The 461,373-nt window shown below is 58.8% G+C and carries 368 protein-coding genes, 1 tRNA gene, 48 pseudogenes and 1 riboswitch (2 of these 418 running past the window's edge); of the genes and pseudogenes, 261 read left to right on the forward strand and 156 right to left on the reverse strand.

All coding sequences use genetic code 11. From position 1 onward, the window contains the following. The 3 genes from WDX12_RS14440 to WDX12_RS14450 form a co-directional block, all read right to left on the reverse strand. Positions 1-618, reverse strand: partial view of an L-aspartate oxidase gene (locus WDX12_RS14440; RefSeq protein WP_434725307.1) — the 5' portion only. It extends 924 nt beyond the left edge of the window; 618 of the gene's 1,542 nt are visible here — the first part of the coding sequence; its start codon is at positions 616-618; its stop codon lies beyond the left edge, outside the window. Next, the gene (gene nadA, locus WDX12_RS14445; RefSeq protein ID WP_027056576.1) at positions 615-1,589 is read right to left on the reverse strand and encodes a quinolinate synthase NadA; all 975 of its coding nucleotides are present in this window, start codon (positions 1,587-1,589) and stop codon (positions 615-617) included. Before nadA ends, WDX12_RS14440 begins: the two co-directional genes overlap by 4 nt. Positions 1,590-1,653: 64 nt before the next feature. Then, a complete protein-coding gene (locus tag WDX12_RS14450) occupies positions 1,654-2,613 on the reverse strand; it encodes an NUDIX hydrolase (protein ID WP_027056575.1) in 960 nt (319 codons plus the stop codon). Between the two features lie 178 nt (positions 2,614-2,791). Between WDX12_RS14450 and panB the strand changes: the two genes are divergently transcribed. Together panB and WDX12_RS14460 are read left to right on the forward strand one after the other, a co-directional pair. Then, positions 2,792-3,637 (forward strand): 3-methyl-2-oxobutanoate hydroxymethyltransferase, encoded by an 846-nt coding sequence (gene panB / locus WDX12_RS14455; protein WP_172234418.1) that lies wholly within the window; start codon positions 2,792-2,794, stop codon positions 3,635-3,637. 446 nt (positions 3,638-4,083) lie between these two features. Then, the gene (locus WDX12_RS14460) at positions 4,084-4,443 is read left to right on the forward strand and encodes a pantoate--beta-alanine ligase (protein WP_246707496.1); all 360 of its coding nucleotides are present in this window, start codon (positions 4,084-4,086) and stop codon (positions 4,441-4,443) included. 15 nt (positions 4,444-4,458) lie between these two features. On the opposite strand, the gene nifA (WDX12_RS14465) is transcribed toward WDX12_RS14460, so the two are convergent. From nifA (WDX12_RS14465) to WDX12_RS14475, 3 genes are all read right to left on the reverse strand, one after another. Beyond that, positions 4,459-6,201, reverse strand: coding sequence for a nif-specific transcriptional activator NifA (gene nifA, locus WDX12_RS14465; RefSeq protein WP_434725308.1), 1,743 nt, complete (start codon positions 6,199-6,201; stop codon positions 4,459-4,461). A 631-nt stretch (positions 6,202-6,832) separates the two neighbouring features. After that, complete coding sequence (locus tag WDX12_RS14470; RefSeq protein WP_027056572.1) at positions 6,833-7,864, reverse strand: LacI family DNA-binding transcriptional regulator; 1,032 nt, start codon at positions 7,862-7,864, stop codon at positions 6,833-6,835. A gap of 318 nt (positions 7,865-8,182) precedes the next feature. Continuing rightward, complete coding sequence (locus WDX12_RS14475) at positions 8,183-9,616, reverse strand: dicarboxylate/amino acid:cation symporter (protein ID WP_434725633.1); 1,434 nt, start codon at positions 9,614-9,616, stop codon at positions 8,183-8,185. A gap of 274 nt (positions 9,617-9,890) precedes the next feature. On the opposite strand from WDX12_RS14475, the gene WDX12_RS14480 reads away from it, so the two are divergent. The 3 genes and pseudogenes from WDX12_RS14480 (at position 9,891) to WDX12_RS14490 (ending at position 13,765) form a co-directional block, all read left to right on the forward strand. After that, positions 9,891-11,744 carry a sensor histidine kinase gene (locus WDX12_RS14480; protein ID WP_434725634.1) on the forward strand — a complete coding sequence of 618 codons (1,854 nt, stop codon included), beginning with the start codon at positions 9,891-9,893 and terminating at the stop codon, positions 11,742-11,744. After that, on the forward strand, positions 11,741-13,108 hold the full coding sequence (locus WDX12_RS14485; protein ID WP_109671348.1) for a sigma-54-dependent transcriptional regulator: 1,368 nt from the start codon (positions 11,741-11,743) through the stop codon (positions 13,106-13,108). The genes WDX12_RS14480 and WDX12_RS14485 overlap by 4 nt, the downstream gene beginning before the upstream one ends. 66 nt (positions 13,109-13,174) lie before the next feature. Next, a pseudogene (locus WDX12_RS14490) lies at positions 13,175-13,765 on the forward strand (IS3 family transposase). Between the two features lie 223 nt (positions 13,766-13,988). Here the strand turns inward: WDX12_RS14490 and WDX12_RS14495 are convergent. Then, positions 13,989-14,258, reverse strand: a complete 270-nt coding sequence (locus WDX12_RS14495; protein WP_434725309.1) for a hypothetical protein — start codon at positions 14,256-14,258, stop codon at positions 13,989-13,991. A gap of 67 nt (positions 14,259-14,325) precedes the next feature. On the opposite strand from WDX12_RS14495, the gene WDX12_RS14500 reads away from it, so the two are divergent. Together WDX12_RS14500 and WDX12_RS14505 are read left to right on the forward strand one after the other, a co-directional pair. Next, a complete protein-coding gene (locus WDX12_RS14500) occupies positions 14,326-14,463 on the forward strand; it encodes a hypothetical protein (protein ID WP_434725635.1) in 138 nt (45 codons plus the stop codon). A 132-nt stretch (positions 14,464-14,595) separates the two neighbouring features. Continuing rightward, positions 14,596-15,762: an NAD(P)/FAD-dependent oxidoreductase gene (locus WDX12_RS14505; protein ID WP_434725310.1), complete on the forward strand. Its 1,167-nt coding sequence runs from the start codon at positions 14,596-14,598 to the stop codon at positions 15,760-15,762. A 147-nt stretch (positions 15,763-15,909) separates the two neighbouring features. On the opposite strand, the pseudogene WDX12_RS14510 reads toward WDX12_RS14505, so the two are convergent. Next, positions 15,910-16,202 (reverse strand): annotated as a pseudogene (locus tag WDX12_RS14510) (IS481 family transposase); the annotation flags it as partial. 499 nt (positions 16,203-16,701) lie between these two features. On the opposite strand from WDX12_RS14510, the gene WDX12_RS14515 reads away from it, so the two are divergent. The 3 genes from WDX12_RS14515 (at position 16,702) to WDX12_RS14525 (ending at position 19,975) form a co-directional block, all read left to right on the forward strand. Continuing rightward, positions 16,702-17,691: a nodulation protein NodZ gene (locus WDX12_RS14515; protein ID WP_434725311.1), complete on the forward strand. Its 990-nt coding sequence runs from the start codon at positions 16,702-16,704 to the stop codon at positions 17,689-17,691. Positions 17,692-17,833: 142 nt separating this feature from the next. After that, complete coding sequence (gene gmd / locus WDX12_RS14520; protein ID WP_172374839.1) at positions 17,834-18,934, forward strand: GDP-mannose 4,6-dehydratase; 1,101 nt, start codon at positions 17,834-17,836, stop codon at positions 18,932-18,934. 87 nt (positions 18,935-19,021) lie between these two features. Beyond that, positions 19,022-19,975 carry a GDP-L-fucose synthase family protein gene (locus WDX12_RS14525; RefSeq protein WP_434725312.1) on the forward strand — a complete coding sequence of 318 codons (954 nt, stop codon included), beginning with the start codon at positions 19,022-19,024 and terminating at the stop codon, positions 19,973-19,975. A 1,040-nt stretch (positions 19,976-21,015) separates the two neighbouring features. Here the strand turns inward: WDX12_RS14525 and WDX12_RS14530 are convergent. The 13 genes from WDX12_RS14530 to WDX12_RS14590 all read right to left on the reverse strand — a co-directional run bounded on the left by WDX12_RS14530 (position 21,016) and on the right by WDX12_RS14590 (position 32,559). Then, positions 21,016-21,924, reverse strand: coding sequence for an SIR2 family NAD-dependent protein deacylase (locus WDX12_RS14530; RefSeq protein WP_109671353.1), 909 nt, complete (start codon positions 21,922-21,924; stop codon positions 21,016-21,018). A 41-nt stretch (positions 21,925-21,965) separates the two neighbouring features. Continuing rightward, complete coding sequence (gene nifT, locus WDX12_RS14535) at positions 21,966-22,178, reverse strand: putative nitrogen fixation protein NifT (protein WP_097574884.1); 213 nt, start codon at positions 22,176-22,178, stop codon at positions 21,966-21,968. After that, positions 22,175-22,501, reverse strand: coding sequence for a nitrogen fixation protein NifZ (locus WDX12_RS14540; RefSeq protein WP_143976583.1), 327 nt, complete (start codon positions 22,499-22,501; stop codon positions 22,175-22,177). The genes nifT and WDX12_RS14540 overlap by 4 nt, the downstream gene beginning before the upstream one ends. 90 nt (positions 22,502-22,591) lie before the next feature. Next, a complete protein-coding gene (locus WDX12_RS14545; protein WP_027056561.1) occupies positions 22,592-22,786 on the reverse strand; it encodes a 4Fe-4S dicluster domain-containing protein in 195 nt (64 codons plus the stop codon). 32 nt (positions 22,787-22,818) lie between these two features. Next, positions 22,819-24,300, reverse strand: a complete 1,482-nt coding sequence (nifB, locus tag WDX12_RS14550) for a nitrogenase cofactor biosynthesis protein NifB (RefSeq protein ID WP_434725313.1) — start codon at positions 24,298-24,300, stop codon at positions 22,819-22,821. Between the two features lie 249 nt (positions 24,301-24,549). Beyond that, positions 24,550-26,310 (reverse strand): nif-specific transcriptional activator NifA, encoded by a 1,761-nt coding sequence (gene nifA / locus WDX12_RS14555; protein WP_434725314.1) that lies wholly within the window; start codon positions 26,308-26,310, stop codon positions 24,550-24,552. A gap of 158 nt (positions 26,311-26,468) precedes the next feature. Beyond that, on the reverse strand, positions 26,469-26,768 hold the full coding sequence (locus WDX12_RS14560) for a ferredoxin family protein (protein ID WP_109671357.1): 300 nt from the start codon (positions 26,766-26,768) through the stop codon (positions 26,469-26,471). A gap of 12 nt (positions 26,769-26,780) precedes the next feature. Further along, complete coding sequence (locus tag WDX12_RS14565) at positions 26,781-28,088, reverse strand: FAD-dependent oxidoreductase (protein ID WP_172234396.1); 1,308 nt, start codon at positions 28,086-28,088, stop codon at positions 26,781-26,783. 11 nt (positions 28,089-28,099) lie between these two features. Continuing rightward, positions 28,100-29,203, reverse strand: coding sequence for an electron transfer flavoprotein subunit alpha/FixB family protein (locus tag WDX12_RS14570; RefSeq protein ID WP_143976578.1), 1,104 nt, complete (start codon positions 29,201-29,203; stop codon positions 28,100-28,102). A 20-nt stretch (positions 29,204-29,223) separates the two neighbouring features. Continuing rightward, positions 29,224-30,075, reverse strand: coding sequence for an electron transfer flavoprotein subunit beta/FixA family protein (locus WDX12_RS14575; protein WP_434725315.1), 852 nt, complete (start codon positions 30,073-30,075; stop codon positions 29,224-29,226). Between the two features lie 183 nt (positions 30,076-30,258). Beyond that, a complete protein-coding gene (nifW, locus tag WDX12_RS14580; RefSeq protein WP_434725316.1) occupies positions 30,259-30,642 on the reverse strand; it encodes a nitrogenase stabilizing/protective protein NifW in 384 nt (127 codons plus the stop codon). After that, positions 30,623-31,879: a cysteine desulfurase NifS gene (nifS, locus tag WDX12_RS14585; RefSeq protein ID WP_434725317.1), complete on the reverse strand. Its 1,257-nt coding sequence runs from the start codon at positions 31,877-31,879 to the stop codon at positions 30,623-30,625. The genes nifW and nifS overlap by 20 nt, the downstream gene beginning before the upstream one ends. Before the next feature lie 524 nt (positions 31,880-32,403). Continuing rightward, on the reverse strand, positions 32,404-32,559 hold the full coding sequence (locus tag WDX12_RS14590) for a hypothetical protein (protein ID WP_154674715.1): 156 nt from the start codon (positions 32,557-32,559) through the stop codon (positions 32,404-32,406). A 34-nt stretch (positions 32,560-32,593) separates the two neighbouring features. Between WDX12_RS14590 and WDX12_RS14595 the strand changes: the two genes are divergently transcribed. The 4 genes from WDX12_RS14595 (at position 32,594) to WDX12_RS14610 (ending at position 36,109) form a co-directional block, all read left to right on the forward strand. Then, the gene (locus WDX12_RS14595) at positions 32,594-34,489 is read left to right on the forward strand and encodes an ABC transporter ATP-binding protein (RefSeq protein ID WP_434725636.1); all 1,896 of its coding nucleotides are present in this window, start codon (positions 32,594-32,596) and stop codon (positions 34,487-34,489) included. A gap of 452 nt (positions 34,490-34,941) precedes the next feature. Further along, positions 34,942-35,145 carry a CCE_0567 family metalloprotein gene (locus WDX12_RS14600; protein ID WP_434725318.1) on the forward strand — a complete coding sequence of 68 codons (204 nt, stop codon included), beginning with the start codon at positions 34,942-34,944 and terminating at the stop codon, positions 35,143-35,145. Beyond that, positions 35,142-35,459, forward strand: coding sequence for a ferredoxin III, nif-specific (gene fdxB / locus WDX12_RS14605; RefSeq protein ID WP_434725319.1), 318 nt, complete (start codon positions 35,142-35,144; stop codon positions 35,457-35,459). The genes WDX12_RS14600 and fdxB (WDX12_RS14605) overlap by 4 nt, the downstream gene beginning before the upstream one ends. Continuing rightward, positions 35,456-36,109, forward strand: a complete 654-nt coding sequence (locus WDX12_RS14610; RefSeq protein ID WP_434725320.1) for a nitrogen fixation protein NifQ — start codon at positions 35,456-35,458, stop codon at positions 36,107-36,109. Before fdxB (WDX12_RS14605) ends, WDX12_RS14610 begins: the two co-directional genes overlap by 4 nt. On the opposite strand, the gene rpoN is transcribed toward WDX12_RS14610, so the two are convergent. Together rpoN and WDX12_RS14620 are read right to left on the reverse strand one after the other, a co-directional pair. Beyond that, positions 36,106-37,557 carry an RNA polymerase factor sigma-54 gene (gene rpoN, locus WDX12_RS14615; protein WP_434725321.1) on the reverse strand — a complete coding sequence of 484 codons (1,452 nt, stop codon included), beginning with the start codon at positions 37,555-37,557 and terminating at the stop codon, positions 36,106-36,108. The genes WDX12_RS14610 and rpoN overlap by 4 nt on opposite strands. A 74-nt stretch (positions 37,558-37,631) precedes the next feature. Further along, positions 37,632-38,177, reverse strand: coding sequence for a peroxiredoxin (locus WDX12_RS14620; protein WP_434725322.1), 546 nt, complete (start codon positions 38,175-38,177; stop codon positions 37,632-37,634). A 1,293-nt stretch (positions 38,178-39,470) separates the two neighbouring features. On the opposite strand from WDX12_RS14620, the gene WDX12_RS14625 reads away from it, so the two are divergent. The 12 genes from WDX12_RS14625 to asnB all read left to right on the forward strand — a co-directional run bounded on the left by WDX12_RS14625 (position 39,471) and on the right by asnB (position 51,994). Next, positions 39,471-39,614, forward strand: a complete 144-nt coding sequence (locus WDX12_RS14625; RefSeq protein WP_434725323.1) for a hypothetical protein — start codon at positions 39,471-39,473, stop codon at positions 39,612-39,614. A 17-nt stretch (positions 39,615-39,631) separates the two neighbouring features. Further along, positions 39,632-40,849, forward strand: a complete 1,218-nt coding sequence (locus WDX12_RS14630; RefSeq protein ID WP_434725324.1) for a cytochrome P450 — start codon at positions 39,632-39,634, stop codon at positions 40,847-40,849. Positions 40,850-40,887: 38 nt separating this feature from the next. Next, positions 40,888-41,133 (forward strand): ferredoxin, encoded by a 246-nt coding sequence (locus WDX12_RS14635; RefSeq protein ID WP_027056547.1) that lies wholly within the window; start codon positions 40,888-40,890, stop codon positions 41,131-41,133. Positions 41,134-41,344: 211 nt separating this feature from the next. Then, positions 41,345-41,884 (forward strand): nuclear transport factor 2 family protein, encoded by a 540-nt coding sequence (locus tag WDX12_RS14640; protein ID WP_006333835.1) that lies wholly within the window; start codon positions 41,345-41,347, stop codon positions 41,882-41,884. 183 nt (positions 41,885-42,067) lie between these two features. Beyond that, positions 42,068-43,729 carry an SDR family oxidoreductase gene (locus WDX12_RS14645; protein WP_434725325.1) on the forward strand — a complete coding sequence of 554 codons (1,662 nt, stop codon included), beginning with the start codon at positions 42,068-42,070 and terminating at the stop codon, positions 43,727-43,729. Positions 43,730-43,979: 250 nt separating this feature from the next. Next, positions 43,980-45,035: an LLM class flavin-dependent oxidoreductase gene (locus WDX12_RS14650; protein ID WP_434725326.1), complete on the forward strand. Its 1,056-nt coding sequence runs from the start codon at positions 43,980-43,982 to the stop codon at positions 45,033-45,035. Positions 45,036-45,534: 499 nt separating this feature from the next. Further along, positions 45,535-46,443: a phosphoenolpyruvate mutase gene (gene aepX / locus WDX12_RS14655; RefSeq protein ID WP_434725327.1), complete on the forward strand. Its 909-nt coding sequence runs from the start codon at positions 45,535-45,537 to the stop codon at positions 46,441-46,443. Positions 46,444-46,488: 45 nt separating this feature from the next. Continuing rightward, positions 46,489-47,679, forward strand: coding sequence for an aminotransferase class I/II-fold pyridoxal phosphate-dependent enzyme (locus WDX12_RS14660; protein ID WP_434725328.1), 1,191 nt, complete (start codon positions 46,489-46,491; stop codon positions 47,677-47,679). Positions 47,680-47,709: 30 nt separating this feature from the next. Continuing rightward, positions 47,710-48,528 carry a phosphocholine cytidylyltransferase family protein gene (locus WDX12_RS14665; RefSeq protein ID WP_434725329.1) on the forward strand — a complete coding sequence of 273 codons (819 nt, stop codon included), beginning with the start codon at positions 47,710-47,712 and terminating at the stop codon, positions 48,526-48,528. Then, on the forward strand, positions 48,525-49,124 hold the full coding sequence (locus WDX12_RS14670) for a phosphatidylcholine/phosphatidylserine synthase (protein WP_136617683.1): 600 nt from the start codon (positions 48,525-48,527) through the stop codon (positions 49,122-49,124). Before WDX12_RS14665 ends, WDX12_RS14670 begins: the two co-directional genes overlap by 4 nt. Before the next feature lie 30 nt (positions 49,125-49,154). After that, positions 49,155-50,069 carry a class I SAM-dependent methyltransferase gene (locus tag WDX12_RS14675; RefSeq protein WP_434725330.1) on the forward strand — a complete coding sequence of 305 codons (915 nt, stop codon included), beginning with the start codon at positions 49,155-49,157 and terminating at the stop codon, positions 50,067-50,069. Positions 50,070-50,101: 32 nt separating this feature from the next. Then, on the forward strand, positions 50,102-51,994 hold the full coding sequence (asnB, locus tag WDX12_RS14680) for an asparagine synthase (glutamine-hydrolyzing) (protein ID WP_434725331.1): 1,893 nt from the start codon (positions 50,102-50,104) through the stop codon (positions 51,992-51,994). Between the two features lie 38 nt (positions 51,995-52,032). Here asnB and WDX12_RS14685 read toward each other — a convergent pair whose 3' ends face one another. After that, on the reverse strand, positions 52,033-53,340 hold the full coding sequence (locus WDX12_RS14685) for an alkaline phosphatase family protein (RefSeq protein WP_434725332.1): 1,308 nt from the start codon (positions 53,338-53,340) through the stop codon (positions 52,033-52,035). A 166-nt stretch (positions 53,341-53,506) separates the two neighbouring features. On the opposite strand from WDX12_RS14685, the gene WDX12_RS14690 reads away from it, so the two are divergent. The 7 genes from WDX12_RS14690 (at position 53,507) to WDX12_RS14720 (ending at position 61,603) form a co-directional block, all read left to right on the forward strand. Further along, positions 53,507-55,213, forward strand: a complete 1,707-nt coding sequence (locus tag WDX12_RS14690; protein ID WP_434725333.1) for an aminotransferase class I/II-fold pyridoxal phosphate-dependent enzyme — start codon at positions 53,507-53,509, stop codon at positions 55,211-55,213. 54 nt (positions 55,214-55,267) lie between these two features. Beyond that, positions 55,268-56,059: a DeoR/GlpR family DNA-binding transcription regulator gene (locus tag WDX12_RS14695; protein WP_434725334.1), complete on the forward strand. Its 792-nt coding sequence runs from the start codon at positions 55,268-55,270 to the stop codon at positions 56,057-56,059. Positions 56,060-56,249: 190 nt separating this feature from the next. Next, positions 56,250-57,812, forward strand: coding sequence for an ABC transporter substrate-binding protein (locus WDX12_RS14700; RefSeq protein ID WP_434725335.1), 1,563 nt, complete (start codon positions 56,250-56,252; stop codon positions 57,810-57,812). A 5-nt stretch (positions 57,813-57,817) separates the two neighbouring features. After that, positions 57,818-58,849 carry an ABC transporter ATP-binding protein gene (locus tag WDX12_RS14705; protein ID WP_434725336.1) on the forward strand — a complete coding sequence of 344 codons (1,032 nt, stop codon included), beginning with the start codon at positions 57,818-57,820 and terminating at the stop codon, positions 58,847-58,849. After that, entirely contained in the window at positions 58,846-59,805 is a 960-nt protein-coding gene (locus WDX12_RS14710; RefSeq protein ID WP_434725337.1) for an ABC transporter ATP-binding protein, read from the forward strand. The genes WDX12_RS14705 and WDX12_RS14710 overlap by 4 nt, the downstream gene beginning before the upstream one ends. Beyond that, entirely contained in the window at positions 59,805-60,746 is a 942-nt protein-coding gene (locus WDX12_RS14715; RefSeq protein ID WP_109671382.1) for an ABC transporter permease, read from the forward strand. Before WDX12_RS14710 ends, WDX12_RS14715 begins: the two co-directional genes overlap by 1 nt. Further along, entirely contained in the window at positions 60,743-61,603 is an 861-nt protein-coding gene (locus WDX12_RS14720; protein ID WP_434725338.1) for an ABC transporter permease, read from the forward strand. The genes WDX12_RS14715 and WDX12_RS14720 overlap by 4 nt, the downstream gene beginning before the upstream one ends. Positions 61,604-61,647: 44 nt before the next feature. Here the strand turns inward: WDX12_RS14720 and WDX12_RS14725 are convergent, their stop codons facing one another. The 3 genes and pseudogenes from WDX12_RS14725 to WDX12_RS14735 all read right to left on the reverse strand — a co-directional run bounded on the left by WDX12_RS14725 (position 61,648) and on the right by WDX12_RS14735 (position 63,716). Next, positions 61,648-62,034 (reverse strand): 3'-5' exonuclease, encoded by a 387-nt coding sequence (locus WDX12_RS14725; protein WP_172234340.1) that lies wholly within the window; start codon positions 62,032-62,034, stop codon positions 61,648-61,650. A gap of 80 nt (positions 62,035-62,114) precedes the next feature. Then, positions 62,115-63,130, reverse strand: a pseudogene (locus WDX12_RS14730) (nucleotidyl transferase AbiEii/AbiGii toxin family protein). Beyond that, positions 63,123-63,716: a DUF6088 family protein gene (locus tag WDX12_RS14735; RefSeq protein WP_434725637.1), complete on the reverse strand. Its 594-nt coding sequence runs from the start codon at positions 63,714-63,716 to the stop codon at positions 63,123-63,125. Before WDX12_RS14735 ends, WDX12_RS14730 begins: the two are co-directional and overlap by 8 nt. Before the next feature lie 506 nt (positions 63,717-64,222). Between WDX12_RS14735 and WDX12_RS14740 the strand changes: the two genes are divergently transcribed. The 17 genes and pseudogenes from WDX12_RS14740 to WDX12_RS14820 all read left to right on the forward strand — a co-directional run. Then, a complete protein-coding gene (locus WDX12_RS14740) occupies positions 64,223-64,522 on the forward strand; it encodes a hypothetical protein (RefSeq protein WP_434725339.1) in 300 nt (99 codons plus the stop codon). Continuing rightward, positions 64,519-64,950 (forward strand): PIN domain-containing protein, encoded by a 432-nt coding sequence (locus WDX12_RS14745; RefSeq protein ID WP_434725340.1) that lies wholly within the window; start codon positions 64,519-64,521, stop codon positions 64,948-64,950. Before WDX12_RS14740 ends, WDX12_RS14745 begins: the two co-directional genes overlap by 4 nt. 36 nt (positions 64,951-64,986) lie before the next feature. After that, a complete protein-coding gene (locus WDX12_RS14750; protein WP_027047779.1) occupies positions 64,987-65,775 on the forward strand; it encodes a DUF5131 family protein in 789 nt (262 codons plus the stop codon). Between the two features lie 25 nt (positions 65,776-65,800). Next, entirely contained in the window at positions 65,801-67,066 is a 1,266-nt protein-coding gene (locus WDX12_RS14755) for a three-Cys-motif partner protein TcmP (RefSeq protein WP_202308775.1), read from the forward strand. Continuing rightward, complete coding sequence (locus tag WDX12_RS14760; RefSeq protein WP_434725341.1) at positions 67,063-68,019, forward strand: restriction endonuclease; 957 nt, start codon at positions 67,063-67,065, stop codon at positions 68,017-68,019. Before WDX12_RS14755 ends, WDX12_RS14760 begins: the two co-directional genes overlap by 4 nt. Before the next feature lie 654 nt (positions 68,020-68,673). Continuing rightward, positions 68,674-69,081 carry a hypothetical protein gene (locus tag WDX12_RS14765; RefSeq protein WP_434725342.1) on the forward strand — a complete coding sequence of 136 codons (408 nt, stop codon included), beginning with the start codon at positions 68,674-68,676 and terminating at the stop codon, positions 69,079-69,081. Positions 69,082-69,090: 9 nt separating this feature from the next. After that, the gene (locus WDX12_RS14770) at positions 69,091-69,987 is read left to right on the forward strand and encodes a bacteriophage abortive infection AbiH family protein (protein WP_434725343.1); all 897 of its coding nucleotides are present in this window, start codon (positions 69,091-69,093) and stop codon (positions 69,985-69,987) included. A gap of 474 nt (positions 69,988-70,461) precedes the next feature. Then, complete coding sequence (gene nifH / locus WDX12_RS14775; RefSeq protein WP_010913608.1) at positions 70,462-71,355, forward strand: nitrogenase iron protein; 894 nt, start codon at positions 70,462-70,464, stop codon at positions 71,353-71,355. 105 nt (positions 71,356-71,460) lie between these two features. Then, positions 71,461-72,966, forward strand: coding sequence for a nitrogenase molybdenum-iron protein alpha chain (nifD, locus tag WDX12_RS14780; RefSeq protein ID WP_434725344.1), 1,506 nt, complete (start codon positions 71,461-71,463; stop codon positions 72,964-72,966). 127 nt (positions 72,967-73,093) lie between these two features. Continuing rightward, positions 73,094-74,635, forward strand: coding sequence for a nitrogenase molybdenum-iron protein subunit beta (nifK, locus tag WDX12_RS14785; RefSeq protein ID WP_434725345.1), 1,542 nt, complete (start codon positions 73,094-73,096; stop codon positions 74,633-74,635). A 60-nt stretch (positions 74,636-74,695) separates the two neighbouring features. Further along, positions 74,696-76,186 (forward strand): nitrogenase iron-molybdenum cofactor biosynthesis protein NifE, encoded by a 1,491-nt coding sequence (nifE, locus tag WDX12_RS14790; RefSeq protein WP_434725346.1) that lies wholly within the window; start codon positions 74,696-74,698, stop codon positions 76,184-76,186. A gap of 9 nt (positions 76,187-76,195) precedes the next feature. Next, positions 76,196-77,578, forward strand: coding sequence for a nitrogenase iron-molybdenum cofactor biosynthesis protein NifN (gene nifN, locus WDX12_RS14795; RefSeq protein ID WP_434725347.1), 1,383 nt, complete (start codon positions 76,196-76,198; stop codon positions 77,576-77,578). Next, positions 77,544-78,041, forward strand: a complete 498-nt coding sequence (gene nifX / locus WDX12_RS14800) for a nitrogen fixation protein NifX (protein WP_434725348.1) — start codon at positions 77,544-77,546, stop codon at positions 78,039-78,041. The genes nifN and nifX overlap by 35 nt, the downstream gene beginning before the upstream one ends. A gap of 17 nt (positions 78,042-78,058) precedes the next feature. Continuing rightward, a complete protein-coding gene (locus WDX12_RS14805) occupies positions 78,059-78,538 on the forward strand; it encodes a NifX-associated nitrogen fixation protein (RefSeq protein WP_006331754.1) in 480 nt (159 codons plus the stop codon). Between the two features lie 24 nt (positions 78,539-78,562). Then, positions 78,563-79,348 carry a response regulator transcription factor gene (locus WDX12_RS14810; RefSeq protein ID WP_434725349.1) on the forward strand — a complete coding sequence of 262 codons (786 nt, stop codon included), beginning with the start codon at positions 78,563-78,565 and terminating at the stop codon, positions 79,346-79,348. A 99-nt stretch (positions 79,349-79,447) separates the two neighbouring features. Continuing rightward, entirely contained in the window at positions 79,448-80,335 is an 888-nt protein-coding gene (locus WDX12_RS14815) for a universal stress protein (protein WP_434725350.1), read from the forward strand. Between the two features lie 176 nt (positions 80,336-80,511). Next, positions 80,512-81,119, forward strand: a pseudogene (locus WDX12_RS14820) (NAD(P)/FAD-dependent oxidoreductase); the annotation flags it as partial. Between the two features lie 721 nt (positions 81,120-81,840). Here WDX12_RS14820 and WDX12_RS14825 read toward each other — a convergent pair. Both WDX12_RS14825 and WDX12_RS14830 read right to left on the reverse strand, forming a co-directional pair. After that, positions 81,841-82,242 (reverse strand): hypothetical protein, encoded by a 402-nt coding sequence (locus tag WDX12_RS14825; RefSeq protein ID WP_069091081.1) that lies wholly within the window; start codon positions 82,240-82,242, stop codon positions 81,841-81,843. A gap of 24 nt (positions 82,243-82,266) precedes the next feature. Beyond that, positions 82,267-83,010, reverse strand: a complete 744-nt coding sequence (locus WDX12_RS14830; protein WP_434725638.1) for an acetoacetate decarboxylase — start codon at positions 83,008-83,010, stop codon at positions 82,267-82,269. A gap of 1,213 nt (positions 83,011-84,223) precedes the next feature. On the opposite strand from WDX12_RS14830, the gene WDX12_RS14835 reads away from it, so the two are divergent. After that, entirely contained in the window at positions 84,224-85,069 is an 846-nt protein-coding gene (locus WDX12_RS14835) for an SPASM domain-containing protein (RefSeq protein WP_434725351.1), read from the forward strand. Positions 85,070-85,353: 284 nt separating this feature from the next. Here WDX12_RS14835 and WDX12_RS14840 read toward each other — a convergent pair whose 3' ends face one another. Then, on the reverse strand, positions 85,354-85,653 hold the full coding sequence (locus WDX12_RS14840) for a GDP-mannose 4,6-dehydratase (protein WP_434725352.1): 300 nt from the start codon (positions 85,651-85,653) through the stop codon (positions 85,354-85,356). Continuing rightward, positions 85,592-86,011, reverse strand: coding sequence for a GDP-mannose 4,6-dehydratase (locus tag WDX12_RS14845; protein WP_434725353.1), 420 nt, complete (start codon positions 86,009-86,011; stop codon positions 85,592-85,594). Before WDX12_RS14845 ends, WDX12_RS14840 begins: the two co-directional genes overlap by 62 nt. Positions 86,012-86,697: 686 nt before the next feature. Between WDX12_RS14845 and WDX12_RS14850 the strand changes: the two genes are divergently transcribed. The 9 genes and pseudogenes from WDX12_RS14850 to WDX12_RS14890 all read left to right on the forward strand — a co-directional run bounded on the left by WDX12_RS14850 (position 86,698) and on the right by WDX12_RS14890 (position 97,078). Then, on the forward strand, positions 86,698-88,002 hold the full coding sequence (locus WDX12_RS14850; RefSeq protein WP_434725639.1) for a lysine N(6)-hydroxylase/L-ornithine N(5)-oxygenase family protein: 1,305 nt from the start codon (positions 86,698-86,700) through the stop codon (positions 88,000-88,002). A gap of 704 nt (positions 88,003-88,706) precedes the next feature. Then, complete coding sequence (locus WDX12_RS14855) at positions 88,707-89,486, forward strand: phytanoyl-CoA dioxygenase family protein (RefSeq protein ID WP_434725354.1); 780 nt, start codon at positions 88,707-88,709, stop codon at positions 89,484-89,486. A 316-nt stretch (positions 89,487-89,802) separates the two neighbouring features. Further along, positions 89,803-91,815: a class I tRNA ligase family protein gene (locus WDX12_RS14860; protein WP_434725355.1), complete on the forward strand. Its 2,013-nt coding sequence runs from the start codon at positions 89,803-89,805 to the stop codon at positions 91,813-91,815. Positions 91,816-92,935: 1,120 nt separating this feature from the next. After that, positions 92,936-93,342, forward strand: a pseudogene (locus WDX12_RS14865) (NifX-associated nitrogen fixation protein). A gap of 25 nt (positions 93,343-93,367) precedes the next feature. Next, positions 93,368-93,571 carry a CCE_0567 family metalloprotein gene (locus WDX12_RS14870; protein ID WP_027033222.1) on the forward strand — a complete coding sequence of 68 codons (204 nt, stop codon included), beginning with the start codon at positions 93,368-93,370 and terminating at the stop codon, positions 93,569-93,571. Continuing rightward, complete coding sequence (gene fdxB, locus WDX12_RS14875) at positions 93,568-93,885, forward strand: ferredoxin III, nif-specific (RefSeq protein ID WP_202296272.1); 318 nt, start codon at positions 93,568-93,570, stop codon at positions 93,883-93,885. Before WDX12_RS14870 ends, fdxB (WDX12_RS14875) begins: the two co-directional genes overlap by 4 nt. Positions 93,886-93,922: 37 nt before the next feature. Next, on the forward strand, positions 93,923-94,243 hold the full coding sequence (locus WDX12_RS14880) for an exopolysaccharide production repressor protein (RefSeq protein ID WP_172374730.1): 321 nt from the start codon (positions 93,923-93,925) through the stop codon (positions 94,241-94,243). 1,282 nt (positions 94,244-95,525) lie between these two features. Further along, on the forward strand, positions 95,526-96,539 hold the full coding sequence (locus WDX12_RS14885; RefSeq protein WP_434725356.1) for a 1-aminocyclopropane-1-carboxylate deaminase: 1,014 nt from the start codon (positions 95,526-95,528) through the stop codon (positions 96,537-96,539). A 167-nt stretch (positions 96,540-96,706) separates the two neighbouring features. Next, positions 96,707-97,078 (forward strand): hypothetical protein, encoded by a 372-nt coding sequence (locus tag WDX12_RS14890; RefSeq protein ID WP_434725357.1) that lies wholly within the window; start codon positions 96,707-96,709, stop codon positions 97,076-97,078. Between the two features lie 103 nt (positions 97,079-97,181). Here WDX12_RS14890 and WDX12_RS14895 read toward each other — a convergent pair whose 3' ends face one another. The 5 genes from WDX12_RS14895 to WDX12_RS14915 form a co-directional block, all read right to left on the reverse strand. Beyond that, positions 97,182-99,719 carry a DEAD/DEAH box helicase family protein gene (locus WDX12_RS14895; RefSeq protein ID WP_434725358.1) on the reverse strand — a complete coding sequence of 846 codons (2,538 nt, stop codon included), beginning with the start codon at positions 99,717-99,719 and terminating at the stop codon, positions 97,182-97,184. Positions 99,720-99,944: 225 nt separating this feature from the next. After that, positions 99,945-100,976, reverse strand: coding sequence for a hypothetical protein (locus WDX12_RS14900; protein WP_434725359.1), 1,032 nt, complete (start codon positions 100,974-100,976; stop codon positions 99,945-99,947). 4 nt (positions 100,977-100,980) lie between these two features. Next, complete coding sequence (locus tag WDX12_RS14905; protein ID WP_434725360.1) at positions 100,981-101,970, reverse strand: pentapeptide repeat-containing protein; 990 nt, start codon at positions 101,968-101,970, stop codon at positions 100,981-100,983. Positions 101,971-102,098: 128 nt separating this feature from the next. Then, positions 102,099-102,482, reverse strand: a complete 384-nt coding sequence (locus tag WDX12_RS14910) for a hypothetical protein (RefSeq protein WP_434725361.1) — start codon at positions 102,480-102,482, stop codon at positions 102,099-102,101. Then, a complete protein-coding gene (locus tag WDX12_RS14915) occupies positions 102,448-102,855 on the reverse strand; it encodes a hypothetical protein (RefSeq protein WP_434725362.1) in 408 nt (135 codons plus the stop codon). The genes WDX12_RS14910 and WDX12_RS14915 overlap by 35 nt, the downstream gene beginning before the upstream one ends. A 1,759-nt stretch (positions 102,856-104,614) precedes the next feature. On the opposite strand from WDX12_RS14915, the gene WDX12_RS14920 reads away from it, so the two are divergent. Together WDX12_RS14920 and WDX12_RS14925 are read left to right on the forward strand one after the other, a co-directional pair. Continuing rightward, entirely contained in the window at positions 104,615-104,785 is a 171-nt protein-coding gene (locus WDX12_RS14920) for a hypothetical protein (protein ID WP_434725363.1), read from the forward strand. A 143-nt stretch (positions 104,786-104,928) separates the two neighbouring features. Beyond that, positions 104,929-105,126: an XRE family transcriptional regulator gene (locus WDX12_RS14925; RefSeq protein ID WP_434725364.1), complete on the forward strand. Its 198-nt coding sequence runs from the start codon at positions 104,929-104,931 to the stop codon at positions 105,124-105,126. Positions 105,127-105,426: 300 nt separating this feature from the next. On the opposite strand, the gene WDX12_RS14930 is transcribed toward WDX12_RS14925, so the two are convergent. The 7 genes from WDX12_RS14930 to WDX12_RS14960 all read right to left on the reverse strand — a co-directional run bounded on the left by WDX12_RS14930 (position 105,427) and on the right by WDX12_RS14960 (position 110,256). Next, positions 105,427-106,467 carry a LacI family DNA-binding transcriptional regulator gene (locus tag WDX12_RS14930; RefSeq protein WP_434725365.1) on the reverse strand — a complete coding sequence of 347 codons (1,041 nt, stop codon included), beginning with the start codon at positions 106,465-106,467 and terminating at the stop codon, positions 105,427-105,429. A gap of 364 nt (positions 106,468-106,831) precedes the next feature. Further along, on the reverse strand, positions 106,832-107,128 hold the full coding sequence (locus WDX12_RS14935) for a hypothetical protein (RefSeq protein ID WP_434725366.1): 297 nt from the start codon (positions 107,126-107,128) through the stop codon (positions 106,832-106,834). 358 nt (positions 107,129-107,486) lie between these two features. Then, the gene (gene queC / locus WDX12_RS14940) at positions 107,487-108,224 is read right to left on the reverse strand and encodes a 7-cyano-7-deazaguanine synthase QueC (RefSeq protein ID WP_434725367.1); all 738 of its coding nucleotides are present in this window, start codon (positions 108,222-108,224) and stop codon (positions 107,487-107,489) included. Positions 108,225-108,228: 4 nt separating this feature from the next. Then, positions 108,229-108,582, reverse strand: coding sequence for a 6-carboxytetrahydropterin synthase QueD (gene queD, locus WDX12_RS14945; RefSeq protein WP_214392471.1), 354 nt, complete (start codon positions 108,580-108,582; stop codon positions 108,229-108,231). Then, positions 108,579-109,214 (reverse strand): 7-carboxy-7-deazaguanine synthase, encoded by a 636-nt coding sequence (gene queE / locus WDX12_RS14950; protein ID WP_434725368.1) that lies wholly within the window; start codon positions 109,212-109,214, stop codon positions 108,579-108,581. The genes queD and queE overlap by 4 nt, the downstream gene beginning before the upstream one ends. A gap of 233 nt (positions 109,215-109,447) precedes the next feature. Then, positions 109,448-109,909: an iron-sulfur cluster assembly scaffold protein gene (locus tag WDX12_RS14955; RefSeq protein WP_434725369.1), complete on the reverse strand. Its 462-nt coding sequence runs from the start codon at positions 109,907-109,909 to the stop codon at positions 109,448-109,450. A 26-nt stretch (positions 109,910-109,935) separates the two neighbouring features. Further along, positions 109,936-110,256: a HesB/IscA family protein gene (locus tag WDX12_RS14960; protein WP_019863364.1), complete on the reverse strand. Its 321-nt coding sequence runs from the start codon at positions 110,254-110,256 to the stop codon at positions 109,936-109,938. Between the two features lie 986 nt (positions 110,257-111,242). Here WDX12_RS14960 and ectB (WDX12_RS14965) point away from each other — a divergent pair. From ectB (WDX12_RS14965) to WDX12_RS15015, 11 genes and pseudogenes are all read left to right on the forward strand, one after another. Next, positions 111,243-112,502, forward strand: a complete 1,260-nt coding sequence (ectB, locus tag WDX12_RS14965; protein ID WP_434725370.1) for a diaminobutyrate--2-oxoglutarate transaminase — start codon at positions 111,243-111,245, stop codon at positions 112,500-112,502. Then, positions 112,492-113,334, forward strand: a complete 843-nt coding sequence (locus WDX12_RS14970) for a 2OG-Fe(II)-dependent halogenase WelO5 family protein (RefSeq protein WP_434725371.1) — start codon at positions 112,492-112,494, stop codon at positions 113,332-113,334. The genes ectB (WDX12_RS14965) and WDX12_RS14970 overlap by 11 nt, the downstream gene beginning before the upstream one ends. Before the next feature lie 537 nt (positions 113,335-113,871). Next, positions 113,872-114,543 carry an autoinducer binding domain-containing protein gene (locus tag WDX12_RS14975; RefSeq protein ID WP_434725640.1) on the forward strand — a complete coding sequence of 224 codons (672 nt, stop codon included), beginning with the start codon at positions 113,872-113,874 and terminating at the stop codon, positions 114,541-114,543. A gap of 774 nt (positions 114,544-115,317) precedes the next feature. After that, on the forward strand, positions 115,318-116,253 hold the full coding sequence (locus WDX12_RS14980; RefSeq protein WP_434725372.1) for an isopenicillin N synthase family dioxygenase: 936 nt from the start codon (positions 115,318-115,320) through the stop codon (positions 116,251-116,253). A 97-nt stretch (positions 116,254-116,350) separates the two neighbouring features. Beyond that, complete coding sequence (locus WDX12_RS14985; RefSeq protein ID WP_434725373.1) at positions 116,351-116,806, forward strand: DUF2267 domain-containing protein; 456 nt, start codon at positions 116,351-116,353, stop codon at positions 116,804-116,806. Positions 116,807-117,039: 233 nt separating this feature from the next. Then, positions 117,040-118,515 carry an aldehyde dehydrogenase family protein gene (locus tag WDX12_RS14990; protein ID WP_434725374.1) on the forward strand — a complete coding sequence of 492 codons (1,476 nt, stop codon included), beginning with the start codon at positions 117,040-117,042 and terminating at the stop codon, positions 118,513-118,515. Between the two features lie 825 nt (positions 118,516-119,340). Further along, positions 119,341-120,597, forward strand: coding sequence for an ATP-grasp domain-containing protein (locus WDX12_RS14995; protein WP_434725375.1), 1,257 nt, complete (start codon positions 119,341-119,343; stop codon positions 120,595-120,597). A gap of 427 nt (positions 120,598-121,024) precedes the next feature. Further along, a pseudogene (locus WDX12_RS15000) lies at positions 121,025-121,603 on the forward strand (NAD(P)/FAD-dependent oxidoreductase); the annotation flags it as partial. 423 nt (positions 121,604-122,026) lie between these two features. Beyond that, positions 122,027-123,307 (forward strand): NAD(P)/FAD-dependent oxidoreductase, encoded by a 1,281-nt coding sequence (locus tag WDX12_RS15005; protein WP_434725376.1) that lies wholly within the window; start codon positions 122,027-122,029, stop codon positions 123,305-123,307. Between the two features lie 491 nt (positions 123,308-123,798). After that, positions 123,799-125,484, forward strand: a complete 1,686-nt coding sequence (locus WDX12_RS15010) for a GMC family oxidoreductase (protein WP_434725377.1) — start codon at positions 123,799-123,801, stop codon at positions 125,482-125,484. A gap of 294 nt (positions 125,485-125,778) precedes the next feature. Next, complete coding sequence (locus WDX12_RS15015) at positions 125,779-126,942, forward strand: M20 aminoacylase family protein (RefSeq protein ID WP_434725378.1); 1,164 nt, start codon at positions 125,779-125,781, stop codon at positions 126,940-126,942. 465 nt (positions 126,943-127,407) lie between these two features. Here the strand turns inward: WDX12_RS15015 and WDX12_RS15020 are convergent, their stop codons facing one another. Next, positions 127,408-129,903, reverse strand: a complete 2,496-nt coding sequence (locus WDX12_RS15020) for a GcvT family protein (protein ID WP_434725379.1) — start codon at positions 129,901-129,903, stop codon at positions 127,408-127,410. A 793-nt stretch (positions 129,904-130,696) separates the two neighbouring features. Between WDX12_RS15020 and WDX12_RS15025 the strand changes: the two genes are divergently transcribed. The 11 genes and pseudogenes from WDX12_RS15025 to WDX12_RS15075 all read left to right on the forward strand — a co-directional run. Further along, on the forward strand, positions 130,697-131,875 hold the full coding sequence (locus tag WDX12_RS15025; protein WP_434725380.1) for a M24 family metallopeptidase: 1,179 nt from the start codon (positions 130,697-130,699) through the stop codon (positions 131,873-131,875). A gap of 179 nt (positions 131,876-132,054) precedes the next feature. Further along, positions 132,055-132,900, forward strand: a complete 846-nt coding sequence (gene ehuB / locus WDX12_RS15030) for an ectoine/hydroxyectoine ABC transporter substrate-binding protein EhuB (protein WP_434725381.1) — start codon at positions 132,055-132,057, stop codon at positions 132,898-132,900. A 58-nt stretch (positions 132,901-132,958) separates the two neighbouring features. Beyond that, a complete protein-coding gene (gene ehuC, locus WDX12_RS15035) occupies positions 132,959-133,624 on the forward strand; it encodes an ectoine/hydroxyectoine ABC transporter permease subunit EhuC (RefSeq protein WP_434725382.1) in 666 nt (221 codons plus the stop codon). Then, a complete protein-coding gene (locus tag WDX12_RS15040; protein ID WP_434725383.1) occupies positions 133,621-133,812 on the forward strand; it encodes a hypothetical protein in 192 nt (63 codons plus the stop codon). The genes ehuC (WDX12_RS15035) and WDX12_RS15040 overlap by 4 nt, the downstream gene beginning before the upstream one ends. Positions 133,813-134,129: 317 nt before the next feature. Beyond that, positions 134,130-134,972: a transporter substrate-binding domain-containing protein gene (locus WDX12_RS15045; RefSeq protein WP_434725384.1), complete on the forward strand. Its 843-nt coding sequence runs from the start codon at positions 134,130-134,132 to the stop codon at positions 134,970-134,972. A gap of 139 nt (positions 134,973-135,111) precedes the next feature. Beyond that, positions 135,112-135,876, forward strand: coding sequence for a maleate cis-trans isomerase family protein (locus WDX12_RS15050; RefSeq protein WP_434725385.1), 765 nt, complete (start codon positions 135,112-135,114; stop codon positions 135,874-135,876). A gap of 286 nt (positions 135,877-136,162) precedes the next feature. Then, positions 136,163-137,650 carry an aldehyde dehydrogenase family protein gene (locus WDX12_RS15055; protein WP_434725386.1) on the forward strand — a complete coding sequence of 496 codons (1,488 nt, stop codon included), beginning with the start codon at positions 136,163-136,165 and terminating at the stop codon, positions 137,648-137,650. A gap of 850 nt (positions 137,651-138,500) precedes the next feature. Next, complete coding sequence (gene ehuC / locus WDX12_RS15060) at positions 138,501-139,166, forward strand: ectoine/hydroxyectoine ABC transporter permease subunit EhuC (protein WP_224689872.1); 666 nt, start codon at positions 138,501-138,503, stop codon at positions 139,164-139,166. Then, on the forward strand, positions 139,163-139,831 hold the full coding sequence (gene ehuD, locus WDX12_RS15065) for an ectoine/hydroxyectoine ABC transporter permease subunit EhuD (RefSeq protein ID WP_126057679.1): 669 nt from the start codon (positions 139,163-139,165) through the stop codon (positions 139,829-139,831). The genes ehuC (WDX12_RS15060) and ehuD (WDX12_RS15065) overlap by 4 nt, the downstream gene beginning before the upstream one ends. 1 nt (position 139,832) lies before the next feature. Continuing rightward, positions 139,833-140,645, forward strand: a complete 813-nt coding sequence (gene ehuA / locus WDX12_RS15070; RefSeq protein WP_143974811.1) for an ectoine/hydroxyectoine ABC transporter ATP-binding protein EhuA — start codon at positions 139,833-139,835, stop codon at positions 140,643-140,645. 475 nt (positions 140,646-141,120) lie between these two features. Continuing rightward, positions 141,121-141,462 (forward strand): annotated as a pseudogene (locus tag WDX12_RS15075) (helix-turn-helix domain-containing protein); the annotation flags it as partial. Positions 141,463-142,028: 566 nt separating this feature from the next. On the opposite strand, the gene WDX12_RS15080 reads toward WDX12_RS15075, so the two are convergent. The 4 genes from WDX12_RS15080 to WDX12_RS15095 all read right to left on the reverse strand — a co-directional run bounded on the left by WDX12_RS15080 (position 142,029) and on the right by WDX12_RS15095 (position 147,538). Then, the gene (locus tag WDX12_RS15080) at positions 142,029-143,207 is read right to left on the reverse strand and encodes a M24 family metallopeptidase (RefSeq protein WP_434725387.1); all 1,179 of its coding nucleotides are present in this window, start codon (positions 143,205-143,207) and stop codon (positions 142,029-142,031) included. A gap of 140 nt (positions 143,208-143,347) precedes the next feature. After that, positions 143,348-144,421, reverse strand: coding sequence for a GlxA family transcriptional regulator (locus WDX12_RS15085; protein WP_434725388.1), 1,074 nt, complete (start codon positions 144,419-144,421; stop codon positions 143,348-143,350). Between the two features lie 222 nt (positions 144,422-144,643). Then, a complete protein-coding gene (locus tag WDX12_RS15090) occupies positions 144,644-146,047 on the reverse strand; it encodes an aspartate aminotransferase family protein (RefSeq protein ID WP_434725389.1) in 1,404 nt (467 codons plus the stop codon). 12 nt (positions 146,048-146,059) lie between these two features. Further along, complete coding sequence (locus WDX12_RS15095) at positions 146,060-147,538, reverse strand: NAD-dependent succinate-semialdehyde dehydrogenase (protein ID WP_434725390.1); 1,479 nt, start codon at positions 147,536-147,538, stop codon at positions 146,060-146,062. A gap of 661 nt (positions 147,539-148,199) precedes the next feature. Here WDX12_RS15095 and WDX12_RS15100 point away from each other — a divergent pair. From WDX12_RS15100 to WDX12_RS15115, 4 genes and pseudogenes are all read left to right on the forward strand, one after another. Beyond that, positions 148,200-149,147: an HpcH/HpaI aldolase/citrate lyase family protein gene (locus WDX12_RS15100; RefSeq protein ID WP_434725391.1), complete on the forward strand. Its 948-nt coding sequence runs from the start codon at positions 148,200-148,202 to the stop codon at positions 149,145-149,147. 34 nt (positions 149,148-149,181) lie between these two features. After that, a complete protein-coding gene (locus WDX12_RS15105; protein WP_434725392.1) occupies positions 149,182-150,366 on the forward strand; it encodes a malate--CoA ligase subunit beta in 1,185 nt (394 codons plus the stop codon). A 12-nt stretch (positions 150,367-150,378) separates the two neighbouring features. Further along, a pseudogene (sucD, locus tag WDX12_RS15110) lies at positions 150,379-151,226 on the forward strand (succinate--CoA ligase subunit alpha). Between the two features lie 687 nt (positions 151,227-151,913). Then, complete coding sequence (locus WDX12_RS15115; RefSeq protein ID WP_434725393.1) at positions 151,914-153,095, forward strand: M24 family metallopeptidase; 1,182 nt, start codon at positions 151,914-151,916, stop codon at positions 153,093-153,095. A gap of 505 nt (positions 153,096-153,600) precedes the next feature. Here WDX12_RS15115 and WDX12_RS15120 read toward each other — a convergent pair. Beyond that, positions 153,601-153,759, reverse strand: a pseudogene (locus tag WDX12_RS15120) (transposase); the annotation flags it as partial. 826 nt (positions 153,760-154,585) lie between these two features. Here WDX12_RS15120 and WDX12_RS15125 point away from each other — a divergent pair. Beyond that, positions 154,586-157,060: a GcvT family protein gene (locus WDX12_RS15125; protein WP_434725394.1), complete on the forward strand. Its 2,475-nt coding sequence runs from the start codon at positions 154,586-154,588 to the stop codon at positions 157,058-157,060. 211 nt (positions 157,061-157,271) lie between these two features. Continuing rightward, positions 157,272-158,726: an aspartate ammonia-lyase gene (locus WDX12_RS15130; RefSeq protein WP_434725395.1), complete on the forward strand. Its 1,455-nt coding sequence runs from the start codon at positions 157,272-157,274 to the stop codon at positions 158,724-158,726. Positions 158,727-159,010: 284 nt separating this feature from the next. On the opposite strand, the pseudogene purF reads toward WDX12_RS15130, so the two are convergent. From purF to WDX12_RS15145, 3 genes and pseudogenes are all read right to left on the reverse strand, one after another. Continuing rightward, positions 159,011-160,479: pseudogene (gene purF, locus WDX12_RS15135) on the reverse strand (amidophosphoribosyltransferase). A 275-nt stretch (positions 160,480-160,754) separates the two neighbouring features. Beyond that, entirely contained in the window at positions 160,755-161,900 is a 1,146-nt protein-coding gene (locus tag WDX12_RS15140) for a M20 family metallopeptidase (RefSeq protein ID WP_434725396.1), read from the reverse strand. Positions 161,901-161,937: 37 nt separating this feature from the next. After that, positions 161,938-163,131: an aminotransferase class V-fold PLP-dependent enzyme gene (locus tag WDX12_RS15145; RefSeq protein WP_434725397.1), complete on the reverse strand. Its 1,194-nt coding sequence runs from the start codon at positions 163,129-163,131 to the stop codon at positions 161,938-161,940. 280 nt (positions 163,132-163,411) lie between these two features. Between WDX12_RS15145 and WDX12_RS15150 the strand changes: the two genes are divergently transcribed. The 15 genes from WDX12_RS15150 to WDX12_RS15220 all read left to right on the forward strand — a co-directional run bounded on the left by WDX12_RS15150 (position 163,412) and on the right by WDX12_RS15220 (position 182,042). After that, on the forward strand, positions 163,412-163,873 hold the full coding sequence (locus WDX12_RS15150) for an Lrp/AsnC family transcriptional regulator (RefSeq protein ID WP_434725398.1): 462 nt from the start codon (positions 163,412-163,414) through the stop codon (positions 163,871-163,873). 804 nt (positions 163,874-164,677) lie between these two features. Beyond that, a complete protein-coding gene (locus WDX12_RS15155) occupies positions 164,678-166,072 on the forward strand; it encodes an MmgE/PrpD family protein (protein ID WP_434725399.1) in 1,395 nt (464 codons plus the stop codon). Positions 166,073-166,125: 53 nt separating this feature from the next. Beyond that, a complete protein-coding gene (locus WDX12_RS15160) occupies positions 166,126-167,520 on the forward strand; it encodes an MmgE/PrpD family protein (protein WP_434725400.1) in 1,395 nt (464 codons plus the stop codon). Positions 167,521-167,833: 313 nt separating this feature from the next. Then, positions 167,834-169,417 carry an ABC transporter substrate-binding protein gene (locus tag WDX12_RS15165; RefSeq protein WP_434725401.1) on the forward strand — a complete coding sequence of 528 codons (1,584 nt, stop codon included), beginning with the start codon at positions 167,834-167,836 and terminating at the stop codon, positions 169,415-169,417. A 662-nt stretch (positions 169,418-170,079) separates the two neighbouring features. Continuing rightward, positions 170,080-171,225: a M14 family zinc carboxypeptidase gene (locus tag WDX12_RS15170; RefSeq protein ID WP_434725402.1), complete on the forward strand. Its 1,146-nt coding sequence runs from the start codon at positions 170,080-170,082 to the stop codon at positions 171,223-171,225. Positions 171,226-171,771: 546 nt separating this feature from the next. Beyond that, positions 171,772-173,355 carry an ABC transporter substrate-binding protein gene (locus tag WDX12_RS15175; RefSeq protein WP_434725403.1) on the forward strand — a complete coding sequence of 528 codons (1,584 nt, stop codon included), beginning with the start codon at positions 171,772-171,774 and terminating at the stop codon, positions 173,353-173,355. 25 nt (positions 173,356-173,380) lie between these two features. Continuing rightward, entirely contained in the window at positions 173,381-174,325 is a 945-nt protein-coding gene (locus WDX12_RS15180; RefSeq protein ID WP_434725641.1) for an ABC transporter permease, read from the forward strand. A 9-nt stretch (positions 174,326-174,334) separates the two neighbouring features. Further along, complete coding sequence (locus tag WDX12_RS15185; protein ID WP_434725404.1) at positions 174,335-175,159, forward strand: ABC transporter permease; 825 nt, start codon at positions 174,335-174,337, stop codon at positions 175,157-175,159. Continuing rightward, complete coding sequence (locus WDX12_RS15190; RefSeq protein WP_434725405.1) at positions 175,156-176,826, forward strand: ABC transporter ATP-binding protein; 1,671 nt, start codon at positions 175,156-175,158, stop codon at positions 176,824-176,826. Before WDX12_RS15185 ends, WDX12_RS15190 begins: the two co-directional genes overlap by 4 nt. Positions 176,827-177,193: 367 nt before the next feature. Further along, positions 177,194-177,598 carry a CocE/NonD family hydrolase gene (locus tag WDX12_RS15195; protein ID WP_434725406.1) on the forward strand — a complete coding sequence of 135 codons (405 nt, stop codon included), beginning with the start codon at positions 177,194-177,196 and terminating at the stop codon, positions 177,596-177,598. 408 nt (positions 177,599-178,006) lie between these two features. Beyond that, a complete protein-coding gene (locus WDX12_RS15200) occupies positions 178,007-178,381 on the forward strand; it encodes a hypothetical protein (RefSeq protein ID WP_434725407.1) in 375 nt (124 codons plus the stop codon). Positions 178,382-178,747: 366 nt separating this feature from the next. Then, entirely contained in the window at positions 178,748-179,251 is a 504-nt protein-coding gene (locus tag WDX12_RS15205) for an ABC transporter substrate-binding protein (protein ID WP_434725408.1), read from the forward strand. A 62-nt stretch (positions 179,252-179,313) separates the two neighbouring features. Beyond that, entirely contained in the window at positions 179,314-179,442 is a 129-nt protein-coding gene (locus WDX12_RS15210) for a hypothetical protein (RefSeq protein WP_434725409.1), read from the forward strand. A 154-nt stretch (positions 179,443-179,596) separates the two neighbouring features. After that, positions 179,597-180,322, forward strand: coding sequence for a hypothetical protein (locus WDX12_RS15215; protein WP_434725410.1), 726 nt, complete (start codon positions 179,597-179,599; stop codon positions 180,320-180,322). A 727-nt stretch (positions 180,323-181,049) separates the two neighbouring features. Beyond that, complete coding sequence (locus WDX12_RS15220; RefSeq protein WP_434725411.1) at positions 181,050-182,042, forward strand: alpha/beta fold hydrolase; 993 nt, start codon at positions 181,050-181,052, stop codon at positions 182,040-182,042. A gap of 284 nt (positions 182,043-182,326) precedes the next feature. Here the strand turns inward: WDX12_RS15220 and WDX12_RS15225 are convergent, their stop codons facing one another. From WDX12_RS15225 to WDX12_RS15255, 7 genes are all read right to left on the reverse strand, one after another. Beyond that, a complete protein-coding gene (locus WDX12_RS15225) occupies positions 182,327-182,500 on the reverse strand; it encodes a hypothetical protein (RefSeq protein ID WP_434725412.1) in 174 nt (57 codons plus the stop codon). A 638-nt stretch (positions 182,501-183,138) separates the two neighbouring features. After that, positions 183,139-184,383 carry a Zn-dependent hydrolase gene (locus WDX12_RS15230; protein ID WP_434725413.1) on the reverse strand — a complete coding sequence of 415 codons (1,245 nt, stop codon included), beginning with the start codon at positions 184,381-184,383 and terminating at the stop codon, positions 183,139-183,141. Positions 184,384-184,520: 137 nt separating this feature from the next. Continuing rightward, positions 184,521-184,772, reverse strand: a complete 252-nt coding sequence (locus WDX12_RS15235) for a hypothetical protein (RefSeq protein WP_434725414.1) — start codon at positions 184,770-184,772, stop codon at positions 184,521-184,523. Positions 184,773-185,689: 917 nt separating this feature from the next. Next, positions 185,690-185,896 (reverse strand): hypothetical protein, encoded by a 207-nt coding sequence (locus tag WDX12_RS15240; RefSeq protein ID WP_434725415.1) that lies wholly within the window; start codon positions 185,894-185,896, stop codon positions 185,690-185,692. A gap of 484 nt (positions 185,897-186,380) precedes the next feature. Then, complete coding sequence (locus WDX12_RS15245; RefSeq protein ID WP_434725416.1) at positions 186,381-187,478, reverse strand: porin; 1,098 nt, start codon at positions 187,476-187,478, stop codon at positions 186,381-186,383. 384 nt (positions 187,479-187,862) lie between these two features. Continuing rightward, positions 187,863-188,552 carry an antitoxin Xre/MbcA/ParS-like domain-containing protein gene (locus tag WDX12_RS15250; RefSeq protein WP_434725417.1) on the reverse strand — a complete coding sequence of 230 codons (690 nt, stop codon included), beginning with the start codon at positions 188,550-188,552 and terminating at the stop codon, positions 187,863-187,865. 138 nt (positions 188,553-188,690) lie between these two features. Beyond that, positions 188,691-189,680, reverse strand: a complete 990-nt coding sequence (locus WDX12_RS15255) for a serine hydrolase domain-containing protein (RefSeq protein ID WP_434725418.1) — start codon at positions 189,678-189,680, stop codon at positions 188,691-188,693. 1,184 nt (positions 189,681-190,864) lie between these two features. Between WDX12_RS15255 and WDX12_RS15260 the strand changes: the two genes are divergently transcribed. From WDX12_RS15260 to WDX12_RS15290, 7 genes are all read left to right on the forward strand, one after another. Continuing rightward, positions 190,865-192,469 carry an ABC transporter substrate-binding protein gene (locus tag WDX12_RS15260; protein WP_434725419.1) on the forward strand — a complete coding sequence of 535 codons (1,605 nt, stop codon included), beginning with the start codon at positions 190,865-190,867 and terminating at the stop codon, positions 192,467-192,469. After that, a complete protein-coding gene (locus WDX12_RS15265) occupies positions 192,469-193,410 on the forward strand; it encodes an ABC transporter permease (protein ID WP_434725420.1) in 942 nt (313 codons plus the stop codon). Before WDX12_RS15260 ends, WDX12_RS15265 begins: the two co-directional genes overlap by 1 nt. A 1-nt stretch (position 193,411) precedes the next feature. Continuing rightward, complete coding sequence (locus WDX12_RS15270) at positions 193,412-194,278, forward strand: ABC transporter permease (RefSeq protein WP_434725421.1); 867 nt, start codon at positions 193,412-193,414, stop codon at positions 194,276-194,278. A gap of 1 nt (position 194,279) precedes the next feature. Then, positions 194,280-195,302 carry an ABC transporter ATP-binding protein gene (locus tag WDX12_RS15275; protein ID WP_434725422.1) on the forward strand — a complete coding sequence of 341 codons (1,023 nt, stop codon included), beginning with the start codon at positions 194,280-194,282 and terminating at the stop codon, positions 195,300-195,302. Continuing rightward, on the forward strand, positions 195,299-196,327 hold the full coding sequence (locus WDX12_RS15280) for an ABC transporter ATP-binding protein (RefSeq protein ID WP_434725423.1): 1,029 nt from the start codon (positions 195,299-195,301) through the stop codon (positions 196,325-196,327). The genes WDX12_RS15275 and WDX12_RS15280 overlap by 4 nt, the downstream gene beginning before the upstream one ends. 94 nt (positions 196,328-196,421) lie before the next feature. Beyond that, entirely contained in the window at positions 196,422-197,651 is a 1,230-nt protein-coding gene (locus tag WDX12_RS15285) for a serine hydrolase domain-containing protein (RefSeq protein WP_434725424.1), read from the forward strand. 338 nt (positions 197,652-197,989) lie between these two features. Then, entirely contained in the window at positions 197,990-199,348 is a 1,359-nt protein-coding gene (locus WDX12_RS15290; protein ID WP_434725425.1) for a CapA family protein, read from the forward strand. Positions 199,349-200,008: 660 nt separating this feature from the next. On the opposite strand, the gene alr is transcribed toward WDX12_RS15290, so the two are convergent. The 7 genes and pseudogenes from alr to WDX12_RS15325 form a co-directional block, all read right to left on the reverse strand. Further along, positions 200,009-201,127 (reverse strand): alanine racemase, encoded by a 1,119-nt coding sequence (alr, locus tag WDX12_RS15295; protein WP_434725426.1) that lies wholly within the window; start codon positions 201,125-201,127, stop codon positions 200,009-200,011. Between the two features lie 168 nt (positions 201,128-201,295). Continuing rightward, a complete protein-coding gene (locus WDX12_RS15300) occupies positions 201,296-202,513 on the reverse strand; it encodes an arginine deiminase (RefSeq protein ID WP_434725427.1) in 1,218 nt (405 codons plus the stop codon). Positions 202,514-202,883: 370 nt separating this feature from the next. After that, positions 202,884-203,116, reverse strand: a pseudogene (locus tag WDX12_RS15305) (transposase domain-containing protein); the annotation flags it as partial. 268 nt (positions 203,117-203,384) lie between these two features. Continuing rightward, complete coding sequence (locus WDX12_RS15310) at positions 203,385-203,588, reverse strand: hypothetical protein (RefSeq protein ID WP_434725428.1); 204 nt, start codon at positions 203,586-203,588, stop codon at positions 203,385-203,387. A 259-nt stretch (positions 203,589-203,847) separates the two neighbouring features. Beyond that, complete coding sequence (locus WDX12_RS15315; RefSeq protein WP_434725429.1) at positions 203,848-204,498, reverse strand: hypothetical protein; 651 nt, start codon at positions 204,496-204,498, stop codon at positions 203,848-203,850. Between the two features lie 1,356 nt (positions 204,499-205,854). Further along, positions 205,855-206,253 (reverse strand): annotated as a pseudogene (locus WDX12_RS15320) (transposase); the annotation flags it as partial. Positions 206,254-206,308: 55 nt separating this feature from the next. Continuing rightward, a pseudogene (locus WDX12_RS15325) lies at positions 206,309-206,575 on the reverse strand (integrase core domain-containing protein); the annotation flags it as partial. 341 nt (positions 206,576-206,916) lie between these two features. Here WDX12_RS15325 and WDX12_RS15330 point away from each other — a divergent pair. Both WDX12_RS15330 and WDX12_RS15335 read left to right on the forward strand, forming a co-directional pair. Then, a complete protein-coding gene (locus WDX12_RS15330) occupies positions 206,917-208,146 on the forward strand; it encodes an ATP-grasp domain-containing protein (RefSeq protein WP_434725430.1) in 1,230 nt (409 codons plus the stop codon). Positions 208,147-208,302: 156 nt separating this feature from the next. Then, a pseudogene (locus tag WDX12_RS15335) lies at positions 208,303-208,613 on the forward strand (transposase domain-containing protein); the annotation flags it as partial. Between the two features lie 77 nt (positions 208,614-208,690). On the opposite strand, the pseudogene WDX12_RS15340 reads toward WDX12_RS15335, so the two are convergent. From WDX12_RS15340 to WDX12_RS15350, 3 genes and pseudogenes are all read right to left on the reverse strand, one after another. Continuing rightward, positions 208,691-209,210, reverse strand: a pseudogene (locus tag WDX12_RS15340) (integrase core domain-containing protein); the annotation flags it as partial. 489 nt (positions 209,211-209,699) lie between these two features. Next, positions 209,700-210,911: pseudogene (locus WDX12_RS15345) on the reverse strand (IS110 family transposase). A gap of 226 nt (positions 210,912-211,137) precedes the next feature. After that, positions 211,138-211,911 carry a class I SAM-dependent DNA methyltransferase gene (locus tag WDX12_RS15350; protein WP_434725431.1) on the reverse strand — a complete coding sequence of 258 codons (774 nt, stop codon included), beginning with the start codon at positions 211,909-211,911 and terminating at the stop codon, positions 211,138-211,140. 773 nt (positions 211,912-212,684) lie between these two features. Between WDX12_RS15350 and WDX12_RS15355 the strand changes: the two are divergent. From WDX12_RS15355 to WDX12_RS15420, 14 genes and pseudogenes are all read left to right on the forward strand, one after another. After that, a pseudogene (locus WDX12_RS15355) lies at positions 212,685-213,917 on the forward strand (IS1380 family transposase); the annotation flags it as partial. A gap of 487 nt (positions 213,918-214,404) precedes the next feature. Beyond that, positions 214,405-215,688, forward strand: coding sequence for a methylaspartate ammonia-lyase (locus WDX12_RS15360; protein ID WP_434725432.1), 1,284 nt, complete (start codon positions 214,405-214,407; stop codon positions 215,686-215,688). Further along, positions 215,672-216,823 (forward strand): CaiB/BaiF CoA transferase family protein, encoded by a 1,152-nt coding sequence (locus tag WDX12_RS15365; protein WP_434725433.1) that lies wholly within the window; start codon positions 215,672-215,674, stop codon positions 216,821-216,823. The genes WDX12_RS15360 and WDX12_RS15365 overlap by 17 nt, the downstream gene beginning before the upstream one ends. Positions 216,824-216,953: 130 nt before the next feature. Continuing rightward, a complete protein-coding gene (locus WDX12_RS15370; protein ID WP_434725434.1) occupies positions 216,954-217,856 on the forward strand; it encodes an HpcH/HpaI aldolase/citrate lyase family protein in 903 nt (300 codons plus the stop codon). A 104-nt stretch (positions 217,857-217,960) separates the two neighbouring features. After that, positions 217,961-218,887, forward strand: coding sequence for a LysR family transcriptional regulator (locus WDX12_RS15375; RefSeq protein ID WP_224687269.1), 927 nt, complete (start codon positions 217,961-217,963; stop codon positions 218,885-218,887). Positions 218,888-219,089: 202 nt separating this feature from the next. Next, complete coding sequence (locus WDX12_RS15380; protein ID WP_434725435.1) at positions 219,090-220,523, forward strand: NAD-dependent succinate-semialdehyde dehydrogenase; 1,434 nt, start codon at positions 219,090-219,092, stop codon at positions 220,521-220,523. A gap of 6 nt (positions 220,524-220,529) precedes the next feature. Next, positions 220,530-222,074 carry a fumarate hydratase gene (locus WDX12_RS15385; RefSeq protein ID WP_434725436.1) on the forward strand — a complete coding sequence of 515 codons (1,545 nt, stop codon included), beginning with the start codon at positions 220,530-220,532 and terminating at the stop codon, positions 222,072-222,074. A 223-nt stretch (positions 222,075-222,297) separates the two neighbouring features. Beyond that, entirely contained in the window at positions 222,298-222,795 is a 498-nt protein-coding gene (locus WDX12_RS15390; protein ID WP_434725437.1) for an Lrp/AsnC family transcriptional regulator, read from the forward strand. A 160-nt stretch (positions 222,796-222,955) separates the two neighbouring features. Beyond that, the gene (locus WDX12_RS15395; protein WP_434725438.1) at positions 222,956-224,362 is read left to right on the forward strand and encodes an aminotransferase; all 1,407 of its coding nucleotides are present in this window, start codon (positions 222,956-222,958) and stop codon (positions 224,360-224,362) included. A 267-nt stretch (positions 224,363-224,629) separates the two neighbouring features. After that, positions 224,630-225,355, forward strand: a complete 726-nt coding sequence (locus WDX12_RS15400; protein ID WP_434725439.1) for a LuxR family transcriptional regulator — start codon at positions 224,630-224,632, stop codon at positions 225,353-225,355. A 90-nt stretch (positions 225,356-225,445) separates the two neighbouring features. Continuing rightward, positions 225,446-226,075 carry an acyl-homoserine-lactone synthase gene (locus WDX12_RS15405; protein WP_434725440.1) on the forward strand — a complete coding sequence of 210 codons (630 nt, stop codon included), beginning with the start codon at positions 225,446-225,448 and terminating at the stop codon, positions 226,073-226,075. 576 nt (positions 226,076-226,651) lie between these two features. Beyond that, a complete protein-coding gene (locus WDX12_RS15410) occupies positions 226,652-226,834 on the forward strand; it encodes a DNA -binding domain-containing protein (protein WP_434725642.1) in 183 nt (60 codons plus the stop codon). A 79-nt stretch (positions 226,835-226,913) separates the two neighbouring features. Further along, the gene (locus tag WDX12_RS15415) at positions 226,914-227,075 is read left to right on the forward strand and encodes a hypothetical protein (protein WP_434725441.1); all 162 of its coding nucleotides are present in this window, start codon (positions 226,914-226,916) and stop codon (positions 227,073-227,075) included. A gap of 169 nt (positions 227,076-227,244) precedes the next feature. After that, positions 227,245-227,478 carry a helix-turn-helix domain-containing protein gene (locus WDX12_RS15420; protein WP_434725442.1) on the forward strand — a complete coding sequence of 78 codons (234 nt, stop codon included), beginning with the start codon at positions 227,245-227,247 and terminating at the stop codon, positions 227,476-227,478. 633 nt (positions 227,479-228,111) lie between these two features. On the opposite strand, the pseudogene WDX12_RS15425 reads toward WDX12_RS15420, so the two are convergent. After that, positions 228,112-228,300: pseudogene (locus WDX12_RS15425) on the reverse strand (transposase); the annotation flags it as partial. A 466-nt stretch (positions 228,301-228,766) separates the two neighbouring features. Between WDX12_RS15425 and WDX12_RS15430 the strand changes: the two are divergent. Both WDX12_RS15430 and WDX12_RS15435 read left to right on the forward strand, forming a co-directional pair. Beyond that, positions 228,767-229,186 (forward strand): SET domain-containing protein-lysine N-methyltransferase, encoded by a 420-nt coding sequence (locus WDX12_RS15430; protein WP_434725443.1) that lies wholly within the window; start codon positions 228,767-228,769, stop codon positions 229,184-229,186. A gap of 143 nt (positions 229,187-229,329) precedes the next feature. Further along, positions 229,330-230,085, forward strand: coding sequence for a class I SAM-dependent DNA methyltransferase (locus WDX12_RS15435; protein ID WP_434725444.1), 756 nt, complete (start codon positions 229,330-229,332; stop codon positions 230,083-230,085). Between the two features lie 313 nt (positions 230,086-230,398). Here WDX12_RS15435 and WDX12_RS15440 read toward each other — a convergent pair whose 3' ends face one another. Next, positions 230,399-232,843, reverse strand: a complete 2,445-nt coding sequence (locus WDX12_RS15440; RefSeq protein WP_434725445.1) for a GcvT family protein — start codon at positions 232,841-232,843, stop codon at positions 230,399-230,401. A 2,688-nt stretch (positions 232,844-235,531) separates the two neighbouring features. Here WDX12_RS15440 and WDX12_RS15445 point away from each other — a divergent pair. Further along, positions 235,532-236,260, forward strand: a complete 729-nt coding sequence (locus WDX12_RS15445) for a LuxR family transcriptional regulator (protein ID WP_434725643.1) — start codon at positions 235,532-235,534, stop codon at positions 236,258-236,260. Between the two features lie 233 nt (positions 236,261-236,493). On the opposite strand, the gene WDX12_RS15450 is transcribed toward WDX12_RS15445, so the two are convergent. Beyond that, positions 236,494-236,775, reverse strand: coding sequence for a DNA -binding domain-containing protein (locus WDX12_RS15450; protein WP_434725446.1), 282 nt, complete (start codon positions 236,773-236,775; stop codon positions 236,494-236,496). Between the two features lie 116 nt (positions 236,776-236,891). Here WDX12_RS15450 and WDX12_RS15455 point away from each other — a divergent pair, with 116 nt between their 5' ends. From WDX12_RS15455 to WDX12_RS15470, 4 genes are all read left to right on the forward strand, one after another. Further along, the gene (locus tag WDX12_RS15455; RefSeq protein WP_434725447.1) at positions 236,892-237,122 is read left to right on the forward strand and encodes a helix-turn-helix domain-containing protein; all 231 of its coding nucleotides are present in this window, start codon (positions 236,892-236,894) and stop codon (positions 237,120-237,122) included. A 1,113-nt stretch (positions 237,123-238,235) separates the two neighbouring features. Next, a complete protein-coding gene (locus WDX12_RS15460) occupies positions 238,236-238,628 on the forward strand; it encodes a transcriptional regulator domain-containing protein (RefSeq protein ID WP_434725448.1) in 393 nt (130 codons plus the stop codon). Positions 238,629-238,758: 130 nt separating this feature from the next. After that, on the forward strand, positions 238,759-239,043 hold the full coding sequence (locus WDX12_RS15465) for a DUF2285 domain-containing protein (protein ID WP_434725449.1): 285 nt from the start codon (positions 238,759-238,761) through the stop codon (positions 239,041-239,043). Positions 239,044-240,104: 1,061 nt separating this feature from the next. Next, positions 240,105-244,013, forward strand: coding sequence for an ATP-binding protein (locus WDX12_RS15470; RefSeq protein WP_434725450.1), 3,909 nt, complete (start codon positions 240,105-240,107; stop codon positions 244,011-244,013). Positions 244,014-244,413: 400 nt separating this feature from the next. Here the strand turns inward: WDX12_RS15470 and WDX12_RS15475 are convergent. After that, positions 244,414-244,892 (reverse strand): annotated as a pseudogene (locus WDX12_RS15475) (aldehyde dehydrogenase family protein). A gap of 190 nt (positions 244,893-245,082) precedes the next feature. Further along, positions 245,083-245,343: a hypothetical protein gene (locus WDX12_RS15480; protein ID WP_434725451.1), complete on the reverse strand. Its 261-nt coding sequence runs from the start codon at positions 245,341-245,343 to the stop codon at positions 245,083-245,085. A gap of 344 nt (positions 245,344-245,687) precedes the next feature. Between WDX12_RS15480 and WDX12_RS15485 the strand changes: the two genes are divergently transcribed. The 5 genes from WDX12_RS15485 to WDX12_RS15505 all read left to right on the forward strand — a co-directional run bounded on the left by WDX12_RS15485 (position 245,688) and on the right by WDX12_RS15505 (position 250,691). Then, positions 245,688-246,050, forward strand: coding sequence for an ArsR/SmtB family transcription factor (locus tag WDX12_RS15485; RefSeq protein ID WP_434725452.1), 363 nt, complete (start codon positions 245,688-245,690; stop codon positions 246,048-246,050). Then, positions 246,047-247,384: a serine hydroxymethyltransferase gene (gene glyA, locus WDX12_RS15490; RefSeq protein ID WP_434725453.1), complete on the forward strand. Its 1,338-nt coding sequence runs from the start codon at positions 246,047-246,049 to the stop codon at positions 247,382-247,384. The genes WDX12_RS15485 and glyA overlap by 4 nt, the downstream gene beginning before the upstream one ends. Before the next feature lie 58 nt (positions 247,385-247,442). Next, entirely contained in the window at positions 247,443-248,618 is a 1,176-nt protein-coding gene (gene metK / locus WDX12_RS15495; RefSeq protein ID WP_434725454.1) for a methionine adenosyltransferase, read from the forward strand. A 100-nt stretch (positions 248,619-248,718) separates the two neighbouring features. Continuing rightward, positions 248,719-249,711 carry an adenosine kinase gene (locus tag WDX12_RS15500; protein ID WP_434725455.1) on the forward strand — a complete coding sequence of 331 codons (993 nt, stop codon included), beginning with the start codon at positions 248,719-248,721 and terminating at the stop codon, positions 249,709-249,711. 380 nt (positions 249,712-250,091) lie between these two features. Continuing rightward, a complete protein-coding gene (locus WDX12_RS15505) occupies positions 250,092-250,691 on the forward strand; it encodes a cold-shock protein (protein ID WP_434725456.1) in 600 nt (199 codons plus the stop codon). Positions 250,692-250,948: 257 nt separating this feature from the next. Here the strand turns inward: WDX12_RS15505 and WDX12_RS15510 are convergent, their stop codons facing one another. After that, positions 250,949-251,413 carry a MucR family transcriptional regulator gene (locus WDX12_RS15510; protein ID WP_172352369.1) on the reverse strand — a complete coding sequence of 155 codons (465 nt, stop codon included), beginning with the start codon at positions 251,411-251,413 and terminating at the stop codon, positions 250,949-250,951. 245 nt (positions 251,414-251,658) lie between these two features. On the opposite strand from WDX12_RS15510, the gene WDX12_RS15515 reads away from it, so the two are divergent. Then, a complete protein-coding gene (locus tag WDX12_RS15515; protein WP_044549105.1) occupies positions 251,659-251,961 on the forward strand; it encodes a DUF982 domain-containing protein in 303 nt (100 codons plus the stop codon). A gap of 272 nt (positions 251,962-252,233) precedes the next feature. Further along, positions 252,234-252,482, forward strand: a complete 249-nt coding sequence (locus WDX12_RS15520; RefSeq protein WP_020629161.1) for a DUF982 domain-containing protein — start codon at positions 252,234-252,236, stop codon at positions 252,480-252,482. A gap of 704 nt (positions 252,483-253,186) precedes the next feature. Here WDX12_RS15520 and metE read toward each other — a convergent pair. From metE to WDX12_RS15545, 5 genes and pseudogenes are all read right to left on the reverse strand, one after another. Further along, positions 253,187-255,517, reverse strand: a complete 2,331-nt coding sequence (metE, locus tag WDX12_RS15525; protein ID WP_434725644.1) for a 5-methyltetrahydropteroyltriglutamate--homocysteine S-methyltransferase — start codon at positions 255,515-255,517, stop codon at positions 253,187-253,189. A gap of 116 nt (positions 255,518-255,633) precedes the next feature. Further along, a riboswitch (cobalamin riboswitch) is annotated at positions 255,634-255,833 on the reverse strand. Between the two features lie 274 nt (positions 255,834-256,107). After that, positions 256,108-256,400: pseudogene (locus WDX12_RS15530) on the reverse strand (cytochrome P450); the annotation flags it as partial. Continuing rightward, positions 256,367-257,599: a cytochrome P450 family protein gene (locus tag WDX12_RS15535; protein WP_434725457.1), complete on the reverse strand. Its 1,233-nt coding sequence runs from the start codon at positions 257,597-257,599 to the stop codon at positions 256,367-256,369. The pseudogene WDX12_RS15530 and the gene WDX12_RS15535, both read right to left, overlap by 34 nt. 90 nt (positions 257,600-257,689) lie before the next feature. Further along, entirely contained in the window at positions 257,690-258,382 is a 693-nt protein-coding gene (locus WDX12_RS15540; protein WP_434725458.1) for an OmpW/AlkL family protein, read from the reverse strand. 230 nt (positions 258,383-258,612) lie between these two features. Beyond that, entirely contained in the window at positions 258,613-258,930 is a 318-nt protein-coding gene (locus WDX12_RS15545) for a transposase (RefSeq protein WP_069091149.1), read from the reverse strand. Positions 258,931-259,161: 231 nt separating this feature from the next. Between WDX12_RS15545 and WDX12_RS15550 the strand changes: the two genes are divergently transcribed. The 4 genes from WDX12_RS15550 to WDX12_RS15565 all read left to right on the forward strand — a co-directional run bounded on the left by WDX12_RS15550 (position 259,162) and on the right by WDX12_RS15565 (position 262,085). Beyond that, positions 259,162-260,037: an AraC family ligand binding domain-containing protein gene (locus WDX12_RS15550; RefSeq protein WP_434725459.1), complete on the forward strand. Its 876-nt coding sequence runs from the start codon at positions 259,162-259,164 to the stop codon at positions 260,035-260,037. A gap of 70 nt (positions 260,038-260,107) precedes the next feature. Beyond that, entirely contained in the window at positions 260,108-261,199 is a 1,092-nt protein-coding gene (locus WDX12_RS15555; RefSeq protein ID WP_434725460.1) for a threonine aldolase family protein, read from the forward strand. After that, positions 261,196-261,618, forward strand: a complete 423-nt coding sequence (locus WDX12_RS15560; RefSeq protein ID WP_434725461.1) for a hypothetical protein — start codon at positions 261,196-261,198, stop codon at positions 261,616-261,618. Before WDX12_RS15555 ends, WDX12_RS15560 begins: the two co-directional genes overlap by 4 nt. An 11-nt stretch (positions 261,619-261,629) precedes the next feature. Then, positions 261,630-262,085 carry a GNAT family N-acetyltransferase gene (locus WDX12_RS15565; protein ID WP_434725462.1) on the forward strand — a complete coding sequence of 152 codons (456 nt, stop codon included), beginning with the start codon at positions 261,630-261,632 and terminating at the stop codon, positions 262,083-262,085. 281 nt (positions 262,086-262,366) lie between these two features. On the opposite strand, the gene WDX12_RS15570 is transcribed toward WDX12_RS15565, so the two are convergent. From WDX12_RS15570 to WDX12_RS15590, 5 genes are all read right to left on the reverse strand, one after another. Next, on the reverse strand, positions 262,367-262,663 hold the full coding sequence (locus WDX12_RS15570) for a hypothetical protein (protein ID WP_434725463.1): 297 nt from the start codon (positions 262,661-262,663) through the stop codon (positions 262,367-262,369). A gap of 258 nt (positions 262,664-262,921) precedes the next feature. Beyond that, positions 262,922-263,878 carry an ImmA/IrrE family metallo-endopeptidase gene (locus tag WDX12_RS15575; protein WP_434725464.1) on the reverse strand — a complete coding sequence of 319 codons (957 nt, stop codon included), beginning with the start codon at positions 263,876-263,878 and terminating at the stop codon, positions 262,922-262,924. Further along, on the reverse strand, positions 263,875-264,402 hold the full coding sequence (locus WDX12_RS15580; RefSeq protein ID WP_434725465.1) for a helix-turn-helix domain-containing protein: 528 nt from the start codon (positions 264,400-264,402) through the stop codon (positions 263,875-263,877). Before WDX12_RS15580 ends, WDX12_RS15575 begins: the two co-directional genes overlap by 4 nt. Before the next feature lie 15 nt (positions 264,403-264,417). Beyond that, positions 264,418-265,065, reverse strand: coding sequence for a hypothetical protein (locus WDX12_RS15585; RefSeq protein WP_434725466.1), 648 nt, complete (start codon positions 265,063-265,065; stop codon positions 264,418-264,420). Then, positions 265,062-265,268 carry a ribbon-helix-helix protein, CopG family gene (locus WDX12_RS15590; protein ID WP_010913797.1) on the reverse strand — a complete coding sequence of 69 codons (207 nt, stop codon included), beginning with the start codon at positions 265,266-265,268 and terminating at the stop codon, positions 265,062-265,064. Before WDX12_RS15590 ends, WDX12_RS15585 begins: the two co-directional genes overlap by 4 nt. 148 nt (positions 265,269-265,416) lie before the next feature. On the opposite strand from WDX12_RS15590, the gene WDX12_RS15595 reads away from it, so the two are divergent. The 3 genes from WDX12_RS15595 to WDX12_RS15605 are packed head-to-tail and all read left to right on the forward strand — an operon-like array spanning position 265,417 to position 267,639. Next, entirely contained in the window at positions 265,417-266,073 is a 657-nt protein-coding gene (locus tag WDX12_RS15595; protein WP_434725467.1) for a multiubiquitin domain-containing protein, read from the forward strand. Next, on the forward strand, positions 266,048-267,238 hold the full coding sequence (locus WDX12_RS15600) for a ThiF family adenylyltransferase (RefSeq protein WP_434725468.1): 1,191 nt from the start codon (positions 266,048-266,050) through the stop codon (positions 267,236-267,238). The genes WDX12_RS15595 and WDX12_RS15600 overlap by 26 nt, the downstream gene beginning before the upstream one ends. Further along, positions 267,238-267,639, forward strand: coding sequence for a DUF6527 family protein (locus WDX12_RS15605; protein WP_434725469.1), 402 nt, complete (start codon positions 267,238-267,240; stop codon positions 267,637-267,639). The genes WDX12_RS15600 and WDX12_RS15605 overlap by 1 nt, the downstream gene beginning before the upstream one ends. Here the strand turns inward: WDX12_RS15605 and WDX12_RS15610 are convergent, their stop codons facing one another. Next, complete coding sequence (locus WDX12_RS15610; protein ID WP_434725470.1) at positions 267,640-267,855, reverse strand: aldehyde dehydrogenase family protein; 216 nt, start codon at positions 267,853-267,855, stop codon at positions 267,640-267,642. It abuts the gene before it with no gap. 640 nt (positions 267,856-268,495) lie between these two features. On the opposite strand from WDX12_RS15610, the pseudogene WDX12_RS15615 reads away from it, so the two are divergent. The 3 genes and pseudogenes from WDX12_RS15615 to WDX12_RS15625 all read left to right on the forward strand — a co-directional run. Beyond that, positions 268,496-268,594: pseudogene (locus tag WDX12_RS15615) on the forward strand (transposase); the annotation flags it as partial. A gap of 203 nt (positions 268,595-268,797) precedes the next feature. Next, entirely contained in the window at positions 268,798-270,018 is a 1,221-nt protein-coding gene (locus WDX12_RS15620; RefSeq protein WP_434725471.1) for an acyltransferase family protein, read from the forward strand. 55 nt (positions 270,019-270,073) lie between these two features. Next, on the forward strand, positions 270,074-270,445 hold the full coding sequence (locus WDX12_RS15625; RefSeq protein WP_044549118.1) for a hypothetical protein: 372 nt from the start codon (positions 270,074-270,076) through the stop codon (positions 270,443-270,445). A 65-nt stretch (positions 270,446-270,510) separates the two neighbouring features. On the opposite strand, the pseudogene WDX12_RS15630 reads toward WDX12_RS15625, so the two are convergent. The 4 genes and pseudogenes from WDX12_RS15630 to WDX12_RS15645 all read right to left on the reverse strand — a co-directional run. After that, positions 270,511-270,772: pseudogene (locus WDX12_RS15630) on the reverse strand (transposase); the annotation flags it as partial. Positions 270,773-270,924: 152 nt separating this feature from the next. Then, positions 270,925-271,896, reverse strand: coding sequence for a glycosyltransferase family 10 domain-containing protein (locus WDX12_RS15635; protein WP_434725472.1), 972 nt, complete (start codon positions 271,894-271,896; stop codon positions 270,925-270,927). A gap of 308 nt (positions 271,897-272,204) precedes the next feature. Next, positions 272,205-272,641 (reverse strand): annotated as a pseudogene (locus tag WDX12_RS15640) (transposase); the annotation flags it as partial. 148 nt (positions 272,642-272,789) lie between these two features. Then, positions 272,790-273,417: pseudogene (locus WDX12_RS15645) on the reverse strand (aldehyde dehydrogenase family protein); the annotation flags it as partial. 511 nt (positions 273,418-273,928) lie between these two features. Here WDX12_RS15645 and WDX12_RS15650 point away from each other — a divergent pair. The 6 genes from WDX12_RS15650 (at position 273,929) to nodS (ending at position 281,092) form a co-directional block, all read left to right on the forward strand. Further along, complete coding sequence (locus WDX12_RS15650; protein WP_434725473.1) at positions 273,929-274,891, forward strand: ArdC family protein; 963 nt, start codon at positions 273,929-273,931, stop codon at positions 274,889-274,891. A 206-nt stretch (positions 274,892-275,097) separates the two neighbouring features. Continuing rightward, positions 275,098-275,517 (forward strand): DUF2958 domain-containing protein, encoded by a 420-nt coding sequence (locus WDX12_RS15655; RefSeq protein ID WP_097574703.1) that lies wholly within the window; start codon positions 275,098-275,100, stop codon positions 275,515-275,517. Positions 275,518-275,596: 79 nt separating this feature from the next. Next, entirely contained in the window at positions 275,597-277,327 is a 1,731-nt protein-coding gene (locus WDX12_RS15660; RefSeq protein WP_434725474.1) for a ParB/RepB/Spo0J family partition protein, read from the forward strand. Positions 277,328-277,562: 235 nt separating this feature from the next. Beyond that, positions 277,563-278,537: a hypothetical protein gene (locus WDX12_RS15665; protein WP_172352358.1), complete on the forward strand. Its 975-nt coding sequence runs from the start codon at positions 277,563-277,565 to the stop codon at positions 278,535-278,537. Positions 278,538-278,954: 417 nt separating this feature from the next. Then, positions 278,955-280,136: a 5-demethoxyubiquinol-8 5-hydroxylase UbiM gene (gene ubiM / locus WDX12_RS15670; RefSeq protein WP_434725475.1), complete on the forward strand. Its 1,182-nt coding sequence runs from the start codon at positions 278,955-278,957 to the stop codon at positions 280,134-280,136. A 386-nt stretch (positions 280,137-280,522) separates the two neighbouring features. Then, entirely contained in the window at positions 280,523-281,092 is a 570-nt protein-coding gene (gene nodS / locus WDX12_RS15675; protein ID WP_081709737.1) for a nodulation methyltransferase NodS, read from the forward strand. Here nodS and WDX12_RS15680 read toward each other — a convergent pair. Beyond that, entirely contained in the window at positions 281,040-281,621 is a 582-nt protein-coding gene (locus tag WDX12_RS15680; RefSeq protein ID WP_434725476.1) for a Fic family protein, read from the reverse strand. The two genes, nodS and WDX12_RS15680, sit on opposite strands and share 53 nt — an antisense overlap. 988 nt (positions 281,622-282,609) lie before the next feature. Here WDX12_RS15680 and WDX12_RS15685 point away from each other — a divergent pair. The 6 genes from WDX12_RS15685 to WDX12_RS15710 all read left to right on the forward strand — a co-directional run bounded on the left by WDX12_RS15685 (position 282,610) and on the right by WDX12_RS15710 (position 288,955). Continuing rightward, positions 282,610-283,206, forward strand: a complete 597-nt coding sequence (locus tag WDX12_RS15685) for a NodA family N-acyltransferase (protein ID WP_097574712.1) — start codon at positions 282,610-282,612, stop codon at positions 283,204-283,206. 56 nt (positions 283,207-283,262) lie between these two features. Continuing rightward, positions 283,263-284,537: a chitooligosaccharide synthase NodC gene (nodC, locus tag WDX12_RS15690; protein WP_109672015.1), complete on the forward strand. Its 1,275-nt coding sequence runs from the start codon at positions 283,263-283,265 to the stop codon at positions 284,535-284,537. A 103-nt stretch (positions 284,538-284,640) separates the two neighbouring features. Beyond that, entirely contained in the window at positions 284,641-285,609 is a 969-nt protein-coding gene (gene nodI, locus WDX12_RS15695) for a nodulation factor ABC transporter ATP-binding protein NodI (RefSeq protein WP_434725645.1), read from the forward strand. A gap of 3 nt (positions 285,610-285,612) precedes the next feature. Then, positions 285,613-286,401, forward strand: coding sequence for an ABC transporter permease (locus WDX12_RS15700; protein ID WP_097574715.1), 789 nt, complete (start codon positions 285,613-285,615; stop codon positions 286,399-286,401). A gap of 304 nt (positions 286,402-286,705) precedes the next feature. Beyond that, on the forward strand, positions 286,706-288,727 hold the full coding sequence (locus WDX12_RS15705; RefSeq protein ID WP_434725477.1) for a carbamoyltransferase family protein: 2,022 nt from the start codon (positions 286,706-286,708) through the stop codon (positions 288,725-288,727). Positions 288,728-288,844: 117 nt separating this feature from the next. After that, positions 288,845-288,955, forward strand: coding sequence for a nodulation protein NodZ (locus tag WDX12_RS15710; protein WP_083246576.1), 111 nt, complete (start codon positions 288,845-288,847; stop codon positions 288,953-288,955). A 227-nt stretch (positions 288,956-289,182) separates the two neighbouring features. Here WDX12_RS15710 and WDX12_RS15715 read toward each other — a convergent pair whose 3' ends face one another. Continuing rightward, complete coding sequence (locus WDX12_RS15715) at positions 289,183-289,335, reverse strand: PLP-dependent transferase (protein WP_244846079.1); 153 nt, start codon at positions 289,333-289,335, stop codon at positions 289,183-289,185. Positions 289,336-289,655: 320 nt separating this feature from the next. Here WDX12_RS15715 and WDX12_RS15720 point away from each other — a divergent pair, with 320 nt between their 5' ends. Then, the gene (locus tag WDX12_RS15720) at positions 289,656-291,125 is read left to right on the forward strand and encodes a PLP-dependent aminotransferase family protein (RefSeq protein ID WP_010913827.1); all 1,470 of its coding nucleotides are present in this window, start codon (positions 289,656-289,658) and stop codon (positions 291,123-291,125) included. A gap of 22 nt (positions 291,126-291,147) precedes the next feature. Here the strand turns inward: WDX12_RS15720 and WDX12_RS15725 are convergent. Beyond that, positions 291,148-291,282, reverse strand: a pseudogene (locus WDX12_RS15725) (LysR family transcriptional regulator); the annotation flags it as partial. A gap of 339 nt (positions 291,283-291,621) precedes the next feature. Between WDX12_RS15725 and nodB the strand changes: the two are divergent. From nodB to WDX12_RS15745, 4 genes are all read left to right on the forward strand, one after another. Beyond that, entirely contained in the window at positions 291,622-292,281 is a 660-nt protein-coding gene (gene nodB / locus WDX12_RS15730; protein ID WP_143974535.1) for a chitooligosaccharide deacetylase NodB, read from the forward strand. Positions 292,282-292,774: 493 nt separating this feature from the next. Then, a complete protein-coding gene (locus tag WDX12_RS15735) occupies positions 292,775-293,398 on the forward strand; it encodes an FMN-binding negative transcriptional regulator (RefSeq protein ID WP_434725478.1) in 624 nt (207 codons plus the stop codon). Positions 293,399-293,425: 27 nt separating this feature from the next. Beyond that, on the forward strand, positions 293,426-294,076 hold the full coding sequence (locus WDX12_RS15740; RefSeq protein WP_434725479.1) for a LysE family translocator: 651 nt from the start codon (positions 293,426-293,428) through the stop codon (positions 294,074-294,076). A 295-nt stretch (positions 294,077-294,371) separates the two neighbouring features. Beyond that, positions 294,372-295,184: a TIM barrel protein gene (locus tag WDX12_RS15745; RefSeq protein ID WP_161633554.1), complete on the forward strand. Its 813-nt coding sequence runs from the start codon at positions 294,372-294,374 to the stop codon at positions 295,182-295,184. A 14-nt stretch (positions 295,185-295,198) separates the two neighbouring features. On the opposite strand, the gene WDX12_RS15750 is transcribed toward WDX12_RS15745, so the two are convergent. After that, complete coding sequence (locus WDX12_RS15750) at positions 295,199-296,143, reverse strand: LysR family transcriptional regulator (RefSeq protein WP_097574720.1); 945 nt, start codon at positions 296,141-296,143, stop codon at positions 295,199-295,201. Between the two features lie 206 nt (positions 296,144-296,349). On the opposite strand from WDX12_RS15750, the pseudogene WDX12_RS15755 reads away from it, so the two are divergent. Both WDX12_RS15755 and nolL read left to right on the forward strand, forming a co-directional pair. Beyond that, a pseudogene (locus WDX12_RS15755) lies at positions 296,350-296,778 on the forward strand (acyltransferase); the annotation flags it as partial. Positions 296,779-296,853: 75 nt separating this feature from the next. After that, complete coding sequence (gene nolL / locus WDX12_RS15760; RefSeq protein ID WP_109671997.1) at positions 296,854-297,975, forward strand: nodulation factor fucose acetyltransferase NolL; 1,122 nt, start codon at positions 296,854-296,856, stop codon at positions 297,973-297,975. Between the two features lie 35 nt (positions 297,976-298,010). Here the strand turns inward: nolL and WDX12_RS15765 are convergent, their stop codons facing one another. Continuing rightward, positions 298,011-298,298, reverse strand: a complete 288-nt coding sequence (locus tag WDX12_RS15765) for a hypothetical protein (protein WP_085987813.1) — start codon at positions 298,296-298,298, stop codon at positions 298,011-298,013. Here WDX12_RS15765 and WDX12_RS15770 point away from each other — a divergent pair. Together WDX12_RS15770 and WDX12_RS15775 are read left to right on the forward strand one after the other, a co-directional pair. Beyond that, on the forward strand, positions 298,210-299,115 hold the full coding sequence (locus tag WDX12_RS15770) for a LysR family transcriptional regulator (RefSeq protein WP_027056367.1): 906 nt from the start codon (positions 298,210-298,212) through the stop codon (positions 299,113-299,115). The two genes, WDX12_RS15765 and WDX12_RS15770, sit on opposite strands and share 89 nt — an antisense overlap. Positions 299,116-299,225: 110 nt before the next feature. Beyond that, positions 299,226-299,341: pseudogene (locus tag WDX12_RS15775) on the forward strand (nitrogen fixation protein NifQ); the annotation flags it as partial. Between the two features lie 621 nt (positions 299,342-299,962). Here WDX12_RS15775 and WDX12_RS15780 read toward each other — a convergent pair. From WDX12_RS15780 to WDX12_RS15790, 3 genes and pseudogenes are all read right to left on the reverse strand, one after another. Next, positions 299,963-301,189 (reverse strand): MFS transporter, encoded by a 1,227-nt coding sequence (locus tag WDX12_RS15780; RefSeq protein ID WP_027056366.1) that lies wholly within the window; start codon positions 301,187-301,189, stop codon positions 299,963-299,965. A 56-nt stretch (positions 301,190-301,245) separates the two neighbouring features. Beyond that, positions 301,246-301,821 (reverse strand): annotated as a pseudogene (locus WDX12_RS15785) (hypothetical protein). 644 nt (positions 301,822-302,465) lie between these two features. Next, a complete protein-coding gene (locus WDX12_RS15790; protein ID WP_109671994.1) occupies positions 302,466-302,699 on the reverse strand; it encodes a hypothetical protein in 234 nt (77 codons plus the stop codon). A gap of 560 nt (positions 302,700-303,259) precedes the next feature. On the opposite strand from WDX12_RS15790, the gene WDX12_RS15795 reads away from it, so the two are divergent. From WDX12_RS15795 to rlxS, 5 genes are all read left to right on the forward strand, one after another. Next, on the forward strand, positions 303,260-303,583 hold the full coding sequence (locus WDX12_RS15795; RefSeq protein WP_006328923.1) for a DUF736 domain-containing protein: 324 nt from the start codon (positions 303,260-303,262) through the stop codon (positions 303,581-303,583). Positions 303,584-303,745: 162 nt separating this feature from the next. Beyond that, the gene (locus WDX12_RS15800) at positions 303,746-304,015 is read left to right on the forward strand and encodes a helix-turn-helix transcriptional regulator (RefSeq protein WP_006328932.1); all 270 of its coding nucleotides are present in this window, start codon (positions 303,746-303,748) and stop codon (positions 304,013-304,015) included. After that, on the forward strand, positions 304,012-304,560 hold the full coding sequence (locus WDX12_RS15805; protein ID WP_006328934.1) for a S26 family signal peptidase: 549 nt from the start codon (positions 304,012-304,014) through the stop codon (positions 304,558-304,560). Before WDX12_RS15800 ends, WDX12_RS15805 begins: the two co-directional genes overlap by 4 nt. Next, positions 304,548-305,231: a lytic transglycosylase domain-containing protein gene (locus WDX12_RS15810; protein WP_027033383.1), complete on the forward strand. Its 684-nt coding sequence runs from the start codon at positions 304,548-304,550 to the stop codon at positions 305,229-305,231. Before WDX12_RS15805 ends, WDX12_RS15810 begins: the two co-directional genes overlap by 13 nt. A 190-nt stretch (positions 305,232-305,421) precedes the next feature. After that, positions 305,422-307,392, forward strand: coding sequence for a relaxase/mobilization nuclease RlxS (gene rlxS, locus WDX12_RS15815; RefSeq protein ID WP_434725480.1), 1,971 nt, complete (start codon positions 305,422-305,424; stop codon positions 307,390-307,392). A gap of 49 nt (positions 307,393-307,441) precedes the next feature. Here rlxS and WDX12_RS15820 read toward each other — a convergent pair whose 3' ends face one another. From WDX12_RS15820 to WDX12_RS15835, 4 genes are read right to left on the reverse strand one after another with little or no spacing between them, the layout of a single operon-like run. Next, positions 307,442-309,001, reverse strand: coding sequence for an E2 ligase fold family C protein (locus WDX12_RS15820; protein WP_434725481.1), 1,560 nt, complete (start codon positions 308,999-309,001; stop codon positions 307,442-307,444). Positions 309,002-309,004: 3 nt separating this feature from the next. Further along, the gene (locus tag WDX12_RS15825; protein WP_434725482.1) at positions 309,005-309,481 is read right to left on the reverse strand and encodes a Mov34/MPN/PAD-1 family protein; all 477 of its coding nucleotides are present in this window, start codon (positions 309,479-309,481) and stop codon (positions 309,005-309,007) included. Between the two features lie 8 nt (positions 309,482-309,489). Further along, positions 309,490-310,107, reverse strand: coding sequence for a putative metal-binding protein (locus WDX12_RS15830; protein WP_434725483.1), 618 nt, complete (start codon positions 310,105-310,107; stop codon positions 309,490-309,492). Continuing rightward, positions 310,100-310,393, reverse strand: a complete 294-nt coding sequence (locus tag WDX12_RS15835; RefSeq protein WP_027033387.1) for a DUF2604 domain-containing protein — start codon at positions 310,391-310,393, stop codon at positions 310,100-310,102. Before WDX12_RS15835 ends, WDX12_RS15830 begins: the two co-directional genes overlap by 8 nt. A 682-nt stretch (positions 310,394-311,075) precedes the next feature. On the opposite strand from WDX12_RS15835, the gene WDX12_RS15840 reads away from it, so the two are divergent. Continuing rightward, entirely contained in the window at positions 311,076-311,510 is a 435-nt protein-coding gene (locus WDX12_RS15840) for a DUF1403 family protein (protein WP_434725484.1), read from the forward strand. A gap of 291 nt (positions 311,511-311,801) precedes the next feature. Here the strand turns inward: WDX12_RS15840 and WDX12_RS15845 are convergent, their stop codons facing one another. From WDX12_RS15845 to WDX12_RS15885, 9 genes are all read right to left on the reverse strand, one after another. After that, a complete protein-coding gene (locus WDX12_RS15845) occupies positions 311,802-312,782 on the reverse strand; it encodes a GlxA family transcriptional regulator (protein WP_434725485.1) in 981 nt (326 codons plus the stop codon). Positions 312,783-312,853: 71 nt separating this feature from the next. Further along, complete coding sequence (locus WDX12_RS15850) at positions 312,854-314,059, reverse strand: M20 family metallopeptidase (RefSeq protein ID WP_434725486.1); 1,206 nt, start codon at positions 314,057-314,059, stop codon at positions 312,854-312,856. Between the two features lie 220 nt (positions 314,060-314,279). Beyond that, positions 314,280-314,771, reverse strand: a complete 492-nt coding sequence (locus tag WDX12_RS15855) for an Lrp/AsnC family transcriptional regulator (protein ID WP_434725487.1) — start codon at positions 314,769-314,771, stop codon at positions 314,280-314,282. 225 nt (positions 314,772-314,996) lie between these two features. Then, complete coding sequence (locus WDX12_RS15860) at positions 314,997-316,163, reverse strand: M24 family metallopeptidase (protein WP_434725488.1); 1,167 nt, start codon at positions 316,161-316,163, stop codon at positions 314,997-314,999. Between the two features lie 26 nt (positions 316,164-316,189). Beyond that, the gene (ehuA, locus tag WDX12_RS15865; RefSeq protein WP_434725489.1) at positions 316,190-317,014 is read right to left on the reverse strand and encodes an ectoine/hydroxyectoine ABC transporter ATP-binding protein EhuA; all 825 of its coding nucleotides are present in this window, start codon (positions 317,012-317,014) and stop codon (positions 316,190-316,192) included. Beyond that, positions 317,011-317,670, reverse strand: a complete 660-nt coding sequence (ehuD, locus tag WDX12_RS15870) for an ectoine/hydroxyectoine ABC transporter permease subunit EhuD (protein WP_434725490.1) — start codon at positions 317,668-317,670, stop codon at positions 317,011-317,013. The genes ehuA (WDX12_RS15865) and ehuD (WDX12_RS15870) overlap by 4 nt, the downstream gene beginning before the upstream one ends. Beyond that, the gene (locus WDX12_RS15875) at positions 317,667-318,311 is read right to left on the reverse strand and encodes an amino acid ABC transporter permease (protein ID WP_434725491.1); all 645 of its coding nucleotides are present in this window, start codon (positions 318,309-318,311) and stop codon (positions 317,667-317,669) included. The genes ehuD (WDX12_RS15870) and WDX12_RS15875 overlap by 4 nt, the downstream gene beginning before the upstream one ends. 37 nt (positions 318,312-318,348) lie before the next feature. Further along, entirely contained in the window at positions 318,349-319,200 is an 852-nt protein-coding gene (locus WDX12_RS15880; RefSeq protein ID WP_434725492.1) for a transporter substrate-binding domain-containing protein, read from the reverse strand. A 948-nt stretch (positions 319,201-320,148) separates the two neighbouring features. Continuing rightward, positions 320,149-321,342 carry a threonine aldolase family protein gene (locus WDX12_RS15885; protein ID WP_434725493.1) on the reverse strand — a complete coding sequence of 398 codons (1,194 nt, stop codon included), beginning with the start codon at positions 321,340-321,342 and terminating at the stop codon, positions 320,149-320,151. A 242-nt stretch (positions 321,343-321,584) separates the two neighbouring features. On the opposite strand from WDX12_RS15885, the gene WDX12_RS15890 reads away from it, so the two are divergent. The 6 genes and pseudogenes from WDX12_RS15890 to WDX12_RS15915 form a co-directional block, all read left to right on the forward strand. Continuing rightward, a complete protein-coding gene (locus tag WDX12_RS15890; RefSeq protein WP_434725494.1) occupies positions 321,585-322,877 on the forward strand; it encodes an amidohydrolase family protein in 1,293 nt (430 codons plus the stop codon). An 88-nt stretch (positions 322,878-322,965) separates the two neighbouring features. Then, complete coding sequence (locus WDX12_RS15895; protein WP_434725495.1) at positions 322,966-324,087, forward strand: M24 family metallopeptidase; 1,122 nt, start codon at positions 322,966-322,968, stop codon at positions 324,085-324,087. A 5-nt stretch (positions 324,088-324,092) separates the two neighbouring features. After that, on the forward strand, positions 324,093-324,791 hold the full coding sequence (locus tag WDX12_RS15900) for an SDR family NAD(P)-dependent oxidoreductase (protein WP_434725496.1): 699 nt from the start codon (positions 324,093-324,095) through the stop codon (positions 324,789-324,791). A 326-nt stretch (positions 324,792-325,117) separates the two neighbouring features. Beyond that, positions 325,118-326,629 (forward strand): aldehyde dehydrogenase, encoded by a 1,512-nt coding sequence (locus WDX12_RS15905; protein ID WP_434725497.1) that lies wholly within the window; start codon positions 325,118-325,120, stop codon positions 326,627-326,629. Positions 326,630-326,663: 34 nt separating this feature from the next. Further along, positions 326,664-327,849, forward strand: a pseudogene (locus WDX12_RS15910) (IS3 family transposase); the annotation flags it as partial. Beyond that, positions 327,824-328,381 (forward strand): annotated as a pseudogene (locus WDX12_RS15915) (ATP-binding protein); the annotation flags it as partial. The pseudogenes WDX12_RS15910 and WDX12_RS15915, both read left to right, overlap by 26 nt. A gap of 150 nt (positions 328,382-328,531) precedes the next feature. On the opposite strand, the gene WDX12_RS15920 reads toward WDX12_RS15915, so the two are convergent. The 3 genes from WDX12_RS15920 to WDX12_RS15930 form a co-directional block, all read right to left on the reverse strand. Then, the gene (locus WDX12_RS15920; protein WP_434725498.1) at positions 328,532-329,398 is read right to left on the reverse strand and encodes an IS3 family transposase; all 867 of its coding nucleotides are present in this window, start codon (positions 329,396-329,398) and stop codon (positions 328,532-328,534) included. Further along, positions 329,398-329,991, reverse strand: coding sequence for a transposase (locus tag WDX12_RS15925; RefSeq protein WP_434725499.1), 594 nt, complete (start codon positions 329,989-329,991; stop codon positions 329,398-329,400). The genes WDX12_RS15920 and WDX12_RS15925 overlap by 1 nt, the downstream gene beginning before the upstream one ends. A gap of 402 nt (positions 329,992-330,393) precedes the next feature. Beyond that, on the reverse strand, positions 330,394-331,995 hold the full coding sequence (locus WDX12_RS15930; protein WP_434725500.1) for a carbamoyltransferase C-terminal domain-containing protein: 1,602 nt from the start codon (positions 331,993-331,995) through the stop codon (positions 330,394-330,396). Positions 331,996-332,885: 890 nt separating this feature from the next. Between WDX12_RS15930 and WDX12_RS15935 the strand changes: the two are divergent. Next, positions 332,886-333,818, forward strand: a pseudogene (locus WDX12_RS15935) (ISNCY family transposase); the annotation flags it as partial. 278 nt (positions 333,819-334,096) lie between these two features. On the opposite strand, the pseudogene WDX12_RS15940 reads toward WDX12_RS15935, so the two are convergent. The 3 genes and pseudogenes from WDX12_RS15940 to WDX12_RS15950 all read right to left on the reverse strand — a co-directional run. Next, positions 334,097-334,564: pseudogene (locus WDX12_RS15940) on the reverse strand (IS110 family transposase); the annotation flags it as partial. Between the two features lie 299 nt (positions 334,565-334,863). After that, positions 334,864-336,585 (reverse strand): acetolactate synthase catalytic subunit, encoded by a 1,722-nt coding sequence (locus WDX12_RS15945; RefSeq protein WP_434725501.1) that lies wholly within the window; start codon positions 336,583-336,585, stop codon positions 334,864-334,866. Beyond that, positions 336,573-337,037: a hypothetical protein gene (locus tag WDX12_RS15950; RefSeq protein ID WP_434725502.1), complete on the reverse strand. Its 465-nt coding sequence runs from the start codon at positions 337,035-337,037 to the stop codon at positions 336,573-336,575. Before WDX12_RS15950 ends, WDX12_RS15945 begins: the two co-directional genes overlap by 13 nt. 501 nt (positions 337,038-337,538) lie before the next feature. Between WDX12_RS15950 and WDX12_RS15955 the strand changes: the two are divergent. Next, a pseudogene (locus WDX12_RS15955) lies at positions 337,539-337,782 on the forward strand (transposase); the annotation flags it as partial. Between the two features lie 32 nt (positions 337,783-337,814). Here the strand turns inward: WDX12_RS15955 and WDX12_RS15960 are convergent. After that, positions 337,815-338,109 (reverse strand): annotated as a pseudogene (locus WDX12_RS15960) (transposase); the annotation flags it as partial. 519 nt (positions 338,110-338,628) lie between these two features. Here WDX12_RS15960 and WDX12_RS15965 point away from each other — a divergent pair. After that, a complete protein-coding gene (locus WDX12_RS15965; protein WP_434725503.1) occupies positions 338,629-339,684 on the forward strand; it encodes an autoinducer binding domain-containing protein in 1,056 nt (351 codons plus the stop codon). A 960-nt stretch (positions 339,685-340,644) separates the two neighbouring features. On the opposite strand, the gene WDX12_RS15970 is transcribed toward WDX12_RS15965, so the two are convergent. Continuing rightward, complete coding sequence (locus tag WDX12_RS15970; protein WP_434725504.1) at positions 340,645-341,619, reverse strand: transposase; 975 nt, start codon at positions 341,617-341,619, stop codon at positions 340,645-340,647. Positions 341,620-341,918: 299 nt separating this feature from the next. Here WDX12_RS15970 and WDX12_RS15975 point away from each other — a divergent pair. Further along, positions 341,919-342,331, forward strand: a pseudogene (locus tag WDX12_RS15975) (IS110 family transposase); the annotation flags it as partial. Between the two features lie 133 nt (positions 342,332-342,464). Here the strand turns inward: WDX12_RS15975 and WDX12_RS15980 are convergent. Both WDX12_RS15980 and WDX12_RS15985 read right to left on the reverse strand, forming a co-directional pair. Continuing rightward, on the reverse strand, positions 342,465-343,112 hold the full coding sequence (locus WDX12_RS15980) for a TetR family transcriptional regulator C-terminal domain-containing protein (protein ID WP_434725505.1): 648 nt from the start codon (positions 343,110-343,112) through the stop codon (positions 342,465-342,467). A gap of 100 nt (positions 343,113-343,212) precedes the next feature. Beyond that, positions 343,213-344,607: an aminotransferase gene (locus tag WDX12_RS15985; RefSeq protein WP_434725506.1), complete on the reverse strand. Its 1,395-nt coding sequence runs from the start codon at positions 344,605-344,607 to the stop codon at positions 343,213-343,215. 217 nt (positions 344,608-344,824) lie between these two features. Between WDX12_RS15985 and WDX12_RS15990 the strand changes: the two are divergent. Both WDX12_RS15990 and WDX12_RS15995 read left to right on the forward strand, forming a co-directional pair. After that, positions 344,825-345,031 (forward strand): annotated as a pseudogene (locus WDX12_RS15990) (helix-turn-helix domain-containing protein); the annotation flags it as partial. A gap of 144 nt (positions 345,032-345,175) precedes the next feature. Then, entirely contained in the window at positions 345,176-346,348 is a 1,173-nt protein-coding gene (locus WDX12_RS15995) for a M24 family metallopeptidase (RefSeq protein WP_434725507.1), read from the forward strand. Positions 346,349-346,549: 201 nt separating this feature from the next. On the opposite strand, the gene WDX12_RS16000 is transcribed toward WDX12_RS15995, so the two are convergent. From WDX12_RS16000 to WDX12_RS16030, 7 genes and pseudogenes are all read right to left on the reverse strand, one after another. Continuing rightward, positions 346,550-346,996, reverse strand: coding sequence for an SET domain-containing protein-lysine N-methyltransferase (locus WDX12_RS16000; RefSeq protein ID WP_434725508.1), 447 nt, complete (start codon positions 346,994-346,996; stop codon positions 346,550-346,552). A 490-nt stretch (positions 346,997-347,486) separates the two neighbouring features. Next, positions 347,487-347,705: pseudogene (locus WDX12_RS16005) on the reverse strand (transposase); the annotation flags it as partial. Between the two features lie 214 nt (positions 347,706-347,919). Then, a pseudogene (locus WDX12_RS16010) lies at positions 347,920-348,279 on the reverse strand (transposase); the annotation flags it as partial. After that, the gene (locus WDX12_RS16015) at positions 348,245-349,423 is read right to left on the reverse strand and encodes a TlpA disulfide reductase family protein (protein WP_434725509.1); all 1,179 of its coding nucleotides are present in this window, start codon (positions 349,421-349,423) and stop codon (positions 348,245-348,247) included. The pseudogene WDX12_RS16010 and the gene WDX12_RS16015, both read right to left, overlap by 35 nt. Positions 349,424-349,820: 397 nt before the next feature. Continuing rightward, positions 349,821-350,081: a hypothetical protein gene (locus WDX12_RS16020; RefSeq protein WP_434725510.1), complete on the reverse strand. Its 261-nt coding sequence runs from the start codon at positions 350,079-350,081 to the stop codon at positions 349,821-349,823. 180 nt (positions 350,082-350,261) lie between these two features. Then, positions 350,262-351,221, reverse strand: a complete 960-nt coding sequence (locus tag WDX12_RS16025; RefSeq protein ID WP_434725511.1) for a cupin-like domain-containing protein — start codon at positions 351,219-351,221, stop codon at positions 350,262-350,264. 335 nt (positions 351,222-351,556) lie between these two features. Further along, positions 351,557-351,692 (reverse strand): annotated as a pseudogene (locus tag WDX12_RS16030) (IS30 family transposase); the annotation flags it as partial. A 353-nt stretch (positions 351,693-352,045) separates the two neighbouring features. On the opposite strand from WDX12_RS16030, the pseudogene WDX12_RS16035 reads away from it, so the two are divergent. The 3 genes and pseudogenes from WDX12_RS16035 to WDX12_RS16045 form a co-directional block, all read left to right on the forward strand. Next, positions 352,046-352,435 (forward strand): annotated as a pseudogene (locus WDX12_RS16035) (ATP-binding protein); the annotation flags it as partial. Between the two features lie 318 nt (positions 352,436-352,753). Continuing rightward, positions 352,754-354,022, forward strand: coding sequence for an ATP-grasp domain-containing protein (locus WDX12_RS16040; protein WP_434725512.1), 1,269 nt, complete (start codon positions 352,754-352,756; stop codon positions 354,020-354,022). Positions 354,023-354,113: 91 nt separating this feature from the next. After that, positions 354,114-354,455, forward strand: a complete 342-nt coding sequence (locus WDX12_RS16045; protein WP_434725513.1) for a transposase — start codon at positions 354,114-354,116, stop codon at positions 354,453-354,455. 296 nt (positions 354,456-354,751) lie between these two features. Here the strand turns inward: WDX12_RS16045 and WDX12_RS16050 are convergent, their stop codons facing one another. The 4 genes and pseudogenes from WDX12_RS16050 to WDX12_RS16065 all read right to left on the reverse strand — a co-directional run bounded on the left by WDX12_RS16050 (position 354,752) and on the right by WDX12_RS16065 (position 358,804). Further along, positions 354,752-356,227, reverse strand: coding sequence for an aspartate kinase (locus WDX12_RS16050; protein ID WP_434725514.1), 1,476 nt, complete (start codon positions 356,225-356,227; stop codon positions 354,752-354,754). Between the two features lie 324 nt (positions 356,228-356,551). Continuing rightward, positions 356,552-356,794: pseudogene (locus WDX12_RS16055) on the reverse strand (ectoine synthase). A gap of 146 nt (positions 356,795-356,940) precedes the next feature. Next, the gene (gene ectB / locus WDX12_RS16060; protein WP_434725515.1) at positions 356,941-358,248 is read right to left on the reverse strand and encodes a diaminobutyrate--2-oxoglutarate transaminase; all 1,308 of its coding nucleotides are present in this window, start codon (positions 358,246-358,248) and stop codon (positions 356,941-356,943) included. A gap of 310 nt (positions 358,249-358,558) precedes the next feature. After that, positions 358,559-358,804: a hypothetical protein gene (locus WDX12_RS16065; RefSeq protein ID WP_434725516.1), complete on the reverse strand. Its 246-nt coding sequence runs from the start codon at positions 358,802-358,804 to the stop codon at positions 358,559-358,561. Positions 358,805-360,539: 1,735 nt separating this feature from the next. Here WDX12_RS16065 and WDX12_RS16070 point away from each other — a divergent pair. The 3 genes from WDX12_RS16070 (at position 360,540) to WDX12_RS16080 (ending at position 361,920) form a co-directional block, all read left to right on the forward strand. Next, complete coding sequence (locus WDX12_RS16070; protein ID WP_434725517.1) at positions 360,540-360,731, forward strand: hypothetical protein; 192 nt, start codon at positions 360,540-360,542, stop codon at positions 360,729-360,731. Between the two features lie 165 nt (positions 360,732-360,896). Beyond that, positions 360,897-361,049 carry a hypothetical protein gene (locus WDX12_RS16075; RefSeq protein WP_172374521.1) on the forward strand — a complete coding sequence of 51 codons (153 nt, stop codon included), beginning with the start codon at positions 360,897-360,899 and terminating at the stop codon, positions 361,047-361,049. A gap of 394 nt (positions 361,050-361,443) precedes the next feature. Continuing rightward, complete coding sequence (locus WDX12_RS16080) at positions 361,444-361,920, forward strand: ProQ/FINO family protein (RefSeq protein ID WP_434725518.1); 477 nt, start codon at positions 361,444-361,446, stop codon at positions 361,918-361,920. Positions 361,921-362,197: 277 nt separating this feature from the next. On the opposite strand, the pseudogene WDX12_RS16085 reads toward WDX12_RS16080, so the two are convergent. Next, positions 362,198-362,705, reverse strand: a pseudogene (locus WDX12_RS16085) (Tn3 family transposase); the annotation flags it as partial. Between the two features lie 618 nt (positions 362,706-363,323). Between WDX12_RS16085 and WDX12_RS16090 the strand changes: the two are divergent. From WDX12_RS16090 to WDX12_RS16165, 16 genes and pseudogenes are all read left to right on the forward strand, one after another. Beyond that, entirely contained in the window at positions 363,324-364,526 is a 1,203-nt protein-coding gene (locus WDX12_RS16090) for a cytochrome P450 (protein ID WP_172234066.1), read from the forward strand. Positions 364,527-364,620: 94 nt separating this feature from the next. Next, positions 364,621-365,910 carry a cytochrome P450 gene (locus tag WDX12_RS16095; RefSeq protein WP_434725519.1) on the forward strand — a complete coding sequence of 430 codons (1,290 nt, stop codon included), beginning with the start codon at positions 364,621-364,623 and terminating at the stop codon, positions 365,908-365,910. Between the two features lies 1 nt (position 365,911). Further along, positions 365,912-366,199, forward strand: a pseudogene (locus tag WDX12_RS16100) (ferredoxin); the annotation flags it as partial. A 6-nt stretch (positions 366,200-366,205) separates the two neighbouring features. After that, the gene (locus tag WDX12_RS16105; RefSeq protein WP_434725646.1) at positions 366,206-367,051 is read left to right on the forward strand and encodes an SDR family oxidoreductase; all 846 of its coding nucleotides are present in this window, start codon (positions 366,206-366,208) and stop codon (positions 367,049-367,051) included. After that, on the forward strand, positions 367,051-368,394 hold the full coding sequence (locus WDX12_RS16110; RefSeq protein ID WP_434725520.1) for a cytochrome P450: 1,344 nt from the start codon (positions 367,051-367,053) through the stop codon (positions 368,392-368,394). The genes WDX12_RS16105 and WDX12_RS16110 overlap by 1 nt, the downstream gene beginning before the upstream one ends. A gap of 150 nt (positions 368,395-368,544) precedes the next feature. After that, positions 368,545-369,510 carry a polyprenyl synthetase family protein gene (locus tag WDX12_RS16115; RefSeq protein ID WP_019856502.1) on the forward strand — a complete coding sequence of 322 codons (966 nt, stop codon included), beginning with the start codon at positions 368,545-368,547 and terminating at the stop codon, positions 369,508-369,510. Positions 369,511-369,820: 310 nt separating this feature from the next. Next, entirely contained in the window at positions 369,821-371,371 is a 1,551-nt protein-coding gene (locus WDX12_RS16120; protein WP_434725521.1) for a hypothetical protein, read from the forward strand. After that, positions 371,368-372,270 carry a terpene synthase family protein gene (locus tag WDX12_RS16125; protein ID WP_434725522.1) on the forward strand — a complete coding sequence of 301 codons (903 nt, stop codon included), beginning with the start codon at positions 371,368-371,370 and terminating at the stop codon, positions 372,268-372,270. The genes WDX12_RS16120 and WDX12_RS16125 overlap by 4 nt, the downstream gene beginning before the upstream one ends. Before the next feature lie 84 nt (positions 372,271-372,354). Continuing rightward, positions 372,355-373,410, forward strand: a complete 1,056-nt coding sequence (gene fni / locus WDX12_RS16130; protein WP_434725523.1) for a type 2 isopentenyl-diphosphate Delta-isomerase — start codon at positions 372,355-372,357, stop codon at positions 373,408-373,410. 406 nt (positions 373,411-373,816) lie between these two features. Then, positions 373,817-375,469: an MFS transporter gene (locus WDX12_RS16135; protein ID WP_434725524.1), complete on the forward strand. Its 1,653-nt coding sequence runs from the start codon at positions 373,817-373,819 to the stop codon at positions 375,467-375,469. A gap of 356 nt (positions 375,470-375,825) precedes the next feature. Then, entirely contained in the window at positions 375,826-376,038 is a 213-nt protein-coding gene (locus tag WDX12_RS16140; RefSeq protein WP_027056331.1) for a cold-shock protein, read from the forward strand. Between the two features lie 1,412 nt (positions 376,039-377,450). Further along, positions 377,451-379,142: a type IV secretion system ATPase VirD4 gene (virD4, locus tag WDX12_RS16145; RefSeq protein ID WP_027056329.1), complete on the forward strand. Its 1,692-nt coding sequence runs from the start codon at positions 377,451-377,453 to the stop codon at positions 379,140-379,142. Positions 379,143-379,495: 353 nt separating this feature from the next. After that, on the forward strand, positions 379,496-380,536 hold the full coding sequence (locus tag WDX12_RS16150) for a type III secretion protein (protein ID WP_245235615.1): 1,041 nt from the start codon (positions 379,496-379,498) through the stop codon (positions 380,534-380,536). A 55-nt stretch (positions 380,537-380,591) separates the two neighbouring features. Continuing rightward, positions 380,592-380,884 (forward strand): annotated as a pseudogene (locus WDX12_RS16155) (type IV secretory system conjugative DNA transfer family protein); the annotation flags it as partial. Positions 380,885-380,948: 64 nt separating this feature from the next. After that, entirely contained in the window at positions 380,949-386,165 is a 5,217-nt protein-coding gene (locus tag WDX12_RS16160; protein ID WP_434725525.1) for a Ulp1 family isopeptidase, read from the forward strand. A gap of 121 nt (positions 386,166-386,286) precedes the next feature. After that, positions 386,287-386,854: pseudogene (locus WDX12_RS16165) on the forward strand (IS66 family transposase); the annotation flags it as partial. Here WDX12_RS16165 and WDX12_RS16170 read toward each other — a convergent pair. Then, entirely contained in the window at positions 386,830-387,555 is a 726-nt protein-coding gene (locus WDX12_RS16170) for a response regulator (protein ID WP_027033428.1), read from the reverse strand. The pseudogene WDX12_RS16165 and the gene WDX12_RS16170 overlap by 25 nt on opposite strands. Before the next feature lie 1,304 nt (positions 387,556-388,859). Here WDX12_RS16170 and WDX12_RS16175 point away from each other — a divergent pair. From WDX12_RS16175 to virB11, 11 genes are all read left to right on the forward strand, one after another. Then, positions 388,860-389,642 (forward strand): type IV secretion system lytic transglycosylase VirB1, encoded by a 783-nt coding sequence (locus WDX12_RS16175; RefSeq protein WP_434725526.1) that lies wholly within the window; start codon positions 388,860-388,862, stop codon positions 389,640-389,642. A 74-nt stretch (positions 389,643-389,716) separates the two neighbouring features. Continuing rightward, complete coding sequence (virB2, locus tag WDX12_RS16180; RefSeq protein ID WP_244441097.1) at positions 389,717-390,022, forward strand: pilin major subunit VirB2; 306 nt, start codon at positions 389,717-389,719, stop codon at positions 390,020-390,022. Beyond that, positions 390,022-390,348: a type IV secretion system protein VirB3 gene (locus tag WDX12_RS16185; RefSeq protein WP_006329140.1), complete on the forward strand. Its 327-nt coding sequence runs from the start codon at positions 390,022-390,024 to the stop codon at positions 390,346-390,348. Before virB2 ends, WDX12_RS16185 begins: the two co-directional genes overlap by 1 nt. Further along, positions 390,348-392,717 carry a VirB4 family type IV secretion/conjugal transfer ATPase gene (locus WDX12_RS16190; protein WP_434725527.1) on the forward strand — a complete coding sequence of 790 codons (2,370 nt, stop codon included), beginning with the start codon at positions 390,348-390,350 and terminating at the stop codon, positions 392,715-392,717. Before WDX12_RS16185 ends, WDX12_RS16190 begins: the two co-directional genes overlap by 1 nt. Before the next feature lie 13 nt (positions 392,718-392,730). Continuing rightward, on the forward strand, positions 392,731-393,405 hold the full coding sequence (locus tag WDX12_RS16195; RefSeq protein WP_027056321.1) for a type IV secretion system protein VirB5: 675 nt from the start codon (positions 392,731-392,733) through the stop codon (positions 393,403-393,405). A 57-nt stretch (positions 393,406-393,462) separates the two neighbouring features. After that, positions 393,463-394,350 carry a type IV secretion system protein gene (locus WDX12_RS16200; RefSeq protein ID WP_027056320.1) on the forward strand — a complete coding sequence of 296 codons (888 nt, stop codon included), beginning with the start codon at positions 393,463-393,465 and terminating at the stop codon, positions 394,348-394,350. A gap of 26 nt (positions 394,351-394,376) precedes the next feature. Continuing rightward, on the forward strand, positions 394,377-394,535 hold the full coding sequence (locus tag WDX12_RS16205) for a type IV secretion system lipoprotein VirB7 (protein ID WP_081609673.1): 159 nt from the start codon (positions 394,377-394,379) through the stop codon (positions 394,533-394,535). After that, positions 394,532-395,245, forward strand: a complete 714-nt coding sequence (locus WDX12_RS16210) for a type IV secretion system protein VirB8 (RefSeq protein WP_027033433.1) — start codon at positions 394,532-394,534, stop codon at positions 395,243-395,245. Before WDX12_RS16205 ends, WDX12_RS16210 begins: the two co-directional genes overlap by 4 nt. Further along, the gene (locus tag WDX12_RS16215; RefSeq protein WP_027056319.1) at positions 395,242-396,123 is read left to right on the forward strand and encodes a TrbG/VirB9 family P-type conjugative transfer protein; all 882 of its coding nucleotides are present in this window, start codon (positions 395,242-395,244) and stop codon (positions 396,121-396,123) included. Before WDX12_RS16210 ends, WDX12_RS16215 begins: the two co-directional genes overlap by 4 nt. Continuing rightward, positions 396,120-397,259 carry a type IV secretion system protein VirB10 gene (gene virB10, locus WDX12_RS16220; RefSeq protein ID WP_434725528.1) on the forward strand — a complete coding sequence of 380 codons (1,140 nt, stop codon included), beginning with the start codon at positions 396,120-396,122 and terminating at the stop codon, positions 397,257-397,259. The genes WDX12_RS16215 and virB10 overlap by 4 nt, the downstream gene beginning before the upstream one ends. After that, entirely contained in the window at positions 397,243-398,283 is a 1,041-nt protein-coding gene (gene virB11, locus WDX12_RS16225; protein ID WP_434725529.1) for a P-type DNA transfer ATPase VirB11, read from the forward strand. The genes virB10 and virB11 overlap by 17 nt, the downstream gene beginning before the upstream one ends. 122 nt (positions 398,284-398,405) lie before the next feature. On the opposite strand, the gene WDX12_RS16230 is transcribed toward virB11, so the two are convergent. The 7 genes and pseudogenes from WDX12_RS16230 to WDX12_RS16260 form a co-directional block, all read right to left on the reverse strand. Further along, positions 398,406-400,925 carry an ATP-binding protein gene (locus tag WDX12_RS16230; RefSeq protein WP_434725530.1) on the reverse strand — a complete coding sequence of 840 codons (2,520 nt, stop codon included), beginning with the start codon at positions 400,923-400,925 and terminating at the stop codon, positions 398,406-398,408. Positions 400,926-401,908: 983 nt separating this feature from the next. Continuing rightward, positions 401,909-402,520, reverse strand: a pseudogene (locus WDX12_RS16235) (ISKra4 family transposase); the annotation flags it as partial. A 14-nt stretch (positions 402,521-402,534) separates the two neighbouring features. Beyond that, positions 402,535-402,662, reverse strand: a pseudogene (locus tag WDX12_RS16240) (IS630 family transposase); the annotation flags it as partial. A 112-nt stretch (positions 402,663-402,774) separates the two neighbouring features. Continuing rightward, positions 402,775-403,662, reverse strand: coding sequence for a dihydrodipicolinate synthase family protein (locus WDX12_RS16245; protein WP_172234055.1), 888 nt, complete (start codon positions 403,660-403,662; stop codon positions 402,775-402,777). 18 nt (positions 403,663-403,680) lie between these two features. Beyond that, positions 403,681-404,319, reverse strand: a complete 639-nt coding sequence (locus WDX12_RS16250) for a LysE family translocator (RefSeq protein WP_010914002.1) — start codon at positions 404,317-404,319, stop codon at positions 403,681-403,683. Positions 404,320-404,403: 84 nt separating this feature from the next. Further along, entirely contained in the window at positions 404,404-405,093 is a 690-nt protein-coding gene (locus tag WDX12_RS16255; protein ID WP_027056311.1) for a B3/B4 domain-containing protein, read from the reverse strand. Between the two features lie 399 nt (positions 405,094-405,492). After that, complete coding sequence (locus WDX12_RS16260) at positions 405,493-406,245, reverse strand: carbonic anhydrase (RefSeq protein WP_027056310.1); 753 nt, start codon at positions 406,243-406,245, stop codon at positions 405,493-405,495. Positions 406,246-406,925: 680 nt separating this feature from the next. Between WDX12_RS16260 and WDX12_RS16265 the strand changes: the two genes are divergently transcribed. Beyond that, positions 406,926-407,570 (forward strand): acyl-homoserine-lactone synthase, encoded by a 645-nt coding sequence (locus tag WDX12_RS16265; protein ID WP_434725531.1) that lies wholly within the window; start codon positions 406,926-406,928, stop codon positions 407,568-407,570. Between the two features lie 456 nt (positions 407,571-408,026). Then, positions 408,027-409,850, forward strand: a complete 1,824-nt coding sequence (glmS, locus tag WDX12_RS16270; RefSeq protein WP_434725532.1) for a glutamine--fructose-6-phosphate transaminase (isomerizing) — start codon at positions 408,027-408,029, stop codon at positions 409,848-409,850. Positions 409,851-410,115: 265 nt separating this feature from the next. On the opposite strand, the gene WDX12_RS16275 is transcribed toward glmS, so the two are convergent. Continuing rightward, entirely contained in the window at positions 410,116-410,508 is a 393-nt protein-coding gene (locus tag WDX12_RS16275) for a hypothetical protein (protein ID WP_434725533.1), read from the reverse strand. Positions 410,509-410,771: 263 nt separating this feature from the next. Next, complete coding sequence (locus tag WDX12_RS16280) at positions 410,772-411,935, reverse strand: porin (RefSeq protein WP_434725534.1); 1,164 nt, start codon at positions 411,933-411,935, stop codon at positions 410,772-410,774. Between the two features lie 1,352 nt (positions 411,936-413,287). On the opposite strand from WDX12_RS16280, the gene hemN (WDX12_RS16285) reads away from it, so the two are divergent. Next, positions 413,288-414,613, forward strand: coding sequence for an oxygen-independent coproporphyrinogen III oxidase (gene hemN / locus WDX12_RS16285; RefSeq protein WP_097572443.1), 1,326 nt, complete (start codon positions 413,288-413,290; stop codon positions 414,611-414,613). A gap of 1 nt (position 414,614) precedes the next feature. Here hemN (WDX12_RS16285) and WDX12_RS16290 read toward each other — a convergent pair whose 3' ends face one another. Continuing rightward, positions 414,615-414,905 (reverse strand): ZinT/AdcA family metal-binding protein, encoded by a 291-nt coding sequence (locus tag WDX12_RS16290; protein WP_434725535.1) that lies wholly within the window; start codon positions 414,903-414,905, stop codon positions 414,615-414,617. 302 nt (positions 414,906-415,207) lie between these two features. Between WDX12_RS16290 and WDX12_RS16295 the strand changes: the two genes are divergently transcribed. The 14 genes from WDX12_RS16295 (at position 415,208) to WDX12_RS16360 (ending at position 428,845) form a co-directional block, all read left to right on the forward strand. After that, complete coding sequence (locus WDX12_RS16295) at positions 415,208-415,606, forward strand: hypothetical protein (RefSeq protein ID WP_434725536.1); 399 nt, start codon at positions 415,208-415,210, stop codon at positions 415,604-415,606. Beyond that, the gene (locus tag WDX12_RS16300; RefSeq protein ID WP_434725537.1) at positions 415,597-415,986 is read left to right on the forward strand and encodes a hypothetical protein; all 390 of its coding nucleotides are present in this window, start codon (positions 415,597-415,599) and stop codon (positions 415,984-415,986) included. Before WDX12_RS16295 ends, WDX12_RS16300 begins: the two co-directional genes overlap by 10 nt. 957 nt (positions 415,987-416,943) lie before the next feature. Beyond that, a complete protein-coding gene (locus WDX12_RS16305; protein WP_172352290.1) occupies positions 416,944-418,974 on the forward strand; it encodes a conjugal transfer protein TraG in 2,031 nt (676 codons plus the stop codon). A 118-nt stretch (positions 418,975-419,092) separates the two neighbouring features. Then, positions 419,093-419,506: a CopG family transcriptional regulator gene (locus tag WDX12_RS16310; protein WP_027033450.1), complete on the forward strand. Its 414-nt coding sequence runs from the start codon at positions 419,093-419,095 to the stop codon at positions 419,504-419,506. After that, on the forward strand, positions 419,503-420,471 hold the full coding sequence (gene trbB / locus WDX12_RS16315) for a P-type conjugative transfer ATPase TrbB (protein WP_069091251.1): 969 nt from the start codon (positions 419,503-419,505) through the stop codon (positions 420,469-420,471). Before WDX12_RS16310 ends, trbB begins: the two co-directional genes overlap by 4 nt. Before the next feature lie 11 nt (positions 420,472-420,482). Continuing rightward, positions 420,483-420,791, forward strand: a complete 309-nt coding sequence (locus tag WDX12_RS16320; protein WP_010914020.1) for a TrbC/VirB2 family protein — start codon at positions 420,483-420,485, stop codon at positions 420,789-420,791. Next, positions 420,791-421,063: a VirB3 family type IV secretion system protein gene (locus tag WDX12_RS16325; RefSeq protein ID WP_006329217.1), complete on the forward strand. Its 273-nt coding sequence runs from the start codon at positions 420,791-420,793 to the stop codon at positions 421,061-421,063. The genes WDX12_RS16320 and WDX12_RS16325 overlap by 1 nt, the downstream gene beginning before the upstream one ends. Then, the gene (gene trbE / locus WDX12_RS16330; protein WP_434725538.1) at positions 421,057-423,507 is read left to right on the forward strand and encodes a conjugal transfer protein TrbE; all 2,451 of its coding nucleotides are present in this window, start codon (positions 421,057-421,059) and stop codon (positions 423,505-423,507) included. Before WDX12_RS16325 ends, trbE begins: the two co-directional genes overlap by 7 nt. Then, positions 423,504-424,229 carry a P-type conjugative transfer protein TrbJ gene (gene trbJ / locus WDX12_RS16335; protein WP_434725539.1) on the forward strand — a complete coding sequence of 242 codons (726 nt, stop codon included), beginning with the start codon at positions 423,504-423,506 and terminating at the stop codon, positions 424,227-424,229. Before trbE ends, trbJ begins: the two co-directional genes overlap by 4 nt. A gap of 31 nt (positions 424,230-424,260) precedes the next feature. Then, positions 424,261-425,583: a P-type conjugative transfer protein TrbL gene (trbL, locus tag WDX12_RS16340; RefSeq protein ID WP_434725540.1), complete on the forward strand. Its 1,323-nt coding sequence runs from the start codon at positions 424,261-424,263 to the stop codon at positions 425,581-425,583. Further along, complete coding sequence (gene trbF, locus WDX12_RS16345) at positions 425,584-426,309, forward strand: conjugal transfer protein TrbF (RefSeq protein ID WP_434725541.1); 726 nt, start codon at positions 425,584-425,586, stop codon at positions 426,307-426,309. After that, the gene (trbG, locus tag WDX12_RS16350; RefSeq protein WP_434725542.1) at positions 426,306-427,334 is read left to right on the forward strand and encodes a P-type conjugative transfer protein TrbG; all 1,029 of its coding nucleotides are present in this window, start codon (positions 426,306-426,308) and stop codon (positions 427,332-427,334) included. Before trbF ends, trbG begins: the two co-directional genes overlap by 4 nt. Before the next feature lie 11 nt (positions 427,335-427,345). Further along, positions 427,346-428,560: a TrbI/VirB10 family protein gene (locus tag WDX12_RS16355; protein WP_434725543.1), complete on the forward strand. Its 1,215-nt coding sequence runs from the start codon at positions 427,346-427,348 to the stop codon at positions 428,558-428,560. Positions 428,561-428,572: 12 nt separating this feature from the next. Further along, on the forward strand, positions 428,573-428,845 hold the full coding sequence (locus WDX12_RS16360) for a DUF2274 domain-containing protein (protein ID WP_027033457.1): 273 nt from the start codon (positions 428,573-428,575) through the stop codon (positions 428,843-428,845). Positions 428,846-429,379: 534 nt separating this feature from the next. Here WDX12_RS16360 and hemN (WDX12_RS16365) read toward each other — a convergent pair. Next, positions 429,380-430,729, reverse strand: coding sequence for an oxygen-independent coproporphyrinogen III oxidase (hemN, locus tag WDX12_RS16365; RefSeq protein ID WP_434725544.1), 1,350 nt, complete (start codon positions 430,727-430,729; stop codon positions 429,380-429,382). Positions 430,730-430,886: 157 nt separating this feature from the next. Here hemN (WDX12_RS16365) and WDX12_RS16370 point away from each other — a divergent pair, with 157 nt between their 5' ends. Further along, positions 430,887-431,642 (forward strand): Crp/Fnr family transcriptional regulator, encoded by a 756-nt coding sequence (locus WDX12_RS16370; protein WP_434725545.1) that lies wholly within the window; start codon positions 430,887-430,889, stop codon positions 431,640-431,642. Positions 431,643-431,645: 3 nt separating this feature from the next. On the opposite strand, the gene WDX12_RS16375 is transcribed toward WDX12_RS16370, so the two are convergent. Further along, the gene (locus WDX12_RS16375; protein WP_010914029.1) at positions 431,646-432,185 is read right to left on the reverse strand and encodes a hemerythrin domain-containing protein; all 540 of its coding nucleotides are present in this window, start codon (positions 432,183-432,185) and stop codon (positions 431,646-431,648) included. Between the two features lie 129 nt (positions 432,186-432,314). On the opposite strand from WDX12_RS16375, the gene ccoN reads away from it, so the two are divergent. From ccoN to ccoS, 8 genes are all read left to right on the forward strand, one after another. Further along, entirely contained in the window at positions 432,315-433,925 is a 1,611-nt protein-coding gene (gene ccoN, locus WDX12_RS16380) for a cytochrome-c oxidase, cbb3-type subunit I (protein WP_434725546.1), read from the forward strand. Between the two features lie 11 nt (positions 433,926-433,936). Then, positions 433,937-434,668 (forward strand): cytochrome-c oxidase, cbb3-type subunit II, encoded by a 732-nt coding sequence (gene ccoO / locus WDX12_RS16385; RefSeq protein WP_434725547.1) that lies wholly within the window; start codon positions 433,937-433,939, stop codon positions 434,666-434,668. A gap of 10 nt (positions 434,669-434,678) precedes the next feature. Beyond that, positions 434,679-434,828 (forward strand): CcoQ/FixQ family Cbb3-type cytochrome c oxidase assembly chaperone, encoded by a 150-nt coding sequence (locus WDX12_RS16390; protein WP_027033462.1) that lies wholly within the window; start codon positions 434,679-434,681, stop codon positions 434,826-434,828. Positions 434,829-434,830: 2 nt separating this feature from the next. Beyond that, positions 434,831-435,694, forward strand: coding sequence for a cytochrome-c oxidase, cbb3-type subunit III (gene ccoP, locus WDX12_RS16395; protein WP_434725548.1), 864 nt, complete (start codon positions 434,831-434,833; stop codon positions 435,692-435,694). 203 nt (positions 435,695-435,897) lie between these two features. After that, entirely contained in the window at positions 435,898-437,463 is a 1,566-nt protein-coding gene (ccoG, locus tag WDX12_RS16400) for a cytochrome c oxidase accessory protein CcoG (RefSeq protein ID WP_434725549.1), read from the forward strand. Then, complete coding sequence (locus WDX12_RS16405) at positions 437,460-437,957, forward strand: FixH family protein (RefSeq protein ID WP_434725550.1); 498 nt, start codon at positions 437,460-437,462, stop codon at positions 437,955-437,957. The genes ccoG and WDX12_RS16405 overlap by 4 nt, the downstream gene beginning before the upstream one ends. After that, positions 437,954-440,239 (forward strand): cation-translocating P-type ATPase, encoded by a 2,286-nt coding sequence (locus WDX12_RS16410; protein ID WP_434725551.1) that lies wholly within the window; start codon positions 437,954-437,956, stop codon positions 440,237-440,239. Before WDX12_RS16405 ends, WDX12_RS16410 begins: the two co-directional genes overlap by 4 nt. After that, complete coding sequence (gene ccoS, locus WDX12_RS16415) at positions 440,236-440,385, forward strand: cbb3-type cytochrome oxidase assembly protein CcoS (RefSeq protein ID WP_434725552.1); 150 nt, start codon at positions 440,236-440,238, stop codon at positions 440,383-440,385. The genes WDX12_RS16410 and ccoS overlap by 4 nt, the downstream gene beginning before the upstream one ends. Before the next feature lie 225 nt (positions 440,386-440,610). Here ccoS and WDX12_RS16420 read toward each other — a convergent pair. Both WDX12_RS16420 and WDX12_RS16425 read right to left on the reverse strand, forming a co-directional pair. Beyond that, a pseudogene (locus WDX12_RS16420) lies at positions 440,611-441,116 on the reverse strand (tyrosine-type recombinase/integrase); the annotation flags it as partial. Between the two features lie 10 nt (positions 441,117-441,126). Next, complete coding sequence (locus WDX12_RS16425) at positions 441,127-442,314, reverse strand: Fic family protein (RefSeq protein ID WP_434725553.1); 1,188 nt, start codon at positions 442,312-442,314, stop codon at positions 441,127-441,129. A gap of 306 nt (positions 442,315-442,620) precedes the next feature. Between WDX12_RS16425 and WDX12_RS16430 the strand changes: the two genes are divergently transcribed. Further along, the gene (locus WDX12_RS16430) at positions 442,621-442,854 is read left to right on the forward strand and encodes an SOS response-associated peptidase family protein (protein WP_434725554.1); all 234 of its coding nucleotides are present in this window, start codon (positions 442,621-442,623) and stop codon (positions 442,852-442,854) included. A gap of 855 nt (positions 442,855-443,709) precedes the next feature. Here WDX12_RS16430 and WDX12_RS16435 read toward each other — a convergent pair. Together WDX12_RS16435 and WDX12_RS16440 are read right to left on the reverse strand one after the other, a co-directional pair. Further along, positions 443,710-444,222, reverse strand: coding sequence for a transposase (locus WDX12_RS16435; RefSeq protein ID WP_434725555.1), 513 nt, complete (start codon positions 444,220-444,222; stop codon positions 443,710-443,712). Between the two features lie 99 nt (positions 444,223-444,321). Beyond that, entirely contained in the window at positions 444,322-444,657 is a 336-nt protein-coding gene (locus WDX12_RS16440) for a hypothetical protein (RefSeq protein WP_434725556.1), read from the reverse strand. A 360-nt stretch (positions 444,658-445,017) separates the two neighbouring features. On the opposite strand from WDX12_RS16440, the gene WDX12_RS16445 reads away from it, so the two are divergent. The 9 genes from WDX12_RS16445 to WDX12_RS16485 all read left to right on the forward strand — a co-directional run bounded on the left by WDX12_RS16445 (position 445,018) and on the right by WDX12_RS16485 (position 455,774). Then, entirely contained in the window at positions 445,018-446,166 is a 1,149-nt protein-coding gene (locus WDX12_RS16445) for a cysteine desulfurase family protein (protein WP_434725557.1), read from the forward strand. Beyond that, complete coding sequence (gene dndC / locus WDX12_RS16450; RefSeq protein ID WP_434725558.1) at positions 446,163-447,326, forward strand: DNA phosphorothioation system sulfurtransferase DndC; 1,164 nt, start codon at positions 446,163-446,165, stop codon at positions 447,324-447,326. Before WDX12_RS16445 ends, dndC begins: the two co-directional genes overlap by 4 nt. Then, on the forward strand, positions 447,323-449,548 hold the full coding sequence (locus WDX12_RS16455) for an AAA family ATPase (RefSeq protein WP_434725559.1): 2,226 nt from the start codon (positions 447,323-447,325) through the stop codon (positions 449,546-449,548). The genes dndC and WDX12_RS16455 overlap by 4 nt, the downstream gene beginning before the upstream one ends. Next, positions 449,545-449,958, forward strand: a complete 414-nt coding sequence (locus tag WDX12_RS16460; protein WP_434725560.1) for a DndE family protein — start codon at positions 449,545-449,547, stop codon at positions 449,956-449,958. The genes WDX12_RS16455 and WDX12_RS16460 overlap by 4 nt, the downstream gene beginning before the upstream one ends. A 75-nt stretch (positions 449,959-450,033) precedes the next feature. After that, a complete protein-coding gene (locus WDX12_RS16465; protein ID WP_434725561.1) occupies positions 450,034-450,240 on the forward strand; it encodes a hypothetical protein in 207 nt (68 codons plus the stop codon). Next, a complete protein-coding gene (gene dndD / locus WDX12_RS16470; protein ID WP_434725562.1) occupies positions 450,237-452,264 on the forward strand; it encodes a DNA sulfur modification protein DndD in 2,028 nt (675 codons plus the stop codon). Before WDX12_RS16465 ends, dndD begins: the two co-directional genes overlap by 4 nt. Beyond that, entirely contained in the window at positions 452,264-453,751 is a 1,488-nt protein-coding gene (locus WDX12_RS16475; protein WP_434725563.1) for an FtsK/SpoIIIE domain-containing protein, read from the forward strand. The genes dndD and WDX12_RS16475 overlap by 1 nt, the downstream gene beginning before the upstream one ends. Positions 453,752-453,753: 2 nt before the next feature. Further along, entirely contained in the window at positions 453,754-454,896 is a 1,143-nt protein-coding gene (locus WDX12_RS16480) for an AAA family ATPase (RefSeq protein WP_434725564.1), read from the forward strand. Further along, positions 454,896-455,774, forward strand: coding sequence for a hypothetical protein (locus tag WDX12_RS16485; protein ID WP_434725565.1), 879 nt, complete (start codon positions 454,896-454,898; stop codon positions 455,772-455,774). Before WDX12_RS16480 ends, WDX12_RS16485 begins: the two co-directional genes overlap by 1 nt. A 179-nt stretch (positions 455,775-455,953) precedes the next feature. On the opposite strand, the gene WDX12_RS16490 is transcribed toward WDX12_RS16485, so the two are convergent. Next, on the reverse strand, positions 455,954-457,342 hold the full coding sequence (locus WDX12_RS16490; protein ID WP_434725566.1) for an anti-phage deoxyguanosine triphosphatase: 1,389 nt from the start codon (positions 457,340-457,342) through the stop codon (positions 455,954-455,956). Positions 457,343-457,557: 215 nt separating this feature from the next. Between WDX12_RS16490 and WDX12_RS16495 the strand changes: the two genes are divergently transcribed. Further along, positions 457,558-458,019, forward strand: coding sequence for a hypothetical protein (locus WDX12_RS16495; protein ID WP_434725567.1), 462 nt, complete (start codon positions 457,558-457,560; stop codon positions 458,017-458,019). A gap of 639 nt (positions 458,020-458,658) precedes the next feature. On the opposite strand, the gene WDX12_RS16500 is transcribed toward WDX12_RS16495, so the two are convergent. The 5 genes from WDX12_RS16500 to infA all read right to left on the reverse strand — a co-directional run. Continuing rightward, positions 458,659-459,966: a tyrosine-type recombinase/integrase gene (locus WDX12_RS16500; RefSeq protein ID WP_434725568.1), complete on the reverse strand. Its 1,308-nt coding sequence runs from the start codon at positions 459,964-459,966 to the stop codon at positions 458,659-458,661. Between the two features lie 212 nt (positions 459,967-460,178). After that, positions 460,179-460,254, reverse strand: a tRNA-Phe gene (locus WDX12_RS16505). Between the two features lie 165 nt (positions 460,255-460,419). Further along, the gene (yacG, locus tag WDX12_RS16510; RefSeq protein ID WP_434721239.1) at positions 460,420-460,641 is read right to left on the reverse strand and encodes a DNA gyrase inhibitor YacG; all 222 of its coding nucleotides are present in this window, start codon (positions 460,639-460,641) and stop codon (positions 460,420-460,422) included. Further along, positions 460,638-461,264, reverse strand: coding sequence for a Maf-like protein (locus WDX12_RS16515; RefSeq protein WP_434721240.1), 627 nt, complete (start codon positions 461,262-461,264; stop codon positions 460,638-460,640). Before WDX12_RS16515 ends, yacG begins: the two co-directional genes overlap by 4 nt. A gap of 19 nt (positions 461,265-461,283) precedes the next feature. Continuing rightward, a protein-coding gene (infA, locus tag WDX12_RS16520; RefSeq protein ID WP_006200926.1) for a translation initiation factor IF-1 crosses the window boundary here: on the reverse strand, positions 461,284-461,373 show its 3' portion. It continues 129 nt past the right edge of the window; the window shows 90 of its 219 coding nt (coding positions 130-219); its start codon lies off the right edge, out of view — the gene reads right to left on this strand; it ends in the stop codon at positions 461,284-461,286.

Consider the following 461,373-nt stretch of genomic DNA (forward strand, 5'->3'; position numbering starts at 1 on the left):
CGGGTTGGTTGTATCGCAAAACAGGCCGCCTATACCACCGGTGGCCAGCACCACGCGGCGTGTGGGCAATGCGAACACGGCGCCATGCAGGACAGTCAGCAAGCCCACAATGCTGCCTTCCGCGACAACCAAGCGAAGCGCTGTCATGCCTTCCATGATCGTGATCGAACGGGTTCGCCGCGCCACGCCGAGCAGCGCCCGAAACAACTCGCGGCCAGTTGCGTCGCCGGCGGCGTGCACGATGCGGCGACGCGAATGCGCCGCTTCCAGGCCCAGCCGTAGCCTCCCGTCTAGTGACCGGTCGAAAGGAGCACCAAGACGAATGAGGTTCTCGACGGCTTGAGGTACGGCCTCTACCACCCGCCTGGCCATTTGTTCGTCGCAAAGCCCATCGCCGGCAGCAAGCGTATCGGCGAGGTGCAGGTCGGGGCTGTCGTCCTCCCCCAGACTCGCTGCGAGCCCGCCTTGGGCGAGCGTGCTCGAGGCTTCGGTTCCGAGCGGGGTCCCGGACAGAAGGACGACTGTTTGCGGCGCCAAGTGTAGCGCCGTCATGAGCCCGGCGATACCAGCGCCGATGATGACCGGCGCTCCGCCAATGTGATGGATGTCCGCCGTCATACAAAGAGCATGCGTTCCACGGCCCAGCGGGCCCGTTCAGCGACATGAGGATCGATCGTGACGACGTGGCGGTTCTCCTCGAGCGCGGTCCGGATGTTGGCGAGCGTGATGCGCTTCATATGCGGGCACAGATTGCATGGGCGCACGAAATCTACTTCCGGATGCTCGACCGCGACGTTGTCGCTCATGGAACATTCCGTCATCAGCACCACACGCGCCGGCCTATGCCGCGCGACATAGTCGGACATCGCCGCCGTCGAGCCGGCGAAGTCGGCTTCCGCGACCACTTCAGGCGGACATTCGGGATGGGCTAGTATACTGATGCCGGGATGGGCCTCACGCAGCTCGCGGATGTCGGCCGCCGTGAAGCGTTCATGCACCTCGCAGCGCCCTTTCCAGGCGATGATCTCGACTTTGGTTTGCGCCGCGATGTTCTTTGCCAGATATTCGTCGGGCAGCATGATCACGCGCGGCACCCGGAGCGACTTCACCACTGCGAGCGCGTTGCCCGAGGTGCAGCAGATGTCTGACTCGGCTTTCACCGCGGCGGAGGTGTTGACGTAAGTGACGACCGGAACGGACGGATAGCGCTGCCGCATCAGGCGTACGTCTTCGGCGGTGATCGAGTCCGCCAGCGAGCAACCGGCGTTGAGGTCCGGGATGAGCACTGTCTTGTCGGGATTGAGCAGCTTGGCTGTTTCTGCCATGAAATGCACGCCGGCGATCACGATCACATCGGCGTCGACTGTCATCGCCTTGCGGGCCAGCGCCAGGCTGTCGCCGACGATGTCAGCCACGCAGTGAAAAATCTCCGGCGTCTGGTAGTTATGCGCCAGGATGACCGCATTCCGCTGTCGCTTCAGATTCAGGATTGCGTCGATATCCTCGACGAAGACCGACCACTCGATCCGTGGGATAACGCGCCGAACGCGGTCGTACAGTGAGGCGCTCGAAGGCAGGACGGCGCTCATCGAGCCTCCAGTTATAGTCCACCTGATTATAAGACGTTTATAATCGTTGTGACTATAAGGGGTGTCAAGCCCGTGCGAGCGGTAATTTTGTGCCGGCCACAGGCCTCTCGTCGAGAATAGTATGGTGGAAGCGGTAGAGCTGCGCAGGCCGGCCGCCGGTCTCGGCGGTCGTCGCCCCGGTCTTCTCAACCAGTTCCTGCTGCTCTATGAGCCGGCGAAAGTTCGGCTTGTTGATGAGCCTGCCGGAGAGCGCCTCCACAGTTCGCTGTAGCTGCAAAAGCGTGAAGAGCGGCGGCATCAGTTCGAACACAACAGGCCGGTATTTGATTTTGGAGCGCAGTCGCGCAATAGCCGTTGCCAGAATGCGGCGATGATCGGCGATCATCGATCTGCCCGGCACCGAAGCGAGGATGGCCGAAACTCCGCCGCGCTTTGCCTCCTCCACCAGGGTGGCTTCGTAGAGCAGCTCGTAGCGCTGCAGCGCGAGCTCTTCGTTCCATGCCCGGCCGTCCAAGGCAAAGGCAACCGCCGCTCGCCGTCGGCGATCGAAGCGCGTCGCGCCGTCGTCCGCGCCGTCCGCCCATTCGATAAGGCGCGGCCGCAATTCTTCCAGCACTATCGGGGGCCTGCCGGAGCGATGATCCTCCCAGGGGAAATAGTCGTACCAGCTGGCCCAACTGCGCCTGCCCGAGGCGCCCGTATCTTCTTCGCGGGTGAGTGCGAGATAGCTGATCGAGATCACGCGCTGGTTGGCGCCGACCCGATCGCGATCGGCAAAGGTGTAGAGCTGCTCGATATAACCGAGAGGCTGACCGGTCTGCAGTTCCACCCATGCCCTGAGGCCCGACTGGAGCGAACGATGAGCGAGCTCAAACGGGCCCGAGGGAAGGGCGCCGCCCTCTTCGATGGTCAGAACACAAGGTCCAGCGTCGTTCACGGCAACGACGACTGCGATGAGGTCCGCGTTGACGTCGTTGGTCTTGCCTATGGCTCTGCCTTTCCTTGGTCCCTTTGCCTGATCCATAGTTCCTGACCTACTTGGCAGAGCTCCGCCTGTCTAAACCGATTTAGTTCTGTTCTTTATCATACCACTCGTCGCGTCAACACCACGCGCTCTGGCGATTTTACCTCTTCGCACCTCGACAAAAATATGCCAAACGCGACACTGGCCGTGGGTGACGCTGGGTGAGGAGAGACGTGGATTGAGCGCCACAGGTGTCGTCAAGGCGATCACGCCGCCGAACATCCGTGCGCGAAAGGGCAGCACGCCGCTGGTCTGCCTGACGGCCTACACCACGCCGGTCGCAAGGTTGGTTGACGGCCACTGCGACATCGTTCTTGTCGGCGACAGCGTCGGCATGGTTCTCCACGGCCTTCCCTCCACGCTCAGTGTCACGCTCGATATGATGATCATGCACGCCAAGGCGGTTCGGCGGGGAATGGAGCGGGCGCTCCTGGTCGTCGACATGCCGTTCGGCTCGTACGAGGAAAGCCTAGAGCAGGCCTTCCGCAATTCCGCGCGCCTTATGGCGGAGACCGGATGCGCTGCGGTCAAGCTCGAGGGCGGCGCGACGATCGCCGAGACGATTCGCTTCCTCACAGCGCGCGGAATCCCGGTCATGGCGCATGTCGGCCTGACGCCGCAGGCGGTCAACGTGTTTGGCGGATATCGCGTGCAGGGCAGGGGCGAGGATGCCGAGCGCATTTGGCGCGATGCTCTTGCGGTCAGCGAGGCTGGCGCCTTTTCCGTCGTACTGGAAAAAGTGCCCGAACCGCTCGCCCGCCGCATCACCGAGAAAATCCCAATCCCGACGATCGGCATCGGCGCCTCGGCGGCCTGCGACGGGCAGATCCTGGTCGTCGACGACATGCTGGGCCTGTTCGGCGACTTCCGCCCGAAATTCGTCAAGCGCTATGTCGAACTGGGAGAGGCCGCTTCGGCAGCGATCGAGGCCTACGCGTGCGACGTGAAGGAGCGCCGGTTTCCGGCGGCCGAACATGTCTTCGGCGATGAACCGAAAGCCATTAAAGGAGGAGAAGCGACATGAGCACACCGATCGTCCGGACCGCCGAGTCGCGCAAATCCGTGGCGGCATGGCGCAGGCAGGGCATGAAGGTCGCGGTCGTGTCAACCATGGGCGCCCTTGCATGAAGGCCATCTCAGCTTGGTGCGCGCCGCACTTCAGCGCGCCGACCGGGTGATCCTTACCCTCGTCGCAATTGAACGACGCAGACGATCTTGCCGCCCACCTACGCACGGAGCATGAGGACGCCGCCAGCTGGCGCCGCTCGGCGCCAGATGCTTTACGCGCCGGATGCAAGAGAGATGTATCTGGAGTGGTTGCCACCGCGGTCTCGGTGAGAGGGGTGAGCGGCGGCCTGTGCGGCGCGGCCCAAGCCATTTCGACGGCGTGGGGGAGATTGGTGACGAAGCTCTTTCTCCAGACCGGCGCCGTCCGCCTTCTTCGGGGAGAAGGATTTTCAGCAGTTGCAAGTGCCCCGGCTTGCCCGCGACCTCGACATACCGATCGGGATTATCGCCTTTCCGACAAGGCGCGAAGCCGATGGCTTGGCGATGTCGTCGCGCAACTCTCAGGCTGTCGGCCGCACAGCACAGAGCGTGGCGGCGCCAAAGCGAAATTCTCTTGAAGCGGCCGAGAGGTTGGCACCGCCACGCGAAGCTGTATTCGCCGCGGCGACGCGATCCTTGCCGCCGGCTACAGAGTCGTTGAATATCTCGAATTACGGGCCGGCGCCGAGAGGAGGCTGCACCGCCTCACCGAGCCGAACCAACGCACGTTTGATTTGTCCCAGCTCTTCGCCTCGTTCGCTATGTCGCGGCCCGACATACTGAAGTTCGACAGCCGGTTCAGAGATTCTTGATCTCGATACCGTATTTCCTCAGCGCGTAGCCAATCTGGCGCGGCGTCAGTCCAAGCAGGCGCGCTGCCTTTGCCTGTACCCAGCCGGATCTTTCCATGGCCGCGATGAGACGCTCGCGATCGGTCATCTGCGCGTCGCTTACGAGGGCTACCCGAACAGGCGCTGGCAGTGCCTGCTGGCTGTCAACGGGCGGGGCCGCAAAGGCGGCCGAAGCAAAATCACCAGACGAACGCATGGCCGGGTTCAGTGGCGATGGTGCGATCGGCTCCGATTTCGGCGCAGTCTCCTTCGATGCGTGCTTCCATAGCATCGCGGAAAGGCATCGGCCGTGGCAGCAGTCAAAGTCGTTTCTGCCGATTGACGCTCCCGCTGCCAGGGTCGCTGTCCTCTGCACGCAATTTTCAAGCTCGCGGACATTTCCGGGAAAAGCACAGTTCATCAGCACTTCAGTCGCACTCGCATCGAAGACCATCGTACGGCCGTTCTCGCTGTTGAAATTCTTGAGAAACTCAGCGGCAAGAAGCGGAATATCACCGCGCCTTTCGCGCAATGGCGGCACCAGCAAGGGAACAACGCTGATGCGGTAATAAAGGTCGGCGCGAAACTCGTTCCTTGCAACCGCGTCTTCCAGGTTCCTGTTCGTGGCGGCAATCACGCGAACGTCGACCTTAATCGTCTGGTTGCTGCCGACGCGCTCGAACTCCTGCTCTTGCAGCACGCGCAGCAGCTTTGCCTGGAACGAGGCCGAAATCTCACCGATCTCGTCCAGAAACAACGTTCCCTTGTCGGCGAGCTCAAAGCGCCCCTTGCGCGAGTTGAATGCACTGGTGAAGGCACCCTTTTCGTGACCGAACAGTTCGGATTCCAGGACTGTCTCAGGGAGCGCTGCGCAATTGAGCTTGATGAACGGCCGCTTGGCGCGCCCCGACAGCTCGTGAACGGCCTTGGCGACCAGCTCCTTGCCGGTCCCGGATTCCCCGCGCAGCAAAACGGTGCTGTTGGACCTGGCTACTAACGCGACCTTCTCGAGCAGCCCGCGCAGCGCCGGGCTGTCGCCAACGATCCCCTTGACATTAGCCCTCTTGCCCTCATGCCCAGGCTGCTTGAGTTCGCCGAATTGCTTTTGCATCCCGATTTTCTCGGCCATCAGTCGCTCGCGGTCGGACGCGAACATGCGATGCAGCTTCACTGTCTGCCCAACCAGATTGGCGATTGTGGTAAGGAGGCGGAGGTCATGATCGAGAAGGGAACCTGAGTTGTTGTCCAGGATGCGGTCGATGGTCAGCGTGCCCACGACGTTCGCATCGACGTGAATGGGTACGCCGATGAACGACACTTTCATGTTGTCGGACGCCCCGAGCACGTCCTTGTCGGCGGCGTTGAAGGCCGGATCCAGCGCTATGTTCTCGGCGACGAGCGCCATGCCCGTCGTTATGATTTGGTCGATCGCCGTCCGTGGCAGATGCTTCCGGTAGCGCTCATCGTTGTCTTCGCTCCAGCCGGCGCCGACGGTCATGTCCGGTATGCCGGTACCGTCGCAGAGCGAGATGATGCCGTGCCGCACCTGCACCAACGATGGCAGGAGATCGACGACGTTGGCCAACGTGGCTTCCAGCCCAGACGGAGCGGTGAGCGCTTTCGACGTTTCAAAGATGTCCAGCGCCCTCTCGTGCAACGGCACAATAGGGACCCCGTTATTCGTCTCGGACTTTGAATTGGGCCTTTTCATTTTTGGAAGCGATATGCAGCGTGACGAGATCTGCCTGGCACTTTACTCGGAGTTGCGAGCAGCGTGTTGCATGTGATCATCCATCTCGCGCCATGAAATCGATGCCCGAGGCAAGTGCGCCTATCCTCCAGCGCGTGGATGTCCTTGGCGGATCGCATTCGTGGGCGTCTTCGCTCCGCAGGCCACTGCACAATCGACGAGTTTGCTCGCCTCGACCTGGCACGCGGGGACTCATTGAAGCACGAAAAGGCGTTGATGAAGATAGTCGTGACGATTGATCCGTCAGCAAGACGGACGTCTGCAGCCGGCTTTTCGCGAGCAATGAAATTGCCATCGAGATGATAGCTAATGTCGATGCCAGTCAGGCCCGGGCCGCGGGCAAGTGCGGTCCTGGCAAGTTGGGGCGGCGTCATGCGGTCGATCGCAAAGCGGAGCGATGCTTGACGCATGGCTTTCCTTTCTCTTCCATGAAGTGCGGGTCGTCGTTCTCGGCTGACTGGCTTCCGCCGCGCAGCAATCATTCGTTGTTAAACGAGACCGGAATGAGGCAGGTGAGTCAATCAAACTCCCGCTGCTTTTCTTTCATGAATGAAAGGAAATTAGGCTCTCATGATAGTATTTTATCAGTTTTTCAGATGTTTTCCGGCAGATAGATCTCAAACGGCAGAAAAGTCTGCCCAAGCGTCTCCGAAGTGCCGACCTTGATGGCCTGGGCCATCAGCGTCATCAGTTCCTGGCAAAGCAGGCGCTGGGGCGTGGCGACCGACATCGTGATCATGCCATCTGCGAGTGCTGCCCGTGACTCCGGCGTGATCTCGTTAACGATCGCGACGAGACCCCGGCTTTCGCCTTCTTCACGGAGCGCGGAGATCGCTCCCTCCATACCTCCGCCGGCCACATAGAAGCCGGTGAGTTCGGGTTCCCGTTGCATGAGATCCAGCGTGGCCTCGTAGGTGATCTGCCGTGCCTCAAGGTTCACGAGCGGATCGAGCAGCTCGAATGCCGGTGCATTCTCACGGAAATAGGAGCGAAAGCCGACCTCCCGCAGCTCCTGCCCCTGAAAACGGTGGCTGCCGACAAAAACCGCCACCTTGCCCGGCCGTCTTGCGACCTTTGAAAGCATCCACGCTGTCGTCCGCCCGACCTTGCGGTTGTCGAGGCCGATATAACCCTCACGAACACCTTCGGCGAAATCGGAAAGCAGCGAGAAAACGGGGATGCCTTTTGCCTTGAGTTCTTGGACGGCTGCCGTGATCGCCGGATGGTCCGGCGCCACCATGGCGATCGCGTGGCAGCGCGCGCCGAATTCCTTGAGCAGTGGAACAAGGTCGCACGGCATGTGCGACGGCGCGAATTCGATGAGCGAAGTGCCATGGAAGCACTTCGCCGCGTTGACCGCCACTTCGGCCTCACGCGCGAAGCCCTGGTAGAAGTGGTGAGTCGGTTTTCTCAAGATGAAGCCAAGCCGATATTGCGGCAGGTCCGGCTGCAGGCGCTGCTTGATAAGACCTGCGGCGTGATATCCGATGGCCTGTGCGGCCGCTAAGACCCGCTGCGCAGTCTCCTTCCGCACCGGATGACGGGCATTCAGAACTCGGTCAACGGTGGCAACACTTACCCCTGCTTCCCGGGCGATATCAGCAATTATAGGTCGCTTCGCCATTGTTCGAGTCTGATTAAACGACATCAAGAAGAAATCCGGCAAAGGTCGGTTCAGTAAAATCTGTCATTCCTGCATTGATCCTGTTCGCTACCGAATTCTTGTCGTGGCGTGGTGCGAGGTAGAAGCCGAAACGTAGAGCGTGGGCGAATTGTTCAGCCGTGCCGACGGCTCCGATCGAGCTCCGCGCCCGGTTCCACGAACCGTCGCAAACTTCGGAGGCATTAAGCGCATCATCGATGGCTTGTGTGTCGTGACCGGTGCAAGACCTTCGCAAGGCGCAGATGATTTTGCACCCACTGCATTTCGGGTTTCTTGATTTCATCGGCCCGCGAGAGTTTGTTTGGAACCCGCGGCCCGATCGTCCGGCGTTTGGGACCAGCCAGGCGATTCAACCGGCAGCGATGCTGCCGAGTTGCTCGGCGCGGGCGTTATCAGTGGCTGGCCGGTTGATGTCTCGGCAGGCTGGTGGCCGCAGAATGCAGCTTTCAATTGCGCCTGATCCAGTTCGCCTTCCCAGCGGGCGACGACGAGCGATGCCACCGCGTTACCGACCAAATTCGTCAGTGCCCTGCATTCCGACATGAAGCGATCGACGCCAAGGATCAGCGCCATTCCAGCAACGGGAACTGCCGGCACTACGGAGAGCGTAGCGGCCAACGTGACGAAGCCGGCACCTGTGACACCTGCTGCACCCTTGGAGGAAAGCATCGCGACGAGCAGCAGCAGGACCTGATCGCCAACTGACAAATCCGTATTCGTCGCCTGCGCGATGAAAAGGGCCGCGAGGGTCATGTAGATATTGGTGCCATCCAGATTGAAGGAATATCCGGTCGGGATAACCAGGCCCACGACCGAGCGCTTGGCGCCGGCCTTTTCCATTTTCTCCATGAGAGAGGGCAGCGCAGCCTCGGAGGAGGACGTTCCGAGGACCAGCAGCAGCTCTTCCTCTATGTAGCGGATAAGAGAAAAGATCGAGAAGCCGTTGTAGCGACAGACTGCACCGAGAACCCCGAATACGAAGAGGAAGGCCGTGAGATAGAAGGTCCCGACCAGCATCGCAAGGTTGGCTACCGAACCGATGCCATATTTGCCAATCGTGAAGGCCATTGCTCCGAAAGCACCGATCGGCGCGGCTTTCATCAGGATGCCGACCAATTTGAAAACGGGTGCAGTGAGGTCCTGAAGGAAGGAAAGAACCGATTTGCCCGATTCTCCGACCATCGCCAGCGCGATGCCGAAGAGGACGGAGAAGAACAACACCTGTAGAATGTCGCCTTCCACAAAGGCGCCGACAATCGTGGTCGGGATCATGTTCATGAGGAAGCCGGTCACGGACTGCTCATGGGCCTTTGAGGCATAGCCATTGACGGCTTGGACGTCGAGCGAGGTCAGATCGATGTTGAGGCCGGCGCCAGGCCGAATGACATTGCCGACTATGAGGCCGACGATAAGCGCGAGCGTCGAGAAGGTGAAGAAATAGACCATCGCTTTGCCGGCAACACGGCCGACCTTCTGAAGATCGCTCATGCCGGCAATTCCAGTCGACACGGTCAGAAAGATAACGGGCGCGATGATCATCTTGACGAGCTTGATGAAGGCATCGCCGAGCGGCTTCAGGTTTTCTCCGATTTGCGGATAAAAATGGCCAACCGCAACTCCGAGGAGGATTGCGACAAGCACCTGCACGTAAGGCTTGGCAAAAAGGGTCTTGCGGGGTGCGCGCTTTACGCTTGGAGCCAGTGGGGTCAACATGTAAGTTTTCTCTCCCTGACCGGTTTGGGGCGGGCTGTTCCTCCCCGCGGCTTCTCCCATCGCGGCGCCCCGGTCGAACGCTGCTGCGTTGTTGACCGCAAGAGGCGTGCCAAGCCAAGAGAGCGCGGAAATCGCCGGAGCCTCAGGTATCTTCAACAAATCGCGCAGCAAGATTGTGCGGTTTTCCGCACGGATCGCCTTCCCTTCTGGCAGAACCCCGCACTATGGTTCGTCGATGATCGGTTTTAAGAATACGATGGCAGAAGAAGAAGACATGGGTAATGGCGCCTTCCAGCGCGCCCCATTGGTCTTCCCTGGTAGATCCGGCGGTCGATCTCTCTGGCTTGTGGTTTTGCTTGCAATTCTTGGTGCGGCGCTCTGTTTCGTCGTCTTTGCAACGGGACGCATCGCCGGCACCAGAGCAGAGTATGCCCTACGCGACCGTGCTCTTGCCGCGTTCCCGCTTGCAGCCGACAGTTTGAAAGGAGAGATCGAGAAGCAGCGAATGATTCCGCTGGTTTTGGCACGCGACGGTGCCGTTCAGGAGATGCTTCGCAGTCCGAGCACTGCCAACGAAGCCGCGCTTGATGAGAAGCTTCGCGCCATCGCGCGCGACGCCGGCTCTTCTATACTCTACATCATAAATCCTGACGGCATAGCGGTTGCTGCGAGCAACGCCGGCGAGCCGACCAGTTTCGTCGGCAGCGATTACCGCTTTCGCCACTACTTCATCGAGGCGATGGCGGATGGCGCGGCTATGCAATATGCGCTCGGCACGGTTAGCGCGCGCCCTGGTCTCTATCTGTCGAGCCGGGTCGATGGGCCGGAGGGGCCGCTCGGTGTGGTTGTGGTGAAGGTGGAGCTCGACCGCGTCGAGTCGCGTTGGCTGGAGAGCGGCTTCGTGGTCTTCACGACCGATGAGCGAGGCGTGGTTCTTGCCACGAGCGTGCCCCAATGGCGTTTTGGCGCTCTCTCACCGCTTTCCGCAAAGGAGAAGCAAACCGCTCGCGATCGTCTACAGCTACCGGGCGTGACTTTCGAGCCGGTGCCGCTTTCCCGCCGCGGCGACAACCTGGTCACCGCAACTCCTGAGAGTCGATCAGCCGGTTTCGTTGCGGTTTCGCAGGATCTCGGCAAAGCAGTTCCGGGCTGGCGCATGTCGTTGCTCATCCCCGCCGACACCGAGATCTCCTCGGCGGTCATGACAGCCCGCGTGACAACGCTGCTTGCCCTCGTTCTCGTTGGATTCGTCATTTTCATCATTGTTCGACGGCGGCGCGCGGCCCGGCAGCGGCAAGAAGTGCTTGTGTTGCTGAATGCGGAACTGGAGCATCGCGTCGAACTGCGCACGGCGGAGCTCCAGAGCTCGAACGCAGCGCTCGCCGGTGAGATCGCCGAGCGAGAGAACGCTGAAGCGAGAGTGCGTCGCCTGCGCGACGAACTCGCCCAGGCGAACCGCTTGTCAATCCTGGGACAGATAACGGCCGGGGTCGCCCACGAGATCAACCAGCCGGTCGCCGCAATCCGCACCTATGCTGAAAATGCCGCGCGTCTTCTAGGGATCGGCCGGTCGCAAGAAACCGCCGAGAATCTGACCTCGATCGTCGCCATGACCGGCAGGATCGGCACGATCACTGAAACGCTAAGGTCCTTTTCCCGCCGCGCCAGCGGATCGATGGGACCGATACTGGCGGACGACGCGATCGACGGCGCTCTGTCGCTTCTTTCAGGCCGAATTCGCGATTCCGGGGTGACGATTGAACGGAAGCGGATCGATCCGTCTCCAATTGTCATGGCAAGCCGCATGCGACTGGAGCAGATACTCGTCAACCTTCTCCAGAACGCGCTTGACGCTCTGAAGGATCAACCGGAGCCCCGCGTCGAGATAGCGCTCGCCGAAAACGGGGAAATGGTCGCTATTTCCCTTCGGGACAACGGCCCCGGCCTTGCCCCCGACATTCGCGGGAGCCTCTTCATGCCGTTCGTTACCAACAAGGAAAAGGGTCTCGGTCTTGGCCTGGTCATTTCGCAAGAGATCGCACGTGAGCTCGGCGGCTCGTTGCGGCATGATGATGCCGGCCACGGGAGAGGGACTTCCTTCACGGTCGAGCTGAGGCGAGCGGCATGAGTGCTGAATCAGGACCGGTCATTTTTATCGACGATGACGAGGATGTGCTTCGCGCAGCCACGCAGATGCTGAAGCTTGCCTCGTTCTCACCGAGCGTGTTCGGTTCGGCCGAGGCCGCACTCGCCAGAATCGACGGGAACTTCGATGGCCCTGTCGTGAGTGACATCCGTATGCCCGGGCTGAACGGACTTCAGCTCTTCGAGCGAGTGAAGGCGATCGACCCGGAAATTCCGGTTGTCCTGATCACCGGGCATGCCGACGTCGAGCTGGCCGTTGCCGCCATCAAGGATGGCGCCTACGATTTCATCTCGAAGCCATATGCGAACGACCGGCTTCTCGTGACGCTGCATCGCGCTTCGGAAAAACGGCGCCTGATCCTGGAAAACAGACGTCTTAGGGATGCGGTTGTCCGATCTGCGGGCGATATCCCGCTGATCGGGGAGGCACCGACCATGATTCGATTGCGCGAAACTCTCCGCCAGATCGCCGATACCGATGTGGATGTCCTTGTGGAAGGCGAGACGGGCACGGGCAAGGAGGTGGTCGCGGATCTGCTTCACCGCTGGAGCAGACGACGCACGAAGCCCTTCGTTGCCCTGAATTGTGGAGCGCTGCCCGAAAGCGTCATCGATAGCGAACTTTTCGGGCACGAGGCAGGCGCCTTTACTGGCGCGCAGAGGCGCAGGACCGGTCGCATCGAGCATTCGAACGGAGGGACGCTCTTCCTCGACGAAATCGAGTCGATGCCGCCAGGACTCCAGGTGAAGCTTCTGAGGGTGCTTGAGACCCGGCAGATCACGCCGCTTGGCACGAACGAAACCCGCAGCATCGACCTTCGTGTCGTGTCGGCTACGAAGGCCGATCTCGGCGATCCGGCCGCTCGCGGAGATTTCCGGGAAGACCTTTATTTCCGGCTGAATGTGGTGACGCTCCGCATCCCGCCGCTTCGCGAAAGGCGCGAAGACATCCCGATGCTCTTTGGGCATTTCCTGGAACGCGCCTCCAAACGCTTCAGCAGGCCAGTTCCGGACATAAGCGCTGGCGTGCGCGATCGCCTCGTGAGCCACAATTGGCCCGGCAATGTCCGTGAACTCGTGCATTTCGCCGATCGCGTTGCATTGGGACTTGAAGGGCTAGGCACGCCCATTGCATCAGGTCGAAAGGAACAAGCGGTATCAAGCCTCCCCTTGTCCGAGAAGGTCAGCCTTTATGAGGCGACTGTCATCCGCGATGCCTTGCAGGAATGCGGCGGCGACGTGAGGCGCACGATCGAAGTCCTGGGAGTTCCCCGCAAGACCTTCTACGACAAGCTGAAACGACATGGGATAGATGCGGCCGATTATCGAAAAACCGCCATTGGCTGAAGCCTTCTTGCTCGCATGTCGCGGAAAAGAAATTTCGCCATTCTCGTCCGACTCAAAGGATGCACTATGGGCCAGGTTCTGCATGGAGCGCCACAACGACAGAGGCGATCCGTCGAGCGATACAACATAGTGAAGCGAGCCTGAGGTCGCTTTCGAAGCGCTATGGCATCAACCCCAAGACGGTCGCGAAGTGGAGAAGCGGAATTCGACCGCCGATCTGTCCGCCGGCCCCAGGGAGTCGACAGTTCTGTCTGCCGAGGAAGAGGACCGTTGTTGTGGCCTTCCGCCGCAACAAGGCTGCTGCCGCTCGACGATTGCCTCTACGCGTTGCAGCCGACGTTCCGCATCTGACGCGCTCCCACCGCTGCCTGCAGGCAAGCATCGGCCGATTGCCAGATGTCGACGGCGACAGGCCGGCGAGAAGAGTCGAGAGAATGAACCGGACCATCAAGACGCAACCGTCAAGCGCTTCCACTACGGCGATCGCGACCAACTGCGTCGGCATCTTGCCGACTTCGTCGCGGCCTACAATTTCGGCCGCAAGCTGAAGACCCTCAAGGGCCTCACGCCCTGCGAGTTCATCTGGAAGGCATGGGCTTCCCAGCCCGAGCGTTCACTTTCAATCCGCTCCAGCAAATGCCGGGACTAAACATTTAGCAAATGGCGGATGAGGTGCACGATGCAAGTTAGCACGTCGCCTGGGGAAAGGTGCGCCGATCGCCTCCCTCTTGGCCAACCAGTTCCAGCTTTCCGTCTTACCAGGCCCCCGCCAATCTCGTTGCGTTGTTGTTTAGCGTTGCAACAGATTCTTCAAAGAAATTCATGGAATCGTTGCGAGCGCAAATCGCTGTCAATGGTACGCTCATCACAACTTTCGAGATCAGTGGCGGCAGAAATCTGGTGTCGTTTTATGTTCCGCCGCCAAACAGCATTTGCGAAGAGCGCGAAATGACAAAGCCAGCAGGACGAGGGTACCAGCCATGCGCACATCGACTACACCCAAGTCGCCCGCGATACGATACTCGATATTGGCTACGACGATGCCATCGGCTTTGATGGTCGAAATTGCGCCGTCGTTCTGGCTCTCACCGGGCAGTCGCCCGACATCAGCCAGGGCGTTGATGAAGGACGATGGCAGGATCTCGAGCAAGGGCGGGATCAGGGCCTCATGTTTGGATTCGCATGTTTTCGATCTCCGACCGAAAGGCATCATCAAGATGCTTGATCTCTTACGCCCGATATACCGCAAGACGGCGACATACGGATACTTCGGCCGTGAAGAGCCTGAGTTCACCTGGGAGAGGACGGACAGAGCCGACGACTTGCTGCGTGAGGCAGGACCGGCAGCTGCGTGAGCGCCGCTGGATCAAGCGCATGCGGCAACCCTTTTCAATTCGCTAGGCCCGCGCCCGCCGCGGCACGCGCTTCGACATCATGCTGACGGCTGTGTGATCGACACGGGCGGTTACCGGAAAGGCGACAAAAAAGTGCGTTACGACATCGTTATCATCGGAGGAGCCATCGTCGGCTCCTCGATCGCCTACTATCTGCGCGAGGAAGGGTTTTCCGGCTCGATCGCGCTGATCGAGCGCGATCCGCAGTTCGCGCACGCGGCAACGACGTTGTCCTGCGCCTCCATTCGCCAGCAATTCTCGATCCCGCAGAACATCCGCCTGTCGCAGTTCACCATGAAACTGTTCCGGCGGCTGAAGGAAGAATTCGGCGCGGACGCCGACATCGGTTTTCGCGAGGGCGGCTTTCTCATTCTCGCTAGCGAGAACGGGCTGCCGATCCTGAATGCCAATCACGAAGCGCAGGTCGCCGAGGGGGCCGACATCGTGCTCGAGGACGCGGATCAGCTGACGCGCCGCTTCCCTTGGCTGTCGACCGAAGGTATATCCGCCGGCTCCTATGGCCGCAGCGGCGAAGGCTGGTTCGACGCGCATGCGATGCTGACGCTGTTCCGCAAGGCGCTGCGCGGCAAGAACGTGGACTTTATGACCGCCACGGTCATCGGCATCGAGCGGCAGGGCCACCGTGTCACCAGTGTCAGCCTCGACAATGGCGAGACGATCGAAGCCGGCACCGTCCTCAATGCCGCCGGGCCGAATGCCGGCAAGGTCGCTGCCATGGCCGGGCTGGCGCTGCCGGTCGAGCCGCGCAAGCGCAATGTCTTCGTCTTCGAGGCGCGCGAAAAATATGCCGACATGCCGCTGCTGGTCGATCCCTCCGGCATCTATGTCCGGCCGGAAGGCTCGGTCTATCTCACCGGCGGCGCCGAAACGGAAGAAGGCGACGGCCCGGCCGACCCCACCGATTTCGAGGTCGACTGGCCGCTGTTCGAAGAGGTGATTTGGCCGGTGCTGGCGACCCGCATTCCGGCCTTCGAGGCCATCAAGCCTACCCGCGCCTGGGCCGGGCACTACGATTACAACACGCTCGACCAGAACGCGGTGATCGGGCCGCACCCCAAGGTGAAAAATTTCCTCTTCGCCAACGGATTTTCAGGCCACGGTCTGCAGCAGGCCCCGGCGGTCGGCAAGGCGCTGGCCGAGCTTCTCGTGCATGGCGGCTACCGCACGGTCGATTGCTCCGCGTTTGGGTACATCCGTGTCGCCGAAGGGAGGGCGTTTAGGGAATTGAATGTGATCTAGCAACAACGGCGCCGCGACGGTCTCCTTTGGTGCCGGCGGGACAGAGGGGCGCGAAGGTTCGCGACAGGCGGTGCCCCGGTACAAAGGCCTTGATGTTTAGCTTGCCCTGTTCGGTTGGGATCTCCGCAATATAAATGCGGAAGAAGCCGATGCTTGCGCTGCAGACAGGATCGTCGGCTGCAAGGCGTAGAGGCAATCGTCCAGCGGCAGCAGCGTGTTGCGGCGGAAGGCCACAACAGCGGTCCCCCTTCTACGGCAGACAGAACCTTCGATCTCGGCTCCCTGGGGCCGGTGGGCAGATCGGCGGTCGAACTCCGCTCCTCCACTTCGCGACCGTCTTGGGGTTGATGGCATAGCGCTTCGAAAGCGACCTCAGGCTCGCTTATCGCTCGACGGATCGCCCCTTTCTTTGTGGCGCTCCCATGCAGAACCTGGCCCAGTCGAAGCTCAATCTTCTTGCCCGCACACAGAGGAGATCGTTGGGATCGTGGCCGCGGCCCGCGCTCATGGCCGGCTCACTTAGGTCGATGCTGCGTGCTGTCACCGTGAGGTTCCGCTGGGGTTAGCGGTGCGTCGAGCACAGCGAGAGGGTTCACAGCCAACGCCCTGGAACCCATGTCACTAGCCATCCATGGCGTGGATGCGTTTCATCGAAACAGACGATTTTACCGATGTTACGGCACGATGCATAGAAAGAATTCAAGAATGTAGCAGCCTTAAGGAAAGTGGTTGATGTTTGCGTTGGCTCCGAAGAGCATTTTCTGGTCTGCGCCGAAGACCAGCCCAGGCGCGCGTCCATCGCGGCCAGGCACTTCCGCGACAGACGCAAGCTACATCGCATTGGCACAGCACGACAATCTTCCCCGAATTGCGCACGCGCTTGCCTCAAACGCAGCAGCAAAGCTGAGGCTTGTGGTGTTCTGGAGAGAGGCAATTTAGATGCTTGTTGATCGCTCAAGGAACGATCGGTTCGTTGTTTCTCGACGGCGCACGGGTCTCGGTGATTGCCTGTGGTCTCTCGCGTCGGCTTGGGACTACGCACATCGGACGGGACGAGCTTTAGCAATAGATTGGCGCGGCTCTTGTTACCTTGACAACCCGTTTGCGAATGCCTTTCCAGCTTTCTTCAAGCCAATTGAGGATATCGGTGGTGTACGGGTCATTTGCGATGACCAGATCAACCACGTCTCATTCCCTGGTCCCTTCTTCCCGTCGTGGTGGAACAAGCCATCCATCGACTGCGTGTACCGTCCGGATGAACAGATTTTCCAAGAACGTGACGAGCTTAACGATCTTTTCCAGGCCCAAGATGATTGTGAAGCCAACACGATAGTGTGTGATGCTTGCTTGATGTGGCGCTGCGATGAAAAGGCCGAGCGAACCATATTTAGGAGCATCACACCGAGGGTCGAAATTGAGGATCGCATTGAAGCGCTCTACCAGGAACATTTTGACGGGCACAGCATAATTGGAGTCCATGTCCGCCACGGCAACGGCGAAGATATTATGGATCACGCACCTTACTGGGCTGATCCGAAGGTTGCCTTAGAGCAGGTATGCACTGCCATTCGTATGGCCAAGGCGCAACCGCATTCAAGACCTGTAAGGGTGTTCTTGTGTACAGACAGCGCCAAGGTTGTTGATCACCTGTCGGGCGTATTTCCCGAACTTTTCACCGTCCCAAAACGCTTTCAGGCGGATCAGGCCGGCCCCTTACACAGTGCAGCACTGGGCACCGACGGGGGTTTTTCCGCTCTCGTTGAGATGTATCTCCTCGGTCGATGCGACACTGTTATTCGCTTTCCTCCGACTAGCGCCTTCACCCGCTATGCCCGCCTCTTCGTGCCACGAATTGTCGAATTCGATTTGAATGACCCGCCTCGTTTGATCTTGATCGACAACTCTTTCGAACGTTCCCCGGCTCCATGAAAGGCTGGCATCCCGCTCGAACTCTCCCTTGCCTTCGCGCAGAGGCCCCCGTTCGCCCTGCCCAATGCGCACCTTTCTCGCCACGCAATCCCGCCGCAGGCGAGCATTTTCATGGGCGCGTCAAAATCAAAAGGATTCAAGCTTGTCAAAGAGAAAAGTCGCTTTAATCACCGGAGTCACCGGGCAAGACGGTTCCTACCTCGCAGAATTGCTTTTAGAAAAGGGCTATTCTGTGCATGGGATAAAGAGACGATCGTCTCTTTTTAATACGGGCCGTATAGACCATCTCTATCATGACCCTCATGAAGGTGGCGTTGATCTTACACTTCACCACGGGGACTTGACAGACTCGTCCAGCCTTACGCGCGTCATCCAACTGGTTCAGCCAGACGAAATTTACAATTTGGCAGCTCAGAGCCACGTTGCAGTCTCCTTTGAAGAACCAGAATACACCGCAAACTCCGATGCCTTGGGTGCGCTGCGTATTCTCGAGGCAATTCGGATCCTGGGGCTCGTCAAGCATACGCGCTACTACCAAGCCTCGACGTCTGAGCTCTACGGGCTGGTGCGGGAAACGCCACAGACCGAGACGACACCGTTCTACCCCCGATCACCCTACGCTGTTGCCAAATTGTATGCTCACTGGATCACCGTAAATTATCGAGAATCTTACAATCTTTATGCATGTAACGGCATTTTATTTAATCATGAGTCACCTGCGCGCGGAGAAACATTTGTAACGCGCAAAATCACACGCGCCTTGACTCGGATTAAGCTTGGAATGCAGCGCACTCTATTCTTAGGAAACCTTAATGCGCGTCGCGATTGGGGGCACGCTCGAGACTACGTCCAGATGCAGTGGTTGATGTTGCAGCAGGAGCAACCTGAAGACTTTGTGATCGCTAGCGGTGAGCAACATTCGGTGCGCGAATTCGTCACCGTCGCGGCCGCTGAACTCGGCATCGATGTTCGTTGGATGGGGGAAGGGGTCGACGAAGAGGGGTACGATGCAAAGACGGGAGCTCTGATCGTAAAAGTAGATCCCCGTTATTTTCGTCCTGCAGAAGTCGAGACACTTCTCGGCGATGCCCGCAAGGCCAAAGAAAAACTTGGGTGGCAGCCCAAAATCTCCTTCATCGAATTGGTTAGGGAGATGGTTCGGGAAGATTTGAGCATGGCAGAGCGTGAGGCAGTGCTGATGAAGCAGGGTTATTATTCACACAGTCCACGAGAGTTATGCTGACAACGGCGGAGCCATGCTGGGTTGTTGTCAGTGCTATGGTGGCCGTCTTAAGGAACGCCCAGAGCGTTATCAAAGGAAAACAAAAAGATGAAGAAAGTCTATGTGGCAGGCCATCGCGGCCTTGTCGGATCCGCCACAATGAGAGCCATCGAGGCATTAGGATCCTATGAGATAATAACACGTACTCACGACGAACTGGATCTATTTGACCGGAGCGAGACGCGCAAGTTCTTCATGTCGCAGCGGCCTGATTACGTCGTTATGTGCGCCGCAAAGGTTGGTGGTATACTTGCGAACGCTAGCTCCCCTGTCGATTTCCTTCATAACAACTTAGCGATTCAACTCAGTGTTTTTGATGCCGCTTACGCGTCCGGCGTCGAACGGATGATTTTTCTTGGCTCCTCGTGTATCTATCCACGCGACTGTCCGCAGCCGATACGGGAGGAATACCTTCTAACCGGTCCGCTTGAAGCGACGAATCGTCCCTACGCTTTGGCAAAAATCGCAGGAGTCGAATCATGCTGGTCTTTCAACCGGCAGTACCAGACACGCTATCTCGCATTGATGCCGACCAACTTATATGGTCCCGGCGATAATTATCACCCCGAAAATTCCCACGTTCTGCCTGCCCTGATACGCCGTTTTCATCAAGCTAAAATAAACGGCGACACCTCGGTGGAGATTTGGGGATCCGGAAAGCCTCGACGAGAGTTTATGTATTCGTCGGATCTAGGCGATGCCATTGCGTTCCTGCTTGGCCTGCCAGATTCGGATTTTGACGCCTTGACAGCCCCCGACACTGCGCCCCTGATTAATGTTGGCGTTGGCGAGGACGTCACAATTCGCGAGGTGGCGGAACTCGTCAAGGCGGCGGTCTGCTGGGAGGGCAAATTGGTATTCGACACGACGAAGCCAGACGGTACTCCGCGCAAGTTACTGGACGTAACGCGCTTGCGTAACCTTGGCTGGAAAGCCAAAACGTCTCTTGGTGCCGGGTTGCAAGCGACGTATGAGGATTTTCTTCGCATTCATGGGGCTTGATATGGGCGCATCCTGGTTGGACTGCATGTCCGACCGGGTGCAAGCTTGTTCAGTCAGGCCAAACAGAAGAGAGGGACGCATACATACCGAGGCGGCCGCAATATTGGCCTGTGCTAACGTTGCAGACCCGACCTCTCTGCGACCGGCGACGCAGAGGATCACCCAGAAGCTTGCCCAAGCCAATGGGAAGGGGGAAGGCCGCATAACCGGCCGCACCTGGAACGGCTGTGCGTGAGCGCCGTCCTCAAGCCGCCAGTTGGAACTGCTCGACCTCGCGGGAGCCGCTGCCTACGAAGCCGGCATCGACACGAAAGCCAACCAGGCCCGCATCATGCCTCGGGGCAGGCCTTATCCAAGGCGGTGCATGCGGAAATGGCGGACGTCGACGTATGCTTTTCAACTAGCGCTTAGCCGTTGTCCCGCTGCGTGGTGTAGCTGGCGGCATTGGTCGCCGTGCTCTCCGGCATGGGCCGGGCTGATCGGATTGGTTCAGTCTGCGTTGTTAGCGCCGGACTCACTCGCCTCAAGGTCATGGCGCCACAAGCGCGGATTCGCGGCGCCCGTGGTGCGGGCGTTTACAACTCATGCAGCAGCGGGTCTCGTTGATGGCGAAGCGGGCTGCCCTGAACCAATCGCTCGCGTGTGCAGCGCGCCAAGCTGTCGCGCAACGCGATCATCCTGACGCTCTGGGATGGCAGTGGCAGGTGACCGCCTATGCGGTGAGCACGCTTGGCCTTAGCTCGATTGGCATCGACCCCAACCGGCCCTGATCATCATGCCGTGCCACTGCTTTACGGCCAAGTGAAGCCGATCAGCTGCGACCGGTCGCCGCGACAACCATGGCGCCAGACTATGGTCTGCTCGGCTGGTTCGAGCCCGTCGCCGCTGTGTTCATCCGCAGCATCGAATGCCATATCCGCTGCAGCCTCGAATGCAATAACCGTCGTAGCTTTTCAGAGCGCCTCTCGGAGTTGTTGAAAAACCCGGAAGTCAATTGCCCATTTTACCTTTTCGGCAATGTGGAGGCGTCTGGGAATGGCTCAAACGATTCCCCGTTTGGAATGCAATGTCTCGCCCAGTCCGACGAGACGGGCCGCGGCTTGACCCGTCGGCATGTCAATGACCGTGATTGCCCTTTCTGCAAGGAAGCGACGCTCGTTCTTGGTCAGCTGTGCTGTATCGATTGCCGCAAAATGTGGGCCATGGGAGCGCTTCATGATCTGTCGGGCATAGGTGCGCAGCATCTGATCATTGAAGCGGCAGCCGAGGAAGAAAAGACCACGGCTGGCTCGCCGTTCCTTCACCAGGTCAGGGATCGGCGTCTGGATGTCGATTTCGCTCAGCACTTCAACGTAGTCGGAATCTGCGACGAGGAAGTTTGCGGCCGGCCTGGCACCGCCGTGAGGGGCGTAGAGAACCGTCTTCGCCGCTGGTGCGGATTCGAGTAACGTCCCGGACAAATCGTAGGCTTTTGTCCAAATGTCACCGATCTCGTGCGCCCGTGTTACGCCCTGTATTTCGACGACGTCCGTTCGGCGGGTCTGTATTAGGGCCGCGCGCATGGCACCGTCGTACCAGCTGTCGACGATCACGGAGAGCGGCAGAGTTGCAAGCCAGGCATGTAAGATGGTCGGCACCACCGGGGCCGCGAATATTTCGGCCATCCAAACTTGAAGCGTCCGGCGGTGCCGGCGCTGTTCGATATACTGCGCTACCGACCACATGTTGGTGCGAATCTTCGAAGGGGCTGGCGCGCGCTTGTTGAGCGCTGCGGCAACGGCTTCGGGGGTATGGGGTACGGGCGGTCCCGCGGAGCGGATCTCAAGCAGACCCGGGCCGAGATAGGGAATGACCTGATCGGCCGCGAGCCCTTTCTTCAAAAGGTCAAGCTGCCTTTCGGCAAAACTGTCCCGAATGACGACGAGATGGCCCGAGGTCATTGTGTTCATGCTCGTATCCCTTTGCCGCTCTCTTTGTGTAAACCCGAAGGTCAGTCCTCGTCGGAAATCTTCCTTGCTTCGACGGTAATCGGCAAAGGCGTATCCCGCGGAAGGTCGGGCAGGACTAAGCGCCAGCCGTTCTTCAGCGTCACGGCCCCACCCCATAAGTGTTCGTTGTCGACCTTGATGATCGGCTCTTCGAGATCCTTTTTGGGAATATAGGCCGACAAGCCAGCACCGGTCCTGCGGATCATTACCCTCATCGGGCCGTTCCTTCGTCAAACCCAGCACCGATTTCGGCACTGCAACGAATCCCAGCCGTCTCAAGGCTCATAAGTTCACGCGCACGCATGCCGACGACGGTGCCGCGATCGACCCATTCGACCGCATAGATGTAGAACTGCTGGAGAAAGGTGCCGATGTCGCGCACATAGCCCTCGTCGCCTTTGCGCACCAGATTTTCACCGATCTCCTTGCCCGGATAGGTGCCGTCATTTTTTATGTGGCGTGTGGCGCGGACCCGCTCACCCGGCATGAATCGCGGCGGTGTACGGATTTCGATGTCCTGTTCGCGTCCGAGGCTCATGGCCGTTCCTTTCTCTCGGCTGCAGCTTTCCAACAGGAGGTCAATGGTCCTGCGGAGGCGCCTCGACCGTGTCGGTAGCCGAAATGGAGGTCAGGCGGGGACGCAAGTCTTCGACACCGGACATACCGAGGCGCATTGCTGCGTTTCGAAGGTCCCCTCGCATTCGGTGCACTTTATCGGATCGATCACGTAGGTCTCGCCCTTGAACTTGATCGCGCCCGAAGGGCATTCAAACTCACAGGCACCGCACTGGGTGCATTGGGAAGCGATGATCTTAAAGGCCATTTTCAACTCCAGTTCGGTTAGAATGAGGCGGCTCAGGCCGTCGCAGCCAGTGGCTCACTCCCAAACTCGGCGGCGTAAAGCGCGCCGATGGCGGTCTCGATGTAGTCATACCCGTAGGCATCCGTTGCTCGGATCCCACCTTCCTTGAGACGATCCTCGGGGCAATTTCCAATTCTCGCGCACAGCACGATGTCTACGCCTTCGAGCGTAGAGATGACGCCGTCGAGGCTCTTGTCCTCGGCCCGGCCGCCGAGGCAATACTGCTCGACCTTGCGATGACCGACGAAGCTGATCCCTTTCGGCGAGGCCTCATAAACCTGGAATTCCTTCGCATGGCCGAAATGTTCGTTGATGCGGCCGCCACCCTTGGTCGCCACCGCGACCAGAAGCGATTTGCCGGAGCCCGCGGTCTTGACCATCCCGAGCGCCTCGCTCTTGGCCGCCATGCGGTCGCCCCGCTCGCGCGCGACCACTGCCCGATATGTCTCGCGCTTGCTGGCGTCGTACGTGACCTTGTCGGGAAGCCGGTCGAGCGTGAATTCCTGGCCACGATCCTCGCCGAGCAGGCCGACAGCATCGGCCCGGCACTGCCGGCAGTGGCGCATCAACTTGGCGCCGCCTTCGAGACGATCCTGAAGCGCCTTCAGCTCCATTGCCTTGGGGCCGCGCTGCCCGCTCAGGCCGTAATGCGTACCGTGTGCCGGGTCGGAAATCAGCGGCATGACATTGTGCAGGAACGCGCCGCGCTCCTTGACCCATTTATTCACCTCGATCAGGTGCTCATCGTTTACGCCGGGGATCATCACCGAATTGATCTTGGTGAGGATGCCGCGCGCCGTCAGCATCTCCAGCCCCGACATCTGTCGTTCGTGCAGGATCGTGGCTGCCTCAACGCCGGTATAACGGCGGTTGTCATAGAAGATCCACGGATAGATCTTGGCACCGATCCGCGGGTCGACCATGTTGATGGTGATCGTCACGTGATCGACATTCATTTCGGCAAGCTCGGCGACGCGGTCTGGCAGCGCGAGCCCGTTGGTTGAGATGCACAGCTTGATGTCGGCGATTTCCTTGGCGACCCGTTCGAATGTCGCCTTTGTGTTCTTCCAGTCGTAACAGGCATCGCCCGGTCCGGCGATGCCAAGCACGGAAAGCTGCGGCACTTCGTTGGCAACCCCGATCACCTTGCGCAGCGCCTGGTCGGGCGTCAGCCTTTCCGAAACCACCCCAGGCCGGCTTTCGTTGGCGCAGTCATATTTGCGATTGCAGTAGTTGCATTGAATATTGCAGGCTGGGGCGACCGCCACATGCATGCGCGCGAAATAGTGGTGCGCTTCCTCTGAAAAGCAGGGATGATCCTTGATCTTCTCCCAGACAGCCGAGTCCATCTCGTGCGGCTTTGCGGAGGAGCCGCAGGATGAAGATGCGCAGGCACCGGATTTCGCTCCCGCCGGCAACTGATCGAAGACTGTCGTGCCGGAAAGGCTCTGTAGCGAAATCATCGGTGCGGACATCGAACGGCTCCGTGCGTGGTGTGAACATCGCACTTCAGAGCGCAAGAGATATGCCAACTCGAAAAGCGGTCTTTATCCGTCATGCTGGCTTTACGTCGGCCTTTTGTGTCCAATTGTGTCCGTTTCCTGCGACACGGTTTTGTCAGGTCGCCGACAACGGTCAAAACCAACGCGAAAGGTACCGTCTTGTCTCAGTTACGCCCAGTGCGGGGAGCAACCGCGCTCCCAAATGTGGTGTCATCAATGGCGTTAGAACTTCTTCACTTCGATATGATGCCGGCGCAGAGCATAGCCGACCTGCCGCGGCGTGAGACCGAGGAAACGAGCCGCCTTGGCCTGAACCCAGCCGGCTTTCTCCATCGCATCGATCAGTCGGTCGCGTTCCGTCAGACGCTGGTTCATTGCTGGGCAAGCTGGATGGTTGGGGTCGCAGGTCTCGCCGGGCGATGCCTCATTCTGGGAGGGGCCGACTCGCATGGCAGGCAGCGGCGATCCAACCGGCATCATATTGCCACGTGCGCACTCGTCGACGGCATAGGCGCCGTGCGAACGGCCGACTCCTTTCCACAGAAGCGAAGACAGGCACTGGCTGTTCTGGCAGGCGAAATCCGACGCAGTTATTGTCATTGAACGCGCAAGTGTGGCCGTCCGTCGCACACAATTCTCCAACTCACGCACGTTGCCAGGGAAATAGCATTGCGACATCAGGTCAAGCGCCGACGGCGTGAAGGCAAGATCGCGATGGTTCTCCTTGTTGAATCTATCGAGGAGAGCTTTGGCAAGGCGTGGAATATCGCCCGGCCGCTCTCTGAGGGGAGGCAGGACTATTGGCACCACATTGATGCGGTAATAAAGGTCGGCCCTGAACTCTCCATTCCGGACAGCCGTCTCAAGGTCCTTGTTGGTGGCGCATATGAGCCGCACGTCAACTTTTAGGGTCCTGGTGCCGCCCACTCGCTCCAGTTCTCCTTCCTGCAAGACGCGCAATAGCTTGGCTTGAAAGGCAGGCGAAATCTCGCCGATTTCATCAAGCAGCAGGGTTCCGCCATTCGCCAATTCGAACCGGCCGGCGCGCTGCAGGATAGCTCCGGTGAAGGCGCCCTTCTCGTGGCCAAAGAGCTCCGATTCCAAGACGCTTTCGGGCAGTGCGGCGCAGTTCAATTTGACGAAGGATTTCTCCCTCCGATGTGAAAGCCTATGGATGGCCTGTGCAAAGAACTCCTTGCCGGTACCGCTTTCGCCTCGCAGAAGCACGGTGGAATTGGTCCTGGCCACGACCGAGACGATCTCCAGCACTTGCTTGAGTGCGGGACTTTCTCCGATGATTCCGTCGACCTTGACATGCGGATGTCGGGCCGGATGGGTCCTGTCCTCGTCGAGCGACTGCTCTGGTCTCGATTGCTTCTCGATAAGTCGCTGACCAGCTGTGCTCAAAGTGCGATGCAGGCGAATGGTCCGGCCGACCAGATTGGCGACCATGGCCAGGAAACGTAAGTCCTCCTCGTAACGGAACTCGGTGGTACCGTTCCTGACCCGGTCGATCGACAGCGTCCCGAAGATCTTTTCCTCAGCCTTTAGCGGGACACCGATAAACGCAGTTGCGATCGTGCCGCTGGTCGATTGAGGATCTGCCTGAAACAGCTCCGACGTGCTTGTGTCTTGTATGACGATCGGCACTCCAGTAGCGACAATTTTGTCAATTACGGCCTGGGGTATGACACTGCCGATGGCTGACTGAGGTACAGCGCCGCCGGTAGTTGCGCTAATCTGCGGCTCTCCTTCAGCGTCCAGGACGACGATTGCGCCATGACGCATTTGCACAAACGAGGAGAGGATATTCGCGACATTGGCAAGCGTGATCTTCAGCCGGGTCGGGGCAGTCAGAATCTTCGATATCTCGTAGATTCCCCTGAGCAAGCTGTCCGCATTGCGCGCCGCTTCGACCGCAGGTTCAGGCGGGGTGTTCCGAGATACAATTTCACCGACCTGATCTGGAAGCATGTGAGCCATGCAAACACCTCAAGGGTTGTCCAAGGTGCTCCTCCCAAGCCCTTTTTTGTATTTCGAGTTCCAGAAACATAGTATTTTCAGCTTTTCGGGCAATTGTGAACAATATTGGCGGTCTTGTCCGCAATTGCGAGCCTCTCGTTTCTCGCTCTTTGCGGCAGTTATCCAAACTTGAAGAGAACGCCAAAGCCGCCGCGCGGGTAATTCCATACGATCTCACCGCTGGTCTCGCACAGCACGCGACAGGTGCCGCATTCCATGCAGCCGTCGGAAGTCGTCTCCACCTGTCCCTTGTCGTTCAACTCATAGCACTTGGCCGGGCAGATGTGTGTCAGCGCGAGCAGGTTCGCGCTCGGTCTCTCGTGCGGTCGCACTTTGATATGCGGGCGGCCCGGATCGACCAGATAGCGGTTCTGATAAAGCTTCTCCTCGACACGTAACTTCGTCACGGCCATCGTCATCCTGTTTCTCCTTCAGCGCCACGCGAGTGCCAGGCGGACCACATCGCTGATCAGCCCCCAGCGCGAACGCGCCTTGATGAAGGCAGCAGTGGTCGCCTTTTCCTTCTCGATTTTCGGGGTGCCGTCGACCCGCATGAAGTTCTGCGCGGCCTGCGACATCAACTGCGGGTAAGTCATGAAGAAATTGCGGGAATTGGTGTGTATCAGGGCCGGCATGTCCTTATATTTCATCAGGTCTTTGACTACAAAGGACTTGTCCAGCATGGTCTTGTAAAGGGCGAGGTTCCTCCTGATCATCGGCTGGTTGCGGCCCTTGATCTCAATGATTGCCTCGCCCGCGATGCGGCCGGAAGTCATGGCGAGGTTCGAACCCTCGCGGTGGATAGCGTTGTTCAGTTGGGCGGCATCACCGACCGCCACCCAACCGTCGCCGAAGAGCTGCGGAATTGCCTTGTAGCCACCTTCGGGAATGAGATGCGCGGAATACTCCTTGACTTCCGAGCCCGCGATCAGCGGCCGGATCGAAGCATGGTTTTTGAAGGCGTCGAGGAGGACGTAAGGGCTCTCCATTGTCTGGGCGAAATCGGAGACGAGGCAGCCGATGCCGAGAGAGATCGACTCCTTGTTGGTGTAGAGGAAGGCCAGTCCGGCCATGCTGCGGGAAATCGTGCCCGCCGCTTCGATCACGCAGCCTTCGTCGCCCTGGAGGCCGAACCGCTGCTCAATGACCTCATCGGGTAGAAAATGCATTTCCTTGACAGCGAGCGCCACGCTTTCTGGCTTCGGCATCTTGCGCAGACCGGCCCGTGTACCGAGCAGCCCGTTGACACCTTCTGCGAGCACGACGACGTCCGCGTAGATCGGCCCGCCAGCCCGGTCGGTGCGCACGCCGATCACCTTGCCGCTGGCACTGCGGACAAGTTCGGTCACCGTCGTCTCGCACAGCACCGTCGCGCCGGCTTGGCGCACCTTGCGCGAAAACCACTTGTCGAATTGGGCGCGGATGATCGTGTAGCGATTGGGCTTCGCCTCGTTGAAATCGTCCGATCGATACTGCATCCCGGTGTGGGAGGTGTCGTCCATCACCCAGAATCGCTGCTCGACCAGATGCCGCTCGAGAGGTGCATCATCCCGGAAATCCGGAATGATTTGCTCCAACATGTCGGCGTACATGATGGCGCCCTGGACATTCTTGGAGCCCGGATACTCGCCGCGCTCCAACTGCAGCACCGTCAGGCCCTGGCTTGCCATGGTGTAGGCGGCCGCGTTTCCGGACATACCGGCCCCGACGACGATGGCGTCGAATTCTTCCTCGATCATGGCCGTCTCCCTTAGCTCGCAAGCTTGTCGTGGCTATGCGGCGACAGCCGCCGGGTGAAAGCTTCCGTCAATGCCGGAAGGAAACGGATTGCATCGGTGACGATGCCGAGGTGGGCAAAGTCGAAGATCGGGGCGTTCGGGTCGGTGTTGATGGCTACGATCAAATCAGCCCCCTCCACGCCAACCCGATGCTGAATGGCGCCGGAAATCCCGGCCGCTATATAGAGCTTTGGCCGGATGGTCTTGCCCGTTTGGCCAACCTGCCGATCGGCCGGCATCCAGCCCTTCTGGACCAGCGGGCGCGAACAGCCATATTCGGCGCCGATTGCCCGCGCTAGATTCTTCACAAGCTGCAAATTCTCCGCTGAGCCCAGACCGAGGCCTCCGGCAACCACGATGTCGGCGTAGGCGAGATTTGCCTTTGCCGATTGGCGATCGAGGTTGAAGCCAAGGACTTTGGTGATGATCTCTTCCTCGGTCATTGACAGCTTGTGCCGGATGACACGCCCGACCGGCTTATCCGTCCGCGGTGGCATGGCCATAACCCTCGGTCGTACGGTGGCCATCTGCGGCCGGTAGTTGAGCGTATAGATCGTGCATAGCAAGGAACCGCCGAAAGTCGGACGGGTCGCGGCGAGCGAACCGTCGACAACATCGAGTTCGGTACAGTCGGCAGTGAGCCCTGTCAGCAAGGTCGTCGCTACTGAGCCAGCGAGATCCCTGCCGAGCGTGGTCGCACCAAGAAGCAGGATCTCCGGCTTGTGGGTATTGACCAGATCCGTCATCGCCTTGGTGAAAGGCTCGTTGCGATAGTCGGCAAGCAACGGTGCCTCGACGAGATAGACAAGGTCGGCGCCGTAAGCAAAGGCCTCGGCAATGGCATGCTGCGTGGCCTCACCCGGCGGTCCGAGCACGATCCCCGCAAGCTGCATGCCTAGCTTGTCGGCGAGCTTGCGGCCTTCGCCAAGCAGTTCGAAGGACACGGGATGGACCTCGCCGCGTTCCAGTTCGATGAAAACCCAGACGTGCCGATAGTCCCTAAAGTGCTCAGGCAATTCCCTCTTGATGCCGGCACGGCCGGCGGAAGGAGGGGCTTCGCGGTTCGCGTTCGACATCATCTCTCCTTGCCGTCCCGTCACTGGCCGCCGTCGAAGGCGAGTTCGTGTTCCAGCGCTGGCTGGCGGGTAAAGATTGCGGCGATCAGTTCGTCAGCGAGGTCGTGCTGCGTCTTGTCGGTCATGTCGATCTGCGTCGCCTTTTCCGCCCGCGTGGTTGGGGCGAAAACGCGCTTGACGACCGTCGGCGAGCCGCGCAGGCCGCATTTGTTAAGGTCGTCAATGCCAGCTTCGGCCGCGCTCCATTTCACGATCTGGCTGCGCGCGGCGCGCATGGCGTCGTCGAGCGAGCCCCTGCGGATTTCGTTGGTGCCTTCCAGCATTGTGACGAGGCAAGGCAGTCTGCTTTTCAGCATCTGCGTACCGCCTTCCGAACGGCGCTTGACGGTGATCTCGCGCGCATCGACATCGATAGAGTCGATCTTCGCCACATAGGTGAACTGCAGGAGGCCGAGGCGCTTGGCGATGCCGGGCCCGACCTGGGCGGTATCGCCATCAATCGTCTGCTTGCCGGCGAAGACGATGTCCGGCGCGCCGAAGGTCTCGCCAATTCTCACGATTGCCCGATAAAGCGCGAAGGACGTCGCCAGCGTGTCGGAGCCGGCAAAACAGCGGTCGGTCAAGAGTACCGCGCGGTCGGCGCCATAGGTGAGCGCCTTGCGCAGCGCATCTTCTGCCATCGGCGGACCCATCGTAAGCACGGTGACCTCGCCGCCATGGGCGTCGCGCAATCTCAGTGCCTCTTCGAGGGCGAACAGGTCGTAAGGGTTGATGATGGTCGGCACGCCCTGGCGCATGATCGTGTTCGTCACCGGGTGGACACGTATCTGCGCGGAGTCCGGCACTTGCTTGATACAGATTACAATGTGCATTGCGTCTTTCTCGGCTCCAATCCGCAAGCGGCCCTGGCGTTCGTCTCCTTCGCAGCATCATTCGTGCCAACCGTTTTGCGTTGCTCTGTTCCCTTTGACATGGGGTTGGTTTGTTCCGAAGGTGCCGTCGTGATGACCGGGTTTGTCGGCTTTTCGACCTTGTCGCGTCGCACTCGTGTCGCGTTATTCTGTCCCGAACCGCCTCAGGATCGACTCGAACGGGACAAAGGTGTGGTCCCGAGTGGCCGGTTTGTCGGGATCGTGCTCTTTGAGCACCTTGAAGACCCGGTGGGTGAGTGGCGAGGATGTCGCGAAATCCTCATAGGCGCGTTCCAACGTCGCACGCGCCCGCGCGGCGATCACCCCATCGGGAAGACCGGCGAAATCCTCTTCAGCGAGATATTGGCCCATGCGCTTCAGGATATGCAGCCGTGAGACATTGAGTACCTCCGGATCATAAGAGATGCCAAGGACTGCGAAGAACTCCTCCGCAGCCGACAGGCTCTTCAGCCGGGCGAGGATGTCGGTGACATCGATGGCACGACTTTCAGCGAAACAACTGCGCATCGCATTCTCCTGGGCCGGAAACGGTGGTCGGGGTTGCGTCGTCGCCCAGGCCCGGAGCTGATTGAAGTCCTCTGGCCTGGCTGGCAGATGGGGAAAGCTCACGCAGCTTCTCAACGATCCCGGGCATGACCTCGAGCACCCGGTCGACGTCCTCCTCGCCGTTGTTGCGCGAAAAGGAGAAACGGATTGCGCCGTGTGCCGCATTATTGGGGATATTCATCGCCACCAAGACGTGGCTCGGCTCCAGCGAGCCGCAGGCGCAAGCAGAGCCGGAGGAGCAGGCGATGCCCTCGCGATTGAGGAAATGCAGTATGCCCTCACCTTCGATATCTCCAAAGGCGATGTTTGCGGTGTTCGGCAACCGCTTTAGCAAATCGCCGGCCACGAAGGCGTGTGGGATGCGCTGGAGAAGTTCCTTCTCCAGGCGGTCGCGCAACGCCTTTACCCGTGTGTTCGCGTCGTCCATGAATTTCAAGGCAAGATCGGCTGCCACGCCGAGGCCGACGATGCCTGGCGTATTCTCCGTACCCGCGCGGCGGTTGCCCTCCTGGCGTCCTCCCTTGATCAGCGGACAAAAGCGGACGCCCCGCTTTACATAAAGTGCGCCGACCCCTTTCGGTCCGTGTAATTTGTGACCAGACAGAGACAGCATATCGATTGCCGTCGATTTCAAGTCGATTGCAAGCTTGCCGACCGCTTGCACCGCGTCGGTATGGAAAAGGGCGCCGACTTCCTTGGCCAGCTCTGCAAACTCCACCACCGGGAAGATGGTTCCGGTCTCGTTGTTCGCCGACATGATCGAGACGATCGCCACGCGCGGGGTGAGGGCGGCCTTATAGGTGTCGAAGTCGAGCCGGCCGTGGTGATCCACCGGGATCCTATGCACCTTGATGCCGCGCGTCTTCTCAAGGTCGGCGCAAAGCGTCAGCACGGCCGAATGCTCGACTGCGGAAGTCACGATCTCTGTGCGCTCAGGCATCACCTCGAGCGCCGAAAGCATTGCCGCGTTGTCGCTTTCCGTCCCGCCCGAGGTGAAGGTGATCTCGTCGTCGAACTCCGCGCCGATCAGCGTTTGCACCTGCCGGCGCGCCTTTCTCACCGCCGCCCCGGCGGCAGCGCCAAAATCGTGGCTCGACGAAGGGTTGCCGAATTGGTCGGTAAAAAACGGCAGCATTGCTTGAACGACTTCAGGATCGACCCGTGTCGTTGCGTTGTTGTCCAGATAAACAGGTCTCATGGATGTGATCCTTCTCCTGAGCGCAATCACGCAAAGCGCACGCCCGGTCTGTCATGATGATGATGATGGTTAGCCGAAGGAGTTGCCGCGGCCACATTCGGCCTGCGCGCTTCTTGGCGCCGGCGCGGCAACCTGCCTCGACCTTGGTGCGCCAGCGTTGCGCCAGCTCGGCCCCCGGCAAGCGGTCTTTAGGCCACGGCGTTTTCGGTGCGCTGGATCATGGACTGTCTCTCCTTCAGGCCGGACGCGTTCGCGAATAGCTACGCATGGACCGTGCCAAAGAAGGGAATCATTTCAAAACAACATGATGGCTCCAGCACTGCTATGTCGCATTTCCGACATCGGCGGGAATTGTTCAACGCGGAACGCCGTTGAATCGGGCGGGCGTAGATTCCGCCTCGCGTGAGGAGCAGTCCTGTCGGGCCGTCGCCAAGGATGCCCGCGCGACGAGGCGTCCTGTCGGGTTTGTCGAGTGCGCGACACGGCACTGTTACGCCCCCGTTGCCCTGCTGAGATCTCGTTTGTCATTGTAGAATATGCAGAAAATTCTTCTGAGCTTCTTTCTGAGCCTTTGGCGCGGCTTTTGCGGTTCTCTCCTCGTAAGGCAGCGCGTGGCCGCGGCCGATATTCATCTCGCGGGTGACATCGCGATCGATGGAACGAAGGAAAGAAAGCAACATGTCAGCTCCAGATCAGCCACCCGCATTCCGAGCGATGTTTTCGTCCTCACGCAGACCTTCCATTTCGGGTTTCTTGAGACCGAGCGGCCTGCTGCGCTCGTACAAAGCCACGCGGCGTTTTCACATCGATCTACGCGGCGCCGCCTTTCGCGACGTTTTCGCCTTCACCATGCGCCACTGGAGCAGGCAACCGGTCCGGCTCCCGATCATCATGCTCGCGGTGCTTGTCGCAACGCTCCTTGACGTTCTGACGCCGCTCTATTCCGGACGGCTCGTAAACGCGGTCGCCCAAGGAGCGGCAGCCGACGCCGTCGTGTGGGATGCGGCTCTTGCGGCCTTTTCAATGTTGATTGCGCTCGCACTCGGCGCCGTCGTCATGCGCAACATCGCCTTCATTGCCGTCAATGACTTCATTCTAAAGATGATGTCGGACATCGCCAGCGACGCGTTCCATCGCGTCCAGCGCTTTTCGACCGATTGGCATGCGAAAACCTTCGCCGGCTCTACGGTGCGCAAGATCACGCGCGGCATGTGGGCGTTCTGCCTCCTTAACGACACGATCCTTCTTGCCTTGTTCCCGTCGCTCATCATGCTCGTGGGGTCGAGCGTTCTGCTCGGCTGGTATTGGCCGATGATGGGGCTGATCATCGCTTGCGGCTCGGTTGGCTATGTGGCGCTGATCATTGTCCTGTCGCTCGGCTATGTGGCGCCAGCCGCAAACCTCGCCAATAACTGGGATACGAGGCTTGGCGGCTCGCTTGCGGACGCGATCAGCTGTAACGCGGTGGTCAAAGGCTTCGGCGCCGAGGTGCGGGAAGATCATCGCCTGGCGAAAGTTATCTCCAAGTGGCGGCACCGGACCCTCCGGACCTGGGTGCGCGGGACGGTCAGTGCTGCATTCCAGGGGATCATGCTTCTTGCGCTGAGAGCGGCTTTGATCGGCTATGCCTTATTTTTGTGGTCGCGCGGCCAGGCTACCCCAGGTGACATCGCCTTGGTGCTCGCCTCTTTCACCGTCCTGTATGGCTACTTGCGTGATGTTTCCATACACGTGCGCAACATCCAGCGCTCTGTAAATGAGATGGAGGAACTGGTCCAAACCTACAGCCAGCCGCCCGACGTGGCCGATGTTCCGGGCGCCAAGCCGATCGGGATCACGAAGGGTCACATCGATTTTGAGAGCGTCCATTTCCACTACGGCAATCATTGGTCGCCCTTCTACAGCGACTTGTCGATTTCGATTGAGGCCGGCGCACGGGTCGGTCTGGTCGGCCCCTCTGGCTCCGGCAAGACCACCTTCGTCAAGCTCATCCAGCGGCTTTACGACCTGGATGCTGGACGAATCTTGATCGATGGGCAGGACATTTCGCGGGTGACGCAGGGTTCGCTGCGCTCGCAGATCGCGATCGTACAGCAGGAGCCCCTCCTGTTCCACCGCTCGCTGGCCGAGAACATAGCCTATGGGCGGCCGGGTGCTTCTCGGTCCGATGTCGAGCAGGCGGCGCGGCTCGCCAGCGCGCATGACTTCATTGCGCGCCTGCCGAACGGCTACGGTACGCTGGTCGGCGAACGCGGCGTGAAGCTCTCAGGCGGCGAGCGCCAGCGTGTGGCGATAGCGCGCGCCTTCCTCGCCGATGCCCCGATCCTGATTCTGGACGAGGCGACATCAAGCCTCGACTCGGAATCGGAGGTGCTGATCCAGAAGGCGATGGAGCGGCTCATGGTCGGGCGCACCACGCTCGTCATTGCGCACCGGCTCTCGACGGTGCGGGCACTCGACCGGCTGCTTGTCTTCGACCGTGGTTGCATCACCGAGCAGGGCGACCATGCCGCGCTGATCCGTCGCGACGGCATGTACCGCCGCCTGTTCGAGCGGCAGGCCTTGGAACTGACAAAGGGGTGGAATGAGACCAATGTGCAACACGGTTGAACGGGGCGTGAATTCAGCTTGCCTCCCTAGCAATCCTGTCGGGCCGTTCCTGAAAAGGCGGCCGCAACCTGTCGTCGGGCTTGTCCAATTCACGACATGCCTGGAGCCGGCCTGTCTTCATGCCGCGCTCTTGAGCAAACCCATGAATGGGATGACGACAACTTTTTATGAGCTGCGTCCTGCGTTTGCGGGACGGCGCTTGAGGCTTCCTCCTGAGGCGGCAGCCGCCGCGCGATCATTTAGATCCTGGTTGATGCGATCAATGGAGCGAAGGAAAGCAACGCGCCGGATCCACGCGAGATCCGCCTTCTCTGGCATAGGGGCGTCGCCAAATCGACACCCTCACAATATGCGCTCACCGCCCGCGTCGACGTCGGGAACAAGATCTTGATTGTCGTCTGCGCTCAACCGCTCTTATGCCGAACTCGAAGGTGCAGGATACGGACCTGATCATGTCAGAGCTTGCGCTGTTGCAGAAGAAGGTCCGCAAGCTGCAGTCGCGCGCGGGAGCCGCCAAGATGGAATTGCACGACCTTGCCGAGGACCTTCCGGTCAACTGGACCGAGATCGAGGCAGTCGCCTGGAAAGCCTTCGAGGTTTTTGCCGAGTTGGATGCGGCAAAGGAAGAACTCGCGGCGTTGGAGAATTCACAATGACGGGCGCTTTTGTCACCCGCGACGGCTCTCCCTGGACGCCGCACTATCTGACGGCGATCGATGGCGCGACCTGCATTGGCTGCGGCCGCTGCTTCAAGGTCCGCTCGCGCGAGGTCATGCACCTTCATGGCGTCGATGACGCAGGCGAAATCCTCGGCATCTGCGCGGGCGAGGACGACGACTTCGACGGCGAGCTCAACCGCATGGTCATGATCGTCGACCATGCCGGCCGCTGCATCGGCTGCGGCGCCTGCGGCCGCGTCTGCCCGAAGAACTGCCAGACCCACCTTGCGGCCGACAAGCTTGCTGCATGAGCTGGGGACAAGACCAGCAGAACGGCGCCACATTCGCCCATCACCGTGGCTGTTTCAGCACCAGCCAATGGCCGCCGACAGACCAGGCGGCGGCGTTCGACCGGCATGCGCTTGCCTGTGTTTTCTACCTCGCGTTTGAGGAGGCCGAGGCCGGCAAGGCGACCGCGACCGAAGCAACCGGCCTTTCGCGTGCCGACCTGCGAGATGTCATGACACGCTATTTCCCGGCTGTTCCCGTCAACGCCTTCGCGCTGGAAAAGCTGACCGATCCCGAGCCGGATATGGAGGAAGGGCTTCTGCGCGGCTTGCTTATTGGGCATGCCAGGCCAGGCGATCCGGCGAGCACCCTCTTCGCCAAGATCATCGCCAGGCGCAGTTTGCGCAATGACCATCTGTGGCAGGACCTTGGCCTTTTCAATAGGGCCGAACTCAGCCGCTTGATGGCCAGACATTTCCCGGCGCTGGCGGCCGGCAACACCAAAAACATGAAATGGAAGAAGTATTTCTATCGTAAGCTCTGCGAGGCTGAAGGCTTTTCGCTATGCACCGCGCCCAGTTGTCAGGAATGCCGCGATTTCGAAAGCTGTTTTGGCCCGGAGGAAGGCGAAAGCCACTTGGCACGGATCAAGAACGGGTTAGCTTTGGATTAAGAGCCGCTTTCGTCGCCGCCGCCCGGGCTTGATTGGCATCGAAGCCGTACGCGCTTTTCCCGGCGACGTCGCGCGGAGGACGGGATGTTGAGCGCCTCACGATATTTCGCAACGGTGCGGCGAGCAATGTCGATCCCGGTTTCCTTGAGCCGGGTGGCGATGTCGTCGTCGGAAAGCACTTCGTTGGGCGATTCCACGGCAACCATCGCCTTGATTTGATGGCGGACAGCTTCGGCGGAGTAAGCGTCGCCGCCTTCCGAGGAGCCGATCGCGACAGTGAAAAAGTACTTCAGTTCGAACACGCCGCGCGGGGTCAGCATGTACTTGTTCGACGTCACCCGGCTTACCGTCGACTGGTGCACGTTGATCGCATCCGCGACAGTCCTGAGATTGAGAGGCCGCAGGTGGGCGACCCCATGTTCAAAAAAGGCGTCCTGCTGGCGGATGATTTCAGCCGCTACCTTGAGGATCGTCTTGGCGCGCTGATCAAGGCTGCGGATTAGCCAGTTCGCGTTTTGGAGGCATTCGTTGAGAAACGACTGGTCTTTCGAATTTTGGGCGCTTAGGCGGGAAACCTGGGCAAAATAGTTTTGGTTCATCAGCAGCCTGGGCAGCGTGTCTGGATTGAGTTCGATTTGCCACCCACCTCCGGGAGAGGGCTGGACCAAGACGTCGGGAATGATCGATTCAGGCCCTCCGGATTGGAATCGGTTTCCAGGCTTGGGATCGAGCGCGCGGATTTCGTGCAACATGTCGAGAAGGTCTTCTTCATCGACACCGCAATGGCGCTTCAATGTTTGAAAATCGCGTCGCGCCAGCGCTTCAAGATTGGCGACCAGCGCTGCCATTGCCGGGTCGAACCTGTCCAGCTGCCGCAATTGTATCTCAAGGCATTCGCTGAGAGTTCGCGCAAAAATACCCGGTGGATCGAACTGCTGCAAGGTTCCGAGAACCCGTTCCACAACAGCCTCTCGGACATTCAGGCTGCGGGCCAGTTCCGAAAGGTTCACCGGAAGGTATCCGGTGTCTTCCAGATGGCCGGCAAGCTCGCCAGCTATTCGCCGCTCCAGCGGCGCGAATGCGCTGAGAGCGATCTGACGAGCGACATGGTCGTGCAATGTTTCGATGGACGTCCAGGAATCTTCGAACGCATGGTTTCCCCCCTGTTGGACATTGTTTTTGCCGCGGATTGATTTCCACTGCGAGGCCCGATCCGATATTCCGCCCGTGGTCGGCCCGATGCGCGGATTCCCGGCCGAAATCGACGGAATGTCCTTCGGCGCCCGGTTTGAGGCCCGTTCCAGAAAGGGGTTCTTCTCGATTTCCTGCTCGACGAACTGATGCAGTTCGGGATGCGCCAGTTGCAACAGGCGAATGGATTCCATCATTTGCGGCGTCAAAACCAACGATTGCTTCTGACGCTGAAGCAGGCTTGCTGAGGACTCCATGGCTAGCGTGAAACTCCTACCGAGCGACCCTTCGCCTTGTGCAAGGGGATTTTCGAGACGTTGACTCGTCTAGATCAGGCCGTCACGGCTTTGGCGGCTCTCAGCGTTTCAAGGACGTTCTGCGGCGACGATACGCCATAGGGGTCGGCCTCGCAGTTGTCGCAGAAACCGTCCTCCTCGAAGCACTGCTCCACTACGCCATTGTTGATCACGGCAGCGTAGCGCCAGGAGCGCATGCCGAAGCCGAGATTGTCCTTGGCAACCAGCATGCCCATCTTGCGGGTGAACTCGCCCGAGCCGTCTGGGATGAGCTGGACTTTCTGCAGCCCCAGGGCCTTGCCCCAGGCATTCATGACGAAGGCATCGTTGACGGAAACGCAGTAGATCGCGTCAATTCCCTCCTTCTCGAACTCGTCGTAGAGCATTTCGAAATCGGGCAACTGCAAGGTCGAGCAGGTCGGGGTGAAGGCACCGGGCAGCGAGAACAGGATGATGCGCTTGCCGCGGAAATAGTCGTCGGATGTCTTGTCTTCCCAGCGGTACGGGTTTGGCCCCTCGATGGAATCATCGCGAACACGCGTGCGAAAGGTGACGAAAGGAACCTTTTTTTTGACGGTCATCAATGTGCTCCTGGAGGAAAACTGGTGCGCTGCTTTTTCGGTTGAAACTGACACGGCATCGACCGCGGCCGGCAATTCGGCCGGGCGCCGCGCGTTTTGTGTCGGCCCTGGATCAGCCATGGCAAAACCGCTCGCAAGCACGGGCGTCTGAAGAAACGAGCTCTCGATTTGCCGCGGCAACGAGAACGGTACGCGCTTGTACGGGGCGTCGCGATGTCAGCAATGGTCTTACTCCTGGCCACCTTGTGATGGGTTCTGCCGAGTACGACGCAAGCACCATGCCATTTGATTTTCAGGCTTGGGTTCACACTGTTTTTTGCAGCGACCCTCTTTGCCTTGAGCGGCCAGAACCATGCCTTCGCCGAGACCGAGCGCGCCCATAATCACCTGATCGTGGGCTCTGGGCGGAGGGGATCCCCTTTGTGGGTATCAAGCCGCGACCCTCTTTGTCCGAAGCTGGACAAAAATGTCGGAAGTCGGACCGGAGGGTCGCCAGGTCGCCGGCGCGGAGAACAGGTGGCTCGTATACGAAGCGAAAATCTGGGGCTCAAACTCGGAACGAGGGACAGGAGTCGATCGGGGTTACCTGACGAGGTCCCTATAGCCTCCGTTCTCAGGATTGAGACGGCTGACGAGCCCACGCGCTTCGCCCTATCGACGCTCGCGAGACAGCTTCGAAATCGACAATGGGTACAAAAAAGCCAGCACGTCCATTAGCAAGCTGGCCATGTGATTTTCTGAACCGCGCTTGCGTGAGGCGGGCACGGTCCCAAGGTGACGGAAAAAGCCGCCTTGTGCTCTCGGAGCATTTTGAAGCTGCCGCGACTTTGCTGTCGGGTTTGTCATGTCCGGGACACGGCTTTGCTCCGCCAGGCTTGCGGCTGCGCATTCGTTCAAGCTGTTGAATGATATGAAGAAAATCTCCTGCAGGGCTCTTTCCGCGCCGTCGGCACGACTTTTGAAGCTCTCATGTGAGACGGCAGGAGATACCGACTGGCGTCCATTCGTGAGTGATATCGCGCCCAAGGCAATGAAGGAAGACGACATGTCAGGTCAGCGTCAGTTCAGATTCTATCCGACACGGCATTGCCCGCGGAATGCAATATCGACCGGCGTGACTGGCGTCACCGTCACAACCGCCCGGCACCGGCCAATGGCCACCGATCGACCTGCAGATACGGTTCGACCAGAATGTGCTTGCTCCTGTCCTCTCGCCGGCGCTTGAGGAGACCGGCGAGCACTTCGGCGGCCAACCGGTCTTTCGCGTGCCGCGCTGCGGATATCCTCGAAGAGATGATCGACCCCGAACCGCTGTGGAGCAAGAGCTTCATTCCGGTTCGCCGTTCGAAGCTGGAAAACGCCGCGTCTCCGACGATTTCGCTCGTCGGCTCTTTAGATGACCAAGATGCCATGGTGCGCGGCCTGGTTAGTGGTTAGACGGCAGGAGAAATGCAATGGCGATCAACCCGGTTCCAGATCATGTCCCGCCCGAAATGGTGAGAGACTTCAGCCTGTTCACATCGCCAGGCATGCCACCAACGCCCAACGGGGATCCACACGCAGCCGTCGCTTGTGCCCATGACGGGCCTCCGATCTTCTATTCCCCCTACAACACGCAAGATGGCCGGGGCACCTGGGTCATCACCCGCGCCGCAGACCAGCGTAAGGTGCTGCAGGACACTGAAACTTTTTCCAGCCATCGCAGCATCTTCTCCTCCATACTGGGCGAAACCTGGCCGACGATCCCGCTTGAGCTCGATCCACCGGCCCATGGCGCATTTCGCTCACTGCTCAGTCCGCTGCTTTCGCCCAAGCGGGTGACGGCACTGGAACCGGCTGTCCGTGAGCGAGCGATAGCCCTGATCGACCGGATCACCGCATCGGCCACGAGCTGCGACGTCATGAAGGATTTTGCTTTTCCGTTCACTGTCAGCATCTTCCTTCGCTTTCTGGGGTTGCCGGATCAGGGACTCGATACATTTGTCGGCTGGGCGAAAGATCTGCTCCACGGCGACGATGTGGAACGACCTGTGGCTGCCCGCAAGATTGTGGCTTTCATCGATGAACTTGCAACCAATCGCCGCAAGGATCCGGTCGACGATCTCATGACCTTCATCGTGCAGGCACAGATCGAGGGCCGCCGGCTAACCGACGGGGAGATCCGTGGCATCGGCGTGCTTGTGTTCGTCGCGGGACTTGACACTGTCGCAGCAGCTATTGGCTTTGACCTGGCTTATCTAGCGCGCAACCTCAAGGATCAGGAACTGCTGCGCAGCGAACCGGACCGCATCCTGCTCGCAACCGAAGAGTTGCTGCGGGCCTATCCGCCCATTCAGTTGATCCGCGTGGCTACGAAAGATATCGACTTCGAAGGCGCGCCGATCCGAAAGGGGGACTATGTTTCGTGCGCCACGATGATTGCAAATCGCGACCCGGAGGAATTCGAATCCCCCAACACGGTCGATCTGGCGCGAGAGCACAACCCCCACGCCGCCTTTGGCTATGGTCCCCACCGTTGCCTTGGCTCACACCTTGCCCGGCGCGAGATTGTCATTGGCCTGGAGGAGTGGCTGGCGCGCATACCGACCTTCCGGATCAAGGAGGGTACAGCGCCCATCACCTGTGGCGGCCATGTGTTCGGGATCGAAAATCTGATCCTGGACTGGTCATGACCATCGCCGAACCATGCCAAGACAATGGAGGCACCGCTATGCGCATTATCGTCCACAATGCCAAATGCCAGGGTCACGCGCGATGCTGGGCGCAAGCGCCGGACATCTTCAAGCTTGATGACGATGGCTACATCCTGCCCGGTGACATTCAGGTTGCGGAGGGGGAGCAACTGCTTGCGTCACAAGGCGCGCGATCCTGCCCCGAACGTGCGCTGGAAGTCGATCGCACCTCGGCAGCGCGGTTCGAACCAGCCGCCATGCAACCAAGAACTGGGGAAGCTTAGGTGGAATCGACGAGACGTGGCCCCACACCGCAAAGCAAGATGTCCGGCCGCTTCCCTGCCTACCTCCTCTCCGGCATCGAGACCTCAATGACACGCACGCGACACGTGAAGTTCGTCTCCGTTCTGGCTTCTTCAGTTGCCGATCGGTTCGACCTTGCACGCACCTAGAGGCACGAAACGCCTCTTCCAATCTCAAATTTGCGACAGAGCGATGGGCCAGGCAAAAATCACCGAACTGCGCGACCGCGAGGCGATCCGCGACTGCCTTTATCGGTACTGCCGCGGCATAGACCGCGCGGATGAGGCTGCGCTGCGCAGTGCATATTGGCCCGATGCGCATGACAATCACGGTGCCTATCGCGGCTCAGCCGAGGGCTTCTTTGAGTTTGCGCTTGGTCTCTTCAAAACCGGACCGCGCTTAATCCACCAGATCACGAACGTCTTGATCGAATTCATCGACCCGTCGGAGGCCGTGGTCGAAAGCTATTTCACCGCGCTGCAACGCGGACCAGACAATGACGGAGAAGCACGCCAGGTGCTTCTCTGCGGCCGTTACTGCGATCTTTTTCAGAAGAGGGAAGGGGCGTGGCGCATTGCCGAACGGACCGTCGTTTACGATTGGATCGAAGAGCAGACCCCACCAGCGGTCCCCGAGGCAGAACGGTTCGGCTTGCGGCAACCGATCGGAGCAGCGCATCCCAATGACCCGGTTTACGCGCTCAGGAAGCGCCGCAGCTCGTCATCAAAATGAAAATGCCATGCATGTCACCACAATGCTTTCCAAGGCTCCCAGTTGCGGAGCCGCGTCGCGGGAGCGGTCGCGGAACGCAACACGTCTACCCGGTATGGAAACTCGCCGTCACCAGGACGTCCGCGACCGGTCTTGCGGCTGACTCGCGTCGATATCTCTGACGCTGGCTGCGGAGAGGTTCATATGAAGCAGGCAGGACGGGTCGTCATCATAACGGGAGCGGCAGGCGGAATCGGCCGTGCGCTGGTCGAGATCGTTGCCGCCGATGGAGACATCGTCGTTGCGGTGGACCTTCCTGGCAGCGGCGTTCTTGAACTGGCCGGCGGTCTCGGCCATCCGCATCTGGGCCTCGAATGCGATGTCTCACGAGAAGAGGACATTGTCGCCCTATACGGCCGCATCGAAGCGCAGTTCGCGAAAATCGATGTTCTCGTCAACAACGCGGCGATAGGACCCGCCATGGCTGCGACTATCGACACCGGTTTCGAGGCCTTCCGACGCGTGCTGGCAACAAATCTGATCGGGCCTTTCATCATGGCCGGCGAAGCGGCGAGGCGCATGCAGCCCGGCGCTGCCATTGTCAACGTCGCTTCGCTGGCGGGCGTGCTCGGCAATCCCAAGCGCAACGCCTATGCCAGCTCGAAGGCAGGCTTGATCGCTCTCACGAGATCGCTTGCATGCGAGTGGGCCTCGCGCGGCATCCGCATAACGGCGGTAGCGCCAGGATACGTGCGCACGCCGATGATGGCGGAACTGGAACGTGCGGGCAAGATGGACCTCGCGGCCGTGCGCCGCCGCGTGCCCATGGGGCGAATGGCGCGCCCCGACGAGATCGCTCGGGCCGTGCGTTTTTTGGCCAGCGCACAGACGGGCTACATCACAGGATCGGTGCTGACGGTCGACGGCGGTTGGATGTCGTTCAACCAGCCGGGCGACGCGCACCCGCCGGTCGACGAGACGCCTCGAGCCGAACTCTTCCGGCCGGCCGAACGAACTGGCGCGCGCACAGTGGTCGTGACGGGCGGCGCGAACGGTATAGGCGCCGCCGTCGTTCGCCGCTTTGCCGCGAACTCCGACACAGTCGTGATTGCTGATAAAGATGGTGCTGGGGCGGCAGAACTCGCTGATTTGCTGGGCGGCAGGCACGTGGCGAAATCCGTCGACTTGGCGGTCGAGAGCGAGGTGGTGGCCCTGTTCGAGGAAATACGGGGGCGCTTCGGTCGCATCGAGATCCTCGTCAACTGTGCTGCTATTGCCGATACGTTTGTGCGAGGGATCGAAATCCCGCGACAGATCGAGCGGGTACTGGACGTCAATCTCACCGGCACCTTCACCTGCGCGCGCGAGGCGATCAAGTCGATGAACGCCGGCGGCGTAATCCTCAATCTTGGATCGATCAATAGTTTCCTGCCCTTCGTGCCGCGCCATGCCTATGGGGCGTCCAGGGCGGGTATGAACATTCTGACCCGGTGCATGGCGGCCGAACTCGGGTCGGTCGGCATTCGAACGGCCACCGTCGCTCTTGGCTACATCCGGACGCCTGACATTGCTCAGCTGGTCGAGTCCGGCTGCATCGATTCCGTAACGATCACACGGTGCATCCCGATGGGGCGGATGGGAGAGCCCGAAGACGTCGCCGAGGCAGTGTTCTTTCTGGCCTCGCCTGATGCCTCATACGTAAACGGCTCGACCCTCTACGTGGACGGCGGCTTGACCTCGTTGGCTGACGCGCGAAACGCCCAGTCAACCGATCAAGAAGATCCAACGAAGGCTGCGGACGGATCCGTCGAATGTTCGCCGGCGACGGGTTGCGGTTCGTGGAAGCCGATGAGGTTCGAGGATTGAGACTGCGGCTGCATGGCACGTGCCAAGCGCGGCTTGCCAAGTGATCGTCTTCATCGGTGACGGAAAACTCGTCATCAGGGTCGAATCACTAGCCAGGTTTTGGCGCTTGCCTGCGGCCGCCGAACGATAAGCGGCTTTGCGCAAGATCGTCGACTACGTCGCCGCCAGGCCGGATCGATACCGCGGCCCACCCGCAATCGGCACAAGTCGAAGGCTTGATTGGCCACTTTGTGTAAACGAGGGACACGCCATGGAATTCGCGACGTTCATCTTGGCGGCCCAGCGAGGCTATCATCAATCGTGCGACAGCGTCATCGGTAACTCCATAGAACAGACAATCGCTTCGGAGCAGGCTGGCTTCAACACCGCTTGGTTCGCCGAGCACCACTTCAACAATTACAGCCTGGTTCCCTCGCCCTTGATGATGGTGGCGCACTGTGCTGGCCTTACGAGCACCATTCGCCTTGGCACCGGTGTGTGTGTGCTGCCGCTATATCAACCGCAGCGCCTGCTCTCCGAGATCGGCTTTGCCGATATCGTTTCGAACGGCCGCCTCGAACTCGGCGTCGGCTCGGGATACCAGCAGTTCGAGTTCGAGCGCTTCGGCGTCGATGTCGATCAGGCGCCGGCCGTGTTTGCGGAATACCTGGATATCCTTCTCAAGGGCCTTAACCAGAAGGTCTTCGAGCACAATGGCCAGTATGAGAAGATACCTTTAACGGCGATTTCGCTGCGCACCATCCAATGGCCAGCCCCACCGATCTGGATCGCCTGCGGGTCCGCGCGAAGCATGTGCCGGGCCTATCGTGAGGGCCACAATCTTTTCGTGACGGCGTTCCACAACGGCTTGGAGAACGTGAGAGCGCTGCGTGAGACCATCGAGGCGGCGGCGGCTTCGCGGGGTAAGGATGTCACGGCCGCCAAGATAGCGCTTCTGCGCTGCTGCTATGCCAGCGACGATCAGGCGGAGATCGACAGCTATCTTGACAACGCCCGCTTCCAGCGCCGGCTATCTGAAGCACTTCATCAGCGCCGCCAGCAGAGTCGGGACGGCTATCTGCTGCAGGAAACACCGACGCAGCAGGATCTGTCGTTCGAGACCATGCGCCAGAACCTGCCGATCGGCAGCGTAAGTCGCGTCATCGATCGCCTGCTGGAAGAGATAAGTATCCTGAAGCCGGACCAGATCGCAATTCAGACCCAATTGGGAGATTTCGACCAAAAGACGATGCTGCGCCAGATTGAGCTCTGGGGAGACAAGATCATTCCAGCGATCAACAAGTCGCTTGGTCAGGTCAAGGCTTGAAGTTCGGAACGGCCACTGGGGGAGCTGAAATCTCGCATGCCGATGCTCGACACTTCGTCCATGAGGCATGGATAAATAATCAAGCCGCCTGGCGATTGCCGGGATCGAAGACCAACGCCGTCGGTCACCTTGCCTGCACGGATCGCGGTCTTCCGCTCTCTGGGCCATCTCGCTTGCGATCGTTGATCGGCAGCCTGACGGGACGGCCGCCACGGCGTAGACGAGAAGCCACTTCCGCTACCCCTCTTGTGTCCGAAGTTGGACCAAGATGTCGGAAGCCCGACCAAGGGTCGAGAGGGGATCTGGGCCGCCGGTATGGAGAACTGGTGCGGCGCAGGGGTACGCCAATTCGGCACGCGCCTTGCTTCATTGATTCTGTATGGGCGCACGACAGTGGCAGATCGCCGATCGGTGGGCAGAGCGTGCGTCACTGAAAGTACTTCGTGCGGCAGCGTTGACAGGCTTGTCGGCTGGATAGCGTCGGTGGAGGTGAGACCGCATGGTGGAGAGGCAGTCTGGTGCGCAGACGCGCGAGAGCTTGCGCCGAATGATCGCGTCCAGTGAACTCGCCTTCGCAATGGAAGCTCATGACGGCCTTTCGGCGGCGATTGCCGAGCGCGCTGGCTTCAAGGCGCTCTGGGCGTCCGGCCTCACGATTTCGTCCAGCCTCGGATATCGAGATGCTAACGAAGCTTCCTGGTCCCAAGTCGTCGATGTCGTTGAGCGAATCACCGACATGGTGGACATTCCAGTCCTCGTCGACGGCGACAGCGGGTTCGGGAACTTCAACAATGCCCGTTTGGTCGCCCGCAAGCTGCGCCAACGTGGTGCGAGCGGCATATGTCTCGAGGACACGGCGTTCCCGAAGATGAACTCGTTCGTTGGTGATCGGCACCCGTTGGCCGATATTCCCGAGTTCTGCGGCCGGCTTAAGGCGGTGAAGGACCAAGTGCCGGATGCGGAGTTCGTTCTGGTCGCCCGGATCGAGGCGCTCATCGCCGGCCATGGAGAGGATGAGGCGCTGGCGCGGGCACAAGCATACGCTGAGGCGGGCGCCGATGCTATTCTAATTCATTCCCGCAAGTCCAACGCTGAGCAGATTTTCGCCTTCACGCGCGCCTGGCAGAACCGCCTTCCGGTCGTGATCGTGCCTACGAAATATTACCGCACACCGGTCTCCGCGTATCGGGCGGCCGGAATCTCCACGGTCATCTGGGCGAACCACAACATGCGCGCGGCGATATCGGCCATGCGCCAGGTCTGCGACCGCATCCTTCGCGAAGAAAGTATCGCCGGTATCGAGGACGAGGTGGCGACCCTCGATGAACTCTTCGATCTGCTCAATTACCAGGAACTCTCAGCGGCGGAAGAGAAGTATCTGCCGCAGACGGCGACCGGCGTGCGGTAGCAGGCCCAGCCCGTCTTTTGAAAGCAAACGAAAACGGGAGCGCACATGCTTGCGCATCGGACAAACCTGTTTGGCACATCGGGTACCGCCGCGGCGCGCGCTGCCGCAAAAGCGGCGGCCGATGCCGGCAAGGAGATCATCGATCTGACCGCCGGCGAGATCTGGAGCGAGCTTGCTCCCACGATTCAAAACGGCGCGATCGACGCCATCAATAAGGGCGTCAATCGCTATACCGATACGGTTGGCATGGTGGAGCTGCGTGAGGCACTGGCGCGGAAGATCTCCCTCGATACCGGACAGATCTGGAAGGCCGAGGAAGTTGCCGTGACGTCCGGAGCAAAGCAGGCCTTGTTCAATGCCGCAATGGTGCTGCTAAACCCGGGCGACGAGGTCATCATCCCGGCGCCTTACTGGACAACGTTTCCGGCCCAGGTGCTAATCGCCGGCGGGACACCAGTCTTCGTCGACACCAAATCCAACGGTTACGTCCCGCGCCCCGAGCACATCAAGGACGCAGTCACCGAGCGCACGCGGGCGATCGTCATCAACACGCCCAGCAATCCGGCCGGTGCGGTCTACGATGTTGAGACCCTGATGGCCATCGCTCAACTGGCGGTCAGCCACAACCTGTGGATCATTTTCGACGAGTGCTATGGCGACTTCGTGCATGAGGATCATACCCACCATCCGATCGTCTCGGTCGCCCCCGAAATTCGAGCACGCGCGCTGATCGTCAATTCCTTCAGCAAATCACTGGCATTGACCGGCTGGCGCATCGGTTATCTGGCGGGTCCAAAAGAGGTGATCAATGCCGTCAAGGCCCTGCAATCGCACACTACCTCGAATCCAAACGTAATTGCCCAGCACGCGGTACTCGCCCATTTGCAAAGGGGCGGCTCGGACTATGAAAGCAAGCTGCGTTCACGCCTGACAAGCGCCAGACGGGCTGGCCTCGACGTGCTTGCTTCGTTGACGCGTGTCCCGGTCGCCAGGGCGCAAGGGGGTTTTTATTTCTATCTCGACCTTTCCCATCTGCTGCGACCGGGATCGGAAGACGGCGCCTCAACGACAGCCGACGATATCGTGACGGCTCTGCTTGCCGAAGCTGGCGTCGCAGCTGTGTCGGGCACCGCGTTCGGTGACCCCGCCGGCCTGCGCCTGTCCTATGGAATTCCACCTGAAAAACTCGCGACCGGCCTGGCCCGGCTCGTCGAATTCCTCAACGCCTGGAAATGACACCGCAACAAAACGAAAGAGGTGAATGAGATGCCTCCCGCTGCTCCCAGGAAAGCCGTCATTCTCGCTGCCGGCTTCGGCTCCCGCCTGCGTCCGCTGACCGATCTGTGTCCCAAGCCCCTCGTCGAAGTCAACGGCACACCGATACTTCACAATGCACTGTGGAACCTTCAGTCGGTGGGAGTCGAAGAGGTGACGATTGTTGTCGGCTATCGCAAGGATGCCATTCGCCATGCGTGTGGCGAACGCTTCGGCAGAGTTGAAATCAACTATGTCGAGTCCTCGGTCTTCGACAAGACAGGGAGCGCGTACTCGCTCTGGCTGGCACGCGACACGCTTCTTTCCGGCGACTGTTACCTCCTCGAAGGTGACGTCTTCTTCGAAGAAGATGCACTGCGCCACCTGATCAGGGTCGAGGCGCCCAATGCCGCTGCGGTCGCGCCCTTCGATCCATCCATGGAAGGATCCGCGGCCGTCCTTTCCAGCGACGGCTTCATATCCGAAGTCCGGTTGAAGCAGACGGCGGCAAATCTGGCATCAGGCCCCCCGGTGCTCTTCAAGATGATGAACCTCACCCGGTTCTCTGGCGCCGAACTCCAAACGGTGATCGTCCCGGTCCTCCACGACCTGATCGGCTCGGGCGCAATCAAAGCCTATATCGAGGAGCTGCTCGCGCATCTCATCGAGCAGCGCGGACTGCAACTCGCCGCGGCGCGATGTGACGATTTGCGATGGTACGAGATCGACAGTGAACAGGACCTGCGGGTAGCGGAAAGGATTTTCGCCTTCGAGCGACCTCACAGACATAGTGCCGACGCGCGGGCCGCCGTGGCGGGGGTAGGAGGATGATCCGCTATCTGTTCGACGCTGCAAATGCCATTACGGCCCTTGGGCTGATCTTGGCCACCACGGCGATCTACTTTGCTTTGATCGGGCGCTTCGAGATTGGCATCTGTTTCGGCTTGTGGGCTCTTTTGGCAGATGATGCCGACGGCATGGTCGCGAAGAGTTCCCCGAACCGGTCCGCTTTGATGGCACAGCTGGGTGGCGCGTTGGACGGGCTGCTTGATTTGGTCTACGCAGCCGTCTTTCCAGCGGTTCTGATTTTGTCCTTCAACGCGTTCTCCGTTCCCGCATTGTTGGCTGCCAACTGCCTCATCCTGTCGGGGGCTCTGCGCCTCAGCTATTTTTCGACGTTCGGACTGGACGCTGACGGATTCGGCAGAGGATTGCCGTTGAACAATAATCTCTTCGTGTTGGCGTTCCTCTTCGTCGCCGACCATCACTTGCCGGTGCAAGGCCTGGGCAACCTATTGATCGGTGCAGGGTTTGTGCTGTCGGTCCTGCATCTTTCAAACTTCAAATTTCCAGGTACCGGCAGTGCGTTGCGCTTGGGTAACCTTACACTCGCCGCAGCCGGATCTGTCGCCTTACTCACAAAGTGAATCAGTTTGTAGCTATAGGGAAGAGAATACATGGAAAACTCTTTCGAGGCCGAAACTCGCACCGTCTTTGATCGCTACCAGCGCCAGCAGGAGAATGACGACCACATATTCGACAGGTTGGTCTCTCTAATCGAGGAAGAATATTTCGGCCTGCCTACCGGTAGCTTCCGCGGCCTTGATGTCCTGGACGCGGGCTGCGGCTCCAACGCGAATGCGTCCTATGCGTTTATCGACAAGGGGGCACGAAACGTTGTTTCGCTTGAATTGAGCAATGATTGGATGGATTGCGCGCGCAAACGGCTCAGCCGATTTGGGCCGCGCTCGGAACTGGTCGCTGGCAGTGTGCTCGATCTGCCGTTTGACGACTTCAGTTTCGATTTTGTCCATTGCGCAGGGGTCTTGCCGCACACCAGCAATCCGAAAAAAGGCTTTGAAGAGCTTGCCCGTGTAACCCGCCCCGGCGGCAGCTTCTTTTTGACGATTATGGGCACCGCCAACGGCGTCATTTACCGATGCATCAATCACTTGCGAGAACTCTACCAAAGCGACGGTCAATTCCGCAGTTCCATTGACAATCTGGACGCATCCACCGCACGCGAAGCCATCAACTGGATGTTGAGAATAAAGGACGGCGAAGAGGAAGAATATATACCCGGCGAAAACGAATTCTTTCGGAGCCTTTTTGACGATGATTTGTTCGTGACGATCCGGGATCGTTTCCAGGCGCCGACCTATCACGAGTTCGCCTTCACAGAGGGGCAAATCCGAGGCTGGTATGGCGAGTGCGGCTTCGAGAAAATCCGCAGGATCTCAAGGTATACAAAAAATTTCCATAATCTTCGGCGCTTTCTCGCTCCGATGTACCGTCATTATGACCACCCGCTGGCCCGCTTCTGGTTCGGCGATGGCTGCATCCAGATGATCGGCGAAAAGCCGAGCACGTAGTTGGCGTTATTCGTGCCAAGAGAGCGACCCCAATGTGCGGAATCTTTGGGATAGTCCTCAAAAACGAGGGAACACCCGTTTGTGCTGAGGCCGTTGAGCGTTGCGCTGACGCTCTCGCTCATCGCGGGCCTGATGCCAGCGGCCTATACATTGATCAATCGGTCGCATTCGCGCATCGACGGCTATCGATTGTCGACGCTCATTCTCGCGCCAATCAGCCCTATCGCGATGACAATACCGGAGTGGTGGTAACGTACAACGGCGAGATATTCAACTATCGGGAAATTAAAGCTGAATTGAGGGACATGGGTTTTTCCTTTTCGACGGTGTCCGACACCGAGGTTCTAATTCTTAGCTATATTGCTTGGGGAAAGTCATTCTTAAACCGCCTTGACGGGATGTTTGCCTTCGCGCTTTTCGATCCACGGAAATCGCTTGTTCTCATCGCCCGAGATCGTTTGGGGGTAAAACCCCTCTACTACTCGATTTGCGATGTTGGGCTTCTGTTTGCGTCGCAGCCGAACGCTCTCATTCGCTGGCCGGGCGTGATGCGCGGACCCGACACGATCGGCGCGCTCAGTTTTCTTTCCTATCGCGCGGTTGTCGGCGCCAGAACGCTGTTTGCCGGGATTTCCAAGTTAGAGCCCGGCCATCTTCTCGAAATAACAAACGGGCGACACACGTCGGAGCGTTGGTGGAATCTGTCCGAGCGCATTTCGCGATGTAAGCCCGACTACTCCGACATACGCAGACTACTCGGAAGTGCCGTTCAGCGTCAGCTGGTGGCTGATGTACCTGTCGCCGCATTGTTGTCCGGTGGACTTGACTCGAGCATCCTGGCCTATGAGGCATCCGCTCGCTCACAAATCCGTCCGATCTGCTATACCGGCAAGGTCGAGGCCCCCGATTATGACGAGACGGCCTATGCGATGGAGGTCGCCGCAGAATTCGGGCTCACTCACCGGGTAGTCCCAATTGGAGAACCTTCCGATATCGACGCTGTGTCAGAGCTGGTTCGCCTACGCGGACATCCGCTTGGGATGCATAACGAAATCGCAATGTTTACGCTCGCAAAGGCGATTTCGAAGGAACATAAGGTCGTCCTCACCGGCGAGGGTGCCGATGAGATTTTTGCTGGCTACAGCCGATTGTTCCGTACGCCGTATGATTACAATCGAAGCAAGATCATCGCCGCATTACCACGTGCTCTTGCCCAGGTCGCACGCCGACGCCTCGGACTCGGCGTCCATTGCAGTCAGCTGCAGTTCTTCCTGGAGCGCTACAGCTACTTCCCGACCGATGAAATCCGCTCGCTTGCCATCGATGGGCGGATAGAAAGGGAGCACGAGATGGCTCTGTTCGATCACTTCTCGACTCAATTTGCAGAGGCCGGCGGAGATTTCTTTAGCAAGATCTCATATGTTCTCGTCTCTACGCATTTGCCCGCATTGCTGGAAATGGTTGACAACACCACAATGGCAGCTGGGCTTGAAGCTCGCGTTCCTTACACCGATCACCAGCTCGTTACCGCCGCAATGGCGATGCCCGGCTCACAGCGGTTGAGGTGGAGGTCTCCAATCGCTTCGGTCCAGGCACTGTGGCATCCGGTTGCTTCCTTCAGCGAACGTCTCGATGTCTCAAAATTCCCCTTAAGAAGGGAATACCGGAGCGTCTTGCCCAGATCTGTTCTATCTCGCAAAAAGATGGGATTTCCGCTGCCATTGGGTCAGTGGGCCGTTGGCGAGGGGGCAACGGAATATCGAAGGCTGCTGTTTGATAAGGACTCTCCACTGGGAGATTTGTTCGATCCTGCTGCTTTGTGGCGTTGGTTCGAGGCCGGACGACGAAATCCTTCAGACTCGTTTGGTCGGAAGTTCTGGCTGTTGGCCAACCTTGGGATATTCTTCAAAGAGGTATTCTCATGACGAATATGCGAGCCCGCAGGCGGTCGCTTGCGGGCATCTTACAGAAGACCCCTTGCCGAAAACGGGGCGTCGGACAATCCCAAGATCTGAGCAATGGTTGGCGTGAACTCTTCAGCGGAGCCCCAGGCAATATTGCAAGGTTGCATTCCAGGGATGCTCAACAGGCATATCCGATCGTCCTCCGCGCTGCCCGGTCGAAAACCGTGGGTGGACAAGTATCGAGGTCTGCCCGTCGGGCCAGCTTCTTGCGTGTCTCCAACGGTCTCCTCGAAGGAGTGTCCAGGAGGTGCGACATAGGCCGCTATGCAATCGCGTTCATTTACCGGAACATGGTCGCTCGACCACGGCTCCACTTGGAAGCGCGCCAACAGTCCGTCTGCGATTCTGCGGTCATGAGCTCCGTCAACCAGGACATGGAGCGTCGCTCCTTCACTTTCCCAAAGCAAGTCAGGGATGATCGCATCCGGATAAATGGTTGTGTGGACGGCGCTATGTCCATGGTCACTTGCGACTACGATCGCGTAATCGTCTTCCCGCCCGACTCGCCTCAGTCCTTCGATGAGAGCGCCAATCATCATGTCGGCCGCGGCGATAGACCAATGTGCCGCCTCGCTTTCGTATCCGAACTGATGCTGAATCGAATCCGTCATGTCGATCTCGGTCAAAATGAGATCAGGCGGGTTCTCCGAGCAAGCCAGCGCTCCTGCGGCCCCGATCATGAGATGATCCGCGGCCAGGCCCGCAACGAGAGGAGTGCTCGCAACGGTGTCGCTACTGGACGGGAAGCCGAAGAGATCGAGCACGCCGGCGGCTCGCAACCGCCCATTTGGATCCTTGATCATGCGCGAGCGAGCGATGCGGTTTTCGGGCAGGCTCTTAAATGACCGGCTTCCCTGGAGAAACCCTCGTTCCCACCAGGCCGGCACGAAGACATCGCAATCGGCTGGGTCGATCAACCCAGCGCCGATGGACGCGACATCAAGCCCGCTATTTTTGGCAAGCTTTGCAATGGTCGGAACCCGCAGATCAGACGCGTCGGCGCAGACAAACGAGCCATCTCGCACAATGTGGTTTCCGTAGATCCCGTTCGCTTGAGGCGCCGCGCCGGTTAGCATGCTTGCGCGCCCCGGCATCGACGTTCCCGGCACCGTTGAGCGCAGGCGACTGATGGACAGACCGTCTCCTGCCAAACGAAGAAGCGTCGGCAACCGATGTTTGTGCTTTTCGAAATAGTCCGCGCTTACGCCGTCCATGAGGATCAGAATCGCTTTCGTAGGAGCGCGCGGCTTTATCGAGGCAGGCGTCTGAAAACGAGCGGTAGGCCTGGATGGATTGGTGTGGGTCATTTTGCACCTGGAAGAGACGGATCGAAACCAAAGCCCCCTATAGGCTTCGGATGACGCCGGTATGAACGCATCACGGGATACTTCGAGCGCCCCTGGGTCGTTTTGATTTTGGGAATGGGCGCTTCTACGCGCGCTTTTTGCTTCCTTCAGAAGAAAGGAGTCCGAGATGGCCGATACGACCCGTGCTATTTTTATCCTCGATTTCGCAGGGCCAAAAATACATCTGTGGAGTGGCAGCTACGATGCACCGTTGGTTCCTATCAACGGTCAGCCGCTCTTGGACCGTCTCGTCAACGCCTGTGTCGAAAACGGCATTGAAGATGTCACTTTCGTTGAAAACTTGAGCAGCGGCACATTCGATGGGTTCCGCCTGCAGGACAGCACAAATACGCTTTCGTGGCGCGACGCGCATGACGGCGATCTCATTGAGAAGTTTTGCCAACATGATGGCGATACTGTCCTGATATGGGGAACACCGCTTTTCGACAGTGAGGTTCTTGACGGTATCAATACCAACAAAGGTTTGCGCGGCTCCGCTTGGCGGCCCGACGCGCCGACCGGGATTTATCGATTGAGTGCTGATGTTCTACGCAATCTTTTGGCCGAAAGCCGCGCCGCGGCATCTCTGCATCAGGCCTTGAGCACGTTGGTCGCGGGCCTATCCCAGCGGGACGTAGCGTTGCCTGACAATGTCCTGAATGCTGGCTCCAAGCTGCTCGATATTTGCGACGGTGTCGACGCATCCATCGCGGAATTTCGGTGCGACAAGGAGAACGTGCTGCGGCGTCTGGAAACGAGCGTCGGAGGTTATTGGCGCAAGCCAATCGCCGAGCACATGCTTCTTTGCAATACCCGCTTCCCTCCCAAGACTTTTTACGATCGGCTGGCGGCGAGGCTCGAAGGCGTGTTGACATGCTATCCTTCTCAGCAGATCGATATCGCTTCAGTTGTTGGCACAATGACCTCGCAGCAGCCGGACTTTATTGCAGTCGGAAACGGGGTGACCGATCTCATCCAGGCGCTCTATTCAACGCTGAACCCCACAATCGCGATTCCCACGCCCACGTTCGCCGGCTTTCAAACACCACTCGATGACGAACAAAAGAACAACTTCGTCCTCACCCCGCCCTATTTCGATCTCGACGTTCGAGCTTTCCTGGAATTCGTACTGGCGACAGGCGCGGATACGGCAATCGTTGTAAATCCAAACAATCCGACCGGTCGACTTGTTGATCATGCTGACGTGGCATGGCTGGCGGAGGCCCTAGGATCTCGAGGGCGGCGGCTGATCGTGGATGAATCGTTCATTGATTTTCCCGCTGATGGCCGACCAAACAGCGTTGAGAATCTGGTTCCGTCCTGTGCCAATTTGATCGTGGTGAAGAGCCTTGGAAAGGTCTTCGGACTTGGCGGAATCCGGCTCGCCTACCTCATGGCTGGCGATCCCGCCCTCGTTGCCGCCGTGCGCCGGAAACTGCCGCTGTGGAACATTAACGGTATTGCGGAATACACACTGTTCCTGCTTCCCGAATTCGCAGAGGAACTGGAACACAGTCTAGAGATGTTGCGAGAAGATAGAGAGCTGTTCATCGAGGAGCTGCGGACGGTACCGGGCCTCGACGTCGTACCTTCGCAAACGAATTTCATCTTGTGCCGGCTGCCTGAAAATTCGGTATCCGCTGCCGAGCTCAAGCGCCGCCTCGTTCTGTTCGAATCCGTCCTCGTAAGAGAATGCGGCTATCAAGCCATGAACGACGCAGATCGATATCTGCGCCTGACGGTTCGAAGTCGGACGGAAAACGAAAGGCTGGCAAAAGCTCTGCGGCGCACCTTAAGCCGCTCAACGGCCTCTGAGAGTGACGCCCTGACGTGACATTTGCGCAGCGAACTGAATAGTCTTTTTTCGAATGCCGCGAGAGAGAGAAGCATGTCGCTAAGTTACAATCGTCATAGAAGGCTCGTTGAAATCATCCAGGCGAATGGCGAAGTGCGCATCCGAGATTTGATGCAGCGGTTCAATATTTCAGAAGAGACTGCGCGGCGGGATATCAAACGGCTCGAGCAGGATGGCTTGGTCGCACGGGTCCATGGTGGCGCGGTCGCAACGCAACAGCCAAAGCTGCTGGCCATCTCATCGCGAGCTGTTTCCGAGCGCGCGGAAAAAAGCACCATCGCTGAGATCGCCCTGGGTCTTCTGAAGCCCGGTCAGAATCTCTTTTTCGGGGGCGGCAGCACCATTCTGTCGTTGGCCAGCCGCATATCGGCCCTCCCGGAAATGCGCGTCGTCACCAACATGGTCGATACTGCCATCGCCGCGGCCGAAGGCTATCGGCATCGCGTTGTCATGCTGGGGGGCGATTTCAATGTCGATTTCCGGACCGTAACCGGATTCACCGCCTTGCGTACACTCCGCGAACAGCAGATCGACATCGCATTCATCGGCGTCAATGCGGTGCATCCGAATGGCGTCTTCGACCATGAACAGGTCGGACAGGAGCTTGCTGCTACGCTCTGCGAGCAAGCACGGAAAATTGTCATTCTCGCCGATCACAGCAAATTCGGCTTGTCGGCGCGTTACCGCATCCTGCCCCATTCGGCGATTACCGTGATCATCACCGACCGGAGGCCTGCATCGGACATGCTGGACAAGATCGAAGCCGCCGGTGTTGAAGTTCTATATCCGCAAAACCGTCACAACCCCGCACTGGTCTCTACTTGATCCTCTTCTTTCAGCCCCCACGGCTGCCCCAACCGTGAAACATTTTTTTCCGTTTGATTTCAATAACCAACACAATCCGTCTCAAACCTGCAAAAAACCGTCACATAACTGCGCTATGTCTCAGCCCGTCTCGGGAGCGGATTTCATTCGCTCCGATTGTCATCCCGACTGAAAGAGAGGGGATTTTGATATGCAAACGACACGTCGCAGATTTCTCGGCATGACCGCCCTGGCGGCTGGCGCAATAGCATTGCCGAACACGATCATGGCGGCAGCCGGGCGGAGGCCGAGCCTCAATATTGCCGTTCAGGACCTGCGCACAATTCTGGAACCGGTGGACGGCTCCTCCATCGCCAACGTTTCCTGGCGGGTGCAATACAGCATTTTCGATCAGCTTTTACGGACCGACTACAACGACAATTTTCGCCTGAATTTCGCGCTCGCGACATCATTGAAGCAAATCGACGCCACGATCCATGAGATCACGTTGCGCGACAATGTGAAGTTTCATGACGGGTCCACAATGACGGCGGATGACGTTGTCTTCTCGCTCGGGCACGATCGACTGCGCGGCGAAAAAGCGCCGGGCGCGGCCGTGTTTGCCAACTTCCTCTCCTCGCTTGCCGATGTGCAGAAGATCAATGATCGCACTGTCCGTTTGATCACCAGGACAGAGGATCCGGTCTTCGCCCAGAGGCTCGGCGCCTGGGGCACGCAGATCATCAGCGCCAGGGCACGGGCTGGCGCCAGCAGCTATGACGCCTGGGCGGCGAAGCCGATCGGCACCGGCCCTTACAAGATCGGCGAGGTCCGCAATGGCGACGAGATCACGCTGTTGGCGCACGACGAATATTGGGGAGGCCAGCCGCCATTTGCCTCGATCCGCTTCAAGCGGCTGCCGGAAATCGCCGCGCGCATCGCCGGACTGAAGTCGGGCGATTACGATATCGTCACAGACATCACTCCGGACCACATTGCCGAAATTGAGGGTGTCAACGGCCTCTCGATTGTTGGTGGCGAAGCCATGTGGTTCCGCTTTCTCACATTTGCTCCGCTCAGGACTCCCATCCTGAAAGATGTCGATCTGCGTCGCGCGCTCGCTCTCGCTATCGATCGCGGTGCGCTGGCGGACGGCCTCTGGGACGGCCGGGCGAAAGCGCTGACCAGCTGGCAGCTACCGATCTTCGGCGAGATCAACGACCCCAACCGCAAGGGGGTGTCCTATGATCCGGCGCAGGTCAAGGAACTGCTCGCCAAGTCATCCTACAGAGGTGAGGAAATCCCATACCCTTCCGTCGGCACCTATTATCCGATGCAGCTCGCCGAGAACCAGGCGCTTGTCGAGATGTGGAAGGCTGCCGGAATCAACGTCAAGCTGATCATGTGTGAAAACTGGACGCAGGTCGGCGACATTGGCGGCATCAATGACACGTCCGGCGGCGCCTTCTACGCCGATCCCGTTTCCATGCTGTGGCAGATTATCGGTCCGACCAATGACCTCCAGTCAACAGGTGGCTGGACCAATGCCGAGTTTAACGCGCTCGGTCACGAGCTTGAAACGACGACCGATCTCGCCAAGCGCCAGGCGGCCTTCAAACGGATGCAGGACATTGTCGAGATCGAGGACCCTTGCATCACGCCGCTGCATTCCATGCCCTTTATCTATGGGCAGAAGGCGGATGTCAGCTGGCAGCCCAACCCGTTGCCGCAAATGTATCTCGGTCCGAAGATGCCGCCTGAGCCGGTGGCCTGAGTTCCATGCTGCATAAGTCTTTCCAGAACAGCGCGGGCGCCGCGCTGTTGCCGGCTCATGGCATCGGGGCTTCCGCCACCAAACCTGCCATCAGCATTGCTGGCTTGAGGGTGGCGTTCGGCGATGTGCCTGTGCTGCACGGTGTCGATCTCGCTGTGAACAAAGGCGAGGCCTTGGGTATCGTTGGCGAATCCGGCTGCGGCAAGTCCGTGACTTGGCGGGCGGTTCTTGGCCTGCTGCCGAAATCCGCCGAGATCGGGGGCGAGGCCAGGATTGGTGATCTCGATCTTGTGGGCGCACGACAATCCGTTTTGGATCGGGTGCGCGGCGGACGCATTGCCATGATCTTCCAGGATCCGGCCAGCGCGCTGAACCCGGTGCATCGCATCGGCGCGCAGATCACCGAAGCGCTTCGCCTGCACCGTGGCCTCAGCGGTGCCGCCGCCCGTGCCCAGGCCTGCCGCCTGCTCGACCAGGTCGGGATAGCCGCTGCGGCAAGCAGGCTCAACGCGTACCCCCACGAACTGTCGGGCGGCCAGAACCAGCGGGTGATGATTGCCATCGCGCTCGCCGGCCGGCCCGAACTGCTGATCGCCGATGAGCCAACGACCGCGCTCGACGCTACCGTGCAGGCGCAGATCCTGCTGCTGCTCAAAGATATTCAACGCGACACAGGCATGGCGCTGGTCATGATCAGCCATGATCTCGCCGCGGTGGCGGCCGTCTGTGACCGGGCATGCGTCATGTATGCGGGCCAGATCGTCGAAACGGCGCCGAAACACACGCTTCTGACCGCGCCGGAGCACCCCTATACACGCGACCTGATCGGTGCCATTCCGCCCTCGCACGGTCCGCGCATGCGGTTGACCGCCATTGCCGGCGCGCCGCCACAACGCAATCTGCCGCCGGGATGCGCCTATGCGCCACGCTGCCGGTACGCGATCACGGCATGTGGCACGAGCCGACCGGAACCGCGGCAGGTCGCCGCGCGGCATTCGGTGCGTTGCCTTCGTTTGGACGCCGGCACGTATCAATGACCCTGCTGCGTCTCAACAACATCACCCGTCGCTTTCCCCTCGGCTCGCCACTCTACGGCCCGCGGAAATATCTTGTTGCAGTCGATGGCGTGTCGCTGGATGTCGAGATGGGCCGGACGACCGGCATTGTCGGCGAATCCGGATGCGGCAAGTCCACCACCGGCCGTATTGCGCTCGGTCTGGAGCCGCCGGACAGCGGAGGTGTGCTGTTTCAGGGTTTGCCGCTGCCGCGCATTGACAGCAAAAAGTGGCGCGCGCAGCGGCGCCAGATGCAGCTGGTGTTTCAGGACACCTTGGCAGCGCTTGATCGCCGAATGACTGTCAGCGCTCTCGTCGCCGAGCCGCTGGCGATTCACGGAATTGGCGATCCGGCAAGCCGCAAGCAACGTGTGGCCGAGCTTCTCCACGGTGTCGGCCTCGGCGAAGACCATGGCAGGCTCTATCCGCATCAGCTTTCCGGCGGCCAGCGCCAACGCGTGGTGCTTGCGCGGGCGCTCGCGCCAAAACCCTCGCTTCTGGTTTGCGATGAGCCGGTCTCGGCGCTCGACGTGTCCGTCCAGGCGCAAATCGTCAATCTGCTCATGGATCTTCAGCAGGAGCTCGGGCTCGGCCTCTTGTTCATTAGCCATGACTTGCGGGTCGTTCGCCATGTCAGCGACCGGATCGTCGTCATGTATCTTGGCCGCGTCGTCGAGCAGGGGCGCGCCGACGCCATTATCGATCAACCCGCCCATCCCTATACGCAGGCGCTCGTCTCGGCCATGCCGAGGCTTCCGGGCGGATTCGATCATTATGTGGCGTTGCCAGGCGAGCCGCCGAGCCCCACCGATCGGCCCTGCGGATGCCCGTTTCATCCACGCTGTCCACTTGCGCGCGATGTCTGCCGCCAGAGCCTGCCCGAACTCCTGCCGCTAGGACCGGAACGGCAGGTCGCCTGCCATTTGGTGAGGCATTGATGAGTGCGGTGTTTCGTTTCGCCGGCCCCAAGGTCCTGCGTGCCGGCCTGTCGATCCTGATCGTGGTGACCTTTACATTCGTGGTGCTGCGGGCCTCGGGAGACCCGGCGCTGCAGATACTCGGTCCCAGCGCCCGCGCCCCGGATCTTGAGGCGTTTCGTCGGCATTGGGGGCTCGATCAGCCTCTGTATGTGCAGTATGTCCGCTATGTCCTGGCGGCACTTCACTGCGATTTCGGGAATTCAATGCTAGCCGGGAAACCGGCCCTTCAGCTTGTGTTCGAGCGCGTGCCCCTGACATTGGCGCTCATGCTGCCGGCACTGGCGCTCACGATGCTAATCGGCATTCCGGTCGGCGCCTACGCCGCCATGCATCGCGACACCTGGGTCGACCGATCGGTGATGATGCTGACCGTGTTCGGCTTCACCGTGCCAAGCTTCGTGCTCGGGCTATTGCTGATCCTGATCTTTTCCGTGACGCTCGGCCTGTTCCCGTCCGGCGGCGCGGATCGGCCGGAAAGCTTCGTACTGCCGGTGCTCACGCTTGGTCTGGGCGGGGCGGCCATTATCGCGCGCTTCACGCGTAGCGCCATGATCGAAGTTCTGTCGCAGCTCTACATCGTGGCGGCCAGCGCCAAGGGCGTAACGTGGCGGCAGGTGGTTCGCCACCATGCCTTTCCGAATGCGATCATTCCTGTGCTGACGCTGTTCGGCCTGATGCTCGGCGGGCAGGTCGCGGGTGCCGTACTGGTGGAAAGCGTCTTCGGCTGGCCCGGCATCGGCCAATTGCTGGTGGTTTCGGTTGCGAACCGTGATCTCGCCGTGGTGCAGGTCATCCTCCTTCTCGTGGCGCTGACCATGACATCGGCCAACCTGCTGATGGACCTGCTTTATGGCGTGTTCGATCCGCGCCTGCGTGGAACAAACTCAGGATCGCAATGAAAACGGCAACTGTAGAAACCAACCGTCCGTCGCCTCGCACGGTGGACCTGCCGACACTCCTTGCTGTGGGCTGGGTTCTCCTCATGATCTTCACGGCGCTCGCCGCGCCGCTAATCGCTCCTTATGAGATCACTTCCATCGACCTGCGCCATCGCCTGACGCCGCCCGTCGGCTTTGGCGGAACGATGCTACATGCCCTGGGAACCGACGATCTGGGCCGTGATGTGGCCTCGCGTCTTTTCTACTCGATCCGCACCAGCTTGCTGGTCGCCTTCGGCGCCACTGCGATCAGCGTGTTGGTCGGTACCGGGGTCGGCTTCATCGCCGCGTATTTCCGCGGGCTCGTCGAGCATGCCCTGCTGCTAATGATCGACGTACAGGCTTCGCTACCATTTCTAATCGTGGCGCTGGCAATGCTCGCCTGTTTCGGTAATTCGCTGACGCTGTTCGTCGCCCTGATGGGACTTTATGGCTGGGAGCGGAATGCGCGGTTGGCACGAGGACTGGCAATCACCGCCAGCGCGCAGGGCTATGCGAGCGCAACGCGCCAGCTCGGCGCCCATCCGCTGCGTGTCTATCTGCGGCATATCCTGCCCAACAGCGCGGCGACGCTTCTCGTGGCGGCGACGGTGACCTTTCCGGAAATCGTCCTGGTGGAAAGCGGACTCTCCTTCCTCGGCCTCGGCGTCCAGCCGCCGATGACCAGCCTGGGTGTCATGGTCGCGGCCGGCCGCGAGTATATCACCCGCGCCTCCTGGATGCTGCTCGCTCCAAGCCTCGTCATTGTCATCACGGCCGTTGCCGTTAGCGTCCTCGGCGACTGGTTGCGCGATAAGCTCGACCCGACCCTCAAATAACGGTTTCCCAATGCAAAGGAGCTGATCTCCACACTTGTCGACGGCTACGCTCTTGCACGGGACGGGGTGCCGAACCTTCGCCCGCGGCCGGTATCGACGTAACCGGAATACAGCATATGGATCTCGTCGCGGGCCCGCGTCAGGCCAACATAGAAGAGCCGTCGGCTTTCGCGTCGCGCCGCCGGCTGCTCGTTGCGCCAGGGCAAACCGCCCAGATCGAGTCCCACCATGATCACGACATCATCTTCGCAGCCCTTTGCCGAGTGCGGCGTCAACAGATTAAGATGGAGAGGCGACGCGTCGCGTCCACCGAGGCTCGCCAGATCCAGGTCGGCGAGCGGCCCGCCGACAGCGAGCGCCGCCGACATGCGCACCACCTGTTCGCGCTGATCGGCGAGGCTTGGCTCTGCCGCCATCAGCGCATCGAGCATTCCCGCCCGCACCGCGCCGATTGGCGAAGTTTGTAATTTTGATCCGCGAAATTCGCACGGCGCCGTCCCCCCAGTTTTTTCTATTCGCGGATGTAATTGGCTCGCTCGGCGATATCGGCACATCGCGCCATCAGCGCTTCGAAAGGCTCCGCGTCTTCCAGAAGAAGCCCGTCGTCGACCATGCGGGCGTAGTCCTCTTCAAGCGCCTTCAGACCATCGCCTGCGGGCACAAGCCGCAGACCGCCGTTGACAGCCGCCGCGTAATCGATGGGCGTTCGATCGGGCGCTTTCTCGGCGAAGAACATGGTCTTGTGGCGCGCCACTGCGTTCGCCAGATCGCGATCAGCAAAGGCGGACGGGGTAAAACCGGTTTCGTCCAACCGCGCGACATCGTGCCAGTGACGAGCAAAGCGATCGCCGCGCCGGCGCTCCTGCAGGCAGAAGACATGGATGGCCGTCGCCTTCTCCCAGAAGGTTCGCTCCGCATGCATCACGCGTGGACGAGCCGTGGGAAAGGTCACGCCCTCGATCAGGCCAGACGCGTCGCAGGCGAGGTCGCGCAAGCTCGCGGGCTCGCCCGTCGATCGTGCTCCGAATTCGAGCATCACGCTCGGCGCCACATAGCCGGAGCCAGGCGTCGCGGCTTCGTAATCGATGAACAGCTTCTCGCCCTCGACGCGGATGGCGGCCGCCAAAGCTTAAGCCGCGAGCGCATCTGCGATGATCGGCTGAACGCTTCCTTCAACCCAATTGGGCAGGCGCTTACGCACCTCGCTGGACAAGCGTTTTTCCTCGCTACGGGTCTCCGGCAACGCTTCGCCGTCGTCGCCCACCAAGTCGGGTGCAATCGCCCGGATGTCGTATGTTAGGTCGACGTCCTCGGAAAACCGCTGGATAACCTGATAGGCTTGGACAGCGACGTGCCGCCCTTGAACACCAGATGTTCGCCGAGCGCCGAGCCGTAAAGGGTGGCGAGCGCCCAGACCACCCACACGTCCTTCTCGAGGAGATATGCCGGCCGGCCGGACCGATCGGCCGCGACGCCGAGCGCCTCCCGCCGATCCTCGATCGGGAGGTGGAGAAAGGGATCAGCCATGTGCGGCCTTGCCCACGCTGCGCGCCATCCAGGTCGGAAGCTGCGGCGCTACCGCGACCAGCTCGCTGAAGGCGCCCGGCGGGAGTTTCCGCTTCAGTGTCTGGAGGGCGGCCTCAGCCTTCTCCGGCCCAAGCCAAGCCAACGCTCGCACCGCCTCGCCAGCGGGCCGATGCGCCATGGCGAGCTGCCAACGAGGCGCGTGGCGAAGCTCGACGACCTGCTTGCCGAGGCTCATCTTCCGGGTGCGGCCGGAAGTCAGATAGACCGACCGGACCGGCACCTGTGTCGTGAGACCGAGGGTGTTGGCGGCAACGGCCCCACTCGGGACGATGATCTCCCCGCGCTGGCTGGCAAGCGCCTCGACCGCTTGCTCCACGGAGGGAGCCCGGGTGCCGAACCTGCTCGTGACCGGAAGGAGATAGACGCCGCGACCCGCCCGGATCAACTGCGTCCGCTCGGCTAGACGCGACAATGCCTGATCCACCGCGGCGCGATTCCCGAGGTGAAGCAAGCTCTTAGCTGCGACCGGCGTGCCCTCTGGCAGCCCTTTCGCGTGCGCAAGAATCTGTTCGGTCAACCGTTGCATGGCCATGCTCCTGTCAGAAATGTATGGGATTTTCTGACAGTTTTCAAGGCGGGCAGCGACGGGCACCTGCACGACGAAACCCGTCCAGCAGGCGTTGTGGTCATTCATCGCCGCGCGAATCGACCAATCCCTGTTTCGCGCCGTTCGCCGAACGAGCCTCGCCCGTCCTGGGGCCGACGCCCTCTGGTCGGCGCCGAGATATTTTCTCTTGTCAGCGCAAAAAATCCGACGCTGAGGTCGTAAAAAAGTTACGCTTTTGATTTCAAAGGGAAAATTGCCAGAAAGATTTTTTGGAGGTTTCGCCAACCATCGGCACCAGATCGGACGATCTTTACACCAGCGTCGGCCGGCGGCCTGCTCGACGCTGGTCAAAAAGTACCGTCGCGTAACATATATCACGCGTCCACCGATGCCATTCAACCGAAAGAGCGCACTGCCTGGACTGCCTGCACCTTGATCAAACCCAGCATTCTGGTTATATTACTGGAAATAAGTCGGAGGCAACTATGGGCAGCTCGCAAAAACGCGCCATTCAAAACTATCGATCTCGCCTCAGCGAGCGCGGCTTGGCGCGCTTCGAGGTGCTTGGCCGCGATGCCGATCGCGACCTCATTCGATCTTTGGCTCGCCGCCTGGCCGAAGATGGACCGGATGCCTCTAGCCTGCGCGCTGCTGTCAGCCAGACCATCGCCGGCGAGCCACCCAAGCTTGGCGGGATTCTCGCCGCATTGCGTCGTTCGCCGCTGGTGGGAGCTGACCTCGATCTTTCCCGCCCCCATGAAGTGGGACGGAAGATCGACCTGTGACACGCTACCTCCTCGATACCAACATCATCAGCAATGTCGTGAAATCGCAGCCGTCGGAATCGCTCCTGGCGTGGATGTCGAGACAGCGTGACGAGGATTTGTTCATCGCTTCGCTGACCGTTGCGGAAATTCTTCGCGGGGTTCTGGAGAGGCCGCGCGGGAAAAAACGCGACGCACTCGACAGGTGGTTCTCTGGGCCTGAGGGGCCGCAGGCGCTGTTTGCGGGCCGCATCCTCTCGTTCGACGACAAGGCAGGGCTGATCTGGGCGCGGCTGATGGCAGGAGGAAAAGCGGCCGGCAAGCCGCGCAGCGGGCTCGACATGATCATCGCCGCTGTCGCCGGAGCGAACGAGTGCGTGCTGGTAACGGATAACGAAAAAGACTTTGCCGGGCTCAAGGTCGTCAATCCGATACGCGGAGCGGTCTGATGCGGCGTCGGGTCAAGGAATGCTCGGGAGGGCAAGATGGCTGAAACTCAGATAGAGTGGACAGACTCCACTTGGAACCCCGTCGCAGGATGCTCCATCGTCACCGCAGGCTGCACCCATTGTTATGCTATGGAAATGGCCAAACGCCTTGAGGCCATGGGCATCGCAAAATATGCGGGACTTACCCGTAAGACGGGAAAGCGCACGGTGTGGAATGGGGTCGTGCGGGAAGACCGCAAGGCGCTGGCTATGCCCTACGGATGGAAGAAACCGCGGAAAATCTTCGTAAACTCTATGAGCGACCTCTTCCACGAGGGTGTCAGCGACGAATTCATCCTTGAGGTCTGGAAGGTCATGCGCGAGACCCCGCGCCACAACTATCAAATCCTTACTAAGCGTCCCGAGCGAATGGCAGCTCTCGTCGCCTCGCAGTTGGGCGACATCCTGCCCAATGTCTGGCTGGGCACTAGCATTGAAGACGCGAACGTCGTGAGTCGAGTCGACTATCTCCGCCAGGCGCCCGCAGCCATTCGCTTCATCTCTTTTGAGCCTCTCATTGGATCGGTTGGCGCCGTCGACCTCCGCGACATCCATTGGGCCATCGTGGGCGGTGAAAGCGGCAAATCCGCTCGACCGATCAGGGAAGAATGGATCGACGAAATTTACGGCCAATGCCTGGCGGCCGGTACCGCCTTCTTCTTCAAGCAGTGGGGAACCTGGGGCAAGGATAACAAAAAGCGTTCCAAGAAGGCCAACGGGCGCGAGTATCGGGGCCGGACCTGGGACGAGATGCCGACCACCCAGCAAGGCACGGTTACAATGTAGAACAACATCCGTCGGGGGGAGCAAAGTGGTCGAAAAACGATATGAATGGGCCGACGGAGCAAAGCTGGAGGAACACTCTCGCCGCAAACATAAAATTTTGCGAGAATATGTATTCGACTACCTGACGGTCCGCTGTAGGCTGCCCCAGCAGGAGCGATTTCGCCTCGCGATCGTCGACGGTTTCGCTGGCGGCGGGCGCTACCAGTGCGGCTCACCTGGATCGCCGTTGATTTTCATCGAGGAATTAAAACGAGCAGTCGAGGCTGTGAACACGCAGCGCGCCGTCCAAGGGCTTGGCGCTGTCGAAGTCGAATGCCTCCTCGTATTCAACGACGCCAACCGCGATGCGATCGAACTTCTGAAGACGCATGTCGCACCGATGCAAGCAGAGGCTAGCCAGAGCTGCCCCAAGCTGCATCTGCGGGTCGAATATCTGAACGAGTTCTTCGAAGCCGCTTATCCCGATATCAAGAGCCTGTTGGGGCAAGGCCGCTATCGGAGCGTCATCTTCAACCTCGATCAATGCGGTCACAGCCATGTCGAGCGGAACACCATCCTCGACATTATGCACTCTTATCCCGCGGCTGAGATTTTCTACACCTTCGTCATCAGTTCGCTGCTCGCATTCCTTCAAAAGGACCAGCCGGAGCGGCTTCGCGCCCAGCTCGATCATCTCGGGCTGACGAGCAACGATATCCAGGCGCTCGATGCGTTAATGAGCCAAAAGGACTGGCTCGGCACAGCCGAGAAAATCGTCTTTGACGCTTTCCGATTGTGCGCCCCCTATGTCAGCCCGTTCTCGATCAATAATCCCGGCGGGTGGCGGTACTGGCTGATCCACTTTGCGAATGCCTATCGGGCAAGGCAGGTCTACAACAACATTCTTCACGACAACGCCAGCTTACAGGCACACTTCGGTCGATCCGGCCTCAACATGCTCTCCTACGATCCAAAGCATGATGAAGGCATGCTCTACCTCTTCGACATCAGCGGTCGCGTATCGGCCAAGAACCAGCTTCTCGGAGACATTCCGCGCCTGATCATGGAATGCGGAGACGCCATGCCTGTCATGGACTTCTACGAAAGCATATACAACATTACCCCGGCGCACGCCGACGATGTCCATGCAGCGATCATCGAAAACCCAGACCTTGAGGTGATAACACCTGCCGGCGGGGAGCGACGGAAGGCCAATACGATTGGCGTTGATGACGTCATCAAAATGAAGAAGCAGATCAGCTTCTTCCCAATGTTCCTGAATGCCGGGACAAGAGGCGGTCCAAAAGAATGACCGCGAACCGACATCGGGATCCCGAATGGCGCGAATTCGAACGCCTGATCGCGCGGATCGAGGCCGACGCAGGCCCCCGGGGGCTGATCGTCAAGTCACCGGATCGTCTGCGTTGCAAGCTCACAGGTCGGCTGAGGGAAGTGGATGCCAGCATTCGTGCCAAAGTCGGCACGACCGAAATGCTTGTCACGATCGAATGTCGACGCAGATCAAGGCTGCAGGATGTCACCTGGATCGAGCAGCTAGCCACAAAGAAGTCTTCGATTGGCGCGGATCGAACCATTGCCGTCACCGCATCTGGCTTTTCCCCGGAGGCTCAGATTGCCGCGTCTCATGCGGGCATTTCCCTGCGGAAAATTTCGGAAATTACGGTTGCGGAAATCCACTCGATCTTGTTGCGACTGGACTTTGTGCTCTTTTGGCATAGGGCCTGCGGCATTGCACGGATCGGCATCCGGAGATTCCGCTCGCTCGATTGGAAAGTTCCCAGTCCGCAGGACGTGGATTTTACTTTACCGGAGGATACTGACCCGCTCGCGCCGATCTTTCGCAACACCGAGTCCGACGCAACTTGGTCTCTAACTGATCTGTGGCACCAAATCCAAGGGGCTGCAGATCCGTTTGACGGCATTCAAAAGGCGCAACCGCCTGCGTTCCGCACGGCATGCTTTCCTTATCCCGGCTCAGTCACCCTCAGCACCGCCGACGGCCCCTGCGTGCTCGGTGACGTCCTACTGACGGTCGCGCTTTGGATAGAGGCCGAGCAGATCACTCTCGATGCCGCGCACAAGGTCGAGTACGCATCCGACGAGATGGCCGCGATCCAGCGCGTCGAATTCGCCTCGCGCCGGCGAAAAACGAACGATTGGCGCATCTCCCTCCAGATCCCAAAAGACTCCGAGGATCCCGCCGATCTGCGAACAGGAAGCAATTGGCTTGATGCCGAGAAATAGCGACACACATTGCCTTTTGAAAAACATCGACCAGTTTGTGCCCCCGCCCGACCCTGCACATGCGCAGCAATCGGACAATCTGCTGTGAGGGTCCTGGCTAGGGGCGTGCGTCCCAGGAAGGGATCTCTATGAGTATCGCCCAGACAGTTCGACCGATTCATTTCGAGGATTTCAGTGGGTCCGAGTTCGAACGACTTGTCTTTGCCTATCACCTCTGTGAACCGACCTCGCCTGGTACGGCCAGACCGGCAGCGATCAAGGGCGAGACATCGTCGGCACTCGGCCATTCGACGACCGGCCGGACGAACGGACTGTCATTCAATGCGTAAACCGCGCAAGTCTTACTCAGACAAAGGCCGAGAAGGATATGTCAGCGGCACTCGGTGCTGCGTTCGGGCGCCCGGCGACCTTTAAGTTTGTTTGTCGATGCAGCGTCTCCGCTCAGCGGCGGGACGAAGTGAAAGCTGCGGCCAACAAGCTGGGAGTGGCTCGCGTCACGATTTGGTCGGGCTCAGAGTTTGAAGAACATCTGAGGCTCCGCGCCGAGTTCCTCCTTCGACGTTTGGTCGAAGGGGTCCCCTTTCCCGACACCGCGGCTGAACTGCCGATTTCGTTGACCGGTTCTCGGCTATTACCGATGACCAGACACTGGCGATGCTTGCGCGGGCCTTCGATAGACCGGCCTTTCGAACACCCTTTCAGCAGGAGGGTAACCTTCCAGCCTTCCTACAGGCCGTCGAAGACACCATTCGCGTGCTGAGCACCGGCATCTGGCAAACCCGTGAAGGCGTAGAAATCCATCGCCTTCCCTCGTTGCATCACATCCGTGATCCAAGCGTCCGATCGGCCCTCGAAGCGACGGTGCGTGAACTAGATCACCTTCGTCGCCGCTATAAAACCTTGCTTTCAACTGGTGCGATCAGGCCGTGCGGCTGTGGCGATCCGTCCTGTCCGACCTTCATGTTGACCGATGCCGCTGCCCGGGAAATGGACCACGCCCGCGATCGCGTCCTTACTGCATTTCGAAAGCCATATCCGAGCTTCAGCGTAACTCTGGAATAAAGCAGGCTGATGAGCGACACGTTATACATCATCGGCAATGGCTTTGACCGCTATCACGATATTCCATCGGATTACCTGGACTTCGGCCGATATCTCAAGGAAGTCGATCTGGCCACCTATCGCGAAGTCGAGACATATTTTGCAGTCGACGACGCGTTCTGGTGGGAATTCGAGGCGAGGCTGGCCGACTTCGATGTCGACACGGTTATTGACTATGCCTCTCAATTTCTCATGTCCTATGGAGCGGAGGACTGGAGTGATTCAGGCCATCACGACTATCAGTATGAACTGAACCGCGTCGTCGAGGCTATTTCTTCTACAATGCGTGGACGGTTCGCCGATTGGATTCGACAGCTTCGCATCCCCGCAGCCAATTCATTCACCGGCAAACCTTTACCGCTCGACCCGACCGCGCGTTATCTCAACTTCAATTATACGCCGACACTTCAGAAGGCTTATGGAATTGCCGATAGCCAGGTTCTGCACATTCACGGGCAAGCCAGTAGCTCTACTGACCAACTCGTGCTCGGCCACGCATGGCAGCGCACTTTGGCGGACTCCCTCAATCACGGCGTCGATGTCGAGGCTGCGGACACACGCGTCCTTGAGGGCAACAGGATCGTCGACGACTATTTTTCGGCGACGTTCAAGCCGACCGACAAAATCATCCTGCAGCAGCAGCCGTTCTTCCATAGCCTGAGATCAGTGCGTCGAATCCTCGTCATGGGACACTCCCTTTCGGAGGTGGACGCGCCATATCTCGAGGAAATAACCAAGCACATCGATGCAACAACGGTGACGTGGAAGGTTAGTTATCACAGTAATCCAGCGGCGGCGCAGGCTCCAATGTCGGAGCTGGGAATTGATCCTGGTCTTATAAGCCTCGCACGTTTGATCGATTTCTGAACAATTCTGATCCTTTCCAAGAATGTCCCCTTTTCAGCGACCAGACCGCTGTGGCTGCCATACGACCCTTGCTTTAGTCCAGGCCTGACCCGCGAAATTATCCGACGTGGCGCCCGATGGCCGAGCTACAATCCCGACGGGCAAACCGACCAAATCGGGGTGAAGACGCGAGGGGGCATCTACTCCATCAGATTTTGACAACTAGCTTCCTTCCGGGCTCCGCGGCCGACGTCTCACTCAACGCCGTCCGACATCTCCTGTCGCCTTTGTCGGGCCCGCGACACAAGTTTATTTAGCCAATTTAATATTTTTGCCAAATGTTAAACAGCTGAAAAGCAATCATAAAATTTCTTCTTCGATCCAGCCGGCCAAATTGGCACGAGTTTTGAAACGATCGGTGCGAGGCGGCGGGATCTGCCGACCGGCATTGAAGTCGCGGTAACCGCTATGGATGGAAAGAAGGAAGGAAGCAACATGTCAGGTCTGCGTCAGATCGCATTCTACGGAAAGGGAGGCATCGGCAAGTCCACCACCTCTCAAAATACGCTAGCCGCCCTGGTCGACCTCGGACAGAAAATCCTGATCGTCGGCTGCGACCCCAAAGCCGACTCCACCCGCCTGATCCTGAACGCAAAGGCGCAGGATACGGTTCTGCATCTCGCCGCCCAGGAAGGTTCTGTGGAAGACCTCGAACTCCAGGACGTGCTCAAGATCGGCTACAAAGACATCAAGTGTGTGGAGTCCGGCGGCCCCGAGCCGGGTGTCGGCTGCGCCGGCCGCGGCGTCATCACCTCGATCAACTTCCTCGAGGAGAACGGCGCCTATGACAATGTCGACTATGTCTCCTACGACGTGCTGGGCGACGTGGTGTGCGGCGGCTTCGCGATGCCGATCCGCGAAAACAAGGCCCAGGAAATCTACATCGTCATGTCCGGCGAGATGATGGCGCTCTATGCCGCCAACAACATCGCCAAGGGTATCCTGAAATACGCCCATTCGGGCGGCGTGCGGCTCGGGGGGCTGATCTGCAACGAGCGCCAGACCGACCGCGAGCTCGACCTCTCCGAGGCGCTGGCCGCCAGGCTCAATTCCAAGCTCATCCACTTCGTGCCGCGCGACAACATCGTCCAGCACGCCGAACTGAGAAAGATGACGGTAATCCAGTATGCGCCGGACTCCAAACAGGCAGGGGAGTACCGCGCGTTGGCCGAGAAGATCCATGGCAATTCGGGCCAGGGCACCATCCCGACCCCAATCACCATGGAGGAGCTCGAGGACATGCTGCTCGACTTCGGCATCATGAAGACGGACGAGCAAATGCTTGCCGAGCTTCAGGCCAAGGAAGCGAAATTGGCCGTCGCTCAGTAACCGCCGCTACCGACAGGGGGGCGCCGACCGTGACCTGGCGCCCCTTTCTACGAAACAAGGCCTCGTTGGCGAGGCGTTACCCGAACCTTGAAAGGGGCAGGTCCCATGGGCCTCGACTATGAGAATGACGGCGCTTTGCATGCGAAGCTTATCGAAGACGTGCTGTCCAAATATCCAGACAAGGCGGCGAAGCGTCGCAAGAAGCACCTCAGCGTCGCAACGAGCAAGGACGAGGCCGGCGGGGAGGACAAGGGCCTTTCCGAATGCGACGTCAAATCGAACATCAAATCCATTCCGGGCGTGATGACAATCCGCGGCTGCGCCTATGCCGGCTCCAAGGGCGTGGTGTGGGGTCCAGTCAAGGATATGGTCCACATCTCGCACGGGCCGGTCGGCTGTGGGCAATATTCCTGGTCGCAACGCCGCAACTATTACGTCGGCACGACGGGCATCGACACGTTCGTGACAATGCAGTTCACCTCCGACTTCCAGGAGAAGGACATCGTTTTCGGCGGCGACAAGAAGCTGGAAAAGATCATCGACGAGATCGAGGACCTGTTTCCGCTCAGTGGCGGCATCTCGGTGCAGTCCGAATGCCCGATCGGCCTGATCGGGGACGATATCGAGGCCGTGTCGCGCAAGAAAGCCAAGGAGCACGAAAAGACGATTGTACCGGTGCGCTGCGAAGGTTTCCGCGGCGTTTCACAATCGCTCGGCCACCACATTGCCAATGATGCGATCCGCGATTGGGTGTTCGACAAGGACGATGTCGCGTTCGAGTCTGGCCCATACGACGTCAACGTCGTCGGCGACTACAACATTGGCGGCGATGCCTGGGCCTCGCGAATCCTGCTCGAAGAGATTGGGCTTCGGGTGGTCGGCAACTGGTCGGGCGACGCCACACTCGCCGAAATAGAGCGCGCTCCCAAGGCCAAGCTCAACCTGATCCACTGCTACCGGTCGATGAATTACATCTGCCGGCACATGGAGGAAAAGTACGGCATCGCCTGGATGGAATACAATTTCTTCGGTCCCTCCCAGATCGAGGCCTCTCTGCGCAACATCGCCAAGCATTTCGGCCCGGAAATCGAGGAGAAGACCGAAAAGGTCATCGCCAAATACCGGCCCTTGGTCGATGCCGTCATCGCCAAGTACCAACCGCGCCTCGAAGGCAGGACGGTGATGCTCTATGTCGGCGGCCTGCGCCCCCGTCACGTCATCACTGCCTACGAGGACCTCGCTATGGTGATCGTTGGCACCGGCTACGAATTCGCCCACAACGACGACTATCAGCGCACCGGCCATTACGTGAAAAATGGCACGCTCATCTATGACGACGTCACCGGTTACGAGCTGGAGAAGTTCATCGAAGGCATCCGCCCTGATCTCGTTGGCTCCGGTATCAAGGAGAAGTACCCGGTGCAGAAGATGGGCATCCCGTTCCGCCAGATGCACTCCTGGGACTATTCCGGCCCGTATCACGGTTATGACGGCTTCGCCATTTTCGCCCGCGACATGGATCTGGCCATCAACAACCCGGTCTGGGGTCTCTACCGCGCGCCGTGGAAGAAGATGAAGGACGCACCGCTGAGGGCCGTCGCCGCCGAATGAGGACTGGCCTCCCTGCCAGGCAGGGAGGCCGATAAATGCTCGGGGGCACTCGATCCGCGAGAGGCCCTTCAAGTTTCGATGTCCCTGTGCTGCCGTTTGCCGCAGCCAGATGGAAAAGGTGACCACCATGCCGCAATCGGCCGAAAAAGTTCTCGACCATGCTCCATTGTTCCGCGAGCCGGAATACAGACAAATGCTTGCCGAGAAGAAGCTGAATTTCGAATGTCCGCACCCTGATCAGATCGTCACCGATCAACGCGAATTGACCAAGACTTGGGAATACCGCGAAAAGAACCTCGCTCGCGAGGCGCTTGTCATAAACCCCGCCAAGGCCTGCCAGCCGCTCGGCGCGGTGTTCGCGGCCGCGGGCTTCGAGCGCACCATGTCTTTCGTCCACGGTAGCCAGGGCTGCGTCGCCTACTACCGCTCGCATCTGTCGCGACATTTCAAGGAGCCTTCGTCAGCGGTTTCCTCCTCGATGACCGAGGACGCGGCAGTGTTTGGCGGCCTGAAGAACATGGTCGACGGGCTCGCCAATACCTACAAGCTCTACGACCCCAAGATGATCGCCGTCTCGACCACCTGCATGGCCGAAGTCATTGGCGACGACCTGCGGAGCTTCATAGAGAACGCCAAGAACGAAGGCTCGGTCCCGTGCGACTTCGACGTGCCTTTCGCTCATACGCCTGCCTTCGTCGGCAGCCATGTCGATGGCTACGACGGCATGGTGAAGGGCGTGCTGGAGCATTTCTGGAAGGGCAGCGAGCGCTCGCAAGCCGCTGGGACCATCAACATCATTCCAGGCTTCGACGGATTCTGCGTCGGAAACAACCGGGAACTCAAGCGCCTCCTCGACCTGATGGGTGTCACCTATACCGTCATTCAGGACGCCTCTGACCAGTTCGACACGCCGTCGGACGGCGAATACCGCATGTATGACGGTGGCACCAAGATCGAAGACGTGAAAGGGGCACTCAACGCGGAGGCGACACTGTCGCTGCAGCATTACAACACCCGCAAGACGCTGGAATATTGCAACGAGGTCGGGCAAGCGACGGCATCCTTCCACTATCCGCTGGGTGTCCAGGCGACCGACGAATTCCTGATGAAGATCTCGGCGATTTCCGGCCAGGAGATCCCCGAGACAATCCGGATGGAGCGCGGCCGACTGGTTGATGCGATGGCGGACAGCCAGTCATGGCTGCACGGCAAGAAGTACGCAATCTATGGGGATCCGGACTTCGTCTACGCCATGGCCCGCTTCGTCATGGAGACCGGCGGCGAGCCGACACATTGCCTCGCGACCAACGGCACATCGGCCTGGGAGGCCCAGATGAAGGAATTGCTTGCATCCTCGTCCTTTGGCCAGGATGCCCAGATCTGGGCGGGCAAGGATCTCTGGGCGATGCGTTCGCTGCTGTTTACAGAGCCGGTGGACCTGCTGATCGGCAATTCCTATGGCAAGTATCTGGAGCGCGACACCGGCACGCCGCTGATCCGGCTGATGTTTCCAATCTTCGACCGGCACCATCACCATCGCTTTCCCCTCATGGGCTACCAGGGTGGATTACGCGTGCTGACGACGATCCTCGACAAGATATTCGACAAGCTCGATCGCGAGACGAGCGAAACGGGCGTGACGGACTATTCCTATGACCTCACCCGCTAAGCCCGTGCCGGCTTTTCGTCGAGGCCGTCCATTGCCCAATGGACTTCGGAGACTGACGCAATGACCTCGCTCAGTGCCAAGATCCAGGACGTTTTCGACGAGCCCGCCTGCGATAACAACCGCGGCAAGGATGCCAAGGCGCGCAAGCAGGGCTGCTCGAAGCCGCTGACCCCCGGGGCGGCAGCCGGCGGCTGCGCCTTTGACGGCGCCAAGATCGTCCTGCAGCCGATTACCGACGTTGCGCACCTGGTCCATGCGCCGCTCGCCTGCGAGGGCAATTCCTGGGACAACAGAGGCGCAGCTTCGTCCGGGCCAACCCTGTGGCGGACAAGCTTCACAACCGACCTAACCGAACTCGACGTCGTGATGGGGCAGGGCGAGCGGAAGCTGTTCAGGGCGATCCGCGAGATCAAGGATACATATGCGCCGCCGGCAGTCTTCGTCTATTCGACCTGCGTGACGGCGCTGATCGGCGACGACATCGAGGCCGTGTGCAAACGCGCGGCCGAAAAATTCGGCTTGGCCGTGGTGCCGATCAATGCGCCGGGCTTGGCCGGCTCCAAGAACCTCGGCAACAAACTTGCCGCCGAAGCGTTGCTCGATCATGTCATCGGCACGGTGGAACCCGACGACGCCGGGCCCTACGACATCAACATCCTTGGCGAATTCAACCTCTCCGGCGAATTCTGGCTGGTGAAGCCGCTGCTTGATCGGCTCGGCATCCGGGTGCGCGCCTGCATTCCGGGCGATGCGCGTTACATCGACGTTGCATCCGCGCACCGCGCCCGGGCGGCTATGCTGGTGTGCTCGAGCGCACTGATCAACCTGGCCCGCAAAATGGAGGGGCGCTGGGACATCCCATTCTTCGAGGGCTCCTTCTACGGCATAACCGATACCTCGGAGGCACTTCGCAACATTGCTGAGCTGCTGGTGAGGAAGGGCGCCGATGCGGAAATCCTCGATCGCACAGACACGCTGATCGCTGAGCAGGAGGCGATTGCATGGAAGAAGCTCGAGGCCTACCGCCGGCGGCTTCAAGGCAAGCGCGTGCTGCTCAATACAGGCGGTGTGAAGTCCTGGTCAGTCGTCCACGCGCTGATGGAGATTGGCATGGAGATCGTCGGCACCTCGGTCAAGAAATCCACCGTCGAAGACAAGGAGCGGATCAAACGGATCCTCAAGGACGAAAACCACATGTTCGAGCAGATGGCAGCGCGCGATCTTTACGCCATGCTCTCAAAACACAAGGCCGACATCATGCTGTCGGGCGGGCGCACGCAATTCATCGCGCTGAAGGCCAAGACACCCTGGCTCGATATCAACCAGGAGCGCCAACATCCTTATGCCGGCTATGACGGCATGGTGGAACTTGTCCGGCAGATCGACCTCGCCATTCATAGCCCGATCTGGGACCAGGTGCGGGAGCCGGCGCCGTGGGATCGCCAGCCTGCTGTGGAGGACAATCTGGCGAGCACGAAGAACGGGACCGCGACTGTGAACGCCTTCAATGAATTCGCCGGCGCGACGGCTCACCGCTTCGGCAACCGTTGAGGAAATTCGATGGTCCGCATCCTTCGCAAAATCAAATCAGCGGCGGTCAACCCGCTGAAGTCGTCGCAGCCGCTGGGTGCCGCCTTCGCTTTTCTTGGAGTCGAGGGTGCGATGCCCCTGTTCCATGGCAGCCAAGGCTGCACCAGCTTCGCGCTCGTGCTCTTCGTGCGGCATTTCAAGGAAGCGATCCCCTTGCAGACAACGGCGATGGATGAGGTGGCAACCATACTCGGCGGAGCGGACCATCTGGAAGAGGCGATCCTCAACCTCAAAACCCGCACGAAGCCAAAGCTGATAGGAGTGTGCACGACCGCGCTGGTGGAGACCCGTGGCGAAGACTGCGCGAGTGATATCGCCAACATCAAGCTGAAGCATGCGGAAGAGCTCGCTGGTACGGAGGTTGTGCTGGCCAACACGCCTGATTTCGGCGGCGCTATCGAAGAAGGCTGGGCCCAGGCTGTCGCGGCGATGATCGAAGGGATTACACGGTCGGGCGCACGGACCCGGCAGCCGAAGAAGATCGCGATCCTGCCCGGATGCAACCTCACTGTCGCTGACGTCGAGCATTTGCGTGACATGGTTGAAAGTTTTGGGCTCAAGCCGGTTATCCTGCCGGACGTCTCCGGCTCACTCGACGGCACGGTTCCTGACCGCTGGGTAACCACTACCTATGGCGGCACCAGCGTCGAGGAAATCCGCGAGCTTGGCACGGCCGCGCAATGCATCGTCATCGGCGAGCACATGCGCCACCCGGCGAAAACGCTGCACGGGTTGACCGGCGTGCCTTACGCGGTGTTCCAGTCGCTGACCGGATTGAAGGCCGTCGACCGGTTCGTCTCGCTGCTATCGGCGGTTTCGGGCGCGGCGGTGCCGGCCCGGGTTCGCCGTCGCCGGGCGCAATTGGAGGATGCATTGCTCGACGGACATTTCCATTTCGGAGGCAAGAGAATTGCGATCGCTGCGGAACCAGACCAACTCTATCAACTCGCAACCTTCTTCACCGGCATGGGCTGCGAAATCGCAGCGGCGGTCACGACGACCGATATGTCGAAGATTCTGCAAAAAGTACCGGCGGACTGGGTTCAGATCGGCGATCTCGGCGATTTGGAAGTTCTTGCAGCGGGCGCGGATCTTCTCGTTACGCATTCCCACGGTCGCCAGGCGTCGCGACGCCTTGGCATTCCGCTCATGCGCGTCGGCTTCCCGATCTTCGACCGGCTCGGCAGCCAGCACAAGCTCACAATCCTCTATCGGGGGACCCGCGACCTGATCTTCGATGTTGCCAATATCTTTCAGGCCAACCAGCACGCGCCGACGCCTGAGGCGCTTGATCCATTCCGGAAACGAGAAATGCCAGATGAGCTCCGTTCGTCGCCTCTCACTCGTCACTGACGAGGTTCACGCACCGATGACGGACCGACGGGCAGGCGCATTGCGCGTAGCCATTGCCACGCAAGACATGACGAATCTCAATGCCCATTTCGGGTCGGCCAAGCGCTTTGCTGTCTACGACGTGACGCGCGAGGAGTGGCATCTCGTGGAAGCCGTGGCCTTCGATGACGTTTCCGATGAGAGCGGGAAGCGTCGGACCGAGGGCGATGACCGCGTCACGCCGAAGGTGGAGGCGCTGAAGGGCTGCCATCTGCTGTTTTGTCTGGCCATCGGCGGGCCTTCGGCAGCCAAGGTTATTTCGGCAAAAATCCATCCAATCAAGGTGCTGCAGCCACAAACCATCCAAGAGGTGCTGTTGCGCACGCAGATGATGCTGAGGACGTGTCCTCCGCCCTGGCTGCGCAAGGTGCTGGCCGAAGCTGGTGTCGCGCAAAAGAAACCCTCCTTCGAGGATGAGGACTGAAACAAGGAAAGAGCGAAATGTTTGAAGTCGCGATCAGCCCTGCTGTCAACGATGACGAGGCGGCCCTTGCCAGCCCGTTCGTCAAATGCCTCGTGCGGCTGATCCTTGCTCAGGATTCCCACGGGTCATGGGACGGCAAAGCGGACGCCGAGTTGCTGGCCGACTTCATCGTCAGCAAGGAACGGCGTCGTACGATCCCAATCATCGGCGATCCCGATCCGGACGTGCTGTGGAGGCTCGACAAGTTTTACACTGCCGTCGCCCTTGCGATCGAGGAGCGCTCCGGCCTGATGGCATCGCCGATGATCGAAATGAGCCATGAGGGGTTCGGGCGCGTGCTTTTCACCGCCGGGCGGCTGGTCGTTTTGTCCAAGACCGTGCGCGACGTCCATCGGTTCGGCTTCGAGACGTTCTGCAAACTCGCCGCCGCCGGTACGAAACTGGTCGACGATGCCATCGCAGCCATCGACGCCTATCCCGAGGTGGCACGGGCATGAAACCAATCTTCGAGCAAGAGGATCATGTCAGGCCTTGAGGAGCCGCGATGGCCAGCCCACGCGGCCGACGCGGTCGAGGCCAATTTGGTTCTCGGGGTAGCGCTGATGAAGCCACTCGTCCTGATCTGTTCGCAAGATGCGGAGTTCTATCTGTTCCTCAGCCACATACTGGAGGTGGACGGCTTCGTCAGTGAGCCGGCAGGCGGCGCCAAGGAAGCACTTGCAAAGGCCGACGAACGGGAATTCCAGGCCGTGGTGCTGGACTGCGGTCCAACGAGCCTTACCGGGTCCGCAATCTGCGCCCGGCTCAAGCGGGAACCCCGGACCGGCGGCCTGCCCATCATTGCCCTGATCGCGCCCGGCGCCGAGAACCAGCACCTTGATCTGTTGAAGGCCGGCATTGACGAGAGCTTTGTGCGGCCAATGGCGCCGGCCAAGCTGCTCGATTATCTGCGGACGAGGCTGGCGCTGCCGAAGCCGGGTTCAAACGGGATTGAAAACGACAGCTGGCTTTCCTATGGCAGCCTTGAGATGAAGCTCGATGCCCACCGGGTTTGCGGCAATGGCCATGACATCCATCTCGGACCGATCGAGTTCAACGTGCTGCGGCATTTGCTGGAGGCTCCCGGCAAGGTCTTCAGCCGGGACGAGCTGATCGGCGGGGCCTGGCCGGCCAATATCCATGTCGGTCTACGCACAGTCGATGTCCATATCAGTCGGCTCAGAAAGGCACTGGAGACGGCCTCGACCGGTATCGTCATTCGTACCGTCAGGTCGGCCGGCTACTCGCTCGAGAAGCTGGACGGCTGAATCGAGTGCCGGGTCTGGTGCCACTCCCTTTTCCTCGCGCTGTGAGCCGGTCTTGCGGCCTGAAACGCCCTCATCGAACACTCAGGAAGAAGCAGGAAAATGGGCTTTAAAACGGTACTCTGTTCGACCGGCGCTGACCATTCCGATCGGGACGTCAGAACTGCTGCCGGCTTGTGTGCGGAGATCGGCGCGCACCTTTCCGTACTGATCATACCCGCTCCGATGCTCCTTATGTCGCATCGGCGGATCGGAGATGGTGTCCCAGAGTGGCCGGTAGCACGTGGACAGGCAATTGCCAGATTGAACGATCGGTTTCGGCAAATCGATCGATTTACACAGAACGCGGTCAGACTGGAAAAACGCTCCAGAGATATTCAGAAACTGCTGGAATCTATGTCGCTCGCCTATGACGTTGACACCGACTATTACGATCCGGCCAGCCTCGGTGAAGTGGCACGACAGCGGGCGCTCTGCGCCGACCTCACGATCATCGGACCGGGACTCCTCAACGACGAGAATCTCGGACCTCCTGTGGTCAACGGCTGCTTGTTCGATACGGGAAAGCCGGTGCTCGTTGTGCCGAAGGGGGCTGAGGCGACGCTGTGGCCACGGCGCGTCCTGGTCGGTTGGGATTCGCGAGTCGAGGCGTCCCGTGCGGTTCGAGAAGCGCTGGGCCTCCTATGCGTTGCTGAGGAAGTTCGTGTCGCCCTGGTCGATCCGAAGGCCAACTACAACGGGAACGGCGCGGAGCCTGGAGCCGACATCGCTGCTTATCTCACTCGGCACGGTGCTCGGGTGTCGGTTGACCTCCTGCCAAGTGCCGGCAAATCGGCGGCCACGGTGCTTGCGCAGCACGCAATCGACATTTCTGCGGACATGATCGTCATGGGCGCCTATGGCAGCCGTCGGCTGCGTGAGCGGCTCTTTGGCGGTGTGACCAGATGGATCTTTGAAAAGCCGACATTGCCGCTGTTTTTGGCTCGATGACGGTTCCGGACCCGCACCGATGCTGTTCAAAGCTCTACTGTGACGCCTGCATTCATACGTAGATGGGCTCCATCGAAATAATCGATCTTACGAAGAGTAACGAACATGAAAAGCATTGCTCGGGAGGCGACGCCCGCCGGAAATCTCTCCAGTCATGCGCAAGGCGGAGGTGGAACGGCCAGAGCGTGACCAGTGTCAGCCTCGACAATGGCGACAGGCTGGAAGTCGGCATCGTCGTCAACTCAGCCGGGCCGAATGCCGGCACGGTGGCTGCCATGGCGGGGCTGGTGTTTCCGGTCGAGCCGCGCAAGCGCAACGTCTTCGTCTTCGAGGCGCGCGACAAATACTCTGATATGCCGCTGCTGGTCGATCCCTCCGGCAAGGCTCGGTCTATCTCACTGGCGGCGCCGAACCGGAAGAAGGCGACGGCCCGGCCGACCTCACCGATTTCGAGGTGGACTGGCCGCTGTTCGAAGAGGTGATCTGGCCGGTGCTGGCGACCCGCATTCCCGCCTTCGAGGCGATCAAGCCGACACGCGCCTGGGCCGGCCATTACGACCACAACACGCTCGACCAGAACGCGGTGATCGGCCCGCATCCGCAGGTTCAGAATTTCCTCTTCGCCAATGGTTTTTCCGGCCACGGCCTGCAGCAGGCGCCGGCGGTCGGCAAGGCGCTGGCCGAGCTGATCGTGCACGGCGGCTACCGCACGGTGGACTGCTCGGCGTTTGGGTACAGCGGTGTCGCTGAAGGGCGGGCGTTCAGGGAATTGAATGTGATCTAACGCTGGCGGGACAGCCCCCCTCTCTGGCCTACCGGCCATCTCCCCCGCAAGGGGGAGACCGGCAGCTTCCCTGGCGGCTCCAAACTTCTAGCCTTGGAGATTGGCGAAGGCAGCGATGACGGCCAATCTCCCCCCTTTGCGGGCGCGGTCAGTGGGGTCCTTGCCTTTGGCGATGCATGTCGTGGCTGGACCGGGTGAGGTGAGTCCGGCCCGTCTACCCAGCCTCTGCGCCCGCCCCGAAGCCGCTCGCCCGCTCAGCGCTATGAGGGCGCGCTCGCGAGCGGCTTCGCGAACGCTGCGCTACAGCACGTGCAGGGACGCGACCCCAGTGAAGGCATACTCCAGCGTGGCTTCGCCAATTCCGTTTCGTTGGCCCCCCTCAAGCCGGTCTTCCAACCGAAGGCCGAACGCGCCAATTCGCCAGCCAACTCCATCAACGATTGTCTAAATCCGCAACCTGGGGCGGTTCGCTCGAGCTCGTTTGCTTGAGCACGGCACAGACGGGATCGCGAGTACGATGCCGCGGAATGGGAACGCACCCATGCTTGGGCACGAGGCCCCGAGCCAACGCGCATCGCGCCAATCGGCGTCGTCACGTTCGAGATACATCACCGGCTGCTCGGCGCTTTTACGCTCGCATATGCGCCGGCACGCCGCTGGCGATCGATGACGCATCTGCCGACGAGGCTGCTCGTTCCACGAAAAAGCGATAAGCGCGAGATCAATGGGCAACCTCGTCGGGATCGAAAAGAGCGCTAAACCGGGTTGCTAGATCAATCCAGGGTGCCGCGTCGCCGCTCTCTGAAGCTATTCGAACGACCGCCGCCAGATAATCGGTAAAAGCCTTCAGTCTTATGGCGCCTTGCTCTGAGAGGCAGTCAATGGCGTCAAGCCGCTGGTAAACGGCAGCGAGCATATGTTGCACCAAAAGCAGGGAGGATGGGCAAGGGCAATCGCTCTTACTCGCGAGGCGCCTGCACTCGCTGCAAAGCGGCGGAATGTCCTCTAAGGCTAGGTAGCTGGAAAGACGTTGTATGAGATTGTCAGTGGCGTTCCTTGTCGAGAAGCCGTCCACCAGCTCCCCATCGCGTTGGTTCAATGAGATATCACTGTAAAAGTTCATGGTTCTTCCTTTCCGATGGCGAGGCTAGGCTTCCGCGAGATAGTCGTGGACGACCTTCCCGAGCGCGAGCGTGAGATCTGCGACGAGGTGTACTGCCGAGACTACTTCCAGCACCGGCAGTTCGGCGACGGGGGCAAGCGCATGCGACCAGAGGTTCAGGGCTGCCGGGCCGGTCCAGGCGCCCCTCAAATGGACGTCCTCTAGATGATATTCCACGAGCTCACAGATGCGCGGCGTGCCGTCGACATGCGGGATAATTTTGAGGAGGAAGTTCGGTTCAGCGAGCGAGGCCCTCACGCTCGCGAGGTCGGCGGCTCGGTGCTTGTAGCCCATGGTACCCGTCGCGACGCGGACTGGGCCGTAGTTGAGCGTGCCGACAAGGGTATCCGTCTCCGTTCGAAGCGTTGGGCTGGCGAGCTTCTTCGGAAAACCCCACAACTCGCGTCCGCCGGCGATCGGCGGATGGTCGTCGAGAAACATGCAGTGAGTGTAGGTGCCCTTGCGGCCTCGGAAGGAAACCGGGATGACCTGCCCGCTTTCGGTGTAGTCGCCAAAGCCAGTCGAGTCCGGCATGCGGATGAACTCGAATTTCACGAGCGGCTCGACGACCTGAAGTGGCTCCGGCACCAGGTCGCGCAGCTTCTGTGGATCGGTGCGATATGTGATGATCAGATACTCCCGGTTTCGGAAGCGATATGGCCCGGCCGGATAGGCCGGGCTTGTCAGTGGCATGGCGAAAGCCTTCGCCCGGACAGTGTCTTGGTGCATGTCTGAAATTCCTTTGGGCTGGATCAGTGGGCTTAGATCGGTCTGCATGATGGCGGCGAGGCTCTCCGAGGGGCTGTCGTAGCCTCGTAAGGGATGCATGGCGTAATCGCGCGTAGCCATTTGCGCTGGGCAATTGCCTTGGGGCGCGAGGCGATGGTCGCGGACGCGGTTCCCTGGTTCCGGTTGTGATCGAGAGGCAAGATTCGAGGTAAAGTGATTTTGTTCCTCATTTGAAGGCGCTGCTTCCCGTCTGCCCTCGTGGTACGAGGCGGTGGAGTGGCGGCCAGCTCCGATTTGTCCTCCATGACGGGGTTTGCGGATCGACGCGCATGCGCCATGCCAAATGAGAAATCGTTCGGTGCCCGCAGGACAGACGGCCTCGGCGAGGCAGTCGAGAGAGAAGGTCTTCGCCTCACGCGGATCAGATACGAATTCCCGAGCACTGCGGTGATGTAGCAAGAAGGCCTGCGACGCCACCAAACCTCTGTCGCGAAAATAGGGAGGTGACGCGGTATCCGCCGTCTAGCCAGACAGCATACGCCGCATCCGGCAGCACGCACTCGACGGCCTGGCCCCATCGCCGGCTTCAGAAGAAAAGATCAGCTATGAGCCGGCAGGCAGTCGCTGCACGCGGCGGTCAGGTCGTGTAGATCTTCCGCGCACACAGCCGGCGCCGAAATGATGCTAGATGATGAGCCGACGCCAACATTACCGCAGGGGAGACAGCCAAGTCTGTCCTCAAGCGTCTGAAATGCATGTCCAAAAGCTGACAGCGACAAAAAACATGTCTGGTCCGAAACAACCGGCCGCGTTGGGCGTGAGGTTTCTCGAAGCCTACTCGTGCAGTTGCTGCGGCTAAGCGCGCTGGCACGGCCTTTGCTGGAGATGCGGCAATGTTGAGTGGGGGCTGACCGCATAAGAACGCGAGACGATTGATTTTCTGCTGCGCTATCTCGGCGGCGCGCCCGCTCAACGGTCACGGCTACACCTTGGCAATGGCTGACGCGCGACTTTGCGGTTGCGCCGCCCTGCCGCGCCGATGCGCCCAAAGTTCGTTGATAGTCCGCTCGGCAGATTGAGGAAACCGGCTGTTGACTGCTGCCCAGGCGGAGATGGCTGGGCTCATTCGGACTGTCTTGACCGTCGGTGTCATGAAGCCAAAGACACCATGCTGGACGTTATGCATGACCAAGACGAGTGGGAGTCACAACGAATGATTTTACCGGAACTGCGCTCTGCTATCCCAGCCGGCAGAGTTTTGGAGATAACCACGACCACAGGATGCATCGTGGGATGTTCATATTGTCCGCAGGACAAGTTCGCTGACCGGCAAAGAAAAGTATCTGATACGAAGCATCTTAGTCTTGGAGATTTCAAGCGCTGTCTGGCGCGCGTACCAGCCTCCGTCGACATTAGTTTTGCCGGGTATTCTGAGCCATGGCTCAATCCGGATTGCACCGAAATGGTCGAGCACGCTTCCGCCAAAGGCCACGGCATCAGGATTTTCACGACGCTTGTGGGAATGAAGGGGCAGGATCTACAACGCTTGCAGGCGCTGCGGTTGGGGGTATTCGTGGTTCATGTTTTTGATGATGGCGCCCACATGAATAGCCGCCTTGTCGGAGACAAGTATCGCGATTTGGTTGGTCAACTCGTCGACGCCGACATCCCTTCGATCCGATTCGTGGTTTTGGGTGAGCCCCATCCCGATATCGCCGACATTATCCCTGCCCAAGCCCTAGTTCGCGCGCGACCGGTGAGCAGCAGGGGTGGAAGCGTAGACCCTAAGATTGTAGAACCACGGCAGCCAGTCGTCGGAGCGCTGATATGCGTGGACGAACGGCAGTATCGGAATGTACTCCTTCCAAACGGCGAGGTTACTCTCTGCTCCATGGATTTTGAGCGGCGTCACGTATTGGGCAACCTTCTATGCGACGAATATGGCGATCTCTTTAAAAGCCCAGTTTTTTGCGAAATCGTCGATCGCATGAATGGAGCGGCTGGTTTTCTGCTTTGCAGGATGTGTGAATTTGCCGATCCAAACGATAGAACTGACTGACGCCGGCTGACCGCGGCGGGCCTGAAATGCCGACGTCCCCGAAACGGCAAGATGCACATGCCCGCGAAGTCATCGTGTTTTCACGTCACGCTAACACGATCCCGTAGGCGCGGCAGTCAGCCTCGACCATTTCCGAGACGAACTCATCGAAAGTGGTCTTCGGCTTCCAATCGAGTTTTGTCGGCTGCCTTGGAGGCATCGCCGATCAGCAGGTCAACCTCGATTGGCCCGAAACAGCGTTTCCGGATCAGCGCTTGATTACTCATGCGTTCACGGCCACCTCGTCAACGCCTTCGCCCTCCCAGACGATCTCCTTTTCGACTCGCCTGAAGGCAAGCCCCGACAAAGGTGCGGACCGTGTGTGTCTCGCCGGTTGCCAGCACGAAATCGTCAGGTTGATGCTGCAAGATGCGCCACATGCCCTCGACATAGGCGCGCGCCGACCCCCAGTCGCGCTTTGCTCCCAGGTTTCCGAGATAGAGACAGTCCTGTTTGCCGGCCATGATCGAGCCACCGCACGCGTCACTTTGCGCGTGATGAAAGTTTCGCCGCGCGTCGCCCTTCGTGATTGAACAGGATGCCATAGAGCCCGTATACCTCGCGGTAGTTCATGGTGATCCAGTAGGCGTAGAGCTTCGCCACCGCATAGGTCGAGCGTGGATAAAACGGAGTGCTCTCCTGCTGCGGGATGCCCCTGGACCGAAGCAAAGAGTTCGGAAGTTGACGCCTGGTAGAACCGCGTTTCTTTATCGAGACGAAGAATGCGGATCGCTCAGCAGCAGCAGCGTGCCGAGCGTATCGGCATTGGCGGTGTATTCCCGGTCCCGAAGGAGACTGCACGTGGCTTTGCGCAGCCAGATTGTAGATTTCGTCCGGCTGCGTTTCTTGCCGGAGACGGATCAGGTTTGCCGCATCCGTCGTGTCGCCGTAATGCAGGACCATGTCGGGATAGTCCTCATGAGGACCTTGATAACGGAAATTCCTTTTCAGGGATCGACACTCGGCGCCGGGCCAGTCCTCGATGACGGCCGTGTGGAAAGTGCCAAGAGCGCCTGCAACGCTATGAAGTCGAAGAGTACGATTGCGTGCAAAAATCGGCGCCGGTGCAAGGTTTCGGCCTCAATGTCGGATACTCGACAGGATTGCGAACCTGCCTTCCGTTGCCTTTGCTGATGTTTTGCTCTGGCACGTTCGATGCAGGGGACCTCCCGAAAGCAGCAGCGGAGGTCTTCTATGATCAAACCCACGGAAAAATGCTGTCGCCGCATTGATGACCGTGCCCTCGCTGGTCGCCAAGCAGGCCGAAGGTCGGCTCATCGCGGTCGAGGCGGGCAACTGAGCCCAATTGCAATGAGGGATAGGTTGCAAAAGGATGTCACTGACCACGCGGGGGTCATCGAGGCGGGATTCTCGATGCCAGCCACGCGCAACATATCGCCGGCATGAGTGCCGATCTCATCACGGAGCGGGAATCCGCGGGCGTCACACCCGATACTACGAACGCGCGGACAAGCTGTCGCAAGTCCGGCGGTGTCGACGATGCCTGCGGGGAGGGCAAGCCTAACTGCCATGGCCCACATTCGCTGCGCACAGCATCTGTTTGGGAAAGGTCAGTAGGAGCAAGACAACTGGATCTCTCTTGCATTGGGATCGGTGCTGGCCCGTCCAATTTGAGCCTTGCGTGTCAGATACACGAGCAAATCGGGCACGGGGCACTGTTCTTGGATCGGCAAGTCGACTTCCGCTGGCATCCAGGCAGTGCATTCGATTCCTCAGAACTCCAGGTCAGCCACATCAAGGATCTGGTCACGCTGGTGAATCCGCGATCAGCCTACACTTTCATAAACTACCTCCACGAGAACGGGCGTCTGTATCACTTCCTGAATGCACAGTTCGATGCTGTGCTCAGGGCTGAGTTCGAGCAATACCTGAACTGGGCGTTCCGCAGAAACCCACTTGTGCGCGGCGGCGAGACCGTCCGCGAAATACGCTATGATGGCGAGTTTCGGGTGCGGACGGACGACGCAGTTCTCAGTGCAAGAGACCTGGTGGTCGGCATCGGCAAGCAAGCGCGGATTCCACCTCAATTTCAGGGCTGGATCGGACGCAACCTATTCCATTCATCCGATTTGCTGCACATCCATCCTGAGGTGCGGCAAAAACATGTTTGCGTCGTTGGTGGAGGCCAGTCGGGAGCCGAGGTGCTGTTGCATTTGGTCGGTGGGCCAAGAGAATGGCGGCCTGCCTCGATCACCTGGGTCTCGCAGCGCGAAAACTACCTGCCCCTCGACAACAGCCCGTTCACAAACGAGTTGTTCATGCCCTGTTTTTCGGATCGTTTTGCGGCAATGAGCGAGACGCAGCGCAAGCTGTTCCTGCGGCGTTTCGTGCTTGCCTCGGATGGTATTTCGGATCGCACTTTGCGGGCCGTCTATCAGGCGCTGTATCGCCACGAATTTCTTGAGCCAGACCTATGTGACATCGCACTGCGGCCGGGTTGCAACGTTTCGCGCTGCATCAACGCCGGCGCGGGTCATAACTTGACGCTGCAGCGCGGCTTGGGCGACGTCGAAGAAGTCACGGCCGACATCGTCATCCTGGCCACCGGTTACGAGAACGCCGTGCCAAGCTTTTTGGAACCGATGGCGGATCGGCTGCAACAGACCGACAATGAGTTGGTCATCAACGAGGATTTTTCGGTGTGCTGGGACGGACCGCGCGACAGACGCATCTTCGTACAGAACGCCAATCCCGGGCAGCGCGGGCTGGCCGATCCGAACCTAAGCCTGCTGGCCTGGCGAGCTCGCCGCATTCTTGACAGCCTTCTGCAGCGCGCGCCGCGCGCGAACCCCGAACATCCTGGCTTTATCAGCCGTACCTCCGTCGAAAGCTGGCCCGACCCGGTAGCCGAAGAAATGGGCAGCGGGATATGACTCATCGACTACTGATCATCGGCGGTGGCATCCAAGGAATGATGTCCGCCTCCGCTGCGGCGACGGCCGGAGCCCCCTCCGAACTCATCGTGACTGAACATGCCCTTGGACCTATGGACGCATCGCTTTATTCTGCGGGCGTGCATTTGTCCCACGGTCGTCGAAACCGTACCAGGTCGCTCACTCGAAAGTACGCAGTGGCCCTGGCGGCCATGGCCGCGTCGGCCGCCAGCGGAGGCTTCCGGCCCGTAGCGATGCGTGTGGTGGCTGGACCGGGTGAGGTAAGTGATCGGGACCAGCTTAGGGAACCCCTGGACCCGGCTTGGCCTCGGATGGGCAGTCTAGCGCCGAACTTCTGCGGACGACCCGAACGGGAACTTGTCGCAAAGATACGCGTGGCGCACGGCTTGCGTTGCGTCAGGCTGCACGAAAGCTCGTCTTCTCGGACAGTCGCACCACCAACAGCATGTTCGGCCGTGACTACTATGCAGACGTACCGGATCGACAGATCTTTGTGGGCCTGGGCGATCTCTCCATTGAGGAGGGACAACAACGCCTTGCAACCCACCGGGAGCGGCATGCACTTAGCGTCGCTGTCTGCATGCCGTGGAGTATCGTCTCCGTCGGCCCCCACCCTGACAGCACCCGACTGCCCCTAACTGGAATGTTTGACCAACCCATCTTTCCAACAGGAGGCTTTTCGCATGTTGACCGATGCACAAAGAGAAAAGTGGATGAAAGACGGATACGTCAGGCTCGAAAGGTTCTTCGATCCCGCGGCTCTGGAAGATATTTCCAGATTTGTGGAAGACATATCACGCTGGGAGGTCAGCAACGATAAATGGCTCATGTGGTTCGAGAAAACGACGGACAATCGGACGATCATCTCCAAGGCCGAGAATTTTCTCGACTTCCATGACCCATTGCGTCTTCTCCTTTTAGAAGATCAGCGCATAAAGTCTGCGGTTGATGGTTTGCTTGGCGAGGAGTCGCGCAGGCTCAAGGAATTGCTGATTTTCCACTATCCCGATAGCGGCGGCTATCGCCCGCATCAGGACATTTATCACATTCCACACAGGCTGCCCGACCGGATGGTCCATGCGGTCGTTGCCATAGGCATTGACGACTCCGATCCGGACAACGGCGGCCTTTTCTTCAGTCCCGGCAACCACAAGAAGGGGGTATTTCCCATGGATGCCGGCGGGGTAATCGACCCTGAAGTCACCCAAAGCTTTTCCTGGGAGCCCATAGTATGGAAGGCTGGCGACATCTTCATCTTCGACGATTACGCACCGCACTACTCACAACCGAACAAAAGCAATCGTTCTCGGCGAACACTCTACTTGGTGTTCCAGCGTGCTTCGACCGGTGGACCGACCCGCGCTGAATATAACGTGCTTAAGCGCGCCCTTAATCCGCCGGAGGGCAAAGAGGCCGATCTCGACAACCTCAAACCCCCAAACGGCATTTTCTATCGCGATTGAACTCACGGAAGGCGAGGCATGCACACGAAACTGATCGACCGCTAGAAAAATGCGCGGAGAGCATGGCGTTCTGATCGCTGGCTACTGGATCATCACCCGCAATCCGTTACGACGCTTCGGTATGTCGATTGTGGAGGTGTCGCCGGGCGGTCTTCTAAAGCCCTCCTGGCGCCCGTCGTCGCCCGCCTGGGGCCCCAGAGCCGGATTATTCTGACGGAGGCGAACGTGTCGGGCTACCGCCTCTCATCGCAACTTGCAGCAGAAGCTGTTGCGTTGGCAGCCGAAGATATCACTGTTTCAATAGCTGAGGTTCGTCATGCGCAAATCCACGTTTTCTCGAACGGAGCTGTCGCGGGCGTTCGGTATTGACACGGCTACGCTTGGAACGGGATGCGCGGGCACCGGTTTTTCATTCGGCAAGGTGGCACCGGGCGTCACATCCGAGCCCCATCGGCACGACGAAATCGAGGCCTTCGTGATCCTGTCTGGAGCGGGCAAGGTCAGGACCGATCTTGGGGAGATCCCGGTCGCGGCCGGCGATGTCGTTCTGTTCCACCCTTTTGAAGCGCATGTGCTGAACAACGATGGAGAGGAAGACCTAAATTTCGTCGATGTCTACTGGCGCGACGGCAAGGCCGCCCTCGACGCTGCGGCACAAGTCGCGACTCCCCGCCGGCCGACCTTCGTCTTCTCCGCGCCACCGACGCCTAATGGCGATCTGCACCTGGGGCATCTTTCTGGCCCTTATCTTGGCGCCGACGTCTACACGCGTTTCCTGCACATGAAAGGGGTCGAAGCCTATCACCTGACTGGAAGCGACGATTACCAGAGCTACGTCGCCACGCATGCCGATGCCGATCAATCGACGCCCGCAAAGGTGGCGCGCCACTACGCCGGCGAGATTCAAGCCACGCTTGCGCTTCTCGACTGTGAGGTCCACAGTTTCCTCTCCACTTTGGGCGATAGCGCTTATGCAGAGTTTCAAGCCGCGTGTTTCCGTAGTCTTCTGAGCAGCACGGCGGTAGATCTGCGCCCGAGCCCTGCGCTCTTTGATGCTGTGACAGGCGACTACCTTTACGAACCGGATGTAAGCGGCCTCTGCCCCGATTGCGGCGGCTCCGCTGCTGGCAACATCTGCGAGGAATGCGGCGCGCCGAACCTATGCCACGACCTAGGTGCAGTCCGGTCGCGGCACTCGGCTGAGGCGCCGGTGGTCGGCTCCATGCGCCGTCCCGAACTTGCGCTGGAACGGTGCTACGTCAATATCGACCGGCATTTAAGGGCGTCGGGCGCCCCCGTTCGGATCATGGACCTCTTCGCGCGTCTACGCCAACGTGGCGACTTTTCCGTGCCCGTCACCCACCCGTCGGACTGGGGGCTACCGGCCGAGGGGTTCCCGGGGCAGGTGACCTGGGTTTGGCCAGAGATGGCGTTTGGCTTTCTTTACAACATCCAGACGCTAGCTACATCGCTCGGTCGTGACTGGAATGCGGCCCTGCCCAGCAACGACTGGCAGATAGTCCATTTCTTCGGTTTCGACAATTCATTCTACCACGCGCTACTTTGCCCCGCCGTTTACGCCGAGGTCTTTTCCCACTGGACGCCGCACGTCCGGTATCACGTGAACGAGTTCTACCTGCTAGACGGCCAGAAGTTCTCGACCAGCCGCGGCCATGCGGTCTGGGGCAAAGAAGTTCTAGGCCCAAAGACAGTCGATGTCGTCCGTCTTCATTTGGGCCTGACGCGCCCGGAGGGTGAGCGGACGAACTTCACGCTGGACGCGCTACGCCGCACCGAGAACGAGGTGTTCCAAGGGATCTGGCTGAATTGGCTCGATGCGCTGCACCGGGAAATCAAGCAGGACTTTGGCGGCTGTGTGCCCGACGCAGGCGACTGGGCTCCTGACGATCGCGCTTTCTTTGCTCGGATAGAGATCCATCGCGCGGCGATGGAACGCGCCTATTCGGACGATGGCTTCTCGGTGCGGCGCGCGGCCGCGCATGCCTGCGATTTCGTGAGCGATTGTGTATTCTACCGACAGGCGCAAGACTATGCAGCGGCGCGACGTCTCTATCCCGCCCGCACCCGTACTTCGCTCGCCCTTCAGACGACGGCCGCTGCGATCCTGGCACAGACACTCGCGCCGCTGATGCCCCGTTTTGCCAGCACGCTGGCGCGAGGCATCGATGGCGTCTCAACCGAAACATGGCCCACGTCCGTCCGGCGCCTTGCGCCAGGAACGACCTTTGATCTCGGACCCGTGCTAGGCTTCTACGCCAGAGCAGAGCTTCCTGTTCTCAATGAGGAGGAGGCAAATAGCCTATCGTAATTTCGACCAGATTTGGGCGGCAATCAAAGCCGAGGATGCCGAAGCTTTACTCGCTACCACTGGCTGCCCGAAGGCCACTCCCAGACCATAGGTACAAACACTGGCCGGCCTTAACCAACATATCGTCGAGGCGCCGGCCCGCGCCTTGGAGGATCGCTCGGTTGACAGCTTTCGGGCGCTTGCCATTCGTGCGGCAAATGCCGAGCGGGCTGCACTGCGCTGACCAACTTTTTCGGAATCGCGGAATTTCCGACCTGTAGCCCGCCGATCAAGAAGGTCATGCGGTTCGGGGCGCTGGGTCGGCCTAGCTGTGCGCGCCCGCGCTTCGCCGGCGGCGAATGATGCTAGATGAGCCGACGCCAACATTACCGCAGGGCAGACAGCCAAGCCGCTCTCGCCCTCAAGCGTCTGACGCATGATGCGTGTCCAAAAGCTGACAGCGGCAGAAAACATGTCGGGTTCAAAACAACCGGCCGTCTTGGGCTTGTAAGGTTTCGAGGCAGAATCATGCATTTACTGCGGGCAACGCGCTGGCATGACGTTTGCTGGTTTAGATCGGCAATACTGAGTGAGGGCTGATCGCATGAGAACACGCAAGACTTTGATGGTCTTCTAACCGGTGTGTTCCGTTCTGAGAGAACCAGCTCGCGCATAAACGTCAGGAAAGGTGTGGGAATGGAGAACAACATGTTGCGTAGAGAGTCCCCGGCTCCTCTGATCAAAATGGACGACTGGCTGCGTGGCTAACCTCTCACGAACTTTCAGCCCGGCAAGGTGTCGGGATGACAAGTGGAATGGAACTCTGATCAATTCGCCCATTTTCTGCGGCGCGCCCGCAGTAACTGTGTTCATGAAGTACAGGGTCGACGGTTTGCTCCAGGTCAGGGCTCGGACCTTAGACTTCCAACCGAATAGCCGCGGCGGCGATATTCGACGCGAATTTGGCCCGTCGTTGAAGACGTCACAGTCCAGGACCTGTTCAAGGTCGGCCCCAGGGGCAGCATTTACGTGGAATCGGCCTGGCGGGGCCGGACGTCGGCTGCGTAAGCGAGCCCGAAGTCAGCGTAACCGAAAGCAGAAATCCTCCGTTGAGGACGAGACCTGAAATTGAGGAAACGAAATGTCTCACGCAGCGCTTGGCCCTGCCGTCAACAAGGATGGCGAGGCCCTTTCCCGCCCGTTCGTCAAATGCCTCCTGCGGCTGATCCGTGCTCAGGATTTTCACGGCTCATGCCAACGGAAATCGGACACCGGGCTGCTGGCCGATTTCATTATCACCGAGGAACTGCGCCGGAATATCCACTCATTGGCAATCGGGATCCGGACGTGCTGTGGAGGCTCGACATGTCGGAGCTGGCGATCGAGGAGCGCTTAGGCGTGATGACATTGTCAACAACAGAAATCAAACGTCTGTCGAGACGTCCACCGATTCGCTTCGAGACTCTCCGGAAACTCGCGGATACCGGCGCGAAACTGGTCGGCGATGTGACTGCAGCTATTGCCTATCCCGAAGTGGCGCGGGCGTGAAGAAACCCATTTTCGAGGAAGGATCATGTCAAACCTGGATGAGATGGCGAAGAAAGTTCGAAAGCTTCAACTGCGCGCGGCAATTGCCAAGACGAACTTGCGCGACCTTGCCGAGGGTCTCCCGGTCAAATGGATTGAGATAGAGGAAGTCGCCGAGAAAACGCATGCCGTTTATGCCGAGTTGGATGGTGCCAGGCGAGAGCTTGCCAAAATGAAGACTTTGCGATGAGGAGCAAATTCATCAGCCGCGACGGCTCCATATGGGTGCCGGAATATCTGATCGCTATCGATGGCAAGATCTGTATCGGCTGCGGCCGCTGCTTCAAAGTCTGCTCGCGCGAGGTCATGCATCTTTACGGCGTCGATGACGCGGGTGAAATCCTCGGCGCCTGCGACGCCGATGACGACGATTTCGACGGTGAGCTCAATCGTATGATCATGGTTGTCGACCATGCCGGCCGCTGCATTGGCTGCGGAGCCTGCGGCCGCGTCTGCCCAAAGAACTGCCAGACCCATCTCGCGGCCGACCAGATCGCAGCATGAGCTGCATGATTTGACGAGACAAAATCAGGAGAACGGCATGCGCTTCATCATCTTTTGTCGGCTCCTCGGGCTGGTCCTGTGCGGCAACGCTGTGACGGTTTACTTCGCCTCGCATTCGTTCCGTCTAGCAGTCGTCACGACGCTGGGCTGTTCGCTACTTCTTCAGCTGGGCTATTTCGCAAGTGTGCTCTTTCTGATTTGGCGATCCAGCTGCGCTGGCAAAGCCGGGCAAGGGGCTGAGCTTTTCGATAGGTCCCAGGAAGTTCGGTACCAGTCGCGCGACGATGAGCATAGGAATGAAACTCAAGATGTGCCCCAGCGCAATCAAACGCTCGGCATATCGCTGCTCCTCCCTTGAGGCGCCGTAACAAGATCAGAGCTCAGATTCATCCGTTTGTTCAAGTTTGATTATTCAGGCCATGGTTCCCTGGTAAGGTCGAAGGCGACGGCTTTCTCATCGTTCTACCGCCCAGGGAATGCAGTTTCTACGGGCGGATTCGCCGATGACGGTCCTGTGTTTCGGCGTGCAATTTTGACACCTGAGTGGAGTGCGCCCCTAGGGGTGGACACTGATCGGCTACGGTTTTGCCCGTCTGCCGGATGTGTTGGTCCTCGCGGTCATCTGCGCGACCGCATTCGCCGCGCCCATCTCTCGTGGCCGCGCCCTCTTGAATTGAAGGTACAGACAGTTCCTCTTTTAAAAGCGACATCCGCCCTGTCCGTCAGCCGGAGAACAGTCGGAGCTAAAACCCGGTCACCACCAGCTCGCCAGGTCGAAATGGCAGCGAACGACCTTGCGGGGGCGCTAGGGTTCAGGCGTAGGTCGATGCCGAGAGGCACGTTCGACATTGTCCGATAACCGACAATGTCGGGTATGCAACGTAGAGGAAGCTGTCTCTTGAGTGTTTTCTAAATGTTTTTTGGCTTGGCACGGTACATGCTCGTTATTGCGCAAAACGCACGGATTGAGTGGTCCCACCGCCACGAAAGTCGCTAGCTTACGCCACCTCCCAAGGCGAACCCGGCCCGGCAGGGAGCTCCGTCTCTGCCGGGCATGCCTTTCAGACGACTCGCGTTCAGAACAGCAGCAAGTTCACGTCAGCAACACCGACACAGATTACTAATCAGTTGCTGGATACCGCTAGGACCGACACGCTCGTCAACTACAATCCGACGACTCACGGCCGCGGCGAGGCCAGCCTTTCGAGGGCATTGGCACCCGTTTCGATCAGGTAGACGAGCACTTCGATCGAGCAGCTGAAACCTCTGTGAGGCGTTGAGCGCCACAAAAAATCGTCTCGCGGAATTCGGCTCGGCAACCGTGCAGTTCCTGCCGGTCCAATCGCAAACAAGAGCCACTGCGTTTTTATCGAAGTCTGTTGGTTTGGCGGTCCGGCTGCACTTGCAAAGCTGGCAAAAACGCAGATGCGGACCGCGTGTCGTCGTAGGTTTCCTAGGCGATGGTCGCCTCATCGCAGCATGGCGACATTTGGATCGCCTCGTCTCAATCGCAAGGAGAGCGCTGGAAGTCCCCAAAGCTCTGATGGGTGGTCGGAGAGCGCGGCCGACTAATCCAAGCAGCGCTTATGGAACGAGTTTTGCGTGGCTATTTCAGCTGAATGATCATCGCCGGAGAGAATATGCTGGAAAAATTCGAGCGTTACCCGCTCACCTTTGGACCCACACCCATCGAGAAGCTCGACCGGCTCGGCAAGCATCTGGGTGGCAAGGTCGAAATCTACGCCAAACGCGAGGACTGCAACTCCGGTCTGGCGTTCGGCGGCAACAAGCTGCGCAAGCTCGAATACATCATCCCCGACGCGATCGCGTCAGATGCCGATACCCTTGTCACCGTCGGCGGCGTGCAGTCCAACCACACGCGCATGGTCGCCGCCGTTGCCGCCAAGATCGGCATGAAATGTCTCCTGATCCAGGAGAGCTGGGTTCCACATGAGGATGTCGTCTACGATCGGGTCGGCAACATTCTCTTGAGCCGCATCTTGGGCGCAGAGGTGCGTCTGGTCGACGATGGCTTTGACATCGGTATCCGCCGCAGCTGGGAAAAAGCGCTCTATGAGGTCAAGGCAAGGGGCGGCAGGCCCTATGCGATACCGGCCGGGGCGTCTGTTCACCCGAATGGAGGCCTCGGCTATGTGGGGTTCGCGGAGGAAGTGCGCGCCCAGGAGGAACAGCTTGGGTTTGCCTTCGACTACATGGTCGTTTGCACGGTCACCGGTTCAACGCATGCCGGCATGCTCGTCGGATTCGCCAAGGACGGTCGGCAGCGCAACGTGATCGGTATCGATGCCTCTGCCACCCCGGCCAAGACCAAGGCGCAGGTGCTTAGCATTGCCCGACATACAGCGACCCTCGTCGAGCTCGGATCGGAACTTGCCGAGGATGACGTGGTGTTGCTCGAGGACTACGCGCACCCGCGGTACGGCATTCCATCCGAGCAAACCAAGGAGGCGATCCGTCTGTGTGCGCGGCTCGAGGGTATGATTACCGATCCCGTCTATGAGGGCAAATCGATGCAAGGGATGATTGACCTCGTTCAAAAAGGCTTTTTTCCAGCGGGCTCGAGGATACTTTACGCGCATCTCGGCGGCGCGCCGGCCATCAACGGTTATGGCTACACCTTTCGCAATGGCTGATGCTCGAGTCTTCTCGACCGCACCAATGGCTCTCTTAGCCAAACCCTTGAATCCCTTGTAAATGCAAGGTTTCTACCCCGCCTGACCTGACAGGTGCCCTAAAAGCTAACCTAAATCGTTCCTAACCTCTTTTGACTCGCCATCGAATCCGGCCAAATTGCCCGGCCATGGCAAAATATCTCAAAAAGCGTGGCAACCGTGGCATCTGGTATTTCCAGCGTGCCATTCCTCCCGAGCTAAAAGGCAAGAAAGCGGAACCGGCTAAGTCCTCGCCTTTCAATCTTCCCTCCGATGTTGGCAACAACTTCGACCTCGACGGTGAAAGGCTCTGGAACACGGGCCTTTCACCCGCGATCAAATTGGCCATGAAGGAACGCTTCGACCTGACTGCCGCTGAACGGAAGCGCCGTGCTCTGGGCGAGCGTCCCGAGATCAGCGATGATGTCTTCTTCTGCGAACTTGCTGCGCTCAGCCACGTTGCTAATGACTACTCGCAGAAAATCATCAATCGCATTTTGACATCGGCGGGCCGTGTTTGACGCGGGATGGAACGCTATCGGCAACGAATGACCATGCTCCTTGGGTCTGAATTACCAAGAGAGTTTGGGTGTCTAATATAGGTTGAGGCGTGGCACTCACTGTTCAAGCGCGGATGTCTCGCAACCTTCGATCGCGCAGCAAGTTGAACCAGCCGTTGAGTTGCCACTCTGGCAACTGGCCCATTTCGTTGATCAACGTCCATCGCTCAAGTGCAGTGCGGCCTCGGACATCTTCAAGTCGACCTAGGAATTGTCCGAGTGAATCTCGAAAGCGCTTTACAGTTAAAAGATATAAATCGTCGCTTGGGTTAGCGTTTGCCTTGCAAGTGCCATCGGGTCCCAGCACGAACAATCCGTCGCAACGGTAGCCCTTGAAGTTTTCGGCGACCCACTGCAAATGGTTCAAAGATTGCCCAACTTCGTCTTTGCTATATTCCGCAGGCTCTGCCTTTTTTGTCTTGAGCTCGAACGGGATAAGAAATTTTTGTTCGTCGTCAAACCAGACGACGTCTGGACCGACACCTAGCTCATTGTCTGGTCTGGTCGCGTCAAATCCCAAGAGCTCCCCGACGTATCGCACGGCCTCCTCATGTTGGTTTGAACTATGGTCTGCGTTCAAGACGGAAGCGACCTGGGTCCGTATCCGAGCGATATAGGCAGATAGTGCCTGAGGGCCTTGATTGTTGACAAAAAGCAATCGCTCGTGAGGTGCAGTCTTTGCATCGGTGGAGAAGACGCCTTGTTGGAATGACTTTTTGAAAGGAAGATTTACCCAAGCCGATAGACGAGAGCGCGCGCGGCGATAGTGGACTCCGCTCGTATCATCGTCACCCGAAATCTCATATGTCATGCCAAGCCAAAGCGAGTACCAACCGGCGAGCTTAGCGTCTGCGACCGCAATGTCATTCAACACATCTAATATCGGCTTGCGCGCACCATCAATGTCGCCCTCCCAAAGCTTGGACATAAACCGGCATTCGGCTTCCGCGCCAATCGCCAACTGAGCCTCCCTCGCTTTTACCCGCTCAATGACAACGTTAGATACTTCTAAGCCGTCCACGGTGTCGCGATAAAACTCCAGCCAACCTTTATCGCGACCCAAGACACTCTGTATAATCTCCATGGTTCCGTCATAGTCCAGCGGCCCAAGGTCCTTTTGCATAGATTGACCTAGTATAACTTGCTTTCTCAGCAACTCTGGCAGTAATGCGATATTGCGGTCATTCTTGATCCAAGACGTGATGTCGTTGCCGTATAGGGCGAATGCCCCATAGTCGCTTCTGCCGCGATTGATGCGGCCGAATAACTGGGTCAATCGACTTGCAAATTTTGTCGAGAACAGATTGGTCATCCCTAACGACGCGAACTGATATCGTTCAAGGAGGCTTGATCCTGTTGGTGCCCCGTCCACCACCATGACGCGGCAGGTATCTTGGGGAAGGTCGATACCGTCGACCCGTGAAACAAGACAAAAGACACCTTTTTTGGCCAGACGGAACTGATTGAGCTGATCCGTGAAATCCTTCGGTTGCGGGGGTACCGCCAAGCCGGCCCACTTTTTTGCGCGAGGATACGACGGGACAGAGACCAGCACCTTCTTGGTTGAGGCTAGCTTGGCCACCAAGTCCAACTGCCCGTCGGGTTTAGCGAGTTCGCTACCTAACAGAATAAGGCGCTCACCATTGCCAGCGTCGTTGTCAGGCTCGATTCGATGCGTGTTTCTTACGCCGAAACCTCGCACAAAATCGGTTTCGTAGTCCAGCGTTGCGGAAAGGTACACACGCCTTGTCTTCGAGCCAAAAAACTCAAATTTGCTGGTTGGTATGAAAGGGGGGGTGATCTCTACAGACTGCGACGATACGAGTATTGCACACATACCAATTCGCTCATAAAGCTGGACGACTGGGAAGAAAAGGTCTCTGTGCTTTTTGTATTCGTACTTCTTGAAAGCCTCAATCAGTTCATTAGCATGTCGGTAAGCCGTCGCGGGCGGGCACAAAGTAACCGTGGTTTGGCCCACATCCTCTAAGATGAACCCGAGATGAGCCTCTTTGCCAAGCGTCTCAAACTCGGGTCTCACGATATTGACGATATCCGCGTATAGGCTTGGATGATCTAGTTTCGAGACATTGATAGTGAAGGCGTCTCGTATTAGCCGCTCCGCAACATGTGCGTCATCAAAAATAACCGCCGCAGGGGATCGTTCGTTTTTGAAAGCGTTTATTGCAGCAAATAAAGACGCATACGTTGTGATACAAAATGCCTTCCCAGTCTCAAACAGGTCATTTGAAAATGAACTTTCAACTCTGGCAGTATACTTTATTCCTACGCGATTACATTCTCTCTCTGTCTGCCTTACGAGGTCGATAGTACTGCATACGTAGACAACCGGCCCAATAAGCTCGTTAACAAGGCTTTGCGCAATCAAAACACCTACGATCGACTTTCCGGCGCCGGTGTTGAGAATGATCACGTTATCCGATGCTTCCCGGTGGGAATGCCATTGTGTCAGAGCTTCGGCCTGTCCTTTCCACAGATCGTTCGGCGCATCACCCAAATTGGGCGTTTTCTTAAAGATCTCTATTGGATCGGTCGGTGCGGCGAGCCCCTTTGGGCGCGACAACTTAGAAAAATCTACCATTATGGTTCCCCCACGCGCTGCCGTAGTTTAGCGGTGAGGCGCGAGAAAAACCATACAACGTTGGACGGCGGACTCAAATAAATCCGCTATCGTAGTCGTATTATCTCAACGGCTTGAATATTAATTCGGCTGCGCGAAGCACCTGGATAAAATCCGCCACTCCTGCGGTGACATGGAAAGGTGAGCTCAGACGCTCCATCATGCCGTATGATGCGATCTCGGGCATCAATGCCAATCCATCCGTTTGGCGATGCGGCGCAAGTTTTCAAGATACAAATCAAGGTACGTTTCGCTCGCGTGAGCAAAGCCAGCTCTAAGTATGATCCCGCGCTTGTCTGTCGATTTCAGATCATGTTCGATCGATCGGTGGCCTTCGCGCCGCCAACCTATCCTACCTGTTGACATGTGGACCCTATTGTCATGTAGCGAAAGCTGCTCCTTCAGAGTATCTTCGCTGTTCTCTTCAAGATGCGCCAAGCCGCCGAGCGCTTCAAACCAATCGAACAACAAGTCGTAATCTGGAACAATGCCGATGAACCACGGACCCCACTCCCGAAACACATCCAATAGGTGATCGCTCAGTGGCGTCCTTCGATGTCCTTCTTTCGTGATGAACCCTTCAATATTGTTCCAAACGTCATCCCCCGAGCCTTTCCATCCCCAAAGGAAAAGGTGGTTGGCTACCCGCTTGGGCTCCCGGTCTTCCCTCGCAATTTGCAGCGAAAACAGGTCGTGCAACAGCTTCCATCGCTCCGCCCGAATGAGACCCAATCCATATGCTGTCATCATCAATACGGCGGGGTATGTCCGCAGACCTACACTCAACGCATTTTCCAGCAGCCGGTCGAAGTTGGTTGTCACGATGACTTTGATAAAGCCGTCGCGCACCAGCCTCGCGATGGCATGATGTGCGGCTGTCGGCAGTTTCTTGCCTTCGGCTCGGTCGTCTTCGTCAGGCTCGATGTAAGAATGCAGGATCGACCTACGCTCTGCCGGGGCAAGCGCCAACTCTGCGAGCAGCGCCGAATAGTTAGCTTCGCTGCCGACTTCCTTACGATACCATTCTGCCCAATCCGACTGGTCTTCGACGCCTTTTGCCAGTGCAACGCGACGAACCAGATCAAGTGTGATTTCCCAACCGGTTGGAATGCCAGCTGCACGAGAGAGGCCGGAGCCTAGAAGCAAAGCATAGACGCCTCTATTCTCGAAAACTGAGAAAGCGAGTTGAGTTGTCGGATCACCTGATAGGATGCTCATGGGGTCAGTTTTTGATTTCGTAACCGATCGTCAGGCCCGCCTGAATCGGTTCGTTGAAAACTTGAAAATGAATGCCGTAGTCGGCCAATTTGTCCCACATGGCTTGAACCTGGGTGGCTCTTTGTTCGATCTTTTTTGTATTGGCGTAACTGAGTCCCCGCCGCCGCTGCACAAGCGGCAAGCTGTCTTCGTGTTGGCTCGATTCCGCACGTAGCCACCGCCGCGCAATAAGATAGCGGATTTGAGACGATATCATCGTGTCAAGCGGGAACGTGGCGTTGCTCTCTGGGTCGCGTGTTACAAGATCGTAGTCGTCACCAAGCCGCCGCGCCGTTTCGGCTACAAAAAGCCCTCCGAAGTGACTGCCCTCGGCTCTAGCTTTCTCTCTTATCGTATCGATCTCGCTGGCAGTCGGTCGAGCACGCATTATGAATTGTACCGCTATCTCGCGAACGCCATTGTTCGGAGAATCGATCAATGAAAGCATGATCTGGCGAACGGCTGCATCCCGAGCCATGCCATGTCGTTTCAGCAAATTGGCCGCAGATCGCACCAATGTGGCTGTGTCGGGCTGATCAGAAATTGCCGTGAGCAGCATCTCCCGCAGTGCTTTGTCGCTTCCAAGTCGTGGCGCGATATAGCGCATAAGTTCGGCCTTGAGGAACGGCTCGACGGCACGATAGAAAAGCTCTTCAACGATTGGCAGCGCTATATCGTGGTATTTTCCGGAACTACTAAGGTTCTTGCCAGCCCATTCAATCTGCTCCACCCATCCCCCGCGAGCAACAGTCGTCAATAACCTTCGCGCGCGCTCATCGGATTCAAAATAGTTGTCCAGCCGGGCTTTGGCGGCGAAGATGGACCCGTCAAGGTCCGCGCCGTCGAAGACCGTCGTTCTGTCCCAAACCACGCGGATGCCAATCGCCTCGCGAAGGTCCGCGCCAGTCAGGTCAAAACCGCGAAGATCGGCGTTGGTGAGATCGAAGGTCGGCATGGCGGAGATTACGCGACCTGTCCAGCCCAGCGAGTCTCACCATTTCGTTGAAGGTCGGCGCTTGCGACTTCGCTATTGCTTGAAGCGCCGCGACGGTATCTTCCGACAAGATATTAGATAGGAACGGGCTATCCTTCATCGAAACTCTGCGACTTTCCGAATACGAACTTACCGTCAAACGGTTGGTCGGACCCCGCCGCGTGTAGGCTCTTGGCAATCAACACTTTTGCAATTTTCTTTTGATTGACGGACGAAAACCACACCCCGCCAGCAGTCAGTTCTGTCTTAATGTGCTTTTGCTTGACGACGAGCTCAGCCTCGACACCAAGGCGGTTCCTGCCGGCAACAGGTGTCACCTCACACAATGGCTCATGGTCGATATATACTCCGTCCAAAGGCGCGCCGGTGATCTTCCAGTTGTCGTTGCCGATCGCTTTAACCTGATGGCGTTCGATCACGTCCGTACTGGTCGTCTTTTCATACCGACTGACCAGACTTTTCGGCAGAGCCACGACTGCCCTCGACCGTGCCGTCGATGCCGGTGAAGGATGCACCGCCTGAAGCGCTGGCTGAGCGGGTCTTTTCGGTGTCTTCCGTCTGGGTTACAGACCGCTCGCGCTGCACTTCCTGTCGGACTTTCGTCGCCATGACAGGGTTGCCAAGCTTTGTACGGGGCACGACCTCCAGCCCTGTGAATTGAACCGAAAGAACCGCTTCGGAAATCTCAACAGCGATAGTTCCGATCGACTCTTCGATTTCGAATGGATGCACCCGCAACTCGACAAGAAGATCATGGGCGTGATCGTCGCCTTCTTTGGGCGAAATCTTCGTTTTCAACTCGACCAGATCGGGAAGAGGGTTGTCATGTTCCGATTTGAACTTCACTGCGTCCTCGCTTCACCGCGACAAAAGAATCAACTGCAATGGATCGGCGCATGATACCACACACCTCGCTTGACTGGCACGTTGGCCAACCCATCCGGTATGGCGATGGCATAAGCGTGCCGGCTTTGCCTGATTGCCCTAAACGCTGCCCTAAATGGTGCCTTAAAAAAGGGATTTTCTGCCCTAAATCATGTGTTGGTGAATATCATGAAAAACGTAATAGAACCAAATCGTTGATCTAGGATTCTCTCGACCGATTGTGAAAATCGACAGATCTCCACGTTCTGTGCCTGCCGTAACAGCGCTGCGCCAAGTTTGACCGAAGGCCCGCGGCAAACTTCAGCGGGCAGCTGTTAACTGCCGCCACGACGTGGGGTCGTGGTGCTGGCATGCTTGGCAGCATTTGCGTGTGCTCAATGTGTCCTGGAGCCGCATAAGAAGGGAGAAGACATAGCCGTTTGACTTTCTTGTCATTTTGCGGTGCGGCGATAATCGCCGTAAATTTCATAAATTGTAAGCCACCGAAGACGTCGCGCAGGCGCGGAGGTATCTGCTTGAGTAGGTTTGGAAGCTGTGACCAAGCGTGCTCGAGCGGGTCGTCGTCGGCGAGCACATCGCCGGACACCCCAGCGCGGGGTGAACTGGGCCAGCATGGGGGAGGGAAGAGGCGTCCCCCGCGACGTGACAGCGGGCAGTCGGTATCCGGCTTAACGAGGGCTTGCTCATACCTATTGCGAGCGTCGACGAGACTGTCGTCCCTTCGGCAATTTTGACCGAAACGGCGCGTTCAGCCGGCGCGTTGCCTTCGGGCGGGTTCGTCCACCTGGCTCTTTAGCACTACGTGCGAGGGGGGTGGGGCTACGACGTAGCTGAGCTGCTCTATACGGAGGGGCGCGCGCGAGGCGAGGCGACGATGAGGTCGAGTTGTCCCCCGATCGCCTCTACGTAGCTCTAAGTGTCGACAGATACATATCGGCCTGTTGCTCGATCTTCGAGACAGAGGGCTGGTTGATCTTGAGGGACAAGGCAATCTCCGCCTGGGCCTTCCCAGCCGCACGGCGCAGCTCGCCGTTCGACCTCCGTCCTTTAACTCTTCGAAACGTCCTTCGACACGCTCCCGACGCTCCTCAGGAGGGCTGCGATCACGTCATCAAGCTTGCGTTCCATCACTTCCTCTCCTTCTTGTTCGCCGCCGCCCGGCGGTGTGATGCCCTTGATGGCATTTGTCCAATGGCGTGTTGATTGGTGGCCCGGAGTGGGGAAGTCGCATCTAGCCATTGCCATCGCCCGGGCGCTCATCCGCGACAGCGGGCGCGGCTACTTCGACGGAACAACGGACCGCACTGCTCGATCCTCTCACACATCGTTGCGAGATCATCGAAATCGGACATGAATCCTGGCGCTCCAAGAACCGCGCCTGATCAACACATCGCCCAAGACGATCCGCGCTCGCCGGGCTTCGCAACCCGGACCAGCTCCGCCCGGCGAGCGCTAAACGCGATGCGCTGCTGCCAATTTTTACCGGGATATTCGCTGCGGCCAAGCAAGAGGGACATCTTCTCAAAAAAGCAAAACTGGGCTCATTATGTAGCACCGCCAAAGTGCTGTACTGGGTGCACTTGCAGAGCGCGATTGACGGGTATCTGGGAGGTTTTGCGCCGAGCTGGAACGGTCCGTGCAGTCCAAAATGCGTTCATAGGAAATATGATCACTTGGCGAAAACGGCTGTTTGACCCGAAAGTGGCTGAGCGGAGTCAGATTGGTCGATGTCTGCATCGTCATGGGTGTTGCAATCAACGATGCCCAAAATGGCGAGCAGCATCTGGCGGTCAAAGCCCTCAAGGGATTTGGCGGCCGCATTCTTGTGGGGGCCGACGACTTAGACGGGGATACTTATCGCGCCGTCCATGCCGTCGCTTCGCTGGTGTGATCTGCATCTTTGCTTCCAGAAGAATCGCAGGGAGACGCCCAAGTGCGAAATCGATCTCGTTACAGCGATTGAAGGTGGTCGAGACGCACGATCGCGAAAACTATGGGAAGGAGCAAAGTCATGACTGAAGAATCACCGGCGAAATGACCAGCGGCAACGTGTTTGCGGATTTGGGCTTTGACAATTCCGAAGAGGAATTGCGGAAAGCCAAGCTCGCCCGTGAGATCCGCGCCGTCATTAACCGTCGGCGCCTCACTCAAGCCAAATCAGCTCAATTGCTTGCTATGAAACAGCTCGACATATCCGCCGTAGTCATGGGCGAACAGGCAAGTTCTCTATAGATCGCCCGGTGCGCTGCCTCGATCGAGGCGCTTATAAGGTGGACGTTGTGGTGCGCCACAAGCCGCGCAAATCGGCGCCGACGGCCGATGCAGCCTAATCATTGGCGCAAGCGTGGGGTCCAGCTCTCGACAAGATCGGCTTCCTCGGAGATTTCCATCTCCTCGTCCTCCTGGCCAATTTCGGTTGCTACGAGGATCATGAGTGCCGAGCTGCCCTTGCGCCCCGGTTTAACCCCCGAAGCGGTTCGCTTCGCAGCGGCACGGATGACCTTATCCGGACAACGATGGCTCTTCCGATTCTCAAGTCCAAATGCTCTCTGGCGTGAGGATCTCGAACGGAACAATCCGCTGTTCGATTAACCGTGTGTCTGCGCGTTCGATCATGCGCAGCATCACATCGATGAGTTCTTCAGGCATCCTGTCGACAGGATGGCACAAGGAAGCAGTAATCAAGCCTTCGCTCAATCCCTTGCGTGCCTCGGGCCCGATGTCGCGGCAGACGACCCGGATTTTGCACTGCTGCTCCGCGGCGAGCTCGCGCATAGCACGCAGAACGCCGGAAATGCCGCCGCCATTGACGAAGATGCCCCTGAGCTCCGGCTCCTCCGCTATCAGCCTGCGAACGATTGCATAGGCGTTCTTCGGCGCCTCATGGGTTAGGAGGGTTTCGTTGACGTGGAACTCGGGCGCATGCTCGCGCATGTAGGAGCGAAAGCTCGCATCCGAGATGTCTTGGAACTGATAACGGTTGCTGCCGATGAGAGGAAAGACCTTGCCGGGCCGACCGGACGTCTGGCTGATAAACCATGCGGCGGTGCGGCCGGCCTTCCAGTTGTCGGTTCCCACAAAGCCGGCCCGGCCGGCGGCGGACAGGTCGGTGACGTAGGCGATCACCGGAACGCCTTTGACGCGCAACTCATCAATCGCCTGGCCGACGAGCGGGTGATCGGCCGAGATCACCGCGATTGCATCGGCGCTTTCGCCTATCTTGAGCAGATTGGCAGCAACCGCTTCGGGGGAAGGGTCGTCCTCGAAGAGCACGTCTGGCTCAATAACCGCATCTGTGCGTCGCGCGCAGGCACCTAGAAGCGCCTCGACCCAGATCCGGCAGAGCGGCCGGTGCGATTGCTGCATGAGAAAGCTCAAGTGCCGATGCGGGAGATTGTCCCGCCTGCGTTCGTGCAGCGGCCCCGAACTGTGGAAGCCGATCTGCTGCGCTGCGCTCAAGATGAGGTCGGCCGTCTGCGGTCGCAGTGTGCCAGTTCCGTGCAAGAGCCTATTGACAGTGGAAACACTTACGCCCGCGGCTTTCGCCAGATCGGCGATCGTTGGCCTGGTCATCAGCCGCCTCCCATTTCGTGAATGACTTCTTTCAAGTGCAAAGGCCATGTCAGCGGCGAAAGACGCGTAGCTCTCCGGATCCTTCGAGGAGAGGCCTGACATGTTGGACGAAATCTCGGCGCCGCCTGACGCCAATCGGCAAGATTGTTCGCCCGCGGCCGCCCGTCCGATTGCACCACGCGCGCTGCTGCTGTGCGATCCGAAGCCGCGCGGCGCGCTGCAACGCAGGCGCCAATCTGGCTGACGTCAACGGACAGTGCTTTCTGGACCTCGACAACACTTTCGCCACTCTGATGCATAGGGATGGCTTTGCCCCGGCGCTTGATGCGGTCGCGCGCATTCGTTCATAACGGCAGCCGCCTTTTCAATTCGACAGCACATGAGGTCGACCTTGCTGAACTACCTGCTCAATTGTCCTCCGGCGGTCGAGCAGATCCATTTCGTCAAACATCGAAACTGAGGCTGTGACGATCGCCATCAAGACGGCACGCGCACTCACTGGACGCAGGAGCATTGCCAGATCGAAGGCGCTTATCAGGAATCCTATGATTGGGCCGAGGTAGGCCAGGGGAGGGATATCCGCAACATCGCGTCGCCGCAGGCGCCTGCGCCCGTGCCGGCTTACGCAGGCGCCGGCGTCGATTGCCGATGAGGTCGTCATTCGTCGCTTCAATGATGCCGATGGTGCGGCCATGCTGGTTATGGACGTGCATGGACGATCCTCCACATAAGGGCAGGCTCGGCCACAAACCGCCTCTCGTCGAATCCACAAACTCTCCTTTTTCTTGGCAGTAGGCTCCACGGTCAATCCGACCGGGATCAAGGATAACCACCGCAGCCTGCTCGCCATGGTGCTGCCCAAAGAGCACCACGCGAACGGCGAAGATCATCAAGGTCGATGGTATGGAACAGCCCTTCGAAACGGCATCGAAGGCGCCCACCCTGGTCGTGCTGAACACCACAAAGAGAAGGAAACGATCTATGGAACAGATTGCCACCGTCGGCCTGGATCTGGGCGCTCACGTCATTTCATGGGCGGCAACGGGTGTCTCTTTGCAGGATCGGAATTGCTCCCATCCCGCCGCGCGAAGATTACACTCGACGCAGGTCCCGCAACCGAAACCCCAGCTATGTCTATGTTCGCGGTCTCCGCTATAGCAAGTGTGGCTTCCCTCGCAGATGAGGTTCACCAGCGCCTCGCCGCCCAGCCAATCCGCCAGCGCCCAGGTCTGCGCCTTGTCGCGCTGCATGAGGGGTGTGTGAATGACGAAACGCGTCTCCATTCCAAGGTTCAGGGCAAGTTGCATCGCTTTAACTGCGTCATCTCGACAATCCGGGTAGCTGAAACGATCCGTCTCGGCCACGCCGATTACGAGGTGTTTCGCGCTCAGCCGGTAAGCTAACGCGGCCGCAAAGCCGAGGAACAGAAGGTTGCGGCCAGGCACGAAGGTATTTGGTAGACCGTTCGCGTTCAGTGCGACCTCGACGCCGCGCGTGAGCGCGGTATCACTGATTTGGCCGAGCACGGCCATGTCAATCATGTGGTCCCCGCCTAGTCGCCCACGCCAGGCCGGAAAGTCTGTTCGAATGCGCTCGAGCAGGTAAGGCCGCACATCGAGCTCGATCCGATGCCGCTGCCCATAGTCGAAGCCGATTGTCTCGACGCGCTCGAAGTTCTCGAGCGCCCAAGCCAGGCAGGTTGTCGAATCCTGGCCGCCGGAGAAAAGGACGAGTGCGGTTCCCGGATCTCGTTGCATCGGGTCAACCCTCGTATTCAGCCCAGCACAGCGGTGTCTCATAGACTGTTACCGAGCACATTTGGCCAAGAAGCGGCTTGGTTTGGTTCCAGATCCAGACCGCAATGTTTTCCGCGGTCGGATTGTCAAGACCATCAATCTCATTCAGATACTGATGGTCGAGACGTTGCAGAAGCGGTCCGAAAACAGCCTCGACATCGAAGAAATCGATGACAAAGCCCGTATCTGGATCGACGGGCCCCTCCAGACGCAGTTCCACACGGTAGGAATGGCCATGTATGCGGTGACAGCGGTGGGTTTCTGGCACCCGCGGAAGACAGTGCGCTGCCTCGAAGGTGAAAGCTTGCGTAATCTTCATGGGATTCCGAGAAACTTGTGGGTTTGAAGGCTCAAGCGCCAATGTGGGTTGGCAAGACAATAGGCCACTGCGGCGGCCGTATTCGCCTCGCGCTCGGGCCCATCCATCGGCTGAAGCAAAAGGTGCTCAAACGCGAGAACTTCGAAATGTTCGGGCTCCGCGCCAATCTGAGGATATACAAGCCTTAGCTCGTCCCCTGCCATGACCACGAGGCGTGCATTGCATTTCGGACTGACGCACAGCCAGTCGATGCCGGCGGGTGTGGGGATGGTACCGTTGGTCTCCACGGCAATTTCAAACGCCAAGGAATGCAGCGCTTCCAGGAGTTCTTCATCGATCTGGAGGAGGGGTTCCCCTCCGGTGAGCACGACAAGACTCTGCCCAGTTCCCGACCCGCGCCAGGCTTGTTCGACCGCCAGCGCAAGCTGCCGTGCGGTGTCAAAATGTCCGCCACCGGGGCCATCTACCCCAACGAAATCGGTGTCGCAGAATCCGCAGAATGCTTTTGCCCGGTCGTCTTCACGTCCCGACCAAAGGTTACAGCCGGCGAAACGACAAAAAACGGCGCCCCGCCCGGCATTTCGTCCTTCACCTTGAAGGGTGTAGAAGATTTCCTTGACCGCATATGACATTGCTTAAGCGGCCTTCGAGTGAGCAAGGGAGCATCTCTGCTGGCTTACGAGACGCGGCAAAAGGTGGGAAATGTCCCACTGCACGTTTTGCAGCGCGTTCCACCGTCGAGGCTCGTTGCCGAAAACCCACTCTCCCGAACTCCAGGCAGAATTAGGTTTCAGCGAGCGGAGGCTGCGGGGAAGGGCTCGCTCTTTGAGGCCAGTCACCAAGAGAAACGCTTCGATTACGTCGCTCATGGCGATGGTGCCTTGACGAGGACGAGGCGTGAGAAGCCTGGGGTCTCCTCGAAAGCCTGCCTCACAGCACGGAAGAACTCGCTCATCAGACGCAAGCCGCGCTCCAGGATGAGGCGGTCGAGCGATGAGTAGGTCGTGTGCGGCGGCAGGGCGCGGAGAAAATCCGCCATGTCCTGATCGGTGATCTGAAGGGCTTCATCGATGGTCTTGCCGACAATGAATTCGGTAAACGCCGAGGAAGTGGTTATGGCCGAGCCGCGGCCGAAGGTCTGGAACGTTGCGGCGGTGATCGTCTGCGTCGTACGGTCGAAACCCATCGTCAATTTAAGCCCATCGCCGCAGGCGACGGCGCCGACCTCGCCGGCCGCATCGGGGGGTTCCAAAGCGCCGACATTGTGCGGGTTGATGAAATAGACCTTGTCGCTGCAGAGGTAGACGTTGTCGGTGTTACCCCGCATGGCGCCGATCCTTGTCGTTATGGCGGCTAGCCGAAGGACTTGCCGCAGGCGCATTTGTCCCGCGCGTTGGGATTGTCGAAGACAAAGCCCGAGGACTCCAGGTCCGTGACAAAGTCAACGGTCGTGCCGGCGAGATGGGGCTGGGAGTTTGCGTCGACGAACACCTTGACCCCGTCCGTCTCCATGATGGCATCGCCCTCCCGCGAGACGCTTTCCAGACCCATCAGGTATTTGAGGCCGGCGCAGCCGCCCGCCTCGACCTTGATGCGAAAGCCTTCCGCCGGTTCGTCGGCGCGGGAAAGCGCGGCCTTGACGGCGGCGACGGCGTTTTCAGTGAGTGTGATCATGAGACTATTTTCTTGCTGATGCATTCGCAAGCGCCGCTGCACAGAACGTGCCAGAGAGGAAATTCAATAGAAGCCACTGATTAGCGGATTTGGCGCCCTGTCTCACATCCAACAATTGTCGGATATCGGACAAAGTGAAACCTTGCGTACAGAAGCGGCGTTGGACACATCGCTAGTGCGTCGCCTGAGCTAGCGTTTTCGATCATATGAAATGTGGTCCGGGTGGGAACTCTTAGTCGTGCTGCGCTCCTAAAGCCGCGCCGTCGTCACCACACAGTGCGGTGGCGAACACCGGGGTTGTCGATAACCGCTTCGATCGCGCCTTCTCGAAGCAGGCGCCGTCTGCGTCAGCTCGTGGGTGCCGAACACCACTCGCGTGCACGCCCCGTGGCCTGCAGTGCGGCCGTCACCTCGCAAGGGCCGACTGTGGCATTGTAAATGCCCGTCAAGCCAGGTGGGCCAACGCGCCGCCCAGAGAACAGCCCAATCACCGGCACGGCGGCCACGGCCTCGATTAGAAGCCGTGGTCAGTTCCAGTTGCTATCGCAAATCGCGGTCTGGCTCGTCCGCGTTCCAAAACGAAACTCGAGCGAGCACCGGTCTCGCCGTCACATCGAAGGAGAGAAATCGCTATCTGTCACAGCTACTCGTCGGCAAGGATCCCGTCACGGCCGACATAGGGAAGTACCCAAGCATCGTTGTTGCAGTCATGCTTGGAAAAACCGGTGCGGCTATGTCAGTGGCGCCCGCCAACAACGTCGCGTTGCCGCAAGGCGGGTACTGACTGTCACGCTATCGTCATCCGAAGCGCTGCAACAGATTCGTCAAACAAGTTTACAGACTCTTTGCGAATGCAACTCGCTGATCGTGATACGTTCGCTTTAAGTCAGAGATTGGCCGAGCTAATCGTCGAAATCAGTGGTTTGGAATGCGTGAACATAGAACCTGCAGCGTTGATCGCAAGACGCATACAGAGAGGCCCTTTAATGGATATCGACATTTTCGAATCTTATGAGTCTAACGTTCGTCGTTATGGACGCTCGTTTCCAACAGTCTTTAAAAAGTCACTTGGGGCGACAATCTGGGACGAGTCTGAAAAGGCTTATATTGATTTCATTGTAGGGTCCGGCGCGCTCAACTACGGTCATAACAACCCGGATATTATTGAACCGGCAATTCAATATCTCACCGATCAAAATATCGTCTTGTCGCTTGATATGTATACAACTGCAAAGCGTGATTTCATCGAAGTGTTTGTCGAGTCGATCCTGAAGCCCCGGGGACTTTCATACAAAATACAGTTTCCTGGGCCGACCGGGACGAACGCTAACGAAGCGGCGTTGGCGCTGGCGCGAAAATATACCGGCCGCTCCAGTGTCATGGCCTTCACAAATTCGTACCATGGCATGTCGCTCGGCTCCTTGGCGGTGTCGGGTTCAGCGTCAACCAGACAGCTTGGCGGCGTTGCTCGCCACGATGTGATCCGTGTCCCTTATGAGAACTATCCGAACCAAACTTTCGATTCCGCGAGTTACATTGATCACGTGTTGGGCGACCCAGGCAGCGGAATAGAAAAGCCGGCCGCAATCATCCTGGAGCCCATCCAGGCAGAAGGCGGCATGAACACCGCATCCGCACCTTGGCTCGCAGAAATTCAGCGCATTTGCCGTAAGCACGACGTTGTTTTCATCGTCGATGACATTCAGGCAGGTTCGGGACGAACGGGTGATTTCTTCTCATTTGAGTTTGCGAAAATCGAGCCCGACATCGTGTGTCTTTCGAAATCGCTAAGCGGTTCAGGTAATCCGTTGTCCATAGTTCTGATTCGCCCCGACATGGATATATGGAAACCGGGAGAACACAGCGGGACCTTTAGAGGCAATAATCTCGCCTTTGTGACTTCCGCGGCCATGTGCAAAATGTGGTCCGATAGGCGGTTTACTAAAGCCGTCGAGGGGACGGCCGTCAAACTGCAAGAGCAGCTTGATCGCCTCGTTGCGAAATTTCCCAAGTGCATCGAACAAAAGCGCGGCCGTGGTCTGATGGCCGGCCTCAAGTGCCGGTCACAGGCCGTTGTTGGCCGTGTGCACGATGTCGCGTTCGAAAACGGCCTGCTGATCGAATCCTCCGGGCCAAATCGCGACGTCATCAAAGTCCTTCCGCCGATAACAATCTCAGATGACGAACTTGATCACGGCATTGCCATCCTCGATCAGGCACTACAGGAGAAAACCAATGGCGACTAACCAAGTAGCTCAAACGCCGGCCATCTCGCCTCTTATAATCAAAGAACGAACCGGCTCGATCAGCACTGCGGAGATCATCTCTGTTCTGAAAGGTAAGATCACGGCTCTGCACATCAAGAAAGCTTTCAGCGCCGAAGTAGCCGAGGACATCACTACGAAGTTTTTTGGCAGTCCCGGTCTCAACGAGCGCAAAGATGGCGTGCCCGGGCAATATGTCGGTGCATCCCACTACAGGAAGGATGCGGCCACCTATTTCAAGGAGGCGGAAAATGCGCGGCCGCACGTTGACGCCCTTTTTGGCAATTTAGTTGACCCGGTCCGAGCCGTATTCGACGCATTGAAGCGCGAGCTTCACAAACAAGGCATTGAATTGCGGTTGGCGCGTTCAGAACACGGTCAGGCTAACGTTTGTCGGGCTCTCAGCTGGACCGGCAGCGGCACATTTTCCTTGGACCCCCACGACGATGTCGCTCAAGTGCTACGTGCTGGGGACGACTACGAGCTCTCTGCGGTTGCGCACAACACCGTCGCAGCACTCAACTTCTACCCCAGTATGTCCGAGGAAGGCGGCAATCTACGGCTCTGGAGCCACAAGCCGACAGTTGACGACCGAAAGTCGCAGGGTGTGGAGACCACGGGATATCCCTATTCGGCAGCATATCTCGAGGCCGTGCCTAGTCGCGAAATCCAGCTCAAGGCCGGGGATATCGCGCTACTTGACGGCGGTTTCGTTCATGGGGTTACCGGTCAATCAGGCAAAGGAAAGCGTCGCGTGCTGCTGAATTGCTTTTTCGGATTTGCGCGGCCAGATCTTGTTCTCTGGTGGACCTGACGCCGCCGCTAGCCGGCCATCGGCCGACGGAGAGTTTTCATATGCTTTGCAAATGGAAGCCCCTTGATAACAGGCCGAGGGGCTTCCAACGAGCGGTGAAGCCCTGAGGCGTTTCAAGCTGCCAAGGCTCCGACCGACCGTGATCCAACAGCCGTTTTTATGTTGCAGTCGCATGACGTGGCGAAGCAAAAACTTAAATTCAAAATAACTCGGTCAGTCAGAACAAAATAACTCGGTCAGTCAGAATGAGATGCTAGAGCTCTAGCGATGTCGGCTGCTGAGGACGGTGGCTTCGTCGCCGCAAAGCCAGAAGCGCCTTGGGTTCCGGAAGATACCCATCGCAATTGGCAACGGAGCAGAATTATGGAACCCCGGCGGATAACTGCTATCTCTCAAATTCGAGGGCTCCCAACCAGAATGTCCGACCAGTTTTCTTCGGCGCCCAAGATCCATTGCCATGACGCTACTAGCGACGCGTTTGCTCTCGAGTTCGGCAAATTTCTTGACCACACCAATAGGGTTGGAAAGTCCGATCGCTTGTTCTGCCTGCTATCTACTTTCGCTCTGAATTTTAACTGTCCTTGGCTGGCCTATGGAAGGCTTACGCCAGACAAAAGAGCCATGAAGCCGGTCCAAGGCGATGCTGAGGTCATGCTGAAGTACCCTGATAAGTGGCAGGAGCGCTATTTCGAAATGAGCTACGAAACAGTGGATCCCATCATCCGGACCAGTCAAACGCGAGCAAGTGCCTTTCGATGGAGTGAGGTGTACGACGACGCAAGCACGACTGATGGCGAGCGGCGCTTCTTCGACGAGGCAGCCACATTCGGAATGAAGTCAGGCGTCAGCGTTCCATTGCACGACCCCGACGGCAGCTTGGCGATCATGAATTTTGCTCAGGCCGGGGAGGGTGAATTCGGGAAAAGAACAGTCACGTACTTGCAGCTCGCAGCCTTACATTTCCATCTGAGAATCGCGAAGTCTGTCAACTCAAGCGTCGGCGAAAAGATGCCTCTCCTTTCTCCGAGAGAAAAAGAGTGCATCCTATGGACGGCGAAAGGGAAATCCTCCTGGGAGATAGGAAGGATATTAAGTATATCGACGAATACTGTCAATTTCCACATAAAGAACGTAATACGGAAGACGGAGACATGCAGTCGAACAACCGCTGCCATAAAAGTTATAGGAGCAGGAATAATTACGTTGTAATGCACCCAGAGACGAAGATAGACCTGATTGGCATGTGTGGATATATGAATGTTACGTCCGATCGGAATTTAAATGTGATATTCAGAGAGATTTTGCCGCCAGCCCACTCTGTCTTGGTTTGCTAGTTGTTCGCTCCCCTGACGAAAAGCCGGCGTTGCTCTTGCAGGCTTAACGAGGAACTCGTTCGCGGTCCAAAACCTGCAGTTGCTCCATTCTCAGCCATGAACCCTCGACGTCAGGTTCGCTCGACGCGAACATCGACGTTGGAGCCGATCTTCCGCGTATCTCTGAATGGGCCTCCTGCGAACTGGTAGTACATGGCATAAATATTAAAATGAAGAGGCGGATAAGCAATAGTGTTGTAAAAAATATTAACGCGTTCCGCGTTGACGATAGGAATGATGCCTAATAGTGTTGTGCATAGCATGGCTGAATCAGCAACTGAGGCGTATATATAAGGACAGATCTGCTGAGAGTCGCGTGCAATAGTGGCAATACAGCTCGAAAGATCTGATGGATTGGCGAGCTTTGAGTGACGTCGACTTTGATGGTCGGCGACGAAATATCTTGGCCCGATTGTATCATATGCCTTACGTGTCGTATGTGCCTGAGTTGACCCGCGAGAGCCGGATGGGCGGCTACAATAATTGGCCACGAGATGCTGCCATCCAGGGGTGCTGGCGCCTCTGTCCCGGCGGCACCAAACGAAAGCAGGCGGTCGCGGACAAGGAAAGCTACTGAATTTCTGGCCTCACAAGCGAAAAGCATCAAGGGATGACGACTATGACAACGTTACCACAAATTTCACTCGCGAAACTTGGAGCCGACGCAACCCGACGCGAGGAGCAACAGCGCTTGCAGGCGGCCTGCGAAGAGTGCGGCTTTTTCTACCTTATCGAGCACGGCATTCCGAAGAAACAGATCACACAAGCCATCGAGTCGACCCGGAGGTTCTTTGCTCTGCCACAGTCGATCAAGGAACGCTATGATCACGCCGCTCAAGGCGTATACCCAACTATCGCCCGTGGCTACAGTCGGTTGAACGGCGAAATATTACATCCCGAGGCAGGCCCCGATGCGAAGGAAGTGTTCGACCTCGGCATTGATAGCGAAGGCGACCGGCCGTTTGCCGGGATCACGCGCCTCCCGGATGACGCATTGGCTCCTGGTTTCGCGCGAAGCCTCCTTGCTTTGCAGGCGACTGTGCTCAGCAGAGTTGTCCCGCAACTCGGAACGGCGCTTGCCGAACTGATTGGTATGGAACAGGGCTGGTTCAGAAGCCATTTCAGCCCGCCAACGCTTGAGCAACGCGTGATCCGGTATCCAGCGCGCAGCGGCACCTGCGCCAAACACACCGACGGTGGCTTCTTCACGCTGTTGCTTCAAGAGGAGCTCCCCACCCGATCATTGCAGGTTTGGTTGGGCGGACGCTGGTTGCCAGTCCCGAGCCTGCCCGATAGTCTCGTGGTCAATTTGGGTGACATGCTTCAAGTTTTGAGTGACGACCGCTTCAAAAGTACGCCGCATCAGGTCGCGCACAGTGGTCTGAGTGACCGAATTTCGCTTCCTTTCTTTATTTATCCGGACATCGACGCCCACCTGACTTCGCAGCAAGGACGAAAAAAATTCAGTGTAGCTGAAATGATGCTGCGCAACTACGAGTCAGTCGAAGCCGGGAATGGCGCGGGACGGGCCCGAGAATTGCAGTAGGTGTCTCGGTTTCCTGAAGGTGCGCAAACTATGGTGACTGCGCTGCACCTCGGCTGGTGCGCAGCAAGCTACCAATCTAAGTCGCTCCGCGCCAGGAATGATCGTCCTGAATGTCGAGAGCACGGAAACACTGATGTACGCTAGTTGCGACCCAAGCAATTCTTTGCAGGCAACCCAGGATTGGGTCAGCGATCTGGCGTGGAGACTTCATTGGCATGATCGAGAGCGGGTTTTCCGAGCCCTGATTGCGACATTGCAGGCCCTGCGCGACTACCTGGATCACGATGAGGCCGTGTACATGGGCGCGCAGTTGCCTGCCCTACTGCGGGGCTTTTACTACGAGGGTTGGCACCCCGGCCGCTGCGCCAAGGCAAAAAACCGGAATTCATTTCTCGACCGGATCCATGACAGCGTCCACCGCGACCCGGCGGTGAATCCGGAAGAGGTTGCCCGTTCGGTCCTGGGCCAATTGGCCAATCGCGTATCTCCGGCGGAAATCGAAGAGGCCAAGGCCGCCAGTCCAACAGTGCTGCATGACCTTTGGCCACCCTGAGACAGACGCCTGTCCTAAGAGTGTATACATGCAGCCGCCGCTGGCGGTATCTCTATGAAAAACAATGGCATAGGTAAGTGGTTGCATAATGGCCAAGGTCTCGACATGTAACGGGCCACGTCACTCCTGACGCCGTCTCCGTTTAGCCGAGGCCATGCCATTCGTGCATCCAAGCCTCAGGACCACACCTACGTGCGGTGGTGCGCCTTGGTGAGATTCCAGAGAGGACTGGAATGGCTGCTGAAGAAGTGATCAAGAATTTCATCGATGGGGAGTGGAGAGATTGTTCGTCTGGCAAACGGATCGAGGTTGATGACCCTTCAAACGGGGAGACGGTAGCGGTTATCGCCGAAGCAGGACCTGAAGAAGTACATCGCGCCGTTGCTGCCGCCGACCGCGTCTTTCGCGACCGCGTTTTGATAGACATGCACCCGTACGACCGTGGGCGCATGCTTTTCCGCGTGGCGGACGCACTTGAGGCACGCAGCGACGAGGTCGCGATCATTAACTGCATAGAGACTGGGAAGGCGTTGGACCTTGCCCGTGGCGAGGTTCGGACCGCCGTCAGATACCTGCGCTACTACGCCGGTTTGGCGGATAAGCTCGAAGGTCGGTCTATTCCGCGAGGGGCGGATCTTGTCGACTATACGGTCAGAAGCCCCTTCGGAGTGTCAGCCCAGATCGTTCCTTGGAACGGCCCCCTCGAACTGACGGCCCGTTCGCTAGCTTGCGCCATTGCAACTGGGAACTCAGTGGTAGTGAAGTCCCCCGAACTGGCTCCTTTATCAGGCATCGAACTTGCTCGCGCCTGTGAGACCGCGGGTCTGCCTGCCGGAGCAGTGAACGTGCTCACCGGGTACGGCCAGACGGCAGGCCAGGCGCTGATCGATCATCCCGATGTTCGCCACATCGTCTTTACGGGCTCCATGGCAACCGGGCGAACCGTGCTCAAGGCTGCAGCGGAGCGCATCGTACCCTGCATCATGGAACTGGGCGGCAAATCAGCCGCTGTCGTCTATTCCGATGCCGATCTCGATGCCGTCGTGGAGGCGGTGCGTATCGGAACCTATCTAAATGCTGGCCAGAATTGCAACAACCTAACAAGATTGCTTGTAGAGCGTTCAATCGCTGATGAAACGTTAGAAAGGGTGAAGGCCTGCGTCGAAGGACTGTCAATTGGGCCAGGGCGCGAAAACTGCGACATCACCCCGTTGATCTCTCAAAAACAGCGAGAGGGAGTCGAGAGAGCCTGCCAGATGGCCCAGTCGCAAGGAGCACGGCTTGTGGCCGGCGGAACTGCACTTTCGGAGCGAAGCGGCTATTTCATGGCGCCGACTGTATTTTCCGATGTCGCGCCTGACAGTAGTCTTTTTCAGAAAGAAGTCTTCGGCCCTGTTCTTTCCGTTACTGCTTTCGATGATCCGATAAAAGGTATCGAACTGGCAAACGATACCGATCAAGGCTTGGCAGCGGGCGTTTTCACCCGGGATATCGACCGGGCTCTTTGCAGCGCGGACCGCCTTTGGGCTGGCCAGGTGTACGTGAATGGATGGTACGTCGGCGGCGTAGAAACGCCGTTCGGTGGAGTGAAGCAGTCTGGCTACGGCAGGGAAAAGGGTCAGGAAGCCCTTGATGGATACGTGCAGACCAGAAATATTGGCATCCGGATCTCACAGCAGCAGGCAGAGGAGCCCAGCACGATAGAGTGATACAAACGGTATTGTTATTCCCCCATCCGTGATTGGGAAGTCTTCCAGCGGAGATTTAGCCGTTGATGCTGGCCTGGAGTTTTGACACGGCAATGTCGCGCAGGGTGGTTGGTGTTTTCGAGCCGGATTTTCTAGATCGAGGTCGTCTTGCGGTCGAGCCTCACAGGAACAACATCCGGCCGCGGATCACCCGGCGTCGGGACTGTCAGGAATTCTGTGCGTGAGGCCATGATGATGAAAAGGAGAGAAACATCACATGGCTATCGAGAAGGAACTTCTGGACCAACTGCTTGCAAGTCGCGATCCGAATGAGGTTTTCGCCAGATGCAGGTGACCACGACTTCGCCGAGGCGCGGCCGAACGAGGCGACAAGCTCACGAGGCACGCGTCGCGTGTTGATGCCCACCAGGTAGCCTCGAAGCGATGCTCGGCGACCTTCATGCGTCGATGAGTGGCGCGAGCCATGTTCGATCAATCTTGTCCCTTCGATCCGTAGCCCGCTCGCGGGAACGTGTGAAATTCGCCGATGGCCTGTCAAAGTGCGCGCACGGTAGCCGGCAACATCGGCGGCGTATCCGCACCGAAGGCTCTTGGCCAAAACTGAGACAGGCAAGCACCGCCCCAGAGAATATGTCGCGAGGCACCCGAATCTCAGCCACAGGCGTCCAAAATTGCAATAAATCGTTTACGCGACTTATCAAAACCTTCGCGAAATCAGATCCCTGGCAATGGTAGCTTGCCCACAAGGCTGACGTCAGGCCGAATAACAAGTCGACGCCTGATTACCTCTCGGGCCGTCGCACAGCATTGCGGAGGTCGACGGTAATGGCAAAAAAGGCTCTCGTGCTGGTGGAAGGCAACAGGAGTATTGGTCTGCTATACGTCAGAGCGGCCAAGCGTCTTGGTCTTCATCCCATTACCTTCTCGGCTGATCCAACCCAGTACGATTATCTTAAGGCGGACGGTACAGAGGCAATCAGTGTTGACACCGACGATCTAGATGCGCTGATCTGCGAATGTTCCCGGCTGCGCGCAACCTATGACATTGCTGGCATCACTGGCTTTACAGGTCTTGATGAGTTGGCCTATGCCACAGTAGGTAAGCTATGTCGGTCCTTCGATCTGCCGGGACCGAACCCCGGAGCGATTGAACGATGCTGCGACAAGTTCACTCAACGTCAGCTCCTCGCAGAGGCCGGCGTTCCAATGCCGGCTTATCGCTTAGCAGCCAATGCCGCGGACGTCGAAAGCTGTGCAGCAGAGATAAACCTCCCCGTCATTCTTAAGCCTGCCGTGGGCAGCGGCAGCAGCGGTGTCCTATTGTGCCGCAACGTTGATGAACTGGCTAAACATACGACCCATCTGTTGTGTGGGAAGCACAAGTGGCGGTCTTCGCCGAGAATACTGGTCGAAGAATTCGCCCAAGGCCCCTATTATTGGGCTGACATGATGGGAGATGAGGTCATTGGAATCGGCGGCGCTGACTTCGGCCGCCCACCGCATTTTATCCATCGTGGGTGCACCTATCCAGCCGTGCTTACTGACGACGAGCAGCAGCGTGTCGCCGATGTGTCGCTGACCTGTTTGCAAGCTCTCGACCTTGGCTGGGGACCATCGAACATTGGATTCCGCTGGACAATGCGTGGCCCAGTCGTCATCGAGGTCAATCCGCGTCTTGCTGGCGCGCCCGGTCCTCAAATGGTTAATTTAGCTTATGGTGTGGATGTCGTCACCGAGCACATCAAAGTTGTTATCGGCGAAGAATGGGACTTGCGAAGAACCCGTTCGCATTTTGCGGGCGCGCGGTTCCTCCTCCCTGAAGGTGATGGCATCCTCGACTGGATTGATGGCGACAGTCGAGCGGCTGCCGTGGAAGGTGTCGCCGAGGTCAAACTGCATGTCCAACCCAAGACACCTATCGTCAGGGAAGGCGACTACCGAGATACGATCGGACACGTCATCGCCGCTTCCCCGAGCCGCCCTCAGACCGACGCGATTCTTCAGCATGCCGTGGCCTTGATTGATTGGTCGATCAAGTCGGTTTCTGCCCCTGGCGAACAGCAACACCCGTGGTCGCCTTAACGCCGACGGCGTGCGGAGAGGGTGACAATTGAAGGCAATCAAGAGCAGCAGAAGCGCAAACGGAACGGTGTGGTGTCAACTATTGAATGACGATCGCGCCGAGGGTGAGGCTGAACTTGCAATTGCCAAGGGCCCCGGCACCGAGGATCGCATTGGACCCTGAGCTGGTATGCGAAGTTCTCAACTTCAATCCTCGCGGATGAGGGAGGGAGACAATGCTCATTGTCGCGAAGGAAATGGTATTCGCGGGGGACGTCCGATCTCACGATCTTTTTCTACGGCGGCAGTGAGGTTGATGGCGCAGATCGGCACACTCGTCGTGAACGTTGCCAATAGGTATTGGCCCTCACTCGCGAAAATGACTAGCCGTCATTGCGCCTTGCTGCTGAGCAGGGAATTTGAAGGTGAGAGGGTGAGAGCGGACAGAATGCTGAACGATAGACAGTCGCATGGGCTTTGGGAGCGGACAGCTCCGCCGCCGCCTGCAACAGAGAAGCTGGTAGGCGACATCGTCGCCGATGTGGCGATCGTCGGTGCGGGCTACACCGGATTATCCGCTGCGCTGCACCTTGCCGAGCGGGGGCTGGATGCCGTCGTGATCGAGGCAGCCGAAATTGGTTTTGGCGCCGCCGGGCGGAGCACCGGATTGGTAAACGCCGGCCTCTGGGTGATGCCATCGGCCCTCAAGGAGACGCTCGGTCCGGTGTATGATGGTCGTTTGCTGGATTTGCTGCGCGATTCGCCACGCACCGTCTTCGAGATCGTCGACAAACACAACTTGCCGTGTGAGCTAAAGCGGGCCGGCACGATCCACTGCGGAGCTGATAAGAAGGGCGTCGCCAAAATCGCAGAGCGAGCTCGGCAGTGGCAGGCGCTCGGCGCCCCGGTTCACATCCTTGATGCCGGCGAGACGCGTGCAAAGACAGGCACCTCGGCCTTCGCCACAGGGCTCCTCGACCTGCGTGCAGGAACGATCCAGCCGCTCGCCTATGCGCGCGGCCTAGCTGGCAGATTGGGTCTCCCGCCTGGATCAGAAGCTCGTGTGAGGACTTAGCAGGCAGAGAGACTCCCGCGCTCAGCGATCATCAGATGCAATTCGCATTGGCCTACTTCACCCAACGTCAGTTCCAGCCCAGGTGATCTCAACACCGCTTTTAGGCACATCTCGCTGCGCAAAGCCGATTTCCTGCGTGGGGGGCGGGCGATTTGCATAAATCAGGCACTTACATGCACTACAGTTACCAAGGGCACTCGGAGCCGTCCAATCTTCTTATTGTAAGCAGCCTCATGCGGCTGGTTTTGTGAAGGATAACGCAACTACGCCTCCTCCCAAGGCGCACCTGCCCGGCAGCGAGCTCAGTCTCCTGCCGGGCGTGCTGAGGGTCTGCGCACCGAGGCAGCGTCGAGCCCCTTAATGATAGCGGACAGAATGCTGAACGATAGACAGTCGCATGGGCTTTGGGAGCGGACAGCTCCGCCGCCGCCTGCAACAGAGAAGCTGGTAGGCGACATCGTCGCCGATGTGGCGATCGTCGGTGCGGGCTACACCGGATTATCCGCTGCGCTGCACCTTGCCGAGCGGGGGCTGGATGCCGTCGTGATCGAGGCAGCCGAAATTGGTTTTGGCGCCGCCGGGCGGAGCACCGGATTGGTAAACGCCGGCCTCTGGGTGATGCCATCGGCCCTCAAGGAGACGCTCGGTCCGGTGTATGGTGGTCGTTTGCTGGATTTGCTGCGCGATTCGCCACGCACCGTCTTCGAGATCATCGACAGACACAACTTGCCGTGTGAGCTAAAGCGGGCTGGCACGATCCACTGCGGAGCCGATAAGAAGGGCGTCGCCGAAATCGCAGAGCGAGCGCGGCAGTGGCAGGCGCTCGACGCCCCGGTTCACATCCTTGATGCCGGCGAGACGCGTGCAAAGACAGGCACCTCGGCCTTCGCCACAGGGCTCCTCGACCTGCGTGCAGGAACGATCCAGCCGCTCGCCTATGTGCGCGGCCTGGCTGGCGCGGCGATTGCCGCCGGCGCGACCGTCTTCACCGCGAGCCCGGTCGAGCACATCGCGCGCGAGGGCGGCGTCTGGCGGCTAGCCACGCGAAGTGGAAGCGTCCGGGCCAAGTGGGCCGTTGTTTCGACCGACACCTACACCTCGCGCATCCTCCCCGAGCTGCGCCGCGAACAAGTGGTGCTGCCGTTCTTCCATGTTGCGACTGCGCCGCTAAGTCACAGAATTCGCCACACGATCCTGCCCGAAGGGCACGGCGCCTGGGATACCCGCACCGTGCTGACCGCTTTTCGCACGGACAATGCCGGACGCCTCATCGTCGGCAGCGTCGGCGCGCTCCGCGGCACCGGAATCGCTATTCATCGTAACTGGGCGCGGCGGCGTATCCGGGCGCTCTTCCCGCAGATCGGTGAGGTCGAGCTGGAGCACGAGTGGTACGGCCGGATCGGCATGACGAACGACCATCTGCCTCGCCTTCACCTTCCAGCGGAAAACATGATCGCGCTGACGGGTTTCAACGGACGAGGCATCGCGCCTGGCACAGTGTTCGGCCGCGAGCTCGCCCGCCATATCAGCGGCGAGCTGCCGCTCGACGGGATGTTCCTGCCGGTATCTTCCGCGCGGAGCGCCCCTTTTCGGGCCATCAGAGAAGGTTACTATGAGCTAGGTGCGCAGATCGCGCATTTGCCACCGGCCTGCTGATCTCGGGGGCACGGTCCTCGCGACCTCTGGGCATGAGCTAGCCGGAATGCACTCGCTCTGCCGTCGGTTGCCGGACGCGTGCGCTGCCGCCCCCCGCGCTACGCGTCAGCCCTCCAGGGATGCCGCAGCCTCGAGATAGCACTGGTGAAGGGCGGGTCGCTGCAATCGGCTTGAGATCCACCAGCAGCAGTAGACGAAACTAGAAGACCCGAAACGGGTGGAAAGAGTGGCCGCAAACACTCAAAAGATGAGGCTTCGGATTTCCTGCCGCTCATTGGGCGTGTCTAAACTCTCCCCGCACGGCTTCTGACAAGATGAGCTCCGTACGCCTACAAGCGGAGGGAATTGGCTATCTTCATAGTGGCCAACAGGATGGCGTGCTTCTGCGGAATTCGCACACAATCGCCGCTTTCCCGCCGAAAGACGGTCTCATTCGCAGATCTTCGCTTCAACGTTGTGCTAGCCTGCAGCCGCAGGATGGGGAGGAATTGTTGCTCTTTGACTATATAATTGTAGGTGGCGGCTCATCTGGATGCGTCCTAGCGAACAGATTGTCGGCCAATGGCAGTCAGGTGTTGCTCATCGAGGCGGGGCCTGATTTCCCCCCAAACGAAATTCCTGACGATATTCTCGACGGCAATCCCACACGCGCTTACTACAATCAGCGGTATCAATGGCCATCGCTTACCGCAGCCATCGCCCGAGATGGCAACAGACGCGTGCACTACGAGCAGGCTCGGGTCATAGGTGGAGGCTCCAGTATCAACGCTCAGGTCGCCAACCGGGGCGGCCCCGCCGATTATGATGAGTGGGCGTCCACCGGGGCAACGGGTTGGGACTGGGAAGGCGTATTGCCATATTTCCGTCGACTCGAATGCGATCTGGATTTTCGCGATCACTTCCACGGCAACAGTGGGCCGCTGCCAATTAGCCGGGCGGACAAACGAGAGTGGTCAGGGTTCGTCAATGCGGTGTCGACGGCTTTACAGGATGAAAATATACCCTTTCGGCCAGACTTTAACGGTGAGTTCCGCGATGGCCACTCAGTTGTTCCACTGACAAACCTCAACCGTCGCCGCGTATCAGCCGCGATGGCCTATTTGCCAGAGAGTGTCCGTGCTCGGCCGAATCTCAGAATTCTATCAGAGACTGTGGTCGTAAAACTCACCTTTTCAGGGCGACAAATAACGGGCGTCGATACTGAGAGTAAGGCTGGTCACCAATCTTATAGCGCCCCAGAGGTTATTCTATGTGCGGGCGCTATTCATTCGCCTACGATACTGATGCGATCCGGTATTGGTCCGGGAAGAGTGTTGTCAGAGGTCGGCATTCAAGTTGTCGCAAATGTTGAAGGAGTCGGAAAAAATCTCCAGGAGCATGCCGGGGTCGCCATCTCGGCTTACTTGAGACCGGAGGATCGGATGTCGCCGACCGCGACCGGATATATCCAGATGCATGCCCGGTATTCATCCGGTCACGACGGTTGCCCGCCTACCGATATGGCCATCTCAGCTCTGGCGAAATCTGCGTGGCATCCCGTTGGCAAACGTTTAGGGACGCTGAATTTCTGGGTCAATCGTGTCTATTCGACAGGAACGGTCTTGCTCAAGAGTTCGTCTCATCTCGTTGAGCCAGAAGTGAATTTCGATATGTTGAGCGACCAGCGCGACGCTGAGCGATTGAAAAACGCGTTTCGATTCGTTGCGAGACTGATAAATCATAAGGCCTTGACGCACACGGCGCTTGACCCCTTTCCTTCTACCTGGACTGGACGAGCAAAGCGGATCGGCAAGTACAACCGTTTGAACTACGGTCTCACCTCTTTTCTCGCAGCCCTTATGGATAGTTCCTCCTCGCTCCGACGGAGCCTGATCAGGTTTGCAATCACTGACGGTCGCAGCATCTCAGACCTTCTAAATAGTGACGAGCTTCTTGATAGCTTCGTACGACAAAACGTTTTTGGGAACTTTCATCCCACTTCAACTTGCAAAATGGGATCTGCGCATGATCCAAACAGTGTGACGGATTCGACTGGGCGCGTTCATGGACTATCGGGTTTAAGAGTCGCCGATGCTTCGGTGATGCCATTCTGCCCACGAGCAAATACCAACATTCCAACGATTATGGTCGCCGAGAAACTGTCTGACGCCATACTTCGTGAACGGGGGCGGCAATGAAGGTGACGTTTTCTCAAGGGGGGGTCTGCGCTTGCCGAATAACCAAGAATACTAGCCGACCGCCATAATCTAGAGGTCCGTTGCAAACGCGGGGATTTTGCCTCATCTCGAAGCGAGATGGGGCCGATACGCACAATGCATTGGACTGTAGCGGTTCATCCCTGGAAGCTTCCCAGTGATATAACACACTACGCGGAACCGCACATCTAGGATGCCCCCGGGAGCGGCGGCGCAGATGTGGCTCGAGCTAGCAGACCCGAGGCGCGGGTCTGCTCAATTTGGTAGGAGACAAGAATGCGCAGCGTCAATGATTTCCGGGATATTCATGATGAGGCTATCGCTTGGCGTCGTCACCTTCACCAGAATCCGGAACTTGGATACAACGTGCACAATACCGCCCGCTTCGTCGCCGAAAAGCTTGCTTCCTTCGGGATAAATCATATCGAAACGGGCATCGCCGAGACCGGTGTCGTCGCGGTGATCCAAGGTGCAGGCGGGGATGGACCGACGATTGGCCTGCGCGCGGATATGGACGCGCTGCCGATCGTCGAGGCTACCGGCAAGCCTTGGACTTCGCAGGTCGAGGGGAAGATGCACGCCTGCGGTCACGACGGCCACACCGCCATGCTGCTGGGTGCCGCTAAGCATCTCTCCGCCACGCGGAACTTCAAAGGTTCGGTGGCGCTCATTTTCCAGCCCGCCGAGGAAGACGGGCAGGGCGCCGGTCGAATGGTGCAAGAAGGCTTGATGGACAGGTTCAATATCTCCCAAGTCTTCGGTATGCACAACATGCCGGGCATCGACGTGGGCAGGTTCGGTATTCGCGACGGATCGATTATGGCGGCCCTCGACGAATTTGACATCACCATTACCGGCCGGGGCGGACACGCCGCAACGCCTCACTTCACTATAGATCCGGTGGTGGTCGGAGCACAGATCATCACGGCCCTCCAGACCTTGGTTTCCCGAAATCTCGATCCGACGGAAGCGCTCGTTGTGTCAGTGCCGAAATTCACCGGAAGTGAATCCTACCACATCATACCTGACTCCGTGACGCTGGGCGGAACCGTTAGGAGCCTATCGCCAGCATTGCGTGATTTTGCGGAAAAACAAATCAAGGTCTGCGCTGAAAATATCGCGGCAGCTTTCGGGGCTAAAGTGGAATATCGGCATAGGCGTCTCGAGCCGTTGACGTTCAACCACACAGCATCGACCGAATTGGCCGCCGCAGCCGCGCGGGCTCTTGTGGGGCGGGAGGCGGTCAACGAACAGGTCAAGCCGGTGATGGTCTCGGAGGACTTCTCTTACATGTTGCAGGCGCGACCTGGCGCGTTCCTATTCCTCGGCAACGGACCTACCGCCGGCTTGCACAATCCGACCTACGATTTTGATGACAATGCAATCCCTTACGGGATCGGCTACTGGGTCAACTTGGTGGAAGGCGGCTTGGCCGGTTAGCGCTGCTTACTCTCCTAAACTATGCCCGCGCGCCCATCAGATAGGTACGCAGCATTGCTAGCTTACTGGCCGCGCCGTCATGAGGCATGACAATCCGGCTCCGTCGTCTAACTGAGCAATCTGAGTCCCGAGCAAGTAGCCGGTCCCTCCACGCACCTGGCCGAGTATAGTCAGTGTGCGACCCGAAACCGGATCATGGTTTGGGAGACAAACCCATGGGCTGCCGTTCGACCTACTCAAACCAGAGCACAGTACCGTTCCCCCCACAGCTGAGGGCCGTTGAATACTTTGGCGGCAACTTGCGTCGTGTCTTTTGGGCCTATCGGGAATCCGCTGCCATTGAGGACCAGCATTAAGCTGGCCTATAGCACAACAACATCCTTGGCGTGTGGGAAGCTTTATCCCGCGAACCCGATGCAAGGCGCGCCAGCGACCAGAAGCGCTCCAAGATTGCGCGGTCTAATCTCAGGCCTTGAGGAGCTCTTTTGCGACCAACTCCTCCACAGCACGCCACTCGCCCCTCACGCGGCTGCGCCCCGCGTCATAGAATGGTCGCAGAGAAGCTATGGCGGAATAGCGTTCACCAGCGATCTCGATTTCGAATGACCCTCCGGACAGCCAATCAGCCGTCACCCCTTCTTCTGCCGTGAGATACCCCATCCCAATACCACAGCCCACAGTGTGGCCAAAACCAGCTGAGCGAAGGTAACCGACAAGGCTGCCGTTACGCCAGACAGGCTCGGTTCCGAACATCAACGATTTGGCATTTGGGGCAGCGAACTGGACCAGCCGCCGGCGCAGAGGATTGCCGCGCTGGGCCTCCTGTGCAGCGCGTCCAATGAAATTATCGGGCTTGTCCCAGGCAACCGTGAATCCCAGTCCCGATTCCAATGGGGTGTCCTCATCCCCGACATCTGCACCCCAGTCACGGTAGCCCGCTTCCAGGCGCAGCGTGTTGAGAGCAACATATCCGGCGTGGCCTAGGCCGAGATCGGCCCCGGCTGCCACCAGAGCGTCGTAGACCCCTAGTGTTTGTTCGGTCGGGATGTGAAGTTCCCACCCCAACTCGCCGACAAAAGTCATCCGGAATGCGAGCGCGAGGCTATACCCGACCTCGATTTCACGGGCCGTTGCGAAGGGAAATGCCTCGTTCGAAAAATCCGCAGGACTGACGCGCTGCAGTAACTCACGCGATCGCGGACCCATCACGGACAGGGTGGTATATCCGGATGAGACATCTGCAACCGAGACGTGGCCGGCTCCCTTGGCATGCAACCGCAGCCAGGAGAGGTCACGGGTGCGTTGGATTGCTGCTGTTACGACGAGAAATTCCTCCTCACCTATGCGTGCGATGGTGACATCGGACTCCATACCGCCACGTTCATTGAGCCATGGTGTATAGACGATGCGGCCGACCGCTACGTTCACATCGTTCGTGGACAAGCGCTGTAGCAGCGCAAGGGCATTCGACCCCTGTACCAAAAGGTGCGCGAAGGAGGTTTGGTCGAACAGAGTGACGCCCGCGCGGGTGGCCTTATGTTCCGCGCCGCTCCGTTCGAACCATTCGTCCCGGCCGAAAGTTGCTTGGTTTTCTTTTGATGATCCAGGCGCACCAAACCATTGGACGCGTTCCCACCCCGCGCTTTCACCGAAATTCGCGCCGACTGCGGACAGGCGGTCGTGCAGGGGGGACACGCGAACGTTGCGTGCCGTCTTGGCTGACTTATGCGGCAGATGAAGTGCCCAGAGGTTGCCGACCGCCTCCACCGTGCGGTCGTACAGATACCGCCTGTTCCGCTGGAAGGGCATTGATCGACGGACGTCCATTTCCCAGCAGTCTCCAGCCGGCAAGCCTGTCGACATCCATTCTGCCATGATCTTGCCCGCACCACCCGAGGATTCGATACCGCAGGAATTGAATCCAGAGGCGACATACAGACCTTGAATTTCAGGTGATGGCCCGAGGTGGAAGCGGTTATCAGGCGTGAAGCTCTCAGGCCCATTGAAATTCAGCTGAAGACCAACATTTGCCAGGACAGGCATGCGCTCGATAGCCGCAGAGAGATATGGTTCGATGTGGTCAAAATCTTCGGGCAACGAATCGAAACTGAAATCCTGGGGTATGCCGTTCATGCCCCAAGGTTTGCCCTTGGCCTCGAAGAAACCCACGAGCAGTTTGCCGGCGTCCGCTTTTGCATAGACGCGCGCGTCCATATCGCGGATCGTCGGCAGATCATGGGGTAGGTCGGGAATTGCCTCGGTGACAACATAGAAGTGCTCGGCCGCCTGTAACGGCACCGACCAGTTAAGTTCAGCAGCCACATTCCGCGTCCACAGGCCGGTGCAGATGACCGCGTGTTCAGCACGCACCGTTCCTTGACTGGTTTCCACGCCGACAAAACGGCCCTTCTCGACGAGAATGCGTGTGACAGGTGTCCGCTCAAGGATAGTTGCTCCACCCTGCCGCGCCCCAGTTGCGAAAGCACGGGCGGTATCGATAGCGTTGGTCATCCCGTCGGAAGCGATCCATGCGGCCCCAAGGACATCACTGACATCGAGTAATGGAACGCGGCGTTGGGCTTCCACAGCGCTTATCATCTCCACGTCAAGGCCAAACGAGCGGCCCATCGATGACCCGCGCTTAAGCTCTTCAAGGCGGTCCTGGGTCGCGGCGACAGTGATGGAGCCGGTTTGCCGAAAACCAGTTGCCTGACCGGTTAGATTTTCGAGGTCGCTGAACAGATCCGCAGAGTATTGAGCGAGCTTTGCCATGGTTTCGTTGGCGCGGAGTTGCGTCACTAGGCCCGCAGCATGCCATGTCGTGCCGCATGTCAGTTGGTCGCGCTCCAGAAGCAGAACGTCCCGGTGGCCGAGACGTGTCAGGTGATAGGCTATCGAGAGGCCGATAATGCCGCCTCCGATGACAACGTATTCGACATGCGATGGTACTTTGCTGGCCATTTGAAACCTGTTGGAGCTTGGGCGAAAGCGCGAGCTAAGGCGGACTGGTTATGGCCAATAAAATATTGTCAGATATGCTCTGACTTCCGCTGATCTGCATGCCAGGAGTGCAGTATTTCTGCGCCGTGAGGCGGCCCAATGCAGCGTGACTCCAGCAGAATGCACTTGGGGTAAACGTGGCGATGACTTGAAGGGCCGCCGCCGACCAGCGCTGCAATATAATCGTGATGGTGACTCTGGAGCGGAACGCGCCGAGATCGGCACCCGAGCGGTGGGTGAGCTCAGGGGAGTGGCCGCCGCCAGGGGCAAGCGCTTTTCCTCCTGAGCCAGCACGTGCCGAGAGGGGTCGAAAGGAAACCGGCGCCCTCATAAATATCGGGACCTTAGGCAGCGGTTCCCAGCATGCCGGCTGCCCGCGCCGCCACGATTGTCGTAAACGCCGGTGCCCCGAAGACAAAATCCATATGGGCACGATGGTGCAGATGGCCCAGCGTCAGGTGACGTGGGCGTCTTAGGCAAAGCCAGCGGCATTCTTCACCGCGCAATTTCTTGTGTGCGGGGCCCCGGCATCTCGAAGCGAGATGATGCCGATATAAACACTGCATTTGACTGAGAATGCCTTGAGACAAATGCTCGCCTGAGCATCCGCAACACAAGCAAAACTGGGACGTGCGGGATGCCACCGTGAGAATGGGCATCAAGATTTCCGGGCGTCGCCTGCGGTTGTCCTGGGCCGCACGAGCTTGGGCGAACTCAAGAGCGCACATGCTCAATTTCGAGAAGGACCATATGCATGAGCTACCAAAAACCTTTTCTGCGTGAGGAGTTCGACCGGCGCGTTCAGGACACGAAGAAGCGGATGCAAAAAGCTGGTCTTGATCTCCTCATCTGCCAGGATCCAGCCAATATGTACTGGCTTACGGGCTACGACAGTTGGTCCTTCTACACGCCGCAGGCAGTGCTAGTCCATGACAACGAGGATATGCCTCTTTGGTTCGGGCGACCGATCGACGCAAAATCGGCTACCGTTACAACAAACCTGCCGGCCGAGAACATCTTCGGATTCGCAGAGACTTTGGTTCACCATCCGGAAAATCATCCTTTCGATGATTTGTGCGGGCTCATCAATTCCAAAGGCTGGGGTTCCGACCGCATCGGCGTGGAGCTCGACACTCACTACTATACCGCGCGGGCCCATCAGCACCTCGTTAGAGGCCTCCCCAATGCGAAAATCTCGGACAGTCGGGAACTTGTAAACTGGGCGAGGCTCGTCAAGTCAGAAGCCGAGCTTGTCTATATGCGAGAGGCGGGCCGCATCATCAGCAGAACAATGCGAGAGGCGATTGCGAAGCTCAAGCCGGGAGTGCGCGACTTTGAGGTCGTAGGGGACATTTATCGCAATCAGATTTTGGGTGAGGGCAAGTTCGGCGACTACACGGGTCTGTGTCCCCTAATCCAGATTGGTGAGGGGACGAGCACATGCCACCTCACCTGGACGGGCCAGGCGATTCCCGAGTCAGCCCTGGTGGTGATGGAGCTTGGCGCGGCACGTCGCCACTATAACGCGCCCCTGACCCGCACAATTCACGTCGGACAGCCGCCACAAGAAATCTCGCGTCTGGCATCCGTGATCGTTGAAGGCGGCGACCTCGCACTCGAAGCGGCCAAGCCGGGCGTGGCCGTCGAAGAGGTAGCCGCCGTGTTCCAACGCACACTGAAACGGAATGGCTACAGCAAAGACAGCCGCGTCGGCTACTCAATTGGTGTTGGTTACCCGCCGGACTGGGGCGAACGCACTATCAGCATCCGCGCGGGTGAAACAACGCTATTGCAGGAAGGAATGTGCTTCCACTTCCAATCCGGAGTGTGGCTCGACGATTTTGGCGCAGCGATCTCAGAGCCTTTCGTGGTTACAGCGAAAGGTGGCCAGCGCTTCTGCGATGTGGAGCGCCGCTTGGTCATTATCGACTGATTATTAGCCCGTTAACTTTTCGAATAACGCCGGGCGGGCCCGGACTATGCGGCAATCGCCCAAACCGGTTTGTCACTCAACGAAATAGGAGATTAGCTTCTGCAAAAACAGCCTTCTACAAAGCTGGAAGTGCCCATCCGGGCTGCTGGATAACTCAACAAATAAGAAGGGAACGAGAAATGAAGATCAGAGTTTCATGCATTGCGGCTGGCTTGGGCCTTGCCGTCGCGCTTGCCGCTTTTCAGGTTCACGCAGGAGAACTAACCGACCGTATCTCCAGCGGCAAGTCCATCCGCATCGGCTTCGCGAACGAAGAGCCGTTCGCTTTTCCGGACAGTAGTGGTCACCCAGTGGGGTTTGTAAACGCGATTACTCTCGGCGTCCTTAAGCAGATGGGTTACGAAAACGTAGAGACCGTCGTGACAGATTGGGGCGGACTTATACCCGGACTGCAGTCTGGACGGTTTGACATGGCTACGGGGGGTCTCTACATCCTTAAATCAAGGTGCCAAAGCGTTACATTTTCCGAGCCTTTGGCGAAAGTGACCGACGCGCTTATCGTCAAAGCTGGCAATCCCAAAGGGCTGCACAATTATGCAGATATCGCAGCCAAGGGCGCGACTATGGTGACCGGCATAGGATATAGCAATATAGAGCAAGCGAAAAAGGCAGGAGTTCCGGAAGCTCAAATCATGCAAGTGCCGGGACAGACAGAAATTCTTGCAGCGGTCGAGGCGGGACGAGCAGATGCCGGGGCATCGGGATACCTGTTGTCTCGATCTGTGGCTGGCAAATCGGGTGGAAAACTTGACGTTACCGACCCGGATGCAATGCCGGAATCAACTCGGAACTGGGTGAGCATAGCCTTCCGAGAGTCGGACAAGGACTTTGTGGAGAAGTTCAACGAGGCTCAGAAAAAATACATCGGTACTCCCGAGATGATGAAGGCTGTCGAGCCTTATGGCTACGACCCAAAGCTGCTACCAAATGACAAGAGTGCGGAGTGGGTTTGCGCCAACCGCTGACCCCGCGCAGACACGGCCGGCGCCTTGCCTCCCGGCCGTGTCTGACGCAGGATGGCGAATGTCAATCTTGGAGTTTCTCCATAGCTTTGGCCAGGCGCTCTTACAGGGGACCTTGGTCACATGCGCGCAATTCTTGCTTGCTACGCTGGTCGCTGTAGCTGCCGCCGGGGCCGCCGGCATCGGCAAACTGTCGAGCAAGTGGCTTATCCGGAGTGTGAGCGTTGTCTACATAGAGATCTTCCGCGGAACGTCGCTGCTGGTGCAGCTATATTGGATTTTCTTCGTGTTGCCGCTGTTTGGTATAACGCTTCCGAACTTCACCGCCGGCTACATATCCGTCGGCCTCAATATCGGTGCCTATGGCGCCGAGATTGTCCGCGGCGCCATTGAGTCAGTTCCGCGCGGACAGTGGGAAGCGGGAACCGCGCTGTCGATGCCGCAGGGCGTGAGGATACGCAGGATCATATTGCCGCAAGCGCTGGCGATCATGCTTCCGCCTTGGGGTAATCTCCTGATCGAGCTTCTCAAGGGAACCGCCCTGGTGTCCCTCATCTCGGTCGCCGATCTCATGTTCCAGACACGCCAGATCAACGCCTCGACCTATCTGTCGGCGCAGGCGTTTGGAACAGCTTTGATTATCTACTACATCCTTGCCAGGTTCCTCATAACCCCGATGATGCGCTGGGCGGAACGCCTGGTTGCCCGGAGGCTTGGAAGGGCATGACATTCAACTGGCGCTGGGACTTTACGTGGGAGATCCTGCCACAGTTGTTGTGGGCTACCCTCAACACGTTGATTGCGGCCGGGGTCGGGTATGCAATTGCTCTGGTCGGTGGCCTGCTGCTCGCCCTCGTGCCTTTCGACGACCGCCTTCAGGATCAAGATCCGGAGATTGTCTTCCGGCGCGGCTGAAGGCATCGGAGACACGAAATCGCCTGGGTGAGGCTCAGGTCTCTCGCCTTACGAGATGCTCCCCGTGTCCTCCGCACCATCCCACCGATCTGGTCAGCCGTATTCAGTCTTCCGTTTCGATGGTGCTCGCGCACGCAGGATCTCTGCGCTTGGAGGGGAAGTTTCGCAGCTGCAACGCCCAACAGTTGCGTACTTCGCAGAAAGGAGCACCTAAAATGGCCTATCATACCTGATGCAAGCGTTTCTTGCTCGAAGTGCAAGGAAGAACGCCCATCGCCGCCGAGAGGCGCATTCACAGAACAAGAAAAGGGAACAAAATGGAACGTGTAATCAAGATTTTTCTGAGCATGGGGCTCGTCGTCGTTGGTCTGACGGCGCCCGCTTACACAGGTGAGCTTGCTGATCGCGTGGCAAGCGGCAAGACAATTCGTCTCGGCTTTGCTTCCGAGCCGCCACAGGCATATCCTGGTGAGGGCAACAAGCCTCTGGGGTACGTAAACGCCATTGCCGAAGGGGTTCTTCGTTCAATGGGTTACACCAATATCGAGCCTGTGGTGACCGATTGGGGTGGGTTGATCCCAGGGCTGCAAGCCGGCCGGTTGGACCTAATTACAGGTGGCATGTATATCAATAAAAAGAGGTGCGACAACATAACATTCTCGGAGCCTGTTTCCAAAGAAACAGATGTCTTCATGGTGAAATCCGGAAATCCGGAACAAATCACTACATACAAGGATTTGGTGACTAAGAGTGCGACCATGGTGACCGGAGCAGGCTACGCTGGCATCGAGATCGCTAAAAAGCTGGGCGTGCCCGCATCGCAGATTATGGAGGTTCCAGGAGGTACCGAAATTCTTGCGGCGGTGATCGCTGGTCGAGCAGCCGCTGGAGTGACATCTTATACAGTCGTCCAGGATATCGCAAAAAAATCGGGAGGGAAGGTAGAGGCCACCAATCCCGCCTTGATGCCGGAGGAATCATCCGCTTGGATAGGTATTGGATTTAGGAATTCAGACAAAGATTTCGTGGCAAAATTCAATACCGAACTGAAGCGCTATCTCGGAACGCCTGAGATGATGAAGGCTGCGGCAGAAGATGGTTACGACGAGAAGGCGTTGCCAGGCGATACAACAACGGAATGGGTCTGCGCTCATCGCTGAAAACTTGTGTGCTAGAGGTGGGCGACTGCCTCTAGCACAGCCAATTTCAGCAGCAGCCGCTCTGCGAAAAACCAGGGATGACATATCGGAAAGTACGAGTTTAGTCCGGAAACGGATCGTACGCACGGAGAACTTTGAGATGCCTAGTGAGACTGCGTTCTACACCACTCACGTTGAGCCATCATATCCCGCTGTGGCAACTGAGACCGTCATCGGATTGATAACCCCGTCCAATGACGTCCTCACAGAGCTTGAATTGCGCAGAATGATGCATGATGACAGCATCAGCTTCTGTGCCGCCAGGATGAAGCATCACGAGCCCAGTACTGTCGAAAACCTCTACCGCCATGTTGATGAGATCGCTAAGGTTGGCGAGCTATTCGATCCGCCAGATGTCGTCAAAGTATTCGCCTACGCCTGCACATCGGGATCCGCCATCATTTCGCAGAAAAGGCTGGAAGAGGAGCTACAGACAACCCGACCCGGGGCCTCCTTAACCTCACCGATGACAGGAGCTTTGCGCGCCTTCGACAGGCTCGGGGTGAAACGCATCGCTATGCTCACACCTTATATCGATCAGGTAGGCGCTGTCGTCACCGAGGCCCTCAGCAGGTCGGGTATTTCGATCTGCGCGTCTGCTTCATTCCACTGCAAGAACGATTCCGACATCGCCGGACTTTCCCCGGAAAGTATCTTCGAGGCCTCTTGCTCGTTCAATTCCTCTGAGGCTGAAGCTCTTTTCATTCCATGCACCCTCCTTCGGACCTCAAGCATAATCGACCGCCTGGAGGCGCGCCTCGGCAAGCCAGTGATAACTGCAAACCAGGCTATGCTGTGGGACGCATTGAGGCTCGCGCAATATGGGAAGCCAATAGTCGGCCATGGCCAGCTCCTGATGCTGTAATCTTCAAGAGTGCTAGATAAGGTCTCAAACTGCCAACCCCGCCCTTTGAACCCCGGGCATTGCAACCGCGGCCAACTCGCCGTTCGAGGTTCGGCTCCAGAATAGCTGAGTCCGGCTCACAAACGGCCAATATTAATTAGGCCCGAGCCTCTGCAAGCCGCCCTAATGCTCTGCAGGCCCGAAACGCGCAAATGCGAAGGAGTCTGCCTACTGACTCACCAAGAGCGAAAGCCTGCGCTTCTTTTGACCGGCTCGGATCGGATAACGGGTAAACTGGAGGACTTCGATGTCGAGCGCAGAAGTGATCAAGAATTTCATCGATGGGGAGTGGAGAGATTGTTCGTCTGGCAAACGGATCGAGGTTGATGACCCTTCAAACGGGGAGACGGTAGCGGTTATCGCCGAAGCAGGACCTGAAGAAGTACATCGCGCCGTTGCTGCCGCCGACCGCGTCTTTCGCGACCGCGTTTTGATAGACATGCACCCGTACGACCGTGGGCGCATGCTTTTCCGCGTGGCGGACGCACTTGAGGCACGCAGCGACGAGGTCGCGATCATTAACTGCATAGAGACTGGGAAGGCGTTGGACCTTGCCCGTGGCGAGGTTCGGACCGCCGTCAGATACCTGCGCTACTACGCCGGTTTGGCGGATAAGCTCGAAGGTCGGTCTATTCCGCGAGGGGCGGATCTTGTCGACTATACGGTCAGAAGCCCCTTCGGAGTGTCAGCCCAGATCGTTCCTTGGAACGGCCCCCTCGAACTGACGGCCCGTTCGCTAGCTTGCGCCATTGCAACTGGGAACTCAGTGGTAGTGAAGTCCCCCGAACTGGCTCCTTTATCAGGCATCGAACTTGCTCGCGCCTGTGAGACCGCGGGTCTGCCTGCCGGAGCAGTGAACGTGCTCACCGGGTACGGCCAGACGGCAGGCCAGGCGCTGATCGATCATCCCGATGTTCGCCACATCGTCTTTACGGGCTCCATGGCAACCGGGCGAACCGTGCTCAAGGCTGCAGCGGAGCGCATCGTACCCTGCATCATGGAACTGGGCGGCAAATCAGCCGCTGTCGTCTATTCCGATGCCGATCTCGATGCCGTCGTGGAGGCGGTGCGTATCGGAACCTATCTAAATGCTGGCCAGAATTGCAACAACCTAACAAGATTGCTTGTAGAGCGTTCAATCGCTGATGAAACGTTAGAAAGGGTGAAGGCCTGCGTCGAAGGACTGTCAATTGGGCCAGGGCGCGAAAACTGCGACATCACCCCGTTGATCTCTCAAAAACAGCGAGAGGGAGTCGAGAGAGCCTGCCAGATGGCCCAGTCGCAAGGAGCACGGCTTGTGGCCGGCGGAACTGCACTTTCGGAGCGAAGCGGCTATTTCATGGCGCCGACTGTATTTTCCGATGTCGCGCCTGACAGTAGTCTTTTTCAGAAAGAAGTCTTCGGCCCTGTTCTTTCCGTTACTGCTTTCGATGATCCGATAAAAGGTATCGAACTGGCAAACGATACCGATCAAGGCTTGGCAGCGGGCGTTTTCACCCGGGATATCGACCGGGCTCTTTGCAGCGCGGACCGCCTTTGGGCTGGCCAGGTGTACGTGAATGGATGGTACGTCGGCGGCGTAGAAACGCCGTTCGGTGGAGTGAAGCAGTCTGGCTACGGCAGGGAAAAGGGTCAGGAAGCCCTTGATGGATACGTGCAGACCAGAAATATTGGCATCCGGATCTCACAACCCTTGTCTGGTTCGGGAAGCAGCGTCCGCAACAGCTCCACATGACCTAGTTGTCGCCAGCAGTCGTTCGCCATCCGCCACACGTTGGTGTGGCGGCCGAGACGCCGACATTTGCTAGGATTTACTTTTCGTTGCGCGAACTTAGCGCCGAGCCCGATGGGCTGATCAGTGGCCACGGCTGCCAGGTCGAGGATTGAAAATTACTCAATTTATTGCGGTTCAGGTCATACGTCTGGCCCGCGGCACCCCCACTCCCTCTTTTCGAGCAGAATTTCTCGGACATCATTCTGAAGATTCCGACGACCTCGAACGGGTACCGCGCTGCCCTACGGACAGGCCTTGGCGTCGTTGGCGAACGCTTGCGTTAAAGCTCCAGCGATGCGGCGTCAGCTCTTGCCGGAAGGGCCAGCACGTTCCGCGTGGGGACCCGCAGCTCTGCTATGTCGCGCATTGCACCTCGCCACGCTGATGCCTCCTGTGAATGTGAGATCACGCGAGTTCTCGTATTCCGGGGAGGGGTCGCCGCCGGCCGCTCGCCAGCCAGGTCATTGATGTGTGGATGCCGAGTTGCTGGGTAGGCTTCCCGCCGGGTTGACGCATAGTCTCCCCCTGCCGCTGCCCCCCAACGGAACAGGTGTTTCGTCGATCGGAGTGTGCGCCAATACCCAAAAGGACGCAGTTTTCCTGCGGAGCGCCAGCCATAGGAGCCCGAACCGGTCTTGGAAGCGTGCTACCTTGACGGCCAGACGGAGGGTTATGGAAGGACATTTGTCGGGTCACGTGAGCTCTGAGATACGACCCTACGCTCAAGAGGCAGGACCGCAGAGCTAGCGCCCTTCACTGACGGTGGCATTCCGGACTAGGCCTTACTTTCGATGCGTAAAGAGGATGGTGAATGTCAATCTTGGAGTTTCTCCAAAGCTATGGCCATGCACTCTTACAGGGGACGTTGGTCACATGCGCGCAGTTCCTGCTCGCTGCTCTCATAGCGATCTTGGTCGCCCATGTGGCAGGACTTGGAAAGATTTCGAGAAACCCGCTGGTCCGCGGGGCGTCGGTGATTTACATTGAAGTGTTCCGCGGAACGTCGCTGCTGGTGCAGCTATATTGGATTTTCTTCGTGTTGCCGCTGTTTGGTATAACGCTTCCGAACTTCACCGCCGGCTACATATCCGTCGGCCTCAATATCGGTGCCTATGGCGCCGAGATTGTCCGCGGCGCCATTGAGTCAGTTCCGCGCGGACAGTGGGAAGCGGGAACCGCGCTGTCGATGCCGCAGGGCGTGAGGATGCGCAGGATCATATTGCCGCAAGCGCTGGCGATCATGCTTCCGCCTTGGGGTAATCTCCTGATCGAGCTTCTCAAGGGAACCGCCCTGGTGTCCCTCATCTCGGTCGCCGATCTCATGTTCCAGACACGCCAGATCAACGCCTCGACCTATCTGTCGGCGCAGGCGTTTGGAACAGCTTTGATTATCTACTACATCCTTGCCAGGTTCCTCATAACCCCGATGATGCGCTGGGCGGAACGCCTGGTTGCCCGGAGGCTTGGAAGGGCATGACATTCAACTGGCGCTGGGACTTTACGTGGGAGATCCTGCCACAGTTGTTGTGGGCTACCCTCAACACGTTGATTGCGGCCGGGGTCGGGTATGCAATTGCTCTGGTCGGTGGCCTGCTGCTCGCTCTTGCACAACGCACAAAGTGGCCCGCACTGACATTTGTCGTCAGGGAGCTGATTGAATTCATCCGATCCACGCCCTTGGTCCTGCAGATTTTCTTTGTTTTCTACGTCGGACCCCAGTTCGGGATTTTCCTGTCGCCCTGGGTATCCGGCATCTTTGCGATCGGTCTGCACTATTCGGCCTATCTCTCGGAGGTTTACCGCGCAGGCCTCAATTCCGTGGCTCCCGGGCAATGGGAAGTGTGCCGTGCGCTGAACATGTCCCCCCGCGTCACCTATGTACGCATCATCATCCCGCAGGCGCTTGCGCCTGCGGTGCCAGGCCTCGGCAACTACCTGGTGGGCATCCTCAAGGACACGCCCATGCTGTCGGTAATTGGTGTCATGGAGCTAATGCACACGGCCAATGCGTTAGGGTCCGAGAACTACAGGTATCTGGAACCTTTTACATTGGTTGGCCTGATTTTCCTCTTGATCTCGCTTCCGACGGCCGGACTCGTCAGGATGTTCGAACGACGGCTGCGGCTGAGACTAGGACTGTAACATGAGCAATACCGACTATCCCCTTGAACTGCCGGAGCATGACCGCCCCATGGTCCGGTTCATGAACGTCAGCAAGAGCTACGGAAGGCTCAACGTCATCAGCCACCTCGATTTTGACGTGGCCGAAGGCGAGATGGTTACCATTATAGGACCCTCGGGGTCCGGGAAGACCACGGTGTTGCGAGCCCTTATGACACTCGAAACTATCAATGGCGGCGTGATATACGTTGACGGCAAGCCATTGACACACATGCCCCGCGATGGGGTCCTTGTGCCGGCAGACGAGCGATACCAGCGGAAGATTCGCTCCTCGATCGGGATGTGTTTCCAGCACTTCAACCTGTTTCCGCATATGACCGCGATCCAAAACTGCATGGAAGGCCCAGTCCAGGTACTGGGGCTTTCGAGGAAAGAGGCGCTTGAGCGATCCGAAGAGCTCCTGAAAATGGTGGGTATGATCGACAAGCGTGACCAGCATCCTTCCCGTCTATCAGGAGGACAACAACAGCGCGTCGCCATAGCCCGCGCGTTGGCGATGCGGCCCAAGGTGATGCTTTTCGACGAAGTCACTTCCGCCCTCGACCCCGAAGTCATCGGCGAGGTGACACATGTCATTCGAAAGCTAGTCGCCGAGCACAATCTAACCATGATCATGGTCACGCATCAGATGGGCTTTGCTCGCGACATCTCTGACCGCGTGTGCTTCTTTTATGGTGGCTCGATAGAGGAGCAGGCGCCCCCGCAAATATTGTTCACCAGCCCACAGCGCGACCGCACCAAGCAGTTCCTCTCTGCCGTCAAGGAAGCGGTTTGAAAGATCCGCATTGAGCCTTCGTCCCCGATTGCATGGCCTTGACCCGCTGAGGGACTACGGTCATGGAGCGTTCAGTCCCGTCCCGACCGGTCAGCGAAGTTTTGGCCTAGAGGCTTTGATGGATCGAGGCGCAGTTCCTCTCGTTGCCCGAAGGCGATGGCCAGTCAGTCTGGCAACTGGCGCTTTGCGCGACATCCGTCGCGAAAGGACCGCTGCTGTCCAACTCCGCCCATTTTATTGCTGGGCAAAGATTGGTCTCATGAAGGCCAGCATGCCTCCACTTCAGAGCTTGCTACGGCGCAGACGCCTTAGGGGTCTGACGTTCTAAGTGCATCTGATAGCGAGACCATCTTGTCGTAAGATGAATCCGATCGGCAAACTGAATTTGACATAGAACCTCAGAGCGGTGGAACGTACCGGGGTTCAGTTCTTGCCTAGGTTCGCATTATCAAGATTAACCAGGACTGAAGCTTGAATGACAGCACCCCTCTCCAAGAGCCTGCGCGAGCGCATCGTACTTGCGATTGAAGCTGGCGAGAGCTGCCGGTCGGTTGCGGCTCGTTTTGGGATTGCAGTTTCTTCCGCCGTTAAATGGTCGCAGCGCTACCGAATGAGCGGTTCTATCGAGCCTCGCAAGATGGGTGGCCACCGAAAGCGAGTTCTGGAACCTCACCGGGATTTCATTCAGGAGCGAATCGACAAGGCCCCGCATTTGACACTACATCAGTTGAAAGCCGAGCTTGAGGCACATGGTGTGAAGGTCTCACATGACACCGTTTGGCAATTCCTGCGGCGTGAGGGGCTAAGCTTCCAAAGGTGGACAAGCTCCGTGCCAATTTTGCGTGGCGACGCCAAAGCCGAGCCCGAGCAGACCCTGCATACTTGATTGGGTTATGCCGGGACCTGATGCAGAGTCATTCTTCTCGATGATGGGTAAGCTTGATAACGCTTTCAGGCTCTCTCATGTCTTATGCCTGTATCGCTCGACGGAACACCGCTGTCGTCGTGGCGCTCCCATGAAGAACCCGGCCCATAGCGCATCCCCGGATTCGGAGGACAGGCCGCATCAAAACCTGGTTCAAACGTCTAGCGTCGGTTGCCAGACCCTGGGCGTCGCCCTTCCCAAGTCGATCGAGCCCGCCGCTACGTCGGTCGCGCGCGCGGGGCGCGCCGCAAGAAGCTGAACGTACGCGAAAGGCCCGGCACCGGCAGCCGCGACGGCTTCGACGGCAATACCGAAGCGGGCCTCTGCCTCATGCCGCTGAACCGGCTTCTTCGAACACTGATTAAGGCCGGCGCATCGCTCTCTTTGCTCGACGGTTGCCGAATTGCGATGGAGTTGGCGGTCGATCGGCGTCCCAGCGGGGGATCCATCATTGCCGATCAATGTTTGACATGGATCTCTCGCGGGAAGCTGGTCAGAGTCTCGCAGCCGTCAGCAGTTACGAGGATGGTTTCGCTCACTTCGATCCCCCAGCCGTCCATCCACATGCCGAGGATCGAATGTAGGACATTGCCCGGCTTCAGGATCGTCTTGTCTCCCTGGCGCAGGCTGATCGTGTGCTCGCCCCAATCTGGCGGATAGGCCGCGCCGATCGAATAGCCAATGCGGGATTCCTTCTTCAGGCCGTAACGCTGGATGACCTTGCGCCAGCTCGCCTCGATGTCCTCCGCCAAGACGCCAGGCCTGATCGACGCAAGCACGGCCTCCATGCCTTCGAGCACGGCCTTGCCGGTGTCGCCGACCTTGGCTGGCATGGCGCCCAGCTGAAGGGTCCGCGCCAGACCGGCGGCATAGCGACGAACGACGCCGGCCAGCTCGAGCGCGACGGTTTCGTTGTGGCCAAAGCGACGATCGCTCCACATGATGTGCGGCGCCGATGCATTTTCGCCCCCCAGTATTGTCGGTGGTAGGGCGGTGATGTCGCCGGCGAAATCCGGCGACCCAGCTACCTGAGCGGCTTGGATTTTGGCGATGGCGTCGCACTCGCGAACGCCTGGCGCTATCACCTCATAGGCCGCGGTGACCGCCGCCTCGGCAAGACGCGAGGCTTTGCGTAGGTAGCCGATCTCGGCTTCCGATTTGACGCTGCGGATCCAGTTCACCAGAAGGTCGGCGTCGTGGAACACTGCGTTTGGCAGGCCCGCTGTCAGGCGCGCATGCGCCTTTGGGGAATAGTAGTAGGCTTCAAGCTCGATGCCGATATTGCCGCGCCCCCAGCCCTTCCTGTCGATCCAGGCGGCAATCCAGTCCATCGGATGACGGTCGGTGCGCTGGACATGATCTTCGGGAAAGCCGACGACGTTCTCCCGCTTCATCCAAGCCGTCAGCAACCCGCCGGCGGCATCCATGGCGCGACCGATCCAGACCGGCTCCTCGTCGGCGTGCGGGACCAGGACCATCTGCGGCGTGTAAAACGACCAGCCGTCATACCCGGTGATGTAATGCTGGTTGGCGACGTCGTTGACGATGAGAAGATCGAGGCTGCGGCGCGCCATTTCCGCGCGGATAGCGGAAAGCCTGCTGCGGTATTCGTCGGGGTGGAATGGCAATGGTGTCATGTTGAGAAAATCCTCTTCTATCGCACCCGGGTCGACCCAGAGCGAGCCCGGTTTTCGAACCTGACAATCGACACGAGCTCATCGACGTGAGCCCATCACCAACACCAGCGCCATAACCGATCTTCACAGAAAACGCTCTGCTAGTGGCAGTTTGGCACTCGTTCGTAACTTAGCCTCCGGTCGATTTTTCTGATTCTATTTTCTTCCGGCGCGCTCGACCGCGTTTTTTTTCGTTGGTGAACTGGCAGTCGTGATTGATGCGGCGCGCACCCGTAGGCGTCGCGGTACGCTTTTGAGAAGTGCGATGCGGAGATAAAGCCGCAAGCCATCGCTATCTCGACGACCGGCAGCCGGGAACTGATGAGCAGCAGATGCGCCCGTTCCAGGCGAAGATCCAAATAATAACGGCTTGGAGAACATCCCAGTTCACTCCTAAACAGCCGCTCGATTTGACGTCGGGAAAGTCCGGCTGATCCCACAAGTTCGTCCAATAGCAATGGCTCCGTAAGGTTTGCCTCCATCTCCTCGATTATCTTGATGACCGCCCGATGGTTTAGTTGCACTCGTGAGTGGAGTGGCAAACGTTGGCGGTCACCCGCTGAACGGGTCCTGCACGCGATAGCTTTTTCACAAATACGATTGACGACTATCGTGCCATGGTGATGGTCAACCAAATCTAAAAACATGTCGAAGGGAGCATCCCCCCCGGCGCAGGTGTACAGGTCTCCATCCCGCTCAAAGGCAGTTTGAGCGGCGGACACATCCGGAAAGCGCTCAGAGAATATAGGAAACTGTTCCCAGTGAACCGCGCAACGCCGCCCTTGTGCAACCCCAGCTCGAGCAAGCACTATCGTGCCGCTACATATGCCTACCAGGCAACTGCGGTGGTTTCTGCACTCGCGTAACCAGGCTTCAAGCTGTTTGTGCGAGTCAGGAGCATTATGGGCGCCGACGACGACGACGGCGGGTGTTGAGATTGATCGACGAAATCTTTCACGTTCGAACGACAACGACGATCCGGCCCATACCAACAACCCGCAACTTGAGGCCACGGGCTCCCCGTCGTCCGAAACGATCTGCCAGCTATACACTTCACGCCCCAACACTTCGTTGGCGAGCCTCAGCGCTTCTACTGCCGACGAGAACGCCTGCAGCGAAAAGGCCGGTAGAAGGTAAAAGCAAAAATTTCGGCAGGTCGACTGTGAGTCTAGCATCCCGGGAGTTCCTTCTCTGCTAGCCTGATCTCTCGTTGCTGCCATGCCAAAATAGGGCGACCGGCTTCGTTCATTGGATTGGCGCTGCCACCGCAGTCGGGGCCGATGGTTCTCCCGCTAACTATCCATTGATCTGCACTAGCGTCGTCACTGGTGACCACCAAGTATGCTATGCCTGCCTCGGGCAGACAGCTCTGGCATTGCAGGCTCGGGTCGCCCGCCTCAAATGCTAAGACCCTCTCTCGCTAGCTCATCCATAACGAAGCGCACTGCACTTCCTGCGATACCAACGATCTCTTCCACTTCAGCCTTTGTTGCCACCAAAGGAGGAGCGAAGCCCAGAATGTCACCATGCGGCATGGCGCGGACGATCAGGCCACGGTCGCGTGCTGCCTTGGAGATGCGTGCACCGACCTTCAACGACGGGTCGAAACGCTTCTTGTTGTCGCGATCGGCGACAAATTCGATTGCGCCCATAAGACCGACGCCGCGCACTTCGCCGACGATCGGCAACTGCGCGAACTTTTCCTGCAGCTGTGCCTGGAAGAACGCGCCGACGTCACGTGCATTGCCGGGGAGGTCTTCTTTCTCGACAATGTCGAGGACAGCGTTGGCCGCGGCGGCGCCGATGGGATGACCAGAATAGGTGTACCCGTGCGAGAATGCGCCGACCTTGTCAGCCCCATCCTCCAGGACTTTATATACCTTCTCACCGACGATTGCCGCTGAAAGCGGGAAGTAGGCCGACGTCAAACCTTTAGCGACCGTGATGAGGTCTGGTTCGATGCCATAGTGCTGCGAGCCGAACATGGAACCGGTGCGGCCGAACCCTGTGATGACTTCATCGGCAATGAGCAGCACGTCGTGCTTCTTGAGCACGGCCTGAATTGCTTGCCAGTAGCCTTCCGGCGGAGGCGTGATGCCGCCGGTGCCGAGCACCGGCTCGCCGATGAAGCCGCCCACATTTTCTGGCCCCAGCCGCTCGATCAGCTGATCAAGTTCCTCGCCGCGCCGCGCTGAAAATTCGCGTTCGGACTCGCCTGGGGTGGCGCCCCAGTAGTGATGCGGAACACCGGTGTGAACAATCTGCGGAAGTGGCAGGTCCATGTGGTCATGATAGAAGCTCATGCCCGTCATCGAGCCCGACACGACGCTGCAGCCGTGATAGCCGCGTTCACGCGAGATGATCTTCTTCTTAGTCGGCTTGCCGCGGAGATTATTATAATACCAGACGAGCTTGGCCTGCGTCTCGTTGGCGTCCGAGCCGGACATGCCGTAGAACACCTTGCTCATTTTGCCCGGCGCCATCTTCACGAGGCGATCGGAAAGGATTGCGAGCTCATCCGTCGTGTGGGCGGCGTAGGAATGATAGTAGGCCAGACGGAAAGCCTGGCGGGAAATCGCTTCGGCGACTTCGGTGCGGCCGTACCCGACGTTGACGCAATAAAGGCCGGCGAATCCGTCGATCAGCTGGTTGCCATGCGCATCTTGAATGCGGATGCCTTTGCCCGTCTCAATGATGGTCGGATCACCGAGCTTGCCGGTGGCAAAATCCTTGAGCTGTGTGAAAGGATGCAGGACAGAATTTCTATCCTTCTCGCTGATGTCCTTGATGTTGATACTCATGCGTCTGTCCCTTCAGTTTGCCGTATTACCGATGCACACGTATTTGGCTTCCAGATATTCGGCGAGACCATGCCTTGAGCCCTCGCGGCCGAGCCCGGATTGTTTCCATCCGCCAAAGGGTATGGGGGCGCCGGTGAATTTCGGGGTGTTGACGGCGACCATGCCGTATTCCAACTGATCGGTTAGCCGCATGGCGCGATTCAGATCTCTTGTGTAAACGTAAGCCGCAAGGCCCATTTCCGAGTTGTTGGCTCGCGCAAGCACTTCCGCCTCCTCATCGAACGGAAGGACTGCCGCCACCGGCCCAAAGGTCTCTTCCTTCGCGACCAGCATGTCGTCCGTGACATCGGCGAGAACAGTCGGGGTGACGAAGTTGCCCCCGAGAAGACTATCCTGTCCGCCAACAACGATGCGAGCCCCGGAACAAAGAGCTTCGGACACCTGCCGTCTGCACTTTTCGGCGACGGATTGTCTGGTCATTGGGCCAATATCGACGCCGGGTTCGAATCCGTGCCCGACTTTCAGTTTAACCGTGGCCTTCGCGAATTCTTCCACGAAGCGCTCATAGTTTCCTCGCTGAACATAGATCCTATTGGCTGCCAGGCAGTCCTGACCGGATGTGGCAAATTTGGCTGCTATGCATCCAGCTACGGCTGTCTCCAAGGGAGCATCATCGAAAATAATAAAAGGAGCATTGCCGCCGAGCTCAAGTGACGCCTTCTTCACGGTTTTTGCCGACTGCTCGAGCAGGATCCGACCGACCTCGGTCGAGCCCGTGAAGGAGAATGCCCGCACATCGCTATGATCCATTAGCCGTTTTGCGAGTGGGGCAGCCTCTCCTGTGATCACCTGAAAGACCCCAGCGGGTACTCCTGCCTCCTCGGCAAGGCGGGCAAGCGCCAGAGCGGACAAGGGCGTTTCCGGGGCTGGCTTGACAATCATCGTGCAGCCCGCAGCCAAGGCGGCTCCTGCTTTCCTGGTGATCATCGCCGACGGAAAGTTCCAAGGCGTGATAGCGACCGTCACTCCGACCGGCTGCATCTGCACGGAGAGCCGGCTGCCCGCAAGATGGCTCGGAATGGTCTCGCCATATGCTCGCTCACCCTCTGCCGCAAACCAGTCAAGAAAGCTGGCGGCATATAAAATTTCACCGTGCGCCTCGGTTAATGGTTTGCCTTGTTCAGCGGTCATGATGGTGGAAAGGTCTTCCGCATTCTCGCGCATACCGGCGGCCCATCTGCGCAGACATGCGCCCCGTTCCCAAGGAAGAACATTGCGCCAATGTTCAAACGCAGTTCTCGCGAAGCTGACCGCGTCATCTACATCGGACACCTCACAGGCAGCCACGTGAGCCAAGTCCTGGCCAGTAGCCGGGTCAACCACCAAGATCGTTTCAGCCTTGGAGAGCCAACCTCCGTTCACATAGGCGCAGTTTTGGAGGAGGTCCTGCCTTTTGAGCCCCTTTAACGCGGCAGTTGCTGTACCTTTCATCACTAACCTCACGATCGACAGTTCATTTCCGGCAAATTAGCCGCGCAACTGCGGCGATTGGCAGCGCGATCGGGGGCCACCAAGAGGATCTCCTGCGAATAGGGGCGTGCGACTGAGTTTTTTCGCCGTTTGATCGCTGTCGTCTTATGGGCAAGGTTCAACAAGCAAAGATGACATTGTCACCTGTGGCCATCCGCGATCACACTCAGCCCTCGAAAGGCGGCCAATGGTAAGTTGCAGTCGGCCACGTTAAGCGGACCTCTTGCGGGGCTGTCACTTCGGCTTCGAAGTATAGATCACGATTGCAGTGGGCTTCGAAAGGTGGGGAAGTATGATTGCAAGATCGGTGACCTTGTGGGGGAGATCTTGTGCTTATCTTGTCACTGCGGTTTACGAAAACAGATTCGGGCAAATCCCAAAAATCACACTAAATCAAAAAATCTTCTGACCTAAGATATTTCTACTACGCTCCCAATGGGTGGCAACGGCTTCCTAGGCGACGAAAGAACGAGGGAAGAGGATTTGCTGCGCGAGCGGCCGCAAAAATGCAGATCTTGTGCGGCATCCCCGGCCGGGCAGCACAACCCCGGCGTCCAAGGCGTGCTAGCTTGTGAAGAACACAAAAGGACGCAGAAGCAACAGCCGATGCTGGGAGCCCGCGATGAGCCACACGATCAACCACCTGAAAAAACTGAGGCTGCAGCGCAGCGAACTGGCGGTTCCCGGCTCCAGTCCCGAGATGATCGACAAGGCGGCCAACAGCGCCGCCGACTTCGTCTTCCTCGACATCGAGGACGCGGTGGCGCCGCCGGACAAGGAACGCGCCCGCAAGAACATCATCCAGGCGCTGAACGACATCGACTGGCGCGCCAAGGGCAAGACCGTCTCGGTGCGCATCAACGGGCTCGACACCCACTACATGTATCGCGACGTGGTCGACGTCATGGAGCAGGCCGGCGACCGGCTGGATACGATCCTGGTGCCGAAGGTCGGCGTGCCGGCTGATCTGTACATGGTCGAGGCCATGGTCAACCAGATCGAGATGGCCAAGGGTTTCAAGACCCGTGTCGGCCTCGAGGCGCTGATCGAGACAGCGCTCGGCATGGCCAATGTCGAGGCGATTGCCGCGACGCCCGGCCGGCTGGAAGCCATGCATTTCGGTGTCGCCGACTATGCGGCAAGCTGCAAGGCGCGCACCGTCAACATTGGCGGCCTCAACCCCGACTATCCCGGCGACCAGTGGCATTTCGCTTTGTCGCGGATGATCGTCGCCTGCCGAGCCTACGGCCTGCGCGCCATCGACGGACCGTTCGGCGATTTCTCCGATCCGGAGGGCTATATCGCCGGCGCCAGGCGCGCCGCGGCCCTCGGTATCGAAGGCAAATGGGCGATCCACCCTTCGCAGATAGCGCTCGCCAACGATGTCTTCTCGCCGCCTGAAAAGGAGGTCGCGCGGGCCAGGCGCATCCTTGAGGTGCTCAAGGAAGCCGAGGCTTTGGGAAAGGGCGCTGCGGCGCTCGAGGGCAAGATGATCGACGCGGCTTCCGAACGCATGGCGCGCAACGTGCTGGCAGTTAACGAGGCGATCGAGCGCGCCGGCCAGGCGTAATATGCCGGCGCAGTAGACATATCGGGAGGACATGATGGACATCCACGAATACCAGGCCAAGGAACTGCTTGCCCGTCACGGCGTGCACGTGCCGCGCGGCGGTCTGGCCTACAGTCCGGAGCAGGCGACATACCGTGCCAGCGAGATCGGCGGTGGCAAATGGGTGGTCAAGGCGCAGATCCATTCCGGTGCGCGCGGCAAGGCCGGCGGCATCCGCATCTGCTCGTCCGACCAGGAAGTGTCCGATGCGGCCGAGGCGATGCTCGGAAGGAAGCTGGTGACGCATCAGACGGGGCCGCGCGGCAAGCTGGTGTCGCGGCTCTATGTCGAAGAGACCGTCGACATTGGCCAGGAAATCTATCTCGCCTTTGTTCTAGACCGTAAAGCCGAGCGGGTAATGATCGTCGCGTCTGCGGCCGGCGGCATGGAGATCGAAGAGATCGCCGAAAAGCAGCCGGATTCAATCATTCGCGCGACTGTCGACCCTGGCGCGGGGATGCAGCACTATCAAGCGCGCGAGATCGCCTTCGGGCTTGGTCTCGAAAACAACCTGATTGGCAAGGCGACCGAAACGCTACTTGGTTGCTACCGCGTGTTTCGCGACTACGACGCTTCGATGCTGGAGATCAACCCGCTGGTCGTCACGCGTGACGGCAATCTGATGGCACTAGATGCCAAGATGTCGTTCGATGAGAACGCGCTGTTTCGTCGTCCCCAAATATCCGAATTGCGCGACAAGTCGCAGGAGGATCCGCGCGAAACCTTTGCCAGTGACCGTGGCCTCTCCTATGTCGGCCTCGACGGTGACATCGGCTGCATCATTAACGGCGCCGGCCTCGCCATGGCAACGATGGACATGATCAAGATCGCCGGCGGCGAGCCGGCGAACTTTCTCGACATCGGCGGCGGCGCCTCGCCTGAGCGGGTTGCGAAATCGTTCCGCGCCGTCCTTGGTGACAAGAATGTCAAGACCATCCTTGTCAACATCTTCGCCGGCATCAATCGCTGCGATTGGGTCGCCGAGGGTGTTGTCAAGGCAATCCGCGAAGTCGGCGTCAACGTCCCTTTGGTGGTGCGGTTGGCCGGCACCAAGGTCGAGGAAGGGCGCCGCATCCTGGCCGATTCCGGCGAGGCGGTGATCGTCGCCGACACGCTGGCCGAAGCCGCCGAAAAAGCCGTCGCCGCCTGGCGGTCCGCCACGATGAAAAAAGCAGGCTGAGGGGACGAAACAATGGCAATTCTGCTTAACCGTGGCACCCGCGCAATCGTGCAGGGATTTACCGGCAAGATCGGCAGTTTTCACGCCGAAGACATGAAGCGTTACGGCACTAATGTGGTCGGCGGCGTCACACCCGGCAAGGGCGGCCAGACACATCTCGGCCTGCCGGTGTTCAACACCGTCAAGGGCGCGGTACGCGAAACCGGGGCCGATGCGAGCATCGTCTTCGTGCCGCCGCCCTTCGCCGCCGATTCGATCATGGAGGCGGCGGATGCCGGCATCAAGTTCTGCGTCTGCATCACCGACGGCATTCCCTCGCAGGACATGATGCGGGTCAAGCGCTACATGCGCCGCTACCGCTTCGAGGACCGCATGCGGCTGATCGGGCCGAACTGCGCCGGCATCATCTCGCCCGGACAGGCGCTGATGGGCATCATGCCCGGCAGCATCTACCTGCCCGGCCGCGTCGGTATCGGGGTATCGGCGTCTCGACCAGCGTCGGCATCGGCGGCGATCCGATCAACGGCTCCTCTTTCAAGGACATCCTGGAACTGTTCGAGCAGGACGACGATACCGACGCAGTGGTGATGATCGGCGAGATCGGCGGGCCGCAGGAAGCCGAAGCCGCGATCTGGGCGCGCGACAACATGCGCAAGCCCCTGATCGCCTACATTGCCGGCCTCTCCGCGCCGAAAGGCCGCCGCATGGGCCATGCAGGCGCGATCATCTCCGCCTTCGGCGAGTCTGCTCAAGAGAAGGTCGAGATCCTGAAGGAAGCCGGCGTCATCATCGTGCCGACGCCGGCTTCGTTCGGCGAAATCGTGGCCGGCGTGATGGCGGATCGGACGAAGGCAGCATAGCGCAACATACCGGTCAATTTGAGGACCAGCTAAAGGAACCGCATCGGCGCAATTGAGATTAGCGCAACTCTCGGCGGCGCTTCAGTCAAATTGATGTCGCGGCTCCCGTGTCTTGCCACGAGCCAAGTTGCCGGGCGTATTTAGCGATAAACAGTCTCAAGAGAGACTCCAAAACAGCCTTCGCGGTGGTGGGTCAGCAAGCCCTGCAGCTACTTGGCATCCCAACCGAGCTATGGGATGGGGTGGCGTTTAGCTCGGTGTTGGGCTGCTAAATCCGGGATCGTGTCCGCCGCCAAACTCCACAGGGGCCGTCGGCGCATGGCCGTTTTGCCTAGGCGGCTTCACCGCGCCCTTCAATAGTCAGACTGGACATTTGCGTCGCCGTCGGGCGCGCCGCTCTTCCGAGGATTGACAACCAAGCCACCGGTCACTTTATGTCCACCGCTGAGCCGACACCCTTTGGCGCCAATAAGAAGAGGCGGTCCACACCAGACATGAGCTGAGTCTCTCACATGGGAAGTGAAGCTGCGCACAAAGCCCAAATAACGCAGGTTTTCTGCGGCCGGACGACGAGGTCCGCGTGAAGCAGGCCTCTGGAGCATGCTAGGTTGGCAACCAGTACGGATTTGGGCATGGAAAGAACGCTTGGTCCGGCGAGCCAACCTAGGTGCAGAGGACGACTACGAAATGGACTTTGAGAAACCCTTTCAGCCGGCGGAGTATCGCCGCCGTGTCCAAGACGTCAAGACACGGATGGAGGAAGCAGGACTGGACCTGCTAATCTGCCAAGATCCCGCGAACATGTGTTGGCTGACCGGGTATGACGCCTGGTCCTTCTATACGCCTCAAGTGGTTCTATTGCACCTGAAGTCGGACTCGCCGGTGTGGATCGGACGGCTGGTTGACGTAAACGGCGCTCGTGCCACGACGAACCTGGCTGCTGAGGATATCATCAACTTCTCCGATGACCGGCTCCATCACGTGGAACTGCATCCCTATGACGAAGTCAGTGAAATCATTAAATCACGCGGATGGGGATCTGATCGCATTGGGGTTGAGCTTGATGCGCATTTCTACACCGCTCGAGCGCATCAGCACCTCGTCGCGGGTCTTCCAAACGCCAAGTTCTCCGACAGCAGAGGACTCGTCAATTGGGCGAGACTCGTCAAATCCGACGCTGAACTCGTCTATATGAGGGAAGCGGGTCGGATTGTCAGCCACACCATGCGCCGGGCGATAGATAATCTGAAGCCGGGTGTTCCTGAATACGAAATCATCGCTCAGATTTATGCCGATCAGACAAGAGGCGTTGATGGGAAATATGGTGATTATACAAGTCTCTGCCCATTGATACAGGTGGACGAAAAGACGAACGCTCCACACCTCACCTGGTCGGACAAGCCCCTGCCCAAGTCGGGGTTGGTTCTCTTGGAAATTGGAGCGGCTAGGCGCCATTATCATGCGCCGCTGACGCGTACGGTCTACATGGGAAAGCCACCCAAGGAGGCCCAGCACCTCGCCAATGCCATCATCGAAGGTGGCGACGCTGTCCTCGAAATGGCCAAGCCGGGTGTAGTCGTCGACGAACTGAATACCGTTTGGCTGAGCGTCCTGAACCGCCACGGGTACGTGAAAAAAGGCCGTTCCGGCTACTCAATCGGCATGAATTTTCCGCCGGACTGGGGCGAACGTACTGTGAGCATTCGCGCCGGGGAAAAGACTGTGCTACAGGCTGGCATGTGCTTCCATTTCCAATCAGGAGTGAGGCCTCCTGCCTTCGGAGCCGCAATCTCGGAGTCGTTTGTTGTTACCGAAAAGGGTGGCGAACGGCTAGCCGACGTCGCACGAGAGTTGATAGTCGTAGACTAGCTGAAAGCTTTTAGGATTCTCCACTCAGCCGGATTGGGAAGCGGGCCGAAGTGCTTCGCTTCCCAATCCGTTAACTTTTCATCTTACCCGGAAGAGCGCTTAGTTTAGAGTAGAGAGCCCCAACTGCCGGGGGCCGGAATAGCACAGCGTCTTAGTTGGTCAGTGACCAGCTATTCCGTGCCAGCCGCGCTCACCAACAAGTGCTCTAATGATTTGTCAGCGCAGAGCTGGGCCAGACAAACGCATGCGCTTGTCGCAGGGGACAGTCTCGCTCGCGGCGCGGAAATTGTGTGCAACGCGGCTGCATGTGTACCTCACTAAACCTCCACTCGAAGTCAGGCGCTGCATCTTCCGCACGGCGGCCAAGGTCCCCCACTCCATTTGCGCGGGGCCTTCATCTCTGATCTTCACCCAGGAGGACTTGGTCGTCGCGCGGATCTGGCATGCGGCCGGCTTGTCAGCGCCAGTGCCGGCAGGCCAATCATGGCTCATCGTGGCCTTAGCAAGCTTCTTCATCGCCCTGTTTGAGCAGGAGCAGCGCACCGGCGAGACGGACTATGGCATCGTCGTTGGAGAAGAAGCCGACGACCATTGTCTTCCGCTTGATCTAGTCGTTGAGCCGATCGCTTGGATTGGTACTATGGAGCTTCGCGCGGCGCTGCCGTGATGGCGACGAGATGGGGACTTCGCCGATATGGTCAGCAGCGGCCGCTGTTGGTCGTTCCCGCCAACCTCCCGCACGACGGCGGTCAGCGGCTTTAACAGTGAAGTAGGAGCCCCCCGCAGCTTGGGATGCACAAGCTCGAGGGTGCAGACGCGCGTTCTCACAGTCGCGCTCGGGGCAGAGCGCCAAGGGTTCTTTCGCCGGGGGGCGGACGGTGGGGGCGGCGCCCGCCTTCTTCCTCGGCCCCTCAGCGGCAAAGGCGACCATGTCGCGAAGGATGTCGGCGTTGGGATCTTCTCTCCGAGCGTGCCCAGGTTCATCATCTTTTCGGCTGTCGGTGGTTTCCTCGAGCTGTTTGTAGCGGCAACCTACATGATGCAGCTGCAATGCGCTCGCTAATCACAGTGCTATCAAGGGCGCGGTCGCGAAGGACGCGGCTGTCGCCTGAGCTCGTGCAGGCGCGCGACCGACCCATTCTCAGCCGTGGGTCAAGGGCCGCTATCTGAGAGATGGCGCAGTTTGCCATCTGCGCGCTCGGACACGGTTTGCAAGTGTTCGCAATCGGACCAACCCTGACTTCGTCAGCGCCTCCCGTTCGCCCGCGCAAAAATTCAGCGCCGAGCCGAAGAATACGCAGAACGACACCGCTTTTGCGCCCAATTAGCGCGATCTACGCGAGCCCCGCCGCTTAGTCTGCTGGAAAGTGACTGACCCACGATCATAGGCCGGAAATGCGCGGAAGCGGCCCACATAAGCTCGAGATGGCCCGAACTCGTCGAAACACCTTGCAGCTGCCAGTTCCGAGTGAAACCAAACAAGGATACACATGATTACGAATCCGCCTTTCCGTCCTCGTGAAACACCGACTCGCCACCACGAGATCCTCATAGTTGGTGGAGGGATCGCGGGAGCAAGTGTTGCTTTTCACCTTGCAAGGAACGGTAAGAAGGACGTCGCACTCTTGGAGCGCAACAGTCTTACGTCCGGTACAACTTGGCACGCCGCCGGTTTGATCATGCAAACGCGTGGGACACACGCACTGACGGAGATCGCAAAATATAATGCTGAACTTTACTCCGCGCTGGAGGCCGAGACTGGCCAAGCTACGGGATTCAAGCGAAATGGCACACTTGGGGTAGCCAGAACCAAGGAACGCCTATACGAAACTGCACGCAACGCCTCGATCGCCAAAAGTTTTGGCCTTGAGGCCAACATGATCTCGCCGAGCGAGGCGAAAAAGCTCTATCCGGCGCTCAACGCCTCAATCATCGAAGGCGCAGTCTTTATCCCTGGTGACGGCCAAACCAATCCTGTCGACACATGCATGGCGTTAGCTCTTGGCGCCAAAAAGAACGGCGTAAAAATTTTCGAAAACGCAGAAGTCACAGACCTCTGGCGCACAGCGGACGGGCACTACCAAGTTCGGACCAATGAGGGAGTTGTTGAGGCTGAAATTCTCGTACTTGCGTGTGGGCTTTGGACACGAGAACTTGCGTCGAAGTTAGGTGCGCGAATTCCGATATACGCGGCAGAGCACTTTTACGTAGTGACCGAAGCGATGGATTTTGCGACGCCCACCTTGCCAGTGTTACGCGACACCGACGGGCATGTGTATCTGAAAGAAGAGACAGGGAAACTTCTGGTTGGTGCCTTCGAGCCTTGGGGAAAACCTTTGCCGATGGGGAAGCTTCCGAAGGAAACGGCATACATCGAGCTTCCTGAAGACTGGGATCACTTTGAGCTACCGATGACAAAAGCGATAGAGATTGTTCCTGACCTTGCGAACTGCGGCATTGCCAAGTTTTTCAATGGTCCTGAAAGTTTCACCCCTGACCTTCTCTTCATGATTGGTGAAGTTCCTGGATTGAAAAATCTTTTCGTTTCGACGGGTTATAATTCAGAGGGCATTGAATACGGCGCGGGAGCAGGACGAGCTCTGGCAGAGTGGATCATTGCCGGTGAGCCTCAGATGGACATCAGCTTCGTGGATGTCGCCCGGTTCCATCCCTTCCAGATCAATAAACGATATTTGCACGATCGCACAGCCGAAGTGTTGGGTCTTCACTATAAGATGCACTGGCCGGCTTACCAGCCTGAGACGTCCCGAGGTGTCCGCAAAAGCGCTCTTCACGATCGGTGGGCGAGGCTTGGAGCTAGCTTTGGCGAAGGAATGGGATGGGAGCGTCCCATGTGGTTCGCGGGGGAGGGGGAATCGACTAAAAACGTCTACTCCTACGACGAGCCGAGTTGGTTCAAATATACCAGTCAGGAGTGCAAGGCTGCCCGTAACAATGCCATCTTGTTGGACCAAAGCTCTTTCGGCAAGCACTTGGTTCAGGGTCGCGATGCCTGTCGTTTCCTTCAGTGGCTTTGCGCCGGCAACGTGGATGTACCTGTAGGAAAGCTGGTATACACCCACATGCTCAATGGAAAGGGCGGGATAGAGACAGATATCACTGTAAACCGCTTGTCGCAGACAGAGTTCCTAATCATCTCGTCAGCGACCGTCCATCCCCGGGATAAGGCCTGGATCACAAAACACATTACAGACGAATGGAATGTCACGGTCACTGATCTCACGTCTGGGTACGCGGTCCTCTCATTGCAAGGCCCGCGATCGCGCGAGATCCTATCGCAGGTAACCGACACAGATCTGGCGAATTCGGCGTTCCCGTTCGCCACCAGTCAGGAAATCGATATCGGTTATGCTCGCGTAATAGCCAACAGGCTAACTTATGTCGGAGAACTTGGTTGGGAGCTTCATATTCCAACCGAGATGGCACAGCACGTGTTTGATGTTGTTTGGGAGGCCGGCCAGGCGTATGGCCTCAAGGCTGCAGGGTACCACGCGCTTGAACATCTGCGGTCCGAGCGCGCCTACCGAGAATACCAGCTCGATCTAACGCCAGTTGATACGTTGCTTGAAGCGGGGTTGGGATTTACGGTGGACTGGAATAAAGAAGGCGGATTTATAGGAAAAGAGGCGTTAACGTCTCAGAAAAATGCCGGGCCTCTTAAAAAACGACTGGTATCATTCAAGCTTCGCGATCCGAAGCCAGTCCTCTTTCATGAAGAGCTTATCCGCTGCGACGGGGGGATTGTCGGATATATTTCCTCCGGCGTGAAGAGCTTTACGATCGGAACGTCAATCGGAATGGGATATGTAAACCACCCCGCTGGTGTCACGAAGGACTTGATCGAAAACAGTCGATGGGAAATCGAGATCGCCGGCAAACTCTACGAATGCGACGCGTCGCTCCGGGCGTTTTTCGATCCAAACGGGGATCGGGCTAAGCAATAGGTCGTGCGCCACCATAGAGGCGGAACGAGCTGGTTCTCTTCTGTTCCCCGGACGGATCCGCTCCGCAACTCCTTCGAAGCCCGGAGGCCCACTTTCTTGTGGCCTATTGGACTCCTCGGCCGCGGAGGCGGCCCCTATGACGAGGCTTCGATGAGCTCCGAGTTGGAGGCTTCCAATTGACATGCGCCTCCGAGCCAACTGCGCCAGCGCAATGACTGAGGTAATCGTGGTGACGCCACAAATAAAGCGCATCGAGAAAGATCCGCTTGGCCCTGTAAGCATCCCGGTCGATGCCTATTATGGGCCACAGACGGCCCGGGGCATCGCTAACTTCCCGATTTCGGGTATCCAGATCAGCCATTTTCCGAACTTCATCAAGTCGCTTGCCTACGTGAAAATGGCAGCGGCACGCGCGAACGCGGCGCTTGGAGATCTGGACAAGCAAAAGGCCGATGTCATCTGCCAAGTCTGTGCAGAAATCGCGGCGGGCAGACATCTTGCCGAGTTCCCACTCGATGTGTTTCAGGGCGGCGCAGGCACCTCGACCAACATGAACATCAACGAGGTCATCGCCAACCGCGGCCTGGAGATCATGGGACTGCCACGCGGACAATACGATCAACTGCATCCCAATAACGACGTCAACTTCGCTCAATCGACAAACGATGTTTATCCGACGGCGATCCGTCTTGCGATCCTTCTTTCACGGGGGGCATTGCAGCGAGCTTTGGAACAGCTCGCGGGTGAGCTGGAGGCCAAGGCGGAAACCTTTTCGGACGTGATCAAGCTTGGCCGAACGCAGTTGCAGGACGCTGTTCCGATGACGCTGGGCCAGGAGTTTCAGGCTTTTGCGACGACACTACGCGAAGATGTAGCCCGTCTCGGTGAGATTTCCGCCTTCTTCCATGAAATCAACCTCGGTGGCACGGCGATTGGCACCGGCATCAATACGAACCCCGGCTATCAGACGGCAGCTGTCGCCGAGTTGCGCGCGATTTCCGACTTGCCCGTCGTCCCGGCCGGAAATCTGATCGAAGCCTGCTGGGATACCGGTGCCTTCGTGCTCTTCTCGGGAATGCTGAAGCGGACAGCCACCAAACTCTCGAAGATATGCAACGATCTGCGGCTGCTTTCCAGCGGCCCGCGTGGGGGGCTGAACGAAATCAATTTGCCAGCGCTTCAGCCCGGCTCCTCGATCATGCCCGGAAAGGTCAATCCTGTAGTGCCGGAGGTGGTCAATCAGGTCGCCTTCCAGATCATCGGTTACGATCTCACGATCACACTCGCCTCCGAAGCGGGACAGCTGCAGCTGAACGTCATGGAGCCGGTGATCGCCTACAACATACTGCACTCGCTTGAGCTCCTGACCAATGCCGTCGATGTTCTGCGCACGAGGTGTGTCGTGGGCATTACCGCCAATGCAGAGACTTGCCGCAGACATCTCGAAGCCAGCACCGCCGTGGCAACAGCACTGACGCCCGCGATCGGGTATGATCGGGCGGCGGAGCTTGCAAAGCTAGTCTTGTCCTCCGGTAAAACGATCCGCGAAGTCCTGGCCGAGCAGCCGGACCTTTCGGAGGAGCTCATCGCACGGGCCGCCGATCCGCACCTTTTGACCCAGCCCACGCGATCGCGACCGGCTTCACAACAGCGGGCCGAAGATTGATCGACTGATCTGCGTAGCGGCGCTGCTGCTCGGACGCCGACGCTGCATCTTTCGGCGAGCCGCGGCAGATCATACACGGACCAGGGATCGCTCAGAGGCGGTGCGGTCTTCGGGCTTAAGGAGGATCGAAGGGCTCTTCCGCAGTAGGCCCGCATTGCGGGTTCCGGCCGAGTTCAACGTTACCACGCTAGGTTTGCCCTTTGGCTGACAGCCCTGCACCTTCGCAGCAGGCAGTGCATGGGGTTCATACCGACCACGAAGCCGCTCCAATTGACTAGCCAGATTCACTGCCCGCCTGCGGCGAAAGTCGACGGGTCCCGGACGTTGTCCGCGCCTCTTGGTCGAGCAGGCGGGTCGGATACTCGGCAGTGAAGCACGCGTCGCAGAATTGAGGCTGTTTGTTCTCGCGGGCCGTTTCGCCGAGGGCTCGATAAAGCCCGTCGATCGACAGGAAGCCGAGCGAATCGACACGGATAAATTTGGCCATTTCCTCGATCGACATATGGGAGGCCAAAAGTTTCGCCGTCTCGGGCGTGTCGACGCCGTAGAAGCATGAGGAGCGGGTCGGCGGCGAGGCGACGCGCATATGCACTTCCTTCGCGCCGGCCTCGCGCAGCAACTGCACAATCTTCTGGCTGGTTGTGCCCCGCACTACGGAATCGTCGACAAGCACGATGCGCTTATCCTCGATCATCCGGCGGTTGGCATTGTGCTTCAGCTTGACGCCCATGTGGCGGATGGAATCGGTCGGCTGGATGAAGGTGCGGCCAACATAGTGGTTGCGGATGATGCCGAGCTCGAAGGGCAGGCCGGCAGCTTGGGCGAAGCCGATCGCGGCCGGCGTGCCGCCGTCGGGTACAGGCACTACGATATCGGCATCGACCGGATTCTCGATGGAGAGCTCGGCGCCAATCTTCTTACGCACTTCATAGACGTTGCGGCCCTCGACCGACGAATCCGGGCGAGCGAAATAGACATACTCGAAAATGCAGAACCGCGGTTTCTGCTTTTCGAACGGGAATAAGCTCTCCACGCCTTTGGCAGTGACGACGACCATTTCACCAGGCTTCATATCTCGAACAAAGCGCGCACCGATGATGTCGAGCGCGCAGGTCTCGGAGGCGAGGATCCAGGCGCCGTCAAGCTCGCCCAGTACCAGCGGCCGGATTCCGAGCGCGTCGCGGCAGCCGATCATCTTTTTGGACGACAGCGCTACCAGTGAGAACGCGCCCTCCAGTTGGCGAACCGCGTCTATGAACCGCGAATTGACGTCCTTCCCGCTGCTGGTTGCGATGAGATGGAGGATCGTTTCGGTGTCTGAGGTCGAGGAGAAGATCGAACCCTGCTTCTGCAGCGCAAGCTGCAGAGTCATCGCATTGGTGATGTTGCCGTTATGGGCGATGGCAAAGCCGCCGTCGGCCAACTCGGCGAAGAAGGGTTGTACGTTGCTCAGCCCGGGTCCGCCTGCGGTGGCGTAGCGGGTGTGGCCGATGGCGCGCGTCCCCTTCAGCCGGTCAAGGATCGGCTGCTTGGTGAAGGTATCGCCGATGAGGCCGACATGACGTTCGACGTGGAACTGCGTGCCGTCATAGGAGACGATGCCCGCCGCCTCCTGGCCCCGGTGCTGCAGGGCATGCAGGCCGAGGGTGACGACAGTGGCCGCACCCTGAGGGCCGAAGATTCCGAATATGCCGCATTCATCATGAAAATGATCGTCGGCCTCTGCGGCGAATAGTTTATCTGCCTCAAGCATCGGTCACGATCACAATCGGGAAAATAAGGTAGCCGGTCTCTTCGCCTGAATCTGACCAAGAGGCCGCAGATGTTGGGTGCGAAGCACCCCGCAGCCAATTAGATCCGTTCCAATGCGCCAGACTCTTGCCGCATCGGAGCTCAGTCATGATCATCCGGCATCAGCGACATCAGGTGAGTGGCTTCATACGGCTTGAAAATCGATCTTGGGGGAACATAGTCCCGCGAAGCCGACGTCATCGCGGGACCTATTCCTGTGTGTGCGCCCGATGGTCCCTAGTAGCTAAGCATGATCTTTTGGTAGATTTCGACCGCTTTAGTCAGCTGATCAATTTCGACATACTCGTTGGCAGTATGAGCCTGATCAATACTCCCAGGTCCAAGAATAACGCAGGAAATACCTCCCAACGAGAGCTGACTCGCATCCGTCCCATATGGAACTCCGCGGTGCTGGCCCGTTCCGGCAACTTCAGCACAGGCATTTGCCGCAACTGCGGCGATTTTTGTTGCTTCCGCGCTTGGGGGGGCCGGATCTTCCAGAGCGGGTAGCAGCGAGTGCACCTTGATCCTATCGGGACCCTGGCGCAGGCCTTCCAGTATGTTCTCTACCTCCTGTAGCGCGTCTGCCGGTCGTTCTCCCGGTATAAGCCGCCGGTCGATCCACACGCGGCAGGATGGCGGAACCGTCGCCAATTCTGTACCCCCTTCGATGAGTGTAATCGTGAGAGTCGGGGGGCTTACCAGCGGGTGCACGCGTTTGGACAGAGTCTCATTGATTTTATCGAGTGCTAAGATTACCTTGGCCATTCCTGTGATCGCGTTCACCCCAAGATGAGGCTTGGAGCTGTGAGCGGGTACCCCCTCCACTTCAACCTGCCAGCGGACCGAGCCCTTATGTGCAACGACAAGCTCCAAGTCAGTCGGCTCCCCAACCACTGCGGCCTCGTAGGACACACCTGACTGAGCGATTTTTCGCGCTCCTTTCTTCCGGTACTCTTCGTCGACGCTTGCACCCAAGACAATCGTGCATCGTGGCTTACGTTCCCCTAGGGTGCTAAGAGCCATGAGCATTGCCGCGAGCGGGCCCTTATCGTCACAACTTCCTCGCCCATAAATCCGACCGTCCCTCTCGTCTGGCGAAAAAGGATCTGCCTCCCAATTGTCAACCGGCACCGTGTCCATATGCGATATGAACAGGACACGCCTATCGGGCTCCTGCCCAGGAACCCAGGTGAAGAAGTTGGCGCGGCCGTCGGTGACCTCCTGATACTCAAAGGGCAGATTTCGCTCTCGGCAAAAGGCCTCGAGGAACTCAGCGACCTTCTGTTCACCGCTTCCCTTTGCCGACGCTGAAGGGTTGATGCTCTCAATTTTTATGAGTTGTTTGAGAAGCTCTACCGTTTGTGTGCTGATAGATGACATGAATACTCTATCCCCTGTTGAGAATGCAAGCTTGCGGCTATGCCAGCCAGTTCTTTGCCAAAGCGACCACTTGGTCGGCTTCGTCCGCAGTGTTGTATAGATGAAGCGAAAAGCGCAGCATCCCCCGGCGTACCGACGCGATCACCTGGTTTTTCATCAAATGCTCGTGCAGCGACTGAATGCGATTGTCGGCTTCGCGCGAACCAGGTGCTGGATCTCCAAGAGCAACGATACTTCCGGTGTGATCCCCTGGTGCTCCGCCGCAGACCGGGAGTCCGAGATCTAGGAGCCCCGATGCCAGTCGCCTTGCAGCCGATGTAACGCTTTGTTCAATGGCCGGCGTGCCGACTTCCATCAGCTGTCCGATGGACGCGTAGACCGCTATGACGCCCGCAAAATTGTAATGGCCAATTTCAAAACGGGGCGCGCCCGCGCGCAATTTTACCGAATCGAATATTGGAGCCGACTCTGGCGCGTCGCCCAAATCGACACTAAAGCGGGCGAGATAGGCAGGGCTTAGACGATCGGCCCATTCCTGGCGGCAATATAGAAATCCCAACCCGTAGAGGCCCATCAACCCCTTGTAAGATGATGCCACCAAACCATCCACGCCAAGCAGTTTGACATCGGTATGGAGGATGCCAACTGATTGGGAGGCGTCGGCCAAAAGAAAGGCGCCAAGACGCTTGCAAGCCTCGGCTATCGGCTCCATCACTGTCTTGAAGCCTGGCACCATTGTGACAGTCGATACTGTAACGATACGGGTGCGCGAGTCGATTTGACCGATAATAGCGTCGGACGGGATTGCGCCGTTATCAGATTCGACAATCCGCAGCTCAACTCCGTGCTTGTCCCTGAGTTGCAGCCAAGGAAGGATGTTATTTGCGTGCTCCAATTGGCGGCACAAGACAACATTGTCTCCGGGCTTCCAAGCAATCGCGTTTCCGATTATGTTAATGCCTTCCGATGCATTCTTCGTAACAGCGATTTCGTCCTTTTCGGCCCCAATAAATTGAGCAAATCTGGAGCGTGTTCGCTCGACAAGCTGCATCATTCCTTCTTCGTCATTCAAGCCGTTTAGTCGATTATCAAGGTGCTGTTCCATGGACATGCGGGTGGCTCTGGATATGAGCCCCTGATTTGCAACATCCATGTAAATGGCGCTTTGGGTGGCTGGAAATTCCTGCCGGAGGACGTCCAAAGGAAGAAAATGGCTTGTCATGCTCGTCATCAGATCCGTGTTCGTGGGTAAAGAGCGCAAAACCTACTCGGGACGCCCATTTCTGCAGTTGTGGCAACGAAAATGCCTTGATTGAGAAGCCGTCGAGCTACCTTGCGGGCGATCATACAATTCGGCCGAATTTGTAAGACAAGAGGTTCACCACCGGGAGGCAAATGCCTTTCGCTGATCGGATCATTTTATGGCTTGATCCTTGTGGAACTCAGGCTAATATCGCGTGAGCTAAGCAGTTTTTCTGCGCTAATCTCTCCTTTTTTGCAGTGATCGTGAAATGGACCTGGATCGAGTTGATCGCAAGCTTCTCAACGCAGTGCAGCGCGACAATCGCCTGACGACGGCTGAACTGGGCGAACTTGCGGGCCTTTCTGCGACCGCTTGTCAGCGGCGACTGAAGCGACTGCGTGATGAAGGTGTGATCGAGGCTGACGTTGCCATAGTCTCGCCACAAGCCGTGGGTCGTCCCATGCTCATGTTGGCGTCGATCAGTCTCGAGCGTGAGCGGGTAGACATCATCGATCGGTTCAAGCAGGCGGTGCGGCGCACGCCTGAGATCATGAGTGCGTACTATGTGACGGGTGAAGCCGATTTCGTTCTCTTGATCTCTGTCCAAGACATGGCCGAGTATGAGGCATTTACCCGCCGATTTTTTCATGAGTCTGATATCAAAGCAGTCAAGACGATGGTCGTAATGGATCGGATCAAGGCGTCAATGGCTCTGCCTATTGAAGAATAAGGGCAGTATGCCCTCGCATCCAGTTTTACGCCGGCACTTTGCGGTCTTAAGCGCATCAACTTGACAGCCATCGCAGTTGGTCCGGTGGTATGCGATTTGAAGCGGCTGCGTCTTATCTCGACGCCCTCATCGGCCTGACCGCAAACTCGCCTGTGGGCCGCTGCATCGATGACTCCGCTTTTGTCGGCTACACTAGTAGGCTTTCGAACTGCGCCGGGATCAGTGCCCCACCTGCGAACATCGTCCGGGGCGATGCCCTGCGATCGGATGGCTCCGCTACGGATCAGCTCTGGCGCCGCCTGCTTGAGAGCTGCATCAGCATGATCTTGCCCGGTGCCCACCACCACGCATTCGCGGCTGTGAGACGTCCCTATTGATCCTCCTTGAACCGCGGGTGCTCAGAACAAACATGCAAACGCTGAGCACTCGCAAATGGCGGGGCAGCCGGACGAAATCATTGGATGAACGCTGCGCTTTGGCCATGCCCCTGCAGCAAGGTCGCGTATCTTCTTGGGCCAGCACTAGGCGTACCTTGGAACGAAAAGCCCGGTGTTCGCTGGCGTTCGGCAATCTTCTGCACCTCAGTAATCCGGTTTGCGCGCGACACGGTAGAAAAACGCAGCTTTCCTGCTCGAAACCGGCATGATTTATGCAAAGCGCGTCCTTATCGGTCCTACATCTAAACAGCGCTGATAGCTTCGGCTTTGTTGTGGGGATGGATCAGTCTCTCATCTGCCAGGGTCGAGGCAGCCGATCGATGGCTCGCGCTAGGGCTCTCGATCCAGATCGCTTGGAGGTATGGCAATGGACGCTACAACGCAACTCATTAGGCATGTTCTCAATTCCAATCTGGAGGCGATACCTGAGCAAGCGACAGAACGTGCAAAGCTTTCAATCCTTGACACGATCGCGTGCGCCATCGGCGGATCGAGTGATCCCATAGCCCGCTACTCTCGCGATTTGGCTGCGTTGTCGGGCGGCAAGCCAGAATGTACGGTTTGGATTTCCGGAGAGAAGCTCCCCGCCAGCCTGGCGGCCCTGGTCAATGCGACGACGGCCAGAGCCCTTGATTTTGATGAGACATATGAGCTCTGTATCAACGGCTGCCACGCAAGCGCCTATGACGTGCCGCCGGCGCTGGCACTCGCCGAACGTGACCCTTCCATTACCGGAAGCGAATTGCTCTGCGCAGTCGCAACCGCCATCGATTTGCACGTGCGCCTTGCACGCAGCGTCACGACCAACGCTATAGAAACAGGACGCGACAATATGGTCGCGGTCTGGGGTGCAACTGCAGTCAGTGCCAAGTTGCTGAGGCTTGACGAAGAAAAAACCCGAAATGCGTTCGGAATCGCTTACGCGCACGCTGCTGGAGAATTGCAGATGTACGAAGAGGCTGCTCACACAGTCTCGCTGCAGCAGGGGCTGCGGGCACGTGCTGGACTGGAGTCAGCATTGTCAGCGATGGTCGGCTTCAACGGACCGCGGGATCCGTTCTTTGGGAGGTATGGCTTCTACAAGGCTTTCGAACCCGCCTACGATCTCAATCTGCTCATGGACAAACTCGGCAATGAGTATGTGAACGCGTCCATTAGTTTCAAGCCGTGGCCGGCCTGTAAATGCGTACATCCTGCGATCGACGGACTTCTTCAATTGCGGCAGAGGCACAAATTCGCTGGCGAGGATATTGCGTCCATCGAGCTCGGATTGAATCGTCTCGCTGAGGATTTTGTGGTCCAGCCACGCGATCAAAAATGGGATCCGAAGGATCCGGTCGTCGCGCGTTTCAGCCTGCCTTACGCCACTGCTGTCGCGGCCCAGCGCGGCGAAGTTATAATTCGCGATTTCCTTCCTGATGCGCTTGGGGATCAGGCCGTTCGCCGGATCATGGCGCTCACTAAAATTGAAGTTGATCCGGAGATCGAGCGCACGCACGGCCTCTATTCCAATTCGCCGGTGACGGTCAAAGTGAGGCTAAAAGGCGGAGCGGAACATTTCATCCGAGTCGACAAGGCATTCGGACACCCGGAAAATCCAGCTTCGCTCGCTGATGGTGTGCGGAAATTAAAAGCTTGTGCCGAAATGTCCATGGTGCCGTTTTCCGAGAAACAACTCGAGTCGATCGGTGACTTCATCGAACACCTCGATAAACAACCCACGTTGGCACCGCTATTCGAGCTGTTAGTGGGCGGCAGGTAGTTCCCGGGCAAAACCATCACTGAGACGAACTGATACCGAAATAGGCGATCCTTATGAACTCGGATGTTAACGGTGCTGCCTCTCTGTCTATGGCGATAGGAAGGTTTGTCAGCGGGCTGGAATTTGGCGCCCTCTCGCCAACCGATATTACAACTCTGAAATTCGGGATCATGGACTGCTTGGCCTGCGTGATTGCGGGTGCAAGGGAGCCGGTAACCCGAATGGTGCTCGACACCATAGTGCCCGAAGCCGGTGAGGATAAAAAAGCAACAGTTCTTGCCCATTCCGTCCACAGCACCGCGCTCGGCGCGGCGCTCGCCAACGGCGTGATGGCACACGCCTGCGATTTCGACGACGTAAGCGACCCGATGTGCGGGCACCCAACAGCGCCCGCACTTCCGGCGATCTTGGCGGCTGGTGAATTGACAGATAGTTCGGGCAGAGATGTCCTTCTCGCCTACGCCGCTGCCATTGAAGTGATGACAAAGCTCGGCCGCGTTGCTGGTTACGAGCTTTATCAGTCCGGTTGGCACGCGACCGCAGCGCTCGGGGTGTTTGGCGCTGCCGCCGGAGCCGCGCAGATACTCGGACTCGACGCAGAACATACATCTACCGCCATCGGCATTGCCGCCTCCCGTGTCGCCGGTATACGTGCGAATATCGGCTCGATGGCAAAGCCGATGCATTGCGGTTTTGCAGCGAGGGACGGCCTGGAGGCCGCGCTTTTAGCTGCAGCAGGAGCCACGGCAAGTTCCAATGCGCTTGAAGGCACAAACGGTTTCCTCAACACTTACATATTGCAGGGCGGGCGTTCCACCGACGTCGCTTCGCTGCTCGGCAATCCGTTTGATATCCGAGAGCCAGGTATTGTCTTTAAAAAGTATCCATCCTGCCTCGATACCCATTCGGCCATCGACGCTGTTATCGAACTACGCAATCGCCATAACATCCAACCTGAACACGTAAGGTCCATTCGATGTGTGCTTGCTCCGGGAGTGGGTGGTGACCTGGCGTACCATGCTCCTCAAACACCTATGCAGGGCAAGTTCAGTATGGAGTTTTGTTCCGCGGTCGCGCTGGCGAAGGGGCGTGTATCTCTTGTCGAATTTTCCCAGGAAGTGGTCGATGATCCAGTCATCCAGCGGCTGATCAACATTTCCAGGCTCGACTTCGATCCCGAATTGACCAGCCCCAACCCGAGAAGCTTCTGCGCTGCCGCCCGGGTTGAAATCTCGCTTGAGGACGGGCGGGTGATCGATAAAACGGTGCAATACATGCGGGGCCATCCGGAGAACCCTATGGCGGAAGATGAGTTCGTGTCCAAATTCAAGGACTGCGCAAGATCCGTGCTGAGTCCCGCCAACACCGCCCGCGCGCTGGCGACGATCACGCAGATGGACCAGTTATCGGATTTAAGCGTTCTCATGTCAGCTCTCGCCGCAGACTGAAGACATGGCCACTGCGGTAAGCCGTAGAATGCCAAACCTTTGATGCGCGACCGTTATAGGTTTCCCGACCAGCAGCCCTCGCCGCCCTTAGTTCTTGAAGCAACCACGGTCGGAGCTTTCTTCCATAGAGACAGAGCTCGATCGGCACTCTGCCCTCTCACAGGGAGGCTATTCTGCGTAGGGCGGGAGCAAAACGCCAAGTACCTGCGTCAAGGGCATTGGAATCTCGCAAGTGGCTCCATGCTCGGTGATACCGTCGAGCAGTAGCCATGCTGTCGGCCACGAGGGAAACGAAAACACGGAGGAGCATAAATTGTCCCAGGAACTCGACTATCTAAACCGCCGCTTCGCGGCGGGCAGGTTGAGCCGACGTGAATTTCTCGGCCGTGCGACGGCGCTCGGCGTCAGTGCTGCCTTCGCCAATTCCCTTCTTGCCGGCGCCACTATGGCGCAGACGCCGAAAAGGGGCGGCATTCTGAAAGCCGGCCTCGGAGGCGGCGCGGCAACGGACAGCATCGACCCGGCGAAAGCAATTGAGGTGATGTCCTTCTTCGTCAAATGCTGGGGCGAGTATCTTGTGGCGCTGAAGGCGGATGGAGGACTGGAGAATCGCATTGCCGAGGAGATCGGCTCATCCAAAGACGCCAAAGTGTGGACCTTCAAGATCCGCCAGGGCGTCGAATTCCACAACGGAAAGACTGTGACAGCTCAGGACGTTGTGGCGACGCTGGCACGCCATTCCGATAAAGATTCTGAGTCGGGCGCACAGGGCATCTTATCGGGGATCCAGAGCCTCAAAGCCGATGGCCGCGACGTCGTCGTCACCCTCAAGGAACCGAACGCCGAGTTCCCTTACCTCATGGTAGACTATCATCTCGTCATTCAGCCCAATGGCGGCAAGGACAACCCTGCCGAAGGCATCGGCGCAGGTCCCTATAAAGTAGCGGCCAACCAGCCAGGCGTGCGCCATGGTGGCGATCGCTTCGCGAATTTTTGGCAGTCCGACAAAATGGGCTTCGCCGACCAGATCGAAATCGTCGTAATCAATGACACCACAGCCCGCGTTTCCGCGCTGCAGGCTGGACAAGTGCACATGATCAACAGGGTCGAGACCAAGGTCGTCGACTTCATTAAGCGCGTCCCCAACCTGAAGATCGAAACGGTGTCGGCTTCTGGCCAATATGTTTTCAACATGTTCTGCGACACGGCGCCTTTCGATAACAACGATCTCAGGATGGCGCTCAAGCTGGCGGTGGATCGTCAGGAGATGGTCGACAAGATCCTGCGCGGTTATGGTACGGTCGGAAACGACTTTCCGATAAATGCGTCCCAACCGCTCTTTCCCGAGGGCATTGAACAGCGGACCTTCGATCCGGACAAAGCCAAGTTCCATTATGAGAAATCGGGCCACAGCGGACCGATCCAGCTCAGGACCTCCGAGGTTGCTTTCCCGGGCGCCGTCGACGCTGCGCAACTCTTCCAGCAAAGCGCGGCCAAGGCCGGCATCGCAATCGACGTCAAGCGCGAGCCGGGAGATGGCTACTGGTCGGATGTCTGGAACAAGCAGCCCTTCAGCGCCTCCAATTGGGGCCCGCGCGCGACGCAGGGCATGATGTACTCGACAGCCTATCGGTCGACGGCGCCCTGGAACGACACCCACTTCCACAATGAGAAATTCGACAAGCTGCTCACCGAAGCGCTGGGCGAACTGGATCAGGACAAGCGCAGGAATTTGTACCGTGAGATGGCCGTCATCGTTCGCGATGAAGGAGGGACGATCGTGCCACTGTTCTACCAGGCCATTGACGCAATCTCCGACAAGGTCGGCGGGTACGTCGGGCGGATCGAGTCACTGATGAATGGCTACGCCTTCTCGCAATGCTGGCTCGAGGCTTGACAAAGTCGGTTCACATCGCATCCCGCGCTGAGATCAAACATAAGGCCCATTGATGCATGCCGCCCCAAAAGTAATCTGGCTTTTGGGTGAATGACATGCATCAGTACAAAGGACTAAGCGTGTCGCTTGAGCCTCGGCCGCGACGCGCTCTTGCCGGCAACCTTGGAATCAACCCGCGGTGGACGGGGAAGCGTCGGCCGCGATTAGATTAGCCGCCATGTTCCGCCAGCCACTCCGCGCATGTTGCGGATCCGCCTGGAGGCGAACGTTTCAGCCAGCGGCGCCTCGGCCGGCTTCGTCAGCAGAGCGCCGAGGTCCTCTCCATTATTTTAGGGCCTGAGGCCGGCGGTAGCGCCACTCGATATCACACCGCCGCCCGCGAATTCTTCTCATACTCGGCGAGGTCGACGTGGTGATTGATCGCACGCCAAGCCGGGTTATCGACTATATCTGACGGGCCGCTGTTCCAGGGCTCCTCCAGCACTCTGAAAGACCAGGTCACCCGGCGACTGACGCAAAGAGATGGCTATCGTCGAGACGGCAGGCCGCTGACTCAACCCAGGTGCAATATAGAAGTTAGATGCGGGCCATCTGTTAAATATTCTTGCCACGGGAGCTCGCATGAACCAGGGCTGGCAAGCTAATGCGCAGGGGTTATCTAGATGACCCTCGCCGCCAAACACGACGAGATCGGTATGCATTCTGTTGTAGAAGATATCCCCCTTGTCCCCTCATCGATCGGCACTCGGCGTCAGGTTACCGTCCACCGTTTTGGAGTTGGTCGTCCAGGCCCCAAAATATATTTTCAGGCGGGCCTGCACGCTGACGAACTCCCGGGAATGGTGATCCTCAGCCATCTTGTGAAACTGCTCCAAGAAAGAGAGGGTGAGCCGAACGGAGAGATCATCATAGTCCCATGCGCCAATCCGATCGGTTTATCTCAGAGAATCCAGGGGTATCATGCTGGCCGATCTGACTTGGGGCTGGGGGGTAATTTCAACCGCAATTTTCCTGACTTGACCCCTCTAATGGGGGCGCAGCTCGCAGCACTCCGAAGCGAGGGGCTCGCTATGAATGGGGAGGCTGTAAAAAGTGCGATGCTGAAGGCAGTCTCCGCGCTCGTTCCAAAAAACGAACTCGATAGCCTGAAGCAGGTGCTTCTCACGCTCGCTATCGACGCAGATTTTGTCTTGGACGTTCACTGCGCCGACGAAGCGGTCCTTTATGCATATGTTTCCAATCCCGACCATTCTGCCGCAGACCTGTTGTCTCGCTACATTGGTAGCGTGGCCACTATCGGCGGCGTTCCCGAGCTTACAGATTTCCCTTCAGCATGCCTTCTGCCGTGGCGCGCAGCACAGGAAGTTCTTGCGGACGTGTCGATAACCGAGTGCTTGGCTGCCACCCTTGAGTATCGCGGGTCAAAGGGTCTTCGCGACGACGTTGCGATCGAAGACGCGCGAGGGTTGATTGGCTTCATGGAGGCAGTAGGCCTTTTGCAGGGAGCGACGCAGCCGCCGTCGCAAGTTGTCACGTACCACACGACGCTCGACTGCGTTGACTACGTGCGGGCCAATGCCCCTGGGATTGTCATTTTTTCGAAGACACCGGGTGACCATGTGCAGGCCGGCGAAGAGATTGGGACAATTCTCGATCCTGCGTCAGGCGACCGGAGTTCTTTGAAGGCGAGCACCTCCGGTGTTATTTTCGGGTATCTCTACAACCAAGTCGTAATTCCCGGCGGGACTGTCGCCTGGATTGCGGGGAATTCGCCCATCGAACAGCAGACTGGTGACCCGTTTCCGTAACCAACGCTGAGACAATGAAAAGCGTCTCAACCTCTATTGCACAAACGTTGAAACTGCGCGGGCAGTCGATCGCGCAGGACACCTGCAGATCCCAGTGCACGACGCCGGCGAGGCGGCCGGGCGAATTTGCTGGGTAAGTTGATCAGGGATGCGGCACGCCGCTGGTCGTACCGCGTGAGGCTACGGAATTTGTAAGACGCCCCCTCGGTCAGTGCTCTTCTCCCCAGGCCGACTAGTCCTGCTCGTAGCCTGAACCGCAAGCCAGCACGTGAACTCCATCATGGCATCAGCCGGCGCTTGCTAAGGGGATAATAGCTTAAAGCGCCAATCACCCTCCGAACGATCCACCGTCGCCTTAGCTTGATACCATATCGCAAATCCGGTTTGGGCGCCGCAATTCTGCATCAACGCCATGAAAACGCAGTTTCCGCACCGAAACACCGAAGGTTTTTGCATAAAGCAGCGCAAACCCAAATGTATCATCACCAAAACAAAAAGCCGCACTTCGGTACCAGGGAACAGATTCAAACATAGAGGAGCTAATCAATGTCGCAGGAACTCGACAATCTAAGCCGCGGTTTAGCTGCGGGCCGGCTGAGCCGACGTGAATTTCTCGGCCGTGCGGCGGCGCTCGGCATCAGTGCTGCATTGGCCAATTCTCTTCTTGCCGGCGCCGCAATGGCGCAGACACCGAAAAGGGGCGGCATCCTGAAAGCCGGCATCGTCGGCGGGGCAGCGACGGACACCCTCGACCCGGCGAAATTCATAGAGTTGATGTCCTACTTCGGCAAATGCTGGGGTGAGTTTCTGGTGGCGCTGACCTCGGATGGCAGCCTGGAGCCACGCATTGCCGAGGAAATCGGCTCATCCAAAGACGCCAAAGTCTGGACCTTCAAAATCCGTCAGAACGTCGAATTCCACAACGGCAAGACCGTGACGGCGGAGGATGTGGTGGCGACGCTGGAACGCCATTCCGACAAGGAATCGAAGTCCGGTGCGCAAGGCATCTTGGCCGGTATCGAGAGCCTCAAGGCCGATGGTCGCAATGTCATCGTCACCCTCAAGGAGCCGAACGCCGAACTGCCCTTTCTCATGGCAGACTATCATCTCGTCATCCAGCCCAACGGTGGCAAGGACAATCCTGCTGAAGGCATCAGCGCAGGCCCCTATAAGGTGGCTGTCAACGAACCCGGCGTGCGCCACGGCGGCGAGCGCTTCGCAAATTTCTGGCAGTCCGACAAGATGGGTTTCGCCGACCAGGTCGAGATCCTCGCCATTAACGACACAACGGCCCGCGTTTCCGCGCTGCAGGGCGGCCAAGTGCATATGATCAACAAGGTCGAGAGCAAGGTCGTCGATCTCATTAAGCGCGTGCCTAACCTGAGAGTTGAGACCCTGTCGGGTCCCGGCCACTATGTCTTCAACACGTTCTGCGACACGGCGCCATTTGATAGTGCCGATCTCAGGATGGCGCTCAAGCTCGCGGTGGACAGAGAGGAGATGGTCGACAAGATCCTGCGCGGCTATGGCACGGTCGGCAACGATTTTCCGATCAATGGTGCGTATCCACTCTTCCCCGACGGAATCGAGCAGCGCACCTTCGATCCGGACAAAGCCAAGTTCCACTACCAGAAGTCGGGCCATAGCGGACCGATCGTCCTTCGGGCCTCTAATGCTGCCTTTGCCGGTGCCGTCGACGCCGCGCAGCTCTTCCAGCAGAGCGCGGCCAAGGCTGGCATCGCCATTGAGGTACAACGAGAGCCAGAAGATGGCTACTGGTCCGGAGTTTGGAACAAGCAGCCCTTCTGCGCCGCCAATTGGAGGGGGCGCGCGACGCAAGGTTGGATGTACTCAACTACCTGTCGCTCGACATCGCCCTGGAACGACACGCACTTCTACAATGAGAGGTTCGACAAACTCCTTACCGAGGCGCTCGGCGAACTCGACAAGGACAAGCGCAAAAATCTCTATCGTGAGATGGCCATCGTTGTTCGCGATGAAGGAGGGGTCATTGTGCCAATGTTTGCCCAGTATATCGACGCGATATCCGACCAGGTTGGCGGCTACGTCGGACGGGTCGACTCGCTGATGAACGGCTACGCCTTGACGCAATGCTGGCTCGAGGCTTGAACGAGTGCTCGTCAACTCACCCGTTATGAAGCTCACTGCCCAGCGCATTGCGCTGGGCATTCTCCTCCTCTTCGCCGTGTCCGTGCTGATTTTCGCGGGCACCCAGATCCTTCCCGGCGATGTTGCGCAGTCGATTCTCGGACAGGCGGCCACGCCAGAGGCGATTGCTAATCTGCGCCGGGAACTCGGCCTCAACGATCCCGCCATCGTGCGCTACTTCCACTGGCTGGGTGGGGTTTTGACTGGCGATCTCGGTACCGCGCTCACCTCGCGGCAGGAAATCACCACGACACTGGTGCCACGGCTGTGGAACACGCTGTTTCTTGCCTTCTGGGCGGCTGCGGTGTCGGTTCCACTCGCCATCATCCTCGGGCTGTTGGCGGTGCGCTACCGAAATGGCCCTGTCGATAAGGCCATTTCCGGTTTCGCGCTGGCTTCAACATCGCTGCCTGAATTCTTCATCGGGTATCTGCTTGTCTTGTTCTTTGCCGTGAAGCTGCAGTGGTTCCCGTCGATATCGACTGTCTATGACGGCATGCCGTTTCTGCAGAAGCTGAAGGCCATCGTGCTGCCGGCAACGGCTCTGGTGTTTGTCGTGCTCGCCCACATGATGCGTATGACGCGCGCGGCGATCCTCAACGTGATGCAATCAGCCTACATCGAGACCGCTGAGCTTAAGGGTCTTTCCGCCTTCGACGTCATTCGTAAGCACGCTCTCCCGAACGCGATTGCGCCGATCATCAACGTCGTCATGCTCAACCTCGCCTACCTCGTGGTCGGCGTCGTCGTGGTCGAGGTGATCTTCGTCTATCCGGGCATGGGGCAGTATCTGGTCGACCATGTCGTCAAGCGCGACGTGCCAGTGGTTCAAGCAGTGGGTCTCATCTTCGCTGCGGTCTACATCGGGCTCAACATCGTCGCGGACGTTGCCGCCATCGTCGCCAATCCGCGGCTGCGGCATCCGAAGTAGGAAAGAAGAATGCTTCACATCAAACGCATTCCATACGGAGCCTGGCTCGGCCTGATCCTGACGGGGCTTTTAGTAATCTGTGCGATTTTCGCCCCATGGATTGCTCCTGCGGGCAATGGCGAGATCGTGGGCGACGTATGGGAGCAGATGTCGTCCGCGCATTGGCTTGGGACCGACAATCTAGGACGAGACCTGCTCTCGCGCATGATCTATGGTGCCCGTACCACTATCTTCATCGCCGCCCTGGCCACCGCCTTGTCCTTCTCGTTAGGCGCTATCCTGGGCTTTATGGCGGCGGTCGTTGGCGGCCTGGTCGACACCCTGATGTCGCGTATCGCCGATCTCTTGATGGCAATACCGACGCTGATCTTCGGCCTCGTCGTTCTGTCAGTGCTGCCCTCGAATAACGTGACACTCATTCTCGTCATGGGAGTTCTGAGTTCGACACGTGTCTACCGCCTCTCGCGCGCCGTTGCGGTCGACATCAATGCGATGGACTTCGTCGAAGCAGCCAAGTTGCGCGGTGAGAGTCTCGGTTGGATTATCTTCTGCGAGATCCTGCCCAACGCACTGTCGCCGCTTGTGGCGGAACTTGGCCTGCGTTTCATCTTTTCGGTGCTGTTCCTTTCGGCGCTCTCATTCCTCGGGCTGGGTGTGCAGCCGCCTGAGGCCGATTGGGGTGGGATGGTGAAGGAGAATAAGGACGGCATTGTCTTCGGAATACCTGCCGCCCTCATCCCGGCCGCTGCGATCGCGATGCTGTCAATCTCCGTTAACTTGGTCGCCGACTGGGTGCTTACCCGCACCGCTAGCCTCAAGGGAGGACGAGAATGACAGCAAAGGCTCCCTCAAAGCTCCCGCGCGACAACGGCGTTCTCCTCGACATCCGAAATCTCAAGGTTCAGGCGACCGTCTATTCGCCTGGCGAGAAGCCGCGCGACGTCACCATTGTGGACGGAGTGTCGCTGCAATTGAAGCGCGGCAAGGTGCTGGGTCTGATAGGTGAATCCGGCGCCGGAAAGTCGACCGTCGGTCTTTCCCCAATGGGTTATGGCCGCGGCGGAGTGCGAATCACCGGCGGCGAGGTGTTCCTGAACGGTCGCGATATTCTCAAAGGCGGCGCCCGGGAATTACGCCGGGTGCGCGGGAGCGAAGTCTGTTATGTCGCGCAGTCGGCTGCTGCCGCCTTCAACCCCGCCCATCGCCTCATGGATCAGGTCGTGGAAGCAGCGCTTCTGCATGGCATTGGGACCCGAGCGGAGGCAGAGAAGCGCGCGCAGGCCTTGTTCGCAAAACTCCGCTTGCCTGACCCCAAGAGAATCGGCTGCCGATATCCACATCAAGTCTCCGGCGGCCAGTTGCAGCGCGTAATGACTGCGATGGCGCTTTGCTCCGAACCCGACCTGATCGTATTCGACGAACCCACCACGGCTCTCGACGTAACCACACAGATTGATGTGCTGGCAGCCATCAAGGACGCAATCCGCGACACCGGCGTCGCTGCCCTCTACATTACCCACGATCTTGCTGTGGTGGCCCAGGTCTCGGACGAGATCATGGTGTTGCGAGATGGCAAGATGGTGGAGCAGGGCCCAACACGGCAGATCATCGAGGCACCATGCATGGACTATACAAAGGCGCTGGTGTCGGTTCGGTCGATCGAGCATGAGGAGAAGGAACCAACGTCCAAGCCGCTGTTGTCGGCGAGGAACGTCAATGCCGCCTATGGCGGCGGCTCGGTGAAAGTTCTGCAGGACGTCTCGGTCGAGGTTCACCCTGGCCAGACGTTCGCTGTGGTCGGGGAATCCGGCTCGGGCAAATCGACGCTCGCCCGCGTCATCACAGGGCTGCTGCCGCCGATCGCCGGCAGCATCACCTTCGCCGGACGCACGCTTGCGCCCAGGCTCGCCGACCGCTCCAAGGACGATCTGCGTCAATTGCAGATGATCTATCAGATGGCCGACGTTGCGATGAACCCGCGCCAGACGGTTCGCACCATCATCGGCCGGCCGCTCGAATTCTATTTCGGCATGAGAGGAAAGGAGCGCGATGACAGGGTCGCCGAACTGCTCGATGAAATCGAGATGGGCAAGGGCTTCATCGACCGCTATCCGGCAGAGCTTTCGGGTGGGCAGAAACAGCGGGTATGCATCGCCCGCGCGCTTGCGGCAAAGCCGAAGCTCATGATTTGCGACGAGGTGATAAGCGCTCTCGACCCGCTCGTGGCTGACGGAATCCTAAAGCTGTTGCTTCGCCTACAGAAGATTGAGGACGTGGCCTACCTGTTCATCACGCACGACCTCGCGACCGTGAAAGCTATCGCGGATTCCATCGCGGTTATGTATTGCGGAGAGGTGGTCCGCTACGGCTCGAAGACGCAGGTGCTCACACCACCGTTCGACGCATATACCGACCTCCTGCTGTCTTCTGTTCCTGAAATGCAGGTAGGGTGGTTGGAACACGCAATTAACGAGCGCCGCATGGAGAGCGCGGGGAATTGAGCTCAACGGAGGCTTTGCAACTGCGGCGGTTGTCCACGGCCAAATCCAGGAGGGCAAGCTCGCAATCATTTCAGTGGGTCTGGAAGCCTAGGTTGTCAGCACAGTTCGATCCTCGACGGAACGTCTGCTCATCGAAGTGGAGTATGTGGCGATCCGAAGGTGTTGGTTTCCAAGAGGACCGAAATGCCGAATGCGTCAGGCCTCGATCTCCGCTGACAGCTTTGTTTACGACCCGGGGAACCCAGAGCCGTCTCTGGGAGCTGACGGTGGGAACGCAGTGGGGACGACATTAGGTCCACGGGACTATCAGGAAGTAGAACTCCGCCACGACGTCCATTGTTTTGCGTAGGAGCTCCTCGAGGAGGGCATGGAGGTCACCGGGTTTGTAAGGGCAGTGCTGTTCGTCTCTTCTTCAGCGCGAGACACCGATTTTGTGGCCAGGCTCCTTGACGTGCATCCGGACGGGCGGGCGGTTGACATCGTCGACGGGATACTGCGCGCTCGGTTCCGTGAAGGTTACGATAAGCGGCTGATGATGGAGCCCGGGTGCATCTATCAAATCGATATAGACCTGGACGCCACCAGCAACTGGTTCCCGCCTGGCCATCGTATCCGACTCGGGATCTCGAGTTCCTCCTTTCCTCGCTTCGACCGCAATCTGAACACAGGTGGTAATAATTGGGATGAAACGGAATGGGTGGTCGCCCACAACACTGTACACCACAGCCCCGAGTTCCCATCCTATGTACTTCTTCCCGTCGCGGGCGCGTGATTTTCTCGTCCGGCAGGTCACCGAACTCGGTCGCGAGGTGGTGGTAGGCGACTCCCTTCCGGACGAGAGCAGCCGAGATGGGGTTCTTGTAAGGCTCGGCTTGCGGTCGTCGCCTAGCGCCCCCGGTTGCGCGTCGCCTGCTTGGATCGTGCGCGACATAGCGGCCCCGGTGCCGCGTACCTGTCCGGGCGGTTCCGTTGAGGTAGAACTCGCCGATGCGGACGCCACCGGGACCTATTGATGGAAGGCGACACTCGACTTTGCGGCGCGCTAACGCGCCAGGCTTTAACATGCCGCTAACTCATGAAAACCGGCCAAACCAAGAGCGTGCCCTGCGGAGGGATCTTTATTTCTGATGTTGGCGTTACACGGCGCTACTGAGCAGCTAGCCGGATCTGACACATTGATTTGTCTGAAGGGATCGAGGAAAGCCCGACGGGCATTCTCTTGCGAGCCTGTAACCTGCATGAGGCTGCGCTTGAGAATGACATCGCAATAACCAACCCTATACGAGCGACCATCGAATGTTCTGTTGTCGGAGTTGGCCACTCGTCCTATACCCTGCCGCCAGTATGCGAATTCGTCGATGCCGACAACGGCGAGTTCATCAGCGGACGGATGAGTCCGGCGGCACACAACAAGCGAAACGGCATTGTTCCTCACCCGAACAAGAAGCTGATCGGCAATGGTGGCAACCGGTCGACCCGAGAAGCGAGCCTAAGTGGTGACAATAGTCTACGGGGACCGGTCTTTCCCGGCAAAGCACCCATGTACTGTCGCTAAACCGCTCAGCAAAAAAGCGCCGGCGGCCCAGCGGGGCAATCTGCGACTCGCGTCAAATGGGGCGCTCGTGTGCTCAAGTGATCAATCGGCCCGTCGGCTGCAAGGCGGGAGAACATTTTCTCGGTTGCTCGATGGCGTCAACTTCTGGGAACGTCCGGTACTAGGGACATTTCGAGCGTGCTCTAAGGGGCCTGTGTTCCGACCATCAAGGGTCATTCGCGAGGATTGTGCGCGCGCCATAACCAAACGCCGATTTCCTGCACGAACGTGAGGACAATTCGAGCAACACGGCACATGGATGCGAGTACGGATAACAGGGCCCCCTCGTCCGGCCTTCGGGAACACCTCTCAATGAGGAGCAACCAAATGTCGCAAGAACTCGACTATCTCAGCCGCCCCGTAGTTGCGGGCCGCCTGAGCCGACGTGATTTTCTAGGCCATGCGACGGTGCTAGGCGTCTCCGCGATGTCCGCGAACTCGATCCTCACCAGCGCTGCGCGCGCCCAGGGACCGGTCCGCGGCGGCATCATCAAGGGCGGCCTTACGGGCGGCGGGTCGACCGATATCCTCGATCCGGCGACCTCCTCGGAGTTGGTTTCGATCTTCGGCTCCTGCTGGGGCGAGTATCTCGTGGCGCTAGCGCCCGACAGCGGACTTGAAAACCGCCTCGCCGAGGAAGTAGGTTCGCCCAAGGAGGGCAAGACCTGGACGATGAAGATTCGTAAGGGGGTTGAGTTCCACAGCGGCAAGATCGTGACAGCGCAAGATGTTGTGGCGACGCTCGAGCGCCATTCCGACGGTAAGTCACACTCGGGGCGCTTGGCGTGCTTACGAGCATTGACTCCATCAAGGCGAAAGGCGTGCGACTAGGTCGTCGTGACGCTGAAGGGTGCCAACGCTGACTCCACAACGAAAAGTTTGACAAGCTTCTCTTGGAGGCGCGCGGTGAATTCGATCAGGAAAAGCGCAAGGACCTCTATCGCGAGATGGCCATCATCGTTCGCGATGAGGGCGTGATCGTGCCGATGTTCAACCAGTCAATCGACGCGATCTCCGATTAGATCGGCGGCTATGTCAGCGCGCGACGCACTGCTTTGATGGACGGCTTCGCGTTTGCAAAGTGTTGGCTGAACCCGTGATCTGAGCTGTCCAGCGATCACGTCATGGTGATCCTAATCGACGAGGAGCTATAGAATTGAACTGGAGAGATAGGCAATGACCAAAGGATCCGGCCCGACTCTTGGCGTTGCTTTGATGGAATACAACAATCTCACTGCCGACTACGGACGATTTTCTCCAACCGACAGGGTCGGCCTTGGCTCAGATTGTATTGGCAGTATTGAATGCCCCGCATCGTGGGCGTTCGATACAGTCTACGCAGTCGCAAGCGGCGGCGGGCCGAGAGAGACGCTGGCCGGGGCGGACAGTGCGGTCCAGGGCGTCACTCAAGCCGTACACCGCTTGGAAGGCGAGGCCGATCTCGTAATCGCGAATTGCGGATTCTTCTGGTGCGGCTGGAAGTTGCTTAGAGGCAGTAATGAAACACCAGTGCTGCTTAGTGGTCTCGATTTTCTAGATCTGGCGCTCTCGGCAACATCGGGCCCGATCGGGGTGCTCACCTTTTCAAAGCCGTGCGTCGAAGCACTTCTGCGTGATCACGATGGAATTCGGCGCATGCGGATTGTTGGCTTCAGTGATCTCCCGTCCTGGAAAGCTATTGAGGAGCCTGATTGCTTTGAATCCGGTGGCTGGACGGAGAAAAGTCTCCGCGACGAATTTGTCACTCGTCTTGAAAGCGAACTGAGCGATGGGTCACTCAAGAATGTTCGAGCACTCGTGATCGAGTGTGTCGCGATGCCAAAGTGGCGATCGGACATTCGAAAGCTGACCAATGTGCCCATCTTTGATCTGATGAGCATTACAAAAGCTCTTCTCGCTTGAGTGTATGACCGATACAAACATTAGCCTTCCATAAAGTCCACCACCAAGCACCTTGCGGCCGGCGGGGCAGCTGGTAGCCCGCTCGGCCGCATATCCAACGCGCCGCGATTGCCAATTTCTTCCCTTGGCCGACGGCAAGTCTGCAAGTCTCGTTCCGCTGAACGACAATCTTCATCGGACAAGTGAAGATCATGACGCCCAATGTGCTTCAGTTCTTCGCCACGTCCCCTGCACACGTCCTGACGGCTTTCGTCGCAGCCGCCATTATGGCTTTCTCGCCAAGGGTCAGCGCGCCGCGAGGCTCAAACTGTTCGCAGTCTTCTTGCTAACTCGCACCTGAACGATATGGAGGCCTCAAAAAACCGCTGTCGCCACCGACTTCTCGCTCGATGTCCGGGAGCAGGAACACACGCTATCGCATCCCCTCCGGCGTCCTTCCCGTGCAGGACCTGTCTTTACGCGCCGGGGCGACCATCTTTGACCTTCCATAAGATCGCCAGCACCAAAGCTGGGCAAAAAAAGCTCCGACAATCCGTGGTGATCGCCTTTCCTAATTCGGCCTTCGCGACCAGGGATTCTACGACCAGAGGTCGTGGGGTTTCGCAAACGGGCGACGAATCGCCGCTTTACTGCGTTTGTAACGGTCACAACGCCGGCAAATCGGCCACATGGGCATGGTTTGATAGCCAAAACAAAGGGCCGCATTGCCGACGCGAGGAGCTTCTCAATGTCGCAGGAATTCGATGACATCAGCCGCCTTGTCGGCTCCAGCGCGCGTCCTGCCAGCACAGCGCAGTCGCCGCGCCTGGGCGGCAAAACGCTCATCCCTGAACGTGGCATTTCGATTAGCGGCATCGGGTCGACCTACTATGAGACGGGAGCCGGTCGTCCGTTATTGCTTCTCCATGGGGCGTCCCCGGGTGGAATCTTAGATGCGAGGTTAAGCTGGATTTGGCAGCTGCACGGGCTGTCCGATCGATTCAGAGTGATCGCGCTTGATCAACTCCAGTTTGGAGGAACGGATGACCCGACCCCTGGGAAATACATTAACCGGCTCGGCCGCGTAGATCACGTCATTGCTTTCCTCGAGGCAATGGATTTGAAGCAGATCACGCTAGTAGGTCATTCAGAAGGATCATTCGTCGCTGCGAGGGTCGCGATCGTCCGTCCCGACCTTGTTTCAAAGGTCGTTCTGCTCACATCCAGCGCGGTTTCGCCGCCAATTGGACCTGAGCCATTTGGAGACGGGCGTGACGATGCATGGCTCAATGCAGCCACCATGGCATATGACTATACCGGGCCGATGCCGAGTGAAGAGGAGTATGTGCGGAGAGGCCCAATCGCACACGGGGCAGATCCATATGAAGCGGAGCTAGAGGAGTATCGACGAATAGCTTATAGGCGGCCGGCGACGCGCGGAAAATGGGAGGTCCGAAAGCACCTGCCTCTAGAAGAAACCGACATGAGACGTTATATCCAGCTGCAGCAGGAGTATATCTTCCCCTGCATCGATCACCTTTATGGCAAGACAATGCTTATCTGGTCGGCGAATGACGCCACCGTGGCGCCACAGCGCGGATGGAGGCTAGCAAAGATGATCGAAAATTCGGAATTCCACCTGCTTAAAGCAGCTCACATGATCCAACGAGACCAGAGCGAAGCCGTAAACTGGCTCATCGGTCACTTTAGCCTTACCGGCGGCGCATCGCCATATCTTTGAGGCAGTCTATCGATGATGTCCCAATCGGCGGCTTGTTCGCCGAAGCGGTGCGACCGCCCACCGTTCCGTAAACGCTGGCGGGTCGGTCCGCTGCCTCAATCTTGAGTATCGCCCCAGATCTCCTGGCCAAGCTATAGCCTCTCCTGGCGAGGCAGTGACGAAATGGATGAAACACAAGGCATTGACTGAATCAAAATCCAACCAGACGGCTGATTTTTTGTGTTGCTCTTCTTCCGTAACGAGGGTCTTTCGGGCATAGGTTTTGGGTGTCGGAACAAGCTCCCTCAACCGCTGATTTCTTCGCCCGGATCGCGCTTCTGGAAGCGGCCGTTTCTGGAATCACCATCGCCGAACGTGATGAGCAGCTTCGAAGAGAGCGCGCCGACGTCCGGGCGTTCCGACGACAGCTTATGCGCCAGGGCAAAGTCGCACCATGCCGATATCGCGAAGGCCTCCACCTATGGAACCAGGCGATGGCGCGCGTTCAATCGCTTCCTCTATCGCGGAGCGCGCCTTCGTGGAGTCGCCCTCGTCATCCCAGTGCGCGAACTCCACTACGTCACGCGCCATGGCAACCCGGAGTGATCGCCGCCGGCGCGCCGACTAACGGCTGACCTACACGCATCACAAGACGATATTGGAAGGTGCCTTGGCGCACCGCTTACGCCTCAACTGCAGCAATGGCCTTATAAGCATGTTGCCGCTCCCGGCATCGACGTTTTCTCGCCCCGTGCGTGCGCAAATCTCGCGAGAAAGTAAGCGGCTGACTGCATATGCCCCACCCAGTGTCTTAAAGCTACCAATACCAAACCGACTCGCCTCATCTTTGTAGTAAATCGCTTCGACCAGCCTAGCATGCGCCAAACCGTGCAATGGCACAAGTGGCGTGGATTGATATCTAGGCCAAAGCTAGCCGCCTTACTATGGGCGGCCCTGCTAAGAATATGGCGCTGGGCAATCGCCATCTGGCAGGTCCATCTCAAGCACCTGACGCGCCGGCGAAACCGTCCTGGCTGCAACGAAATTCACCCGCATTCCTCAATCAGCCCCGGCCAGTCCAGCCATGCGTCGATGTCTGTGCGCTAGAAAAGCTGCATCAACGATCCGCTCGTTTTACGACGGCGTGCAGAAGCATATTGAGGCCTGCGCGGAAATCTGCTGGTTCGCAGGATTCATTGTTGTTGTGGGTGACCCCACCCTTGCAGGGTGTAAAAATCATGGCGCTGGGGCAATGCATCGCCATGTGATAGGAGTCATGCCCCGCCTGAGAGCGTATATCGCGCCAATTATAGCCCTGACGAACTGCCTCGTCGCGTATGCTGTCGATAAGCTTCCCCTCGAAGATGTCGCCACCCCAAAACCATTCGTCCTCAATCACGACGACACAGCCTGCCATGGCGGCACTGGCCTTGGCGGCACGACGCATCTTTTCGGCCATGACCCGGGCTGTCACGGGATCGGGGTGGCGTACATCCGCGACGCACTGGGCCCTATCAGAAAGAATACCCGGCTTATTCGGCCACGCGGCGAGGCTTGAACCCGTGGCCTTGCCGTCATTGATGGCGAATTCCCAACCAATGTCGTCGACCGCGGTCAGAAACCGAGCCCCAGCGATCAGCGCGTTGCGGCGTAGGTCCATCGGCGTCGGGCCGGTGTGGGCCGTTTCCCCTTCGAAGCGCACACGCATGCCGTGGGTCGGGTACGCGCCGGTGACAACTCCTACCTCGTGCCCCTCAGCATCAAGGATCGGCCCTTGCTCGATGTGCAGCTCGAAATAAGCGTCGACGTCCCCCACTTTGCAAGGCTTGTCGCCCTTGTAGCCAATTCGCTCAAGCTCATCGCCGAAACGTTTGCCGTCATCGGCAATCAGGTTATAGACCCAGTCGCGTTCGTATTGCCCCACAAAACAGCCGGAGGCCACCATCGGCGGAGAAAACCTCGCGCCTTCTTCGTTGGTCCAATCGACGACGATTATGGGCCGTTTGGTCACATGCCCAACATCGTTAAGCGTGCGCACAAGCTCAAGACCTGCAAGCACACCGCTAATACCATCGAAGCGACCGCCGTTGATCTGGGTATCGAGATGACTACCGATCAAGATCGGCGGTAATTCGTCGTCCGTACCCTTACGCCTTGCGAAGATCGAGCCGAGTTCGTCGATTTCGACGCTCAACCCCGCCTCCCCGCACCAGTCACAAAATAGATTGCGCATCTCGCGATCGGTGTCCGTTAGCGCTAGACGCGACAGGCCACACGGACGGCCTTTGCCGATGCTGGCGGAAGCTTCGATTGTCGACCAGAAACGGTCGAGGGACATACGAGTTTCGGGGCAAATTGTCATAGATTATCTCTTTCAGGATAGTGAGGTCACAGGCACCGGTCAGGCCGGTGATAAGTTCCGCTAAATACGACCAGCGGGCGCGGAGGCGCCGATGGGGCGCAGGATGACCGGGTGCCCCCAATGGTGGCACCCGGTCATCAGTTCGATTCCTGACGGCGGCGTTTTCCTGCCGTCCAGACCTGTATCTGTCGGTCGAGAATGTCGCCCGCAGCCGAAGCAGTTCTTCCCTCCGGCCGCACGTGCCGTCCCTGCTCGAGAAAAGGCCCCATCGCATAAGCGACGAAGACCAATAGGTCAGAATTATCGCAGACATCGACGCAGCCTATCTGCGAAACGCCGAAAATTCTGTACTCCCGAAAAAGCCATGCTTTCCGGCTGGGCAGATCCATACTGCGCATTCGGATCGGCGGCCGCATTTAATGTGCTCTTCAGATGCACATTCGGTAAGCTCAATGTCACACACCTTCTCCCTGCAAAAAATCAGCGGTCAATACGCCAAGTTGCCCCTCCTGGCTCGCTCCCGTCGAACGCTCGAACCGTGTTAAAAGGTGAACGCCGGGGTCTGTTAGGTGTACGTGTGATGCATGTAATCGCGCGAACGGTGCTTCTTGTGCAGCTCGACCGGAGTGAATTGAAGCCATGCGAGCCTCCTCGAAAATGAAGTTGCCATCGGCGAAAAGGTGGTGGAGCGGCGCCTCTCTATCCAATGTTGATTGCCATCTGCGGCTCAGCGCTCGCTCCCGCTAATATAACATCAGCTACAAAGGCCGCGGGGTGCAAGCGATCCACTTTGCACGCACGAAATCGGCGTCTTTTTATCTTATGCGCTCGAATTCCGTGACTGTGTACGAGCATAAGTTTCTCTCCTAGGGGTGAGCTTCGCGAGGTTACCCATTTTGGGCCTGAGATTGGAGTTGCCGCGCTTCGAACGCGGGGCCCTGAAAAGCGCCAGCGGCTTCACCGGCCAGAACGTTGCGGCATGAGGTTGGCATGTCGTTGCGACGGCGAGCCGGGTGCTTGCGCGCATGCCTTTCGCGATTGATGACTCAAACAGGCCGAACCGGTGGTGCGCTAAGATTCGCTATCAGCAAAATGATACAAAGCGAGATCAAGAAGCGCCGTGCTGCCAGAAAACGCCGATTTTCTGTGTAAAAGAGCGTTCGATACCGCGGGAAAACGGTCGGCGTATGCTCTAACATCTAGGATAACGATGATAGCGGCTAAACGCGCGACATACGAGAGAGCACGGTGTGGGTGGCACGCCGTTTCTGCGGATGAGATTGCCGCCCTTGCGGCTCTTAGGTCGCTATTCGCCGTACCGGCGCTCCAGCGAGTTGGCAATTCGCTCGCAAAGCAATTCTGAGGTCACGACTGCGAGGTGGAGACGAAGGCGAATTCCCTGCGTATCAACTAGGGTGGTGACAACACCGCGATCGGAGTACTCGGCGAGGTCGAGAACATCGTTGATGATGAAGTCTCGTGTTTCGCGGAGCCTCTTAGGGCGCTCATCCATGGGGTTCTCCTCCCAAATTGGTGGCTTTCCAGGCAGGCCGAGCCGAATTCGATGGAATCATTGGCCGTCGACATTTTTCAATCGCACGTCATTCGGTTCTCCGGCAACCACCGTCGTCTTCCGTTTCAGCAACCAAGAACCAAGAATGACAGTGGAAGTCCCAAGCCGCTATACCGCTCTGTAGACAACAACATCCCCCGACGTGATATTCAAATCCAGTTTGTGACAGCAGGTCGTCGCTACACGACGGCAATCCGTTCGATTCAGTCAGAATGCTCGACGCTCTAGAATGAAGGGCGCCTTGGTCAAGGGCGCCCTTCGCATCGGCGGCAGGCTTCGATCCCGGAGGTGCGGACCTAAGCATTTTGGTAGGAGCCGCCGAGAGCCTTTTCTGGGTATCCCGCTAAGCCAACACCGGCTGGACGGGCGACTCTCGCGCACCCAATCGTATTGGAGGGACGCAATGGATCAATACCTCGATCCGTCAGAACGAGCGCTGGAAGCGGAGGATGCCGCCGATCGCACTATCGTCACCGGCCGGAATACCAGTCCAGTTTGAGTTACCTTCGTCGATGTAGTCGACTTCGGCCGTGATCGTGAGGCCGGGAACGATGTCGTATTCAATGTTCGCGGCGATGCCGAGGTTCTTGTCCTCGTCATACGAAGCCTGGGCATTGAACCTAGTCTTCTCGTTGATGGTGTAGGTGCCACCGCCCCAGATTGCCCAGTTGCCACCCCACTGCTTGTAAAAGCCGCGGCCGCCGGCAGGGATTGCATAGGTCGGATCCGAGAGATTGTCGTCCGTGCCGTAGCCGACCATAACGAACAGTGCCAGGTTCTGCACCGGGGTCACGTCCAAGCGAACCTTGCCGGCCACTTCTTCGTAGTTGCTGTCATAGGCAACGACGCCGGTGATGGCGCCCCAGCCCTGCGTCCACTTCACGCCGCCGACGACATGCGGAACGTAGCTATCGATCGTGCCGACCGCGCCAGAGCCTTCTTCGAGCGAGACCACCGCCGAGAAGCCGTTGCCAGCGTCGAAGTAGTACTGCACAACGTTGGTGTCGAAATCGCCATAAGGAACCAGCGTATCGTTGATGACGTTGCCGGCATAGCCGATGAACGTGTCGAAGGCCGATTCGTCCTTACCGACGCGCAGCCCACCGAGTTGAATCCAGGCAAAAACCAGCGAACTGCTGTTACTGCCATCGGTATAGTTGAAGTTGGTTTGAGTGTAGGTCTTCAAGGTGCCGAACTCTGTTTCCTGACCAGTCCAGGTCTTCAGCGAGAAGCGGCCCCTCTTGTACCAGGTATCGTTGATGCTGCCGTCCTCATGGTCGACAGCACGACGGCCGTTGAACGAACCTTCCTCGCCGGCCGAAGCATCCCAGCGGACATAGCCACCGATGCGCAGACAGGTTTCGGTGCCGGGGATGTAGAAATAGCCGGCGCCATAGACGTCGCAGATCTTGACGTATTCAGCCGGTTCCGGCTCGGCGACGACGACGGCGTCGGCGGCGCGCGCACCGGAAACTGCGATCAGGGCCGCAGCGGAGCCGAGAAGAAGGCTCTTGATGTTCATTTTGATCTCCACTCAAAAGATTAAAAAAAGGGCCAGGGTATCCTTGCTGAAAGGCAGCATGCCTCCCCATTCCCTACGTTCGAAAAAGGCGCGCATCGCGCTGCTTCGTCGCAATTTGACGCTATCCGCGATATTGAATAATGCAATATATACGGACGCTTTAAGCAGAGATATATGAAACAATGTTGCCATTATGCCACGAAAATCGAATATATACTGTACAATTCGTGCAAACTATACAAATGACACAATATGGACAGTTCCCACGATAGCGCAAAACACAATGCGCAGTGGCGCGTGCGACCCTGGCCTTCACAAGCTCACAACAGGATCAACCGATTGCCGCGGGTGCACTGATTCGCAGTTGGCTTCGTCAGCTGGACTTCATGTCGATGAAAAGTCTCGTGCAGCCCGGATTACTTCTGCAGCCAGATCTTGCCGGAGCATCTCTATGGGAATTCGGCCATCAAGCCGAGGTGAAGGGGAGGTCAGCCAAAGCCAGGCTGGCCTGGGATTGACGATCAAGGAGAGCACTTGTCGTATCCCCGACGCAGGCCTACCGTCGATGAACTGAGCTAGGGGGAACACATGCTTGCGCGCGCCTTTCCGCAACGCAACTACATCATTGTGCCGTTGCCACCAATGCAATGTCGATCGCGGTATGCCGAAGTGTGCTTCCAGATAGGTAGGCCCCGCAACCGCGCCCGCCCAGTCTTCAATGCGCTGGCTGTCGCTTTGCTGATCTTGCGCTTTTAGGGCTGCGCACCCACGCGCGCCCTCGGTTCGAATCGTGAGCGGAGCCGCCTCACCGGCGCTTTCATTAGAACGACGCACTGCTTCGGCTGCGAGCCTGCGAACAAATTCAGAGGCCAGAGCGGTCAAATCATCATGAATGGTTTGTTTGGGTGTTGCCGAAATCAAATCGGCGGCTCTGCCTGTCCCCATGTGCGATGAGAAATTCCCACCCTTCATAACCCCCGCGAGCTGAGCCAGAACGCGCTGGACTTCCGTTGCAACCAACCATGAAAACTCGTCTTGGCGAGGTTCATTTCCAAAATCAAATGATTTTGTCATGAGCACAGTTTCTTGATCCGGCTGGTGTTCATCTCGATCCGTCTGCAGTGACGCTCAGAGTTGCCGCCCAGGGCAGGTTGGTCTCTGGCAGAAGCAGGAACCAAAGATCGCTATCCGCGGCGACGATGGGCGCGTTCATCACGCCGAGATCGGAGCGCAGCAGGAATATCCCACGTTGTACATCCCCCTCAATTTTGACCTCAAGGCCTTGCGGCTTGTTGGCGTAGTGTCCGGCGGGACAGGCGGCCGCCTTGGCGTCTGTGTCAAGGGGGGCGTAGACCCTCGAGGTGCCGCAGAACGTTCCGTCCACCTTTCCGTCCGGCCGTGGACTAAGAACAAGGTCGGCAATCGCGCGCTCGGCTTGGCGCCGCCAGGGTGGCCGAAATCGAACCCCAACACACAACCCGACCTGACGAAAGTGGGCACGCCGTTCTTGGCGACGATCTCGAACACGTCGGGGCCGCCTTCCTGCCGGTAGCGGCCGGGAGCAAGTTGGATGGGCGCCGGCGCGGGGGTGCCGAAATAGATGTCGGCGATTTGACGGGCGACGCCGAAGGCGGCGACCTGATCGTTGTTGGCGATGATGACAATGCCGAGTCCGTCGTCGATGAAGCGCATCCATTCTGACTTTCCACCGGCGACACCACCGCTGTGGCCGACCGCACGTCGACCCCGATAGACATCTGTCACCACCCCGAGTCCGTAGAAGCCGGTCGCGCCATTATCAAAGACGCAGGGCGTGGCCATTCGGTGATACATTTCCACCGTGCCGACCCTTGGGTCGACTAGGTTCTGCTGCCAGTTTACCATGTCGTCGAGCGTCGAAATTCTGTCACCCCCGCCATATTCTTCTATGCCCCAGCCCTCGGCGCGTTTGGTATAGTGCGCGGCTAGCCGCTTCATTACTGTGCCGTCGCGCAACATGAGCGAGGTATCGTACATGCCAAGCGGGCCAGTGATCCGCTTCCGCAGTACGTCGTTGAAGCTCGCGCCTTCGATCTGCTCGATGATTAGATCTCGCGACCGTTCTCTGTCACCGCCACGACAGCGCCAGGCATTTTCGGCCCACTGGACTCGTTGAACACTGCATTGACGCGCGTCGAAAAATCGACATGTGGCCTGGGTCATGATCAGACATTCCGTGGTGGTGGATGCTTGGCTAGACGCCTTTCAGGAAACGGCTTTTTATAGCCGCCTTGAGTGCCTCGAAGAATCGAACATCAGTTGCTCTGCGAATTCAGTCAAATGCATTTTATGTATTGTCATCATCTAGGAACGAGATGAATCCTGCATATACGACCTGATGTAATGGACTGGCCTTCTCCGGCCAATCAGGCTGCTAGAACACCGCTGTCGAAAGCGCATCAGAGAGACCAATCATAGCCCGGATATCTTACACTCACTTCCGGCATAGGCCTGCCGTCTTGCGAGCACATGAGTTGCGGGTAAGGTCCGCCGCGGGGTGGCTGTCGTGGATCGGCGATCTTCCTTGTTGTTGACGGAAATGGTGGGAACGGGGCGCTCATGCGGCTGCCGCTAGTCTGGCGTAGGTCAAGGCTCATTCGCGCTGGAAGGCGGAGTTCATGGCCAGCTTGATGCGGCGCACCGGGGGAGAACCCTGTGGCCGGACAAGGCCGCTCCTACCTTGAGCAAGTACCCCCATCTATGTGCCGATTGCATGAAATTTTATGGTTCGCCGCAGGGAACATGCGATTTGGCAATCCTTCGCGCCAACCCCCGTGTGTCCCTTGACGGTCTGGAAATAAGTGATTCTTAGCGAATATGATCGTCCCCTAGAGCTCTGCCATGAGCAGCGTCAATCGGCTTTGCAGATCGGTTTTGACGATCTGCTGAGCAAGGCAGCAATTGGACGCGGTTTCCGGTTCCGCTCCGATCTCGGCGCGGTTAACGCGCGTCATTGTTTTCGCGGACAGCGTTGGTCCTGTGCCGAAGGAAAGTGGGTGTGCACGCGCGACACGACGGGTCGGTATCTGAGCGTGGTTGGGCTATTCTGCTTCGCAAGCCTGAGCACCGGACTGGCTTCTTCCGCATGTGTGGATCTGAACGGTGCTGGCAACGCTCGACCGTCTATGGCCATGCAGAGCTGCATTGAGGGAACAGCGTCGTTGCTGCGGAGCAGGTCGTGGCCGCGTTCTGCAGGGAAGGCGATATGGTTGAAATGTTCGCTACATCTGGGACCATCTCAAACCTAGATGACCGCGATATATAGACTGAATTTGACCTAAGCTCCGCGGGGATCGAAATTCGGTGAAACAAAGCCAAAAGCGCAGAACCTAAAAGGGGAATGGAACATGGCAATCTCTCGACGCGACCTCATTAAAATAGGCTTTGCCGCCGGAACGGCTCTGTCGATCCCATCAGTCCTGCGGGCACAGACATCGCCGACCCCGGCACGGACGGTCCGCATGGCGAGATTTGGCCTGGCTTCTTTCGATCCAATGGCTTCGACGTCTATCTCAGTCGGCAATCATGGCCTAGCGATTTACGACATGCTGTTCGCACTTGATTCCAAGTTGATGCCACAGCCGCAAATGGTGGGGAAGTGGGGCCTATCTGACGACAAGAGAACCTATACGTTCGAGCTTAGGGATGGCTTGAGCTGGCATAACAGCACGCCCGTCACCGCGGCGGACTGTGTCGCCTCGATTCGTCGCTGGGGCCAGCTGGCTCCCGGCGGGAAGCTGATCACAGAGCGCGCCAAGGATATCTCGGTGCAGGACGACAAGACCTTCATCATCTCGCTCCGAGAGCCGATGGGGCTTCTTATCGAAATCCTGGCGAGTGCGTCTACGCCGGTCTTGTACATCATGCGCGAAAAGGACGCGAGTCTCGCTGCCACAGAGCAGGTGACCGCGAATATAGGATCGGGGCCGTTCAAATTCAATGAAGCTCTCGCCAAACCGGGCGCAAGCTTCACCTACGATCGCAATGAAATGTATGTACCCCGCCAGGAGCCATCAGACGGGTTCGCCGGCGGAAAAGTCGTCAACGTCGATCGTGTCATTTGGGACGATATCGACGATCAGCAGACTGCTTTCGCCGCCCTGCAGTCGGGCGAGATCGATTTCATAGAATTGCCAGCCGCCGATCTTTATCCGGTGGTCAAGAGCGATCCAAACCTTGAACTTCAGGTTCTGAACAAGGCGGGCGAAGTATATTTCATGCGCATGAACTGTCTGCAGAAGCCGTTCGATAACGTCAAGGCGCGCCAAGCGATGCTTCACTTGATCGATCAGGAGGCGGTTATGCGTACCAGCTTTCCCCCCGAATACATCAGGCCCGTTCCCTCGTTCTTTGGAAACCAAACACCCTATTCCAACGACGAAAATACGGGATGGTACAAGAAAGGTGGCGATCCGGAAAAAGCCAGGCAGCTCTTCAAGGAGGCCGGATATGCTGGCGAGAAGGTCGTCGTCCTGCAGCGCACGGACTGGGCGGAGGCCGGCAATATGGCGCAGTTCTTGGCGGCGACGCTGCGCAAGATTGGGGTCAATGCCGAACTGGCGCCGGGCGATGGGGCTGGAAATTCAGCCCGCCTAAGAAACAAGGGCTCCGCTGAGAACGACGGCTGGAGCATTTTCATCACGAGCGAGACCGATTATGACCGCAGCACTCCGCTCAGCAATCCCACTCTAAGCGCGAATGGGGAGGAGGGTTGGTGGGGCTGGCCGAAGAGCGACGAATATGAGGCTCTTCGGGCCAAATGGGCAGATGTCGAAACGCTCGAAGAGCGCAAGGCACTGGCCCGCGAGATGCAACGTATACAGTGGGACATCGTCGGGACCGTTCTGCTGGGCTCAGCTGTCTCGCCAATCGCACGACGCAAGACACTCGCCGGTCTTATCGAAATGCCGGCGCTCATCGCGATGTGGAACATGCAGAAGGTTCCAGCCTAGTGGCTGCCTATATCCTTTGCAGGTTCGTTTCGGCCATCGCCGTCATGGCGATGGTCGGGATTTTTATATTCTTTCTTCTTAGGCTGGCGCCTGGCGACCCGGCGGCGATCATAGCAGGCAAGTCCGCCACGGCGGAGATGATCGCCGGCATCCGTGAGCAACTGGGGCTGAACGATTCTATGCCGGTTCAGTTCATCCGTTGGGTGCGCGACATGCTCGGCGGCGATTTCGGCACCTCGATCTTTGCCGGGCGCCCGGTTCTCGAGCTGATCTCGCAGCGGCTTGAACCGACCCTTTCCCTGTCGATCCTGACGATGATCCTGTCGGTGACGGTCGGGGTCTGCTTCGGTATTCTCGCTGCCTGGCGGACCGGAGGGCTCATCGACCGCATCCTCACCGCCTTCTCGGCATTTGCCTATTCCGTGCCGGTCTTTGTCATCGGCTTTTTTCTTATTTATTTCTTAGCGATCAGATTGCACTGGCTTCCGGTCCAGGGATATGTGCCGATCGCTGCTGGCCTCGGCCCCTGGTTCGAGCACCTAATCATGCCCACCGTGGCTTTGAGTCTCGGCTATATTGCCTTCATCGCCCGAATTACGCGGGCGAGCATGCTCGAGGTCTTGTCGGAAGACTACATGCGAACGGCCGCCGCCAAGGGCGCCTCGTCCTATGCGATGCTTTTTCATCACGCGCTGAAGAATGCCGGCGTCCCGATCCTCACTGTGATCGGCCTGAGCTTCGCCTGGCTCATCGGCGGCGTCGTGCTCACCGAAACGGTGTTCAACCTACCCGGCATCGGGCGTCTGGTCGTCGATGCGATCAATATGCGCGACTACCCGATCATCCAGAGCGTGCTCATCCTCGTGTCGGGTCTCTACGTCCTGATCAATCTCACGGTCGATCTCGCCTACACCCTAATCGATCCCCGCATCCGGTACTGATATGACGCTTCTGCCCGCACCCGTTGAAGCCGTGCCGATCAATGGGCTGCCCCGCCTGGCATGGCGGCACCCGCAGGTCGTGATCGGCGGCGGCCTCCTCTTGCTCCTGATGCTTTTGGCGCTCGCCGCGCCGTTTTACGCCGGTGATCCACAGAACATGGATCCCTTCATCCGCCTGCAGCCGCCCTCCGAAGAACACTGGTTTGGGACCGACAATCTCGGCCGGGATGTGTTTGCCCGAACGATCGTCGGTGCTCGCATCTCGCTCCTGGTCGGGCTGATATCGGCGCTGTTGGCGGCGTGTGCCGGGCTCTCGATCGGTATCATTGCCGGCTATGTTCGTGCATTCGACAATGTCATCATGCGGATCATGGACGCGCTTATGTCGATCCCGACCTTTCTGCTGGCCATCGCGCTCATCTCCCTGACAGGGCCTGGCATCGGCATCCTGATTGTCGCCATCGCGCTCCCCGAGACGCCCGCCGTAACGCGACTGGTCCGCTCGGTGGTCCTGGGTGTGCGCGAGCGCCCCTATGTCGAGGCCGCGCTCTGCGGCGGTGCGCGGCTGCCGAAGATCCTGTGGCGCCATATCCTGCCGAGTACCATTCCGCCTCTGATGGTGCAGAGCGCCACTGTCTGCGCCAGCGCGATCCTGACTGAGGCTGGGCTGAGCTTCCTAGGCGTGGGGGTGCCGTCGGAGTTTCCGAGCTGGGGCAACATGATTTCAGGCTCGCGACTCTATCTCGCCATCGCGCCCTTGACGGTCTTCGCCCCCGGCATCTGCCTTGCGGTCACAGTCCTTGCGGTCAACCTCCTCGGCGATGGCCTGCGCGACCTCTTCGACCCCCGCGCGAAGCGGAGGCGTTGAAATGCTGATGCAGAACTTCATGGAGGATAGAACCATCGCCAATGATATGCTCCTCGATATCAGGGATCTTGAAACACATTTTTATTGCGAGGACAGCGTCACCCGCGCTCTTGGCGGCATCAGCTTCCAGGTGAAGAAGGGCGAGACGCTCGGCGTGGTCGGCGAATCCGGGTGCGGCAAGAGCGTCACCGCTCTCTCGATCCTGCGTCTGCTGCCGAAACTGACCGCCGAAATCGTCGCTGGCACGGTTCGCTTTCACGGGCGCAACCTGCTGGATCTGTCCGATCGGGAGATGCGAAGGATCCGCGGCAACAAGATCGCCATGATCTTCCAGGATCCCATGACGAGCCTGAGCCCTGTTCACACGGTCGGACGCCAGATTGCCGAGGCAGTGGAAATCCACACTGGCGCCTCCCGCTCGGCCGCATTGGCCAAGGCCGGAGAGATGCTCCGCCTCGTCCGCATCGCGGATTCCGAGCGGTGTGTCAGCAACTACCCTCATGAGCTGTCAGGCGGTATGCGCCAGCGCGCGATGATCGCCATGGCGCTCGCCTGCTCGCCGGAACTGTTGATCGCCGATGAGCCAACTACCGCGTTGGACGTTACTATTCAGGCGCAGATACTTCGGCTCATCGTTGACCTGAAAGACCGTATGGGAACGGCCGTGATGTTCATCACGCACGATTTAGGCGTTGTAGCCGAGACATGCCAACGCGTCATTGTCATGTATGCTGGCCGGATCGTAGAGCAGGCGACCGTAATTGATCTCTTCGCGCGTCCCGCGCATCCCTACACCCAGGGCCTCATGCGATCGGTGCCTGACCGCCGGCGCGGCCGTCAGCGCCGCCTTCCGGAAATTCCCGGCATCGTGCCAAACCTACGCGAGCCCATTTTCGGGTGCAGCTTTGCTCCTCGCTGCCCGTTCGCAATCGACATTTGTCGCGAAAAGTCGCCCGCCCTACGTGATGTCGGCTCGAGCCACGCAGCGGCTTGCTGGCGCGCCGAAGAGGTGATGGGCGCATGACCGATCCTCTGCTGAAAGTCGAAAATCTGACCAAGCATTATCCGCTTGGCTCGGGTATCTTCAAGAAAAGCATTCCGGTCATCCGGGCGGTGGAGAATGTATCCTTTTCCGTTGAGGCGGGCGAGACGCTCTGCATTGTCGGCGAATCCGGCTGCGGCAAGTCTACCGTCGCGCGCCTCTTGATGCGACTTGTCGAACCGACTAGGGGACGCGTGCTAATTGAGGGGACCGATATTGCGGGCCTCAAGAAGGACGCGCTCCACGCTTGGCGCCGTCGGATGCAGATGGTCTTTCAGGATCCTTACTCGTCGCTGAACCCGCGCCTCACTGCTGGACAGATCATCACCGAACCCGTCGAAAATTTTGAGCGCCTCAGCCGGAAGCAGCGCCAGGCGCTTGCCGCAGACCTTCTGCGAAAGGTTGGGATGTCACGGGAGATGATGCACCGGCTCCCTTCAGAATTGTCAGGCGGTCAGCGCCAGCGGCTCGGCATTGCACGTGCCCTGTCGCTTAACCCCTCTATAATCATCGCGGACGAAGCGGTGTCAGCCCTCGACGTCTCGGTACAGGCGCAGATCCTCAACCTGCTTCTAGATCTCCAGCAGCAAATGGGCATCGCCTTCGTCTTCATCTCACATGACCTCGGCGTCGTGGAGCATATCGCGCATCGCGTTGCCGTCATGTATCTGGGGCGGATCGTGGAACTCGCCCCGAGCGAGGCGCTATTCGCCAACCCGGTCCATCCCTATACCGAGGCGCTGATCGCGGCAGCTCCGGCGCCGGACCCGACCTGGGCGCGGCTGGCGGTGCCTGTTGAGGGCGAGGTGCCAAGCCCCATTACCCCCCCGAGCGGGTGTGCGTTCCATCCACGCTGCCCGCTCGCGGTCGAGCGCTGCCGCATCGAAGTGCCATCCTTGGTCCCAATGGCAGACGGGCGCGTCGTGGCGTGCCATGTGCGCGCTCCGGCTACAGACAGTCCGGGACAGTCGGAGGTAGGCAACTTTTCGCTCAGTCCACTGGCGTAGCACAGCCCGTTTTGTCCCATCGAACATCTTGAGCGCACGGGACGCTTCGACACCGAACATCGCCAGTTACAATCAGAAGTGACGAGGTAAATCGATGGATGAACATTCACACGAGAACAATGACCAACCGGCCGGCGCAAATAATCCGAGCAACCCACGCAGCCTCACAGAGTGGCTGCAGAGCGATGATTTTGCTGAGTTTATCCGGGCTCAGATGCAAGCGTCACACATACCCGGATTAAGCTTGGCTATTATCGATCAAGGCCATCTTGTTCATACCGCCGGATTCGGACTCGCGGACATTGCACTCGGCCGCGCCATGACGCCCCAGACGCTTCTGAATATTGGTTCGATCACCAAAACCATAACTTGTGCTGCTGTAATGCAGATGTATGAACAGGAAAAGCTTGAACTCGATGTGCCGATCGATCAGTACTTACCGTTTCAGGTACGCAATCCGGCTTTTTCGGATTGGCCCATTACCACGCGACAGCTACTGACCCATACATCCTCCATTGCAGATAGTCCGTTGTTCTGGTCGAATTATGTTTGCGGCGATCCGCAGGCGCCGATCCGCGAGTGGCTAGAGGAGTATTTTACGGCCGGTGGATCGACCTTTGACGCCAAACAAAACTTCAATCCGTGGGCGCCGGGCGTCGCGTACCAATACTGCAACGTGACCTATGGGTTGCTTGGATTGCTGGTTGAGCAGCTGAGCGGCATATCCTATCCAGATTACTGTAGAGAACATATTTTCGCACCGCTTGGGATGACGGACGCTCGCTTCTTGCTAGAAGGCATGCCGCGAGAGAAGCACGCTACGCTTTACGATTACGTTGACGACGTCACCAAGGTGGAATTGATCGATCCTGAGTGGTCCGCGTCTAAAGGTCAAAAGGGGATGCACGTACCGCACTGCCTTTATAGCTATGTCACATTGTCAGACGGTCTTGCGCGTACCACAGCATCCGAGCTCGCGCGATTTCTCTTGGCCTACATGCAAGATGGTGTGCTGGAGGGAAAGCGGATACTGCGGGCAGAAAACATCAAGGAAATCTTAAGCGATCAGAATGTTCAAGGTCTACCTTCTTCGAAACAAATACAAGGGCTTACGTGGCGACAGAACGACCGTATAAAACCAGCTAGTAGGTCATGGCGTGGTGTATGGCAGCACACCGGCAGCGATCCTGGCGTTTCGACGTACATGGGATTCCGCCCGACAGACAATCGCGGAGTCGTCCTGCTGGCGAACCTCGGCGGCAACCCACGCGCCCGGCCCGAAATTGTCGAGCGGATATTGGATTGGGCAGGTGATAAATGGTAAGCACGTGATTCAACTTGCACAGCACAGGACCTGGTCCAGCTTGACTCGGCCGATCTGTCAGATTGGTCGGGATGGCGTGGGCGAGCATGCCCAACGTTTTGTAGTGCCCTTTTCGTCGCTGTACGCAGGCTCGTCGGTATACTGATTATAGTCGCACCCATTGAGAGTTGTGAACGCCTCGACGGCTTCCGCATCAAGCGCTCGCCACGAACGTTCTCCGAAAGGTTGCGGCGGACTCCGGCCAATCCTGCCCCGTGGGCAACGGTATCTTTCACAACGCTTGAAGATCGCCAGTGCGCAGCTAGCAGAAGCTTCGAAACAGAGATGAAGGAAGATCGATGGAAAACGAAAATGGTGGAGATCCGGCCGAGCTACGTGCAGGCTATGATGCCGTAGGTTCCATTGCAACGAACGTGGCGGACGGCTTCACGATGGTTGCGGTCGGCGACCTAATCGTGTCGCGTGCGGTGACGAAATCTCAGGATTTGGACTTTGCTGCCGTCGTCAAGATTCTTCAGGACGCTGACGTCACGTTTGGCAACCTGGAAGTCAACATCTTCGATATCCGATCGTTCATTGGGAGCCCGCAGGCTGAATACGGCGGCGCGTATCACCTGAGCCTGCCGGAGGTCGGAGCTGATTTGAAGGCGATGGGATTCAACATCGTTGGTCGCGCTAACAACCACTCCTTGGACTGGGGCGTAGAAGGCATGCGGGAGACGAGCCGAGTGCTCGATCAAAGCGGGATCATCCATGCGGGTGTGGGAGAGAGTCTCGCACAAGCCGGCGCCGCGCGCTTCATCGAGACAGCTCGTGGTCGCGTGGCGCTGCTGTCGTGTGCTACAACCTTCAAGCCGATGGCGCGCGCGGGTCATCCCGCAGCCGAAGCGCCAGGCAGACCAGGCCTGAATGCCCTCCGTTTGGCGCAAAGCATCGTGGTTTCGCCCGAAATGCTCGGAAATGTGAGGCAGATAAGTTCTGCCTTGCGTACCGACGGCCCCGTTGCCGAAGATCCCAATAAGGTCGTGCTCGCCGGAATGGCATACAAAATGGGCGACAAGATCGGATACAGCTTCGAACCAGACTCGCGCGATGTCGCCGACATTCTACGAAACGTCCGTCGGGGCAAGCAGTTCTCAGATTTTTGCATCGCCACGAACCACGGTCACGAACCTGGAAACTGGAGTCAGGAGCCACCTGACTACGAACAATCGTTTGCGCATAGGGTAATTGATGCCGGGGCGGACGCTTACATTGGGCACGGACCTCATCAACTGCGGGGCATCGAGATCTACAAGGGCAGGCCGATTTTTTATAGCCTTGGCAACTTCTTCCAGGACGACCTCGGAACCCCCTCGGGGGCGGAAATGTTCGGCGACTACGCCAAGGATCCTCGGGTCGACACGGATGCCGAAGTGAAAGTGGCCGAAATGGCAGGCTATTCAGACCCGGTCTTTTGGGAAAGCGTCATCGCCGTCAGCCGATTCGAGCGGAACCAGCTTGCCGAATTGCGGCTGTACCCGATTGAACTCGGTCGGTCGAAGAGGTTTGCAAACCGTGGCATCCCAGGTCTCGTCGCCACGCACAAAGCAAGAGCCATTTTCGACCGTCTACAGACACTCTCAAAGCCCTTTGGAACCGAGATTTTCGTCGAGAACGATGTCGGTGTGATCAGATTATGTCCAATCTCGTCGTGAACACGTTCTCTATGAACGGCGGCAGCCTCAAGTCAACCAACTTTCCTAGCGGGATGTGCTAAGATGGCAAATTATCGTCGGTGTCGATTCAAGAGCCCGCGCCGGGTCAATTCGGTCGCCGAACGTTGTTCGCCTCGATCAGCCGAGTATAAAGCAATCGATCACTCGCATCGGGTCCACCTGGCAGTGCGGCGCCGGCAAGATGCGTGGCCATCGACCCAATCTGATCGGCGGAGACCGCCGTGCCTTCGTCCTGAGCGAGGTCGTGCGGGATACCTATACATACCGACGTCTCTTTCACCGAAAAGTTACCCGGCATAATGCTTCATGCTGCGCTCTTCCCTGATGCTTATGGCTGTTATGACACGTCTATCATCAACTCGAAGCGCAGTCAGTGAGCGTCAGACGCGACAGGACTCCCGGACGCCCCTTGCCGATCTTGGCGGAAGCTTCCACTGTCGACTAGAAACGGTCGAGGGACACACGTGCTTCGGGGCAAATTATCCGAGATTATCGCTATCAGGATAGTAAGGTCTCATCCGCTAATACGACCAGCGGGCGCGGAAGCCGATGGGGCGCAGGGTGACCGGGGTGCCCCAATGGTGGCGGTTGGCCCTTAGTTCGATTCCCAATGATGACGTTTCGACCATTTATCCGCCCCTAATTCTTGACACTCTGCGGTGCAGAGGGTTCATGCAGGTATCGTCTTGTGCAGCCGGCGGCTAGGCGCATCAGCACTTCGGGGGCATAAGCGTGAGCGGCCGCCGCGAGATCATTCGGGGTGAAATTTTCACCCAGCAACTCTACAGAGACGGCCGGAACACAAACTGCCTCAGGAACGTCCGTTACATCAACCGCGGTGCATTCCATCGACATCCTACCGACTAGAGGAGCCAAGTATCCAGCAACCCGGACGGAAATCTTGTTCCCGGAGGCCCGTGGGAGGCCGTGCTTGTAACCGATCCCCAAGATCGCTATGCGGCTGTTTCGGACGGTACGAAAGGTCGCGCCATATCCGACAGCCTCGCCCTTTGACACATTGCGTATATCCAGTATTTTTGCCTGAAGCTTTACTACGGGCTGAAGAGGGTTCGGCTGAATGCCAGCGTTGTTGAGCCCGTAAAGCGCTGAACCTACCCGCACAATATCGAAATGAAAAGCCTTGCCCAGCCAAATACCAGCGGATGCTGCCAGGCTGCAACGGGCAGGTTTAAGCAGATCGGAGATTGCCTGGAAGCGATTTCTCTGCAACGCATTCATTGCGTCGGCAACGCGATCACTACATGCGAGGTGGCTGAGGACGACTGCGGGCGGATGCCTCTTGAAAGTGCCGGAAAGATAAATTTTCCGTACTTCGTCAAAGGTAAGCCCTGAGCGAGAGAAGCCTGTTTCCACATTGAGAAAATATGTTTGTTCCTCGCCCGCGCCGCTAATAGTATCCAATTCGCTGCGATTGTTAACCACAGGTATAATGAGGCTGGATTGATAGTATTTCTTAAGTCTCGTAAACTCATCGTAAAAGACTGCCACCGCTGCGCCTATCTTGGAAGATCTTAGGACCACCGCTTCTTGAAGAGTTCCGACGAAAAATAAATCGCAGCCGGCGGCGACTAACGCCCTCGTAATCTCAACAATGCCCAGCCCGTAGGCGTCGTTTTTGACGACTGCGGCAATCCTTACATGTGGTCCGACCATGGCCGACACGGTCTGAAAATTTGCCTGAACTGCATTTAGGTTGACTTCTAACACAGCATCTGCGCGCTGCGGGACGGAAAACATCTTTTACTCCGGTGATTCAGGGGGGTGGTCAATGAGCATCGCATTCTCGTGATCGACCCGATTCACTAGCGTCTGACAAGCTTAGACTATTACGCCTAATTCCACTCGTGATCGCCCCTCGCCGTCTGGACTTTGTATCGAATATCGTCATTGCTATTGCACCTCTTGTTAGTTGGGATCGCGGGCCAGCGGGCAAGTCATGCAGTGGCCGCCTCCTCGTCCGCGGCTGAGTTCTGCGCCCTCGATCGCTATGACTTCGACGCCGGCGCGCCTAAGCAGCGAGTTCGTGTTGACGTTGCGGTTGTAGGTCACCACAACGCCTGGCTCGACGGCAATGACGTTGTTAGCATCGGCCCATTGCTCTCGCTCCGCCTCATATTGATCGCCGCCGGTAGGCACTATGCGGAGAGCCTTAACACGCAGGGCCTCGGCCACGACTGACAAAAAGGGTTTAGTCTCTTCTGTGACATCGACCGTATCCTTATGATTGCCCGGGCGGAGAGTGAACGTTCGCAGCCGGTCCACTACGGGCGGGTAGATTGTCACTAGGTCCCGGTCGCAGAAAGTGAAAACGGTGTCGAGATGCATGAAACTACGATCCCGGGGCATCAGAGCTGCAATGACGCGAGTCATTTTGTCGATCTTGAACAAAGCGCGCGCCAATGCCTCGACGGCCTGCGGCGTGGTCCTCTCGCCCATGCCGATGAGAACAGCACCGTCACCAATCGGCATCACATCCCCACCCTCAAGACCGAGCGCACCGTTGGTTCGATCAGGCAACAGGCGTGTGAAGCTAGCGGCGCGAAATCGAGGATGGAAGCGATAGACCGCCTCGACGTTCTCTGCCTCAGGGCGCCTCGCGGGCCAATACAGGGAGTTGATTAAGACGCCGCCATAGATCCAGCATGAGCTGTCACGAGTGAAAAGCTGGTTCGGTAAAGGAGGTAGAACGAAATCCTCGGGCTTCAGTGTTCGCCCAGTCAGTCCGCACGGCTCGAACTCAAGATCCGCCCGGGTAATCCCGCCAACGAGCATGGCCGCGAGTTGATTGGATGGCATCTCGTCAAGCCAGCCCCGCAGCTCGTGGGCGAAGTCCAGACCGACGACTGAAGGACACAAGCGTCGACTTAGGAGCCAACCGCGAGCGTCGGGCAGCGCCATTGTCTCCGACAGCAGTTCGCCCAAAGAGCGAACAACAACGCCGCGTTCACGAAGTGTCTTGACGAAGGCATCGTGCTCCTGTTGCGCCCGCTCAACCCAAAGTACATCATCGAAGAGGAAGCCCTTGCAGTTCTTCGGTGTAAGGCGGCGGAGGCTAAGGCCCGGTCGATGAACAAGCACTTCGCGTAGCCGACCCACTTCAGAATGAACCCCTAGGTTTGTCATGGGGCCGTCCTCACTGCCATTTGTGGATCATGCACCACATGGCTGAGAGGTAACCGCGCCTTATTCGTGCCCTCTGCAGCCGCCACCGAGCATTTCTGCAGTGAAATCGTTTGCGCCGACATTAGGCGACTCCGTCGGTATGCCAATGATGCAATCCTCTGCGCGCAAAAAGTATGCCGATTAAAAAGCACAATCGTATCAATCGGTTGATTGTTGCGTCCCATAGGAAAGATCACAGCTTTGTCGGGCTCCCTACAGAGGAAAGCCGGGTTAGTCTGGTTAGACTAATCTACTGCGGGCGGACTCGGGATGGCCGGTTCATCGTGAAGCACAAGACGGGAGGAGACGCCTGACGTGCAAGCTGACGGCGCTACCGCAGGTTTGCGGACCTCCAATTCCACGGTAGCAAATCGTTGATCCGCTGTGCTGGGTGGGCTGCGATGCGCGCCAGGATATCGGCGAGCCAGGCCTGAGAGTCGATGTCGTTCATCTTGGCGCGCTGACTATCAGGCTGTAGAGAACGGCAGCGCGCTGTCCGCCGCGATCGGAACCGCAGAACAGCCAGGACTTTCTGCCGAGAGCGATGCCGCGCAGGGCTCGCTCGGGGTAGCCGGCATTCAAGCTATGCGATGCACATAATCCTAGTGCTTCCTTCCGAGCGCACTCAACTCGGTAGGAGATCTACATGCAAAAGGCGATCAATCCTTCAGCCACAGCCCCGCGCCTGGTTAGAAGACAGTATTCTTCGGCCCTTTGTTTCGCAGTACGGTGAGCACTTGCAGCTTGCAGCGAAGGCGATACCAGCACGCAGCGCGCCTATCTGTGCTGCGTCGCCCACTTCGCCCATTGGCTGACTCAGGAAAGGTACGACCTAAAAGCGATCGGCCAGGGCGACCGCTGGGGCCGCCGCCGGCACCGAAGCGGCGACAGGCTTATCGGGAACCACGACAACTTCGGCAAAGCCCGTCTCGCGGGCTCTGACTGTGCGGCGCCACTTATGGATCAGGCTGGTCGCGACATCGTACTGACGCGCCACCGCCGCCACCGTGGACCCGGGCGCGAACGCCGCAGCCAAGATCCGGCACTGATCCTCTTCACTCCAATGACGCCACCGCTCCGGCCCTCGTAAGGACGACCTTAAGAGCGCAGCCTCGCTACCGTGCCATCCTCCCGCAAGGGGGCCTTCGCAGGAGGCATACTGTTGGTCCGCAGCAATGTCCAGAAAGATGATCGTTTCCCGCGACGAGGCTGGGGCGGGCCCACGTTCCGGGCTATTCTGGCACCGCCGGCGGGCTCTGCAGCAGCGTACGGGATATCGCTTCTTAATACTGGTCTCATTTTAGCTGCCCGGGGATTTGCGCAGCAGTGCTCAGTATGAGGAGATCTTCGAACGAAAACCGCGACTCGAAGGAGAGAGCCACATTGCTGCCAGGGTACAGTCCCGGGATGGTGTTGGCCTCGAGATAGACGGGGGTACCGTCATTGTAGATAAAGTCGAAGCGCACAAGCCCTTTGCAGCTCAGTTGCCTATATAGCCTGAGGGCATCATCACGAATTCGCTCTGCTGCCGGTAGATGGAGTATGCTGGGTGTGGCACGCTCATCGCCTAACTTCAACTTCAGCCCGTTGTCGTAGAAGCGCCTGCCTTCTGGAAGGTAGAATAGGACAACATCGCCTACAATAAGCTCTGTGCCAACTTGAAAGATGCCAATCGTACCGAATGGCCCTTCGATGAACTCTTCAAGGCGCCATCTAGAGCGGTCATTAGGTTCGATTCCGGCAATTGCCTCCGCGGCTGCAGTCTGGCTATCCAGAATCTTGATACCAAGACTGTTCCCCTCGTTAATCGGTTTGAGGACCAGTATCCGCGATTGCTGGAGTTTGCGCGGCCAGGATTGAGGATCCGACAGAGATGTGACTAAGCAGCCGTGTGGGACTGGATAGCCAAAATCTCGGAGCAATGAGACAAAGATCTCTTTGTTCATGCCGATTGCGGAGGGCAGAGTTGATGGCCCGGAGTAAGGAACGCGTAGGATGTCAAGGAACCCCTGCATCGTACCGTCTTCGCCTCCTGCGCCGTATACAACGTTTAACACAAAGTCGCATTGGCGGGTGGCGCGGAGCAGATGGTCTACATCGTTCGAATCCACAACTTCAACGAAACGGCAAAGTCGCTGAAGGTGCGGTAATATTGCATCTCTTGTTGTAAGAGAGCCGCAGCGCTCAGTCGATGATCCTCCGGTAAGGAGCAGTATACGCGTATTTGATAGTAATTCTCGTGATTCCGATAGCATCGAGGCATAGATCATATTGTAACCTCATTGAGTTTAGCTGGTGATGATTACCGTTTTCGTGCGGAATTGCCTATTTCAGCGTGTAAATACATCGTATTTATCTCTGTTTCTGCCGGATAAGTCTTTAAAATGGGTATGGCCAGAAGGGTCTTGAGAGCGCTTTTCGCTTAGGATAGCGCTGCTGCCCTGACATTAGCTTTCCTTCGGCCAACGATCGCGGTTACTTGAGACATGGATGAGGGTCGGATATCCCGCCACACAACGAAGGCAGCAAAAGTCGCGCCAACTGCTCAGCAGAGGCCCAGAAACGATGTGATTCAAGACTTATGAAGTTGCAGTAGGAAACCGAACCAAACGACATTGTGTCGCCAACTCAACACACCGACAGTTATCTTTTGCCGACCATCTTCCCAGGAATCGCCGATAGGATTCCGCCCGGGTAAGCGACGACCTGAACTGACGCCGGAGCGGAGGTGCCAAGTGTGGCTAAATCAATGTGGAGAGCGTCATGCAGAAAATTATCACGATTGGTCTGGAATTTTCGCACTAGCTCTTTCAGGCTCTGGGCATAGTCATGTCTGGACGGCGCCCCGCTGGGTGGTTTTGGCGACGGGTACGGGCGCGGTCACGTCTCCGGCCTGTTCTGATACCTGTGACCGCTGGGGCCCCGGTCATATCCGCTGATCTTCGAGTCTGATCAAGGGAACGAGCCCAAAGCTCCGGCTATCCTGCACCAGGACGGCAGCCGGCATGCCTGGGTGGAAGGCCAGCCGCGCTCGACCTGATCACGATGGATGATCCGATGAGCACGACCTTCTCGGCCGTCCCGGTCGAGGAAGAGGCCACGGCGTCGAGCCTGCTGGGACTGATGGAGACTTTGCGGCCAAAGGATTGCCGTCGAGCCTCTACACGGATCGCGGCAGCCACTATTTCGGGACGCTCAAGGCCGGCGAGAAGGTGGACAAGAGCCGGCTGACCCAGGTCGGCCGGGCTTTGGAACGACTTAGCATCGAGCATATCCCTGCCTATTCGCCCGAAGCGCGCGGCCGCTCGGAGTGCATGTTCGCCACTATAGTGATAGGTCGGCGTGTCGAACTCCACAACCCGGCATGCCCGCCGGATCGACACGTTCCACTCATCATACGTCTCCGCCACCAGCTCGCGTTTGCGACTAGGCCTGGCAGTTTCGGCGAATGACGTCCTGCAGCATCTCCTTGTCCAAGGAGAGATTGGCTACCAGCTTCCTGAGCTTGCCGTTCTCGTCCTCAAGCTGCTTCAGCCGCTTCATCTCGGTCGGTAGCAGTCCGTCGTATTTTTTCTTCCAGTTGAAGTAGGTCGCCTGGCTGATCCGCGCCCCCCCAACGACAGATCTCCGCGACGAGGATCCTCCGATCGCTGCTTCAGAATGAACGCCTTCTGCGCGTCCGAGAACTTCGATGCCTTCATCGTCTTCCGCTCCTCCCAGCCAAGGGATAAATTCCACTTTCGAACGATCCAGTTTTCAGGGATCGGAGCAGCTTCTGTTACGAGCTCTTGGCGCGAGGTGAGGCGCGGAGCCTTCGATCAGCACAGCGTCGGACCCGGTTGCGGTGATGACCTCGGTATAGGCGGCCGGCAGCCTTGTAGACGAGCGAGGAATGAGGCCACGCGGTGTTGAAGTCCTCCCGCCATTCGGCGATGGCACTGCGGGCGTGTCGAGGCCGAAGAACAGGCTCTCGTTCAAGAGCTTGTCGCGCATGCGACCGTTGAAGGATTCGACATAACCATTATCCGGCATGTGTTCTCGGTGTCATCGTTTGTCCGGTCGTCAGGTTGGCTCGCCCGGATGCGCTGCGAGCGCGGATCTGTATTTGTCGTGTTGCCCGCAGGCTCCCTGTTCGTGACCAACGATGGAGGGAACCGTGCCTATTATCGGCATGGACATACTGAGAGCCTTACACGCTTCAAAACCAGATTGGAGAAATGCGGTCACGCTTCTCACGTACTTACACAAAATTTTACAAACCTTCACGACGGTGAATTTCTGACAATGATACGTTCACCGTATTCCGAGGTCAGGCACGGCCAATTCAAACCGCGGCACGGCACGCAATAGAGGGGTCACCCGCCATGGCAAGAGCGCTCATCCTGGTTGAAGGAAGTCCAACGGGTAATGGTCTGTTATACCTCCAAGCGGCCCAGCGTCTTGAACTTCATCCAATTATCCTGACGGTTGATCCAGCTCAGTACGAATGTCTTGCGGCGGAAAGGATTGAGGCAATAGTCCGGGTCGATACAAACGATCTCCATGCGCTGATTCGCGAATGTTCCCGGCTACGTGAGATCTACGATATTGCAGGCATTACTTGCGCTAGGGAGTCGGTTTGTGCGACGGTTGGCAAGCTCTGCCGGTACTTCGGTCTACCGGGACCGAATCCCACATCCATTGAACGATGCTGCGATAAATTCGTTCAACGTCAGCTTCTCGCCGACGCCGACGTGCAAATACCTGCCTTTCGATTGGCAGTGAATGCCACAGACGTAGAAAGTACGGCAGCGGAGATCGGCTTACCGGTAATTCTCAAGCCAGTCGTCGGCAACGCCAGCTACGGCGTCCGATTGTGCCGCGACCTCGACGAGTTAGCCGAACATACGACCTACCTTTTGGGCGGGAAGCACATATGGCGGTCCGAGCCGAGGATATTGGTCGAAGAATTTGTCCAAGGTCCACTTTATGTCGCTAATTTAATGGGAAATGAGGTCGTTGGAATTACGGCCTACGAGTTCTGCCCGCCACCGCAACTCGTTTCTCATGAATACTCCTGTCCGGCTCCGCTATTTGCTGACGAGCATGAACGTATCGCCCACGTTTCGCTGAACTGTCTGCGGGCTCTCGGCCTTGGCTGGGGGCCGTCGAACATCGAATTCCGATGGACGAGGCTTGGCCCCGTCGTTATTGAAGTTAATCCGCGCATGGCGGGTGGAGATTCTGAATTGATTCAGCTGAGTTACGGTGTCGATCTCTTCACCGAGCACATCAAACTCGTTATCGGTGAGGAATGGGATGTGCGCAAAAAGCATGCGCAGGCTTCGGCAATGCGGTACCTAGTTCCTGAACGCGATGGCATGTTCAATTGGATCGATGGCGGCACTCGGGCGGCTGCCTTACCAGGTGTTGAGGTTAACATTTTTGTTGAACCCACGACGCCTATCGTCAGAAAAGGCGATCATCGAGACTACATCGGGTATGTTGTCGCCACTTCACCCAGCCGTGCTCAGACAGCGGCGATACTTCGGCGGGCCGTCGACTTAATCGATTGGTCAATCACACCTTTCCCACCACTCGCGGATAAGACGTAAGCGGGACCACCTTTCGGAGTGGTTACGATTTGTGAGGTTGCCGATCCTGCATTGGGATCGGAGATATGCTTGTGTGTGGACTTGACCCGGAGCGGCAGTCTCGACGCTGGTGGCAGGCGCCACTGGTCGGTGGATGACAAGGCTCGCATCGAGAGCAATGTCGTCGAGCATTGATCCGCGCGATTGCGCTTAACCGAAAGAATGCGCTCTTCGCAGGCTCCGAGGGCGGAGTCGAGCATTGGGCCCTCATCAACTCTCTGATCGAAACCTGCAAGCTGAACGACGTCGAGCCGCTCGGCTACCTCGCCTGCGTGCTCACCAGGATCGTCAACGGTCACCCAAACAGCCAGGTCGACGAACTCCTGCCGTGGGCCTACATCCCGGTCCCGAGCTCAAGGCCGCGGCCTGAGACGCCGCTTGCGATAAGACAAATCTGCGGAACCTTCAAACATATTATCAATAGATGAATGACCGTGGAGAGCCTTGGCCATTTTTGCTGCGATCCCATCCTTGGACCGCCGGAAGGTGGAGTTCCCCGGCTTTCTCACGATGGCGGGCTGGCGGCGCCATCGGGATTGAGCAACGAGATCGGGACCTTGTGCCCGATCGCACCATGCGGGCGCACCTCGTTGTAGTATCTGCGCCAAGCCTCCAACTTTTTAGCGGCGTCGGCAAGAGTCAGGAACCAATGGGCGTTCAGGCACGCCGCCCGGAAGCGACCGTTGGACGCTATGATGTAGGCGTTATCCGTTCGCTTTCCCGGCTGGCTGAAGTCGAGCGTAGAGCCCTTCCGGTAAGCCCATAGATCGATGGCGGACGAACTCCGAGCCTTGGTCCAACCGGATCGTCTTTGGATATCCGATGCGAGGGCAGACCTGCTCAAGTGCTTTGACCACGTCCTCGGCGCGATAGCTGGAGCGCGGATCGAGCACCGGCGCGTAGCTTGAGAACGCGTCGACGACCGTCAGGACACGTATGTTCTTGCCGGTGGCGAGCTGATCGTGGACGAAGTCCGTCGCCCAGACGTAAATTGGGCCGAGGGCTTCCTCCCGGCCTTCCCGCACGCCTGGTGCACGCGCCGGTAGGACATTGCAACCTCCTTTGCTTGACTGACGAAGGGGCGGACCATTCTCATTATTGGCAAGGCCCGTCGCCAAGCGCGAAAAGCCGTCGCTCGCCTGCAGAAGGCTTCCAACGGCGAGCGTCTCAAGCCATCCGGCTGGTGCCGCATCACGGTTCGCTACAGACCTCTCTCGGGCATGCGGGTTGCCCGCGAATTGGACCGGCTCATCACCAAGCGCGGCCTGCCGAGGATGGTCGATCAGCGACAACGTCCTAGGCGCGGAACGAAATTGAGCCTGCGGCCAAGGACTCTCTGTTTCTCAGCATGCCCTTGCTGCGTGACGTTGGTCAAGTCGTCGAAACAGGCGGCTTCCACCGGCAAGGGAAAAGGTCTCGTCCATAGCAAACACAGGGTCCGCACGAAGGCGGCCTTCACCGTCCTCAACACGAGCTTCTGATCCAGGCGGAAGACCCGAACATTATCTACAGGGTCATCGAAGCGATGCCCTCACGGCCCTAGCTGACAGAGGTTCTTCCACCTGGCACCCGCCCTTCGACGAAGGGCCGGTAGTCGGAACCACCTTTGACGACAGCGTGCACGAGGCGGGCCATCTTGGCGGCAATAGCGGTCATTGCCTTGCGGCGTAGATCGGGGTTGTCGCGATCCCTCGCAATGCAGCGTTCGAAATTATGACGGAAGCCATTCTCCCGCTGGTGGATGGCGACTTGTCCGGCGATCCACAGGCTGCGGCGCAGCCGAGCATTGCCGAATTTGGAAAGGCGGGTCTGGCCCCGATATTGGCCTGACAGCTGTGTCGAGAGGACCAGCCCACAGAAATTTAGAAACTGGCGATGATGAGCGAAACGGCGAAGATCGCCGGCTTCGGCAATTATGGTCAATGCGTTGATCGGCCCGATACCCGGGATCTGTCGCAGGAGCTGGTAATCCTGGCTGTGCCGCAGCAGTTCGTCGGCCTGCGATTCGATCTCATTGCGTTGCCGGATCAGGCTGCGTGCTTCAGCAATGACCATCCGGAACATACAAATGGCAGGGGCATCAAGCGGCAACGGCAATCCGATCGATGTGCGTGCCGTCTCGTAAATATCCATCAGAATCTGCGTCTTGCTAACCTTGCGGCCGACGACATCCCACGCTGCTGTCACAAACTCCTCCTTTGTCAGCGCCGTGATGCTTGCTGGGGTTAGAAAGGCATGGAGGAAGGCGAAGAACCAATCGCTGCGGTTGTTGCCCCGGAAGCGACCGATCTCGGGAAAATACAGCGGCAGGTAGCGCGATAGGATACGGTGCTGGATCTCGGTCTTGGCCCTGGTGATCGCTTCATGGGTCTTCGACAGTTCCTGCACGGCATCACCTGGGCGTCCTTTGGATCGTTCTTGTCCCAGCTGTTGTGCTCGTGTTCGGGCCAGCGCCAGCGACGACACCAGCCGCAGCTCAAACCCGCTTCAGCCAGGCGCCGTGCTATCGGCCGGTGGTAGTTCCCGGTGGCCTCAAAGGCGCAGACCAGGGCAGCCGTACGCCTGCAGCACTTCGATCAGATGGTCGTGCTCGACACGGGTGTTGAGGACCAAAAGGCGACGCCGGCGCTTGTGGCCTTTTGCTTCGATCAGAACTTCATTGCTCACCTTGCAATGTCGATCGCTACCAGCACCGCGGCGGCTCCGGAATGGGTGTGAACATTCACATTCTAGAGAAACTTTGACTCGCCATGGCCGCCTCGACAGCGGTGCGCGCCTGCAGCGAAAAGCTGCGCGCACTGCTCTCTCGGTCGCCGCGGCTCCTTCATTCCGTAGGTGCTATGGCAGCGAGTTCACCTCGAACGCCATCCTCTGCTGGGCGGGCCAGAACCACTTCGGTTGGCATTACATTGCGCTAGCTTCACAAGATTAGGTTTAGTGGCAGCTCTCGCATTACGAGGTGGTTCGGCGGTAAACTGAGATATGACGTTTGGACACATCGGTGAACGCACCTCCCCCCCAATCCCCCCAACGTTCCACTAGCTTCAGCCCTACGTATTCAGCCATGGTATCGAGCTCCTGGTGATAAACGTAACGAATGTGTTGTGGGAAACGTCTGACCGAGGTCCCAGAAAACCACAGGAGGGTTGAACGCAAGTTCTGGTTTAGCGGGTCGTGAACTTCTGCATTGAGGATGGTATTCTCGCGGTCCACGAGCGTAGTAGTAATTTTCTGGCAGCTGACGAACCCATCCAAGTCTGGAACCCGCAGTTCTATTACCAAAGCTCCCTCGTCGTCTAGCGCCTTCGCGGCAGATCGTAGACAAGCTATTTGTTCTGCGCGCCCGCAGAGCAGCGTGAACGTGCCATGAACGCAATAGACCAGATCGTAGCGTTCCTCTAAGCTGAAATCGGCAATGTCCCCCTTCCAAGCCTTGATCAGATCGGTTCGCTTAGCGAGGAGCTCCAACATGCAGTCCGAATTGTCGATCCCTTCGACCCTGACGCCGCACTCGCTCAATGGCACCGCTACGCGCCCGTTCCCTATGCCTAGCTCAAAAGCAGTCCTTCCGCTCGAAAGCCGCTCAAGAAAGGTGGCGGTTTCGTCTGCCTCGGCTACTTTGCCCATCATATTGGTTAATTTTTCATAGACTGAAGCCAAATTCTCGTCATAGCCGGAATCTCCGAAGACCTTTGATTTTCCTGCTCTATTGAACTTTCGTTGCATCAGATGTCGCCTCATCATTATTTTAAACAGGAGCTAACGTGGCAGTCTCTTTGCTAAAGCAACATACTCTCGTTAGAGAGGATGTTTTATTGCGGTAATTTGATCGCGATTTAGAAATAGAATTTACTCATTTTAATACTTGTTGATTGCAAAAAGACAAAGACTAACAATCACTCTATATCTGTCCACACTAAGATTGGGTTATGTTTTGTTACAACTCTGTCAATTACATAGAATTGTACAAATGAGGGACTCTATCGACATCGTGTGTACCTTCTCAAGTCTGAGTTGGAGCTTTTCCATAACGGGCAATTCTTGAGCTTCCGACTGTGATCCACCGGCAATGCTCGATACAAAAAGTCGAGAGCGGGGAGAGAGAACGCTCGCCGACGAGCCTCACTGTTCTCGGTGCAAATGTCCGTCTCCGCTGCGCTTACCATTGAGCCACATTGAGCCGTTGGCCAAATCGCACGTGTTCGACAGGAGGAAATTTTTAAGGTTTAACCCCACAAATTGTTCTTCGAGAACAAAGATAGCTCGTTATCAGGCTGGTTACAGCTACCAATGTGCGTAGGTGATGTTTAAGCTGGAGCAGATCTTCGCTGGCGCCCGAAGCGCGGTTCGGTGCCGCAAGATTCTCCTACCTTCATGCCGGCGATGGCGGAGGCGGAACCTCTAGCCTGAATATCTCAAAGTGAGAGGTGCATCGGCCCCCAGAATCTGAGAAACTGTTTTTGCAACAAAGAGTTATCAGATCCAAGAACGGGGTTCCGATGCAAACACACTGTATCTCTGACCAGCTCGAATTTGAAGGCTTCGACGCCCACAAAGTTGTCGCCGGTTTCGACCCTTTTCGACCGGGTGGCCGCTTGGTCCATAGACCACCGCGATCCGGATTGCACGGTGCACAGTGTCCAGACGCTGGTCGGACAGCGCATCGCGGCAATCGCGCTCGGTAACGAGGACGTCGACGATCACGATACGCTTCGCCACGACCCGGTGGCTGGCGCTCTTGCCGGAAAGCTTGACGCCGAAGCGCTGCGATTGCGGCATCCTTGCCGGCAAGTCGACGCTTAACCGGCTGGAACACGGCCGCGCCGGGGAGCCGACGCGCTATCACAAGATCCGTCCGACAAGGAGGCGATGGAAGCCCTGTTCGTCCTGGAAGCCTATAACAAGCCGCCAGGCGAGATCGTGCTCGATCTCGGCGCCACCGATGATCCGCTGCACGGCCAGTAGGAAGGCCGCTTCTTCCACGGCTACTACAACTGCTACTGCTACCTGCCGCTCTACGTCTTCTGCGGCCGGCATCTGCTGGCGGCAAAGCTTAGGCGTTCCAACATCGATGCCAGCAATGGAGCGATCGAGGAGGTTGCGCGCATCGGGAGGCAAATTCGCAAGTTTTTGTCCTGGGTCCGCATCATCCTGCGCGCCGATTCCGGCTTTGCCCGTGAGGCGCTGATGGCCTGGTGCGAGCAAAACCGCGTCGACTATGTCTTCGGGGTCGCTCGGAACGAGCGGCCGGAAACGAAGATCGCCCCGGCCTTGGCGGAAGCCTGCCGGTCTTGTAGGGCAAGTGGTCAGGCCGCACGGGTCTTGCGCGACTTCCCGTGGTCGACGAAAGACAATGGTCCCGCCGAAGACGGGTCGTCGCCAAGGCCGAGTGGACGACGCTGGGCGCCAATCCGCGCTTTATCGTGACATCCTCAAGCCGGAGCGCTGGGCGGCACGGGTGCTTTACGAGGATCTCTACTGCGCCCGCGGCGACATGGAGAACCGGATCAAGGAGTGCCAGCTCGACGTTTACGCTGACCGCACCAGCGCCCACACCATGCGCGCCAATCAAATGCGGCTCTGGTTCGCCTCGTTCGCCTATGTCCTGATCCGCGGCTTGCGTCGCCTCGGTCTCGCCCACACCCGGCTTGCCGAGGCCACCTGCGGCACAGGCTTAGCTGCTGAAGATTGGTGCACAGGTCCGCGTCTCGGTGCGCCGCATCAAGGTGGCGAATGGGCTAGGCGTTCGCATCCTGCAGATCAGTATGTCGGTAGGCAGATTGCGACGATTCGCGTCCAATCGGACGGATTGCAAGCCGAGCTTGCCAATTCATAGGCATTAGCTTCCAACAGCTTCAAAAATACGAAACGCGAGGAACCGCGTGAGCGCATCCATGTACGAGATCGGCAGGTCGGTGGACGTTCCTGTAAGTCGTTTTTTCGAAGGCCTGCCCGGAAATGACGCGACCAGCCGTAATGCTTCGCAAGCGATTTCAAACAAATAAATGGCGCGCCCGCTGACGCGCGTGCCCCGCCGATCTGGGTTTTTTGAGCGTATGCTACGCCTGCTGGTGAGAGCCTTGCAGCCATCTCAAAACACGATGGCACCGTCAAGAAGATTATATTGGTGAACTCAACATCAAGTGGCGCATACTTGGCAGGCAGCGAACGAACCGCAACCGCCCGTCAACGCAGTCCGCAAAAATCGAGCGAAGTGAAGTGCAGATCAAAGATGTCCTGCTCGCGTCTGGCAACGGCGCATTTTTCTATGACGATCAGGAAGCCATTAGGTCTGGCGCTATCCAGGACGGCTTCGTCTATGTCGGCAGACCGACAACGCCCGGATTCAAGTCGATTCGTATTCCAGCATCTTCGCTCAGCGTCGGGCTCGTCCTTACCGACGACACCGTTGTTTGGGGCGACATGATGAACGTCCAGTACTCTGGTGCCGGTGGACGCGATCCCGTGTTCGATATCAACGAAATCTCATCTTTAACGTCACGCATCGTCGCGCCGCGGCTTCTTGGTGTGGATGCCTCTCGGTTTCGTGGTTCTTGCACGAATGTCTTGGAATCAGTCGGACAGCAGCGGTTACCTCTGGCTGTTGAATATGGCGTCAGCCAAGGTCTTCTTCGCGCTGCCGCCCATCTTCAGCGCAAAACGATGGCGGAGATCATATGCACGGAGTTTGGTCTGCCGCTGCCGACCCGCGGGGTCCCGATTTACTGCCAAAGCGGTGATGCTCGCGAAATCAATATTGATAAGATGATTTTGAAGGGCGTGGATGTGCTTCCGCACGGACTGATCAACTCTCGGCAGAAATTCGGCGCCGACGGCCAGACTTTCATGGATTTCGTGAAATGGGTTGCAACACGCACGCGAGAAATCGGCCGGCAGGGGTACCATCCGGTCTTGCATTTTGATGTGTATGGGTGGATCGGCCAGGAAATCGGCCTGGACCCGCAACGCATCGCCGACTTTATCTGCAAGGTTGCAGATACCGTTCCGGATTTCACGCTCAACATCGAGTCCCCGGCGGATTTTGGTTCTACGCAAGCTCAAATTGAGAACTATGCCAAGCTCGTATCGATTTTGGACAACAGGGGTTCCAGCGCGCGCCTTGTCGTTGATGAGAGATGCAATACGCTAGAGGATATTCGGCTCTTTGCCGAAGCGAAGGCCACGCATCTGGTCCAAATTAAGACGCCAGACGTCGGCTCAATCGCCGATACGGCGCGCGCAGTTCTCATCTGCAAGGAAAATGGGGTAGGGGCTTATGTCGGCGGGAGCTGTACCGAAACGGATCTCTCCGCTCAGGCTTCAGTCCACGTATCCGTGGCAACCCAGGCCGACATGATGCTCGCAAAGCCCGGGATGGGTGTCGACGAGGCATTCTCAATTGTTGGCAACGAACAAAACCGTTTGTTGGCGATGCTGAACCATCGTCGCAGTCAAAACGAAAACGTTGAAGAAAAGACGCTGTCTGATGCAAAACTCTCTTGAGGGGATTACTGTCGTAGCCGTGGAGCAGGCGGTGGCTGCGCCTTATGCCTCGTCACGTCTTGCGGATGCCGGGGCACGTGTCATCAAGGTCGAAAGGCCCGAAGGGGATTTTGCCCGAAACTACGACAAGTTGGTGCGGGGACAGAGCGCTTACTTCGTCTGGCTCAACCGGGGTAAGGAGTCGGTCTGTCTGGACCTGAGATCGGAGGCGGACCGCTCCGTCCTTGGCGCGCTTATTGCCAGTGCTGACATCTTCATCCAAAATCTGAAACCGGGCAGCATAGAAAAACTTGGTTTTGGGTCTGCGGATCTCCGTCGGCGTTTTCCGCGGCTGATCACCTGCGACATCTCTGGCTTCGGAGAGACAGGGCCGTATTCCCATTTGAAGGCTTATGATCTCATCGTCCAGGCTGAAACGGGTCTGTGCGCTATCACCGGCAACCAACAAGGACCCGCGCGTGTGGGGGTTTCGGTTTGCGACATCTCGGCGGGCATGACCGCGCATAGCGCCATTCTTCAGGCGCTGTATCACCGCGAAGTCACCGGCGAAGGGACCAGCATCCAGGTGTCACTGTTCGATGCTCTAGCCGATTGGATGAACGTGCCGGTTCTGCAAAACGACTATAGCGGCTACCACACAGTACGCGCGGGCGTGAAACACCCGTCGCTGGCGCCATATGGTGCGTACTGTTGCGCCGACGGCAAAGAGGTTGTCTTTTCGGTGCAAAATGACCGCGAATGGGTAAATTTCTGCGAGAAGTTCCTTAAGCGAACCGAGCTGACACGCGCACCTGGTTTTTCCGACAACATGGAGCGCCTCGGTAATCGGGTGCAACTTGACGAGATCATCGCGCTGCGCTTTTCCGAACTGTCCTGTCATGAAGCAATGCAGGAGCTTGAGGCAGCCGGTCTGGCATATGGCCGTCTAAACGAGGTGGCTGATGTTTCTGGGCATCCCCACGTTCGCAGGGTAACCGTTGGCACACCCCAAGGAAATATAGAGACGATAGCGCCGGCGGCGATCTTCAACGCGGAGCGTCCCTCGCTGCGCCCGGTTCCGGCTCTTGGCGCTCATACGCAGACTGTCCGGGAAGAGGTTCTGGGGCGTTTGCGCGATAGGGCCGCGTCAGCATGAGCGCGCATCGTGTCGGTAGGTGGACGCGTTCGCGATTTACAGAAAGCGTGACGGTTCCTTGCCATCCAGTGCGGGCACTCGGCAAACTGGCTGCTACCGCCCTCGCTAACATCGGCCGCAGAGGCACTCCGTGATCAAGGACACCGTTGCGGTCGTTGAAAGCCCGACGTCTGTGCCCCGCTGGAGATCCCTGCTCTTCGTTCCCGCTCACGTTTCCCGCTTCGTGGGGACGGCTCATGAAAGGGGGGCGGACGGCGTCATACTCGACCTCGAGGACTCCGTTCCCCAGGATGAAAAGGCTGAGTCACGGCGGCAGCTCCCTGAATCGGTGGCAAAGGTGGGCCGCAAGGGCGCATCTGTTTTGGTCCGCGTGAATCGTGGTTTGCGGGCGTTGGTGGCGGATCTCGATGCAGCTGTGGTGGCAGGTGTTGATGCGCTCGTCCTTCCGAAGACGGATTCGGCGGAGTGGGTATCAGAGATTGCGAATGCCGTATTGGAACTTGAAAGAGAAAGAAATCTCGTACAGGGACGCATCCGTTTCCTTGCCCAAATCGAGACAGCCGCAGCCCTGCACAAGCTCGCGGCCATAGCGTCGGCCCATCCCAGGATGGTTGCAATGGCGCTTGGCCCTGAAGACTTCAGTACCTCTGTTGGCGGCACGCCGGAGTTCGACCTTCTCTTGGCGCCGAACCTTTCCGTTCTGTTTGCCGCCCGTGCGGCCGGGTTGCTCCCTCTGGGCTTTGTTGGAAGCATCGGCGAGGTTTCAGACACTGATAAACTTCGTGAGGCCGCGGCGCATGCGCGGCGCCTTGGCTTTGCCGGAGCTTTGGCGATCCATCCGACACAGGTCGCTATATTCAACGAGGCCTTCTCCCCGAGCGCACAAGAACTCAAGTGGGCCCGCGATGTCATCGCCGCACAGAACGATGCGGCCGCCTGCGGGCTGTCTGCATTCTCGTTGAATGGTAAGATGGTTGATCCGCCGGTGGTTCGTCGCGCCCACGACATTCTGGCTCTCGCGGGCCGCAACTAACCTACCTCCGATCAAAGGAGACCGGGCATCTTTCCCGCTTGCTGGCCATCTCGTTTCGAGATAAATACGAAGGGACTGGGAAAATGCCTCAGTTGGGTTAAACCGTGGATATCAGGCAGTTAAAATACTTTGTCGGCGTCGTGGAAGCCGGCAGTTTTACGAAGGCCGCTGCGCTCCTTCACGTTGCTCAAAGCGCTCTAAGCCTGCATGTGCGGCAACTGGAGGAAGGATTCGGCACCCAGCTGCTCGTTCGCGATAGGACCGGTGTTAGTGTCACGGCGTCCGGCGACAGGCTGCTTGAGCGCGCCCGGATCATCCTAAGAGAAATTCAGCTCACTGAAGCGGAACTGACCAACACGGTGGCTGCTCCTTCCGGAGAAGTGACTATTGGCATTCCATCAGGCGCCGCTCGCGTGCTTAGTGGTCCCCTGCTTGAATCTGTAAGAAGCGAACTGCCAAGGATTTCGCTTAAGATGATCGAGGGCATGACGGGACCGCTGGAGGAATGGATGGCTGCTGGCCGCTTCAACCTGGCAGTCCTGTATCGCACTGCCGAGAGCGTAGGGCAAATGACGGTGCTGGCCCGCGAAGAGTTTTACCTGGTGGTGCCGCCGGGTGAACCGCCTTTCGAAGATTCGATCCCGCTCGTCGACTTGCACGCCTTCCCCCTGGCGGTTCCCATGCGCAATAACAATGTCAGGCGTTCGGTGGCTGATGTCGTTGCGCAACACGGTTGTGTGCTCGACGTAAGATTCGAAGTCGACTCCCTATCTACGATCATCAATATGGTCATGGAAGGAAAGGCCTATTCTATCCTTACGCCGTCGGCCATTCAGAAAGAGGCGTCACAAGGCCGCGTCCGGACGGTGAAGATCGTTGATCCCGTGATCACCCGGTCCGTTGTCCTTGCCGTTAATCCGAAAGATGAGCGCTCTCCAGCCGTGTCTGCCGTCCGCAACCTGATCCCCAAGGTCGTCAGGACATTGATCGAGAGCGGACACTGGTTAGCCACGGCTCCGGACCGGGCTTAGGCCATTCTTCAAACCAGCTCTTCCAGTGCTATCGCCGCGCTCCTTCGCGGTTGCTGCGCTCTATCAATCTGTATTCGAGATGGTTTTGCTCGACATTCCATATTTGACCAGACGCGACCATCGCGATGAAACTGCAGGGAAGCGAGCCCATGGTCCGGATGTCGGCTGGTATCGCACTGGATTCAGTCAAGCGGAGCGCGCTATGTCCCACGCCACGAGCCATGAGCTCTTTATCAACGGTAAATGGCGAGCCGCTAGTGACAGAGCCATATTGCCCCTTATTAACCCGGCGACGGAGAAGGTATTTGGCTCGGTGGCCTCGGCGACGGTGTCGGATCTGGACGAGGCCCTCGCTTCGGCAGAGCGCAGCCGCAAGGCTTGGTCCTCACGGCCTGTCAAAGAGCGCGGCGAGATCCTCGTGGCAGCCGCCAGGATTCTTGCCACAAAGGCAGGCGACGCAACGAAGGATTTGTCGGCTGAACAGGGAAAGACGATTGCCGAGGCCACAGGTGAGTACGCGCGCGCTGTCGAAACGCTGGAGTGGAACGGCACCCACGCCGAAGAGCTGTCGGCCCCGATTCCGTTGGGCCCGAACAGGATGATCGTGCCGGAGCCCCTCGGTGTCGTTGCGGCCTTCACGCCTTGGAACTATCCCGCCGTCCTCATCGCCCGCAAGCTCGCCCCTGCACTGGCAGCAGGCTGTCCGGTGATTCTTAAAGGTGCGGAAGAGACGCCGAGCGCCGCCGTGCATATCGTTGAAGCCTTGCGCCATGCGGGTGTCCCGGACGGCGTGGTCAATCTCGTCTTCGGTGTACCGGTGCATATTTCGCGCCATCTCCTCAGTTCCTCAATCGTGAAGGTCTTGACTTTCACGGGCTCCACGGCAGTCGGAAAACAGCTGGCCACGCTCGCCGCGAATAATTTGCAGCGCTGTATCCTTGAACTCGGTGGACACTCCCCCGTCGTTGTGTGCGCGGATGCGGACCTCGCACAAGCGATCCCGGCGATCTCGGAATACAAGTTCGAGTGCGCGGGCCAGAGCTGCAACGCGCCGAGCAGGATTTTCGTCGCCCGGTCTCTCTATGAGGAATTCCTATCCCGAATGACGGAAGCCGCCCGCAGGATCAAGATCGGTCCACCGGACGACCCCGCGACGGAGATGGGCCCTATGGCGAACGCGCGGCGGATTGAGGCCATGCAGCATCTGATCCAGGATGCGGTCGATCGCGGCGCCCGCATCGAGACTGGTGGCACCCGACTGGACCAGCCCGGTTTTTACTGGCCGCCAACCATCCTGACACGGGTGCCAAATGATGCCAAAGTGCTTCATGACGAGCCGTTCGGACCGATCCTCACCGTGGCGCCGTTCGACACGATCGAGGAGGCGATCGAAGAAGCCAACGCCACTGAGTATGGCTTGGCCGCATACTTCTTCACCGCCGCCCCAAATGCGAAACGGGCGCTGATCGATGGTCTTTCGGCGGGCGCTGTCAGTGTGAATTACCTGAAAGGGGTTTCGGCAGATGCGCCGTATGGAGGCATTAAACAGAGCGGCTATGGATACGAAGGGGGTGAGCAGGGGGTGCGGAGCTTCCAAAGCCTGAAAATGGTCAACGGCCTCGGCTCATTTGGATGAGATCCGGTGGGAAATAGATCGCGGATCATCGCCGGCACGGACATCTCAAGGAGCGTCGCCGACGCTCTCCAGTATATCTCATGCTACCATCCTCCAGATTATGTTCGGTCTCTTTCGCAGGCGTATGCGCGCGAACAGAGCCCATCGGCAAAGAATGCTATCGGGCAGATTTTGCTGAACTCGCGCATGGCGGGCTTCGGACGGCGCCCGATCTGCCAGGACACCGGTCTTGTGGTGGTCTTTGCAAAGGTGGGCATGGGCGTCCGCATTAAATCAGCGGCGAGTTTCGCCGACCTCGTGAATAGAGGCGTTCGCCAAGCATATCTCGACCCCGACAATCCCCTCCGACCATCGATCGTCTCGGATCCGCTTGCCGGGCGGGTGAACACGCGTGACAACACGCCGGCAGTCGTCCACGTCGACCTCGTGCCTGGTAACCAGATTGAAATCACCATCGCAGCGAAAGGGGGCGGGTCCGAAAACAAGGCACGTTTCACCACCCTTAACCCGAGCGCGTCGGTTGCCGACTGGGTTGTCGACACCGTTTCGACCCTTGGCAGCGGGTGGTGCCCACCTGGCCTCATATCGGTCGGCATCGGTGGCAGCGCTGAAAAGGCTATGCTGCTGGCCAAGGAGGCCATGAACGAACCCATCGACATGTCGGAACTGATCGCCAGGGGGCCATCTAGCGCGGAGGAGGCACTGCGGATTGAGCTTTATGAGCGAATTAACGGGCTAGGCATTGGCGCTCAGGGCCTGGGTGGCCTGACAACAGTGGTGGACGTTAAGGTTGCAACCTATCCTACCCACTCCGCATCCAAACCAGTCGCGCTCATTCCGCAATGCGCCGCCAACCGGCACCTGACGTTTACATTGGACGGCACAGGGCCGGTCCAACTCCAACCGCCCGACCTTTCTGAATGGCCACAGATCGGAAATGAAGACTTGCATACTGCCGACGTCCGACGGGTTAACCTCGATGCGCTCACAAAGGAAAAGACAGCGTCATGGCGCTGCGGGGAAACCCTTCTTCTGTCCGGAAAGATGCTGACGGGCCGTGACGCCGCTCACAAGCGAATGGTCGATTTGATCGATGCAGGCGAACCGCTTCCCGTCGATCTGCGAGGACGCGTGATCTACTACGTCGGACCTGTCCGAGCGGTGAGGGATGAGGTCGTCGGGCCGGCTGGCCCAACAACCTCCAGCCGGATGGACAGTTTTACTGAAAAAATGCTCGCCGCGACGGGGCTATTTGCGATGATCGGCAAAGCGGAGAGGAGCCCGGCGGCCATCGAGTCGATTGTCAGACACAAGACGCCCTATCTCATCGCAGTGGGTGGCGCTGCGTACCTGATTTCAAAATCGATCAAGACCGCGCGGATCGTGGCCTTTGAAGACCTGGGCATGGAAGCCATCCATGAATTCGAGGTGCAGGACATGCCGGTTATCATGGCAGTCGATGTTGCAGGAAACTCTATTCACAATTCCGGGCCGATCGAGTGGCGTAAGCGCATGGCTGCCGATACGATCGCGCGCAATATTGGGGTTTGATTATTCCCGTTAGGTAACCCGTCCTGTGTCGCCTAGGCATAGACTATCAAAGGCAGTGAGAAGCATTGTTTTCGTTCCGGGCAAGCTGTGCGCATGGGCTAATGTCTACACCAGCATCGCCTGCGACGAAGACAACGCTAGGCTGGCACGACCGGACCATGGATGCAGCTGGCGCCGGAACCAAGCAGACTAAACGTAAAGCCATATTTAGCCCGGCAACGCCATGAAGTCGAAACCCGACACGGTTCGCCTGGACGCATGGGACCTTCGCATCCTGGCGGAGCTTCAGGCACACGGTCGGATATCAAAAAGCGAGCTTGCGAAGCGCGTCCATCTGTCGGCGTCGGCTTGCTCGGAGCGGCTGCGCATACTCGAAACAACCGGGGTTGTTGAAGGCTATTACGCGCGGCTGAGTCCATCCCTCACCGGGGGCGTGATTTTCGTAATGGTGGAAGTCGTTCTGGATCGTCACCGCCTCGAAGACCAAAGACACTTTGAGACGGCAATTCAAGGCATCTCCGAAATCTTGGACTGCTGGGCGATCGGGGGCCGGGTCGATTACCTGATGCGCGTTGCAGCTCCTTCTATGGCTGCCTACCAGGAATTCATGGAGGGTTTGCTGCAGGTTGGACTCGGGATTGACCAATATTACAGCCTCATCGTGACGAAATCCGTAAAATCCAATTCGCCCATTCCGTTGACCGCGCCGAGACAACGGTGAGTTCCGAGTCCGTGTTTTCGACGGAGTTTGAAGCAACTTCCGTGGATCCATCGGCCACGGACGTACATTGCCGTGGAACGTGAAGTGGGACCGTCGGTATAGTCAGCCTTTGACGAGCGGGACGGAGTGTTTCCGCCGGGCGATCAACGGGAGAGCGACAATGAGCCTGACCAATCTGGGAACCAAGCAAGTCCAGGAAAAGGATCGGAGCTACGTCTTTCATCCGTCCACGCATTTGGCAAAACACAGCCGCGGCGAGACGCCAAACCGGATCATGGCCGGAGCGGAAGGCGTCTACATCTGGGATACCGAAGGCCGAAAGAGCCTCGACGGTTTCGGTGGGCTCTACTGCGTCAACATGGGATATGGATGCACGGAGATCGCTGACGCCATTGCGAAGCAAGCGCACGACCTACCGTTCGCTCATGTCTATGCCAGCCAAGGCACAGAGCCCGTTGCCCGCTTAGCGGAGGCCGTGGTCGAATATTTCGGGCAAAACATGCAGAGAGTTTATTTTGGCTTGTCCGGTTCCGATGCCAACGAGACCAACATCAAGCTCGTCTGGTACTATAACAACATTCTCGGTCGCCCTGAAAAGAAGAAGATCATTTCGCGACATCGTGGCTATCACGGATCCGGGCTGGTCACCGGAAGCCTGACAGGTCTTCCATTCTTCCATAAATTTTTCGATCTACCTTTGAACCTCGTGCGCCATACAACGACTCCACATTATTATCGTCATGCGCATCAGGGCGAAACCGAAGAAGCCTTCTCCCAACGCTGCGCCGATGAACTTGAAGCCCTCATTCTTGCTGAGGGGCCCGATACGGTTGCAGCCTTTATCGGAGAACCGGCACTTGGGACCGGAGGCATCGTTCCGCCCCCCCGGGGGTACTGGGCGGCCATTCAAAAGGTGCTGGACAAGTACGATATTCTTCTGATCGCCGATGAAGTGGTTTGCGGCTTCGCACGAACCGGTGCGAAATTCGGCTCCCACCTCTATGGCATGCGTCCGGATTTCGTCACGATCGCCAAAGGCGTCAGTTCCGCTTACCTCCCCATCTCCGGGTCAATTATCGGCGACCGCGTCTGGTCGGTCCTGGAAGAAGGAACAGAGAAGCATGGGGCTCTCGGCCATGGCTGGACATATTCGGGACATACGCTTTGCGCGGCAGCCGCACTTGCCAACATTCAAGTCCTCAAGGAAAGAAATATCCTGGAGCATGTCCAGGATATTGGCCCCTATTGGCTTTCCCGCATGAAGGCGGAACTGGAGGGACATCCCATTGTCGGCGAAGTTCGCGGCGTTGGAATCCTGTCCGGCGTGGAGCTGATGCGGGATCCCAAAGCCCGCATACCTTTTGAGCCCGAGCTGCAGGTTGGCGTGCGGGCCGCCGCCGCCCTGCTTGAGAACGGTGTCATCGGCCGGGCCATGCCGCACAGCGATACTCTCGGCTTTGCCCCGCCACTGATCATCACCCGGGACGAAGTCGACATCATCGTCGATGCGACGACAAAGTCTGTTGACACGACGTACCGCGCCTTGAGGGCCGAAGGTGCGGTTTAATCTTTGCGAGCGAAACGACTTTTGTCGCGGCTGTTGTCCGGTCCTCCCATTTGACCGCGGATGTTGCGCCGCGAGCCCTGCCGGCGCACCTCCCCGCCGGCAGGGCCTATTTCTGAGGCGTTGCAGGTCCTCCGCATCGGCCCAATGTATTGTTTGGGAACTACGATAATGATCCTTAACAAGCCACTATGATGCCGAGCATCTGGACTTGCTGCCACCTGCAGGCAAGTTGCCGAAAACCCAGGCAAGTTTCTGATAAGGGCAGACATGCAATCTGTCTTCGAAAGATTTTTGGAACAGCTTTCGGAAGGCGTCGATGAGGTCGACTTCCGCAGCGCCCTGGCCTATTTGAGCTCACAACTCGACCTGCTCGCCTTCGCCTATCTGTCGCTCCCGCCGCGGCAAGGTGACAAGCCCACGCTGATCTCCAACTATCCGACGTGCTGGACGGCGCGCTATCTTGAGCACAAGTACCAGAGCATTGATCCCGTCATCGTGCGCGCCCGGGGCGGCGGATCCCCCTTCCGATGGGGCTCCTCGCTACCGGGTGTTGAGCCATCAGAAGCTCAGCATAGGCTCTTCGACGAAGCGGCGCAGTTCGGCATCTGCTCGGGTTTGACGATCCCGATTGTCGATCTTCGAGGCAATTTCGCGGCGATGACCTTTGCCGCTGACAAGCGTGATGCTTCATTTATCCGCGCCGCGGAACGCTATGAACACGGTCTCCCTTACGTTGCGACCTGTTTTCATATGTTCGTGCGTCAGAAGCTTTCGGCTGATCGACTGGTGGATGGCGTCTTGCTGACGGCGCGAGAATACGAGTGTCTGCAATGGGCCGAGAAGGGCAAATCCAATCGGGATATCGGCTGTATCCTGGGAATCACGCGGCATACGATAGCGTTTCATCTGGCGAACGTCCGCAGGAAACTTGACGTTAGCACGACCAGACAGGCAGTTGCCCGTCTCGCGGCTTCAAATTCTTCGCGTTGCTGAAGCTGGCTATACCTCCGCAACTATATAGGCTGCCATAGCGTGAAGCTTTGTCTCCAATGACGGGGAGATTTCCCCGAAAAGGAGGCTTCCATGATCCAACTGATTGCACCAGACTGCTATGAGGACTTTGCCGATGACCTGCATGCCATGCATCGCCTCCGCTACCGTGTCTTCAAAGAAAGGCTCGACTGGCAGGTAAGAGGCGGTGGCTACGAAATCGACTCATTTGACGCATTGAGACCGCACTATCTGTTGCGGCGGGGTTTCGAGTGGCGGGTAGATGGTTGCGTGCGCCTTTTGCCCTCGACTGGCCCGACGATGCTTCGCGATACCTTCCCCATGCTATTAGACGGAAAGAGGGCACCCGAGCATCCACGCATCTGGGAAAGCAGCCGCTTCGCGCTCGACATTGCCTCGTCGGCACTGAAGGGAGCGGGCGGCATTGCGGTCGCTACCTACGAACTCTTCGCCGCCATGATTGAGTTGGGCCTCTCACACCAGCTCAGCCACATTGTAACGGTCACCGATTTGCGCATGGAACGCATCCTTCGCCGCTCCGGCTGGCCGTTGGAGCGCATTGGAGAGCCGCACACGATTGGCGCCACCCGCGCCTTGGCCGGCTATTTAGAAGTGTCGGAAAAGATGCTCCAGGCGGTTCGGCAAAACGGTGGGATTGCCGGTCCGGTGTTATGGGCGCCGGTACTTCGCAGGGTGGCATGATCACGGCGGGAGCAGAGGCATGCCATATTTGTCGCCAGATGACGATCATCATGAATGGTAGGATCGCTGCTCCTATGCCTGCACCGCTCACTTGCATTAAATGGCTGGGCCTGGGAGTTCTTGCGTCGCAATCCCGCATTTCGGGTGATCTGGTCTCTGCCCTCGAGCAGACATTACGCTGTCGCGCGAAGCCTCTATCGACGTGACCGCTTCGGCCGGGGATCTTTCGCCCTGGAGTGTTTTGTTTCGCACCGTACGCCCGTAGCGCGGTCGTGCTCTGGTCCGCGCCAGTGCGCAAATGTATTACGGTCGTCTCGGAACCGCCTTCTGCATCGCCAGCGCGTCGCCGTTCCATCTGACGTCATTGTCATGTCGAACGACGGTGCTGGTTGGCCCGAGGAGAATCAGCACGTCCATCTTCGCACTGCGTGGCGCATCATCAGCTTGTCAGCTTGCAGTTTCTGAAGCGGATATTCTTCAGACAGCTTGCCTTCGTGCTGAGGCGATCTGGCCAACGGGACTCAAAGCACCCCGGAGAACTACTCGCTTATTTCGGCGCGAAAGACGCGCAGCCCGATTGAGGTTCGTTCTTCGCGCCCTCGGCTCGCTGGAGCATCCCACCACGAAATCGCTGAGGCGCTGATTCGCGAAGGGCGCGATCAGACCGACTGGAAAGATCTGGCGATCATCTGCGCGATCGCATTCGCTCGTGGCCTCGCGCTGATGAATGGCGGGTACCGGACTTTCTGGTCAGAATAGGCGTCGCGACCCGTGTTGCAGTTCGTTCGGCGAACAGTTGCTTGCAACCGGTCGTCACCATCCAGTTCGCACGGTTAATATGGCTGCGGACTACCTTGCGGGCGCGCACCGGTTCAACGATCGGGTCGATGCCGAGAATGAGATTGGCCATTTCTTCCACGCCGACATTGTCGGCGCAGGCGTCGAGGATGACCAGGTAAATGCTGCGATGTTGCCTGTCGTAGCTCGTGATGGTGTCTGACCAGTGGACAACGTCGCTGAGCTTCGCGTCTTACCTGCTCCCGTTGTTCGATTCATGGCTGCAGCGCACCTCGCCAGTTAAGCGCTATCCACGCAACATATCCCAAAATGGGATAATCCGAAACCGAGATTAGTCGCTGAGCCGGTTTTTACCTGACCGGTTCCCTCTAATGCCCAAATCACTTCGGTCTCCCCGTCATCAGCGATTCCTGGCGCAACTGATATCGCTGCGCAATGCAAAAGGACTGACCCAAGAGCAGGTGGCCGAGAAACTTGGCCGGCCGCAATCTTTCGTGGCCAAGTACGAAGGAGGAGAGAGGCGTCTCGATGTCATTGAGTTTCTCGACGTAACCGCGGCGCTTGGCGTTGATCCGTGCGAAATTCTGGCCAGGCTCCGGTCATAGCAAGCGGCCGCGTGCCTTAACGCGCGCGGAGTCATCGACGAGCCCTTCTGGCGCGCTCAGGCGGTCTCGGACATCCGACCCGACCTGACAAAGAACGCCGCGCCAGACTGACATTCTTGTTGCGCTCGGATGACTCGCTGGAAGCATTCGGCCATCGAGACGCGCTCTTCGGCGAATGGAGCGCGTCCAGTCCGACTGAAACTACCCTCCCTATCGCGTCCGTGAACTAACCGCCGCTCTGATACTGCGTGACAGCTGCGGGTCCTCATCTGCGTCCCGGTCGCTGGGATGCGGTCCGCCGTAGAGGGCGGGCCTTTCAGGTCGCTTTTGCCGACCCCGCTTCCAGTTCCAGGGAGGAGGGCGCAACTGCCGAGTGGAGGACCGGACAATGCGTGCCAACAGTGTTCCGGCAACCGCCGGGCTGGGACGGCAAGGTCGGACGCTCAGGCGCTTGCCTCACCAGATCAAAGCGCGTCATGCCGGACTTGAGCGCGGTGGCCTGCTGCCGGTCTCGTGGAGACCGAGATAAGGTGTTTAGCGGAACTGGAGAGTGGAAATACAGCGAAGGAAGTTCAGCCGCGAGTTCAAGCTTGAGGCAGTGAGGCTGGTGAAGGATCGGGGTGTCGTGGTGACCTTTTTTAGGATGTCGCGCTCCGCCTTCAGCTTCGCGACTTCACTGCGCAGCCGATCAATCTCGAGCTGCTCAGGCTTCATCTGCCCCTGACCGGGAAACGCATGCTGCGGATCGGCCAATAGCTCGCGCACCCATTTGCGCAGCACATTCCCGTGGAGATCGAGGTCGCGGGCCGCCTGGGTAATCGCTCTTCGGGCCGGATGCTGCTGGCACATCCTGCGGAGTCGTATCAAAGCTCGCTTTTGATGCGGTCACCGATCAGTTCCCGTTCGAGTGGGGTGTCCAAGCTTTGAACAGCACTTGAACCGGGTCAATTGAAAAGAACGTGTCCGAGGTTTGCAGCCACCGTCAACCACGCATATTGGTAGGTATGCCGCCGTTGAGGAAGAGGTATGTTTGCTCAGGGTGAACTAGTTGTGGAACGAGCTCTAGAATCTAGTTCTTTAGATGCGCATTCTCGATCCCAACAATGTGCACCTAGCCGCAGGGATGCCTTGTCAGGGTATGGAGGCGCAGCGTCGATATTTCGCTTTGGCCCGGGCCTCATGATAGCTCCGGGAGGCAGGGGTTTGGGGTGAGAACACTGAGGCCGCTAGTCGAGCCCTCGCTCGATGCGCTGCTCAGCGCCAAGGCAGCATTAAGAAGGTACACACGATGGTCGATAGGGTTTTTGATCGCAGCAACGCGCTGTATGTGAAGAACGTTCCCCGAAAAGGCCGCGGGCTATTCGCGGGTATCACGTTCAAGACTGGAGATTTAATTGAGAGGTCTCCGACGTGGGGTTTTGACGATCGGCAAAAAAACCTTGTAGACATGACGGGAATACTACAATATTACTTTGTCCGCGGCGACAAAGAACAGAAAGCTGGTCCCATAGGGCGTTATGTTGTTTTTGGACTTGCGTCCTTGGTGAATCATTCTTTAAGCCCTAATGCAGAAACGGTTTGGACTGACGAGGAGTCTGGCGCATGGGCGAGCCTTGTAGCAATCAGAGACATAAAGGAGGACGAGGAAATAACCCAGAAATACACGAACATTCCCGATTATCCGAAAGCTATCAAGTTCGTTGAATAATACCGCTACAGAATAGGAGAACTCGTGTCTGATAGATAAATTGGCCGACAGAATAAGATCTAACGCCAATTGACAGCCATAATTTTGGCAATAGTGAGAAAACAACAGATAATCCAAAAATAACATCCAGTGTGGAGAATGGCATGGCTGGTAGTTTTTCCTATGACGAGAGTGTGGCTTCCACATATGAACAATATACTACCCTACTAGGAAAAGTTGAAGAGGCAGACGAAACTGCTGCCTTCCTTGAGCGACTTTCCAGAGGAGGAGTGGCTCTTGAGCTCGGTATTGGCAATGGGCGCGTGGCGGTGCCGTTGAGCGAGCGTGGGGTCAGGGTCGAAGGCATCGACAATTCGGACAGCATGTTAAAACTTCTCGCTAAGCGTACCGATCTGATCAAAGCCTGGAAGGGGGACATTGCCCATTTCAGCTCAGAACAACGGTACGACCTAGTCTATTGTGTTTATAGCACATTCACCCTGCTCTCCACGCGCGAAGAGCAAATAGCTTGTCTTCGAGCGGCTGCAGAGGTGTTGAAAGACAACGGGGTTGTGGCAATAGAAGTTCGGGTCCCACCATTGGACGGTTTAGTCGGCGGCCAGAAAACTACGACTACGTTCGTTGATCATGAGAATACCTTCGTCAATGCGGTAATCCACGACCCGGTAAAGCAGAACTTGGTTTCAACTATCCTCTGGTTTTCCGGCACCTCGGTTAGGCGTTTGCCGCAACGCGTTCGGTACGTTTATCACCAGGAGCTCGATACGATGGCTGAATGCGTTGGGCTGGAGCTAGCGGAGCGTTGGGGAGACTGGGCACGGGGCGCATTCACGAATGAGTCCAAAGGTCATGTCTCGGTCTACCGGCAAACCAGACAGTCGTCGGTGACCTGCCTCTGACGGTTAATCCGATGTTTGTAGAGCTCGGCGGTTTTTGATCGCAACACCTCGTTGGCCGCCGTTTAGCCCGACGAGACCTGGAGTAGGTCCGATACTTCAATGTTGAGCCGCCGGACTGTCAGAATTTTGTACAGCAGGTTTCATCATTTTCGCGGGAGATTGCGCCCATCCCTGCGTTCGCCGGCGTTCGACCTGGATCCGCTGGGTATTGCAATTCCGCAAATGCCCATATGACGTCCAGAAATCTAAACTCGGGCTGCGAGCTTCGACACCATGATACGTTGGTGGATGCCGGACGGGTTCAGTTGGTAAATCAAGCCCGCATCCGCTCGCCCTTCGGGTCATACATCGGTTTGAGCGAGACTTCCGCGGCAAAGCACTCGCCGGCGATCTCAATCTCGTACGAAGAGGAGAGCAGGGCCGCCTCGCTTTGGTCCTTGCACGATACATAGCCAAGGCCGAGGGCTCCACCGAGCGTGTGCCCGTAGTCTCCGGAAGTGATTGTTCCCGCGACCCGACCGTCTCGGAAAATGACTTCGTTTTTATGAATTAGCTGGGCAGCATCTTTAAGGCGGAACTGAACCAACCGACGGTCAAGTCCCGCCTCAAGTTTTCTCAGCACGGCATCGCGGCCAATATATCCAGGCTTTACCGTATTGACAGCGAAGCCCAGCCCCGCTTCGAGCACGTGATCCCCGCTGCCAACATCATCGGGGAGGTGCCGACATGCCTTCTCCATACGGCACGAGCCGATGGCATGGAACCCACACAGCTTGAGTCCGACATCGGCGCCCGCCGCCTCGATTGCTTCGAAGACATGAGCTGCTTGGTCAGTCGGAATGTAGATCTCCCAGCCCAGCTCGCCGACACCGGTCACTCTATGAGCCCGCGCCAGACCCATGCCGATCTCAATCTCCTGCCAGGTGCCGTACGGGTTGGCCTCGTTGGAGAAGTCATTCGGACTCACCTTGCCGAGCAGTTCGCGCGAATTCGGTCCCATTACTGCCAGGGTGCTTTCCGACGCCGACATATCGGTGATAACGAGGAACTCGTCGTCTAGATGCCGCCTAAGCCAAGAGAGATTGGGTTGTAATGTGGAGGCCGAAACGACCAGCAGGAAAGCCGTCTCCGTGAGACGACTCACGGTCAGATCGCTCTCGATCCCGCCTTGCTCGTTCAGCATTTGCGTATAGACGATCCGGCCAACCGGCACGTCGACATCATTGGAACAAAGCCGCTGGAGGAAGGTGGTAGCGTCGCGGCCCTCCACTCGGATTTTTCCGAATGAGGTCAAGTCGAAAACAGCAACTCGCTCCCGAACCGCCATATGCTCGGCGCGCTGATTATCAAACCAGTTTTGGCGATACCAGGAGTGTCGGTATTCATGCTCCTGGCCCTCCCTGGCAAACCAGTTGGCTCGCTCCCAACCCACTATCTCACCGAACACCGCCCCGCGTGCCTTGAGATGTTGATGAATTGGTGAGCGTCGAATGCCGCGTGCTGTTGTCATTTGACGAGCGGGGAAGTGGTCGGCAAACGAGAGTCCCACCACCTCCGAAACCCGCTCTCTCAGGTACGAACGGTTCTTCTGAAAGGGCTCTATCCGACGGATGTCTACGCCCGATAAGTCGAAGGGCGGCTCGTCGTCATTCATCCACTGCGCCAGCGCTAAGCCCGCACCTCCTGAGGCAGCTATCCCTGTACTGTTGTAACCACACGCCAGCCAATAGCCCCTAACACTGGGAGATTCACCCAAGTGATATTGGTCGTCCGGAGTGAAGCTTTCTGGCCCATTGAAGAAGGTACGAATACCGGCTGTAGCCAACATCGGAATTCGTTTCAGAGCCTTGTCCACAATAGGTTCAAAATGCGCAAAGTCCTCCGGCAACTGATCGAAGCAGAAGCTTTCCGGGATGCCGTCCATTCCCCAGGGTTTCGCCCTCGGTTCGACCGCCCCAAAAAGAATTCTGCCTGCATCTTCTTTGTAGTACGTATGTTCGTCAAGAACACGTAAGACCGGCAGCCGAGTTAATCCATCTATTGGTTCTGTAACCATGTAGAAATGTTCGCACGCATGCAATGGAACCGCGACGTCGCTTCGAGCGCCGAATTCCCGTGCCCACATGCCAGCACAGTTTACGACGTGTTCTGTTGCAATCAGCCCTCGCTGGGCCCCCTTCTCCCAGGTTACGCTGTGTACCCGGCCATTCCTCACCTGAACACCGGCTACCTTGACTCCTTCAAAGATTGCGGCGCCGCGTTGACGTGCGCCTTTGGCCAGCGCCATTGAGACGTTGGCCGGATCACATTGTCCATCATTAGGAAAATGAAGCGCTGCAGTGACATCAGACACATCGATATGAGGGTACATTCCCTCGAGTTCTCGCACAGAGATCTTTCGCGCCTCCACGCCGTAGGCGGCTGCGAGAGAGAGTTGCCTGTACAGCTCGTGCTTGCGCTCCTGGGTAAGCCCGATAGACAATGAGCCGACGCGGCGAAGTCCGGTTGAAATCCCCGTCTCTTCCTCCAGGCTCGAGTAGAGTTGCATCGAGTACTTGGTCAATTTTGTCATGTCGCTAGACCCGCGAAGCTCGCTGAGTAATCCGGCGGCGTGCCAGGTCGTCCCGCACGTAAGTTGCCTACGCTCGAGCAGGATCACGTCGGTCCATCCCAGCTTCACCAAGTGATATGCGACGGAGCACCCCGAAACGCCGCCTCCGATTATGACAGCTCGCGCTTTGGAAGGCAGTGGCTTCATTTCAGATACCTCAACCCGGAAAATTCGGCTCTCTGTAAGCTCCGGTTCAATGTTTTTTCGGCACCCTCGCTAGAGCCAGGGGAGCGCGCCCTCCAGAAGCTCCGGATCAATGGTGAGCCTCGCGAGACCACAAGGCCACCGCAGATCGCTATCCCTTGTCGCCCCCGCGAAGAGTGCCAGGCCAGAGACGCATGGTCGGTTGACGGGCGAAGTTGTTCATCCTTGAAATCTTCGTGGTCTGCGAGGTGTGCCGCCAGTCCAGCATTTAGACCGCGGCCGCTCGGTGCCAGGACCAAGGTACTCTTGGCCGTGCATGTATCGGATATCGGCGCGGAGCGGCGACTTGCCACTGCCTCTGGTCGTGAATGACGCGCTGGCGGGCCGCCAGCCCCGTCCGCGCCGCCCCGCTCGAACGTTAGACGAGGCTCCGGTCGGCAAGCCCCACTGCTCCCACCGCTCCAGCATCGGTTGGACAAATTTGCGACCGCTGAAAGCTGTGGTGATCTGCCGCTTCGCCGGTGGGAACTTCGAAGCGCCAGATTAGGTTGAGTGAACACGCGGCTATCGCAAAGACCAAGCGTGTCCCGTTGGAGGTCCGCGACACCAAGGCGATCACACCGGTGCGGAAAGCCTGTGTTCTGCTCCGTGCCGCTGGTGATCGCGAATGCAGGCCAAGTTCCCCCCATTTCGTTGCTGATGATGGTGGCGAGCGCTGGGTCGGGCGCGAGCGCCATCGCAACTACATTCTTTTCATCCAACTCAGGCTTTCTTCGGCGAAGGAGTAGAAAAGGGTTTCTGCCGGATTTACGTTCGTACTCAAGAAGTTTCCTGTACTGTTTAGCTATGGCCAAGTTCGCGATGTTTGAGGTGGCGGCGTTATTCGATGCCGATTGGAGAGCAAACGCACATTTTTGCGTCGGGGGAACGCTCAGTGTCGCGGGGGCGAAAGCATGTTCGGCGAGCGTGATCATGGGATGGGTCCATGCGGGGCGGTGGCTTGGCAGATCGACAGCACGTGGCATGCCAACCGAGAAAATCATTTCAGAACAACGAGTCACTCTGACAGGACTTGTGTCTCATGTCCGACACCGTCAGAGATCCGACGACAGTGCAATTTTAATCGCCTGGTCGGTCTTCCTGTGCGAGCCCGCAGGATCACCCTGCAAACTCAAGCAGTAAAACTCACAGCGAGCTTGTTGGCGCGCAGCATCTTCGCTCCAGCGACGCTTCACGTACCCGGCTCTAACCCGTAATGACTAACGATCTGAACGACGAAGACCGGCTGTGCGTGTGCCCGCCGCTAGAGCAAACTGCCGGCGAACAGCTTGCAATCCACCCTCCACACTACCGCGTCTCCAGGAAAGTTTGGAACGGAACGCAGAAGTCGACAGTCCTTTGAAACGATGCCTTTTACCCGCTCACACCGCACTAGTTGCGCGGCTGGTCTGTCGCTGTTTGCGTCCGTAGTTGACAGTGTCAATGGCACACGGTTCACGAAACGGCGCCATTTACGACGAGTGCTTTCGGGCGTCGGTGCTCCGGACCGGTCCTGCTGCTATGGCTCGCGGCATTGCTCCGTGCGTCCCCGTTCAAACACCGTCGGAGATGGAGCGGAGCGAGGTGCTGCGGCGGCCCGCTCCGCTAGGCCCCTCCATTGGTCACCGTTGGCGTGCTGTTCCCAGCGAGACGACAGGGCGCCTGTTTCCGGGCACTGCAGCTCGACGACGTAACTCAGGCGGCTGGTCTTTGCTTAAGAAGCGCGATGTCTAAGGGATCTAGTTCTGTATGTCGGAAGCTGCGAAAATATGGTCATTTTCGCAGGAATGCTGCTTAGCCGGTGCAATTGCATCGTCACCCGCGGGTCCTGCAAAATTATTTTAATGCCAAAGCCATTTAACCGGAGTCACGGATGAGAGGCACAGCAACGACTGCGCTACAGGGCTCAAACGGCCGGACCTTCTGCAAAGATCAGGGGAACGCGCTCGGCACACTGTGCCGGAAACAGTCGCAGTAATGGATTCAGCGGCCGAGAGGAGCTGGCTCAGGGCAGCAGCCTGCGATGGGCCCCATGTGACATGCCGTCTACTTCGCAAGAACCGCATTTTGCAGTGGCGCGATGGACTCGCTCATTTTGCATGGGATATATTCGACTTACACGAGGGTTCACTGTCGTGATCGTCAAAAAGTGCGCCGTGCAGATGAAATCCGCGGACTACTCGTTCCGTGCGCGATTTGTTTCACGCTGAGTACAGTCTCCACCATGACAATTCTGCGACCTTCTTGGTCGGTGGCAAACGTGACTGTATTTTAGTTTTGAGATGAGGAGAGCTTCACGATCGAAGTTCAGAGTCGTCCGGCTAAACTAAAGGGTCAAATGTGTATCGAGCGTCGACCGAATGGAGCCCTTCACGCGGGAGGCCAACCTCCAAGAGATTTCCTCAGGTTGGGCTCGCGGCGTCTACAACGAGGCAGGGAATTTTGAGATCCGGTTGTGGAATACCATCCCGATTAATACGGGGTGAAAGATATATGCAAGCAGTTCACTTTGGCGAATTCTGAGACCACTGACGCCGCTGGCGCAGTTTGCGGCGATGCTCTCGCAAGAGCGTCATGGACCTCTTCCGCCCCGGCACCCTTTCAAATGAAACGTTGCCGGAGAGCCAAGGGAAAGAGCTGAAAAGGGCAGAGATGCAAACTGTCTTCGAGAGATTCTTGGAACGGCTTTCAGAAAGCGTTGATGAGGCTGATCTCCGCGGCGCCCTGGCCGATGTCGCCTCTGGGCTCGATCTGCTCACTTTTGCCTATCTCTCCTTTTCCCCGCGGCCTGACGGCAAACCGACGCTGATCTCGAATTATCCGGCGCCTTGGACGGCACGTTATCTTGAGAACCGGTATCAGAGTGTTGATCCGGTCATTGTGCGTGCACGCAGTGGCGGATGCCCGTTTCGATGGGGATCCGATCTGAGCGGCGAGGAGGCTGCGGGGGCTCAGGTTTTTGACGAAGCGGCGCAGTTTGGCATCTGCTGCGGCATGACGATCCCGATTATCGACCGCCGAGGGAATTTTGCTGCGATAACCTTTGCCGCTGACAAGCCCAACGCTGTGTTTTTTCGTGCCGCAGAACGCCACGAAGAAGGTCTCCCGTATATCGCGACCTATTTTCATATGTTCGTTCGCCGCAAACTGTCCGCCGATCGAATGATCGATGGTGTCTTGCTGACGCCGCGCGAATACGAGTGCCTGCAGTGGGCAGTACAAGGCAAGTCCGATTGGGAGATCGGCTGCATCCTAGGGATCACGCAGCGCACGGCCGCCTTTCATCTGGGCAACGCTCGCCGGAAGCTTGGGGTGACGACCACCAAGCAGGCAATTGGACGCCTGGCCCGTTCGGCTTTTTTCGATTCACTGACAGATTAGCTTCACGTGCGCGGCGGCGTTGAAGTTCTGCGGGGTCCCGGCAGATCGCTCGCCGGACCCTCACATCGCGGGATCATTGAAGTGCTAATCGGGGGAGCGCGTCCACGCCGACCAGACAGATCCTGGCGATCACCTCCGCGACCGCATTCGGTGCGCGTCCCTCCGGCCCTGCGTTCATGAATGGGGACTGTCGTGAGGTCCTTGCCTGAAAACGTGACAGTTCCAGCCATGCGTCAGCCGCCGAACAGTTCCTTGTAGCCCGTTGTTACCATCCAGTTCGCCCGGTCGATATGGCTGCGAACAGCCTTGCGGGCGCGCACCGGTTCAAGGACCGGGTCGATGCCGAGAATGAGTTCGGCCATTTCCTCTATGCTGGCATTGTCGGCGCAGGCGTCGAGGATGCGCAGGTAAATGGTGGAATGCTGCCTGTCGTAGCTCGTGATGCTGTCTGACCAGGGGACATCGTCGTGCAGTGTTGAGCTTCGGGCCCCATCTGTTCCCGTTGATCGATTCATATCTGCTGCGAACCTCACATGTTGATAGCTGGATTCAAGACAGCATATCCCAAAACGGGATAATCCGGAACCGGGATTAATGGCTGAGCCGATCTTTACCTGACCGGTTCGCCTACATGCCAAAATCACTTCGATCTGCCCGCCACCAGCGGTTTCTGGTCCAGTTGAGATCGCTGCGCAAGGCCAAAGGCATGACCCAGGCGCAGGTAGCCGAGAAGCTTGGCCGGCCGCAATCCTTCGTGGCGAAGTATGAAGGTGGGGAGCGGCGGCTCGATATCATTGAGTTCCTCGACGTAACTGCAGTGCTTGACACCGACCCGTGCGAGATTCTGTTGAGCCTACGATGATAGCTGGCGTCCGTGCGCTCGCGGAGCGCACCGCCTCCCGTCGGACCACCAGCCCTCTTTTCTTCGGCAAGTTCAGGTATCCCAGCAAGCGAAGAGACGCACGGGGCGTGTGGATGGTTCTCCGCGACAGCCTGCTGTGCCAGCAGCATCAGGACGACGCCCGTTGCTACCCATGGGTGACGGACGACTGAGCGACAAAGACCGGCTGCGCCTGGGGATCTAGACACCTCCAGCGGAAGAATCGGAGGTTCGAGGAAGGGGAAGGGGCACCGCTTGCCCGACCTGACGGTTGTTCAAGCCATGCGCTGCTCCGTCCCCTTAATGCATTTCGAAGTCGATCGCGCAGCAAGCTCGTCCGACCGAACACATCGGACGGTTCCCTATCCCAACTTGGGCTGCAGGCGAGCCGTCGTTCTAATGCAAACTAGGAGCGTTCACGAGACCGGCCGCCTTGGCTAGGTGCAGTATCTCGGCGATGCCGCCATCAGTCGACAGTGTTTCGCTGACGACCCGCAGTGGTTGCCCGCGAGAAGGGCATTGCGGGGGCAAGTCCGCCTGGGAAATCGGCTGCAGCAGGGGAAGCGGAGCCTAGCCGCGCTCCATCTCCATACCGCCCGCAAAGAAAGCTCGCCGTGAGCACCACCAAACAAACGATTGCGCGCCTCGGCGGTTCGTTTTGCGTCCACTGACCAGTCGGCTCACCTGTACAACTATACAGGCTGCCATAGCGTGAAACTTGGCCTCCAATGGGAGAAATTTCCCAGGAGACCTCCCGATGACTGACCTTATAACGCCGGCGTTACGACAACTTGCCCACAACCGGCGTGCAATCCACCGCCACGCCCACCGCCCCTTCAATGAAAATCTGGGACGGGATGCACGAGCCGATCACGGAAATGAAATCAATTTCGTTTGCGTGCACAGGCTGCGGTGGCTATCGCTGTGCGGGTTGGACGGCCTGAACGCTATTGCGCGCCCCTTCCGCCGTCGACAGTGCCGGTGGCACACGCTTCGACGAAATGCCTGCTTCGAGATCTGGTGCCCTCAGCGCCGGTGCCTTGCCAGGTGGCATAAAGTTTCGGCCTGCCTGCGGGCGGGCAGGGGAGCACACTCATGCCTACAGTTTTCGTGAGTGGCGCGGGCGAGGCTGTTTGGCGCGATGAAAGATCATACGATTACACCACAGGTCTGACGCCGCGCGAATGGGCCTGGGAGTTCTTACGCCGCAATCCAGCATTCCAGCGTGATGTGATCGCTGCGCGCCGGCAGGCCAATACTTTGTCCCACCGGCCCTTTCTCGACGTGGTCACGTCGCCCGGTGACCTTTCACACTGGGGTGTCCTGTTTCGCCGAGTCTTATGGGCGAAATTCGGTCGTGTTCTGGTCTCCGCTTTGGTGCGCTCATGTGCTGCCCGTCACTGCAGAACAGCTGCCTGCATGGTCGGCGACATTGGCATTCGAGCTCTCGGCATTGCGATGCCGTGCAACCGTCCTGCTTGCGCCTGACAAGGGCCAGCATGTTCTTCTTCGAGATTCGGAGCAGACGCTCCAGCTCGCGGTCTCTGGCGCCGATATCTTGCACCCTGTCTGCCTCCGTACCGAAGCCATCTGTCCCCCGCCCCTCACGAAGCATCGCATGAGGGGGCTCGAGTGCCTCAATGCTCTAAATCTGGGTCAACACCTGCCTGCCCGCTTGTGTCCGCCAGAAAAACGCGGCCCCCGTTTGACTTTCGTTCTGCGTGCACTCGATGGGTCACTTGCTGGGGCGTCACATCGCGAGCTCGCCGAAGCTCTGATCGGTCAATGGCGCGTCCATGCCGACTGGAGGGATCCTCGCGATCATCTACGCGACCGCATTCGCCGTGCCGTCTCTCGTGGCCGCGCGCTAATGAATGGAGCATACAGAGATTTCCTTCTTTAAGAGTGATAGTCCGCCTTCGCATCAGCCGGCGAACAGTTCGGAGCTAAACCCGGTCACCGCCAGTTCGCCCGGTCGGCATGGCAGCGAATGGCCCTGCGGGTGCCCTCTGGTTCAGGTGTCGGTCGATATCGAAAGGCAAGTTCGGCATTATCCAATAGCCGACAATGTCGAGTACGCAGCGTAGAGGGAGGTGACTCTCGGGTGTTTTTGACGCTTTGGCCTTGGCACGGTTCATGCACGCTATTCGGCAAAAAACACCAGTGGTCCCACCGCCACGAGAGTCGCTGACTTACGCCACCTCCCAAGGCGTACCCGGCCCGGCAGCGAGCTCAGTCTCCTGCCGGGCATACCCTTTCAGACGTACTTGCGTTCAGAACTTCAAATCCGTCGGCGCAATGTCCCGCTGAAGAGGATCGGGCCGATGGACCATCCGAGAGACTTAGCAGGCACCGGGCGAGCGCGATCTCAGGGGCAGCCTTTTCGATCAGGCGACCGGTTTTGCCGAGCGCGGGCCTCTTCGGTATTACAAACCGCATCGGGATAGCGGCCTAGACTATAGCTACGACGTCAGCCGCGTCATTCTTCTGATGTTTGGCGAACGGCTTCACATGAAGGGTTAGCAGCACGAGGGAACTTCACGCCGCACTTCGTGATCTCGCGTCCCCATCAATGGCGCCGTCGCGCACGCCTCGACGCAACGTGCACCTCGGCAGTTCCCCCGCGCGACCGCAGAGCAGGATGTTCCCACCTCTCACCAGATATTGCGGTCTTGTGCGCAGACGGCGTGAAAACGCCGATTTCCTGCGACGATAGTGCGGTTATTGCGGAACCCGGTCCAGCTGGGACTACTATATGTCGTCGTACGGGCATTGAGCCGATCTCCATGCAAGGCATCAATGATTATACATCATGCGAAGACGGATATCGCAACAAGGATACTGGGGGCGACTGTCCCAGATAACTCAAAAGAAGAACTGCTGATGACTGCGCGGTGTGGCCGAGACAGAGCATGCTGCCTTTGGTGAACGATGTCTCAGGCGAAACAATGGACAGACGTAAACATGGATGGATCGAATGCTCGTGCGCTGCATTTGCACACCATTGACTCGTTAGTTGCCGATCTAATCGCAGGCGAGCCAGTACTCATTGAGGGCGCGCGCACCTTTTCCCTGCCTGATGCTGCAACGCGTAGCGCGTTGGGATGGTATCAAAATCGTGGCCCGGCGGCTTGGATTGCTGATGTCCGGTCTCTGCATGCGGAAGAACTCGTAGACGCGATTTCCCAACCGCCGCCCGCTGTGAAGGCCTTGCCATCGCGGCCCGCGAACGCGAACAACAGGCGACTTCGGCTGAAGAGGCTGGAGGCCCACCGGTTCGCCGGCCTGCATAAGTTTGGCACACCGGATGCGGCCCCGGAGAAATATGTCCATGAGTTTTCGTGCCCAATCACGCTCTTTGAAGGGCGGAACGGATCCGGCAAAACGTCGCTGCTCAATGCCGTCATCTGGACGCTCACAGGTCAGATGCTTCGGCCCCAGCGCGAACCGGAAAGCCCGGAGGACTTCAATTGCTGGATAGGCAATGACGAGGACGAGCTGACAACGCACAAAATGTCGTCGCTGACACCCATGCCACTCCTGGATCAGTACCGACCCGACAAAGACTGGGTTCCAGCTGATACATGGGTTGAACTGACCTTCGTTGAAGATGGCGGAATGCAGCTTCCCCCCATCCGCCGCAGCATGACGCGCTCGCCTCAGGGCAAGCTAAAGGAGTTGCCGCCCGATCTAACGCCGCTTGGGGTCGATCCCATCGCACTTCGCATCGGCACCGTCATGCCGGGCTTACTCCCACTCATTCAGTTGGGATCTGAGTCGGAACTGGGACGCGCAGTGTCCGAGCTTACAGGGCTGTCAGCGCTCGTGGACCTTGCTGCACATTCGCGTCGCGCGAAAACCAAGATCGACAAAGATCTCGTCAAGGCCAAGCGCGGCGAACGCGATAAGGCGGACGCCGACTACAACATTGCTAAAGACGACCTCGAAAAGATCTTGCGGACGCATGCTATGCTAGAGCCGCCGACGCCGGTGCCAGTCCCGTCGGACGACAAGACCATTGAGGAAAAGCTTAAGACCATCAAGGCGCACTTCGAGGACGCGAAGGCATGCGCGTTTGAGTCCGCGAAAGAGATCCTTGGCGGGCGTTTTGACCCCGCCGATGCAAAACTGCGATCGGACCTGGAAGAGAATATCGGTCGGGCGCTCGAGCGTATCAGTCAGCCTCAAACGTTGGAGTCGATCGCACGGCTCGCCGAGCTCCGCAAACTGACGCCGGACGAGCTTACCGACGCCGAAAATAGGCTAACTGTCATTCTGTCGGAAGCACGCACCCTGCAGGAGCTGGCGCAAAATCCGTCGAGCGCAGCGCGCACGCGCTTGTATGCACGGATCAAGGCCTGGATGGCCAATCATCCGGACCCTGCACGCGACCAAAACCGGTGCGTCGTCTGTGGTGGCGATCATTCCCATGCCGTTGACCCTGTTACGGGCCAACCGGTCAAACAGCACCTAGCCGGGTCTGCTTCCGATGCTGACCTCTTGTCGCAAACCCTTGCCCATTGGGCGGCAAATGCCCATGGCGATCTGTTGCGCTCGTTACCCGAGGCCATTCGCACTGAGTTGGTCGCCGACTTGCCGTCGCATCCGTGCGACCTTCTGCGAAAAGCGCTCGTTGACGAGGCTTTTTCGTTCGCACCGTTCGCAGGCATTCTTGGCGAATTGAAATCCTCAACGGCCCTAAGCATCGATGCCATATTCCAGAACCGCGCGGAGTTGGATGATCCCCTTGCCACCGCGTTGCCAGCAGGGTGTGGCGACCTTCAACTAGCCTTGGAGCGCCTTGACCGAGCGATCCGCTTTGCCCACTGGCGCCAGAATAACGATGCCTTGGCAAAGGATGTCCTTACCCGCGTGCTCGGGCGCAAGCCCAAGGAAGGGGAGCATACAGAGAAACTGACCCTCACGGGGAAGCTGTTAGAACTCCAAAACATCGTGAAAGCGGCCGAGCCGATCTCAGACGCGTTGACCCAGTGTGCGCGGCTTTCACAGCACTTGGCGACGCGCCGGGCGGCCGAAGCCCGGCTCGGCAACTACGCGACGGCAAGCACGGCGCTCGGTCGACTCGCTGATTTGGGGACGCTGGCTGACCAGCAAGTCGACCAGCTTCGCAAAATTCTTCGAACGGATGCCGCCGCTTGGCGTGATCTGATCTATCTCGGCGCATTTCCCGATACGGCTCACCGACTCATCGATACCGGTATGGGCCGCAAAGGGGAATTGGACCTCGTTGTCCAAACAGGAGGCGTGGCAGCCCCAGCCCAACATGTCACAAACGCGTCGGCCCTGCGCGCGAGTTTGGTCGCGTTCTTTTTCGCCTTCTGGCAGCACGTGCTGAAGGAGCGCGGTGGCTTGACTACCCTCGTGCTTGACGATCCCCAGGAACTACTTGACGACGAAAACCGGGAGCGGCTGGCGGCCGCGCTTGGAAAATTGGCGAGTGGGGGCGCGCAGGTGCTAGTTACGTCCTATGATCCTCGCTTCAGCGGCCGGGTTGCCAAAATCCAGCTTCCGGGTGGAGTTGAGCACCTTGCAGTGCACCCCGCGACGCGGTTGCAGCCCCGTGTCAGGACGATCGTGCCCCATTCCGTCCTGCTTGAGCGCAAGAAGCGCTTCGACGCCGACCCAAATGAAGAAGAGCCCGCACGCGATTTCGCCGATGGATGTCGGGTGTTCCTCGAGGCGCAGCTTGGTGACATGTTCGACGATCCGGCCCATTCATCCTGGGCCAAGGCAACACCGAATCCCACGCTCGCCGATTTCGTGCAGCGCATACGCCCCTTGGTGCGGGCCGGGTCGGCCGGGATGTTTGGTGCAGAAATTTTCAGGCGGTTCGCCGAACACCCTGCGCTGGGTGACAACTCCCCGGTGGTGACCTTGATGAACAAGGCCCACCACGGGCGTCGCCAAGACATCACGGCTGGTGAGGTCGCTCAATGCGCTGGCCCATTGGTTGATCTGATCAAGCTTGCGGAGGACATTCGTGAAGAATGCTATCGCTGGCGCCGGCGGGACTTACCAACAGCGAGGCAGAAGCTTGAGGCGCCGGCCGCGATCGACTTTACCTCGCTCGCTGCACCCCGGGTCATCATCTGTCCCGATTTGGCGGCCTTTACTAGGCACCGGGTGGCTGCGGAAACCCAGGACGAGCCGGAAATTCTCGACCCCCGCGTTCTTGAGAGCTGCGTTGCATACTATCTCAGGCGAGCCAACTTCGGGTTCGCCGCACCCGCTGGCAGCCTTGCGATCGTCAAGTCCATCCCCACGGCTTCCGCGGACCGGCGGCTGGTGATCGCTCGGCACGGTAAGGACGTTTACGCGCGCCGGTTAGTTCGCAACGTGAATGGTGGCGGATTGATCGGCCTCACCGCCGAAGCGCCGGACCCGCGCATCCGCAACCCCAAAAGCGTTTTTCTTGCCGAGGAAGAAACGGCAATCCACCAAGTTATCGGGATCATTTTCGACCACAGGGTGACTGTCGATCACGGCCCTGAAGAGGCCGTGGCAGTCGACGCCAATAGGGAGTTGCAGCGGATCGCAATCGCCTTCCGCGTGGTCGACGAAAGTGCCGTGCCGCTAGCGCTTGATAAGCAAGTTGTCCTCGGCGGAGACCACGTCCAACTCGATACCCTCGGGCATCACCAGGATGCACTCGTCGCTCTTGCCCTTAGTGACGGGTCCAGCATTTTTAAGCGGGTGGGGACGGCGCTTCCCGGCGACCTTTCCCATTTCAGGCTGTTCGAGAGCGTGGGCGGGATGGGATCGTCACAGGTCCTTTCCGTGGGAGGGGATGCAAATGGGATTCCGTCGGTCATTGGTGCCCGGAAAATCGTCGGCGTGCTTTACAATGTCTAGCCGCAATCGATATCTGATCACAATTAATGACGCAGTTAGCGTCCGCCGCTGAGCTTGATGGTGGCCATCAACCCTCTCACGCCGGGGCAGGTCGCGGCGCCGCGCCTCAGCTCCTCATCGAGGAGCGATCGTTACAATTTATACTTACGAAGATCGCTCGCTGGGTTACCCGTCTGTGAAGCGCGCATGCCGAAGCTTCGGATGCCGCCCATACATAGATGCCTGACTGCTTAATCCGCCCAAAGGGGCAGCTTCCGAAGAAATACGCCCCGTGTTGCTGCCAACCATGCCATATTCCAATGCCTCGACCACTCGCCAGACACACTTCAGGTAGCATAGAAATAGGCGGTGAGGCCGTAGATCCCGGAGCGAAGCCATCGCTACAAGTGCCGCACTTTCTTCACGAATTTTTCGACGAACTCTCGTGAACGCTCGAGTGGACGTAAAGGCGGTTCGCTGAAACACGAGTCTGGCCGGCGTTGCGGAGATTCGCCTGAATCGCGCCGTCAACCGCAGCGTCGATTTCGGCGTCGTCGAAGACGATGAAGGCGCATTGCCGCCGAGCTCGAGGCTGACCTTTTTGATCTGGTCCGAGTTCTTGCGCATGAGCAGCCGCCCAACTTCGGTCGAGCCTGTGAAGCTGATTTTTCAGACCGTGGGATTGGAGCAGAGTTCGCGGCCAACGCCATCACCTTCGGACGCGTAGACCAGGTTCATGACGCCGTCGGGAAAGCCGGCTCGGTGCGCGAGGGCGAACATTGCGCCTGCCACGAGCGGCGTCTGTTCAGCAGGTTTGAGCCGCCCGCGGCCAGGGCCGGCGAGATCTTGCGCGCCAACCCTCGACGCTGGGCAATTCCACGGCGTAATCGTGCCGACCACACCGTTCGGCTGCTAAACACCAGCATGCGACGGTCTGTCGACGGTGAGGGGATCGTCTCGCCATTGATGCGATTGGCTTCTTCGGCGTACGCATTCGCCGTGCTGTCCGGCGCGGTCACATGCTTATGGATCGTGGTATCAGGATTTCCCCGCCTGAATTTGGTGCGACCTGGCTGACCAGGATAAAGCGCTATTTGGAAATGGCGCCGACGCGCCGCGGACATTTCGAAACGCATCCGTCGTGTAGATGTATGCTGCGCACACTCGGATAGACGAAGAACGGCGCGACGCGCTGCCAGTCGCAGCCAGCTCTGAATAATCGCTGGGTACCGCCGGCCCAGTCGCCGGCCTCGAAGTCCTCCAGAGCCTTCATTACGCGGAGCGTCGGCACGACGGCTTTGCGATCCTCCCGTGACACGAAATCAAATAAATGGCGGATCAGGTGCACCATGAAAATTAGCACTGCCCCTTGGGGAAAGGTGATGCCGATCGCCTCACTCTTGAGCAGTTCCAGCTTGCCGTCTTACCAGCATCTCGCCGATCTCGTTGCGTTATTGTTTAGGTGTTGCAACAGATCCTTCAAAGAAATTTACGCAAACTTTGCGGACACAATTCTCCGTCAGTGGTACGATCACCACAGTTTCAAGTTCAGCGGCGGCATAAATCTTGTGCATTCGTGTTCAGCTGCTGAACAGAATTTGCGAAGAGCGCGAGATGACAAAATCCAAGCAGGACGAGGTTCGGTTCTTCTATTTGCTGTCGTTCTGACCAATGATGATACTTGTCGATCGCCTAATGACAGCAGCACATCTTGATCGCCTACGGATCCTGGGCCTTTGCGCGCATGCCGACCTGACTGTTTGCGAACTAGCTGCGATTCTCGATCTTCGTCGGGAGCGCGTTGCGCGACACGTCCGGATGCTCGCCAAAGCCAACTTTCTTTGCGGCAACGGACAACGTCCTTGGTCCTCATATCATCTCAATGCAGGGGGCAAGGACGGCGGGTTGGTTCAATTCCTGGTCGATCTCCTGCCCCACGACGATGGGTATCATAAGCGGGACCTGGAGCGGCTCGAGGCGGTACAGACGCGTGGTCGAAGGGGACTGCTGCTTGATCGTGAAAAGATCTGCCTAAGTGGGAGTGCGAAACTACCATGAAGAACACCGCTGACGTAGCCATCGCTGGGCCCGGCACATTCGGACGGTCGTCCTTGGTCCATGTCGATTGCCGCGTTCACGAACTGCTTCTACGACAGAGGCGGCAAGAGCGGACGATGCTCAAACTCATCGCATCTGAGAACTTTGCCTCCTCAGCCGTACTGGAAGCGACCGGCTCTATCTTCGCGAACAAATATGCCGAGGGCTACCCGGGTGCGCGCTACTACGCGGGAAACGAGATCGTCGATGAGCTTGAGACCCTCGCGATCGAGCGCCTGAAAGCGCTATTTGGCAGTGAGCACGCCAACGTCCAGCCTTATTCGGGCTCACCAGCCAACCAGGCTGTCTATCGCGCGCTTTTGAGCCCCCGTGACAAAGTCATGGGCTTGCCTTTGCCCGAAGGCGGCCATCTGACTCATGGGTGGTCCGTCAACTTTTCCGGCACTGATTATCAACGCGTCCCCTATGGGCTGCACGATAAGACGCAGCAAATTGACTATGACCGCTTGCGCGAGACCGCCAGGCGGGAACGGCCGAAACTCATTTGGGTCGGCGGAACTGCTTATCCGCGTGTCTTTGACTACGCGGCAATGACCGAAATCGCTGCGGAGGCGAACTCCTATCTCGTGGCCGACATTGCGCACATCAGCGGCCTGATTGTCGCTGGAGCGCATCCGAATCCCGTGGCCCATTGCGACGTCGTCACCAGCACGTCTCACAAGTCGATCCGCGGCCCCCGTGGAGGCTTTATTTTGTCGAAGAATGAAGATCGGTATCAGGCGCTCTATCATCCCACGAGCAAACACAATCTCGCCAAACGGATTGATCGCGCGGTATTTCCTCAACTGCAAGGCGGGCCCCATGTGAATACCATCGCCGCGCTAGCTGTCGCTTTGCAGGAGGCCGCGACCCCGTCTTTCCGCACCTACGGACAGCAGATCGTCAAAAATGCCAAGGCGCTAGCCCAGGCGCTTCTGGACCGTGGTTATGACCTGGTCACCGGCGGGACTGACAATCACATGCTGATCCTTGATCTGCGGGCCCGGCCGCTATCGGGCAAAGCCTATGCCGAGCGCCTGGCCAAGGCAGGCATCATTACGAACTTCAACATGGTGCCGGGAGACCCGCGCGACCCGGCGGTCACAAGCGGAATCCGCTTGGGGTCGCCGGCAGTGACGTCCATGGGCATGCGTGAAGGGGAAATGGTGCAGATCGCCGCTTTCATTGATTTGGTCTGCCGCCAGCCCGACGACGAGGAAGTTCATGCGAACGTGCGAAGAGACGTTGCCGACTTCTGCGCTGCGTTCGATGTTCCCGGCATCAGCGACCGGTAAGGCCGCCCGAATCCAGAAACTCCCCACCTAACTCCAACATTTGAAGCGAGGCCATTCCATGACCAGGCAGTTCGTGTTCTCTTCCGAATCCGTCGGCGCGGGACACCCCGACAAGATGGCAGACAACATCTCGGATGCCATCCTCGATGCCATCCTCCGCACCGACCCGAAGGCGCGCGTCGCCTGTGAAACGTTGGTGAAGACAGGGATGGTCGTTCTGGCTGGAGAGATCACCAGCCACGCGGCGATCGATTACACTCAGGTTGCCCGCGATACGATCCTCGACATTGGCTACGACGACGATGCCATCGGCTTTGATGGTCGACGTTGCGCCGTCGTTCTGGCTCTCACCGAGCAGTCGCCCGACATAAGCCAGGGCGTTGATGAAGGACGAGGGCAGGATCTCGAGCAGGGGGCGGGGGATCAGGGCCTCATGTTTGGATTCGCATGCAACGAGACGGATACATTGATGCCCTTGCCGATCCAACTCGCTCATCATTTGACGAAAAAACAGGCAGAGGTCCGGAAAACGGGACAGCTTGGCTGGCTTCGGCCAGACGTGAAATCTCAAGTGTCCGTACGCTACGAGGGTCTTCGCCCGGTGGCGCTGGACACCATAGTCCTGTCAACGCAGCATGACGAGGCGGTCTCCCAAGATACAGTCCGCGAAGGCGTCATTGAGGAGATCATAAAACCAGTCCTGCCGACCCACCTGGATACTTCGGGGATCAGATTTCTGGTCAATCCAACAGGGCGATTCGTGGTCGGTGGGCCTGCCGGCGATTGCGGCCTCACTGGACGCAAGATCATCGTCGATTCCTACGGTGGAACGGGGCGTCACGGCGGCGGCGCCTTTTCGGGCAAGGACCCATCCAAGGTTGACCGCTCAGCAGCCTATGCGGCGCGGTACGTCGCAAAGAATATCGTTGCCAGCGGACTTGCGGAGGTCTGCGAGGTTCAGCTTGCCTACGCGATCGGCGTGGCCAGTCCGGTTTCTGTCATGGTCAATACCTTCGGAACCGCAAGGATTGACGAAAAAAGGATCGAGTGCCTTGTTCTTGAGCTGTTCGATCTCCGGCCGAAAGGCATCATCAAGATGCTTGATCTCTTACGCCCGATATACCGCAAGACGGCGACATACGGACACTTCGGCCGTGAAGAGCCTGAATTCACCTGGGAGAAGACGGACAGAGCCGATGACTTGCTGCGTGAAGCAGGACCGGCAGCTGCGTGAGGGCCGCTGGGTCAAGCGCATGCGGCAACCCATTTCAACTCGCTAGACCCGCGCCCGGGCGGCATAGCAGCAAGCCGGTGGGTAGTTGGCGGAGACATTGATGCCGGATTATGACGTGCTTTGCATCGGCAATGCCATTGTCGACATCATCGCCCAGTGCGACGAGGACTTCCTCGAGACCAACGGCATCATCAAGGGCGCGATGAACCTCATCGACACCCAGCGCGCCGAACTGCTCTACAGCCGCATGGGCCCGGCGATCGAGGCGTCCGGCGGCAGCGCCGGCAACACGGCGGCCGGCGTCGCCAGCTTCGGCGGCCGTGCCGCCTTCTTCGGCAAGGTCTCCAACGATGCGCTGGGCGAAATCTACGCCCATGACATTCATGCGCAGGGTGTCGCCTTCGACACAAAGCCGCTCAAGGGCGAGCCGCCGACGGCGCGCTCGATGATCTTCGTCACCCCCGACGGCGAACGCTCGATGAACACCTATCTCGGCGCCTGCGTCGAACTCGGGCCGGAAGATGTCGAGGCCGACAAGGCTTCCGGCGCCAAGGTCACCTATTTCGAAGGCTATCTCTGGGACCCGCCGCGCGCCAAAGAGGCGATCCGGCAGACGGCGAAGCTCGCACACGAGGCCGGACGCGAAGTGTCTATGACGTTGTCGGATTCGTTCTGCGTCGACCGCTACCGGGACGAGTTCCTCGAGCTGATGCGCTCGGGCACCGTCGACATCGTCTTCGCCAACAGCCACGAGATCAAGTCGCTCTACCAGACATCGTCGTTCGACGAGGCGCTGGCGCAGATCCGCAAGGATTGCCGGATCGCCGCCGTCACCCGCTCAGAAAAAGGCTCGGTCATCGTGCGCGGCAACGAGACCGTGGTCATCCAAGCGACGGCGATCCGGGAACTGGTCGACACGACCGGCGCCGGCGATCTCTACGCCGCCGGTTTCCTGCATGGCTATACGCAGGGCCGCGACCTCAAGACCTGCGGCGACCTTGGCTCACTGGCGGCCGGATTGGTGATCCAGCAGATCGGCCCCAGGCCACGGCAGAATTTGCGCCGCGAGGCTGAGCAGGCGGGGTTGATCTAGCCGGACGACTCAACGACAAGCTGCCCGTCTCCCTCCTGCAGGCTGTGCGGGTAAATTGCGCGTAAATCGAAATGTCGGATGCGCATCCGCGTGAGGCGGCAGCCCGCGGCATGTCACGATCGAAACGGTTGATGGCGGTGCCGCCCTTCAGCGCGACCCTTTTGCCGTGCGATATAGGGAACGCGTTCGGATCAGCTGGTCGACCTGCGGCATATATTGCTCACCGCCATCATCGACCTCGTGTGGCAACAGGTCGGCCGGGATCGTGATGCGATAGAGGGGGTGAAGCGGCCAACTGGTGAATTGACATCAATGCATCGCCCGATTGAGATTATCCTGCCGGGAGGCGCAATGAGGTGTTCAGCCGAGTCGAGACGATCATGAGCAAATATAAAGATCATCGTGAGCCACGCCGGCATCGTCATGACGATGACCCGGTTTCTTTTGCGGAACGGCCTTCCGAGCCAAGCTACTTTCAGCGTTCGTCGACCCTAGCCGCATCCGCTGTCGACGCCGAAGTGATGTGGTTCAACACCAGCAAGGGTTTTGGCTTTGTCAAACTGCCGGAGGGCACCCAGGCCTATCTGCACATCCGGGTGCTGGAGGCGGCCGGGAGCCGCGGTGTTTCCGAGGGAACGCGTCTCAAGGTCACAACGGAAGAAAGTCCAAGAGGTCATCAGGTCGCGCAAGTGCTGGAGGTAGGCGGTCAGACCGCGAAACCTCAGGTGCATACGCGTTGCGCTGGAGAGTCCACCGCCGGGACGAGCGCCCAGTTGGAGAGCGAGGCCACGGTCAAATGGTACAATCCCCAAAAGGGCTTCGGCTTCATTGCACCTGAAAACGGTGAGAAGGACATCTTCGTTCATGCCACCGCGCTGACCCGCTCAGGACTCAGCATGCTGATGGAGGGTCAGAAGGTGTTTGTCCAATGCGGGCAGGGCAAGAAAGGCCTGGAAGTTCGGAGCATTCGCCTCGCTTAGAGCCAAATGCGTTGGCCTACCGAAATCGCGCCTCAGACAAAGAAAAAGCCCGCTACCGGGAGGAGGTGGCAGCGGGCTCGATTTAGAACGAGACGCGGGAGGAGGTGCGCCCCATTCAGCGTCGGGGCCACATCTGGGAGGAGTAGATGGCCGACACCATGATCATACCGATCGCCGCGGATATTGCAACGCACAAATTTTATCTCGCGACTGCGAAATGATGCCTGATCCGCTTAGCCCATCCTGAAAAAGTGCGGTCAGGCTGCCGCTTTCTTGCGGGCACGCTTGGCAGGTGCCGGCGTTTCCGGTTCCTTCGGCTTGCGGCCCAGACCCATGGTCTTGGCCAATGCCGAGCGCGCCGCAGCGTAGTTCGGCGCCACCATGGGATAGTCCGCCGGCAGCTCCCATTTCGCGCGATATTCGTCGGGTGTAAGGCCATAGTGGGTCGCCAGGTGACGCTTGAGCGACTTGAACTTCTTACCGTCCTCAAGGCTGACAATGTAATCGGGTGTAACCGATTTTCTGATCGGTACGGCAGGCTTGAGAGCTTCCGACTTTTCTGGTGCGGCACCACCAGCAGTGGCTTTCAATGCGATGTGGACCTGGCCGATCAGCCCAGGCAGTTCACTGACGGGAACCGGATTGTTCGAAACATAGGCTGAGACGACGTGGGCGGTGAGTTCGATGAGGTTGTCGGCTTTGCTCTCGGTTTCTTCGGTCATGAAAACGCTCCTGCGGAATTAGAGTAGCCGGGTAAGAATCATCTCGTAGCTTAATAGTGACGACCGCGTTTGATGGCAACCAAAGCCATTGCATGATGTGTTGGCGGATCGCTGCACGCCCGGTCGCCGTCACGGATCTTCCGCTTGAACCGTCATCGCCCTGACAACACATTGTGCCATGGTCGCCGTGTCGATGCGGGCGCATCTTCATGCAAATTGGCTATTTGGAAAGTTGGGAGAAACCAATGAACGCTGAGGCTTTCAGCAGCCCCCTTTTTGTGAAGCGCGCAACGCACATCATCCAAGAGATTGCCGGCCTTGCGGATGCAATCGATTTTCTCAATGAATGGCCGGAAGATCGCAGAGACATGATCCACGAAGCCGCCCTGAGGGCATGCTACGATGCGTACGATGGGCGCAAGCCGGTAAGCACGGCGCGCAATGCCTTTTTCGGCTTTGCGAAGCGGGTCGCCATCTTGGAAGATTCAACCTCCGCGATGCAGTGGATCGCCGCCTGCAGATCGGGCAGTGGAAAAGTGCAGGTGTAGACATCGACGACATATTTGAGACCGGCGAGGCGCGTCAAACAGTGCACTATGTCCAGGTTTCACAGCTAGACCACGCGAATGAGAAGCAGTTCCTCACCATCGACTGCACAACCGCAGATCGGCACGCAAGCTGACCATGGCCGGACGCGCCTCATGGCGATCGCTTGCCCGCCAATGGCCAGGCTCAATGGCGCAGGTGCAGCGGTCGCGTTTGGCTGAGTTAAGAAATGCGACCCGGGCTGTTTGCCGCGTAGTGGCTGTGGAGGAGGGGGATGACCGGGTTGATCAGATTTGAGAGGCCAGTCGTTGTTCAGGTTAGCCGCCGCAGCTCGGAGCGTATCGTGTTCGACGTCAACGACGCGGCCGCTATCTTGCTGCGGGATCTGCATCATGAGACCGATAAACGCAGGATAGCGATGGACACCTGTCTGCAGGTGTTACGCGGTAAGACCCATCCACCAGCCGCTAGACGAGCTTTCGTCGCAGCTGCGCTCGAAGCACGCATTTTGCGCAGCGATTGAGATTTAGGACGCCGCTCATGAATCTCGGCCATCTGCGCGTCGCGATTGGGCGCGGTCCGATCACGCCAGGAGCAAGCCAACCCCGCACTTTCCGCGATGGCTTTCCTGGTCCGGCGCCGGATCTTCACCATCAAAACACAAGGGGTCCGCCAGCCAGCTGCGGCCGCTCGGCTTCGCCGTCGCGGTGATGGTGATTGCAGCCAGAGGCAGACGGAGCCATCGAGCGGGAATTGGCCCGCTGCAGATGGCAGAGCGTCGATGCCGCCTCAATAGTCTCCAGAAGTGCCGTTTGAACCTTCCCCAGCTTAGCCCTGTATCCGGTTTCCCGGAACACGCTCCGCAGACCGGCGCCGCGTGATCGCCGATGCCTCTCCCGATGGTCGGGAACGGGGTTTCGGCGATCAAGGTCGGGGAGACGATAGTGATACTGGATTATCCCAATACGGAATAATCCGAAACTGGCTGGCGGTGAGCCGCCTCGTTTCTGGCCGGCTCATTTGAGGCCAAGCCTCCTTCGATCGCCAGCCAACGGCGGCGTCTGGAAAGCTGACTTCGACGCGTCGTAACAAGGGCCGCGGCCAGGCCAAGCTTGCCGAGGCGCTTCGTCACCGGCAGCGCGATTGCCTTGGGCGCGCCGGATAGACTCCCCCAAGGATGCCCGGTGTGTGGCGTTGCCGCTCACCGCCGGCGAGTGGCACCGAGCCCTACGCCGTCTGCGCTTTTTCCCGAATTGCGCGTGCCGCAGCCACCATGTTCACCAGGGCAGGGCGGACCTCCTCCCACCTGCGCGTTTTGAGACCGCAGTCGGGATTCACCCACAGTTGGCCATCCGACAATCGCTCGCGCGCAAGCATGATGAGGTTGGAAATTTCGCCCACTTCCGGGACCCGCGGCGAGTGAATGTCATAGACGCCGGGACCGATCTCGTTCGGATACTTGAAGGTTCGCAGCGTATCGAGCAGTTCCATCTGCGAGCGCGAGGTTTCAATGGAGATCACATCGGCATCCATTGCAGCAATCGCGTCCACGATGTCGCCGAACTCGGAGTAGCACATATGGGTGTGAATCTGGGTCGCATCGCCAACCGCCGTTGAAGCCAGCCGGAAGCATTCGACGGCCCAGTCGAGATAGGTTTCCCAGTCGGCCTCACGAAGCGGCAAGCCCTCGCGCAGTGCGGCTTCGTCGATCTGGATCATCCTGGCGCCGGCCTTTTCGAGGTCGCTCACTTCATCGCGAATGGCGAGCGCGACCTGGCGGCAGACGGCTGAGCGCGGAAGGTCGTCCCGGACGAAGGACCAGTTGAGGATCGTCACCGGGCCGGTAAGCATGCCCTTCACCGGCTTCGGCGTCAGCGACTGGGCGTATCGCCACCAGTGTAGTGTCATCGGATTTTGTCGCGACACATCGCCAATGATGATCGGGGGTCGCACAAAGCGCGAGCCATAGCTCTGCACCCACCCGTGTTGCGTGAAGACGAAGCCGCAGAGCTGCTCGGCGAAATACTGCACCATATCGTTGCGCTCGAATTCGCCGTGGACCAGCACGTCGAGTCCGATCTCTTCTTGCCAGCGAACGGCGGCTTCAATCTCTTTCTTCAGGAACGCCTCGTAGTCGACGTAACTCAGCTCGCCCTTGGCATGAGCTGCCCGCGCCTTGCGAACCTCGGCTGTTTGCGGGAAGGAGCCGATCGTCGTGGTGGGGAAGAAAGGCAAACCAAACGTGTCGGCCTGAAGCTTGGAGCGCACGTCGAATGCGCTCTTCCGGCGCGACATGGCGACCTTGATGCTGGCGACCCGGCCTTCGACGAGCGGATCATGCACCTTCGCGGATGTCGCGCGAGCGGCGGCAGCCTCAGCCGACGCCTCTAGTTCGGCGGCGACCGCGTCCCGGCCTTCAGCCAGGGCACGGGCGAGCACGACCAGCTCGTCGGTTTTTTGCGCCGCGAAGGCGAGCCACGATTTCACGTCCGCATCGAGTGCCGTCTCCATGTCCAGGTCGATCGGCACATGCAGCATCGAGCAGGACGGGGCGATCTCCACGCGGTCCAGCGGCCAGCCGGCGACGATCGGCTTGATGCGGTCAAGTATGGCAGGCAGGTTCGCGCGCCAGACGTTGCGGCCGTCGATCAGCCCGAGCGAGAGCACAAGTTCCTTCTGCGCGAGCCGGCCGACGGTCTCCAACTGCTCTGGAGCGCGCACGAGATCGACGTGCAGTCCCGCCACGGGCAGAGAAATTGCGGTCTCGAGATTGTCTCCCAGCGATCCGAAATAGGTAGCGACCATGATCTTCAACTCCGGTGCTGCTTTTGACAGCCGGCAGTAGGCGAATTGGAGCGCATCCCGTTCGTTGGGAACCAGATCGACCACGAGCGCCGGCTCATCGATCTGCACCCAATCGGCTCCCGCGAGCTTCAGCCTCCGCAGGAGCTCCTCGTAGACGGGCAGCAGCCGTGGCAGGAGCGCGATAGGGTTGAAACCTTCCTCAGGTGACTTCGCCAACTTGAGAAACGTAACCGGTCCAAGCAGGACCGGGCGCGTGTGGATGCCGAGCACCTTGGCCTCGAGGAAATGATCGACCGGTTTCGCCGACGAGAGGGCAAAGCTCTGATCGTCCGTGAGTTCCGGCACAATGTAGTGATAGTTGGTGTCGAACCATTTGGTCATTTCCATCGCGGCAAGGCCATGCCCGTTGGCCGCATGCTCGTTACCGGCATGTCCACAATCCGCGGCCTGATCTTGGTTGCCGCGCGCCATTGCGAAATAGGTATCGAGTGGGACCTCGCCGTCAGTCCAGGTGTATCGTGCCGGCACGGCGCCGACCATGGCGACGGTGTCGAGCACATGGTCATAAAGCGAGAAATCGTTGGAGGGGATTTTCGACACGCCGCGATCGTGCTGCTCCCTCCAACTGGCGGCGCGTAGCGCCTTCGCCGTCGCGAGCAGGTCGGCAGCGGGAGATTTTCCGGACCAGTAGCTTTCAAGCGCGAATTTGAGTTCCCGCCGTCGACCGATACGCGGCACGCCGAGCGTTGCCACTGGAATGTGTTGAGAGACAGTCATGCCATACCCCGATGGTTGGGGCGTGGGGACAAGGAACGCGCGAGCAGGCGGCACGAAGCCAGGCTACCGCGGCCACCGAGACACCCCGCCCGTGGACGTTGTTCGTCGTGGCAGGTCTCCTGGCTCGCGGGTCAAAGCCTCTGCCCGTCTTCCCGAGGCCGTTCGCCTCAGTGACACCAATGGGCTTGGCTCGCCGCTAACAGTTGCGGGGGCAGCGCCGGCATCGCACCGGCTTCCCTCTTAGCTCCGCTACAGCAGTGCCGCGCGGAGAACCACGACATGCGCACAATCACAGCAGCTTCGCTCCTTGTCAATACATATAACGAGATGTTTATGTGATGATGCGAATAATGCCCTTGCGCTGATCGGTCTCTTTCGCCCAAAGCCGCTTACGATGCCGCCTCTTATCAGTGCAGGCTCGGAGAGATCCTTGTCCCCATCGGCGACGCCGGATCAGATCGAGGTCGCCGGGCTCAAAGGGCGTAAAGTCGGGCCAGGTCGTCACGGTCAGCCGGGAATCCCGGTACTTGTTCCCGCTCGGCTTCGCTCAGCGTGCTTGCGCACTCGCCCATCAGCACGCTGATAACCATGTCCGGAAGCGGAAAGGAGAGGTGGCGCCTCAGGTCGGCGGACTGGGGTGGGCCGCCAGCGTCTCGAACAACTGCGCGGCGATCGCCTCGACCTGCTGCGCGAGCAGCTTCACCCTGCGATTGCTGAAGGCCGGCGCCACGATCGTGCGTAACCGGGCATGCTCGCCCCCCTCGTGCGAGACCAGCCACCCCGGCGAACCGAGAATCACCGAATCCGGGGTGAATGCCGCACTCTCTAAGCGACGGAAGGGCGGAAGCTGACCGGCAGGCGCTGCGGGAAGCGAATGACGTAAGACGGCATGTAGACGACGTCCTCCGCAGCGATGGTCAGCGCCAGATCCTCCAGCCGCCCGAACAGCGCGGGGAAGGCGCAGCGCAATTCCAGGCGCGCCAGCGCAGCGCCCAGGCAGGAATGCGGCCCCTCGCCGAATGACAAATGCGGGTTGTGCCGCCGGGTGACATCGAACCTGTTGGCGCCGGGACCGAAGGCCTTTTCGTCCCGGTTCGCCGCATGGAACGCCATCAGGACGGCATCGCCGCGGCGGACCAGGCATCCGTCGATCTCCACGTCCTGGGTGGCATAGCGGAACGGCAGATTGGCCGCTGAGCTGCCCCAGCGCAGGATCTCCTCGATCGCCTGTGACCACGGAACTTGGCCGCTGCGCACCAAGTGCAGTTGCTGCGGATGCGTCAGCAATGCCAGCACGCCATTGCCGATGACGCCGGCGGTGGTCACGAAGCCCGCAGAGAGCACCATGAACAGCATGTCGATGAGCTCGGTGTCGGAAACGAGCTCGCCTTTGTCACGCGCGACGATCAGGGCCGAAGCCAGATCATCGCCGAGCTGGCCCCGCTTGAGCGCGATCAGGCGACGGAAGAACTCCGGGATGCGCTGCCGCGTCTGTCGCACCTCTTCGCCTGTGGCGGAGGTGTTGGCCAGGCTGTAGGTGAGCGCGACGATCTCTTCGCGCTGTTCGTCCGGCAAACCGAACAGTTCGGCGATCACGTTGGTGGGCAGCGGAGCGGCGAACTCGCTCATCAGATCGGCACTGCCGCCGTGCTGCGCCATCTCGGCCAGGAGTCGATCGACGCATTGTTCGACCCGTGGCGCCAGCAAGGCGATACGACTGGGCGCGAAGCTGCTGGACAGCAGGCCGCGCAAGCGCCGGTGATCGGCGCCGTGCGCCGTGGTCATGTTGTCCACTTTGCATATCCCGATCAGCGGATGATCCTCGGGAATCTCGCCGTCCTGCAGCGCCCGCCACTGTCGCCAGTCCTTGTTGAAACGCTGGTCGGAAAGCATCTGCCTGAGCGTCTGGTGACGGGCTGCCGCCCAGGTCACCACATCGCCTGGCAGCGACACTCGCGCCATCCCCCCCTGCCGCAGAATCGCAGAAGAAAGACGATCAAGTTGCGTGGGAGCGGCCGGCACACCGATCACGTCGCAATGATCGTTTTCTACGCGCATGCCAACAACTCCTTTAAGAACCATCGCGGGTCCACTTCTCGGCACGGAAGATCCGCGCGCGGACTTCGAAAAGTGCCCCGTGCTTCGTCCTCAGAAGCGGTAGGTGAGACCTGCGCCTATCAACCAGGGATCGAGCTTGGCCTTGCCCGTGAGCTTGGCGCCGGCGACAGTGACGTCGAAGTCGGGCTTGAGGAAAAGCTTCTTCACGTCGAAGTTGACGCCCCAGTGCTGGTCCACCATGTAGTCGAATCCGACCTGCAGCGCGGCGCCGAATGTGTTCTTGACCTTGAGATCATCGGCGCTGCCGACTTGCTGATGATAGAAGATCGTATAGTTCACGCCGGCGCCGATATAGGGCTCGAAGGCGCCGAAATCGGTAAAATGATACTGCAATGTGAGCGTGGGCGGCAGCAGCCAAACCTTGCCGACCTTGCCAAGCCCGCCGATCGCACCTTGGCCATCGATGTTGGCATAGGTGGTGCCGAGTATGAGTTCGGCGGCGATGTTGTCCGTGAAGAAGTATGAAATATCGAGTTCCGGCGTCACGGTGTCCGAATACGAAAGACCGGAGCCGGGCACCGCATTGACATAGCCCGAATCCTCGGTGATCACCCCCAACGCACGCAGGCGGATCTGCCAGGGGCTTGGCGCTTCCGCGACGCAGGCTTCTGCCTGCGGGACGCTCGCGGCTTGCCCAACATCTGCCGCGCCGGCCTGTCCCGCAACGATGAGGACGACAGCCGCTGTCATTGCCCGCGCCACGCCAATTCGCGCTCTCGCCATACTTTTCTCTCCTTGATCTTCAGAAGCGACGCACTGCGCCTTGATTGAATCCTGCTCGCATCAATCGAGATTGACGGAGCGCTCATGCGGGATAGCCCCCGCATGTGTCGTGCCAAATGAGAAAATCGTTGCAGAACAATGCGGTCACTCCGATAGCGCTGTGTCTCATGTCCGACTTCGTCGAAGATCCGACAATGAGTGCAGCCGTAGCCGCCCCTGGTAGCCGTTCGTCAACATCGGCCGGCAGTTCGTTGGCATGCTCGTACTCGGCTTCGAGTTTTGGCGTATTCTGCGTTCAGCGCTTTGATCGGCGCCTGCTGCTTCGCCGTCAGGCCGGGGAACGTTCCAGCCAGTTGGCGCAGTTCGTGGGCATGTCCGTAAGGCGTCTCGACCGCGACCGATATGGGCGGGAAATCCTTTGGCAGCATGCGCCAGCCGCCATCTGATCGGGCCATGTAGCGGATCGCGTTCAAGACCTCGCGCAGGTCCGTCACCACGCGCCGCCCGGTCTTGGCCGCGCCCGGCAGGAACGGTTTATCCGCGACCATTCCTCATGCGTCAGATCGGAGGGGATAGCGCTTGGTCTTCTTCTTGATATCGGCCACACGGCCACGCGTCGCTCGGGTCCACATCCCAAGCTTGAAACACGATTAATCCCGCCAATCCGCTGCCCGGCCTGCAGCAGGCCCCTCTTCGGGCGGCAATTAATCCTGCTTCGGTTTGAAATTCGCTACGAGAGCACGATATCGTTGTGACGACCGACCTGGATTGATCATCAAGTGGCCGATACCGCCGTAGAATGCGACGAAAAGGCGCGTGGCCGTTCTGAACCCCCGGGGCGGCCGCCGCGCAATCGTGCGGTGATGAAGCACTCCGATGTCCTTGGCGGGCTCGATTACCTGGCGGCGGACTATCACCGGCAGGATTTCTCCAAGCATGTCCACAACGAGTATCTGATCGGGCTGATCGAGCGAGGCGTCCATGATGTTTGGTGCCGAGGTGAGGTTTGGCACGCCGGTAGCGGCACCGTCGCGACCTTCGCGCCCGGGGAACCGCATTTCGGGGGTGCTGGTGACGATCTTGGCTGGAGCCAGAAGATCTTTTACATGCCCGAAGTCCTTATCCGGCAAGTCCTTGAGGACAGCGGCCAAAACGAACCCGGAACGATCGACTTCAAAAGCCCGTTCCAGGAGAATGCCCCAGTTGCACACGGCCTCAGCGCGTTTTGGCGCCTGCTTGAACATGGGCATAGCTCGGCACTGGAGATCGAGGAGTATCTGATCCGTTTCCTGCACCACGTCTTCGCAGAGGCCGGCGGGTCGCGCGTTGCTGAGCGAAAATTGGTACCGCCGAGGTTCCGCGACGTCCGTGACTTCATCCATGCCCACTCCGACGAAGTCCTGCAGCTCGCCGCCCTGGCCGCCCTCGCCGGATGCTCCAAGGCGACCTTGATCGATGGCTTCAAGGCGCATTTCGGGTTGCCCCCCACCCGCTACCTCATCCAGGTCCGCATCGACGAGGCGCGACGGCTGCTGAGGCGAGGTCAGCAGGTCGCCGAGGTCGCCGTCGCGGTAGGGTTCGCGGACCAGAGCCACCTGACCCGGCACTTCAAGGCGGTGCTGGGGGTGACGCCGGCGCGTTACCTCTCGGTTTGAATATCGTTCAATAAAGCGCGCGGCGAACCGTCTAGCTTGGACGCTCAATGGATGAAACGAGCGTCAGACCATGAACGAAAGCAAGCAGACCCGCCCCCGCGACTTCACCAGCGACAACATCGCCGGCGTCTCCCCCGAGGTGATCGCAGCCATCACCGCGTGCGCGTCGGGTCAGGCGCTTCCCTACGGCAACGATGAGCTGACGCATACCGTCGAGCGCCAGCTCGCCGAGGTGTTCGAGCATGCGGTCGACGTGTTCCTCGTTTCGACGGGGTCGGCGGCGAACGCGCTGGCGCTGGCGGCGATTACGCCGCCATGGGGCAGCATCCTCTCGCACGCCGACGCGCACATCAACCGCGACGAGTGCGGCGCGCCGGAGTTCTACACAGCCGGTGCGAAGTTGGTGCAGCTTCCAGGCGAGGCTGGCAAAATCGACATCGACGCCTTGGCGGCCAATGCAACGCGCATGGTGGGCGACATCCACTCGGTCCAGCCCTCCAGCGTCAGCATCACGCAGGCGACCGAGATGGGATCGGTCTACGCGCTCGACGAGATCAAGGCCATCAGCCATATCTGCCGGTCAGCGAACCTGCCGCTCCACATGGACGGTGCTCGCTTCGCCAACGCCCTCGTCACTCTGCGCTGCTCGCCGGCCGAGATGACGTGGAAGGCCGGCGTCGACCTTGTGTCATTTGGCGCCACGAAGAATGGAACGTTTGGGGTCGATGCGGTCGTCTCGTTCCGCGGAGATCTCGCGAGCACGATAGCCTTTCGCCGCAAGCGGGCCGGCCAGTTGAGTTCCAAGATGCGCTTCATGGCGGCGCAAATGGACGGTTATCTGAGGGACGGTGTCTGGCTTCGCAACGCGACCCATGCCAATGCGATGGCATCGGCGCTCGCGCAGGGGTTGGCCCTGGTGCCAAGCGTGAAAATCCAGCAGCGTCCGGAGGCCAACATCCTATTCTGCCGACTTCCCACGTCCCTGATCCGGGGGCTGCTCGACATGGGATTCCGCTTCTACCATGATCGCTGGCAGACCGGGATCGTGAGGTTCGTCACCTCTTTCGCGACGACCGAGGCCGACGTGTCCGACTTGATCGGCGCGGCGACCAGCCTCTGCGTACCGGTCGGCTCGGCTCGTCTTCCGGCTGGCGCCGAATGAGTGTGGCGCCGTCGAGCGCTCTCGCCGCCCGTCACGGACCGTTCAAGGCATTTTCAAACGGCCTCTTAGGTATGTTCTCTTTGCTCGACTGCATTGATGATCCGAGCGTTCTGGCCGCACGGGGATTTCAGGCCGTATCTTTTGTCCCAGACTCTTTCCAGACCTGCAACCTCATCCTACCTCGGCAAGGCGGCTTCACCGTGCGGTCACGAAGTAACCAGGTTGATTTGCAGGTCCCCTATCTCCGCAATTCGCCTCAAGTCATCGGTATCCTGTTGCTTGTAATATTTATTTTGCAATTTTTTATCATATTTTTGATGAAAAATGCTGTTCACTCGGCTGTTCACTCTTCCGAGTTACTTAAAAGAGTGAGTCGGATCTGCGCGGATAGCAGCATGAATCGGGATTTTGACCACTAGCAGGAGAAAATATGCCTTCCATATCTACTCGCCGCGCCAACGCAACGGACGCAGGGACGGTCGTCCGTTTTATTCACGCCCTACTCGATGAACTCACTGGCGGGAAAGCGCCCGCGCCCGACGACGTGAAACAAAGCGCGGAGATAATGCTTGCCGACGCTGGCGTGGTCGCAGTGATCGCAACTGCAGATGACGAGCCGGTCGGCATCATGGTGCTGAATGAATGCACGGCGATCTATGCAGGCGGTAAGTTCGGCTATATTTCGGAGCTGTATGTTCGACCCGAAAAGCGCTCCAAAGGGATTGCCCCTCAACTGCTTGAGGTCGCCTCGCGGGAAGGCCGTGCGCGTGGTTGGAAGCGACTTGAGCTTGCAGCGCCCAGGCAACCAAAATGGAAGCGCACGCTCGATTTCTACCTGCGCAACGGGTTCGAGGAACTCGGCCCTCGGCTCTTTCGGATTATCTAGACTCAGAGTTTGCTATGGGCTGGCTCAAAGCAACCTGTCGCACAATGTGACAGAATGCGAGCGGAACCATCCTGATGCTACGGCCGAATGATCGATCTCGCAGGTTAGGGCACCTCGGTGCATTTGCATCAGCGTTTTGGCTTTGGACTTCCTCACGTGATGCGACGAGGCGGGCCTTGTGACGCCTCTGGCGATCGACCTCCGTTTCGGCTTCAAGCATACGCTTCAGCAAAGCGGCGTTCTCGGTGACCAGCGCCGCTCTTCGATCTGCAGAACCTGGATCAGTCATCCTGCTGGGCGAGCTGCCGGGCCCGCTCGGCTGCGGCCTTGTTCCAGACGGCGATCCGAGAATTTGAGCGTCTGATGAACGGCTTCAGGGCATGCGATAAGGTCGCCTCGGCAGTAAGCGTCACCGCGTCCTTCGTCTCGCTCTTCACTATGAACACATGGTTGCAGTCCTGCTGGTGGAACGTGAGACCAGCGGAGCCGTCATCGCCAGCAACCGGTCGAATTGAGGCGGGAAAATTCCACGGCGCGATCGTACCAGCAACGCCGGTCGGCTGCTTCAGCACCAGCATGCGCCGGTCCGCCGAGGGCGGGGGAGATCATCTCGCCATAGACGCGATTGGCCTTCGGCGTACCATTGCAGATACGCGGGCCGCGCGAGACTTCCGAACTGGCTTCGCAAGCGACTTGCCCATCTCCGCCGCAAGAATGGCAGCAAGGCGGACGGCATGGTCGATGATCAGCTGATGCCAGCGCCACAGCATGTCGCGGGCCGCAAGCGGCCGCCTTTGTGCTGTCATCGGGCACTTGAAATAACCGTCTGTTGGTAGTCAGGCTGCCCTGTAGCCGACGGGGGAAATGCGTTGGTGTTTCTTCTTGTAGATGCAGTAAGTGAGCAAATCATAGGTATTTGAGAAGCTGTGCAACCAGAATATGTGGGGTTCGCCGTTCGCATCACAAAAGATGCTTTCGCCTTCGCCCACCGGACCCCGCTTTCGGCTGGTTGCGTGATCGCAGATCGCGGAATAGGCAACTTCAGTGGTGATTCCGGGAAAGTGCTCAGCAAGCGCTTTCGATCTCGGGAAATAGGCTACATTGTCGATCCCAGCCTTCTCGCAGATATCTCTGTGATAGGGATGCCGGCTGACAACGCCGAAGGCAGGAAAGTCCGGATCGCGTTCGCAAACCATTTGCCAAAGCGTCGTCGTAAGGGTGTTCCCGTAGCGCTTGCGAAGCTGCTCGATACTCTTCCATTCAAATGAGCAGTCCAGCGCTTCGGGACGAAATCTTCCCCCGAGAAACAAGAGACGGCGCCCGCCATAATTGGCTTCCGCCTCCATTGCCTGATGGAATGTCGGGTTCAGCGTGGACTCATTGTCGCCCAGAAGCAGGGAGCGATGCCAAGGCAGAAGATCATGTGTAATCTCATGTGCGATGAGGAAGCGTCGCTTCAGCTCGGCTACGTCATCATCGATGAAGATTCGCTTGTCGCCTTCCTTCAGCATAAGGATACCACGAAGGCCATATTGCTGGACCACATCGACCATGCGCTTGGCGGTACTGGTGATCTCGTTCCCAGCGATTCGCGCCCGGTGGGCGATCTCATCCAGTAGGCTCAAATTCGCTTTGCTATAATAGGTAAGGTCAAGCTTTTGCAGCGCGCGTACCTGCTCGAGCCGTAACGGGGGCTCCGGATTGCCGAGATCACGTAGCAGACGTGATATGTGCTCATGGATATCTCGGCGCTCAAAGTCCCCGATTATCGGCTCAATCGCGGACATGGTCATCCATTCTTCTTATCGATTGACGCCAGTACCTTGACGAAATCGTTGAGGTCGCGCCTTTCAGCCTGGCTTAGCTTCGACAGGTCGTCCGACCTCGCGGCAAAACGATGCGCCGCTTCGGTGAGATTATCGTTCTGCGCAGACGACGCCGCGGTCAGCTGTTCTACAGCACGTGCTGAAACCCCAATGAACTCGGCTAGCTGATGAACGGTACGCGGGCCTGGAACATAGCAGGGATCCTTCTCCACCTTCTCCAATTCCGCCGCATCAACACGAATTTTGGCAGCCAACTGCGCAATGCTCAATCCGTCCTTGCGTCGAAGCTGATGCACCAATTTAAACAGCACAACAGTTTTGTGTTCAGAGGCAGCCGAAGGCTGCCCCGCAGTTGCTTGATGACGAGACTTCTCCTGCATAAGACGCTCAAGCGGAGCTGCATCGCGCAGCGGGAGTCCCGCGTCGCAATCGACATCTGGATCATGTTCGATATGGCTGCGTAGCCAATCGGCAGTGAAATGTAATTTCATGGTCGACTCCTCTTGCTAGTGTTGCACGGATAGGAAAGTCGCAGCATCCCTGCTGGAAAGCTCGAAGTATCTCAGCCCTTTATGCACTCCTTCGCTATCCGCTCCAAGATCCGTCATTCCGATCGCATCCCGGTAGAAAACCTCTGCGCCAGGAAGGGAATGCAGACCGATCCGGCCAGCAAACTCTTCTTCCAGGCTCAAGCTGACGGCCGTGCCTACGAGCACACGCCCTGCGCCCTTGTAAGTCGGCTCAGCAACCAGCTTTGGTCGATTCCATGGCGCCGTCGCCAAGAACTCCACGTAGATCAGCGGCAGTCGCTGATGCTCGGGATGGCGACTGAAGCAGTCCTGGCCACCTTTGCGCGTCATCATGATGGCCTGTGTGCTGCCACCACATTCGAGCACGAAGAAATCGAACAGGAACGGGTCGTTCAGCGCTGCCAGCGCCTTCTTGCCCCATTCCCAATGGGCGTCTTCGGCATTGACCTCCGCTAGAGTCTGAAGAGAGGCCTTGGCTTCCCTGCGACGCAACTCAAAAAGCGGTCGCCAGCGTCCTTCGATATGAGCGAGATTCGTGCTGTCCAGGCCATGATACAGATCTGCATCTTCGAACCGGCCTGTTGCCCGATTTAAGAGAAAGACGCGATCGATCAGCTCTTTCATAGAACCATCAGTTCTACTTTTTCTGACTTATCCGCGCTTTCGACAAACACCTTTTCGCCACGCGCCAGTCGATCGTCGACTGACTTGTAGAGCCGCAGCGCCTGGCGAACGAGCGCGGTTTTGGACAGCCCTTTTTCTTCACACATGGTTTCAAGGACGCTCATTTCCGCGTCCGACAAGTTAAGCGTCATCGTGCGCTTCATAGGGCGCCTCCTAACCGGCATTGTTTATGTAGCTATAAAGTCCATAATTGTCAATCAAAAAATGAGGAGAAAATAGCTATTAAATAGCTAGACATTGGCTAAAAATTGCATATATGTTTTGTGCAGAATGAGAGACAAGGAGGCTTCGATGCCTGACGTGACGAACTTTACATACAAGCTGGACGGCCGCGTCGTGGCTACCAATGACGCCATCATTTCTGGTCGCGAGGTCCGCGCCCTCGGTGGGCTAGATCCGGCCAGCGACTATATTCTCATCCAGATAGCGGACAGGACATCGCGTTCGATCGGCCTTGAGGAAACGATCGACCTGCGGGAGACGCCCCCCTCTGAGTTCCTTTCATTCGAAGGCGACAGGGCCTTTTCTTTCACCGTCAACGAGCGTGGCTGGGAGTGGGGATCGGCGACAATCTCCGCCGCCGACATCTATCGCTACGGGAGCATCGACGGGGATCTCGAGCTGATCCTGGACAGCGCCGGCGATACGGTCATTCCCGCTGACGGCGCGGTGACTCTTGGCGGACAGGGCGTCGAGCGCATCCGCAGCCGCGAGGCGAAAACGGTGGTCATCAAGGTCAACGGTCGATCGCGTACGGTACCCAGGAGAAAGCACAGCTATCGCGAGATTGCACTGCTCGCCTACCCCGACGCCGACTTTGAGAAGTTCAAGTACACGATCACGTACCTGAAAGGTGTCCACGGCGCGGAAGGTGATCTGGTGGAGGGCGAGAACATCGAAGTCAAGAACGGGATGGTCTTCAATGTCCGCCGATCTGATAAATCGTGATCCGCATCTGAAGCGGCTGCTGGACGAGGGGTTTGAGCTCGAGATGCGCGAGCTCGTTCTTCTCCTCGTTCACAGCGTCCCCTACGTGAAGCGCGACAAGTCGCTTGGCCGCGGCACGCTTGTCTGCACTCTGTCGCTGGATACCCAAGGCTTGACCTCAACTCCACAAACCGACCACACCATGTGGTTCACCGGAGAGACGCCTTGCCATCGCGATGGCACGCCGATGACCAATATCATCCACAACAGCAACGAGGCGACTGTCGGATCCGACATCAAGGTCCACCACTATTTCTCGTCGAAGCCAGAAGGGACTGGCCAGTATGCCAACATTTACGACAAGGTTGTCACCTACGAATCGCACCTCGGCGCCGCCGCCCGTTCGCACGACAAGACCGCGAACGCGCGCACAGGCGTCACGTTGGCCAGCGCGGAGGACGACAGCCCCTTCGCGATCCCCGATTGTGCATCAGCCCGCTATGGAATCGTCATCGCCAACCGCAAGCTCAAGGGCCGCATTGCAATCATCGGCCTCGGCGGCACCGGTGCCTATCTGCTCGATCTCGCCGCCAAGACACGCGTTGCCGAGATCCACATCTACGACGATGACCAACTTCTCAACCACAATCTTTTCCGTTCGCCCGGTGCTCCCGAACTGGCGCTGGCGAAGAATTTTCCCCGCAAGGTCGATTATTACGCAGCGCTTTACGCGCGCATGCACAAGGGCGTGAAGCCGCACGCCACCAGGGTCAAGGCTGACAACATTGACGAATTTGCCGGTTATGACTTCGTCTTCGTCTGTGTTGACAAGGGATCGTCGCGGCGCGTGATTGCCGAAGGGCTGGTTCGCCTGGGCATTCCGTTCGTCGACACTGGCATTGGTCTTGGACTCGACGACAACACGCTCGATGGTTGCGCACGGGCGACTTTCATTGCCCCCGGCACGCCGTGGGCGGAGGTGGCGACCCATCTGTCGTTCGGTGACGACGATGAAGAGGCCGATGTGTACGGAACCGAGATCCAGACCGCCGAGCTCAATTCGTTGAACGCGATCATGGCGATCATGCGCTGGAAGCGCTGGCTGACCTTCTATCGTGATGAGCGCAACGAAAGGAACGCGACATACATGATCGAGGGCAACAACATCACCAACCGGGGGGCATGATGGCTCGGGTGGATCGTCTTACAACCGTCTTTGTCGAAGACATTCCCGAACAGCTGGAAGACGGGGTTCTTTACGTGTCGCGCCAATGCCACGTTGCCCTCCACAATTGCGCCTGTGGCTGTGGCGAGGAGGTTTCGACACCGCTCGTTCCAACCGAATATGACCTTGTCATGGAGGACGAGGGCGCCTCGATCTGGCCGTCGATCGGCAACCACGACTTCCCTTGTGGCTCACACTACATTGTCAAACGTGGCCGAATCCATTGGGCGGGCAAGATGTCTCGCGAGCAGATCGAAGCCGGCCGCGCCTATGACCGCCTTCTCAAGCGCGGCGCCAAGCCAAAGGGGCTCAGGGCCATCGTCGCATGGATCAAGCGCTTGTGGATCAAGTTCATCGGCTAATCAGCTGCGGCCGATGGCATCGCCTTTGCAAGCATGGATCAGGTCGACGACGCCTTCGGGAAAGTCGGCCTCTGCCGCGAGAATTGCACCTGCAACAACACGCGGCGTCTGTTCGGCAGGTTTGAGGATGACCGCGCAGCCCGCCGGCAGCACCGGCGGGATCCTGCGCGCGACCATCGAGGCAGCAACGCCGACCGACTGCTTGACCACCAGCACGCGCCGGTCCGACGGGGGCGGGGGAGATCGTCTCGCCATAGACACGATTGGCCTTCGGCGTACCATTGCAGATATGCGGGCCGCGTGAGGGACTTCGAACTGGCTTCGGCAAGCGGCTCGCCCATCTCCGCCGTAAGAATGGCAGCAAGGCCGACGGTATGGTCTATGATCAATGATGCCAGCGCCACAGCATGTCGCAGCACTCCCGGGCGGTCATGGCCGCCCATCCAGCCTGCGCCATATACGCTTGGTCGACCGCTGCGCGCCTCCTCGACCCCATGTCGGGAAATTTCCCTCAGCACGTCGCCAGTGGATGGATCAAGACCTCGAAAATTCGCTCGCCAGGCGGCGTGCCGAGTGGCGGCATGCGGTCGATAGCGCCGAACAGCTATGCAGATTTCAGGTGCAAGCGGTTGGCACAGAGGCACGTTTCGCGGGGGCACCGGCGTTAAGTCCTGCGGGCTGATAAAACCGCAGCGCAAGGCGTGGCGTCCAAGCATACGGCAAGCGGCAGTCTGCCGGCACTTGATGACGCCCGCGCGCCTGACGGCGCGTGCCGGGTGCTCGTGAACCGAGCCCGGTTTTCTTCGCGAGGCTCAGACGGCCTCGGCCATCCGGCTTCGCCGTCTCCTATAGCGCCAAGGGCGGACGGTCGCCCTTTGATGCGGTGATGATGTTGAAGATCATGGTGCTTCAGGCGCTCTACTGTCTCTCGGACGATCAGGCCGAGTTTCAGATAGGCTGTCGCCGATGGGCATGGCTCGCATATCCATCGCATGGATGCATTATATCCAAACAATCAAGTTTACCTATCCGTCATGATGCTGCATAGCGCCGCACCAGGAAAGCCAATGTCCCGTGCTTTCCAGCTCACGTTCACGAGCGTGGACTTTGTAGGAAGAACCAAGTCGAAACCGGCGCATCATAAGGGGCAGAGTATCCATGAACGCAATGGCGGCGGGGCAGGCCGGATCTGAACGTTTTATTGCTTTAGAGGGGTTGAGGGGGCTGGCTGCAGTTGGCGTCCTCTTGTCTCACGCCCTCTTCGCTGTCGAGCCAGGGATATTCAAAACCATGTACCCGTTGGCGCAAGCAGCGTGGCCAGAAATCGGATGGCCTGCTCAGCTTCTAACTATCCCCCCACTCAGCATGCTTATCAACGGAAGCTTTGCGGTTTGTGTATTCTTCGTTCTAAGCGGCTTCGTCCTTACCAAGTCTTTTGCTGACACTGGAAATGCGTCGGTGCTTGTATCCAGAGCAATCCGACGGATACCCCGCCTCGGCATTCCAATCGCGGCTTCAATCGTTTTTGCCGGTGCCATTTTTGCCATGGGGCTGATGAGAAATCTTGAAGTTGCTCCACTCACGGGCTCGATCTGGCTGACCTGGTATTACCCTAGCTCAATTACGGCCGCGAACATCGCCAAGGAGGCCCTATATGAGTCCTTATTTCTCGGTAAGAACAAACTCAATTCACCACTCTGGACGATGTCCATTGAGCTCGTCGGTTCATACTTAGCCTTCATGTTCGCCTTCGCTACGAGGTGGTTCACCTTCGCCCTCGTCACAGTTTTTGCCGCGGCTCTCTCTTTTGCGGTCCATATAGCTTACCTGCCCTTCGCCTTGTCGTTCGGGGTCGGCGTCCTCCTGACTCGCGTTTCTCCAGCGAAATGGTCTCACAAAGCCAAGATCGCAATCTTTCTTGCTGCCATCTATCTTGGCGGCTTCTCAAACGACATCTTGTATGAGCCGATCATCAAACTCTCCCCAATCGACTTTAATCCCCTGAAGGACGCAATGCACTGCGTCGGTGCAACCTTCCTTGTCGCTAGCGTTCTCGCGCTTCCATCGCTTCAGCGAGCCTTCTCGTCATACTTTTTCCCACTCCTGGGTCGATTGTCGTTCTCGGTCTACCTTCTTCATTTCCCTATCCTTTGTTCCCTCGGGTGCTTTGTCTATCTCTGGACTATCCAATGGGGGCATGCCATTGCGGCTAGTAGCACTGTCGTCATTGTACTTGTAACCACAATCATTGCTGCGGTGCCTTTTCAGCGCCTTGTAGACGTGAAGTCCATGGAAGTGGCCAAGAGGGTGGACCAATACCTGAGAGGTTTTTGCGTAAGACTGCGGAGCCGTAGACTGGCGCTGCGCTCAACCATTTGAGCGGGACAAACATAGCTAATCATTCTGACCTCAATAAAACGAAAGGTGCCCTGCCTTGGAAGAATTCGTATCACGCATCGCCACCAATGTCGGCGTCGACCCGGCTCTCGCAGACAAGGCCGTTGGCATGATGCTGGGTTTCCTGCAACGCGAGGCAGCCGACGGTGCCGCTGCGCGCATGATCGAGGCCATTCCCGGAGCTTCGGAATTAGTGGCGAAGCATGATGGTGAGGACGCAGAGGGCGGCAGCGTCCTCGCCGGAGGCGGCGTGGTGGGTTTCGGCCAGCAATTGATGAACGAGGGTCTCAGCCTGGGAAATATCGCCGGCCTTGCTAACGAGATGATCGCCTTCGCCAAGGAACATGCCGGCGACGAACTCGTGGACGAGGTCCTCAATTCCGTTCCCGGCCTTCCCCAGTTCGCCTGATCAGCAGCAGCCGGGTGGCGTACGATGTCGTGCGCCTCTTGCGCAGCTAGAGCAGATTCGACGTATTCCGGGTCATAGCCGTCTGCCTCGAAATAGTGGCTGCATTCCTCGGCTGTGAAAGCTGCGAGGCAGTTGGCCACGACCGACCAGAGTTCGTCGATGGTTCGGGTTGCAGCTTTTCTCAGGAGAGCCTGGAGCTTCGAGAAAGCCATCTCGATCGGGTTGAAGTCGGGCGAGTATGGCGGCAGGAACAGGAGCCGCGCCAACCTTCTCGATCACCTCGCGCACGCCGCTGATCTTGTGGGCGGGCACATCCTGGCAAATCACCGGGACAGTGAATCAGACAGGATCTATCGCGTGATTCCCAAACCGACTCTGTGTTCATCAAAAGATGCTCGAGGTATTCTCCGCCGCGTGTTCCGTACAGACCCTGCCAGACCACCAACCGCCGGGCGCGCAAAGCGAATGAACTTTGGAGTTCATTCGTCTACCCCAAAATCGACTGCAGGCGTACCGATGTGCATAACTTTAGGCGGCAAAGGCTTATCCTGAACGCTTTCGATGAAGCCCGCGAGATAAGCAAATGTATTGTACTTCTCAAGTACCAACCGCTTCGCCTCTCGTATTGCATCGCGACGTTCCTTCCAGAGGTCCGAGTCGATGGTTTCTCGGATCTTCTGAATTACATTCTTGTCCTCTGGATCAATCAGAACCATTGAGTCCGGGGGAAAGAACCTCGTGATTGCCGGGCTGCCGTAATAGATCGGCATTGTTTCAGCAACGAAGCAGTCCATAAGCTTCTCTGTAAAATAGTAATCAGCTCTAGTATTCTCAAAAGCTATACTGTAGCGGTAAGGTGCAAGTGCGTCCCATTTATCTCCAATCAGGTGAAAGCCTCGGCCGAACAGGTCGAACTCGAGCTCCCCTCTCAGCCGTTCCAAAAACGCCAGCCGATATCGATGTCCTTTAAGCATGGCGATGTTGCTGGTAATCCATGAGAGCCGACGCGGCTTGTCAACGACTTCGCTGACCAGAAGTTGGTCATACGTCTTTCTTACAGACCAAGACCGAGTGATAGGTGGAGACAAGACGAATCGACGCCCTGCATTCTGCCGAGCTACCAGCTCTGCGTCAGACGTCAGAACGATGGTATTTTCCCCCTGCCCAAGATGGAGGGCGCGATGAGCTTGCGTCGGCGGTTCGCCGATTGCAAAAATGGTCCTGTTCGGGCTCGCCTCGATATCAACAGGAAGTCCAAAAACAGAAGGAGAGTTAAAGATTATATGCCAATCCGGCGTGAAGGACGTCTTGCGTACAAAAGCGACATTGTTCCAGATTCCACTGCCCTTTGGAGTGAGATGGTGGATTGCGTCTTCCAGACCGCCCCAAGAATCGAGGCAGGCAGCAACTATGGGCGCCGGACGTTCCGTCAGCAATTTGGCGCTAGACAAAGCAGTTCGACTCCTTCACTTCGGTGGTACCGGCAGTAATTTCGGCACCAGGATCAGACCTCTCTGCGCCTATTCCCGTCGTGAGATGAAGCTAAAACGATCGGAATCGATGGCTAAACGGCACGCAGGTAAGCCCTTCGATATCGAAAAGTCTGGGAGAACTATGCTTGTAACCCCTACTCCTCCATCTCAATCGGCTTCCATAGTCCAGCTCTGACGATTTTTGATGCAGTTTGGGAGTTCTGTCCAGAGTCTTCTGCAAATTTGCGATCACGGTCGCCGGTGTTGGCGGGTCAGGCGCGGCGTCTTCAAGTAACGCAAGCGCCCAGCCCGCCCGCCGCCGACAGGCGGCCTTGGGCTGCTCCAGCTTGCGCAGCATCTCCTTGCTCGGCCAGGTGCTCCCTGTTGAGATAGCGAATGGCCTCCAGCAGTTTTCGTGTGTTTCGACGGCGAGCGCGCGGACGAGCCGCAGGCAGTTCTCGGCGCTGGGAAAGATGCGCACCACATGGGTGCGCCGCTTGATCTCCTGATTGAGCCGCTCCAGGCTGTTGGCGCTCTTCAGGCTGTTGTGATGCTGGCGTGGCAGCCGGTTGAAGGTGAGCGTCTCCTCGACGTTGTCCTCCGCCCACTGGCACAGCTTGGGGCAGCGCGTCTCCCACTTGGCCAGCCATTGGGCGAGGTCGCGCCGCATTTCGGAAAGGTCGCGCCGGTCATACATCCAGCGCAGTTCCTGCAGGCAGTCATCATCGATCCATTGGGCCGGCAAGATGTCTCGCGAGCAGATCGAAGCCGGCCGTGCCTATGACGCCTTCTCAAGCGCGGCGCCCAGCCGAAAGGGCTCAAGGCCATCGTCGCATGGTTCAAGCGCCTGTGGATCAAGTTCATCGGTTGATCAGCGTGCGGCCGACGGCATCGCCTTTGCAAGCATGGATCAGGTTGACGACGCCTTCGGGAAAGCCGGCCGCGCACATTGCGCCTGCAACAAGCGGCGTCTGTTCGGCAGGTTTCAATATCACGGTGCAGCCGCCGCCAGTGCCGGTGAGATCTTGCGCGCCACCATTGAAGCCGGGAAATTCCATAGCGTGATCGTGCCAACAACGCCGGCTGGCTGCTTGATCACCAGCATGCCCGGTCGGTCGAGGGCGGGGAGATCGTCTCGCCATGGATGCGGTTGGCCTCTTTGGCATACCATTGCAGATATGCCGCCGCATGCGAGACCTCCGACTTGGCTTCGGCAAGCGGCTTGCCCATCTCAGCTGTGAGGATGGCAGCGAGGTCGGCGGCGTGGTCGATGATCAATTGATGCCAGCGCCAGAGCATGTCCCTGCGATGCCGGGCGGTCAACGCCGCCCATCCAGCCTGGGCCGTATAAGCCTCGTCGATCGCCGTGCTCGTCTCAGCGCCCATGTCGGGTAGCTCTGCCAACACTTCGCCAGTGGATGGATCAAGCCCTCGAAAGTTCGCTCGCCAGGCGGCGTGCCGAGTGCCGGCATGCGTCCATAGAGACGAACAGCTATGCAGATTTCAGGTGGAGCATCAGCGGTTGGCACAGAGGCACGCCTGGCGGGGGCACCGGGCGTTGAGCCCTGCGAGCTGATAAAACCGCAGCGCAAGGCATGGCATCCAGGCGTCCGCGACAAGCGGCAATCTGCCGGCACTTGATGGCGCCCGCGCGCCTGACGGCGCGTGCCGGGTGCTCGTGAACCGAGCCCGCTTTTTCTTCGCCAGGCTCAGGCGGTCTCGGCCATCCGGCTTCGCCCCCTGGCGCGGGCAGCCTGTCGGCTGCTGACGGTCGCCGGCCTGTCGGCCGGCGCGGGTTGTCTGTTGGCCGTTCCCGGCGGCGCGGGGTGGGCGGCACTCCCTTCTAGGCCCGCCGCGGCATCCCGCAACCCTTCGCTTCGCTTCGGGTCCTCCTCTTCGTTCCGGTCCTTCGGATGCGGTCCGCCTCCGACGGCGGGCCTTTCCGGTCGCGTCTCGCCGCCCACCCCGCTTCCGGGGAAAGGCGCGGGATTGAAGAGCGGAGGACCAGACGATGCGTGCAAAACACCAGCGTTGCGGCAGCCGAGAGGCTGGCGCGGGCAGGGGCGGGCGCCCGGGCGCCAGCCTTTATCAGGAAATCACGGACCGCATCATTGCCGAACTGGAGCGCGGCACCGTGCCATGGGTCAAGCCATGGGGCAGCGCAAAGGCCGACCTCGGCCTGCCCAGCAACGCGGCCACCGGGCGCCGCTATTCCGGCATCAACATCCTCATCCTGTGGGGCGCCGTCATCGAGCGCAGCTATCCCGGCCAGAACTGGCTGACCTTCCGGCAGGCGCTTGCCCTTGGCGGCAATGTCAGGAAGGGCGAGCGCGGCACAACAATCGTGCATGCCGACCGCTTTGTCCCAAAGGACGAAAAGGAACGCGCCAAGGCCGATGGCGACGAGCCGCAGGCGGTGCCGTATTTGAAGCGCTTCACCGTCTTCAACGTCGCGCAGTGCGACGGTCTGCCCGAGCACCTTTACCGCAATGCCGAACCGCTGCCCGAACGCGAGATCGTCCCGCAGGCCGAGGCGCTTATTCGAGGAAGCGGCGCGGATTTCCGCATCGGCGGCGATCGCGCTTTCTACATGCCGGGCAGTGACACCATTCAGGTGCCGCCGCAGCCCGCATTCTTTCAGCAGATCGACTATTACCGCACCTGCTTCCACGAGCTTGGCCACTGGACCGGCCACCCGGCGCGGCTGGCGCGCGACCTCTCCGGCGCCTTCGGTTCCAAGACCTATGCGCGCGAGGAACTGGTTGCCGAAATCACCGCAGCCTTTGTTTGCTCGACCCTCGGCATCGAGCCGACCGTGCGCCATGCCGACTATATCGGCACATGGCTGAAGGTGCTGCGCGAGGACAATCGCGCCATCTTCCGCGCCGCCAGCCTTGCCTCCAAGGCCGCCGATTTTGTTCTGGGCTTCAACGCCGAGGCCGAAGGCGCGCAACAAGACGAGATCGCGGCATGAGCGCGCGCGATCCCGACACCCTGCGGACCGAGCCAACGCCGCAAGGCGAGCAGACGCTCATTCCCGATGTCCAGCCACCACGCGCGACCGCCTCGCCCTTTTGGCCGACGCGCCGATGCGCCCGCGCGCGGCGCAAAAGCCGCTCGATATCGGGCTGTTCGATGACGCCAGAAATCAACTCGACCTGTTTTGAGAGGAGTTTTCCCATGATCCTGATCACCGACGACCTTTGCGCCCGGCTGCTCGCCAATGGCGCAACCGACACCGAAACCGACCATTTTCCGGTGGTCAAACTGTTCGATCCGACCGGGCCAGCGACCTGGCTTCTCACCGAACTCGATGCCGACGGCGACACCCTTTTCGGCCTTTGCGACCTCGGCTTCGGCTTCCCGGAACTCGGCAGCGTCAGCCTTGCCGAGCTTGCAAGCGTCAAGGGCCGGCTTGGCCTCGGCATCGAGCGCGACCTCTGCTTCAAGGCGCGCTTTCCGCTCTCCGTTTACGCCCAGGCAGCGTGCAGCGCCGGCCACATCACCGAGGCCGAGCGGCTGCTGCGACAGGCGGCAGAAGCCCTTGGCAACGCCCATTCCAAGCTTCCGCCCGACACGGCGGAACAGACGCGCCGCTAGGCGCGAAAACCGTCCCGCCGCGCCGGCTTGCAGCCTCTGCGGCGGGGCAATCCCACCCCTGAAACGAAGGAGACAAACCATGCAACTTGCCCACATTCCGCTTGATAAGCTCAACATTTCCGCGCTCAACATGCGCCATTCCAAACGCGCGCCCGACGTGTCGGACATCCTGCCGTCGGTTCGCGCGCGCGGCGTCCTGGTGCCGCTTCTGGTGCGGCCCAACGGCACGCCGGAAAGCTTCGAGATCGTCGCCGGCCGGCGCCGCTATTTCGCCGCGAAGTCGCTCGCCGACGAGCGCGGCCAGGGCAATGCCTTGCCCTGCGCCATCATGGAAGACGGCGACGACGCCGACGCGCTCGAGGCCTCGCTGATCGAAAACTTCGCCCGTCTCGATCCCGACGAGGTGTCGCAGTGGGAGACGTTTTCGCGGCTGATCAAGGAGGGCCGCAGCGTTGCCGACATCGCCGCCACATTCGGCATCACCGAGCTTCTGGTCAAACGCATTCTGGCGCTCGGCGATCTTCTGCCCAAGATCCGCGAGGCCTATCGGCGCGAGGACATCGACGCCGAGACGGCGCGCCATCTGACCATGGCCTCCAAGGCGCAGCAGAAGGATTGGCTGGCGCTTTATGCCGATCCCGAGCAATACGCGCCGCGCGGCCACCAACTGAAGCAATGGCTGTTCGGCGGCCAGTCGATTTCCACCAAGGTGGCGCTGTTCGCCATCGAGGATTATCCCGGCCTGATCGTCTGCGACCTGTTCGGCGAGGACAGCTATTTCGCTGACGCAGACCTGTTCTGGCAAAAGCAGAACGAGGCCATTGCCGCCAGACGCGATGCCTATCTGGAAGCCGGCTGGCCCGAGGTGGCCGTGCTCGAACCGGGGCAGCATTTCCAGTCTTGGGACCACGAAAAGACGCCGAGGAAGAAGGGCGGCAAGGTCTTCATATCAGTCTCGCATCGCGGTGCGGTCGAATGCCACGAGGGCTGGCTGTCGCGCAAGGAGGCCCGCCGCGCCCGCGCGCTAGGCGAGGGCGGCGAGCCCGAAGAAACCGCCGCCAAGCCGTCGCGGCCGGAACTCACCGGGCCGATGCAGAACTATGTCGATCTGCACCGCCACGGTGCCGTGCGTACCGCCATGCTCGACCATCCTTGTGTCGCGCTGCGCCTGATGGTGGCGCATGCCATCACAGGTTCGGGCCTGGGGCAGGTTCGCCGCGAGCCGCAGCGCAGCGCCAATGAATCGGTGGCGGCAAGCCTCGCAGCCTGCAAGGCCGAAGCCGCATTCGCCGAAAAACGGCGCGCGGTGCTTGCGCTGCTTGGGCAGGCCGACGAGGAGGGTGCGATAGCCGGCGGCAATGGCGACGCCTTTGCGCTTGCCGCCGTCTTCGCCCGTTTGCTGGCACTTTGCGACGACGACGTCATGCGCGTTCTCGGCCTTGTCATGGCCGAGACGCTCGGGGCCGGCAGCGCCGTCGTCGAGGCCCTCGGCAACCATCTGGGCATCGACATGGGTGCGTGGTGGCAACCGGACGACGCCTTCTTCGACCTGCTGCGCGACAAGGAGATCGCCAATGCGATGCTGGCCGACCTCGCCGGCAAGCCTGTCGCCGACGGCAATGTCGCCGAGAAGGTCAAGACGCAAAAGAAGATCATCCGCGATTGCCTGTCGGGCGAGAACGGCCGCGAGAAAATCGACAACTGGCTGCCGCGCTGGATGAAATTCCCCGTCGAAAGCTACACGAAACGTGGCGGCTTCCGCACCGCCGATCAATGGGCGAGCGTCCAGCCGCTGTTCGTCCGCCAATAGCTGCCAAGCCGGGCGGCGGCTCTTGCGGGTGCCGCCGCCCCCTTTGCCTGCCGCTGGAATATTGGCTGATGCGCACGGCGGTCCGAACAGCATTTGCCATGCGCAAGGCTATTGTGCATTGCACAAAATCCGACGCGCGCCTAAACGTCCTTCCGCAGCGGGAATCGGGCTTGGACCAGCGGCGAGGCAGTGAGAATCGATGCTTCGTCGATATCGCATTTAGCTGAGGACCTTCATGACCCTTTCGAGCCCTGACAAATCCGGCGCCGCCAGTCTCGAGGCCATCGCGCGAAACGGCGGCGTGCTGCGCCGCATCGCCGTGCGCATTCCGACCTATCTGTCGGACATTCGCGAGAACCCGGCATGGCTGCCGATGTTCGTGCTCGCCCGCACCATGCCGGCGCGCCGGATGCACTGGCGTGGGGCAAAGCCGGTTCGGGTGTCGCAAAAAGCCCACGACACCATGTTTGCCGGCGTCGATCGCCAGGACGTTCTCGAGGCGCTGCGGTCGGACGGGCTGTTTTGCGGGCTCGTCCTGCCGACTTCCATCCATGAGGAGATCGCCGCCTTCGCCCGGTACACGCCTTGTTTCGGCAATTTCGATCGCCGTCTCGAATTCATGGCTGAGGACCATGCCGAGGCCGAGAAGCGTTTCGGCCGCTCCTTGCTCAGCGGCCACTTTTTCGAACACATCCTCGGCTGCAAGGCAGCGGTCGCCATCCAGAACGACCCGCTGCTGCTCGACATCGCCGCGCATTATCTGGGCGCTCAGGCGAAATTGATCACCACACGCGTGTGGTGGAGTTTCCCGACCAGCGAGGCTTCCGACGCCGACAAGAACCGTGCCTCGCTCGGCAAGTATCATTTCGATCTCGATGACTGGCGGATGCTGAAATTCTTCTTCTATCTGACGCCGGTCGACGAGGGCACCGGCCCGCATGTTTATGTGCGGGGCAGTCATAACCGCCGCGCCATCAAGCATCAGCTGACGCTGCTTGTCGGCCATCCGGCGCAGGAGGTTCTCAAGGTCTATGGCGATGACAGCCCCGTCACGCTGACCGGCGAAGCCGGTCTCGGTTTCGTCGAGGATCCGTTCGGCTTCCATATGGGCACCGTGCCTTCGCGCACGCCACGGCTGATGATGGAAGTCGGCTTCGGTGTCTCGCCACCCTCGCGCCGGCGCTTCCATGGCGAGCCTGTCATTCGCTGATCTCGCAAAAGTTCTGAAACAGCCTTACCAGATCAGCCGCCTGGTTCTCGCTTGCGCTGGCTGGTGCCATGGCGTCGCCATGGGATCAGCTGGCGCATGACTGGATTGGATCGATGTCATCTGACGCCGGTTCGGCCCCGACTGACCCAGATCAAGGCCACGCCCTTGTCGGCGTGGTTTGATCGCCCAGTCCTTCACGGGAAAAACGCATGGGCTGACCGACAGTCTGCCGTCGCTCCCAACGTCTTGACAATCCAGATCATACAGCAGGCAAATGACGCTTCACCAGCCAGGAACCGACGTGAGAAACGCGCTTGAGGCGATGCGGGCAGTAGATCACAGCGCAATCGATGCACGACATGTGGCTCGGCTCCCCCAACATCTCACGAAGAGAACCGACGCGCTGGCGGCACGCTGATGGCCGGCTGTGACGACAGCTTCGACATTATTGTCGTGGGCGCCGGGCCGGTCGGACTTTCCTTCGCCGCATCGCTTGCCCATAGCCAGCTCAAACTGGCGGTTGTGGAAGGGCAGTCCCTGGAAAGACTGGCAAGTCCGGCTTTCGACGGCCGCGAGATCGCGCTCACCCACGCCTCGATTGGAATCCTTCGCGAGCTCGGCGCCTGGGATGTTATCTCCGCTTCGGACAAGTCACCGCTTCAAGGCGCACGCGTCCTCAACGGATCGAGCCCGTTTGCGTTGCGTTTCGATTCCCCCGGCGGATCCGCGGAACCACTGGGCGTTCTGGTCCCGAATTGCCAGATCCGCGATGCCCTGTTCAAGATCATCCGCTTGCAGGGCCACGCCCGGCTGCTGTGCGGCCACTCGGTCGTGCGTGCAACAAACAGCCGTCAAGGAGCAGTGATAACGCTCTCCAATGGCAGGCAGCTGAGCGCTCGGCTTCTCGTTGCAGCCGATTCGCGTTTTTCCGCCACCCGCAATCTGCTCGGCATCGGCGCCGATATCAATCGGCTTGGCAACTCCATGCTGATTTGCCGGGTGAGGCACGAGCGCCCCCACCACCAGATCGCGATCGAATGGTTCGATCACCATCAGACGGTGGCGATGTTGCCCCTCGCGCCAGGCGTGTCGTCGCTGCTTTTGACTTTGCCCTCAAACCAGGCCGACGGACTGCTTGCCCTCGACGACGAGTTGTTCCTGAGGGAGTTGACAAAGCGCTGTCGAGGGCGCCTCGGCACCATGAGCCTGGCAAGCCAACGCTATATCTATCCGTTGGCCACGACCTGGGCGCACAGGTTCCGGGCGCCGAGTGCCGCATTGATCGGCGACGCTGCCATCGGCATGCACCCGGTGACCGCGCATGGCTTCAACATCGGCCTCGGCGGCCAGAAGCAGCTCGCCCGTGGTATCCAGACAGCATGGCGCGACCGTCGCGACATTGCCGATCCCGACATGCTCCACAGATATGAAAGCCGACTGCGCCTGTCGGCGGCGCCGCTCTACCATGCTACGAATATTCTCGTCGGGCTCTACTCAAGCGAGCATCCGGCGGCACGGCTTGCAAGGCATCTGGGGCTGCGCCTCGGCCAACATCTTCCCTTTGTCCGTCATGGCATTGCGGCCATGTTGAGACGGTGAACCGCAGTCATCATAGGATCATCGTCAGCGTGCTGGCGTCGTAGCAGACTGGCGAATTTGGTTCGATGTGAGCAGTGTGTCGGCCGGCGCCACCCAGACGTGGACCCAGCCACGCCCAATTCCGCCCTCAATGTGTTTACGGCGTGGATGGTTACATCCAAACAATCAATTTGCCAATCCTGCGGACCCTATTAGGAGCGTGACCGAAATCAAGTGCCTCGGCCCGCAGGTCTGCCCGGTGCAGGAAGCGGCCCCGCTTCTCAGAATTGGTGTGCCCGGGTCCCGACGCTAGCGACATCTGACGGCATTTGCAGCGCCGGTGATTGCTGCCTTAGCGAGGTGGGAATTTGACCCATAAAATCGATCATGAACTGCTGAATCGAGAAATGGCCGCAGACGATCCATGGCGGCTCGATGGCAACCCGTTCGAGCGGGAGCGCCACACGCAAATTCTCCTTTTGTCACTTGCGCAAGGTCGAGTCGCAAATGCGCTCGAAGTCGGGTGCGCTGCTGGCGCTTTTACGGAACGGCTAGCCCCCATTTGCCAGCGGCTCACTGTGATCGATGTCGTCGAGCCAGCGATTACGCGAGCACGTTTACGCGTGAAGGAGCCGCCGCACATCAGCTGGATAATCTCCGATGTTCAACAATTTTCGAGTGATGAACTGTTCGACCTGATCGTCGTGGCGGAAGTTCTTTACTACGTCGGAGGCCTCGTTCAGATCGGCGCGGCAGTCCGCAACCTGGTAGGCCTGCTTGCGCCAGGTGGGCAGCTGGTCTTCGGGTCGGCACGTGACGCCAATTGCCAACGCTGGGGGCACGCTGCTGGTGCAGAGACCACTATCGCCATGCTGAACGAATCGTTGACCGAGATCGAGTGCATCGAGTGCCGGGGCGCGTCGATCAATGAAGACTGCCTGCTGGCCCGCTTCCAAAAGCCGATTTCCGCTTCCTGATGAAACGAAGCGCCAGATAATAACCGTCCTTGCTGTTCTCAATCACGCTGCCGCTGCGCATTAGCAGGAGCGTCGTCAGAACGCGCGACAGCCTTCCATTGCCGTCCTGGAATGGGTGGATTTCAAAAAAACCACCATGAAAATCGCCACCACGAGCAAGGGATGCAGGCTTTGCTCGTTGAGTGTACACGCGCGTGACGTGGTTTTCGGTCAGATCAATCGCATCGAAATGCGCGAAGACCATTTCCTTGACCTGCGCATATCCGGCGACCTCCTGCTCGTTGCGGGATTCGAAACATTTGATATCGAGATTGGCGAGCCGCCGCTCGACTTCAACGTCGGTGAGCTTACTTCCTTCGATACGGATAGAAGAGCCAATGCTCTCGATGGTGGCAACACGGCGCAAAGCCGATAGGCGCTCTGGCGCGAGCGTGCCAAGTGCCCGCGAAGCCCCTTTGAATTCGTCAATCTCCGAGACGAGGGTAAGGATTTCGGGGGTAATTTGTACGGAATCTATCTTCAGCGTCATATAAAAAAATACCCAAAAAATCAAGAAACGGGTTTACCCAATAAATGACCCATAAATACCCAAATGAAGCGAAGTCCTTATTTTGCATGGCTATGCGGGACGGGCTCTACGGCTGCCGCCACCGAACCTCAAAGGTGTTTCGGCCCAGGTGGTTGACGATCCCTAGCCGGGAAAGCGGCACTCCTCGTTGGGGGCCGTCGGTCCCGTGTCCCGCCTTCGGCGGCGCTATGCTGACACTCCTACGGCTGCCCTTTTAACCGATCTCGTCGTTGCAGTCAGTCCCGCGTCCCGGCCCTTCGGCCGGCGCAAGTGCTGACGCTCCTTAGGCTGCCTTTTCTGTGTGCGGCGATCTTTCATGGGGCGCTGAATGAAGAGTTTGGGGCCAGCCCCTTCGCGCCACTTCAGTCGGCCAAAACCTCAAACAATTCGTTCGAAGTAGCGCCATCCGGGCGCGCCCTCCTTCCCGCTCCAGGTGCTTTCGCCGACAGTCCGGTTGACAGGCGACACTCGAGCATTGACCAGACGATTCCTGTTGGCGAGCGCGACCATCGCGTCATTGGCATGCCGCCTTGCCGCAACTTGTTGAGCCAGAGGCTTCGCGGAACCTGTTTGCCGCCGGCGATCCAGAGCTGCGCGATCGTGCGTCAACGGTCGCCGCGTTTGCTGACGCCTATCGGGCCCATCCTCCACTTGATCGCTGCTTCGCCACGAGGCGCAGCCACGCCGCTGGCGGCCGCTCTTGAGGCAGGTTGTGTCACCGCCAGCTGCCATCGGTGCGTCGCCGCTATCGGGGCCAATCGAGCACCACCAGAAGGTTCAGATCAAGGCCTTTGAAACGCATGGTTTCAGCATCCACAGCGTGGATGCTCTCGATCTAAACAATCAATTTTACCAATCCGGGAGGGTCGTTCATAGACCCATGACATGCACCGCCATTGCTCTACCGCGTGAGGTGCACAAAAGAACCCGAAAAAGAGGAAGTCTTCGCATGCGCCCTGACGTGCAGTGGAGGTTATGCTGGGAAAATGAGTTGCAGCTTTCCGATCACCTCGAACTCTCTGAGTTCTTCCGGAAGACCTATGAGCCGACCGGAGCCTTCAATGGAAAGCAATTCGAAGGCGGTCGAAGTTGGGCCGGTGCAAGGCCGGAGGTCCGCGCAATCGGCTATGATGTGCACGGGGTAGCGGCTCACATGGGCGTGCTGCGCCGATACATCAAAGTTGGCGACGTTGATCTGCTGGTCGCTGAACTCGGTCTATACGGGGTGCGTCCGGATCTTGAGGGGCTGGGAATCGGCCATTCGATTAGCGTCATGTATCCAGTGCTGCAGCAGCTTGGCGTTCCATTCGCTTTCGGCACGGTTCGGCAAGCGCTCCGGAACCATGTTGGGAGGTTCCGCCGCAAAGGCTTGGCGAACATTCTGACGGGCGTTCGCGTGCGTTCAACCCTCCCGGACGTGTACCCCGATCTGCCTTACACGACGCGAGTCGACGACGACGTACTCCTCATGGTGCTCCCAATTGGACGCTCGATGAGCGAGTGGCCGGCCGGCACTTTGATCGATCGGAACGGTCCAGAGCTATGACCGCGGATCTGTTATCCGCCCGCTTCCCTCAAATCCACTGAAGAATCTGACATCTCATGACCCTGTTTGCCACAGCCAGTACTGTTGCCATCTGCTCTTATGCGCTGCTGTCGACCGTCTACAAAACCGCGCAGGTGTTTTATACCCTGCCTACAAACGTAGCGCCGACCTCGGGCGACCCGCCCGGCGGTGAGCCTTGGCCGAGCGTCGATGTCATTATCCCGTGCTACAACGAGGCGCCTCGCACCCTCTCGGACTGCCTGGCTTCCATTGCAAGTCAGGAATACGCCGGCAAACTGCAGGTCTATGTTGTTGATGACGGTTCTGCAAACCGCGATGCCCTCGTGGGTGTACATGAGGAATACGCGGGCGACCCGAGGTTCAACTTCATTGTGCTCCCAAAGAATGTCGGAAAGCGCAAGGCGCAGATTGCCGCCATTCGCCGCTCGTGCGGAGATTTGGTGCTCAATGTAGATTCGGACACGATCCTCGCGCCGGACGTCATCACCAGGCTTGCGCTGAAGATGCAAGATCAAGCGGTCGGCGCCGCCATGGGCCAGTTGGCGGCTAGCAATCGCACTGAAACTTGGCTGACGCGGTTGATCGACATGGAATACTGGCTCGCCTGCAACGAAGAGCGGGCAGCGCAGGCTCGGTTCGGTGCCGTCATGTGTTGCTGCGGTCCGTGTGCCATGTACCGGCGATCCGCGCTTGTTTCGCTGCTGGACCAGTACGAGACGCAGCGCTTTCGAGGGAAGCCGAGCGACTTCGGCGAGGACCGCCACCTTACGATCCTGATGCTGAAAGCAGGCTTTCGAACAGAGTATGTCCCGGAGGCCGTCGCGGCAACAGTCGTTCCCAACAGCATGGGTCCCTATCTGCGCCAACAGCTTCGCTGGGCCCGGAGCACTTTCCGTGACACGTTGCTGGCGTTCCAACTGCTGCGCGGCCTTAATATTTATCTCACATTGGACGTGATTGGCCAGAATATTGGCCCATTATTGCTCTCTTTGTCGATTCTGGCGGGGCTCGCGCAATTCGTAACGACAGGTACTGCGCCTTGGACGGCATGCCTGATGATTGCAGCCATGACTATAGTTCGCTGCAGCGTGGCAGCGTTTCGTGCGCGCCAACTTCGATTTCTCGGATTCTCGCTCCACACAGTCATCAACATCTTTCTCCTGCTCCCTTTGAAAGCATACGCGCTGTGTACTTTGAGCAATAGCGATTGGTTGTCGCGAAGCTCTGCGGCCAACGTGCCAGACACCGGCGGCAGCATTCCAAAGCCCGACTTGGTTGGATCTGACGCAGCTTACAGCGAACAGCAATAGTCACGTGACCTTAGGTGGAAGAGTTTTGAGCCAGGACCAGAAACATCAAGTGTTGAAGCGTAAGTTGGGCCCAGAGGAATTGCGGCGGCTCGAGACTCCTGCGATCGAACGGGAGTCTCACGGGCAAACAAGCGCGAAAAGCTCCGTGCCTGACTCTGCGTCAACCGTGGCAGTCGATTTTGCCGGCGTAACCAAGTCGTATGGGAACAAGGTCGTTGTCGACGAACTGTCGTTCTCCGTTGCGTCGGGAGAGTGTTTCGGCCTCCTCGGACCAAACGGGGCAGGCAAAAGCACGATTGCGCGTATGCTCCTCGGCATGACATGCCCTGACGCGGGCGCGATCACGGTGCTCGGCGTCCCAGTGCCGGCGCGCGCTCGGCTGGCACGCAGGGGCATTGGCGTGGTCCCGCAATTCGACAATCTTGACCAGGAATTGACCGTACGCGAGAACTTGCTGGTGTTCGGACGCTACTTCGGCATGAGCACACGCCAGAGCGAAGCGGTCATCCCGTCGCTTCTCGAGTTCGCTCGCCTCGAGCGCAAGGCGGATGCGCGCGTCTCGGAACTGTCCGGCGGCATGAAGCGATGCCTGACGATGGCGCGGGCGTTGATCAACGACCCCCAGCTCATCGTGATGGACGAGCCGACAACCGGCCTCGATCCGCACGCGCGCCACCTGATCTGGGAGCGGCTGCGCGCCCTGTTGGCACGTGGCAAGACGATTATCCTGACGACGCATTTCATGGAAGAGGCTGAGCGATTATGCGATCGGCTGTGCGTGCTCGAAAGGGGTCGCAATATCGCCGAAGGCCGCCCGCAGGCGCTGATCGACGAGCATATCGGATGCCAGGTCATGGAGATTTACGGCGGCGATCCGCACGAGTTGCTTTCGCTGGTCAAGCCACATTCCCAGCGCATCGAGGTCAGCGGCGAAACCCTTTATTGCTACGCGCCAGACCCTGAGCAGGTGCGCACGCAACTGCACGGGCGAGCAGGTCTACGGCTTCTTTTGCGTCCAGCCAATCTCGAGGATGTTTTCTTGCGGCTGACCGGGCGCGAGATGGAGGAGTGAACGATGATTGAAGATTTTGCGGCGGCGTTGCCGGCCAATGCGTGGAACTGGGTTGCGGTGTGGCGCCGCAACTATCTGGCATGGAAGAAAGTCTCACTCGTGACGATTCTCGGTAACCTTGCCGATCCTATGATCTATCTTTTCGGCCTAGGCACCGGCCTCGGCATAATGGTCGGCCGCGTCGACGGTGCGTCCTATATTGCCTTTTTGGCGGCCGGCATGGTCGCGGTAAGTGCGATGACCGCCTCTACCATGGAAACATTGTACGCGGCTTTCGCTCGCATGCACTCTCAGCGCACTTGGGAAGCAATGCTGTATACGCACGTTACCCTCGGCGACATCGTTCTGGGTGAACTGGCGTGGGCAGCCACCAAGGCCTTCTTGGCCGGTACGGCAATCACCATTGTCACCGCAACGTTGGGTTATGCAGCCTGGCCGTCCATCCTCTATGCGCTGCCAATCATTGCTCTCACTGGGTGCGTGTTTGCGAGCCTCGCGATGGTCGTCACCGCGCTTTCGCCCAGCTACGATTACTTCGTGTTTTACCAGACGCTTGTCCTCACACCTATGATGTTCCTGTCGGGCGCCGTTTTCCCATCGGATCAGCTGCCTCACGCGTTTCAGCAGATAGCGCGATGCATGCCGCTGTCACATGCGATCGACCTCATTCGTCCGGTTATGCTTGATCGCCCGATTGGCGGCATTGCCCTGCATGTCGGTGTGCTCGGCCTGTACGCGCTGTTGCCATTCTTCCTCTCGATGGCGCTGTTGCGCCGCCGACTCATGCGCTGACGCGAAAGAGAGGGAGATAAGCAATGCGCAACGGACTTCGTGCTGCCAATAAACGACATCGCCAACAGAAATCGGCATGCCACCCAGGGTCTTCGGTGGCATCCACTCAATCTATCAACGTTATGGGCCGCCCGGCACCTCGATCACAGGATCTCATGTTGATTCCCGGCGGAAGAGAATTTCTTTGAGGTTGGCGATTTCTGACTGGCGTTCGCGCCGGCGAACGACAACGCAGCCTGTGTTTTTGATCAAACGGCCTTGAGACAGGCCAATTCAGTCTTCCTGTACGACAATGGAGAGCGAGATGCTGTGTCTAGGATTGAGCGGCGGATTAGACAAAGTCTATGAAAACAGATTCCAGGTTCCGAACTCATTCATGCACGATGGCGCTGCGGTACTCGTCCGAGACGGACAGGTCATTGCGGCCGTAGAAGAGGAACGCCTCAATCGGATCAAACACTCCAACAAGCTCCCGATTGGCTCGGTTCAATACTGTCTTTCAGCCGCTGGGGTTCAGCTCAGCGAAATCGATCATGTGGCGTACTACGCTACCGAAGCCTATTGCAACGCCATGCTCGAAAACATGCTTGCTTCCGAGCCTGACGCCTCCATTCCGTTGGATGCCAAACTTTTGGTGCAGCAGCTGTTGGCGCAGGAGTTCGGTACCGAACTCGACCCTTCGCGTATCTCATTCGTAAGTCATCATCAGGCGCACGCCGTGAGCGCTTTTGCAATGTCGGGCTTCGAGCAAAGTCTGATTTTCGCGATCGATGGCTCTGGTGATTTCCAGTCGGGTCTTGTGGCGGTAGGATCTGGTGCTGAAATTTCGCAACTCGCGACTTTCCCAGAGAACAATTCCCTTGGGCTATTTTATCTCGAGGTGATCCGGTATCTCGGCTACGGCTTGTTCGATGAATATAAGGTAATGGGGCTTGCCCCCTACGGCGATCCCGTTCCCTATCGCGAGCTTTTCGAGCAGTTCTATGAACTGTCTGCAAACGGCGAGTATCGGGTCCACCTGGACCGCATCGGTCCGACTTTGCTTCGCACCATTCAGGTCCGGCAAAAGGGAATGCCATTCACCCAGCAGCATAAAGATGTGAGTGCGTCGTTACAGGAAGCGCTCGAACGCATCGTGTTTCACATTCTTCGGCATCATCGTGAGGACACCGGGATGACGCGGTTGTGCCTGGCCGGCGGCGTTGCGCACAATTGCTCCGTGAACGGCAAGCTGCTCTATTCAGGACTTTTCGAAGACATTTTCGTGCAGCCCGCATCGCATGACGCTGGCTGCGCATTAGGCGCCGCACTCATCGTGTCTGGTGAGCTGGGCCGCCCCGCGCCGCGTGCGCGACTGCAGGAGGTTTATTGGGGGCCGGATCTCGCGAGCGATCACGCTGTCGAAGAAGAACTCAAGGCATGGGCGGGGCACCTGGAGTTTGAACGCACTGAGGCGGTGGCGGATAGGGCAGCCGAGTGGATGGCCGGTGGCGCCGTGATCGGCTGGGTGCAAGGTCGTTCGGAGTTCGGGCCGCGCGCGCTCGGAAATCGCAGCATTCTTGCCGACCCCAGGCCCGCCACAAACAAGGACCGGATCAACGCCATGGTCAAGAAGCGGGAAGGGTATCGCCCGTTCGCCCCGTCAGTGCTGGAGGAGGATGCGCGCGAATTTTTCGACCTCCCCGGCAGTGCGTGCGAATTTCCCTTCATGAATTTCGTGGTCCGTGTGCGCGACTCCAAGCGTGGTTTGCTCGGCGCCATCACCCACGTCGACGGTACGGCTCGGCTGCAAACAGTATCGCGCAAGGCCAGTCCGGCCTACTGGGACGTCATCAATGCCTTCAAGCAGCGCACTGGCATCCCAATTCTGCTCAATACGTCCTTCAACAACAATGCCGAGCCAATCGTTGATTCCGTTGCAGACTCGATTGCCACATTCCTGACGACAGAGCTGGATGGACTTGTGGTCGGGCCGTTCCTCGTCAAAAAACGGGCCGCAACGCTGCAGGATTGGACTGCGCTCGCGGTTTCATTGCCGCCTTATGTATCCCTGCATAAAGTCCGCGCATACACGGCGCAGGATCGCCAGGAGACCGTCTGCGAAATCCGAACGGATCACTCCAGCCGTGACTGTGCGCGTATTTCACATGAGTTGTTCGATATGCTGACGCGGATCGAAGGCGAAGCCGTGCTCGCGGATCTCCTCGATACAATTACGCTGGATCAGGCCCAGCGCGAGACTCTCACAGGAGAACTGCGACGATTGTGGGAGCAGCGCCGCGTTCGCATGCGTCCCTCGCAAGCTGCTCGCGTCCATCAAAACTGATGCCAATCGCTGGACGAAAGATAGCAGTTGCCGAAACACCGGTCTGTCCAAGCATCTTCATATGACTGTGCCCAGGCTGCGAGCATGCATAACGCCTATGGCAGTCGAGGATCAGTAATGGATTTGCTTGCCGGTGGCTCAAGACAGCACCAATTCGTCGTTTCTCGACGGCGGACCCGGTTCGGTGACTGCCTATGGTCTCCGGCATCAGCCTGGTGTTACGCATAGCGGACGGGACGTGCGAGCGGGCTGCGCGGCTCGCGGGATAAGGCGGCGGCCCTACGGCGCGCCAAGCCGGCATATTCGTCGTTGAGATGCTTTTGGCAAAATGCGTTGGTGGGGCGACGATCATGTCTTAGCGCGCCTTGACCCTTCGGCCCCCTCGTTGGCGATGCCCGACATCTGCTTTCGGGCAATCGCCTGATCGGGATGCGAGTCGAGGAAGGGGAGCTCACCTAACCCACGGCCGAATGCCCGTCGCGCACCTGCGCGATCGCAAGCGCCGTGGTGCTGTGCCATTCCATGCGAAGCGTGAGAGTCCTTTTCAGCCCGCGCAGAACCAGGAAGGAGGACATGGTCGAGAGCGCCGCGCCGGTGATGTAGCGCAAGCCCGTTTCGTACAGCGTGTGGAGGGCTTCCGCGTCGCCGAGGATTGCGCCGCAAAGGCGGCGGCCTCATTCGCCGCAACACTTTCGATCGTAGGTCGAGCTCAGGAAGACGCGTGGTTGACCGGCATTGGGAAAACCAGCCGGATCGTAGCCGTGATGGATGGCGCGGGTAGCGAAGCCGAATTTGGCATCGTTCGCAGATGTGCCACTTTCCGGTCTTGGATTGCGGTCTCGGGCATCGGCTTCAGACGTGCTCTTGGCTTTCGGAAGGAGTGGCTGCAAACTGGTTGATATGGAATGTCCAGTTGGCAGGAAAAGAAATGGTCCAGTCTCCAGGTCCCGGTGCTTCAACCCGCTCGCATGGCATGGGCGCGCGCCAGATCTACGAAGCGCTTCGCGAGCAGATCCTCAGAGGCGTTTACGGCACCGGCAGCCAGCTGCCGTCCTCCCGTGGTCTCGCCGAGGAACTTGGAGTCTCGCGAACGACCGTCACCGTCGCCTACGAGCAGCTGGCCGCGGAAGGTTTCATCGACATCCGTCAAGGCGCGCGCCCTCGTGTCGCATCCTCACTGCTGGGACATGAGCTGACCGCCAATCCCCCAAAACGGTTCGGCCCGGTTCACTTGTCAAGCTATGGCGAACGGCTGCGTGGTACTCCGCGCTGGCCGGATTACCTGCCGAACACGCTGAAGGTTGATTTCCGCTATGGCGTCCTGGCGCCCTCAGATTTCCCCGCATCGGTTTGGAAGCGCGCGATGAACGCGGCGATGGCGCAGCGGCCGGCACGGCTCGCCTATGACGATCCGTGCGGTTCGAGCCGGCTCCGCCAAGCGCTTCAGGGCTATCTCTGGCGCGCCCGTACTGTGCGCTGCGACCCCGAGCAGATCGTCATCGTCAATGGTTCGCAGCAGGGCCTCGATCTCTGCGCGCGCCTGCTGCTCGACCCCGGGGACAGCTTCGTCATCGAGGACCCCTGCTACAGGATGGCGCGCCAGGTCTTTGCCAGTACAGGTGCCACGCCCGTTCCCGTCGAGGTTGACGATCACGGCATGCAAACGGAGCAACTGGCGGGGGTCGCGGCCCGGCTGGCCTATGTGACGCCCTCGCATCAGTTTCCGCTCGGCGGCGTCATGCCGATCCCGCGGCGGCATCAGCTTCTGGAATGGGCGCGGGAGCAGGGCGCCTATGTCATCGAGGACGACTACGACAGCGAATATCGCTACGATATCAGCCCCGTTCCCCCGCTGCATAGCCTCGAGGATCATGGGGCCGTCATCTACCTCGGCACCATCTCCAAGACGCTCTCGCCGATGCTGCGGATCGGTTATCTCGTCGTCCCGGCGGAATTCCTGCAGGTTTTCGAAACCGCCAAGCAGCTTGCCGACCGGCATTCTCCGATGGCGGGGCAGGAGTCATTGGCCTCTCTGATCGAGAGCGGTGGCTATGAAAGCCATGTGCGCCGCGTGCGCCGCATCAACGGCGAGCGCCGGGAGGCATTGCTGACCGCCCTGAAGCGGAGTTTTCAAGGTCGGATCGCCGTCCAGGGGGCAGAGGCTGGACTGCACGTCGTCATATGGTTCAACGACCTGCCGCGATCGCGTGAAACGGCGTTGGTCGAAGCTGCCCAATACGCGGGTCTGGGTCTGCACCCGATTTCGCCGCTTTATCATCGGCAGTCGGGAGCAGGCGAAGCCGACCGCGTCGGGCTTGTCATGGGCTATTCCGCCCTGAGCATCCGGCAGATCGAAAAAGGCGTCGAGATGCTGCGGGACGTCGTCGCTCGACTCTGAGACGCTGACGGTTCCGCACGCGGGTTAGAACGCATTCGCGGCCGCTCATCATAAACAGTTCATCGTTGAAATAGTCGCGCGGCCGGGCGACGGCCGCGCTCATGGCCGGCTGACCTGCTGCCGCCGTGAGGTTGCGCGATCCAAGCCTTTGTCTCATCTATCCGCAACGTGGATGCTTGTCATCGAAACAATCGATTTTGCCGATTCGACAGAACGTCCCATAGGAAGAATTCAAGGATGCAGCCCTAACGAGATTGTCGATGCAAGCGTTGGCTCCGAGGAGCATTTTCTGGTGTGTCCCTCCTGGTCTGCGCCGAACATCAAGCGAGCCGATCCCCTTTTCGACCAGGTACATCGGTGATCGGCGCAAGCTGCATCGCGTCGGCTCTTCGCGACAAGCTCTCCCCGATAGCGTAGGCCCCTGCCTCAAGGATCGGGGTTATGCCGATTGCGAATGGCCGACCGGTACAACAATTGACCGCAAGGGTTCGCAGCTATGAGACGTCTCGATGACAGATGGGAGGTGCAGAGTGAATGCGCTGACGGCACCGGGCGTCGAAGCGTTTATCTGACGTTTGACGACGGTCCCAATCCATGTTTCACACCACAGATACTCGATGTGCTGGCGCAAAATCGGGTGCCAGCGACATTCTTCGTCATTGGTGCTTACGCCGCAGAGCATCCGGATCTCATCCAGCGAATGATCGCAGAAGGGCATGAGGTAGGCAACCACACGATGTCTCATCCGGACCTGTCCAAATGCGGTTTGGGCGAAGTGCAACGTGAGGTATTTGAGGCGAACCAGGCCATCATGCTAGCATGCCCGCAGGCCTCGATCCGCTACATTCGCGCGCCATACGGCGCCTGGAGCGAAGAAGTGTTCACTGCCTCAGAGATCGCGGGGCTGGCGGCCCTTCATTGGTCGATCGACCCAAGAGACTGGTCGCGCCCCGGCACCGACGCGATCGTCGATGCAGTGCTCGCTTCGGTACGCCCCGGCGCAATCGTGCTCTTGCACGACGGATGCCCTCCCGACGAGTCGACACGGAGCACTGAAGCCAGTCTGCGCAACCAGACCGTTATGGCGCTGTCCAATCTGATTCCTGCATTAGATGCCTGCGGATATGAAATTCGCTCGCTTCCAGAACATCACTGAAATGCGAGATCGCATGGACCTGCTTTCCCAGCCAGCACCTGTGTGGTCTCGCTTATGAAGGCTTACAGGCCGTTTACGCCCTGCCAACAAGCACTTCGTCGACATCGGACGAACTGATCGGCTCCGACAGTTGGCTAAGCGTAGACGTCTGTTGTCACCTGCTACGATGAGGACCCGCGCACGCTCTCGGCATGGCCCAGCACCGCCGGTAGGTTCACTCTTCGACGATTGTTTGAATGTATGGTTCACTTCGCGTTGGATCGATTTCATTGGCTTGCCGCAGGCTCACATAGCGCGACCCTGCGGGATCGCTGGCTGCGTCCAAAAGGTTTGGCAAGCAATTCGCATACCGTGACCGGCACCGGGGATTCCGGTGCTCTGATCCGGCGCGCGATGCCCTTTCACCAACTGGACTACCTCAATAGCTTCTGACTGGCTGTTTCCAGCAGGCCAGCTTGCCGATACCTGACTTGGTAACGCAAGGAGTTTCGCGATGTACATCCCTCCCGCTTTCCGCGACGACGACAAGGAATGCCTGCGCGCGACCATTCGCGCGGCGCTGCTGGCGAACTTCGTTACCGTCACGGCGGAAGGGCCGCTCGCAACGCCACTGCCCCTCTTCCTTGACGAGAACGAGGGCGAGCACGGCGTGATCTACGGGCACCTGGCGAAGGCCAATCCCCAGTGCCGTGTTCCGCCGCTGGGCGACGGCTTGGCCATCTTCATGGGGCCGGACGCTTACGTGACGCCGGCATGGTATGCGACCAAGCGGGAAACCGGGAAGGTCGTCCCGACCTGGAATTACGTCGCCGTCCACGCCTATGGCCCGGTCGAGTTCTTCGAGGATGCGGGAAGACTGCTGGACGTCGTGAATCGGCTGACCGACCACCACGAGGGCGAGCGCGCCTCGCCTTGGGCCGTGTCGGACGCGCCGCCGGATTTTGTACAGGCGCAACTCCGCAGAATCGTCGGCCTGCGCATGCCAATCACGAGGTTGGAGGGCAAGCGCAAAATGAGCCAGAACCGGAACGCGGCCGACCGCGCTGGCGTGGCGGCGGGCCTTGCGGCGAGCGAGCGGGCATCTGACCGCGACGTCGCCGCTCTCATCCCAAAATAATCATGAACTTCGTCGGAATCGACCATCATGCCAGAACTGACCCCACTCGCCCTGTACCTCGCCGCGGCCTCCGTGCTCGCCATCACCCCCGGTCCGGGCATCTTCTACGTTGCCGCGCGCACGCTCGCCGGTGGTCGTCGGGAAGGTATCGCTTCCAGCTTCGGCACGGGGTTGGGGGGCATGATCCACGCCCTCGCCGCAAGCTTAGGTGTTTCCGCGATCGTGCTCGAAAGCTCGGAACTGTTCTCCGCATTAAAGCTGTTCGGCGCGGTCTACCTCGTCTGGCTCGGCTTTCGCACCTTTCAAGCCGCCCGCCTCAAGGGAGCGACTGGCGGCGATGACGGCGCCGCAGTGGGTCCAGTCGGACCCCGGCGGGCGTTTCGTGAAGGGGTACTGGTCGAGGCGCTCAACCCGAAGACGGCAATGTTCTTCCTCGCCTTCATTCCGCAGTTCGTGAATCCGAGCGCAGGGCTCATAGCTCTGCAATTCGTGGTGCTTGGCTCCGTGTCCATTGCGCTCAACACGCTCGCCGACATCGTGGTTGCCGTCGTGGCCAGCGGCATTCAAGACGGCGCGGCAGCGCGTCCCGGGTTGATCCGCCGCCTGAGGGAGGCGTCAGGCGGCGCGATGATCGCGCTGGGCGTCTGCCTCGCTCTGGCGAAACACCCTGCTGCTTGAGTTTGAATCTGATCGGTTGGGCATCTTTCAGGGTTGGCGGGTACCTTGCGGAAGCAGTTGGATGGCTGCGAGCCAGTTCGGTCATTGCACCTATTCAAGCCATGTCTCAGGAGGCGCGGCACCGCCGTTTGGGTGAACGTCGGCTCATAAATGAGAGAAAAACATAGCGTGAGAGAAACGTGAGTACGACTGCCTCGCCTCGCTCATGCCCATCATTTCGGCCCTCGCGAATCAACGCACGGTAGAAGCCAGTCAGCCGAGAATGACGCCCGTTTCATGGAAGGAAAGCCAAGCCATGCGCCAAGCATCGCCCCGCTTTGCACTCGATTATTTGGCGACGCCCGGACTTGACGTCAGGGCACTTTTCGCTTTTGCCCGCGACCAGGGCCTAACCGATGTCCAGATCCGCAGCCAACCGGGCAGCAATGCTATTGCACGCGGCATGCCGGCGGCGGACGTCCGGTCTGCGGCCGCCGACACAGGCGTTGGGATTATTTCCGTCAATGCCCTCCAGCGCTTCAATGAGTGGACCCCCGCCCGCAGGGCCGAGGCGAGCAAGCTCGCCGATTATGCAGCGGCCTGCGGAGCCAAGACGCTCATGCTGGTGCCGGTCAACGACGGCTCCTGGCCCGCCAATGTCGAGCGCCGCGGCGATCTCCGCGTCGCCTTGAAGGCGCTCAAGCCGATCCTCCAGTCGCGCGGTCTGATCGGTCTCATCGAGCCGCTGGGCTTCCGGACCTGCTCGCTTCGATCGAAGAACGAAGCGGCTAAGGCCATTGCCGCCATTGATGGCCAATCCGTCTTCCGCCTCGTGCACGACACGTTCCACCACACGCTTGCCGGGGAGACGTTCTTCTCCTCCGAGCTGACCGGTCTCGTCCACATTTCAAGCGTGAACGATCCGATCCACTGGATTTACCCGGATCGCGTCCTAGTCGGTTCCGACAATGGCAGCCAGATCCGGGCGCTGCTTGATGGCGGCTATGGGGGGCCCTTCTCATTCGCACCGTTTGTCGACGCAGCCCACCCGCTGGACGACCTCGCAGGCGCACTTGCCGCGAGCATCGCTCTCTTCCGACACGGGCTATTGACGCGAGTGCCGGCGTGAGACGCGGGAGTAAATTAGGGCTGCCTGGGGCGCCTTTTGGCGTCCCCCGGAGAAGTCATTCGAGACGCCTCCTGTAGCAATATCTCTCGCAGCCAGATGCTTGCCGGATCACTGTTGTGAAGGGCGGGCCATTGAAGGGCCTCGGTGAACGTGGGTAGTGGCAGCGGAAGGTCGATGATCCGCAGGGGGAAGGTTTTTTTGAAATGCTGAACCAGCCGGAAGGGCATGGTAGCTATACGAGCTGTGCCTGAGACCATCGGCGGGATCATGCTAAAGGCCTGCACAACGATCTCGACACGTCTCTTGAGACCATGCTCAAGAAAAAACCGTTCCTCGATTGAGGGCTTCAGCGTCCGCCCGAACTTGACCGCAACGTGCCTCATCGACATGTATCTCTCGAATGTAAGCTGCCGTGGCAGCTGCTTGTTCGTGGAGCAGCCCACGCACACGAGCGTCTCGTCGAACAGCGCCGCTCTTGGATGGGCGCTTGACATGAACAATTCTGGAAAAATCAGAAAATCGACGTCACCGCGCCGGAGAAGCTCATCGGGGTCGTCGTCGATAGGCAACAATTCGAAGCTGACGGCGGGTGCTTCGCGTGCAACCCGCTCCACGACCTTTTCAAAAAACACGAGTGTGGCGAAATCGGAAAGAATGATCCTGAAACGGCGATCGGATTGAGCCGGATTAAACGGATCCCAAGAGATAATCGAGCACTGGATGTTCAGCAGTGCGCTGCGAACCGCGGGGGCGAGTGTTTCCGCACGCGGGGTTAGAACACGTTCGCGGCCGCTCGTCGTAAACAGTTCATCGTTGAAATAGTCGCGCAGCCGGGCGACGGCCGCGCTCATGGCCGGCTGACTAAGGTTGATGCTGCTTGCCGCCGCCGTGAGGGTCCGCTCGGTCAGCAGTGCGTCGAGCACGACGAGAAGGTTCAGATCAAGGCCCTTGAAGCGCATCTTTCACTTATCCATAGCGTGGATGCTCGCGATCTAAACAATCGATTTTACCAAACTTCCAGGGCGCTGCATAGATGACCGCACTTGACATGCGCCCGATCACGCCACTGCTTCTGCAGCGTGTGCCGGGAAATGACTTGTAAGTAGCCGATCATGTCGAACTCTCCGCCTTCTTCCAAAAGGCCTATGGGCGACAGGGGCTTTCAGGCGGTTGTAGCTGGGCCGGTGCAGGGCCGAAGGTTCGCGCAATCGGCTCTGATGTGCACGGCGTAGCAGCTCACTAGGACCTGCTGCGCCATTTCTTCACGGTTGGCGAGGTTGATTTCTTGGTAGGCGAGCTCGGATCGTACAGGATGCATCCGGATCTTGAGAGACTCGGAATGAGTCATTCTATCCGCATCATGCGGCCGGTGCTGCAGCAGCGTGGCATTCCATTCGCTTTTGGCATGGTTCGGCACCCGTTGCGAAACCATCTCGAGAGGTTCTGCAGAGACGGCCAGACGACCATAGTGCCGGGCGTTCGCATCGCCACACATGCGACCGCCAATGCGCTCGAGGTTTGCGATCAGGCACTGGGATTTTGTCCGCTCGGTTGCAGCCAATCGGCCCTCCATACCACGCCGCGATCCGCGTGATTTTCGATCCTTTGCACCGCGCTCGCCGTGCCCAGAAACGGCAAGTAGCAACTGCAACAGATAGGCTGGAGTCTGATGCTTGATCACATAAGAGCCGGAGCGAAGGGACGCGGCTCGTGCCCAGCAGGGACAAACAACCGAGACCTAAGCTTTGATTTCGCCAAAGGCATACTCATTACTTTGGTGATAATTGGGCACTTGTTACAATATTTAATCTACCAGGGCACCGACGCTTTCTGGCTGTCGCCGTATTTCAAGTCGATCTACATGTTTCATATGCCTCTATTTATGGCGATAAGCGGATACCTTTCTTCTGGGGCAATTTTGCGAAAATCGTTCACCCAGGGTGTCGGTGAGCGGGCAATGCAGCTACTACTGCCAATGCTATTTTGGTGTACGTTGATTTGGACGTTAAAGTCCGCAGTTATTTTTCCTACGAAGAGTTTGACTGATACTCTGTTAGATTTGTTGACGGAAGTTATTGGAACTTACTGGTTCATATGGGCCGCATTTATTTCGTTCATTCTGATTAGAGTTCTTACAACGTTCAACCGTCTATCGATGTGGATCATAAGCGCATCTGCAATTGCGGTCGCATTCGCACCCATCACGTTATCAATAACCCCGTTGTTAAAATACACTTACCCATTTTATTGTTTAGGGTTCCTGTTTGCCCAGCCGATCGGATGGCAGAATGGTGTCATCTGGCGTTACAAATCGATTTTTGTTGTCTTATTTTCGATAGCGGCTTTCATATGCTTCCTCGGATGGGGCAAGGAGACTTATGCCTACAACAATCTCGTTTTAATTCATGATGAACAGTCAGCTAAACGAGTTTTTCTGATGTTCTCTGGCTCTTTGGCGGCTTCTGCGGTAGCAATGCAGTCTATGTTCCAATGCTGGAGACTTGTCTATTCGACTAGAGTAGCTCGCTTTGTCGCGGTGCAGCTTGGTCAGAGCACGCTGCTGCTTTACCTGGTCCAGGGTGCCGTGTTTCGCCTCATGGATTTGATACAGTTTGGAGAAGTCTGGAATCTCACGACCAGAATCGCCTTCGCAACTGTGCTTGGAGTGGCGATTGTCGTCATAGCGATGGCAATTCGCAGTATTGCGCGCAACCTCGGATATGTGTCGCGGATCGTTGTCGGAGCGCCGCCGCACCCAAGTCCGCTCAAATCTCAATCTGTAATCAATTAGCCACGTGAAAAATTCGCATCTGTAATCGACATGTTTCATAGCTCCGGACCTATCCGATCGACTGTTGTACCGGTCGGCCATTCGCTCATCGGCCGCGCTATCCCCATAACTACGACGAGCACGTCCTCCACGCGCGCGGGCGGCAGGTCGGGACACAACACCTCTGAGTGGGACCGTAAACGAGCGCCCATAATGGTCACGATGACAAACAACCACGTTACGGACAGATGAGGCATGCGTTTCAAAGGCCTTGATCTGAACCTTCTCGTCGTGCTCGACGCACTGCTGACCGCGCGCAACCTCACGGCGGCGGCAAGCAGCATCAACCTTAGTCAGCCGGCCATGAGCGCGGCCGTCGCCCGGCTGCGCAACTATTTCAACGATGAACTGTTTACGATGAGCGGCCGCGAACGTGTTCTAACCCCGCGTGCGGAAACACTCGCTCCCGCAGTTCGTGGCGCACTCTTGCACATCCAATGCTCGATTATTTCTTGGGATCCGTTTAATCCGGCTCAATCCGATCGCCGCTTCAGGATCATTCTTTCCGATTTCGCCACACTCGTGTTTTTTGAAAAGGTCGTGGAGCGGGTTGCACGCGAAGCACCCGCCGTCAGCTTCGAATTGCGGCCGCTCGACCACGACCCCGATGAGCTTCTCCGGCGCGGTGACGTCGATTTTCTGATTCTTCCGGAATTTTTCATGTCAAGCGCCCATCCAAGAGCGGCGCTGTTCGACGAGACATTCGTGTGCGTGGGCTGCCCCACGAACAAGGAGTTGCCACGGCAGCTTACATTCGAGAGATACGTATCGATGAAGCACATTGCGTTCAGGGTCGGCGGTGCCCAGATGCCCTCCATCGAGGAACAGTTTTTGCTTGAGCATGGTCTCAAGAGACGTGTCGAGATCGTCGTGCAGGCCTTTAGCATGATTCCGCCGATGGTCTCAGGCACAGCTCGTATAGCGACCATGCCCTTCCGGCTGGTTCAGCATTTCAAAAAAACCTTTCCCCTGCGGATCATCGAACTTCCGCGGCCACTACCCACGTTCACCGAGGCCGTCCAATGGCCCACCCTTCACAACAGTGATCCGGCAAGCATCTGGATGCGGCAGATAATGTTGCAGGAGGCATCCCGCATGTGAAGTCGCGGGCACTCCTGGTCTTAGTCTCGATTTACTCAGCGCCTCATACGGGTGCGAACCGGCGTGTAAAATTGGGTCTGACGCAAATTCGATGATTTTGCATGACGCGTGCCACGTGTTTCCCCACGCTGGCAGCCGGCAACACCAAAAACGTGAAGTGGAAGAAGTACTTTTACCGCAAGCTGTGCGAGGCTGAAGGTTTTCGCCATGCGCCGCACCGAATTGCGGGGATCCTGAGCGTGAGATAACTCATCTCGTCGTCCTGCCGAATTCCGGTAAGCCGCCTTACCAAGGGCAGGCGGCGCTTGAGATTCCGCCGCTGGAAAGCCGCCGCGCGGGTCTGTCGACGTTCAATCGCGGCTGGATCACAGTTGGTGAATACAACTACGATATCGCCGAACGATCCTACTATTTCGGGCCGAATCAGAAGCCGCGGGGCATATTCGGCCCCGAGCTTCATGTAAGAGATCAGGCGCGCGATCCGCCCGATGCTCGCCGCAAGACAAAGCTGCATAGACCGCACGCTCTGACGGTTAGCAGCGGCCGTGTGGCCACGTAGCGTGTTCTCGCCTGTTGGAGGATCTTTCAAAATTCAGGTGGTTATACCTACACTGCAGCGACATTGTCGCCGTGCCAGAGCGGTCGACGGCGAGGCGGTCCGGTTCGGCACTCTCTTAGTTTCTCTCGTCGGCACCATCATTCGAAACGCCCCCGCCGGTCGAAATCGACCGGACAACAGCGTCCGATCACCCGGAGACGAGGCCTGCAACCGCCAAAAATCGTGCGTAGGATCGCACAGCGCGGCTGATGATTGCATCTTTCCCGCGCTGCACTGATGGCCTCTCTGTCAGGTGGTCTGAGGTTCGCGCTTCGGGCCGAGCAAGAACACTGTCAGGGCGGCGAGGAACGAGGCAACGGCGCTGTACGCAAGGGCACTGGCGACGCCGGCATTGTCCATCAGCAGTCCGCCGAAAATCGCGCCCGCTGCGATGGCCACCTGGAACGTTGCGGCCATCAGCCCACCGGCGCTTTCGGCCTGTTCGGGAGCGGCGTGCAGCACCATCCATGTCTGCAGTCCCACCGGCACCGCGCCGAAGGCAAAGCCCCATACGGTAACCGCAATCGCCGTGGCCCAAGCCGATGCTCCCAGCGTCAGCAGCGAGACAGTGGCCATCGCTATGAGCAGGGGCGGCAGCGCCGCGGCTGCCTTGAGGCTGTGCTCGGCCAGGAATGCGCCGGCCAAATTGCCGAAGAAGCCGCCGATGCCAAAGGCGAGCAACACGAGCGAGATCGTCTCGATATCAAGCGCGGGAAACTTCTCAAGGAAGGCGCGGATATAGGTGAAGCTGGCGAAATGCCCGGAAGCGACCAACAGGACGACCAAGATCGCGACTTTGATCATCGGATTCTTGGCCACATCCAGCAGACTGCGGAAGCTCGTCACTCCAATCGGAGGCAGCCTCGGAATGGTTATGAGTTGCACTACCAGCGTAACGGCGCCGACGACTGCAGCGATCATGAAGGCGGTTCGCCATCCCCAGATGTCGCCGACATAGGCGCCGATTGGAGCCGCGCAAACGGTAGCGCCGGTAACGCCGGTGAGGATGATCGACATGGCGCGCCGCAGGAGGTGACTTGGAACGAGCCGCATCGCCAGCGCTGCCGAAATCGACCAGAACCCTCCGAGCGCTATGCCGAGCACGACGCGGGCGGCCAGGAGAACCGGCAGCGACCCCGCGACGGCCGATAGAACGTTCGACAGGATCAGCAGCAGCGTCATCGCCCATATGACAATCCTGCGGTCCAGGGGCCTTGTGATGACGGCCATCGTCGGCGCCGAGATCGCCCCCACGATGGCGGTCGTTGTCAGCGCCTGTCCAACTGCACCCTCGGTGATAGAGAGATCATGTGCGAGCGGCGTCAGCACGGAGGCAGGCAGAAACTCTGCCGTCACAAGCCCGAAGGTGCCTAAGGCAAGCGAAATGACTGCACCCCATGCGGGACCAGACCGTTGATCTGGCTGTTCTGGGTCATGCAGAACTCCGTCCATGAAGCCCGTAGCGGATTCGGTCATCAACAGGGTCTCCAGTTTGGATGTGCTGTAAACTCGGGTGGCTGCGTTGACCCGCATTAACGCCAGAAGCGCCATTCCCTGCGGCATTGCACGGACGAGGGGATGTTCATCGCTTCGCGATTTTTTGTGACGGTGCGGCGTGCAAATCGATCGCCCTTTCCTTGGGCCGGACGACGATGTCGTCGTCGGAAAGCACGTCATCTTGCGATTCGTCGGCGATTGTCGCCATGATCCGATGGCGGACAGCTTCGGGGGGACCGCGCGTCGCCACCTTGGGAGGACGCGCTCGCGACGGTGAAAAAATACTTCAGTTCGAACACTTCGCGCGGGGTCTGCATGTATGTGTTCGACGTCACCCGGATTACCGTCGCCTGATGCACGTTGATCGCGTCGGCGACAGTCCTGAGACCGAGAGGCCGCACTTGGTCGACGCCGTGTTCCAAAAAGGCATCCTCCTGCCGGAGGCGGGTAAGCGACAATTGGGCGAGCGCCACGGCTCCGTCAGTCTCGAACCAGCCATCGCAAATCAGATACCGGAGCAGGGACGTCTGGAGGGGACGTTCGGCGCAAACGTGCACGGTCTCCTTGGGCGCTGGTATGGAACTTCGCGTTTTTGCCAGGGTTCTGTTCATCGCTTTCGACGTGCTTTGATGGGCTCTAACGGATAACAGCAAGCGCTATGCCATTTCATTTGGGGGCACCGAATCGGACTATCTTTTGCCGAAGCCCTGTCGGCTTGAGCAGGGCGCCGTGCCTTGACCGAGACGGCGCGCGCCGCACAATCGCTTGGTCACCCGGACCGCAAAGGTGCTATACTGTCGGAGTAGTCAGAACTTCCGCACCGGCTAGGGAAGACGAAAACCGTTCCGGACGGGCCGAGCCGATGCATTGCCGCACGCCGGCATCGACCGCGTAAGGCTTTGTCTCTAGCGTGTAATTGCGTGCGCAGGCTGCGATCTGCGAAGACGCGGCCGTCGCGCCTACGATCGCGCTGTTGCTGCTCCCCCTGTCGAGGAAGGCCTTTGACACCTTCGAGCTCTTCAGCACGGCGCGCCGGTCTCCACGCCGTGAGGATCGAGTCCGGCTGGGCGTCACGGCGTTTGCATGATTGAGATTCCTTGATTTGCCCCCTCGTGCGCGCCTATCCGAAAACATTGTTGTGTCCCGAAGGCTGACAAGAATGTCGCAAGCGCGACCAAAAGATCGCCACGGCCCACAGGGGCAATTGCGACCAGTGGCCTTCTTCGGAAATCGGGGGAGCAATACCCTTTCCTCGTCACTTCGGACGCGGGCTCAGCTGTGCCCGCCGCGCCGCTAGGAACGACCTAACCTTGGCGGATGGCGGCTGGCCGATCACCCCGGGCATGTCCGCGTCGATCAAAGGAAAGCGTCTGGTCTCAGCCAGGCGGACCTCGCGAAGGCAATCGGTATCAATGTGGTCGAGTTCCTCGATCACGCCTAGACGATCGGTTTCGCTCCACGGGAACCTGCTGATGCGGATTTCGACCAAGACCCGGTCGCTGTTTACCCTCGAATGAGTCCGCCATGCCGAGGCGGCTCGTCGATAGCCGAGGGTTGGCGCCTCTCCGGGGCGCGTTGGCTGCACGTTCCGTCCCTTGGACCCCGCCTCCGGCAACAATATCCGGCCGCCAAAGCTCGCCCTTGCCAGTGCTCGATTACCACGCCGAGATGCCTGCTGGAGCTTCCGGTGCACGGGCACATTTATCGATCCGGCACGGTGTTGAGCGTGCGGAACCCGCCGCACGCGTTCCGATCGTTTGTTGTGCTCACCCGATCACGCGACCTGTCCCCACACGTCTTGAGGACCATTCCCCTGCGGCTGGCTCATTGACCTGTGGGCGGTTCCAGCCCGCCCGAAACCCTCGCCACCAGCTTTTTTCCCCGCCGCATGACGCGGCTTCCTCGCGCCCGCTTCGCTTCAAAAAAGCTGCCCGCTCGGGTCCTTCGCTGCCGCTGCGGCCCTGCCGGGTTCGGGCGGTCCGGACGCGCCCATCACGGTCCGCCATCGCAGGGGAATGGTCCCCGGCGACAGCAAAAGGAGACAGGAAAATGACCGCGATCGGTTACGTCAACAAGCAGGAAAACGGCAGCTACAAAGGCCAGCTCAGGACGCTCAGCGTCCGCGCCGACATCGATATCGTGCCCAATCGGAGCAAGTCCGCCGACAACCATCCCGACTTCCGGGTGCTGACGCAGGGCGTGGAGGTCGGCGCCGGCTGGATCCGAACCGGGGAGACTTCCGGCAACGACTATGTGAGCTTGTCCATCGCCGCACCGGAGTTCGGTCCGCGTAAGCTCTACGCCAATCTTGGCCGCGCCGCCGGCCAAGACGATCAAGACACCTACGCCGTCATCTGGAACCCGGCCGACTGACCGGCCGGCTCAAGCCCTCGCGCCGCAACTTGGCGCGGGGGTTCCCGCCGACGCTCGCCCGAAGGGGCGGCGAAAACTCCCACCCGACTCTCCGCCCGTCCCCACGACGACCTCGTTCGCCGATCCTCGCGGTCGCTTGTCCGAAGCGAAACGAGGACCATCATGGACGACGAAAACGACCGCGCGGCCCGCGCCAAGAAGGGCAGTCCGTTTCTGAACACCGCGCAGGCTGCCTTCTATATCGGCCTGTCCCAGCGCACCCTGGAAAAGATGCGGCTGACCGGCGGCGGCCCGAAATACCGCAAGCATGGCCGCTATGTCCGCTACCACATCGACGAACTCGACGACTGGTCGAAAGGCCGCCCGCCAGAACCCGGCTCCGACGATGACAAGGGCGGGTCCGGCTCAGCCGACGAGGGAGCCCGCTCATGAGCCAGCGGCCTTCCATCCATCTGATCGGCAGCCGTTTGCGGCGCGTTCGGGCGCGCAAGGCAATCGCCATCGCCGCGATTGGCCTGAGCCTGACAGGCTTCACGGCGCTCCCAAAGCCGTCTCCCTTGCTGGTCTGGAACGCCTCGGCTAGCGCGCCGGTCGGTCTCTATCGCGTTGGGTCTGGCACGCCTGCGCGCGGCGATCTGGTGCTCGCCCGCCCGCCTGGCTTCGTTGCCTATCTCGCCGACCAACGCGGTTATCTGCCTCGCAATATACCGCTGGTGAAGCGTCTCGCCGCGCTGCCGGACGAGCATGTCTGCGCCTTTAGTAATGCCATCATCATCGGCGGCGAGATCGTCGCCCGTCGGCTCAAAATCGACACGCAAGGCCGTCCGCTGCCCTGGTGGAACGGCTGCCGAGCGCTCGCCCATGACGAGGTTTTCCTGCTCGGCAACGAAAAAAATCACTCCTTCGACAGTCGCTATTTCGGGCCGGTGCCGGCCGAAAACATCATCGGGAGGCTGGTGCCGTTATGGACCGAGTGACCCTCCTGATGCTCGGCATGATCGCCGTCGCGCCATGCGCCTGTTCCGCCTCGACCGGCGCTGAGCCAGCCGTCATCTCCCAAAGTCCGCAGCTGCAACGATGGCAGCACTTCGTATCGGAAGCAAGCGCACGCTTCCACATTCCCCAGGCCTGGATTTGCGCCGTCATCGATGCCGAAAGCCGCGGCAAGACCGTCCTCGATGGCCGTCCCATCACCTCCCGCGCCGGCGCCATGGGTCTTATGCAGGTGATGCCCGGCACCTATCAGGAGATGCGCGTCGAGCACGGTCTGGGAGCCGACCCGCACGATCCGCGCGACAACATCTTGGCCGGAACCGCCTATCTCAGTGCCATGTATAAGCGTTTCGGATTCCCCGGCCTGTTTGCCGCCTACAACGCTGGACCCGAGCGCTATGAAGGCCATTTGAAGCTTCGAAGGCCGCTGCCGAAAGAGACCGTTGCCTATCTGAAACAGCTTGAGGCGACGGGGATTTCGGCGGCCGACATGAACGAATTCAAAGGCCAATCCACAACTTCAAAGGGGCGGAACGCTCCCTCCGGACGCTCTTTGTTCTTCCTTCGCGACGGTGTTCGCGCCGGTGAAACGAATGGCGGCCTTTTCGTGCCGCTCGGCAGGGATCTCGCGCGGCCAAAGAAGCACAATGGCTAGCGATGTTGAGGGCATCCGGGAGGGGCCAGGGACGCTTAAGGCGAGGGGCGCGTAAGGCAAGATAAAGGCACCGCCTCCATGAGGCGGCGAAGCCTTTGTCTGCACATCGTTTTTGCCGGAGGCTGCCGGCGGCGCCAGGAGGGTGGGCCAGCGAGACTCAGGTTTCGCTTGAATTTGCCCGGAGGCTGGTATGCAGGACGATGAGTTCAGGCCGAAGCTCGGCAAGATCGGCTCGCGCGGCTCGAAAGCAGGCAAGCGCTATGCCGGCCAGGTCAAGGCAGCGATCAACCGAGCCGGCGGCCGCCTCCAGCGCGGCGGTCGTTTCACGGGGAGCCGGACAGGCCGCGGCGGGGCGGCGGCCGCGCTGCTCAAGTCACGCGACCGGTATGCCGCCTTCCGGCAGCGGCGGGTGATGGTCAAGGCGCGGATTGTGAAGCTGGCCGGCAAGGGTGCGGACGGAGCGCGTGCGCATCTGCGCTACATCCAGCGCGATGGCGTCACCAGGGAAGGCGAACCCGGCAAACTCTATGGCCCCGGCAGTGATCGCATCGACAGTAAGGCCTTCGTCGATCGCGCGGATAGCGACCGGCATCAATTCCGCTTCATCGTCGCTCCTGAGGATGGCATCGACTATGACGACCTCAAGCCGCTCGCACGCCGTCTCATGGCGCAGATGCAAGAGGACCTCGGTACGAAGCTCGACTGGGTTGCCGTCGACCATTTCAACACCGGCCATCCGCACACCCATATCATTGTCCGCGGCAAGGATGATCGCGGCGAAAACCTCGTCATCGCGCGGGAGTATATTTCGAACGGCATCCGCGAGCGGGCGGCCGAACTGGTGAGCCTCGACCTCGGTCCCCGCACCGACCGCGAGATTGAACAGCGCTTGCGCCAGGAAATGGAGCAGGAACGCTTCACCAGCATCGACCGGCAGCTGCTGCGCATGCGCGATGAGGACCGACTTGTTTCTACGGACGGCCGCGACGCCTTTCGCCAGACGCTGCATCAAGGCCGTCTGCGCAAGCTCGAGCGGATGGGCTTAGCCGAGGAGGTCGACCCGGTCCGCTGGCGCCTGGATGATGAGCTGGAAGCCACGCTGCGCCGCACCGGCGAACGCGGCGACATCATCAAGACCATGCACCGCGAGCTGACTGGCAAGGGGCTCGCTCGCAGTGCCGCCGATTACCTTGTCCACGATCGACGTGAAGAGCCCTCCCCACCGGTCGTCGGCCGCCTCGTCGCGCGCGGGCTCGCCGACGAAATCAACGATCGGCATTACCTCATCGTCGACGGCGTTGACGGCAAAAGCCATTGGATAGACATCGGCAAAGGCGAGTTGACAGAACCGACGCCCGACGGCTGCATCGTGCGTGTCACGTCGAGGGATACCAAGCCCAGGCAAGTCGACCGTACAATCGCCGACATCGGAACCGCACACGGCGGCCGTTACAGCGTCGATATGCACCTCAAGCATGATGCGTTCGCCACCGAAAGCTTTGCCGAGACGCATATCCGCCGGCTGGAGGCGATCCGGCGCTCCACCGGCGGCGTGGAGCGCGAGCCGAATGGCACCTGGATCATCGCGCCGGATCATCTCGATCGTGTCGCGGAATACGAGCGCCTGCGGGCCAGGGTCGAGCCTGTGATAGTCGAGAAGCTCTCATCAATGCCGCTGGAACGCCAAGTCAGCTTCGAAGGCGCCACCTGGCTCGACCGGAACCTGGTTGCCGAGAGACCGGAGCCGTTGCGCAACTCAGGCTTCGGGCATGAGGTGCGGGAGGCGCATGCCCGTCGGCGGCAGTGGCTGATCGCGCAAGGCCTCGCGCACGAAGAACAGGACCGGGTCGTCTATCGTGCCAACATGATTTCGATCCTGCGCCAGCGCGAGCTGAACCGTGTCGCCGTCCAGCTGTCGGATCAGCTCGGTCTCTCGTATGCCGAAGCGCAGCCTGGAGAACGAATAGAAGGCACGCTGCGCCGATCGGTCGAGCTTGCCAGCGGCAAATATGCCGTGATCGAGAAGTCGCGCGAGTTCACGCTCGTGCCATGGAGGCCGGTGCTTGATCGGTACATCGGAAAGGAGGTTTCCGGTGCGGCGCGTGGGGAGGCTATCTCATGGACCCTCGGACGGCAGAGGAGCGGACATAGCGTTTCGTAGTGGCGCGCACATCGCCGCCCGGCGGCAACGGAGACATTCGCGCGTCTGCTTAGGCGGCGGAGACATCGCTTAGCTGTACGATGCTCTTGCCGTATTTGCGCCTGTAAGCGGCAATGAAATCGTCATCGCTACAGATGCAGCGGCCGCTGGAATCCTTGGCCTTCGGATCGTGCAAGTGGGAGCCAAGTGGGCGCAGAAGATTCACCCGAGTGCTCGTCGTCGGGCCCACGGGAAAACCCACGCTATGTTTGACGAGCTCGGCGGCAAGCATAATCCCGGCAAGCGCTGACTGGAAGGCCATCGGAACCACGGTTCGAACGCGGCGACTTCCATCACTGAGCTGGAACACCAGACCGCCGCAGATAGCCTGCTGATAAAAGGAACGCAGGGGCTGGCCAACAAACGGGGCTAGCGGTTCAAACGGCACAGCCATCGCTGTAGCCACCCGAACTACAAAGTCGTTGGGAACTCCGGCATTGGTCTGCAGGAGCGTTTTCACCTGCTCGTGTGCTTCCGGTATTCCGAGTTCCTCGGCAATCAGCTGGTGCTCGTCCTTGGATTTCCCGGACGGCAGGTACATGCAACAAAGGCAAGCTTGGCCGTCATCGAACCCGTGCCGCGAGATGCCGAGGTCGTGCTCCTGCGTCCAGGCATTCGCGATCCATCGGGGCAGAGCACCTTGGACCGCCAGACGGTCGGCGGCGGTGTCAAGCGCCACACCCACTCGGTCGAAGACCCAGTCGCCCTGGCGCGCAACATATTCTGCCCACGTCAGCGGGTGCGCCTCGACCCCAAGGGCCGTCGATCTAAGGGCGGTGGCTGCAAGAACCGCCTTGGACATGCCAATCTCCGCCTGGCCGGCCAAGGCGTAGCGCTGCAGGTTTGAGAGTTCGATTGCTTCGTGATCGATTACATGCAGACGACCCGTGAGACCGGGTTGTCTCGCTAGCGCCCAAAGCGAGCCATGGCCTATCGCACCGAGCCCAACGAGGTCCGTTTCGCCAAGGTCGACAGGCATGTCGATCGGGCCTGCCTCGCCGGCTTTGGTCTTGTCGTAGCTGTATAACGAGAGGTCGATGGTTTCGTCTAACTCGGCGCCGGTCAGCTGAGCGGCGAAGATGGTTCGAAAGACGTTGGCGGCGCCGAAGCAACTGGCGGCGCCAGCTCCATAGGGCAGCAAACTCGAGCCGGAGCCCACCGGGTCCGTACGCGACAGCTTTGCGGCCCAACCTTCCGATCCCATGAAAAAGGTCGGGCACCGGAGTGGTGGGCGCGTCACCCCAGCAGCTACGCAGATGGTGGCAGACTTGCCGGAACGCCGGATGCCAACTTTTGGATTTATCGACTTTGCCAAGCGCTCCAGCGCTTGGGCTTGAGAGCTTGCCGCGCTGCCCAGCGGGAGTATCGCCAGAACTGGATAGAGCCTGGCGAGCAACCTCACCGCAAGATCTAGTGTCGCCTGGCCTTCGGCGCAGGAAGCGGCTTGATCGTCAAAGGCGACGGCCACGACCTGCTTTTCAAGAGCTGCTTTAAAGTCCTCCAGATGAAAATCGGCTAGGACCTGAGATGCCGCCGTGGCGGCGCGGTCGATGAAGTTAGCGAGTGCCATTGTTCAACTCGTTATTGTGATCATTCGCGACAGTGCCGCGGAAGGGAGCGCATTCCAGTTGGCTTTTCCGTCGAGCCGATAGGCGGCGACTCGAGCAAAATCGAAAGGCTCGCGGGCGAAATTCGGCACTACCAGCGACAGACACCCAACCGTGGTAGCAACCGCATAAGCATCGTCGGTCGTCGAATGGTAGGCTCGGCCCGGATGGCTATGGATCTGGGCCAAGAGTTTCAGGCCGCTATTGTAGAGCCAGACATTAAGCCGGTGCAGTTCCTCGGCCGGAACCATCACGCAAACACCATCCCCCGTCCGAATGTGGCGCTGCGCCGGGATAACGGTCTCTGTTACGGCAAAATGCTGGTCTTGCTGAACGCCGACCCAGAGCGCCATCCCCTCATTGTCTTCGCGACCAACCGAGCGCAGATGCGCATGCACAGTCGAGATACAGTGGCGCGGGAGCGTCACGGCCGTTACATCCATCAAAACGCTCATTCCGGGATGGCGGATGGGGGTACTACCATCGCTCCCACTGAGATTTGGAACTGATACTGTATCTGCTCCACGGGGCCGGTCCCGTACTTGATGATCTTGTCCAGGATAAAGGCCAAACAGCCTTCGCCAGAACCCCGGTGGAGAAGCCATGAGTCACCTGAATGGGCTGGATTGTCGTGGTATTCCCGGACGCCTGCCATGCACAGGAATGGCGTATGTTCCGCACTGTTGGCCTGGAGGAAGTCCGATAGCGACAGAGCTTTCTGCTGCATGAGGACCGAAATCATATCCGGTGGGGTTCCGGGTAGATGCGGTCGTCTGAGCATACTTAGCAGTAAATCCTTGCGGGCAACCGGCCGGCGGGTAAAGGGGTCGACGAAGACTACCGACGGAGGTCGGAGGTCGTAATTGGAGAAGCCGATCTCGACAGCTGCACCGATTATCTGTGGCCTTATCTTGGGCGGTGCGAAGATGAAGAAGGCAGTAGGGAATCTCGCCTCGATCAGGAAACAACCCTGAGCCCGGTAAGCGCCCGCTTGTGCTTGGAACCAGCCGATCTGCCGATCGAATTTCGCTCGCGAGACCGCAGGGTCCACAGTCTGGATTTCAGGCACCTGCTACACCCGCCTTCAGGCTGAGGAACAGGGTCACAATGTTCGCGAAACCGAAATCGCCAACTTTTTTGTCCACGTCGAGCAGGTTGCCGGCCTCATCCTTGAATTCCCAATTCTCGGCCGGCTGGGCGACGTTCTGCGTGTTCTCAAGGGCTTTGGCACGAACGACGTGAAGCGGCTGGTTGGGATTGGCTTCGACCTGCGTGGGCTGGCCGTTCACCACCACCGTGATCTCGATCTTGCCTGGCCCGCCGCCGTGATCGCCCTTACCCGAATCCTTCGACATTTGTCCTACTCCTGTGGCTTGCCAACCGGCCCCAGGCGCTTGGGCCCACCTGCTAGTGAGACCGGCGATCTTCAATCGTCCACTCGGCGCCACGGGCCGCGAGTACGCAAAAGACAGGGGATAAGCTACCGAATCGGTGCTACCTTCTTTTATGCGTGACTTGAGCGGCAAGTAAACGGGCTGAAATTGCGCTTCACAACTATAATCGATTAGAGCAATACGAAAATATTGGCGATACACCTATTTCATGTGCTCTTTCACGCGCCTGCTCCACTGACAGCCCCCGTGCAAGTCCGCCGGCCGGTATGACTTCAGGTTCGATTGGGCGGGCGCTGTGACGGTTTGGCTGCGGCGGCTTCTAGCCGCTGCAATCTTGACGGAGGGTTTATCGAATAGGCAATCACGCGGAGCTTTAGAGTTGGTGATCCGAGCTCGGCCTATTCGAAAGGTGGCTCGGTAGCAGGTCGCCGTGACCAACTCCGGTACCGGGATAGTCGCGACGAGAAGACGGGACTGTCCGGATTGACGTGAGTGGCTGCACCGAACCGTCGTCCGGGTGTGCCCGAAGAGTGATGTTATCCAGCTAACTTGTTGCGGGTGGAAAGAGTAGAGTTAAGCGACTGATAATGCTTTATCATTCGTTGTGCTGATCCGACAGGCTGTGCGTTTTGGCGCGAAAATCATGGCGCAAAGCGCACCGGCACTTTACCCTTCAAATCATGATTCGCCTCGACCGTCCGCCGCTACGCCCGACCGGCTCGAGAAGATACTCGACCAGCTTGGCCTCCGTTGGGACGTCGAGGCGCTGGCCGCACTTAGTGAATACATGGATGGCCTGCCGCGCTCGGGGCGGCCGGCGCCGTTCGCCGCCGCGGCGATCGCCGCGCACGTCGTTGCCATGCGGGCCGATGCCGAGCTTCTTGCCTGGTGGCTGGCCGACCTGGTGCTGGCGCAAAACCTGCGCTGGCCGAGGCCGCTGCCGCTGCTGATGGCGCAAGCCTTTGGCCCGCCCTTCCGCGCCGAAGCCGGCGGCAAGCGCATCCGACCTGATGCCGGTGTCGCTGCATGCCGGGCCCATTTCAGTTTCAACTTTCTCTCACGCCCGGGATCGCAATAGCGCGTGCGCCTTCGGGTCGGTGCTCACGCTGCGTGGCGAGTGATCGAGAGCCGCGTGGCAAGATCGCGATAAAGTCCTAAAGATTGAAACCTTATTCTCAACATTATGCGTCCCCCGACGAATGTGCACGGCGGCTTCCGGCCGGCGACGTCGCATTTTTGAATTCTCTTCCATGCCCGCTAAATGCAAACCCAGGAGAACACTGAAATTTCGATGGTCGAAAGGCTGCTGGGGTTCTTGCATCAGTTGCCCTTGGCTCAATCCCCGACCCGACTTCGAAAAAAGTCCTCCTCAACTGGAGGATCTAAGGTGACTTGGCGTAACTCCGAATGTCTCACGGAAAGCGCGTGTAAAATGCGAAGCATTTTCAAACCCGACCTCGATGGCAATATCCAAAAGCGAAGTCCCGGTCTCTGCTAACAGATGGCGGGCCCGTTCAAGGCGCACGCGGCGGTATGCTGAAGCGGGCGAGGTCTTAATTGTCTTCATGAAAAGGCGCTCCAGTTGTCTGCGAGACAACCCGACCGCAGCCGACAATTCGGAGATAGAGAGCGTAGTCTCAATATTGCCTTCCATGACGATCAGGGCGGCCTGAATACGTGTATCGCTGCAGTCCACCGACAGCGGTTTGCGCGGCTGTATATGCCTCGGTGATCGGGCCCTATCGATTTGAAGGACCTCCAAAGCGTTCTTCTCTGCTCGAATACCTATGTGTCTTCTCACTATCGCAGCGGCCATGTCGGCGGTACTACTGCCCCCGGCACATGACCCTCTCATACGGTCAAGGTTGAAGATGCGGTCCGAGCGTACCAAATGGTCAGGAAACCGTTGTCGAAATTCTTTGTAATGTAGCCAACTTACGCAGGTACGATGCTGCCTCATCAATCCGGCATCGGCCAGAATGAAAGTCCCGGTACATACTCCGATCAATGTTACTTTCTTAGCTGCTGCCGCCTGAAGAAAGGCGACCGTCTGGCCGTCGATCGGTATATCTGCAGCCAACAAGCCTCCGACCACGACGATATAATCAAGATCACTTGGCTCCAAAAAATTGGACGTTGGCGCGACACGTACGCCGCAGCTTGAGGTGATCAAATTGCGGTTGCTGGCCAAGACCTCCCAGTCAGCCAGAACTCTCCCAGATCGATCAGCCTCGTCGCTTGCGAGGCGCAAAGTATCAATGAACATCGCAAACGCAGAAAGCGTAAAGGATTGGGCGAGGATAAAGCCGATTTTGAGTTGGCCACGTAGGCGAGGTGCATGAAATGTCATTCAAACCTCTGGAACAAGATGTTGACAATACGTGCTCGGTCTCAAACAGAGCTGCGTTTGCTATTGTAAGCTCACGAGGTCAGTGCGAGGCTGCGATCGTTTGTCTGTTCCAACAAGCTCCAGCAGTATTTGATTGCCAACTCAGTGGTAGGAATGACCAAGTCGTCCGAAGCGGAAAAAGTTGGCGTATGCAAGCCCGACTCGTGACCGGGTTCCCGACTACCAAACCAAAAGTATATTGCGGGCACGCTTGCAGAGTAGAACCCGAAGTCATCGCTTCCTTCAGCTGTTTTATCGTCCCGGAAACGGTCCTTGCCGATTGTGTCGTTAACCATTTGCCTGAATCTCTGCACAAGCTTAGAATCGTTGATTACTGGGGGTTCTCCAGTGCTGATCACACAATCGGCACGAGCTCTATGCACCGTCGCCACACCCAATGCGATGTCGTTCACACGCTGCACAAGAAGAGATCTTCGTTCCGCGCTCTTAGTCCGGATCGTACCCTCGAGCACAACTTGCGGGCAGATGATGTTACTTGCTTCACCTCCATGGATGGTGCCAACGGTGATTACTGCAGCATCGTCGGGCGGCATCTCGCGTGAAACCACTTTCTGCACCTCGTTAATGAACGCGGCCGCTATGGCTATCGAGTCCACACCTCTATACGGCGCCGCGCCGTGGCTCATCGTGCCGTTTATGGTCAACCGAAACTGGTCCGCCGACTTTGTAACCGCGCCTTCCCGGGCGCCATAGGTGCCTGAAGGAAGATCAGGGCTAACGTGAAATCCAACCGCATAATTAAAACCAGCAAGGAGCGCACCTTCGACGATGGAGCGGCCGCCAACCGGTTCAGCCTCTTCTGCGGGGTGAAAAAACACACGTATCTTCCCAGCAAAGTTGTCGCGCATACGGTGAAAAGCCAAGGCCGTACCCAATGCGATCGAGCCGTGGATATCGTGACCGCAGGCGTGCATCACGCCCGGGACTTGGGATTGATAGGGGAGATCAGCCCGCGCTTCATGTATCGGCAGAGCGTCGATGTCGCCGCGAACGGCAATTGAAGGCCCAGCCCCTACAGCCTTACCGAGAATATCGACATAAAGTCCGGTGTTATGGAAATGCCGGGCGCCCTCCACCCCGAAGCGCTCGAGCATCGCCAAGATTCGGCCCTGAGTTTTTCGCTCCTGATTGGAAAGCTCTGGTTCCCGATGCATGGCATGACGCAGTTCGAGAACCGCCTCACATTCCGCGCTAGTAAGGTAGGTGTTATCACACATGGTCGGAACCGTTCATGTTCTTAGCACAAAACTTAGTCTAACCGCCGTACGCCGCACAAATCGATCATCTTGCGACGGCTGACATCGCGAATTTTCTGTAGGCACCCCATATCCAGAATTATCCTACGCTGCGAAGGGCTCAAAATAGCTGAGAAACCCGCTTAAGGCACTCAATGAGCGGTAGCCGCCACGTTGTTGAAGAAGAGAGGTCATGTGCTAATCATGACCGGTCGTCACCAGAAGAATAAAGGTCGTCGATGGGGTATTCGCTGAACCGCTTGACGTTCTTGGTAACGATATAGGTATATACCTTGTCAATTCCGACATTCATTTCAATAAGGTTGTTGATGACAAGCTGATAATGGCTTATATCGCGGAATACAAACTTGATAACATAGTCAATATGACCGTTAACGCCATAGCATTCTACCGCTTCGCGACATCTGGCAATAGCGTTTTCAAATTGAAGTACACTGGCGGTGGTATGGTCCTTCATGGTAACTTCGACGATCATAACCAACGTTTTGAAAAGGCGATCGATGTCAATGTCCGCCAGGTAGCGCCGGACGATGCCAGCCTTTTCAAGTCGGCGAAGGCGTTCGAAACAAGGGCTGACCGACAATCCAACCAATTCAGACAGTTTAGCCTTTGTAATCCTGCCATTTTTTTGAATGGCTTGTAGGATCTTAATGTCGATTTTGTCCAGTTTCATTCAGCAGTCTCGTGTTGGGTATCCCTTTGGAAAAAGGCCTCAAATTGCTGGCTTAAAGGTTGATCACACAGGAGCCCTCTCAACCGCAAGTGCTTTCATGCTGCCGCACAAGGCTGGCGGGCTTCCGAAGGGAATGCGCCAAAGCAAAAGGCCGCCAGCGCGGCGCCGGGCAGCCTCTAGTAGTCTATCGGTTTCTGGCAGCTAGGCCAGCACCTAGTTGTGGGGCTAAACGACGAAGAGCTTACGTTCGGATTTTCCAAAGACCTCAGCGCCCGTCTCGGTCACCCGGAAAGACTCGCTCAGCGTCACGCCGAAATCCTCTTCCACCCAGGTGCCTAGCATCATGTGGAAGGTCATGTTCGGCTCCAAAACGGTCATGTCCGTGGGCTGAAGGCTGGCAGAAGGCTCCAGCCCCATACCGATCGAATAGCCGCATCGACTGTCTTTCGAGAACCCATGGCGATTGAGTGCACGATGATAGGCGTTGGCGACATCGGCGCAGGTAACGCCCGGTCGGACCGTGGACAGTCCCGCCTCCAATCCTTCATGCACCCCGTCATGCAGCCGACGAAGTTTTTCAGACGGAGGGCCTAAGCTAATCGTCCGCATGATCGAAGCACTATAGTGATGGCACAGGCCGACAATCTCGAAATTGAGTTGCATGCCATTTTCAACCGTGCCCAGGTACCAGTTGAAATGCGCTGTGCCGATACGAGGTCCTGAGGATATATTAGGGACTTTGATGGTTATCGTATCGATGTCTGGCAACCCTGACGCTAGCGCGTGTATGACATCACCGCCAATTTCGCATTCCCGACGACCCGGCCTGGTCGCCGAGATTGCCGCCAGAACACCGGCGTCCGCTATGCGTGCCGCGTCCCGCATGAGGGCTATTTCGGCATCCGATTTGACCAGGCGTTGGGAAAGGATCAAACCGGAAATATCGGCGAGCGTGCCAGCGCCAAGACGGCTTTCGTACTTACGATAAACTGCCCGGCTAAGAACGCCTTCCTCGAGGCCTAGCAAGCCAGTGTGAGCCCCCGTGTCTTCAAGCATGTCAAGCACGAAGTCGTGCCCGTTCCTTTCGGGGTTACCGACCAATGTCTCAGGATAGCCAATGATATTGTCTCGGGAGATTTGCGTCGTGTAAATGCCTAACGGGACATCCTGTTTGCGCAAGACCAGCTTTGGTTCGGTCCAGGCCGCATCCAGAATCACCATCTGTGGGAGGTATCCGGAACTGCCGATATATCCGCTTAAATAGGTCATTGAACTGCCGTCCGTTGTTAGGACGGTTTGTAGGCCGCGCTGTGACATGGTTGCCTTCAGCGCGGTCCATCGTGCCTCGTATTCGCTTCGCGCGAAAGGCTGTGCGCCTCTTTCGAGAGCCATAGTCATCTCCCTGTATGGAACTGGTGTCAGCGGGCTTCGAGAACGGCTCGGAGGAATTGGCGTGTGCGCTCCTCGCGCGGCTCATCAAAAATAGCTTTCGCTTCTCCGATCTCGTGTAACTGGCCTTGCCACAGGAAGGCCACGCGATCGGCAAAACTGCGGGCAAACTCCATCTGGTGGGTGACAAGCAACATTGTCAGCGTGCTTTCATCGGCGAGCTTCCGGAGCACATTTAACACTTCGCCGACAAGTTCTGGGTCTAGTGCGCTTGTGACCTCATCAAAAAGCATGATGTCGGGCTCCATAGCGAGTGATCTAGCTATGGCGACACGTTGCTGCTGGCCTCCCGAAAGGCGAGAAGGAAGCTCATCGGCCTTGGCACTAAGACCAACCATCTCAAGATAGCGACGCGCCCGCTCTGCGGCCTCATTGCGGGGCAATCCCAAGACTTTACGAGGCGCAACCGCAACATTTTCAGCGGCGGTCATGTGCGGGAAGAGATTGAACTGCTGAAAAACCATCCCAATGCGGCGCCTTTTGGCGCGAGCCGCGGCATTGTCCGAGCGTTGCCTGTCGTGCGGCCAAGAGCCATGGCTCAGCGTTTCCCCATTAACCTTTATCTCGCCACCGTCGATTGCCTCGAGTGTCATCAAGGTCCGGAGCAGCGTCGACTTACCGGAGCCGGATGGCCCGATAAGCGCTAATTTTTCTCCGTGCGGAACTGAAATAGAGACGTCGCGCAAGACGGTTACGGGTCCGTACCGTTTAACTACGTGAATGAATTCACATGCCGGGGCTTGTGGCGTGGAGGGCTCGGCCTTGACGGCTGAGAAGTCGGCGATGGCATTCATCGGATAATCCAGGAGCGCTCTAACAGCCGCGTGAGGCCGGCGGCGATAAGCGACATGAGCAAAAAGAGGATGCCTGCAAGCGTCATCGGCTCGGTATACCGATAGCTTTCGGTTCCGATCAGCTTCGCGGCGGTGAGGAGTTCGAAGACTGAGATGCTGGAGAGCAATGCAGCATCCTTAAATAACCCGATCAAGTAAGTACCGAGCGCGGGTATCATGGGAGGAATCGCCTGAGGAATAATCACCGTTTTCAGCGTTTCGAAAGGTGACATGCTAACTGCCCATGCCGCCTCGCGCTGCGTGGGATGAACCGCCAGCAACCCTGCACGGTATACCTCCGCAATATAACAGCTGTAGTAAACGCTGAGCGTCAAGACGCCGGCGCTGATCGGCTGCAAGGCGAACCCGAGCTTAGGCAAACCAAAGAAAACCAAGAACAATTGTACGAGCATTGGGGTGCCACGGATGAATTCGATGAAGCCCCCCGAGGCAATTGACAACGTTCGCGACGCACTTAGGCGTGCCAATGCCAGAGGAAGAGCGATCACAAGAGCGATCGCGAAACTTATCATCGACAGCTCAACGGTGAGGAGAGCGGCCGTCAGCAGGCGCGGCAAAATCTCAACGGTGTAGCTGAGTGAAAAAAAATCGGTCATCCTGCCAGTCCAAGGCGTCGTCGGGTGGAGCGTTCGAAGGCAAGCATAGAGTGCGATATGAGTTGGGACAATACGAAATATATCGCGGCCACGAGCAGAAAGATCCTGAATGGCTCAAACAACATAGCGTTCAGCTGAGTGCTTGCTGATGTCAATTCATAGATACCAATCATCGAAAAAACTGATGTTCCTTTTAGGATATCAATCATCGAGTTTGACCATGGTGGGATTAATCGCAACAAAGCTTGCGGCGTTAGTACCGTCGATATTGTCATCCAACGGGGCATTGAAAGGGCGTAGGCCGCCTCGCTTTGGCCGCGTGGAACAGCTTCGAATGCACCCCTTATGATGTCGGCCCCATAAGCGGCACCATTGATCGACAGGCCTACTACCCCCACCGTCATCGACGTCAACACTATTCCGAACTCTGGCAACACGAAGTAAAGCCAGAATAGCTGCACTACGAGGGAGGTTCCTCTGATGATTTCGACAAAGAAACGAACCGCATTACCGAGATAACGGTTGGGCGATATGAGGGCCAAACCGGCTGCGAACGCGAGAAGGGACGACAAAACCATGCAGATGAGTGATAGCTCAATTGTTGCCAGCGTCGCCCAGAACAATTCAGTCGTCACCCTCATTGTTAAGCACCCTTCTCGCGATCTGTCGAAACAGGAGTTATTCAGGCTTGGCGGCGCAAACGTCGCCAGCCGTCTTTAGAATGTCCTGCGTTTCTGCCGCAGATTTCGATCCGAATTTTTCCTGAATCTTCATGGCCTCGCCCGAGTCGACCAGTTTCTTAATCTGAACGTTGAGCTCTGAAACGAAGGCAGCATTTTTCTTCGCAAAGGGGAATCCTACGAAAGCGTACGCAAATTTCGGAGGATGAAAGCCTTTGAGCACCTCGAGCTCGGGCACCTGCTCAACCATATGTTCAGCGGCATCAGAGGTTTCGTTCAATGCCTGGACCTGACCGTTGAGCAAGGCCTGAATCATCGAGTTCTGGTCGGGCAGGGGTATCAAATGATCATCCGGAACGCCCGCCTTCAGCATATAGCCCTGTTCGGCCGAGCCAGCGTATACCGCAGCTTTCAGCTTGTCATCCTTGAAGGAGTTCCAATCCTTGATCCCGTCTGGATTGCCTTTTTTGATGACCAAAGTTGAAACGGCGACGGAATAGGGGATCGTAAAAGCGACTTCCTTACAACGCTCCGGCGTAATGTTCATGCCTGCGCCGACATCGAAGCGACCAGATTTCACGCCTGGCACGATCGAAGACCACTCTGTAACTGTCGGATTGAGCGTCTTAACGCCCATGCCCTCAAGCGCCTCAGCGAGTGTTTCTACGGAGTTTCCTGTGATTTTGCCGGCGCCGTCATAAAAATAGTACGGCTTGTCCACGATGATTGCGAAACTGAGCCCGTCGGCCTTGGCCTTGTCGGTGAAGTCGTCAGCTTTCGCGAGAGGGATTGCTCCCAATCCAACGCAAGATGCGATCGTGCTAATCAGCAGTCGGGATATTTTTTGCATATCGGTTCCCCATCGGTTCAGCACTTGTTAATAGATGTGCAGAGGCAATCATGGACATTCCGAGACCCATTCTCGTTCGAATTTTGGCCTCGTCACAGAGGTTTCTCCGCGATAAAGGCGAAAATGCAGAAAAATCGTCTGTGGCTCGGGGCAAGGGCATGGCAGTTGTCGATGTCGCAAAACATTTTTCTGTTTCGCAACGGCGCTGACGCGACCTATGCGGCTCTCGAACGGCAATCACGACATGGTATCGCAGCGGGAATTAAAAACAGGAAGCCTAGAAAGCGGGCTACCATCTCAGCGCGCTCGTAGATTTCGCGACGACCGCCGTTCCACGCACGTCGACCGCCCTGGCCCGCAAAGGCGTAGGGCGGACTCAGTGTATTGCCGCCTCTTGAAAGCAACCAGCAGTCGCGGCCAACCAGCCGATGAACCTGCACTTCGAAGGGCTGCGGCAAGTCCCTGGGCAGCGGCGGGAGTGCTGCCTCCTAGAGCTGCCAAAGATGGATGTCGCTGGTCACAGAGCAGGATACGAATGATCCAGAATCCGCCACTCGGTGGCGTGGTGCAGGTCGGCGAACTCGCAAAGCGCTACAGGGCCGCCGTCTGTTGGTCGACCAGGCGCATTGCGAAGGTCCCCGCGAGCCCCGCACAACCGAACCGGGTGCTCGCACCCAGTGACGAACATAGCGCGCGCCGCTAAGGCACCATGCAGAGTGCAAGTACCGGCCTCCCCAACTTTTATTAACGCTAAGGGAGACGATAGAGGGGCCGGCCAGTTGCAACCCCAAAGAGGTTGGTAGGGGATTGTCGGACGTAATACTAAGTAGCACGGTGCTTGCCGAATGCGAATCGCGATACCTATTTGGTTGGCGAAGGGCAGCCGACCTGCCTACTGTAGACTTGCTTAATGCGGAAGGAGTCCGGGATATTGGACCGAATGGCGCGCTATATCGCCGCTGACTCGGCCTCTTGAAATACTGCGAGGCAGTTGTCAACGTCAATACGTTTGGTATCGAACGATGTAACGAACCTTAACACATTCCCTTGGTCTCTAGACCAGATACCGTATTGAACTCCTGATCGCTCTAGAAGACTCATAGTACACGCGTCCACCTCGACAAATACTTCGTTGGCTTCTGTAGCATGAACGACCTTCACACCGGCCCTGCCTGAAAGACCTGTTGAAAGCCGGGCTGCCATCGCGTTTGCGTGTTCCGAGTTCCTAAGCCAGAGGTCGTTGCGAAGATAAGCAGCCCATTGTGCGGAAATAAAACGCGATTTGGAGGCAAGATGACCAGCGCGCTTGATCCGGTATGCCAGGTCACCTGCTAGAGTTCCGTCGAACACTACTATTGACTCCGCCGAAAAGGCCCCGTTTTTCGTTCCACCGAAACAAAGGAGATCGACGCCAGCCTTCCACGTTAGCTCTGCGGGCGTTACACCCAGAAAGGTGAGCGCGTTCGCAAAGCGAGCCCCGTCCATATGTAAGCGCAGGCCGAACTTTTTGCATACTTCGCTGATTTCCTCGATTTTGTCGGGGCGGTAGACGGTTCCAACCTCTGTCGCCTGGGAGATACTCACGGTGGTAGGTTTCGAATGGTGGACGCCGCTTTGGAGCGCCCTTTCAACTGTCTTGTCGAGCATAGTCGCTTCCAACCGTCCGTCTGTGCCTCTTAAGCCAATCAACTTTGCTCCACCCGTAAAAAACTCTGGCGCCGCACATTCATCATAATACACATGCGCCTGATCGCTGCAGAAGATGCCGCCGTACGGAGGCGTCAGGCAAGCCAGCGCCAATGCGTTTGCTGCAGTCCCAGTTAAAACAGGGAAAAACCGCAAGTTACACTCGAAGATTGCTCTGAGCGTGTCTTCGACCTCTCTAGTTTGATCGTCCTCACTGTAGGAAGAGCCGCTACCGCGGTTCGCCAGTATGATCTCATCGATAATTGCGTGAGAGATACCCGCGATATTATCGCTCCGAAAATCCATCTTCCACCTACCGATATGTTTACCAAAGGTCGCAGCGGTTGCCTCCATAGCGCCCGTCGCTGAACTTCGCTTCTCTAAAATCTGCGAACTGCAATTGGAACTCAACAAGCAGTTGGCGTTGACAGTCGCAAACCGATGGGCTGCAGACATTCTGCATTGGACCCTAAATTTAGTGGCTTTTTCGGATATCGAGGGCTCCAACAGGCAGAGTTTTCGCGAGAACAGGTGAAACTTCGTGCTGCGTGCCCACCGAAAAGTCGAATGAACTCGTTTGGATGGATCGTAAACGGGCAGCACGGTCTGGCGGAACGTGTCGCCGTTGGGACAGGCTATGCGTAAATATAAAATCGAGCCCAGCCGTTACCTTCAGTTACACGCATTAGGAGAATGTGGTGGCAAATGCCGACAGACAAATTCAACATCTGGTTGAAGAAACCTCATTTATAGATACGCACGAGCACTTGATCGAGGAAAGCCAGCGTCTTAGTGGAGATCTTAGTCAGCACCTGCCTTGCGACGATTGGTCGTATCTATTCACAGACTACGTCGTCGACGACCTGATTGTTGCGGGAATGCCACTTGCCAAACTCAGAGACTTTCTCAGCCCGACCCTTGCCGGTACGGCAAAATTCCAACTTGTCGCGCCATATTGGGACCGGATACGGCATACTGGTTATGCACAGTCTCTACGGCACACGTTCCGCGGACTATATGAGGAGGATGACCTAACTGCCGAAAGCGAGCCGAGGATTGCGGCAAAATACTATGAAACGCGCCAGCCTGGGTTTTATTCGGCCGTGCTCCGACGTGCGAACATCGAAAGCTGTCATGTCAACTCGGTGAGCCGAATTTTTATGCTTACAGAGCAACCGAATCTTCTAAAACAGGATATCAGCATCCTCAATTTTTCCCGCTGCAGCCCGGCCGATGTAGCTCGTATCCATGCCGAGACAGGGAAGGAGCCCAGTACGCTCCAGGGTTGGCTCGACATCATCGATTATTATTTTTCAACATTTGGCGGCAGAGCAGTCGCCGTGAAGTGCCAAATCGCCTACTCGCGCACGCTGAATTTCGCTCCCGTGGCCGAGGATTATGCGGCGCAGGTGTTTTCAAAGCACGTTGGGGTTAAAAGTGGGCATCCTGCCGACCAAGAAGAAGTCAATTCACTGCAAAGCTTCTTATTTCGATACTGTGTGGATAAGGCAACGCAATACAGTCTGCCGGTGAAACTGCACACGGGCTACCTCGCAGGTCACTCTTGGATGCAACTCGGTCGCGTGCGCAATAACGGTTCAGACGTTGCGCGGCTAGTGCGCGAATTTCCGAACGCGCGATTCGTATTGATGCATATTGGATATCCTTACAGTGATGAGTACATCGCTCTCGCAAAGCATTATCCGAATATTGCCATCGATATGTGTTGGGCTTGGATTCTGAGTCCGATGGCAAGCGTTCGCTTCCTTAAGGAATTTCTGCTCGCGGTGCCAACCAGCAAGATTTTTACGTTCGGTGGAGACTGTGTTGCTGTGGAATCCGTGTATGGGCATTCTTGCGTAGCCCGACGAGGAATTTCGAGAGTTATTTCTGAACTAGTAGATGAGGGCTGGATTGGCCGCGATGACGCGCCTGCACTCATCAAAAGGATCATGCGCGGCAATGCGCTCAGTTATTTCCCTAACGTTTAGGCTGATTTGACCGTGGGTCCGCACCTCTCTCCCTTTGACCCTGGCCATGCACCATGACGCTATGCGGCAGTACGAATGAAGGTGGCCAATGAGGCTCGACTATACCAGCAGGATCGCCGCATTTCGGCGCGCGATGACCACGGCCTCCATCGACTTGGCTGCCATTGGACCGAGTTCCCACATGGATTGGTTGATCGGCTTCCACCCTCACTCTGACGAGCGGCTATGCTTACTGCTGATTGGCCCAGCTACGGAGACCCTGGTCTTAGGAGCGCTCAATGCTGACGGCACCCGCACGCGCACTGACGTTGCCTTCCACGTTTGGGAGGACGACATCGGACCCACCAAAACCTTGGTCGAGGCGATCTCGTTTGTAGGCTCAGCTAATGCGAAGCAAATCGTGCTTGACGAAACCATGCGTGCGGATTTCGCCTTGCTGGTAATAGATGCGTTGCCTTCCGCGAGAACTTCATTGGTCAATGAGGCTCTAGGTTTTCTGAGGATGCGGAAGGATAGCGCGGAACGACTTCTCCTGAAGGCTAACGCGACTATCGCGGACCGCGCGATGAGTACAGCTTATGCCGCGATCTGCCCCGGAATGAGTGAGAAAGGGCTTGCCTCGGTCATTCAAGCGCAGCTTGCGAAGGATGGAGCATCCCTTGAATTTTGCATTGTGGCCTCCGGCGCTAACGGCGCAATTCCGTACCATGAGACGGGGACTCGCCAATTCAAGGAGGGTGACGCGGTGCTGATCGACTTCGGAGGCCGCTATCAAGGCTTTCTAAGCGACATTTCACGGATGGCAGTTGTCGGTTACCCCCCCCAAGCCTATGACCGTATCCACTGCTTGGTCGAAAGTGCTGTTAAGGCGGGACTCCAGGCGGCCCGGCCGGGTGTCTTTGCGCGCGATGTGGATGCAGCCGTACGGGGCGTAATTGCAGAGGCGGGGTACGGCGAATTCTTCACCCATAGGACAGGTCACGGGCTCGGCATTGACCTGCACGAACCACCCTACATTACAGGGACGTCAGACACCCTCCTTCAGGAAGGGATGGTCTTTTCGATCGAACCTGGCGTGTATTTGCCCGGCCGATTTGGCGTGAGGCTTGAAGAGATCGTGATCCTGCACGCCGACGGTGCCGAGGTCCTGTCGGCTCTTCCTCGGCGGGTCCATGTTTCGTCGCACCCCATCATACGAAATCAAGGATAGAAAGCATGACCTTAACGGAACACCATCAGCCCAGCACACTCATAACCGGCGTGGGCGGCAGTATTGGAACAGCGATCATAGCCTCTCTGCAAACGGCCGGGAGATCCGTGATCACCTTGAGTCAGATCGGAATGTCGAAAGGGGACTTGGAAGCCGACTTCCAGGACGACGGATCTTTGGTGGATGCCGTAAACAGAATTACGCTTCCTCTCAACGGGGTGGTCCTTGCCCACGGCATGCTGCAACCCGGCCCCCTCAATCGTGTTTCACCATCGGAGTGGCGGAGTCATCTTAACGTCAATCTCAATAGTATTTATGCGATTCTCCACACCGTCGTCCCCAAACTTAAAGCGGAAGCTAGTATCGTCGTCATTTCCTCGACTGCGGGCCTCGATCACAGCCCGGTCGGCGGGCCTCATTACACGGTCAGCAAATGGGCTCTTAATGGTCTTGTGCGCCACTTGGCTTCGGAGCTTGGACCATTATCCATCAGGATAAACTCTGTTTGCCCGGGTTGGATCGACAATCCTATGGGGCGTGCTTTCCTGGCCGATGCTGACATTCAGGCGGGTATTTCGGAAATTCCCCTTAGGAGGCCAGGATCTGCCGACGAAGTGGCTTCGGTCGTCAAGTTTCTGCTTGGATCGGAGTCGAGCTACATGACAGGCGCTCTCGTTCCGGTGTCGGGCGGTTATAGGTACTAACATGGCCGCTCAACCGGCCGTAACACTCCCGCATCCGCGCCCTCACTCAGAAATTGGTGGTTCGACATCCAGGGCTCAAGGGGAATGCCGTAACTTCTATCAATGATGCTAGTAGCCATGGCGCCGCCGCCGCGTATTTACGTCGAGCGTAGGAGCGAGCGGAAACCACTCTGCCGCCAAACGTTCTGCATAGAGCTCAATTTCGATGCAGATTTTCTTATAACCGCCCACCAAACGGGCGGAGTTTCGGTCGCTTTAGCAGAACCTCTTCCACGACTGCCACCAATCAACCCAGAGACGGGCAGCAGCATCTGTATGGGGAACGAATGTCAAAAACCGCAGTTGGTTACGAAGCTTTAGCCGCCGGGCTCGTACTTCCGTCCAATGCCCTGATTGATGGTAAACTAGTCCGTGCCAAGTCCGGCCGTACGTTCGAAACAGTCAATCCCGCAACCGAGACGACGATCGCCGTGGTCACCAGTTGTGACGCAGCCGATGTCGATCATGCCGTTGTGGCCGCCCGAAAAGCATTTGAAAGTGGTATCTGGAGCAGGGCGGGCATTGCCAAACGCAAGGATGTTCTCCTCAAACTGGCCGGTTTGGTCCGTAAACATGCGGAACAAATCGCCGTCCTCGAGTCGTTGGATACCGGGAAGCCGATCACGGATTGCCTTAATGAAATCGGAAACGAGGTTCCCAAGTTTTTCCAATGGTATGCCGAGTTGCTCGACAAGAGTTTTGGCAAAATTGCCCCCACTGAGAATGATGTTCTCGCTTTGATCGTTGAAGAACCGATCGGTGTTGTCGGGCTGGTGCTCCCCTGGAACTTCCCGCTCCTCATAACGGCTTGGAAGGTGGCCCCGGCGTTGGCATCGGGGTGCTCCGTTGTTTTGAAACCGGCCGAGCAATCGCCTCTAACATCGATTAGGCTCGCTGAACTGGCTCTTGAGGCCGGATTGCCCGATGGCGTGTTCAACGTCATTCCCGGAACGGGCGAAATCGCTGGCAAAGCTCTCGGCCTCCACGGGGACGTCGATGCGGTATCCTTCACTGGTTCATCAGAGGTGGGTGCCTTATTCCTCAGGTACGCATCCGACAGCAATCTGAAGCGTGTAGCCCTGGAAATGGGTGGCAAAAGTCCCATGATCATCTTGTCGGACGCGGATATTACCGACGATCTGATCAATCATGCCGCTTTGGCCGCTTACTGGAACGCCGGTCAGAACTGTTCGGCAAACATGCGCCAACTCGTAGATATCTCTAGAAAAGACGAGTTCATCGAGAAACTTTTAGTCAAAATCCGTTCCCTCAAAATTGGGAATCCGCTCGACCCATCGACGGAAGTCGGGCCGATGATCACGGAAATCCATAGAGACCGCGTTCAAAATTTCATCAAGATTGGCCGGGACGAAGGGGCAACGACCATACAGAGCGCCGATGTCCCATCCAAGGGCTTTTATGTCCCGCCAGTCCTTTTTACCAACGTCACGCCTGACATGACGATTGCGCGCGAGGAGATCTTCGGCCCAGTCCTTGGTGTCATCGCCACCTCAAGCCCTGAAGAGGCTTTGCGCATTGCGCGCGACACCAAATATGGGTTGCATGCCTCAATATTCACCAAAGACTTTGCGAAAGGCTATGCCTTGGCTCGCCGTATCCCGTGTGGAACGGTTTCGATAAACTCGTTTTCAGAAGGCGACGTCACTACGCCCTTTGGTGGCTACAAGCTGTCCGGTTCCGCTGCCCGGGACAAAGGACTCGAAGCCATGCAGCAATATCAGCAGACGAAGACCATCTGGTCGGCCGTTGACCTGCCACGGGTAATTTCCTCCATCTGAGATTAGAGTCCGGCCTCGATTGAAGGACGGACTGATGAAGAGAAAGCGGTTTACGGAAGAGCAGATCATCGCGGTTCTGCGTGAGCATGAGGCGGGGGCAAAGGCGGGCGACCTGGCGCGCAAGCATGGGATCTCCGAGGCGACGCTGTATAACTGGAAGGCGAAGTATGGCGGGATGGACGTCTCCGATGCCAAACGGCTGAAAGCCTTGGAAGACGAGAACGCGAAGCTGAAGAAGCTGCTCGCCGACCAGATGCTCGAAGCGTCGGCACTGCGCGAGCTTCTTTCAAAAAAATGGTAGGGCCCGCCGCCAAGCGCGAAGCCGTCGCGCATCTGCAGGCCACGATGGGCTTGTCGGAGCGGCGGGCCTGTTCCTTTGTGGGCGCTGATCGCGAGATGATCCGCTACCAGTCTCGCCGACCGCCAGAGACGGAGCTGCGTGGTCGGCTGCGCGACCTCGCGAACGAGCGCCGACGCTTCGGCTACCGGCGGCTGTTCATCCTACTCAGGCGCGAGGGCGAGGCATCTGGGGTCAACCGTATCTACCGTCTCTATCGCGAGGAAGGTCTGACGGTGCGCAAGCGCCGGGCCAGACGGCGAGCCGTCGGCACGCGGGCGCCGATCCTGGTCGAGGCAAAGCCGAATGCGCGCTGGTCGCTGGATTTCGTGCATGACCATTCGCCTGCGGCCGGCGCTTCCGTGTGCTCAACATCGTCGACGACGTGACGCGCGAATGCCTGGCGGCGATCCCGGACACGTCGATCTCCGGCCGCCGGGTTGCTCGCGAGCTGACGGAACTGATCGCCCAGCGCGGCAAGCCCGGCATGATCGTCTCCGACCACGGCACCGAGTTCACCTCGAACGCCATCCTTGCATTGTCGAAGGATCACGATGATCGGATGGCACTACATCGCGCCGGGCAAGCCGATGCAGAACGGTTATGTCGAATCCTTCAACGGTCGCATGCGCGACGAGCTCTTGAACGAGAGCTGTTCTTCGGCCTCGACCACGCCCGCAGCGCCATCGCCGAATGGCGGGAGGACTTCAACACCGCGAGGCCGCATTCCTCGGTCGGCTACCAGACCCCGGCGGCCTATGCCGAGGTCATCACCGCAACCGGCTCCGACGCTGTGCTGATGGAAGGCTCCGCGTCTTCGCCGGTTGCTCAACCCGCGCCCCACGGCACTTTCCGGCATGGCAAACGCGTTCCGGGAACTGGAGACGCAGCCGGAGGCAAGAGCCCTCCAGCATGGCGAATGGCTTGCTCTCCTACTCGAACGGGAGGCGACAACGCGCCGTCAGAAGCGCTTCGAGGCCAGAGCCCGTGCCGCCAGATTACGTCATGACGCCCAGATCGAGAACGCCGACTTCCGCGCAACTCGCGGACTCGATCGCAATCTCTTCATGAAGCTGACGACATGCGACTGGATCAGACAGCGCCATAGCTTGCTCCTGATCGGACCGGCTGGGGTCGGAAAGAGCTGGCTGGCCTGCGCGCTCGGCCACAAGGCATGCCGCGAGGATCTTTCGGTCGCATACCACCGTGTACCGCGCCTCTTCGCGACGCTCGCCCTTGCCCGCGGTGACGGCCGTTACGCGAAGTTGCTCAAGAGCCTGGCCAAAACGGACTTGCTTATTTTAGACGATTGGGGGCCGGAGAAGCTCAACGACGAACAACGCCGCGATCTCCTGGAAATCGTCGAGGATCGCTACGAGAAGCGTTCCACAATCGCGCAACTCCCGCTTGACCGAAAACGAGTTCGTCGACAAATATCGAAAAGACCCAGAGGCGCTCTAAGCTGTCCGGCTTCGCCTCGGAATCGTGTCCGGTATTCTATCGGAATAGGTGGAGTGCACCCCCAGATTGAGACAAGGAAAATCGCGGACACCTCCCGTGTTAAGCTATGCAGCCTTTTCCATCCGTCGCCCGCGTGAATGCTTCTGTTCGTATTCCTCCGGACTGAGATAGTCGAGCGCCGAATGCAGCCGTTGCTGGTTGTAGATGGTGTCGATGAAAGCACCGATGTGCTTGCGGGCATCATCTGCATCCTTATAGGCGAGCCCTTGCACCTCTTCCTGTTTCAGGGTTTTCATGAAGCTCTCCGCCTTCGCATTGTCGTAAGGATTGCCGACACGGCTCATGCTCGCTTGGATACCGTGAACATGCAGAAGTTCGGAGTGGGCCCCGCAAGCGTATTGAACCCCGCGGTCGGAATGATGGATGAGGCTCCCGGGTACGGGCTGGCGATCAGCGATCGCCATCTCGAGAGCCTCGATGGCAAGGCTTGCTCTAAGATGCGTATCCAGCGCCCATCCGACAACCTTGCGGCTAAACGCGTCAAGGACAACGGCAAGGAAGGCAAACTCCTCGGCCAGATGCAGGAAGGTGATATCGGCAACCCACAGCTGGTTTACGCCATTGAGGATCATTCCCCTCGCGAGGTTTGGCACGACTTGCCAACCATGCCTGGAGTTGGTCGTCACAGGAACAAAGGGTCTGGCGCGCAGGCACAACAGATTGTCTTCACGCATGATCCGTAGAACGCATTTGTGATTGACTTGCCACCCCTCCCGCCGCAGCAGGGCGCCAATCCGGCGGTAGCCGTAGTGTGTGTTGCCGAGAGCCAGCTTCTGAATGAGATCGCGCAAACCCGTCTCGGCCCGACGCGGGGCCGAATCCAGCCAGTGACGGTAATAGCTCGCGCGGCTGACACCAGCGAGCCAGCACATTCTGTCGATGTTGAATTCGCCTTGCGACAGGCCGGTCATCATCTTTTCGATGATTTTGAAGATCCCGTTTCGCCAGGAGCGCTGCTCCGACGCTGATCTTCCTCGAAGTGCCGCAAGGCTTCGCGAAAAAAATCGAGATCGAGCTGCTGCTGCCCGACCTTCTGCTCCAGTTCCCTGATCCGGCGCCTGGCCTTGGTCAATGCCTTTTCCTGAGGTGCCGGCACATTGACTGCACTCTGCAGCTGTGCGGCCCCGTCAACTCCTGCTGTCCTGGCCGGCCGGCCGCGCCGACGCGACTTCAGATTACCATGAAGCCTGAGATGATCACGCCACTCGTAAAGTCGTTGGCGACTGATGCCAACCTCATCTGCAAACTTGCTGACGGTTTCGCCCGCCTCCATGCGCCGGAGAAGCTCCAGCTTTTGGTCATCATCAATAACTCTTTGCCGTCTGGCCATGCCCCAGTTTCCTCTCCTTGCGGGGAAACTGTCCGCGATTTTCCTTGTCTCAATCTGGGGGTGCACTCCATCACTGTCCGGAATCATTGGAATACGCAATTTGCGCGCCAAATCGGCCTTGATCCGTTTATCTTCAAGGTCGCTGGCGCGGATTTGGTAGGGCGCATCGCGCATGACCTATTCGGCTGGCAATATGCCGTCCCTGACGAAACGGCGAATCTTGACCGCGACACACCGAGCCGAGCGGCCGCGTCCGACATAGTGAGCCATTCGCCGTTTTGTCGGAGGAGCGATAGCCGCTGATCTTGTGCACCGTGCGCAGCGATTGGACGCGCCGCGCCGTCCAGGTCTTGTCCTGACCCGTCTTCATGCCCAAGCGGTTGAGTGTGGCGGCGAATTCGGCATCCGACAATCGCGCTGCCATGGATCGCATGATCGCCAGAGCTTCCTCAGGCGTGCTCTGGCCATGCTCTCCGGATTTGGGCTTGCGAACCCTTACTTGGGAGTGCTGGCCCCCATGCCAGTGGATAGTCAGGATCACATCGCGCGGTCATCATCGACGTCCGCCACTCTCCCCTACGCGGCCTTTTTCTGTTCCCTCGAGGCCGCGAGCGGCGCTTCCCTGAGGAGATAAAAGGCATCGTTGATCACGAATCCATCGAGGCCTGCTGCCCGGGCGTAAGCTAACAAATCGCTTGCACGATTGATGAACCCGGTGCCATTGAAGTTTAGCGATGTGTTGCAAAGGACGCCGACCCCGCTTTTCGCCTTGAACGAAGTAAGCAGCTGAAAGAGGCGCGGGTTCTGCTCCCACGAAACTGTCTGCACCCGCGCTGTGCCGTCGACATGCGTGACAGCCTCCAAGCGGTTATCGAGAACCTTCTGGAAAAGAAGCATGTAGGGCGACGGACGTGCCAGGTCGAAGTGGATCCCGACGTCATCTTCCAAGCAAACCGGCGCGATCGGGCGGAAACCCTCCCGGTTCTTGATGCGGTTTAGGCGCTCATGGGTTGCTTTTGAGAAAGGCGCCGCGAGAATTGACCGGTTGCCGAGCGCCCGTGGCCCGATTTCGCAATTCCCCTGCACCCAGCCGATCAACCGGTCGCTCAGCAACGCCGAGGCCACCTGGTCGTAGTCGAGTGGATGGACCTCGAGCCCGGTGCGGTCAAATTCGTCAAATATGAATGGCTGGCCTGAATAGACGTTCCATTTGAGCTTCGCATTGCCCGTGAAATGTCGCATGGCGTCGACCGCAGTTCCGATCGCGGAGCCCGTATCGTTAGTGCATGGCGGAATAAAAACGTCGGAAAAAAGATTCGTTTCGAGCCAACGGCGATTCCACTCGCAGTTCAAACCACACCCCCCGGCAATTAGCAGAGGGAAGCCCTTTGTAAGGTTTTTCTTGGCAAAGACGTGAAAATCATTGAAAATGGCGTCCGAAAACCGCTTAGCGAGTTTGGTGAACTTCGGATGTGTCACACCAATATTGTGATAAGGGGAACCTTGCAACTCATCTTTGCGTAGGGAGTGCTGAATACTCTCGCGTGGAAACACAAAATTGACCAGCGCCTGCTCGTCCGCGTCCAGCAATCCCGCCTTTCCATAGGCGGTGAGTGCCATCAGCTTGCCGGCGTCTCCGTCGCGCAACCATCCTGAGGAGAAGCTCGGGTCGGCTAGCGCATAGATGAAATTATATTTGTTGCCAGGACACGCCATAACTTTTCCCAAGTGAAGTAACTGCATACGCTCATCAATTTCATAAAAATCACCAAGCGACCCTTCCCAGATCAGCGCATAACAGGGCGTTCCCGCGGGAAAGGGAGACATGCCATAAGAGCACCAGAGGTGGGATCGTTCATGTGTAGACGAGTAGAAGTTTACCGTCCTGCCGAAGATGACCTTCTCACTAACAAGTTCCGACTCCGAGCCTATTCCGCGGTATCCTGCTGCGACGGACCTGCCGCCCGCGATTTCCGACTTCGACCACCCACTAATAGCAATGACATCAGGAATGTCATCCAAGCGGCCGGCTGCATCAAACACCGACGTCGGCGTGACAGGAGAATATCTAGCGAAGCTGTCTTTTTCACCCTCGTAGGAATAGAGGAGTTCGGCAACGGATGCATCTAGCCCCGAAACAGCGCCATCATGGCCTGGCTTGAATGACATTATCTTCATCTTATGGCTCCTTTGGTGGCGCGCTTCTCGCAATAAATCTCTGGAGACGGGAAAGCACTTGCGAAATCGCTATGATTAACACACTACTATCTTTTGTATTAACCCTTATAGTTACAAGCCGCTCTCAATTGCCGGCACCGCAAAAGTTTCGCGATAATTTCACCCAAAAAAACGGTGCTAGAGATATTTCCGCAACGACGTGAAGTGGGAGAAGAGATATTTTGATATTTGCGTCAAAATGCTCGGGTGTGGATATTACATCACAGATCAAACCAGATAGATTCTGTTTTTTCTTTCAAAGGTATTTACTATCTCGATGGCATCTCCAGTGCTGAAAGTTACATGATCGGTCCATTCATGTTTTGTCAGTTGTCGTTTGCAAAAACTTGCTTTTCGCCACCCAAGGCACAGCTGAGCACCACCGCTGACGTGTTCTGCTTCTGCTAGCTAGATTATTGAATGGCCGTACGATGTTCAAAGCTCAAGTGCGGATCGTGCCGACACCCTATCCCAACGCTGATAACTTCGGTTATATTCGATAAGCATTTCCTCGTCGTGTGCATTATCATGGGCTCTGTTCGAGTCGTATGGCGTGTTCTCGGCTACAGCTATTTTCACTGTGACTATAGACTATCAGTCCAATCGAATGTTTCTCGGCGAATCTACGGTAGCAGCAATACACTTCTTATTGCATGGCCGCCCGTCATATGCGCCTACCTGGAGTGGTAGGTATCTACGACAAATCTTGCGATTGGATCGCCTTAATTTATCCCTTCCTCTTTTGGGCGTTTCAGGTTTCCCTGCGTTTGCGGTGACTTTCGGGATGCCAACACGGCCCAAGCCACCGCGCCCTTTCCTCGACTCTACTGACGCATGTGGGTTTCTTTGCCACGTCGGCGGATTGGGACGATCCAGCGCCAGGCTTCGTTGACGCGGACCTGGTGGCCCGTAGCGGCCCTTCGGCTCGCGGCAGCTTCATCCAAACTCTCGTGCTCACCGACATCGCGACCGGCTGGACGGAATGTGCGCCACTGCTGGTTCGCGAACAGACGCTGTTGTGCACGGTGCTCACAGAATTGCGCAAGCAGCTGCCCTTCGCGCTTCTCGGACTAGATACGGACAACGACACCGTTTTCATGAACGAGACGTTGAAGGCCTATTGCGCCGCCGCCAACATCGTCTTCACGCCCCCCTACCGCAAGAGTGACCAGGCGTTTTGTCGAGCAGAAGAATGGCGCCGCGGTGCGTAGGATGGTCGGATATCGTCGGTTCGAGGGGCTGGAGGCCGCCACGCTGCTAGCGAAGCTCTACCGGTCAGCGCGGCTGTTCGTGAACTTCTTTCAGCCATCGTTCAAGTTGATCGCGAAGCAGCGCGACGGCGCGCGTGTGCGCAAGACGTATAGTCCGCCAGCTACGCCGCATCAGCGTCTGGTTGCCGAGCCTCGCACCTATTGCGCGATATCCGTGCCGTGCAGGAGCGACTCGCTGCGCTTGCCGATACTCCGCCGGCCATGCGCTCTGACGGAACAGCTCAGCCAATCGACCTTTTCCTGGCGAGTTTGCGGACAGCTTGGAAGGACGGAGCTATCCGGCCGACGGATCGCCCGATTGTGAAAGCCAAAAGAGGGCGGCGGCGTCCTGCCCCTCTCGTCCAGGCGACTGCCGACTTGCGAAATTGGTTCGAAGCCGAACCATGGCGAACCGGCAGCGAACTTCTGTCACGACTGCAGGCCGAGTATCCCGGCGATTACCCGGACAAACTTCGAACACTTCAGCGTCGGCTGAAGGTCTGGCGCAGCGAACAGGCGGACGCGTTGCTGTTTGGCCCCTTGAACAAGAAGCGCCGGTCCTGGAGATGGCAGGGCCACACTGAAGCGCCGTGGCGCTCGCTAAGGAGGCCGGGCGCTGCGAAACCCCGGCCATCTCCGCGCCCCGCCTCCTTAGCCTCCAGCCAGGAGCAAAATGGACGAGGAAACGCTCGAATCTCGAGGAACATCGTTACGTGAGGCAAATACAGCTTCTCATCAGACTCGTCGCGCCGCACGCAGGGTGAGCATCAACCAGTTTGCGGCGGTGTGCAGGACAAGCCGGACCTGGCAACTCCAACGTTCCCGACCTTCAGCCCAAAATTGCGCAACAGTCCGCGAATATCGTTTTCAATGGCGATCGCTTTTCCCTGCAGCAGCTTGCGCGCCGTCAGCAGAGCTCGCCGCTTCTGGCTCGTCAGTTTTGACATGCACCGTAGGGTACAGGTTGACCGCATCATCTGCGCGATGCCACGTGCATCAAATGCGGTCGGTCTTGTTCGGCTGAGCCTTCAGGAAGGCTTTCACATGCCGCGTTTCGATGCAAATCGCCGGCACGCCGGCCCCGGCTAGGCTAGGGCCTCGAATAGCCATTGTGATAAATGTCCGGCTTCAAGGCCAACCCGGTCAAGGTTCCAAGCCGGATCTCGAACCGCGATCAGGTCGTCGGGGTGGCTGCGAACCTTCACCTCTCGGCAAATCTTGCCCGTTTCATCGACAATGCAGGTGGCGGTCTCTTTCACCGAGACATTAAGGCCCGGAATGCTTTACGCTGCGCTTCCTTTCCGATGCTTGTGGCTGTTGCAAAACATGACCACGTTTACCATCGCTGCGAAGCGCAGCACCTTTCTCCTACTATCCACCGCGTTCCAAGGGTGAGGCTCATGCAGGATACCCCATCTGGCGTAACGGGCGCAGTGCCGCTCATAATGCGGGCGGGTGATTTCAGTCCAGGCCATCGTGATCTTCGTCTAATCTCAGCAACCGACAGAATCACAACCCGCTGAAATCACTCACCTCTTTTTCACAGACACTGAGACTATGGCTCCTCAAGGCGCCATCGTCATGCCAGCTCCGATGCCTCGAGGGTCCGAGGACCAAGGGTTCCCGTGAAGAGTGAGATCGGCGGGTGCGCGTCGGGATCACTAATGACCTGGATAACCACTGGTGCGTTCGAGGACAGGGCGTGGTCAAGGGCAGGTTCAATGTCACCCGGATTTTCTAGAGTGATCGCTTCGCAACCGCAGGCCCTGGCGAGAGCAGCATGGTCGACGGGGGCGAAGTGACAGGCTGTGGTATAGCCGCCGAACTTCACGGTCTCGGCATCTTTTTGGTGGCCGAGCACGCCGTTGTTGAGGACGATCACGGTGAGGTTGATCTTGGACCGAACGAGCGTTTCAAGCTCTGCCCAGCTATGGGCGAACCCGCCGTCGCCGACGAGTACGACAACAGGACTGTCGGGCCGTGCAAGCTTAGCACCCATGCCAAGCGGCAAGCCCCATCCTAGTCCCGCCAAGCCGCGCGGGGTGATGAACCGCTGGCCCGGGCAAAGTGCGCGAAGCTGCCCGACGATCCACATTGAAGAGTAACTGGCGTCGGCCACGACAATGGTTTCCGGCGTCATACGAGATTGCAGGTCGCGCATGATGCGTTCCGGCCTCAACGGCATCTGGTTGCTGCCGCTGAAGGTACTGCGATCTTGCTCAAATTGCTCCCAGGCTTCGGCGATGCGAAGTGCGAGCGACGCCTTCTTGGCCGAGCGATTGGAGAGATCCTCCGTTCGAAGCGCTGCAGTCAGGGCTTGAATTGTAGTGGAGATGTCTCCGACGAGGCGGACAGACTCGTAGTTTCTGCCGATCTCGCAAGGATCGATGTCGAGGTGTACCACCGTCGAAGTAGAAGGGATCGAACGCCAACTATCCGTTCCGTTCTGGTTGGTCCTGGTGCCGACGAGAAAGACGAGATCTGCCTCATCGACGATGGCACGGGCTCGATAGCCGAGAGATCTCGGACCGTTTAGTGCCCCGAGTACTCCGCATGTCAGGGGCGCGCGCTCATCGACAGCGCCTTTCCCCATGTTTGTTGTGAAAACGGGCAAATGGGCCGTGCTCTGCAGCTCCGCGAGCGCTTTGCTCGCAGCCGGCGAAACCGCCCCGCCTCCGGCTAGAACGACGGGCGACTCGGCACGAGCGAGCAACTTGGCCACGGCCGCGAGTGCCTCGTCGCTCGGGCGGATGGGATCAAGGGGCCACGTGCTATATTTTCCTGTCCGGCCGCGTTGGCCAACCGAAACATGCTCGCGGAGCAAGTCGGCCGGAAGTAGGAGCACAGCTGGCCCAGGCCGGCCACTGGCGGCCGCTATGAACGCCGAGTCGACATAGTCCTCGATCCGGTCGGCCGTCATCACCCGCCGCGTCCATTTGGAGCAGGCCGAGAAGAGGCCGATGTGATCCAGTTCCTGAAATGCGTTTCGGTCGATTTGATGGCGTTCGACCTCCTGCACCAGGGCAACCACCGGAATGCTCGCCTTGAACGCTTCGGACAATGGAGGGACGAGCAACGCAGCGGCCGGTCCATTTTGTGCACACACGACCCCGACACTGCCAGATATACGGGAATAACCGTCGGCCATCGCCCCGCCCATATTTTCCTGACGGTACGCGATCTGCCGGATTCCGATTTTTTCGCAGGCCAGAACCACCGCCGAGGGAACGCTCTGGGCAAATATCAATCCGACCTCATTTCGTCGTAGTGCTGCTGCAATCCGTTCTGCTACAGTTTCCACGACAGTACTCCGCTGTTTTCATATTTTTGATATCTGCAGCGTGTTCTTTGAGGAAGAGACGGAACAGGTCGGACATAGTCGACCTCAGTCTCTCCCATTGGTGTTGACAGGCCCGCGGCAGCCCCATTTGGCAACATGGCACCGTGCCGGGAAAGAAAGCGGCAAAGCGCTCTACGGACGCCGTATTGCAGTGCATTGGTTGCCATGTGCCTGACATCGCGCGACATCCGTTGCGGCACATGAATTCGAAACAGCGAGGCGGCTCCGGTTACTGGGAACGGAGCACCCTGTTGCGCAATGATGTCGGTGAGTTTGACGCGGAGGCGGCCAGCCACGAGACCGTTCACGTGGGTCGTATCGAAATAAAGCATGCTCTTGTTTAGCATGTAGGTGGTGTTCCCGAAGCGCCCGGCCGGGCGACCACCATCCGATGGGGCGATCCGTCGTCGCATTTTCATTCTCCATTTCTCATCTGCCAACATTATATCCGGCTGTTCAGACGAGGCGGCACACAAAGCGTTTGTGCAGAGCTTACCGGACCAACTCGATTTAGCTTGGTTGAAGCGGACTAAACCACTATTCCCTCGTGTGCGCAGCTACCAAATCAGATAGTCCGAGCACGTCAGGGGTCACGATGGCAGCAGCGCCGTCGATTACGGTTGGCCAAGAAGTAGATCGCTGCGCGTGAAGAGCGCACGTTTTTCAGGCTGACGCCGACGTGAAGCGGATAGGTTCCAAGCATGAATTTCGCGGTCCTGATCGGAGGCTTCGCCGCCATGACCATGCTTGCTCAGCACCAGAAATTTGCGTCGAAGACTCTCAGCCGCAGTGTGTCGAACCCGGGTAGTCCAGACCCAGGTCCGTTCGCTCTGCAACTTTGTCGCAGGGACGCTGCCCCTGCTTGAGCAATTGAGCGAGCCCCTTCTAAAATTAGGCCTGTCCAGGATTGCAAGTCGCCGGATCTGATCAGCACGGTGACGGACGCCGTGCTCGATGAAGTCGCCACTTGGCAGCAGCGCCCGCTCGATCCGGTTTATCCGCTCATTTTCTTCGACGCGATCCGGGTCAAGATCCGGGACGAAGGGATGGTTCGCAAACAAAGCCATCCACATCGCGCTGGGCGTCCGCGCCGACGGCGCCAAGGAGGTGCTCGGCCTCTGGCTCGAGCAAAAAGATCGTGCCAATGTATGCGCGCGGCATGAGCACCCGGGAGCTCTTCGTCGAAGGCGGGGGCAGCGTCGCTGATACTTGGCGATCAGGTGCGGATCGAAACTGGCCTGGCGATCACGCGGTTTGTCGATCTCCAGCTTGCCGGGCTCCGTCGTCACGGTCTTGCGGCCGTAGACGCTACGCGTTGCCAGCGTCTTCGCCGCTCGCCAGATGATGGTCCATCTCCGCGTTCAAGGCGCGCTCGGTCAGAGCCTTCTTATCCAGCAGGCCGCCTGTTCGAAGGCTGCACTGGCTGCGCCTCCCGCCAGAAGCTGGTCGAGAAGATCATTTGATCGGGTCTTTGCGTCGTTTCATGGCCATCAAAGCGTCCTAAACGGCGGAGCCGTACAAGATCGAGAAAGCTTAATGGTCCCAAGAATTCCATTTAGGACACCTGCCATGTTCGCGTAAGCTTCGCCACTAACGACGAGCGGACCGCCAAGCGGATTTCCGACTCGCTCGACTACGGTCAGAATTGCGCCGGACACCGGGTGGCTCCGTGGCTGTTGCATCTGATCGTCTCCCGCTCCGGCACGGCGCGACCGCTGCTTCCGAACTAAGAGGGCCCGGAGCCTTGAAGACGCGCTCCGGCGAACGTGTCTCTGCGGGAGGCAAGGTCTGGCATTGAGGATTGCTCGAACTTGAGTGCGGTCGCAGCTGCAATAAGCAAACGCCTCGATCGATGGACCGTCGTCTTCAGCAGTTGGAGCGAGATCTGGAAATCACAACTGAGACTCTGGCGTTGTCCATTCGTTTCTGGCTGCCCCGACTGTTCAGAGCGTGCGGAAGCGCAGTGAAGGCTTTGTGCGGTGTTGTCGAGCGTGCGACAGTGGCGTGTTTGGCCGAGACCTAGCCGAGTTTAGTTACGGCGTTGACTACGCAGCTAAAACTGATCGAATTTTCATCCTGTTCGGTTTGGCACGAATCTTGATCCTCGATGCGGGGCGGCAAAAATCCGACCGACTGCGCGCCAAGCCGATACCTCCTGCCGAGACAGCTTTGTGCGCGGTAGCAAACATGCGACGCCTGCCTGCAAGGGAGATGCCCATGGATCGCTTGCGATTAGCACCGATCAAATTAGCTAGAGAGGCAACCACCCGAGTATACGAAGAAATTTCTGCTTCCCGGACCAGGCAGGTACCGAACACTGCCAACGACGGCGTCGCCATTGAGTTTGGTCGTTGCCTCGACCAGACTCACGGGATTGTTCAACCTCGAAAGTTCTTTGATCTAATGGTTGCATTTGCGCAGAAATTCGACTGCTCCTGGACTGCATATCGACCTCTTGCGCACGGCGCAACTTCGGAGCTGCTCTACAGGGATCCGGAACCAATGTTAAATTATCCAAACGAATGGCAGAAGAGATATCGAGACATGGGTTATGGCCAGATAGATCCTGTCATAAAAAGAATCAAACGTGGACCAGGCGTAGTTCGATGGACGGACGTGTACGCTGATTCAACCACAACCGAAAATGAGCGACGCATGATTGACGAGGCTGCAACGTTTGGTCTGAGATCCGGGATTACGGTTCCACTATACGGCCCAAACGATCGAATTGCGATAGCGAGCTTTGCCAAACGTACTGATCATGAGATTCCAGATAAAATCACTGTGTACTTGGAATTAATCGCATTACATTTTCACCTGACAATTAGTTCGTTCGATATTCCCCGATCCATTGAGCCGGACGCCAGTCTTTCTACCCGAGAGAAGGAGTGTATTCTCTGGGTTGCAAGAGGCAAATCATCGTTGGATATAGGGACGATCCTTGGGATCTCGAAAAATACAGTCAACTTTCATATAAAGAATTCCATGCGTAAATTGGGGTGCAGTAGCAGAACGGTCGCGGTTGTAAATGCGCTCAAATCCGGCATTATCAACACGTGAACGCCGCAGCGATTGGCTTTGGTTATCTTGAGGCGCGCGTTTCCGGTAGAGAACGCCCAGTTGATGCGAGCGCCACTGGTTTCGCAGTTGCTCTCCGCAGCGGTCTCTGCGCCGAGGCTAACATAGCTGCCGGTGCGACGATCGAGGGGTCTTGTCCAAGACGATGGACCTATGAGGCTGGCGGATGTAACTTAAGTGATTGATTTGGAGTAGATTCGGTTGCTTAAGCCAACCCTGCCACCGCATCTAGCGAGATCCTTATATGCGAGCGCTCTCGTCAAGCCCTGTCGTTGCGATGCGTAACCGTCAGCAAGGGGTCCATGGCTGGAGAGGGTTCGACCGCAGCGACCATCCCTTCGCCCCGACCTCACGGCTCGGGGAAGCGCCGCGCTCAAACGCAGTCAAGGCTGGGCCGTTAGGCCCACCGCCGAAGGCGGCGCGCAGCAGGGGGCCTTGACGGCGCTAGGCTGGCGCGGTCGGGGGGAACGAAGCGACTCTGCCGCCCGTTCGCATCACAGCCTTCTTGCCTTCGTGCTATCGCCATCCTTTCCCCGAGGATCGGTGACGTTCAACATCACCGCACACCATGACCGCGCCGGTCCGCGGGCCGCGCCCGGTTTCAGACCAACGACGAGCGATGCGGATGTTTCTTTCTCTCACCGACGCAGAGCGTGCGTGTTCGGGATCGGAGCGCATGATTGAACAGGGATCGCCTGTTGCACCTTATATTTGTTCTGGCTTGGGGCCGATAACCAAAAGCTGCTTGCTGCAGGGCGCTCCGGGCGGGGCGGCTCTTTCTATGAGACGTGCCGCGCATCTGCGGCCTAGAATCTAAACGGCACACCCCATTCCCGGCACGCTCGACGCCCACGGCGTCGGCGTCCGCTCGAGTAGGCGTTTACGCGAGCACCGCGCCCTCGGGAACCCGATCCTCCTTCAGATAGCGCCACAACGCCACCATCAGCTTGCGGGCGAGGGCGACGATGCCGATCCGGCGTAGCCGTCTGCCGCCGCCGGCAAAGCGCTCGCGCCACCAGCGCGCCAGGGCGCTGTCGGGCTGATGAAGCGTCCACATCCGCATTCGATCGCCAAGGTTCGCGCCCGCCGATTGTCGACCTTGCTGATCGGCTCGTCGCCGAGCATGTCGCCGCTGTCCCACGGCCAGGGTGTCAGCCCGAAGGCGCCGCCGACCTGGCGGCGGTTGGCGAAGTCGCGCCAGAACGCTTCGTGCATCAACCCGCTCGCGAAGACCTCGCCGAGCCCCTTGAGGCGTTTCAGCTTGCAGGCCTTGGCAGCCCACGTAGTATCGGCCTTCAGAGCGGCATGTTGCGCCACCTCGATCGCCTTGATTTGGCGCTCGACCAAGGCAAGCCGTTCGGCCTCGCGCCGGATCTCCGTGAGCAGCGCTGCCCCCAGTATCCGGCCATCGCCGGTGCGCGCGTCAGCGAGCCGATCCAACCAATCGCGCGCCCCGAGTTTGACGGCCGTCACGCCCTGGGCCGCCAGCAAGCCCTGGATGCGGTTGCGGTGGGCGGTGCGCTGGTTCACCAGGCGCTCGCGCTCGCGCGTCTGCCGGCGGGCGTCCTCGAGCATCGGAGCCGGCACCCACACCACCCGCGTCATCTCGGTCTCGCCGCGCTCAAGACGCAGCAGCACGCGCAGCGGCCCGAGCGTGTCGACGCGATCGGTCTTCACGCGCCGCCGACGCCGCGGCACCTCGAGGCTCGCCGCATCCAATACGCGATTATCGATGCTCTGGTCCCGCAGCCACCGGTGCAGCCAGAACCCGTCACGCCCCGCCTCATAGCAGCTCACCACGCGTATATCCGGATCGCCAACCATCTGGCGCTGACGCCCAATCAGCGCCGATAGCGCTTCCCGGTCGCCGCCGGCGATCTGGAAAAGCCGGGCATGCCGGTCCCCAGGCAGCAACATCCCGACCGTCCAGCAACTGCCAGATCGAGCGCCATATAGATGGTCGGCACCCTCGATGTGTCCTCGTCTCTGATCGCTATCTCTTTCCCTCGTCCCATGTGACTTCTCCCTCACGGTTCGCGTTTTGAGGATCACCTCATGATACCAGACACCACGAGGTAGACGTCGCATAGCTTCTATGAGGAGGTGGATAGCGACCTGCACTATGGCAAAGTGAGGTCGCTGGCATCCCACCTTTGGAGGCCAAACATGTCGTTGCAGCTTACCAATCCGAACCGCTATCCGTACCGATCTTGGCGGAATGCTATGTCGTCGATCCGGCATCGATTGCCACCTCGCGCCGCCGGCGGCGGGCAAAGACCGACAAGATCGACGGCGAAGCGCTGGTTCAGACTTTGCTGGCCCACAAGCGGGCGAGCCACAGGGTGTGCGCGATGGTCCGGGCGCCGACACAAGAAGAACAGGACCGGCCCCGTCTCTCGCGTGAGCGCAAGGCATTGACGGACGAGCGGATCAGTCACGTCAATCGCGTCAAGGCCCTGCTGTTCAGCCAAGGCGTATCCGGCTACGAGCCACTACGCCGCGACCGGCGTAGGGATGAAGTTAATACCGGCGACGGGCGACCATTGCCCGCCATTTGAAGGCTGAGATCGGCCGCGAACTCGATCGGCTGGAACTTGTTCTGGAACAGATCAAGACGATCGAAGCTGCCATGCTTGCCGCCGCTGAGGCCGATCACATCTATGATGTCGTCACCGGCCGCCCGGTCGCTATGATCCTGCGGCTGCTCCGAACAGGTTCTGATCGAGATCCTCCGCCGGACCCCGATGAGGCCGCCGAACTGATCAGAAATCGTCGGGAAAGATCGCCTTGAGATAGAAGCGGCACGCCTTCTTCGCTATGTCGCGTCCGGCGGGGCCGGGGGTTGCGAAAACCTGGCCTGAAATCCACAGCCCGTCGATCAGGGCGTTGAGGCTGCGGGCGACCAGGGCCGGGTCGAGATCGATCCGCCTCTGTTCGGCAAGTGCCGCGATATCGGCTTTCACGATGGCATCGTAGCGGGTCTTCAACTCGGCGCAGCGCCGGCGATATTCCGGATTGCGCGCCGACTCCGCCCAGAAATCGGTGAAGACGGCCATGCGGCCGGCATTCGACATCTCGCTGTCGAAATCGAGTTCGATCATTCCCAGCAAGCGGGCGGGCGGCGAGTCGTATTCCGGCCGGTTCAGGCTGCGGTCATACTCCTCGACCATGTGGTCGAGCGCGGCCAGCGTGATGCCTTCCTTCGATTTGAAATGGAACGACACGACGCCGTAGCTGCAGCCGGCTTTCTGGGCGATGTCGTTCATCGTGAAGCCGGCCAGGCCCTTGCGGGCGATGACGGTGAGCGCTGCCTCGATCAGCGAGCGGCGGCGTTCCTGCACCTGGTCCTCGCGCGTCGGCGCGCGCCGCTTGTCGGTCCGGTTCTCAGCGTGTGCCGCGGCTTGGTTCATGATCTCTCGTCTTGGCCGGAATGTATCCGGTCTGGATAGCAGCTTCGGCAAAGCCGGCACAAGACTTTGCCGCCCGCAGCCCGGGAATCACCCTGTCGAGCTAGACGAGTTCGCCGCGCTTAATCTCGGCAGCCGCCCGCTCTATACCTTGACGCAGGATGTCGATCATGTCGTCGATCTGGTCCCTGGTGATGATCAACGCCGGCGACATCACGCACATATTGCCGAGCGGGCGCACGATCAGCCCGAGTTCGGCGCAATGGGCATCGATGCGCGCGCCAATCCGCTTGTCGAAATCGGTGACATCGGGCGACGATGGGTCAACCAGGCATTCGACGCAGCCGACAAGGCCGCTGGCGCGGACATTCGCCACAAGCGGCAGGTCGGCCAAGCCTTGCAGTCGCTCGGCGAAATATCCGGAGATGTCGCGCACATGCTCCAGTATGCCATCCTTCTCGATCACCGCGATGTTGGCGAGTGCGGCGGCACAGCTAACCGGATGCCCGGAATAGGTGTAGCCGTTCGAATAGTTGCTTCCCCGGGCGTTCTCGCCACTGACCTTGTCCAGCAGGTGCTCGGAAATGGCAAAGCCGCCAAGCGGCACATAGCCGGAGGTCACGCCCTTGGCGAAGGTGATGATATCCGGGATGACACCGAACACCTTTTCCGACGCGAACCATTCGCCGCAGCGGCCGAACCCGGTGACGACCTCGTCGGAGATGTAGACGATGTCGTGCTCTTCGCAGACCGCCTTGAAGCGGGCGTGATAGCCCTTTGGCGGGATGATGACGCCGCCGGATGCCAGCAACGGTTCGGCCAGAAAGACCGCCACCTTGTCTGCGCCGACACGCGCAATCTCCTGCCGGAATTCCTCCACCAGAAAGTGCAGGAATGCCGCCTCGTCCTTGCCTCCGCCAAGGCGGATGTTGGGACTGGAGATGAACGATATCCTGTCCGAGACGATATCGAAATTCGGCCAGTTGCCGACACGACCCGAGCAGGCCGCCGTCAGCGTCGTGCTGCCATGGTAGCCCTCGCGCCGCACGATGATGTGCTTCTTTTCCGGACTGCCCAGCACATTGTTGTAGAACTCGACGAAGCGCAGCGCGGAATCGACCGCGGTCGAGCCATCCGTGGTGAAGAAGACGCGGTTGAGGTCGCCCGGCGTCAGCGCAGCGATCCGTGCCGCCAGCTCGGTCGACGGAGAATTCGTCGTGTACCACGGTGAATTGTAGGCTAGCCGCAACGCCTGCTCGGCGATGGCATCGGCGATCTCATGGCGGTTGTAGCCGATCTGCGTGCACCACATGCCGGCCGGGCCATCGATCAGCCGGCGTCCCTTGGCGTCGATCACATAGATGCCATCGCCACGGGCCAGCAGCGGGCGTGCCGACTGGCCGAGCTTTTCCATGGCTTCGGACGGCGACAGCAGATGCCGTCGGGCGGCCTCTTCCATCTCGGTGGCATTCCACTGCGATCCAACTGCCTTGTTCATGAAGCATCCTTCTTTGCCGCTATCGCGCGCCCTCGATACTGATGCGCGACCTGACTTTCCTGGCAGGGAGAAGCTCACAAATTGATTGTTCAGTCAATCAGTTTTTTAGTGCGCACGCTTGGTGCTGACCTAGCTGTGAGCTTTCAGGAGGTTGTCCATTCGGACCGGACCGAGGAGACTGGAGTTACCAGGCTTCAGCACTGATCGGAGGGTCCGAATGAACATCCACAAGAATGCCCGTCTCACACCGTTGCGTCGAGAGGAGATGGCGCTGTCGGTGATAGAGGGCGCTTTCTCCAAAGCCCATGCGGCGCGTGTCTACGGCGTGTCGGCCAAGATCGTGGCGCGCTGGGTCGAGCGTTATAAGACCAAAGGGCGGGCCGGCATGGTCGACCGCTGTCTCGGCCCACCGTCATGCCCAGCCTGACCGAACAGCCGTGGCCGCGCGGATGGCGTGGATCTTGCGTACAGACCTTGACTACACGATCTGCAAGTTGCCTCAAAATGGTCAATGAGGGTCTTTCCCGCATAGTGATATGAACCTATTCTCTGTTTTTGGAGCTTTACCATGCCCATTCCTAAAGCCCAGGAGGCTTTCCCGCGGGACGAGTTTTTACGCCGCATCGGTCTCGTCAAAGCTGAAATGCAGCGTCGCAACATCACGGTCGTTCTTGTGACCGACGAAGCCAACACTTGCTATCTCACGGGTTACACAGCGAAGTCGGGTTACGTGCCGCAGGGCGTCGTGGTTTCCCTGGGTGCCGAGGAGCCCACGATCATCCTGCGCAAGCAGGATGCGATCATCGCGCTGCATGAAGCGTTTATGAATCGTCAGAATATCATCGGCTACGACGAGAACCTGGTCGGCAACCCAGACAAGAATGGCTACGACGCCATCATTGATTTCCTGTTTGAGGCGGGCCTTGTCGCTGGTACCCTCGGGCTTGAGTTGTCTAATCTTGTCGGACGTGCTGCCGAAGCCAAGTTCCATCAGCGCCTACCCGGTTCCAAATTCGTGGATTTTACCCTCGCGGTCACCTGGATCCGAGGCATAAAGTCAGACCTCGAAATCGCGGTGATGCGCGAGGCCGCAGCCATCTCGGATGCCGCTATTTTGCGAGCGGCCGAAGTTATTCGGCCTGGTGTCCATGAGAGCGATATTGCGGCTGAGATTGCGGAAGTTCTGATCCGTGGCGCCAGCGGCATTCGCGCCACCAATTTCGTTCCCTTTTATTTGTGTTCGTCTCCGCGCACCGGCGCAAGCCATATCAACTGGAGTCAGGACGTCTTACGAAAAGACTCCCAGGTCGGCCTCGAACTTTCCGGCGTGAGACATAACTACGCTGCGCCGCTTTTACGAACCTATACCGTCGGGCCGCCCTCTGACCGCCTGCGCCGAATTCACGAGGCGGAAGTAGCCGGACTCGAGGCAGCGCTTGATGTCATTCGCCCAGGCAATCTTTGTCACGATGTGGCGGATGCCTTCTACCGTACAATCGAAAAGCACGGGTTTACAAAAGATTCGCGCTGCGGATATTCAGTCGGCATCGATTGGCTCGAACCCACAGCGAGCCTCAAGATTGGAGATAAAACGGTTCTGAAGCCGAACATGACCTTCCACCTCAACCTTGGAAACTGGGGGGACGAGGACTTCGGCTACGGCATCAGTGAGACGTTCCGAGTGACAGAGACCGGCGTAGAGGTCCTTACGCAAGCCCGGCGCGAACTCTTCCAGCTTTGATCAAGCGCGAATGGCAGGACCTGCGGCGCCGCATGCCCGACTGCGGGCCAGCGAACAGGGATTGCAAGCCGACTGCAGGCGATCCGCCCGGTCGCCGACCGCATGTCATTCCTGCAATTGGCCGGGACATTGACCGCCAATAGGACGTTACGTTGAGTCTAGGCGGCCAAAACACTCTATATCGCGGACCGTCTCTGAACATCATTCAACGAAAGTGATAGTATCGGGATAAGAGGATATATTGGTATATCGATGTGTTATTTCCTCTCCTGCATTTATGTCTTTTATCGCCACAATGTCAGCCCACGCGCCGGAGTCTTCATCCGTCCAAACTATTTTTCCATTTGGGTCAAAAGAGTGATTAACCACTGATATTAAGCCGAACACAACATATCCTGCTGCAGGATCATTTTTGAGTTGCCGATCATGACGCATAAAATAGTATTCAAATAACCCTGTACGATCTAGTTGGCGTTTTTCCAGATCGTTAAATCCCCATGTTGGAGCACGCTCAATTATATCTCCGACCTTGAATTGTACATTAGCAAATACTCCGCGTCCTTTTCGATGAACATTTTTGACATATATGGGGCTGGTGCAGTCTGAGATTTTGTCGACCTTCGTATGCGCTTTCTTCGGATCGAACATGGAGCGTTTCCTAAATTGTATGTACCATTTGAAGAGGCCGATATGAACTCGCGACCGTGCTTCACCAGTATGCTGACTTCAAAGAAGTTGACGGCGGAGGGCCCACTCGCCTGCGAGGCTCGCTGTTCTCGCCGTAACCCGCTCTTTTGCGTGACTTCCGCTGAGGGTTTTGGCCATTCCAAATATTACCATCGCTGGTATGTGATCACCCCTTACCTAACAGCGGAGAATCTTCCGCAAATATCAACAACTCGCTGGGATCTACACGGCGCCTATTCTACGGAACAGACCCTCCCTCAATTGTGTTTCGATAGCGCATATATCTTGTCCTGAGGCTCGTGACAGCTACCAATAGGCGTAGGTGCCTTTAGCCCCACACGAGGTGTTATACTGATGAGGTCGCTTGATTGCTGACTCGTGCCTCCAGATACAGGCAAATATCATCGGTTTCGCCCAGGAGACGCCCGAGCCGGAATACGCCAGCACGTTCCCGGCAGCGCTGCCATGTCGCGCATAGCACCTTGGTGATGGGAGCGCGCGCCTCAGAGACGACGACCTGGCGCTCTTAAGACCGTGGCGGATCCGGCTTGCGCAAAAACTCCGTCCAGATTAGCTGGGCCTCAGAGGTGCCGATCTCCAATGCCAGCACCTCGGCGATGATAACGGCGACCGAGAAGAAGCGCCCGCTGCGGCGCACCTTCAGGTAGGTGGGTGAGCATCCAACCCCACATATCCCGCCACGCGCTTCGGGATTTGCATTGCTCCACTGGTAGAGTTCGTCCGTTATAGGGCCTGTTGCGCAGTAGCTGGGGGATGTTTGAAGGGATCAGATTGCAGGGATTTTGCTCGTATTCTTGAGCTCTGGCGCCTTGTTGGGGGTTTTGGCTGCGATACGGCCTCTTCGGGCCGGATTGTAGGCGCACCTATCGCGTGATGGCTGCCCATCGGCGCATGTTGAAGGCGATCGCCGCCAATGTCACTTGGGCAGTGGCTTTCGCCAGTCCGACATAACGGATCCCGGTCAGCTTCATGCGGTTCTTGAGCGTGGCGAAAGTGGTCTCCACCGCCGCCCGGCGTCTGGCGATCAGGCGGTTGTAGTGCTTGAGCCGTGGCGGCAGCTCTGGATGGTGCTTGTTGGGGCGCCGTGCAATGCGCACTTTCTTGCCCTCAGCCTTGAGCCGAGCGCGGCGGGCATGGGTGTCGTAAGCCGCATCCGCCCACACCGTCTTCTCGTCTCCGCAGATCAAATCATCGGCCATCACCGTGTCGTTGACGTTGGCTGGGCGGGCTGCGCCTTGGCACCTTCGGGAAATCCCTTTGCGGCGCCGCGCAGAGAGCGCCGTGACAAGCCTTCTCGCCCTTGTAGTTGGCCAAGGTCTGCAGCAAATCCGGTAGAAGATACTCTTTGAGTTCGGCTGGGACAGGCTCCGGACCATCCAGCGACTGCAGTGCCAGCTCGACCAGCTCGATCGCGCGATTTTTATTGCCGCTCTCATGATAGTAGCGAGCGACGGCCGGATAAGACCGGAACTTAGGTCCATCGGCTTGCGGCGCATTCACTGCCAGAATGTGTTCGGACAGGTTCTTGCCCATCGCGAAGCGCTCAACAGGGGGAAAGTGCAAATGGTCATTCGCTGGATGGAAGAGTTCGTCTAGCGCCGCGACCATCCAGTCCTCGGAGTCTCTGTCGATCGCCTCGCGAACCCATTGCTGCATAACGAGCAGGCCGGCCCGCATGTCGTGCATTTTGTGGAGCACCAGATGCGCATGAGCCAGGCGGAAAATGATGTCGTCCGGCAGCAAGGCGATGCCCTCTTCGATCGCCGACAGCGCTGTCTTCCAATCTTCTAACTTCACCGCCGCCAAGAACCTGTCATTGATCGGCTTCTTCAACGCTTGTTCGCGTGCTAGGGGTTCATTCTCGGCGATCCGCTCCGTATCGGCGGCTTTCGCTCGATCGCTCCTGCGCCAGCTGCCGTTAAACACTTTCGGCAAAACGTCATCGAGTTTCATCGTATCACCGATAAAGGCGATTTTGCCGTCTCGGTCGACCGCGAACGAGGTCGGAATCCCGACCGACAAGCTTGGTTCCATCCAAAGCTTGTTCATTTCGCCTGTTTGGTCGAACGCGATCCGATAGTTCAGATTCGAGCACTTTTCGGTCAACCACGCGTCCAACTTGGCTCGGGCCTCCGCAGCGGTTGGAGCGTCTTCGCTAGCCGCGACTCCGACAACTTCAAGTCCGCTGTCCTTGTATTTCTCCTGTAGTTGCACAAGATGGCGCATCGCCGCCACACATGGTTCGCACCAGGTTGCCAAAAATTCGACGATGTAGACTTTGCCAGGCTGGAAGTTCGTCAGGGGATCGCCACGCAGCCAAGTTTCCACTTCGATAGAAGGAGCCGGGGACTCGATCTGCAATACCATGCTGCTCTCCAAAGCTATTGTCAAAGATTGCGCGCCTTTGTGCGCGAGCTTGCGCGTCTGCGTGCAGTCAGCCTTCACTCGTTGCAAATCTCAATCGCAATGGCGGCCGCAAAAGCCGTGCCAGGCTCGGTAACCGCATGATTACCCTTTGAAGAGCTCCGAGCCCAGGATGCTGCTTGTATTGAACCGGACATGTTTTCTGCCGCTGTCAGGTTTAAGACACGCATCAAGCGCTTCGCGCCGATAACTGCCGATTGCGACGAAGCCGCCCCTTTGTTCGATATGATTACGCCCCTGAATTACGAGATGATTTCGCCCCCGGGGCTAAGGCTCTCCTGTGTGATTGTTGCCATTTCGTATGCGGCAGGTAGGCTGCTTTCGCCTAGGCATTCGCCCGTCAGATCGATGCGATGAGTGTTGTGAACGAGTCGATCCTGGATGGCTTCGGCATTTCTTTGGTCGACATTGCGTGCGCTCCGTATCCGCTTTCCATGGTGGCATCGATCCAACCGACAGATTCCTGCTCTAAATCCTTTCGCCGCATGAGCGTCGCGTGACGCTCAACTGCCTTTGCGATATTTGGACTTTGCGACAGAACCGACATCGGTTTGCGCCGGAAGCGGCCGGCGTAGTCCGGCCCGAACTTCCCGCCCAGCACCGAAGGTCCTCGTAGGAATGGCAATACCGCGTTCCAGCAACGTATCCACCACCAGAAGCAACCTGAAAGGAAAACGGAATACCGACAAACCGAATTCTCTACGACTGCTTGGCTAAAAAGAATTACGTCTTCGCCCCCGACCTTTACACGTCCAGCCTCGGCACCTCCGATGTCCCATCGTCAGCTGACATAGCTCAAGTATGGACGGTATAGCGGAAACGTGATACTTTCCTCTATTCCGCTGATTACCGACAATGCCGCAATCGCATTGTAATAAATCACTTCACTAGGCATGCCCTCGTTTGACTGCGTCAGTGCGTCCAATACACTCTGTTTCGTATGAAAATCGATAGCAAAGGAAATTGAAGTCGATAAGCTACGAACGTGGTGAAGCGTTCCGGGCGGCATGTACAGAACGTCACCAGGATTTACTGTGATTACAGTCGGTGTCGCTCCCTTGTATTCTGGAAAACGTACATAGTCCGGCTGCTCGGGATCCACATCGAACCACCGCCAACCGCGGCGTCCACAATGGATGGTTTGGCTAGGCGGGAGGATGGTGAACTGCTTCGCGCCGAAAATCTGGAAGAAGAGGTTATGACTGAGTAACGTATCGAAGTGAAGTGGGGTAACGGCTCCCTCAGGGCCCATGAAAAACTGCGAGTAGCGCCACCAATGTCGACGATATGATGGGCTAAGAAAGTCGTCCGGAAAAGGTTGGCAATCCTCCGCCAAACTCTCAATTAGGCCGAGCAGGGGAATGTCGTGGCAATACGGCGTAGCCGCCGCAATCGATGTTGAATTTCCACCCTCGCCCGGCTGTGATTCCTTGACGAAACGCGCGTATTCTGCGAGCTCCCAAGATGAAACGTCGATTTCGTTATTGTTAAGCGTTTTGACCGGCACTGTAACAGATCCAGCCGCCTTTTCGAAATAATGCGGAGACCATAGTTGACAGGCCCTCCATACAGAACATCCTCCACGCAATATTACGGGGCGCATAGGATCTCTGTAGCTAGAGGTAAATTCTTTGCCAGACAGTTTAACTTCGTCTTGAACAAATGACCAGCCTGAATCTTTCGGAGCCGGAGTATGGCGATTAATGGATGACTGTTTAGGTATTACCATATTTTCGGTCATTTTAATGTCCTCTTGAGACAAACATGAAAAAGCATAACTACTATCGTTGGAGAAGCGAAGTCTTTACGGCGATCACATGCCGCCGCGCGCAGCCTCTCCAACGGCAAGGCATTGTGAAGGTTGTAAACGATACCTGCAGATTCTCAACTATTAATCTTGGTAGGTTTCGAAGTGCCGTTATCGACACTGGCTGGGCTGCTCAAATACGGACACGCAATAACCAGGGCTCACGGTCTTGCTTGTTGACGGCAAGCCCTGATTCTGAGCATTGCTTACAGGATGCAATGGGCCACGCCGCGGATTCTAGCGGTCGTCGCAACACCGATTGCGTTCACTCATGGCAGCAACTCGTCAAGCGCCTCTGCTGGCGTTTTCCACCCCAGGGTCTTTCTTGGCCGGGCATTGAGGGCCGCTGCCTCGGCGGCGATCTCGTCGGCGGTCTGGATGGCTCAGGGCGGAACCTTTCGGGTAAGTAACTGACGCAGCAGCCCATTGGTCGTCTGGAAACCCGCCATCCATCGTGAGACGATCGTGCTGGGCCATTTCGGCTCCCTGATCCTAGGTCAGCGAACTGCCGGCGGGATCTCTGCGGAGAGCAGGTCTGGCTGATTGGTTCGACATTGAATGCGCTGCACGATGGTCTCCTGACCGGCGTGAATCGCCTTGGAAAAGCCTACACACGCATCGATCTCACGGCGCAGGTCGCGCGGGCATGAAAGCGTAAGCCGGGCGACTCGCGGACCGCCATCGTCAGGCAGTCTCTTGCGCGTAATGGACAATCCTCTTGCCTTCGTCACTTTGATAATGGGAATTGTGAACCCAGTCCGCGCGGAACAGGCAAGACTTATCTTACCGCGGGCGGCCGCGAGGCGATCCATCAGAACTACAATGTGCAGTTCATCACGGCGGGCACACCGGTGGCGATGCTCGCTCGACAAGCGGTTGACGATCCTGTCGCGGCCGAAACTGCTCATCATCGACGAGCTGAGTTATTTGCCCTTCGAGGCCAATGCCGCTCACCTGTTCTTGCAGCTCGTGTCACAGCGCTACGAAAAGGGATCGATCCTAATTACCTCCAGTGAACAGGGAGCGTCTTTGGGGCCCCTGTTGTCGGCGACGGCTATCCTGGATCGCCTGCTTCATCATTCGACAGCTACCGACTCCGCGAAAAGCACAGGTCCGGCATCCGAACTCCACGAACCGCAAACCAATGAAGAGGTCGATCCCAATGTCGGCACAGGGTGCACCAACAGCAATCCGCACAGCACACTGAGGTAGCGCAGCCTTAACTTTCGTTGGGCATGGGAAGGGTATTGAAGGAATGCTTACGCGGTCCGTCGGAAAAGTGATTTCGTGCCGGGTGGTGTGAGGGCTGCAGGATGCTTCATAGGCCACGAGCGGTACGCAAACTATCTGATGGGGTAGTATCCGTCCGGGGCCGGGCGCTATAGAAAACATATGTCCCTATGAAAAGCTGATGCCGATTTTTCGTTCAGACTACCGCATCGCAGGCAAGTAAAGGTCAACAGCAAATGCCAAGAAAAGCACTCATCCTCGTTGAAGGTCATACTAATAGTGGTCCACTCTACGTTCAAGCGGCTCAGCGTCTTGGACTTTATCCAATTACTCTGGCGGCTAATCCAGCTCAATACGACTATCTTGCGGAGGAAAGCATCGAGGCTGTCAGTGTCGATACCGACAATTTTGATGCGCTGATGCACGTATGTTCCGAGCTTCGTGCGACCTATGATGTTGCTGGCATCACTGGTTTTGTGGGCCGCGATGAGTCACTCAATGTGACAGTTGCCAAGCTCTGCCGGCATTTCGATCTACCGGGACCAAACCCCGCATCGATTGAAAGATGTAGCGACAAATTTACTCAACGTCAGTGCCTCGCGCGGGCCGGCGTTCCAGTGCCTGCTTACCGATTGGCAGCGAATGCCATGGAGGTAGAAACCTGCGCCGCGGAGATCGGTCTGCCGGTGATTCTAAAGCCAGCGGAAGGCAGCGGCAGCAGCGGCGTCCGATTGTGCCGCGATAAGGACGAGTTAGCCGAGCATACAACCTATCTGTTGGGGGATGCGTACATTTGGCGGTCTTCGCCGAAGATACTGGTCGAAGAATTCGCACAGGGCCCATTCTATGAAGCCACTACGATGGAAAACGCGGTCATTGCGGATGGTGCCGCCGTCTTCGACCGCCCACCGCATTTCGTCCCTTGCGCGAGCGCGTTTCCGGCGCCACTGACGGATGAGGAGCATGAGCGTATTGCCGATGTTTCGCTGCACTGCTTGCGAGCTCTCGGTCTTGGCTGGGGGCCAGCGAACATTGAATTGCGATGGACGAAGCGTGGCCCAGTCGTAATTGAAGTCAATGCGCGCCTTCCGGGTTGGACTGTTCCTCGGCTGATTCAACTGGCCTACGGTGTCGATATCATCAACGAGCACATCAAGCTGGTCATCGGTGACGAATGCGATCTGCGCGCAAGGCATTCGCACACTTCGGCCGCGCGGTTCTTAGTTCCTGATCGCGACGGCATCCTCGATCGGATCGAGGGGGCCAGTCGGGCGGCGACCGTACCGGGTGTTGTCGAGGTCAGATTTTATGTTGAACCCGAGACCCCGATCGTCCGGAAGGGCGATGACCGAGACCGGATAGGACATGTCATCGCCGCTTCGCCCGACCGTGCTCGGACCGAGGCCATACTTCAGCGTGCCGTCGACCTAATCGATTGGCCGATCATACCACTTCCGACCCTTGGCGATAGGAATAGTCTGGGACTGCTTGCCTGGCCCCACTAAGCATAGGCGGAGCTATGAACAATCGAGGCGAGGAGACCTTTCGCGCGTGAATGTAACCGACGATGTTCGAGGGCTTCGAGGGCTTCGACATATGACGATTTCAGAGTTTACGCTTAAGGCCAAGGACGAGGATTGGGTCCGTCTGGAGATCTTCACTGGTTCGGATCGGCGGCGTGAGTGGCTGCCGGAGGAGAAGGCCCGGATAGTGGCGGAGAGCTACGAGGCGGGCGAGACGATTTGTGCTGCGGGACGCCGGTATGGCCTTTCCCCGCAGCAATTGTTCACCTGGCGTCGGGCTGCTCGCCGGCCGATGGGGGAGGCAGCGATATCGGAATCCATGTTCGTGCCGGCGGTGGTGACGGCAGCGCCTCCGAAACCTGCGGCGAAATCGGCCACAGCCAAGAAAGCGGGAGCCGGCTCGAGACGCTGGTGAGATCGAACTCGAGATCGACGGCATCGCAATGCGGTGGGTCGTGGGGCGGATTCGAAGACGGTTGCAGCGGTGATCCGTGCGCTGAGGGCAACGTCGTGATCGGGCCGACGGGAGCGGTCAAGGTCAGCCGCATCAAGACCCCTCCAGATGTTCTCGTAAGAAACGACGATCCCGCGATCGATCAGGCCCCATGTTTTCCCAGCTGTCACGGCGATTTCGCGCAACCGAGTCTGCGACATGCACGAGGTTCCACGATGCCTGTGGTGACGCTGTGCAAGTCAATCATCGGCTCAGCCTTAGCGCTCCACGCTCGACGAAGGCTGCGCTGCACGAGGCAGCCATGAATCTTCGATCAGAGCGCGGTGAAGCGCCTTAACAGCGTCGTCAAAGCGGGATTCATCAACTACGAAGATTATATCTACGCTGCGCATGAGCTGGTGGATGCCTAGGACCTCTATGCAAGCATCTGCTAGCGCTTGTACAGCAATGGCCGCCAGGTTGTGGAGATTTAGGGCGCTTCCGATGGCCGAGACAACGCTCACCTTCTTTGTAACAATATCAGCCGTAGGGAAGCTATCCTCTAGAGCCTGGACAAGGGGCGCGATTACGTCGGGTGCTGCGGCTAGATAATGTGTGATGGTATTTGCGTTTGATGCCTTAGTGACGACGCGGACATTATAGCCTTTCAACTTCTTCAGTATCTCTGAATCATAGTCGTCCCCACCCACCATATCCTGCTCGAAAAACTCTAGGGCATACACTCCTCTGAGGCCAGTGATAATCTCTACCTTCGGTGTGTCAGAGACGTAGTCGCGCGTAATGACGGTTCCTTCGTCCCCAGGTTCGAAGGTATTCTTGAAACGCAGAGGTATATTCGCATGGCACAGCTCCTTGGCTGCAGCCGGATGTATCGCCTCCACTTCGAGATTAGAGAGCTGATCGGCGACATCATAGTTGGTGTGACCGATGGTGCGGACCCGTTCAATGCCGACAATCTTGGGGTCGGCTGTCGAAAGATGGTACTCCTTGTGGATTATTGCCTCCTTGGCGCCTGTGCGTACGGCGATCCGGGCGAATGTAAACTCGGTGTAGCCACGGCCATAGAGCCGCATCAGGCCAGCTGGGCATCGGCTGTAGCCCGTGATGATCGGCAGCTGCTTGCCGAGGTCAATCGCGGATAGCGCCGTCTCGATTCGCTCGTCAAGACTCATTTCAGTTTCGTCGCGCCAGCCTGTCATGTCCACGAAGATCGCCTCCACGCCAAGTGTCCTGAGGAGCAGTGCCGTGTTGTGGGAACTGTGGGCTTCGCCCTGCGCGGCGAGAACCTCGCGCACGGTACTCAAGTGCTCTTCGAGCCTGAAGGGGCCATTTGAGCAAAGCCGCTGCAGGTCCAACAGGCAGCCGCGCACTCCTTCGATGCGGTCGCGAACAAAATCATCGGCGACGCGCCTTTCCGGCGAGCGGCCGAAGATTTCCGCATTGATCCTCCTCATCTCACGATGGACCTCTGCGATCGCTTCGACCGAAGCCGATCTTGATCTGTCGCCCTCAAAACGCGCATAGGCGCCAGGCTTGCCAGTTTTCTTGTGCTCGAGGAGCAGATCGGTGATTCCACTGTAAGCAGATACGACGAATATACGGTTGTAGAGTGCGCTGCCCTTGCGTCCTCCGATTAGGACGTTCTTGAGTACGGCAGCGGTGTTGGAGATCGACGTGCCTCCGATCTTCTCGACAGTGTGGGCGCTAGGCTCGCGGTTGGGCAGGAGATTCACCTCAAAATCCTTTTCGGCGAGGTAGGTTGGTCAGTTGACAACCCGCGGCAACAGCGCGCCGTCCATACGTCTTGCATGCGCGCGCTCACGTCCAAACGTTCTTCTCCTTCTGACGTAGCTCGCAGCGCTGCCATGCCGTGTGAAGGTTCTCCGAAACGCCAGCCATGGGGGGTAGATCGAATCCACGCGTCGTCGTACTTTCCTGCTCTGGCGATGGCCTAGCGCGGGGGAAGCCACGGCCTCGAGCATGACGATCGACGGCGGAGAGGCGAAGGAGCCGAATACTCTCAATGTCGACGCTCACTAACCTTCTCTGTGGCGACATCAAATCGCCTCAGAGTCTAGAGGATACGCGCCGGTCTCATCATGCACCTCGCGCCCCCCCAACGGAGGTACAAAGATGTAGGCCACACCAATTCGGTCTCGGCACACAGCAGGTGGGCGTCATTTATCGAACACCTAAATGATGCCCGGTCGCACGACATGGACCTCATGCGCTTGGGAAGCCTCGATAGAGCCCGTTCCTGAAATCCAGTAGACCGCCTCAAGGTGGTTCCGATAATGCATCTTGAGCCGGGCGTCGGATAGATCCTAGTGATATGTACGTCCCATCGTTCTTGAGAAGCAACCGCACGCTTCCCCAGCTCGACGTCTCGACACGTCGGGCTGTCAGTTTCTCCTCATTGAAATCCCTGACGATCATGAGTCACCTCTCACGCAGCCTTGTTCACCGCGCTGCCGATCACGCTGTCGATAGCGCCCTCTAGGATGTCGAGGCCTTGGCTCAGTTGATTCTCCCCGATGACAAGGGGCGGCAGGCATTTCACGACCTCGTCTTTGGGACCGGCGGCCTCGACGATGAGGCCCGTCTGAAAGGCGGTCCTAACGACCCGACTGGCAATCTCGCCGGACTTCAGATCGATACCCCGCATCATACCCCGACCCTTCGCTGATGCTCGACTTGGGTCGTACTTCCGCGCGATCTGCTCGAGGCGACTCTTCAGCAGGTTGCCTTTCTCCTTGACGGAAGCTGCCAAACTGTCCGTTCGCCAGAAGTGCTCCAGGGCTGCGCGGGCGGTGACGAAAGCATGGCAGTTGCCGCGGAATGTGCCCGTGTGCTCTCCCGGCTGCCAAACATCTAGTAGTCGGTCAATTAGCACCACAGCCATAGGCAAACCATAGCCCGATATCGATTTGGCCATTGTGACCATATCTGGACGGAGTCCCGATCCTTCGAAGCTGAAGAATGCATCGGTCCGGCCAACGCCCGCCTGAATGTCATCGACGATCAGCAGAGCTCCGTGTCTGCGCGCGATGGCCGCCACGTTTTGTAGCCACTCCGTGCCTGCGACATTCAGGCCGCCTTCGCCCTGAACTGTCTCGACAATCACCGCAGCCGGGGCGTCCACACCGCTGGAGGGATCCGAGAGCAGGTGATCAAGGTAGTCGGCGGTGTCTACACTGGACCCAAAGTAGCCGTCATAGGGTAACCGCGTGACGGGGCCGAGCAACTGGCCGGCGGCCGCGCGGTGGAAACGGCTGCCGGTGCAGGAGAGAGCGCCAAGGCTCAGGCCATGAAAGCCGTTCGTGAAGGCTATGATGTTGGACCGACCAGTTATCTTGCGCGCTAACTTGAGGGCAGCCTCGACCGCGTTAGCCCCGGTTGGACCGGGAAACTGAACGACGTAGTCGAGTTGTCGCGGTCTAAGAATCGTCTCGTCCAATTCCCGCAAAAACGACTCCTTGGCTTCGTTATACAGATCGAGGCCATGGGTGATGCCGTCACCCGCAATGTAGTCTATGAGCGCGGACTTCAGTGCAGGGGGGTTGTGTCCATAATTTAGGCTTGAGCAACCCATGAGAAAGTCGAGATAGGCTGTCCCATCGCGCGCAAACAGCTGGGCGCCTCGTGCCGTCGCGAAAACGACGGGATAGCTGCGAGCGTAGCTGCGCACTTCGGACTCAAGATGGTTGAATATCGCAAAATCCTCCTCGCGATCCGGTCTACTTTCTTCAGTCATCGTTGCCTCCCTATTTTGAGTATTGGGTAGGTAGACCGGCGGGAATGCCTGCAAATGGGATTCCCTCTCGAACCAGGGAGCTTGCCGGATTGGCGCACCCAGGTCCGAGCCACAGCTCAACTTGGACGAACACCGGTGCCGCCTCGCGTCGCTTCACGAAGAGGACTTCTCAAAAGTGATGCCAATTGCGCCGAGGGCGCCTTAGAAATATTGTTATGGGCTTTATTCAACGACTTGACCCGGAGTGCAGCAGGCAGCCAGGCCGAAAACATCGTGTCGCGGATTCGACAAATACGACAGGAGGTGTTGGTTAGTCTCCGCCATTGACATACCACTGCAGCACGATGGTCCAGTTCGCGGTAAGCATTACGTCGAGCAGGCCGCCCAGCATGGCGACGACATCGCCTTCCTCGGGGATGAGCAGTTGGCCGCCCAACACCAGTTCCGGCTGGTCGATGATGTCGGCGAGCAGGACAGGCACTCCGGCCACCGTGTAGACGCCGGTGCCAAAATTCGCCGAAGCAAGTGCTGCCGGTCGAGGGCGAGTGTTGAGCATTTGAGCATAGAGAGAGAGAGCATCACGGGGGTGTTACCCCTATGGGGGTGGAGTAGCAGTCGCCTTCTTCAGCAGACATCGAGCGTGCCGGTGGCGAGGTCGGTCTGGCCGTTGATCCTGGTGCCGAAGGCGACATAGGTGCGATCACGGTAGGTCACCGTCAGGCCGCATCAAGCAGTATTCGAGCGATGACCGGGACTAGCGTGCAACGAATATCGCTTCCCTATATGGATCTGGAATTGCGCGCCATCGGTTGGACAGGCTCTCAGCTGAAGCTCCCAACCTCGAGCGGCAGCGCGGGTTCTGACGGCCGGCCGCATCGACCCGCCGCGCCTCCGCTAGATCGAGCGGCGTAGCGCCTCCACATTGAGTTCGCGGTGCCGCTGTCCTAGCCGGCGAAGATCGTGATCGTCATCCCCGCGGTTCCGGCGCCGGTGCACCCGCCGCTGGCCCTCATCTGATGCGCGCTTCGCCCTGCGGACAGCAGACAGCGAAGCCGCCATGGCCGCGACAATCTCGCAATGTCGGCTTGATTCCAGGTCCCGTCCGCCACTTTTGCGGGGTGATCCGTGCAGGTGCCTGGCGTGGATCGTGCCAGCCATCTCCTAACCGCATCATTGCCATCGTTCTCCTTCAGCCGGCCGAGCCGTGACGCCGGATCGATTATGACGATACTCTTCGAAGAACAGCCTCTTTAAGAGAGCGTGACGGTCTGCGCCGTCTTACCGAGTTTCAGCCTTTGCCATCGCCTCCTGCCCTCCCTGCCGCGCGTCACTCTAACCTGCTCTCATCGCCTCACCTCACGCGGGAAAGAGTGTCGTTAACGTCATCCTGTGCGGCAAATGTCACAGCGATAAGACAGAACGCAGAAAAGCCATAATGGCGCCCTGCCAAGCAACGGGCATCGAGGATGCCGAGGCCTCACTCATCCATGAGTTCGATTCCTGCAAGCGGGCCGGCTCTTTAACCGGCCTCCCTGGCGCTTCGCGCGCAGGCACTTCGCCACAATTACCTCCGATGTGGAGAAGTTGTCATGTCGCACTCCGCCTGTCGGTCAGGGACTGGCACAACCAACAAGCGCGTTCGGGGCTGACACCGTCAAGCTCGCAGGGCATTCCTTGTCAAGTCGTTGCAGCTCCCGTCGGCTTTATGAAGTCGGTACGGGCTTAAGAAGGTTTCTGATCGCCGTGCTGGGACATTATTCCTGACCCGCTCAATTGGATCAGGCTACCCTAACGACACAAAAAGACTCGGCACAATCTGGGTGCCGGGTCTTTAAGGTCACATGTGATTGGGCAGGTGCTGTGACGCTTCTTAGCTACGCTCCGCATGATTAACGAGCCGCTAACTGTGGGCCATTCCTCAGCCTCTACTTGGCGACAAGAGCCTCCCGATAGGGAATCGGCCTCCGATTTGCTATCCGCCTTCGCGACGATCTTCGCCACCCGGCCGATTGCCGCCGCAAGCCTGCGCGTGCGATCGCTCGACTGACCAGAAACTCGGGAGGGCTTATGGATGATGCTGGGGACGCATTGGCAGGGCTCGCTTGGCAACCCTATTGCAGAGTCCACCGGGCCCGCCGGCGACATAATCAAGGAGCTCTCGCATAGGACAAGCCGGTGTTTGGTTTCTCCCGGATCATCTTCGATTTAAATCAAATACGTCTAAGGATATTGACGATTGCGCGACCCTCACCTCGTAGACGGCTAACGCGGGCGGCAACTGAGAGGGTCATATGACAAGCGATTTTTCCGCCGCGCGAGTGCATCTAGATCGAGCGTATCATTACCTGCGAGGCGATGACCCGATGAGCCAGAGGGGGCGCGAAGCCTTGGATCTGCTAATTGAGGCAGTTGCCGGCGAGGAGTTCAAGCAGCCGAGCCAAAACGCGGAGGTGCTAATGTTTCCGATTGGGCGCCGCTTCTGAGGCGATCTCCATGGTGGCAACCATGAACGTGATGTGCAAACATCCTCAGAATATTGCCCGTCAAGGCATGAGCCGAGTCGGCAATCGAATGGGAGTCCGAAGCCTGTCGCCCACAACCTTCTGAATTTCGCTGCGCCTATTGTCATCGGCGGCAGCTATTCCGGAATGGCCGCCGCCCGGCAGTTCCGCCGCGCCCGCGCCAGGTTCTGGGGATCGACGCCGGGTTGCGGCGGAACGCTTTTTGCCAGCCATTCGCCTGCCTTCCTGTCCAAGGGCGGCGTCGATCCGGCCGAGATCACGGAACGGTCGCCTGAGTAGCTTTCGCGCTACGCGACGCCCTGGTACGACGGAACGGCCGAACGGGTGAGAGGAGCCGCGACGGTTTCGGGTCCTACTCGCTGACGGCCCTCCGCGGAGGGCCGTCGAGTCTTTTTCGCTGCCGGCGTTTGAGATGCACTGCCAAGGGTCAATGAGCTTGCGGAGATATGGGGGAACAGCATTCCACCGACCCTAATGTATGGCTGTGAACTCTATCGGGACGGCTCGGCGTGATTGGCGCCGATCCTGCTCGGCCCACCAGGCACTTCGCCTGTCCGAATGAGGAGGCGCCCGCTGCTTTGCCCTGCGGGGCGAATTCTCATTTTTCCAAATCATTGCATATATCAGTGCTAGGAAGGTCCGAATTGGAAACGAAAACAATGGGGCGAGGCTTATGAGCTGTAGCCGAGGCAAATCGCCTGCACAGCTTTTCCGCTATCTATCGGCCAAGTGGCCTGCGGCGTTCAATCCGAAAGCGCCCAGGCCGCCCAAGATCGGCATCCATCATGACATTCGGGTGCTCGACGGCGAACTGTCCGATGATGAATTGAGGAGAGCCCTGCTGGCGTATACCAAGATGGCCAAATACTTGGAGAGACTGGATGCCGGCGCTGCACGGGTCAATCTCGATGGCAAGCCGGCCGGCGTGGTCTCGGATGCGGACGCGGCGACCGCCAAGGCTTTGCTTTGCGCCCGCAAGGACAAACAAAAGGGCAAGCAAACGCCAGAGCCAAGGGTAGAGCCTCAATCGCCACCCAAACCAAAACCGAAGCGAACCGCCGTGTTCAAGGCGAAGAATACGGCCGACAGCCCGACCGGCCTAATCGTTGAGACGAAGCGTCGCCGGTCATTCCGAAAGCCGATGACTTGATCGCCGCTGAGCGATAGCTCGCGCCGACCGGGACAGCCCTCAGGGTCGGAGCACATGGCGCCCGCGCCAATCCGAATTGCCGCGATCGCAATGGAGCTGCCGCATTCGCGCGAGAAAAACGGACTGGTCGGTCATCCCTTCTTCGGGATGAACGAAGGCCAGACGCTATTCCGATGGTCGTTCTGGCCACCGCTGCGACTGTGATATTTCGGGATGGCAGTCAGATCGATGCCGGCCCAGATTGACTGTGGCCATACTGCTGCTCAACCTCCTCTCAGTTGATGACGTTGGAAAGAATGGGAAGCAGATTGGGCAATTCAGCGCGCAGGCCTGATGGCGCCAGCTTCTGCCGGGCGATCGCCTTCAGGCGTGGCGGCAGGTGAACCCGAGCAGGCGGCAAAAAGCGGCGCCGACGGCGCTCTGGCCATGGCCGCTGTCGAATATTGGCCCTGAATCTCCACGTTGGTGCAGTGTCGCAGCACGCCCTTGATCATCGCGGCGACCTCCGAAGACGAACAGCGCTTGAGTTGCGAGAAAATGCAGGTCGAGCCCTTTTCGACATGCCAGTAGGTCATCACGCCGCGACCGCCATAGCGGACATGCCATTCCGTCATTTCACAAGCGCCGAACTTCTTGGACTCCGACGCGCAGGCCGTGCCGGCTTCGCCCCAGATGGCGGTGTTGCGGATAGCCAGTGTTGCATTGGCAACGCGCCCGCAAGCCGCCTCGAGCGCGCCCCTTAGCAAGCAGGTGAACCCCTGAGCCAACCTCCTATGGGTCAATAGGGTCAGGTGGCCTGCCATCATTCCAGGACAGGACAACTGACAAAGAAGGTGTCGCCTATCCGACACTCTTCTGTCGTCTTTGTTGGGTCCGCGACACCGGCCTATTTCGCCAAGCTCTTGTCTGGCCTCAGGCTAATCCGTTGAAAAGTAATCACAATGTTTTTCTTCTGCTGGGTCGGCCAAATTGGCACGAGTTTTGAGACTGCTTCGTTGGGAGCCGGGAGCCGCCGACCGACCTTCATTTCGTGGATGACACCGCGATCGATGAAACGGAGAAAGAAAAGCAAAATGTCAAATCCGCATCAGATAGCATTCTATGCAAGGGGGCCTCGGCGAAACCGCCCCGTACCCAAACAGACTGCCGCCCTTGTCGACCCTTGCGCAGGAAATCTTGATGGCCGGCTGCGACTCAAAGGCCCACCACTCGTCTTATCCTGAACTCGAAGGCGCAGGATAAAGTTCTGCATCTCGCCGCGCGGTATGCCTAGGCAGTTACACGTTGGCCGATCTTGATAATCGAGTCGGGCTACGCCGCGCAGGACGTTCAATTGCCGTCCTACGTCATTCGCTGCCCGCAGCGCCTTCCGCCCTTCCATCGCTAGAGAGTGAAGTGCCACCATGTCCGAACAGCCCTTGCCGACGCTGCCGATGTGGCGCGTCGACCACATCGAGCCCTCGCCCGAGATGTTGGCGCTACGCGCCAACGGTCCGATCCACCGCGTGCGCTTCCCCTCCGGGCACGAAGGCTGGTGGGTGACAGGCTACGACGAGGCCAAGGCGGCGCTGTCCGACGCGGCGTTCCGGCCCGCGGGAATGCCGCCGGCGGCATTCACCCCGGATTCGGTGATTCTCGGTTCGCCGGGGTGGCTGGTCTCGCATGAGGGGGGCGAGCATGCCCGGTTACGCACGATCGTGGCGCCTGCCTTCAGCAACCGCAGGGTGAAGCTGCTCGCGCAGCAGGTCGAGGCGATCGCCGCGCAGTTGTTCGAGACGCTGGCGGCCCAGCCCCAGCCCGCCGACCTGAAGCGCCACCTCTCCTTTCCGCTGCCGGCCATGCTCATCAGCGCGCTGATGGGCGTGCCTTACGAGGATCACGCCTTTTTCGCCGGGCTGTCCGACGAGGTGATGACGCATCAGCATGAAAGCGGCCCTCGCAGCGCGTCGCGCCTGGCCTGGGAAGAACTGCGCGCCTACATTCGTGGCAAGATGTGGGACAAGCGCCAGGATCCGGGCGACAACCTGCTGACAGATCTGCTCGCGGCGGTCGAGCAGGGCAATGCGACCGAGGAAGAGGCGATCGGCCTGGCGGCGGGCATGCTGGTGGCGGGGCACGAGAGCACCGTCGCGCAGATCGAATTCGGCCTGCTGGCCATGTTCCGCCATCCGCAACAGCGCGAACGCCTAGTCGGCGATCCATCCCTGGTGGACAAGGCGGTGGAGGAAATCCTGCGCATGTACCCGCCGGGCGCGGGCTGGGACGGCATCATGCGCTATCCGAGGACCGACGTGACTATCGCGGGCGTGCATATTCCCGCGGAGAGCAAGGTGCTCGTCGGCCTGCCGGCGACATCGTTCGATCCGCGCTATTTCGACGACCCGGAAACCTTCGACATCGGACGCGACGAAAATCCGCACCTGACGTTCTCGCACGGGCCGCACTACTGCATCGGCATGGCGCTGGCCAGGCTGGAACTCAAGGTGGTGGTCGGTTCGATCTTCCAGCGCTTTCCCGCGCTGCGCCTGGCCGTGGCGCCCGAAGAACTGAAGTTGCGCAAGGAGATCATCACTGGCGGGTTCGAGGAGTTGCCGGTGCTCTGGTGATGCACGGACGCCGCCGGGAATCGTGATCTTCTCCGCAATTTGCCGGCGCGCCTAGCGCGCGCCGGTCAGATCAGCCAGCCAACAGGTAACCAAGATGGACGTGCAAGAAACCACGGCAGCATGCCGGGACGCCTTCGCCGAACTGGCGTCGCCAGCGTGCATCCACGACCCGTATCCGTTCATGCGGTGGTTGCGCGAGCACGATCCGGTGCATCGCGCGGCGTCGGGCCTCTTTCTGTTGAGCCGCCACGCCGACATCTACTGGGCACTCAAGGCCACGGGCGATGCGTTTCGGGGACCGGCGCCGGGCGAACTGGCGCGCTATTTCCCGCGTGCGGCGACCAGCCTGTCACTCAAACTGCTGGCGTCCACGCTAGCGATGAAGGACCCACCGACGCATACGCGTCTGCGCCGGCTGATCTCGCGCGATTTCACCATGCGCCAGATCGACAACCTGCGGCCGAGCATCGCGCGCATCGTCGCAGCGCGCTTGGACGGCATGGCGCCCGCGCTGGAGCGCGGGGAGGCGGTGGACCTGCATTGGGAATTCGCGCTGGCCTTGCCCATGCTGGTCTTCGCCGAACTGTTCGGCATGCCCCAGGACGACATGTTCGGGCTTGCCGCCGGCATCGGCGCCATTCTGGAAGGCCTGAGCCCACACGCCAGCGATCCCCAGCTCGCCGCGGCGGACGCGGCCAGCGCCACGGTGCAGGCCTACTTTAGCGACCTCATACAGCGCAAGCGCACCGGTCCCTGCAACGACATCGTGTCGATGGTGGTCGGCGTACACGACGACGATGCCGACACGCTGTCGGATGCGGAGTTGATCAGCATGCTGTGGGGCATGCTGCTGGGCGGCTTCGCCACCACTGCTGCAACCATCGACCATGCGGTCCTGGCGATGCTGGCGTATCCCGAACAGCGGCACTGGCTGCAGGGAGACGCCGTGGGGGTGAAGGCATTCGTCGAAGAAGTCCTGCGCTGCGACGCGCCTGCCATGTTCAGCTCCATTCCGCGTATCGCCCAGCGCGACATCGAACTGGGCGGCGTGGTGATCCCGAAGAACGCGGACGTGCGCGTGCTGATCGCGGCCGGCAATCGCGACCCGGACGCCTTCGCCGACCCCGACCGCTTCAATCCCGCGCGGTTCTACGGCACCACTCCTGGCATGTCGACCGACGGGAAGATCATGCTGAGCTTCGGCCACGGCATCCACTTCTGCCTCGGTGCGCAACTGGCCCGGGTGCAGTTGGCCGAGAGCCTGCCGCGGATCCAGGCGCGCTTCCCCACGCTGGCATTGGCCGAGCAGCCGACCCGGGAACCCTCCGCGTTCCTTAGGACGTTCCGCGCGCTGCCGGTGCGGCTGCATGCGCAGGGGGGCTGAGATGCGCGTCGTGATCGATCAGGATCTGTGCGGGACCACCGGGCAGTGCGTGCTGACGCTGCCGGGCACCTTTCGCCAGCGCGAACCGGACGGCGTGGCGGAAGTGTGCGTGGCGACGGTCTCGCAGGCGCTGCACGCCGCCGTGCGGCTCGCGGCCAGCCAGTGCCCGGTCGCCGCTATTCGGGTCATCGAAAGCGAGGCTGGCGATGACGAGCGCGCCAGCGCCGACCCTGCGCCTTCTCCGGCGGAGGCTGAGCGGCATGCCGCGAAAGACCAACGCAACCCAGGAGGACACGTGGGACGGTTTGAAGGCAAGGTGGCCGTGGTGACGGGCGCCGGCGCCGGCATCGGCAAGGCATGCGCCCTCGCCATCGCGCGCGAGGGCGGCAGAGTGGTGGTGGCCGACATTGATGGCTCGGCGGCCATCGCCTGCAGCGCGCAGATCGCGGCCGAAGCGGGCCACGCGCTGGCCCTGGCCATGGACATCGCCGATGCGCAGGCGGTGGCAGCGCTGTTCGAGACGGCGGAGCGGCACTTCGGTGGGGTCGACCTGCTGGTGAACAACGCGAGCGCCATGCATCTGACCCCGCGCGACCGCGCGATCCTCGACCTGGACCTGGCGGTCTGGGATCAGACAATGGCGACCAATCTGCGCGGCACGCTGCTCTGCTGCCGGGAGGCCATCCCACGAATGATCGCCCGCGGGGGTGGCGCGATCGTCAACATGTCGTCGTGCCAGGGGCTCAGCGGTGACACCGCGCAGACGTCCTACGCCGCGTCGAAGGCGGCGATGAACATGCTGTCGGCCTCGCTCGCCACCCAGTACGGTCATGCGCAGATCCGCTGCAACGCGGTTGCGCCGGGTCTCATCATGACCGAGCGTCTCCTCGCCAAGCTGGACGAGTGCATGCAACGGCATCTGAGCCGGCACCAGCTCCTGCAGCGCGTCGGCCGCCCCGAGGACGTGGCCGCGCTGGTGGCGTTCCTGCTCTCCGACGATGCTGCGTTCATCACCGGCCAGGTCCTGTGCATCGACGGTGGCATGCTGGCGCATGTGCCGACATACGCCGACGGTGGCAACAGCCGCGCCGCGCGGCCTGCCGGCGACACCACCGAAGCGGCCGCGGCGCCGCGCTGCTGATGGACATGCTGCTCAACCCGCTGGACCGTCGGCACCGGCTGCGGGACGACATCCCGGTCGTGCCCGGCGCTTTCCCCCTGGTCGGACATCTTCCCGCCATCGTATGCGACCTGCCGCGCCTGCTGCGGCGCGCGGAACGGACGCTGGGCAGCCACTTCTGGCTGGATTTCGGCCCTGCCGGACACCTGATGACCTGCGTGGATCCGGATGCGTTTGCATTGCTCCGGCACAAGGACGTGTCCTCGGCGCTGATCGAAGAGATCGCGCCCGAATTGCTTGGCGGAACGTTGGTCGCCCAGGACGGCGGCGCGCACCGGCAGGCGCGCGACGCGATCAAGGCGGCGTTCCTGCCCAAGGGGCTGACCCAAGCCGGCATCGGCAACCTGTTCGCGCCCGTCATCCAGGCGCGGGTGCAGGCGTGGCGCGACCGCGGCGATGTGACCATCCTGCGCGAGACCGGCGACCTGATGCTCAAGCTCATCTTCAGCCTCATGGGAATCCCAGCGCAGGACTTGCCGGGATGGCATCGCAAATACCGGCAACTGCTGCAGTTGATCGTCGCGCCCCCGGTCGACCTGCCCGGACTCCCCTTGCGGCGCGGCCGCGCCGCCCGCGACTGGATCGACGCGCAGTTGCGCCAGTTCGTCCGCGACGCGCGCGCGCATGCCGCGCGCACTGGGTTGATCAATGACATGGTGAGCGCCTTCGATCGCGGCGACGATGCGCTTTCCGACGACGTCCTGGTCGCCAATATCCGCTTGCTGCTGCTTGCCGGCCACGACACCACCGCCTCGACGATGGCCTGGATGGTGATCGAGCTGGCGCGGCAGCCTGGGCTGTGGGACGCCCTGGTCGAGGAGGCGCAACGCGTGGGCGCGGTGCCGACCCGGCACGCGGACCTGGCGCAGTGTCCGGTCGCCGAGGCGCTGTTCCGCGAGACGCTGCGCGTGCATCCGGCGACCACGCTCCTGCCGCGTCGCGCGCTGCAGGAATTGCAACTCGGCCAACGGCGCATTCCTGCGGGCACCCCTCTGTGCATCCCGCTGCTGCATTTCTCGACCTCTGCGCTGCTGCACGAGGCGCCTGATCAGTTCCGCCTGGCACGGTGGCTGCAACGCACGGAGCCGATCCGGCCGGTGGACATGCTGCAGTTCGGTACCGGCCCACACGTCTGCATCGGTTACCACCTGGTATGGCTGGAAATGGTGCAGTTCTGCATCGCCTTGGCACTGACCATGCACAAGGCCGGGGTGCGGCCGCGGTTGCTGAGCGCCGTCGAAAAAGGTCGGCGCTATTTCCCGACCGCACATCCGTCCATGAAAATCCGCATCGGATTCTCATGAGCTGGCATCGCATGCCCCGTGTGGCGAGGCAGCTGCGCCGGCGACGCGCGGCAATGCTGCACTTGGCGCGCGCGCTCGGTGCGACGCCGCCAACACCGCGGCGGCTCGGACGCTCGCCGTGGCCGTGCCAGGTACAAGGACATGAACGACATGCAGACCGATTCCACGCTACACGACGACGCGCAGGCGCGTGGCGCATCCGGCAGGCTGCCGCCGGAGATCTGGATGCAGGACGGCGCAAGGCGGGTCGAACAGGCGCTGGCGCGTCTTCTCTGCGCCGAAGACGACGGTGAGACCGAGCTGATGGCGGCGATGCGCTACGCCACCTTGCATGGCGGAAAGCGCACCCGCGCCTTGCTCTGTCTGGCTACCGGCGCACTGGCCGACACGCCGGCGCACATGCTCGACGATGTCGGCGCCGCCATCGAGATGATGCACGCCTGTACCCTGGTCCACGACGACCTGCCCGCAATGGACGATGACGTGCTTCGCCGCGGCCTTCCGACCGTGCACGTCAAGTTCGGCGAAGCCACTGCGATCCTGGTCGGCGATGCGCTGCAGGCGCACGCCTTCCTGACCCTGGCGAGCCTGGATGCGCCGGGCGACAACCGTATCGCGCTCGTGCGCGAACTGGCGCAGGCGGTGTCCGCCGAGGGTGCCGCAGGCGGGCAGGCCATGGATCTGTCGCTGGTAGGAAAGCACGTCGAGCTGGACAGGATCGTGGCGATGCACCGGATGAAGAGCGGAGCACTAGTGCGCGCGTCCGTTCGCATGGGCGCGCTATGCGCCATCGCGGAGGATGCCGCCCACGCTGCGCTGTACTGTGCGCTCGATCGCTACTCCGCCTGTTTCGGCCTGGCGTTGCAGGTGGTCGACGACATTCTCGACGCGACAGCGGATACCGCGACGTTGGGCAAGACCCCCGGCAAGGACGCGGCGGCGCAGAAACCGACCTGTGCGTCGATCATGGGGCTGCAGGCAGCGCGCCAGTTGGCGCTGGATCTGTTGCGCGACGCCGGGGAGGCCATCGCCCCGCTGGGAACGCGTGCGGAACGGTTGGCGCAGATGCTGCAGCGGGCCAACGCGTATCTGTTCAAGCACGCGCCATGCGCATGAGCGCGCCCGTCCGCATGGAGTCGCCCCTGTGCCGCTGCGATCGATCGGCCGGCGTGAGCGGTGCATGCTGCACTGTGTCCAAGTCGGCGGCGGCGATCGCAGCGGTTGCTCAGCACAGCCGCGGCGTACGCGGCGCGCTGCGCGCAAGCCTATGCGGCGGACCGGCCCCAGCATGGGGCGCGTCGCCGCGCCGGAGCAGGGCGGCCGTCCGGCGCTGCCCGTGCGCCGGGCCGCGACGGACCTGCGGCGACGTGCGCGGCGTCTGCCCGATCCTGGTTCCCGTCAACTGTCTGCAGAAGGAACAAACCGCGTGAACGCGCTGTCCGAACAGATCCTTTCCGAATTGCGCCACCTGCTGATCGAGATGAGCGACGGCGGCAGCGTCGGTCCGTCCGTCTACGACACGGCCCGAGCTCTGCAGTTCCACGGCAACGTCACCGGTCGGCAGGACGCATACGCGTGGCTCATCGCGCAACAACAGGCCGATGGCGGATGGGGAAGCGCGGACTTCCCGCTGTTCCGCCATGCGCCCACCTGGGCGGCGTTGCTGACATTGCAGCGTGCCGATCCTCTTCCCGGCGCGGCCGACGCAGTCCAGGCTGCAACCCGGTTCCTCGAGCGCCAGCCCGATCCCTACGCGCATTCGGTGCCGGAGGACGCGCCGATCGGCGCGGAGCTGATCCTGCCGCAGTTGTGCGGCGAGGCCGCATCCTTGCTGGGCGGCGTGGGGTTTCCGCGCCACCCGGCGCTGTTGCCGTTGCGGCAGGCGTGCCTTGTCAAGTTGGGGGCGGTGGCGACGTTGCCGAGCGGCCATCCGTTGCTGCACTCCTGGGAAGCCTGGGGAACGTCGCCGACCACCGCATGCCCCGACGACGACGGCAGCATTGGCATCAGTCCGGCGGCCACCGCCGCGTGGCGTGCGCACGCCGTAACACATGGGAGCACGCCGCAGGTCGGGCGCACCGACGCGTATCTGCAGGCGGCATCGCGGGCGACGCGCAGCGGCATCGAAGGTGTCGTTCCCAACGTCTGGCCGATCAATGTGTTCGAGCCATGCTGGTCGCTGTACACCCTGCATCTGGCCGGGCTGTTCGCGCATCCCGCGTTCGCCGATGCCGTGCGCGTGATCGTCGCGCAGCTCGACGCCCGCATGGGCGTGCGCGGTCTGGGCCCGGCCTTGCACTTCGCAGCCGATGCCGACGACACCTCCGTTGCGTTGTGCGTCCTGCGCCTTGCAGGTCGCGACCCGCCGGTCGATGCGCTGCGCGATTTCGAAATCGGCGAGCTATTCGTCACCTTCCCCGGCGAGCGCAATGCCTCGGTGTCGACCAACATCCATGCCCTGCATGCGTTGCGACTGTTGGGAAAGCCCGCCGCCGGCACCAGCTACTACGTCGAGGCCAATCGCAACCCGCACGGTCTATGGGACAACGAAAAATGGCACGTTTCGTGGCTGTATCCCACCGCGCATGCGGTCGCTGCGCTGGCGCAAGGCAAGCCCCAGTGGCGCGACGAGCGCGCGCTGGCGGCGCTGCTGCAGGCGCAGCGCGATGACGGCGGCTGGGGCGCCGGTCGCGCGTCCTCATTTGAGGAAACCGCCTATGCGCTGTTCGCGTTGCACGTCATGGACGGGAGCGAAGAGCCGACAGGGCGCCGGCGCATCGCGCAGGCGGTGGCGCATGCGCTGGAGTGGATGCTCGCCCGCCATGTGGCGCGTGCATTGCCGCAGACGCCGCTGTGGATCGGCAAGGAACTGTATTGCCCGACCCGGGTCGTGCGCGTGGCCGAACTCGCCGGGTTGTGGCTGGCGCTTCGTTGGGGGCGGCGCGTCCTGGCCGAGGGAGCAGGAGCGGCGCCATGATCCCGACCGAAAGCGCGCTGCAGCAGGTGCTGGAGTGGGGGCGTTCCTTGACAGGGTTCGCCGACGAGCATGCCGTGGAAGCGGTCAGAGGCGGCCAGTACATCCTGCAGCGCATCCACCCGAGCCTGCGCGACACCAGCGCCCGCACTGGCCGCGACCCGCAGGACGAAACGCTGATCGTGGCGTTCTATCGCGAACTGGCGCTGCTGTTCTGGCTCGACGATTGCAACGACCTTGGCCTGATCGCGCCGGAGGAGCTCGCCGCGGTGGAGCAGGCGCTGGGGCAGGGCGTGCCGTGCGCGCTCCCCGGATTCGAGGGCTGCGCTGTGCTGCGCGCTTCGCTGGCCGCGCTCGCCTACGATCGTCGCGACTATGCTCGGCTTCTCGACGACACCCGGTGCTACTGCGCGGCGCTCCGCGCCGGACACGCGCAGGCGGTAGGGGCGGAACGCTGGTCCTACGCCGAGTACCTGCACAACGGCATCGATTCGATCGCCTACACGAACGTGTTCTGTTGCCTGTCGTTGCTGTGGGGGCTGGACATGGTGACCTTGCGCGCGCGTCCGGCGTTTCGCCAGGTCCTGCGGCTCATCTCCGCGATAGGGCGCCTGCAGAACGATCTGCATGGACGCGACAAGGACAGGTCGGCCAGCGAGGCCGACAACGCGGCGATCCAGCTGCGGCAGCGCTATCCGGCTATGCCTGTGGTGGAGTTCCTCAACGACGAGTTGGCCGGCCATACGCGCATGCTGCACCGGGTGATGGCGGAAGAACGCTTTCCCGCGCCGTGGGGAGCGTTGATCGAGGCCATGGCGGCCATCCGCGCGCAGTACTACCAGACCTCGACCAGCCGCTACCGCAGCGACGCTGCGGGGGGAGGCCAGCGTGCGCCCGCCTGAACGGCGGGATGCGGCTGCGTGCGCGCGCTGCCGTCGGTCCGATCCGATGCAACGCCGTCCCCCGATGCGACGGATGGAGCGAGCATGAGCGATAGCGACAACATCCCGAGCCGGCGCAAGGACGACCATCTGGACATCGTGCTGGATCGGCGAACGGCGCCGGCCACGGTCGCCGCCGGCTGGGAGTACATCCGTTTCGAACACTGCGCATTGCCCGAGTTGGACCTGACGCAGATCGACCTGCGCGCCTCGCTGCTGGGCAAGACCATGCGCGCGCCGCTGCTGATCAGCTCCATGACCGGCGGCGTGCCACGCGCCGAGGCCATCAACCGGCATCTGAGCGAGGCAGCACAAGCCTTGGGGATCGCCATGTGCGTCGGTTCGCAGCGCGTGAGCCTGCAATCCTGCAACTCCCAGGGGCTGACGCGCGCGCTGCGCCGCATGGCCCCAGACATTCCCTTGCTGGCTAATATCGGCGCCGCGCAACTGCGCGAGGCCGACGGCCTGGACCTGGCGCGCCGGGCGGTGGATGCGCTGGAGGCCGATGGACTCATCGTCCATCTCAATGCGCTGCAGGAAGCGGTACAGCCGGAGGGCGACCGCGACTGGCGCGGCGTCCTGGCGCAGATCGCTCGCGCCGCGCGCAGCGTGGACGTGCCGATTGTGGCCAAGGAAGTGGGGTCGGGCCTGTCCGCCTCGGTGGCCTGCGCGCTCGTCAAGGCGGGCGTGGCGGTCATCGATGTCGCCGGCGCCGGCGGCACCAGTTGGGCCGCGGTGGAGGGCGAGCGCGCCCGCGATGCCGCCGACCGTGCAGTGGCGATGGCGTTCGCCGACTGGGGGATTCCGACCCCGGCCAGCGTGCAGGCGGTACGTCGGGCGCTGCCAACTGTGAAGCTGATCGCGTCGGGCGGGATCCGCGACGGCGTCGACGTGGCCAAGGCCATCCGCCTGGGCGCGGACATCGCCGGGCAGGCGGCCGGCGTGCTGCGCGCGGCGACGGTGTCCACCGAGGCGGTTGTCGCGCATTTCGAGATCGTCATCCGCCAGTTGGCCGTTGCCTGCTTCTGCACCGGCTCGGCTGATCTGGCGGCGTTGCGTCAGGCGCGCTTGTTGCCCTCGCCGCATCTGCCCGCCGGTTGATGCCGGCGTCGCCCGCACGTGGCGGCGGGCGCCTAGCAGGCTGCTGAATACCTACGCCAAAGATAGACTACTGATCCACCTTGGCGAGGCGGTTCAATGCGCGGGAGCTCGTGATCACCAGAAGGGAAGTCGATGCCCAGGACGTGGCTTGGTTGGAGACGCCAAGGATCGTCAAACTGACGATTCTTGTAACGTGGTCGGGGATCGAGAGCGACAGGATCGAACCGGTCTCGTCCCGCATAGCGGAACGATAGCTCCACCGGAAGCATTCGGTTCTGCCACAGCATCGGCCAGGCAAAAATAACTTGCGTTGCGCAGATAAAATGCCCTGATCCTGCCATTCCTCCATGGGCACGTGGGCGGGGAGAAATCTCATACAACTGGCAGCGAAGGGAGGCTCGGCCCAATGAGCGGGGTGGCGCGTGAAGAAGTTAATCCGGTGTCATCGGCAACGTTCGCGCCGCTCGAGAATTCAACTTTCCGTCCGATCTGGATTGCCACACAGGTATCCAGTCTAGGGTGGCTGATTCAAATGGTTGCCATCAGTTGGCTGATGGCGACCATTTCGACATCGGATGTGATGGTCGCCTTGGTGCAGGCTTCGACAACCTTGCCCACATTCCTCCTGTCAATTATCGCCGGCGCCCTAGCGGACAATTACAGCCGCCGCAATCTCATGTTCGCTGGCTGGTGCGTGATAGCATTGTCCTCGACGATGCTGACTGTTCTTGCAGGTCTCGGAATTTTCAATCCATGGATGGTTCTTGCATTCAGCTGTTTGGCCGGAGTAGGCGCCGCTTTCACCGACCCCGCCTGGCACGCGTCGGTTGGCGATATCCTGCGAAAGCGCGATGTTCCGGCCGCCGTCACGCTTATCTCGGTCGGATATAACGCCGTCCGAAGCATCGGTCCCGCTCTCGGTGGCGTCGTCGTTGCTTCCTTTGGCCCTTTGACGGCTTTCGCAGTGGCGACGCTTACATATCTGATGCTGCTGTGGACCATAGGGCGCTGCAAATGGCATGTTCGCCCGTCACCGCTGCCGAGTGAACCATTGACCACGGCGATCCATGACGGAGCGCGCTTCACTGCCCTGTCATCCGAAATCAAGGCAGCAATTGCCCGCGGTGCCCTTTTTGGGCTGACGAGCATCTCTATACTAGCGCTCTTGCCTCTCGTCGCCCGCGATCAGCTGGGGGGAGGGCCAGTCGTTTACGGCATCCTGATGGCCGGCTTCGGGACCGGCGCCTTGTTCGCCGGCATCTGCAACAACATTCTGAGACGGAGGCTGTCCCAGGAACGTTTGACGACACTGTCGTGCATCGCCTGTGCGGCTTGTTGTCTATCGCTTGCTTTCACCCCCTCGGTGGCGGTGGCGGCTATCGCGCTGGCGCTCGGCGGCGCGGGCTGGGTCGTGACCTGGACCGGGCTGGACGTAAGCGTCCAGTTGGCGAGTCCAAGGTGGGTCGTTGGTCGCACGCTCTCGATCTATTATGCCCTTTCATCCGGCGGCATCGCGGCTGGCAGCTGGCTGTGGGGTACGGTGGCCGAGAGCTATTCGCTGAGCTCGGCTCTGGAGCTTTCAGGTGGCGCGCTGGTGCTGGTCGCTGGCACCGGCTTCCTGCTGCCCATCCGTCAATGGAAAGATTCCGATCAGGCTCCTCTTGGCTTCGAAACGCCTCAGGTTGCCCTGGATTTGAAGCCCCGAAGCGGGCCGATCGTCGCCAAGATCGAATATTCAATACCCGAAGCAAATGTCGAAGCGTTCCTGGAGCAGATGCGGGAACGGCGGCGAGTACAAAGCGGCGTTGGTGCGCGACACTGGAATCTCCAGCGCGACCTCCAGCAGCCTTCGCGTTGGACCGAAACCTTCCGCACCCCGACCTGGATGGACTACCTTCGTCTGAACCACCGCCTTACGGCAGCCGACAAGGAGTTGGACCAGCGTCTCCTCGCATTGCACCTGGGAGAGCTTCCTCCTCGAACCACGCTTGCGATCGAGCGGCCGACTGGAGCTGGCCGCAAGCGGGACCAATCGATGCGGTTCTTTTTCCGGCGTTGACATCCGTCCAGGCGTCCGCGCTGGTGAGACAGGATGGGTTGGAAACGAGCCAACGCTCTCACCATCCGTTTTGCAGATCGGCTTCGATCCATTCGGGTGGTTGCCGAGCCGGCATACTGGGCGGCTCAGACGTATCCTTGTCGGAGAGATTCCTCGGCACTCGAGCGTCTTGCAGCGCGTTGCGCTCAAGCTCACCGGCACCTGTTCGGTGCGTTCCCAAACAGAGCAATGGCTTTTCGCGCCGCAAACCCGAGGTGGGTAATTCTGGTTTTTGCTGGGTTTAACTCTACGAAATATGAACAGGATCGGCTTCACGGCCCGTCTGGTTCGCACTGGCCACAGAGGAATACACAGATATGGCGACCGGAACAGTGAAGTGGTTCAACAGCACCAAAGGTTTTGGCTTCATCCAACCCGATGACGGCGGTCAGGACGTTTTCGTCCATATTTCAGCTGTAGAACGGGCTGGACTTTCAAACCTCGTTGATGGGCAGAAGATCAAGTACGAGATCGAGCAGGACCGCCGTAGCGGCAAGTCCTCCGCAGGTAGTCTCAGCAAGGTAGGCTGATTTTCTCGTCGGACCCGCAGAGCGCGAAGGATAAGTCAAGCCGAAGGTACCATCGTCATTCGCGGGGCGTATCGCGACGGACTCTCTTATACGAGACGATCCTGATGCGTCACGCAAACGGCGAATCACGAACGCTCTCGCCGCAAACCCCTTCCGCCCGGAAATCTGCCCCGGTTACGGCTCTCGGCGTATCCCAGAGTTGGGAGAAGCTTCTGCCAGACTACAACTGTAACCTCATATCGGTTTAGCAGGTCAAGCGTCGGTGGTACCCTGATTGGGTAACTTAACCACTTTGGAGGCCGAGCAATGGATCGCGATAACAAACGGGCACGCGCAGCTGCAAGTTCATCCCAAGACGTGGGGAATCGCAGTACCCTCCGTGACCTTCCATACGGACCATTGACCGATGTTGCAGAACGGCTGGTAAGCGCTAACCCGCGCGATACAGCGCGAAATCTTGGGACCTTCAAAGAACTCGGGAGGCGAGAGCGCATAGCCGTTCGGGGCACTCGAACCGAGCCAGAAACTGACCTCGCGAGATTTGAAACGCGGACCAATCAGCTTGGACGATCAGCCGTCGATCTGGGGGATAAATTGACTGCCGGGTTGGGACACACCTCGGATGAAGTAGCATTGGAGCAATTCAGAGCAGTCAGTAATGTGTCTCATTACCTTCGGCCAGAGACACAAGATAGTATTGTTAATCGGATTGGCAACATGGACCCACCTTCGCAAGCTATCGGAGCGCTTTACGCTGCGCAAAACTTCAGCAAGTTTAACGCTGAAAATAAAGCTCGCATTTTTGATCAGGCCGCTGAATTGGCTACCGATCCGGATGGCCACGTCAGGTCGACAGCATCCAATGCTATGTACGCGATGTATCACCAGTTAGATCCAAATCAACAGGCCCAAGCTCACTCAATTCCCGGCATGCAAGACATCTTGCCGCAGATGCCTCCTCCGCGGCATGCAGCAGAGGAACGCAGTGCGGATCTGGACGCCCACATAGCAGGTATTGGGGCTGCAGTCCGTGATACAGTTGGCCCTCAAACCTCCCACGAACAGCTGCAGCGGGGTGGTCAAGTCGGCCGGGACATAAGCCACTCCTACAATCACGCCCGAGAGGATCTAATGGAGGCTAGGAGAAGCAGAGATCGCACCGGCCGTTGAGGTCTCGGCCATGGCAGTAGCGCTTCCTCTCCCGAATTCCGTTCACGGCCTTGCTGTTTCCAATTCCCTGGCCGTCGACGTATCTGCTTAGTGAAACTTTCAAAATCCACGTCTGCCGGGTGGCGCGATGCAAGCATCGCACCACCCGCTGCGGCATCGATCTGTCGAGCGTCGGCATCGCGACCTCGGTTCGGTGTCAAAAGCAAGCGCAGCATCAGCACGGCTAATTCGGCCATGGAACAATGTCTTCTACAAAAACGACGTCCCCCAACATAGCCATTAGCATCGCGTGCTCACTCGCCTTGGGGTTCTGTGCGGCGAGTCTGTACGCAACCTTCCGCCACGGGGGTAGCGGCGAGGCTCTGATGGCGTTTGATGTCCGTGCCTTTTGGTTTGAGACGCCCTTCTATTTGGGTTTCGCAACCCCCGTTTTCTATCAGGGCGCGGCTATCGTGCTCTCGACATCCGCGGTTGTCTTGCTGATTCAGCAGTTCGTATTGCGCCGCAAGCTCGAACACCACGGGACCGCTCGTTGGGCTCGAGTGGATGAAATGCGACGCACGGGATATCTGCGACGATACCGTGGCGTGACAGGGCCGGTCTTCGGGAAGACGAGTGGTCCTTTCTGGCCTGGCTATTACCTGACCAATGGCGAGCAGCCTCACAGCCTCATCGTTGCGCCGACCCGCGCTGGCAAGGGCGTCGGCATAGTCATTCCAACGCTCCTTACATTCAAAGGCTCAGTGATAGCTCTGGACGTCAAGGGGGAGCTCTTTGAGCTCACCTCTAGGGCGCGCAAAGCCGCAGGCCACGAAGTGTTCAAATTCGCGCCGCTGGATTCGGAGCGGCGCACCAACTGCTACAATCCGCTGTTGGACCTTATAGCGCTGCCTCCGCAGCTGCAATTCACCGAAGCCCGCCGCTTGGCCGCAAACCTGATCACGGCCAAGGGGGAGGGGGCGGAAGGTTTCGTCAGCGGCGCGCGAGATATCTTTGTCGCGGGGATCCTTGCCTGCATCGAGCGGGGCACGCCAACAATCGGCGCCGTCTATGATCTGTTCGCTCAGCCGGGGGAGAAGTTTAAGCTCTTCGCGCAGCTCGCCATGGAGACCCGGAACAAAGAGGCACAACGCATCTTCGACGACATGGCGGGGAACGATACAAAAATCCTAACCTCCTACACGTCCGTGCTCGGCGATGGCGGGCTCAACTTGTGGGCGGATCCGGCTGTCAAGGCGGCTACAAGTCGCTCGGACTTTTCGGTCTATGATCTTCGCCGTCGCAGAACGTGCATCTATCTTTGCGTTGGTCCGAACGACCTTGAGGTGATCGCGCCTTTGATACGCTTATTTTTTCAGCAAACCGTTTCAATTCTACAGCGGTCGCTGCCCCGCCAGGACGAAAAGCACGAGGTTCTCTTTCTGCTCGATGAGTTCAAGCACTTGGGGAAGCTGGAGGCGATCGAGACCGCAATTACGACTATCGCGGGCTACAAGGGGCGTTTCATGCTCATCATCCAAAGCCTTTCGGCACTAACGGGGGCTTATGGAGAGGCTGGTAAGCAGAATTTTCTCAGCAATACCGGACTGCAAGTGTTCATGGCCACGGCCGATGACGAGACTCCAACCTACATTTCCAAAGCCATCGGTGAATACACGTTTGAAGCCAAATCGATTTCCTACAGCCAGTCGCGAGCGTTCGACCGGAACATTCAGAATTCGTTTCAAGGTGCGCCGCTGCTGCGTCCCGAACAGGTTCGGCTGCTCAATGACGAGTACGAGATTGTTCTCATCAAAGGTCTGCCGCCATTGCAACTGAGGAAGGTGCGATATTTTTCGGACCGCATCCTTAAACGCATCTTTGAAAGCCAGACAGGCGCCCTCCCGGAGCCGGCACCCTTGATGGAAGCTCATCCAGATGACACTGACGGTTAAGCGCCCGTCTCGCGTATCCGTCCCTCGGCGATCAGAAACTCCACTACAGGTGAACGGCTATGGGAATTTGCATCTCCAAATCCTCCGGATCGACTCGACATGCCACATATGACACGGAAGAGTCGCCGCGAGAATCCACGGCAGCGCTGAGGGTCTCCGTGGGCACGCCTGCCGACAGGTTGCGACGGGGCGGAGATGCGCCTCTGGAGCCACATCAGATCCAGCAGGCCGCCTATCATATGGGAGCGTGTGTCGTCGGTGACGACGTCACCAGCCCGATAAGACTCGCGACAGCGGGGCAAACAGTTCACGACGTTCGCCTGCTGCTCAAGCATGGCCGGGGAAACGTTAAGGTGGACGACATTCCCTCTCACGGCCACAACAGCATCGGATCGTCGGTTGCAATGATGGGAGCAGACGACAACATTAAGGTTGCAGTGGCCGTAGTCATGGGAGCGGCGTGCTGCAATCAGACCGCTCCCCTTTCCGCTATCGTCCACGCCCCACACATGGCGGCCGACGAGCGGAGTACGACCTCTAGTGCTTCCGTGTCAATGAAAGAGATAACCGACGAAAGTGATGAGATCCCAGTCAAGACGGGTCACATTTGGAACGAACTGCGGCGCGGAAGCCGCGACCCGAGGTCGACCGTGGTTATGGATGCCTGGGCCAACGGTCCCGCTGTTCGGTTGAAAGACAGCGCATGGAGCGGAGTGCCGGTCAAGGAAGGTCATTGGTCGATGGACAAAAGCACCGCCGAATTCCTGAAAAACCGTGTTGAGGGGTTGATTCCGTTCGTGCATCCGGACACAAATGAACAGACTGCCAACGATTTGCGCCGGAAGCAAAACGCACCCGTATCGTGGAAAAAATATGCAGAAGTACAAGTGATCTCACCCGAGTTCGCTGATAGTGTACGCAACGCATTGTCCCGTATTCCTGAAGACCAACAAAAGGAAATCGCATCACTGATGATTCAGGGAGCCTACGGAATGGATCCTTCCTCGCGCACGCACCAAGACGCAGTGGAATCAGTTCTGGTGGCCGCCAACCAACTGGACTCGCTGCCCCGGCCTCCTGTCGAGCCGCCGGAATTGGCGGTGTATCACCAGTTCGACGCAAATCAACAGGCCCAAGCTCACGCAGTTCCCGGCATGCAAGATATCTTGCCGCACATGCCTCCGCCGCAGCATGCAGTAGAGGAACGGAATGCGAATTTGGACGACCACATAGCAGGTATTGCGGCTTCAGTCCGTGATACAGTAGGCCCGCAAACCTCCCGTCAACAGCTGCGGCGGGGTGGTGAAATCGGGCAGTCCCTAAGTCACCCCTATAATCACGCCCGCGAGGATCTAATGGCTGCCTCCAGAAGCAGAGATCGCTCCGGCCGTTGAGGTCTCGGCCATGGTAAGTGACGGTTTCTCCTCGAATCCCGTTCACGGCCTTGCCAGCCAGGCGCGAACGTTCGATTGGAACATTCAGAATTCGCATCAAGGTGCACCGCTGCTGCGTCCCGAACAGGTTCGGCTGCTCGATGAAGACTACGAGATTGTTCTCATCAAAGGCCTGCCACCATTGCAATTGAGGAAGGTGCGATATTTTTCGGACCGCATCCTTAAACGCATCTTCGAAAGCCAGACAGGCGCCCTCCCGGAGCCGGTACCCTAGACGATAGCGGACGAGGGCTCTCGGCAGAATCTCGACTCGATGACCCGCTGCGTGAATTGGCGCAGGATTTTTGACGATACAGTTTGATGTGAGGCTAGTGTGGACCCGCGAAATAGTAATCCATCCCGTGTAACAGCTTTGCCGCAGGTGCAGGACGCCGGCTTGGAAGAGGATCAAGCGGTCCAGGCCAGGCAAGTGGGCGTTGAGCAGCACCTTGCCGAGGCCCGGAGGCTGTTCGATCAAGCTGACGAGTCGCCAACCAATCCAGAGGAGCTTCAGCGACTGGACCAGGGGCTCCGCGAAGTGCTTCAGCAATGGCAGGATGAGCAAGCCGCCTCGCCTTCTTTCAGCGCTGAGGTTCCCGAGGCGCTCCGGCCGCTGTTCGATGATCGAGCTCACCAGCCGCCAACCAATGCAGAGGAGCTTCTGCGACTGGAACAGGGGTTCCGCGAAGTGCTTCAGCAGCGGCAGGATGATCAAGCCGCCTCGTCTTCGCTCAGCAACCCAGGGATGCGTGCTGGACCGGAGGACCCCAATAGAAGCGTGTCGGAGGCTTTCGCAACATCTGGGCACGCCGGAGTTCAGGCCGCCGCCCCGCCAGTCTTGGCTGCCAGCCAACAGCAGATCCGGCCCTCGCCGGATGCGCTCGACCAGGGCAACCACCTGCCACCCCAGGGGGGCATCATCAACAATGAACATTCCACACCGCTGTTGCGGCCAGCGGAGAGGCAGAGGGCCGTGGATAGGCCGCAAGCCGTCGCCATTCAGCAGCAGCCGAGCGAAATCGGCAATTCAGGCGGCCGCATGCCGATGCAGCCCCCCATGCAGCAATTGGGTGAATTGCCATTGCAAGGGGTACCGGTTCAAGGGACAGGGTCCGAACACATCGGAAGGCTGCATGCGGGAGCCGCGCCCTCAGCAAGGTCCGAGGCGCCCCCGGCTGCGATCGAGGACTCCATAAACGTTTCGTTCGCCGTCCCCAAAGACTTCTCCCATGGGACTCAACGCGTCCCAGACGCAATGCTCTCTTTCTTGGACCGCCCTGGCCCCTTGCCGGATGCTAGCCAAGCGCGGCAAGCGGGCTTTGAGCAGCACGTGGCCGAGCCGCGCCGAGCCGACCCTTTTGCGAGTGGCGCCCGTGCTTCCCGCTATCACCATCTGTCCGACGAACACCGGGACCTTATTGATAGAGCGATCGCCCACTCCCAGGAAAAATATGGCGAGACCACGGCCCGAAAATACACGTTTGCACTTCGCCGGTTGGCGAATGATCTCAGCGCTCGTGGCCAAGCGACCGATCTAAGAAATCACAAATCCCTGGTCGATCACGTCGGTGCCTTCTTTCCGAAAGACGTTGATATGAAGAGCGCGTTGAAGGCCCTGCGTGCGTATCATGAGCCGGGCTATTCAGCGACTGCTGGCGGCCCTGCTGCCAGCTATCCCCATCTGTCCGCCGAACACCGGGATGTTATTGATAAGGCGATCGACCGCGCTGCGGCTCAGCAAAACCAGAGCGCGGACACGCTGCGAATATACTCGAATGCGCTTCGCCGATTGGCGAATGATCTCGGCGCTCGTGGCCAAGCGACTGATCTAAAAAATCACCAATCCCTGGTCGATCACCTCGATACTTTCTTTCCGAATGACCAGAGCATTAAAACGGCGTTGAACGTCCTACGTGCGTATCATGATCCGGGCTATGCAGCGACTGGCTGGTGGCCAGCGGCGGTGCCTTCAAAGCCAGATGCGCGTATCTTGGAAAAATTAAGCAGTGACAGCGAGTTGGCCTTAAGCACCCGTGTCGTCTATGGTCGTCTTCTTCGCAGATTTTCTGAGCAGCTTGAGAGTCGGGGCCAGACGATCTCTGGGCTGGATCACAATTCGCGGACCGAACTCGCCGAGGCGTTGTTTCCAGGCAACAAGAAACTCCGCTTGGCGCTGCAGCGGGTTCACAATGCGGAGATTCCCGAGGCCTTGCGGCCGCTGTTCGATAATCGAGCTCACAAGCCGCCAACCAATCCAGAGGAGCTTCTGCGACTGGAACAGGAGTTCCGCGAAGTGCTTCAGCAGCGGCAGGATGATCAAGCCGCCTCGTCTTCGCTCAGCAACCCAGGGATGCGTGCTGGACCGGAGGACCCCAATAGAAGCGTGTCGGACGCTTTCGCAACATCTGGGCACGCCGGAGTTCAGGCCGCCGCTCCGCCAGTCTTGGCTGCCAGCCAACAGCAGATCCGGCCCTCGCCGGATGCGCTTGACCGGGGCAACCACCTGCCACCCCAGGGGGGCATCATCAACAACGAACATTCCACAGCGCTGTTCCGGCCAGCGAAGAGGCAGAGGGCCCTGAATACGCCGCAAGCCGCCGCCATTCAGCAGCAGCCGCGCGAAATCGGCAATTCAGGCGGCCGCGTGCCGATGCAGCCCCCCATGCGGCAATTGGGTGAATTGCCATTGCAAGGGGTACCGGTTCAAGGGACAGGGTCCGAACACATCGGAAGGCTGCATGCGGAGGCCGCGCCCTCCGCAAGGGCTGAGGCACCCCCCGCTGCCATCGAGAACTCCATAAACGTCTCATTCGCCGTCCCCCAAGGCTTCTCCCATGGGACCCAACGCGTCCCAGACGCGATGCTCTCTTCCTTGAACCGCCCTGGCCCCTTGCCGGATGCTGGCCAAGCGCGGCAAGCGGGTTTTGAGCAGCACGTGGCCGAGCCGCGCCGAGCCGAACCTGTCGCGAGTGGCGCCCGTGCCACCGGCTATCCCCATTTGTCCGACGAACACCGGGACCTTATCGATAAGGCGATCGCCCACGCTGCGGCTCAGCAAAAATATAGCGAGAGCACGGTCCTAAAGTACAGGTATGCACTTCGCCGGTTGGCAAATGATCTCGGCGCTCGTGGCCAAGCGACCGATCTAAAAAATCACCAATCCCTGGTCGATCACCTCGATGCTTTCTTTCCGAAAAGCGATGATATGAAGAGCGCGTTGCACGTCCTGCGTGCGTATCATGAGCCGGGCTATTCAGCGTCTGTTGGTGCCCCGGCTAACCGCTATCCCCACTTGTCCGACGAACACCGGGACGTGATTGATAAGGCGATCGCCCATGCTGAGGCTCAGCAACACCATAGCGCGCCGACGCTCCGAATATACTCGTATGCGCTTCGCCGATTGGCGAATGATCTCGGCGCTCGTGGCCAAGCGACTGATCTAAAAAATCACCAATCCCTGGTCGATCACCTCGATACCTTCTTTCCAAAAAACACTGACATAAAGGATATAAGGCCGGCGTTGAACGTCCTGCGTGCGTATCATGAGCCGGGCTATTCAGCGACTGGCCGGTGGCCAGTGGCGGTGCCTTCAAAGGCAGATGCGCATGTCTTAGAACAAGTGACCAGTGACAGCAGCTTGGCCCCAAGCACCCGTGTTGCCTATGGTCGTAGTCTTCGCAGATTTTCTGAGGCGCTTGAGAGGCGGGGCCAGACGATCTCTGGGCTGGATCATGATTCACGGATCAAATTCGCCGAGGCGTTGTTTCCAGGCAACGATTTTCTCCGCTTGGCGCTTGAACGGGTTCGCGATGCGAAGCCTGCGTCAGACAGGATCGTGGCGGACGCTTTGGCAGCGGCCGGCTCTGGGCACGCCGGAGTTGAGGCCGCCGCCCCGCCAGTCTTGGCTGCCAGCCAACAGCAGATCCGGCCCTGGCCGGATGCGCTTGACCAGGGCAACCTCCTGCCACCCGAGCGGTTCATCATCAACAATGAACATTCGACGGCGCCGTTGCGGCCGGCGGAGAGGCAGGGGACTGATAATCCGCAAAGCATCGCCATTCAGCAGCCGCCGAGCGAAGGCGGCCGCGTGCCGATGCAGCCCCCCATGCGGCAGTTGGGTGAATTGCCATTGCAAGGGGTACCGGTTCAAGGGACAGGGTCCGAACACATTGGAAGCCTGCATGCGGGAGCCGCGCCCTCAGCAAGGTCCGAGGCGCCCCCGGCTGCGATCGAGGACTCCATAAACGTTTCGTTCGCCGTCCCCAAAGACTTCTCCCATGGGACTCAACGCGTCCCAGACGCAATGCTCTCTTTCTTGGACCGCCATGGCCTCTTGCCAGATGCGGAAAAGCCGGAATGGCACTTCGATATTAATGGTCACGGCTACACCGCCCGGAGGCCGGAGGGGGGCAACGACGTTTGGCTCCTCCATCGCGGAGCGATAAGGGAAGCTGGAGCGGCAGCAGTACCGGCAAGGGCTCCGGGACCCGCCTTGCCAGCGACCGCCAGGCTCTCAGACACCCATCTCGGGGTTCCGTTGGTCGATCTGACCACCTCCTCCGATGCACACATCGAAGCCCTTCCGTCAGGCTCGTCCAATCTCCCCCGGGGGGCGGTGCTCGGGGCCACCCAACTGCTGGGCGACGAACATATCCAGAGGGATTACGAATTCCTCGAGCAGCAGCTGCAGCAGGCCGATCCAGCGCTCGCCGCCCGGACGCGGCTGGTCGATCCGTCGGTCTCCCATCTGCTGCGCCACATGGAGCAGCAAGACGCGCGAGGCACATTGCAGTCGATTTATAATCGAAACGCCGGCCCATCCGACTTCCTGTTCGTGCCAGTGAACGATGGGGTGGGTATTGATCGCGGCACCCATTGGTCGCTGCTCCTCGTAGATCGCCGCGATCCGGAAAGAGCGGTCGCCTATCACTACGACTCCATCCAGCAAAATGAACAGCGATACAACGACGCGCCTGCACGAAAGCTCGCTACAAGACTGGACGCGACCCTGGTAACACCCGACATGGCGCAGCAGAAAAACGCTGTTGACTGCGGCGTCTTCGTGGTGGACGGCACGCGCGAGCTGGTTCGTCGATTGGCGAACGAAGAGCGGCCAGACCAGCAGCTGCCGCTGCACCTCAACTACCTCGTCGCCGATCGGCAGGCGCTGCAAAACCGACTGAGAGAGGGCCGCTTGCCGCACGAGCTTGCCGCAAGCCCCGCCGAAGCTTTGGCAGCAGCCGGGTCGCAGGTGCAACACGCCGCGTTGCAAGAGCAGCAAGCCAGACAGGTCGCGCCAGCGCCGTTGGAACGGCACTTGGGCCAGACGCGCGAGGCCGAGGACAAGCTGACGAGTACACTGCACAGGAGCAACCGCGTGAACAGCGGGGGCGTCATCATCAACACTGAACGTTACACAGCGCCGTTGAGACCGGCGAAAAGGCAGAGGACTGACAATTCGCAAAGCCTCGCCATCGGGCGGCAGCCGAGCGACGCAAACACAACGTCCATCGGCCAAGCCTCCGATCAAGCCCGAGCGGACCTCATGGCTTCCTTCAGGAGCAGAGAGCGCTCCGACGCTGGGCGTTGAGCTCGACGGCTAAGCAGAACAGCTCTTTTGGCGACGGAGAGGCTGATGCGATCTCCGGACCGGTAGCTCTCGCCGCAATTGATCAGACTGGCACTGTTGGAAGGCGATGTAGGCCTGGAACTCGCCGATCGCCAGCGAGGCGCTGAGACGATCGCCCACCTCAATAAGATCGAGGACGATATCCGCGGCCGACCGGCCGATGAACGCCGTGCGACGCGTCGGGAAAATAGCCGCGCTATTGTCGCCATCTTGAACCTTGGCTGCGTGAAAGCTCGGCCTGATCGGTCAGAAGACCAAGGTCGCCAAGGCAATCCGCTACACGCTCTCACGCTGCGAAGGCCTCTCGCGCTTCGTTGACGACGGTCGCACCGAGATCGACAACAACACCGTCGAGCGCTCAATCCGTCCGCAAGAACGCGCTCTTCGCCGGCTCGAACGGCGGTGCCGAACACTGGGCGGTCATTGCGTCGTTGATCGAAACCGCCAGGCTCGATGGTGTCGAGTCACTCGGTTATCTCGCCGACGTCCTCACCACCAGGATCGTCAACAGCCATCCCAGCCAGATCGACGAGATGCTGCCTTGGGTCAGACATCCAGGCGCCGAGCTAAGGGCCGCCAGAAAACACCGCCACGCTTCATCAGCCAATCTCCAGAATAGCTCCTGTCACGCGGCCAAGGTGCCTCCGTAGCTAACGTCTACGTCAGCGTTGAAGAAATACCCTGCACCACGGCATGTCTTGACTAGCCTTGGATTGGCCGCATCAGCCTCCAGCTTTCGGCGCAAGCGCAAGATTAGGACATCGATACTTCGATCGTAGACCTCTTCTCCACGCACACGGCTCGCGAGCAAAAGCCGTTCTCTGGATAGGACATTGCGGGGGTTCTCCAGGAACGCGATCAGCAGGTTGAACTCACATGCGGTAAGCTTGACTTCGCCACGCTCCGCACAGATCAGTCGCCGCTGCTTGACGCTGAGCTTCCAGGCTCCGAACCGAAATGAGCGATGATCTTTCGTTCGCGGACTGGAAATGCGCTGGCGTAGCCCTACTCGAATGCGGGCCAAGAACTCGCGCAGCCCGAAAGGCTTGGGAATGAAATCGGTTGCGCCGAGCTCAAGCGCAACGACTTTTTCAGCCTCATCAAGCCGGTCGCCGCTGATCACTATGATGGGTAAATCCGATTTTGTCGCCAGGTTGCGGACGATGGCAAGCCCATCCTCCCGGCCTAGGTTGAGGTCAACAACCACGAGATCAACTGGCTCATGCGATAGAACGTAGTTAAACTGCTTGCTATCGTTGACTGCGGTCACCTTCAAGGCATGCATCATGAGATACTGGGAGATGAGGCGTCGCATTGCGGCATCATCGTCAATGACAAGAACATGTTTCAACGGCTCACCTTCAATCTTGAATCCCCTTGTCTAAAGCTGTTGCCGAGCAACCCTTGGGGCAGTAACGCAGGACAGCTGCCCCTTGCTACCACTCGCCGGTGCGTGCGGCCAATGTGAGGCCGTTGCTCGGCCTGGTCTTTTCATCCACAGCGAATTGATCGCATCCAGGCAGCCGGTGGCCACCACACAGCTGCAAGCGCCGGTATGACCCTGCCGAGTGGTCCTTCGCTAATTGGCGAGCTCCGCCGTTCGTGTAGGCCTGCCAACACCACTTGATTACGACGGCACGGACGCCCGGTCGCTTGCCATGTCCTTGCATCTTCTTCCCGTTTCTGGCGCTTGCGGACCTGGATCACCTCGAAATCCTCCCGCTCGTGCGTGCGGCTCGGACGCGGTGGAGCAGCGCGGCGTTTGATTGATCGCAAAGGCGGTTGGCCGAAGAACGACCGTGATTCGCTATAGTGGCCTTGTGCCAACGCTATGTCTCCTGCCCAAGGCAGGTCATTGGGCAGTGGCCGGCGGCGCCAATCCTGTTCCCGGCGATCGGCAGGTCCGATTACGGTTACGGTTACCTTGCGAGCTAACATTTCTCGGTTGAATGCACCTTTCCTTTTGGGCCTGTCACTGTACTTGTCGAGAGCGCTGTCGGACTGCGGCAATCCGCCTGCGGTTTCTGCCGATGGGACTGTGCGTGACCCACCAGTTCGCGGGCGGCCGAACAGCTGAACCAGCCTCGCACCAGGGTGGGCTGCGCCGCCAAGTCTTCCCAGTGGACCCTCGTCCCCGCGTATTTGCGCCTCCGACGAGCTTCGCGGACGAACTCGCGGTTTCAACCAATGCCTGAGTATTCAGGGCGCTGGCTGTCTCTTGCAACAACGGCAGCTTGCCGCAACATTGGGCAGCTCCGCGCCTTAGTCGGTTCTCGCGTTCGATCGACCCAAGCTTCCGCAGCCTGAGATGAACCCGCCAAGCTCCCCATTTTGTCCTTCGGCCAGGCGCTGACACAAGATTCCATCACCGCCCATGCCAAGTCGCGGTTGACGCTGCAAGAGCAACGGACAGCCGGGACGGGCAATCCCGCGCTGGAATGATCCACCGCGATGGTCGAGATGTGCCGGCTGATCGCGCCCGCGCAACCCGCGCATGCGCAAGGTGCCCATGCACCCGGACACGAACAAGCTCTTTGCTTCAGTTGAAACCGAAAAAGCTGAACTTGAACATCACGCAGTAACAAACCTGCCCGATAAGCGCGTGCCGGACAGGGCCAGAACCGGTCCGGACGCTTGGAAAGGTAGGGGATAGGAATGTTTATTGCAGCTTGGCCGCTGGCCATCGCCTTGTTGACATCCATGTCATTCCCAGCCGAGCCCGCGCCACTTACGCCCCGTGAATTCCACCGCCTGTCGCGCAAATGCGCTCCCTGGGTTGCGCCGTCCACCCTCGCCGCGATTGCCAAAATTGAAAGTGGCTTTGAAACGCTGGTGGCTCATGACAACACCACAGGTGAGCAGCTTCGCTGGATAGACCGCCTGGAAGCGACGCGGGGCATCAAGAACCGCCTCGAAGCACAACATTCTGTCGATGTCGGATTGATGCAGATAAACAGCAAGAACTTTTCCTTCCTCAATCTCACGCCGGAAAAGGCTTTCGAGCCCTGCGCCTCGCTATCGGCCGCCGCCCACTTGCTTGAAAGCCGGTATGCCGGCGGCACGACTGCTCCGGCGCAGCAACTGGCGCTTCGCCGTGCCATCTCGGCCTACAACACGGGCGACGTCACGCGTGGCTTCACCAACGGTTATGTAAGCAAGGTCGAGTCGGCCGCAAAGGACATCTCGAGTCACCCCGCGCCAACCCTGGAGCCGACCGCTCCAGATGCGCCACACCTTGAGGCACCCGGTCGGAAAGCCGTGCCGCCTCTGCTCCAACAGAGCCAACAGGCCAATGGAAAGCAGCCCAACCAAAATTCTTGGGACATCTGGGGCTCGTATGAGTCAAACCGCTCCGGGGCCGATCCCTCCGGTCCGACAGGCAGCCAGGCTGCGGAAGAGCGGGAACCCTCGAACCCGAACAAACTCGTATTCGATTGAACCATGGAGATACAATGATGAAGCCATTCAAAATACTTCGTGCGCTTAAAACGCGTGTTCCTTCGCCTTTTTCCATGCTGCGCACGACGGCTGAATATGTACCGGCCGCTGCTGCAGGCGCCGCGTGGACGGTCTTCTCCATCGGGCCAGCCTCGGCTCAGGTGACCGGAGGGACGGATCCCGCCAAGATGGTCCAGAATATCTGCACCTTCATACTTGGCCCCTTCGGACAATCACTGGCCGTGCTCGGACTCGTGGCCATCGGCATCTCTTGGATGTTCGGTCGTGCTTCACTTGGCTTGGTTGCGGGTGTCGTTGGAGGGATCGTCATCATGTTCGGCGCCAGCTTCCTGGGCAAGGCGCTCATAGGCGGTGGCTGATGAGCGACCGGTTGGAAGTGAGCACCCTCTATGTGGCGGCGACACGTCCCGCACTGTTTCTGGGGGTGCCGCTGACGCTGGCCGGATTGCTGATGATGTTGGCTGGTCTCGTCATCATTGTCCTTCAAAACCCACTTTATGAAATCGTGCTCGTGCCACTTTGGTTCGGGGCACGGCTGGTGGTTGAGCGTGACTATAACGCCGCAAGCGTCGCGCTCCTCTATTTGCAGACGGCCGGCAGAAGCGTGGACGGGCCGGTCTGGGGTGGCGCGAGCGTCAGCGTCAATCCGATCAGAGTGCCGAAACGCGGAAGAGGAATGGTGTAATGTTTGGCGCCAGTGGCCGGACCGAGAGATCTGGCGAGATCTATCTTCCGTATGTCGGTCATCTCAGCGATCAGGTTGTCCTGCTGGAAGACGGATCGATCATGGCCATGGCACACGTGAACGGCCTGCCCTTTGATTTGGAAGACGCAGAGATGCGCAATTCGCGCTGCCGCGCGTTCAACACTCTCTTGCGCAACATCGCGGATGACAATGTCACGCTATACGCTCATCTTGTGCGCAACAACGATGTGCCGGAGTCGGCATCGCGCCAGTTTCAAAGTGCATTTGCTGGCAGTCTGAGCGAGGCCTATGAGCGCCATGTGCTGTCGGGCAAGCTCTTTCGCAACGATCACTTCCTCACTATCGTCGTGTCCCCCCGCACCGCAATCGGTAAGATCGGCTGGCGCATTGCCAAATCCCCCAGACGGAATGACAACGATCTGGCCACACAACTGCGAAGCCTGGAGGACCTCTGGCAGATCATTGCTGGCTCACTCGGCGGTTACGGTCTGCGCCGGTTGGGTATTCGCGAGAAAGGCAACGTGCTCTTCACGGAAATTGGTGAGGCGCTTCGGTTGATAATGACTTGCCGGTTTCTTCCGGTTCCGATAGTTACCGGCTCGCTTGGCGCCTCGATCTACACTGATCGGGTCATCTGCGGGAAGCGGGCGCTTGAGATTCGAAGACCCGGGGATAGCTCCGTGGGATCATTGTTTTCGTTCCGTGAATATCCGGCGACGACGCGGCCAGGCATGCTAAATCCCTTACTGTCCGCCAACTTCCCGCTTGTCCTGAGCCAGAGCTTTTCCTTCCTCACTCGGCCACAAGCTCATGCGAAGCTTAGCCTTAAATCCAGCCAGATGACGAGCGCCGGCGACAAGGCTCTCACCCAGATCAATGAACTTGCCGAGGCAGAGGACGCACTGGCAAGCAACGAGTTCGTCATGGGTTCGCATCATCTGAGCCTGTGCGTCTATGGCGACAGCCTCAATAGCCTTGCCGATCGCGCAGCAAATGCGCGCGCAAGGCTGGCCGACACAGGCGCCGTTATCGTCCAAGAGGGTATCGGCATGGAGGCCGCGTACTGGTCCCAACTCCCGGGGAACAACAGGTGGCGCACGCGCCCCGGGGCGATCACCTCGTACAATTTTGCCGGGCTTGTCTCATTTGAGAACTTCCCCAGCGGTTCCAGCTCCGGCCACTGGGGCAAAGCTGTTGCGCGCTTTCGCACAAACGGTGGAACGTCTTTCGACTACATCCCCCATGAGAATGACGTCGGCATGACGGCGATATTCGGACCCGTCGGCAAAGGCAAGACGACGCTGATGACCTTTATCCTCGCGATGCTTGAGCAAAGCGTGGTCGATCGCAATGGTGCCATCGTCTTTTTCGATAAAGACCGGGGTGGTGAACTGCTGGTGCGAGCCACGGGAGGGACATACCTTGCGTTGCGCAGAGGCGCTCCGAGCGGCTTGGCCCCTCTGCGCGGACTGGACAACACCTCCGCCTCGTTGGATTTTCTGCGCGAATGGCTGATGGCCCTCATCGAGAGTGACGGCCGTGGTCCGATCTCGCCGGAGGAAAGCCGTCGACTGGAACGTGGCATTCTTCGTCAACTTTCGTTCGAACCCGCCATGCGCTCACTTGCGGGCCTGCGCGAATTCCTGCTGCACAGCCCCTCGGAGGGCGCGGGAGCACGGCTGCAGCGGTGGTGTAGAGGGAATGCGCTTGGATGGGCCTTTGACGGCGATGAGGACGAAGTCAGGCTGGATGCCTCCATTACCGGCTTCGACATGACGCAGCTCCTGGAATTTGAGGAGGTTTGTGCGCCGGCCGCCGCATATCTTCTGCACCGCGTGGGCGCTGTTGTCGATGGCCGTCGGTTCGTCATGAGCTGCGACGAATTTCGCTTCTATCTGCTCAACCCGCAGTTCTCGGCTGTTATCGACAAGTTCCTGCTCACCGTCCGCAAGAACAACGGCATGTTGATACTCGCAACGCAGCAGCCTGAACACGTGCTTGAATCGCCCCTCGGAGCCAGTCTCGTTGCACAATGCATGACCAAGATCTTCTACCCATCACCGACGGCCGACCGGGCCGCGTATGTCGATGGCTTGAAGTGCACCACGCAGGAGTTCGAGGCAATCCGCCAGGGAATGGCAATTGGCAGCCGCAAGTTTTTGCTCAAGCGCGAGAGCGGGAGTGTTGTTTGCGAATTCGATCTTGGCCAGATGCGCGAGTATGTAGCCGTACTCTCGGGGCGGGCCAACACCGTGCGCTTTGTCGACCAGCTTCGTGACCAGCACGGAGATGCCCCAAGTGCGTGGCTCAACAAGTTCATGACTCGTTACCACGAAATTCAAGACTGACGGAGGAATATTCATGAGATTTCCCACGCTTGCAGCAACGACGCTTGCCGCTTCCTTTCTACTTAGCGGACAGGCCCGGTCGCAATTTGTCGTCATCGACCCGGCGGTAGTAACACAAGCGGGCTTAACAGCGGTTTCCACCGCGCAGATCCTGATAAAGTCAGCCCAGACGCTCGCTTCCACGATGGAAATGGTGGAGATACTAAGTTCGTCATTCGGTGTCACGGGGCTGCTAAGTTCACTGAACCAAGGAAATCACTACCCGTCGGGCAATCAGCTTGAGAGGCAGATGTTTGAGGGTCAGGCGCCAACTTCGATTAAAGCGCGTGCAATTGCGGACAACCCAAACCGGAAAGTCGACGGCACGGATTCGGAAGCGAAACTGTTACAGGGACAAATCGCTGGTGCCATCAATGCCGCAGCTCTTGCAGCCGACACTCTGGGCGTAATGGACAAGCGCCTTAAGGCCAATGACAACACGCTTGGTCAGCTTTCCCGCTCGGGAAATATTGTGCAGGCCACCGTCACCAACGGTCTGGTCCTCAAGCAGATTCATGATGCGATTATCCAAAATGTCCAGGCCACGAGTCTGCTGACGATGGCCACTGCACAAGCGAGCCTTCACGCCGCAGAGGAGGCCGCGATGCAGCGTCGCGAACGCCAGGACACCGCCAGAATGTTTGAGTAGCGACGCTTAGTTCATCCGGCTCATCTGCGCTGATCAGGGGCAAATAAGGTTCACGCAATGGTTTTCAGAATTCCTGCGCCATTCACGGCCATACACGCGATCTTTCATGGGGCCTTTACGGTGGGGCTGCACAAAGTGATTGGAAACGTCCAAGAGGCGGTCAGTGCGCCTCTGGTTGCGTGCGTCACGCTCTGGATCATAATCCAAGGCTTTCTGGTCATGCGCGGTCAAGTCGACGCGCGCGGAGGTATCTCGCGCGTAGTCACGGTATCGATTGTCGTCGCCCTCATCTTAGGGCAGGCCAACTATCAGCTGTACATTGAATCGGTCTTCGACGACACGATTCCAAAGCTTGCCCACCAGATCAGCGGAAGCACCTTGCCCTTCATCGGTATCCCCCAGAAGCTCGACGTAATGTTCGCTGCAAGTCAGAGTGCCTTTCAGCGGATTGCTTCCGAAATTGGGCCAATGAATCAGCAGGACATACTTGCCTTCCAGGGAGCGCAATGGATTTTGTACGGCTCGCTCTGGACAGCGTTCGAGATCTATGATGCCGTTGGAATTCTGACGAAGGTGCTCCTGGCGATCGGCCCCCTCGTTCTTGTAGGCTATCTTTTTGATCACACTCGAGACATGGCTACCAGATGGATCGGCCAACTGCTCTCATACGGGCTGCTGCTTGTCCTCCTCAACATCGTTGCAACGATAGTTATCGCGGCCGAATCAGTCGCGCTGGGAGTCATGCTTGCGGTGATCAAATACAAGGGTACGACAGCAGCCAAGATCATCGGGCTTTACGAGCTCGATATGCTTTTCCTAGCTGGTGACGCTTTGATCGTCGCGCTTCCGACGATCGCCAGCAGCATAGCCGGCGGTTCTTGGGCAGGTGCGAACCAATCTCTTAGCAGCCTCAATCGCCGCATTGCCAAAACGGCAGGTGGTTAATCAATCGACAAGCGCGGTACCTCAACATGAAATACTATCTACTTTTGTCAATACTGGCTTTGGCGGCCTGCAAGACAACCGATAAGCTTGCCACCTGCACGGGTTCGCCATTCCAGCTGAACGTGGGACAATGGGAAACCTCCCCTGAAGATCTTGAAGTCGAATGTGCGAAAGAGCCCAAGTGAAATTTCCTGAACATGCCCTTCTGGTGGAGAGAGAAACGCTAGCCGCCCACTATAAGAAGGTGGAAGCGTTTCAAACTTCACGAGCGAAGTCTGCGCGGCGCCTGTCAAAGGCCCTCATAGCCTTTGCGGCAGCGGCGGTCCTAGGAAATGTTGCGCAGGCATTTACCATCGCTGCCATGGTCCCGTTGGCCAAGCTCGTACCTGTGTTCCTCTGGGTACGCCCGGATGGAACAGTTGACAGCGAAGTGTCAGTCTCTCGACTGCCGGCAACCCAAGAGCGAGCCGTCATAAATGCTTCGCTGTGGGAATATGTACGCCTGCGCGAGAGCTACACAGCCGATTCCGCCCAATACGGCTATGACCTCGTATCCAGTTTCAGCGCACCGGCTGTGCGGCAGCAATATCAAGATTTCTTCAATTATCCGAATCCCACCTCGCCGCAAGTCACAGTCGGCAAGCTCGGCAAGCTCGAAGTCGGGCATATTTCCTCAAACGACATCAGTCCGGACGTTCAACAGATCCGATACAAACGCACCCTTTCCATCGATGGGCAGATGCCGCTGGTGACCACCTGGACAGCAACCATCCGCTACGAGCGCCTGACAGATCTGCCTGCCCAATCAAGGCTCACCAATCCGGGAGGTCTACTCGTCACTTCCTATCAAACCTCGGAAGATAGCGTGTCGAACCTGGGTGACGTGCAGCCATGACAAAAAGAGCGTTTCTCGCCCTGGCCTGTTCACTACTCTTAACGCTGGAGGCTTCCGCGGAAGACACCCCGCTTGCCGGCAAGCATGATGCGCGGATGCGCTACTTGGCTTACCGTCCCGACGAAGTGGTGCGCCTGTCGACCGCGGTGGGGGCAACGCTGGTCGTCACATTCGCGGCCAACGAGACCGTCGCAGCCGTGGCCGTTTCCAATAGCAAAGACTTGGCTGCGCTCCCACGCGCCAACTACCTGTTCTTTAAGGCCAGCCGGATCCTGCCGCCGCAGCCGGTCGTCGTTCTGGCCGACAGTGAGTCCGGTACCCGCAGATATGTCTTCAGCATTTCAACGAGAGCGATGCCAAAACTAGATGAGCAGCAACCTGACTTATACTACAGTGTGCAGTTCACTTATCCCGGTGATGAGGCCGCTGCTTTGAGACAGGCAGCAGAAAAGCGCTCGATTCTTGGTCAGGCCCGGGCAAAGGTGCTGCAGGAACAGAGGGTTCAGGATTTGTTGAATCGGCCCGGTACAACTGCCAGTTCCGACGAAAGCAATTTTCACTACGTCGCAAAGGGCGATCGATCGCTGGCGCCGCTGCAGGTTTTCGACAATGGCTTTACCACCGTATTTGGCTTCGCAAGCAATTCCCGTATACCCTCCCTCTACATTATCAATCCCGACGGCAAGGAAGCCGCTGCCAACTTCACAGTCAAAGGCGACTATGTTGAAGTATCCGCAGTCGCCCGGGAATGGCGTCTGAGAGATGGCAATACGGTATTGTCGATTTTCAACAGGGCATATGATCCTGTTGGACAAGCGCCGGGGACCGGTACAGTGAGACCCGACGTGTGGCGCGTTTTGAAAGGCTCGGGCCGATGAATGAAACCGGCCCACAGTCGGGACACGATGTAAATGCATCCGGATCGTTGGTCTCGGAGCCGGCCCGCCGGCATGTTTCGGGATCACAGAAATTGGCCGTCGCCGGTCTTGTTCTCATCTCATCTCTGTCGCTCATCTGGCTCGGAAGTCGTCCCAGCACACAAGACGAACCCTCTCAGCCAAACCCGCCAATTTCCCCGAACGCCGAGCCGTTCCGCCCCGTGCCTATTGAGCTTGCTCCCGAACCTCCAGCACCTGCAAAGGCGGCGCAGGCGGCAGATCCTGCGCCATCCACGCCGCAACCCGCGGCAGCTGAACCGCCGCCCGAGGAGTCACCAATTTTCGCCTACAGCAGCAGCAGTCAAAAGCCCGTCGTGGCTCAGCGGAGCGAAGACGACCACAAGGATGCTCCCGCGACCGCGGATGAGATTTCGATCGGTGGCGACCTGTCGGGCCGATTGAAGCCAGACATACAGGAGCCGAGCCGGGCCACACTTTTGCCGCACCCTGATCTCGTGATTACTCAGGGAACGATCATTCCTTGCCTTTTGCAAACGGCAGTCGACACAAATTTACCCGGTTATGTGAAGTGCGTCTTACCTAAAGACGTCCGCGGCGCCACCAACAATGTCGTGCTCTTGGATCGTGGGACGACCGTGATTGGCGAGATCCAGCATGGCCTCGAACAGGGGGATGCGCGTGTCTTCGTGCTGTGGACGCGCATCGAAACACCTGACCATGCCCTCGTTTCGATAGCATCGCCGGGCGCTGACGAGCTCGGCCGCTCCGGAGTGCCTGGCACGGTGGATAATCACTTCCGGGAACGCTTTGGCGGATCAATGCTGATGAGCGTCCTTCAAGGCGCGTTCCAGGCGGCCGGTCAATACGCGGCGAGCTCTGGCGGAGGAAGCGGCATCAACAGCTTCCAGAGCAATGGCGGACAAGCCGTCGAGACGACACTGAGAGCGACGGTCAACATCCCGCCAACCCTGAAGAAAAACCAGGGAGATGCTGTATCCATCTTTGTGGCTCGCGACCTCGATTTCTCGGATGTATACGGTCTCACGGCAACCGTCGTGGCGCCAGCCCCCCAACATCGCCAACGCCGGAGAGACAACAATGCGATCGGAGGCTGACCCTCAATTGCGTTTGCTTCTCGACCCCGTTCTGAAATGGCTTGAGGAGCCGAGGACCGAAGAGGTCGCTATCAACCGGCCTGGGGAAGCGTTTGTGCGACAAGCCGGCGTCTTCACGAAACATCCGCTACCACTAGGTTATAACGATCTGGAGGACATCGCGATTCTCGCTGGAGCGCTGCGCAAGCAAGATGTCGGACCGCAAAGCCCCCTCTGTGCGACTGAGCTGCCGAACGGCGAGCGGCTGCAGATCTGTTTGCCGCCCGCTGTTCCCTCAGGAACAGTAAGCCTGACGATACGGCGTCCTTCAAGTCGTGTGACCGAACTGAAGGAAGTTTCTTCTCGCTACGAATACTCACGCTGGAATCAATGGCGGTCACGAAAACAGCGCCAAGAGCGGCAGGACCAAACTATTCTTCAGCAATACGACGATGGTGACTTGGAGAAGTTTTTGCAAGCGTGTGTTTCGGGACGGCTCACGATGCTGCTTTGCGGACCTACTGGAAGCGGCAAAACGACAATGAGCAAGACTTTGATCAACGCTATACCCCCGCAAGAGAGACTGATAAGTATCGAGGACACGCTGGAGCTTGTAATCCCGCACGAGAACCATGTTCGGTTACTCTATCCGAAGGACCGAGCCGGCGTAGGTGCGGTGACAGCCGAGCAACTGCTGCAAGCGAGCTTGCGCATGCGCCCTGACCGAATATTGCTCGGCGAGATGCGCGATGATGCTGCATGGGCCTACCTTAGCGAAGTCGTCTCCGGCCATGCGGGATCAATATCAACGATCCATGGGGCTGATCCGGTCCAGGGCTTCAAAAAGCTCTTTTCCCTCGTCAAGAGCAGCCCGCAAGGAGCCGCTGTGGAAGATCGAACGCTTCTTGACATGCTGTCGGCTGCCGTTGACGTCATTGTGCCGTTCCACACCCAAGATGACCTGTACGAGGTGGGAGAGGTATGGCTCGCCGCCGATGCCCGGCGACGGGGAGAGACAGTAGCCGACCTCCTTAACAAGCACTAAGGCTAGAACAACGTCTCGGGATCGATAAGTCCATTGTGATGCGACGCGTCGTTTTGTTCTGCTTCGATGTCTTTTGCCAGGCCTTCTCACATTACTTGCATAGAATGAGCCAGTCGGCGGCATCACGCCATCATCATTATACGTATCGCATGCTCTATTGTCCTGGACGAGACCGGTCTCGCTAGCCGAAGGACGAAGGCCTGATTGTCAGATGTGACCGGAATGGGGTCGATGTCACCGATGACTATGAAAGGCACCGTCATGATGGCCGGGCATACGGACTCTGCCCGTCCTCGCTCGAGGAAAGGCGTCTTCGCCAAAATCAGCAGGTCAGCTGCCTTCCCGCTCTCGATCCAGCCGCAAAGACTTTCGAAGGTCGCGAAGCCGATCGGCTCATAACCCAGCGCGGCGATATTGTCCTTGTGAATCTCCAACTCTGCTGGATCGGGCTCCACGACTGCAATGATTCCGCCGTTGGCCGGTGATCCGCTGTATGGGCCGAAAGTGACGTCAGCGCTGACTGGCTCCTCCTCGGAGGCTGGCAAGTAGATATCAAAGCGCGTACCTCGGCCAACAACCGAGGTGACGTCTAGGTATCCTGCGAGCGCGCTCACGTGCCTGTCAACTGCAGCAAGACCTAGCCCGGTCCCGCCGACGAGAGAGCGCGTGGTAAAAAAGGGCTCAAAGACATGCGGAAGTATCGAACTTGCGATTCCTGGGCCATCGTCGCTGATGGAGAGGAGAACGTAATCTCCAGGTCTCAAGGTGCCCTGAGCCAGCGGCTTGGTTTGGCACACCTGGGCGCGAGAAACGCTAACCTCGACGCGGCCCTCGTTCAAGACAGCCTCCGACGCGTTCTTGCACAGGTTCATGAGAATCTGCTGCATCTCGGTTGGGCTGCCCTCGACCACCGTTTGCCACTCGTTGATCTTGAAATGCAACTGAACATCTGCACGAACTGTAATGCGCAGCAGTGGCGCAAGGTCCATTACAATTTCGGAGATATTGAAAGGGACTGCCACGCGCTTGCGTTTTTGGCTGAGTGCCAAAATCTGGTCAACGATCAGCTTGGCTCGGTGTCCAGCTAAGAGGATTTGGTTGATGGAGTTTTGAATTCTCGAGGGCCGACGCACAAGACCTAGTGCGATCTCTGAAAATCCAATTATTGATCCTAAAATATTATTGAATTCATGTGTAGCGCCGCTTGCGATTGTGCCGACAGTCCTCAGCCTTTCCACATGCTCCCATCGATTCACCAGAAGGTCGCGTTCCGCATTTATACGCTGCATTTCAAGATGGTTGCTTAGACGCGCAATAGCACTGGCAAGAACCCGGAGGTCGTCGGCTGAAGGGAGTGAGCGATCTCCTTCAAAGACGAGGATGCAAACGGCAACCTGCTGACCGGAGGCGCTGCAACCAACAATTTGACAAACACCGGAAGAGCCTCTGGCGGTCCGAACCATTTCCGCCGCCGGGATGACGCGAAACAATGGCCGTCCGGCGCGGACAAGTGAAACGACTTCATCAATAAGCGCGACGTTCCAGACGCGCATGCACGTGTTCACCACAAAGTACTCGGTATGCCTGATGAGACTCGGATCCACCAGAGTAAGCGCGCATTGGTCCGCATCGAAAACGCGTTGAATGAGTCTAAGGGCTGCTTCGGTGGAACAGCGCGCCGAGGCATTCTTTGCTATACTATCGTTGAAGCGAGCTTCGATCGCGCTCAATTCCTCTTCAAGCTCCAACCTTTGTTCTAACCGGTTGGTCCGCAGATGCTGCCTGAACGCCCTAATGATCGCTGCCAAGCAAAGGCATATGGACACAGAGCCAAAGAAAAGCCACGTACGCTGCGCCTGCGCGCCGGCCAAACTGTAGCCTTTCAGATGCTCTCGCTCCAGTTCGGCAGCCTTGGAGAACGTGTCGAGGGATGCGATCTGATCGGCAGCTTGCTCCAACCTCCATAAAGAAGACAGGACAGGGCGGAACCTGGCCACGACATCCGCGACAGCTCGGGCCTGGCCCGGAGTAAATCTTTCGAGAAGCTCCATCTGTGAGGCGAGGGTAAGCCCCGGTTCGACTGAAAACACGATCAGTTCGGAGAGTTCAAGCTTGCCGCCCTCAAGGCGGTCAATTGAACGAGCAAGATCTGCGAGAGAGCTATGCATACGCTGATTATGCTTGACCAAGGCTGAGATGGCAGCCTGCGTGTTTTCGATCGAGTTTACGAGCTGCGCGAGCAATCTGGATTGCCCGGAGGCCTCATCGGGCGAAATCTCGAAATCGCGCTGCAAGTCTTCAAGATTCCTTTGCAATGCCTGTCCGGTAGAAGCAACCGAGTGGTCCACTTCCATGTCGGTCCGAGCACGGGCGACGTCGCGTTGGAGCAATGCATCGTTGATCTGAATCGTTCGCAGCTCGCTTATGACCGCGTCGTTGATCTTGGGGGCCTGCCTCTGCGTCCCGACCAAGAGCGCAATCGAGGCGGCTAAGGCGAGGACAAATGCTTTGTCGCCACTGAGCCATGTTTCCCAAGGGAACGGCGTTCGACCCGCAGCGCATGGGTTGCGAAAGTCTGACCTGAATTCTAGCTCCGCATCGGTTCGGTATGCGGCCGGATGCTGCTGGAACAGGAAAGCCATGTGTACCTCTCCCCTCATAAAGACGGCTTAGACACCGTCGCACTTTGCCCCCTTGGCCCCGCTGACCCTCCGTTGAATTTCGCGGCGATTAGACTTCGACCGTTCTGTTCCGAACTCTGGCCACTCGCGAGCTCGACGCGAACGTGGAAACTGAAGGCACGGCGTTACGGCACGTGAGAACGATAACTGGGCTATCGTGAATGCTGATTTGATAGTTGTTGAGAAGGGAAGGCACCAATGCCAGGCTGACACCGCGTGACGGATTCAATCGAGATTTGCCTGTTTTCGCGCGGCGAGTCGAACCACGCCGATGTTGAAGGTACCGTTGAGTCTCGTCATAATGACGGCAGGAACCGAATACTCGTGAGCCTTCGTTGCGTCAGTCCGCTCAAGCCATCACGCACGCGGCAGAGCTAACTTCCGGCAAGAGTTTCATAGCTGGGCCAACAAATTGCGCCCTATGCCTGACCAGAGTAAGCAGGACGTACGTACGATCGGCATGATCCCCGAGAGCGTTCGCACTTCATCTCTTATCCGGCGAAGGATAGCCCATTGAGCAGCTCACCATCGGTTATGAGATCGAGGCGACACACAAGGCGGGCAACCGGTCGCAGTATTCGGAACTGTCTTCCGAGAGATCATGGAGGGACAGACAAGCCGCACGCTGCGGCAGCCTGGGGATGACACCGGTCGGCCAGCCATTATGCCGCTACCCGGTTGCGATCTCTGTGCATTGTATCTCCTGCGTGCAGCCCCTGCATTAAGCCAGCGTCGACGACCAGAGCCCATGTTCCACCAAACAAGGGTTAGCTTTCAAGAAGCTGATTGAACAAATTGATTGTTTGGATCGCACGCATCCGAACAATGGATGCAGCTAAATGCAGCGGCGGTTTTCGTTAGATGCGAGCGAGCGTCTCTTGGCAAGAACCACCGCGGGGCGCGGGCGAGGTGAGCGGCTGCACGCCAAGCGCGTCGGGACGGTCATCGAGGATCTGCGTGCGGGTTTGCAGCAGAAGATGTGCGCCGATCCTGCTCCACTGCATCTGCCATTTGTTGGCGACCCGCTTGGAACGGCGTTGACGGTGGCCTTGACGAGGGCCGAAGAGATGCGATCTCCGGACCGCTAACGCTCGCCGTAATTAATCAGGCTGGCACTGTTGGAGGCGATGTAGGCCTGGTGAGCTCGCCGATGGAGGTCAGGAACTTGCGCATGTTCGGCTAGCCTGTTTCGAGACCTTCCGCGTCGAATTGCAGGTCGGCGATTTCGTGACGGGCCCGATAGACGTCAACATGCCAGAGATGCCATTTGATCCTGCGCAGAGTTTCGAGCAGGTCCTGTCCGGTCTGCTCGTCCTGGTTTTCGAGCCCTTGCACGAACTGCCGAAGGACCCTGATGCGCACGGTGATATGGAACCAGTCGGCGATTCTTCCCCACCGTCGGTAACGAAGGTGATATCCTGATTGGCTTGGACGGGCTGCTTCTTGAGATGGTCGAGAATGCGCCGTTGCGGCTCGCGATCATAGCCATAGACGAAACCGATGTAGCGCGGAGCACCCTCTTCAGGCAGCGAGCGGCCTACGATCAGCTCGAAATTCTACTTCCGGTCCTTTGGTCGCGGATGAAAGTTCGATGCGGCTGCAGAACGCGTTTGCGATGGCCGCCCATCTTCCCGGCGCTACCGGAGCACGATAACGTTGCGACCATTTCAACTCCGAAGAGACCGCAAAGCCAACGCGCGACCAACCCGATCCAATTCTGCGCCGCCCAACTTCCATCTCGAACGGTGCGCGGAACGCCCGCGCGCCGGGTGCCTAACTAGCAGTGGCACTGGGCATGCCCTGTGCTCGGCTATTCGAGCTTCTCCAATGCCTGCCTAATGTCATCTCCGGCGTCCTCCGGCAACGGCAAAATAGGGCGCGGTGGCTGGACGTGCGCCAGACCGAGGTAGTCGGCGATGACGAACATAACGCGGAAGCTGCCGTAGTGTTTGAACAAGGTCCAGAGCGGCCCGAAAGCGCGGTTCAACCGAGTGGACTCCACCGCGTCGCCGGACTGCGCTGCACGCGTCAGCGCAAGCGCCGGGACCGGCAGCAGACCTGCCGCAACGCTGTACCAGGTGTCACATCCGGCAAGCAGGGCATCCGCCGCGCCCCAATCGCCGCTGTATCCGATTGTGAACGTGTCAGGCGTCATCGACCGCAAACGTGCCAGTTCCCCCGCGTAATCGTCATTCGCCGCCAGAGGCATTTTCACCGCGACGATGTTGGACACCTCTGACAGCCGGGCGATCAATGCGTCGCTGAATGTGAAGCGCGTGGTGCTTGGATTGTTATATATGCACAAAGGCAATTCCCCCGCCTCGGCCACGGCGACGAAGTGCTGGAAGACTTCGTCCTCGTTCAGGGGAACGTAGGACATCGGTGCCAGGAGCAGGCCGTCAGCGCCAGCGGATTTGGCATCGCGCGCCAGAGCCTGAGCTTCATCGGTACGCAATGCACCCACACCCACGACAAGAGGCGTTTTGCCGCCGATGCATTCCACGGCAGCCTGAACGGCACGCTTGCGTTCTTCCCTGGTGAGGTAAGCATAACCGCCCGTGCTCCCCAGAAGGCCGATGGAGTCCGCTCCCGCGTGTTGAATACGCTCGAGAAAACGAGCCAGACCCTCGGTGTCGACATGCCCTTCCGCATCGGTTGGCGTAAGGGGGAACGCCGACAGGCCGCGAAACAAAGTCATCATCCATTCCTTTCGAAACTACATACGGGAAAGCAGCATACGCAGCCCGGCGAACGCGAAGAACATCGCCAACAGACTTTCGATCCAGCGGCGGCAGCGGCGATACAGAGCCACCATAGGCGGTGTGGAGAAGACAATGGCGTAGCCGCAGAATATCGTGACACTTAGGATGGCGCAGCCACCCAATATCGCCGCGATGCTCTGCCACGATGAATTCGGGCCGATCCCCAGCGTGACGAGCGCGATCCATGCCAGCACGGATTTTGGGTTCGCCAAATGCATCAAGAGGCCCTTCCTATAGAGCTCACCCCGTGAAAGAGCGACTTGGTCGGTCGATGCGCGCACCGCCAGCTTCTCGTTCGACGTAAGCGCCGACCGTCCCGCTCTGAAGGCGAGGAACAGCAGGTAAAGCCCCCCGAAAACCTGCAGAACGAGAAGTGCCTGGGCGTACCTGGCCAACAGGGCGGAGATGCCGGTGGAGGCCATAAAACCCCAAAAGATCGAGCCGCTGACGACGCCGGAGGCGAGCATGAGCGCTGCACCTCTGCCGCGCGCCATCGCAACCCCCATAATGCGCATGTTGCTCGGGCCGGGGCTCCCCGCGGCAATGACATATGCAGCAAAGACGATGAGCAACTGATGGAGATCGACATTCATTCTCTCAGCCCTTGATAATCTCGATCGGATCGATCGCGCCGGATGCCCCGGGCGGCCATGGATCCACTCGCTCGACCGGAAACCTCATCCGGCGATGGCAATTTCTTGGCTCGCGATTTTGCAGCCAGGCATCAAGGCATTCAGCCCTCCGACCATGGCATCCGTCGCCTCTGCCAATGCATCGTCCGGCATGGTCTCCAACGCCTCCAGTACGAACCACATCCGGCCTGTTAGGGTCTTCAGGCGGGTTCGAGTGCCCTGTCGCCAGTTCCAGCGTCGGCAGGTGACGCCAATGTCGTCGCGCCAGATGACCTCACCGGGCAAGGGAGGATCGTTGACCGCCTCTCCATTCATCATGGTGTCGAACGTCTCACTCCCGTCAGCGATCGTCAGGTGGGGTCTTCCGACATAGGCGTCAAAATTCTCTCCACCCACCGGGACTGCGTATTTCAGGCTGATGGCGTTGTAGAGATCGACGATCGGGTTGATCGTCGAAAGAGTGCCGTCTTTCAGAACCCGCTTTCTGAGGGCCTGGGCTGAGCACGGCGTACGGTTAGGCTTCGCGCCAAAGACGACGTAGGCGTCGGACCAACTCGCCAGATGAGCTTCTGCCCAAGCCGGGCCATCCGCCAACGCGCAATCGCAGGCATCACCAAGCAATCGGGGATCGAAACGTCCTTCTCCAGCTGAAGTGGCATCGACGTAGACGCTCACGGCTCTAAACCCCGATGCAATATTCTTAATTCGACCGTCGATGATGGGACCCTCAAACATCCAGGCAACTCCATCAGTTCGAGCGCAAGCAATCCATGACCGGCGCGACCCAGTCACGATCGCTTCCCTGACTGCAAGCCAATATTGCAGTTCACTGGTCCAAACTAAACTGCCACTTTTGGAGATTTTAATTGGTCCAGTATGAGGAGGGTTCTCGCAGCGCGGGAGCGACGCGTCGAATTTATCAATCCCTGATCAAGCAGATCCAGGCCGGAGTGTACGGGTGTCGGTGACGCCACCCAGTTCTCCGCAAGCAAGCGGCCCACAAGTTCCCCATGATCCGGTCATGCTGTTGTGAACCCTAGGGCATTATGGTCGATGCCAGCGCCACCAAGGTGGCGTCGTACTGTTCGACCCCCCCGATTGTTAACGCGATTTTGCTTGACGCGCGCGATGACCTTAGCTGAGGCCTAGGATGAAGCGCCGATTGGAGGGACGGATCGACCGCGCGTTAGATGCGTAAAGCGTCGTAAACCGCTTGATGTCTGCGGTGTCGACCTCGACCGGTTCCATTGCAACCATCCACTCCACGTTTTCGGTGCAGGGCGGAGTCGTTAATGATCCCTCATAGGTCCAGTAGCCGAGCGAGGCCGGCAAAAGCCCGTTGGGATCGAACTCGTCAACTGCCATCTCCTCGCCGGGCCGGGCCGGAAAGACCTTGGCGAGACCGGCAAAGCTGATATTTGTCGCGCCAGGCGTAAGAAGGGCGCTCAGCACACCCAGAGTATCGCTCTTTGTGTCTTTATGGACAAAATGCGCTTCCATCGGGAAGCTCATGCCCGCCACGTGATGCTCGCTCGGCGCGTGGAAATGCAACTGTGCCAGTTGGTAGACGCGATCCCCGCGGGTCAAGGTGCTGCCTTCCGGCATGTTGATTTGAATGGTGTGGCCGTTGTTCACCATCCTGCCGCCGCCCTTGAGCCAACTGATGTCGATGCGCGGTATATCCGCCTTTACCGTGCCGGCGATGTCGATGGGTGACTGCTGCCTGCCCGCCGAACAGGCGAAATTTCTCGTGTCCAGATCGGCCCAATGCTCCGGCCCGACCGAGCCGCCATATCCCCAATGGGCGCTGGCCGCACGCGCGGTCTGGGCGCAGATCGGGCACACGCCCAGCGCGATGAATGCTCTAATCAGGTTACGACGATGCATATTGCCTCGCTCCTTGATGCGAACCTAATGTCCTTGCTTCCAATTGGTGCAGTCAAGGCACAGCCGCAAGGGCGGGCGTAGGTTGAGCCGCGCCACCAGCGTACACGCCAGCCAGTCCTCGTCGAACTGGTAAACTGGAAGAAGCGTCGCCGCCGGCGATCGTTGGAGGCTACGCTCGCCGGTCTGTGGAAATGGCTGGCGACGTGGCTCAGATTCACCGTGCCGCCGCTGATCAGGCCAACAACCAGCACAGCCGGCGTCGCCGGTCCGGCTGTTACTCGGCGGTATGTGGCGCGTAACGTTGAAGCGGGAGTGTCAGGCAGGCAGTGCATTGCAAAGGATCCCCTCTTTGGCGAGACGAATTCCTCCATTCCAACTGATTCCCGACCTCTCGGCCACCCACTGTGTAGCCTGCCCGCCACGCTCGCCAAGACCATAAAGGCATGGATAAAACGCGCGAATACGCCTTGGAAAGCAGGTCTCAAAGGCCAAGGGGACCTTCCATCTGGAAAATGCCAAGCAAAGCTCGCGTTCGGACGATCCATGCGGTTGCCAGGCTGGCTGCTCCGGTCAGGCGAGATCCGGATCCTTCCGCGAGGATAGCTGTAAACGTCCACAGGCTGCATCGCTGTGCGCTTTGCCCTTCGATGGCGGGAACACAACCCGCACGGAGGCGACGAATGATTCAGCTAATCACACCTGGCCTCTACAGCGAATTCGCAGGCGAGCTCAAAGAGATGCACGGGCTCAGATTTCGGGTTTTCAAGGAGAGGCTCGATTGGGAAGTTCAGACCGGAGGCGAAATGGAAACAGACACCTTTGACGTCTTGAAGCCTGTCTACCTGCTGCTCAAGGGATCCGATTGGCGAATTCGTGGCTGCGTGCGCCTTTTGCCAACCACTGGGCCGACCATGTTGCGCGACACATTCCCGGCGCTGCTGGGTGAGGCTGTGGCGCCCGCGAGTCCCGACATATGGGAAAGCAGCCGTTTCGCGCTCGATTTGCCCCCATCAACGCCCAAGGCGGCAGGCGGCCTTGCCCAAGCAACCTACGAGCTCTTCGCCGGCATGATCGAATTCGGCTTGGCCAACAATCTCACCCGGATCGTGACGGTGACCGATACGCGTATGGAACGGATCCTTCGCCTCGCAACGTGGCCATTGTCGCGTATCGGAAAGCCGCAGCCCGTCGGCAAAACGGAGGCGGTGGCCGGGTTTCTCGAGATCTCTCACGCCAGCCTGTTGCGCATCCGCTGGAGGGGACGTCTGAATGGGCCGGTACTGTGGCGACCGATTCTCGGCCTGCCGCACGGCCCATGCGGATAGCTAAGACGTGGTGCGTGGCCCCAGGGATCGGAAGAGGGTTTGCTTCTCGCCGCCGAAAGGAGTCATTGCGTCCGGCCTGGAGAAGCAAACCGAGGAATGATGCATGAAGCAGCGTCCGCACAATTGAACGGCGAGATCAAAGAGTGCGCTGGGACTACCCATTCGCACTCGGCCCAAGTATTCCCCGTCTCCTCCGGCCGGCTTGCATGCTATTAACGCAGGTGAGGGCGCCGGCCATGATATGCGCAGCCCGTTGAAGGCGGAAGCGTACGCCCCGGTTCACATCACCCGCATTGGACTGAGGTTTAGTTCATCCATGGCGTGGATGCTGGCTATCCCAACAATCAATTTTACCGAACTGACTGGATTCTATTAGAAGAATCTAACTGAGCGCATGCCGGGCGGCGTCCCTCGTCTGCGTCGGCTAAGGCTGCCGGGAAGAATTCGGAGAAGAACATGTGCGGAATTGTTGGCATCGTTGGGCAACAGCCGGTGTCGGAACGCCTGGTCGACGCATTGAAGCGTCTGGAATACCGCGGCTATGACTCGGCCGGCATTGCGACGATCACCGAGGGCACCTTGCACCGCCGGCGCGCGGAGGGCAAGCTCGTCAATCTCGAGAGGAGGCTCAAGGAAGAGCCGCTGGGTGGTACCATCGGCATCGCCCACACCCGCTGGGCAACCCATGGGCCACCGACGGAACGCAATGCACACCCGCACTTCACGGATGGTGTGGCCGTCGTCCATAACGGCATCATCGAGAATTTCGCCGAACTGAAGGACGAATTGGCGGCGACGGGAGCCGAGTTCCAGACCGACACCGACACTGAGGTCCTTGCGCATCTCTTGGCAAGGCACCGCCGGGAGGGCATGAGGCGTGGTGAGGCGGTGCATGCCATGCTGAAAAGCGTCAGGGGTGCCTACGCGCTTGCCATCCTCTTTGAGGATGATCCGTCGACCATCATTGCGGCGCGCAATGGACCACCGCTGGCGATCGGTCACGGCGACGGCGAGATGTTCCTGGGCTCCGACGCGATCGCGCTTGCTCCATTCACGAATGAAATCACCTATCTCATTGACGGTGACTGGGCCGTTGTCGGCAGGACGGGCGCTGATATCTTTGATTACGACGGCCACCCCGTCGCGCGTCCGCGCCAGACCTCCGTGGCCGTGGCCACTCTGGCCAACAAGGGCAGCCATCGCCACTTCATGGAGAAGGAAATCCTCGAGCAGCCCGAGGTCATCGCCGATGCGCTCGGTCATTATATCAATTTCATCGAAAATGGTGCCGATGCGGTTTTTGGCATCGACTTCGCCAAGATCCCGAGCTTGGCGATCTCTGCCTGCGGCACCGCATATCTCGCCGGGCTGATCGGAAAATACTGGTTCGAGCGCTATGCGCGCCTGCCGGTCGAAATAGATGTTGCATCCGAATTCCGCTATCGCGAGATTCCGTTGTCGCCGCAGTCTGCGGCTCTGTTCATTTCACAGTCGGGCGAAACCGCCGATACGCTGGCATCGCTGAGGTACTGCAAGCAGCTTGGGCTGAAAATTGGCGCTGTCGTCAATGCGCGCGAATCGACCATGGCTCGGGAGGCCGATGTGGTCTTTCCGATCCTTGCCGGCCCAGAGATCGGCGTCGCCTCCACCAAGGCCTTCACCTGCCAGCTAGCCGCTCTTGCCGCACTCGCCATCCACGCAGCCAAGGCCCGCGGAACCGTGACCGAAGATGAGGTGCAGGCGCTCGTCGAGAGCCTCGCCGAAATGCCGGGCCTCATGAGGCAGGTACTGGACAGCATCCAGCCGGAGATTGAGCTTCTGTCGCGCGAACTGTCAAAGTGTCATCATGTCCTTTATCTCGGCCGTGGCACAAATTTCCCACTGGCGATGGAGGGTGCGCTGAAGCTCAAGGAGATTTCCTACATCCACGCCGAAGGCTATGCGGCGGGTGAATTGAAGCACGGTCCTATCGCATTGATAGACGAGAACATGCCAGTGATCGTCATCGCGCCACATGATCGCTTTTTCGACAAGACCCTCTCCAACATGCAGGAAGTGGCCGCCCGCGGAGGGCGCATTATCCTCATCACCGATGGAAAAGGGGCAGCCGCATCGAAATTCGATACGATGCACACGATCGTGCTGCCGGCCACCGACGAGATTATCGCGCCGATGATCTTCTCGCTGCCGATACAGCTTCTTGCGTACCACACGGCGCTCTTCATGGGCACAGATCTCGACCAGCCACGCAACCTGGCAAAATCAGTCACCGTCGAATGATGTGACGCCTTCATTAGTCGCAACGCTCGCCCATTCGGAAAAACTCCAAGCACTTCAACCGGGGCTCAAGCGCGCCGCTACCGCCTTGCCGTTATTTGCTGGAGCATGCCGTTTAGCGACGATTGGTTATCCCTTTGGCCTCCCCTCACGCTGCTTGGCTGTGCCTACGGGCAAACCCGGTCGAGAAAAGCATCGAATACGCAGCAATAGCGCTAACCACAAAGCGATCCTCCTGCCGCATGCGGATAAAACCCTTCGCTGTCCACTATTTCGTCCTCGCTCGATGATTGCGGCTCGCCGCGGTCTTCGTCGGTGAGACGGTTGCCCTTTGACTTTGCCAGGCGTCCAGCTGCGATGTGCGGGCTGTAGGAATCCCGTGTAACCTCGTTCTGGATCTAACGCTCACCGATAGGCCCGGCCAGTCGCAAGAGGACCGGGCGATGATCGACACTTCCTGGAACCGCTCGATGGTTCGGTCGAGCGCGAGGATCGTGAAATCGTGGTCGCACGGCACGAGATTGGGCGAGATAAAGACATGGTCGATCAGCGACTTGAAGGGCGCCTTGACGCAGGTGATTTGCTTGTCCGAAGCATCCTGCGCGGCGAGCGCGGTCAGGCCGGCGGCGGTCAGCGCGGTCTCCGGAAGCCAAGGTTGCATTGAGTCGCCGCCGATTCAGTCGTTATCGAAGCTGGGATACTGGGCGAGTTCGGCGATTGCTTCGGCGATCACGCGCCCGCCAGCAAACCTGCCGCAACGCTTTACCAGCTGTCACATCCCGGCAAGCGGGGCATCGGCCGCGCCCTAATCGCAGCTGTATCCGATTGCGAACGTGTCAGGGCTTATCTGCCGCAGGCGTGGCAGGTCCCCCGCATAATCGTCATTCGCCGCCGGAGGCCACCGAGATGAAGCTCTTCCTCCCGTTAGAATGAACGTTCGAAACGGAGGATGCCGCCGACACTGCTCTTTTTGTTGGCATTAGCCCAGCTAATGGAAGGGTCGACCTTGCCGACGGCGAAGTCGCCGTAGCGGTCATAGTCGAGTTCGGCTGTAATTGTGAAATCTGCAAGAAACGCATAGGCAACGTTTGCAGCGACTCCATAGTTCCTGAGCTGATCACCCGAGAGCTGAAGATTCAACGAAGTTGTCTCATTGAGCTTGTAAGTGGCGCCGGCCCAGAAAGCCCAGTTACCGCCCCAACTTTTGTAGAACCCGCGACCATGAGCGTCGATTGCGTTAGTGACGTCATCGTTGAGCTTGCCGCTGGAGCCGTAGCCGAACATTCCGAATAGCGAGAGTTGGTCGGTAACATCGACGTCGATGCGGACCTTGCCGGCGACCGATTCGTAGTTGCTATCATAAGCGACAACGCCGGTGATCGCGCCCCAGTGTTGTGTGTATTTCACTCCGCCGACTAGGTGCGGAACGTAGCTGTCGATGGTGCCGACCAGGCCCGAGCCTTCTTCGAGTGAAACCACAGCCGAAAAGCCGTTACCGGCGTCAAAGTAGTACTGAACCACATTAGTATCGAAGGCGCCGTACGGGATAAGCATCTGATTGAGCACGTCGCCCGCGTAGCCAATAAACATGTCGAAGGCGGACCAGTCCTTGCCAACTCGGAGGCCACCAAGCTGAACCCAGGCGAAAGTCAACGTGATGCCTTGGCTGAAGGCATAGTATCGAGGACTGTCAGAACCGGAATAGGCGGTGTGCTTGCCGTAGTTCATGCGGGTCTCGATGTAGGTCTGCAATGTACCGAGTTCGGTCTCTTGCCCGGTCCAAGTTTTGAATGTGAAACGCGTGTGGTTTTGCCATATGCCCCGGGCCGCGCCAGTCTTCACATCCGTGGTTCTGGCTTTGTCATACGATACGACATCGCCGAGGCCGATGTCGTAACGGATATAGCCGCCGATGCGCAGGCAGGTCTCGGTGCCGGGGATGTAGTAGTAACCAGCGCCGTAAACGTCGCAGATCTTGACGTATTCAACGGGCTCAGGCTCGGCCAGGACGATGGCGTCGGCGGCTCGGGCACAGGAAACGGCGATCAGGGCCGCAGCTGAGCCGAGCAGGAGGCTCCTGATGTTCATTCTTGATCTCCGTTCAAATATTGAAGAACGGGACGTCAACGAACGAGCCAGCCCTTCCTGTCCCCACAATCGAAAACGATGCACATCGCTGCGCCTATCGCAGTGTGACACACGGATCATAATAATTATTCAACAACAGGGGCTCTGAAGCTGAATCATACTTTAACACGATAAGTTGTTGTTCTCATATCACCTGCTTGAAATGCCCGGGGGGGAATCAAACACTTCCGAGTCGATCGCCATGATTATCTCCGATAGCTGCGGGCGTACCGTCACAACGGCTTCGAAAATCACCCCGCAAATGACGTGCCAACCTCACGACCAAGCTACGATTGACACTCAAGTTTGCCGTCGGACCTTGGTTTGCGTTTTCCTTTTTTGCTCTGAGGGTCAAGCTGAGCACGAAAAGCAAATGTTTCGGACATGGTTCGTCTGTTCGCTTCGCGACAGTATCGTTCAATGGCGATAGCTTTTGTTTGTTTTGAGCCTCGACATTGTTGACATCATGCGAGTGCACCGCTCGGTACGTCAGCCGAGATGCCCCACTGATGCCGACATGCCTAGGCGTAAGCGTCCTCGTTAGGGCGAAGGGCCACACGTCGGCGGTGGCGAGGTGCACCAGCTTTCCAGCTAATCCGGACAAAGTGGTTCCGAAAGGCGGGAAGGTCGAGACGAGCCGTTGTAAGCCCCTCTCTGAATCGGAAGCCGTGCACGGGCCATTTTTGTTTTTACGGAAGCACATGCGAATTCGCTCGATTGTCAGTTGCGAGCGATGCTTGAGTTGCGCTTCACTCCGGCGCTTTGCCGGGCCACAGGAGCGCGATTTGTCGGTGATCATGCGCCTGGCGTAGCGCTACTTTCTAAATTGGTTCATCAAGCTTGCAGCCTTGGCAGGGGCGGACCTGGACGATCTCCTCGAGCACAATTCCCGCTCTGACAGACGGTGCGCCACAGGCAAAGCCTCGTGCCGGCAATTAATACGACGAACTCATCGAGCCAGGTATCGCTACGTGACGCCGTCTTACGCACCAGCCGGCGAGCAAAAGTCTGGTCCCAACGCCGAATCGACTGGTCGGATGCGGCATGCTGCGTTCCATCGGACGCTGAAGGGAGGGGATAGGATAGGATAGGATAGGATAGTAACACCAAACGGTGTGCGGGAAAGTCTCGACGGGAAACCCATGGCGCTTGTCCCTGACCAGCGCGTGCTCATACCATCGCTGTCCAGCCAAGGCTGAATGGGGCTATCGCTGCGAAATAATCGGGCCCAAAGCGGACCGGACTGATATAGCGCAAAGACACAGGAGAGCGCAGTGGTAAGGATGGAAGGCAACAACATGGGACGGTAACTGTTGCAGACCACAAAACATCGCGAAGCCCGCCTGCCTTGGTACACCATCTATCCGACTGTCGCGGAGTTCTCTGGGGCGGTCGGCGCCGACGCTTATGAGGAATGGCTCAGGAACCTACCGGCTAACGATCCGGCGTCACTCTACTTGCACGTTCCGTTCTGCCGATCAAAGTGCTGGTATTGCGGCTTCCCCACCACCATCACCCGCCATGATGCGCCGATCGTTAAGTATCTGGCGGCGCTGCGTGACGAGATACGTTTGGTCTCGGAGCACGCGCCACAGGCGCTGCCCGTGAGCGATGTGCATTTCGGCGGCGGAACGCCAACTCTCATGGGGCCAGTTGAGTTCCTCGCCCTGACGGAATTCCTGCGCCGCCACTTTGCGCTTGCGGAAACAGCTACGATCGCCGTCGAGATCGATCCACGCACGTTCACGGCCGATATGGCCGAAGCCTTGCAAGCAGCCGGCGTGAACCGCGCGAGCCTCGGCGTGCAGAGCTTCGATCCCATTGTTCAAAAAGCGATCAACCGGGTCCAGAGTGAGGCGCAGACGGCGGCTGCCGTCGAAATGCTGCGTCGGCATGGAGTGACAAGCATCAACTTCGACCTCATCTTTGGTCTCCCGCATCAAACGGTGCAGTCTTGCGTCGAGACCACGAGGGCGGCGGTCGCCATGCGCCCCAACCGGCTTGCGGTGTTCGGCTACTCGCACATTCCGTCCTTTATTAAGAATCAGCGCCTCATCGAGGAGGCATCGCTTCCGGGCAGCGCTGCCCGCGCCGAACAGGATGCGGCCATTGCCGTGACGCTGATTGCCGCCGGCTACCGAGAGATCGGGCTCGACCATTTCGCCTTGCCGGACGACGATCTCGCGCTGGCACAGAAAACCGGTCGCCTGCGGCGCAACTCGCTGGGCTACTCGGCCGACACCTGCAAAACCCTGATCGGTTTCGGCGCGTCGGCTATCGGGCGTGTCGGCGAGGGCTACGTCCAGAACGAGGTTACACGGGATTCCTACTGCCGGCACATCGCAGCTGGCCGTCTGGCGACGTCAAAGGGCTACCGTCTCACCGACGAAGACCGCGCGCGAGCCGCAATCATCGAGCGACTAATGTGCGATCTCGAGGCCGATGTGCCGGCAATCTGTGCCGCCCACGGATCTGATCCGATCCATTTTCTCGATTCAGCTGAACGCTTGGCGATGCTTGCCAAGGACGGGATTGTGGACATCGAAAAGGGTTTTGTCCGCGTACGGCGGCAGCATCGCTTTGCGATGCGCGTTGTCGCTGCCGCATTCGACGCTTTTCTCGACCGGGTTGCCCGCTGAGTCAGCCAACCAAGTGTGAGGAGGCCAAGGCGACGCCGAAGCGAAATTTGACGCCCATGCGGTTTCCTTTCTTCGAGGTCAGGATTTCACAGCCGTCGCCGGCGTAGCAGGCCTCAAGCGGCTTCCCGCCCTCGAAGAAAGCCACGGTGCCGCCATCGATCGTGATCCGCTCGAATTGGTGCGATAGCCGATCTCGTAGTAGGCGCGTACTCATCTGCGCTCTGGTCGCCGCTCTCCGCCTTATAAGCGATGACTGGATCGAGCGTTCCATCGTCAGGAAGGGATAGACCAACTGCCAATCCCGGACCCAAATTCGACAGGGCGCGCTGCTTGATCTGGTCGTCCTCAAATGTAGATCGGCTGGACCGCGGGATCGTGGCTATATGCGTGATCTTTCTCAGCTGCTTGATCGTGGATCTTGCCGCTCCGGCCGACGGCCACGATGTGGAAGGGCTTGCCCTCCACGGCGATCTCGCCGTTCCTGGTGAGCGATCCCGCCGACACGATATAGGGCTTGAGGGTCGGTCACGACGATGTTGTCCCCTGTCGCGGCGATGCACGGCCGTGCCCGTCCATCGAATAGAGGTCGTGAGCTTGAGCGAGTTGGCGATCTTGCCAGCCACGAAGCTTGGCGTTCTGGTGACGCTCAACAAGGCGACCGCAGCAATGGAACGTGCTGCCAGAGAAGCCGAATCCGTTGAGGCGGGCGGCAAGCTGCGGCCGCGCGTGCAAATCTGTAGGGTCAGGGAACTATTGAAGGGCAGAAAGCCCACGCTTCCACCTGTCTATGACATTATCTCTGCCGCTGCCGCCCCGCAGGTGGCCGCCGCGGTTGCCAACGCGACAGGAAATACGGGACCCGCCGTCCTTCAAATATTCCATCGCCGGCAGCGGACAGAAAGCCACGAACGATCAGTCGCCGACACCTGTGAACAAGACTTGTGCGACATTGCAATCATCCATTTATTGGCTCAACTGCCCACATGGCCGTGAATGAACTGGATTTGTTGGTTTTCCAGATGGCAGTGGAAAGCGTCCGCTCACTCTGCTTGAGCTTCAATGACAAAGCGGCGGAGATAGCCGCGAGGAGCCGCGGAAACCTGCTTTTCGATGTGCGGATCGATGATGACGCCGAGGTCCAACGGCTCGCAGCCATCCGATATCGAGGCGGGCAGATTGGTGTGCTGGCGTTGGACAGACAAGGCCTTATTAGCCGCTACTGCGTCGTCGACGATACCTTCTCCCGCTTCATTGCACCGTTGGAGAATTGGACCAGCATGCCGGTGTCAATGCAGGCCAAAATCGATGTCACTCACCATGCCGGCCTCTTCCTAGGCGCGTTGCGAAATGCCCGTCATATGCTTGGCAACTAGGGCTGGCGGAACGCATCTGTGGATCTTTGCATCCGCCTGGGCGTTTGAGCCGGCGGCTCATCGAGGTTCTGCAGCGCGCGGATGTGCCACGGCCGGGGTGATAGCCGCCTCTGCCCAACAGATCGCCATTAGCCGCTACTGCGTCGTCGACGATACCTTCTCCCGCTTCATTGCACCGTTGGAGAATTGGACCAGCAAGCCGGTGTCAATGCAGGCCAAAATCGATGTCACTCACCATGCCGGCCTCTTCCTAGGCGCGTTGCGAAATGCCCGTCATATGCTTGGCAACTAGGGCTGGCGGAACGCATCTGTGGATCTTTGCATCCGCCTGGGCGTTTGAGCCGGCGGCTCATCGAGGTTCTGCAGCGCGCGGATGAGCCACGGCCGGGGTGATAGCCGCCTCTGCCCAACAGATCGCCGGCGAGGGCTTGTCGGACAATGAATGTCGTCAATTCACCGTCCGAGAAATGGTGTCTGGCTCACAAGAAGCACAGCGAATTGAGACTGAAACGCAGTCCAGCTGGGAAACCCAGCGCGAAGGCCGGAAGGTAACTTATCTGCGATAGAGGCAACGGGAAGGCGCCTTCCACTTATAAGGCAGCGCCCAATATGTCGGTACTCGCCTGAGGAATTCCCATGGCGGGCAGGGCTACCTCGCGATCCGATCTCGATAGGCTTGTTGTACCTCAGACCGGACTCGATGTTCGGAATTTCCTCAGCGGCTTGCCCGCACGCCACCGCCAGCTCGCCGACCACGTGCTCACGATAGGCACGACCGATATGAGTCCCCTCCGACTTAGCAGTCCTCGGGAATGCGCGAATATTGATACATCTCGAAGGTGAGCAACGGCGCGCCAAACAGCCTCTCATCGTACCAAGTCGTACATAGGGCGCATTCCTGTTCCGGCCGTCCCGGGCGATGCTCGATCCATCTCTCCAGAACAGCGGAGCAAGCCAGTGACGCCCACGAAGCTTCTGATTGGGCAGATCGCCATTGTGTTCGCCATCGTTCTCCTCGGCGTGTGGGCTGCCACGCAATGGTGCGCTCATATGCTAGCCTTTCAGGAACAACTCGGCGCGCCATGGTTTGTCGCGGCTGGCTGGCCGATCTACGAGCCGTGGAAACTGTTGGAATGGTGGTTCCAATTCGATGCCTATGCGCCCGAGGTATTCGACAAGGCGGGCATGCTTGCGGGCACCAGTGGATTCATGGGCTGTGCCGCTGCGATCGCTGGTTCCCTCTGGCGCGCGCGCCAGCGCGGCTTGGTCACCACCTATGGCTCCTCTCGATGGGCGGCGACGCGGGAGATCGAGAAAGCAGGGCTGTTTCAGCCGGCAGGCGTCTTCCTCGGCAAACTGAAGGACCGGTATCTGCGTCATGACGGGCCTGAGCACGTCATGGCCTTTGCGCCGACACGTTCCGGCAAGGGCGTCGGACTGGTTGTCCCAACCCTTCTCTCCTGGTCCGGCTCGGCCGTCATTCACGACATCAAAGGCGAGAACTGGCAGCTGAGCTCCGGCTGGCGGTCGAGGTTCTCGCATTGCCTTTTGTTCAATCCGACTGATCCGCGATCGGCCCGCTACAACCCGCTGCTGGAGGTACGCAAAGGTTCGGACGAGATTCGCGATGTCCAAAACATCGCCGACATTCTAGTCGATCCGGAAGGCGCGCTGGAGCGGCGGAATCATTGGGAGAAGACCAGTCATTCACTCCTGGTCGGCGCTATCTTGCACGTCCTCTACGCCGAAGAGGAAAAGACTCTTGCCCGCGTCGCCACCTTTCTGTCGGACCCGCAACGCTCGTTTGCCGCGACTTTGCGGCGAATGATGACGACCAACCATCTCGGCTCGGCCAATAAGCCTCAGGTCCATCCCGTCGTGGCCTCGGCGGCACGAGAGGTGTTGAACAAATCGGAGAACGAACGTTCAGGCGTCCTCTCGACCGCCATGTCTTTTCTCGGCCTCTACCGTGATCCGACCGTGGCGGCGGTAACATCGGACTGCGACTGGCGCATTGCCGATCTGATGGATGCGGAGTGGCCGATGTCGCTCTATCTGGTCGTGCCGCCATCGGACATCTCGCGCACCAAGCCCTTGGTGCGACTGATCCTGAACCAGATCGGCAGGCGGCTGACGGAGCGCCTCGAGGGTGACCCAAAGAAGAGCCGCAAGCATCAACTGCTGATGATGCTGGATGAGTTTCCGGCGCTCGGTCGCCTCGACTTCTTTGAGACCGCGCTCGCGTTTATGGCCGGTTACGGAATTCGTGCCTACTTGATCGCGCAATCGTTGAACCAGATCTCAAAAGCGTATGGCGACAACAACGCTATTCTGGACAACTGCCATTTGCGAATTGCCTTTTCCTCCAATGATGAGCGCACGGCCAAGCGAATCTCGGACGCGCTTGGCACGGCCACGGAACTCAGATCCATGCGCAACTATGCGGGCCACCGGCTGGCACCTTGGCTCTCGCATGTCATGGTGAGCCGCCAGGAAACCGCCCGCCCGCTGCTGACACCGGGCGAGGTGATGCAATTGCCGCCCGCGGACGAACTGGTGCTGGTTTCGGGATTGCCCCCCATCCGGGCCAAAAAGCTGCGATACTATGAGGATCACAATTTCACCGAGCGGGTGCTGCCTTCGCCGGTGTTGCGCGACGGACCCTACGCGGACTGCCCGATGTCGCGGCCGGACGATTGGACTGGGCAAGTACGCGGCGTCGACCGTCGTCTTGCGTCCGACGATGAAAGCGCTGGCGCCGCGCTTGCGGACGAGGGAGGTGTTCAGCAGCAGCGCCATCCTGGCCTACCCGAAGAACATACCGCCGTGACCCAGGAACCGGACCAGGACGATCTGTCCAGACCCGCAGACGATGATAGCGAGGCGATGGCGGACAAGCGCGTCATGGACCGGATCTCCACCGTCGCAGGTGCCTATGGCATCAACGAGGGAAGGGGCGATGATAAGGATATCGTCCCCGGCTTCTGAACGCTTTCCGCAGCTCGAGCGTATCTCAGCGTAGATAACGGCCGTAAGCAATTTTGGGCATCTCGATAATGCTTGTTCCGCCGCCGGCCCGCCAGCGCCGGCCAGTTGGAACAAGCGCATGAAGCCCCACCGCATTCGTCACCAGTTTCTGCTCGAACCGGAATTGAGCGAGAAGCTGGACAACCTCAGCCGCGATCCCTCGACCACAAAATCCGCGGTCGTCGCGAAGGCCGTAGAAGCTTTCATCGAGCGGCGTGGCGAGAATGAACTCGATCGGCGCTATGGCATGAGGCTGGACCGTCTTTCCCGCGACCTCAGTCACGTCAGGCGCGATGTCGACATGACATTGGAAAGCTTGGCGCTCTTCATCCGCTTTTCGATCACGCTTCATGCCCACACGCCTGTTCCGGACAAGGCGACACAGGCGATTGCTCAGGAGCGTTTCGACAAATTCGTCGAGCAGGTCGGTCGCCAGATCGCATCGGGGAAACGCTCGCTTGGCAAAGACAATGGCGGAGGAGGGGAAGGATGAGCGCTCATCCAGAGGCCGACCACCGACGCCGCGCCATGCTGCGCACCGCCATGGGTCCGACGATCACTGAGGCGCTGGCCGATCCATTGGTCATCGAGGTGATGGTCAATCCCGATGGCGCGCTGCGGCTCGACCGGCTGGGAGAAGGCCGAATCGATACGGCCGTGCATATGCATCCTTCCGAGGCGGAACGCATCATCCGCCTGGTCGCTTCCCACGTGCGTGCCGAGGCGCATGCGGACAATCCGATTGTCAGCGCCGAATTGCCGTCGGGCGAACGCTTCGAGGGACTGCTGCCGCCTGTCGTGCTGGCGCCTTGCTTTGCCATCCGCAAACCAGCCGCAAAGCTCTACACGCTGGCCAACTATGTTGCCGATCGCATCATGTTGCCGCTGCAGGCCGATGCGTTGATAAAGGCAGTCCGAGAACGGCGCAACATCCTTGTCGCCGGAGGCACGTCGTCGGGTAAGACGACGCTTGCCAATGCGCTGCTGGCCGAAGTCGCCGAATGCGACGAGCGAGTGATCCTCATCGAGGACACCCGCGAACTGCAATGCGCAGCAAAGGACTGCGTTGCCCTGAGAACCAGGCGGGGCTCGGTCACACTCGCCGATCTCGTGCGCTCGACGCTCCGGCTCCGCCCCGACCGCATCATCGTCGGTGAAGTCAGGGGCGCGGAAGCGCTGGACATGCTCAAGGCATGGAACACCGGGCACCCCGGCGGCATCGCCACGGTTCATGCCAATTCGGCGCGCTCTGCCCTCTATCGCATCGAGCAGCTTGCACAGGAAGCTGTCGTCACCGTGCCGCGCCGCCTCATCGCCGATGCCATCGATCTCATCGTCTTCATCGCGGGGCGCGGCTCGTCGCGCCGCATCGATGCAATCGCTGAGGTCACAGGTCTCGACGGCAGCGGCGACTACGCCGTCACCCCACTCACGCCTCCGCAACTCCAGCAACTCTGAAAGGCCCCCTTATGCGCAAGAAGCTCCGCTTTCTTTCGTTTGCCGCGCTCGCGTTTCTTCTCACAGTTCCGGCGCACGCTGCCGGCTCCGGCATGCCTTGGGAACAGCCGCTGCAGCAGATCCTGGAATCGGTGCAGGGACCGGTCGCCAAAATCGTCGCGGTGATCATCATCATCACCACCGGCCTGACCCTTGCCTTCGGCGATACTGCAGGCGGTTTCCGCCGGCTGATTCAGATCGTCTTCGGCCTGTCGATCGCCTTCGCCGCATCGAGCTTCTTCCTCTCGTTCTTCTCCTTCGGCGGCGGGGCGCTCGTCTGATGGCCGCCGGAGTGCAACATATCGAGGGCTTCGAGGTTCCCGTTCACCGGGCATTGACTGAACCGATCCTGCTGGGCGGCGCGCCGCGGGCGGTGGCGATCCTCAACGGCACGGTGGCTGCGGCCATCGGACTAGGCTTGCAGCAATGGATTGCCGGGCTAGTGCTCTGGCTTGGCGGCCACACGCTCGCGGTCTTTGCCGCAAGGCGCGATCCCGACTTTGCCAGCGTGCTTGTCCGTCACCTTCGCCTGAGGGGATGGCTCGCATGCTGAACCTTTCGGAATATCGCGGCAAGGCCGACCGGCTTGCCGACCATCTGCCCTGGGCAGCACTGGTGGCGCCCGGCATCGTGCTCAACAAGGACGGCAGCGTTCAGCGGACTCTTCGGTTTCGCGGGCCCGATCTGGAAAGCTCGACCGAAGCCGAACTCATCGGCATCTGCGCCCGGGCCAACAATGCGCTTAGACGCCTTGGCTCCGGCTGGACATTGTTTTTCGAGGCCGAGCGCATCGAAGCGCTGGGCTATCCGTCCTCGCGTTTCCCGGACGCGGCGTCATGGCTGGTTGATGAAGAACGGCGTGCTGCCTTCGAAGGCAAGGTCGCGCATTTCGAGAGCCGCTATCACCTCACCTTGCTGTCCATGCCGCCACCGGACGCCCAGGCGCGGGCGGAAAGCGCGCTCGTCGACTCGCATCATTCAGAAGGCGAAAGAGACTGGCGCCAGGAGATGGCGCGGTTCCGTGACGAGACCGACCGTGTGCTGGATCTTCTGTCGGGCTTCATGCCCGAAGTGCGTCCGCTCGATGACGCCGAGACGCTGACATACCTGCACGACACGATCTCGACCCGCCGCCATCCGGTCGCCGTGCCGGAAACGCCGATGTATCTGGACGGCATCCTGGTCGATGTGCCGCTTACCGGCGGCTTGGAGCCGATGCTGGGTGAGCAACATCTTCGCACACTTACCATCCTCGGCTTTCCGAACCTCACCCGTCCCGGAATCCTCGATGCCCTCAATCATCAGGATTTCGCCTATCGCTGGATGACGCGCTTCATTCCGCTCGGCAAGACCGAGGCCACCAAGACGCTGACCCGCTTGCGCCGGCAGTGGTTTGCCAAGCGCAAATCGATCGTCGCAATCCTGCGCGAGGTTGTAAGCAACGAACCCGTTCCGCTCGTCGACAGCGACGCCGACAATAAGGCGCTCGACGCCGATGAAGCACTTCAGGCGTTGGGCGGCGATCATGTCGGCTTCGGGTATCTCACTGCAACGGTGACGGTATGGGACGAGGATCGCCAAGCCGCCGCTGAGAAACTTCGCGCGGTCGAGCGCATCATCAATGGGCTCGGGTTCACCACCATCCGCGAAAGCGTCAATGCGGTCGAAGCCTGGCTCGGCTCGCTGCCGGGTCATGTCTATGCCAACGTTCGTCAGCCGCTCGTTCACACGCTGAACCTTGCCCATCTCATGCCGCTTTCCTCGGTGTGGGCCGGTCCTGCGGCGAACGAGCATCTGGCTGAAGTCACTGGACGAGAGGCCCCGCCGCTCCTCATCGCCGAAACCAGCGGGTCGACTCCGTTCCGGCTTTCTTCCCACGTCGAAGATGTCGGCCACATGCTGATCGTTGGACCGACCGGCGCCGGAAAATCGGTGCTGCTTGCCCTGATCGCCCTGCAGTTTCGTCGCTATGCCGGCGCGCAGGTCTATGTCTTCGACAAAGGCAATTCGGCGCGCGCGGCAACGCTCGCCATGGGTGGAGAACATCATGTCTTGGGTTCGGACGGTGCGCTTGCCTTCCAGCCACTGCGCAATATCGGTGATCAGGGTAGGCGCAGCTGGGCAGCTGAATGGATCGCCGGCCTGATTGCCCATGAGAACGTCACCCTCACGCCGGAGGTGAAGGAGGCGATCTGGTCGGCGCTCAACAGCCTCGCCACCGCGCCGGCGCAGGAGCGCACGCTGACCGGTCTGTCGGTCCTGCTTCAGTCCAATGCACTGAAGTCCGCCTTAATGCCCTACACGCTCGACGGTCCCTTCGGCCGATTGCTCGATGCCGACGACGATCGGCTGGCCTTGTCGGATGTGCAGTGCTTCGAGACCGAGGAGCTGATGCATAGCCAAAGCGCTGTGCTGCCTGTGCTCACCTATCTCTTCCATCGCCTTGAGGAGCGGTTCGACGGGCGACCGACGCTGCTCATGCTCGATGAGGCCTGGGTCTATCTCGACAATCCGCTTTTTGCTGCCCGCATCCGCGAATGGCTGAAGGTGCTGCGAAAGAAGAACGTATCGGTGATCTTCGCCACGCAGTCGCTTGCCGACATCGCCGGCTCTGCAATAGCGCCGGCGATCATCGAGAGCTGCCCACAGCGCATTTTTCTCCCCAATGATCGTGCCGTGGAACCGCAGGCACGGACTGCCTATGAGCGCTTCGGTCTCAACGACCGGCAGATTGAACTGATCGCCCGGGCCACGCCGAAGCGGCACTACTATTTGCAGTCGCGCTGCGGCAACCGTCTCTTCGAGCTCGGGCTCGGCCCCATCGCGCTTGCACTTTGCGGCGCCTCGGGTCCAGCCGCGCAAAGCCTGATCGACAGGGTCCTGTCCGAGCACGGGCAGGACAGCTTTGTCTTTCGCTTCCTCGGCGCCCGCGGCCTGGATTGGGCGGCCGAGCTTCTCCAGCAATTCCCTCAACCAACCAAGGAGCAATCGTCATGATGCGGCGCCGCTTTCTCTCGGGCCTGATCACCCTTTCGTTGATCGCCAAGCCGATGGCCGACTACGTGCAGCCGGCCTACGCGCTCATCGTGTTCGATCCGTCGAACTACGCACAGAACGTGCTCACGGCGGCGCGCTCTCTGGAGCAGATCAACAACCAGATCCAGTCGCTCCAGAACCAGGCGACCGTGCTGCAGAACATGGCACGCAATCTTCAGGGTCTGGATTTTTCTTCCGTGGGTCAGCTTACCGGCTCGCTCCAACGGATCGACGGTCTGATGGACCAGGCAAGTGGCCTGAGCTTTGATCTCAACAAGCTTCAGGACCAGTGGCGTAATCAATATCCGGAAAGCTACGACGCCACGATCAAGGTCAGCGATGTGGCGAGCGCCGCACGTGACCGCTGGCAAAGCGCAATGCAGGCATTCCGTCAGACCATGGGTGTTCAGTCGCAGATCGTCGAGAATGTTCGCGGTGATGGCGACCTGCTTGCCGATCTCGTCAACCGCAGCCAAGGCGCGGCCGGTGCGCTTCAGGCAAGTCAGGCCACTAACCAGCTCCTTGCGCTTTCGACCAAGCAGCAGATGCAGATCCAGACGCTGCTCGCAACGCAGTTCCGCGCTGAGGCCGAGGATGCGGCGCGCAAGGCGCAGTCCGAGGAGGCCGCGCGCGAGACGACAAAGCGCTTCCTCGGCACAGGCACGGCCTATCCCGGCAACTGATCACCAATCTCTTGACGACGAGGAAGGCGGCATGAACGACCTTGGGGTCATTGATCGCTTCATGGAGACCTTCATCCGCTACATCGATAGCGGGTTCGGTCTGCTCTCGGGCGATGTCGCCTTCCTTACCACGACCCTGATCGGCATCGACGTCACACTTGCCGGCCTCGCCTGGGCATTCGGCGGCGAACCCAACATATTCGGCCGGCTCATCCGCAAAGTGCTCTATGTCGGCGTCTTTGCCTTCATCCTGAACAATTTCAAGAACCTCGCCGACATCATCTATCGGTCCTTCGCTGGCCTCGGCATCAATGCGTCCTCAGGCAATCTCTCGGCCGACAATCTCCTGCATCCGGGCCGCATTGCCGCAACCGGTTTCGAGGGCGCCTGGCCGCTTCTCGATCAGGCAAGCCAGCTTCTCGGCTTCCCAGAAATCTTCGGCAACGCGCTCACCATCTTCGTGCTGCTCGTGGCCTGGTTCCTGGTCATCATCGCCTTCTTCATCCTCTCCATCCAACTCTTCATCACCATCCTCGAATTCAAACTCACCACTCTGGCCGGATTCATTCTTGTGCCCTTCGCGCTTTGGAACCGGTCAGCGTTTCTCGCCGAGCGCGTGCTCGGCAATGTCATCTCGTCGGGCATCAAGGTGATGGTGTTGGCCGTCATCATCGGCATCGGCTCCACGCTCTTTGGCGAGTTCGCTTCCGCGCTGCAAGGCAAGGAGCCGGATCTGGCCGCCGCCATGTCACAGGTCCTGGGCGCCTTGGCGCTCCTTGGTCTCGGCATTTTCGGACCTGGGATAGCCTCCGGTCTTGTCTCGGGCGCGCCGCAGCTTGGCGCGGGCGCCGCACTTGGAACCACGGCAGCCGCAGCCGGTGCATCGTTCGTTGCCGCAGGCGCAGCATTTGCCGGCGCGCGCACGGCAACCGGCAGCGGTCTCGCCGCACTCCGTGCCGGCACGACCATGGGGTCGGCGGCTTTCACGGCCTGGCAGATGGGGCGCGCAACATCGCCCGAGTCCGGCCTGTCCGGTGTAGCTGCTGGAATGCATGGTGTGACCAGCGCCGCCGGCGGCGCCGCAATGCGGGCGGCACGATCTGCCGCAGGAGGCTTCGGGCGTAGCGTTGATGCCGGGCGCGAAGCTGCCTGGACCGCGACCGGTGGTGCGCCGACCGCATCCATGACCGGAAGCCCTACTGGTCCGGTCGCTGATGCCGCGCCCGGCTGGGCCAGGCGCCTGCGTTCCGAACAGACAGCCCGTGCCCACCGTCACACCGCCATGCAGGCTGTCCGTGAAGGCGACAGGCCGGGAGGCAGCGCCAATCCCTCTCTCAACGACAAGGACGACTAAATGCTATTCAAGCGACCCATTCAACGTTACGGCAAGACGCCCGAGCCGGTCACGCCGTATCAAAAGGCCGCGCAACTCTGGGACGAGCGCATAGGCTCATCTCGAGTGCAGGCCCGCAACTGGCGATTCATGGCTCTTGGCTGTCTGACCTTGGCGGCCGGACTTTCCGGCGGACTCGCGTGGCAGTCGATGCAGAGCCGCGTCGTGCCTTACGTCGTCGAGGTCGACGGCTTCGGCGAGGCACGCGCCGTTGCGCCGGCAATCCGGGACTACGAGCCCTCCGATGCCCAGATCGCGTGGCATCTCGGCCGCTTCATTCAGAATGTCCGTTCCGTTTCCACCGATCCGGTGCTGGTGCGGCAGAACTGGCTTTCGGCCTATGACTTCGCCACCGACCGCGCGGCGCTCTTTCTCAACGAGTACGCCAAGGCGAACGATCCTTTCGGCCAGATCGGCACACGCAGCGTGTCGGTGCAAGTGACCAGCGTGGTCAGGGCTTCCGACAGCTCGTTCCAGGTCAAATGGGCCGAGCAGGTTTTTGAGCGCGGCAGCCTTGCCAGCACGACGCGCTGGACCGCGATCCTCACCATCGTGATCCGCCCGCCAAGCAATACTGACCAACTGCGCAACAACCCGCTCGGCGTCTTCATCAATGCGATCGACTGGTCGCGCGAGCTCGACAGTGCTGCGCCGACGTCCGTTTCCCCAAAAGGAGTCCACCAATGAAGAATAGAATGTCGTCGGTCCGTGCCGTGCTGATCCTGTCGGCCTCTACAGCAGTCCTCTCCGCCTGCGCGTCGAAGCCGGTACCGCCGCCTGAGATTTCCTATGATGCTGCCGATTTCAAACCAGCCGCAATCGAGAAGCCGCCGGAGAAGCCGGTCAAGATAGTCGAGGTGCCAAAGCCGCTGCCGCTACCCGGTCAGTTACAGCCCAATCCGGGCAGGGTGGCCGAAGACAAGCGCTCTCCTGAAGAACGGGTCTCCGATGCCAATAAAGCAGCGACGCAGCAACCTACCAGGTATGGGTACATGAATGCGGTTCAGGTTTATCCATTCGCCGATGGCGCGCTCTATCAGCTCTACGCCGCACCGGAGCGCGTCACCGATATCGCACTCCAGCCGGGCGAGAAGCTAACAGCCGTGTCGGCCGGCGACACGGTGCGTTGGGTGATCGGCGATACCGTCAGCGGCACCGGTGACAATCAGCGCACCCATGTGCTGGTAAAACCCTTCGCGCCGGGACTTGACACAAATCTGGTGATCACCACGGAACGACGCACCTACCATTTGCAGCTTCAAAGCACCGAGAAGACCTCAATGGCGGCGATCTCCTGGACCTATAGCGAGGACCAGATCATCGCGCTAGGCCAGCGCAACGCCCAAGCCGAGGCTGCCATGCCGGTAGCTTCGAATGTGGCGCTCGAGAATATCCGCTTTCGGTATTCAATCACCGGCGACACACCACCCTGGAGGCCGACGCGCGCTTTCGACGATGGCAGCAAGGTCTATATCGAATTCCCCCGTCGCATTGATCAGGGTGAAGCGCCTCCTCTCTTCATCGTCGGTGCCGATGGGGACAGCCAGCTCGTCAATTATCGCATGCGCGGCAACTACTACATCGTCGATCGCCTCTTTGGCGCTGCAGAACTGCGTCTAGGCAGCAAGCAGCAGCAGGTGGTGCGCATCACCAGGACTGACGGCCGGCAACCGCCGCGGCGGATTCCGCTCTTTGCGCGGCCGAGCAGGTGAGGGGAGCGCTCATGACCGATACTTCCCGATCCGATGCGTCGCCGAAACTCGATCCCGAGCAGCTGCAATTGCGAGCCTCGCCCCGCCGCGCTGTCCGATTCAGGCGCGGTGTGATCGTCGCCATCGCTGCAGTCGGATCCGGTACCATTCTGGGCGTCACGATGATGGCGCTTCAAGGACCGGCGTGGCGTATCAAGCACCAGGCAGAGGACCGCTATAACACCGAGCGCAAGCCACCCGCCGAGGGACTAGAAGCGCTTCCCAAGGACTATTCCGGGATCATGCCGAAGGCCCCTGTGCTCGGACCGCCACTGCCCGGCGACCTCGGTCGCCCCATCCTTGAACGCCAACGTCAGCTCGGCATCGCGCCAGGGCAGGATATCTCCGCCGAGGAGCAGCGCCTTGCCCAGCAAGCAATTGAGGCGCGCGAGTCGCAAGTCTTGTTCCGGATCGACAATCGACCCAGACAGACAGATGTCGCCGCCGGCGGGCCGAGTGCGCAGCAGCCGTCTGAGGCGCTTCCGCAATCCGGAGCGACGCGCGTGTCAGCTTCCGTTGCCCCAGCCGAGGGTGACCAGAACAACCAACAGCGCAAGCTCGATTTTATCAGTCAGCGAAACACAAGCGGGATCTACAATCCGCATGCGCTGCAGACGCCGGCCTCGCCCTACCAACTGATGGCCGGCAGCGTGATCGCGGCCAGTCTCGTCACCGGCATAAATTCCGACTTGCCTGGCCTTGTCGTCGCGCAGGTCACCGAGAATGTGCACGACACAGTCACCGGCAGCATTGTGCTCATTCCGCAAGGCTCACGCCTCATCGGCACTTATGACAGCGTCGTGGCTTTTGGGCAGAGGCGCGCATTGCTGGTCTGGCAGCGAATAATCCTGCCCGACGGTTCCTCGATCGAAATCGACAATCTGCCAGCGACGGATACTGCCGGCTATGCTGGGCTTGAAGACAAGGTCGATTTTCACACCTGGCAGCTGATCAAGGGAGTTGCTCTAGCGACGCTACTGGGCGTTGGTACCGAGTTGAGCTTTGGGGAAAACGAAAGCGACCTAGTTAAGGCGATCCGGGAATCCACTCAGCAAAACATCAGTCAAGCCGGCCAGCGCATCACCGAAAAGAACCTGAATATTCAACCCACCATTGTCGTCCGACCCGGTTGGCCCCTACGCGTGATTGTACACAAGGATCTTGTGCTGCGCCCATACCCGACTTGAACAGGAGTAATCATGGCAGATCTGAAACTTGGAAAGCTTCCAGACCGGACACCTTCGAAGATGACCATCACCGTTAGCGCGGACCTGAACCAAGCACTCAAGGACTATGCGGCGCTTTACCGCCAGACCTATGGCGAGTCTGAAACGGTAGCGGAACTCATACCTTTCATGCTGGCAGGGTTTCTGGAAGGTGACAGAGCGTTTGCCAAGGCCAGAAAGGAAAGCTTGCCTGCCGCCGGCATGTCAGAGAAATCGCGACGCGTGTCAGGTTCAGATTCCGAGTAATCGAAGCATAAAGTTGGTCAATTGGCGCAGCCGCCCGGGTGCCTCCCGGCGGTCGCGGCCTACCGATCCGTCATGTAAGGCCTATGCGCGAACTTCGAGCAGCTGGAGGTCAAGTAAGTGCCTGGGCGGCCCGAAAACCGCGAACAGGCGCAGGGCGTGCTAGCCGCACTCATGCATGGTTTCAGACACGTGGGAACGCCGTGCGGTTGTTACTCGGAATGAGCTCATCTCAAAGGGGCATTCAAGAGCCGCAGCGCTGAGTAGCGGAAGCCGCAATGGGGTGCGTCGCTGACATTCAGTGAAAGACTGGGCCGAACAATCCAACCTGCTTGGGCGGATACGAAGTGGAGAGCCCTGCCTGCAGGGTTCCGGCGGGTCCCAGCCCTCTGCCATGCGACCCCCTTTGGGAAATACCCGCGTCGTCACAGCATCGTAAAGTGGCGCCATATGCACTATCGAATTGTTAGCTGCTGGTTTCGGCGATTTTGAGGAGGTTCGCGATCGACTGAAGACGGTGACGTTCGTCTGTGGCACTCAGACTGCCACTGAGTGCCTGGCCGTTCCACTTTCGAAATATTTGTCGAACTTCGCTGCAATGCTCCTTACAAAGGGACGACTTTCCGCCGATACGACGTAACTGTCACCTTGGAGTTCAAGCGGTCGAGCAGGGTCGCCAATGGCGATGGAGCTTGCTTGGAAAAGAAGCTTTTGTCCGGCTTCCCCGAAGCGTTCCACCAGTTCGCCTGCTGAAAAGCCGAAATCGCACATCAAGCGCTCGATGATCCAGCCGCGAACACGGTCATCTTCGGAAAACGCGATGCCGCGGACCGTGGCCAGATGTCCCCCCTCGACCATGCGTCCATATTCGGCTGTCGACGGCATGTTCTGCGAATAGCCCTGTCGAAACCGGCTGATCGATGACGGCCCGAGTCCGATCAGTGTTTCGCAGCGATCCTCGGTGTAGCCCTGGAAATTGCGGCGGATTGTTCCCGCGCGAGCCGAGACTGCAAGCGCATCATCCGGCCTGGCGAAATGGTCGATTCCAATCGCCTCGTATCCGGCGCCCATGATCAGACGGGCGGCAATTTGCCACTGAGCGAACCGTTCGGCCGGACCCGGCAACCATGCCTCGTCGATCATGGTCTGATGCTTCTTGAACCAGGGCACATGCGCGTAGCCGAACAGCGCCATCCGGTCCGGCTCCAGAGTCAGCGCCTGCGCTACGGTGGAACAGACGCTCTCCCTGGTCTGATGCGGCAGGCCGTAAAGCAAATCGAGGTTCACGGACCCTACGCCGCGAGAGCGAATGCCGTCGACAACCGCCTTGGTCTGCAAAAAGCTCTGCTCGCGGTTGATCGCCTTCTGCACCTTCGGATCGAAATCCTGAACGCCGAGGCTCGCCCGCGCCATGCCGATCTCGGCAAGTGTATCAAGGCGGGCTTCGTCCATGTCGTTGGGTTCGATTTCGACGCTGATCTTCGCATCGGCAAGAAAATCGAAGCTATCCCGCAGGACAGTTCCCAAGGCTATCATATCCTCGGGCTTCAGCATGGTCGGCGAGCCGCCGCCGAAATGCACGGCGCGGACATTGGCCTTGCCGCCGACAAGACCGGCGACAGTCGCGATCTCCGCGTGAAGCGAGCGGAGATACGAAGCCACCGGCTCGTAGCGGCGGGTCTGCTTTGTATGGCACGCACAGAACCAGCACAGCCGGTCGCAATAAGGGATGTGCAGGTAGAGCGAGACCTCGTCACCGCTTTCGAGCGCCTTCAACCAGCTTCGATGGACATCAGCGTCGACGCCAGGATGGAAATGCGGCGCGGTCGGGTAACTGGTATAACGCGGGACGTTCTCGCCAAGCCTGGCAGCTAATTCCGGTCTCATTTGGTGGTCCGCCGTTTTTGCCTCGCCGGAAGTCTGGACGCGTCGAAGAGCCAATGCCCTGATTTCGGTCAGCCTCCAGCACGGACAAACTGCCGCAAGGATTTCTCTGCCATCGCTTGCTATCCTGTCGAAACTTGGGATCGGTAGCGCGAGCGTAATGACAGTACGGCAAGACATTCACAGTTCCGGCATTCCCGTTCTTTGCCTGTCTTGCGCAGCACGACATCGCGGCGTCTGCGGTGCGCTCGATCCAAACCATTTGGTTGGGCTCGCCAAAACTTCGTCGCGGCACAAGATCGAGCCGGGGGTCGAACTGATCGCCGACGCCGAGGCCGTCGACAGCTATTCAAACTTGCTTTCAGGCGTTGTGAAGCTGACGAAGTGCCTTTCGGACGGCCGCCAGCAGATTGTCGGTCTTCGGTTCGCACCGGATTTTCTAGGACGGCCCTTCAAGGTGAAAAGCACGATCAATGTGGAAGCGGCAACCTCCGTCTCGCTGTGCTCGTTTCCGAAGGCGGCCGTTGAACGGATAATGAAGGAATCACCGGGACTCGAACATCGCCTGCTCAAGCAGACGCTGGACGAACTCGACGAGGCACTTGAATGGATGGTGACTCTCGGGCGCAAGACCGCACCGGAGAAGGTGGCGAGCTTTCTCCTCATGATCGCCCGGAATATGGATTCCAGTATCGACCCGGCGGCTGGGTCGGCATGCTTCGATCTGCCGCTGACACGTGCCGACATCTCTGATTTCCTTGGACTGACGAACGAGACCGTGAGCCGCCAGCTTACGCGATTGCGGGCTGACGGCGTGATCCGGATCGAGAACAAACGCCATGTAGCGGTCGACAGCATGAGCCGGCTGGAGCAGCGCTGCGGCGGCCGAGGCGCGCGGCAACCGGCCTTTGAATGAGACCTAAGCGTCGGGGCCTTCGTCGCTTATTACGATCCGCGGCAGGACATGCTCGCGTTCGAAAGCGATGTGTCGCCGCAAGCCTTCGAAGAAGCCGCGTAGCATGAATCCGACAGCTTCCGCGCTCTCTATCGGATCACCATGACCGATCGCTAGGAGCGTTTCGGCCACCTCGCCAGCGAAGCATTGATCCTCAAGGTGCTCGATGCGCAACCGGCTGGTAGAGGCAAGTTTGGCCTCGGCCGGAGTCAAGTGCGCCTCATACGCAGGGAAAATCACCCTCTCCTCAAACCCATGAATGTCACGGAGCAGCGGAACGATCTTCTTGGCCGTTCCAAGACATTTGAGGCGGTCGACGTTCGGCAGTGCATCGGCAATGCTTTCCAGCGAGAAGCAGAGCTCCAGCTTTTCCCGATGGGCAAGCTTCATGACCTCGCCCGGAATCGCCTCTGTGCCGGCCTGGCGCGAGAAAGCCGCACTTGTCCATGAGCGGGTTGGCCCGTGCTGCGTTTCCTTGTTCAAATCGCCACCTTCTGATTGCACCGAACTCGATGCTGCCCGAAGCAAAATCGTGCGGCTCTGACATGGATCAGGGCGAGCAGGCGGCAACTACGGAATTAATGCACCGCGGATTTGGCGTCCGCGCATTGGAATCCTGGTCGGGGACATGTCATGAAATTCGGCACGGAGATCGTCGTTCTAAGCCTGTTTGCTTTTGCGGCCCTGGTGGCTGCCGGCTTCGGCGTAGAAGGACCTTTTCGCCAGCATATGGGGGTTTTGTTCGTCGCCGTGGCTGGCTTTACCGCGATCCTGCTGCGCAACACAGATTTCAAGCCGGCGGCTCCGATCGACACCTCCGCCTACATGGATGGCCCGATCCGCTACGGAGCCATTGCAACGGTATTCTGGGGCGTCGTCGGCATGCTCGTCGGTGTGATCATTGCCCTGCAGCTGGCATATCCTCACCTCAACATCCAACCCTGGTTCAATTTCGGCCGGCTGCGGCCGCTGCACACATCCGGCGTCGTCTTCGCCTTCGGCGGCAACGCTTTGCTTTGCACGTCTCTCTATGTCGTGCAGCGCACGTGCCGCGCCCGGCTGTTTGGCGGCAAACTGGCCTGGTTTGTGTTCTGGGGTTACCAGCTGTTCATCGTCATGGCCGCGACCGGCTACCTGCTCGGCATCACCGCAGCCCGCGAATACGCCGAACCCGAATGGTACGTCGACATCTGGCTGACCATCGTCTGGGTCGCCTATCTCATCCTGTTCCTCGGCACGATCCTGAAGCGCAAGGAACCGCATATCTACGTCGCCAACTGGTTCTACCTGTCCTTCATCGTGACAATCGCGATGCTGCATGTGGTCAACAATCTGTCGATGCCGGCGTCGTTCCTGGGCTCGAAGAGCTACTCCGCCTTCTCCGGCGTCCAGGACGCCTTGACGCAATGGTGGTATGGCCACAACGCCGTCGGTTTCTTCCTCACCGCCGGGTTCCTCGGCATGATGTATTATTTCGTGCCCAAGCAGGCGAACCGGCCGGTCTATTCCTACCGCCTGTCGATCGTCCACTTCTGGGCGATCATCTTTCTCTACATCTGGGCCGGCCCGCACCACCTGCATTACACCGCCTTACCCGACTGGGCGCAGACGCTCGGCATGGCGTTCTCGATCATGCTGTGGATGCCGTCATGGGGCGGTATGATCAATGGCCTGATGACGCTGTCTGGCGCCTGGGACAAGCTGCGCACCGATCCGATCATCCGCATGATGGTGATGGCAGTCGCCTTCTACGGCATGTCGACCTTCGAAGGTCCGATTATGTCGATCAAGACGGTCAATTCGCTGTCGCACTACACGGACTGGACCATCGGCCATGTCCATTCCGGCGCGCTCGGCTGGGTTGGCATGATCTCGTTCGGCGCAATCTACTACATGGTGCCGAAACTGTGGAACCGCGAACGGCTTTATTCGCTGCGGCTCGTCACCTGGCACTTCTGGCTGGCGACGCTCGGAATCGTCGTCTACGCCGCGGTGATGTGGGTTTCCGGCATCATGCAGGGCTTGATGTGGCGCGAATACGACGAGCAGGGTTTCCTCGTCTACTCCTTCGCCGAAACCGTCGCCGCCATGCATCCCTTCTACGTCATGCGCGCCATCGGCGGTGCGATGTACCTCACCGGCGCCCTGCTCATGGCCTGGAACGTGACCATGACCATTCTTGGCCACCAGCGCGAAGAGCAACCAATGCCAGGTTCCGAGCCCGCCCTCCGGCCTGCCGAATAGGGAGCCAGACAATGGGCTTGATGAACAAACACGCGATCATCGAGAAGAACGCCACGCTTCTTCTCGTTGGCTCTCTTCTTGTCGTGACCGTCGGCGGCATCGTCGAGATTGCGCCGCTTTTCTATCTCGACAACACGATCGAGAAAGTCGAAGGCATGCGGCCCTACTCGCCACTGGAACTCGCCGGACGCAACATCTATGTGCGCGAGGGCTGCTACCTCTGCCACAGCCAGATGATCAGGCCTTTCCGGGACGAGGTCGAGCGCTACGGCCACTACAGCCTGGCCGCCGAGTCCATGTACGACCACCCCTTCCAGTGGGGCTCGAAGCGCACCGGCCCTGACCTTGCACGAGTCGGCAACCGCTATTCCAACGAATGGCACGTTCAGCACCTTATGGATCCACGTTCGGTGGTGCCGGAATCTATCATGCCTCGTTATGCCTTCCTGAAGGACGCTCCGATCGAGGTGAAGGACTTCTCGACGCATCTGGTCGCCAACAGGCGGGTCGGCGTCCCCTATAGCGATGACATGATCGCGCACGCCAATGCCGATTTGATGGCGCAGGCCGATCCCAACGCCGACACATCCGGCCTCGAATCCCGCTACCCCAAAGCCAAAATCGGCGACTTCGACGGCAATCCGCAGCAGGTGACCGAGATGGATGCCCTCGTCGCCTATCTGCAAATGCTGGGAACACTGGTCGATTTCAAGACCTATGACGATGCAGCCGGCTACCGCTGAGGGGGACGCAATGAGCTATAATTTGATGCGGGAATTCGCGGACAGCTGGGGTCTGCTTGCCATGGCGCTCTTCTTCGTCGGCTGCATTGCCTTTGCCTTGCGTCCCGGCGGCAAAACACAGGCCGATCAAGCCGCCCAGATTCCACTCAAGGACGACTGATCATGAGCAGCGAGCATATCGATGAAGTCTCGGGCATCTCAACGACCGGTCATGAATGGGACGGGATAAGGGAGCTCAACAACCCATTGCCCCGATGGTGGGTGATAACCTTCTACATCACCGTCGCTTGGGCGGTGGCTTATACAATTGCGTATCCGGCTTGGCCGATGCTGTCTTCCGCGACCAAGGGTGTGCTTGGCTATTCCAGCCGCAACGCTGTCAAGATTGAGCTGGCGGCTGCCGAAGCCGCCAAGGGCAAATATGTCGCGGCCATCCAGCAGAAGACCGTATCCGAGATTGCAGCCGACGACGCGCTGCGTGAATTCGCGGTAGCGGCCGGCGGAGCTACCTTCAAGGTCAATTGCGTGCAATGCCACGGCTCGGGCGCCCAAGGGTCGAAGGGCTTTCCAAACCTGAACGACGATGACTGGCTGTGGGGCGGCACGACCGAGCAGATCCAGCAAACGATCGCGCACGGCATCCGTTTCGCATCCGACCCGGATACTCGGCAGTCGGGAATGCCCCCCTTCGGTGACATCATCACGCCCGAACAGATCGCACAGGTCGGCGCCTATGTCGCCAGCCTCTCGGGCAAGGTCCAGGATGCAAGTCTTATCGAGCCCGGCGCCAAGGTATTCGCGGAAAACTGCGTCGCCTGTCATGGCGATAATGCGAAAGGCAACAAAGAGCTTGGCGCGCCCAATCTGACCGATGCGATCTGGCTCTACGCACCCGGCGAGACAGCCATCGCCGTCCAAGTCCGCGCGCCGAAGCACGGTGTCATGCCGGCCTGGATCGGGCGTCTCGGCGAGACCAAGGTTAAGGAACTTGCGGTTTATGTCCATTCGCTTGGCGGCGGAGAATAGGAACGGAAGCCTATTCTCGGCCCTCCCCGCCAAGCGACGGGGCCCGGCACGAGTCGGGCCCCGACACCATTCCGGCATGCGGCGATTGACCTGCAGCAAGGCGGCGCGGCCCACACGGCGAAGCGGGCTCACTGCAGACCGGACGTCTGTCGAAGCAGACAAGTCCGTCGCACAACGATGTCATAGGCCGCGCGCGAGTGGAGATGCACGTGCTGGATAAAACGCAGATGGAGCGGCTCGAGGCAAAAGCGGTCAACTCCGCCAAGACACGACAGCCGCTCTATGCTCCGCGCAAGAAAATCTTCCCTAAACGCGCCTCGGGCAGCTTTCGCCGCTTCAAATGGCTGGTGATGGCGATCACGCTGGGCATCTATTATCTGACGCCCTGGTTGCGCTGGGATCGAGGTCCGTTTGCTCCTGATCAGGCCGTGCTGATCGATCTTGCCAACCGCCGTTTCTACGTCTTCTTCATCGAGATATGGCCGCAGGAATTCTACTATGTCGCCGGCCTTCTGATGATGGCCGGCATCGGCCTCTTCCTGATCACGTCCACCGTCGGCCGTGCCTGGTGCGGCTATGCATGTCCACAGACCGTATGGGTCGATCTGTTCCTTGTCGTCGAACGTGCGATCGAGGGGGACCGCAACGCCCGCATGAAACTTGATGCCGGTCCCTGGACCGCGCGCAAGCTGAAGCTGCGCGTATCGAAGCACGCCATCTGGCTGGTCATAGCGGCAGCTACCGGCGGCGCCTGGATCCTCTATTTCGCCGATGCGCCGACGCTGATCGGCGACGTATTCAACGGCACCGCCGCTTCGGTCGCCTACGTCACCATCGCGGTGCTGACGGCGACCACCTACACGTTCGGCGGGCTGATGCGCGAGCAAGTCTGCACCTACATGTGCCCGTGGCCGCGCATCCAGGCTGCCATGCTCGACGAGAATTCGCTCACTGTGACCTACAATGACTGGCGTGGCGAACCTCGTTCGCGGCACGCCAAGAAGGTCCAGGCTGCGGGGCAGCCGGTCGGTGACTGCGTCGACTGCAATGCCTGTGTCGCAGTCTGCCCGATGGGGATCGACATTCGCGACGGCCAGCAACTCGAATGCATCACTTGCGCGCTGTGCCTTGATGCCTGCGACGGCGTCATGAACAAGCTCGGCAAGGAGCGCGGGCTGATCTCCTATGCGACGCTGTCCGACTACAACGCCAACATGGCGGTGGCGACCGCAGGCGGCTCCGGTCCCGTGAACCCTTCACTCGTCAGAACGGCCGACAGCACACTCTCCGCCAGGTTGGCGCATTTCCATATTCGCAAGATCTTCCGGCCGAGGACCTTCTTCTACATGGGCGCGTGGACGGCGGTCGGGCTTGCCTTGATCTATTCCCTGCTGACGCGCGACCGACTCGAGATCAACGTCCTGCACGACCGCAATCCGCAATTCGTGACCCTGTCCGACGGCTCGATCCGCAACGGTTACACCGTCAAGCTGCTCAACATGATCCCCGAGCCAAGGACGATCGTCGTCACGATGCAGGGCTTGCAGGGAGCCGAAATGAGCGTCGTCGGCAGTGATCTGCCGGCAGCTCGCTTCTTCGCCATCGCGGTCGAACCCGACCGGCTGAACATGCTGAAGGTCTTCGTGCGCCAGCCAGCGGGTGAGGTTCGGCACGCTGCACAAACCTTCAAGTTCCGCGTCGAGGACAGAGCGAGCTTCGAATCGGACGAATACACCGCCACCTTCAACGCCCCGGAGATCGCCAGATGAGCACCAATACGCAAATGACGCGTGAGTTCACCGGCAGGCACATGCTGCTCACCATTCTCGGCTTTTTCGGCGTGATCATCGCGGTCAATCTCACGATGGCGACACTCGCCAGCACGAGCTGGACCGGCCTTGTCGTCGAGAACACCTATGTGGCCAGCCAGCAATTCAACCGAAAGGCCGAGGAAGGGCGCGCGCAGGCGGCACTCGGCTGGACCGGCAAACTGACGATCGCTCGGGGTGAGGTCCGCTACAGCTTGAGCGATACCACCGGCAAGCCGGTCCCGTTGCATGGCGTCAAGATACTGTTTCGTCATCCCGCCTACGAGGCTGGGGACAAGGCCGTCACTCTCGCCCTCGTCTCGGACCAGGAATTTGCCGCGCAGCACTTGCCAAGGGATGGCGTCTGGATCGTCGAAGTCGACGCCGATGCCGGTCTGACAAAGCCCTATCGCGACGTTCGCCGGATCATGATTTCGCAAGGAGCGCTGCAATGAGCTGTTGTGCACCCAGCGCGGAACTGGCGCTGGATCTGACCAGTACCACATCGGTCCTGCCGTCTAGCCAGGAGATCAGGTTGGCGAGCCGATCGCTTGGTGACAATCTTTGGCAGACCGACCTTTCAGTGCCGACGGTTCACTGCGCGGCGTGCATCCAGGCCATCGAGACGGCTCTCGGAAGGCTCGATCGCGTCGAAGGCGCTCGTGTCAACCTGTCGACGAAACGGGTCGCGATCCGGTGGCGTGGGGACTCTGTGCCTCCGTTTGTCGCCGCGCTGGGACGGCTGGGCTTTCAGGCGCACCTGTTCGAAGCCGACGCTGATAAGAAGGACAAGACGCTTGCCGAGTTGATCCGCGCCGTCGCTGTTGCCGGCTTCGCGGCAGGCAACATCATGCTGCTGTCGGTCTCGGTCTGGTCCGGCGCCGAAGGTGCTACCCGCGATTTGTTTCACTGGGTCTCCGCGCTGATCGCCATCCCGGCGCTCGTCTTCGCCGGCGGCATCTTCTTCCGTTCGGCCTGGAACGCACTGCGCCATGGCCGCATGAACACGGAGGTGCCGATCGCGGTCGGGGTGTCGCTGGCTTACGCCATGAGCCTTTATGAGACGATCAACCATGGCAACCACGCTTATTTCGACGCCTCGGTTTCGTTGCTGTTCTTCCTTTTGATCGGCCGGACGCTGGATCATGTGATGCGGGAGCGTGCCCGGACCGCCGTGAAGGGCCTGTCACAGTTGGCCGCGCGTGGGGCCATGGTGCTGCGCGGCGACGGCTCGCGAGACTACCTACCGGTTGGCGAGATCCAACCTGGGATGCAGTTGCTTATCGCAGCGGGTGAAAGGATCCCTGTCGACGGCAAGATCATCCAGGGAGCGTCGGATCTCGACTGCTCACTGGCCTCAGGCGAAAGCACGCCAAAAAACGTGGCCCCGGGCGAAGCAGTACAGGCCGGCGTGCTCAATCTTACCGGCCCGCTGACGATCGAGGCGACAGCCGCCGCAAAGGATTCCTTCCTGGCGGAAATGGTGCGGCTGATGGAAGCCGCCGAGGGCGGCCGAGCGCATTACCGCCGGATCGCCGATCGCGTCTCGGCTCTCTATGCCCCCGTGGTCCATCTCACCGCCCTTGCTACATTCCTTGGCTGGATGGCAGCGACCGGCGACTTGCACCGGGCCATCACCATCGCCATCGCCGTTCTCATCATCACATGCCCGTGCGCGCTTGGCCTCGCGGTCCCGATCGTACAGGTGGTCGCCGCACGGCGCCTGTTCGAGAACGGCATCATGGTCAAGGTCGGTTCGGCCATGGAACGCCTGGCGACGATTGATATAGCGGTGTTCGACAAGACCGGAACGCTCACGCTTGGCCAGCCCCGGCTCGTCAACGCGTCATCGATCGATCCCGCCATGCTGGCAGTTGCAGCCGACCTGGCAGCGCACTCGCGGCATCCGTTTTCAAAGGCCATAGCCGGTTTTGCCACGCCTGGCGGGCAACACAAATTCCGTGCCCTCACCGAGCATCCGGGATTTGGAATCGAAGCAACTGACGCCGGAAATACCTGGCGGCTGGGTCGACGCGGATGGGCTGGATGGAAGGCTCGAACCGGCGGCGAAGGCAAACATGGCTACGGCGGAACGGTTCTCACGAAGAACGGGATGATTGTCGCTTCCTTCGCTTTCGAGGATGCGTTGCGGGCCGATGCCGGGAGCGTCATGGCGCAATTGAACGATGCAGGGGTCTCGGTCGAAATGCTGTCGGGCGATACCCCGGACGCTTGTGGCGATGTCGCAAGAATATTGGGCATCGACCGTTTTGTTTCGGCGCTGCTGCCGTCCGAGAAGGCTGAGCGGATCGAAGTGCTGACCAAGGCCGGCCACAAGGTCCTGATGGTGGGCGACGGGCTCAACGACACGCCAGCGCTGGGCGCGGCGCACGTCTCGATCGCTCCCGCGACCGCCGCCGATATTGGCCGCAACGCGGCCGATTTCGTGTTCCTGCGTGAAAGCCTTTCGGCCGTACCCCTTGCGCTGGACGTCTCGCGGAAGGCAGGGCGGCTGATCCGCCAGAACATAGCCATCGCGATCATCTACAACGCTGTTGCCGTGCCGATCGCCATCTTCGGCAACGTCACGCCGTTGATCGCCGCGGTCGCGATGTCCGCCTCATCGCTGCTGGTGATCGGAAACGGGCTGCGGCTGCAGGGCTTTAGGCTCGCCGAGCTGACGAGGGCTTCTTCGGCAACGCATTCCGGCATTCACCCATCAGCGCGGTCATCATGACGGTACTCGTCTACCTCATGCCAGTCGCCCTATTTCTTGGCGCACTGGGGCTGACTGGCTTTCTGTGGGCGTTGAAGAGTGGCCAATATGAGGATCTTGACGGAGCCGCTGAGCGCATCCTCCGGGACGACAAGCCGGAACGCTGAGCCAGACCGCTGTTCCTGACGCTGTGCTGACGCCGGCCGTCAGCCGACTCGGAATAACGATTGAAGCTCCACAACCAGTTAAGCCGCTTGACGTAGATTTGTGAAAAGCCCCTGTCCCTCGAAGGACTGCGTGGCCGGTTCCGCCCCAACATAGACGCGGCCAATGTCATAACGTACGCACAGCTGATGTTCATGTTCACGAAAGGTGCGGACACGGGGTTGCAGTTACACTTGTTTGGGTTCAACTGCAGGTTTCGTGCACCCAATTTCGTCCAGATAATCGGCCCACCACTGCATCATACTGACGCGCTTTTCCCAGTGCTCTGCCCTGGCGTAAGCGCGCCGAACGTCGTTCTTTTCAATATGGCAGCTGTCTCTCTTGCGTCTTGATGCCACTTGCCGCATTCACTCAACAGAGTTGATGCCGTTGCTCGGAAACCGTGAGCCGTTGCTTCTTTCTTGCTGTAACCCATGCGACGCAGGGCGGCGTTAAGTGTATTGTCGGAAATCGGACGAGAACCCGATCGCACACTTGGAAACAGCAGCGCCTCGCTGCCGGAAATGTCTCTGAGATCGGTCAGGATTTTGATGACCTGCCTCGAATGTGCAACGCGGTGCCGCCGCCGCATTTTCATGCGTGCTTCCGGGATGGTCCACACCGAACCTTTGAAGTCGAACTCTTCCTATCCGGCGGCTCGCAACTCGCCGGGGCGGGGAAACAGTAGGCGCAGTTATGCGACGCTAAGTTTCCGGAAATAGCTTAGGAAACAGTTCGTCCAACGTGTCGACCGGGAAGCGTAGCGATACCGGGCCTTTCGGGGTATCGGACGCAAGCAGGCCAAGCTCGAGCACCTCGGTAAACACGCGGCGGGCCGTACGTTCCGGCAAGCCAGCGATACGTGAGGCCTCACCGCGATCGAACTCGCCGCGCAGAAGCGCCTCCTCGAGCAGCCGGAAAGCTTCGGGCTTCAGGTCGTAGCGTTGAACGAACCGCTGCAGGCGCCGGGTTAGTTGGTTCAAATCGAACAGGCTCGACATGAAACTGACCTGGTCGATACATACGCGTAGAAACCATAAGGTAAAATCCGCCAGCGCCCGCATAGAAAGATTACCGCGGCCGTCGCGATCGCCTTGGCGTGGCATGTCGGCGTGATCCATCATGCGTTTATAGTCGCCGCGGCTTTCCAGACCCCGCGCCAGGCCTCGGGAAATCGACCACAGCCCGTGCGCGGCGATTCCTGCCTCATGGGCCATGGCGTGACTCATCAAGCGGCTGACGCGTCCATTGCCGTCTGGGAAGGGATGAATGTAATTGAACCGATGATGCGCGGCCGGAATCGCCAATATCCTAGCCGCTTTGCCCGTACGTTGGAAGCGGTACCGGCTAGCGAAATGCTCCATGAACGCTTCGACGCGATCGCTTGACGGCGGCTGGTGGCGGCCGACAGTGACATCATGTTCGGGCTGTGATCGCCACCGACCCGGAACCATCAAGAATTCTCTGTCTGCGCCGCGAATGCGCAACATCGCCTCATCGGCGTCACGGTAGAATTCCGCATGCAGCCAGCGCAAAAAATCAAGCGAAGCCGGTTCTGGGAGCTGACCCTCTGCGGCCAGGCGATCGATTTCCCCCTGCAGTCGAACATGGGCCGCGGCTTCCCCCTGCAGGTTGCGTCGTTCCTGGTCTTTGTCGAATTCGCCGGCGAGGGCGCGTTCGATGTCGCGGGGGCGCGTGTTGTGGCCCTCGATCAGGTTGGTATAATAGGTGTTCATGATGCGCACGAGATCCCCCAGGTTCGCGGCCGTGCGTGGATGCAGCCTGGCGCCGAGAACCGCCGAGCTTGCTGACAGCTCAGCCAGCGCGTCGGAGATAGGCTCCGCGACGTCTTCCAGGCGCGCCGGCTCGATGCGCTGTACGGTCTCTTCCATGATTGGCCGATGTTAGATCGCGCTAAGTACGTATGTGTCAACAGAAATTTTAGCTGAGCGCCCATAACTGGCCGATCATTTGGCCGGTGTTAGGCCCTTATCTCAGCTTCATCGAGACGGTTGATCGACGACGCCAATGCCGATGCCGATGATGGCCGATAGTCGCTATGCTTAGCGCATTGATAGCATGTACAAATTTGCGATCGGTAGGTCGATTTGGCCGATCGCTTGGCCGAACCTCGCCGGTCGCGCTGACTAGGATATACGACCAGGAAAATACAGGCGACTCTGAAGAGTGCGCCATTTATGGCGACCGCGGGCCTTTGGCGTGACGGCCAGGGCAATTATCCGCCCGCGTTCACGATGCTGACGACCGGACCCGGCCCAGATGTCGCTCTCATTCACGATCACCAAATTGTCGTGCTGCAGCCGCCGGACTGGGCGGCGTGGATTTATCTGACGAAGCCAGAGGCGGAACTGCTACGGCCGCTTCCTGGAGGGCCGCTCAATGTTGAGAATGCGCGCGCGGGTTCAGCCTAGTCTCGGCAGCCTCGGTCTGCTTCCAGTCGAATACTCCATGACTAGTGCAGGAGGCACAGACAAAGAACGGCTGGAAAGTCTGGGGACCGAGCGCGGGCAGCAAGGCTGTCGATTTCAAGCAACTCTACGTCAACAGGGACCTCCGGCAAGATCTCGTTGACAGATGGGTTCAAGCATATCGCGGGATGCTAAAGCCTCATTTGCAGGCGGCTTTTCTCAGGAGGTTTGCCTACGTCAATTCGCATTCGTAAGCCTCCAGGACCTGGCGCGAACGCGGCCGCAGAGAAAGAGGGCGTACAAAGCGTAGGCGATGAAATGTCCGACAGTCGGACATTGTCATTTCATCGGTGAGCCGGGTTCGTGACGTCGAGACCGGTTTAACAGGGCGCCCTAAGGAGCGTTCTCTAATTGCGGGCCCGGGGTCAACCGTTTTTCTTGCCTTGGCCGATGTCACGGAACGCACAGCGGCTGGATCGAGGTGCAGTGCGATCAGGTCGGCAGGCTGACCTTCACGCAGCTCCTCGGCGGTCAGCCTACGGTGCTGAAGTGTCCCCAGAACCTAAATAGCCGCTCACGCCCTTAATTGGCGGATCGTTCTAGCAACACGTCGATCGCCAGATAAAATTCTTACTGGCTCTTGGACGAATGACCTGCCTCCTGCCGGTTTCAGCGTTCTCTTCGTGGTCGAACAGCGCTCGCCACAGCATGGCATCGGACGCTGCGGCTCCCAATGTCAGCAACGCAGTCCGCTTCGGTGGAAGGGCTGCATAGCTCCTAGCGGGTTTGCCGCTGCTCGTCCCGGCAAGGGACAAGATTACCGTCGAGCGACGGATTTCTTCGGGTTCACCTCCATCTTCATGCGGCTGCCTCCGCTCCAGCGGCCGACCATCGGAAGGATACGCCATCGACCCACATGCGGTGCATGACTACTGCTAGCTTTCGTGCGACGGCGATCTTTGCCTTCTTCAAGCCGCTCCGCTTGGCGATCCGCAGGCCCCAGGCTTTGAGCGCCGACCACTTCTCGACCCTCGTGAGGAGCGTGCCGGCGGCCCCAAATAAATAGATACGGACAAGACCGTCTCCGCATTTTGAGATGCCCCTGTTGCGATCGATTTCACCCGACTGGTAACATCGCGGTGTCAGGCCGAAGTACGCGCCAACGCTGCTGGATTCTGCAAACTTGGACGGATCATCGACCGCTGTGACGAAGGCAAGGGCGGTGAGTACGCCCACGTCAGGAATGGCCATAAGCTGCCGGCACACAGCACTCCCACGAGCACGGCTCATCAGTTGGCGGTCAAGCTGCCGAATCTGCTCCTTCAGGCAGGAATGGACGCACAGCATCGACCGCACGGTTTGACTGAGCATGGGGTCGCTATTGTCGCACGCCTCATCCACGAGCCGTTCGAACGGCTCGCCCGTTCGTCTTGACAGAACGACGCCAAAAGTTTTGAGAATGCCCCTGATCTAGTTGGTGACCTCTACCCGCATTCCGACGAGTTGAGCTCGTGCTCCAAGCATCGAGCGGACCGCGTGGCTGTCGAGACACTTTACCCCGACCTCCCGATACCAGCCTGCCTTGACGATCTGGGCCAGTCCATATGCATCATTCTTGTCGGTCTTGTTGACCTGGCCACTCATGGTCGCCTGCGCATGGCGGGAATCAAGGCACAGCACCGGTACGCTTTCCAGCCCAATGCGTAGAACGTCGGGTGCTTTGGATCTGATGTTTCCGGCTATATCTTCTGGCGTCGATAGACACTTTGCTTGCCAGACAATCTTATCGTCGCTGCCGTAACGCACAGGTGGGTCATCTCCTGCGAGACGTCTAACCCAACAAATTGGTCCATGTTGGCCTCCATGAGAATCATTGACGGCGAAGAATCTAGCATCGCCCGCAATTACCCCATGTTAGCATAGCGCCGCGGATGCGTCGGCTCGTGAGATTGGTGTGCTGGTTGGTGGTAGCGTCGCTACCTCGCCAGACCCGCATCTTCGATCCTCAGTTCCTCAGTGAACCGTGGCGCAGAGGAATTACTCCTCGATAGCGGAAGCGCCCTCCCGCTTGTCCCTGGACACACAATAAGGTGGATGAAGCCGGTTTTGCTGCGGGACGAGACCCTATACAATTCGCGCGGATATCGAATCGGAATCGCGACGGCCATGCCAATCTATCTTGACTATCATGCCCACGCGCTGATCGACCCTCGGGTGCTGGCGAAAATGGTGGAGGCGTTCGGTACAGTTGATGCCAACCCACATTCTACCCACCAGCATGGAATCGGTGCCCACTCCGCGGTGGAAGATGCACGTGACCAGGTAGCACGGGTCATCCACGCTAGACCGTCCGAGATCATCTTCACGTCTGGGGCAACTGAGGCCAATAACCTCGCGTTCTTCGGCTTGGCCGATCATCTGAAGGCGATGGGTCGCCCACGCATCGCGGTCTCAGAAATAGAACATCCTTCCATCCTCGAAGCGGCCGCAGCCCTTGGGAGCCGCGGCTTCGAAATCGATCGACTACCAGTTAACGGTGACGGCTTGCTCGATATGGCCAGCCTGCGACGGCTATTGACCGACGAAACTGGTTTGGTTTCGGTGGCATGGGCAAACCACGAGATTGGTGTCATTCAGCATATGGCCAACATTTCGGGGGTTGTGAGGGAGCGAGGAGCCCTTTTGCACTCCGACCTAGCGCAGGCCGCAGGGAAGATTGTGGTACCGTCGGCGCTGCTGGACCTCGCGAGCATTTCTGCACACAAGCTCGGTGGGCCAGTCGGGATAGGTGCCCTCTATGTCGCTAGGCGATTGCGGTCAAAAATGAAGGCCCAATCTGTCGGCGGCGGTCAGGAGGGAGGCCTTCGATCTGGCACAGTCGCGGCACCGCTTTGTGTTGCCTTCGGAGAAGCCTGTTCTCTTGCGGTAATCGAGATGGAAAGCGAGGCGGCCAGGATCGCGCGGCTGCGCGACCGCCTAATCGCAGCTCTGTCACAACTGCCAGGAGCGACGGTGAACGGGTCGACCAACTCGCGCCTGCCGGGAAATGTCCACATGCGCTTCGACGAGGTGGATGGCGAAGCCTTGGTCATTCATCTACAAGATCAGTTGTCGATATCGACGGGGTCGGCGTGCAACGCCAGATCTCTCGAACCCTCGCACGTTCTGCTTGCAATCGGACTATCGAAGCGCCAAGCCGAGTGTGCAGTTCGCATCGGGTTGGGAAGGACCACCACTCCCGAGGACATAGATGCGACGGTAATGGCTATCACCGCTGCGGTGGGGTCGCTTAGGGCAACGCGGAGCCGAGCATGAATGAAATAATCGCGGTAGGGGGCAGCCCAGAACAGAATCTGGGCGGACGGCTCAGGGTAATCCTATCCGATCTGAAAGACGAGTATCTTCAGCCGCACGACATCCCGTGGATCGTTGGCTTTTCCGGCGGAAAGGACAGCACGCTGCTGGCCCAACTGGTATGCGAAATGCTTCTCGCGCTGCCGCCACGCCAAAGGCAGCGTCGGGTGCACATCGTCGCAAACGATACTTTGGTGGAATCTCCTGTCATTGCCGGCCACCTCGAAGTGGTCCTTAAGCGGATGGGGGAGGCAGCGTCTCCGTTGCGGCTGCCGCTAACGATAGCAAAGACGACCCCGCCTACCGAGCAAACCTTTTGGGTTAATCTCATCGGCAGGGGATACCCCTCACCCAGCCGGATATTCCGCTGGTGCACCGATCGCATGAAAATTGCTCCCACAACCCAATACATTCGATCGCAGGTCGACGCTTCCGGGGAAGCGATCCTCTTGCTGGGGGTTCGCAGATCTGAATCCACGCAACGTGCGCGCAGCGTCGAACGCTACGAAAACGGTCAGCGTCTCAATCCGCATAACAGTCTGCAAAACTGTTTTGTTTACAAGCCCATAGTCGAATTGACCACTGACGAAGTTTGGCAGACCCTCTTGCAATCGACGCCCCCTTGGGGCGGTACCCATCGTGAGTTGGTGACGATGTACCGCAACGCCGGGGGTGGAGAATGCCCCCTTGTCACAGACAAATCCGAAGCGCCTTCATGTGGAACCACATCGTCTCGCTTCGGATGCTGGACGTGCACCGTCGTCGAAAAGGACAAGAGTGCGGAGTCGTTCATCGAAGCAGGCTACGGCGATCTAGAGCCGCTGCTGGAGTTCAGGGACTGGCTCAAAGCGATCCGCGAGGACGGCAGCATGCGCATGGCCGCCCGACGCAACGGCACACTTAACTTCGTTGGCGAGGGTCGATTGATACCTGGCCCGTTTACGCTCGAAGCCCGACGGGAAATCTTGGAGCGGCTACTGGCGGTCCAGAACGATGTGGACATACCTCTTATTTCAGCTGACGAGATTGAGGTGATCCGAAAGATCTGGGCCGAGGATGCAATTACCATGATCGCGGTTAAGCCTGCGGGTCAGGTCGTTTCCACGGCTGTAGCGACATGACCACCGTCTTCGACCTGCTGTTTGGTGCCAGAAACACGCTTGGCTCCGGCGGCAACCGCCGCAGGCTTTTCAATCGCTTTGACGAAGTCTTAAGCGCGGACATGGCCAGTCTGCCAGACTCGGCGTTTGTTCCTGAGTTGGCGCTCAAGTCGGGAACCGGACCATTCCAGTTCACCCGCATTGCATTGCGAAACTGGAAAGCCTTCGAATTCGCGGAGATGGTGTTTCCCCGAAGCGAACCGGATCGGCCTGTCATTCTGGTGGGCGGAAACAATGGCAACGGCAAGACAAGCATCCTAGAGGCCATTACCTCCGGTCTATATGGGATTCGTGGGTTAGTTGACCTGGAACGTAGAGCCAGAAACGATGGGAACGAAAGCACCGTCGGCACAAGGCGATCAGAGTACCGTCAATTCATTGAGCGCGCGATGCATCGCCCTGCTTTCGAGCAGGGTGATCGCATGATGCAAGTGGTGCTCGAGTTTGACACTGCGGAAGGCTTGCTTGAACTCGACCGGCGTTGGTACTTCGACGAAAAAGGGAAATTTTCCGAAGAGGACGAGGAGCTGGTTCTTCGGCGCGGACCGGATCGCGACATCGTAGCTGCGGCTTCCGACGATGTCGGCCGACGGCACTATCTTGAGGAGATCGAGCGTCTGTTGGCACCCGCTAGCATGGTGCCCTTCTTTCTCTTCGATGGGGAACACATCCGGCGGCTGGCGGAACGCGAGCTCGGCGAACAGGTTCGGTATGGGATTGAGAGTGCTCTAGGCGTTACAGCTCTGCGCGGGCTCGCAGAAGATCTCAACGACTATGCCAAGGACCGCGGGCGCGACTTGCAGGCAGATGACGCTGAAGCTTCGCTAGCCAAGCAGGTCGAGCTGCATGAGGTTGAGAGTGCTGCCGCGCAGGCAGAGTTGGAGCGCATCGCGGGTGAGCTCGGTCCACTCCGCAGACGACGGGACGAGATCGTCCGCGGCATCGGTTCGTTGGGTGAAGGAACCTATGAGGCGCGTCACGAAGACATTGAGCTGAAGCGAAAGGCCGAAGCGGAGTTGCATGCACTGCGTCAAGAGTTGTCGACGGCGAGCGCCCGGCTGCTCCCTTTCACGCTAATCGGTGATGCCCTTTTGGACGCCACGGCGTCGGCATTGCGAGCCATTCCTCAAACGGCAGACCCTACCGGTGCTGAAGGTTCTGCAATGCTAGGCAGGCTGTTGGGCGCAATAGCAGAAACGCAACCGCCTCTGACCCCAGACGCCCAAGCTGATATCATTCGTCGGGCTGAGCAGGCCTGGAAAAGGGTGGTCGGGGATCCAACAGGGTCCACTGAGACGATCAACGACATTCATGCCTATCTTCGCGGCCACAGGGTGGATCGTGTATGCGAGGTTCTCCGCGCCTCGAGAGTTGAAGCTAAGCCGGCTCTCATCTCGCTGATCGAGCGCATCAAACTAGTGAAAAATACCATCGAGAGGCAGGAGAACCGCGAATCCGAGCTGCGGTCGGTAGGAAAGACGCGAATGTCCCTGAGTGTGGAGCTCGAGGACATCAATGCGCGTATCGCCGCGTTGGAAGCCGAACGCCGGGCCGTCGACCTGCAACTGGCAAGGTCGGAAGCCAAATTTGAGCCTATCCGGGCGGAATGGCAACGGCGCCGGGCTCAAAGGCGTGGCAGCGTGACTGCTTTGGCTGCGGTTGAGGCGGCATCCAAAGCGGCATCTGCAATCAATGCGGCAATCGAGCAGGTAGTGCCATTGCATTATGCTCGGTTGGCGAATCGCGTTTCCCAGATTTACCGAAAGCTAGCGCACAAGGGCATCGTAGACGATGTCACAATCGAAGCTGACGGAGCAGTGGCCTTGCTTGATGCGAAGGGTCGTAATCTTCGAGAGACGGACCCATCCGCCGGCGAAAGCCAAATATTCGCGATGGCTCTGATCGCAGCAGTCTCTGATTTGGCCGGCTCTCCGCTACCGCTTGTTATCGACACGCCGCTTGGTCGTCTCGACCCGGAACATCGCGATCGCATCCTCGACCACTTCGCTGGTCGGTCGGTCCAAACAATACTGCTGTCGCAGCCCGAGGAAGTTGGCGGACGCTACTATGACCGGATATCAAGTAAGGTTTCTACAGAGTATCGCCTGTCTTACAGCAGTCAGGACGGTGGTTTAGGTGCCACCGTCCTCGAGCGCGGATATTTTCCGAGGCAGGCCGCATGAACCCTTCTAGGCAACCGCTTCAGATCGGCGATATTGCACGCGCTGATTTCAGAACGTCGCTTTCGTCCGACGCCGAGAACTCCCGTATCCAGAGGGTCTTTGGCTTTCAGTTTCGGTATCAGCCTGCTCGACTAGCGATATCCCTTTCGCTCGGGGAAAGTATCATTCCACGCGTCGGGGAGGAAGCTGGTGGAAAGCCTATCAAGGGCGATACCCTTTTTGGCCAAGACGAGGCGGATCTTATTGTATGGGTCGCGATGGTGGTCCAGCATTCGGGCGTGGAGGGAATGACCAGGCGGGAATTCCAGGACCTCATTTCGGCCCATTGGGCCCGGGGGGTCGCTATGCTGGGCCGGCACTGTGGAACAAAGCAGGACGCAATTGAGACCATGGTGGGCAGCCTGCTGTAGAAAATCCTTTCCTTTGAGGCGACGATTCGACTATCGCATGTAAAGTCCGTGACATAGTCGGTTCTGGGGGGGCGAATGCGGGACAAGGAACTCAGGAAAAGGATTGTTACCGATGTCTGCGGTGGCATGGGCCTCGATCCTGATGTGATTTTTCAGCTATTGGCGCTGGAGAACGAACATCGCGATCTTTTTGCCTGGGGTTCGCGACCAAATCTTCGCAGGGATATTGCCGCGATCGTTGAGCAGGAGCTTGAGAAGCGCCGGAAGGCAGGCACGATTTGAAATTCACACGTGTCGTCCTTGAGAATGTTTTCGCCTATGACGGAGAAGTCGAATTTGACCTCTCCAAGACGCAGCCTGGGCGCAACATTGTGCTCATTTGGGGTCGCAACGGTATGGGGAAGACTAGCTTCCTCAATTCGGTGAAGCTCCTCTTTACTGGAGCCAATGACAGTGAAACCAGGAAGGTCGGATTTCCTCCCAGCAAATTGAGCTTCCAGCAGTACATTCTAGGAGACGGAGCGCGCTGGACAGGGATCATCAACCGAGCCGCGCGCCGTCGAAATGTCAATCTGAACCAGCCGGTTGACGCTCGTATCGAAATCAGTTGGGAAAATCAGAACGAGTCATATACCGCCAAGCGATGGTGGACCGTCCATGGCGATGAGGTAACGGAAGGAGTCCATGTAGACCGCAAGGGCGAACGCTTGGCGGCCGCGGCAGCACAAGACTTCCTCGAGGAGACCTTGCCGTCTGCCTTTATCAAGTTCTTCTTTTTTGATGGGGAGGAGATCAAGACGATCGCGGAATCGTCCGGCAGTCTCCAGAGTGACTTCGACCGCTTGTTGCAGATTACCTTCGTAGATGATTTGGCCATTGAGCTTGAGAACCTTGCCAAGGAGCGCCGCCAACGTGGGCTGGAGTCGCAGCTGCGCGACCGCCTCGACAGTGCGAAGAACGAGCTCAACAAGGCTACGACGGCGGAACTTAAGGCACGGGAGAAGCTCGCGGAATATAGCGATCAGCTCGATGCTGACAGCATCGAGCTGAGACGGCTACAACTTCGGCGCACTAACCTCAGCTCTGGGGCTTCGGAAGCGCAGCGCGAAGCGCTCGAGACACAGCGGGAAAAGCTATCGGCTCAGTTGGAACAGGTTACGGAGGCGATCGTCAACCAATTGCCCGCGGACATTCCCGTGCTTGCTAACATGCGCTTGCTCAAACAGGCATCCAGTCAGGTCGAGGCCCGACTGGCGGCCGGAGGATCTGCGGAAGCGAACTTCGTGCGTGTGGTAACTGCGCAGTTGCCAGAATGGGTGGGTGAAGCATCGCCTGATCTGGCTTCCAAACAGGTCGAGCTGATATCGTCGCACCTTAGTGACAGGCTACACCAATCAGTCGCTGTGGTAACCACCAGCGGATTGTTTGCAAAAGCCGATCTGGTTGCAATGGAGCGCGTCCGCCAGGCCTTGGAATATTGGTCCGTCGCCGGCATTGAACGTCGGGAAAGCCAAGCCCGGTTGTTGCTCGACGCTCACCGGATAAAGTCCGACTTGCAAGAGGTCGGAGAGGCGCTCTTGCATATCGAAGTAGGGGCTCAAGGTAACGTGGAGGAGTTTCGAAAGGTTGCCAACCGTATCGCGGAACTCGACCAAGCCGTGGCGTATCAAAACCAACAAAAAGGCATTTGGACCAACAAGATCGCCGAGGAGAAGGCCAAACAGATCGCCTCGGCAGCCGAGATTGCGCAACTGGAGGCAAATCAGGATCAGGCCTCTCAGGGAGCAAAGGACAATCGCGTGCTGATGCAGATCGCAAAAGCGCTTAATGAGATTGGGGAGGCGCTGCGAGGCGCCACTCGAAGTGAACTGGAAGAAAAGTTGAATGATCGGTTCCGTCGGATCATTAGTCATCCGCTAATCTTCAGAATTCAAGTCGACGACACATATACGCTCAGTTATTTTGACAAATCCGAAAAACTGATAGGAAGAACGAGCCTTTCGAGTGGGATGAAGCAGTTGGTCGCTACCGCGCTGCTTTGGGCGATGAAGGACAGTGCCGGAAGCGAAATGCCTGTCATTATCGATACTCCCTTGGGCCGTATTGACAGGGAAAATCAGGACCACCTCTTGCGTGCGTATTATCCGTCTCTTTCGCACCAAGTGATCATCCTGCCCACCAATGCAGAGATCGACAGTCGAAAGCGGGCTATCCTAGAGCCACATGTGGCCTCACACTACCGCATCGTCAACGAAAGCGGTGATGCTGCCCGCGTTGAGGCCGATGCCCTCGTGGAGCTCCCCTGATGGTCGCACGCGTACAGTTGACAAAGAGTGAGCGGGAGATCGTCGAGCGGATCAAACGGGAAGGCTGGCGATCCAAGCTGGATAACTGGACCATTGGCAGACTGGCCCTGGCCCGCTCATTGCAGCTTCCAGACGTGCCGGATCGGGAGGCTTACAAGGTGTTGGCGGCCCAGCCAGGTGGAATCGAACTCCACTCGCAGCAACTGACCGGGGAAGGCAAGGGGAGCCGTGACGACGTCACGGATCTCTATCGATCGTTATTGTCGGTCTACGAAGGTACCGACCTTTTTGCCGACGACGACGAGTTCCATGCTGCCCTGCAACGCCACGTTCGGAGAGGACTTGCGGCGATTGCAGGGGAGTGGGACCCAAAATCTGACATTAATCGATATGTCGTCGAAGAACTTTTCGCGGAGCGTTCTGTGGACGCCGAGCCCTCGGTGCGGGATGCCGAACTCGGTGCCCGCGTTACTAGGGTGCTCGGGCAGATCGGCGTTGGAGCTACACTCCTCGACACTTTCGAAGGACCGCGGTTGACAAGGTTCACCTACGAGTTGGCCCAACTTGGGGATCTCGACCGTTTGAAACGGGGCATCGGAAAGATTGGCTTTGCCTTGGGTCTAGGCGAGCGGGTGGCGGGGTTGAGTGTTGGCACCGCGGAACGGACGGTACTCCTAGACATTCCCCGTGCGCCCGCCACCTGGAAAACCGTTGAGTGGTCGCAACTCCGCGGCGTTCTGCGGTCTGAGCCGGCCTTGGTCATGGCCCTACCTGTTGCTCTCGGTACTGACGTAGTCGGCGAGCCGCTTCTCGTCGACTTGGCTGAAGCTCCGCACCTATTTGTTGGTGGTACGACAGGCAGCGGCAAGAGCATGTGCTTGCATACAATACTGCTATCCCTCATTGACGACATGAAACGCGCACCGGACCTTCTTTTGGTCGATCCCAAGACTGTGGAGTTCGCTGGCTATAAGGGACTTCCAAATCTCATCACAGGCGCGCCAGTGGTTACAGCCGACGCTGCGGTCGTGGCCCTGGAGGGTTTGGTCGAAGAAATGGATCGCCGCCAGGCGATCTTGAACGAGTTTGGCGCGAAGGACATTGCCGAAGCCATCAGCAAAGGCGCCAAGCTCAAGCGAATCGTAGCGATTATCGACGAGCTCGGCGACCTTTTCATGACTCGCGAAGAGATAGAACTGCCGTTGATCCGATTAGCTCAGAAGGCGCGCTCGGTTGGTATTCACCTGGTGTTGGCCACTCAACGGCCGGAGGCCGCGACCTTTCCTGGAATGCTAAGGTCCAATATCCCGAGTCGCATCGGCCTAACAGTCCAGAAGGCTGCGGAGTCGCGCATCATCTTGGACGAAGGTGGGGCGGAAGAACTCCTTGGCCGAGGAGACATGCTGGTTAAGTTCACCGGTCGTTCGATGACGCGAGCTCACGGCTGCCGCGTGCTCCCGTCGGACATCGGCAACGCTGTGAGGTAGAGATGCCCGAACTCGTTGTTTCCGACTGGAAACTGATACGCCTAACACTCGAGGACTTGGGACCCTTCAGGCAGGGGCAGCAAAGATTCGAATTCTTTGGGGTGGATACTGAAAATAATACCCCCACCGGCGCCGGACCGGCCAATCTCTATATGCTGTTGGCCAAGAATGCACACGGTAAGACTACAGTCATGGATACGATATCTGGACTGTTTGGCTTGCTGAACGAACCGCCGGTCGGACGCTTCTCTGTCTTTCCGACCAGCGGCCGAGCCCAACTCGATATGCGAGGGACGTGGACGGTCGACGGTAGATCGCAGACGGTTCTGCTTTCGCTATGGACGGGTTCGGAAGGACCTTTGCATACTTGGGCCGAGGAAGAAATGGTCGAAGTCGCCCAGGCGCAGATCTGGGCTAAGCTTGGTCTAACCGCGATTCCGAAAGGTGTATGGACGGCAGAAGATACAAACGAATTGGGGGAATTACTGCTCAAGACTGTCCGTGCGCAACTTGGAGAACCTCCAACGCAGCTGTTTGGAGAGTCGCAAACGCTGCCGACCGTACTGTATTTCCCCGCCGAACGACGCGTTGTGGCTCCTAAGGACATCGGTGCAGTCGCTCGCCCCGACAAATGGGGCTACCAGCCCTCGCAAATTTTCGAGTCTGACGGGCCCGATTGGGGAAGCTCGATAGACAATGTCCTTGTTTGGCTCGAATGGCTGGGCGATCGTCGCCTCGACGAGTTGTTGGATTTCCTCAATGAGATTCTATTTCGGGACGACGATGGCAAGCGGTTGCTTAAACCCCATCGTGAAGAACTGCGCACGTACGTTCAGACACGATACGGGATTCATTCGTTAGCGGCATTGAGCCACGGAGAACGTGCGATACTGCAGATAATGGCGCGCACGCTAACCCACATGACGTCGAATACCATCATTCTTATCGATGAAGTCGAGATACATCTGCATTCTCGCTGGATGAACCGCATGTATGAAGCAATGAAATCTCTGCTGAGAAAGTATCCATCCTTCACTGTGGTGTTCACTACCCACAATCGAGAGCTGATCCAGGTGTTTCGCCATCGGGTCAAAGAGGAAGGGTTGGTTAAAGGCGGCTTTCTAATCGAAGATGAGATCCAATAATGCCGGGGTTGGGAGAGACAATTGACAGTGATGATCTTGAGCATCGTTACCTAGGAAAAGTAATCATTTTTGTTGAGGCGCCGGGCGATGCCGCGGTCCTTGGAATGTTAATCGGGCCTGGGTACGACGAGCGAATAGAATTTAAATCTTTTGCGGAAGCCAAAGGTTCCGTTGCTACGAAAGACAGAGTCAAAGAGGAGCGTCAGTCGAACAAAAAGATATTTGCACTACTGGACGGAGAGGCTGCTGTGATGGAAATGGGAGGGTTTGCCCGACTCTTGTATTGCGATACGTTCATCTTCTCGCTAGGCGACCCGAATCTTGAAGGAGTTTTATTCCTAGCCGAGCACGAGCTGGAGAATATTATACTTCGCCAGGCGAATGTGTGCCATTATATCATCAATGATGAGACATTGATGGGAGTGGGGGCCAAAAGTCGTGATGACGTGGCGGCTGCCATAACCAATACTATAGAGCGACAGTTTGCCGCCGCCGTCTGTAAGTACGCGAGCATTCATCTGAACCGTGAGGGGAAAATGGCTGGTGCCTTCAAAAAGGCTGTCTGGGATGACCCGACACCGTCCACCATGAAAACCGTCAAAGTAAGGGTGGTAAATGCCCACAAGGCACATTGGCCAACGTTTTACGCAGAGGTGCGCGAGTTGAAGGCCGCGATCAAAGAGCGCTTCGAACCCTTGGACAATGATCGTCGGTCCGACGAAATGGCGAGATTGGCGGATGGGAAGACGGCACTCTCCTGGCTGGCGCACAGCTATAAGATCGACAAAAAGTGGCTGGGACATCTGATGGAGCAGGTGACCGCTATGCCGTATGCGGATCGGCTACGTGAGGAGATATTTGAGGCCACCGGAGCTTGACCACCAAGGCCGTCGATCCGAAAGGGCTCAGTTCGCCAACGCACATCGCCCTTGGACGCTACCCGTCGATCAAATAGAGCGTGATCTCAAAGACTAGCGGACCCCGCTTGGCAAAACCACCATATGGTCTGACTACAGTAGGGTTAGACCGCTACCGATTGCACCCTATGCAATAGCACTTAGAGCTTGTCGAATACCGATCCCATCCTGGGGCTAAATAGCCGCTCATAGGTTTTAAGCAGGTAGCCATCGGTCATGCCGGACACGTAGTCGCAAATGACTCGCATTGGGTTGGCGTGGGATTCGAGTAGCGCTTGGGCGTCTTTCGGCAAGAATGCCGACGGCTCGCTCGCTATCGCCTCGAAGACTGCAACAACCATCTGTTGTCCTTTGAACTCCAAGTGCTGCACGTTCGGACTGCGAATTACTGCGGAATAAACCAGGTCTTTCAATGCCTTCAGAAATGCTTTTGGACCATCTTCCATAGCTGCACGGTAGCGGACCAGCGGTTCTTCGAATTCGTCGCGCACCTCAATCTTGCAGTGGGTCAGAAAGTGGGCCACCAGTCGGCTGATGAAATGTTTGCGCTCGCCGCTGTCCCCAAACATGGCAGAGACGACACGTTCGTAGACATCATTTCCGAATTCGGCAGGATACTTCTCCTTGAGCTTATCGAGGAAAACCGCACATTTCTCTTCTGGGACATATTTACGGAAGTCGCTGTCGCTCACGAGCTTGAGCGCGAGGCTGTCTTCCAGGTCGTGAACACCAAAGCTGATATCGTCGGCCAAGTCCATTATGCTGCAGTCGAACGATTTGTGTAGAGGGTCATAGTGTTTTTCCAGCCTCGTTGCAAAACTGGTAAAAATCTGGCGATCTTTTTCCGACAGAGGCTCCAGTATCCAATCGACAACGTCCTGTTCACTGCTCAAATAGCATTTGGGTGGCTTGGATTTGTCGCGATCGATTATCTTTATCGCTGTCGTGTGTTCATTGAGTTGTGGCTTCAACGACGGATTGGATGCCATCTCATAGGGAACAGGATACTTCAGAACGCCCAGGAGCGTGCGACGTGTCAGATTCGCCCCATGATTTTTTGAGAAACGCTCAAGTTTGGACAGGATACGAAGGGTCTGGCCGTTGCCTTCAAAGCCACCGTCGCCGCGCATGCAATAATTAAGCGCAACCTCGCCGCCGTGGCCAAATGGGGGGTGCCCGAGGTCATGGGTGCATCCGATTGCCTGAATGAGGCTGCGTGTGGGGATATATGTTGCGGGAGGTTGTCCTTCATATTCCTTGGCGAACTGTTTTGCGAGGACGCCGGCGATTTGGGCGACCTCCAGTGAGTGGGTGAGGCGTGTCCTGTAAAAGTCGCTGTCCCCTAAGTTGAGGATCTGCGTCTTCCCCTGCAAACGGCGAAACGAAGCTGAATGGATAACCCGAGCATATTCGATATCACCGACGTCCCGTGCATCCTCGGGCTGTGCTTTCCAAATTTCGCGACGTTCCGCCCAAACCAATTTTACACCCCACAGCCTTCGAGAACCGAGCGACTGACGCCCTTTCAACTTTGCTGTCTATCTTTATCTTATTGTTGCCGTGTCGCGATAGCCGGCCGTGCCCTCACATATCCTGCCCCACGTGTAAATGACCCGCGACCGCATGCTGCACAACGGGCGAGGACCAATTTGCGTTAAGCCCAAAATGGCAAGCATCCCACTCGACAACGCGGACGTTCGCAAGCAGGTTGATTATCACTGTGTGAAGGGGGCTCGCCGAGGACATGACGACAGAGATATATTTCTTGAGATCATTGGGAGGGCGCGGCGAGGAACTGCTTGAGGCTGAGGAGTACTATGGTTACTTCGCGGAGGCCGTTGACGATGACCTTCATCGCCGCGGTGGTCCGCCCCTTCCTTGCTTGTTGAGCTTCACCCAAGGGAAGATCACCCACTCCGGCACGCTGCTCGTGGGCAACAAGGCGGCGGCAGGCTCGAAGCGTGTCAACATCAGCAAGATCCGCAAGCTTGTCGAACCGATCCGAACGGCATTGCTCGTCGTCGGCTTGGCATCAGCTCAACATCGGCGCAGTCTCCAGGAGCAGTTGCGGCGGAGCGGCCTCATCGCCGGCGACACGGCCGTCGCGCTGCTAGAGGCAATCCACTTGATCGCCCCTTCTCTCGCGATTGAGATCGATCGCTTCGAATGTGATCGTGAGAGAATTGCACTACTGCCTTCAAGATAGAAGGCGGCGTTGGCGTTTGAGAAGGAGATGCTGGGCACGTCGCTTTCCTTCTCGGTCTCGATCGCGAGCAACTGCGTGAGTGGCGGCTGCCGGACGAAGACAACGCGCCCTTTCTCGACGGATTGGACCAGGTGCGGATGCGCGAAGATGCCATGGGATGAACGACATGGCCGTGGTGCCTGGATTCGAATTTGTACGGCCCGTGGCGCGAAGCCGGCGGCGCTTTCCGGAGCGACACCGTAAGACTCACCGTGGTACTCGCAAATCATCTGGCGATCGAGGAACAGCTTGGCGCTGACCTCATCTATTACAATGAGGCTACAATCAATCCGCGGCGCTCGCCCCGATTGTGCAGCGTTGCTCGCAATGAGGTCACCTCCAGAACGGCAGCTTATCGCAAATCCTAGCCGAAGCCCGCCAGGCCGGTAACGTTCGTCGCGGGTTAATCGACCCTTCTTGTGCGACGACGAGACACCGCGGAGGGAATACTAGTCCTCCTCCTGATCCTTAGGTTCGCCAGACCATACGAGAGAATACGAAGGAAATGTGTGGCCAACTTAACGTATTGATTTCCTGTGAAAAACGATGACCCTCCGGCCTGCAACATTGGTCGCCCAGTTTCGGTGTTTTCGACGGGGTTCAGTGTGATTTTCGGAGGTTGGAGATTTGTCTCGGCGTTTGGTCGACCGTCGATGTTGGATTCAAAGTAGATCCTGGCAACGGCGTATGGACGGTGGATTTGCCATGTCCTCCAATCGAGATTACCCCCGCGTTTTTGCTCTCGAGTTCATCCAGATAATCGGCCCACCATTGAATCATCTTGACGCGCTCTTCCCAGTGCTCTGCCCGGGCGTAGGCCCGACGAACGTCGTTGTTCTCAATGTGGGCCAGCTGCCGTTCTATGGCGTCCGGATGCCACTTTCCACATTCGTTTAGCAGAGTTGATGCCGTTGCTCGAAAACCGTGCGCGGTAGCTTCTTCCTTGCCATAGCCCATACGACGCAGGGCGGCGTTGAGCGTGTTGTCAGAAATCGGACGCGAACCCGATCTAACACTAGGAAACAACAGCGATCCACCACGAGAGATTTCTCTAAGTGAGGTCAGGACGCTGACGGCCTGCCTGGAAAGAGGTACGCGGTGCGGCCGTCGCATCTTCATGCGTCCTTCAGGGATGCTCCACACGGAGCTCTCGAAATCGAACTCGTCCCATCCGGCCGCGCGCAGCTCGCCGGGGCGGGGAAACAGCAGGGCCATCAGCTTCAGAGCGGCTCGGGTTGTCGGCTGTCCGTCAAATGCATTAATTGCCCTCAGCAAGCCTCCCAAGGCCTTAGGATCGGTAACCGCGGCACGGGGCGTGACCGTCGGACCGACGAGTGCGCCCCTCAGGGCGAGCGTCGGATCTACATCGGCGCGTGCGGTTGCGATTGCATATCGAAACACGCTGCCGATGGTGGAGCGCATTCGCCTGGCCGACTCGTATCGACCACGAACCTCCACGCTGCGGAGAGCGGCAAGAATTGTGGCCGGATCGATCTCCCGAACGCTTTTGTCCCCAAACGTTGGATAGGCAAAGTCGAGCAGCCATTTGACCTTGGTGATGGTCCGGTCGGCACGTCCCTCCTTCTTCAGCTTGTCGACATACTCCTCCGCGATTGAGCGAAAGGTGTCCTCCGCCGAAGCCTTTTGCGACTTACGCTCCTGTGCGGGGTCGATGCCACGTAGGAGGAGACGTTTGGCGGTATCGCGCGCCTCGCGTGCCTCAGCGAGGGAGATGAGGGGATAGCTGCCCAACGCCAGAAGCTTCTGCTTGCCGCCAAAACGATAGGCGAGGCGCCATAGGCGAGATCCGGTAGGCTGCACCCAAAGCTGGAGCCCGCCACCGTCAGACAATTTCACGAGCTTGGAAGCGGGTCGGGCATTACGGCATTTTACGTCGGAAAGAGCCATTTTCGGGACCTCCCTTTGGCTGCATCGATACCATCAGGATCTCCAATACCAGCGAAAATACCAGCCCCCCGCCTCGTTGGACCAACTGCGCCGAAATTCCACGAAACCCGACCATCCGCGCTTTGCGCACTGAAATCAGTAAGGATTTCAGCTAGTTGCCGAGACAGAAGCGTAGAGGCTTCGGCGAAAGAGACTGTCGGGAGAAGAGGGGATGGTGCCCAGAGGCGGATTCGAACCACCGACACGCGGATTTTCAGTCCGCTGCTCTACCAACTGAGCTATCTGGGCCTGTGCCGGCTAACGGGATGCGCCCGCCGGGTTTCACGAAGGCACCAGGCGGCGCCCCTTGAAAGCGCGTGGGTTATAGCACGGGAATTCTGCCTGTCCAGCGCCTAGCTGTTGATTTCGTCAGGAAAGAAAAATCGCCGGGAAACGGTCGGTCGCCGGCTGCGCTCACGGCTCGTCCTTGGACGTCGGGCCCGGCTTCGGGCTGTCGTCTTCTTCCTCTTCGCCGTCGCGGCCGGGAATGACATAGGCGCCCTTCAGCCAGCGATTGAGGTCGATGTCCTTGCAGCGCGCCGAGCAGAACGGATAATGCTCGCGCGCCGACGGCTTGCCGCATTCGGGGCAGGGCCGCTTCAGCCGCAGCGGCGTCACCTTGTCGTCCAGGCTCATGAGCGCGCGGCGTGCCAGTTCCGGTGCGCCTTGAAGCCTTCGCCGGAAAGCAGCGCCACGCTCTCGTAGAGCGGCAGGCCGACCACATTGGTGTAGGACCCGACGAGCTTGACGACGAAGGAACCGGCCAGGCCCTGCACGGCATAGCCGCCGGCCTTGCCGCGCCACTCGCCCGAGGCGACATAGGCGTCGATCTCCTCGCGCGGCAGCCGCTTGAAGCGCACCCTTGTCTCCACGAGCCGTTGGCGCAGCTTGCCGCCGGGCGTGATCAGGCAGATGCCGGAATAGACACGGTGCGAGCGGCCGGAAAGCAGGCCGAGGCAATTGATGGCGTCGTCGATCGTCTCGGCCTTGGGCAGGATACGCCGCCCGACCGCCACCACCGTGTCGGCGGCGAGGATGAAGGCGGGCGCATAGTCCTCCTCGCTCTTCAGCGAGGCCAGCGCCTTCTCGGCCTTGTCCTTGCAAAGGCGCTTGGCCAGCGAGCGCGGATGCTCGGCGCGCAGCGGCGTCTCGTCGACATCGGCGGGCAGCACCCGGTCCGGCTCGATGCCGGCCTGCTGCAGCAGTTCGATGCGGCGCGGCGAACCCGAGGCAAGCACGAGCTTCTGCAGGATGCTCATCGCGGTCGGCGCCAGGCTGTTACTTGAAACGGTAGGTGATGCGGCCCTTGGTCAGGTCGTAAGGCGTCATCTCGACCAGGACCTTGTCGCCGGTCAGCACGCGGATGCG

The sequence above is a fragment of the Mesorhizobium sp. RIZ17 genome, assembly GCF_051127865.1.
Taxonomy (GTDB): Bacteria; Pseudomonadota; Alphaproteobacteria; order Rhizobiales; family Rhizobiaceae; genus Mesorhizobium; species Mesorhizobium humile.

Bases quoted from the DNA above. Each gene is read 5' to 3' on its own strand.
- nadA (WP_027056576.1), bottom strand. From the start codon at position 1,589: ATGAGCGCCGTCCTGCCTTCGAGCGCCTCACTGTACGACCGCGTTCGG.
- WDX12_RS14450 (WP_027056575.1), bottom strand. From the start codon at position 2,613: ATGGATCAGGCAAAGGGACCAAGGAAAGGCAGAGCCATAGGCAAGACC.
- nifA (WP_434725308.1), bottom strand. From the start codon at position 6,201: ATGAAAAGGCCCAATTCAAAGTCCGAGACGAATAACGGGGTCCCTATT.
- WDX12_RS14470 (WP_027056572.1), bottom strand. From the start codon at position 7,864: ATGGCGAAGCGACCTATAATTGCTGATATCGCCCGGGAAGCAGGGGTA.
- WDX12_RS14475 (WP_434725633.1), bottom strand. From the start codon at position 9,616: ATGTTGACCCCACTGGCTCCAAGCGTAAAGCGCGCACCCCGCAAGACC.
- WDX12_RS14480 (WP_434725634.1), top strand. From the start codon at position 9,891: ATGGGTAATGGCGCCTTCCAGCGCGCCCCATTGGTCTTCCCTGGTAGA.
- WDX12_RS14485 (WP_109671348.1), top strand. From the start codon at position 11,741: ATGAGTGCTGAATCAGGACCGGTCATTTTTATCGACGATGACGAGGAT.
- WDX12_RS14500 (WP_434725635.1), top strand. From the start codon at position 14,326: ATGCTTGATCTCTTACGCCCGATATACCGCAAGACGGCGACATACGGA.
- WDX12_RS14515 (WP_434725311.1), top strand. From the start codon at position 16,702: ATGCTTGTTGATCGCTCAAGGAACGATCGGTTCGTTGTTTCTCGACGG.
- WDX12_RS14525 (WP_434725312.1), top strand. From the start codon at position 19,022: ATGAAGAAAGTCTATGTGGCAGGCCATCGCGGCCTTGTCGGATCCGCC.
- WDX12_RS14530 (WP_109671353.1), bottom strand. From the start codon at position 21,924: ATGAACACAATGACCTCGGGCCATCTCGTCGTCATTCGGGACAGTTTT.
- nifT (WP_097574884.1), bottom strand. From the start codon at position 22,178: ATGAGGGTAATGATCCGCAGGACCGGTGCTGGCTTGTCGGCCTATATT.
- WDX12_RS14540 (WP_143976583.1), bottom strand. From the start codon at position 22,501: ATGAGCCTCGGACGCGAACAGGACATCGAAATCCGTACACCGCCGCGA.
- WDX12_RS14545 (WP_027056561.1), bottom strand. From the start codon at position 22,786: ATGGCCTTTAAGATCATCGCTTCCCAATGCACCCAGTGCGGTGCCTGT.
- nifB (WP_434725313.1), bottom strand. From the start codon at position 24,300: ATGTCCGCACCGATGATTTCGCTACAGAGCCTTTCCGGCACGACAGTC.
- nifA (WP_434725314.1), bottom strand. From the start codon at position 26,310: ATGGCTCACATGCTTCCAGATCAGGTCGGTGAAATTGTATCTCGGAAC.
- WDX12_RS14560 (WP_109671357.1), bottom strand. From the start codon at position 26,768: ATGACGATGGCCGTGACGAAGTTACGTGTCGAGGAGAAGCTTTATCAG.
- WDX12_RS14565 (WP_172234396.1), bottom strand. From the start codon at position 28,088: ATGATCGAGGAAGAATTCGACGCCATCGTCGTCGGGGCCGGTATGTCC.
- WDX12_RS14570 (WP_143976578.1), bottom strand. From the start codon at position 29,203: ATGTCGAACGCGAACCGCGAAGCCCCTCCTTCCGCCGGCCGTGCCGGC.
- WDX12_RS14575 (WP_434725315.1), bottom strand. From the start codon at position 30,075: ATGCACATTGTAATCTGTATCAAGCAAGTGCCGGACTCCGCGCAGATA.
- nifW (WP_434725316.1), bottom strand. From the start codon at position 30,642: ATGCGCAGTTGTTTCGCTGAAAGTCGTGCCATCGATGTCACCGACATC.
- nifS (WP_434725317.1), bottom strand. From the start codon at position 31,879: ATGAGACCTGTTTATCTGGACAACAACGCAACGACACGGGTCGATCCT.
- WDX12_RS14590 (WP_154674715.1), bottom strand. From the start codon at position 32,559: ATGTTGCTTTCTTTCCTTCGTTCCATCGATCGCGATGTCACCCGCGAG.
- WDX12_RS14595 (WP_434725636.1), top strand. From the start codon at position 32,594: ATGTTTTCGTCCTCACGCAGACCTTCCATTTCGGGTTTCTTGAGACCG.
- WDX12_RS14600 (WP_434725318.1), top strand. From the start codon at position 34,942: ATGTCAGAGCTTGCGCTGTTGCAGAAGAAGGTCCGCAAGCTGCAGTCG.
- fdxB (WP_434725319.1), top strand. From the start codon at position 35,142: ATGACGGGCGCTTTTGTCACCCGCGACGGCTCTCCCTGGACGCCGCAC.
- WDX12_RS14610 (WP_434725320.1), top strand. From the start codon at position 35,456: ATGAGCTGGGGACAAGACCAGCAGAACGGCGCCACATTCGCCCATCAC.
- rpoN (WP_434725321.1), bottom strand. From the start codon at position 37,557: ATGGAGTCCTCAGCAAGCCTGCTTCAGCGTCAGAAGCAATCGTTGGTT.
- WDX12_RS14620 (WP_434725322.1), bottom strand. From the start codon at position 38,177: ATGACCGTCAAAAAAAAGGTTCCTTTCGTCACCTTTCGCACGCGTGTT.
- WDX12_RS14625 (WP_434725323.1), top strand. From the start codon at position 39,471: ATGATCGACCCCGAACCGCTGTGGAGCAAGAGCTTCATTCCGGTTCGC.
- WDX12_RS14630 (WP_434725324.1), top strand. From the start codon at position 39,632: ATGGCGATCAACCCGGTTCCAGATCATGTCCCGCCCGAAATGGTGAGA.
- WDX12_RS14635 (WP_027056547.1), top strand. From the start codon at position 40,888: ATGCGCATTATCGTCCACAATGCCAAATGCCAGGGTCACGCGCGATGC.
- WDX12_RS14640 (WP_006333835.1), top strand. From the start codon at position 41,345: ATGGGCCAGGCAAAAATCACCGAACTGCGCGACCGCGAGGCGATCCGC.
- WDX12_RS14645 (WP_434725325.1), top strand. From the start codon at position 42,068: ATGAAGCAGGCAGGACGGGTCGTCATCATAACGGGAGCGGCAGGCGGA.
- WDX12_RS14650 (WP_434725326.1), top strand. From the start codon at position 43,980: ATGGAATTCGCGACGTTCATCTTGGCGGCCCAGCGAGGCTATCATCAA.
- aepX (WP_434725327.1), top strand. From the start codon at position 45,535: ATGGTGGAGAGGCAGTCTGGTGCGCAGACGCGCGAGAGCTTGCGCCGA.
- WDX12_RS14660 (WP_434725328.1), top strand. From the start codon at position 46,489: ATGCTTGCGCATCGGACAAACCTGTTTGGCACATCGGGTACCGCCGCG.
- WDX12_RS14665 (WP_434725329.1), top strand. From the start codon at position 47,710: ATGCCTCCCGCTGCTCCCAGGAAAGCCGTCATTCTCGCTGCCGGCTTC.
- WDX12_RS14670 (WP_136617683.1), top strand. From the start codon at position 48,525: ATGATCCGCTATCTGTTCGACGCTGCAAATGCCATTACGGCCCTTGGG.
- WDX12_RS14675 (WP_434725330.1), top strand. From the start codon at position 49,155: ATGGAAAACTCTTTCGAGGCCGAAACTCGCACCGTCTTTGATCGCTAC.
- asnB (WP_434725331.1), top strand. From the start codon at position 50,102: ATGTGCGGAATCTTTGGGATAGTCCTCAAAAACGAGGGAACACCCGTT.
- WDX12_RS14685 (WP_434725332.1), bottom strand. From the start codon at position 53,340: ATGACCCACACCAATCCATCCAGGCCTACCGCTCGTTTTCAGACGCCT.
- WDX12_RS14690 (WP_434725333.1), top strand. From the start codon at position 53,507: ATGGCCGATACGACCCGTGCTATTTTTATCCTCGATTTCGCAGGGCCA.
- WDX12_RS14695 (WP_434725334.1), top strand. From the start codon at position 55,268: ATGTCGCTAAGTTACAATCGTCATAGAAGGCTCGTTGAAATCATCCAG.
- WDX12_RS14700 (WP_434725335.1), top strand. From the start codon at position 56,250: ATGCAAACGACACGTCGCAGATTTCTCGGCATGACCGCCCTGGCGGCT.
- WDX12_RS14705 (WP_434725336.1), top strand. From the start codon at position 57,818: ATGCTGCATAAGTCTTTCCAGAACAGCGCGGGCGCCGCGCTGTTGCCG.
- WDX12_RS14710 (WP_434725337.1), top strand. From the start codon at position 58,846: ATGACCCTGCTGCGTCTCAACAACATCACCCGTCGCTTTCCCCTCGGC.
- WDX12_RS14715 (WP_109671382.1), top strand. From the start codon at position 59,805: ATGAGTGCGGTGTTTCGTTTCGCCGGCCCCAAGGTCCTGCGTGCCGGC.
- WDX12_RS14720 (WP_434725338.1), top strand. From the start codon at position 60,743: ATGAAAACGGCAACTGTAGAAACCAACCGTCCGTCGCCTCGCACGGTG.
- WDX12_RS14725 (WP_172234340.1), bottom strand. From the start codon at position 62,034: ATGCTCGATGCGCTGATGGCGGCAGAGCCAAGCCTCGCCGATCAGCGC.
- WDX12_RS14735 (WP_434725637.1), bottom strand. From the start codon at position 63,716: ATGCAACGGTTGACCGAACAGATTCTTGCGCACGCGAAAGGGCTGCCA.
- WDX12_RS14740 (WP_434725339.1), top strand. From the start codon at position 64,223: ATGGGCAGCTCGCAAAAACGCGCCATTCAAAACTATCGATCTCGCCTC.
- WDX12_RS14750 (WP_027047779.1), top strand. From the start codon at position 64,987: ATGGCTGAAACTCAGATAGAGTGGACAGACTCCACTTGGAACCCCGTC.
- WDX12_RS14760 (WP_434725341.1), top strand. From the start codon at position 67,063: ATGACCGCGAACCGACATCGGGATCCCGAATGGCGCGAATTCGAACGC.
- WDX12_RS14765 (WP_434725342.1), top strand. From the start codon at position 68,674: ATGCTTGCGCGGGCCTTCGATAGACCGGCCTTTCGAACACCCTTTCAG.
- WDX12_RS14770 (WP_434725343.1), top strand. From the start codon at position 69,091: ATGAGCGACACGTTATACATCATCGGCAATGGCTTTGACCGCTATCAC.
- nifH (WP_010913608.1), top strand. From the start codon at position 70,462: ATGTCAGGTCTGCGTCAGATCGCATTCTACGGAAAGGGAGGCATCGGC.
- nifD (WP_434725344.1), top strand. From the start codon at position 71,461: ATGGGCCTCGACTATGAGAATGACGGCGCTTTGCATGCGAAGCTTATC.
- nifK (WP_434725345.1), top strand. From the start codon at position 73,094: ATGCCGCAATCGGCCGAAAAAGTTCTCGACCATGCTCCATTGTTCCGC.
- nifE (WP_434725346.1), top strand. From the start codon at position 74,696: ATGACCTCGCTCAGTGCCAAGATCCAGGACGTTTTCGACGAGCCCGCC.
- nifN (WP_434725347.1), top strand. From the start codon at position 76,196: ATGGTCCGCATCCTTCGCAAAATCAAATCAGCGGCGGTCAACCCGCTG.
- nifX (WP_434725348.1), top strand. From the start codon at position 77,544: ATGAGCTCCGTTCGTCGCCTCTCACTCGTCACTGACGAGGTTCACGCA.
- WDX12_RS14805 (WP_006331754.1), top strand. From the start codon at position 78,059: ATGTTTGAAGTCGCGATCAGCCCTGCTGTCAACGATGACGAGGCGGCC.
- WDX12_RS14810 (WP_434725349.1), top strand. From the start codon at position 78,563: ATGTCAGGCCTTGAGGAGCCGCGATGGCCAGCCCACGCGGCCGACGCG.
- WDX12_RS14815 (WP_434725350.1), top strand. From the start codon at position 79,448: ATGGGCTTTAAAACGGTACTCTGTTCGACCGGCGCTGACCATTCCGAT.
- WDX12_RS14825 (WP_069091081.1), bottom strand. From the start codon at position 82,242: ATGAACTTTTACAGTGATATCTCATTGAACCAACGCGATGGGGAGCTG.
- WDX12_RS14830 (WP_434725638.1), bottom strand. From the start codon at position 83,010: ATGCACCAAGACACTGTCCGGGCGAAGGCTTTCGCCATGCCACTGACA.
- WDX12_RS14835 (WP_434725351.1), top strand. From the start codon at position 84,224: ATGATTTTACCGGAACTGCGCTCTGCTATCCCAGCCGGCAGAGTTTTG.
- WDX12_RS14840 (WP_434725352.1), bottom strand. From the start codon at position 85,653: ATGGCATCCTGTTCAATCACGAAGGGCGACGCGCGGCGAAACTTTCAT.
- WDX12_RS14845 (WP_434725353.1), bottom strand. From the start codon at position 86,011: ATGGTCCTGCATTACGGCGACACGACGGATGCGGCAAACCTGATCCGT.
- WDX12_RS14855 (WP_434725354.1), top strand. From the start codon at position 88,707: ATGTTGACCGATGCACAAAGAGAAAAGTGGATGAAAGACGGATACGTC.
- WDX12_RS14860 (WP_434725355.1), top strand. From the start codon at position 89,803: ATGCGCAAATCCACGTTTTCTCGAACGGAGCTGTCGCGGGCGTTCGGT.
- WDX12_RS14870 (WP_027033222.1), top strand. From the start codon at position 93,368: ATGTCAAACCTGGATGAGATGGCGAAGAAAGTTCGAAAGCTTCAACTG.
- fdxB (WP_202296272.1), top strand. From the start codon at position 93,568: ATGAGGAGCAAATTCATCAGCCGCGACGGCTCCATATGGGTGCCGGAA.
- WDX12_RS14880 (WP_172374730.1), top strand. From the start codon at position 93,923: ATGCGCTTCATCATCTTTTGTCGGCTCCTCGGGCTGGTCCTGTGCGGC.
- WDX12_RS14885 (WP_434725356.1), top strand. From the start codon at position 95,526: ATGCTGGAAAAATTCGAGCGTTACCCGCTCACCTTTGGACCCACACCC.
- WDX12_RS14890 (WP_434725357.1), top strand. From the start codon at position 96,707: ATGGCAAAATATCTCAAAAAGCGTGGCAACCGTGGCATCTGGTATTTC.
- WDX12_RS14895 (WP_434725358.1), bottom strand. From the start codon at position 99,719: ATGGTAGATTTTTCTAAGTTGTCGCGCCCAAAGGGGCTCGCCGCACCG.
- WDX12_RS14900 (WP_434725359.1), bottom strand. From the start codon at position 100,976: ATGAGCATCCTATCAGGTGATCCGACAACTCAACTCGCTTTCTCAGTT.
- WDX12_RS14905 (WP_434725360.1), bottom strand. From the start codon at position 101,970: ATGCCGACCTTCGATCTCACCAACGCCGATCTTCGCGGTTTTGACCTG.
- WDX12_RS14925 (WP_434725364.1), top strand. From the start codon at position 104,929: ATGACCAGCGGCAACGTGTTTGCGGATTTGGGCTTTGACAATTCCGAA.
- WDX12_RS14930 (WP_434725365.1), bottom strand. From the start codon at position 106,467: ATGACCAGGCCAACGATCGCCGATCTGGCGAAAGCCGCGGGCGTAAGT.
- WDX12_RS14935 (WP_434725366.1), bottom strand. From the start codon at position 107,128: ATGACGACCTCATCGGCAATCGACGCCGGCGCCTGCGTAAGCCGGCAC.
- queC (WP_434725367.1), bottom strand. From the start codon at position 108,224: ATGCAACGAGATCCGGGAACCGCACTCGTCCTTTTCTCCGGCGGCCAG.
- queD (WP_214392471.1), bottom strand. From the start codon at position 108,582: ATGAAGATTACGCAAGCTTTCACCTTCGAGGCAGCGCACTGTCTTCCG.
- queE (WP_434725368.1), bottom strand. From the start codon at position 109,214: ATGTCATATGCGGTCAAGGAAATCTTCTACACCCTTCAAGGTGAAGGA.
- WDX12_RS14955 (WP_434725369.1), bottom strand. From the start codon at position 109,909: ATGCGGGGTAACACCGACAACGTCTACCTCTGCAGCGACAAGGTCTAT.
- WDX12_RS14960 (WP_019863364.1), bottom strand. From the start codon at position 110,256: ATGATCACACTCACTGAAAACGCCGTCGCCGCCGTCAAGGCCGCGCTT.
- ectB (WP_434725370.1), top strand. From the start codon at position 111,243: ATGGATATCGACATTTTCGAATCTTATGAGTCTAACGTTCGTCGTTAT.
- WDX12_RS14970 (WP_434725371.1), top strand. From the start codon at position 112,492: ATGGCGACTAACCAAGTAGCTCAAACGCCGGCCATCTCGCCTCTTATA.
- WDX12_RS14980 (WP_434725372.1), top strand. From the start codon at position 115,318: ATGACGACTATGACAACGTTACCACAAATTTCACTCGCGAAACTTGGA.
- WDX12_RS14985 (WP_434725373.1), top strand. From the start codon at position 116,351: ATGATCGTCCTGAATGTCGAGAGCACGGAAACACTGATGTACGCTAGT.
- WDX12_RS14990 (WP_434725374.1), top strand. From the start codon at position 117,040: ATGGCTGCTGAAGAAGTGATCAAGAATTTCATCGATGGGGAGTGGAGA.
- WDX12_RS14995 (WP_434725375.1), top strand. From the start codon at position 119,341: ATGGCAAAAAAGGCTCTCGTGCTGGTGGAAGGCAACAGGAGTATTGGT.
- WDX12_RS15005 (WP_434725376.1), top strand. From the start codon at position 122,027: ATGCTGAACGATAGACAGTCGCATGGGCTTTGGGAGCGGACAGCTCCG.
- WDX12_RS15015 (WP_434725378.1), top strand. From the start codon at position 125,779: ATGCGCAGCGTCAATGATTTCCGGGATATTCATGATGAGGCTATCGCT.
- WDX12_RS15020 (WP_434725379.1), bottom strand. From the start codon at position 129,903: ATGGCCAGCAAAGTACCATCGCATGTCGAATACGTTGTCATCGGAGGC.
- WDX12_RS15025 (WP_434725380.1), top strand. From the start codon at position 130,697: ATGAGCTACCAAAAACCTTTTCTGCGTGAGGAGTTCGACCGGCGCGTT.
- ehuB (WP_434725381.1), top strand. From the start codon at position 132,055: ATGAAGATCAGAGTTTCATGCATTGCGGCTGGCTTGGGCCTTGCCGTC.
- ehuC (WP_434725382.1), top strand. From the start codon at position 132,959: ATGTCAATCTTGGAGTTTCTCCATAGCTTTGGCCAGGCGCTCTTACAG.
- WDX12_RS15040 (WP_434725383.1), top strand. From the start codon at position 133,621: ATGACATTCAACTGGCGCTGGGACTTTACGTGGGAGATCCTGCCACAG.
- WDX12_RS15045 (WP_434725384.1), top strand. From the start codon at position 134,130: ATGGAACGTGTAATCAAGATTTTTCTGAGCATGGGGCTCGTCGTCGTT.
- WDX12_RS15050 (WP_434725385.1), top strand. From the start codon at position 135,112: ATGCCTAGTGAGACTGCGTTCTACACCACTCACGTTGAGCCATCATAT.
- WDX12_RS15055 (WP_434725386.1), top strand. From the start codon at position 136,163: ATGTCGAGCGCAGAAGTGATCAAGAATTTCATCGATGGGGAGTGGAGA.
- ehuC (WP_224689872.1), top strand. From the start codon at position 138,501: ATGTCAATCTTGGAGTTTCTCCAAAGCTATGGCCATGCACTCTTACAG.
- ehuD (WP_126057679.1), top strand. From the start codon at position 139,163: ATGACATTCAACTGGCGCTGGGACTTTACGTGGGAGATCCTGCCACAG.
- ehuA (WP_143974811.1), top strand. From the start codon at position 139,833: ATGAGCAATACCGACTATCCCCTTGAACTGCCGGAGCATGACCGCCCC.
- WDX12_RS15080 (WP_434725387.1), bottom strand. From the start codon at position 143,207: ATGACACCATTGCCATTCCACCCCGACGAATACCGCAGCAGGCTTTCC.
- WDX12_RS15085 (WP_434725388.1), bottom strand. From the start codon at position 144,421: ATGCTAGACTCACAGTCGACCTGCCGAAATTTTTGCTTTTACCTTCTA.
- WDX12_RS15090 (WP_434725389.1), bottom strand. From the start codon at position 146,047: ATGAGTATCAACATCAAGGACATCAGCGAGAAGGATAGAAATTCTGTC.
- WDX12_RS15095 (WP_434725390.1), bottom strand. From the start codon at position 147,538: ATGAAAGGTACAGCAACTGCCGCGTTAAAGGGGCTCAAAAGGCAGGAC.
- WDX12_RS15100 (WP_434725391.1), top strand. From the start codon at position 148,200: ATGAGCCACACGATCAACCACCTGAAAAAACTGAGGCTGCAGCGCAGC.
- WDX12_RS15105 (WP_434725392.1), top strand. From the start codon at position 149,182: ATGGACATCCACGAATACCAGGCCAAGGAACTGCTTGCCCGTCACGGC.
- WDX12_RS15115 (WP_434725393.1), top strand. From the start codon at position 151,914: ATGGACTTTGAGAAACCCTTTCAGCCGGCGGAGTATCGCCGCCGTGTC.
- WDX12_RS15125 (WP_434725394.1), top strand. From the start codon at position 154,586: ATGATTACGAATCCGCCTTTCCGTCCTCGTGAAACACCGACTCGCCAC.
- WDX12_RS15130 (WP_434725395.1), top strand. From the start codon at position 157,272: ATGACTGAGGTAATCGTGGTGACGCCACAAATAAAGCGCATCGAGAAA.
- WDX12_RS15140 (WP_434725396.1), bottom strand. From the start codon at position 161,900: ATGTCATCTATCAGCACACAAACGGTAGAGCTTCTCAAACAACTCATA.
- WDX12_RS15145 (WP_434725397.1), bottom strand. From the start codon at position 163,131: ATGACGAGCATGACAAGCCATTTTCTTCCTTTGGACGTCCTCCGGCAG.
- WDX12_RS15150 (WP_434725398.1), top strand. From the start codon at position 163,412: ATGGACCTGGATCGAGTTGATCGCAAGCTTCTCAACGCAGTGCAGCGC.
- WDX12_RS15155 (WP_434725399.1), top strand. From the start codon at position 164,678: ATGGACGCTACAACGCAACTCATTAGGCATGTTCTCAATTCCAATCTG.
- WDX12_RS15160 (WP_434725400.1), top strand. From the start codon at position 166,126: ATGAACTCGGATGTTAACGGTGCTGCCTCTCTGTCTATGGCGATAGGA.
- WDX12_RS15170 (WP_434725402.1), top strand. From the start codon at position 170,080: ATGACCCTCGCCGCCAAACACGACGAGATCGGTATGCATTCTGTTGTA.
- WDX12_RS15175 (WP_434725403.1), top strand. From the start codon at position 171,772: ATGTCGCAGGAACTCGACAATCTAAGCCGCGGTTTAGCTGCGGGCCGG.
- WDX12_RS15180 (WP_434725641.1), top strand. From the start codon at position 173,381: ATGAAGCTCACTGCCCAGCGCATTGCGCTGGGCATTCTCCTCCTCTTC.
- WDX12_RS15185 (WP_434725404.1), top strand. From the start codon at position 174,335: ATGCTTCACATCAAACGCATTCCATACGGAGCCTGGCTCGGCCTGATC.
- WDX12_RS15190 (WP_434725405.1), top strand. From the start codon at position 175,156: ATGACAGCAAAGGCTCCCTCAAAGCTCCCGCGCGACAACGGCGTTCTC.
- WDX12_RS15195 (WP_434725406.1), top strand. From the start codon at position 177,194: ATGGAGGTCACCGGGTTTGTAAGGGCAGTGCTGTTCGTCTCTTCTTCA.
- WDX12_RS15205 (WP_434725408.1), top strand. From the start codon at position 178,748: ATGTCGCAAGAACTCGACTATCTCAGCCGCCCCGTAGTTGCGGGCCGC.
- WDX12_RS15215 (WP_434725410.1), top strand. From the start codon at position 179,597: ATGACCAAAGGATCCGGCCCGACTCTTGGCGTTGCTTTGATGGAATAC.
- WDX12_RS15220 (WP_434725411.1), top strand. From the start codon at position 181,050: ATGTCGCAGGAATTCGATGACATCAGCCGCCTTGTCGGCTCCAGCGCG.
- WDX12_RS15230 (WP_434725413.1), bottom strand. From the start codon at position 184,383: ATGACAATTTGCCCCGAAACTCGTATGTCCCTCGACCGTTTCTGGTCG.
- WDX12_RS15235 (WP_434725414.1), bottom strand. From the start codon at position 184,772: ATGGATCTGCCCAGCCGGAAAGCATGGCTTTTTCGGGAGTACAGAATT.
- WDX12_RS15240 (WP_434725415.1), bottom strand. From the start codon at position 185,896: ATGGATGAGCGCCCTAAGAGGCTCCGCGAAACACGAGACTTCATCATC.
- WDX12_RS15245 (WP_434725416.1), bottom strand. From the start codon at position 187,478: ATGAACATCAAGAGCCTTCTTCTCGGCTCCGCTGCGGCCCTGATCGCA.
- WDX12_RS15250 (WP_434725417.1), bottom strand. From the start codon at position 188,552: ATGACAAAATCATTTGATTTTGGAAATGAACCTCGCCAAGACGAGTTT.
- WDX12_RS15255 (WP_434725418.1), bottom strand. From the start codon at position 189,680: ATGACCCAGGCCACATGTCGATTTTTCGACGCGCGTCAATGCAGTGTT.
- WDX12_RS15260 (WP_434725419.1), top strand. From the start codon at position 190,865: ATGGCAATCTCTCGACGCGACCTCATTAAAATAGGCTTTGCCGCCGGA.
- WDX12_RS15270 (WP_434725421.1), top strand. From the start codon at position 193,412: ATGACGCTTCTGCCCGCACCCGTTGAAGCCGTGCCGATCAATGGGCTG.
- WDX12_RS15275 (WP_434725422.1), top strand. From the start codon at position 194,280: ATGCTGATGCAGAACTTCATGGAGGATAGAACCATCGCCAATGATATG.
- WDX12_RS15280 (WP_434725423.1), top strand. From the start codon at position 195,299: ATGACCGATCCTCTGCTGAAAGTCGAAAATCTGACCAAGCATTATCCG.
- WDX12_RS15285 (WP_434725424.1), top strand. From the start codon at position 196,422: ATGGATGAACATTCACACGAGAACAATGACCAACCGGCCGGCGCAAAT.
- WDX12_RS15290 (WP_434725425.1), top strand. From the start codon at position 197,990: ATGGAAAACGAAAATGGTGGAGATCCGGCCGAGCTACGTGCAGGCTAT.
- alr (WP_434725426.1), bottom strand. From the start codon at position 201,127: ATGTTTTCCGTCCCGCAGCGCGCAGATGCTGTGTTAGAAGTCAACCTA.
- WDX12_RS15300 (WP_434725427.1), bottom strand. From the start codon at position 202,513: ATGACAAACCTAGGGGTTCATTCTGAAGTGGGTCGGCTACGCGAAGTG.
- WDX12_RS15315 (WP_434725429.1), bottom strand. From the start codon at position 204,498: ATGAACAAAGAGATCTTTGTCTCATTGCTCCGAGATTTTGGCTATCCA.
- WDX12_RS15330 (WP_434725430.1), top strand. From the start codon at position 206,917: ATGGCAAGAGCGCTCATCCTGGTTGAAGGAAGTCCAACGGGTAATGGT.
- WDX12_RS15350 (WP_434725431.1), bottom strand. From the start codon at position 211,911: ATGCAACGAAAGTTCAATAGAGCAGGAAAATCAAAGGTCTTCGGAGAT.
- WDX12_RS15365 (WP_434725433.1), top strand. From the start codon at position 215,672: ATGCAAAACTCTCTTGAGGGGATTACTGTCGTAGCCGTGGAGCAGGCG.
- WDX12_RS15380 (WP_434725435.1), top strand. From the start codon at position 219,090: ATGTCCCACGCCACGAGCCATGAGCTCTTTATCAACGGTAAATGGCGA.
- WDX12_RS15390 (WP_434725437.1), top strand. From the start codon at position 222,298: ATGAAGTCGAAACCCGACACGGTTCGCCTGGACGCATGGGACCTTCGC.
- WDX12_RS15395 (WP_434725438.1), top strand. From the start codon at position 222,956: ATGAGCCTGACCAATCTGGGAACCAAGCAAGTCCAGGAAAAGGATCGG.
- WDX12_RS15400 (WP_434725439.1), top strand. From the start codon at position 224,630: ATGCAATCTGTCTTCGAAAGATTTTTGGAACAGCTTTCGGAAGGCGTC.
- WDX12_RS15405 (WP_434725440.1), top strand. From the start codon at position 225,446: ATGATCCAACTGATTGCACCAGACTGCTATGAGGACTTTGCCGATGAC.
- WDX12_RS15415 (WP_434725441.1), top strand. From the start codon at position 226,914: ATGGCTGCGGACTACCTTGCGGGCGCGCACCGGTTCAACGATCGGGTC.
- WDX12_RS15420 (WP_434725442.1), top strand. From the start codon at position 227,245: ATGCCCAAATCACTTCGGTCTCCCCGTCATCAGCGATTCCTGGCGCAA.
- WDX12_RS15430 (WP_434725443.1), top strand. From the start codon at position 228,767: ATGGTCGATAGGGTTTTTGATCGCAGCAACGCGCTGTATGTGAAGAAC.
- WDX12_RS15435 (WP_434725444.1), top strand. From the start codon at position 229,330: ATGGCTGGTAGTTTTTCCTATGACGAGAGTGTGGCTTCCACATATGAA.
- WDX12_RS15440 (WP_434725445.1), bottom strand. From the start codon at position 232,843: ATGAAGCCACTGCCTTCCAAAGCGCGAGCTGTCATAATCGGAGGCGGC.
- WDX12_RS15445 (WP_434725643.1), top strand. From the start codon at position 235,532: ATGCAAACTGTCTTCGAGAGATTCTTGGAACGGCTTTCAGAAAGCGTT.
- WDX12_RS15450 (WP_434725446.1), bottom strand. From the start codon at position 236,775: ATGAATCGATCAACGGGAACAGATGGGGCCCGAAGCTCAACACTGCAC.
- WDX12_RS15455 (WP_434725447.1), top strand. From the start codon at position 236,892: ATGCCAAAATCACTTCGATCTGCCCGCCACCAGCGGTTTCTGGTCCAG.
- WDX12_RS15460 (WP_434725448.1), top strand. From the start codon at position 238,236: ATGCCTACAGTTTTCGTGAGTGGCGCGGGCGAGGCTGTTTGGCGCGAT.
- WDX12_RS15465 (WP_434725449.1), top strand. From the start codon at position 238,759: ATGAGGGGGCTCGAGTGCCTCAATGCTCTAAATCTGGGTCAACACCTG.
- WDX12_RS15470 (WP_434725450.1), top strand. From the start codon at position 240,105: ATGGATGGATCGAATGCTCGTGCGCTGCATTTGCACACCATTGACTCG.
- WDX12_RS15480 (WP_434725451.1), bottom strand. From the start codon at position 245,343: ATGGTGCACCTGATCCGCCATTTATTTGATTTCGTGTCACGGGAGGAT.
- WDX12_RS15485 (WP_434725452.1), top strand. From the start codon at position 245,688: ATGACAGCAGCACATCTTGATCGCCTACGGATCCTGGGCCTTTGCGCG.
- glyA (WP_434725453.1), top strand. From the start codon at position 246,047: ATGAAGAACACCGCTGACGTAGCCATCGCTGGGCCCGGCACATTCGGA.
- metK (WP_434725454.1), top strand. From the start codon at position 247,443: ATGACCAGGCAGTTCGTGTTCTCTTCCGAATCCGTCGGCGCGGGACAC.
- WDX12_RS15500 (WP_434725455.1), top strand. From the start codon at position 248,719: ATGCCGGATTATGACGTGCTTTGCATCGGCAATGCCATTGTCGACATC.
- WDX12_RS15505 (WP_434725456.1), top strand. From the start codon at position 250,092: ATGAGCAAATATAAAGATCATCGTGAGCCACGCCGGCATCGTCATGAC.
- WDX12_RS15510 (WP_172352369.1), bottom strand. From the start codon at position 251,413: ATGACCGAAGAAACCGAGAGCAAAGCCGACAACCTCATCGAACTCACC.
- WDX12_RS15515 (WP_044549105.1), top strand. From the start codon at position 251,659: ATGAACGCTGAGGCTTTCAGCAGCCCCCTTTTTGTGAAGCGCGCAACG.
- WDX12_RS15520 (WP_020629161.1), top strand. From the start codon at position 252,234: ATGACCGGGTTGATCAGATTTGAGAGGCCAGTCGTTGTTCAGGTTAGC.
- WDX12_RS15535 (WP_434725457.1), bottom strand. From the start codon at position 257,599: ATGCGCGTAGAAAACGATCATTGCGACGTGATCGGTGTGCCGGCCGCT.
- WDX12_RS15540 (WP_434725458.1), bottom strand. From the start codon at position 258,382: ATGGCGAGAGCGCGAATTGGCGTGGCGCGGGCAATGACAGCGGCTGTC.
- WDX12_RS15545 (WP_069091149.1), bottom strand. From the start codon at position 258,930: ATGGTCGCGGATAAACCGTTCCTGCCGGGCGCGGCCAAGACCGGGCGG.
- WDX12_RS15555 (WP_434725460.1), top strand. From the start codon at position 260,108: ATGAACGAAAGCAAGCAGACCCGCCCCCGCGACTTCACCAGCGACAAC.
- WDX12_RS15560 (WP_434725461.1), top strand. From the start codon at position 261,196: ATGAGTGTGGCGCCGTCGAGCGCTCTCGCCGCCCGTCACGGACCGTTC.
- WDX12_RS15565 (WP_434725462.1), top strand. From the start codon at position 261,630: ATGCCTTCCATATCTACTCGCCGCGCCAACGCAACGGACGCAGGGACG.
- WDX12_RS15570 (WP_434725463.1), bottom strand. From the start codon at position 262,663: ATGCTGGTGCTGAAGCAGCCGACCGGCGTTGCTGGTACGATCGCGCCG.
- WDX12_RS15575 (WP_434725464.1), bottom strand. From the start codon at position 263,878: ATGACCATGTCCGCGATTGAGCCGATAATCGGGGACTTTGAGCGCCGA.
- WDX12_RS15580 (WP_434725465.1), bottom strand. From the start codon at position 264,402: ATGAAATTACATTTCACTGCCGATTGGCTACGCAGCCATATCGAACAT.
- WDX12_RS15585 (WP_434725466.1), bottom strand. From the start codon at position 265,065: ATGAAAGAGCTGATCGATCGCGTCTTTCTCTTAAATCGGGCAACAGGC.
- WDX12_RS15590 (WP_010913797.1), bottom strand. From the start codon at position 265,268: ATGAAGCGCACGATGACGCTTAACTTGTCGGACGCGGAAATGAGCGTC.
- WDX12_RS15595 (WP_434725467.1), top strand. From the start codon at position 265,417: ATGCCTGACGTGACGAACTTTACATACAAGCTGGACGGCCGCGTCGTG.
- WDX12_RS15600 (WP_434725468.1), top strand. From the start codon at position 266,048: ATGTCCGCCGATCTGATAAATCGTGATCCGCATCTGAAGCGGCTGCTG.
- WDX12_RS15605 (WP_434725469.1), top strand. From the start codon at position 267,238: ATGGCTCGGGTGGATCGTCTTACAACCGTCTTTGTCGAAGACATTCCC.
- WDX12_RS15620 (WP_434725471.1), top strand. From the start codon at position 268,798: ATGAACGCAATGGCGGCGGGGCAGGCCGGATCTGAACGTTTTATTGCT.
- WDX12_RS15650 (WP_434725473.1), top strand. From the start codon at position 273,929: ATGCGTGCAAAACACCAGCGTTGCGGCAGCCGAGAGGCTGGCGCGGGC.
- WDX12_RS15655 (WP_097574703.1), top strand. From the start codon at position 275,098: ATGATCCTGATCACCGACGACCTTTGCGCCCGGCTGCTCGCCAATGGC.
- WDX12_RS15660 (WP_434725474.1), top strand. From the start codon at position 275,597: ATGCAACTTGCCCACATTCCGCTTGATAAGCTCAACATTTCCGCGCTC.
- WDX12_RS15665 (WP_172352358.1), top strand. From the start codon at position 277,563: ATGACCCTTTCGAGCCCTGACAAATCCGGCGCCGCCAGTCTCGAGGCC.
- ubiM (WP_434725475.1), top strand. From the start codon at position 278,955: ATGGCCGGCTGTGACGACAGCTTCGACATTATTGTCGTGGGCGCCGGG.
- nodS (WP_081709737.1), top strand. From the start codon at position 280,523: ATGGCCGCAGACGATCCATGGCGGCTCGATGGCAACCCGTTCGAGCGG.
- WDX12_RS15680 (WP_434725476.1), bottom strand. From the start codon at position 281,621: ATGACGCTGAAGATAGATTCCGTACAAATTACCCCCGAAATCCTTACC.
- WDX12_RS15685 (WP_097574712.1), top strand. From the start codon at position 282,610: ATGCGCCCTGACGTGCAGTGGAGGTTATGCTGGGAAAATGAGTTGCAG.
- nodC (WP_109672015.1), top strand. From the start codon at position 283,263: ATGACCCTGTTTGCCACAGCCAGTACTGTTGCCATCTGCTCTTATGCG.
- WDX12_RS15700 (WP_097574715.1), top strand. From the start codon at position 285,613: ATGATTGAAGATTTTGCGGCGGCGTTGCCGGCCAATGCGTGGAACTGG.
- WDX12_RS15705 (WP_434725477.1), top strand. From the start codon at position 286,706: ATGCTGTGTCTAGGATTGAGCGGCGGATTAGACAAAGTCTATGAAAAC.
- WDX12_RS15710 (WP_083246576.1), top strand. From the start codon at position 288,845: ATGGATTTGCTTGCCGGTGGCTCAAGACAGCACCAATTCGTCGTTTCT.
- WDX12_RS15720 (WP_010913827.1), top strand. From the start codon at position 289,656: ATGGTCCAGTCTCCAGGTCCCGGTGCTTCAACCCGCTCGCATGGCATG.
- nodB (WP_143974535.1), top strand. From the start codon at position 291,622: ATGAGACGTCTCGATGACAGATGGGAGGTGCAGAGTGAATGCGCTGAC.
- WDX12_RS15735 (WP_434725478.1), top strand. From the start codon at position 292,775: ATGTACATCCCTCCCGCTTTCCGCGACGACGACAAGGAATGCCTGCGC.
- WDX12_RS15740 (WP_434725479.1), top strand. From the start codon at position 293,426: ATGCCAGAACTGACCCCACTCGCCCTGTACCTCGCCGCGGCCTCCGTG.
- WDX12_RS15745 (WP_161633554.1), top strand. From the start codon at position 294,372: ATGCGCCAAGCATCGCCCCGCTTTGCACTCGATTATTTGGCGACGCCC.
- WDX12_RS15750 (WP_097574720.1), bottom strand. From the start codon at position 296,143: ATGCGCTTCAAGGGCCTTGATCTGAACCTTCTCGTCGTGCTCGACGCA.
- nolL (WP_109671997.1), top strand. From the start codon at position 296,854: ATGCTTGATCACATAAGAGCCGGAGCGAAGGGACGCGGCTCGTGCCCA.
- WDX12_RS15770 (WP_027056367.1), top strand. From the start codon at position 298,210: ATGCGTTTCAAAGGCCTTGATCTGAACCTTCTCGTCGTGCTCGACGCA.
- WDX12_RS15765 (WP_085987813.1), bottom strand. From the start codon at position 298,298: ATGCTGCTTGCCGCCGCCGTGAGGTTGCGCGCGGTCAGCAGTGCGTCG.
- WDX12_RS15780 (WP_027056366.1), bottom strand. From the start codon at position 301,189: ATGACCGAATCCGCTACGGGCTTCATGGACGGAGTTCTGCATGACCCA.
- WDX12_RS15795 (WP_006328923.1), top strand. From the start codon at position 303,260: ATGACCGCGATCGGTTACGTCAACAAGCAGGAAAACGGCAGCTACAAA.
- WDX12_RS15800 (WP_006328932.1), top strand. From the start codon at position 303,746: ATGGACGACGAAAACGACCGCGCGGCCCGCGCCAAGAAGGGCAGTCCG.
- WDX12_RS15805 (WP_006328934.1), top strand. From the start codon at position 304,012: ATGAGCCAGCGGCCTTCCATCCATCTGATCGGCAGCCGTTTGCGGCGC.
- WDX12_RS15810 (WP_027033383.1), top strand. From the start codon at position 304,548: ATGGACCGAGTGACCCTCCTGATGCTCGGCATGATCGCCGTCGCGCCA.
- rlxS (WP_434725480.1), top strand. From the start codon at position 305,422: ATGCAGGACGATGAGTTCAGGCCGAAGCTCGGCAAGATCGGCTCGCGC.
- WDX12_RS15820 (WP_434725481.1), bottom strand. From the start codon at position 309,001: ATGGCACTCGCTAACTTCATCGACCGCGCCGCCACGGCGGCATCTCAG.
- WDX12_RS15825 (WP_434725482.1), bottom strand. From the start codon at position 309,481: ATGGATGTAACGGCCGTGACGCTCCCGCGCCACTGTATCTCGACTGTG.
- WDX12_RS15835 (WP_027033387.1), bottom strand. From the start codon at position 310,393: ATGTCGAAGGATTCGGGTAAGGGCGATCACGGCGGCGGGCCAGGCAAG.
- WDX12_RS15840 (WP_434725484.1), top strand. From the start codon at position 311,076: ATGGCGCAAAGCGCACCGGCACTTTACCCTTCAAATCATGATTCGCCT.
- WDX12_RS15845 (WP_434725485.1), bottom strand. From the start codon at position 312,782: ATGACATTTCATGCACCTCGCCTACGTGGCCAACTCAAAATCGGCTTT.
- WDX12_RS15850 (WP_434725486.1), bottom strand. From the start codon at position 314,059: ATGTGTGATAACACCTACCTTACTAGCGCGGAATGTGAGGCGGTTCTC.
- WDX12_RS15855 (WP_434725487.1), bottom strand. From the start codon at position 314,771: ATGAAACTGGACAAAATCGACATTAAGATCCTACAAGCCATTCAAAAA.
- WDX12_RS15860 (WP_434725488.1), bottom strand. From the start codon at position 316,163: ATGGCTCTCGAAAGAGGCGCACAGCCTTTCGCGCGAAGCGAATACGAG.
- ehuA (WP_434725489.1), bottom strand. From the start codon at position 317,014: ATGAATGCCATCGCCGACTTCTCAGCCGTCAAGGCCGAGCCCTCCACG.
- ehuD (WP_434725490.1), bottom strand. From the start codon at position 317,670: ATGACCGATTTTTTTTCACTCAGCTACACCGTTGAGATTTTGCCGCGC.
- WDX12_RS15875 (WP_434725491.1), bottom strand. From the start codon at position 318,311: ATGAGGGTGACGACTGAATTGTTCTGGGCGACGCTGGCAACAATTGAG.
- WDX12_RS15880 (WP_434725492.1), bottom strand. From the start codon at position 319,200: ATGCAAAAAATATCCCGACTGCTGATTAGCACGATCGCATCTTGCGTT.
- WDX12_RS15885 (WP_434725493.1), bottom strand. From the start codon at position 321,342: ATGTCTGCAGCCCATCGGTTTGCGACTGTCAACGCCAACTGCTTGTTG.
- WDX12_RS15895 (WP_434725495.1), top strand. From the start codon at position 322,966: ATGAGGCTCGACTATACCAGCAGGATCGCCGCATTTCGGCGCGCGATG.
- WDX12_RS15900 (WP_434725496.1), top strand. From the start codon at position 324,093: ATGACCTTAACGGAACACCATCAGCCCAGCACACTCATAACCGGCGTG.
- WDX12_RS15905 (WP_434725497.1), top strand. From the start codon at position 325,118: ATGTCAAAAACCGCAGTTGGTTACGAAGCTTTAGCCGCCGGGCTCGTA.
- WDX12_RS15920 (WP_434725498.1), bottom strand. From the start codon at position 329,398: ATGACCGGCCTGTCGCAAGGCGAATTCAACATCGACAGAATGTGCTGG.
- WDX12_RS15925 (WP_434725499.1), bottom strand. From the start codon at position 329,991: ATGCGCGATGCGCCCTACCAAATCCGCGCCAGCGACCTTGAAGATAAA.
- WDX12_RS15930 (WP_434725500.1), bottom strand. From the start codon at position 331,995: ATGAAGATAATGTCATTCAAGCCAGGCCATGATGGCGCTGTTTCGGGG.
- WDX12_RS15950 (WP_434725502.1), bottom strand. From the start codon at position 337,037: ATGCGACGACGGATCGCCCCATCGGATGGTGGTCGCCCGGCCGGGCGC.
- WDX12_RS15970 (WP_434725504.1), bottom strand. From the start codon at position 341,619: ATGTTGCTGCCTGGGGACCGGCATGCCCGGCTTTTCCAGATCGCCGGC.
- WDX12_RS15980 (WP_434725505.1), bottom strand. From the start codon at position 343,112: ATGAACCAAGCCGCGGCACACGCTGAGAACCGGACCGACAAGCGGCGC.
- WDX12_RS15985 (WP_434725506.1), bottom strand. From the start codon at position 344,607: ATGAACAAGGCAGTTGGATCGCAGTGGAATGCCACCGAGATGGAAGAG.
- WDX12_RS15995 (WP_434725507.1), top strand. From the start codon at position 345,176: ATGCCCATTCCTAAAGCCCAGGAGGCTTTCCCGCGGGACGAGTTTTTA.
- WDX12_RS16000 (WP_434725508.1), bottom strand. From the start codon at position 346,996: ATGTTCGATCCGAAGAAAGCGCATACGAAGGTCGACAAAATCTCAGAC.
- WDX12_RS16015 (WP_434725509.1), bottom strand. From the start codon at position 349,423: ATGGTATTGCAGATCGAGTCCCCGGCTCCTTCTATCGAAGTGGAAACT.
- WDX12_RS16025 (WP_434725511.1), bottom strand. From the start codon at position 351,221: ATGACCGAAAATATGGTAATACCTAAACAGTCATCCATTAATCGCCAT.
- WDX12_RS16040 (WP_434725512.1), top strand. From the start codon at position 352,754: ATGCCAAGAAAAGCACTCATCCTCGTTGAAGGTCATACTAATAGTGGT.
- WDX12_RS16045 (WP_434725513.1), top strand. From the start codon at position 354,114: ATGACGATTTCAGAGTTTACGCTTAAGGCCAAGGACGAGGATTGGGTC.
- ectB (WP_434725515.1), bottom strand. From the start codon at position 358,248: ATGACTGAAGAAAGTAGACCGGATCGCGAGGAGGATTTTGCGATATTC.
- WDX12_RS16065 (WP_434725516.1), bottom strand. From the start codon at position 358,804: ATGCTCAACACTCGCCCTCGACCGGCAGCACTTGCTTCGGCGAATTTT.
- WDX12_RS16070 (WP_434725517.1), top strand. From the start codon at position 360,540: ATGACAAGCGATTTTTCCGCCGCGCGAGTGCATCTAGATCGAGCGTAT.
- WDX12_RS16075 (WP_172374521.1), top strand. From the start codon at position 360,897: ATGGCCGCCGCCCGGCAGTTCCGCCGCGCCCGCGCCAGGTTCTGGGGA.
- WDX12_RS16080 (WP_434725518.1), top strand. From the start codon at position 361,444: ATGAGCTGTAGCCGAGGCAAATCGCCTGCACAGCTTTTCCGCTATCTA.
- WDX12_RS16090 (WP_172234066.1), top strand. From the start codon at position 363,324: ATGTCCGAACAGCCCTTGCCGACGCTGCCGATGTGGCGCGTCGACCAC.
- WDX12_RS16095 (WP_434725519.1), top strand. From the start codon at position 364,621: ATGGACGTGCAAGAAACCACGGCAGCATGCCGGGACGCCTTCGCCGAA.
- WDX12_RS16110 (WP_434725520.1), top strand. From the start codon at position 367,051: ATGGACATGCTGCTCAACCCGCTGGACCGTCGGCACCGGCTGCGGGAC.
- WDX12_RS16115 (WP_019856502.1), top strand. From the start codon at position 368,545: ATGCAGACCGATTCCACGCTACACGACGACGCGCAGGCGCGTGGCGCA.
- WDX12_RS16125 (WP_434725522.1), top strand. From the start codon at position 371,368: ATGATCCCGACCGAAAGCGCGCTGCAGCAGGTGCTGGAGTGGGGGCGT.
- fni (WP_434725523.1), top strand. From the start codon at position 372,355: ATGAGCGATAGCGACAACATCCCGAGCCGGCGCAAGGACGACCATCTG.
- WDX12_RS16135 (WP_434725524.1), top strand. From the start codon at position 373,817: ATGAGCGGGGTGGCGCGTGAAGAAGTTAATCCGGTGTCATCGGCAACG.
- WDX12_RS16140 (WP_027056331.1), top strand. From the start codon at position 375,826: ATGGCGACCGGAACAGTGAAGTGGTTCAACAGCACCAAAGGTTTTGGC.
- virD4 (WP_027056329.1), top strand. From the start codon at position 377,451: ATGTCTTCTACAAAAACGACGTCCCCCAACATAGCCATTAGCATCGCG.
- WDX12_RS16175 (WP_434725526.1), top strand. From the start codon at position 388,860: ATGTTTATTGCAGCTTGGCCGCTGGCCATCGCCTTGTTGACATCCATG.
- virB2 (WP_244441097.1), top strand. From the start codon at position 389,717: ATGCTGCGCACGACGGCTGAATATGTACCGGCCGCTGCTGCAGGCGCC.
- WDX12_RS16185 (WP_006329140.1), top strand. From the start codon at position 390,022: ATGAGCGACCGGTTGGAAGTGAGCACCCTCTATGTGGCGGCGACACGT.
- WDX12_RS16190 (WP_434725527.1), top strand. From the start codon at position 390,348: ATGTTTGGCGCCAGTGGCCGGACCGAGAGATCTGGCGAGATCTATCTT.
- WDX12_RS16195 (WP_027056321.1), top strand. From the start codon at position 392,731: ATGAGATTTCCCACGCTTGCAGCAACGACGCTTGCCGCTTCCTTTCTA.
- WDX12_RS16200 (WP_027056320.1), top strand. From the start codon at position 393,463: ATGGTTTTCAGAATTCCTGCGCCATTCACGGCCATACACGCGATCTTT.
- WDX12_RS16205 (WP_081609673.1), top strand. From the start codon at position 394,377: ATGAAATACTATCTACTTTTGTCAATACTGGCTTTGGCGGCCTGCAAG.
- WDX12_RS16215 (WP_027056319.1), top strand. From the start codon at position 395,242: ATGACAAAAAGAGCGTTTCTCGCCCTGGCCTGTTCACTACTCTTAACG.
- virB10 (WP_434725528.1), top strand. From the start codon at position 396,120: ATGAATGAAACCGGCCCACAGTCGGGACACGATGTAAATGCATCCGGA.
- virB11 (WP_434725529.1), top strand. From the start codon at position 397,243: ATGCGATCGGAGGCTGACCCTCAATTGCGTTTGCTTCTCGACCCCGTT.
- WDX12_RS16230 (WP_434725530.1), bottom strand. From the start codon at position 400,925: ATGGCTTTCCTGTTCCAGCAGCATCCGGCCGCATACCGAACCGATGCG.
- WDX12_RS16245 (WP_172234055.1), bottom strand. From the start codon at position 403,662: ATGACTTTGTTTCGCGGCCTGTCGGCGTTCCCCCTTACGCCAACCGAT.
- WDX12_RS16250 (WP_010914002.1), bottom strand. From the start codon at position 404,319: ATGAATGTCGATCTCCATCAGTTGCTCATCGTCTTTGCTGCATATGTC.
- WDX12_RS16255 (WP_027056311.1), bottom strand. From the start codon at position 405,093: ATGTTTGAGGGTCCCATCATCGACGGTCGAATTAAGAATATTGCATCG.
- WDX12_RS16260 (WP_027056310.1), bottom strand. From the start codon at position 406,245: ATGCATCGTCGTAACCTGATTAGAGCATTCATCGCGCTGGGCGTGTGC.
- WDX12_RS16265 (WP_434725531.1), top strand. From the start codon at position 406,926: ATGATTCAGCTAATCACACCTGGCCTCTACAGCGAATTCGCAGGCGAG.
- glmS (WP_434725532.1), top strand. From the start codon at position 408,027: ATGTGCGGAATTGTTGGCATCGTTGGGCAACAGCCGGTGTCGGAACGC.
- WDX12_RS16275 (WP_434725533.1), bottom strand. From the start codon at position 410,508: ATGCAACCTTGGCTTCCGGAGACCGCGCTGACCGCCGCCGGCCTGACC.
- WDX12_RS16280 (WP_434725534.1), bottom strand. From the start codon at position 411,935: ATGAACATCAGGAGCCTCCTGCTCGGCTCAGCTGCGGCCCTGATCGCC.
- WDX12_RS16300 (WP_434725537.1), top strand. From the start codon at position 415,597: ATGGCCGTGAATGAACTGGATTTGTTGGTTTTCCAGATGGCAGTGGAA.
- WDX12_RS16310 (WP_027033450.1), top strand. From the start codon at position 419,093: ATGAAGCCCCACCGCATTCGTCACCAGTTTCTGCTCGAACCGGAATTG.
- trbB (WP_069091251.1), top strand. From the start codon at position 419,503: ATGAGCGCTCATCCAGAGGCCGACCACCGACGCCGCGCCATGCTGCGC.
- WDX12_RS16320 (WP_010914020.1), top strand. From the start codon at position 420,483: ATGCGCAAGAAGCTCCGCTTTCTTTCGTTTGCCGCGCTCGCGTTTCTT.
- WDX12_RS16325 (WP_006329217.1), top strand. From the start codon at position 420,791: ATGGCCGCCGGAGTGCAACATATCGAGGGCTTCGAGGTTCCCGTTCAC.
- trbE (WP_434725538.1), top strand. From the start codon at position 421,057: ATGCTGAACCTTTCGGAATATCGCGGCAAGGCCGACCGGCTTGCCGAC.
- trbJ (WP_434725539.1), top strand. From the start codon at position 423,504: ATGATGCGGCGCCGCTTTCTCTCGGGCCTGATCACCCTTTCGTTGATC.
- trbL (WP_434725540.1), top strand. From the start codon at position 424,261: ATGAACGACCTTGGGGTCATTGATCGCTTCATGGAGACCTTCATCCGC.
- trbF (WP_434725541.1), top strand. From the start codon at position 425,584: ATGCTATTCAAGCGACCCATTCAACGTTACGGCAAGACGCCCGAGCCG.
- trbG (WP_434725542.1), top strand. From the start codon at position 426,306: ATGAAGAATAGAATGTCGTCGGTCCGTGCCGTGCTGATCCTGTCGGCC.
- WDX12_RS16355 (WP_434725543.1), top strand. From the start codon at position 427,346: ATGACCGATACTTCCCGATCCGATGCGTCGCCGAAACTCGATCCCGAG.
- WDX12_RS16360 (WP_027033457.1), top strand. From the start codon at position 428,573: ATGGCAGATCTGAAACTTGGAAAGCTTCCAGACCGGACACCTTCGAAG.
- hemN (WP_434725544.1), bottom strand. From the start codon at position 430,729: ATGAGACCGGAATTAGCTGCCAGGCTTGGCGAGAACGTCCCGCGTTAT.
- WDX12_RS16370 (WP_434725545.1), top strand. From the start codon at position 430,887: ATGACAGTACGGCAAGACATTCACAGTTCCGGCATTCCCGTTCTTTGC.
- ccoN (WP_434725546.1), top strand. From the start codon at position 432,315: ATGAAATTCGGCACGGAGATCGTCGTTCTAAGCCTGTTTGCTTTTGCG.
- ccoO (WP_434725547.1), top strand. From the start codon at position 433,937: ATGGGCTTGATGAACAAACACGCGATCATCGAGAAGAACGCCACGCTT.
- WDX12_RS16390 (WP_027033462.1), top strand. From the start codon at position 434,679: ATGAGCTATAATTTGATGCGGGAATTCGCGGACAGCTGGGGTCTGCTT.
- ccoP (WP_434725548.1), top strand. From the start codon at position 434,831: ATGAGCAGCGAGCATATCGATGAAGTCTCGGGCATCTCAACGACCGGT.
- ccoG (WP_434725549.1), top strand. From the start codon at position 435,898: ATGCACGTGCTGGATAAAACGCAGATGGAGCGGCTCGAGGCAAAAGCG.
- WDX12_RS16405 (WP_434725550.1), top strand. From the start codon at position 437,460: ATGAGCACCAATACGCAAATGACGCGTGAGTTCACCGGCAGGCACATG.
- WDX12_RS16410 (WP_434725551.1), top strand. From the start codon at position 437,954: ATGAGCTGTTGTGCACCCAGCGCGGAACTGGCGCTGGATCTGACCAGT.
- ccoS (WP_434725552.1), top strand. From the start codon at position 440,236: ATGACGGTACTCGTCTACCTCATGCCAGTCGCCCTATTTCTTGGCGCA.
- WDX12_RS16425 (WP_434725553.1), bottom strand. From the start codon at position 442,314: ATGGAAGAGACCGTACAGCGCATCGAGCCGGCGCGCCTGGAAGACGTC.
- WDX12_RS16430 (WP_434725554.1), top strand. From the start codon at position 442,621: ATGGCGACCGCGGGCCTTTGGCGTGACGGCCAGGGCAATTATCCGCCC.
- WDX12_RS16435 (WP_434725555.1), bottom strand. From the start codon at position 444,222: ATGCTCAGTCAAACCGTGCGGTCGATGCTGTGCGTCCATTCCTGCCTG.
- WDX12_RS16445 (WP_434725557.1), top strand. From the start codon at position 445,018: ATGCCAATCTATCTTGACTATCATGCCCACGCGCTGATCGACCCTCGG.
- dndC (WP_434725558.1), top strand. From the start codon at position 446,163: ATGAATGAAATAATCGCGGTAGGGGGCAGCCCAGAACAGAATCTGGGC.
- WDX12_RS16455 (WP_434725559.1), top strand. From the start codon at position 447,323: ATGACCACCGTCTTCGACCTGCTGTTTGGTGCCAGAAACACGCTTGGC.
- WDX12_RS16460 (WP_434725560.1), top strand. From the start codon at position 449,545: ATGAACCCTTCTAGGCAACCGCTTCAGATCGGCGATATTGCACGCGCT.
- WDX12_RS16465 (WP_434725561.1), top strand. From the start codon at position 450,034: ATGCGGGACAAGGAACTCAGGAAAAGGATTGTTACCGATGTCTGCGGT.
- WDX12_RS16475 (WP_434725563.1), top strand. From the start codon at position 452,264: ATGGTCGCACGCGTACAGTTGACAAAGAGTGAGCGGGAGATCGTCGAG.
- WDX12_RS16480 (WP_434725564.1), top strand. From the start codon at position 453,754: ATGCCCGAACTCGTTGTTTCCGACTGGAAACTGATACGCCTAACACTC.
- WDX12_RS16485 (WP_434725565.1), top strand. From the start codon at position 454,896: ATGCCGGGGTTGGGAGAGACAATTGACAGTGATGATCTTGAGCATCGT.
- WDX12_RS16495 (WP_434725567.1), top strand. From the start codon at position 457,558: ATGACGACAGAGATATATTTCTTGAGATCATTGGGAGGGCGCGGCGAG.
- WDX12_RS16500 (WP_434725568.1), bottom strand. From the start codon at position 459,966: ATGGCTCTTTCCGACGTAAAATGCCGTAATGCCCGACCCGCTTCCAAG.
- yacG (WP_434721239.1), bottom strand. From the start codon at position 460,641: ATGAGCCTGGACGACAAGGTGACGCCGCTGCGGCTGAAGCGGCCCTGC.
- WDX12_RS16515 (WP_434721240.1), bottom strand. From the start codon at position 461,264: ATGAGCATCCTGCAGAAGCTCGTGCTTGCCTCGGGTTCGCCGCGCCGC.